The following is a 397,059-nucleotide window of genomic DNA, read 5'->3' as shown; positions in this document are numbered from 1 at the left end:
GCACCCCCCGGTGGTGCCCCCACCCCGCGTGTTTACAATTTTGTCATCATGGGGCCCCCCCTTGCCACCCCTTCACCTTCCGTATTTATTTGGGGGGGGGGGGGGGGGGGGCCGGGGGGCGCGCCACCCCTCCCTGTTTGGGCTTCGAGAGGTCACTTCTTGCCGGAACGCCTCTTCGGAGCCTCTACCACCGTGGTACGCGGGTGAGCCCTTCAAACTCCTAATGCGGTGGTCACACCTACCTACAAAGCCGGACGTACCGGCCTACGACCAGCACAACCAGAAGCAACAGCACGAACGCCCAAACGGTCGTCGCTGCGTCGTAGGACCGGTACACGATGGCCAGCATGCAGGGACGGATACCCGGCATGCGGCGTGGCCGCCTTGCACTACAAGCGCACCAGGTCAAGCCGTGTTCGGCGGCTGACCAGCGCCGCACGGGATCCGACGATCAATTACTCGGAGCCTCGGCCCGCTACGCGTGAACCGCGTCCGGCAGCACCTTCCGAAGCGCACTGCCCACGGCGGGCCCGGCCTCTGATACCTGACGCAAATCAGCACTTCTCAGGTAGCGATAGCTCTGCGGCGGATGGAAGGTCCCCGCAGCGCGCAGTGCACTGAGGGGCACCGGCTCGTCAAAGGGCAAGGGATTCTCCAAGGTCAGACCGCTCGCCTGGATAGCACCGTCCATATAGGCGTCATACTCGCGTTGAGTGATCCCTGTCTGAGCACGATGCGCCGACCAGACTTCCTTGGGGGAGCCCACGTGGACCGAGGCGATGCGCGCCATGCCCACCAGGGCCATGGTGGGCGCGGTCGCGTACAGCAGAACCGGGGTTCCGGGCGGCGCAGCGACGCGCTGGCGGCGAACCTCCACCGTCTTGCTGCCGGCCAGGATCGCGGTGGCGAAGCGCGGGTGGACGGACAGCAGCATCGCGCGTTCCGGATCGTTCACGTCGTTCGGTGCCCCTCTTGGTAGACCGCCTGGAACAGCTCGTTACTGATCTTCGACAGGGAGATCAGCGACAACGGTAGTCCCAGCTCCTTCGCCAGGGAGGTCAATCGCCGCAGCGCCACCGGCTTCGGGAAGATCTCAGTGTCCGAGAACCTCAGCGCCATGGCACGACCGGAGGCGTCGGCAGCTTCTTGAACCTCAGCCCGACCATATACGCCCAGGTGTTCGAATTTCGAGAAGAGGGTGTCGGGTGTGTCGATGAGCACCTCGTCGAGTCGCGAACTGCCCACCACCATCTGGCCTTCGCCCGGGGAGTTGCCCTCGCTGACGTACCAGAGCAGGCGAGCCGGAACGCTCTCTCCGCGGCGGCCCGAGGAGCGGTAGTAGACATGCTCTCTGCTGATGCCCAGGACGTCACTGCGCGGAATGAGCATGGCGGGCACGTTGAACAGCTCGCTCGACCAGCGCGGCTTGATGGGCACCAGGAAGGACGGCAGCTTCGAGTCGATGACCTTCGCCGGCCACCACGCACGCTCCACCACGGCAGCCACCTCGGCGGGCATGCCGGGGCGGAGCTCGGTCGTGTCGACTGTCAGTTCGCGGGCGAGCCCTCCAGCCACAGCCTCCACTTCGGCTGCCGTCCCGCACACATTCACGAGGAGAGCGACGAGCCTGCCGTCATGCTCGAAGAACCCGTCGTCGCCGGCCGCGGACCTGGCGGCCTCGGAGGGATGCGGATCGCTGACGCGGATGATCTCTGCACCGCAGTCCCGGCCGAGCCGCTTGATCAGGAAGAGGAGTTGCCGGGCCAGAGTCTGTTCCAGTGGGTGGCCGGCCGTGCGGAGGACGGGGACAACCAGGGTTCGTCCGTCCAGTGCCCATGCGTAGAGGGCGACCGGGCGGCCCTGACCATCGCGGAGCAGCTCGCGGCGCCAGGCGACCGCGCCCTCGCTCAGCGACCGCAGCCGCTCGGCGAAGGCCGATCCGTCGTCGCCACCCGATTGATGGAAGAAGGCGACCAGTTCATCCTCCGCACCTGGTGCCACCTCTCCGGACCGGAACTCCGTGCCCATCAGATCGGCCGGACGGTACACCTGGGCCTGCCGCAACTCGTCCACGTGCAGCGTCACGGTAGAAGGTGAGACGACTCGGACGCGGGCGACCTCCCAGGCCACGTCGGCCAGACGGGACAGCAGTGGATCACGGGTCGCCAGGACTTGCAGACCGGCGCACGACGTCTCGGCCACGTACCGCAGGCGGACGCGAAGCCCAGCGTCGACGGTCAGGTCGGGCATGGCCTGCGCAGCGGCTTGGAGCAGTTCACGGCTTCGCTCGTCCACGGCCGCCGAGTCCGGGGAGAGCTTGCGCAGGCCGGTCAGCGCCGCCCGCTGGTGTTGACGTTCTGCCGTGTCCGGGAGGTCCCGGATCTCATGGACCAGCTGGGGTGTGTAGGCGAGCTCGACGAGATCCGCCATCCAGCCGGCTTCCAGCGCGCGGGACTCCTCCGCGTCGGCCGTGTCAGCGAGGCCGCGCAAATCGGCGAACACTCCGTGGTCGACCGTGACCACCAAGAGCGCGTCGCTCTCCATCTCCGTGAACAGGTCCGGATGGCCGAGATCCAACCACCATCCGTCCAGGATCTCGCCGTCACGGCCCCGCCCTCGCACCTCGCCATCCGGGATGAAGCCGAGACTCCTCCACATCCCGCTCAGGTTGTAGTCCCGTCGGCACTTGGCCTTGATCCCGAGTCGCTGTGGGTACCGCTCCTTAATGCCCTCCACCAACCGACGGGCGATTCCCCGGCCGCGCTGTTCCTCCGCCACACACAGGTGTGCGAGCCGAATACGCGCGCTCCTCTTCGGCAGTCCGAACAGCGCGTAGCCGAGCACCTCATCCGCTTCGACCGCAGCCAGAAGGCCACCGTCTTCCGCTGCTTTCCGGTAAGCAGGAGGTGTGAGAAGCCCCAGCGTCTTCGTGTAGCGATCACCCAGGGCTATGGCCTTGTCGATCAGCTCGTCCTGCGCGGGCGAAACAGACACCAATTTGATCGCCATCGCTCCCCCTCCAGTTGGGCCGGTCACGCGGCCACAACTCCCCTTTCATTACATACAGGAGAAGCTGATCTCATTCACCGCCGTCCCTCAAGGGGGCACAAGGGGCGCACGGTGCTCCGGAGACCGTCAGAAACGCCCTTACGCTTACTTGGCTCCCGTCTGCTTGGCAGCTGGCTCACTCAGCTGCTGCCGCACCTCGGCATCGATCCCCTGGCCCAGCCTGCGCTGGTGCTTCGCCGTCGAGTGCTGGTAGATCAGCTGGGCCCGCTCCGAGGACTGGCCCGCGCGGACCACGAGGCTCTCCAACTTGGCACACACCATCGTGGCTGGCTGTCGTCGGCTGAGGTTCGTGCCACAACCGTGCCAGATCCAGGGGTCAGCCACGGTCAACGGCGGAGACGTGTGGTCGAGTTGTCAGCTACCGCATCAGGTATCGAAGCCGCAGGTCAGTAGCAAGCCGCCCCAGCCTCTCTCCTAAAGCGGGTGTCGCAGGTTCGAATCCTGCCGGGGCGCTGTGGCTAAACAGCCAAAAGGCTAAGGCCACACCATCATCACTGCCGCACGAGCCTCGCGAGGAAGTTGTCTACGAACTTCTCGACCTCGGCTTTCGTCCCCACGTCTCGTACATCAAGGCGTCCGACCCACCGGACGCCGGCGCTCAGCAATAGGTTGTCGCGGCTGTGATCATTAGACGCTCGGCGCGGCATCCCATGATGAAAACCGTCCACCTCAATGACCCCTGCCCGCCCCTTGTAAGTGATCAAAAAGTCAGGCTCTCGTGTAGACCCGAGCACCCGCATCCCTCCCAGCGGCATGATCCCGATGGTCTCGTTGTCTGGCAGAGACGCTTGTCGTTCCTTCAGTACCCGGTAGAGCTTGTACTCCCACTCGTTGGTGAAGTGCAGGTTGTCTTCGATCGGATGCTGATCCTCAGGCTCAAAACGGAGCTTCCGGGCCTGGTTCGTCGGCATGGGGCCGTTGGCCGTACGCAGTTGCTTCCGCCAATCCGCGCTAGGGACTGGGACCACGGGGCAGACCTCGATCGACTCGATCCGAATGGCCAACCGCCGGGGAATGACGGCATGGATGCCGTTCATGATGCGCCCCAACACTGCTTCGGTGAACTGCTCAACAAGTTGCGGTTCCACCGTGAAGTACACCCTGTACTCGTCAGGTTCGTACTCGCCAGAGTTCCAGAGCGACAGGTCGACCGCGAGCACGTCAGTGGCAATGATCGCTGCCTCAGTATCGCCTTGCTGGTAGAGGAGGGTGGCAGCAGCAGCCAACAGTTGCTCCCCCACTTGGTCAATCGGGTTGTTCTCCATGATGTCGGCCAACGACAACTCATCACCCATACGGAGCATTCTTGCACCCGCCACCTCAACCCAGGTTCATCCAGCGGGCTTTGACACAGACCACCTACTGAACGCGACCACGCTCCGCGGCCGTACAGACTCGGGATGGGGGCCGCGCCCAGCACGAACACCGAGCGTCACGCGCTTGGCCGCAGCCGGCATCACCGCCAATGACCGGTCTCTCCGCAACTACGGACCAGTGGGTGCGGGCGACCGCTGCGAGCACACCACGGTCGCACCTCGACCGTTCGTCGAGGTCAGCGTGCATGCCGCCCTCAAATGGGTGCAGCTTCCCAAGCTGATGTCACCCATCGGCCTGCCGCTTCGTCCGGGCTGCGGCGCTGGGGCGCCGGTCCCGGCCGATCGGCAGGCCGAGGAACGCACCAGAGGGCGTCAAGGCAGCGAAGAGCCACTAGCGGCAGTGCCGGGGCACGATGTCGCAAGGGGCCAGGTCGTCTGATCACGGGACTGCGCTCGAAGCGCGCCCAACCGACGTGCGAGGAACGGCTCAGGCCGCAGGCGCTTCCCGCCGGGTGGTCGTAGACGGTTCGGTCGTCGTGCCGCGTAGCTTTGCTTCCAGTCCTGTCGTGATCAGCTGCGCCAGCAGTTCGGCTGCTTCAGAGCGAACGGTGCCGAGCTGCACCAGTCCGTCACCGAAGACGTTCACGTCGGCCACCAGGCCATGGAAGTCAGAGTCCAGTCCGAGCAGCACCAGCTGATCGGCCAGAGTGCCGGCGCTTCGCCGTGCGCGGTTCCAGCCGCGGACGTAGGGCACGCCGGGCAACAAGTCTTCCGCGCGCTTGGCCACCACTCCTCGCCGGTCGGTCATGACATCAGGTCCTTCCCTTGTCTTCATTGGCGGTGGTCGGTGCGTGCCCGAGGTTGCAACGGTCCGTGCCGAAGCCGCTTGCCAGTGCCAGGCGTAGGAGTTCTGCGAGGCGTTCGGCCGTGTCGGGGGACACCCGGCCCAGCTCGACGAGGCCGTGTCCGAAGGCGTTCAAGTCCGCACGTAGATAAGGGAAGTCCTTTTCCAGACCCGCGCGTACAAGGGCGTCCCGCAGTGCGGTGGTCGCGTTTCGGGCCGCGTACCACCCGTCGCTGTCGAGAGGCGACCACGTGGCAGCGTCGCGCCCACTGGTCGGCTCATCCCGCATCGGTGGTCGTCTCCTCGGGAAGCGCAGCGACCGCCGCGTACGGAGTCGGGTACTGCTCGTCGAAGCGGTCGATCCTCGCCAGGAGTTCCGCGGAGGCCACCAGCGCGGTCGCGAGGGCGACCGGCCGCAGCGGGTTGGCCGCCGGCCGACGCATCGGCGCGCGAAGCCACTGGTAGCGGTCGCCGGACAGCGGGATGGGGCCGGGTACTACGACGGCAGAACCGTGGCCGAGGTACCGGTACGGCGGCGGGGAGGACGTTTCGCGTTCGAGGTAGTACGTGAAGGTCTCGCAGCTCTGCGAGCCGAGGAAGAACCCGACGCGCTGCGCCTTGCGGTCGACGACCGAGGGCCCGAACGGCAAGCCACTGCGCAAGAGCCGGTCGAACATCTCCAAGCCGAGGCGCTGTTCCACGCTCACCACGTCGAAGAAGCGGCCCGTCGCCAGCAAGCAAGGCATCCGTGGGTCATCCGCCCAAACCTGTCGGCACTGCGCCGGGTCGTCCGCCGCCGCGGACAGCCATTCCATGCCCCGCCTGGTCATCCTCTGCACGTCGTCTCACCTTCAGTTGGACTACGGTGCGGCCCCGATGCCGCCGTACGTCCAGACTCACGGCCCGCCCTTGACCAGGGCAGATGACGAGAGGTGACGAGGGATGACGCGTCCACGCACGACACGTCATCCCCCGTCCTCCCCATTCCTTGCAGACGATCTCCGGTTACTTCCTGCACGAAGCGATGACCAGCACGTACATTCAGTAACGGAACCCCGAGTTGTCGCACCGGCATCACGCAGGGAGTGAAAGGCCGCCTTGAAGCCGACCAGTGTCCGCTTACGTGAGGCTCGCACGGACCGGGGCTGGAGTCAGCCACGGCTGGTAAGGGAGCTACGTCAGGCCGCCGCCCAGCGTGGCCACCAGCTCCCATCGGACGCCAGCGTGAAGCGGCGTATCGCCAGTTGGGAGAACGGCCACAGCATCCCGGACGACTTCTACGGCCCGCTTCTGTGTGACGCTTTCACCACCAGCGCGGTCGAACTCGGTTTGAGTCACGGGGAACTCAAAGACACCGCTCTACTCGATGTCGCGTATCCCGCCAGCCCGGATGATGCCATTCGGACGGTTGGTCAACTGTGGCGTGCCGATCTCAACCAGTACGACCCGTTGCTCACGGCGGAGCCGTCCGAGCCCGCGTGGAATGAGGCGTCCCTTCGGTGGTTGGTCGCGCCCGAACCGGGCATCCCCCGGCCGCGTACCGAAGGCGCCCGGGTCAGTCTCGGTGACGTGGCAGCCATCAAGATCACGGCGGACATGTTCGCCCAGCTTGACGACCAGTTCGGCGGAGACCACGCGCGTCACTCGGTCATCCAGTACCTCAACAACGACGTGGCCCCGCTCCTGCGAGGCCGGTACACCGAACGGGTAGGCCGGGCCCTGTTCTCCACCGTGGCGGAAGCGACCCTCCTTGCTGGCTGGATGTCGTATGACGCCTGCCATCATGGACTCGCCCAGCGGTACTTCCTCCAAGCCCTCCGTCTCGCCCAGGACGCCAACGATCGTCGGCTCGCGGGCAGCATCCTGTCAGCGATGAGCCACCAGGCGACCTTCCTGGGTCGGTACACCCAGGCCGCCACTCTCGCCCGTGCCGCCCTCATGGGCATCTCCCCGGTGGCCACGCCGACGTTGCGCGCGCAGTTCCATGCGATGGAGGCCCGCGCCCTTGCACGGACCGGCGACGTCACTGCCTGCGAGGCCGCCCTGAGCGCAGCGACCAAGGCCCTCGAAAGCCGAAACAACGAGGACGAGCCGGAGTGGATCAGCTACTTCGACGAAGCCGAGCTTGCTGCCGAGGCCGCCCACTGCTTCCGTGACGTCAACAGCGCCCGTCGAGCCGTCGCCCACGCCGAGAACGCCATGAGCGGCAGCCACGTCCGGAGTGACTTCTTCGCAACCATGGTCCTGGCCGACGCACACTTGCGGGCCGGGGACGTCGAGGAGGCCTGCCGCGTGGCACTCGACGCGTTGGACCTCGGAGAACAGCTCAAGTCGGCGCGATGCATCAGCTACCTCGCCGAGTTCCGCCGAAACCTCGATGCGGTCGGCCACAGTGCCGCAGCACGTGACCTTGCTGAAGAGGCACGTGAGCACAGGCTGTGGATCTCCTCTGGGGTCTAGGTACGACGCTGATGCTGCGCCGTCGCCTCCGGGGCTGTCTCCCGTCGTGACCAAGGTGTGGGATTCTCCTCTGGCGGTTGCTACCGATTGGTAGGACGCCAGTGTGGCGCGTGCTGAACTAACTGTTGGCCAGGCGCGTCGATCCGCGATCCAACTGTTTCTGCACCCGGCCCAGGACGCACGGATAGTGTGCCCGCTGGACGTCGCGCCGTCGTGAAAAGGTGGCGCCTGCGTGACATGGGGTGCGGATGAGGGTGCGGTCAGGCTGGGCAGTGCTTGCCGTCGCAGTGTTGACGGCCGTGATGGGGTGCGGAAGCAGGGGGACAACCGTTCTCTCATCCGCGGAGCTGCAGAGTCGGTGGTGGTCATGGGTATCCGCCGGACCTGACGAATCCGATCCCATCGCGGACCAGGACGGAAGCTCATGCGCTCGGTACCAACCGGACGACGTGTGGTTCCTTGCCGGCACGTACGGGGGGTCAGCCGAGCGGGTCTGCACTCTTCCCTTCGGGCGGCCGGTCGCCTTCCCCATCGTGAACAGGTGGGGTACTTCTCAGGAATGCTCGGACTTCATGACGAGCGCCACCGGGTGGGCCGTCCTCGACGGCAAGCGGCTGGATCCGGAGACCTATCGTGGGGAGACGATTCAGATCAGCCGTTTCGCGGGCCGTCGTGTCATCGGCGTGGACAGTGGTTTCAAGACCACTGGGTGCGGATTGTGGATCCAGTTGCCGCCTCTGGAGCCGGGCGCACACGTCCTGAAAATTCGCGGTGGGTCTGGCAGCCTCCGGGTCAGCGTCGACTATGCGCTGACCGTCGATGCGGGGCGGCACTAGAACGGACTCCACACGTCGCGTCCCTCACCCGTTCGCAGAGACCGCATGCGTCGCGCGAACTCGACGGCAGACCGCTCGCTCGTGCCCACCTGATGGCCGAGCCATGCCACCATCATTAGCTCCCGCATATCGGCCAAGGTCTCGTATCCGGGCCAGTTCATGAGGTCGAACCCGTACCGGTGGACGAATCCGGCGTACTCCGCCTCGGTGTGCCAGCCGTACCGGTCGTAGAAGAGCGCGGTCTGGATCAGGTCCAACTCGCGCGGAGCGAGGGCGAATCCGTCGAGGTCGATGAGGACGGCATGACCGTCCCGGTGGCGGAGGATGTTTCCGATGCTGGCATCCCCGTGGATCATCCCGAAGGGGAGCACGAAGTCCAGTCGGTCGTACTCCTTGGCGAGCTTGGCCGCCCGTTCCTCCAGGAAGGACCGCTCTTCCTCGGAGACAGCATCCAAGCCGTCCAGCGAGGCAGACAGCTTGGCCATGGGGTCGAAGTACGGGAGGCCCAGCGACTCGGGTTCCTCCAGCCAGTGCAACCGGCGGAGCAGGTCAGCCAGCTCGCCGACCGTCGCGTACTCCTCACGCTCCTGGACGCTCTCCCAGAAGGTCACCACCAGGCCGCGGACGACGACGGGCTGAGCGACCCCGGCCGGCACCCGGGTGGCCGGGAAGTCGACCGTCTGCAGCCAGCGGGCCACGCCCACGGCGCGTTCCATCTCCGCCAGCACACCGGGGTCACGGGCGATGCGGACAATGATCGGTAAGGACGCCAACCGGTACACCGCGTTGGAGCCCAGCCGCAGCAGCTCCGCCCCGTTCGCGTCCAGTCCGGCAGCCTCGCACGCCTCACGCAGGACGACTGCCACGCCCTCTGCCGTGAACTCCGTACCGCCGCCCACCGGTCCCCCGCTACTGCCCGAGATCATGCCTCCGACGATACGGCGCAGCCGCACCCCCGCACAGGGCGCCCACGTAATAGGGGCGTAATGATCTTGGATGGAGTAGCATCACTGCACCTCTTCCCCGCAGGTCAGCGCGCCCGACACCCCGCGCACTCACCTGGGCTCCGGAGCCGTGTGCGCAGGTTTGAATCCTGCCGGGGCACTCGCCTAGGAACAGCCGGAATCATGCGCTGACCAGGGCGAATACCCAAAGAAGAGGGCGGGAGTCAGGCTCACTGACTCCCGCCCTCTCACGTTGTCTCTCAGCGTTCGCGACACACCTTTGGCACACTCCAGTGCCTTGGTGATCTTCACGTTGGCCGCTTCGTCGGAGCGGTCGCTGCAGCCGTGATAGCGGCGGTGGATCAGCTCCCGGAAATGTCGGCCCGGCGGGCCACCTCAGCGATCGGCCCGTCCAAGAACTACAGAGCGGGCAGACGCCAGCCCCTCGGGGAGGGGAATGCTTTCAGCGCTCCTTGGCGAGGGCCGGGACGAAGCGGGACGCGTCGATCGTGCCGACGCCGGTCGCCATGTCGTAGCCCTTCGCCGCGGTATAGCCGGTGACTCCCGCGTAGCTGTTGTTCGTGCCGTCCTTCGCATCCACGATCCCGGTGGACGGGTTCCGCGAGGACTTCTCGAACAGCGAGTACAGCGCCTGGTGGATGTCACCCAGCCGGTGTCCGGCGACCTGGTCGGCCAGGGCCACGATGCCCGCGAAGAGCGGGCTGGCCGCGCTGGTGCCGACATAGACGTCCCAGCCGACCCGCTTCGGGTCGTAGCTGGAGTACACCCATGCGCCGCCGTTCATCGCGGCGGACATGGAAACGTCGGGGGTGCCGCGGTGGTCGCCGACCGCCTTCTCGACCCCCTTCTGGTACGAGGGACGGGAGAAGACGTGGGACGGGCCGCCGCCGCTCGCGCCCTCGTCGTTGTAGACACTGTCCGGCGCGATGCGGTCGCCCTTGGCGTCCAAGTGCAGCTGAGTGCCGCCGACCGAGACGGCCAGCGGATCTGAGGACGGCCAGGAGTTGGCCCGGTACGGGTAGTCGACCTTGCTGTTCGCGGTGGGGCTGGTGGCACCGTCGTCGCCGGAGGCGGCGAGAACGGTCACACCGTGCTTGGCCGCGGCCTTGAAGGCGTACCGCAGGTTCTGAATGCTGGAGTAGTCACCGTTGCGGAAGCCGGGGAAGGTGTTCTCCGTCGCGCCGAAACTCTGGCTGATCACATCGCCCACACCGCGGTCGATGAGCGACTTCTCGGCGTCCATCATCTCTCGCAGGCCGGTGGTGCCGACCCCGCTCTGGTTGACCCCGGTCTCCACCAGGACGATGCGCGCGTCCGGGGCGACGGCATGTGCCATCTCCACGTCAAGGGTGCTCTCCCCGGCCCAGAAGTTGTGGTCCCCGTTCGCGGGGTCGAAGGGCGGGACGTTACCCCACTTGACAACGTCGACGTGGGTGCTCTTCATGCCGAACCGGGCGCTGTAGACATCCAGGTCATGCTGGATTGTCGGTGAGCCGAAGGAATCAACGAGCACGATCGTGCGCCCCTTGCCGGTGACTCCCGCCTGGTGCAGTGGGTTCAGGTTGTACGCCCGCTGGTACTGGGTCGGGGTGTAGCAGGAGATCCGCCACTTCGCCTGGCACTGCTCGGTGGTCAGCACGCTGTTGACGGTGCTCCTCGGTTGCTGCCCGGCTGCTGCCGGCCCGGCTTTGACTCCTTGCACCGAATGCCCGGAGGCAGCGACCGCCAAATCGGACAAAACGGGTGATATTAGTGCGGCATTGGTGAGGGTAGTGACCCCGGCCACTGCGACCCCGATGCGGCGCCGCGCACGAACTCCGCGCATGATTAATCCCCTTGCAAGGTGAGACCCCCACTCGACAATTGCGGCAATCCCACCCGGAGACCCTTCGCAGAGCAAGCACTTGCCCCTGTGCGACTTCTCACCGATGTGTCACTTGTCACTGTTGTCCGACTCGGGATCGTGTGGCCATGCCGAGCGCGCAAAGTACGACCTGGTCCGGCCAACGCCAACAGTGAGTCGACGCGTTCCGGCGGGAGGGCGTACGCGTATTCCGCGCAGCGTGAGCGTGCCACGGTCCTTCTCGGGTGAGTGGCAGTCAGACCGCCTCGGGACGAACCCGCTTCAGCCGGCCGCAGGACCACGCGGTGCAGAACGGCGCCGTGATCAACTGCCGTCCCTGGAAGGCGGTCACGAGAACGCGCCGGTCCACCACGTCATTGGAGCCAACGTGCTTCCGGCGGATCCGCTGAAGAGGCCGCAAGTGCTTCCGCCATGCCCTCGCGTGTCTTGGCTGCGCTTGTACGCCGGCGCCCGGCCACATACTGCCGGCAGAACTCGAACCATCGCGACGACGGCTCCGCGTCCGATGCTTCCGCTGCTTCGGCCGCCGCCCGTACCCGGACTCAGGATCCTGCCGGGGTCACCCTTTCTGAGGTGCCCAAAGACCCCGTCACCAGCGGAAGCGCTGTGGCACGCAACTCCAGTGGCCCGGCAGTGAGCATCGAGGCCTACAACTCGCAGTGACACCGCGGGCTTCCGGGAACCGTCGTTCGGTCGGGCGGCGAGCGGTGAGGCGACCACTCACTCCCCCACGCTTGTTGGTGAACAGCCGCCGTTCCTCCCCAGCACCGGACGTATCCGAGGTGCTGCCGGAGGATGGCAACCAACTGGGGCGCCACCGGTGCGAGCGGACCTCTTCGGCCGGCCGCGGAAGTGTTGACCGTGGTGCGCTCAGCCTCCGGGGCTGCGGGCAGCGCGCGGTTTCCGGCAGTGCGGGTGGCGGCCTTCGGGGTGGCGGCACGTGCCGTCGTCGAGCTTCGCGTCCCTACTCGGTGTCACGAGTCGCAGCGGAGTGTCGATGTCCCGGCGATGGCGGTGTCAAGGCGGCATCAAGCGCGCGTAAAGATTGCCGGGGGCAGGCAATGTGGGGTCACCCGGTCGCATGGCACTATGCAGGCGGGGAGATCGCCGAGTGGAAGCGGGGCCCTGATGAACTGGTTTGTGGGTCTCGGTGTCGCGGGACTGGTCCTGCTGGTGCTCTCGCTGATCTTCGACGGGATCCTGGAAGGCCTGTTCGGCGGGGTGCTGGACGGGTTGTTCGACGGGCTGCTGTCGCTGCCGGTCATCGCGGGATTCGTGTCCATGCTCGGCTTCGGCGGGGCGATCGCGCTCGGCACCACCGGTCTGGGGGTCACGGGGGCGACGGCGGTCGGCGTGGTGGCGGGTGTCGTCACGGGCTGGTTGACGTGGAAACTCAGCCGCGTCCTGATGCGGGAGCAGGGCGCTGCCGCTCCACGGGGCGGCGATCTGGTCGGCAGTTCCGGTTCCGTGGTGACCGCCATTCCGGTCGAGGGGTACGGCGAGGTGATGGTGTATCTCGCCGGGCAGCCGCTGAAGCTGGCCGCGAAGTGTTCGGTGCCGGTGGCGCGGGGTGCCGAGGTCTGGGTGGAGTCGGTACTGTCCGCGACCTCGGTCGCGGTCCGGCCGGTCGAAGGCTGACCGGCGGCGCTGCCCGCGCCGCACCGGAGCGGCGCGCCGCGCCACGAGGCCGCACGCCCGCCCCTTCGTCTTCCCTTCGCTTCGTTCCACTTCCTTCCGCTTCCTTCTGCTTCCTTCCGCGTCCGTTCCTGATCCGTTCCAATTCGCCGTCCCCCGGGGAGGGCTGAGGGGATTCCACACATGAGCCCTGTACTGATTGCCGTGATAGGAGTCGTCGTACTCCTGGTTCTGCTGGCCCTCGTGGTCGTCACCCGCTACAAGGTCGCGGGTCCCAGCGAGGCGTTCATCGTGACCGGACGGCGCGGCAAGAAGTCCACCGACCCCGAGACCGGCCGTGTCTCCATCGACAACAGCGGCCAGAAGGTCGTGGTCGGCGGCGGTGTCTTCGTCGTGCCCTTCGTCCAGCAGAAGTTCAGCCTCGACCTGTCCAGCCGGCACATCCCGGTGGCCGTCCGGGGCGCGGTCACGCTGCGCGGGGTGAAGGCCAATCTGGAGGGCGTCGCCATCGTCAAGGTCGGCGGCACCGAGGACTCGATCCGCGCCGCGGCCCAGCGTTTCCTCCAGCAGCAGGACGGCATCGTCGGATTCACCCAGGAGGTGCTGTCCGGCGCGCTGCGCTCCATCGTCGGGCGGATGTCCGTCGAGGACATCATCCGGGACCGGGCCGCTTTCGCCGGACAGGTCGCGGAGGAGGCCGAGGCCAGCCTGTCCGGGCAGGGGCTGGTGCTGGACGCCTTCCAGATCCAGGACATCACCACCGAGGGCTCCTACCTGGAGGACCTCGGCCGGCCCGAGGCGGCGCGCGCCAAGCAGGAGGCCGACATCGCCGAGGCCGTCGCCCGCCGCGCTTCCGAGCAGGCCCGCCTCAAGGCGGAGGAAGAGATCGCGATCGCCCAGCGCACCTACGCCCTGAAGCAGGCCGAGATCAAGGCCGAGACGGACGAGGCCGCCGCCCGCGCCAACGCCGCCGGCCCGCTCGCCGAGGCCGCCCGGCGGCAGGAGGTCCTGCAGGAGCAGGAGAAGGTCGCCGTCCGGCAGGCCGCGCTGACCGACCGCGAACTGGACACCCAGGTCCGCAAGCCCGCCGACGCCGACCGTTACCGGGCCGAGCAGGAGGCGGAGGCCCACCGCATCGCGCTGGTCAAGGAGGCCGAGGCGACCGCCGAGCGGGCACGGCTCACCGGTGAGGGCGAGAAGGCCCACCGTGCGGCGCTCGCCGAGGCCGTCCGGATCGAGGGTGACGCCGAAGCGGCCGCCATCGCCGCGAAGGGCGCGGCGGAGGCCGACGCCATGCACAAGAAGGCCGACGCCTTCGAACGGTACGGCGACGCGGCGGTGCTCCAGATGCTGGTCGAGGTGCTGCCGCAGGTCGTCGGCAAGGCGGCCGAGCCGCTGTCGGCCGTGGACAAGCTGACCGTCATCTCCACGGACGGCGCGGGCCAGCTTCCGCGCACGGTCGCCAACAACGTCGCCCAGGGCATGGAACTCCTCAGCTCCACCACGGGCGTCGACCTCGCCCAGCTCCTCCAGGGCCTGGCCGGACGCGGCACGACGAAGACCCCGGCGCAGGTCGAAGCGTCGGCTCCGGCATCGGCCGAACCGGCCCCCGGCAAGATCGACATCACCGAATAGAGCACAGCACGGGGACCCCGCCGACCACGGAGCCCGGACGCCCGAGTGGCGTCCGGGCTCCGCTCTTGCGCTTGACCTGCGGGGCAAAGGTGAGCAGCATGCGCTTGTGATCAGGCGTCGTACCGCGAAGGCACAGGGCCGTCATGGCAGTTGAACCACGGCACGAGGCGCGTCCGCTGCGTGTGCGTCTGCGCGGCTACCTCCTCGCCGTGCCGATCCTCGCCGGGGCGGCGGTCGTGGCTCACTGGTGGGTGCCTGAATCGTGGTCGGCGAGCACAGAGACCGCGCTCTTCCTACTCGCGGCATCCGTGCTCTTCGGCGAGGTCCGCGCCCGGCGGTTCCGTCGTGTCCGCCGTATGCCCGATTGAGCGGAAGTCGGCGGGCGGCAAGAGTGTGTGTCCAGCACGTCCAGGGGTGGTCGGTCGCTGTACGGGGCAGTCGCGGCCGTGCGTCGGATGTCTCATACGCGGGACATTGTGCTGCGCGCTGGGGGGCCTGTACGTTCCCCGCATGATCAGAATTGCAGTGATCGTATTCATTGGAGCTCTCGCCATTTTCTCCGGCGTCTCGGCGTTGGCTGTGTCGCCCTGGTGGTGGGTGGCCGCCGTGTTGTGCGCGGGGATAGCCGGGGTCGGCACTTATGATTTGCTTCAGAAACGCCATTCCGTTCTGCGCAACTATCCGGTGCTGGGGCACATCCGTTTCATGCTGGAGTCGATTCGGCCGGAGTTGCAGCAGTATTTCATTGAGCGCAATACCGATGGACGTCCCTACGACCGTGATGTGCGCAGTCTTGTCTACCAACGTGCCAAGGGGACTGAAGCGGAGATCGCGTTCGGCACCGAGCGGAACGTCTACGCCGAAGGCTACGAATACTTCGAATCGTCGATGAGGCCGCGCCCGGTGCCGGCGGAGCAGCCCCGGGTCCGGATCGGTGGCCCGGACTGCACCAAGCCGTACGACATGGCCTTGCTCAACGTCTCGGCCATGAGCTTCGGTTCGCTGTCCGCCAATGCCATCCTCGCCCTGAACCGGGGGGCCGCGCTCGGAGGCTTCGCTCACGACACCGGCGAGGGCGGTATGTCCGAATACCACCTGCGCCACGGTGGTGACCTGGTGTGGGAGATCGGCACCGCGTATTTCGGCTGCCGCACCCCCGACGGCGGTTTCGATCGCGCGCGGTTCGCCGAAAAGGCCGCTCGCGACAATGTGAAATGCGTTTCGCTGAAGCTGTCCCAGGGCGCCAAGCCCGGTATCGGAGGGGTGCTGCCCGGAGAGAAGGTCACCGCCGAGATAGCCCGGGTACGCGAGGTTCCCGAGGGGCAGACCGTCATATCGCCGCCCTACCACCAGGTCTTCGACACGCCCCGGGAACTGATCCGGTTCATCGCCGAAATGCGCGAGCTGTCCGGTGGCAAGCCGGTCGGCTTCAAACTGTGTGTGGGTTCCCGGCGGGAGTTCCTCGCGGTCTGCAAGGCCATGCTCGAAGAGGGCACCGCGCCGGACTTCATCATCGTCGACGGGGCGGAGGGCGGCACCGGAGCCGCACCGCTGGAGTTCGCCGACCATCTGGGCAGTCCGCTCACCGAGGGACTGATCACCGTCCACAACGCCCTGGTCGGCGCCGGCCTGCGGGACCGGATCAAGATCGGCGCCAGCGGCAAGGTGGCCACCGGAGCCGACATCGTCAAGCGCATGCTGCAAGGCGCCGACTTCACCAACGCGGCACGCGCCATGATGTTCGCCATCGGATGCATCCAGGCGCAGAGCTGCCACACCAACACCTGCCCCGCAGGCGTCGCCACACAGGACCCGCGCCGTGCGCGCGCGTTGGACGTCGACGACAAGTCGGCCCGCGTCCACCGCTTCCAGTCCGCCACGGTGAACAGCGCGCTGCAGATCATCGCCTCCCTGGGCGTGAGTGAACCCGCGGAACTGCGCCCGAACATGCTGCGCCGGCGCGTGGACCCGGTCACCGTCCGCTCCTACGGGGAGCTCTACGACTGGCTCACCCCTGGCCAGTTGCTGATCGAGCCGCCCGAGTCCTGGGCCGCGGACTGGAAGGCCGCGGATCCCGACCGCTTCGCAGTCTGACAGGCGGACGGGTGGACGGGTGGACGGGCTGTGTGATGATGCACGGATGATCACCCGTCCCGGGGTCAGGGCGGGTGCCGGAGAAGGGGGAGGCCGGCGTGGGCAAGGTCGAGGATTCCATACCGGACGAGGAGTGGGAGCGCTTCCTTCGGGAGGCGGAGGCCGGGACCAAGGGGGCGCCCGAGGAGCCGTCGGCGCGGGCGCGGATGGTGGCGCGGCGGCTGCGGGAGGAGGCCGGCCCGCCGCAGCCGTGGCGTAGTCACCAGCCGGCCCGGCGGCGAGGGGGCAAGGCCTGGTACGCGGTCGGTCTGCTGGTCGCGGCCGCCCTGCTGGTCGTGGCGCTGGACCCGGGGCGCGTGGCCGGATGGTTCGGGGGTGGGGGCGGAGACGGCGGGAGTGCGCCGCTCACCGCCGAGTCGCGGCGTCCGGAGCAGCCGCCGCCGACCGAACCCATGGCCCAACTGCCGACCATTTCACACCCGTTCCGGGGTTCGCCGGCGGTGCGGTGGGCCGACGGTACGGCGGGGATCGGCATGCCCGAGGCACGCGCCACCGGCTGGATGAGCAAGGCGCAGCTCGCGCGGGCGCTGGAGAAGAGCCGGGACTTCCTCGCCGCGTCCAGTCTGGATCCCGGTGTGCTGCGCGGGGAGCGGCCGGGGAAGGCGATCGCCTTGATCAATCCTCATCAGCGGGATGTCAAGGAATACCTGGCGAACGCGTTCCGCGCGCCCAGCCGGAAGAACGATCCTCTGCTGCTGTTCAGCCGGTTCGACACCGGCAAGGTCCGGCTCGTCGGGGACGTGGTCAAGGTGCGGGGACGGATCACGTACCGCGAAGGCGACCGGGGTGCGGTCGAGGTGACCACCGATGTCACGTACGTGTATCCGGTCGCACCCGCTGCGGCGGGGATCGACGAGGTCGCGCGCACCATCGTGCGCCGCGAGGTCGTGATGAGCTGGGACGACCCGGCGAAGGTCGTCGTCGATCCGGGTACGTTCTCCCTCATCTCCTACAAGGTGGACACCGGCAACAGCGACTGCGACACCTTCACCGGGTACTTCACGCCCAGGTTCAGCGCGGATCTTGCCACCTCGCCCCCGCGGAACGGCCCCGAGGTCGATCCGTACGACCGGAGCACGTCGATCGAGAAGCGCATGCGGGAGGGGTGCGGGACCGCTACCCGGTCGTGAGCGGGCCCCGGTCGTGAGCGGGCCCCGTCGCCCGCCCGCGGGCGGGTTCAGCCGGACTCCGTCGTGTCCTTGCCGCTGCCGTACGGGCGGGTGAGGATCTCCATCGCGTGGCCCACCGGGTCCTGGAAGTACAGGCCGCGGCCGCCGTCGCGGTGGTTGATGTGGCCGGGCTGCTCCATGTACGGGTCGGCGTAGTACGTCACGTGGGCCTGCTGGATCCGGTCGAACGCCTCGTCGAAGTCCTCGTCCGAGACGAGGAAGGCGTAGTGCTGGGCGGCGATCGGTCCTTCGGGGTCGGCCATGTAGTCGAGGGTGACGCCGTTGCCGGTGGCCACGGGAATGAACGGGCCGAAGGGTGCGCCGACCTCCAGGCCCAGGATGTCCGCGAGGAACTCGGCGGACTCCTGCTTGTTCCGGGCGTGGACGATGGTGTGGTTCAGCTCCACGTTCATGGTGTGCCTCCCTGCGGCACCTCGTCGGCGCCTCCGTGCCCCACCAAGCCGATGTCCGGCACGCGGTGCCGTAGTTCCGACCCTAGTCGGGGTGGTCCGTGGACGGTAGCCGGAACCGTACGGGCGCCCACGGGGGCGGGTGACAACGCGACGCCACCGGTCGTCACCCGCTGGGAAGTGTCACTGCCGCGGGGTCGGTGGCCGCGGAGTCAGTCGCCCCGCAGCTGCCGTAGTCCGCTCTCCAGCAGCGTGAATGCCTGTTCCGCGTCCGCCACCGCTCCCGCGTGGCGTGCGTCGGCGGGTTCTCCGTGGGCCAGGCGTGCCGCGTTGTCCTGGGCCAGCAGCCCCTGGACGGCGACGATCTGGGTGGCGGCCAGCCGCGCGGTGAGTTCGGGCGTGTCCGCCGTCTCCTGGAGTGCCTGGGCCAGTGCGCGTTCGGCGCCGGTGTGGAACTGATCCATCCGGGACACCAGCGAGGGCGCGTCCAGGATCATCCGGGTGAGGCGCAGGACCTGGGGATGGTCGTTGAGCCCGGTGATCGGGTCGCGTTCGTGCAGCCCCTTGAGGAAGTGCTCGCGCAGTGCGGTCAGGGGGGCGGTGCCGGGTGGGCGGGCCCGTACGACGCGGGCGGCTTCGGTCTCGTGGTCGGCGAGGCGATGCACCACGAGGTCTTCCTTGGTGGGGAAGTAGGCGAAGAGCGTGCGCTTCGACACCTCGGCCGCCTCGGCCACCTGAGCCACCGAGACCTGGTTGAAGCCGTGTTCGAGGAACAGCGCGATCGCCGCGTCGGAGATCGCCGCGCGGGTCCGCTGCTTCTTTCGTTCGCGTAGTCCTGGCCTGCCGTCCACGCCGCCATCGTAGCCGCCACTGCCCCAGGAGCATTTCTGCACCTGGTATACATTTAACCTGAGGGAAGAAATATTGACGGTGCGATGGAGGAGTACGAGTGATGGACGAGATCGAGATCGAGACCGAGACCGAGACCGAGATCGAGACCGAGATCGAGATCGAGACCGAGGTCGCCGTCGTGGGCGCCGGTCCGACCGGGCTGATGCTGGCGTGCGAACTGGCGGCGGCCGGGGTCGGGACCCTGGTCCTGGAGAAGCTGCCCAAGCGTGTCGAGCAGCTCAAGGGCGGCGGGATCCAGCCCCGTACCGCCGAGTTGCTGGAGTCGCGCGGGCTGCTGGAGCCGTTGCTGCGGCGGGCCGCGTCCCGTGAGCCGGTCGGCGGGCACTTCGCGACCCTGCCCGTTCCCCTGGACTGCACCCCCTGGCGGACCAGGCACCCCTTCCCGATCGCGGTACCTCAGTGGGAGATCGAGGAGGTACTGGAGGAGCGCGCGCTCGCCGCCGGCGCGCGGGTTCGGCGCGGGGCGGCCGTCTCGGGGGTCGAGCCGTGCGACGACGGTGTGGTGGTGACGGCGAACGGCCCGCGGGTGCGGGCACGCTACCTGGTGGCGTGCGACGGCGGGCACAGCACGGTGCGGAAACTGCTGGGGCTGCCGTTCCCCGGAAGGCCCGGCACCCACCAGGCGGTGCTGGCCGACATCCGCCTGTCGGCCGTGTCGTCGCTGGTGCCGCGGCAGATCGGGCACATGAGCGCCCTCACCCGCCACGCGGGGGGTTACTGGGCCATGCTGGTCCCTCTCGGCGGCGACCGGTACGGGCTCACCTTCGGCCGCGCGGGCCAGGCGGACGACGGCGCGGACGCCGACCGCGACACCCCCGTCACCCACGAGGCGATCGCCGCCGCGCTCCAGGCCGTGTACGGGCAGGAGACCGTCCTCGCCGCCGTGGAGAACTCCTCGCGGTTCAGCGACGCCACCCGCCAACTGGAGCAGTATCGGTCGGGGCGCGTCCTGTTCGCGGGCGACGCCGCGCACATCCACCCACCGCTGGGCGGGCAGGGCCTCAACCTCGGCATCCAGGACGCGTTCAACCTCGGCTGGAAACTGGCCGCGACCGTCCAGGGCCGGGCGCCGAGCGGCCTCCTGGACAGTTACCACACCGAACGGCATCCCGTCGGAGCCCAGGTCCTGCACCACACGTCGGCGCAGCGCGTCCTGGCGGATCCGAACCCGAGCGAGGACGTGGCCGCGCTGCGTGACATCCTCGTCGACCTGCTGCGCCTGCCCGACACCAATCGCCACCTCGCGGGGCTGATGTCCGGCCTCTCGCTGCGCTATCCGCTGCCCGGCGATCATCCGCTCACGGGGCGGCGCGTGCCGGACGCCGATCTGGTCACCGGGGCCGGCCCCGCCCGGCTGTCGGCGCTGTTCGCGTCCGGGCACGCCGTCGTGCTGGACCTGGCCGGGGCCCTCCCGGCCGGTCTCCCCCTCCCGCCGCGGGTCGATCTCGTCCGCGCCACCTGCCCCGACGACCTCGGCGCCGCCGTCCTGCTCATCCGTCCCGACGGCTACGTCTGCTGGGCCGCGGACACCTCCGCCGGCCACGGCGACGCACTGGGCGATGCGCTGCTCGCCGCCATCAGCGGGAGCCTGGCGAAGCTGCCCTGAGCGACCTCACGTCGGGCTCGGGCCGCCCCCGCCTCGCCGTGGACGTGACCGGTCAGAGGAGGCCCAGGTCGCCGAGTTCCTTGTGCAGGTCGGCGCGTGGGTTGTCGGCCCGTACCGGCAGGTCGCCGCGGGTCGTCGTCCCGGTTCCGCCGTCGGGGCGGCGGCCCGTGCCGGTGGGCCGTGGGCGCCGGTCCCGGAACAGCCAGGCGCCGACCAGGCCGCCGATCAGGCCTCCGAGGTGTCCCAGCCAGCTCACACCCGGTGTCCCGGGCACGGCGACGGTGAGCATGTAGGCGAAGGAGCCCGCCATGACGATGCCGATCAGCGTGTCGATCAGGTGCCGGTCGAAGAGGCCGCGGACCACGACGTAGCCGAAGTAGCCGAAGATCAGGCCACTGGCGCCCACGGTCTCCACTCCGCCTCGTTCGAAGAACCAGACGGTGAGTCCGCTGGTCACCGCGACGAGCAGGCTCAGTCCGAGGAAGCGGACCACGCCTCGGTAGGCGGCGAGGAAGCCGAAGATGAACAGCGGGCCGGAGTTGCTTTCGATGTGCGCCCAACTCCAGTGCAGGAACGGCGCGGTGAGGATGTCAGGCAGCGTGCCGAGGTCTCCGGACGTCACCCCGAACTGCCGGGAGAGGGCGTAGCCGCCGGTGTAGTTGGCCAGTTGCACCAGCCAGAGGGCCACGAGGAACGCGAACATCGTGAAGAACGCCTTCCGCGCCTCCGCGATCATCTGCTCGGCACCGAGCGGTCCGCCGCCGGTCCCGCCCTGATCCGACCTGCCCATGGCACGCCTCCTCCCCCTGCGGATCCGTCTCCGCGCCACCACTGGCTTCCAGTATTCCCGGCGTCGGGCGTGCGGAGGGAGGGGGGGACAGGTACGTGCCATGAGGCTCACGGCGGGCGGTCGGCGCAGGAGGCGATGGCGGGTCGGCGCAGGAGGAGGCGGGCGGGTCAGCGGAGGAGGCGGCGGGCGGGTCAGCGGAGGAGGCGGCGGGCGGGTCAGCGGAGGAGGCGGCGGGCGGGTCAGCGCAGCGGGTCGAACGGGGCCAGTTGCGCCGGGAGTTCGCCGGTGGTGATCGTTTCGGCGAGGAGGCGTCCGGTGGCCGGGCCGAGGGTGATGCCCCACATGCCGTGGCCGCCCGCGGCGAAGACGCGGGGGGAGCGGGTGGCGCCGATCAGGGGCAGGCCGTCGGTGGTGCACGGGCGGGAGCCGACCCACTCGTCCCGGCGGGCGTCCAGGTCGGCGCCGCGCAACAGCGGGCGGGCGGCCTCGGCGATGGCGTGGACGCGGCGGGCGTCCAGGGGCGCCTCCGGCTTGCGGAACTCCATCATCCCGGCGACACGCAGGCGGTCGCCGAGCGGTGTGCAGGCGACGCGCTGGGCGGGGAAGTAGACGGGCCCGGACGGGACGTGCTCGACCGGGACGCTGAAGCTGTATCCGCGGCCGGCCTGCACGAGGGAGCGCACGCCGAACTCCCGGGCGAGGCGCCCGAGCCAGGCGCCCGTGGCCAGGACCACCGCGTCGAAGCGCGCGGCGTCCCCTCCGCCGACGACGACCGTGACTCCGGCCGCCGTGTCCCGTACCCCGGTGACCTCCGTGCCTTCGTGGATCACCCCGCCGCGGGCACGGACCGCGTCGGCGAGGGCGTGCACGTAGTGGCCCGGGTCGATGTAGCGCTGGCCGTGCAGCCGGATCGCCGCGCCGATCTCGTCCGACAGGGACGGCTCCACCCCTCGGGCCTCGTTCCCGTCGAGGACGTCGAACTCCATTGTCTGGCCGGCGGAGTGGATCTGTTCGAGCTCCTCCAGCAGGACCTCGCGCTCGGTGGCCGTGCGGTAGGCGGCGATGAAGGACTTGGCCTCGAGCGTCCGTGCCTCGACACCGCCCTCGGCCAGCAGGTCGAAGCTCGGCAGCGCCAGGCTGTTGATGGGGACGAGCGCACGCATCGACCGCAGCCACTGGGCCACGGTGCTGTTGCGGGCGAACCCGGCCAGGAACCTGAGCAGCTTCGGGTCGGCGCTGGGCGGGACGTAGACCGGGGAGGACGGGCTGAGTACCGCGCGCACCCCGTAGGTGAGGACCGCCGGCTCGGGCAGCGGCGTCGCGAGGCCGGGGGTGAGCCATCCGGCGTTGCCCCAGGACGACCCGGCGGCCACCCCCTGGCGGTCGTACACGGTGACGTCGACACCCCGCTCCTGGAGGAACCAGGCGGTGGACAGTCCGACCATGCCCGCGCCGACGACGGCGACACGGCTGGGGGCGGAGGGTGCGGGCGAGGGAGGGCGGACGGCCATGCGGGACCTCTTCGTGCGGGGGCGGGTCGTACGGGAGCGGTTCGTAAGGGGTCGTGTCCGGGCTGGTGACGCCTTCGGATGCCTCCGATGGTGAGGCCGGCCGGCTCGGTTGTCTTTGTGCCAGGCGCACAATGAGCGCGACAGGGATGATGCGATGGGCACTATCGGCGTGGGACACAATGGGACTCATGAGCAGTCCCCGACGCCGCGCTGCGGGGTGCCGGCCGTGATCACCGTGACCGACCTCGTGGAGTCCCTGGGGCCCGGGCTTCTGCGTACGGTCGTGCCGGCCGGGAACGCCGAGGTGCACGACGTGGCCCTGGCCGAACCCGGTGACACCGCGGGCCGGCCGGGCGAACTCGTTCTCGGGGTGGGCGTGACGGAGCGGGCCGGAGCCCTCGACCTGCTGGAGCGGGCCGCCGGGGCAGGGGCCGCGGGCCTCGTGCTCAAACGGCCCGCCGCGCGCGACCCGCAGGTGGCCCGCGCGGCCCGGAGGTCGGCGGGCCCCGCCGTGGTCGAACTGCAACCGCACACCTCGTGGGCGCACGTCGTCTGGCTGCTGCGCGGTGTCATCGACCGGGCCTCCGCGCCCGCCACAGGCGCCCTGGGCACCCCCGGCCCGCACAGCGACCTGTTCGCACTGGCCGACGCGGCGGCCGAGATCATCGACGCGCCCGTGACGGTGGAGGACGCGCAGTCCCGTGTCCTCGCCTACTCCGCTCGCCAGGACACCACCGACCCCGCACGGGTCTCCACCATCGTGGGGCGGCGTGTTCCCGCGGAGACCCTGACGCATTTCCGGGCCAGTGGCGTCTTCCGCCGGCTGGCACGCTCCAGCGACCCCATCTGGACCCCCGCCGGTCCCGACGGCATCCTGCCCAGGCTGGTCGTCCCCGTGCGGGCCGGCGGCGAGTGGCTCGGGTCGATCTGGGCCGTGGTCAAGTCGCCGGTTCCGCCGGAACGCGTCCGTGAGCTCGGCGACGTGGCCTCGGTCCTGGCCCTGCACCTGCTGCGGCTGCGCGCCGAGGCCGGCATCGCACGGCGGGTGTCGGCCGGGCAACTACGGGTCGCGCTGCGTGAAGGCGCCCTCCCGGACCGGGCTCCGGGAGCGGCCGCCGCACTGCCGGCCGGTCCCTGGCGGGTCGTGGCCTTCGGGTCGTCGCCCGGCGGCGCTGAGGGCGTACGCAGACAGCTCGACCTGTGGGAATCGGTCGCCCATCGGTTCGGCTGGCACCAGCCGCTGCTCGCGGACCTCGACGGGCTGCTGTTCGGCGTGGTCAGCGAGCCGGGGCGGGACGGCCGGCGGGGCGCCCCCGGTGTCCGGGCCGACGCCGGCACCGTCGACTGGCTCCGGCACGTGCTCACCGAGACACGCGCGCACGATCCCGGCCTGTACGCCGTGGCGGGGTGCCCCGCCCGCTCCCCCGACGAGCTGCCGCGTTCCATGGCGGAAGCGGCCGAACTCCACCGGCTGACCGACGCCGGCCGGCTCCTCCTCACCCGCGGGACGGGGCTCGTCCTGATGGAGGACGCCTGGGACGCCGTCGTCGTGGAGCGCGCCAAGGCCGCCGTCGGGCCCGACACCTGGCAGCTCGGCGGGCCGCTCGCCGCCCTGCGCGCGCACGACGAGGAACACGGCACGCCGTACCTCACCACCCTCGCAGCCTGGCTCGACCACTTCGGCGACCCGCAGAGCGCCGCACGGCACCTCCGGGTCCACCCGAACACACTGCGCTACCGGCTGCGCAAGCTCGAGGAGGCGGTCCCGCTCGACCTCTCCTCACCCCGCCTGCGGCTGGCCCTGCGGCTCCAGCTCATGGCGATGGACGAGACCCCTTCGGAGAGCGAGCCGCCGCGTCCCTGACCAGTCCGGATCTTCACCGGCGGCCCGGTTCGTGGTCCGGGGGTGGGGAACACGGGGGAGGTCTTCGGCCGGAGCGGTCGTCGGGTGCGTGTCGTCGCCGGTTGTGCGGTCGGGGCGGTGACACGTCGTCGCCGGTCCGGGCCGTCCGGCGACCCGCGGAGGGACCCGATGTGCCGTCTGTTCGGACTCAGCAGTGCGCCGCGGCGCACCCGTGCCACCTTCTGGCTGCTGGACGCCCCCGACAGCCTCAGCCGGCAGAGTCATCGCGATCCGGACGGCACGGGGCTCGGTTGCTTCGCCGCGGACGGGACCCCGCGGGTCGACAAGGCGCCGATCGCCGCCTACCGGGACCGGGCGTTCGCCGAGGAGGCACGGCAGGTGGAGTCCGCCACCTTCCTCGCTCATGTGCGGTTCGCCTCGACCGGCAGTCTGGACGCCCGCAACACCCACCCATTCGAGCAGGAAGGGCGGCTGTTCGCGCACAACGGGGTCATCGAGGGCCTCGACGCGCTCGACGACCACCTGGGCGAGGACCGGTCACTGGTCAGGGGCGATACCGACTCGGAGCGGTTCTTCGCCCTCGTCACCTGGGAGACCCGCGAGCACGGCGGCGACGTCACCGCCGGTATCGCGCAGGCCGCGCGCTGGATCGCCGAGCACCTGCCGGTCTACGCCCTCAACCTGGTCCTCGTCACCCCCGGCGAACTGTGGGCGCTGCGGTACCCGGACACCCACGAGCTGTACGTCCTCCAGCGCCCGGCGGGCGGCCTGCACGGCACCCGGCACCTCGACAACAGCGGGAGTAACGGGCGGATGCGTGTCCACTCCAAGGCCCTGACCGGGCATCCGGCCGTCGTGGTGGCCAGTGAACGCATGGACGACAACCCGGGCTGGCGGCCGCTGGAGGCGGGCGAACTGCTCCATGTGGACTCCGGCCTGCACACGGCCGGCCGGCTCGTCCTGCCCGAGCCGCCGGCCCACCCCCTCACCCTCGACGACCTGCGGCCCGACGCCGCCGCCTCGCAGAAGGCCGCGTAGGTCCGTCTCGGGGGTGTGCTCTAGGACGCGCCCCGCGCCTCCACGAGCCGGCGCTGCACGTCCAGGACCAGAGTCCGGAGGCGTCCGGGCCGTACGCCCTCGTGGTCCATCCACGCGTCGAGGCGCGGGCGCAGGTGCCGCACCATCCACAGCCCCTCGCGGCGGAGCACCGAGCGACTGACGGAGATCGCCTCCTGCACCTCCCGCCTCAGGTCGTCGGTCCAGCCCTGCGCGCGGTCCGACTCCTCCAGCGGAGCCCTGAGAGCGGCGACCGCTTCATCGAGGACCACGAGCAAGGTGGGTTCGGGTCCCGTCCTGGTCACATCGGCTTCCTTCGGTGTCCGGTGGTGTCCGGGCGTGGCGGGGCCCGGGAGTCGTATCCAGCTCCCGGGCCCCTGGGGATGCCACCCAGTTGCGCACGCCGGTGGTGCTCATGAGTGCGGATCAGTCGTCAGGCCGTCGTGTTCTTCCTTTGAACTACCGCACCGCGTGAGAGGTGCAGGCGAGAGTCGAACTCGCATCCGGCGGCGGTCGTCCGCACTCGGTCGTCCGGCGATCGGTGGCGAATGCTGAAGCTGGAGCGAGAGTCTGAGATTGATCACGGTTTCCCGGAGGAGACCGGCTGATTCAGGCTGAGCCTCAGTTTCAGCTTGCGCCCATGGCGCGGAACCGGTCCTCAGTCCGGCCCGCGCCTGTCGCGCACCCCCGCGCTCGCACGCGGGGGCGATCAGGGGGCTGCCTCGGTCCGGCCTCAGCCGAACAGGTAGCCGAACACCGCGTCGCCGACCCGCTGGTCGGTGATCTCGGTGCCGTTGGCCTCCTCGCGTGCGAACTTCACCGCCTGCTGGAGCTTTTCCACCCGGTCCAGCAGTTCGTTCACCCGCCGCGCGGGGAGGGCTCCGGAGAACTTCACCGTCGTCCAGTAGCCGATCGGCACGTCCTCGTAGTACACCTCGACCTGGGCCGGGTGCTTCTCGGTCGCCTCCGCCTTGACGTGGTTGCGCGGGACCTTCTTCGTACGGATCGTGCGGACCGGGTCCGTCTTCCACCAGTCCGTCGACGGGTCCAGCGACCAGGACTCGGCGGCGTCCAGGACGGGGAGCTTCTTGACGAAGGAGTGCAGTTCCGTGAGCTGCTTCTCCAGGAACAACAGGTAGGAGACCGGGACTTCGGCAAGGACCGTCCGGCCGTCGACCGTGACGTCCGCGTGGGCCGTACGGTTGGCCCAGTCCTTGGTCGCGGTCACGTCGAACAGGCGCGTGAGCGACCCGGACATCTCGCGCAGGATCTCCTCCGCCTTGACCTGCACCCGCGTCGACTCGGGCGGCAGCTGCTCGCCCTCCTCGTCCTTCGGCTGGTACGTGCGCGAGATGCCGGCGAGCAGCGCGGGCTTCTGCACCTTCTGGTGAGCCGCGTTGACGTCCTGGAGCGACTTGCTCTTGACGCCCTTCTCCACGGCGATGATCTGGTTGAGCCTGGTCACGTCTCTCCCCCTTCGAGCACCAGCAACATAGCCCGACAGGGGTTCAAAGTTCGCGCGCTTTTTCGTCCGCCGCGCGGGGCCGGGCCACCGGCCGGAGTGCCGCGCGTCACACGCCGTCATCTCACCCGCGGGCGTGACCTGCCACACACCGCCGACGGACGGACCGCCCAACTCCACACATATTTCTCGCACTTGCGGCTATTCGTACAGGCGTCCTGTTTGGGACGCTTATCTAGCCCTATGGCTTTCCATGCCTTCACCCCTTTCACTCGGGATCGTCCGGCATACGCCACTTCGCACCACAGGAGGCCACAACGGATATGTCCCATTCGCCCGAGATGCCAGAACTCCCCATCGTTCCCACCACGGTGACCGCCGCCGAGGTCGTCCCCGGCGATCTGCTCGCCCTCTCGTCGGAGGATGCCGAGCAGCAGCGGTGGTGTGTCGTGACGCACACCCTGCCCGAGTCGCCGGAGACGATCCGGGTGACGTTGCGGCCGCCGCTCGGCGGCGTGGACCGCGACGAGGTCCTGACGCGCCGGCAGCGGGTCGTCGTCGCCGGCCCGCGGATGGATGTCGCGGCCGTCCCGGCCGTCTCGTCGCCCCGGCTGGACGATGCCGTCTTCCGGGACGGGGACGCGGTGACCCGGCTGCGGTCCGTCGACCCGCGGGGCGTCGAGGAGACGTACCGGCGCCGGTGGGGGATCTGGCACCGGGACCTCGACACCCGGACCTCGCGGACCGCCACCGACGACGAGGTGCGCGAGTGGGCCGCCGGCGCCGATCAGGAGGGCTACGTCGTACGGCACCACCCGCGGCCGGAGCGCGAGCCCTCGGCGGCCGGGCCGCGACGCGTCGTCGTGACCGGGCTCGGGGCCGTCACCCCGCTCGGCGTGGGCGCGGGCGAGTTGTGGCAGGGGCTGCTCGAAGGGCGGCACGGCATAAGGGAGTTGGAGGGGGAGGAGTTCGCGGAGCTGCCCGTGCGGGTGGCCGGCGTCGTGCCCGTGGACCCCGCCACGCTGCTGCCCAGGGCCGCCGCGCGGCGGATGAACCGGGCCGCGCAGTTCGCGGTGCTCGCGGCCCGGGAGGCGTGGGCCGACGCCGGGTTCACGGACGGCGGGACCAGGGAGAGCGGGCTCGATCCGGAGCGGGTCGGCGTCAGCCTCGGGGCCATCCTCGGCGACGCCTCCGTCCTCGTCGGCGGGGACCGCAGGCTGCGGGAGAAGGGCCCCCGGGGCGTGTCCCCTCTCACCACCCCCATGACCGTGCCCTCGCAGGCCGCCTCGCAGGTCTCGCTCGACCTGCACATCACCGGTGAGGCGCGGACCGTGACCAGCGCGTGCGCCTCCGGTACGGAGGCGATAGGCGAGGCGGTGGACCGCATACGGTACGGGCGGGTCGACGTCGCCCTGGCCGGCGGGGCAGAGGCCGTCGTCACGCCCGCCATCATGGCGTCGTTCGCCGCCATGCGCGCGCTGTCCGGCCTCGGTCTCGAGGACGGTCTCTCGCCCTCGCGGCCGTTCGCGACGGACCGTGCCGGGTTCGTCAACGGGGAGGGTGCCGGGCTGCTCGTCCTGGAGGCCGAGGAGCACGCGCGGGCCCGTGGCGCCCGGATCTACTGCGAGGCCGCCGGGTGGGGACTGTCCGCCGACGCGCACCACATGGCCGCGCCCGACCCGAGCGGGAACGGGGTCGCCCTCGCGCTGCGGCGGGCGGTGCGGGACGCGGGCGGGTACGTCGTCGACGTCGTCCACGTCAACGCGCACGCCACGGCCACCGGGGAGGGCGACCTCGCCGAGGCCGGTGCCCTGCGGGCCGTGCTCGGTCTGCCCGGCGTGCCCGTGACCGCCCTCAAGGGACACCTCGGGCATCTCCAAGGGGCCGCCGGCGGTGTCGAGGCCGTCGCGGCGGCGCTGACGCTGCACCACGGGGTCGTACCGCCGACCGTGGGGTGCGCGGAGGTCGACGAGGAGATCGGGCTCGACGTGGTGAGGGGCGCCGCCCGCGCGCTGCCGCAGGACGGCGACCTGGTGCTCAGCAACTCCTTCGGCTTCGGAGGACACAACGCCGTGCTGGCGCTGCGCCGCGTCCACTGACCGAACCCGGGTGACGGCGGGACGGGGCCCGTGCGGCGGGAGTCCTGCAGGGCCCCTCTGACGGAAGCCGCGCGAGGACCGGCCGCCGCGGCGGCCGGTGCCGCACCGAGCGACCCGATGGCTACGGCTCCGGCCCGTCCTGCGCCCGCGATCGGCACGCGACGGCTGGTCGACTCAGCAACTGCGTAGCCTTCTTGGTGCGTCGATGGATGACCGCCAGTCGTACGGAGTACGCCAGGCAGGCGACGGCCAGGGCGGGCAGGACGACCACGGCCGGGTTCACCCAGCCCGGCACCAGGTCGTAACCCGCGTTGCACGGGTCGTGCAGCGGGAACAACTGCGTGTCGTTGAGATGCGCGCTGCGGTAGTCCTCGTCGTAGGTCTGACCGACGGCGTGGCACGCCTTTGCCGGGTCCAGCGACGTTCCGGCCAGAGCACCGACGAACCAGGCGGCCACGGTCCCCAGCAGGAGCAGCACAGCCGTCCCGGCGAACCAGCCGGCACTGCGCCGCCACCGCCCGCCGGCCGGCAACCGGCCCCAGAACCAGAGTGCCGGCCCGGCCAACACCGCTAACAGCAGAAGGAGATGAGACAAACCCATGGGCCAACTCTGCCGGAAGCGGCGCCGGGACCGCGCGGGATCCACCGGACGCCGGGGAGGCGTACGAGCGGCGGTGGGACGTCTGCGGGTCTCGTGCGGCGGGGGCGGGTGCGGGCCCGGTCCTCAGGCCGTGCGCTTGCGGGAGGCCGTCTTCTTCGCCGGGGTCTTCTTCGTCGTGCTCTTGGTCGTCGACGCGGTCTTCTTCGTGGACCGTGACGTCCCCGACGACTGTGCCGACTTGGACGTGGACTTCTTCGCGGCGGCTGTCTTCTTCGCCGGGGTCTTCTTCGCCGCGGGAGCCGACTTCCCCGCGGTCGTCTTCTTGGCCGCGGCCCCCGACCGCTTGCCGCGCGGCAGGTGCCTGACCTCGGCCTCCTCGGTCTCCTCCGCCGGCTCCCCGGCCTCCTCCCCCACTTCCTCGCCCCGGGACTGCTTGGCCGCCCGCACGCTGTTCTCCAGTGCGGCCATCAGGTCGAGGACCTTGCCGCCGGGAGCGGGTCCCGGAGCCTCGGGTGGCGCCTCGCCGGCGGCCTTCGCAGCGATGACCTCCTCCAGCGCCTCGCGGTACTCGTCGTGGAGGTCCTGGAGGTCGACCTCGCCCAGGGTGTCCATGAGGGCGTCGGCGAGGTCCAGTTCCTTGTCGCGGACGGTGACGTCGACGTCCGGGGCCACGCCCTGGGGGGCGCGGATCTCGTCGGGCCAGAGCAGACCGTGCATGGCGATGACGTCGTCCACCACGCGGAGCATGCCCAGGCGCTCGCGGCCGCGCAGGGCGAACTTCGCGATCGCCACCTTCTGGCTGCGTTTGAGGGCCTCGCGCAGCAGGGTGTACGGCTTGGCGGCGGGAGCGCCGCTCGCCGCCAGGTAGTACGCGTGCTCCATCTGGAGCGGGTCGATCCGGTCGGCCGGGACGAAGGCCACGATGTCGATCGTCTTCGCGGTGGGCAGCGGCAGGTGGGCCAGGTCCTCGTCGGTGATCGGCACGATGGAGCCGTCCGCGTCCTCGTACGCCTTGCCGATCTCCGCCTGGGTGACCTCGCGCTCCTCCAGCTCGCACACCTTGCGGTAGCGGATGCGCCCGCCGTCCTCGGTGTGGATCTGGCGGAAGGAGATGGCGTGGCTCTCGGTCGCGTTCACGAGCTTGATCGGGATGCTGACCAGGCCGAACGAGATGGCGCCGTTCCAAATGGATCGCACGTGGAGCACCTTCCGGATCGGATCAGGACGATCTGCTGGGTCTGATTCCTCAGATTGATCTGATTGTTCTACTTGTCATGGTTTAAGTAGTTTCCATGGTTTTCTTATCGTATGGCGCCGATCACGGAGGTGGAGGGGCGACGGCTCGCGCTCAGCAACCTGGACAAGGTGCTGTATCCCGCGAGCGGGTTCACCAAGGGCGAGGTGCTGCACTACTACGCGACGACCGCCGAGGCGCTGCTGCCTCATCTGCGGGACCGGCCGGTGTCCTTCCTGCGCTACCCGGACGGGCCGGACGGGCAGGTCTTCTTCGCCAAGAACGTGCCGCCGGGTACGCCCGAGTGGGTGACGACGGCCGAGGTGCCGAGGTCGACGGGGGCGGCGCGGATGGTGCTGGTGCAGGATCTGCCGAGTCTGATGTGGGCGGCCAACCTGGTGACCGAGTTCCACACCCCGCAGTGGTCGGCCGAAGCGCCCGAGGACGCCGACCGGCTGGTGTTCGACCTGGATCCGGGGGCGCCGGCGAACGTGGTGGACTGCTGCCGGGTGGCGTTGTGGCTGCGGGAACGGCTGGCCGGGGACGGGATCGAGGCGTACGCCAAGACGTCCGGCTCGAAGGGGCTGCATCTGCTGGCCGCGGTGCGGGGGGCGTCGAGCGCGCGGACGTCCGAGTACGCGAAGGGACTGGCCGTGGAGGCGGAGCGGGCCATGCCCGATCTGGTGCTGCACCGGATGACGCGGAGTCTGCGCCCGGGGAAGGTGTTCGTCGACTGGAGTCAGAACGCGGCGCGGAAGACCACGGCCGCCCCCTACACGCTGCGGGCGCGCCCGGAGCCGACGGTCTCCACGCCGGTCACCTGGGACGAGGTGGCGGAGTGCCGGGCGCCGGGGCGGCTGGAGTTCCGGGCGCAGGACATCGTGCCCCGGCTGCGGGACCTCGGCGACCTGCTGGCGCCACTGCTGGACCCCGGTGGCGCGGCCGCCCTGCCCTGAGCGCGGAGACGTCGCCGCCCGGCCGGACCCGACCGACACCTCGGCCCGGTCGGCCCCGCGGCCCGGCCGGACCCGTCACACCCGCTCCCACGTCCTGCGGTCCCTCGCCATCGCGTGGAGTGCTTCCACGTCCGCCGGTTTGAGCTGACCCCCCGGACGGGTCAGGTCCCCGAGGCCGGCGAGTTCGAGCACGCGCACGCCCCTGGGCGGCGCGGCGACGAGGAGGCCGGCCGGGTCCGTCAGGACCAGGACGGGGCGCACCTCGGCCGTCAGGGCGTAGGAGGCCCGGTCGGCCCGGCCGCGGAGGTCGCGCAGGAGGGGCACGGGATCGTGGCGGCCGAGGGCGACCATCGGGTCGTCGATGCGGACCCGCTGCTTGCGGGCGTACAGGGCGTGGACGGCGAAGAGGCCCCCGGGGCCGATGACCAGGTGGTGGATGCGGTCGCCACCGGGCAGCGGTACGGAGTGGAGGGCGTGCCAGCCGGCGCCGTCGAGGTGGTCCAGGGCATCGCCCACCGTCTGCTCGGCGGTCAGGGCGCGGCGGCGCGGGTCCGGGCGGAGGCGGTGCGCGGGGGCAGGCTCCCGGTCGAGGGCGATCAGCAGGGCCTCGCCGGGGCGGTTGGGGGCGAGGTCGTCGTCCGGGTGCAGGCTCAGGCGGGCGAGTTCGGCGGGGGTGGGCAGCGGGGGCGGGCCCACCGCGACCGGGCCGGTGAGGAAGGGGCCCAGGACCTGGAGCACGTCCTCCTGCTCGCCCTCGCTGAGGAGGTTGACCCGGGCGGCCTCGCGGTCGTACCAGGCGATGTTCCTGCCGTCGGGCCGGCAGACGTAGAACCGTTCCTGTCCGTGGCGCCGGCTCGGTATGACGCGCAGTCCGCGGTGTCCGCTCATGCACCATCACCCCCACGACCATGGGAACAGGCGGGGTGCTCCCGGGGCAAGAACCCGGCTACCTTTGAGGAGCGGTTGGCAGGGGAGTGGGGAGGCGCCGTTGCGGACCCGCAGGAAGCAGCCCGACGTACCGGCTCCGGACAGCCCGTGGAGCGAGATCGTGCCCGGCCTGTGGATGGGCGGGCACGAGTTCAGGACGCACTCCGGGCGGCTGGAACTCGCCGTCGTGCGCGATGAGTTCGATCTTGTGCAGACCCTGCTCAGGCTGCCGGGGCACGGACCCGACCCGGGTGTCGAGCACCATGTGTGGCCGATACCCGACGGACCGCTGGACGGAACGCAGCTCGCGGGGGTGATACGGCTGGCCCGGGCCGCCTGTGACGCCCTGGACCAGGACCGCCGGGTCCTCGTGCGCTGCTACTCCGGTTACAACCGCTCGGGGTTGGTGGTCGCGCACGCGCTGGTCCGGCAGGGACGCTCCGCCGACGAGGCGATCCGGCTGATCCGCACCCGCCGCTCCCCCTGGGCCCTGCACAACGAGCTGTTCGTCGACTATCTGCGGACCGGCCTGCCGACGGCACGGCTGCTGGAGGAGCTGGCCGAGTAACCGTCTCGCCCCGGCCCCCGGGCAATCCGTTTCCCCGGGGGCGCGTACGCCGGAAACGAAAGCCGGTGAGCAAAAGGGACTTCCATACGAAACGAATAAGGTGTACGCGGCTGTCACCCGCGCCGCTCCCTCTCCTCCCGCTCTCCTCCAGCCACCGGAGAAACGTGTACCGCAGACGCCCCGCCCTGGCCACCGCCCTGGCCACCCTCCTGACGGCGACGACGGCTGCCTGCGGCGACGCGGGCGGGCTGCGCGGCGCGGGACCCACGCCGACCGCGGTCAGCCCGGCCCGGCTGTGGCCCTCGCTGCGCCCGGCGGCCAGCCCCGCCTGGCCCTACGACGAGATACAGATCGAGACGGTCAAGGGCGTCAGCGCTCCCGGCGACGACATCCACGCGGTCGACCCGGTGGCCGTCGTACGGGCCGAGGTGGCCGCGCACCCGGACGCCTACACGAGCACGAAGGCGCCGTACCGCGACACTTCCGTCCGGCTGGCGGAGTGCGGCGCGCAGCAGGATCCGTCGCGGTGTCCCGTCATGCGGCCGTACTACCGGGACCTCACCGGCGACGGGCACGACGACATGGCGCTGGGCTTCCGGCTGTACCCGACCAACCTGACCGCGGTGCGCGTCTACACGTTCGAGGGGCACCGGCTGGTGCAGGTGTTCGCCAACGACGACGCGGTGATCGGCGTGGAGCTGGCCGGGCGGGCCGTGATCATACGCTCGCCGGCCGGGATCGCCGGGTACGAGTACCGCACCACGTGGTCCTGGGACCCGGAACAGCGGGCGATGGTGTTCTCGCGCGACGAGTTCCTGAGCACCGGCCGGCACCGGCCCACGCACGCGCGTACACACGCGCCCCTCGCCGCGTCCCCGGCGCCGCCCACCCGCGATCCCTCCCCCTCCCCCTCCTCCCTCACCGCCGCCTCGTCAGCTCCCTCCTCCTCCGCGAGCGTGCGATGAGAGTCGCGCTTCCTCGGTGGGCCGGGACGCTCGCGGTGAAGGCCGCGGCCTTCATCACGGTGATGTGCTGCGCGCTCGCCGCGCTGCTCGGCGTTCTCGTGCACGTCTCGGTGACCGACCAGACCGTGGGCCAGGCACGCGCCCTGGCCCTGTCCCGGCTGAAGGACGCCACGACCGCGTTCGAGTCCGGCGACACGCTGCTGCCGGGCGCAGGCGTCGACCCGGAGGGGCTGCCGGAGGGGCTGCGGCGCCTGGCGGCGGGCGGACAGCGCGGCACGATGGTCGACGTGCACGACGGGCGGCCCACCATGTGGGCGGCCGGGCCCGCCGACCGGGGGCGGACGCTGGCCGTGGCGGTGGACTACTCGCAGCAGGCCCGCACCATCGACGCGCTCGACAAGTCCATCCTGTGGTCGTCGTTGCCGGCGATCGGGGCGACGCTGCTGGTCGGCGCGTTCGCGGTGACCCGGGTGTCCCGGCGCCTGCACGCCACCGCGCGCGTGGCCCGCCGGATCAGCGCGGGCGACCTGGACGCGCGCGTGCACGATCCGCTGGCGCGGGACGCGTCGCGCCCGCACGACGAGGTGGCCGCGGTCGCCGCGGCGCTGGACTCGATGGCGGCGTCGCTCCAGGGCAAGCTGCTGGCCGAGCAGCGGTTCACCGCGGACGTGGCGCACGAGCTGCGCACCCCGCTGACCGGGCTGCACGCGGCGGCCGAGCTGCTGCCGCCGGGCCGCCCCACCGAACTGGTGCGCGACCGGGTGGCCGCGCTGCGCACGCTCACCGAGGACCTGCTGGAGATCTCCCGGCTGGACACCGGGCGGGAACGCCCGGCCCTGGACGCCGGGCACCTGAGCTCGGTGGCCGAGCGGGCGGTGCGCGCGTCGGGGGCGGCGGGGGCCGGGTCCGGGACGGACACGGAGGTCAGGGTCGTACGGGATGTGTACGTGGAGACCGACCGGCGGCGGCTGGAGCGGGTGCTGGGCAACCTCGTGGCCAACGCGCACAGCCACGGCCGGCCGCCGGTGGTGCTGACGGTGGACGGTCCGGTGGTCAGCGTGCGGGACCACGGCGACGGCTATCCGGAGTACCTCGTGACGCACGGGCCGCAGCGCTTCCGCACGGAGGGCGGTGCGACCGGGCACGGGCTCGGGTTGACGATCGCCCTGGGCCAGGCGGAGGTGCTGGGCGCCCGGCTGGAGTTCGCCAACGCGCCGGACGGCGGGGCGGTGGCGACCCTGACCCTCCCTCAGGAACCGCCACCTCCGAGTGACACCCCGTCCGGCTGACACCCCCTCCTGGACGACCCGTCCCGGGCGGCCCCCGGCCGCACCAGGGTGACGCCCCCTCAGGCGGCGGCCCCCCGATGGTCCACTGTGACGGGCCTCCGGGATGCGACGCTCCTAATGTGGCGGTTAGTCAGTTCTGCCCGGCCTCGATGGGCTTCGCCACCTCAGGTGGAGGTACTCCATGTCCCTGCGCTCCCCCTTCATCCGACTGGCCGTGGCGGCCGCCACCGGCGCACTCCTCTCCGCGGCCGCCACGGCACCCGCCGTCGCCGACGACGGCCGGAGCGGTCACCAGGCAGCGCCCCTCCGGCACAGCACCACAACATCAGCCCACGGCACGACGTCCGAGCACAGCACCACACCCGCGCACGGCCCGACCCGGCAGAACAGCGTCAGCCCTGGCCACACCCACCCGCGCTTCACCCGCGGCGTCGTCACGGCCCGCGGCGGGCTCGTCCTGCGCACCCGCCCCGACCGCGACAGCCGGGTGCTGCGGGTGGCCCGGCCCGGGCAGCGCGTGTGGATCTACTGCAGGACGCTGGGCCGGCCGGTCGACGGCACCCGCGTGTGGTACCTCCTGTCGGACGGCGTCTGGGCATGGGGCTCGGCTCGCTACATCGCCACCACCGGGCCCACGCCACGCTGGTGCTGATCCGCAGGACGGACAGGCCATGCCTTTTGGGTAGGTTCCGGACATGACCCAGGCCGGAATCCCCGTGGCCGCGGCCGCCCCGTCCGCGCCCGCCGTCCGCCTCCCCCGGCGCCGCGGTGTCGAACTCTCCCTCATCGTCCTCGCCGTCCTGCTGCCGGTGTGCGGCTACTGCGCCGTCGGCCTGGCGAGGAACGGCACCGTCCCGCCCGGCGCCGCCGGCTACGGCGCCGGGCTCGGCGCGCTCGCACTGGTCGCGCACATCGCGGTGCGCCTGGGCGCGCCGTACGCCGACCCGCTGCTGCTGCCCATCGCCGTCCTGCTCAACGGCCTTGGGCTGGTGCTGATCTACCGGCTCGACCTGGAGACACCGGGTGGCGAGGCCGCGCCCGCCCAACTGGTGTGGTCCACGCTGGGCGTGGGGCTGTTCATCCTGGTGGTGCTGGTGCTGCGCGACCACCGGTGGCTCCAGCGCTACGCCTACCTCTGTGTCGCCACCACCCTGGTCCTGCTCACGCTGCCCATCCTCTTCCCCGCCGTCAACGGCGCCCGGATCTGGATCCGGCTGGGCGGGTTCTCCATCCAGCCGGGCGAGTTCGCGAAGGTCCTGCTCGCGGTGTTCTTCGCCGCGTACCTGGCCGCCAACCGCGGCGCGCTGGCGTACAGCGGCCGCCAGGTGTGGCGGCTGCAACTGCCCACCGGACGGGTGCTGGGGCCGGTGGTGACGATCTGGCTGCTGAGCGTCGTCGTCCTGGTCCTGGAACGCGACCTCGGCACCTCGCTCCTGTTCTTCGGGCTGTTCGTCGTCATGCTCTACGTGGCCACCGGCCGCACCGGCTGGATCGCGGTCGGGCTGCTCCTCGCGGCGGCCGGTGCGGTCGCCGTCGGCCGGCTGGAGCCGCACGTGCGCGGCCGGTTCGGGGAGTGGCTGCACCCGTTCGCGTCCATCGAGGCAGGTGAGGGACCCGGCCAGGTGGCCCAGTCGCTGTTCTCCTTCGCGGCGGGCGGCGTGACCGGCACCGGGCTCGGCCTCGGCCACTCGACCCTCGTCGGCTTCGCGGTCAAGTCGGACTTCATCCTGGCCACCGCCGGGGAGGAACTGGGTCTGGCCGGGCTGTCCGCGGTGTTCCTGCTGTACGCGCTGCTCGTGGAGCGCGGCTACCGGGCCGGCCTCGCCCTGCGAGACCCGTTCGGCCGGCTGCTGGCGATCGGGCTCGCCTCGCTCGTGGCGCTCCAGGTCTTCGTGATCGCGGGCGGGGTGACCGGGCTGATCCCGCTGACCGGTCTCGCGATGCCGTTCCTGGCGCAGGGCGGCTCGTCGGTCGTGACCAACTGGACGATCGTGGCGCTGCTGATCCGGGTGAGCCATGTGGCGCGCCAGGAGTACGACGGGACGGTGGCCCCATGACCCGTGAGGAGGCGGCCCGTTGACCCGGTGCATCCGGCACGCCGCGGCCTTCTGCGTGCTGCTGCTGGTGGCCCTCCTGGTGAACATCGCCTGGCTGCAGGTGCTCCAGGGCCCGACGTACGGCGGCAATCCGGCCAACCGCCGCCCCGCCATCGCCCGTTACCAGCAGCCGCGCGGCGAGATCCTGGTCGGCGGCCGGCCGGTCACCGGTTCCAAGGACACCCGGGAGCAACTGCGCTTCGAACGGACCTACACGGACGGACCGTTGTACGCGCCGGTGACCGGCTTCGCCTCGCAGTTGTACGGGACGACGTTCCTGGAGCACTCCGAGGACGGGGTGCTGTCGGGCTCCGATCCGATGCTCGCGGGGTTCGGGCAGTGGCGGGGGTTCGCGGGCGGGCAGAGCCCGGGCGGCAACGTGGTGACGACGATCGATCCGGCCGCCCAGCGGGCCGCGTTCGAGGGGCTGGGCGGTCGCAAGGGGGCGGTCGCGGCGATCGAGCCGGCGTCGGGACGGATCCTGGCGCTGGTGTCCACGCCCTCGTACGACCCCTCGCTGCTGTCCGGCAACGGGTCCGGGGTGTCGGCGGTGTGGGCGCGGCTGAACGAGGACCCGGAGCAGCCGATGCTGAACCGGGCGGTGCGGCAGACGTATCCGCCGGGTTCGACGTTCAAGGTGGTCACCGCGGCGGCGGCGCTGGACGCGGGCGTGGTGCGGGATCTGGACGAGCCGACCGAGTCCCCCGACCCGTACCGGCTGCCGGGCACGACGACCTGGCTGTACAACGAGGCCGACGACTGCCGGAACGCCTCCCTGCGGCACGCCTTCGAGTGGTCGTGCAACACGGTGTTCGCGAAGCTGGGCGTGGACGTGGGGGTGCGGCGGATGCGGGCCGCGGCGGAGGGCTTCGGCTTCAACGACAAAGGGGTGAAAATTCCCTTCTCGGTCTCGCCGAGCACCTTCGACACCCGTGTGGACCAGGCACAGCTCGCGCTGTCGTCGATCGGGCAGTACAACACGCGGGCCACTCCGCTGCAGATGGCGGTGGTGGCGGCGGCGGTCGCGAACGGCGGGCAGGTGCGCACGCCGTACCTCGTGGAGCGGACCACCCGCAGGAACGGCGGCACGGTCTCCGCGGCCGGCTCCCGGCCCGCGCGGCAGGTGATGCGTCCGACGACCGCGGCGCGGCTGCGCGAGCTGATGGCCGACGTGGTCGCCGAGGGCACCGGCGGGAACGCGGCGATCCCGGGGGCCACGGTCGGCGGCAAGACCGGCACCGCCCAGCACGGCCTGGGCAACGCCGGCACGCCGTACGCCTGGTTCGTCTCCTGGGCGCAGAACGACGACGACATGGCGCCGAGGGTCGCGGTCGCCGTGGTGGTGGAGGACGCGCCCGCGCGGCGGGGCGACATCAGCGGCGGCGGTACGGCGGCGCCGATCGCCAAGTCGGTGATGGAGATGGTGCTGCACGCGCCGCCCGCTCGGTGAGACGGGGGTGCCGGGAGCGGCCGGGGCGGTCCTACCGTTCGGGCATGACGATTCCGGCATCGGTGCACGAACTCGCCCAGGTCAACATCGCAGGCCTCAACGCCCCTCTCGACTCACCGCGGTTGAAGGACTTCGTGGACGCGCTCGACCCGGTGAACGCCGACGCGGACACCGCGGACGGTTTCGTCTGGCGGCTGAAGAGCGACTCCGGCAACGCGACGGACGTGGCGGTTTTCGGAGACGCCTGGCTGATCGTCAACATGTCCGTGTGGCGGGACGCGAAGGCCCTGACGGCCTACATGTACCGGGGCATGCACCGGGAGATGCTCGCCCGCCGCCGGGAGTTCTTCGAGCGGCCCACGGAGGCGGTCACCGCGCTGTGGTGGGTTCCGGCGGGTCACCGTCCCACGGTGGCGGAGGCGGAGGAACGGCTCCTCCACCTCCGTGAACACGGTCCGACCGAGTACGCGTTCACCCTGCGGGCGACGTTCCCGCCCCGGCGGGCGGTGCCGGTGACCGGCGGGGCCGAGGAACCGGCCGGGTGATCAGCCGGTGTGGCGCCGGCCCTCCTCGATCGCCTCCTCCACCTCCGCGACCCGCTCCCGCTCCTCGACCGCGAAGCGTTCCGCGTCCAGCTTCTCGGCGATCTCCTCGTCCTGGGCCATGAGCTGGTCCAGGTTGGAGTCGCCCATCTCGAAGACGCCCATGTCGACGTAGGCCTGCTGGAGGCGTTTGCCCCACAGGCCGATGTCCTTGACGCAGGGGACGATGCGGCTGAAGAGCAACTGGCGGAAGAGCTGGAGGAATTCGGAGCGCTCGCTGAGTTCGTCGGCCTCCGCCCTGGGAATCCCGAAGTTCTCCAGGACCTCCACCCCGCGCAGGCGGTCGCGCATCAAGTAGCAGCCCTCGATGACGAATTCCTCGCGTTCGCGCAGTTCGGCGTCGGTGAGCTGCCGGTAGTAGTCACGCAGGGCCATGCGGCCGAAGGCCACGTGCCGGGCCTCGTCCTGCATGACGTAGGCGAGGATCTGCTTGGGCAGGGGCTTGTTCGTGGTGTCGCGGATCATGCCGAAGGCCGCCAGGGCGAGGCCCTCGATCAGCACCTGCATGCCCAGGTACGGCATGTCCCAGCGGCTGTCGCGGAGGGTGTCGCCGAGGAGGGACTGGAGGTTGTCGTTGATCGGGTAGAGCATCCCGATCTTCTCGTGCAGGAACCGGCCGTAGATCTCGGCGTGCCGGGCCTCGTCCATGGTCTGGGTGGCGGAGTAGAACTTGGCGTCCAGGTCGGGGACGGACTCCACGATCCGGGCGGCGCAGACCATCGCGCCCTGCTCGCCGTGCAGGAACTGGCTGAACTGCCAGGACGCGAAGTGCCGGCGCAGTTCGCCCTTGTCCCGGTCGGTCATCTTCGCCCAGTGGGGTGTGCCGTAGAGCGTCATCGCCTCCTCGGGGGTGCCGAGCGGGTCGTACGGGTCCACCTCCAGGTCCCAGTCGATCCGCTTCTGCCCGTCCCACTGCTTGTCCTTGCCCTTCTGGTACAGGGCGAGGAGGCGGTCGCGGCCGGAGCCGCCCTCCTGGCCCACGAACATGGCCTCCCAGGAGAAGCGGGCCGCGCCGGTCGCGGGGACCTGCCAGTGCGAGTCCCCGGGGTCCCTGGCGTACAGGTCGTAGGTCGGCATACTCCGCAGGTTCACATGTAGACGCCGAGTCAACAAGTCGTGCGCGAGGGATTGACGGGCTTGCTGACAGGCAGTCTCATAAGGGAAAGGGAACCTGACCGCCGGGTAACCGGCCGACCCAGCCACATCCCGTACGACGAGGTGGGACAGCCATGACGACCGTGACGGAAGACGGCGCGCTCGCAGGCCTGCGCGACGCGCTCGGCCTGCTCAAGGACCGGGAGCAGGTGGCCGAGCGGCTGCTCGCCTCTTCCGCCAAGCACTCCTTCGACCCGGACAAGGAGCTGGACTGGGACGCGCCCTTCGAGGAGGGCAAGTGGTTCTGGCCGCCGGAGCTGGTGTCGCTGTACGGCACGCCGCTGTGGAAGCGGATGGGCGAGGAGCAGCGGATCCTGCTCTCCCGGCACGAGGCCGCGGCGCTCGCCTCGCTCGGCATCTGGTTCGAGCTGATCCTGATGCAGTTGCTCGTGCGGCACGTCTACGACAAGGCCGCCACGAGCGCGCATGTGCGGTACGCGCTGACCGAGATCGAGGACGAGTGCCGGCACTCGAAGATGTTCGCCCGCCTGATAGCGCGCGGCGACACGCCCTGGTACCCGGTGAGCCGGGCGCACCAGAACCTCGGCCGGCTCTTCAAGACGATCTCCACGACCCCCGGGTCCTTCACCGCGACCCTGCTGGGTGAGGAGGTCCTTGACTGGATGCAGCGGCTGACGTTCCCGGACGAGCGGGTGCAGCCGCTGATCCGGGGCGTCACGCGCATCCACGTCGTGGAGGAGGCGCGCCATGTCCGCTACGCGCGCGAGGAGTTGCGCCGGCAGATGGTGACGGCGCCGAGGTGGTCGCAGGAGTTCACCCGGATCACCTCGGGCGAGTTCGCCCGGGTCTTCTCGATCGCCTTCGTCAACCCCGAGGTGTACACGAACGTGGGCCTCGACAAGCGGGAGGCGATGGCCCAGGTCAAGGCGAGCGGCCACCGGCGGGAGGTCATGCAGACGGGCGCGAGGCGCCTGACGGACTTCCTGGACGACATCGGCGTCCTGCGCGGAGCAGGCCGCCGCCTCTGGCGGGCCTCGGGCCTCCTGCCCTGAAGGACGCGGGCCCGGGTGGGGGCCGGGGCGGGCGATTACGCTGCTGGTCATGAGCCCTGCCGCGTCCAGCCCCGCGTACCGTCGCCTCAGCGTCGAGGAGCGGCGGGCCCAGTTGCTCGACGCGGCCCTGTCGCTCTTCGCCCACCGGGCGCCCGAGGAGGTCTCGCTGGACGATGTGGCGGAGGCGGCGGGGGTGTCGCGCCCGCTGGTGTACCGGTACTTCCCGGGTGGCAAGCAGCAGCTCTACGAGGCCGCTCTGCGGTCCGCCGCCGACGAGCTGCGGTACTGCTTCGACGAGCCGCAGGAGGGCCCGCTGCTGCCCCGCCTCGCCCGCGCCCTGGACCGCTACCTGGCCTTCGTCGACCAGCACGACGCCGGGTTCACCGCGCTGCTCCAGGGCGGCAGCGTGGTGGAGACCTCCCGGACGACGGCCATCGTGGACGGTGTGCGGCGGGCCGCCGCCGAGCGGATCCTGAGCCATCTGGAGGTCACGGACCCCGGCCCCCGGCTGCGCATGACCGTGCGGATGTGGATCACGGCCGTGGAGGCCGCCTCCCTGATCTGGCTGGACGAGGACAAGCAGCCGCCCGCCGACGAGCTGCGGGACTGGCTGGTCGAGCAGTTCACGGCCGTGCTGACCGTGACCGCCGCCAGGGACGCGCAGACCGCCGAGCTGGTGGGGCGCGCCCTGGCGCAGGCGGATGGCTGACACTGGTGGCGTGAAGAGCGAAGACACCCCCTTCGAGGGCGGCCCGATGGACGGGCGGGTGCTGCCCGTGCTGGTGGGGCCCACCGGAAACCCGCCGAAGACCTACCGCATCCCGGTGCCGGACGCCGCCGGCGGCCCGCCGACCGTGCTCGTCTACCGGCGGGTGCCGCGCGGGCACAGCAAGCGCCTGGGACTGCCCAAGGGCTGGAAGTACGAGTTCGCCTCCGAAGGTGAGAGAGGGGCGGGCGGCCGGCTCAGATGGCCGTGGTCGAAGCCGGAGTCCCGGGGCGCGGGCAAGCCGGACACCACCGGCGGGTGACGTCCTTGCGCCGTACGGCGCACCAACGGCACAGAATGTCGGTTCATACGTCGAATCCTCACCGTGTGGAGCGGAAACACCGCTTCGCTGCACGGGAGGTGATGACGTGTCAGGAAGAGTGCCGCGTCTGGTGTGTACGGCGGCGATGGCCGCGCAGGCCGCCCTCGTACCGGTGGCCGCCGTGGCCGCGCCCGGGCCGCAGGAGCCCGCCCAGCGGTCCGTGTCCGAGCTGCTGACTGATCTTCAGAAGCTGTACCGGCAGGCCGAGCAGGCCACCGAGTCCTACAACGCCACGGCCGAGCGGCTGAAACGGCAGCGCGCCGAGGCCGACCGCCTCGACGCCGATCTCGGCGCCGCCCGGCGCGCCCTGCGCGACAGCCGCGCGCAGGCGGCACGGCTGGCCCTCCAGCAGTACCAGGGCAGCAGCACCGCACTCTCCCCGTACCTGCGGCTGCTGCTGGCGCCCGACCCGCAGCAGGCGCTGGCGGAGGGGCATCTGCTCGGGCAGCTCGCGCGGGAGCGGGCGGAGACGGTGAGGCGGCTCACCACCAACGAGAAGAGGGCCGCCGACCTCGCCGGCAAGGCCCGTAGAACACTCGACACCCGGGCCGCGCTCGCCCGGCGGCAGCAGCAGGCCCGGGACGACGTCCGGGCACGGCTGCACGACGTGGAGAAACTGCTGGCCTCGCTCAGCGCCGAACAGGTGACGGCGCTCGCCCGGACCGAGACGGACGGGATCACCGCGGCGCAGCGCTCACTCCTGGCCTCCGGGGTGCTCAGCGGCTTCCGCAGACCGTCACGGGAGGGCGACGAGGCCGTGCGCTACGCCGTGCGCCAGCTCGGCAAGCCGTACCAGTGGGGCGCCACGGGGCCGCGGGCGTACGACTGCTCGGGGCTGACCTCGCGGGCCTGGGAGCACGCCGGAACGCCCATCCCGCGCACCAGCCAGGAGCAGTGGGCGCGGCTGAAACACATCCGGCTGCGCGAGCTCAGGCCCGGTGACCTGGTCGTCTACTTCCCCGAGGCCACGCATGTCGCCCTCTACCTCGGCGACGGGATGGTGGTGCAGGCCCCGCGGCCCGGCACGAGGGTGAAGGTCTCACCGGTCGCGTCCAACCCGGTGCTGGGCGCCGTACGGCCCGATCCGGACGGGGAGCCCCTGCGGCGGTACACACCGCCGGAGATCCCCCGGCGCGCCCTGGCCGGGCCGCATGCGAATCTCTAGGCGGCGGACGCCTCGGAGACCTCGGTGAGGTAGGTCCGGGCCTTGTCCGGGTCGAAGAAGAAGTTCTCCAGGTCGGCCGGGTCGTCGAAGCAGTTCACGAAGCGGTCGGCGACCGGCTGGAGCTGTCCGGCCGCACCGAGGAGGTTCAGGACGTGCTCCGGCGGCGGGGCCAGCATGGCGTTGGTCCACTTGGTGACGTGCTGGGCGGTGGCCCAGTAGCGGTCGAACGTCTGCTCCATCCACGTCTCGTCGAACGGCTTGTCGCCGTGTTCGAGGATGGATGCCAGGTACGCGGCCGCGCACTTGGAGGCCGAGTTGGACCCCTGGCCGGTGATCGGGTCGTTGGCGACGACGACGTCGGCGACGCCGAGCACCAGCCCGCCGCCGGGCAGCCGGCCGACCGGCTTGCGCACGGTCGGGGCGTAACGGCCGGCGAGCGTGCCGCCCGCGTCCGTGAGCTCGACGCCGGCGGTCCGGGCGTACTCCCAGGGCAGGAACGTCTTCATCAGGTCCAGCGTCAGGGCCAGGTGCTCGGACGGGTCCTTGATCCCGCGGAAGGCGTCGAGCGGGCCGCCGGGTATGCCCTCCCAGAACAGGATGTCGGCGCGGCCGGACAGGGTGAGCGTGGGCATGATGAACATCTCGCCGACGCCGGGTACCAGGTTGCAGCGGACCGCGTCGAACTCCGGGTGCTCCGGGCGCGGGCCGAGGCCGTGCACGTACGCCACCGCCAGCGCGCGCTGCGGCTCGCTGTACGGGGAGCGGGAGGCGTCCCGCTCGAACATCTTCACCAGCTCGCCCTTGCCCGCCGAGACGAGGACGAGGTCGTACGTGCGGGAGAAGTAGTCCAGGTCGCCGACCGCGACGCCGTGGATGACGAGCCGGCCGCCGCGCTGGGCGAACGTCTCCATCCAGCCGGCCATCTTCACCCGCTGGTCGACCGACTGGGCGTACCCGTCGAGCCTGCCCACCCAGTCGATCGCCCGCTGGGAGGGGCCGGGGTCGAAGGAGCCGGGGGCGGCGACCGAGACGCCGAGGCCCTCGATGTCCGGGGCCTCGGACTCCCAGAAGTTCAGCTTCAGGTCCCGCTCGTGCTGGAGGGCCGTATGGAACATGCACTGCGTCGACATGACCCTGCCGGTGCGGATCTCGTCCGCGGTCCGGTTGGACATCAGGGTGACCTCGTACCCGTGCGACTGGAGTCCGAGGGCCAGTTGGAGACCGGACTGCCCGGCCCCCACGACGAGTATCTTCCGCATACGGGTGCTGCCTCCTACGACTTCGGGACTGCTCGCTGGACTGCTCGGGGAGCGGGTACTACTCGGGCGTCTCCTCGAGTGCGTGGGCCACGAGGGCCAGCAGGGTCTCGATGGCCGAGATCCGCCGCCGCGCGTCCATGATCATGACAGGTATGTGCGCGGGTATGGCCAGCGCCTCCCGCACGTCCTCCGGGTCGAACTGCTCGCTGTCCTCGAAGTGGTTGACAGCGACGATGTACGGCAGCCCGCAGCTCTCGAAGTAGTCGAGCGCCGGGAAGCAGTCCTTCAGGCGGCGGGTGTCGGCCAGGACCACGGCGCCGATCGCGCCGCGCACCAGGTCGTCCCACATGAACCAGAACCGCTGCTGGCCCGGCGTGCCGAACACGTAGAGCACGAGGTCGTCGTCGAGCGTGATCCGGCCGTAGTCCATGGCGACCGTGGTGGTCACCTTGTCCGGCGTCTCGGTGAGGTCGTCGGTCCCCTCGCTCGCCTCGGTCATCAGCGCCTCGGTCTGCAGGGGCGTGATCTCCGAGACGGCGGTGACCAGCGTGGTCTTGCCGACGCCGAAGCCGCCGGCCACCACGATCTTCGTGGCGACGGGGGCGCGGGTGCGGTCCGTCTGCCAGGGCTGCAACGCCTCGTCGGGCTCGACGAGCGGGGGGACGCCCACGGCGGCGTCAGAGACGGCGGAGTCCACTCAGCACCCTTTCCAGCAGCACGCGGTCCGGCCGGCCCGTGCCATGGCCGGTTCCGGTTCCGTACACACGGATCTTTCCCTGGTCCGCGAGGTCGCTCAGCAGCACGCGGACCACTCCGAGCGGCATCTTCAGCAGCGCGGCGATCTCCGCCACCGTCCGCATCCGGCGGCACAGTTCGACGATGGCCCGCACCTCGGGCATGCCCGGGTGGGCGAGCGAGCCGTTGGTCAGCTCCTTGCGCTCCTCCGGGGCCTCCAGCGCGGCCACGAACGTCTCCACCTGGAGCACGTGGCCGAAGCTGGTACGGCCACCGGTGAGCGAGTAGGGGCGGACGCGGGAGGCCTTGCGGTCACCGCCGCGGACCGGGAGATGCCGTTTGGACCTGCTGCCGCTCATCGGCCCGCCCCTTCGGTACTCCCGTCGGTTTCCAGGGACTTGCGCAGCTCGCTGCGGAGTTCCGGCGTCAGGACGTGTCCGGCGCGGCCCACGAACAGCGCCATGTGGTACGCCACGACGCTCATGTCGCAGTCCGCGGCGCCGTGCACGCCGAGCAGCGATCCGTCGCTGATCGACATGACGAACAGGCTGCCCTCGTCCATCGCGACCATCGTGTGCTTGACCGTGCCGGAGTCCATCAGCTTGGCGGCGCCGAGCGTGAGGCTGCCGATGCCGGAGACGATGGTGGCGAGGTCGGCTGCGGAGCCGCGCGGGCCGGTGCGCGTCCCGGGGGTCTGGCGGACCTCGCTGTTGCGGTCGGGGTCCGAGGAGAGGAGCAGGAGGCCGTCGGATGAGACGACGGCCACCGACTCGATGCCGGGGACCTCCTCGACGAGGTTCGTCAGCAGCCAGTGCAGGTTGCGGGCCTCACTGCTCAGTCCGAAGGTACTGGGCGCGGTCAACTGCTTGCCTCCTCGACTGTGCCCCCCGTGTTCTGATCGGCGATCTCCGCCTCCGCCTCGCGGTAGCCCTCCTGCGCTCCCCGGTGGAAGCCGCCCAGGCGACGGCGGAGTGCCTCGGCGTCCACGGAAGCGTTGCGCTGGCGCGGGGCCGGGGCGGGGGCGGAGATCCTCGGGGTGCGTTTGGGCAGACCCTTGGCGGTGACCTCGTCCTCCGACGCGTCGGGGGTCCGTTGGTGTTCCGCCTCGGCTTCGCCGCCGGCGGGGTTGTTCTGCTGCGGGGGCAGTGTGGTGCGGGCGGCCTCGGCACGGGTCTCCCGTGCGAGCGGGGCCGTGTGCCCGGTCCCGTCCTCGGCCGGTTCGCTCCCGGCCGCGGGGGTTTCCCGGCCGGGTGCGGACGGCGCCTGCGGGGCCCGCTCAATGTCGGCGGGCGTGGGGTGCGGGCGGGCCGGGTCCGGCTCACCCGCGGGCGACGGAAGCAGGAGCTCCATCGTCGTCTCGGACAGCGGCACGGGGTGCTCGCCCGTGGGGCCTTGGTCCGCCGGTCCGCCGGCGGCCCGTCCCTCGTCGGCGACCGGACCTCCAGCGTCCGATCCCTCGGGGGCCGATCTCTCGGAGGTTCGTCCTCCGGTGGCCGGTTCTCCGGCGGCCGGGCCCTCGGTGGTCAGTCCTCCGAAGGCCGGTCCTCCGGTTGCCGCTGCCTCGTCGGCCGGTTCTCCGGCGGCCTGGCTCTCGGTCGCCGGTCCTCCGGTGGCCCGTCCTCCAGCGGCCGGGCCCTCGGTCGCCGGTTCCTCGGCCGCCGGTTCCTCGGTGGCGGGACGTCCGGTGGCCGGGCCCTCGGCAGTCAGTCCCGCGGCGGTCGGCTTCTCGTTGGGTGAGGTCTCGGTGGGCCGGTCCCCGTTCGCCGACTCCGCCTCGCGTACCGCCTTCTCGGCCAGTGCGACCAGGGGGTCGGCGCCCTCGGTGCGGGTGGGCAGGACGTTGGAGTTGGCCTCGGCGTCGGCGCCGGGCAGGGAGACCGCGGGGGCCTCTCCCGGAACCGGGGCGGAGTCCGCGACGGCGGAGGCGGGGGCCTCCGTCAGCACTGACTTGGGGACGACCACGACGGCCGCGATGCCGCCCTGCTTCTGCTCGCGCAACTGCACGCGCACACCGTGCCGGTGGGCGAGGCGGGCCACGACGTACAGGCCGAGGCCCAGTCCCTGGTCGCCCTCCTCGTCGTAGGCGGACTTGGGGTTGAACTCGGTGAGGCGGGCGTTGAGATGGCCCAGTCGCTCCTCGGGCACGCCGATGCCCTCGTCCTGGACGGAGAGCATGACCTCGCCGTTCTCCAGGAGCCAGCCGGAGACCTCGACGGGCTGGTCGGGCGGGGAGAACGAGGCGGCGTTCTCCAGGAGTTCGGCGAGCAGGTGGGACAGGTCGTCCGCCGCGAAGCCCGCCACATGCGCGTGCGGCGGCAGCGCGGCGATGCGGACGCGCTCGTAGCGCTCGATCTCGCTGACCGCGGCGCGTACGACGTCGACCAGCGGGACCGGCCCGGCGTGCTGCTGGACGTGCTCGGAGCCGGCCAGCACGAGGAGGTTCTCGCTGTGCCGGCGCATGACCGTGGCGAAGTGGTCGAGCTTGAAGAGGGTGGACAGGCGGTCGGGGTCCTGCTCCCGGTCCTCCAGGCCCTCGATGACCGTGAGTTGCCGTTCGACCAGGCCCAGCGTGCGCAGCGCGAGATTGACGAAGCTGCCGCCTATGCCGCTGCGCATCCGCTCCAACTGAGCGGCCGAGTCGGCGAGTTCGGCGCGCAGCTCCTCACGGGCGTCGGCCATCTTCTGGCGCTGGCCGACCAGGTGCTTGCGGTCGGCCTCCAGCGTGGTGATCCGCTCGGCGAGCGTCACGGCCTGTGCGTGCAGGGTGTTGACGGAGCGGACGACCTGCGCGAACTCGTCGTTGCGGCCGTTGAACTTGACCGGTTCCTCGGCGGCCGGGTCCTGCGCGCCGGCCAGCCGCGCCGAGCCCAGACGCAGTACCGCGAGCGGCCGGGTCATGGTGCGGGCGAGCCCGGTGGCGATGCCGATGGTGACCAGCAGCAGGGCGCCGAGCAGGGCGACCCGGATCTCCAGCGCGGTGACGTCGTCGTCGCGGAGCTGCGCCAGGTCCTTGGTGCGGTGGTCGTACAGGGAGGACTCGGCGCCGCGCATCAGGTCGACGCGGGCGCTGAGCGCGGCGTCGGCCTTGTTGACGCTGGCGGTCAGGTCGCCGCCGGAGAGCGTCGGCTGCCGGGTCAGCGAGGCGAGGTACTTGTCCGCGGTGTCGACCTCGGCCCCGCTCACCGTGGAGTCGTACGCCGCGAGGGCGTCCCCGGGCGCGGTGTCGCGGAAGCCGGCGAGGGCGGCGTCCGAGCGCAGCCGGGCCTGCTGGGCGGCGGCGCTCAGGGCGTCGCGCTGCTTGGTGTCGGCCTCCGAGGAGGTGGCGGTCTGCGTGGGCAGGCCGGTGAGGGGGTCGTAGACGGTCTGCGTGGTGTGCGGCACGTTCAGCGCCGCGAGCAGCAGTCCGCGGGTGGCGGCGGCCTGCTGGACGGCGATGTCGAGCTCGGCGAGCGCGTGGGCGCCGGAGCCGGCCCGCGCGGGCATCCGCTCGGCCAGCCGCTCGGTGAGCTTGTGCAGCTCGGTGATGGCGGCCGAGTAGGCCTGGTGGACCTCGAGGGCGGTGCTCTTGCCCGTGAGCGCGGAGCGCCGCACGGCGGCGATGCCGTCGAGGTCCTTGTGCAGCCACGCGGGCATGTCGGGGTCGGCGCGCAGCTCGTCGACCTGGCGGTCCACGCGGGTGCTGCGCTGCTCGGAGGGCGCCTTGGACCCGGGGCGGCCGGCGGCGACGTAGGAGGTGACCTCGTCGCGCTCGTCGGCCAGCGAGTGGGCGAGGGCGAGCGCGTCCTGGGTCTGTCCGGCGAGCGTCACCAGGTTCTGGGAGTCGTTCACCTGCCCGGAGGCGGCTATGAGGGAGGGCGCGCCCGCACCGGCCACCGCGGCCGCCACGACGGCGACGGCGGCGATCAGACGGTTGCGTACATGCGTGGGACGGCCCTTGCCGACGGGGGTGACGGGGGGCGTGCCGGGCGTCCGCGCCGGGTCTCCTGCCATGGCCGTCTGCTTGCCTGCGCGCCGAGGCCGCTTCTTCTGCACCGGTGCTCGCATTCCTGTACTCGTGTACTCATGGGCCCGGGTGGTGCCCCGTCAGCTGGCGCGGACAGGTGCGTACACCCTCCCCACGCTCTCGACTCGGCTCGAGCAGGGGGGACCTGCGTCGGTTCCCGACCCTCCCAGTGCCGGTGGGCAGTGGTCCTGCATCGTCCGACCGGCCACCCGAAGGAGTGAACCTCGGAGGGTAGTTGGCGGGCAAGTTCCTCCGGCGTGTGCGCGGGCACGGATCGGTGGGCCGGTTGGACGTCTGCGGCGGGCTTTGGCAATATTCGCCGCCACGCGTTCCCAGAGTGATCCAATTGCACCCAAAACAGGCGGCTGACCTGCGTCGCCTCGTCGATTCCCGGATGGTTGCCACCCTTTCGCAAGGCTTGTGAAGGGCTCGTGCAGACTGGCCGGATGCGCACTGAGGTTGTTTCGGAGCCCGGCCGTCCCGACTGCCCCAACGAGGACTTCGCGAGTGTCGGACTACCCGCTTCTGGACAGGGCGGTTGCCTCGTCGTCCTGGACGGGGTGACACCGCCGCGGACCGGGACGGGGTGTTCGCATTCGGTCTCGTGGTTCACCGCCCGGTTGGGCGGCGCGCTGACCGAACTGACGGTTTCCTGCCGAGATCTGACGCTGCCGGAGATTCTTTCGCGAGCGATCCTCCGTACCTCCGAGTCACACGCTCCGACCTGTGACCTTTCTCACCCGCGTACGCCTCAGGCAACCGTCGTTCTGGCCCGCTGGTCGGCGGAGGCGGTCGACTACCTGGTGCTCTCCGACTCGGTCCTGCTGCTGGAGTCCCCCGACGGCTCGGTCACCCCGGTCCTGGACGACCGGCTGGCCCGCCTGCCCCGGGCGTCGCTCGCCACGGACGCGCTCATCGACGCCGTCGTGCGCAACAAGGAGGGCGGCTTCTTCACCGCGGCGGCGGACCCCGCGGTCGCCGCCCGCGCCGTGACGGGCAGCGTGCCGCGCGTCGAGGTCCGCGCGCTCGCCGCGCTGACGGACGGAGCGGCGCGATGGGTGGAGAAGTTCCACGCGGGCGACTGGGAACGGTGCCTCGGTCTCGTACGCGAGGAAGGCGCGGGCGCTCTGGTGGGCCGGGTGCGGGCCCTGGAGACGGCCGACAAGGAGGAGCGGACGTATCTGCGGCGCAGCAAGACGCACGACGACGCGACGGTGGTGTTCGTGGAGCCGTGAGCCCCCGGGCGCCCGGGCCGGCTACTTCTCCGTGACCTGGTTCAACTCGTGCAGCAGACGGGCCAGTTCGGCGACCTCGCGACGGTCCCAGTGGGCGAGCTGGCTGACGTAGCGGGCACGGCGGGCCTCGCGCACCTGGCCGACCCGGCGGCGGCCGTCGTCGGTGAGGGCCACCAGCCAGGCCCGTCCGTCGGCGGGGTCCGGCTCCCGGGCGACGAGGCCGAGTTCCTCCAGGGCGTGCAACTGGCGTGACATGGTCGCCTTGCCGACGCCGATGTACCCGGCGAGCTCCGTGGCGCGCTGACGGCCGCACTCCTCCAGCCGGACCAGCAGCCCGTAGGCGGCGGGTTCGAGGTGCGGGTGGACCTCGCGGGCCATCTCGCCCTGGTTGGCCCGGGCCCGCCGCAGCAGCACCGTCAGTTCGCGTTCGAGGGACAGGAACTCCCGGTCCGCACCGCTCGGGGACGCGTCGGACGCGGTCCCACGTCCGCCGCTGTTTGCGTCTTCGTGCACGTCAGCCCCTGCCTGAAGGTTTCCCGTTCCTGAAAGTTTCCGCCAGTCGGCGCCATCACCGCAGCTCCGTCAGTATTTCGCAGGCTTAGACCATCGGCAGACTCCGGGACCCCTTCCCAGGCTCCGGTCTACGTGCGTAGCTTCTTTGCCGGGCCATTGCCGGCACGGGACATGTCCGTGACCGGTACATGTCCCGCATCCCCCCACCGAGCACCACCGAGCTTCGGAGGCACGTCATGTCCGTGCACAGATCCGGAACGGCCCGCGTGCGGCGGCTCACCGCCGCGGGAGTCCTGCTCGCCGCTTTCTCCCTCCTCCTCACCCTCCCCTCGGCCGCCGCCACCGCGCCCGCGCGCGGCTCCGCCTACATGGGCATGGGCGTCGTGCCGCACGACGGCCGGGGCGGCACGCCGGCCGGCGGGAACGCCGCGGCCGCCCAGACCGAGGGCGTCGACGTGGCGAGCTACCAGGGCAACGTCGCCTGGTCCACGCTCTGGAGCAGCGGCGTCAAGTGGGCCTACTCGAAGGCCACCGAGGGGACGTACTACACGAACCCCTCCTTCGCCCAGCAGTACAACGGCTCGTACAACGTGGGCATGATCCGCGGCGCGTACCACTTCGCCACCCCGGACACCACCAGCGGCGCCGCCCAGGCCAACTACTTCGTCGACCACGGCGGCGGCTGGTCCCGCGACGGCAGGACCCTGCCGGGCACCCTCGACATCGAGTGGAACCCGTACGGGGCCGCCTGCTACGGCAAGACGGCGAGCGCGATGGTGAGCTGGATCGCCGACTTCCTGAACACCTACAAGGCCCGCACGGGCCGGGACGCCGTCATCTACACGGCCACCAGCTGGTGGACCGACTGCACCGGCAACTACGGCGGTTTCGCCGCCAACAACCCGCTGTGGATAGCTCGTTACGCCGCCGACCCGGGCACTCTGCCGGCCGGCTGGGGCTACTACACCATGTGGCAGTACACCTCGTCCGGCCCGACGGTCGGCGACCACGACAAGTTCAACGGCGCCCTTGACCGGGTCCAGGCACTGGCCAACGGGTAGCACGCGAACTCCCGGCAGAGGGCAGGGGGTCGCCCCCGGCCGGGACCCGGGGCCCGCCCGGCACAAGCGCGGCGGCCCACACCGAGCGCACCCCGGGAACAACCGGCCGAACCACCGCGGCTCCTGGCGCGGGGGTTCGGCCGGGCTCGGCTCGGCCGGATCACGCGGCGGCCGGGATCTCCGGTGAGGCGTCGCTCGTCGCCGGGGCGAGGGCCAGGTCCAGGACCTGGCGGACGTCCGTGACGGTGTGGACGTCGAGCTTGTCCAGGACCTCCGCCGGGACGTCGTCCAGGTCGGGCTCGTTGCGCTTGGGGATGACCACCGTCGTGACACCCGCGCGATGGGCGGCGAGCAGCTTCTGCTTGACGCCGCCGATGGGCAGGACACGGCCCGTCAGCGAGACCTCGCCGGTCATCGCCACGTCCGTGCGGACCAGGCGGCCCGACAGGAGCGAGGCGAGCGCGGTCGTCATCGTGATGCCCGCGCTCGGGCCGTCCTTCGGCACCGCGCCCGCCGGGAAGTGGATGTGCACACCCCGGTCCTTCAGATCGCCCACGGGCAGCTCCAGCTCGGCGCCGTGGCTGCGCAGGAAGCTCAGCGCGATCTGCGCGGACTCCTTCATCACGTCGCCCAGCTGACCGGTCAGGGTCAGCCCGGCCGCGCCCGTCTCCGGGTCCGCGAGGGACGCCTCGACGAAGAGGACGTCGCCCCCGGCCCCGGTGACCGCGAGGCCCGTCGCCACACCCGGCACGGACGTGCGCCGCTCGGCCGGGTCCTGCGCGGACTCCGGAACGTGGTGCGGACGGCCGATCAGCCCACGCAGCTCACCGTCGGTGACGGTGAACGGCAGTTCCCGCTCGCCCAGTTCGTGCTGTGCCGCGACCTTGCGCAGCAGCCGGGCGATGGACCGCTCCAGGGTCCGTACGCCCGCCTCGCGCGTGTACTCGCCGGCGAGCCTGCGCAGCGCGCCCTCCTCGATCGTCACCTCGTCCTGGCGCAGGCCGGCCCGTTCGAGCTGGCGCGGAAGCAGGTGGTCGCGGGCGATGACGACCTTCTCGTCCTCGGTGTAGCCGTCCAGGCGCACGATCTCCATCCGGTCGGCCAGCGCCTCCGGGATCGCCTCCAGGACGTTGGCCGTGGCCAGGAAGACGACGTCGGACAGGTCCAGCTCCACCTCCAGGTAGTGGTCCCGGAAGGTGTGGTTCTGGGCCGGGTCCAGCACTTCGAGCAACGCCGCGGCCGGGTCGCCGCGGAAGTCGGAGCCCACCTTGTCGATCTCGTCCAGCAGGACCACCGGGTTCATCGACCCGGCCTCCTTGACGGCCCGCACGATCCGCCCGGGCAGCGCGCCCACGTACGTACGCCGGTGGCCGCGGATCTCGGCCTCGTCCCGGACGCCGCCCAGGGCGACGCGCACGAACTTGCGGCCCATGGCGTGCGCGACGGACTCGCCGAGGCTGGTCTTGCCCACCCCGGGCGGCCCGACGAGCGCGAGCACGGCACCGCCGCGCCGCCCGCCGATCACGCCGAGTCCCCGGTCGCCGCGCCGCTTGCGCACCGCCAGGTACTCGGTGATCCGCTCCTTCACGTCCTCCAGGCCCGCGTGCTCGGCGTCCAGGACGGCCTTGGCGCCCTGGATGTCGTAGGCATCCTCGGTGCGCTCGTTCCACGGCATGTCGAGGACCGTGTCGAGCCAGGTGCGGATCCAGGAGCCCTCCGGCGAGGCGTCGGAGGCGCGCTCCAGCTTGTCGACCTCCTTGAGCGCGGCCTCCCGCACCTTCTCGGGCAGGTCGGCGGCCTCCACGCGGGCGCGGTAGTCGTCGGACTCCTCGCCGTCGCTCTCGCCGTTCAGTTCGCGCAGTTCCTTGCGGACGGCCTCCAGCTGGCGGCGCAGCAGGAACTCGCGCTGCTGCTTGTCGACGCCCTCCTGGACGTCCTTGGCGATGGACTCGGCCACGTCCTGCTCGGCGAGGTGGTCGCGCAGATGCTGCGTGGCGAGCTTGAGGCGGGCCACCGGGTCGGCGGTCTCCAGCAGCTCGACCTTCTGCTCGGTGGTCAGGAAGGGCGAGTAGCCGGAGTTGTCGGCGAGCGCGGAGACGCCGTCGATGGCCTGCACGCGGTCGACGACCTGCCAGGCGCCGCGCCTGCGCAGCCAGGCGGTGGCGAGTGCCTTGTACTCCTTCACCAGCTCGGCGACGTGACCGGGCACCGGCTCGGGCACGTTCTCCTCGATGCGGGTCCCCTCGACCCAGAGCGCGGCGCCCGGCCCGGTGGTCCCGGCGCCGATCCGCACCCGGCCGCGCCCGCGGATGAGCGCGCCCGGGTCGCCGTCGGCCAGCCGGCCCACCTGCTCGACCGTGCCCAGCACACCGGTCCTGGCGTACGTTCCCTCGATCCGCGGCACCAGCAGCACCCTGGGCTTGCCCGGCTCGTCCCGCGCGGCGGCCTGCGCGGCCTCCACCGCCGCCCGTACCTCGGCGTCGCTCAGATCCAGCGGAACCACCATCCCGGGCAGCACGACCTCGTCGTCGAGCGGCAGCACGGGCAGGGTGAGCGGTGTGAACGCGGTGGACTCAGCAGCCATGATCTCCCCTTCGGCAGTCAAGTTGAGTTATGCCGACTCAATGCACGGGGCGGGTCGATTGTTCCCCGACATCTGTTCGCTCTGAGCGATCAGTCGTCACGCGCTCGCCGCCGGCGGCGTATCACCGGCCAGGTCGCCACGCCGAGCCCCACCGCGATCAGATGGCCCCAACTCGTCATCGGGTCGGCGAATTCCGCCAGGTCCTGGGCCGGCATGCCCACGAACACGACGAGCAGGGGCCAGCGCAGCCAGGGCGTGAGCAGGCCGGCCAGGGCGCCGACGCAGGCCGCGACGCCGAAGCTGATGCCGTAGTCGAGGCGGTGCGCCGAGCTGTCCGGCAGGCGGCCCGCGAGCACCGCGAGCCCGACAGGCACCTCGGTGGCGAGGGTGGCCAGCACGTGCCCGAACAGGAACACACCGGCGGTACGCAGTCCCCCTATCCGGCGTTCCAGCGCGGTGAGCACCAGCAGGAAGCACAGGGAGTACGCCGACACGACGCCGCCCGCGACCCACAGCGCGCTGGCCGGCAGCACCAGCAGGGGCGCCCGCACCAGATGGGCGACGTCCGTGCTGGAGCTCTGGTGCAGGGCGTCCACCACCGCGGGATCGGCGTACCGGGCGACGAGCGAGGTGACCGCGAGCAGGGCCGCGTACCCGAAGGTGAAGGGGGTGTCCGCGGGGCTGGGCAGCAGCCGCCACGGACGCGCACACGCACCCCGCAGACCCGCGGCGGCCCGCGCCGAGCGGGACGGCTCCGCACCCACGGCCGCCGTGCCCGCCGCGAGGGCGTCGCCCGCCCGCTGCTGCGGCATCCCGTCCGGCGCCTGCCGCGCCTCCTCCACCGGAGGCGGAGGCTGAGGCGGGTCCGAAGGTGTCGGCGGACCCGAGGGGCCGGCCGTCGCGGTCCGTTCCACGGTGCGGCGCTCCTTCCGTCGCGCCCCACCCTTCGTGTCCCGGGCGCCCCTGTCCATGACCGACGCCACCCGCGCGACGATTCTCAGCAACCTCTTGAGTTCCCGACGACCCCCGCGAGCCCGACCGCCCCAAAGACGCGCGCTCGCACACGGGTGTCACCCCTAATTCATGTGGGCTTACGGGCCCGTTGGGGCAGGATGGCCCCATGACCGGCTCCTACGACGCCCCTGAGGTGCTGGACCGCCGCGAGGGCCCCCACGGCGAGGTCGTGCTGCGCCGTCACGGGGCACTGCTGCAGATCATCGCCAACGGCTGCTTCCTGATGGACACCTCCGACGGGCGCTCCGAGCGGCTCCTGGTCGACGCGGCGCTCGCCGCGCTGCCCGAGCGGCGGGCACCGAGCGTGCTGATCGGCGGCCTCGGTGTCGGCTTCTCACTCGCGCACGCCGCGGCGGACCCGCGCTGGGGGCGGATCACCGTTGTCGAACGCGAACGCGCGATCATCGACTGGCACCGCGACGGCGCCCTCGCCGAGCTGACCGCGGACGCGCTGGCCGACCCGCGCACCGAGGTCGTCGAAAGCGACATGATCGCCTACGTCAATGAGACATCCGACACGTTCGACGCGCTGTGCCTGGACATCGACAACGGCCCCGACTGGACGGTCACGGAGGACAACGATGAGCTCTACGGACCGGCCGGACTGGCAAGCTGCGCAAGGACGTTGAGGCCCGGCGGGGTACTCGCGGTGTGGTCCGCGAAGCCATCTGCGGAATTTGAAGGAACCTTGCGGAATGTCGGATTCCGACAGGTGCGCACCGAAGAGGTCCCCGTTGCCCGGGGCGTTCCGGACGTCGTGCACCTCGCGGTCCGACCTGGATAGCAAAGGTGCGGCCGGTCCCCGTACGCTGCTCCCTTGGCGCCGATCATTCAAGCGTCAATCGCAACTACGCGCAGGCAAGGGATCACCCCACGGATTCCGGAAAGCACACTCAGGGGCGGGCGATGGATCAGACACACACCGCGCACAACGGCACGACGGCCACCCCGGGCGCTCAGCGCCGGGTCCTGGTGGTCGAGGACGACCAGACCATCATGGATGCCATCGCCACCCGCCTGCGCGCAGAGGGATTCCTCGTGCAGACCGCGGGCGACGGCCCGGCAGCCGTCGACACCGCCGAGGCATGGCAGCCGGACCTGCTGATCCTCGACATCATGCTGCCCGGCTTCGACGGTCTGGAAGTCTGCCGCCGCGTGCAGGCCCAGCGCCCGGTGCCGGTGCTGATGCTCACCGCGCGGGACGACGAGACCGACATGCTGGTCGGCCTCGGGGTCGGCGCCGACGACTACATGACCAAGCCGTTCTCGATGCGGGAGCTGGCCGCACGCGTGCACGTGCTGCTGCGCCGCATGGAGCGGGCCGCGCTGGCCGCGGCGACCCCGCGCAGCGGCATCCTGCGCCTGGGCGAGCTGGAGATCGACCACGCCCAGCGCCGGGTGCGCGTGCGCGGCGAGGACGTCCACCTCACCCCCACCGAGTTCGACCTGCTGGTGTGCCTGGCGAACACCCCGCGCGCGGTGCTCTCGCGCGAGCAGCTGCTGGCGGAGGTGTGGGACTGGGCGGACGCCTCCGGCACCCGGACCGTGGACAGCCACATCAAGGCGCTGCGCCGGAAGATCGGGGCCGAGCGGATCCGCACGGTGCACGGCGTGGGTTACGCGCTGGAGACACCGACGCCATGAGCGACGGGCCGGCCGCACGGAGGGACCAGGGCGAGCCCTGGGGTGGCGTACGCCCGTTCTCGATCAAGACCAAGCTGGGCGCACTGGTCGTCATATCGGTGCTGATCACCACGGGTCTGCTGCTGATCGCCGTGCGCACGGCGACGGAGCTGCGGTTCATCACGGTCTTCTCGATGATCGCCACGCTGCTCATCACGCAGTTCGTGGCGCACTCGCTCACCGCGCCGCTGGACGAGATGAACACGGTGGCCCGCTCCATCTCGCACGGCGACTACACGCGCCGGGTGCGCGAGAACCGCCGGGACGAGCTGGGCGACCTGGCCCAGACGATCAACCGCATGGCCGACGACCTGGAGGCCGAGGACCGCCAGCGCAAGGAGCTGGTGGCGAACGTCTCGCACGAGCTGCGTACGCCCATCGCGGGCCTGCGCGCGGTGCTGGAGAACATCGTCGACGGGGTCACCGAGGCCGACCCCGAGACCATGCGCACGGCGCTGAAGCAGACCGAGCGGCTGGGCCGGCTGGTGGAGACGCTGCTGGACCTGTCCCGTCTGGACAACGGCGTGGTGCCGCTCAAGCAGCGCCGGTTCGAGGTGTGGCCCTACCTGGCGGGCGTGCTGAAGGAGGCCAACATGGTCGCCTCGGCCCGCGCGGGCATCGCCTCCGGCTCCGGCAGCCACACCCGTACGGACGTCCATCTGCACCTGGACGTCTTCCCGTCCGACCTGACCGCGCACGCCGACCCCGAGCGCATCCACCAGGTGGTCGCCAACCTGATCGACAACGCGGTCAAGCACAGCCCGCCGCACGGGCGCGTGACGGTGAAGGCACGGCGCGGCCCGCGGCCGCAGTCCCTGGAGCTGGAGGTCCTGGACGAGGGGCCCGGCATCCCGCGTTCGGAGTGGCACCGCGTCTTCGAGCGTTTCAACCGGGGCGCGGTGCACCGGCCGCACGGGCCGGGCAGCGACGGCGGGACCGGACTCGGCCTGGCGATCGCCCGCTGGGCGGTGGATCTGCACGGCGGCCGGATCGGTGTGGCCGAATCCGAGCGAGGCTGCCGGATCCTTGTCACTCTTCCGGGTCCGCCGTCTTTGCCAAGTTGACGTAAAGTTCGATCACGAACCCCAAGATCCACGAGCGTCCCCGCAGGCGGACACGTGTGATCGGGCAGGGGCCTGCATCCCACGGGGGTCAGGCCCGGGTCCCCCCTTCCCCGGCACAGCGGAACTACGCTTGTTTCCCGCCATTTCAAGCCCCGAAACCCGGTTTTTGATGTGACTTACATGACGAAGGAGTGGCCCGACCTGACCTTCCCCCTCTCGGGGGCGTAGCCTTTATTCCCGCTGTCCATCATTCTTGTGAAGCGGAAGAGGGCGGTTGCCGCCGTGTCGCCACAGTCCCCCAGTAACTCGAGCATCTCGACCGACACCGACCAAGCCGGGAAGACCTCCACGGCCGCGTTCGGTGCCAACGAGTGGCTCGTCGACGAGATCTATCAGCAGTACCTCCAGGACCCGAACTCCGTAGACCGCGCCTGGTGGGACTTCTTCGCCGACTACAAGCCGGGGGCCGCCGCCCCGCAGGCTCCGGCGGGTACCGCGGCCGCGGGGGCCGCGGAGACCACCACCACGGCCCCGGCGGCGCCCGCCGCCGCGCCGGCCGCGCCTGCCAGGCCCGCTCCCCAGGCCGCCGCCGCGCCGGCCGCTCCCGCGCAGCCCCCGGCCGCGCCCCGGCCCGCCGCCCCGGCGCCCGCGAAGCCCGCGGCCCAGGCCCCTGCGGCCGCGCCCGCGAAGGCCGCCGCCGAGGCACCCGCGGGCCCGGAGCTCGTCACGCTGCGTGGCCCCTCCGCCGCGGTCGCGAAGAACATGAACGCCTCGCTGGAGCTGCCCACGGCCACGTCCGTGCGCGCCGTCCCGGTGAAGCTGCTGTTCGACAACCGCATCGTCATCAACAACCACCTCAAGCGGGCCCGCGGCGGGAAGATCTCCTTCACGCACATCATCGGCTACGCGATGGTCCAGGCCATCAAGCAGATGCCGTCGATGAACTGGTCCTTCGCCGAGAAGAACGGCAAGCCCACCCTGGTCAAGCCGGACCACGTCAACCTCGGCCTGGCCATCGACCTGGTGAAGCCCAACGGCGACCGCCAGCTCGTCGTGGCCGCCATCAAGAAGGCCGAGACGCTGAACTTCTTCGAGTTCTGGCAGGCCTACGAGGACATCGTCCGTCGCGCCCGCGACAACAAGCTGACGATGGACGACTTCACCGGCGTCACCGTCTCCCTCACCAACCCCGGCGGTCTCGGCACGGTCCACTCCGTGCCGCGGCTGATGCCCGGCCAGTCGGTGATCATGGGCGTCGGCTCCATGGACTACCCGGCGGAGTTCCAGGGCACCTCCCAGGACACCCTGAACAAGCTCGGCATCTCCAAGGTCATGACGCTCACGTCGACCTACGACCACCGGGTCATCCAGGGCGCCGCCTCCGGCGAGTTCCTGCGCGCCGTCGCCAACCTGCTGCTCGGCGAGCGCGACTTCTACGACGACATCTTCAAGTCGCTGCGCATCCCCTACGAGCCGGTCCGCTGGCTCAAGGACATCGACGCCTCGCACGACGACGACGTCACGAAGGCCGCCCGCGTCTTCGAGCTGATCCACTCCTACCGGGTCCGCGGCCACGTCATGGCCGACACCGACCCGCTGGAGTACCAGCAGCGCAAGCACCCCGACCTGGACATCACCGAGCACGGGCTCACCCTGTGGGACCTGGAGCGCGACTTCGCGGTCGGCGGCTTCGCCGGCAAGACGCTGATGAAGCTGCGCGACATCCTCGGCGTACTGCGCGACTCGTACTGCCGCACGGTCGGCATCGAGTTCATGCACATCCAGGACCCCCGGCAGCGCAGGTGGATCCAGGACCGCGTGGAGCGTCCGCACTCCAAGCCGGAGCGCGAGGAGCAGCTGCGCATCCTGCGCCGGCTGAACGCGGCCGAGGCCTTCGAGACCTTCCTGCAGACGAAGTACGTCGGCCAGAAGCGGTTCTCCCTGGAGGGCGGCGAGTCCGTCATCCCGCTGCTCGACGCGGTCATCGACTCGGCGGCCGAGTCCCGCCTGGACGAGGTCGTCATCGGCATGGCCCACCGCGGCCGCCTCAACGTCCTGGCCAACATCGTCGGCAAGTCGTACGCGCAGATCTTCCGCGAGTTCGAGGGCAACCTCGACCCGAAGTCGATGCACGGCTCCGGCGACGTGAAGTACCACCTCGGCGCCGAGGGCACCTTCACCGGCCTGGACGGCGAGCAGATCAACGTCTCGCTGGTGGCCAACCCCTCCCACCTGGAGGCGGTGGACCCGGTCCTGGAGGGCGTCTCCCGCGCCAAGCAGGACATCATCAACAAGGGCGGCACGGACTTCACCGTCCTGCCGGTGGCCATCCACGGCGACGCGGCCTTCGCGGGCCAGGGCGTGGTGGCCGAGACCCTGAACATGTCGCAGCTGCGCGGCTACCGCACCGGCGGCACGGTCCACATCGTCATCAACAACCAGGTCGGCTTCACGGCCGCCCCGGAGTCCTCGCGTTCCTCCATGTACGCGACGGACGTGGCGAGGATGATCGAGGCCCCGATCTTCCACGTGAACGGCGACGACCCGGAGGCCGTGGTCCGCGTGGCGCGGCTGGCCTTCGAGTTCCGCCAGGCGTTCAACAAGGACGTGGTGATCGACCTCATCTGCTACCGCCGCCGCGGTCACAACGAGTCGGACAACCCGGCCTTCACCCAGCCGCTGATGTACGACCTGATCGACAAGAAGCGCTCGGTGCGCAAGCTCTACACCGAGTCGCTGATCGGCCGGGGCGACATCACCCTGGAGGAGGCCGAGCAGGCGCTCCAGGACTACCAGGGCCAGCTCGAGAAGGTCTTCACGGAGGTCCGCGAGGCCACCTCGCAGCCGGCCTCCGGGGAGGTCCAGGCGCCGCAGGACGGCTTCCCGGTCGCGGTCTCCACGGCCGTCTCCGCCGAGGTCGTCAAGCGCATCGCCGAGTCCCAGGTCAACATCCCCGACCACATCACCGTCCACCCGCGGCTGCTGCCGCAGCTCCAGCGCCGGGCGGCGATGGTCGAGGACGGCACGATCGACTGGGGCATGGGCGAGACCCTCGCCATCGGCTCGCTGCTGCTCGAGGGCGTCCCGGTCCGGCTGTCCGGGCAGGACTCCCGCCGCGGCACCTTCGGCCAGCGGCACGCGGTGATCATCGACCGCGAGACCGGCGAGGACTTCACCCCGCTGCTGTACCTGTCCGAGGACCAGGCCCGGTACAACGTCTACGACTCGCTGCTGTCCGAGTACGCGGCGATGGGCTTCGAGTACGGCTACTCGCTGGCCCGCCCGGACGCGCTCGTGATGTGGGAAGCCCAGTTCGGCGACTTCACCAACGGCGCCCAGACGGTGGTGGACGAGTTCATCTCCTCCGCCGAGCAGAAGTGGGGCCAGACCTCCGGCGTCACCCTGCTCCTGCCGCACGGCTACGAGGGCCAGGGCCCGGACCACTCCTCCGCCCGCCCGGAGCGGTTCCTCCAGCTCTGCGCGCAGAACAACATGACGGTCGCGATGCCGACCCTGCCGTCGAACTACTTCCACCTCCTGCGGTGGCAGGTGCACAACCCGCACCACAAGCCGCTGGTCGTCTTCACCCCGAAGTCGATGCTGCGCCTGAAGGCGGCGGCCTCGAAGGCGGAGGAGTTCACCGCGGGCCAGTTCCGTCCGGTCATCGGCGACGCGTCGGTGGACCCGGCGGCCGTCAAGAAGGTCGTCTTCACCGCGGGCAAGGTCTACTACGACCTGGACGCCGAGCGCCGCAAGCGGGGCGTGACGGACGCTGCAGCTGCCGAGACGGCGATCATCCGCCTCGAGCGCCTGTACCCGCTGCCGGGCGCCGAGCTCCAGGCGGAGATCGCCAAGTACCCGAACGCCGAGAAGTACCTGTGGGCCCAGGAGGAGCCGGCGAACCAGGGCGCGTGGCCGTTCATCGCCCTGAACCTCATCGACCACCTGGACCTGGCGGTCGGCGCGGACATCCCGGCCGGCGAGCGCCTGCGCCGCATCTCCCGTCCGCACGGCTCCTCCCCGGCCGTCGGTTCCGCGAAGCGGCACCAGGCGGAGCAGGAGCAGCTGGTGCGCGAGGTGTTCGAGGCGTAACCGCTCCGTCGGTTCGCAGCTGACCGGGCCGCACCCCCTCGACGGGGGTGCGGCCCGGTTCGTTTCGGCGCGCCTATCCTTGACCCCATGTACTTCACAGACCGTGGCATCGAAGAGCTGGAGAAGCGGCGGGGCGAGGAGGAGGTCAGCTTCGAGTGGCTGGCCGAGCAGCTGCGGACCTTCGTCGACCTCAATCCGGACTTCGAGGTGCCGGTGGAGCGGCTGGCGACCTGGCTGGCCCGGCTGGACGACGAGGACGACGAGTAGAGGACGACGAGCAGGGACGGACCGACGTCCGCTCGGTGCAGGGCGCCCCTTGGGGCGCCCTGTCGCGTTTCAGGGGCCTGTCCCCGCCCGCCTTTTCAGGGTGTCCGCCCGCGCCTCACCCGTAAGAGTGTCTTGACTTCCCCGGAACGCGATATATCGTGGATGGCAGACGACGCGATATGGCGTGTCGCGTCCGGCCCGGGGAGGTCTGCCCATGTCCGAGTGGTCCATCGGTGAGCCCAGGAAGCTCACCTTCGACGAGCATGTCACCGCACTCAACGTCCGCATCGTGCACGGAGCGGTGAACGTCGTGGGGGTGGACGAGGGCCCGGCCCGCCTGGAGGTCTCGGAGATCGAGGGACCGCCCCTGGTGGTCACCCAGCAGGGCGGAACGCTGACGGTGGCGTACGAGGACCTGCCCTGGAAGGGCTTCCTCAAGTGGCTGGACCGCAAGGGCTGGCGGCGCAGCGCCGTGGTGTCCGTGGCCGTTCCGGCGAGCACGCGGGTGGAGCTCGGCGTGGTCGGAGCAGGCGCGGTGGTCTCGGGGATCGAGGGACGCGCCGAGGTCAAGGGGGTCTCCGGGGACACCACCCTGGTGCGCCTGACGGGCCCGGTGCGCGCGGACACCGTGTCGGGGAGCGTGGAGGCTCAGGCCCTCTCGGGTGAGCTGCGGTTCAACTCGGTCTCGGGCGACCTGACGGTGGTCGACGGCGCGGGTCCCTCGGTGCGGGCGGACTCGGTGAGCGGGTCGATGATCGTCGACCTCGACCCGGCGGGCGGCCCCACCGACGTCAGCCTCACCAACGTCTCCGGGGAGATCGCCATCCGGCTCCCCCACCCGGCGGACGCACAGGTGGACGCCAACACCGCGAGCGGGACGGTGTCCAACGCCTTCGAGGACCTCAAGGTCGGCGGCCAGTGGGGCGCCAAGCGGATCACCGGTCGCCTCGGCGCGGGCAACGGCCGGCTGAAGGCGACCACCGTCTCCGGCTCCATCGCGCTGCTGCGGCGCCCGCCCGTGGAGGACGGACCGTGGGAGGCGGAGTCGCGGGACGCCGGCACGGCCGAGGACTCCAGCGGCGGCACCGCCGGTGGCACGACCGACAAGAAGGTGCTCTGACATGGCTCCCGTCTTCGCCCACGGCCGACTGCGCCTGTACCTGCTCAAGCTGCTCGACGAGGCCCCGCGCCACGGGTACGAGGTGATCCGGCTGCTGGAGGAGCGCTTCCAGGGCCTGTACGCCCCCTCGGCGGGCACGGTGTATCCGCGGCTGGCCAAGCTGGAGGCGGAGGGCCTGGTCACGCACACCACCGAGGGCGGCCGCAAGGTCTACGCGATCACGGACGCGGGCCGCGCCGAACTGGCCGACCGCAGTGGTGAACTGGCCGACCTGGAGCTGGAGATCCGCGAGTCCGTCGCCGAACTCGCCGCGGAGATCCGCGCCGATGTGCGCGGCGCCGCGGGAGATCTGCGGCGCGAGATGCGCGCGGCGGCCTCCCAGGCCCGCGAGGGCTCCGGAAAGCACGAGGAGCACGGCGAGCACGGCAAGGCCGACGACAAGGAGGCCTGGCAGGCCGCCAAGGAGGAGATGCGGCGCGTCAAGCAGGAGTGGAAGGAGCAGGCACGGCGCGCGAAGGAGGAGAGCCGCAGGGCGCGCGAGGAGGCCCAGCGGGCCAAGCGGCAGGCCAAGGACGCGCAGGAGCGGGCGCGGGCCCAGGCGCAGGAGGAGTTGCAGCGCATCGCCAAGCGGGTCCAGGAGCAGGTGCAGGACCACTTCGACCGGGGCGACTGGCCCACGGGCGTGCGCGAGGGCCTGACCGAACTGGCCAAGGAATTCGGCGACTTCGGCAAGGACTACGCCTTCGGCCGGACCACGGGCCGCCCCGAGTACTCCATGGCCCCGGAGGACTTCCCGGCCGGCTACGAACCGACCTGGGCGCACGAGGACCTCACCGGCGACCCGGTCCGCGACCTGGACCGTCTCCTGGACCGCTTCCGCGACGACATCCGCGACACGGCCCGGGACAACGGCATCACCGCCGACCAGCTCCTTCAGGCCCGCGGCCATCTGTCCGCGGCGGCGGCCCACATCGCCTCGCTCCTGCAGCGCCCGAAGGCCTGACGGCCGCCCGGCGGGCCCACTCGGGCGGCCGTCCCCTCAGCTCAACCGGCCGCCCGTGCCTCTCCCCCGCCGTACAGGACGCGGGTCACCGACTCGTAGGTCACACCGTGGTCGGCGAGGGCCTCGGCGGGCACGCCCGGGCGGACGGTCAGGGCGAGGAGGATGTGCTCGTCGCCGATGTGCCGGTCGTGGTGGGCCACCGCCGTGCGCAGGGCCTTCTCGAGCGTGTCCTTGGCGCCCCGGCTGAAGGCGCGGCGGCCCGTCCAGGCGCCCTTGCCCTGCCGGTCGCCGGACATGGCCCCGGCGCCGTGCGTCTCCTCCACCCGGGAGACGATCTCCGAGACGTCGATGCCCAGGCCCGCGAGGGCGTCGGCCTCGGCCCGGGACAGGCCGGCGCGCCGCCGCGCTTCGTGCAGCGCCTGCCGTACGGGCTGCCCGTGCTCGTCGAGCCCCAGCGCCCCCAGCGCGAAGGAGCCACGGCTGGCCTCGCGGTCGAGCAGGGCGAGCAGAAGGTGCTCGGGGTCCACGGTCTGCGCTCCCGTGTCGTCGGCGTACTCCACCGCCCCCCGCACCACGGCCCGGGCGTCCTTCGTGAACCGTTCGAACATCACTGCCTCCCGTACTTCTTGTGCACGGCCTGCCTGCTGACACCGAGTTCGGCGGCGATCTCCTGCCACGACCAGCCCTGGTTGCGCGCCCCGCGCACCTGTACCGCCTCCAGCTGCTCCAGCAGCCGGCGAAGCGCGGCGACGGCCCGCAGCCCGACCCGGGGATCGCGGTCGCCCGCGCGCTCGGCAAGATCCGTTGCTTCGGTCATGCCTGTCAACCTACGATGACACCCCGGGTCTGTCAACAATGGTTGACAGGTCCGGGTCCGAGGCCCGGAGAGCAGGCGAGGAGGAGTCAGGAGGTGGTGAGCACGACCTTGCCGAAGTGGCTGCCGGACTCCAGCCGTTCGAAGCCCTCGCGGGCCCGGTCGAGCGGCAGCACCTCGTCAATGACGGGGCGGACCCCGGTGGCGGCGCAGAAGGACAGCAGGTCCTCCAGTTCGTCCTTGGTGCCCATGGTCGAGCCGACGACCTTCAGCTCCAGGAAGAAGATGCGCGTCAGCTCGGCATGGGACGGCCGGTCACCGCTCGTGGCCCCGGAGATGACGACCGTGCCGCCGGGCCGCAGCGACTTGACGGAGTGCGACCAGGTGGCCGCGCCGACGGTCTCGATCACCGCGTCCACCCGCTGCGGCAGCCGCGCCCCCGGCTCCAGCGCCTCCACCGCGCCGAGCTCCACCGCCCGCCGGCGCTTGACCTCGTCCCGGCTGGTGGCGAACACCCGCAGTCCGGCCGCCCTGCCGAGCACGATCGCGGCTGTGGCGACACCGCCGCCGGCGCCCTGGACGAGCACGGAGTCGCCGGGGCGCACACCCGCGTTGGTGAAGAGCATCCGGTACGCCGTGAGCCATGCCGTGGGCAGACAGGCGGCCTCCTCGAAGGAGAGCTCCTTGGGCTTGGGCAGGACGTTCCAGGTCGGCACGGCCACCTGTTCGGCGAAGGTGCCCTGGTAGCGCTCGGTGAGAATGGACCGGGGCTCCCGGGGCCCGACCCCGTGCCCGCTCTGTCCGATCACGGAGTGCAGGACGACCTCGTTGCCGTCCTCGTCGACACCGGCGGCGTCACAGCCGAGGATCATGGGCAGCCTGTCCTCGGACAGTCCCACCCCCCTCAGCGACCAGAGGTCGTGGTGGTTCAGTGAGGCGGCCCTGACATGGACCGTGCTCCAGCCGGGACGGGCCTCGGGGGCGGGGCGCTCCCCCGACTCCAGACCGCTCAGCGGCTGGTCGCGGTCGATTCGGGCGGCGTAGACAGCGAACATGACCTTGACCATAGGGGTGCGCCCCGGCCGGCGGAACCACGCACCTCTGTGACCCTCACCCTCTTGCCGGACGGGACGACAAGGGACACGGGAAAAAGAAACGGCCCCGTCCGCGGGGGACGGGGCCGTTCGGGTCGTCGGCTCAGCGACGGGCCACGCCCTCGGCGCGGGCCGCGGCTGCCACCGCCGCGGTCACGGCGGGGGCCACCCGCTCGTCGAACGGCGAGGGGATCACGTAGTCAGCGGCGAGGTCGTCGCCGACGACCCCGGCCAGCGCCTCGGCCGCCGCGATCTTCATTCCCTCGGTGATCCGGGACGCCCGCACCTGGAGCGCCCCCGCGAAGATGCCGGGGAAGGCCAGGACGTTGTTGATCTGGTTGGGGAAGTCCGAGCGCCCGGTCGCCACGACCGCCGCGTACTTGTGCGCGACCTCGGGGTGCACCTCGGGGTTCGGGTTGGCCATGGCGAACACGAAGGCGCCCTCGGCCATCGACGCCACGGCAGCCTCGGGCACCGTACCGCCGGAGACGCCGATGAAGACGTCGGCGCCGGCCAGCGCGTCCTCCAGGGAGCCGCTGAGTCCCGCCTTGTTGGTGAACTCGGCGAGCTCGCGCTTGACCTGCGTCAGGTCCGTGCGGTCGGCCGACACCACGCCCTTGCGGTCCGCGACCGCGACATCGCCGATACCGGCCTCGACCAGCATCTTGGCGATGGCCACACCGGCCGCGCCCGCGCCCGAGATGACGGCCCGCAGGTCCCCGATCGCCCGCCCGCTCAGCCGGGCCGCGTTGCGCAACGCCGCGAGGGTCACGACCGCCGTGCCGTGCTGGTCGTCGTGGAAGACCGGGATGTCCAGACGCTCCTGGAGCCTGCGCTCGACCTCGAAGCACCGGGGGGCCGAGATGTCCTCCAGGTTCACACCGCCGAAGGACGGCGCGAGGCGCACCACGGTCTCGACGATCTCGTCGACGTCGGTGCAGTTCAGCGCGATCGGCACCGCGTCCACGCCACCGAACTGCTTGAACAGGATCGCCTTGCCCTCCATCACCGGGAGGGAGGCTTCGGGGCCGATGTCGCCGAGCCCCAGTACGGCCGTGCCGTCGGTCACGACGGCGACCACGGACGACTTCCACGTGTAGTCGTGGACCAGTTCCGGCTGCTCCGCGATGGCGGAGCACACGCGTGCGACGCCGGGCGTGTAGGCCAGGGACAGGTCGTCCTTGTCGCGGATGGGCACCGTGGCCTGCACGGCCATCTTGCCGCCGCGGTGCAGCGCGAAGGCCGGATCGAAGGAGTCGAGCGGCTCGGCTCCACCGTCCTGGTCCGTACTGCTGTCGCTGCGAGGATTGACGATCTCCGCTGCCACTTCGTTTTACCCCTTAAGTGTTCATGGTTTGAGGGTTGCCGCTCCTGGTGGGAGCGGGCGGGACCGCGCCAGGACCGTGAGTGATGCCTTCGGTCACCTACGCGACGGGCGCGCCGCACACGCGCTCGAGCCCCGGATGAGGGGTGTAAAGAACCTTCTTACCGGACGATCGACGTCAACGACGAGTCCATAACGTCAAGGTCACATGACGGGGACGCGGCACTTGGCCCAATATGGGGACAACTCGTCGCCGAACCACCGGCAAAGCACCAACTGCACTCAAATATCATGCAGCGGCGGACCGCATCCTGAGACGAGCCGGAGATCCTCCGGCCGGAAGAAGGCATTCCCGCAGATGGTCCGGCTTCGCCGGAGCCGCTCCGCGCTGTTCGGGGGTCACCCGTTATCCGATTTTGACATGGCGACTCCCCTGAATGGCGCAGCCCGAATGGCAAGATGCGGTCAATCACACGAGGTCGCAACACCCGAAGGTGTGTGTTCTCGTCGCCCCGTCGGCAGCGCCATCCATCAGCCGGAGGAACACCATGACCACACGCTCCACCCGTCGTACGACCGCCGCGCGCTCCCAGCTAGCCGCGGTCGGTGCGATCGTGGTCACCGGCGCGCTGATCCTCACCGGCTGCGGTGACCAGACCGACAAGGGCGGCGACAGCAGCTCCAACGCCTCCTCGGCGCCGCTGGCCGACAAGCTCCCCCAGGACATCCGCAAGGCCGGTGTGATCAAGGTCGGTTCGGACATCGCGTACCCGCCGGTCGAGTTCATGAAGGACGGCAAGGCCGTCGGCATCGACCCGGACATCGCCGAGGCCCTCACCAAGCAGCTGGGCGTGCGGTTCGATTTCCAGAACGGCAAGTTCGACCAGCTCATCGTCGGTATGCAGTCCGGCCGGTTCAACATGATCATGTCGGCGATGAACGACACGAAGAGCCGCCAGAACGGCATCGACTCCGAAACCGGCAAGAAGGCCGGAGACGGCGTCGACTTCGTCGACTACTTCACCGCCGGCACCTCCATCCTGGTCCAGAAGGGCAACCCCAAGGGCATCAAGAGCCTGGACGACCTGTGCGGCAAGGTGGTCGCCCTGCAGCGGGCCACCACCTCCGAAGGCATCGCCAAGAAGCAGAACGCCAAGTGCAAGCAGGACGGCAAGAAGGCCATCACGCTGCAGTCCTTCGACACCGACCCCGAGGCCCTGCTCCGGCTCAAGCAGGGCGCGTCCGTCGCCGACCTCAACGACTTCCCGGTCGCCGCCTACAACGCCAAGACGTCCGGTGGCGGCAGCGACTTCGAGGTCGTCGGTGAGCAGATCGAGGCCGGGCCCTACGGCATCGCCGTGAGCAAGGGCAACACCCAGCTCCGCGACGCGATCCAGGCCGCCATGAATGCGATCATCAAGAACGGCGACTACCAGAAGATCCTCGAGAAGTGGAACGTCACGGACGGCGCCGTCACGGAGGCCAAGATCAACGGTGGCTCCTGAGCCTCGCACAGCACTGACGACAGCGAAGGGCAGTCACCGTGACTGACATCGTGGAGAAGGTTCCCGCTGCGGGGCCGCCACCGGAGCAGATCAGGGCCATACCCGTGCGCCACTACGGCCGCTGGGTGGCCGGCGCGGCCGTGATCGCGATCCTGGCGCTGATCGGCGTCGCGTTCTCCAACGCGAAGATCCACTACAACACCATCCCGGACTACCTGACCGACGGCACCATCCTGTCGGGCGTCTGGCACACGCTGTACATCTCCGTGCTCGCCATGGTGCTCGGTCTGGCGCTCGGCGTGGTCCTCGCCGTGATGCGGATGTCGTCGAACCCGGTCACCAGCACGGTCGCCTGGTTCTACGTCTGGTTCTTCCGCGGCACGCCGGTCCTGGTCCAGTTGCTGCTCTGGTACAACATCTCGCTCATCTTCCCCATCCTCAACCTGGGGTTCTACAAGGACGAGATGAACCAGGTGATGACCCCGTTCCTGGCGGCGCTGCTGGGCCTGGGGCTGAACGAGGCCGCCTACATGTCTGAGATCGTCCGGGCCGGCATCCAGTCGGTCGACGAAGGGCAGACGGAGGCGGCGCAGGCGCTGGGCATGACGCGGGGCAGGACGTTGCGGCGCGTGGTCCTGCCGCAGGCGATGCGGGTGATCGTGCCGCCGACCGGCAACGAGTTCATCAACATGCTGAAGACCTCGTCGCTGGCGTACGCGGTGCAGTTCAATGAACTCATGAAGCGGTCCACGGACATCTCCAGCACGTCACTGGCCGTGGTCGAGCTGTACTTCGTCGCGTCGATCTGGTACTTGATCCTCACCAGTGTCTTCAGCATCGGCCAGTACTACCTGGAGCGCCGCTACGCCCGCGGTTCCACCCGCAACCTGCCCCCGACACCGCTCCAGCGGCTGAAGAAGAACCTCCGTCTGTTCGGTTCGTTCCGTCGCCCGGAGGTGGCCCGATGAGCCTGCTCAGCAAGGACGTCTTCAACAGCGGCAGCGGTGGACCGATGGTGCGGGCCGAAGGCGTGCACAAGTCCTTCGGGCTCGCCCACATCCTCAAGGGCATCGACCTGGAGGTGAACCCACGTGAGGTGTTCTGCCTGATCGGGCCGTCGGGCTCCGGCAAGTCCACCTTCCTGCGGTGCATCAACCACCTGGAGAAGATCAGCGCCGGCCGGCTGTACGTCGACGGTGAACTGGTCGGCTACCGCCAGAAGGGCGACAAGCTCCACGAGCTGAAGGAGGCGGAGGTCGCGGCGCAGCGACGGGACATCGGCATGGTGTTCCAGCGCTTCAACCTCTTCCCCCACATGACGGCGCTGGAGAACGTCATGGAGGCGCCGGTCCAGGTCAAGCGCGAGTCGAAGGCGGTGGCCCGCGAGCGGGCGCGGCAACTGCTGGACCGGGTGGGCCTCGGAGACCGGACGGGCCACTACCCCGCCCAGCTCTCCGGCGGCCAGCAGCAGCGCGTCGCCATCGCCCGCGCGCTGGCGATGGAGCCGAAGCTGATGCTCTTCGACGAGCCCACCTCGGCCCTGGACCCCGAACTCGTCGGTGAGGTGCTCGACGTGATGCGGGACCTCGCCGAAGACGGCATGACCATGATCGTCGTCACCCATGAGATGGGCTTCGCCCGGGAGGTCGGCGACTCCCTGGTCTTCATGGACGACGGAGTAGTGGTCGAATCCGGCCACCCGCGCGAGGTCCTGACCAATCCGCAGCACGAGCGCACGCAGTCCTTCCTGTCGAAGGTGCTGTAGCCGGGCCGGCCGGGCACGGACATGTGAGAGGGGCGGTACGGGGGTCCCCGTACCGCCCCTCTCACATGTCCCCGGAGCCCTACTTGAGGGCGAGCAGCAGGGTGTCCGACGGCGAGCACCACACCGGGCGGGCCTCCGTGAAGCCCTGCTCGCGCAGGACGCGCGCGTGCCACGCGGCGGACGGCATGTCGCCGTCGGCGTGCTCCCCGTAGATCTCGTAGCGGCGGGCCGTGGGTTCGGCCAGGACCGGGTCCTTGGCGGCGAGCTGCCACCACTCGGCCCAGTCCAGGGCGCCGGCCCGCTTGGCCTGTTCCATGCGCTCGTGCCTCTGGGCGCGCTCGGCCGCGTTGATCCGGGGTGTGCTCTCGTCGATCATGTGGTCCGCGTTCATGAAGACACCGCCGTCGCGGACGAGTTCCGCGACGCGGCCGTAGAGGGCGGCGAGAGGTCCGCTGTGCAGCCAGTGCAGGGCCGTGGCGGTCAGTACGGCGTCGTAGGAGTCGTGGGGCAGCTTCGCCGTCCAGTCGGGGCCCTTGAGGTCGGCGGTCACGAAGGAGACCCGTTCGTCGCCGTCGAAGGTGCCGCGCGCGATGGCGAGCAGCGCCGGGTCGAGGTCGACTCCGGTGCTGGTGGCCTCGGGGAAGCGGGCGAGCAGCCTGGCGGTGATGCTGCCGGTGCCGCAGGCGAGGTCCAGGACGCGCGGGGCGGTGCCGACGAGCGCCTCGACCATGTCGAGCATGATGCGGAAGCGTTCCTCGCGGTCGGGCATGTACCACTCCTGCTGGCGGTCCCAGCTCTCCTGCCACGCCGCCCAGTCGGCCCCCTCCGCGGTGATGCCCGTCCTCGTGTCCGTCATCGCAGCCCTCCCTGCCCACGTCACGTAATACCCTTGAAGGCCAGCCGGCTGTTACCGACCGCTCTCCCGACCATAGAGCGCCTCTGTAAGGACTACAAGTGGAACTGGCCTATTACTCGGATTACGCCGTACGGCTCGTCAACAGCGAGGAACCGGCCCGGGGCAAGGACACACTGACCTCGGTCGACGCGGTCCGGGACCTGTTCGGCGCCAACGCCTCCGCGGCCCGCCGGGCCACCGACGCCGATGTCACGCGCTTCCGTTCGGTGCGAGGCCGGCTGCGCTCGGTCTTCGAGGCGGCCGACCAGGGAGACGAGACGCTCGCGGTGGCCCTGCTGAACTCCCTGCTGCTGGAGTTCCCGGTGAGCCCGCAGATCTCGGGACACGACCACCGCGACGAGGACGGCCGCCCGCTGTGGCACATGCACCTGGCGGACCACCCGTCCAACGCGACCGCGGGCTACGCGGCGATCGCGGCGATGGGGCTGGCCTTCCACCTCACGGAGTACGGCGTCGACCGCCTCGGCCTGTGCGAGGCCGCGCCGTGCCGCAACGCCTACCTGGACACCTCGACCAACCGCTCGCGCCGCTACTGCTCCGACCGCTGCGCCACCCGCGCGAACGTCGCCGCCTACCGGGCCCGCAAGCGCCTGGAGGCCGACCGGTCGGTGAACACGGGCCGGGCCGCCGACAGTACCCAGCGCGCCAGCGCAAGCGGCGAGCGCTGAGCGCGCCTGCGCGGCCGGTAGCGGAACCACACCTTGCCCAGGACCAGGTCCTCGGGCACGGTCCCGTAGTCGGTGCTGTCCCCGCCCGCGTACGCGTTGTCGCCCAGCACCCACCAGCCGCTGTCGCGCCGCTCCGAGGCGCGCTTGACGACCAGCAGGTCCTGCTGGAACGGATGCCGCAGGACCACCACGTCACCGGGCCGGATCCGGGCGCCGTACTGCACCACGAGCCGGTCCCCGTGGTACAGCGTGGGCACCATGGACGGTCCGGTCACCTCGGCCAGCCCGAAGGGCAGTACGGCGCCCCTGCGCTCGGTCTCCTGCGACAGCTCCGGCATCCCCGGCACCTCCCCGGTCACGTTCCTCCACCAGTCTCAGTCTGACCCCGGACTTTTGTCCTAAGCCCTAGGGGGCACTCGCGAAAACACGCCTGGCAGGGAGTAATGTCCCACCTGAGAAGACGATCACGAGGAAGGATGGCTCCATGCTTTCCCGCCTGTTTGCCCCCAAGGTCAAGGTCAGCGCGCACTGCGACCTTCCCTGCGGTGTGTACGACCCGGCCCAGGCCCGCATCGAGGCGGAGTCGGTGAAGGCCGTCCAGGAGAAGATGGCCGCGAACGACGACCCGCACTTCCAGACGCGTGCCACCGTCATCAAGGAGCAGCGCGCCGAACTGGCGAAGCACCACGTCTCCGTGCTGTGGAGCGACTACTTCAAGCCCCCGCACTTCGAGAAGTACCCGGAGCTGCACCAGCTCGTCAACGACACGCTGAAGGCCCTCTCCGCCGCCAAGGCCTCGACCGACCCGGCCACGGGCCAGAAGGCGCTGGACTACATCGCCCAGATCGACAAGATCTTCTGGGAGACCAAGAAGGCCTGATCCTCGATCACGCCACCGACCCGCGATCACCTCGATCGCCGGGTCCCCAGGCCCGCACCCGGCGTCGGTGACGACCCGGGTGCGGCCCTTTTCCAGCGCCGGCGGACAGGGATCCCGATGACCGAGCCCACAGCCCGCGTCCCTGAACTCAACCTCTACCGCCGGTACTTCGAACTCGTCGCCGCACCTCGGCGATCGAGATGGAGCGGACCTACCCGGCCGGCGGACGCGCGGCACTAGGGTGAAGGGGTGACTTCTCCGCGGGAAGACCGGTTGCCTGTGCTCAGCGAGGACGACCGTGAGACGGCCGTGCGGCGCTTGCAGGAGGCATACGCCGAGGAACGCATCTCGCACGAGGAGATGGACGGACGCCTCGGCCAGGTGCTCACCGCGAAGACGCACGGCGAACTCGCGGCGGCCGTGGCCTCGCTCCCGGCGGAGCAACCGGACACCACGTCAACGATCAGCGCGGCCGGCGGACGGATCCAGCGGCGCGGCGTATGGCGGGTGCCTCGGATCCTCAAGGTGGAGTCCGCATTCGGAAGGGTGCGCCTGGATCTGTCCCGGGCGGTCATCGAGCATCCGGTCGTCGACATCGAGCTGATACTCGGCACCGGCGGGGCCAGGATCACGGTCCCTCGCGACGCGATCGTCGAGGTCGAGGGGCTGCGCACCGGATGGAAGGACGTGCGCTACAGGGCTCGGCGGCGCTCCCGCCCCGACGGGCCGACGATCCGTATCTCCGGGGCCATGGAATTCGGACGGCTGAAGATCCGCCACGCACGGCGTTGAGGCGGCCCGTGGCATGCTGGCGGGGTGATTCCCGAGGATCTGGTGCGGCTGCGGCGGGCCCGTGACCGTATGGACCGTGAGTACGCCGAGCCGCTGGACGTGGCCGCGCTCGCGCGGACCGCGTTGATGTCGCCGGGGCACTTCCAGCGGAGCTTCCGGGCCGAGTACGGGGAGACGCCGTACGGGTACCTGATGACGCGGCGGATCGAGCGGGCGAAGGCGCTGCTCAGGCGGGGGGACATGACCGTGACGGAGGTGTGCCTGGCGGTGGGCTGTACGTCGCTGGGGTCCTTCAGCTCGCGGTTCACCCAGCTCGTCGGCGAGACCCCGAGCGCCTACCGGGCACGGTCGCACGACGACACTGCCGTGATCCCGGCCTGCGTGGCCCGGACCTTCACCCGTCCCAGGCGCGCGGGACCGCGGCCCGCGCCCTAGCGTGAGGGCATGGACCTCAAACTGCGGCAGTGTTTCATCGCCGTCGACGACCACGACAAGGCGCTCACCTTCTACCGGGACGTGCTCGGGCTGGAAGTCCGCAACGACGTCGGGTTCGAGGGGATGCGGTGGGTGACCGTGGGGTCGCCGCTGCAACCGGACGTGGAGATCGTCCTGGAGCCGCCCGCGGCGCATCCGGACGCCTCCCCCGCCGACCGGGAGGCCATGGCCCGGCTGCTGGCCAAGGGCCTGCTGCGCGGGGTCATCTTCACCACCGCCGACTGCGACGCCCTCTTCGCCCGGGTGCAGGAGCACGGTGCCGACGTGGTCCAGGAGCCGATGGACCAGCCGTACGGGGTGCGCGACTGCGCCTTCCGCGACCCGGCCGGGAACATGCTGCGCTTCCTGGAGCGGTCGGAGGGCGAGCCGTCCTGAGCCGCACCAAGCCGTCCGCAGCTCACGGGTCCGCCGGTCAGGGCTTGTCCGCGCCGGTGACCGGTTCGCGCCACATCGGCCACATCCGGGGGCCGTCCGGGATGTCGAGGGTGTGGTCGGCGAAGGCGAAGCCCAGGCGTTCGTAGAGCTTCGTGCTCCGCTCGCTGCTGGCCTCCAAGTAGGCGGGCACGCCCTCGCGGTCGCAGCGGTCGAGGACGTGCCGGACGAGGGCGCTGCCCAGGCCCTCCCCCTGGCGGGCCGGTGCGACGCCGATCATCCACAGGTACTCGTGGGCGCGGTCCGACGGGTGGGAGTCGGCCATCAGCCGGGCGATCTCCTCGACCCGCGCGTTCGCCGGGTCGACGCTCTCGCGCAGCCGCACGGCGTCGTCCGCGCCGGCGGCGTCGCCCGAGCCGTCCGCGTCGGCCGGACCGTCGCCGTCGGCCGCCGGGGGCATCGACAGCCACAGGGCGCACGCCGTGCCGTCCTCGGTCACGTCGATCCGGCCCTCGGCGAGCACGATGTCGGTGAAGGCGGCCATCAGCCGGTGGTGGGTCCTGCGGCGGTACTCCCGCTCCGGGAAGACCCAGCCGCTCACCGGGTCGTCCTGGAAGGCCTCGTCCAGCAGCCGCACGACCAGTTCCCGGTCGTCTTCCCCCGCCGCCCGGATCCCCACGCCCATGGTCTGCCCTCTCAACTCAAGTACCGCCTGATTTACGGGAGTTGAGCGTAAGCGAAAGGGGCGGGCCCCGCACACCGTGGGGCAGTGCGGGGTCCGCCGCACCGGAGCCGCCGGTGGCCGTACGGGGTCAGGAGCCGTACGGGCCCGGTGGCTCCGGGGTCTTCCCGGGCGAGGTCAGCTGGAGCGCCTGGTCACGAATTCGGCCAGGGCCAGCAGTCCGCCCGCGTTCGCCGGATCCGGTACGGCGCGGGCCAGGTCGTCCACCGCCCGGGCCATCCGGTCGGCCGCCTGGGCCTGCGCCCAGTCCCGGCCACCGGCCCGCTCCACCACCAGCGCCATCCGCTCCTCCTCCCCCTCCTGGTGGGGCCGGGCGTACAGCTCGGCCAGTTCGGCGGCGGCCGGGGTGCCGGAGGTCAGCGCGGCGACCACCGGCAGGGACTTCTTGCGGGCGGCGAGGTCGGCACCGGACGGTTTCCCGGTACGGGCCGGGTCGCCCCATATCCCGATCACGTCGTCGATCAGCTGGAAGGCGAGTCCCGCCTGCCGGCCGAACGCGTCCAGCGCCTCGACCTCCTCCTCCCCCGCTCCCGCGTACAGGGCCCCCACGGCGCAGGCGCAGCCGAGCAGCGCGCCCGTCTTGGCCTCGGCCATGGCGATCACCTCGGCGAGCGTGACCTCGCCGGGGGCACGCCGTTCCAGGGCGGTGTCCGCCCGCTGACCCTCGCACAGTTCCACGACGCAGCCCGCGAGCCGGGCGGCGGCGGCCGGTGACGCCGGATGCGGGTTCTCGGCGAGCAGTCCCAGGGCCAGTGCCTGGAGCGCGTCCCCGGCGAGGATCGCGTCGTTCTCGCCGAACACCGTCCACGCCGTGGGCCGGTGGCGCCGGGTGGCGTCCCGGTCCATCACGTCGTCGTGCAGCAACGTGAAGTTGTGGACCAGTTCCACCGCCGCCGCGGCCCGCGCCGCCACCGCCCGGGCGGGCGGGCCGCCGAGGGCGGCGGCCGCCGTGAGGACGAGTGCCGGACGGATCGCCTTGCCCCCGTTGCCCGCGGTCGGAGTGCCGTCCGCGTGCTCCCAGCCGAAGTGGTAGCGCGCGATCCGGCGCATCGAGGCCGGCAGGGAGCCGACGGCCGCCCGCAGTTCGGGGTCGACCGACGCCCGGGAGCGTTCCAGGATCACCGCCGCGTCGTGCCCGTCGGGCGCGGCCGGGCCGCCGGTGCCCCCGTCGGCGGCGCGCGGAAGGAGGCTCTCGGCGGAGCGGGGTCCCGCCGGCCGCTCGGCCCCGGCGGGGCGGGGCACGCCGGTCGGGCGCCGCGTCGTCTCCATCATGAACTCAACCATCCGATCCACATCCGATCCCCCGCGAAGAGACCGCGGACGGTGGCGCTTCCGCAGCCGGAACTGGGCGCGTACCCCCGGGGTGTATCCGGCCCTGCGGGCCGGGACACCGGGAGCCGTCGCGCGTGGTCAGCGCCAACGGCCGACCTCGATGTTCTCCAGGACGCCCAGCGCGTCCGGCACCAGCACCGCCGCGGAGAAGTAGGCCGTCACCAGGTACTTGATGACCGCCTGCTCGTTGATGCCCATGAACCGCACGGACAGACTCGGCTCGATCTCGTCGGGGATGCCCTTCGCGCGCAGCCCGATGACGCCCTGGTCCTCCTCGCCGGTGCGCAGCGCGATGATCGAGCTGGTCCGCGCCTCGGTGACCGGGATCTTGTTGCACGGGAAGATCGGCACCCCGCGCCAGGTGGGGATGCGGTTGCCGCCCATGTCGATGGTCTCCGGGACCAGGCCCCGCTTGTTCAGCTCGCGGCCGAACGCGGCGATCGCGCGGGGATGGGCGAGGAACAGCTTGGTGCCGCGCCGCCGGCTGAGCAGCTCGTCCATGTCGTCGGGGCTCGGCACGCCGTCGTGCGGGTGGATCCGCTGGTCGTACTCGCAGTTGTGGAGCAGGCCGAAGTCGTGGTTGTTGATCAGCTCGTGCTCCTGGCGCTCCTTCAGCGCCTCGACGGTCAGCCGGATCTGCTGCTCCGTCTGGTTCATCGGCTGGTTGTAGAGGTCGGCCACGCGTGTGTGCATGCGCAGGACGGTCTGCGCGATGCTCAGTTCGTACTCGCGGGGGCTGGCCTCGTAGTCGACGAAGGTGTGCGGGATGTCCGGCTCCCCGCTGTGTCCCGCGGCGAGTTCGACCGCCTTCTCCCCGTACTTGTTGGCGTTCTGCTCGGATGCCGAGGCCTGCTGCCGGAGATGGGCGCGCAGCGTTTCGGCGCGCTCGGCGATCTGCTCGACGTCGCGGCGGGACAGCACGAGGACGGTGCACGCGGTGTCCGCGCGGGCCGTGTACTCCCAGATGGCGTCCGGGTCGAGGAGAGCCTGGTCGCCGAAGTACGCGCCGTTGGCGAGGACACCGAGGACCTGGTCGTCGCCGTAGGGGCCGGTGCCGACCTTCTGGACCCTGCCGTGCGCCAGCAGGTACACCTCCTCGGCCTGGTTGCCGAAGGAGGCGATGACCTGGCCCGCCTCGATCTCGCGCTGGCGGCAGCGCCGGGCGAGCTCCGAGAGCACGTCGTCGTCCTCGTAGCCCCGCAGCGCCGGCAGTTCGCCGAGCTCGGCCGGGATGACCTCGACGCGGTCGCCGGTCTTCACGAAGGTGATGCGGCCGTCGCCGACGGCGTAGGTGAGCCGCCGGTTCACCCGGTACGTGCCGCCCTGCACGTCGACCCAGGGCAGCATGCGCAGCAGCCAGCGCGAGCTGATCTCCTGCATCTGGGGAACGGACTTGGTGGTGGTGGCCAGGTTCCGCGCGGCCGCGGTGCCGAGGCTCTGCTGCGGCCGGTCCTGCTCTGTGCGGACCTCTTCGCCTACCGACATAGAGAATTGCCCTCCCGCTCATGCCCGGCACGCTCGGCGCCGTGCATCGATTTGCGTGCGCCAGCCTTCCAGTACGGAGCGTGGTCGTGCCATTACCCGAAAGAGCGGGAATGGATCACTGCCGGCACGGGCAGAAATTGCGTTTCCCGTTTCCGTGACCAGCGGCTTCGCGGTGCGTCGCCGGCCGTGCCGCTTGCCGGGCCGGGCGGGGACAATGGCCGGGTGACCCGCTCCGCCGACCTCGCCGCGCTGTTCCCTCGGCTGCCCTCGCCCCTCCAGGAGGTCGCCGACGACCGTTTCGCCCGTCGTGGCCTGCGGCTGCTCCTGAAGCGCGACGATCTGATCCACCCGGAGCTGGTCGGCAACAAGTGGCGCAAACTCGCCCCGAACCTGCGGGCCGCGGCCGGCCGGACGGTCGTGACCTTCGGCGGCGCGTACTCCAACCACCTGCGTGCGACGGCCGCTGCGGGCCGGCTGCTGGGTCTGCCGACGGTCGGCGTGGTCCGCGGCCAGGAGCTGGCCGGGCGGCCGCTGAACCCCTCCCTGTCGCGTTGCGCGGCCGACGGGATGCGGCTGCACTTCACCGACCGGTCGACGTACCGCCGCAAGGCCGAGCCGGAGACGCTGGCGGCCCTGCTGCGCGCGGCGGGCGCCGAGGGAGCCCATGTGGTCCCCGAGGGCGGCAGCAACGCCCTGGCGGTACGCGGCTGCCGGGCCCTTGGCGAGGAACTGGGCGAGCACGCGGACGTCGTCGCGCTGGCCTGCGGCACCGGCGGCACGCTGGCCGGCCTGGCCGCCGGGCTGGCACCCGGGCGGCGCGCCCTCGGCATACCGGTCCTCAGGGGCGGCTTCCTGGCGGCGGACATCGAGGCCCTTCAGGAGCGCGCCTTCGGCGCCCGGCGGGGCACGTGGTCGCTCGACGAGCGCTTCCACTTCGGCGGCTACGCCCGGGTCCCGGCCGAACTCGACGCCTTCGCCGAGGACTTCACCGCCCGGCACGGCGTACCCGTCGAGCGCCTCTACGTCGCCAAACTGCTGTACGGCCTGGTCGCCCTCGCCGACGAGGGCGCCTTCCCCCACGGCACGACAATCGCCGCGATCATCACGGGCAGCCCGTTCCCGCCGCCGGCCTGATCCACCCGGCCATCACGCCGAGCGACGCCCGCCGGAGCCACCCGGCACCGGAACGCCGCTGCCCGGCAAACACGCCGCACGGCGCACCCGCCCGAGCCACCCGGTACTCACGTCCCGACCCGGAACCCGCCACCGACCCACCGGGAGGCCCCCAGCACGCACAACACCACCCGCGCCCCGGCACCCGGACGCCGCACCCGGCCAGCAGGTCCGCACCGCGCACCCGCCCGAGCCACCCGGCGCCGGGACGCCACCACCCGGCCCTCACAGTGCCCCCGGGTGACCCGGACGCCTGCGTCCGGGCTCCGCGTCCGTCCCTCACGCCACCTCCCGGTAGGCCGCCGCCTCTTCCAGGTCCAGCCTGCGCAGCAAGGTGCGCAGCATCTCGTCGTCGATGTAGCGGCCGTCGCGGAGGCGGACGAAGACCTCTCGTTCGGCGCTGATCACGTCGCGGGACAGGCGGCGGTAGGTGTCGTCGACCGACTCGCCGGTGACCGGGTTGGCCTGGCCGAGGCGCTCCCAGACGGAGTTGCGGCGGCGCTCCAGGACCGTGCGGAGGCGGTCGGCGAGCGGCGGGGGCAGGGCGTTGCGCTCGTCGGTCAGGAGTTCCTCCAGGCGCCGCTCGGCGGCCAGGGACGCCTGCGCCTGCGCGTTCGCCTCGGCCAGGGTCTCCGCCCTCAGGTCGCGGCCGGGGAATTTCAGCAGCCGGATCAGCGGCGGCAGCGTCAGGCCCTGCACCACCAGGGTCCCGATGACCGTCGTGAAGGTCAGGAACAGCAGCAGGTTGCGCTTCGGGAAGGGCCCGCCGTCGTGCAGCGTGACCGGGATCGAGAAGGCGATGGCCAGGGACACCACGCCCCTCATCCCGGCCCACGCGGTGACCATCGCGCCCCTCCAGGTGGGGTTCTCCTCGCGCTCCCGGATGTGCCGGGACAGCAGCCGGGGCACGAACGCCGCCGGGTACACCCACACGAACCGGGTGGCGACGACCACCAGGAAGACGGCGATCGCGTACCAGGCGGCCTCGGGCCCGGAGTACGTCCCGAGGCCCCGGAGGACGACCGGCAGCTGAAGTCCGATGAGGGCGAACACCGACGACTCCAGGACGAACGCCACCATCTTCCACACCGCCTCCTCCTGGAGCCGGGTGGCGAAGTCGACCTCCCAGGCGCGGTGCCCGAGGTAGAGGGCGACGGTGACGACGGCCAGGACCCCGGAGGCGTGCACCTGCTCGGCGACGCCGTAGGCGACGAACGGGATCAGCAGGGAGAGCGTGTTCTGCAGCAGCGCCTCCTTCAGATGGGTGCGCAGCCAGTGCAGCGGCGCCATCAGGACCAGACCGATCCCGACGCCGCCGATCGCCGCGACCAGGAACTCCCGCACGCCGCCGGCCCAGGTCGCGCCCTCGCCGACCGCGGCGGCCAGCGCCACCCGGTAGGCGGTGATCGCGGTGGCGTCGTTGAGCAGGGACTCGCCCTGCAGGATCGTGGTGATCCGCGAGGGCAGCCCGACCCGCCGGGCCACCGCCGTCGCCGCGACCGCGTCCGGCGGCGCCACCACCGCGCCCAGCACCAGCGCCGCGGTCAGCGGCAGTCCCGGCACGAGCAGGTACACGGCGCAGCCGACCACGAAGGTCGCGAACAGCACGTATCCGACGGAGAGCAGCGCCACGGGTCGCAGTTGCGCGCGCAGGTCGAGGTAGGAGCTGTCGCTGGCGGAGGTGTACAGCAGCGGCGGCAGCAGCAGGGGCAGGACCACGCCGGGGTCGAGGGCGTAGGCGGGGACCCCGGGCACGTAGGAGACCGCCAGTCCGGCCGCGACCAGCAGCAGGGGCGCCGGCAGGGGGGTGCGCCGTGCGGCCCCGGCCACCGCGGCGCTGCCCGCCACCAGGAACAGCAGCGGCACTACGTCCATGGTCCTCGCCCGCCCTCGTTCGTCGCCCGGCCGCTTTCCGCGCGGTCACCCGCACGCGCGTCGTAATCTGGCAATCATGAAACAGTGCACGCACGCCGACACGCTGCCGCACCCGGAGCCCGCGCCCGAGAGCGAGACGTGTCCGGAGTGCCTGGCGGACGGCACGCATCCGGTGCAGCTGCGGCTGTGCCTGTCCTGTGGCCACGTCGGATGCTGCGACTCCTCGCCCGGGCAGCATGCGACCAAGCACCACAAGGACACCGGGCACCCGGTGATGCGGACCTTCGAGCCCGGTGAGGACTGGCGCTGGTGCTTCGTGGACCACGTGCTCGTGTGACCAGGACGACCGGAACAGGGGACGGTTCGACCGTCTGACGTCTGGGTACGTCAACCCGGCGCCCGCCGTTCCCATTTGGGTCCGCAGACCCCTAGCCACGGAGCGTATCCGTAGCTTTACTATGAGTGACAGCAAGGGGTCGGGGCCCCGGGACAGGAAGGCCGGGCGCGCGGTAGCGTCACCGCTGAACCATGTATCGCGTTGTCCCGGGGGAATGCCCCCGGCCCTGAGAGAGCTTGTACCACCTTGGAGGTGAGGGTGTCCCAGATCGCAGGCGAGCCCGCGGCGAACCAGGACTTCGTGGAGGTCCGGCTGCCGGCTGCGGGTGCCTACCTGTCGGTGCTGCGGACGGCCACGGCCGGTCTCGCGGCCCGTTTGGACTTCACCCTCGACGAGATCGAGGACCTGCGCATCGCGGTCGACGAGGCCTGCGCGATCCTGCTTCAGCAGGCCGTGCCCGGCTCGGTGCTGAGCTGCGTCTTCCGGCTGGTCGACGACTCGCTCGAGGTCACTGTCTCGGCCCCGACGACGGACGGTCACGCGCCTTCGCGGGACACGTTCGCCTGGACCGTCCTGTCCGCGCTCGCGGGCAAGGTCTCCTCCGCCGTGGACGAGGACAGGACCGTGTCGATCAGCCTCTACAAACAGCGCGGCGCGGGACCCGGGCCGGCGTGAGGAACGGGGACGGTCCGGTGCGGGACGAAGAGCGCGGCACACGGGAGCTGCCACCCGAGGGCGGAACTCCGGCGCGCGCGGACGGGGCCGGAGCCCCGGGCGGGGCCGCCCGGGGCGGTCCGGCCGCGGCCCGGCGCGCGGCGGACGGTATCGACGGCATCCCGGAGCAGGCCAGGCCGCACCCGGAGGACGAGCCGCTGGTCGCAGGCCACGGCGGTCCTCCCCCTCACGGGGACTCCCCCTGTTCGAGCGAAGGCGAGAACTCGGGGAAGGAGGCGAGGGCTCGGGGAAGGGCGACGGGCGGGACGATGAGCGAGCACGAGCGAAACTCCGAGGACGGGTCGCGAGCCGCCCCGGTCGTGAACCACACGCGGCACGACCCTCAGGACCGCAGCGGCGCACGTGCGATGTTCGTCGAGCTGCGCGCCCTGCAGGACGGCAGCCCGCAGTACGCCGAGCTGCGCAATCAACTGGTGCGCATGCACCTGCCGCTCGTCGAGCACCTCGCGCGCCGCTTCCGCAACCGCGGCGAGCCGCTGGACGACCTCACCCAGGTCGCCACCATCGGCCTGATCAAGTCGGTCGACCGCTTCGACCCGGACCGCGGCGTGGAGTTCTCCACGTACGCGACGCCGACGGTCGTGGGCGAGATCAAGCGGCACTTCCGGGACAAGGGCTGGGCGGTGCGCGTGCCGCGCCGGCTCCAGGAGCTGCGTCTGGCGCTGACCACCGCCACGGCCGAGCTGTCCCAGTTGCACGGCCGCTCGCCCACGGTGCACGAGCTGGCGGAGAAGCTCGCCATCTCCGAGGAGGAGGTCCTGGAGGGCCTGGAGTCGGCCAACGCCTACTCCACGCTGTCCCTGGACGTCCCCGACACGGACGACGAGTCCCCGGCGGTCGCGGACACCCTCGGCGCCGAGGACGAGGCGCTGGAGGGCGTGGAGTACCGGGAGTCGCTGAAGCCGCTGCTGGAGGATCTCCCGCCGCGCGAGAAGCGGATCCTGCTGCTGCGCTTCTTCGGCAACATGACCCAGTCGCAGATCGCGCAGGAGGTCGGCATCTCGCAGATGCACGTCTCCCGGCTGCTGGCCCGCACACTGGCCCAGCTTCGGGAGAAGCTGCTCGTGGAGGAGTAGCGGACGCGGGACCGCGGGGACCGGGACGGCCGGGGCGGAGGCCGGCCGTTGCCGACTACCGCTGTCCGGTCTCCCCGGCCCGGCCCGGGCCCTTGATGCCGAGGGCGCTGGTCGTCTCCGGGTTCACGAGCAGCACCAGCGCCGTGACGGCCACCGCGGCGAGCACGATGCCGCCCGGGATGGCCGCGCCGTCGGAGCGCAGCAGGGTGTAGGCGACGGGCAGCGCCATGATCTGCGTGATGACCGCCGGCCCCCGGCTCCAGCCGCGGCGCAGCAGCAGTCCGCGGGCGGCGAGCAGCGGCAGCAGCGCGAGCACGAGCACCGTGACGCCGCCGGTGATACCGGTCTTCCGGTCGCCCTCGTGGCCGGTGACGCCCGCGACGAGCATCCAGATCCCGCCGGCCACCAGCACGAGTCCTTCCAGCCCGGCGAGGGCCGCCGCGTACGTCAGCCGTCGCGGGCGCGGCCCGGCGGCGTCGGCCGTGCCGGTGGCGTCCGTGCGCTCCGTGGGCTCCGTGGTCTTCGGTGCGGGTTTGCGGTCACTGCTCACTCCAGCAGGGTAGCCCTCGCGGTCCGGACCCATCGTGTGCAGGCTCACGCCCCGGTCTCTTACCCGATCCCTACCTCGGGGTGGGGTCGGTACTGTCCGGTAGGTACGCTGCACCTCATGCGTGCACTTCTCGTGGTCAATCCGGCGGCAACCACCACAAGCGCACGTACGCGCGACGTTCTGATCCACGCGCTCGCCAGCGAGATGAAGCTGGACGCGGTCACCACCGAGTACCGCGGCCACGCCCGCGACCTGGGCCGCCAGGCCGCGGACAGCGACGACATCGACCTGGTGGTGGCCCTCGGCGGCGACGGCACCGTCAACGAGGTCGTCAACGGCCTGCTGCACCGCGGCCCCGACCCCGGGCGCCTGCCGCGCCTGGCGGTGGTGCCCGGCGGTTCCACCAACGTCTTCGCCCGCGCCCTGGGTCTGCCCAACGACGCCGTGGAGGCCACCGGCGCGATCCTGGACGCCCTGCGCCGGGGCAGCGAGCGCACGGTCGGCCTGGGGCTGGCGTCGGGCACGCCCGGCACCGACGACGCGGCGGTGCCCGAGCGCTGGTTCACCTTCAACGCCGGGCTCGGCTTCGACGCCGGCGTGGTCGGCCGGGTGGAGCAGCAGCGCGAGCGGGGCAAGAAGTCCACGCACGCCCTGTACGTACGGCAGGTGGTCCGCCAGTTCCTCGGGGAGTCGAGCCGGCGGCGCGGGGCGATCACCCTGGAGCGGGCCGGGGAGGATCCGCTGACCGAGCTGGTGGTGGCGATAGTCTCGAACACCTCGCCGTGGACGTATCTCGGCAATCGTCCGATGTACACGTCGCCTAAGGCCTCGTTCGACACCGGACTCGATGTGCTCGGTCTCAGCCGTCTGTCCACCGCCGCGGTTGCCCGGTATGGCACCCAGTTGCTCACTTCGTCCCCCGAGCGCGGACCCCAGGGCAGGCATGCGGCCTCTCTGCACGATCTGAGCCGCTTCACCTTGCATTCGAAGGTGCCGCTCCCCCTCCAGATGGACGGTGACCACCTGGGGCTGCGTCGAAGCGTGACGTTCACAGGCGTACGTCGTGCACTGCGTGTGATTGTGTGAGTGGAAGACGCGAAAGTCCTTTCACTCGAACGTTTAGGCCAGGATCCACCCCATGGAAGTACGGCTGTGACCTAGTCGACACCGAGGAATCCAAAAAAACTTTCCGGAAGGGGTTGTATCCGCCGCTGAGGTTTGCGAGTCTCTACGTGGCGATCGGGGCGGCCCACCACACGGGCCCCAGAGATCACCGGAACCCCTCTACGAATCACAGGACCACACCAGGGAACCTGGCAGTCGGCCCTTCCCTTGTTGAGGGATTCGTGAAAGCGTTCACATTCACAAGCAACCCGCATGTAATACCAAGAGAGGTAGCAGCCATGGACTGGCGTCACAACGCCGTTTGCCGCGAGGAAGACCCCGAGCTGTTCTTCCCCATCGGCAACACCGGTCCTGCGCTGCTGCAGATCGAGGAAGCCAAGGCCGTCTGCCGTCGCTGCCCGGTTATGGAGCAGTGCCTGCAGTGGGCGCTCGAGTCCGGTCAGGACTCCGGCGTCTGGGGTGGTCTCAGCGAGGACGAGCGCCGCGCGATGAAGCGCCGCGCCGCCCGCAACCGGGCTCGTCAGGCCTCCGCCTGACCACAGCCACCCCGCTGACAGCCTGAGCTTGGCGGCGCGTGCAGCGAGCACGCATCTCCCGCCCCCGAGCCGCAGCGCGCAGTACCCCCGATGCGCACACAGGACGCAACGAGCGACTGGCCTCGGACCGACTTCGGTCCGAGGCTCTTTGCTGTGCGGGGTCCTACGCTGTGCGGGGTCCTGCGCCGTTGCCGTGCGGGCTACTTGTGCGCCTGGAACGGAATGTCGAGGACCACCCGGGTGCCGCGCTCCGGGGCCGGCACCATGTCGAAGGTGCCGCCCAACTCCCCCTCGACCAGGGTCCGTACGATCTGCAGGCCGAGGTTGCCCGAGCTGTGCGGGTCGAAGCCGTCGGGCAGACCCACACCGTCGTCCTGGACGGTGACGAGCAGTCGGGCCTCGCGCGAGGTGCCGCCGCGGACCGCGGAGACCTCCACCGTCCCCGTCTCGCCCTCGCGGAAGCCGTGTTCCAGGGCGTTCTGCAGGACCTCGGTCAGCACCATGGACAGCGGGGTGGCGACCTCCGCGTCCAGGATCCCGAAGCGGCCGCTGCGCCGGCCGGTCACCTTGCCCGGGGAGATCTCGGCGACCATCGCGAGCACCCGGTCGGCGATCTCGTCGAACTCCACGCGCTCGTCCAGGTTCTGAGACAGCGTCTCATGCACGATGGCGATCGAGCCGACCCGGCGGACCGCCTCCTCCAGGGCCTCGCGGCCGCGTTCGGACTCGATGCGCCGGGCCTGAAGCCGGAGCAGGGCCGCCACCGTCTGGAGGTTGTTCTTGACCCGGTGGTGGATCTCCCGGATCGTCGCGTCCTTGGTGATCAACTCCCGCTCGCGGCGGCGCAGTTCGGTCACGTCGCGGAGCAGCACCAGCGAACCTATGCGCGTGCCCTTGGGCTTGAGCGGGATGGCCCGGAACTGGATCACCCCGTCGTGGGCCTCGATCTCGAACTCCCGGGGCGCCCAGCCGCTGGCCAGCTTCACCAGCGCCTCGTCCACCGGGGCCCGGGAGGGGGCGAGTTCGGCGGTGGATTCGCCGAGGTGATGCCCGACGAGGTCGGCGGCGAGGCCGAGCCGGTGGTAGGCGGAGAGCGCGTTGGGCGAGGCGTACTGGACGATGCCGTCCGCGTCCAGCCGGATCAGTCCGTCACCCACGCGCGGCGAGGCGTCCATGTCGACCTGCTGATCGGGGAACGGGAACGAACCGGCCGCGATCATCTGCGCCAGGTCCGAGGCGCTCTGCAGATACGTCAGCTCCAGCCGGCTCGGGGTACGCACGGTGAGCAGGTTGGTGTTGCGCGCGATGACACCGAGGACGCGTCCCTGGCGCCGCACCGGGATGGACTCGACGCGGACCGGGACCTCCTCGCGCCACTCGGGGTCGCCCTCCCGTACGATCCGGCCCTCGTCGAGCGCGGCGTCCAGCATCGGGCGGCGGCCGCGCGGGACGAGGTGGCCGACCATGTCGTTCTGGTACGAGGTGGGGCCGGTGTTGGGCCGCATCTGGGCGACCGAGACGTACCGGGTGCCGTCCCGGGTGGGGACCCACAGGACCAGGTCGGCGAAGGACAGGTCGGAGAGCAGCTGCCACTCCGAGACCAGCATGTGCAGCCACTCGAGATCGGAGTCGTCGAGCGCGGTGTGCTGGCGTACGAGTTCGTTCATGGAGGGCACGTCTGCGAGCGTACCCGGGCATGTGTACGGGCCCGAACCGGACGGAGGCGGCACAGGCGCGGGGCCCCCGGAGACACCCGCGGGCCGCGGCGCCTGAGAGGGACCCTCAACCCTCCCGGCACCGCAGCCCGGAGCAGCATCGGCCGTGGGCGTGCGGTCCCGTTCGGCCGAAGGATGAGGAACCGGGGCAGTCAGGGCAGAGAGCTCCGGATCCTCGGTCCGCCTTCCTGTGCGGGGAAGGCGGAGGCTCGTGCGTTCACCTGTCGTGCGCGGGCGGGGCCGCGCGTGTGCGCTCTTCGAGACGTCTCCGCAGCATTCTGGACTAGACCACTTGCCCTGTCCATGCGCGGGACGGCGGTTGTTGTGTTTTCTTCACCGAACGACCGGTCGGGGCGGAGCCCGGGCCGGCCGACCGACCGGAACGTCCGGATCTTCCGGCGTGTCCCCCGCAGCCTAGCCCGCCCGGCTCGGCGGTGGGGCCGGATGGCGGGGCCGATGTGCGTGAGCGCCTCGACTTCCCCCGGACACACGCGGTCGTGCGCCGGTCGCGCTCCGGACCCGGACGACCGCCCCGCCGCTTCGGGCGCGCCGGCGGACGAGCACGGCGCGGACAGGTCCGACTCTGTTAGATTGGGCTTGGATTGGTCTAAACCACACGACCCCCGTTACCGGGTCCGTCCCCTTCAGATCCTCCTCAGATCGGCAGGCCCAGCGTGGAAGTTGTCATCGTTCCGGATGCCAGAGCGGGCGGCGAACTCATCGCCGAGGCGATGGCGCGACTGCTCCGGCGCAAGCCCGACGCCCTGCTCGGCGTGGCCACCGGCTCCACTCCGCTGCCGGTGTACGAGGCTCTGGCGGCCAAAGTGCGCTCGGGCGCCGCGGACCTCTCGCGGGCGCGGATCGCCCAGCTCGACGAGTACGTGGGGCTGCCCGCCGACCATCCCGAGTCCTACCGTTCGGTGCTGCGCCGGGAGGTGCTGGAGCCGCTCGGCATCGGGATGGACGCCTTCCTCGGGCCCGACGGCACGGCCGAGGACGTGCGGGCTGCCTGCGCGGCCTACGACCGGGCGCTTGCCGAGGCCGGCGGCGTCGACCTGCAACTGCTCGGGATCGGGACGGACGGGCACATCGGGTTCAACGAGCCGTGCTCGTCGCTCGCCTCGCGCACCCGGATCAAGACCCTGACCGAGCAGACCCGCGCCGACAACGCGCGCTTCTTCGACGGCGACGTCGAGCAGGTGCCGCACCACGTGATCACGCAGGGCATCGGGACGATCCTGGAGGCCCGGCACCTGGTGCTGCTGGCCACCGGCGAGGGCAAGGCGGACGCGGTCGCGGCGACCGTCGAAGGCCCGCTGGCCGCCGTCTGCCCCGCCTCGGCCCTCCAGCTCCACCCGCACGCCACGGTCGTCGCCGACGAGGCCGCCGCGTCCAAGCTGAAGCTGGCGGACTACTTCCGCCACACCTACACCAACAAGCCGGACTGGCAGGGCATCTAGCTCCCGGCCCGGAACACACAGACGCCGGCCACCCCCAGGGGGCGGCCGGCGTCGCCGCGTCGGCGGTCGTGAGGCGGACGGTTCACCCGCCCGTGAGGACCTCCGCCGCCGCTCTGCCGCAGACGCGGGCCGCGCCGTGGGTGGCGATGTGGAGGGCGCCGCGCGCCGGGGCCTGGGGGACGCCCATTTCGATGATCACCGTGTCCGGGCGGTCCGCGAGGAGGGTGTCCAGGGCGGCCGCCATCCAGGGGTGGCGGTGCTCGTCGCGGACGACGGCCACCACGCGCCGGGCGCCGGCCTCCTGGAGGGCCGCGCGGCCCGCGTCCTCGCCGGCGAAGCTGCCCGTCCGGGTGCCCGGCAGGAGCCGGCCGAGCTCGGCGGCCACGCCCCACGGGGTCTCGTCGCCGACGGCGATGTTGGCGACGGGGGTGAAGGCGGCGACGTAGGGCGGCTCCGTGAGCGGGGTGAAGCCCTCCGCGGCGGTGACGCGCAGCGCGCGCCGGGCCGCCCGCAGTCCGACCTCCGGGTCGGCGGCGCCCCGCGCCCCGGCCCGGCTCCCGGCCGCGGTGGTCCAGCGGGCGAGGGCGCGTACCCGCTCGGCCGCGTCCGCCAGCCGTTCCTCGGGCAGTTCCCCGGAGCGGACCGCGGCGACCAGGGCGTCGCGCAGTCCGGTCACGGTCTCGTCGTCGGCCAGCCCGCCGCCCACGCAGATCGCGTCGGCCCCGGCGGCGACGGCCAGGACGCTGCCGCGCCGGATGCCGTAGTTGTCGGCGATGGCCCGCATCTCCATGCCGTCGGTGACGATCAGGCCGTCGTAGCCGAGTTCGCCGCGCAGGAGGTCGGTCAGCACCCGGCGGGACAGTGTCGCCGGAAGCTCCGGGTCGAGGGCCGGCACCAGGATGTGGGCACTCATCACGGCCTTGCTGCCGGCGGCGATCGCCGCGCGGAACGGGGCCAGTTCGCGCGCCTGAAGCACCTCGGCGCCCACGTCGATGCGGGGCATCGCGTGGTGGGAGTCCACGGCGGTGTCGCCGTGCCCGGGGAAGTGCTTGGTGCAGGCGGCGACCCCCGCGGACTGCAGGCCGGTGACGTAGGCGGCGGCGTGCCGGGCGGCCAGGTCGGTGGAGGCGCCGAAGGACCGTACGCCGATGACCGGGTTGCCGGGGTTGGAGTTGACGTCGGCGGAGGGCGCCCAGTTGAAGTTCACCCCGCACTCGGCCAGCCGCCTGCCGAGTTCGCGCGCGACGGCCTCGGTCAGCTCCACGTCGTCCACCGCGCCCAGCGCGTGGTTGCCGGGGAAGCTGGAGCCCGCGCGCACCTCCAGACGGGTGACGTCGCCGCCCTCCTCGTCGACGGCGACCAGGACGTCCTCGCGTTCGGCGCGCAACTGGGCGGTGAGGGCGGCCAGTTGTTCGGGCGAGGCGATGTTCCGGCCGAACAGTCCGACCGAGGACAGGCCCTCACCGAGGCGCCGGAGCAGCCAGCCGGGGGCCGTGGTCCCGGTGAAACCGGGCTGGAGGACGGTCAGCGCGTCACGGGTGAGTGTGTCGGTGCCGCTGGCGATTGTCGTCATCGGGTGGCGTTATCCCTTCACGGCGCCGGAGGTGAGGCCAGCGGCCATCTTCTTCTGGACGATCATGAAGAACGCGACGACCGGGATCGCGATGAGTGTCGAGGCGGCCATCAGGGCTCCGTAGTCGGTACCGCGCGAGGTGGTGAAGTTCATCAGCCACACGTTGAGCGTGTACTTGTCGTTGTCCTGGAGCACGATGTAGGCGAGCAGGTACTCGTTCCACGCGTTGATCAGGGAGAAGATCGACGCGGCGGCGAGGCCGGGGGCGAGCAGGGGGAAAACCACCCGCCAGAAGGCGCCCATCCGGGAACAGCCGTCCACCATGGCGGCCTCCTCCAGCTCCAGCGGGATGTTCACGACGAACCCCCGGATCATCCAGGTGGCGAAGGGCAGCGTGGAGACGAGGTAGATGACGATGACGCCCCAGTACTCGTTGATCGCGCCGAGGTCGTTCAGCTGGATGTAGAGGGGTATGAGCATGGCCGTTGGCGGCAGCAACTGCACCACGAGCAGCACGATCATGAAGAGCTTGCGGCCGGCGAACCGGAAGCGGCCGATCGCGAAGGCGGCGATCGTGGACAGCACCATCGCGCCGACGACGGCCGTCACGCAGACGATCAGGCTGGACTGGACGGCAGTGCCGAAGTTCGGCGCCTCAATCGCCCGGCGAAAGTTGTCGAGGGTGATGGATGTCGGCCAGAGCTTCTGGTCGTAGGAGCGGATCTCCGCGTTGGGGCGCAGGGCGCTCACCACGAGCCAGTAGACCGGGAAGGCCATGACCAGGAAGGCCACGAGTCCCACGACGTTGTAGAAGTGCCGACTGGGCTTCTTGCGGTCGGGGCGGTGGCCGGGCGCCATGGCGCGCGTGGCGGTCGTGTCGCTCACTCGACCTCTCCGATCTTGAGCAGTTGGCGCAGGTAGTAGACGGCCACGCCGGACAGGAGCAGCACCGTGATCAGCGCGATGGCGGCGCCCTGGCTGAAGGAGTTCGACTCGAAGGCCTTCTCGTAGGAATAGAGGCCGAGCAGGTTGTAGTCCTTCTCCGGCTTGTTGCCGCGCATCAGGAAGACCTGGCCGAAGACGTTGAAGTCCCAGATCACCGAGAGCGTGGCGACCATCTGGAAGACGGGCCTGATCACCGGCCAGGTCACGTAGTGGAAGACGCCGAGCCGTCCGGCGCCGTCGAGTTCCGCGGCCTCCTCCAGTTCCGACGGCACTTGGGTGAGCGCGGCGTAGAGGGTGACGGCGACGAACGGGACCGCGCCCCACACCACGACGGCACCGATCATGAAGAAGCCCTGCTTGGGGTCGAGCCACCAGTTGTGGCCCTGGAAGTCGAGGCCGAGGTACTTCGTCAGCACCATGTTGGCGACGCCGTAGTCGGAGTCGGCGAACCAGCGGAAGATCGAGGTGGCGACGAGCAGCGGCAGTGACCACGCGGCGATGAGCGCGCCGGTCAGCAGCAGGCGCACCGCCTTGGTCATGCGCTGCATGGAGTGGGCGAGGAAGAGACCGATGGCCATCGTGGCGACGACGCAGACGGCCATGAACAGTACGGTGCGCCACAGGACGTCGTAGAACTCGCCGTCGCCGAGGATGTTGGTGAACTGCTCGAAGCCGACCCACTCGGGGGCCTGACCGGTCCACAGCTCCCGCCGGCCGACGTCCTGGAAGGACATGATCACGGTCTTGGCCAACGGCCAGACGAACACCGCGGCGATTGCCACGACAGCCGGCGCGATCAGCAGATAGGGCAGCAGCGGCCCGTCCGTCCACCGGCTTCGCCGGGGTGCGGACGGCGCCGGGCCGTCACCGTGAGGCGTCCGTGTGACGGACTCCTCCGGGCCGGCTGTCTTGATGTCGGCGGCACTCACTGTGCTGGCCTTCCGTTCGAAGGGTTCTGCATCAGTCGGGCGGCCGGCGCCTTCCGGGCCGCCGGCCGCCTGATCGGCCTTGTCCGGCCGGGCGGCCGGACAAGGCACCGGGAGTCAACGAAAGTCGAGCACCTCGGTTAGGAGGCCTTGTTGATCAGCGAGTTGATCTCCGCGTCCGCCGCCTTGGTGGCATCTGCGACCGACTTGCCCTTGAGGATGTCGAGCAGCATCAACTGGAGCGTCTGCTTCTTCTCGATCGCGGCCCAGCCGGGAGCGATCGGGGTGAACCAGGCGTCGGGGACCGCGTTGGCGATCGGAGCCGTCTCGGGCTTGCTCTTCAGCGGCTCCAGCTGCTTGGTGTTGTTGGGCAGGATGTCCTTCGCGACCAGCACGGCCTGGGACTTCTCACTGGTGAACAGCGAGATCCAGTCCTGCGCCAGGTCCTGGTTCTTGGACTTGGAGATCGTGGCGAGGTCGGAACCACCGATGAAGGAGGGCAGGGCCTTGCCGTTCGGGCCGGGCATGCCCGCCGTGGCGATCTTGCCGTCCAGCTTCGGGTTGCCGTTCGTCTTGGAGTCGACGACGCTCCCGGCCTCCCAGCCGTTGCCGTAGATCAGGGCCGCCTTCTCGTTGGCCATGACGTTGGCGTGGTCCTGCTCGTCCTTGGTCTGGTCACCGTGGTTGTACTTCTTGACCAGGTCGATGAAGTGCTGGATGCCCTTCTGCGCCTCCGGCGTGGACAGGGCGGCTTTCCACTCCTTGCCGCCCTCGTCGTAGGTGGCGATCTGACCGCCGTACGCGGCGACGTAGGACATGGCGGCGTACCAGTAGCGGCCCGGCAGGTACAGCGAGGAGAAGGCCCGGTCCTTCTTGTACTTGTCCTGGACCTTGTCGAGCGCCTTGAACAGCTCGTCCTCGGTCTTCGGCAGCTGGTCCGACCCAGTGCCGGCCTTGAACATGTCCTTGTTGTAGATGGCGACGCGGGCACCGGCGTAGTACGGGACGCAGTAGAGCTTGCCCTCGTAGGCGCAGGTGTCCTTGAGCCCCTCGATCCACGTGTCCGAGTTGTCGTACTTCTTGGCGTCGATCTCGCCGAGGGCACCGTTGAGGATGTAGGTCATCGTCTCGGTGTTGCCGAGCTCGACCACGTCGGGGAACTTGTCACCGGACAGGGCGGCGTCGAGCTTCTTGGTCTTGTCCCCCCACTGCTGGTACTGGACGTTGACCTTGACCCCGGGGTACTTCTTGTTGAAGTCGTCGTTCGTCTGCTTGACCAGCTCCGGCCAGCTGCTCTGGGCGTCCACCATGAGCCAGACGGTGAGTTCGCCCTTGCGGTCCTTGGGGTCCTGCTTGGACGCGTCGTCACCCTTGCCACCCCCACACGCCGCGATGGAGACCATCATGCCCGCGATACCGATCGCGGCTACCAGCTTGCGCTTCACGCCACCCTCCTCAGGGATGCCACAAACCCCCCTGCCTCCCCGCGGTTGAGCGACATCCGAGCGTCGGCGTAACCGCCCGTGGGGCCGGGACCTGGACCAATGGTGTAGACCAGTAGGGGGAGCTTGGCCCAGACCAATAGGGCTGTCAAGAGTGCGCCGACCCGCTCAGACGGTCCGTTACGGGACCGCGATATGCAGGGACCTTTCATTGTTCGTCCGGCAAAAATGGACGCCCGCGCTCCACTGGACCAGTGACGACCGTACGCGGCCCCGGAGCCGCCCTGGCCAGGTGGACCACCCGCCCTGACGGGGGCGATGGACTAGACCAGCCGGAGTCCCGACGGTATACAGAGGAGATCACGGAGCGTACGGGTGACCACTCGGCGCGCGAAGCCGTGCCACGATGTGAGCCGGGGCCGACGTGACGTCGGCCGCATCGGCACAGGAGCCGGGAAGGCAGAGCATGAGCACCGACGTCAGCAGTGCGGAGAACGAGGGTGGGGCGACCGTCCGTACCGCGCGCGTGCCCAAGTACTACCGCCTGAAGAAGCACCTGCTCGACATCACCCAGACGCTGCCGCCCGGCACTCCGGTCCCGCCGGAGCGGACCCTGGCCGCCGAGTTCGACACCTCGCGCACCACGGTGCGACAGGCCCTCCAGGAGCTCGTCGTCGAGGGCCGGCTGGAACGCATCCAGGGCAAGGGCACCTTCGTCGCCAAGCCGAAGGTCTCCCAGGCACTGCAACTGACCTCCTACACCGAGGACATGCGCGCCCAGGGCCTGGAGCCGACCTCGCAGCTCCTGGACGTCGGCTACGTCACCGCCGACGACCGCCTGGCCGAACTGCTCGACATCACCGCCGGGGGGCGGGTGCTGCGCATCGAGCGGCTGCGCATGGCCAACGGCGAGCCCATGGCCATCGAGACCACCCACCTGTCGGCCAAGCGCTTCCCGGCACTGCGGCGCAGCCTGGTGAAGTACACCTCCCTCTACACCGCCCTCGCCGAGGTCTACGACGTCCATCTCGCCGAGGCCGAGGAGACCATCGAGACCTCGCTGGCCACTCCGCGCGAGGCGGGCCTGCTCGGCACCGACGTGGGCCTGCCGATGCTGCTGCTCTCCCGGCACTCCCTGGACCGCGAGGGCCGTCCGGTGGAGTGGGTGCGGTCGGTGTACCGCGGGGACCGCTACAAGTTCGTGGCCCGCCTCAAGCGCCCTCAGGAGTAAGGGTCTTGTGACGGAGTAAGAATCTCGTGGCGGTCCGCGGCGTCATGCGCACGAGGGATTCCGCACCCGTGACACCGTGATCTAGATTGCCTGCGCACCGCACGGACGCTCGGTGATCAGCTAGGGGACGGAGTCGCCACATGTCGAATGCCCCGGAAGCCACCAGAGCGGTGGTGACCCCCCTACGGGTCGCCATCGCCCTCTGCCTCGCCGCCCCCTTCGTGGCGCTGCTGTGGGTGGGCTCGTACGCGAGGAAGGACCCGGCCCTCATCGGGATCCCGTTCTTCTACTGGTACCAGATGCTGTGGGTAATCGTCTCCGCGGCCTTGACGATGACCGCGTACCGGCTGTGGCAGCGTGACCGGCGCGCCCCCGGGACCTCCCGGACCGCCGGGACGTCCTCCGCCGGCACGTCCTCCGCCGCGACGGTCGAGGACGGGGGTGCGGTCAAGTGAAGGACGGTGTCAACGGCGTCGCGCTCGGCGTCTGCATCTTCTTCTTCCTGCTCGTCACCGTCATGGGCTTCCTGGCCGCGCGCTGGCGCCGTGCCGAGAACGAGCACAGCCTGGACGAATGGGGCCTGGGCGGGCGGTCGTTCGGCACCTGGGTGACCTGGTTCCTGCTCGGCGGCGACCTGTACACCGCCTACACCTTCGTGGCCGTGCCGGCCGCCGTCTACGCGACGGGCGCGGCGGGCTTCTTCGCGGTGCCGTACACGATCCTGGTGTATCCGCTGATCTTCACGTTCCTGCCGCGGCTGTGGTCGGTGTCGCACCGGCACGGATACGTGACCACCTCGGACTTCGTCCGCGGCCGGTTCGGCTCCAAGAGCCTGTCGCTGGCGGTGGCGCTCACCGGCATCCTCGCGACCATGCCGTACATCGCGCTCCAACTGGTCGGCATCCAGGCCGTCCTGGACGTGATGGGCGTGGGCGGCGGCGAGAGCACCCACTGGTTCGTGAAGGACCTGCCGCTGCTGATCGCCTTCGGTGTGCTGGCCGCGTACACCTACTCCTCGGGGCTGCGCGCGCCCGCCCTGATCGCCTTCGTTAAGGACACCCTGATCTACATCGTGATCGCGGTGGCCATCATCTACATCCCGATCAAACTGGGCGGCTTCGGCGAGGTGTTCGCCAAGGCGGGCCAGAAGTTCACCGAGACGGGTTCGGGCGGCCTGGTGCCGGCGGCGGCCGGCCAGTGGACGTACGCCACGCTCGCCCTCGGCTCCGCGCTCGCGCTGTTCATGTATCCGCACTCGATCACCGCGACGCTGTCCTCGCGCAGCCGCGAGGTGATCCGCCGCAACACCACGATCCTGCCGCTGTACTCGCTGATGCTGGGCCTGCTCGCCCTGCTGGGCTTCATGGCGATCGCGGCGGGTGTGAAGGTGAAGAACGGCCAGCTCGCCATTCCGCAGCTCTTCGAGAACATGTTCCCGGACTGGTTCGCGGGCGTGGCCTTCGCGGCGATCGCCATCGGCGCGCTGGTGCCGGCGGCCATCATGTCGATCGCCGCCGCGAACCTGTTCACCCGCAACATCTACAAGGACTTCATCCGCCCGCAGGCGACGCCGAAGGAGGAGACCCGGGTCTCCAAGATCGTGTCGCTGCTCGTGAAGGTGGGCGCGCTGGTCTTCGTCCTGACCATGGACAAGACGGTCGCCATCAACTTCCAGCTGCTCGGCGGCATCTGGATCCTGCAGACCTTCCCGGCCCTGGTCGGCGGCCTGTTCACCCGCTGGTTCCACCGCTGGGCGCTGCTGGCGGGCTGGGCGGTCGGCATGGTCTACGGCACGGTCGCGGCCTACGGGGTCGCCTCGCCGACGTCGGGGCAGAAGCACTTCGGCGGCTCGGCGAAGGAGATCCCGGGCATCGGCGAGATCGGCTACATCGGCATGACGGCGTTCGTGCTCAACGCCGTCGTCGCGGTGCTCCTGACGTTCGTGCTGCGGGCGGTCAACGCGCCCCAGGGCGTGGACGAGACCCGTCCTGAGGACTACACGGCGGACGCCGGCGACCCGGGCGTCGAGGCGGAGCTCCCGCCGGCCACGGCGGCGGCCCCGCAGTAGCACCGGGCATCCTGCGGGCCGCCGGAGAAATCCGGCGGCCCGCTGCCGTGCCCGTGCGGCACACTCGGCTCCATGGACTTCCTGATCCGGCCGGTCGAACCCGGCGAGTACGGCATCCTCGGTGAGATCACCGCCCAGGCCTACCTCCAGGACGGGCTCCTGGACTTCGGTGAGAGCGACGGGTATCTCGACGAGCTGCGGGACGTGGCCAAGCGGGCGGCCGCGGCCGAGGTTCTGGTGGCGGTGGCGGACGGGGAGGTGCTCGGCGGGGTGACCTTCGTCGCCGGCGCCGGCCCCATGGCCGACCTCGCCGGCCTTGGGGAGACCGAGATACGGATGCTGGCGGTCGCGCACGCGGCGCGCGGCAGAGGCGTCGGCGAGGCCCTCGTACGGGCCTGTGCGGACCGGGCACGGGCCGTGGAGGGCTGTGTCCGCATGGTGCTGTCCACCCAGAGCTCCATGCACACCGCCCACCGCATCTACGAGCGTCTGGGCTTCGTCCGCACACCGGGCCGGGACTGGAACCCCCTCCCCCACCTGGACGACATCACGCTGCTCACCTACGAGTTGACATTCTGACACGCTCCGGAGTCGACGCGGCACAACATATGGGGGTGCCCGACTCGCTCAGCACAAGATGTATGCTCGTGCTCACTGTCGCCGCAGGGGAATCCGGTGCGAATCCGGAACTGTCCCGCAACGGTGTACTCGTGCGCGTATGCCCCCATGGCCCGCCACGAGCGTCAGTCCGAGGACCTGCCGACAGTGCGCCCGGCCGTCCGGTCCGGGTGCCCTGACGTCCGGGCCTCGTGGAATGGGCCGGTGGACGCGGCGCCGCGTGCGCTCGTGTGCCGCCCCCTGCCCTCGGCGAGGCCCCGCGCCGAGCGAGGGAGTGCTCCACGTGACCATCGCGCCAGCCGACCCGGTTTCAGTCACCGCCACGGAAACCGACGGGCCAGGTGCCGTACTGCTGCGGACCCTGACCGAGCTGACCGCCGACCTCCCCGACGCCGACCCCGGCCGGGTCGCCGCCGCCGCGCTGCGCGGCCGGTCGGCGCGGGCCGACGAGGCCGAGTTGCGCGAGCTGGCCACGGAGGCGGCCGCCGGGCTCATCTCGGAGGACCCCGCCTACTCCCGGCTGGCGGCCAGGCTGCTGACCCTCGCCGTCCGCGCCGAGGCCGCCTCCCAGGGCGTCGCCTCCTTCACCGACTCGGTCGCCGTGGGCCACCGCGAGGGCCTCATCGCCGACCGGACCGCTGAGTTCGTGCGCGCCCACGCCGACCGCCTGGACGCGCTGATCGACCGGGCCGCCGACGACCGCTTCGGCTACTTCGGCCTGCGCACCCTGCACAGCCGGTACCTGCTGCGGCACCCGATCACCCGCAAGGTGATCGAGACGCCCCAGCACTTCATGCTGCGGGTCGCGGCCGGTCTCGCGCAGGACGACACCGCGCGGTCCGTCGACGAGGTCGAGGCGCTCTACGGGCTGATGAGCCGGCTCGACTACCTGCCCTCCTCCCCCACGCTGTTCAACTCCGGCACGCGCCACCCGCAGATGTCGTCCTGCTACCTGCTCGACTCCCCCAAGGACGAGCTGGACTCCATCTACGAGCGCTACCTCCAGGTGGCCCGTCTGTCCAAGCACGCCGGCGGCATCGGCATCGCGTACTCCCGCATCCGCTCCCGCGGTTCGCTGATCCGCGGCACCAACGGGCACTCCAACGGCATCGTGCCGTTCCTGAAGACCCTGGACGCCTCGGTGGCCGCCGTGAACCAGGGCGGCCGGCGCAAGGGCGCCGCCGCGGTCTACCTGGAGACCTGGCACTCGGACATCGAGGAGTTCCTGGAGCTGCGCGACAACACCGGCGAGGACGCCCGCCGGACGCACAACCTCAACCTCGCGCACTGGGTACCGGACGAGTTCATGCGCCGGGTGAACGCGGACGGGCAGTGGTCGCTGTTCTCCCCCGCGGACGTGCCGGAGCTGACCGACCTGTGGGGCGAGGAGTTCGACGCCGCGTACCGGGCCGCGGAGGCGCGGGGCCTGGCGCGCAAGACCATGCCGGCCCGTGACCTGTACGGCCGCATGATGCGCACGCTCGCGCAGACCGGCAACGGCTGGATGACCTTCAAGGACGCCGCCAACCGCACCGCCAACCAGACCGCGGAAGCGGGCCATGTGGTCCACTCCTCCAACCTCTGCACGGAGATCCTGGAGGTCACCGACGACGGCGAGACGGCGGTGTGCAACCTGGGGTCGGTCAACCTCGGCGCGTTCGTGGCCGGCGGGGACATCGACTGGGAGCGGCTGGACGAGGCCGTCCGCACCGCCGTCACCTTCCTCGACCGCGTGGTCGACATCAACTTCTACCCGACCGAGCAGGCGGGCCGCTCCAACGCCCGCTGGCGGCCGGTGGGCCTGGGCGCCATGGGCCTGCAGGACGTGTTCTTCAAGCTGCGACTGCCCTTCGACTCCCCTCAGGCGAAGGCCCTGTCCACCCGGATCGCCGAGCGGATCATGCTCGCCGCGTACGAGGCGTCCACCGACCTCGCCGAGCGCAGCGGCCCGCTGCCCGCGTGGGAGAAGACCCGCACGGCCCGGGGCGTGCTGCACCCCGACCACTACGACGTCGAGCTGACCTGGCCGGAGCGCTGGGCGGCCCTGCGCGAGCGGATCGCCGCCGTCGGCATGCGCAACTCGCTGCTGCTCGCGATCGCCCCGACCGCCACCATCGCCTCCATCGCGGGCGTGTACGAGTGCATCGAGCCGCAGGTCTCCAACCTCTTCAAGCGTGAGACGCTCTCCGGGGAGTTCCTCCAGGTCAACTCGTACCTGGTGGACGATCTGAAGGCGCTCGGCGTCTGGGACGCCCGCACCCGCGAGGCGCTGCGCGAGGCCAACGGCTCGGTGCAGGACTTCGCCTGGATCCCCGAGGACGTGCGCACGCTCTACCGCACGGCGTGGGAGATCCCGCAGCGCGGCCTGATCGACATGGCCGCGGCCCGCACCGCGTTCCTGGACCAGTCCCAGTCCCTGAACCTGTTCCTGGAGACGCCGACCATCGGCAAGCTCTCCTCGATGTACGCCTACGCCTGGAAGCAGGGCCTGAAGACGACGTACTACCTGCGCTCCCGCCCGGCGACCCGGATCGCGCGCGCGGCCCGGGCCCAGGCTCCCGCCGCCGTCCCCCTCCAGCAGGCGGCGCCGGACGCCGACGCGATCGCCTGCTCCCTTGAGAACCCCGAGTCCTGCGAGGCCTGCCAGTAATGACCAGCGAGACCAAGAACCTGCTCGACCCCGGCTTCGAGCTGACGCTCCGTCCGATGCGCTACCCGGACTTCTACGAGCGCTACCGGGACGCCATCAAGAACACCTGGACCGTGGAGGAGGTCGACCTCCACTCGGACGTCGCCGACCTGGCCAGGCTGAGCCCGGCCGAGCAGCACCTGATCGGACGGCTGGTGGCCTTCTTCGCCACCGGTGACTCGATCGTGGCGAACAACCTGGTGCTCACGCTGTACAAGCACATCAACTCCCCCGAGGCGCGGCTGTACCTGTCCCGCCAGCTCTTCGAGGAGGCCGTGCACGTCCAGTTCTATCTGACGCTGCTCGACACCTACCTCCCCGACCCGGAGGACCGCACCGCCGCCTTCGCCGCGGTGGAGAACATCCCCTCCATCCGGGAGAAGGCCGAGTTCTGCTTCAAGTGGATGGACTCGGTGGAGAAGCTGGACCGGCTGGAGACGAAGGCGGACCGCCGGCGCTTCCTGCTCAACCTCATCTGCTTCGCCGCGTGCATCGAGGGCCTGTTCTTCTACGGCGCCTTCGCCTACGTCTACTGGTTCCGCAGCCGTGGCCTGCTGCACGGTCTGGCCACCGGCACCAACTGGGTGTTCCGGGACGAGACGATGCACATGTCCTTCGCCTTCGACGTGGTGGACACCGTGCGCAAGGAGGAGCCGGAGCTCTTCGACGCGGACCTCCGGCAGCAGGTCACCGACATGCTGCGGGAGGCCGTCGAGGCCGAGCTCCAGTTCGCGCGCGACCTGTGCGGCGACGGCCTCCCGGGGATGAACACCGAGTCGATGCGGCAGTACCTGGAGTGCGTCGCCGACCAGCGCCTGACGCGCCTCGGCTTCGCTCCGGTGTACGGCTCCGAGAACCCCTTCTCGTTCATGGAGCTCCAGGGCGTTCAGGAGCTGACCAACTTCTTCGAGCGCCGCCCGTCGGCGTACCAGGTGGCGGTGGAGGGCACCGTCGACCTGGACGAGGACTTCTGAGTCTCGTCGCGGTTCTCCCTGGCCGCCTGGGCCTCCCGGTCCTCCTGGGCCTGACGGATCCGGCGGTCGGCACGTCGGTCGTGGACGATGCCGATCACCGACGGCAGGACCATGAGGACCAGGAGCCCCAGGACGGCGACCATCGAGATCAGGCCTTGCAGCTGTGTCGTATTCATGGACACCACTGTGGTGCCGGAAGCTCCTTACCGTGAGTGGCAGGACTGCCGTACACCTTCAAAATCCTGCCACCGCGGGGGCACACTGGAACCATGCTGAAGAACGTGGCCACCGTGCTGCTGGACGGAGTGCACCCCTTCGAGCTCGGCGTGGTCTGCGAGGTGTTCGGACTCGACCGGAGCGACGAGGGCCTGCCGGTGTACGACTTCGCGGTCGTCTCCGCGGAGGGGCCGGAGCTGCGCACCCATGTCCCCGGGCTCACGGTGCGGACCCCGCACGGCCTTGACCGCCTGGAGGAGGCCGACCTGATCACGGTGCCGGCCGCCGACGCCGTCACCTCGCGCGGCTACCCGCCCGAGCTGCTCGACGCCCTGCGCCGGGCCGTGGACCGGGGCGCGCGGGTGCTCAGCGTCTGCTCGGGCGTCTTCGTGCTGGGGGCCGCCGGTCTGCTGGACGGGCGGCGCTGCGCGGCGCACTGGCGGCACGCGGACGAGCTGGCCCGGCGCTTCCCGCGGGCGATGGTCGAGCCGGACGTGCTGTACGTGGACGCGGACCCGGTGATCACCTCGGCCGGCACCGCCTCCGGCATCGACGCCTGTCTGCACATCGTGCGCAAGGAGCAGGGCCCGGAGGTCGCCAACCGGATCGCCCGGCGGATGGTGGTGCCCCCGCACCGCGACGGCGGGCAGGCCCAGTACGTGGAGCGGCCGCTGCCGAAGTCCTCCTGCGACACGGTCGGCGAGGTGCTGGTCTGGATGGAGGAGCACCTGGACCAGGAGGTCACCGTCGAGCAGCTCGCCGCCCGCGCCCATATGTCGCCGCGGACCTTCGCCCGCCGCTTCCAGCAGGAGACGGGCACCACGCCGTACCGCTGGCTCCTGCGCCAACGCGTGCTGCTGGCACAGCGGTTGCTGGAGGCGACGGACGAGACCGTGGACACGATCGCGGACCGTACGGGGTTCGGGACCGCGGCGGCGCTGCGGCACCAGTTCGTCCGGGCGCTGGACACCACCCCGAACGCCTACCGGCGCGCGTTCCGGGGCCCGCAGGCCGCCTGAACGCGCGCCGCTCAGGTCACCTGAGCACCGGCCGCACCAGCATCCGCTGCGGGCGCAGGGTGATACCGACCCGTGGCGTGCCGTCGGACTCGGGGACCTCCTCGAAGCGGAACCTCGTCGCCACCGCGGCGGTGAAGAGACTCAGAAGTGCCATCGAGAAGTGGTCACTTGGGCACTTGCGGTTACCCACGCCGAACGGGCTCATGGCATATTTCGGTACGTCCTTTGCGCGTTCGGGAAGCCAACGGTCGGGGTCGAACTCCAGATTGTCCGGATACGAGCGCCGATCGCGCTGGACCGCGTACGGACTGTAGATGATGTCCGCCCCGGCCGGAATGCGATACCCACCGAGTTCGGTTTCGGTCACCGCCCGCCGCGTCAATACCCATACGGCCGGACGCAAACGCATCGTCTCCACGATGACATTGTTGGTGTGCGTGAGCCTGCGGACGTCGTCGAATCCCACGGAGCGGCCGCCGGTCACGGATTCAACCTCCGCGCGGATCCGGTCGCCGTGTTCCGGATGTATCGCGAGCACCCGGAGCAGCCACATGATCGTGGCGCCCACCGTTTCGCTGCCCGGGGTGAGTATCGCGACCACCTGGTCGTGGATCTCCTGTTCCCCGATGGGGTCGCCGTTGTCGTCCTTCGCCGTCAGCAATGCCGTCAGCAAATCGTCCGGATTCCGGCGGGATGCCCGGCGCTCGGCGATGATCTCGTCGACGAGGAGATGCAGATCGGCGAGCGCGCGGTTGAATTCGCGGTTGGCCGGCAGCGGCAGCCGGTACAGCGGCCCGAGCGGCACCACCATCCGCTGGTACATGCCGCGGAAGACGGTGGCCAGGGCCTCGCACAGCCGGTCGGCGCACTCGTCCATGTACTGGCCGCGCAGCAGGCAGCGGGCAGCGATGCGCACGGCGATCCGGAAGGCCTCCGAGGCGCAGTCGATGGTCCGACCGGGCTGCCAGCGCTCGGTCAGCGCGTGCGCCTCCTCCTCCATGACCGGCCCGTAGGCGGGGATGGCGTCGAGCCGGAAGGCGGGCTGGATGGTGCGGCGCTGGCGCCGATGCAGCGGGCCGTTGGAGGTGGCCACCCCCTCCTTGCCGACCAGGCCCTCCAGGGACTCCCACAGCGGGCCGGAGATGATGTAGTCGGGACTGAGGGCCAACGCCCCGGTGAGGGCGGGCGTGGTGACGGCGTACACCGTCTTCGGGCCGAGCTTGATCCGTACGACGTCTCCGTGGTCGCGCAGTTGCGACATGAAGGCCAGCGGATCGCGGACCAGTTTCAGACCGTGGCCGAGAAGCGGCACCCCGCCCCCGGCCACCGGTGGCTCGTGCGGTCCGGGAGCGTCGTGCCGGGTTTCCGACTGCACTGATTCGGCGGTCATTTCCCACCTGCCCCTTCGTCTTCGACGTACGGGGGTGTGGCCGGGTCCTCCCAGTTGTCGACCATGTACCGGTCGGACTCGTGGTGGAACCAGTAGACGGAACTGAACCAGTTCCGCATATTGCCGATACAGGCCCGTACGGCGGCGCTCAGTGCCTTTCCGCGCACCGTGCCGTCCGCGAGGCCGTCGGCGAAATGTAATCCCGCCTGCTCCGCGAGCAGGAATCCGGATACGCATTCCTCGATGCGCCCGCGCATGTCCGCGATCGCCTCCTCCAGGCTCAGCCCGTCGTGTTTGACGAGACTGATCCCGAGATTGTGCACCTCGTCGCCCGCCAATTCCTTGGGCAGGGAGCACAGATCGTTGTACCAGGCGGCGAATTCCTGACTGAGCAGTGCCGGACGCCGGTAGGCGGGATTCTTCCTCACGGCGTCCGGGAGTTCACAGCCGGCGCTCGACTCCAGAAGGTCGGTCCAGATCCAGTGGGCGAAAGTGAAGCGGCGCAGCGCGAGATATTCCTCGACCGTGGGCACGACGCCCTCGGTGCGGTTGCGGAACTCCCGGTCGTACGCGTCGATCACCGCGTGGAAGTGCCGCGCGAAGCGGGCGTTCCACCGGGCCGACAGGAACGAGTAGAACCGCAGCACGCTGTCCGCGAACCCCGCGACCAGGGTGTCCTGGTGGTGCAGGTGGTCCTGGGGGGAGTCCAGGGCCGTGTGCAGCGCGCGGCACAGCCGTTCCCAGGCGGCGGGCCGGCCGTGGACGACATCGCGGTCCTGGCGATCGTCCCAGAGGAAGAACCACGCGCTGAAGTCCGCTATGGCCTGGAGCACCTCGTCGGGGGCGCCGATGTAGTACCCCGCCATGAGGTCGGTGTAGCACAGGCTGTCGGCGTGTTCCTCGACCTTGTCCGCCGACATGAGCCGCTTTTCCAGCAGCCAGCCGCGTGTCTTCTCCTGGAGTTGGGGCCAATACCCGTGCGACTGCCTGGGAAACCCGGACTCGATCACCTGAAGTGCGAGCGATGGTGGGACTGGGACCGCTGTCGTCGTCGATGTGGTGCTGTATGGGAAAGCTGGCACGAACAAACCCCTCTCAGCCGCCGGTGGCGTGCACCCCTTCCGTCGTGCCGGGCGCACGCCGTCGCGTATCCCCGCACCCCCATTCAGCACCACAACTGACCGTTCTGGGAATGGATTTGCCCCCTTCACCATCCCGGGATGCCGAGAATCTCCCCTTGTGTGACTGATTACGAATCAGTAGAAGCGCACAAAGGATCGAATGGCGGCGGACACAAGTACGGCGCCCGACCGGACGTTCCGGTCGGGCGCCGTGCGCACGGGCCCCTCGCGCCCCAACGGGCGGGCTGAGCCCGGCTGTCGGGTCAGTCGTTGGCGACCACGGGATAGCGCGGCTCGTTCTCGGCCATCTGCCGCAGCGCGTCCTTGCGCTCGCGCTTGGAGAGCCGGTCGATGTAGAGGTAGCCGTAGAGGTGGTCCGTCTCGTGCTGGAGGCACCGCGCGAAGTAGCCGGTGCCCCGCACCTTGACCGGGTTGCCCTGCTCGTCCTGCCCGGTGACCTCGGCGTAGTCGGGGCGGGCGAGCGGCGCGTAGGCGGTGGGCACGGACAGGCAGCCCTCGTTGCTGTCGTCAAGGCGGCGCCGCTCGGCGGGCAGCTCGACCAGCCGGGGGTTGCAGACGACGCCCACGTGCCGGACACCCTCGTCGTCCGGGCAGTCGTAGACGAAGACCTTCAGGTCCACGCCGATCTGGTTGGCGGCCAGGCCCACGCCCTCGGCGGTGTGCTGGCTGGCGAACATGTCGGCGACGAGCTGCTGGAGCTCCTCGCCGAAGTCCGTGACGTCCCTGCACTCCTTGTGCAGCACAGGGTTCCCGACCACCGTGATGGGCCGGGAGGTGCCGCGCTCACGCCATGCCGTCTCGCGCTCCTCGCAGTCCTCCGAGTCGACGACGTACCCCTCGTCGTCGACGGGGAGCACGCCCTCGTGCTGCTGATCGGTGTCCTGCTGCGCCATGACCGACGTACGCCTTCCTGACAAGAACGGGGAGTGGATCCTGCTACAGGGTACGGGGCCCGCGCCCCCGGCCGGGCCCGGGAGTGTCCGATATGCCACGGTGCCGGGAGGGCCGGCCGGCCGCGGCGGGCCCGGTGCCGGGCCCGGGGCGGACCGGCGTCCTCAACAGACCTCTTCCAGGTCCCGCCAGTCACGCGAGTCCGGGCTGTCGGCCACCCACCCGTCCAGCAGCCCGCGGACCAGGGAGGCCGGAGCGGCCACTCCGCACTCACGCTCCGGCACCCACAACTGCCCGTCGGTGCGGTGCCCGAGCGGTCCGGGGTGCCCCGGCTCACTGTGGTCGTGCGGGTCGAGGTGCACGCCGTCGCCCTCGTCGGACGGCATCCGCGACTCCGAGCACAACCGGCACAGCAGCCGCACGGACGACGACCAGTCCTCGGCGGCGAAGCCGGCGTCGGCGGCGAGCTGCTCCAGCGCGTCCCGGTCGGCCTCGGTGGCGGCCTCGAGGAGGACCACCCAGGTGGGCACCGGTGAGGGCGCCCACAGCTCGATCTCGTCGAACACGGGGTAGGTGTGGCCGGCCGCGGTGGTCCGTTCCCCGTGGGGCACGCCGTCGTGCAGCACGACCTCGCCCCAGCGCCGCCCCGAGGAGGGCAGCGGAATGGACAGCACCTCGATCCGGGCCGGATCGAGACGCCGGCCCCAGACCACCTCGGCCTCGCCCTCCGGCGACAGCCGCACGGCCGCGCTGCCCAGCTCCATGCCCGTCGGCTCCCCGGCGGCGGCCGCGCCCCCGGGCACCTTCAGGCCGTACGCCTGCCACGCCCGCCGGGCCAGCGGCCAGTCCTGGAGGGCGGTGGCGGCGATGCCGACGTTCCACCAGTCGGGCGCCCCGCTCTCCTTCTCCAGCAGGGCCACGGCCCGCAGGCCGGCCGCCCTCGCCTGCTCCCAGTCGTGCCGGAACTTGTGCAGCAGGGCGAGGTTGAACCAGGACTCGGCAAGCCAGGGCTCCAGGTCGGCGGCGCGTGTCAGCAGCGCGCCCGCGTCCTCGTACCGGCCGTCGCCGATCAGCGTGAACGCCCGGTCGGTGGCCTGCCGCCAGGAGGCGGAGGGCCGGTGCCGTCCCTTGCCGAAGATCCTCACGATTCCCGCCTGCCAGTTCCGTCGAGTGGGTCGGCTTCTGCCCCCGGACACCCTCTCATTCGCATCCAACCACGTACGACTGGAGGGACGCTCATTACCCATGGGTTACCCCGCAGCGGGAAGAACCGGGCCGTCCCGCGACAGCACCCGGCCCAGCGACTCCACCACCTCGGGGGCGTACGCGCCGGCTCCCGCCAGCCGCAGTTCCTCCAGGGCCTTGAGCGAGCCGCCGGGCCCGGCGTCGCGCGCCTTCTCCTCGTAGGCGTTGACGGCCCGCACGATCCGCGCGGGCAGCGGCTGCTCCCGGCAGGGGTCGGCCTGCCGCTCCACCACCACCGCGACCCGGGGGTCGACCCCGGTCTGCCGCACCACGGCCCCGCCGAGCAGCGCGATCCGCCGCTGCTCCTCGGCGGGCAGTCCCGCGGTGGCCCCGGCGGGCACCGGATCGACCAGGCTGAGCTGCCCGATGTCGTGCATCAGGGCGGCGTGCTCCAGGACGGTCAGCTCCGGTTCGGCCAGGCCCAGCTCACGGCCCACGGCCCGGCTGAGCGCGGCCACCCGCCTGGCGTGCCCCGCCGGGGTGTACCCGGCGACCTCGGTGGCCCGGGCCAGGGAGGCGATGGTCTGCCGGTAGGTCTTCCGCACGGCCGCGTACCGTCCGAGGGAGAGCTGGGTGAGCAGCAGCGGCAGCGAGAACACGGGCAGCGCCCACAGCCCGGCCACGGCGACGGCGAGGGCCATGACCGCCCCGGTCGCGCACACCGCCGAGCCGATCCCGAGCAGTCCCCGCAGTTCCTCCCGCAGCAGCGGTCCGAAGGGCCACCGGGTGCGGCAGTGCGCCTGCGCGGCGGCGAGCACGGCGCCGCACAGCGCCGTGAGCACCAGGAGCGCGAGCAGCAGCAGGGCGTACGCCGGGCCGACCCAGCCCTGGAACGCCCCTTCGCCGTAGAGGGGTTGGAAGCAGACGGCGGCGAAGGCGACGGTGAGGATCCGCCGCACCAGGTGGTCGAGCGTCGGCCCGCGGCCGCGCGCTATGTGCGGCACGCCGCCCAGGAGGCAGGCGGCGAGCACGACGGCGACGACCTGGCAGGCGCCGTGGTGGCTGGGCCGTCCGGCGTCCGCGCCCAGCAGCGCGTACGACAGTGCCCCGGCGGCGCCGAGCGGCGCGGCCTCCCGGGACTCGGACCCGGACCACCGGGTCAGCTCGCCGACGAGGACCAGCGCCCCGAAGGCGAGGGCGGCCCGGCGGTCCTCCAGGCCGGTCCACAGGGTGACGGTGAGGGACAGCAGGGCGACCAGGACCGCCGAACCGCGGATGAGGAGCAGCAGGAGGGGCCTGCTCATCGACGGCCCGCCCCGCCGGGTGCCCCGGCCGGAGGGACGGCGGGCGGGTCGTCCGCGCCGCCGGGAGCCGCCGAGGGCGGGCCGGAGGCGCCGGGGACGGCACGGAAGGGGGCCGGCGGGGCGACGGGCGTACCGTCCTGCGCGGTGACCGCCGGGTGCCAGCCGTACCGGTCAAGGGCCCGGACCAGCGCCGTGACCATCCGCGGGTCGAACTGGGCCCCCGCGCAGCGCTCCAGCTCCGCCAGCGCGGCGGCCACCGGCCGGGCCCGCCGGTAGGACCGGGTGGACGTCATCGCGTCGAAGGCGTCCGCGACGGCCACCACCCGTGCGCACTCCGGGATCTGACTGCCCGTCAGCCCGTACGGGTAGCCGCCGCCGTCGAGCCGCTCGTGGTGGTGCAGGATCGCCGCGCGGGCCTCGCCGAGGAAGGAGATCCCGCGCACCATCTCGTGCCCGTACTCGGGGTGCAGCTCGATCACGCGCCGCTCCTCGGGGGTCAGCGGCCCGTCCTTGCGCAGCAGCCGGGTGGGCACGCCCAGCTTGCCCACGTCGTGCAGGATGCCGGCGAACCGCAGGACCTCGACCCGCTCGTCGTCCATGCCGAGCTCGCGCGCGATCAGCATGGAGGCCTGCCCCACCCGCTCGCTGTGCCCGCGCGTGTACCCGTCCTTGATGTCGACGGCCTGCACCAGCGCGCGGATGGTGGCCCGGTGCGCGGACCGCTCCCGGTGGTACTGGGCGTACACCCAGCCGGACACGCACATCGGCAGCAGCACGAGCAGCGCGGCGACCGGACCGTAGGGGCTCAGCCAGAGCACGGCCATCATCAGTCCGGCGAGCCCGTGCACCGCGACGGGCGCCAGCGACCGGGTGAACAGCCCCTGCCACGCCCGCCGTGCCGGCACGTGCTCGGCGAGCGCGAGGACTCCGCCGTCCAGCGCCGTCAGCACCAGGCAGAAGGCGAGCACGGCGGCGCCCGCGGGGAGGAGGACGTAGGGGAAGTCGCAGCCCGCGACGGCGTTCCGGCCGCCCAGCGCCCCGTGCACCCGGGCGGCCGCCCAGACCGCGAGAGCGAGCTGCGCGGCGCGCCAGATCCGGCGCAGTCCCTCGGGCCGCCGTCCGGCGCGGGCGAGCAGTACGCCCGGCAGCGGGACGACCGCGGCGGCGGGCGGCGGCAGCAGGAAGGCCGCCGCGAGCAGTACGGGGTAGAAGGGCCCGGAGAAGCTGCGCCGGGTGAACTGTCTGAACCCGGCGTACACCGCGGTGAGCAGGGCGACCGCCCACCAGGGAGTGTGCGTCAGGGGCAGCGGCAGCAGACAGGCCACGGCGGCGAGGACGGCACCGGCGACATACGCACGGGCCCGCGGTGGAACCGCCTCCATGCCGCCCCTCCCCGGTCATGCCTGTCCACGGTGGGAGCGTAGGGCGCGCGGTGGGGAGTCCACGGGGCGAAGTCCCGGGGATTAGCACGTTCGGGTGAAGAGGGCGGGGCGCCGGGCGGGCGTCCGCGTGCGGTGGGTCAGGACTCCTGCGGGGTCACCGGGGCCGCGGTCACGTCGTGCTCGGGGACGGCCTGGCCGGAACGGATGAGATCGATCCGTCCCATGACCTTGGCGCGCAGGTCGGCGGGCACGTCGTCATGCCCGCAGCACCGCTTGACCAGCTTCTTCACGGCCTGCTCCAGGCCGTACTTCTCGAGGCACGGCGAGCATTCCTCGAAGTGGTGCTCGAACTTGGTGCGATCGACGTCCGGCATCTCACTGTCGAGGAACTCGTAGAGGTGGTCGAGTACCTCACTGCAGTCCGTCTCGTGCGGGTCTCCGCAGCTCATGAGCCCGAGCCTTTCGCTTCGTTCGACTCTCCGGCGCCGGCCGGGACCAGTCCGCGCTCGCGGGCGTAGTCCTCGAGCATGCCGCGCAGTTGACGGCGCCCCCGGTGCAGCCGGGACATCACCGTCCCGATGGGTGTCCCCATGATGTCCGCGATCTCCTTGTACGCAAAGCCTTCTACGTCCGCGAGGTAGACGGCGATGCGGAATTCCTCGGGGATCGCCTGCAGCGCTTCCTTCACGTCCGAGTCGGGCAGGTGATCGAGCGCCTGCGACTCGGCGGAGCGCAGACCGGTCGACATGTGCGACTCGGCGCGGGCGAGCTGCCAGTCCTCGATCTCCTCGGCGGCGCTGCGCTGCGGCTCGCGCTGCTTCTTGCGGTACGAGTTGATGAAGGTGTTGGTGAGGATCCGGTACAGCCACGCCTTGAGGTTGGTGCCCTCGCGGAACTGGTGGAAGGACGCGTACGCCTTGGCGTAGGTCTCCTGCACCAGGTCCTCGGCGTCGGCCGGGTTGCGCGTCATGCGCAGCGCGGCCGAGTACATCTGGTCGAGGAACTCCAGCGCGTCCCGCTCGAAGCGCGCGCTGCGCTGGGCCGTCGACTCCACGGATCCGCCCACGCTCGTGCCCCGGCCCTCGGGCTGCTCCGCCTGGCCGTTGTCGGTCCCTGCGTCGGTACCGGGAACCTGACCCACCTCCTCAAGCGACGTCGTGGCACCGAATGCGGTTCCACTCGAATCGGAGGATAGACGACGAGCCGTGCCTGCCGCCGCTCGAACAGGAGCGGTCCGCGCCGCGTGCAGCACCGTCCAGTCCAGGTCAGTGCGGCTGCTGCGGCTCGGGCAAATGGTCGAACCCATGCGGCGGACTCCCTCTCGTGTGACGTCGGCGCCGTGAGCGGCACTTCTGACCGGCTCAACAGCGGCGGTCCGCCGGGCATTCCCGCGGGTCACCCGAGTGACGCGGTCCACTGGGCGACGGCGTCGGCGATGATCTCCAGGGCCACGTCCTGGGTGATCGGCGCCCGTTTCGGGACGGCGAAGCCGTGATCGCCGTACGGCACCTCGACGAGCCGGTAGGAGCCCTCCGGGAACTCCGCGGGGTTGCCGAACGGGTCGTTGCCGCCCTGGACCACGAGTGTGGGCACCCCCGCGTCGAGCAGCTCGTCGGCGCGGGACTTCTCCGGCCGGCCCGGCGGGTGCAGCGGGAAGCTGAGGGCGAGGACGGCGTGCGCGCCCAGTCCGGCCGCCGTACGGCAGGCGACGCGCGCCCCGGCGCTGCGGCCGCCCGCGACCACCGGCAGCCCCGGCCGGGTGAGGGTGGGCCAGAGCCCGCGCCAGCCGGTGTCCAGCGTCCTCGGGGCGGGCGCGACCTTCTTGCCCGCCACCCGCCAGGGCTGCTCGACGAGTGCGACGGTGACCCCGTGACCGGGGAGGGTGCGCGCCAGGGCCTGAAGGTCGCGGGCCTCGACGCCGCCGCCGGCTCCGTGGCCCACGGCGAGCACCAGGCGTGCCCCGGGGGCCCGGTGCCAGGTGACGCGGGCCTCGCCCGCCTCCGTCCCGACGGTCTCGCTCAGGTCGCTCATGTCCCTCATGTCGCTCAGGTCGCCCACGTCAGAAGAGTGTGCCCTCTTCGGGTGCCGGGAGCTCCTTGAGCAGCTCCGGTCCGTTGTTGCGGACATTGCTGACGGCCGTGGACACCGGGTAGGCGCGCATCAGGCCGGGGGGCGGCGGGGTGAGCAGCGCGCGCAGCTCGTCCGGGTCGGTGCGGGCCGGGTCCAGCCAGGCGTCCCAGCGGTCCGGGGTCAGCATCAGCGGCATCCGGGGGTGGATCTCGGCCAGCGCGCTGGGGCCCTCGGCCGGGGCCACCGCCAGCGGGGTGCTCTCCGCCTCCGTGGTGATCACCGAGCAGGTCACCCACCAGGCCCGCGGGTGGTCGTCGGGCAGGGTGCGGTCCCGCCAGAACTCGTAGAGCCCGGCCATGGCGAAGACCGAGCCGTCCGCCGGGGTCACGAAGTAGGGCTGCTTGCGCGGCCGCTTGCGCCGGCCCTCGACCTCCAGCTCCCGCTCCTGGGTGCCGGTGACCCACTCGTAGTAGCCGTCGGCGGGCACGACACAGCGCCGGGCGGCGAAGGCGCGGCGGTACGACGGCTTCTCGTGCACGGTCTCCGCGCGCGCGTTGATCATCCGGGCGGCGCCCTCGGGGGACTTCGACCAGGACGGCACGAGCCCCCACCTCACCTTCCGGAGCTGGCGAACCGGAGCGGGGTCGCCGGCGTCCTTCAAGGGGCGGTCCAGGATCACGTGGACCTCCTTGGTCGGGGCCACGTTGTAATCGGGCTCCAGGGTCTCCTCCGGGTCCCACTTCTGGATCTCGAAGACTCCCGCGAGATCCTCGGGGCCGCGACTGGCCGCATACCGTCCGCACATACATGCAACACTGCCAGACCCCGCACACGGACAGGGAGCCACTCGGACACATGGACAGCCTCGCCGCCACCGCGCTGCCCGATCTCTGGGACCGGCTCGTCGGCACCCAGCCCGACCCCGACCTGTGGGTGGTGATCGCCACCGCGGCCGCCGCGCTCGCCGTGGTCGTCCCGCACACTCTGTGGCGCCTCTCACGCAACGCGATCACCATCGCGCACGAGGGCGGGCACGGGCTGGTGGCGCTGCTCACCGGACGCACCCTGACCGGCATACGCCTGCACTCCGACACCAGCGGCCTGACCGTCAGCCGGGGCAAGCCGCACGGCATCGGCATGATCCTCACGGCGGCCGCCGGCTACACCGCTCCGCCGCTGCTGGGCCTGGGCGGCGCGGCCCTGCTCGCCGCGGGCCGCATCACGCTGCTCCTGTGGGTGGCGACGGCGCTGCTGGTGGCGATGCTGGTGATGATCCGCAACGCCTACGGGGCGCTCACCGTGCTCCTCACCGGCGGCCTGTTCCTGCTGGTGTCCTGGCTGACCGGGCCGCAGGTGCAGGCGGCGTTCGCGTACGCGGTGGTGTGGTTCCTGCTGCTCGGCGGGGTGCGCCCGGCCTTCGAGCTCCAGGCCAAGCGGGCGCGCGGGGGCGCCGGGGACTCGGACGCGGACCAGTTGTCGCGGCTGACGCACGTCCCGGCGGCGCTGTGGCTGTTCCTGTTCCACGCGGTGTCGCTGTGCTCGCTGATCGGCGGCGGGCGGTGGCTGCTGGCGGGGTGAGGCGGCCCCTCCGGTCTCCGTCGCGTCGTCCGCGCGGAGTGCGGGCGCGGCGGCGTTCGGCGCGCGGACTCGCAGGTCATGCCGCGGAGCCGCCTGTTCTGCGGCGCCGTGCGGCGAGGGTGCGTGCCGGGCGTCGGGGCGCAGGCGGGGAACTCGGGACAGGCCCTAAGGTGGGGACCATGGCCCCGAACCCCGCGCACACCGCCCTCTGGCCCGCCCCGCACGCGAGCGGAGCCGTCGACGCGACGGTCCACGTGCCCGGGTCGAAGTCCGTCACCAACCGCGCGCTGGTGCTCGCCGCCCTCGCCTCCGAGCCGGGCTGGCTGCGCCGCCCGCTGCGTTCGCGCGACACGCTGCTGATGGCCGGCGCGCTGCGGGCCATGGGCGTCGGCATCGACGAGGGCGTCGGGCCTGACGGCACCGGGGAGGCCTGGCGCGTGATCCCCGCGGGGCTGCGCGGCCCGGCCACGGTCGACGTCGGCAACGCGGGCACGGTGATGCGCTTCCTGCCGCCGGTCGCCGCGCTGGCCGACGGCCCCATCCGCTTCGACGGCGACCCGCGCTCGTACGAGCGCCCGCTGGACGGCGTCATCGACGCGCTGCGCGTCCTGGGCGCCCGGATCGACGACGACGGCCGCGGCGCGCTGCCGATGACCGTCCACGGCAGCGGCGCGCTGGACGGCGGTCCGGTGGAGATCGACGCCTCCTCCTCGTCCCAGTTCGTCAGCGCTCTGCTGCTGTCGGCACCGCGCTTCAACCAGGGCGTGGAGGTACGGCACACCGGCTCGTCGCTTCCGTCGCTGCCGCACATCCGGATGACGGTCGACATGCTGCGCGCGGTCGGCGCCCAGGTGGACACCCCCGAGTCGGGCGGCGAGCCGAACGTCTGGCGGGTCACCCCGGGCGCCCTGCTCGGCCGGGACCTGACCGTGGAGCCCGACCTGTCCAACGCCCAGCCCTTCCTCGCGGCGGCGCTGGTGACCGGCGGCAAGGTCGTCGTCCCCGACTGGCCGGCCCGGACGACCCAGCCGGGTGACCGGCTGCGGCAGATCTTCAGTGAGATGGGCGGTTCCTGCGAACTCACCGACTACGGCCTGGTGTTCACCGGTTCGGGTGCCGTGCACGGCATCGACGTGGACCTCGGCGAGGTCGGCGAGCTGACCCCGGGCATCGCGGCCGTCGCCGCGCTCGCGGACTCGCCCTCGACCCTGCGGGGCGTGGCCCATCTGCGGCTGCACGAGACCGACCGCCTGGCCGCGCTGACCAAGGAGATCAACGAGCTCGGCGGCGACGTGACCGAGACGGCCGACGGCCTGCGCATCCGCCCGCGCCGCCTGCACGGCGGGGTCTTCCACACCTACGAGGACCACCGCATGGCGACGGCCGGCGCGATCCTCGGCCTGGCGGTCGAGGGCATGCAGATCGAGAACGTGGCGACCACGGCGAAGACACTGCCCGACTTCCCCGATCTGTGGACCGGGATGCTCGGGGCGTAGGGACGCGGGGAACACGTCATGCGCCGCTACGGCAAGCACACCGACGAGGACGACATCCGCAGCCGCCCCAACCGCAGGGGCAACCGGCCGCGCACCAACATCCGTCCCAAGCACGAGGACGCCGCCGAGGGCCTGGTCCTCACCGTCGACCGGGGACGGCTGACCTGCCTCGTCGACGGCCGCCCGGTCATCGCGATGAAGGCCCGCGAACTGGGCCGCAAGGCCGCCGTTGTGGGCGACCGGGTGGCCCTGGTCGGCGACCTGTCCGGGGAGAAGGACACGCTCGCGCGCATCGTCCGCATCGAGGAGCGCACCTCGGTGCTGCGCCGCACCGCGGACGACGACGACCCCTACGAGCGCGTGGTCGTCGCGAACGCCGACCAACTGGCCATCGTCACCGCGCTCGCCGACCCCGAGCCGCGCCCGCGGCTGATCGACCGCTGCCTGGTGGCGGCGTACGACGGCGGTCTCGTGCCGCTGCTGGTCATGACCAAGTCGGACCTGGCCCCGCCGGACAAGCTCCTGGAGCTGTACGGACACCTGGACATCCCCTACGTGGTCACCAGCCGTGCGGAGCTGGACGAGGGCGCCGCGGCGGACCGGGTGCGCGAGCATCTCGACGGGAAGGTCACGGCGTTCGTCGGCCACTCGGGCGTGGGCAAGACGACCCTGGTCAACGCGCTGGTGCCGGAGGACCGGCGGCGGGTGACGGGACATGTGAACGCGGTGACCGGCCGGGGCCGGCACACCACCACCTCCGCGCTCGCGCTGCCGCTGGCGGGCGGGGACGGCTGGGTCGTCGACACCCCGGGCGTACGGTCGTTCGGGCTCGCGCACATCGATCCGTCCCGGGTCATCCACGCCTTCCCCGACCTGGAGCCGGGCACCGAGGGCTGCCCGCGCGCGTGCAGCCACGACGAGCCGGACTGCGCCCTGGACGCGTGGGTCGCCGAGGGGCACGCGGACCCGGCCCGGCTGTACTCGCTGCGCCGGCTGCTGGCCACGCGAGAGCGCAGGGAAGGCGACTGACCTCCGCGTTGTTTGGGTGCGGCGCGGTCCGGCAAGTGCATAATCGCACGGAGCCGGATCATGACCTGCCCCCAGCACGACGAAGCGGTCACGGCACGCGGACGCACGGGAGGACTGCATGGCGTGGCTGCTGGTCATCGTCGCCGGGTTGCTCGAGACCGGCTTCGCCGTGTGCCTGAAGCTGTCGCACGGCTTCACCCGGCTCTGGCCGACCGTCGCCTTCTGCTGCTTCGCGCTGGGCAGCTTCGGCCTGCTCACCCTGTCCCTGAAGAAGCTCGACGTGGGCCCCGCGTACGCGGTGTGGACCGGCATCGGCGCGGCGGGCACCGCCATCTACGGCATGGTCTTCCTCGGTGACCTGGTGTCCACGCTGAAGATCGTCTCGATCAGCCTGGTCATCATCGGGGTGATCGGGCTCCAGCTTTCCGGTTCCGCGCACTGACGCGACGGAGCCGAGCGCGGCCGGGGTCGTTCGCTCCGTTCAGGCCAGGTGGCGCGGGAGCGCGCCGCGCACCAGTTCGGCGACCCCGCCCCGGTCCGGCGGCGCGGCCACGCACGACAGGGCGAGACGGATCACCAGCTCGCAGGCGCGGGCCAGTTCGGCGGTGTCCGCCCTGGGGGCGCCGGGGGCGGAGAGCAGGGCCGCGGCGCGGTCGCGGACGATCGCCACGAAGTCGCCGGGTGACGGCAGCGGGCCGTCGGCCCGGCGCTGGGCCGGAACCGCGCTGGAGGACGGCACCGCCGAGAGCGTCGGCGAGGGCAGCCGTTCGCTCCAGCAGCCGGTGAGCATCGCCTTCACCAGCACGTTGTCCCGGGCGGCTGACACGGTCCACTGGGCGGCGGCGATGAGCCGCTCACGCGGGTCGGCGGGGGTGGTCAGGGCCCGTTCGACCCCGGCGAGACAGCCGTCCGCCTCCCGCCTGACCAGGGCCCGCGCGAGCCCGTCCTTGCTGCCGAACTCGTTGTACAGCGTCTGCCGGGAGACCCCGGCCGCCGCGGCCACGTCGACCATGCGGACCGCGGACCACGGCCGCCGTGTCAGCGCCGTGTAGGCGGCGTCCAGCAGGGATTCCCGCGCTGCAGGCATCATCGCCTCCCTGGGGCGAGCGGCTCTGCGCCCAGATTTGACGCCCCCGAACGCACTGTCAAGGGTCCGTGACGGCACGTGCGCACCAGCGCGGGTGCAGCGTCCGCACGACCGCGTGCCGGTCCCGGGGAGCGTCCCGGCTCGCGCGGCACCCCCGCGCACCGGCCCGCCCCGCCCCCGTGGCCCCGGGCCGCCCCCGGCGGATACGGTTCTCGCATGCCGGACTACCTCGACGACCTGCGCCTGGCCCACGTCCTCGCGGACGCCGCCGACGCCGCGACCATGGACCGTTTCAAGGCCCTCGACCTCAAGGTCGAGACCAAGCCGGACATGACCCCGGTGAGTGAGGCGGACAAGGCGGCGGAGGAACTCATCCGCGGCCAGTTGCAGCGTGCCCGCCCCCGCGACGCGGTCCTCGGCGAGGAGTACGGCATCGAGGGCACCGGCCCCCGCCGCTGGGTCGTCGACCCGATCGACGGCACCAAGAACTATGTGCGCGGCGTCCCGGTCTGGGCCACGCTCATCTCCCTGATGGAGGCCGGCGAGGGCGGCTACCACCCGGTCGTGGGCCTCGTCTCCGCCCCCGCCCTGGGCCGCCGCTGGTGGGCCGCGAAGGGCCACGGCGCCTTCACGGGCCGCAGCCTGGCGCAGGCGAGCCGGCTGCGGGTGTCCCGCGTGGCGGACCTCCCGGACGCCTCCTTCGCGTACTCCTCGCTCAGCGGCTGGGAGGAGCAGGGGCGCCTGGACGGCTTCCTCGATCTGACCCGCGCGGTCTGGCGCACCCGGGCCTACGGCGACTTCTGGCCGTACATGATGGTCGCCGAGGGCTCGGTCGACTTCTGCGCCGAGCCGGAACTGTCCCTGTGGGACATGGCCGCGAACGCGATCATCGTGACGGAGGCCGGCGGCACCTTCACCGGCCTCGACGGCCGCCCCGGACCGCACAGCGGCAACGCCGCCGCGTCCAACGGGCTGCTGCACGACGAGATGCTGGGGTATCTCAACCGGCGCTGACGGGTGACGGGCGACTGCCTGCACGCGCCCCCGCCGGGCCACGCACGCCCCCTTGTTGACCCGCGCTTTGCCTGAGACTCTGGGAGTTCCCCCCTTGTGAACTTGTGCAGTGCCCAACGGCGGCTCACGCGCCGGGTACGCACCAGCCGGATTCCCCGAGGAGGTGGCTCCATCCCATGCTCGTCCGCGACGCCATGAGCACGGTGGTCCTCACCATCGGTCCCGCACACACCCTCCGCCAGGCGGCGGCCCTGATGTCCGCGCGCCATGTCGGCGCCGCCGTCGTCCACGACCCCGACGCAGGCGGCATCGGCATCCTCACCGAACGCGACGTGCTCAACTCCGTGGGTCTGGGCCAGAACCCGGACACGGAGCGCGTGCACGCGCACACCACCAACGACGTCGTGTTCGCCGCGCCGTCCTGGACCCTGGAGGAGGCGGCCGGCGCCATGAGCCGGGGCGGCTTCCGGCACCTCATCGTCCTGGACCACGACGAGCCGGCGGGCATCGTCTCGGTCCGCGACATCATCCGCTGCTGGGCGCCGGCCCGGCAGCCCGCGGCGGCCGCCGGAGCGGGCACGGCCTGAACGCAGACCGGCGGGCCGGGCCCCCGAAGGGACCCGGCCCGCCGTCCACGACAAGCGGTCCAGTGCTGGAGATCAGCCGCGCAGGGCCTGGACCGCGGCCTCCAGCCGCTTGCCGAAGTCGTCGTCCGCCTGACGGAAGTTGCTGATCGCCCGCTCGGTGATGTCCTCGCGCGAGACCTGCGCGATGGAGCCCGCCAGGTTGCCGATCAGACGCTCCTTCTCCTCGTCCGACATCAGGCGGTAGAGGTTGCCGGCCTGGACGAAGTCGTTGTCCTCGGCGTGGACCGGCGCCTCGTGGTCACCGGTGACGCCGGTGACCGGCACGGGCTGCCACAGCGGCCGGCCCGTCTGGAACGGCCCGCCGAAGCTGTTCGGCTCGTAGTTCTTCGCGCCCTTGTGGCGGCCGTCGTACAGGTGACCGTCGCGGGAGTTGGTGCGCGCCTCGGTGGCGTGCGGGCGGTTCACCGGCAGGTGGTCGGCGTTGATGCCGACGCGGTAGCGGTGGGCGTCGCCGTACGCGAAGAGGCGGCCCTGGAGCATCTTGTCCGGGGAGGGACCGATGCCCGGCACGAAGTGGGCGGGGCTGAAGATCGACTGCTCGACCTCGGCGAAGATGTTCTCCGGGTTGCGGTTGAGCTCCAGCTTGCCGATCTCGATCGGCGGGTAGTCCGCGTGCGGCCACACCTTGGTGAGGTCGAACGGGTTGAAGCGGTAGGTCGCCGCGTCGGCCGCCGGCATGATCTGCACCTGCACGGTCCAGGACGGGTACTCGCCGCGCTCGATGGCCTCGCGCAGGTCGCGCTGGTGGGAGTCCGGGTCCTCACCGGCGAGCGCGGCGGCCTCCTCGGCGGTGAGGCACTTGATCCCCTGGTCGGTCTTGAAGTGGTACTTGACCCAGAAGACCTCGCCGGCCTCGTTGTTCCACTGGTAGGTGTGGGAGCCGAAGCCGTCCATGTGGCGGTACGACGCCGGAATGCCGCGGTCGCCGAACAGCCAGGTCACCTGGTGCGTCGACTCCGGGGACAGGCCCCAGAAGTCCCAGACGTTGTCCGGCTCCTGGCTGCCCGTGTAGGGGTCGCGCTTCTGGGTGTGGATGAAGTCGGGGAACTTGATGGCGTCCTTGACGAAGAACACCGGGGTGTTGTTGCCGACGAGGTCGTAGTTGCCCTCTTCGGTGTAGAACTTCAGCGCGAAGCCGCGCGGGTCGCGGACCGCGTCCGGGGCGCCGAGGTTGCCGGCCACGGTCGAGAAGCGCAGGAAGGTCTCCGTCTGCTTGCCGACCTCGGAGAGGAACGTGGCACGCGTGTACCGCGTGACGTCGGCCGTGACGGTGAAGGTGCCGTAGGCACCGGCGCCACGGGCGTGCACCACGCGCTCCGGGATGCGCTCGCGGTTGAAGTGGGCGAGCTTCTCCAGCAGGAGCTGGTCCTGGACGAGTACCGGGCCGCCGACGCCCGCCGTCTCGCTGTTCTGGTTGTCGGCAACCGGAGCACCGGCCCCCGTCGTGAGCGGCCCCTGGGTCACGTCGCCTCCTGGGTCAATTCCATCGTGCCTGCCTCTTGGCCAAATCCAGTCTCGATCCTACAATGGACTTAGTCCAAGTCAAGCAGAGCTCCAAAGTCACACTGGTTCGGGATCTGTTTCCCCTTGCTGTTAGGCTGGTCGGTATGAGTGACCTTCTGGAACGGCTACGCGGCCGCGGATGGCGGATGACCGCGCAGCGGCGTGTGGTGGCCGAGGTCCTCGACGGCGAACACGTCCATCTGACGGCCGACGAGGTCCATGCCCGGGCTGTCGACAAGCTGCCCGAGATCTCCCGGGCGACCGTCTACAACACGCTGGGCGAGCTGGTCTCGCTCGGCGAGGTCCTGGAAGTCAGCACCGACAAGCGCGCCAAGCGGTACGACCCGAACGCGCACCGGCCGCACCACCACCTGGTCTGCGCCGGCTGCGGCGCGATCCGGGACGTCCATCCGGGCGGCAACCCGCTGGCCGACCTGCCCGACTCGGAGCGCTTCGGCTTCACGGTCTCGGACGTGGAAGTCACCTACCGCGGCCTCTGCCCCGACTGCGCGGCGGCCTGAAGGCCCCACTCGCAGGACGAGAGAAGACCCCCGGCACCTCGACGGTGCGCGGGGGTCCTTCTTTTGCGATGTTCACGATCCGGCCTCGGAAGCGGCTCCGAAAACACCTGGGGCCGGAATCCTTGATCGGATTCCGGCCCCGGGCCTTCAGTAGCGGGGACAGGATTTGAACCTGCGACCTCTGGGTTATGAGCCCAGCGAGCTACCGAGCTGCTCCACCCCGCGTCGATGAATGGAACACTACGTGACCAGCGGACCAAGAAGCAAATCGCTTACGGGGACGCCCGGGGGACGCGTCACAGGTCGGGTGCCACCTGTGTCTGACACCTGTGTCACGCCGATGTGTCACGCCGACAGCTCCTCGCGCAGTGCGTCCCGCAGTCGCGCGGCCCGCTGGGCGACCTCCGCCGGTCCCAGCGCCACGGCCCGGTCGGCCCACCCCTGGCCCTCGGCCAGCTCGCCGCGGCGCGCGTGCACCAGGGCGAGCCGCAGCGCCGCCCGCCCGTGCCCGGCGTCGGCCGCCCGCGCCCACCACGTGGCCGCCTCCGGCTCACTGCCCTCCCGGGCCAGCAGCAGCCCCAGGTTGAAGGCGCCGTTGCGGGACCCGGACTCCGCCGCCCTGCGGTACCACTGCGCCGCCTCGACCACGTCCCCGCGGGCCGCGGCCAGCATCCCGACCCGCACCTGCGCGCGCCGGTGCCCCTGACCGGCCGCCCGCTCGTACCACTCCTCGCACTCGGTCTTCTCCTGGATCGCCGGCTCCCCGAGCCCGTGCGCGGGCGTCGGCGGCCGCCGGGCGTCGAGCACGGCGGCCAGCCGGTACGCCGCCTCCGGGCTGCCGCCGCCGGCCGCGCACCGCAGGTGCCGCTCGGCCGCCTGCTCGTCGCCCGCGCGCAGCCGGGCGATCCCCACCTGCAACGCGGCCTCCGTGTGCCCGGCCGCCGCCGCCCGCTCGTACCACCGCAGGGCCTGGGCGTCCTCGTTCCGCCCGGCGTGGAGGATCCCCAGGTTGAACGCGGCGTCGACGCTCCCGGCCTCCGCCGCCTTGGAGAACCACGGCTCGGCCCCGCTGGTGTCTCCGCCCTGGAGCAGCAGGACGGCCAGCGCGTTCGACGCCTCCCGGTGCCCGGCGTAGGCCGCGCGCCGGTACCACTGCTCGGCCTGCGTGGTACGGCCCTGCTCGGCGCAGAGCAGTCCGAGGTTGTAGGCGCCGTTGATGTCGCCCGCGTCCATCGCCGCCCGGTACCACCGCTCGGCGGTCTGCGTCTCGCCGCGCTCGGCGTGCAGCGCGCCCAGCGCGTTCGCCGCGTTGCCGTCGCCGTCCTGTGCGGCCCTCAGCCACCACAGGGCGGCGTTCTCGGGGTCGCCGGCGTCCCGCAGCAGGAACCCGAGCGCGCAGGCCGCCCTCGCCTCGCCGTCCTTGGCGGAGGTCAGGTACCAGCGGCCGGCCTCCTTGAGGTCGCCGCGCTTCTCCAGGATTGCGCCGAGGTGCAGGGCGGCCCTCCGGTGCCCGCGCGCGGCGGCCTGGCGGTACCACTGCTCGGCCTCCGCCAGCAGGCCGGGACCCTCGGTGCCGGACTGCCGGCCGGCCCGCCGGTCCAGGGCCCGCGCCAGCCGGTACTCGGCCTCCCGGTGCCCCCGCTCGGCGGCGACCCGCATCCAGCGCTCGGCCCCGGCGTCGCCGCGGTGTTCCAGCAGGTCGGCGAGGGCGTAGGCGCCGAGGACGTGCCCCTGCTCGGCGGACTGGCGCAGCCAGTACTCGGCGGCGGGCTCGTCGCCGCGCTCGCGGTGGTGCCGCCCGAGCGCGTGCGCGGCCGCCGCGGATCCGGCGACGGCGGCGATACGCCACCATCCGGCGGCCTCGTCGGGGTATCCGCGCTGGTGGAGCAGGACTCCCAGGTTGTTGGCCGCGGCGCGGTCGCCGCCCGCGGTGGCGGAGCGCAGATGGGGTTCGGCGGCGTCGAGGTCGCCGCGGCGCAGCAGCATGGCTCCGAGGACGCTCATGGCCTCGATGTCGCCCGCCTCGGCGGCGAGGCGACGGCGCGCCAGCTCGGCGGTCTCGTCCGCGGCCGCCACGGACTCGTCGCGTGCCTCGCCTCCGGTCTCACCAGAACCGGAATCCTGCACAAATCGCCCCGTCTCGAACAGAGTTGCCTTGTCCCCCATAACGTCCATCGTCGCACCACCTGCAACCCGGGTACATCTCTAATACCCCAGCCAGTGAGGTCACTTCAGCGTTTTGTCGACATGCCCACAGAGAGACAAGTCAAACACAGATCGCCCAACTCCCCACGGCGGCACGGCCGCAGGGCACGTCGGCACATGCGTTCGCACACGGCGAAGGGCCCGGATCCGCAACGCGGATCCGGGCCCTTGGACTCGGTGGGGAGCGATCAGCCCCCGCTCGGGCTACCGCTCGGACTGCTGTCCGGTGCCGGACTGGCGCTCGCACCCGGGCTCGCACCGTTCTTGGCGTCGCCGTTCTTGGCGCCGGCGCCGGACTTCTCCGCCTGCGCCTGCGCGTCCTCGGCCCGCTTCAGCGCGTCCTCAAGGTCCTTCTGCGCCTGGCCGTACGCCTGCCAGTCGCCGTTCTTCAGGGCGGTCTGACCGTCCTCGAAGGCCTTCTGGGCGTCCTTCAAGGCCTCCTGGGCCGTCGGGTTGTTCGACGGCGGCGGGTTGTTCGACGGCGGCGGGTTGGTATCGCCGGTGCCGCCACCGCCGGTGTCGGAGCCGGAGCTCGGTGGCTCGGTGGCCGAACCCTCCGTGCCGAACACCTTGTTGAGCGCCTTGTCGAGCGTGTCCTCGAACGCGGTGTTGCCGCCGTACGTCACCAGGACCTTGCGCAGCAGCGGGTACTTGAGACCACCGCCGCGCAGGTAGACCGGCTCCACGTAGAGCAGCCCGCCGTCGAGCGGCACCGTTAGCAGGTTGCCGTACTCGACCTCCGAGTCGCCGCCCTTCAGGAGCCGGATGGACTCGGCGATGGACGGTTCGGAGTTGAACTGGCTCTGCACCCGTTTCGGGCCGTCGATCGTCTTGCCCGTGGGTAGCTTCAGGATGCTGATCTTGCCGTAGTCGCTCGTGTTCGCGTCGGCGTCGACCGTCATGAACGCGCTCAGGTTGTCACGGCCGTTCGGCGTCATCGTCGTCGTCAGCGAGAACGTCTGCGACGTCTCACCGGGCATCTTGAGGCTCAGGTAGTACGGCGGCACCGCGTCGCCCGACCGGTTGGTCGGGTCGTTGGGGATCTGCCACACCTCACTGCCGCTGAGGAAGGTCTGCGCGTCCGTGACGTGGTAGCGCGTGAGCAGTTCGCGCTGGACCTTGAACAGGTCCTGCGGATACCGGATGTGGGACAGCAGCTCCGGGGAGATGTCCTTCTTCGGCTCGACCGTGCCCGGGAACGCCTTCATCCAGGTCTTGAGGACCGGGTCCTTGGTGTCCCACTGGTACAGCTTGACCTCGCCCGTGTAGGCGTCGACCGTCGCCTTGACCGAGTTGCGGATGTAGTTGACCTGGTTCTGCTGGGCGACCACCCGCTGGTTGTTGGCGGCGGTCAGCGAGTCCAGCGTCGTGTCACCGAGGGTGGTGCGCGAGGAGTACGGATAGCCGTTGGTGGTCGTGTAGGCGTCGACGATCCACTGGACGCGCCCGTCGACCACCGCCGGGTACGAGACCCCGTCGATCGTCAGCCACGGTGCGACCGCCTCGACGCGCTGCTTGGGCGTGCGGTTGTACAGGATCCGCGAACCGTCGCCGATCGCGCCCGAGTAGAGGATCTGCGGCTCGTTGAACGCCATCGCGTACGCGGCCCGGTTCAGCGGGTTGGAGAGGCTGACCCCGCTGTTCCCCTTGTAGCTGGTGGTCTTCTCACCGCTGTCGTCGGAGTAGTCGATCTCCTTCTGGGGACCGCCGACGATGGAGTAGGTGCTGGTCTTCTCGCCGTAGTAGATCCGCTGTTCGTACCGCGGGAGGTCGCCCGTGGACGGCAGGTTGTACTCGGTGAACACCGGGCGGCCCTCGGAGTCGGCCTCGGTGCCCTTGGCCGCGACCACGCCGTACCCGTGGGTGTAGCGGAAGTGGTCGTTGATCCAGTTGTTCTTCGGGATCCCGGCGAGGTTCAGCTCGCGCAGACCGATGACGGTGTCCTGGACCTTGCCGTCCTTCGTCTTGTACCGGTCGACGGCCAGGTTGGACGGGAACCCGTAGTAGTTGCGCACCTGCTGGAGCTGCTCGAACGTCGGCGAGACGATGTTGGGGTCCATCAGCCGGTAACTGGCCGCGTCGGCGGCGGCGTCCCGCAGCTTCGCCTTGTCCTGGGTGTCGCTGGTGCCCGCGTAGTCGGTGACCTTGGTGTCGTCGATGTCGTACGCCTCGCGGGTCGCCTGCAGGTTCTTCTGGACGTACGGGGCTTCCTTGGCCTGCTCGTTGGGCTCGACCTGGAACTTCTGGACGATCGCCGGGTACAGGCCGCCGATGAGGATGGCCGACAGCACCATCAGGCCGAAGCCGATGACCGGAAGCTGCCAGGTGCGCCGCCACAGGGTGGCGAAGAACAGCACCGCGCAGATGACGGCGATGCAGAACAGGATCGTCTTGGCCGGCAGATAGGCGTTGGCGTCGACGTACCTCAGGCCCGTCCAGTTGCCGGTCGCCTTGAAGTCACTGGACTTCACCGCCAGTCCGTACCGGTCCAGCCAGTAGGCCACCGCCTTCAGCGTCACGAAGACGCCGAGGAGCACCGACAGGTGCCCGGTCGCCGCGGCCGTGGCACGCGCGCCGGGGCTGGTGACGCGCAGCCCGCCGTACAGGTAGTGGGTGAGTACCGCGGCGATCAGGGACAGGATCGTGGCGGCGAAGCCGAAGCCCAGCAGGAAGCGGTACCAGGGCAGGTCGAACGCGTAGAAGGACACGTCCAGGTGGAACTGCGGGTCCTGCTTCCCGAACGCCACGCCGTTGACCCACATCAGCCAGGTCCGCCACTCGCTCGCGGCGGAGGCGCCGGCGATCAGCCCGACCAGCGCCGTGATGCCGGACAGCAGCCACTTCTTGTACGGCGCGATGCTCATCCGGTAGCGGTCCAGGCTCTGCTGCTCCACCGACATGGCGCTCAGCGGCGGCCGCACCCGGTGCGCCAGCCAGATGTTCAGCCCGACCGCGGCCGCCATCAGCAGGCCGAAGACGAAGAACAGTCCGATCTTGGTCCACAGGGTGGTGGTGAACACGGACGAGTAGTGCACCGACCGGTACCACAGCCAGTCCGTCCAGAAGCCCGCGAACATGGCGAAGACCATGCCGAGGACGGCGAGGACGCCCAGTGTCATGAGCAGGGTCCTGGCACGCCGGGACGGGCGGCCCACTCTCATCCGCGGCCCTGTCGGGCCTCCGCCGCGGTCCGGCATCTGGAAAGCCAAGGTGTGCACCTCGAAAGTCGCTGTTGGTTCGGTTTCGTTGCGTCAGGCCCCCGAGTCCGCGGACCGTACGGTGGGCCCCCGGAAACGTGGGCCCACACCTATGCAACTTACTCACCGTTTACTCGGTTCCCGATTCCGCCCAGGAACGAGGCAGGATTGTGACCATGTCCAACACTCCCATGGCAGCGAACCCGCTCACCCGGGCGGTACTCGAAATCGACGAGTACGCCTCCGGCCTCGGCTGGGACCAGCCCGCTCGCCTCTTCGCCCTCGTAGACACCGCGCGGCTGCGGGCCCAGGAACCCGCTCTCGCGGCCCAGCTCGGCCTGGCGGACGAGCAGGAGACCTCCGGTCTCACCCCGGTCGAGCAGGACGAGGTCCCGGCCGACCGGCCCCTCGACGAGTTCCTCGCCACCATCGCCTGGCCCGATGCGGTGGCCGGCTGCGCGCTGACCGTGGAGCGCCTGATGCTGCCCCCGTCCGCCGAGGCACAGGTCCCGCAGGGACTGGACGGGGCGAAGCTCGCGAAGTGGGTGGCCGGCCACCCCGAGCGCCAGGAGGTCCGCATGACGGTCGCCGTCCTGCGCGACGGCACCCGGGAGTCGGCCCTGCGCCTGCGCGAGAAGGACTCCGCCACGGAGGTCCTCACCGGCTCCGACCTGGTGCCGGGGCTGGCCGAGGCCCTGGCCGCGACCTTCGAGGACTGAGCCGAAGGAGAGGCCCGGGGCCACCGCCCTCCGGCACCCGTCCGGCACACGGCCGGGGCGCTGCCCGTCAGCCCTTGGCCGTGCACTTCGGCAGCTCGGCGGCCTTGCCGCCGCGGATGTCCTTCAGGGCGGTGAGCGCGTCGCCGAGCGTGTGCACCTTCACGAGGGTGAGCCCCGAGGGGGTGTCCTTCGCTGCGGCCGCGCAGTTCTCGGCGGGGGTGAGGAAGAACTGGGCGCCCTTGTCGCGCGCGCCGACGGTCTTCATCTCGATCCCGCCGATCGGGCCGACCTTGCCGTCGTCGTCTATCGTCCCGGTGCCGGCCACGAACTTCCCGCCGGTCAGGCTGCCCGGCGTGAGCTTGTCGTAGAGGCCGAGCGCGAACATCAGTCCCGCGCTCGGTCCGCCGACGTCGGCGAGCTTGATGTTGATGTCGAACGGGAACGTGTGGTCGGTCCCGGCGGAGATCCCGACGATGGCCCGCTTGGCCCCGGTGTCGGCGGACTGCGTGGTGGTGATGGTCACGTCCTTGGTGACGGTCGCCGTCCTGTGCCGCTTCGCGGCGGCGGCCTGGTCCTTGGCCGGCACGATCGTGAAGACCACGGCCTGCCCGGGCTCGTGCCTGGTGACCAGCTTGGCGACGTCGGAGGGCTGCTTGACCGGCGTGCCGTCGACGGCCCTGATGACGTCGCCCGCGTGCAGCCTGCCCTGTGCCGGAGTGTCCTTGAGGACCGTGGAGACGATCACCCAGGACTGCACCGGGATGTGCAGCTCCTTCAGGGCCGCGACCTTGGCGCTCTCCTGGGAGAGGGTGAACTCCTCGGCGTTCTCCTGGGTCGACTGCTCCTCCGTCTTGCCGTCGGGGTAGAGCGTGTCGTGCGGGACGATCTTGCTGTCGTGCGCCAGCCAGCCGTAGACGGCCTCGACGAGGTTCATGCGGTAGCCGGCGCTGGTGACCCGGACGGTGGTCATGTTGAGGTGGCCGTCCGTCGGGTAGGTCTTGCGGCCGGAGATCTGCAGCACCGGCTCGCCGCCGTGATCGCCCAGGGTGTTGACCGTCGGCCCCGGTGACATCTCCGAGTAGGGCACGGGGAAGAGGATTCCCGCGCACAGGAGCGCGATCAGCATCAGGGTGGAGGCGAGCATCGTCGCGGTGCGGCGTGGCATGACTCGACAGTACGGGACGGCTCTGTCAGCGCACCGTCAGGGCGGGACCCTCACGTACTGGAGTGGGACCTCTCCATGGCCTCACGGAAACGGGCGTAGCCGTCCAGCTCGGGACCGTCGCTGCGCGCCCTGCGGGTCCGGTTCGCCCAGCTCCCCCACAGTCCGGCGCCTATCGCAGCCATGAACGGAATCAGCAACCAGGCGAGCGCCCCCATGCCGACCTCCCAACCCCGAAACCCCGACCGCAACTGACTGATCAGCAGATTAACCATCCGCTCTGACAACGCTCACGCCAGGGGTTCGGTTACGCAACCGGAGCTGCGGCGACGGGGTCGGAGTCGTCAGGCGCCGACCCATTCCTCGGTGCCGTCCGAGAACCTCTGGTGCTTCCAGATCGGCACCTCGTGCTTGAGGTCGTCGATCAGCTTCCGGCAGGCCTCGAAGGCCTCGCCCCGGTGCGGACACGACACCCCGACGACGACCGCGAGGTCCCCCACCTTCAGATCCCCCACACGGTGGACGGCCGCCAGCGCCCGGACCGGGTACCCGGCGGCGACCTTCTCGGCGACCCGGCGCATCTCCGCCTCCGCGCTGGGGTGGCAGGAGTACCCGAGCGCGTCGACTCCGGCGCCCCCGTCGTGGTTCCGCACGGTCCCCACGAACAGCGCCGTCCCGCCCGCGGCGTCGTCCCCGAGCGCCCTGAACACCTCGTCCAGGGAGAGGGGGGTCTCCCGGACGCCGATCAGCTTGACGGGGTCCTCGGCGGCGTACTCGCCGGGATGATCGTTGGTGGCTGCCATGCGTCCATCGTGCCGCACACCGTGGAGGACGGGGAACAGCGCGATCATCCGGCACGCGCGCGTGCGGGTTCGGAGCCTCCTACAGGGACCGGCTCCCGCAGGGACCGCTCATACCCGGACGGCCGTGTCCCGAGCGGCACGCGGCCCGCCCCTCAGCGCCTGCGTGCCTTCCGCGCCCGCCGGACCACCGCTGCCGCGCCGAGCAGGGCCACCGTCGCCCCGGCCGCGCCCGCCGCCGTCGCGTCCTTGCGGCCAAGCCGCCGCCCGGCGACCGTGTGCCGCCCGGACACCTCCTCCAGCAGCGCCGCGAGGACCTCCTCGTTGGTCCACCGCGGCCGCCACCCGGCGTCGTGCAGCCGGCTGCCGCTCACCACCCAGGGGTACATCGTGTACGCCAGGTCCCCCGCCGGGGACGGGGTCAGCCCGATCCGGTGCAGCCGGGCCGCCGCCCCCAGCGCGACCGCCGACGGCAGCTCCATCCGGCGGATCCCGCTGAGCTCCTCGACCTCCTCCTGCTCCAGCCATCCGTCGCACCCGACGGCGAGCTCCCCCTCGACCTTCTCCAGGACGGCGTACTCCAGGGCGCTGCACAGGTCCTCCACGTGGCAGAACTGCCACGCGGGCCGCGACCCGGCCACGACCAGCAGGCGCGGCGACTCGAAGTACCTGGTCAGCGCGGTGTCCGTGCCCCCGACCAGCACCGCGGGCCGGACCACGGAGACATTCAGGCCGGGGTGCGCCCGCGGGGCGCGCCGCGCCAGCCGCTCGATCTCCAGCAGGTCCCCGACCCCGGTGGCCTCGGCGGTCGCCTTCAGCTCCGCGTCCTCCGACAGCGGCAGCTCGTTGTCCGGCAGCGCCCCGTAGACCATCGCGGAGGTGCACAGCACCACGCGGTGCACCCCGGCCGCGGCCGCCGCGGTCAGCACGGTCTGCGTCCCCCGGACGTTGTACGCCGTCCGGGCGGCGGAGTCGGTCTCCAGGTCGAGGTCGAGCGCCAGGTGCACGACGACGTCCGCGCCGCGCAGCTTCTCCGCGATCGCCGGATCCCGCACGTCGAGGATGTGCCACTGCGCCGCCGCGCACTCCCCGCGCCGCTCGTCGATGGCGACGACCTGCCTGACCTCGGCGGACTCGGCCAGCCGCTCGGTGAGCAGCGCGCCGACCCCGCGGGCGGCTCCGGTGACCGCGACGACGGGCCCGCGCGCGGCGGGAGTGTTCTCTTGGTTTCGCGCTGCGCGAACCTGTGGATCTGGGGAACTCACCGGGCGTCTCCAGCGGTTGTCTTCACATACGGGCGCGAATGACGCGTACGTACCAGGTGGCATCCATCCTGCCGCAGGCGTTGTGTCGGCGAAGCACCGAGGCCCGAACCGCCCATGGTGTCTACGCTGGGTGGTGTTGTCGGGCAGCCGCGCCGCCGGAGAGAACCGGTGGCCTTACCAGCCGAGGAATCCCGTGAGTGACACCCCATTCGGATTCGGCCTTCCGCCGGAGGAGCCGGACGACGGCGACGAGGGCAAGAAGAAGGACCAGCAGAGCGGCGGTGAGCAGGGACCGGCCAACCCGTTCGGTTTCGGACTGCCCGGAGCCGGAGGCTTTGGCGGGCCCGGCGCCGACAATCCGCTCGCAGCCATGTTCGGTTCGCTGAACCCCACCGACCTGGGCGCGGCGTTCCAGCAGCTCGGCCAGATGCTCTCCTACGAGGGCGGCCCGGTGAACTGGGACATGGCCAAGCAGATCGCCCGCCAGACGGTCTCCCAGGGCACCTCCGACGGCACCAAGGACTCCAGCGTCGGCCCCGCCGAGCGCACCGCGGTCCAGGACGCCGTCCGGCTGGCCGACCTGTGGCTGGACGACGTGACGTCCCTGCCGTCCGGCGCCGGCTCCGCGGTGGCGTGGTCCCGCGCGGAGTGGGTCGAGGCCACCCTGCCGGCCTGGAAGGAACTCGTCGACCCGGTCGCCGAGCGGGTCGGCACCGCCATGGGCGACGTGCTGCCGGAGGAGATGCAGGCCATGGCCGGCCCGCTGATCGGCATGATGCGCTCCATGGGCGGCGCCATGTTCGGCACGCAGATCGGCCAGGCCGTCGGCGTGCTGGCCGGCGAGGTCGTCGGCTCGACCGACATCGGCCTGCCGCTCGGCCCGGCCGGCAAGGCGGCGCTGCTGCCGGTGAACATCGAGACGTTCGGCAAGGACCTGGGCGTGCCCAAGGAGGAGGTGCGGCTGTACCTCGCCCTGCGCGAGGCCGCCCACCAGCGCCTGTTCACGCACGTGCCGTGGCTGCGCTCGCACCTGTTCGGCGCGGTCGACGGGTACGCGCGCGGGATCAAGGTCGACACCGCCAAGCTGGAGGACGTGGTCGGCCAGTTCGACCCGCAGAACCCCGAGCAGTTGCAGGACGCCCTCCAGCAGGGCATGTTCCAGCCGGAGGACACCCCGGAGCAGAAGGCCGCGCTGGCCCGGCTGGAGACCGCTCTGGCCCTCGTCGAGGGCTGGGTGGACGCCGTGGTGCACGCGGCGGCCAAGCCCCGTCTGTCGTCCGCCGACGCGCTGCGCGAGACGCTGCGCCGCCGCCGCGCCTCGGGCGGCCCGGCCGAGCAGACGTTCGCCACGCTGATCGGTCTCGAGCTGCGCCCGCGCCGCCTGCGGGACGCCTCCCGTCTGTGGGCCTCGCTCACCGACGCCCGCGGGGTGGAGGGCCGCGACGGCCTGTGGGCGCACCCGGACATGCTGCCGACCGCAGCCGACCTGGACGACCCGGACGGTTTCGTGCACCGCGAGCACATGGACTTCTCCGAGCTGGACAGGATGCTCGGCGAGGCGGCGGGCGGTGCGACGCCCAAGCCGGACCTGCACAAGAAGACCGAGCACGGCAACGACGCCGACGCCGACGACGGCACCGCCGAAAAGGGCGACAAGGGCGACGACGCCGAGTGAGCCTCCACGACGACGCGGTCCTCGTCCTGCGGGAGTACGGGGACCAGGAGGATCTGCGCCCGCTCTACCTGGAGCACCTGCGGACGCATCCGGACGGCCTGTGGAAGGCCTGCGCGGACGGGCACATCACGGCGAGCGCCCTGGTGGTCGACTCCGGGCGCGGCCGGGTGCTGCTGACCCTCCACCGGAAGATCCGCATGTGGCTGCAGACGGGCGGCCACTGCGAGCCGGGGGACGCCACGCTGGGGGGCGCCGCCCTGCGCGAGGCGACCGAGGAGTCGGGCATCGAGGGGCTGACCCTGCTGGCCGGCGGTCCCGTCCGCCTCGACCGCCACCACACGCCGTGCGCCTGGCACCTCGACGTCCAGTACGCCGCGCTCGCACCGAGCGGGGCGGTCGCGGCCATCAGCGAGGAGTCCCTGGACCTGCGCTGGTTCGCCTACGACGAGGTGCCGGACGTGGCGGACAAGTCGGTCGTCCGTCTGCTGGAGGCGACGCGCGCCAGGCTCTGACCGTACGAGGGACGGCCACCGGTGGTGGCCGCCCCTGCCCGCGGTCCCGGCTCAGCCCCAGACGTTGCCCTGGTTCTGCCCCCGCGCCCCCTGCTGTCCCATGCCGAACTGGGCGGCGAGGCCCTGCCCGATCACCGCGTTCTGCGGCGGCAGCAGCTCGCTGGGCTGGACGAGCGCGTAGCCGCTGCCCATGAAGCTGAGCTCCCAGCCCTCGCCGGTGCTGCCGCGGCGCCGCCACACCCCGCTGGAGTGCGTCTGGGCCTGCATCTGCACCCGCAGTCCGGTGGACCAGGCGACGATCGCGTCGGCGTCGCAGTTGACGTACTTGTCCGGCGTCACCTGCATCAGCAGCGGCGCGCCCGAGGTCATCAGGGCGACTCTGCCGTGGCCGGTGATGTTCAGCTGGTACTTCCCGGAGCCGGAGATGCCGTACATGCTGTCGACGGCGACGGCCTCGTGGTACAGCGAGGAGTCCATCGCCAGCACATAGCTGCTGTCGACGGTCAGACCCTCCTGTTCGACGTCCATGATGTGCACGTACTGGGCGAGGTTGGCGAGGTAGACCGCGCCCTGTCCGTGACAGCGCATCAGGTCCAGGCCCTCGCCGGTGTACGCGCGCGTGCGTGCCTGACCGCCGCTCTGGTACTCGGCGTCGAACTCGATCAGTCCCTGGTAGGCGACCATCGTGCCCTTGCGGGCGAGGATGTCGTCGTGGCCCTCCAGGGTGACGCGCAGCATCTGCTTGTTCTGCAGGCTCCAGCGCTCCTGCGTCTGGTCCTCGGTGAAGGCGAAAAGCGGGCTCTGCATGGTCTCCTGTCTTCCCCTCAGCCGCGCATCCGCAGGCGGTCGGTGCTGTCCTCGCTGGGCTGTACGACGACGATGCCCTGCCCGGAGAAGGCCATCTGGTAGGCCTCGCCGCTGCCCCGGCCGATCAGGGACTGCGCCCTGAAGCTGCGCTTGCCCTTCACCTTCAGGTTCGGCGACCAGGCCACCAGCGCGTCCGGGTCGACGTAGGTCTCGTTCTCGCCCTCGCCGCAGTCGACGACGATCGGCTCGCCCCGGGAGGTCAGCGCCACCCAGCCCTGCCCGGAGATCCTGGTGTTCCACAGGCCCTGCCCGGCGAACTTCGCCAGCCCCTTGACCCGTTCGACGCCCCAGCTCAGTCCGGCGTCGAAGGCCAGCAGGTTGGTGGCGTTGACGGAGATGGCGTCACCGCCCAGGTTGATGACGACGACGTTGGCCCCGTAGTCGGCGAGGTACAGCAGGCCGTCGCCGGAGCACTTCATCAGGGGGGCGCCCTCGCCGGTGACCCAGTCGCGCGCGATCTGGCGCACGGCCGACGGGCTGGGCTCGTACTGGATGAAGCCCTCGTAGGCGACCATCGACCCCACGCGCGCGAAGAGGTCGTTCCCGGTCTGCATGGCGACCTTCAGCATGTGGCTGCCGTGGTTCTCCATGCGGGCGGTGACGGGTGCGGGGGCGTAACCCGCGAGCGGCTGGTTCATGACGGGCTCCCTCAGACCTCGTAGGGCTGGACGACGACGAAACTGCCGGGGGCGGCGCGGAACTGGAGGTTGACGCCCTCTCCCGTGTCGCCCGGGTAGGCGTTGCGGCGCATCCGCACCTGGCTGGAGACGATCACCTGGGCGGCGGCCGACCAGGCGACCACGGCGTTGGAGTCGACGAATGTCGTCGGCGTCACGGGCAGAACGACCGGGGCGCCGTGCGTCTTGACGACGATCGTGCCGGTGCCCTGGAACTGCATGGTGAACAGGGCGCCGCCGGGAATGCCGTGCCCCTCGACGCGGCGGACCTCGTACTCCAGGGTCTCGTCGAAGGCGAGGACGTTCTCGGCGGAGACGCAGATCGCGTCGCCCTGGAGCTCGACCGGGTGCAGATGGGTGGAGTTCTCGGCGAAGAACACCTGGCCCTGGCCGGTGCAGCGCATCAGCTGCATCTCCTGGCCCGTGACATTGGCCGTGATCCGGCCCGCGAAGCCGGCGCCCTTGTAGGTGAAGTCGACCTTGCCCTGGTAGAGCACCATGCTGCCCTGCCGGGCCAGCACGGGCCGGCCGCCCTCCGTGCCGAGGTCGGCGCGGATCAGCTTGCTGTTCTGCAGGGTCCAGCGCCGTCCGGTGGGCGCCTCCTTGTACAGGTTCAGCGCGGCGGACACCCCGGCGGCCTGGGGAGCGGTCTGCGGCACTCCGTAGGGCGCGGGCTGTCCGGGGGCCTGGCCGAACGGCGGCTGGTGACCGTAGCCGGGGGGCGGGGGCGGGGTCTGGTGTGCGTGGTACTGGGCGGGGGGCGGGGTCTGGCCGTGCGCCTGACCGTACGGCGGCTGCCCGTAGGGGGCGGGTGCCGGTGCGGGCGGCGGGACGGGGCCGCCGGGCGGGATCAGGGGGGCGATGATCGTCGGCGCGGCGTGCACCGAGGGCGCGGGGCCCGGCGCCGGGGGCGGAGGCGGAGGTGGCGGGGTCGCTCCCAGGGGCGGCGGGAAGCCGGCGGCAGGGGGTGAGGGCACGGGCGCCGCGGGCGGGGACGGGTGGGCGGCCGGGGCGGGTATGGGTGCGGCCGGGGGTGGCGCGGGCGCGGGCGGGGTCGGAGCCGGGGTGGCCGGCCCTGAGGGGACGGCGAACCCCGGGGGCGCGGTGGCCCGGGCGGGCGGGGCGAAGCCGGGGGCGGCACCGGGCTGCGGGTCCTGGCCCGCGGCGGGGTCCTCCCCTGCCTGTTCCTCTTCTTCCAGGACCTCGCCGCCGAAGTTCTTCAGCAGCGCCTCCAGGCCCCCGTCGAAGCCCTGCCCGACGGCCGCGAACCGCCATACGTCCTTGACGTAGAAGTCACCCAGCATCACGGCACGTTCGGTGGAGAACTCCGAACCGTCGAACGCGTACCGGGCCACCTCCTCGCCGCCCGCCACGATGCGCAGGTACCCGGAGTCGATCTGCGACATCTGCCCGGCGCCGTCGACGGCGGCCGTGAACGACAGCTTCCGGATGTGCGACGGGATCTTGTCCAGGGTGACCCGGAAGGACTCCGTGTCGCCCGCCTGGGCGCCCAGCAGCTGGATGGACTCCTCGGGGGACTTCGGCTGGTTGAAGAAGACGAAGTAGCGGTCGTCCGAGAGACGTTCGTCGGCGTCGAGCCCGAAGCAGCTGATGTCGACGGTCAGTCCGGGCGCCGAGATCTGCACGCCTACGTACAGATCCGTGCCCGCGGTCAGGTCACTGATCCTGGCCTTGTGGCCGCGCTGGAATTCCCTGGGCATGCGTAACGACCGTCCCCCGTCCCGAAGCGAGTGCGTCGCGCCAGGCTAACGGCAAACTCCGACACCGGACGAAGTCGGTGCAGACCCGGTACACAAACACAGTCCGGCGGTACCGGACAGCCTCGGGCGGCCCCGTCACTCGCCGCGTGCCCCCGGCGGATGCGGCAGCCGCGCGGCCGCGGCCACGCCTTCCAGATAGCCCCGGGCCCGCTCGGTGCGCGGGTACGCCTCCAGCAGCCGCCAGAAGTCGGGCCCGTGCCCAGGAACGAGCAGATGGGCCAGCTCGTGCAGCAGCACGTAGTCGACGACGTACTCCGGCATCCCCTGGAGGCGGTGGGAGAGACGGATGCTGCCCTCCGCCGGGGTGCACGAGCCCCAGCGCGTGTTCTGGTTGGTGACCCAGCGGACCGAGGCGGGCCGGGCGCGGCCGTCGAAGTACTGGGCTGACAACCGCTCGGCACGTTCGGCCAGCTCCGTGTCGCCGAGCGTCCGCCGGCTCTCCTGGGCGGCCAGCTTGTCGAGCATGACGGTCACCCAGCGCCGCTCCTCCGCCTCGGACATCCGGGCGGGGATGAGCACGACGGTGCGACCGCCCTCGCGGTACGCGGAGACCGTCCGGCGGCGCCGGGCGCTCCTGCGGACCTCGATCTCGCTCGCCGCCGCGGCGTCCGGAGGCCGGCTCGTCTTGCCGCGCTGTGGCTTTCCGGCACGGTGCAGTGGGTCGGCGGACACGCTCCGACGTTACCGGGTGCACGGACCGGAAGTCCCGGCCCGGGAACGGTTCCGTGCCGATCTCCGCCGAGGGTGCTCGACTGAGGGCCCGATTCGTACGACGAATATCCACTGCCTGTGGACAACTTTCGGCACGTCCGCTCCGGGACGGGCATTCTTGCATTCCTCGCTCTTCCCTCCCCCTCTTCCCTCTTCCTTCCTTCTTCCCTTCTTCTGGCTACGGGGGCTCGCACATGCATCCGATGGTGAAGCCCGCGCTCAGGCGCGGCTGGCGTGATCTCGGCACCGTGCAGTTCGGGATGACTCCCGCGCACGCGATGACACTGGGCCCGCTGGACACGGCGACGGGCAGTTTCCTGGACCTGCTGAACGGCACGCGCGGGCTGCCGCTGCTGCGCGAGGAGGCCCGCCGCATGGACCTGCCCGACGGCCATGTCGACCGCCTGGTGGAGCGACTGGCCCAGGCCGGACTCCTGGACGACGCCCGGGGCGGCGGCGCGGCGGCCGACGCGCTGCGCGCGCGGAAGGAGGCCATGAAACGGCTGGGGCCCGATCTGGCCTCCCTCTCCCTGACCACACGAGAACCGGGCGAGGCGATGGCGCGCCTCGCCGCCAGAGGTGAGGCGCGTGTGCAGGTCAAGGGCGCGGGCCGGGTGGGCGCCGTCCTGGCCGCGCTGCTGTCCGGGGCGGGGATCGGCGAGGTCGACGTGCGGGACGGCGGCTGTGTGGAGCCGTGGGACGTCGCCCCGGGCGGGCTGTCCGCCGAGGCCGTCGGCGAGCGCCGGGACGCCGCTGCGCGGCGGGCGGTACGCGCGGCGGCCCCGGACCGTCCGGCCCGCCGCACCCCCCGGACGCCGTCCGAGCCGGAGGAGCGGGGATTCTCCCTGGTGGTCCTGGCCCCGCGGGACGACATCGCCGTGCACGCGCCCGACCCGTCCGCGGCCACCGGCCTGGTCGAGTCCGGCACCCCTCATCTGTACGCCGGGGTGGTGGAGGGCACGGGCGTCGTGGGCCCGCTCGTCCTGCCCGGGGAGACCGGCTGCGCCGGCTGCCTGCACCAGGGGCGCACGGACCGGGACGGGACCTGGCCGCGTCTGGTGGCGCAGTGGCGCTCGGGCCGGCCACGGCACGTGCGTCCGTGTGATCTCGCTCTCTCCGCGACCGTGGCCGCCCTGTCGGCCGCGCACGCGCTCGCCTTCCTGGACGGGGACTCGCCCTCCAGCACAGGCGCCCGTTGGGAGGTCTCCCTGCCCGGCCTGCACTGGCGCGCGCGTCCGGTGTGGCCGCATCCGTCCTGTCCGTGCGGCGCGGCCGGGAAACCCGAGAGGGAGCAGGCCTCAGAGAACGGGGAAGCACGCGCGACAATGGCTGAGCAACGGCCGTCATCGACGCCCTGCCGTCGGGCAGACGCGGCGCGGCGGGCTGGGACTTGGAGGGCGCATGTCTGATCTTCCCCGGAAGGCGGTCACCCGGACCGCCAAGCTCGCCGCGCTCCCGTTGGGTTTCGCCGGGAGGGCGACCTGGGGACTCGGCAAACGGATCGTCGGTGAGTCCGCCGACCTGGTCGGCCGCGAGCTGCAGCAACGCACCGCCGATCAGTTGTTCAAGGTGCTGGGTGAGCTCAAGGGCGGGGCGATGAAGTTCGGGCAGGCGCTGTCCGTCTTCGAGTCGGCGCTGCCCGAGGAGGTCGCAGGCCCCTACCGGGTCGCGCTGACCAAGCTCCAGGAAGCGGCGCCTCCGATGCCGACGCGCACGGTGCACTCCGTACTGGAGGAGCGCCTCGGCGAGCACTGGCGTGAGCTGTTCGAGGAGTTCGAGGACAAGCCGGCCGCGGCGGCCTCCATCGGGCAGGTGCACCGGGCGGTGTGGCACGACGGCCGCGAGGTCGCGGTCAAGGTGCAGTACCCCGGCGCCGGTGAGGCCCTGGTGTCCGATCTGACCCAGTTGAGCCGGTTCGCCCGTCTGCTGGGGCCGCTGGTTCCCGGCGTGGACATCAAGCCGCTGATCGCCGAGCTCAAGGACCGCGTCTCCGAGGAACTGGACTACGGACTGGAGGCGCAGGCCCAGCAGGCTCACGCCGAGGAGTTCACCGACGACCCGGATGTCGTCGTCCCGGCGGTCGTCCACCAGCGCGACCAGGTCCTGGTCACCGAGTGGATGGACGGTGTCCCGCTGTCCGAGGTGATCGCGGACGGCACCCCGGCCCAGCGCGACCGCGCCGGCCAGTTGCTGGCCCGCTTCCTGTTCTCCGGTCCGGCCCGCACCGGCCTGCTGCACGCCGACCCGCACCCCGGAAACTTCCGTCTCCTGCCCGGCGGACCGGACGGCGAGGACGACTGGCGTCTGGGCGTCCTGGACTTCGGCACCGTCGACCGCCTCCCCGGCGGCCTGCCGCCGACCATCGGCGCGGCGCTGCGCATGGCGCTGGACGGAGAGGCGGACGCCGTCTACGAGATGCTCCGCACGGAGGGCTTCGTGAAGGAGTCCATCGAGCTGGACCCGGAGGCCGTGCTCGACTACCTCCTGCCGATCATCGAACCGGCCCAGGTGGAGGAGTTCACCTTCACCCGTGGCTGGATGCGCAGTCAGGCGGCCCGGATCGCCGACCCCCGCTCCCCCGCCTACCAACTGGGCAAGCAGCTCAATCTGCCCCCGTCGTACCTGCTCATCCACCGGGTCACGCTGAGCACGATCGGTGTGCTGTGCCAGTTGGGAGCCGCGGTACGGCTGCGGGAGGAGCTGGAGGAGTGGCTGCCCGGTTTCGCCTCCCGTCCTGAGGCCGAGGTGCCGGACGACGAGGGACCGGACGACGAGCAGGCGGCCGCCGAGGCGTGAGCGCTGATGTGAGCGTCGAGGGGGGCCGCCGGGGGGCCTACCACCAGGCGGAGTCCAGGCGCCCCTCGATCGAGCGGAGGTTCTCGCGGGAGCAGGCGTCGCAGAAGTAGCGCCGGGCTCCGTTCTCCACGGAGCAGGTCCAGGTGGGCGGGACCCCCTCGGCCGGGGTGCCGCACCGCGCGCACACCAGGGCGGGACGCTCGGCACTAGCGCCGCCACGGTCCGTGCCGCCGTGCGCCGTGCCCGCGTGGCCCGCGCTTGCGTGGTTCGTGCCTCCGGGAAGACTCGTCACCCCGTGACCATACCGCCGGGCCGCGGATCGACGGGGACAACGCACCGCGGGGGCCGGTCCGTGCGGACGGACCGGCCCCCGCGGGGAGAGTTCCGGCCTCCCGGGCCGGGAGGCCACCGCCTGGCGGTGTGGAACAGACTTGATGGTCAGTGCATCACTGCCATGGCGAGCGCGCGGCGGGCACGCAGCGAGGCGCGCTCGGCGCGACGCTGCATCCGGCGGGCGGCCACCAGGCGCAGGGCCCCGCGTTCCCGCTCCGCCTCGTGCAGCCGCTCGTGCATATGCGCACGGGCCAGCGCTTCTTGGATGAGTTGCATCTCTCGGTTCCTGTTCTGACGCGATTCGTTCGCGCCGGTGGTGGTGACGTCTTCGGTCGCGGAGCCTGCGGGCTCACTGGCGGACGGCTTCATCGGGGCCTGCTTCTGGGGGTCGTGCGTGCGGGGGCGGTCGATCGTTCCTGCGGTGTTCATGCCGTGACCGGGTTCTTCCGCGGGCGGCCACGCGGCCGCTTCCGGGCGACGACGACACCTTGGACGAACAGCTCGCCACCCCAGACGCCCCACGGCTCCCGCCGCTCCTTGGCGCCGGCGAGGCAAGCCTCCATCAGCGGGCAGGTGCGGCAGAGGGACTTGGCGTACTCCACGTCCGCCGGCGACTCGGCGAAGAAGACCTCCGGGTCGTAGGAGCGGCACGGGACGGGCACGCCGAGGTTCTCGATGGCGTCGTCGAGCGCGGTGAGCGCGGTGAGCGGGGTGAGCGGGGTGAGCGCGGTCAAGGCGGGGTCCTCCGTGAGACCTGGCTTGGGGATCGTGTCGGAAGGCGGTACGGACGGGGCGTGCGCTTCGAGTTGCACGGTTCGTCTTCCTCGTCTGGTCGGGTCGGCCGGTCGGCCGGGTGTCGGCCGGCTACCGGGTTCTTGTCTTGTCCCGAGGCCCCTTCGCTCCGCTGTCCCCGTTCGGGGAAAACAGAAGGGCCGCGGATCCCGGGTGGGGTTCCGCGGCCCTGAAGGCGCCGGCCTGATCGGCGATCAGGCTGGATCACTCCAGGGGTCTGGCCCACGGAAGGCCCACGTCAGGTGGTGCTGCATCTGCTCCCGGTTACCGGCACCGGCCGCCTCAACGGCATAGGCCTGTGCCTGTGCCGCTACTGCTTCCAGTGCCTCGGTCGGTCGCTCGTCGCGCTCACGGATGGGAAGACCCGCGAGGGACGCAAAGGACGCCGGACGCACGGCAGCGATGCCGGACAGACCGGTGCCCTGGTTGAAGGCGCCGAGCATGCACAGGGAGGCGACCGAGCGATCGGTCATTTTGACGTTGCTGATGGAGCTGCTGTTGATGCTGATCACTGGACTCGCCTCCTCTCGGCGTCTGGGGGACTGGGGTGAACCAGTCCGTACGGATATGCAAGTACAACACGGAATCGGGGCCTCAGGAAGGCCACCGTTCCCGTGACCAAGAACCTATGGGGACGGACGGCGGGTGCGCAAACTATTTTTTCGACGAGTTCCCCTCAGTACTCGGTCAGTCCCCGGTCGTCTCCCCCGCGGGCTCCCGGCCTGCGCAGAGCTCGAGAACGTCCGATCCGTACCGGCGGAGCTTGCGCATCCCCACTCCGGGGATGCGCGCCAGTTCGCGCTCGTCGTCCGGGACGGCCTCGGCGATGGCCATCAACGTCTTGTCGGTGAAGACGCAGAAGGCGGGCTGCCCGCTGCGCCCCGCCTGGACCGCCCGCCATTCACGCAGCCGCTCGTACAGGCCCTCGTCCATGTCGGAGGGGCAGCCCTCGCAGCGCATCAGCTTCATCTCGCCGGCGTCGGTGAGCGTGCGACCGCAGACCCGGCAGCGGGCGGGGGTGCGCTGTGTGCGCCGCGGGGCGGGTGTCCCCGGCGTCCCGGCGGCTGTGGTGAAGCCGCGCTCGATGCCCCCGGGGCCGCCGGGCGCGGCGCGGCCCGCGGCGCCGGCCGAGCCGGGGCGCAGGCCGTCGAGGAAGCGGCTGGGACGGCGGCTCGGACGGCCGCCGGGCGAGCGGGACAGCGACCAGGAGACGTGCAGCCGTTCGCGGGCGCGGGTGACACCCACATAGAGGAGGCGGCGTTCCTCCTCGACCTGTTCGTCCGTCCGGGCGTAGGTGATGGGGATCATGCCCTCGGCGACGCCGACCAGGAAGACGACGTCCCACTCGAGGCCCTTGGCCGAGTGCAGGGAGGCGAGGGTGACGCCCTGGACCGTGGGGGCGTGCTGGGCGTTCGCCCGCTCGTCGAGTTCCGCCACGAGGCCGCCGAGCGTCGCGCCCTGCCGGGAGGCGGCGAAGTCCCGCGCGAGGTTCACCAGGGCGGCCAGCGACTCCCAGCGTTCCCTGACCGCGCCGGAGCCGGCCGGCGGCTGCGGGGTCCAGCCCTCCCCCGAGAGCACGGCACGCACCTGCGAGGGCAGGTCGACGGCGTCGTCGAGGAGGGAGTCGTTGCCGCCGAAGCGGGCCGCGGCGCGCAGCGCGACGCTTGCCTTGCGGACCTCGGGCCGGTCGAAGAAGCGCTCGGCGCCGCGCAGCTGGTAGGGCACTCCGACGTCGGCGAGGGCCTGCTCGTAGGTCTCGGACTGGGCGTTCGTCCGGAACAGTACGGCGATCTCGCTCGCCGGGACGCCGGAGGCGATGAGCTCGTGGATGCGGTGGGCGGCCCCCTCGGCCTCGGCGGGCTCGTCGGCGTACTCGGTGTAGGCGGGCTCGGGGCCGGGGGCGCGCTGGGAGACCAGTTCCAGCCGGTGGTCGGCGGCCCTGCCCCGGGCCTGGGCGAGCAGTCCGTTGGCGAGGTGGACGACCTGCGGGGTGGACCGGTAGTCGCGGACCAGCTTGACGACGGTGGCGCCGGGGTGACGGGTGCGGAAGTCGAGCAGGTGGTCGGGGGTCGCCCCGGTGAAGGAATAGATCGTCTGGCTGGCGTCGCCGACGACGCACAGGCTGTCGCGGTCGCCCAGCCACAACTCCAGCAGGCGCTGCTGGAGCGGGGAGACGTCCTGGTACTCGTCCACCACGAAGTGCTGGTACTGGGCGCGGACCTGTTCGGCGACGTCGGCCCGGTCCTGAAGGATGGCCACGGTCAGCAGCAGGACGTCCTCGAAGTCGATGACCGAGCGGTCCCGCTTGAGGTCCTCGTACACCGAGTACAGCTGGGCGATCTCGGCCGGGTCGCGGGGGGCGGTGCGGCCCTCCTTCGCGGCCGCGGCAGCGTAGTCGGCCGGGACGGTCTGGGTGACCTTGGACCACTCGATCTCCGCGGTGACGTCCCGCAGCTCGTTGCGGTCGAGGCGGATGCGGCAGGCGGCGGCCGCGTCCACGACGAGCTGGATCTTGCGGTCGACGAGCCGGGGCATGGCTCCACCGATCGCTTTCGGCCAGAAGTACTGCAACTGCCGAAGGGCGGCGGAGTGGAAGGTGCGGGCCTGCACGCCCTGCGCGCCGAGCTGGCGCAGCCGGCCGCGCATCTCCCCCGCGGCACGGTTGGTGAAGGTGACGGCGAGCACGCTGGAGGGCTGGAGGACGCCCGCGCGCACCCCGTAGGCGATGCGGTGGGTGATCGCCCGGGTCTTGCCCGTGCCTGCGCCCGCCAGGACGCACACCGGCCCGTGCAGGGAGGTGGCCACCTCGCGCTGCTCGGGGTCGAGCCCGTCGAGCACCGCGTCGGCGGAGTCGGGGACCCCGGGGAAGAGCGGGGAGTGCGTTGCTGCTGTCACACAGCCATGCTGCCAGGTCCCTCCGGGACGCATGAGCCGGTTGTCCACAGGCAGCCGCCGGCGGTCGTACTGGTCCGGTGGTCGTACTGATCCCGTGCGACCTCGCGCCGCCCGTCCCCAGTGCCGCGCGTCACGATGCGGCACGTCACGTCGCACGGATACCCCCGGTGGGAATGCCGGAGCGATGGCGTACGTTCCTCCCCAGCGACGAATACGTCCCCGAGCCGCCGAAGGAGCGCGAGAGACATGCCGGGCACTGTGACGATGTACAGCACCACGTGGTGCGGCTACTGCCGTCGGCTGAAGGGCCAGATGGACCGCGAGGGCATCGCGTACACCGAGATCAACATCGAGCAGGACCCGGAGTCCGCGGCCTTCGTCGAGAAGGCCAATGGCGGAAACCAGACGGTTCCCACCGTGCTCTTCGAGGACGGCTCGACCCTCACGAACCCTTCGCTGGCCCAGGTCAAGGAGAAGGTCGGCGCCTGACCGCGGCGCGGAGCACGACGGACAACGCGAAGGCGGCCTCCCCGGGATTCCGGGGAGGCCGCCTTCGCGTTGTCTCAGGCAGCGCTCCTCGTGGGCAGCGGCTTGCCGTACCAGAGTTCGATCAGCCGGGCCGCGATGGAGATGCCGTAGGGCGGCAGGACATCGCCGGACTCGAAGGCCGCGCGTAGTTCCTCGCGGGAGAACCAGCGGGCCTCGTGGATCTCGTCACCGTCCACGTCGATACGGGTCGAAGTGGCGTGCGCCATGAAGCCCAGCATGAGGCTGGAGGGGAACGGCCAGGGCTGACTGGCGACGTACTCGACCTGGCCGACGGCGACGCCCACCTCCTCGTGGACCTCGCGGCGCACCGCCTGCTCGATGGACTCCCCTGGCTCGACGAAGCCGGCGAGCGTGGAGAAGCGGCCCTCGGGCCAGTGCACCTGGCGGCCGAGCAGGATGCGGTCCTCGTCGTCGGTGACCGCCATGATCACGGCGGGGTCGGTGCGCGGGTAGTGCTCGGCGCCGCAGGCCGGGCAGCGGCGGATGTGTCCGGCCGCGGCGATCACGGTGCGCTCGCCGCAGCGGGAGCAGAAGCGGTGCAGCCGCTGCCAGTTCTCCAGGGCCACCGCGTGCGCCAGCAGGCCGGCGTCCCGGGGAGAGAGGAGCAGGCCGGCCTCGCGCAGGCCGGCCGGGCGGGCGGACTGGTCCATGCGGCCGGGCAGGGAGTCCTTCTGCAGGGCGAAGTAGCTGACGCCCTCCGCGTCCCTGCCGAGGAAGTAGCGGTGCGCCTCGGTCAGGGGGGCCTCGAAGGAGGGCGTCGTGACCAGTTCGGTCCGGCCGTCGGGGGTCTCGTCGATCAGGGCCTGACCGCCGGAGACCACGAAGCAGCGCGTCGAGGGGTGGCTCCATGCCGCGGCGAGCCAGGCCTCGTCGAGCCGGTGGTGGGCGGCCCGGTCGATGCCGCTGGGCGCGGTGAGCGAGATGGGTCGGTCTGCGGTGTGGTCGGTCCAGGTGGTCACGGGTGCTTCCAACTCCCCCGGTGCAACGGTTGTTTCGGCGGCGGTTCAGCGGGACGTGCGACAGGAGGCGTACGCGTCCGGCGGAGCCTGGGAGCGCGCGACGGCCTTACCAGTGTGCGCCCGGCACGAGACCGCCCGGGCCGGTGGCCCTCAGGGCGCATCGTGCCAGTGCTCCGCGAGGTCGCCCCACAGGTACGCGCTGGTCTCGACGCCCTTGAGCAGGAGGTCGAGCTCGACCTTCTCGTTCGGTGCGTGCCAGCCGTCGGAGGGGACGGAGATGCCCAGGAAGAGTACGGGTGCGCCGAGCACCTCCTGGAGATCGGCGGCCGGGCCCGAGCCGCCCTCGCGCGTGAAGCGGACGGGGGTCTCGAAGGCGCGGCCCATGGCGCGGACCACGGACTGCAGGGCCGGGTGGTTTAGCGGCGTCAGGCACGGGCGCGTGGCCCCGCCGAACACGATCTCGTGCCGTATCCCCGCGGGCACCTGCTCGGCGGCCCAGGCACGGACGGCCTTCTCGATCTGGTCGGGGTCCTGGCCGGCGACCAGGCGGAACGACAGCTTGACCGTCGCCGTGGAGGGGATGATCGTCTTGCTGCCGGGGCCCTGGTAACCGCCGCCGATGCCGTTGACCTCGGCGGTGGGGCGGGCCCAGATGCGCTCGAGGGTGGAGTATCCGGCCTCGCCGTGGGTGGCGTACGACTTGGCGGTGCGCAGCCACTGTTCCTCGGCGAAGGGCAGCTCGGCGAAGAGCCGGCGCTCCCGGTCGGTGAGTTCCACGATGCCGTCGTAGAAGCCGGGGACGGCCACGCGCGCGTGCTCGTCGTGCAGGGCGGCGACGAGGCGGGCGGCGGCGGTCGCCGGGTTGGGCACCGCGCCGCCGAAGGATCCGGAGTGGATGTCCTGGTCCGGTCCGTACAGCCGGATCTCGCACTCGGCGAGGCCGCGCATCCCGGTGCACACCGTGGGGGTGTCGGCGGACCACATGCCGGTGTCGGAGACGATCACCGCGTCGGCGGCCAGGCGCTCCGCGTGCTGTTCGACGAGCGTCCGGAAGTGCGGGGAGCCGGACTCCTCCTCACCCTCGATCAGCAGTTTCAGGTTGACGGCCGGGGCGGTGCGGCCGGTGGCGGCGAGGTGGGCGCGGACGCCGAGTGTGTGGAAGAACACCTGGCCCTTGTCGTCGGCCGCCCCGCGCGCGTAGAGGCGGCCCTCGCGGACGACGGGCTCGAAGGGCTCGCTGTCCCAGCCGTCCTCACGGGCGGCGGGCTGGACGTCGTGGTGGCCGTAGACGAGGACCGTGGGGGCCTCGGGGTCGCCGGAGCGCCACTCGGCGAAGACGGCGGGTGCGCCCGCGGTCGGCCAGACCTCGGTGGTGGTGAAACCCGTCTCCTGGAGCTTGCGGGCGAGCCAGTCGGCGCTGCGCCGTACATCGGGCGCGTGGTCGGGCTGGGCCGACACGGACGGGATACGCAGCCATTCGGCGAGATCGTCGAGGAAGGCGGTGCGGTGCTGCTCGATGTACGCGCGGACGGCGCTGTCCGGGGTCTGGCTCATGGCTCCGAGCCTATCGGCCCGCGGTGGCTTCCTGTTCGGGCGGTTCGTCACACTGTGGCCCGGCCTTCGGCTCCTCCGTCAGCAGCCGTTCCAGCTCGGCGCGGCCCGGGAGGTCGTCGTGCCGTACCACCTCGCCGGTGCGCACGTAGACGAACGCGGCCGTGACACGGTCCAGGGGGACGCCGCGCTGTTCGGCCCAGGCCAGCCGGTACACGGCGAGCTGGAGCGGGTCCGCGGTGCGGGAGCGGTGCGTCTTCCAGTCCACGATCTCGTACGTCGTCCGCTCGCCGTCGCCCTCCTTGTAGACGGCGTCGATGCGGCCCCGGACGACACGGCCTGCGAGGGCGAGCTGGAACGGCGCTTCGACGCGGTGGGGCGTGCGGTGGGCGTACGGGGTGCGTTCGAAGGCCTCCTTCAGTGCTTCGAGGTCGCGTTCGTCGGCGATCTCGGCGTCGTCGCCGGGCAGCTCCTCGGGCTCCAGCATGGGCAGCGTCAACTCTTCGAAGCGGGTTTCCACCCAGGCGTGAAAACGGGTGCCCCGGCGTGCGGCCGGTTGCGGGGGGCGCGGCATGGGGCGCGCGAGTTCCCGCGCGAACCCGTCGGGGTCGGCCGCCAGGTGCAGCAACTGCGACGCGGTCAGGGTCGTCGGCAGGGGTACGTCGGTGACGGTCTGCCGGGCACGCCGGAGCTCTCCGGTCAGCGCTTCGAGATCGCGGTCCCAGGAGGCGACCGCGCGGGCCTCCTCCGGAGTGAGGGGACCGGAACCGGGTTCACGGTCCGGTCCGGTCTGTGCCGGGTGCTCGCGCGGGGGCGGGGGCGCGGCGTGGTGATCGGACGAGGGCAGGGGCGCGGCGTGGTCGTCGGGCGGGGCCGCCTGGTGCGGGACGGTCGGGCGGTCGCCGCTCCAGGAGTCCCAGTCGCCGGTGTGCCCCTCGAAGGGGTCGTCCTCTTCGAAGGGATCCTCGCCCTCGAAGGGGTCGTCCTGCTCGAAGGGGTTGTCCTCGCCGAAGGGCGGTACGTCGTCGTACGGCAGTGCGTCGTCCTGCGGTGGCGCGGGCCAGTCGGGGGCGTCGTGGGACGCGGGGTCGTGGGTGGCCTGCGGGTGGCCGTTCGCGCCGGTGGCGAGGTCGTCCAGGTGGGCGAGGACGATCGCCGCGGCCTCGCGGCGGCGGGCCAGGGCGGCCTCGTCCAGGGGCAGCGGCCACACCTGGTCGGCGGTGGCCCGGTACAGGGCCGGGTTCTCGTCGTCCTCGCCGGGCTCGTCCGCCCATGCCTCGATCTCGCCGTGGCCGGCGGCGCAGTGGTCGTGGAGGGCCTGAAGGAACGCGGACGGGCCACGGGGCCGCTTCTGGCTCGGGCCCCACCAGTGGCCCGAGCCGAGGAGCAGGGAGCGGGGGCGGGTGAAGGTGACGTAGCCGAGGCGGAGCTCCTCGGTGTGCTGGTGGTCCTTCATGGCCTCGTGGAAGGCCTTCATGCCGCGCGCGTCCCAGTCGCCGATGTCGGGGAGGGTGTCGGCGTCGCCGCGCAGGGCGTGCGGCAGCACCTTGCCCTGGCTGGTCCACTTCTCCCGGCCCTGCCCGCTGGGGAAGGTGCCGGTGACCAGGCCGGGGACGGCCACGACGTCCCACTCCAGGCCCTTGGACCTGTGCGCGGTGAGCACCTTCACGGTGTTCTCGCCGCCGGGCAGCGCGTTGTCGAGGCCCTTCTCGTACTGGGCGGCGGTCCGCAGGAAGCCGAGGAAGGCCAGCAGACTGGCCTCGCTCTCGTTCGCGGCGAAGGACGCGGCGATGTCCAGGAAGTTCGCCAGGGTCTCGCGGCGGCGGGCGGCCAGGGCGTGCGGGGAGGCCGACAGCTCCACTTCCAGACCGGTGACCGCCAGGACGCGGTGCAGCACGTCCATCAGCGGGTCGGACAGCGAACGCCGCAGGTCGCGCAGTTCGGCGGCGAGCCGGGCGAACCGCACGCGCGCGTCCGGGGAGAACGGCAGCCGGTCGTCGTCCTCCGCACTGTCCAGGGGTGTTTCGAGGAAGGTGTCGAGGGCGTCCGCGAGCGAGATCACCTCGGCCGGGTCGACGCCCTCGACGGCCTCGGCGAGCCGGCTGTCGGGGTCGTCGGCGGTCTCCATGCGCGCGTGGGCGACGAGCAGTCTCGCCCGTCGGCCCAGGAGCGCGAGGTCGCGGGGGCCGATGCGCCAGCGCGGGCCGGTCAGCAGCCGTACCAGCGCGGCGTTGGCGCCGGGGTCCTGGAGGACCTCGCAGACGGCGACGAGGTCGGCGACCTCGGGCAGGTGCAGCAGCCCGGACAGGCCGACCACCTCGACCGGGACGTCACGGGCGACCAGGGCGCCCTGGATCTCGGCGAAGTCGGTCGCCGTACGGCACAGGACGGCGATCTCGCCGGGTGCCGTCCCGGTCGCCACGAGGTGGGCGACGGAGCCGGCGATCCAGTCGATCTCCTCGGCGTGGGTGGGCAGGAGGGCGCAGCGCACCAGGCCGTCCCGTTCGGCGCCGGGGGCCGGGCGCAGGGCCTCCACGCCCGCGTGCATGGCGCGCAGGGGCTCGGCGAGGCCGTTGGCGAGGTCGAGGAGGCGCCCGCCGCTGCGGCGGTTCTCGCTCAGGGCCTGGCGGGCGGCCGGGCGGCCGTCGGCGTGCGCGAAGTGCTCGGGGAAGTCGTCGAGGTTGGCGACGGAGGCGCCGCGCCAGCCGTAGATCGCCTGGCAGGGGTCGCCGACGGCGGTGACGGGATGGCCGGTGCCGTCGCCGAAGAGGCCGGCCAGCAGGATGCGCTGGGCGACGGAGGTGTCCTGGTACTCGTCGAGCAGGACCACCCGGAACTCCTCGCGCAGGACGCGGCCGACCTCCGGCAGACGGGCGAGCCGTGCGGCCAGGGCGATCTGGTCGCCGAAGTCGAGCAGGTCGCGCTCGCGTTTGGCGGCCCGGTAGCGGAGCACCAGTCCGGCCAGTTCGCGGCGGGCGGCGGCGGTCTCCGGGACCTTGCGCAGGTCGGCGTTGGTGAGCTTGGCGCCTTCCAGGGTGCGCAGCAGCCCGGTGTCCCAGGCGCGCAGGTCCTCCGGGCGTACGAGGTGCTCGGACAGCTCGGCGTCGAGGGCCAGGAGGTCGCTCACCAGGTCCGGGAAGGAGCGGGCCAGCGCCGGATAGGGGCCGGGTGCCTCGCGCAGCACCCGCGCGGCGAGCTGGTAGCGGGTGGCGTCGGCGAGCAGGCGGGCGCTGGGTTCGAGCCCGATGCGCAGTCCGTGGTCCTTCAGGAGACGGCCGGCGAAGGCGTGGTAGGTGGAGATCAGCGGCTCGCCCGGCGGGTTGTCGGGGTCGATGGCCTCGGGGTCGGTGACGCCGGCCCTGATCAGTGCCTTGCGGACGCGTTCGGCCAGCTCCCCGGCCGCCTTGTTGGTGAAGGTCAGCCCGAGGACCTGCTCGGGGGCGACCTGCCCGGTGCCGACCAGCCACACCACGCGGGCCGCCATCACGGTCGTCTTGCCGGAGCCGGCGCCGGCCACGATCACCTGCGGGGCGGGCGGCGCGACGATGCAGGCCGTCTGCTCCGGGGTGAACGGAATCCCGAGGAGCTCCTTGAGCTGCTCGGGATCGGTGATACGGGCGGGCACCTCACAGAGGCTAGCGGCGGGCACTGACAATCCGTGCCAGACGATCCCCGGGGGCGAAGAACACGCAGGTCAGCGCGGGTGGTGCCGTTCGTCACGCGGCTCACTCGACGATGTGGCGGCCCTCCGGCCGCGCGCTGCACGACGCCCGGAAGGCGCAGTGCGCGCAGTGCTGCCCGGCCGTCGGCGTGAACCGCTCGTCGAGAACCTTCCCGGCGGCGGTGGCCAGCAGCTCGCCGGCCCACTCCCCCTCCAGCGGCTCCTGCGTCTGCACCTTGGGCAGGCTGTCGCCGCCGTCCCGTTTGGCGGCGCCCTGGCGCAGTTGCACGAGCTCGGCGCCGCCCGGCTCGGGGCGTATCCCGTCGAAGACCTCGTCGACCGCGCCCTCGCGGACGGCGAGCTGGTAGACGGCGAGCTGCGGATGGCGGGCCACCTCGGCGCCGGTGGGCGCCTGCTTGCCGGTCTTGAAGTCGACGACGTAGGCGCGTCCCTCGCCGTCGGCCTCCACCCGGTCCATGGAGCCGCGGATACGCACCTGGTAGCCGCCCGCTTCCAGGGTCACGTCGAAGTCGTGCTCGCCGGCCACCGGGGTGCGGCCCGCGCGCTCCAGGACGTGCCAGTTCAGGAAGCGCTCCAGCGCCACGCGCGCGTGCTCCTTCTCCTGGGCCGACTTCCAGGGCGCGTCGAACGCGAGCGCGTTCCACACCGTCTCCAGGCGTTCCATGAGGACGGCGAGGTCGGCGGGGCTGCGTCCGGAGGCGACCTCGTCGGCGAGGACGTGCACCACGTTGCCGAAGCCCTGGGCGGCGGTCGCGGGGGCGTCGGCCTTCACCTCGCGGCTGAGGAACCACTGCAGCGCGCACGTGTTGGCGAGCTGGTCGAGGGCGCTGCCGGACAGCGCCACGGGCTGGTCGCGGTCGCGCAGCGGCACCTTGCTCTCGGTCGGGTCGGCCATCCCCCACCAGCGGTAGGGGTGGGCCGCGGGCACCAGCGGACGGCCCTCGTCGTCGGCGAGCGCGGCCAGCCGGGCCAGCCGGTGCGCGGCGGTCCGCCGGAGAGCGGCGGAGGCGCGCGGGTCGACGGTCGTGGCCCGCAGCTCGGCGACGAGCGCCGCCACCGACAGCGGGCGGCGCGGGCGTGAGGTGACGTCCCTGGGTTCGACACCCAGCTCGGTGAGGAAGCGGGAGGGCTGGTCGCCGTCGTCCGCGGGAGCCTTCACCGCGGTCACCACGAGGCGCTCACGCGCGCGTGTGGCGGCCACGTAGAACAGCCGCCGCTCCTCCGCGAGCAGCGCGCCCGGGGTGAGCGGGGCGGCGAGTCCGTCGCGGCCGATGCGGTCGGCCTCCAGCAGGGAGCCGCGGCGCCGCAGGTCCGGCCACAGGCCTTCCTGGACGCCCGCGACGACGACCAGGCGCCACTGCAGGCCCTTGGAGCGGTGTGCCGTCATCAGGCGCACGGCGTCGGGGCGCACGGCGCGCCGGGTGAGCGTGTCGGCGGCGATGTCCTCGGCCTCGATCTCGGCCAGGAAGTTCAGGGCGCCCAGGCCGCCGGTGCGCTCCTCCGCGCGGGCGGCGGTCGCGAACAGCGCGCACACGGCGTCGAGGTCCCGGTCCGCGTTGCGGCCCGCCGCGCCGCCGCGCCGGGCCGCCCGCTCCAGGCGGGAGGGCCACGGTGTGCCGTCCCACAGGTCCCACAGCGCCTCCTCCGCGGTCCCGCCGCCCGCCAGGCGCTCCCGCGCCTTCCCGAGCAGCGCGCCGAGACGCTGGGCGCCACGCGCGTACGTGGGGTCGTGCGCGACCAGACGCTCGGGGTGCGCGAGCGCCCTGGCGAGCAGCCGGTCCGAGGGCGGCGGCAGCGGGTTGCCGGCGGCGCGTTCCTCCTCGCGCAGCGCGCGCCCCAGGCGACGCAGATCGGCGGCGTCCATGCCGGCCAGCGGCGAGGCGAGGAGAGTGAGCGCGGTCTCGGTGTCCAGCCAGCAGGCGTCGGCCGCCGCGTCCGCTTCGGGATCCTCCCGGGGCTGCACGTGGGCGGCCTGCTCTTCGGCGGCGGCGGCTTGGTTCCCGGTGCCAGCCGTTCGCTCCTGGGTGCCGGCCGCTGACTTCCCGGTGCCGGCCGCCCACTCTTCTGCGTCGGCCGCCTGCTCCCCGGCGGGTCCCACCGGCTCTCCGGCAACCGTGTCCTCCGAGCGCCGCCCCATCTCCGCGGTGGCCACCGCCCGCAGCGCCGTCAGCAGTGGTGCCACCGCCGGCTCGTGCCGCAGGGGCAGGTCGTGGCCGTCGATGTCCAGGGGCACTCCGGCGGCCGTCAGGGCGCGGCGGAGGCCCGGAATGGAGCGGCCGCCGGCGCGCACCAGGACGGCCATCTCGCTCCAGGGGACACCGTCCTCCAGGTGCGCCCGGCGCAGGATGTCGGCGATGTTGTCCACCTCGGTGCCCGCCGTCGGGTACGTGTGCACCTCGACGCGACCGCCGTCGCGCACCGGGGTGAGCTCCCGGTGGGCGCGGACCTTGTCGGCGGGCAGTCGGGTGAGCGGCATCCGCCGGGTCAGCAGCCGGGTCGCGGCCAGCAGGGCGGCGCCCGAGCGCCGGGAGGTGCGCAGGACCTGCACCGGCGCGGGAGCGCCGTCCGCGCGCGGGAACGTCTGCGGGAACTGAAGGATCCCGTTCACGTCCGCGCCCCGGAACGCGTAGATCGACTGGTCGGGGTCGCCGAAGGCGAGCAGGGTGCGGCCGCCCCCGGCCAGCGCGCGCAGCAGCCGTACCTGGGCGGGATCGGTGTCCTGGTACTCGTCGACGTAGACCGCGTCGTACCGCGCGGCGAGCCGTTCGGCGACCTCGGGGCGGCGGGCGAGGAGCACCGCGCGGTGGACCAGTTCGGCGTAGTCGAGGACGCCCCGCAGGTCGAGGACGTCGAGGTACTCGGCGAGGAAGGCGGCCGCGGCCTGCCAGTCGGGGCGGCCGATGCTGCGGGCGAAGGCGGCCAGGGCGTCGGGTCCGAGTCCCAGTTCGCGGCTGCGGGCGAGCACCGCGCGGACCTCGTCGGCGAAGCCGCGGGTGGTCAGGCAGGCGCGCAACTCGTCCGGCCAGCGCACATGCGCCAGGCCGAGCCGCTCCAGGTCGGCCTGGCCGGCCAGGAGCGAGCGGACGGTCACGTCCTGCTCGGGTCCGGACAGCAGCCGCAGCGGCTCGACGAACAGTTCACTGTCCTGATGGGCGCGGACCAGGGCGTAGCAGAACGAGTGGAAGGTGGTCGCCTGCGGGACCTGGGCCGCGCCGGTGCGCAGCGCCATGCGGTCGCGCAGGTCGACGGCCGCCCTGCGGCTGAACGTCAGCACCAGGATCCGGTCGGGGTCCTGGCCGCGGGCGATCCGGGCGGCCACGGACTCGACCAGCGTGGTGGTCTTGCCCGTGCCCGGACCCGCGAGGACGAGCAGCGGACCGGTCCGGTGGTCAACCACGGAGCGCTGTGCTGCGTCCAGGCGAGGGGGATCCGGTCTGGTCGGCGGGGTACGCACCAGTCGGTAGGCGCCACGGTCCCCCTGCCTCACCCGGGGGTGGGGCAGGTGCCTGGTGGAGGAAGAGGAGCTCACGTGGTTCGCCGGTCCTGGTGGGTGTACTGGGGTCTGTCACGGCCGGCGCGCAGCGCCGTCGTCGCGGGGACGGACGGCCCTGGGGAGCGGGCGGTGGCCGCTGGGGTGGGGGAGGCACGCGGAGCCGACGCTACGCCGCCGCCCGGCGCGGAAGGAGGGCTTCGCCCTCTTCCCTCGCTTCTCCCACTCCTCCCCCGGCACCGCCGTCACGTGTGTCCCTCCACCCACGAACGTACGGCATGCCACGGGCGTGCCCCGATTCCCCCGTACGGGCCATGGACTCCCCACCGCCCCCTCGAATGGCGGAAGCTGTCAGGTGTGACCTCCCTGCGTCCGTTCACCGCCGTCCCACCGGGCCCGTCTCATGTCGAGGCGGGGCAGGTGGCCCTCGGCCGCCCTGCCCGCCTCCTTCAGGGGCGTGCCCTCCGTGCGGTAGTGGGCGAGAGCGCGCAGCTCGTGGCCCGGGAGCAGGACCCCGTCGGCGCGTACGACCCGCCACCACGGGACGGCGCCGCCGTACAGGGCCATCACGCGGCCCACCTGGCGGGGGCCTCCCCGCTCCAGCCACTCGGCGACGTCGCCGTACGTCATGACGCACCCGGGCGGGATCATCTCGGCGACCTCCAGTACCCGCTCGGCGTACTCGGGCAGCGCGTCGGGATGCTCGGGGCGGCCGTCGTCCGGAGGGCTCACTTCGCTCATCCGCCCCATCCTGCCCCACCCCACCGACAGCGGACCGTGCCGCGGTCGGGGCGCGGCCCTCGCTCCCGGGCGACGCCTCGGGCAGACTGTGCGGCTGCGCGCATGCACCCTGATGACCCTGTGTGCCGGTGGGACATGCCACCATCGTGCGGGCGGTGACCGGTGATACGAGACCAAGAAGAGATCATGAAGCAGCAGGGTGTGCACCCCGATGACGCGGAGGGCACCTCTGGGGCTTCGTCGCGCCCCGGCACCGGCGGCACCCAGGCTCCGAAGGCGCAGGACACGGACGCTCCGAAGGCGGACAGGAAGCCCGCGGAGGAGGACGCCGTGACGCACGCCGACGAGATCGAGGGCGACGAGCCGCTGCTTCCCGCGCGCGTGCACCGCCCCTCCGACCTGATGCGGCTGCTGGTGGGCGTGCTCGCCATCGTCGTCCTGCTGGCGATCGCCGGGTTCGCGCACGGCACCACCTCGGGCCTCGAACAGGACATCAACAAGGGCACCGGTCAGGCCCCCGACCTGCTCATCAAGATCGCCGGGCTGGCGTCGAGCATCGCGATCCTGCTGGTCCCGGTCGCCTTCGCGATCGAGCGGCTGATCAAACGGGACGGGCTGCGGATCGCCGACGGCGTGCTCGCGGCGGTCCTGGCCCACGGGGTGACGCTCGCCACCGACCTGTGGGTCGCCAAGGGCGCCCCGCACTCGATCCAGGACGCGCTCACCCAGCCCTCCCCCAGCAACGTCCACGCGCTCACCGACCCGGTGCACGGCTACCTCGCCCCTGTCATCGCGTACATGACGGCGGTCGGCATGTCCCGCCGGCCGCGCTGGCGCTCGGTGCTGTGGATCGTGCTGCTGCTCGACGCCTTCTCGATGCTGGTCACGGGCTACACCACACCGTTCTCGATCATCCTGACGGTGCTGATCGGCTGGACCATCGCCTACGGCACCCTCTACGCGGTCGGCTCACCGAACGTCCGCCCCACGGGACGCACCCTGGTGGCGAGGCTGCGGACCGTCGGCTTCCACCCGGTCAGCGCGGCCCGCGAGGAAGTCACGGAGACCGCGGACAACGGCGATCGCGGCCGGCGCTACTTCGTCACCCTGGAGGACGGACCACCGCTGGACGTCACGGTCGTCGACCGCGAGCAGCAGGCGCAGGGCTTCTTCTACCGCGTGTGGCGCAACCTCACGCTGCGCGGCTTCGCCACCCGCCGCAGCCTCCAGTCGCTGCGCCAGGCCCTGGAGCAGGAGGCGCTGCTCGCCTACGCGGCCATCGCGGCGGGCGCCAACGCCCCCAAGCTGATCGCAACCTCCGAGCTCGGCCCCGACGCCGTGATGCTCGTCTACGAGCACACCGGCGGGCGCACGCTCGACTCGCTGGCGGACGAGGAGATCACCGACGAGCTGCTGCACCGCACCTGGGAGCAGGTGCGGGCGTTGCAGTCGCGACGCATCGCGCACCGCAGGCTGGCCGGAGATGCGATCCTGGTGGATCGTTCCCGCAGAGTGATCCTCACCGACCTGCGCGGCGGTGAGATCGCGGCCGGTGATCTGCTGCTGCGCATGGACATCGCCCAGTTGCTGACGACGCTCGGCCTGCGGGTGGGCGCGGAGCGCTCCGTGGCCTCCGCGGTCGGTGTCCTTGGGCCCGACGCGGTCGCCGACTGTCTGCCCATGCTCCAGCCCATCGCTCTGACGCGCTCCACGCGCGCGACGCTGCGCAGGCTGGCCCGGGAGCGGGCGCAGCGGGAACGCGAGGCGGTGCTCGAGACGTCCCAGCAGGCCAAGCAGGCCCGCCTGGAACAGGCCGCCCAGGACACCGGTGGGGCCGGCCCGGTCAGCCTGGAAAAGCCGGAGGAGCCAGAAAAAGCAGAGAAAACAGGGAAGCCCGACAAGAAGGACAAGAAGGCCGAGCGTGCCGAGGCGCGGGCGGAGAAACGGGCCATCGGCGAGGCCCTGGAGGAGGCCCGCGAAGAGGACCTGCTCACCCAGATCCGCCACCAGGTGCTGCGGATCAGGCCGCAGGCGCCGGTCGAACCGGCCCGGCTGGAGCGGATCCGGCCCCGGACGCTGATCAGTTTCATCGCGGGTGCCATCGGCGCCTACTACCTGCTGACCCAGCTCACGCACATCGAGTTCGGCACGCTCGTCGCCCACGCCCAGTGGGGCTGGGTGATCGCGGCGGTGCTCTTCTCGGCGCTCAGCTATGTCGCGGCGGCCATGGCGCTCCTCGGCTTCGTACCGGAGCGTGTCCCGTTCGTGCGGACGGTGGCGGCGCAGGTCGCCGGCTCGTTCGTGAAGATCGTGGCTCCGGCCGCGGTCGGCGGCGTGGCCCTGAACACGCGCTTCCTGCAACGCGCGGGCGTGCGCCCCGGGCTTGCGGTGGCCAGTGTCGGCGCCTCGCAGCTCTTCGGGCTCGGCTGCCACATTCTGATGCTGCTGTCCTTCGGCTATCTGACCGGCACGGAGAAGACGCCGTCCCTGTCTCCGTCCCGGACGGTCATCGCGGGCCTGCTGACGGTCGCGGTGCTCGTGCTGGTGGTCACCTCGGTGCCGTTCCTGCGGAAGTTCGTCGTCACGCGCGTGCGTTCCCTCTTCGCGGGTGTCGTGCCGCGCATGCTGGACGTGCTCCAGCGGCCGCAGAAGCTCGTCACCGGCATCGGCGGCATGCTGCTGCTGACGTTCTGCTTCGTGATGTGCCTGGACGCCTCGATCCGTGCCTTCGGCGACCAGTCGACGTCGATCAGCATCGCCAGCGTCGCCGTCGTCTTCCTCGCCGGCAACGCGCTCGGCTCGGCCGCCCCGACCCCGGGCGGCGTCGGCGCGGTCGAGGCCACCCTCACGGTCGGCCTGATCGCGGTGGGCCTGCCGAAGGAAGTGGCCGCGCCCGCGGTGCTGATGTTCCGGCTGCTGACGCTGTGGCTGCCGGTCCTGCCCGGCTGGCTGGCCTTCAACCACCTGAGCCGCAAGGGCGCTCTGTAGGGACACGTCGCGGCCGTACTCCGAACGGCACGCGTCCCGCGCGGTGGGCGGGCCGCGGCGTGAGGATGGGCTCATGCACAAGCGCCACGGGCTGCGTGCCGCCGCCCTGACCACGACCACCGTCCTGCTGAGCGCCCTGACCGCGGGCTGCGGCGGGCTCTCCGTCGGCGGGGGGCCGACGGACCCGGGGCTGGACTGGAAGGACTGCCCGGCGCCGTCCGCGGCGGAGGGTGGCGGGGCGGCGCCCTCGCCACCGCCCGGCGGCGGCAAGTGGCAGTGCGCCACCATGAAGGCGCCGCTGGACTGGAGCAAACCGCAGGGCGACACGATCGGCATCGCGTTGATCCGGGCGAAGGCGACCGGGCCCGGCAAGCGCATCGGCTCGCTGCTCTTCAACTTCGGCGGCCCGGGCGGCTCCGGCGTCACCACGCTGCCCGCCATCGCCCAGGACTACACCAAACTGCGCACCCGCTACGACCTGGTGAGCTTCGACCCGCGCGGGGTGGGGCGCAGCGCCGGCGTGAAATGCAAGACGGACGCGCAGCTCGACCAGTACTTCCAGCAGGACGCCGTACCGGAGACCGCCGCCGAACGTGCCACGTTCCTGAACAACACCAAGCAGTTCAACGCCGCCTGCGAGAAGAACTCCGGGAGGGTCCTGCCGCATGTGCGCACCACCGACGCCGCCCGCGACATGGACCTGATCCGCCAGGTGCTCGGCGACTCCAAGCTCCACTACTTCGGGATCTCCTACGGCACCGAGCTCGGCGGCGTGTACGCCCACCTGTTCCCCAAGCACGTGGGCCGCGCGGTCTTCGACGCGGTGGTCGACCCCACCCAGACCCCCGAGCAGACCTCCCTCGGCCAGGCCAGGGGCTTCCAGCTCGCCCTCGACAACTTCGCGAAGGACTGCGCCGCGAAAGGCACCAAGTGTGCGATCGGCAGCAGCGCCCAGGACGTCGAGGACCGCGTCGCCGCGCTGCTGAAGAAGCTCGACACCAATCCGATCCCGGGCATCTTCCCGCGCCGGCTGACCCGGACCGCCGCGACCAACGGCGTCGCCCAGGCTCTGTACTCCAAGCAGTTGTGGGCCCCGCTCATCGAAGGGCTCCAGCGGGCCTACGCGGGCGACGGCGAGATCCTGATGCTGCTGTCCGACGCGATGAACGGCCGCAACGTCAACGGCCGGTACAGCAACCTCGCCGCCGCGAACGCCGCCATCAACTGCGCCGACGAGAAGCAGCGGTACACGCCCGCCTTCGTGGAGCAGAAGCTGCCCGAGTTCCGGGCCGCCTCCCCGGTGTTCGGCGACTTCCTCGCCTGGGGCATGCTCAGCTGCACCCAGTGGGCGGTGCCGGGTGCGGCCGCGCACGCCGACGTGAGCGCGCCCGGTTCGGCACCGATCCTCGTGGTGGGCAACACCGGCGACCCGGCGACTCCGTACGGGGGCGCCCGGAGGATGGTGGAAGCGCTGGGCAAGGGTGTCGGCGTCGAACTCACCTGGCACGGCCAGGGGCACGGCGCCTACAACAGCAAGGACCCGTGCGTGCAGAACGCGGTGAACGGCTATCTGCTCGACGGAAAGGTGCCACCGACCGGGAAGGTCTGCGCATAGCCGCGGACAGCCAGAGCCTCTCACTGACAAAAGAGCAGGTCAGAGGGTTATCCACAGGCTCCCACGAGGGTTGGGGGGATCTGTCTACCATGGCCTGAACGCTCTCCGCGGCCGATCCGCGGAGAGCCGGTGAGGGGGGAAGCGCATGGCGCGTCTGACGCGATGGACGGCCGCGGTCGCCGCCGCGGTACTGCTGGCCGGGTGCGGCGGCGGACCGGCCGGCCGGGGTCCGGGCGAAGGAAAGGACCGGTCCGCTCCGGCACCGGCCCCACCGTCCGGCACGCCGACCGCGCCGCTGCCGTCCTCGCTCACCTCGCAGCGGCTCGACTGGGGCCGCTGCAAGGCAACGGCCGGTTCCCCCGCGCCGGGTGACGCGTGGCGGTGCGCCACGCTCAAGGCGCCGCTGGACTGGTCCCGTCCGGACGGCGAGACCATCGGCCTCGCGCTCGTCCGCGCCAAGGCCACCAGGGAGCGCACCGGGTCCCTGCTGTTCAACTTCGGGGGCCCCGGCGGCTCGGGCGTGGCCGCGCTGCCGTCGTACGCCTCCGAGGTCACCGTCCTGCGGCAGCGTTACGACCTGGTGAGCTGGGATCCACGCGGGGTCGGCGGCAGTTCCGGCGTGCGCTGCCGCAGCGACCGGCGGATCGAGGCCGCAGAGGCGATCGACGTGACACCGGACACCGCGGCCGAGGAGCAGGCGTACCTGAAGGACGCGGCAGACTTCGGCCAGGGCTGCCTGAAGGCGGCCGGGAAACTGCTCGCTCATGTCTCGACGACCGACACCGCCCGGGACATGGACCTGATACGCCAGGTCCTCGGCGACACGAGGATGCACTACTTCGGCATGTCCTACGGCACCGAACTCGGCGGTGTGTACGCGCACCTGTTCCCGCAGCGCGTCGGCCGGCTGGTCCTCGACGCGGTGGTGGACCCGACCGCGGACTCCGTGGGTCACGCGCTGAACCAGACCAGGGGCTTCCAACGGGCGCTGGACGCCTACCTGAAATCCACCGGGCAGGAGCCCCAGCGCGGCTCGCGGAAGATCGCGGACCTGGTGCGGCGACTGGACGCCGAGCCGCTGCCCACGTCCTCCGGACGGAAGCTGACGCAGACACTGGCGGTCACCGGCATCGCGCTGCCGCTCTACAGCAAGAGCGGCTGGCCGGCCCTGACCAACGCCCTCGCCGCGGCGGAACGGGGCGACGGCTCGGGGCTGCTGTCCTTCGCCGACGCGTACAACGAACGTGACGGCTCGGGCCGCTACGGCACGGCGACCCACGCCCAACGGGTCATATCGTGCCTGGACGCCAAGCAGCGGCCCACCGTGGAGCAGGTGAGGAAGCTGCTGCCCGAGTTCGAGAGGATCTCACCGGTGTTCGGCGCCTTCATGGCCTGGGACACGGCCGGCTGGTGCCACGACTGGCCGGTGCCCGGTCAGTACGACACCCCTCGGGTCAGCGCACCGGGCGCGGCACCGATCCTGCTGATCGGCAACACCGGTGACCCGGCGACACCCTACGAGGGCGCCCGGAGAATGGCGGACGCACTCGGCAAGGGCGTCGGCGTGGAACTCACCTGGAAGGGCGAGGGCCACGGGGCGTACGGCAACGGAAGCGACTGCGTGGACTCGACGGTGAACGCGTATCTGCTGTACGGCACCGTGCCGAAGGACGGCAAGGTCTGTTCGTGACAACGGTGGTGGAGGTGGCCGGGCGGTGCCGGCCGCTCACTACGCGCGAGGGGCGTAGGGGCTCCCTTGGGACGCCGGCGGGCCACCCCACTGCATCCACGGTGGCGGGACAGGAGCCCAGTCGGGGCCGCGGTGAGCCAGCCACCATCTGCCGATGGTGTGGAACTTCGCCTCGAAGCCGCGGTCCCAGTTGAGGAACCCGGTGATCGGCGCCCGCAGGCGGGTACGGCGGCCGCCCGCTTCGTAGATCACGACGGTCCGGCTTCCGAAGAGGGACTCGATCTGGATGGCTTGGACGTTCGACCACGGGATGGTCCGGCGGCGGAAGTTGTGCACGATGGCCGCCGATGGCGTGAGAGTGACCCCGAAGAGCCGCGAGATGATCAGCGCCGAGCACAGCAGGAGACCCCATACGAGCAGTCCGGTGGCCAGCGCGGGAGCAAACGGTGCCCCGTCCAACCAGAACGGGACCTGGAAGGTCATGCCGATGAGGCTGGGCAGCACGGGCAGCAGGCGTTGGGGGCGTGTCAACCGGTACCGGATGCACTCCGGCGGCATGGCCACGCCCTGCGATTGCTCCATCAGTCCCCGCCCCTTACACCATGCAGCCGACGCCGGCCCCTCACTCGCCGTCAGGCAGCATGGCGGACCAGGGGCGCGCTGTCCATCTGCGCCCTGAGGCGCTGCGCCCCTTCCGCCTCCGCAACTGTCGGCGCGTTCGGAGAGTCTTACCCGCGTGACTGAAGCACGCGCAACGCACACCGTGAGGTGGTCGCCCGCTGTCTCCACGGCGGTAGGCATCGGGGGTCCGGCTCTCGCCGCCGTGGCGAGTTGGAGCAGCCTCCTGCTGGTCGTGCGGGGGCGGGTGATACCCGGCTGGGAGGTGAGTGCGGCTCTCCTTGTCATGGCGCTCGTTCTCCGATGGGCCCTCACCCGGGCGGGCCGCGCGGCGGGTGCTTCCGGGCTCCCGCGGGAGCGAGCCGTGTGGACGCGGCGGGGGAACACTCTGCTGATCGTCATGGCGGTGCTCGGCACTATGTGGGAAGCGGCGGACGACCTGCACGAGTCGGACTGGGGGCGGGACGGCGGTCTTCTGCTGATCCACGGTACGAGCACCGATCCGGTCCTTCGCGGGGGATCGGCCGACATCGACTGCTGGTGATGAGTCCCGTGGGCTTCCTCAGTCTCGCTGGGCGGCGAGAACGTTGATCAGTAGACAGATCGCCGGCTGCGGGCCCGTCCTGGTGTCTGCGGGGGAGCTGGGAGCCGGGCAAGCGGTGGGTTGAGGCGGTGGCGAAAACCGCTGTCCACCTCGCCAGTTGCGACGTTGAAGCAGGAAGACGAGGGTGGATGGAGAACACATAATCGAGCACCGAACGGAGCTTCTCATGCAAGCGAAAAAGGCTGAACTGTACGCACTCGATCTGAGCCAAACACGCTGGGTCAAGAGCAGCAAGAGCCCCTACACGTCCACCTGCGTCGAGGTAGCGGACCTTGGTGGCGGAGCTGTTGCCGTCCGTGACTCGAACCATCGAGACCTGCCGCCTCTGCGGTTCACCGCAGAGGAATGGGCAGCCTTCCGAGACGGTGTGCGCGAGGGCGAGTTCGGTTAGAACATCTCGCGAGGCTGATGAGCGTTCAGGCCGTCGGAAATAGACTGGCTGACATGCTGTTGGACCTCGAGATGGACGGCCGCCGCCTCCGGGTTCGTGGCCTGGAGCCGGACGACGAACCCGACGTGCTCGGCATGTTCGAGGCATGCGAGGACTGGTTCAGCCACGCCTTCGGCCAGCCCGCCATGCCCGGTGACGTGCAGAGCCTCTACTACAGCCTTCCCGACGGTGCGGAGTTCGAGAACAAGGCCATCTTGGTGATCGAGGCCGAAGGCCGGATCATCGGGCTCATCGATGCTGTGCGGGAGTATCCCGACCGTGGCGCTTGTTCGGTCGGCTTGTTCTTGATCCAGCCCGATTGCCGTCGGTTCGGTCTGGGGCGCGCGGTCGCTTCGGCTCTCATCAGCTCACTGGCGGCGGACGGTTGCACCGAGGTCATCGCATCCGTCGCGGAGGGCTGGCAGCCGGGCCTGAAGTTCCTCGACGCTCTCGGCTTCGTCTCGGAGGTCCCGCGAGAGGCCGCGCACGCCAACCGGAACCTCGGGCCCGGCGAGCGTCCCACGGTTCGCGCGCGGCTGCGGACCTCGGCCGCTTCACATTCTGCTTCCTTCGACCGAAAATGACAGAAGCCCACGGCATCTGAGCTGGTCACGGCCGTGGGCTTCTTCTGTCCTGCCGGTCAGCGGGACCGGTGATCAGTAGACCGGCTTGTGCGGTTCGATCTGGTTGACCCAGCCGATCACGCCGCCGCCGACGTGCACGGCGTCCGCGAAGCCCGCGGACTTCAGTACGGCGAGGACTTCCGCACTGCGGACACCCGTCTTGCAGTTCAGGACGATCTTCTTGTCGTGCGGGAGGCTCTCCAGGGCGGAGCCCATGAGGAACTCGTTCTTCGGGATCAGCCGGGCGCCCGGGATGGCGACGATCTCGAACTCGTTCGGCTCGCGGACGTCGATGAGCTCGATGTTCTCACCGTCGTCGATCCACTCCTTGAGCTGCTTGGGAGTGATCGTCGAGTCGGCGGCCGCCGCCTGGGCCTCCTCGGAGACAACGCCGCAGAAGGCCTCGTAGTCGATGAGCTCGGTGACGGTCGGGTTCGTGCCGCAGACCGCGCAGTCGGGGTCCTTGCGGACCTTGACCTGGCGGTACTGCATCTCCAGGGCGTCGTAGATCATCAGGCGGCCGACCAGCGGCTCGCCGATGCCCGTCAGCAGCTTGATGGCCTCGTTGGCCTGGATGGAGCCGATGGACGCGCACAGCACGCCCAGGACGCCGCCCTCGGCGCAGGAGGGGACCATGCCGGGGGGCGGCGGCTCCGGGTAGAGGCAGCGGTAGCAGGGCCCGTGCTCGGACCAGAAGACGGAGGCCTGGCCGTCGAAGCGGTAGATCGAACCCCACACGTACGGCTTGTTGAGCAGCACGCACGCGTCGTTGACCAGGTACCGGGTCGCGAAGTTGTCCGTGCCGTCGACGATCAGGTCGTACTGGCTGAAGATCTCCTTCACGTTGTCGGCCTCGAGCCGCTCCTGGTGAAGGACGACGTTCACGTACGGGTTGATGCCCTTGATGGTGTCGCGCGCGGACTCGGCCTTGGGACGGCCGATGTCGGACTGGCTGTGGATGACCTGGCGCTGCAGGTTCGACTCGTCCACCTCGTCGAACTCCACGATGCCGAGCGTGCCGACGCCCGCCGCGGCCATGTACATCAGACCCGGCGAACCCAGCCCGCCGGCACCCACAAACAGCACCTTGGCGTTCTTCAGCCGCTTCTGCCCGTCCATGCCCACATCGGGGATGATCAGGTGGCGGGAGTACCTGCGAACCTCGTCTACGGTGAGCTCGGGAGCCGGCTCGACCAGGGGTGGCAGCGACACGGGGACTCCGTTGGTCGGTCAAACACTACGGTTGTTCTTCTCGTAACACTGCCACGGCCTTCTTCATTCCGAGACACCTCGTCCGATCCGCGAGACGATTTCGTCCCAGTAACCGGGCATGTTCTCCCAGGGCCCGGCCAGGCCGTCGCGATCGGAGCGGTCGGTGAACCAGATGGTCGCCGCCCCCTGCCAGCGGGCGACGCGCAGCGCCTCGTCGAGGTGGCCGCGCGGAACGCCGTGCACGAAGTGGCAGAAGCGCTCGGGCGGATGTTCGGCGGTCCACTCCGCGACCTGCGACCAGCGGTAGTCGCTCCACGGACCGCGGAAGGTCACCAGTTGGTCGGCGTGCTCGGCGTAGCCGGGATGCGGGTGGGTGCCGTGGCCGAGGACGATGTGGGCATCGTCACGCACGGCCCGCAGCGCGTCGATCGTGCGACGGACCTCGAACAGCCCGGCGCGGTCGGCGGGGCAGCGGTCCACCAGGAAGCCGTCGGCCCGGTACCACTCCAGGTAGCGCCGCGCTTCGGAGACCAGCTCGATGAAGGACCGGGCGCCGTGCGCGGCGTCGAGGTGGCCGAGGACGCGGACGCCCGCGTTGCGCAGCCGTCCCGCCGCCTCCAGGCAGTGCGGGTCGGGCTGGACGCCGGGGCCGTCGGCGACATTGAGGACGACCCAGTGCAAGGGCGTGCCGGGCCGGGTGAGTTCGTTCCACTCGGCCGGGGCGAGCAGGGGGTGGGTCCAGCCGGGGACACCGAGTCCGGTGCGCAGTGTGGTGCTGGGGACACTCACGGGGGTGCTGGTCAGATACGGCATGCCGCCTCCATCCAGATGTCGGCGAGGGACTCTTCGAGGTTGATCCGGGGCCGCCAGCCGAGCCGGTCGCGGGCGGTGCGCACATCGGCCTGCTGCCAGCTTCCGCAGCCGTCGGGGTACGGGTACGCGACCGGGGCGGGGTGGTCCGACTCCGTCCGGGGGTGCCCGATGGCAGCCCTGAGGTGGACGCCGGACGGGCCGTCGAGTTCGTGCAGGGCGCCGCCGTATCCGGCGACGCGGGCGAGGATCGCCGCGGCGTCACGCAGCCGGACGGCGCGGCCCGAGCCGATGTTGATGACGCCCTGGGCCGCCGAGAGGGAGGCGGCGTGGACGGCGCGGGCCACGTCGCGGACGTCGACGAAGTCGCGCTGGACGCCGAGGCCGCCGAGCTTGAGGTCGCTGTCGCCCGACTGCATGGCACGGCGCATGGCCTCGGCGAGCCGGCCGAGCGGCGAGCCGGCCGGGGTGCCGGGTCCGGCGGGCGAGAAGACCCGGAGCACGACGGCGTCGAGGCCGGAGCCGAGAACCAGTTCGGTGGCGGCGAGTTTGCTGACGCCGTAGGGGCCGCCGGGGCGGGGCACGGCGTCCTCGGCCGTGGAGGAGCCGGGCTGGCTGGGGCCGTACTCGGAGCTGCAGCCGAGCTGCACCAGCCGGGCGCCGCAGCCGCTGCGGCGCAGGGCCTCGCAGACGGTGGCGACGGCGACGGTGTTGTGCCGGGTGAGGTCGCGGGCGCCGCCTCGGGTGGCTCCCGCGCAGTTGACGACGACGCCGGGGTGGACCGCGTCCAGGAAGCGGGTGAGCGCTCCGGGGCTGCCGGCCGCGAGGTCGAAGCGCACGTCGGCGTCGTCGCCGCGGCCCAGGGCGGTGAGCTGGACGGCCGGGTCGGCGAGCAGGCGGTCGGCGACGAAACGGCCGAGGTATCCGTTGGCTCCGATCAGCAGAACCCTCATCGGGCGGCTCCCGGGGTGTGCGCTCCGGTGGCTCCGGATGCTCCGGGCGCTCCGGATCGGGCGGTGATCATCTGGTTTTCTCCTTCTAGGGGGTGGTGCGACGGGCTCCGGCGGTGGATCGCGGGCCTGCACTGGGTCGGGCGCCCGCAGCCGACGGGGAAACGCGGGCGGCGCCCGTGGCCACGGCCGTACGGGGGCTCTCGGGGGTGACCGGCCCGGCACCCGTCATGGCTGCCGCGCCGCTCATCGCTGCCGCTCCGCCCGTGCATGGGCCGAGGCCCGGGTCAGCGTGCGGGTCGCGTGCAGGAGGAGGGCCAGGGCGGCGGCTCCGCAGGCGAGGGCCGGTACGCCACCGGGGCCGCAGGCGGCCACGAGGGTGTCGACCGGGGTGGCGAGGGCACCGCAGCCGGGGAGGCGGGCGGCGAAGACGGTGGCCTGGGCCGTCGCTTCGGCCGCGGCCGCGGTACCGAGGGCGACGGCCGGGGCGTGGGTGAAGCCGTGCGTGGTGAGGAGGCGCGCGAGCAGCAGCAGCGCGCCCAGCGTGAGGGCCTGGGCGTAGCCGGCGGGCTCGTCCAGGACCGCGCCGCACACGGCGAGCAGGGCGGCCAGGGCACACAGGAACAGGCCGAACGTGCCGAGCAGCAGGGGCCGTACGGACGCCGCGAACTCCTCGAGGCCCCGGCTCACGGTCACCTTGCGCCGGGCGCCGGCGGTGAAACGGTGTGTGGTCCAGGCCGCCGGCCCGCAGGCCAGGGCGAGGGCCAGCACGGGAGCGGTGGTCAGGGGCCAGGCCCCGGCCGCGGTGAAGTCGGGCAGTCCTTCGGGCCCGCCGTCGACGGCCGTGCCGAGCAGGCCGTCGCCGAGGAGGGCGTAGCCGAGGAGCCACCACGTCCAGGTGCGGACGCCCGGCGTGTGCGCGCCGGGGGGCGTGCGCCCCTCGGCGCTCAGCGGGCCCCGGCGCAGTACGGCGCGCAGACCCAGGCCCACGGCCACGACGCCGAGCGCGGCGACACCCAGCCGGGTCCGGCCCTCGGTCAGGCGCAGCCCGGCCACGGCGGCCGCGCACAGGGCGCCGGGCAGCAGGCCGAACGCCACCGTGCCGGGGCCCAGCCGGGGTACGGCAGCGGCCTCGTCCCGCGGGGGCGTCTCGGTGTCCCGGCTGATCCGGGCGTACATCTCCTCGGCGAGTGAGAACACGTCACGGTGGCGGAAGCGTGCGGCGGTGCGGTCGGTGACTCCGTGGGCCTCCAGACCGGCGGCGATCTCCAGGGGGTCGACGGCCCGTTCGCACAGCTCGCGGTGACGGTGCATCAGCACCTTGACGGGATCGGCCGCACCGCGCCGGGAGGATACGGAGAGGCCCGGGTCCGGAGCGGCCCCGGCGTCGAAGCCGTCGCCCGGACCACCCCGGCCGGCCGGGGTGCCGAGGTGGTCCTCTGTTCTCGGGCCGGTCATCGGGAAGCCTCCGTGGTGGTCGTGGGGGCCGCGCACCCCGTCGGTGAGCCGGTGGCCCAGCTGGGGCGCGAGCGGGCCGCGAAGCGGTCGGCGGCCCGGGTCCAGCGGCCGGGCACATGGGCCTCGGCGGGCGCGGCGAACGGCAGGGGCTCGCCGGTCTCGTCGAGCACGACCCGCTGGACCGGACAGTGCGAGACGACCTCCAGGTAGATGCCGTGGAAGGCCGCGATGTTCTGCTCGACGGTGAACAGTTCGAGCGCGCGGGCGCGGGCGGCGGCGCCCAGGCGCGCACGGCGCTCGGGGTTGCGCAGCAGATTCACGCACACCTCGGCGAGCGCCCGCGGATTGCGCGGGGGCACGACCACTCCGGTGCCGCCGACGACCTCGACGACCGCGCCGACGTCCGTCGAGACCGTCGCACGGCCGCAGAGCATGGCCTCGACCAGGCCGAGCGGGAAGCCCTCGACCACGCTGGACAGGACGACCACGGCGCCCGAGGCGTAGGCGTCGGCGAGGGTCGGCGCCTCCGGGCCGCCGATCTCCTCGAAGGACACCGGGTTGTCCCCGACGGTGTGCGGACCCGCGGCCTCGTCGGGGAAGAGCTGGGCGGCGAGCACCCTGCAGTGGCCCAGGTAGGCGGCCCCGTCGGAGCCGGTTCCCGCGCTCACGATGCGCAGCCGGGCCCTCGGTTCCTGCCGATGCACCTCGGCGAAGGCGTGCAGCAGGGACACCAGATCCTTGGCGGGCCCGACGCGGCCGACCCACACGAGCGTGTCCGGGTCGGCGGCCTCCGGCGACTCCCCGGCCTCGGCGAAGGGGGCGGCGTCCATGCCGGGGTGGACGGTGCGCAGCTTGGCCCGGTCGGCGCCGCAGCGCTCCTGCCAGCGGCGGGCGTGCGCGTTGCCGTGGGTGACGACGGCGGCCCGCCGGTACACCTCGGCGGCGAGACCGCCGTGGAAGGCGGCGAGCAGGGCCCGCACGGCCGGGGCGGTCCCGTCGGCGCCGGTGGCGAGGTAGTGCGCGCGCAGGCGCACGCCGTACTCGCTGACCAGCAGGGGCACGCCGGTGAAGTGGTGGGCGAGCAGTCCGGACAGCGCCGCCGTGCCGCCGGCCGCCGCGTGGCAGAGGTCGGCCGCGCCGAGGCCGTCGTCCTCGTACCAGTCGAGCGACAGGGGGCTGAGCGCCTGCCGCAGGTACGCGGTGACCTCGAGGAGATCGGGGACGCGGGCCTCGCGTGCGGCACGCGGTGCGCCGGGCGCGCGGCAGGCGCGTTCCAGCGCGCGGACGGCTGACTCCGAGCGCAGCGCGCCCGCCAGGCCGCCCTCGTCACGGGCGAGTTCGGCGAGGCCGTACAGCGCGCTGCTGAAACGGTCCGCCTCAAGTTCGGCGCCGCCCGTGCCCGCCCCCCTGCCCGCCTCGCCGAACTCGCGCAGATCGCCGCCGCTCGCCGCGACCAGCGCCGACGCCAGCTCCCCGTAGCACTCGGCGAAGCGCCGGCGCGCACGCCGTCCGTACCCGTCCCCGTCGTCCTCGGCGGCCCACGGGGACGCGGTACGGACCCGGCTGACCTGTGGCGGGAGGGGGACCCAGCCCTCGTCCTCCTGCTGCCGGCTGCGGCTGAGCGCGTAGAGGTCGAACTCGTGCCGTTCGAGCCCGCGCACGAGCCGTTCGCACCAGAGTCCGGCGTCACCGCTCACATACGGATAGCCACCCTCCGTCACCAGTCCGATGCGCACGCGTGCACCCCCGATCTCCCGTCTGTCCCGTGGGGAGCCGCCGTCGCACCGACGGCTCGCAGCGGGACGAACGTATGCGGACATGACGGTGGGGGGGGGGGGGGGGGGGGGGGGGGGCGGCCCGGCCCGGCGCGGGGGGGGGGGGGGGGGGGGGGGGGCTGGGGTGGGGGGGGGGGGGGCGCGGGGGGCCCGGCCCCCCCCCCCCCCCACCAAAAGGGGTGAACGGTCGTAACTTTCCCGTGCGAACGGCGTTCCGTCGCGTTAGGAGATCAACCGGACACGAAACGTCACACCACGGGCCCGGCCGGCCCGGGTCCGGTCAACTCCCCGGATAGGGCCAGGCATTGGGCAGGCAGTGGATTCCGTCGTGGTCCAGGAACTTCGTCTGCTGCTGCATGACGGGTGCGAGCGCGCCGTCCTTGTCGCAGGTGACGTGGCCGTAGCCGAGCCGGTGGCCGACCTCGTGGTTGATCAGCATCTGCCGGTAGGCGTACATCTCGTCGCCGTAGGTCTTGGAGCCCTGGGCCCACCGGTAGGCGTTGATCATCACGCGCTCCGTGGCGGCCGAGTCGCAGGAGACGTTGTCAACGGTCGTGTCCAGACCGGACTCGGCGCACCACGTGGCGGTGGTGCCCGGGCTGGCGAGCGTGATGACGAAGTCGGGCTTGCCGGAGGAGACGCGCTCGAAGGTGCGGCCGCCGTTGTGGGCCCAGCTGCGGTCGTCGTTGAGCGTCTTCTGCACGGCCGCGGCGAAGAGCTCGCCGTCCAGGCCGAGGCCCTGCTCGACGTCGACGCGGTAGGTGTACTTGCGCCCCGTGCCGTGCGCCTTGGCGAAGCCCGGGACCGCGTCGAACCGGCCGGAGCCCTCGAGAGTGGGGCTGAGCGGGTACTTCGTGGTCATCTTCTGGCCGTACGTCAGGGCCGAGACGTTCGGCGGGGCCACCTTGCCGTCCGTGCCCGAGTCCGCGCCCGCGATGTCGGCGGCGTTCGGTGCCGCCCGGTCGGTGGCGGACTGGGAGAGCACACCGGCGTCGGTCCGGTCGTCGGCGACCTGTCCGGCGACGACGACGGCGAGCACGGTGGTGACGGCGGCGGCCGCGATGCCGGTGAACGTCTTCCCCTTGGTCGCGGTGCCTCGCGCGGACTCGCCGTCGGGGCGGGCGGCGCCGTCGCCCCCGCCGGCCGCCGTGTCCGGCCCGGCCGGGCCGGACGGCGGAGCCGCGGCCTGGTTCGCGGTGCGCGCGTCAGCGCGGGGGGCGAAGACGTCGTCGTCCTCGTCGAAGGCGTCGAGGTAGTCCTGCCGCGGCCCGGCGGGCGACGCCCGCCGCTGCCGGGGAATGGGAGCGCGGGCACGCGCGGAGGCGGCGGGAGCGGTGGAGCCGTCGAGGCCGGCGGCCGTCGGCCCCTGCGCTCCGCTCCCGTCCATGGCATCCACCCCCAACTGCCCCCAGCCGCCGCCGGCTTCCCGCTGCTCCGGGTGCCCACCGCGAACCCGGGGAATCCCCCGGGCCGGGGTGCCGTCGGCAACTCGCGGAACGCCGCGCGCCGGAGTGCCGTCGGCCGGACGCGGAGTGCCGTGGGCGGGCGTGCCGTCGGCCGAGCGCCGCGCGCCGCCGGACGGACGGGGCCCGCCCTGAGCCGGCGCCCCGTCGGACAGCGGCGGGCCGCCGGGACCAGGGACCCCGCCCGCGGCCCGCGGAATCCCCCGCGCCGGCGTCCCGTCCGCGTAGTGCGGCACCCCGTGAGGAGGGGTGCCGTCGTTGAAGCGCGGAGTGCCGTGGGCTGGTGTGCCGTCGCTCAAGCGCGGAGTGCCGTGGGCCGGTGTGCCGTCGTGGGGGCGGGGCCCTCTATAGGCAGGGCCCGTGGCTCCGGGGGCTCCGGCCCGCTGTCCGGGCACCTGGCCGGAAGCCGGCCCCGGGCCCGGCCGGCCGCTCGGGCCGCGCCAGGGCTCGGCGCCGCTCCCGTACTCGCGGCCGTCCCAGCCCTCCGGACCGCCCAGAGGACGGCTGTCGTCCCGGAGTTCCGGGCCGCCGTGCGGCTCACGGCCGTCCCCTGGCCCGTACCCCTGCCGGGGCGCGCTGTCGTCCCGGCCGGTGTTCGTGTTCGCGGCCTTGCCCTTGGGCGCGGCCCCGCGGCGGCTGTGGCGTCCCACGTCGGCCCTCAGCCCCCCGTGCTCGCGCCGAAGGATGCTCCGCCGCCGGTCTCCGGCCGGGAGGCGCCACCGACCGCCCCGGCACCGGGAGCGCCGGTGCCCGTGCCCCGAGCCCGGTCCACGCGCTCGACGCCGGTCCGTGCCCCGCCGTCGCCCCCGGCCCCGGCGTCCGCTCCCGGTTCCTTCATCGATCCGGCCTCCAACTCTCCTGTGTCCACCAGCAGTTCGCGGAACGCGGTGGCCACGGTCTCCGGGTACTCCATCATCGCCACATGGCCGGCGTCCGGCAGGGTGAGGAGGCGAGAGTCGCGGAAGGCACGGGCCGCCCGCCGGGCCATGCGGAAGCCGACGAGCTGGTCACGGCCGCCGTAGATCAGCAGCGTGGGCGCGAGGACCCGCTCGGCCTGTCTCCACAGGCTGTGCTGACCGCCCAGCGTGTACGCGTCCACGATCCCGCGCGCGGAGCGCGACATCGCGTCCCAGAAGTATGGCAGTTGGAGCCGCCGCTCCATCTCCTCCACCGCGTTGCGGAAACCCTCGTCCGTCACCCGGCCCGGGTCGCCGTAGCACAGGGCCATGACCCCGCGGACCCGCTGCTCCGCCGTCCATTCCCGGGTGAGCCGGGTGAACAGGGCGGTGACGCCGGGCACCGCGAGCAGGCCGGTCGGCAGGGCGGTGCGCTGCACCCGGAGTTCGGGCAGCGCGGGCGAGACGAGCGTGAGCGTCCGCACGAGGTCGGGCCGCAGTGCCGCGACACGGGTGGTCACGGCGCCGCCCAGCGAGTTGCCCATGAGGTGCACCGCTCCTCGCCCGGAGGCGTCGAGGAGGCGGATGACCGCGCGCGCGTGCCCGGTGACGGAGTAGTCGCCGTCGTCCGGGGGCGGGGAGTCGCCGAAGCCCGGCAGGTCGACGGCCTCGCCGTCGACGAGGCCGTCGAGCAGCGGCATCAGGGCGGACCAGTTCCGGGAGGAGCCACCGAGGCCGTGCACGTACAGCGCGGGCGGCAGTCCCTCGCGCGCGGGCGGCCGCGAGCGTACCGACAGCGTGATGCCCGGCAGTTCGACCGAGCGCAGCCGTTCGCCCTCCTCGACCCCGACGGGTGTCACCCTCGGCAGAACGTTGGCGGGCGGCACGAAGGGCAGCTCGGTCGAAGACATGCGCCAATGTTACGAGACGATCACGTAGTGACTCCTGTGTTCGTCTGTGTCAGCCGTCACAGATCGTGCGCATGTGGGACCGCCGTTCGGACCACGGATCGCATAGCGTCGCCAACGGGTGTCTCCTACGCTCGTACAGAGGGCACCCGCACATGGCCCCTGCTTCTTCCAGGGACATTCGCAGGGACATTCCGCAGCATGCAGCAGGAAGGGAGCCCAGCATGGCATTCGACCCCACCGATCCCGAGACGTACGAGGACGACAACGCCACGGAGATCGCCGTCGAGGCCCCGGAGGGCGACGCCGCCGAGCAGCACGCCGACGTCGCGCCGGACCACGACGAACCCCCCACCGGGGATCCTGACCGCGCCAACGAGGCCGATCTCATCGAACAGGCGCGGGGCGTCTCCATCGACGAGGACGACTACCGGTGAGGAACGGGGCGCACAAGGTGGCGCGTGGGGCGGCACTCGGGACGCGCGGCGGGAAAGACCGCCGCTGAGCAGGAGTGGAGCCTCATGCCCACCTTGAGCCCGTTTGAAGCCTTCTATGCCGCTTCTGTCGCTGTCCGGTCCGTGAAATCCTGCGCTCGCACCGCGCACACCACGGTTACCGAAAAGTACGATGGCGGCGCGGCGCACACCGCATGTGGACGACTTTGGGAGGCGGCGTGACAGCCATCGAGCAGACAGAGGCGGCACGCCCGCGGGGCACGCGCCTGCCGCGCCGTGCCCGACGGAACCAGCTGCTGGGCGCCGCCCAGGAAGTCTTCGTGGCGCAGGGCTACCACGCGGCCGCCATGGACGACATCGCCGAGCGCGCCGGGGTCAGCAAGCCGGTGCTCTACCAGCACTTCCCGGGCAAGCTCGACCTCTACCTCGCCCTGCTGGACCAGCACTGCGAGTCGCTCATCCAGTCGGTGCGCGGCGCGCTCGCCTCGACCACCGACAACAAGCAGCGCGTGCGCGCCACGATGGACGCGTACTTCGCGTACGTCGAGGACGACGGCGGCGCCTTCCGGCTCGTCTTCGAGTCGGACCTGACCAACGAGCCGGCGGTGCGCGAGCGCGTCGACAAGGTCACCAACGAGTGCGCCGAGGCGATCTGCGACGTCATCGCGGAGGACACCGGCCTCTCGCGCGCGGAGTCGATGCTGCTGGCCTCGGGCCTCGGCGGACTCGCCCAGGTGGTGGCCCGTTCCTGGCTGCACAGCGACCGCAGCGTCCCGCGCGACCAGGCGGTCCAGCTGCTGGCGTCCCTGGCGTGGCGCGGCATCGCCGGTTTCCCGCTGCACGGCGCCGAGCAGCACCACTGACCACAGGCGGCACCACCGCACCCGGCCGGAGCACCGCCGTACGGGGGTTCTGTTCCCGTGCGCTGTTCGCTCCTGGCGTTCCCGGGCGGAGCGTGTTCGTCCCCTCACCGGGCTAATGTGTGCTGGTACGGCGCGGAAGGTCGCGCACTTCACTGACCGTCGGAGGGACATAGCCGTGGAGGTCAAGATCGGCGTGCAGCACGCGCCCCGCGAGATCGTTCTGGAGAGCGGTCAGAGTGCCGAGGAGGTCGAGCGAGCGGTGTCCGAGGCGCTGGCCGGGAAGTCGCAGCTGCTGACCCTCGTCGACGAGCACGGCCGCAAGGTGCTGGTCCCGGCCGACCGGCTCGCGTACGTCGAGCTCGGTGAGCCGGCCCCGCGCAAGGTGGGCTTCGGCGCGCTGTAGTCGCGGCGCCGTCGGACGACGGGAGGGGGCCCGGCGGCGGAGAGCCGCGGGGCCCCCTCCGGCGTTCCGCCGGCACGGACTGCTTCACCTGCGGCTTCACGGGTGGCGCACAATCCCCTCATAGGGAGGGTTGCGTTCCGCAGGTCAGGGGTATGACGGGCTACGACCGCCCGGCACCGGCCGATCGTGTGGGAGGGAACCATCATGTTCTTGGAAGCGCTCGGCTCCGCGCTGATCGGTCTGCTGCTCGGCTGGACCGCGTTCCACCGCCTGTCCCACCGGCTGCCGTCGCGTCTCCTGGTGCAGTCGACGGGTGTCGCGGGGGGCCTGTTCGGTGCCTTCGTCACCCACAGCGCGCTGGGCTCCGGCAGCCTGCTGCCGACGCTGCTCGGCGCTGTGGTCGTCTCCGCCGCCTCGCTGTCCCTGCTGGTGCGCCCCGCGGGAAGACTGCGCCGGCGGTCGGCGCCGGCCTGATCCGACGCCGACGGGGGCGCACCCCCTGAAACCGCCTCCCGGCGGTCCTGTGCGAGGCCTACGCGGCCAGCCCCAGCGCGGCCATCCGCTTGGTGTGCGCCTCGGTGATCCGGGAGAACATCCTGCCGACCTCGGCGAGGTCGAATCCGTCCGCGACACCGCCGACGAGCATCGTGGACAGCGCGTCCCGGTCGGCCACGACCCGCTGGGACTGCGACAGGGCCTCGCCCATCAGCCGCCGCGCCCACAGTGCGAGACGGCCGCCCACGCGCGGGTCCGCGTCGATCGCCGCGCGCACCTTCTCCACCGCGAACTCGGCGTGCCCGGTGTCGTCCAGGACGGCCAGGACCAGCTCGCGCGTGTCGGAGTCCAGGCGGGCGGCGACCTCCCGGTAGAAGTCGCTGGCGATCGAGTCGCCGACGTAGGCCTTGACGAGGCCCTCCAGCCAGTCCGAGGGCGCGGTCTGCCGGTGGAAGCCGTCGAGCGCGGCGACGAACGGCTCCATCGCGAGCGTCGGCTCCTCGCCGATCTCCGTGAGCCGGTCGCGCAGCCGCTCGAAGTGGTGGAACTCGGCCGACGCCATCTTCGCCAGTTCGGCCTTGTCCGCGAGCGTGGGCGCCAGCTTGGCGTCCTCCGCGAGCCGCTCGAACGCCGCGAGCTCTCCGTACGCGAGGGCGCCGAGCAGGTCCACGACCGCGGCGCGGTACTGCGGGTCGGCGGCGGCCGTCGCCCAGTCCTGGGCGGCGATGCCGGTGGGCTCGGCGGGCGTCTCGGAGGCGTTGTCAGACTTGTCAGAGCTCGTCATGAAGCGCACAATAGCCCGCTCTCCGCGTCTGCGAAGGACCTGCTCAACCAGTGTGACGACGACTACGTGACCGAATCGGCCATCACGTGTGCGCGTTTCCGGGGTATGGTGGTAATGCGCCTGCTGGGTATGCCGTCGTGTTTCGGTGTATGTCGACAGGCCGCACGCATGAGGATGCCCGGTCGGTGGCCCGATCGGCTCCGACCCGACAGCCCTCCCTGACCGTACGGCACTGTGCGTACGACGATCGGAGGGACCTCCAAGCGGTTCGAGCGCTAGAGCGTCGGCTGTGGTCCCGTGCCACACGGCCCGCCCGCGTGGGCGGCCGACGTCCCCGGCACGGTCAGACACGACCCCCGCGCTCGCCTCGCACCGCGCACACAGAAGAGGCAGCACCCTGACTACGACGTTCCGAGAACTCGGGATCCTCCCCGAGACCGCCGAGGCCCTGGAAGCCGTCGGCATCATCACTCCCTTCCCCATCCAGGAGATGACGCTCCCCGTGGCCCTGACGGGCACGGACGTCATCGGCCAGGCCAAGACCGGCACCGGCAAGACGCTCGGCTTCGGCCTTCCGCTCCTCGAGCGGGTCACCGTCCCCGCCGATGTCGAGGCGGGCCGCGCGCGGCCCGAGGACCTCACCGACACCCCGCAGGCGCTCGTCGTCGTCCCCACGCGCGAGCTGTGCGTGCAGGTCACCAACGACCTGCTGACCGCGGGCAAGGTGCGCAACGTACGCGTCACCGCGATCTACGGCGGCCGGGCGTACGAGCCGCAGGTCGAGGCCCTGAAGAAGGGCGTCGACGTGGTCGTCGGCACCCCGGGCCGTCTGCTGGACCTGGCCGGCCAGAAGAAGCTGAACCTGAAGCACGTCAAGAGCCTGGTGCTCGACGAGGCCGACGAGATGCTCGACCTGGGCTTCCTGCCCGACGTCGAGAAGATCATCGACATGCTGCCGGTCAGGCGGCAGACCATGCTGTTCTCGGCCACCATGCCGGGCGCGGTCATCGGTCTGGCCCGCCGCTACATGTCGCAGCCGACGCACATCCGCGCCACCGCGCCGGACGACCAGGGCGCGACGGTCGCGAACATCAAGCAGTTCGTGTTCCGCGCGCACTCGCTCGACAAGCCGGAGATGGTCGCCCGCATCCTCCAGGCCGACGGCCGCGGACTGGCGATGATCTTCTGCCGTACGAAGCGCACGGCCGCCGACATCGCCGAGCAGCTCCAGCGCCGCGGCTTCGCCTCCGGCTCGGTCCACGGCGACCTCGGCCAGGGCGCCCGCGAGCAGGCGCTGCGCGCCTTCCGCAACGGCAAGGTCGACGTGCTCGTCTGCACCGACGTCGCCGCGCGCGGCATCGACGTCGAGGGCGTCACACACGTCGTCAACTACCAGTCGCCCGAGGACGAGAAAACGTACCTGCACCGCATCGGCCGTACGGGCCGCGCGGGCGCGAAGGGTACGGCGATCACGCTCGTCGACTGGGACGACATCCCGCGCTGGCAGCTCATCAACAAGGCGCTGGAGCTGGACTTCAACGACCCGGTCGAGACGTACTCGACCTCGCCCCACCTCTTCGCCGAGCTGGGCATCCCCGAGGGCACCAAGGGCGTCCTGCCGCGTGCGGAGCGCACCCGCGCCGGGCTCGAGGCGGAGGAGCTGGAGGACCTCGGCGAGACCGGCGGCCGCGGTGCACGCGGTCGCGGTGGCCGGGGCGGCCGGAGCGAGGCCCGTCCGGCGGACCGTGAGCGCTCCGCGGACCATGAGCGCCCGGCGCGTACGCAGCGTCGCCGGCGCCGCACCCGTGGCGGGGCGCCGGTGGACCCGGCGGCGGTCACGACGGCCGACGGCACGTCCGTCGAGGCCACGGTCGCGGAGGAGGCGTCCGGCACGCGCACGCCGCGCCGTCGGCGCCGGATGCGCGGCGGTGCGCCGACCCAGCCGGTGACGGCCGGGGAGCCGACGGCACCGTCCGAGCCGGTTGAGACCGTCGAGCCCGCGGAGTCCGCGGTGACGACGGCCGAGGGCCCCGCCCTCGACGCTACTGAAGCACCCGCGAAGCCGCGTCGCCGCCGTACCCGCAAGTCGGCCGAGCAGGCGGTCACGACGGCCGGTTCCGGGACCGAGGTCGCGCCGGAACCGGCGGCTGCGGCCGAGACCGTCGCCGAGACGGCCCTGGACACGGCCGAGTCCACCGCGGACCAGCCCGAGGCCAAGCCGCGCCGCCGCACCCGCAAGACGACGGCCACCGCGCCGGACGCCGCCGAGAGCGCCGTCGACGAGGCGGAGACCAAGCCCCGTCGCACCCGGAAGGCAGCGGCCGCAGCGCCGGAAGCGGCCGTGGACACGGTCGAGGCCAAGCCTCGCCGTACCCGCAAGGCCGCCGCGACGGTCGCCGGGGAGATCCCGGCGCAGGTGGCCGACGCGCCGGACAGCGCCGCCGAGGCGGCGGTCGACAGCGCCGAGGGCGCGGAGGCCAAGCCGCGCCGCCGCACCCGCAAGGCGGCGACCGCGCCCGAGGCCGTGGTGGACGCCGCCGACGAGGCGGAGGCCAAGCCGCGCCGGCGGACCCGCAAGACCGCCGAGACGGCCGACGCGCCCGTCGCCGACGAGGCCACGGCAGCCAAGCCCCGCCGCACCCGCAAGGCCACGGCCGCCGCGGACGCGCCGGAGGCCGCCGAGGCCAAGCCCCGCCGCGCCCGGAAGACGGTCGCGGCGACGGCGGAGGCCGACGAGGTGGAGGTCAAGCCCCGTCGCCGAACCCGCAAGGTCGCCGAGGCTCCCGCGGAGGCCGCCGACGCGGTCGCCGAGCCGAAGCCGCGCCGCACCCGCAAGACCGCGGCCGCCGTCGAGGCGGCGGTGGACACCGCCGAGATCCCGGCGCAAACCACCGGCAAGACCGCCACCACGGCGGAGCCCACGGAAGCCTGACCCGGCACGCACGCCCCAGCGGCCCGGCCCACCCCGAGTGGGACCGGGCCGCAGGCGTAGGCGACGCGTCCCGCCGGTGCACCCCGACCACCCAACTCTGCGGCGGACACCGCCAAGATCCCGGCGGAGTCCACGGACGCCCGACCCGGCGCCCGGGCGCCCGTGCACAACCCTTGCGGAGGGGACGCGACCCGCCGTTCACCCCAACCACCCGACCCGCCGCGCCGCACCCGCAACGCGGCGCTGGACACCGCCGGAAAAACCGCCACCACGACGGAGTCCACCGGACGCCCGACCCGGCGCCCCGGCGCCCGTGCACAACCCTTGCGGCCCGGCCCACCCCATGGGACCGGGCCGCAGGCGTACCCGGCGCGGCGCGGAGCGGCCCCGTCCGTTCACCCCAACCGCCCAACCCGCCGCGGAGTCCACAAGAGCGGGTCCTGCGCCCCGGGCGGCCACCCCTTACCCGGGGCGAACCGGCCGTCGGTTCACCCTGGTCGCCCAACCATCGGTCGCTTCACCCGAACTGCCGTCCCGGTGCCCCGAAGACGGCGTGGCCGGTAGCCTCGGCGCATGAGCAGGCCTCCTTCGTTCCTCCCGCCGCCGGGGGCGCGTGCCTACCGGCTGCGTACTGCGCGCGGTCAGTTCGCCGTGGTCGACATGGCCGCGGCGGCCGGTGCCGAGCCGCGGGGCACCGCGCTGCTGCTGCCGGGGTTCACCGGGAGCAAGGAGGACTTCAACCCGCTGCACATGCCGCTCGCGGCGCGCGGGTACCGCACGGTGGCCGTGGACGGACGCGGGCAGTTCGAGTCGGACGGGCCGGTGGACGACGAGTCCGCGTACGCACAGGGGGAACTCGCCCGGGACGTCCTCGCCCAGGCGGAGGCGCTGGGCACGCCGGTGCATCTGCTGGGGCACTCGCTCGGCGGACAGATCGCCCGCGCGGCCGTGCTCCTCGACCACTCCCCCTTCGTCTCGCTCACCCTGATGGCCTCCGGCCCGGCGCAGATCTCCGTCTCCCAGCAGCAGCGCGTGAAACTGCTGCGGGACGCTCTCGGCGTGATGTCGATGGCCGAGGTGTGGGAGGTCATGCAGGCGACGGAACCGCCCGAGGAGTCCGGCACCGGCGCCGGACTCGACGCGGGCCTCGCCGACCGCACGGAGCTGCGCCACCGCTGGCTGGGCCACAAGCCCGCCCAACTCCTGGCGACCGGACGGCAGTTGTGCACCGAGCCGGACCGCGTCGCCGAACTCGCCGCGCGGCCGCTGCCGTTCCACGTGCTCTCGGGCGAACGGGACGACACCTGGCCCGTGCCCGTCCTGGACGACATGGCCCGGCGACTGGGCGCGCTGCGCACGGTCGTCGAGGGGGCCGAGCACTCCCCCAACTGCGACCAGCCGCTCGCCACCGCCCGCGCCCTCGCCGCCTTCTGGGACACCGCCACCGCGGCGGCCGGCTAGAACTGCCCCTGAAGGTGCTCCCAGAAGCCGTCGCGCAGCGAGCGCCGCAGGTCCGCCTGGCCGCGCAGGGAGTACTGGAGCAGGCCCTCGGCCTCCACCAGCAGGTCCTGGTCCACCGAGCCCGGCAGATACGGATGCCCGGGGAGCAGTTCCGCCACGGTTTCACGGCCGCGCGCCGCGAGCCACTTGGCCGCGATCTGCGCGCCCACGAACCGGACGCTCTCACGGGTCGGGCGGGCCGTCTGAGCGGGATCGTAGGCGGGCGCGGTGCGCCGGGAGACGTACGGCTTGAAGAACTCCAGGTCGAGCGTGCGCTGGCTGTCGACCTCCCAGAGCAGCGGCTCGGCCTGGTTGCGGGCGTCGGGGGCCTCGATGCCCCACAGGTGCACCCGGGCGCCGTAGCCCTGGGCGGCCTCCACCGCCGAGACCAGGTCCTCGTCGCCGCCGAGCAGCGCCGCGTCGCTGATGGCGCGGTGCCGGGCCAGTGACTCCAGGTCCGAGCGGATGAGGGAGTCGACGCCCTTCTGCTGGTTGTTGGCGTTGAGGTTGCCCAGGCGTACCTTGACGTCGGGCAGTTCGGCGATCGACTGCTGCTCGGCGGTGTGGATGCGGCGGCGGGCCCCGTCGTACCAGTAGACGCGCAGCAGCCGGCTGTCGGCGAAGACCGTGCGCGCCCGGTCGATGAGCGCGTCGATCAGCCCCTCGGCGTCCAGGTCGAAGGAACGGCGGTCCTCCGTCCCGGCCACCAGCCGCCCCGCCGCCGCGTAGAGGTATCCGGCGTCTACGAAGATCGCATGGGTCGAGGGCGTCTTCGCCACCTCGGCGAGCATGCGTTGCAGCAACTCGTTGGTGCGGTCGATGCGGGCGGACAGCGCCGCGAGGTCACCGTTCATCGCCCTCCATTGTCCCGGCGGTCACGCTGTGAACACAACCGGTCCCGGTCGGTCAATTGAAGCTGCCTTACCGGTCACTGATTAGACACTCGAAAAATTTCTTTAGCGTAGGGAATGTTTGCATCCTGCACTTCGTTGTACCCGAGTGAAGCCAAGTAGTTCTCCTCAGGAGGATGACCAGACGAAGGGAGAGGCAATGCGCTTCGAAATCATGCGACTCGACGAGGTCGACGGCACACCCGTGGACTGCACCGTCGTGGACGCCGCCTCCGTCAACCGGATCGTTCAGCAGGCCGCCGCTGTAGGACAGCGGCTGTGGATCCGCCCGGCCGGGACCACGGCCTCATAACAGGAACGGATCACCGCAGAAGCTTCGAAGCCCCCGTACGGCAGCCGTACGGGGGCTTCGCGCACGCGCGGGCTCAGGCGCCCCGGATCACCTGCGTGACCCCGTTGATGATCTGCTGCACGGCGATCGCGGAGAGCATCATGCCCGCGAGCCGCGTCACCAGGACCACGCCGCCGTCCTTGATGACCCGGATGATCAGCAGCGAGTAGCGCATGACCAGCCACAGCACCACGTGGATGGCGAGGATCGCCGACCACACCGATATCTGGCCCGCCACGCCGCCGGCCTTCTCCACGGCGAGGATGACGGACACGATCGCGCCGGGACCCGCGAGCAGCGGCATGCCGAGCGGGACCAGCGCGACATTGACGTCCTTGGTCTGCTTGGGCTCGTCCGTCTTGCCGGTGAGCAGGTCGAGCGCGATCAGGAGCAGGAGCAGTCCGCCGGCGATCATCAGCGCCGGGACGGACACGTGCAGGTAGCCCAGGATCTGGTTGCCGAGCACGCCGAAGACGGCGATGACCCCGCCGGCCACGCAGACGGCCTGGAAGGCCATGCGCTTCTGCGTCTTGGCGGGCCGTCCGGCGGTCAGCGCGAGGAAGATCGGGGTGATCCCAGGGGGATCCATGATGACAAAAAGGGTGAGGAACAGGGAGCCGAAAACGGCAGCGTCGAACATCGGTGAGAGGCCTTGCGGAAGAGAAGTGACGTGAGGGCGGGCGAGGCGGGCCTCAGACCCCGCCGGTCCCCGGCACCGGGAACGCCCCGGTGGCCCGCCGCGTGATCTCCCCGTACACATCGGGATGCGTCGTGAACTCACCGAGCGAGACGGTCTTGCGGCTGCCGTGGTAGTCGCTGGAGCCGGTCGTGAGCAGTCCCAGTTCGCCGGCCAGCCCGCGCAACCGCGCCCGGTCGTCGGAGTCGTGGTCCATGTGGTCGACCTCGATGCCGTCCAGCCCGGCCGCGGCCATCTCGGCGATGCGGGACTCCGGCACCGTGCGACCACGCTTGACCGCGGCCGGGTGGGCGAAGACGCACACTCCGCCCGCGCCCTTGACCAGCCGGATCGCCTCGAAGGGGTCCGTCTCGTGCTTCGCGACCCAGGCGCGGCCGCCGTCGGCCAGCCAGTCCGGGGTGAAGGCGTCGCTCACGGTCGGTACGACGCCGAGCTCGACCAGCGCCGAGGCGATGTGCGGCCGCCCGACCGAGCCGTCGCCCGCGATCCGCGCGACCTGCTCCCAGGTGACCGGCACGCCCAGCGCCTCCAGCTTGGCGATCATGGCCTTGGCCCGGGGCACCCGGTCGTCGCGGACCAGCTCGCGCTCGGCGAGCAGCGCGGGCTCCGCGGGGTCGAAGAGGTAGGCCAGCAGGTGCATGCTGACGCCGTCGACACGGCAGGAGAGCTCGGCACCGGTGACGAGGGTGAGCCCCTCGGGGAGTGCGGCGATCGCCTCGGCGTGCCCGCGGGTGGTGTCGTGGTCGGTCAGCGCGACGACGTCCAGACCCGCCGCGGCGGCGCCCAGCACCAGCTCGGCCGGGGTGTCCGTGCCGTCGGACGCGCTGGAGTGGGTGTGCAGGTCGATGCGCACGACACGGACTCCAGGCTCTGACGGGACGGAAGGGGACACCCCAGGATAACGGGCGCCGGCGGGTACCCTGTCACACCCGCGACCGCCGAGCGCCCCCTACGGATCGCTACGGATGCAGCAGCCGCGGCGACAGCGCCCCGCACGGGACGAGTTCGAGTTCGGCGCCCGCGTCGCGCAGATCGGCCAGCACCAGCTCGTCGTACATCAGCAGCCCGGACTGCTCGGGCCACACCACCGCCCACAGCCACAGCCCGAGCGCCTCGCCCGCGAAGACGGCCCGGTCGTCCGGGGCGCCGGAGACGTGCCACAGCGGGGTGGGGCGGCCGCCGGCCAGGAGCTTGGCGTCGGGCGGCTTCTCCACGTCCAGGTAGGTGCCGGGGTCCGGGCCGTCGATGCCTGCGTAGCGCGCGCCGAGACCGACGCCGAGTTCCTCGGCGACCAGGATGAGCTCACCCATGCCGCCGAGCGGCCCTGGCCCGGAACAGGCCACGGCGGTGGCACGGCCGCCGCTGCGCTCGTCCCCGGCGTAGGCCACGCCGGTGAACAGCCAGCCGACCGGCAGCGGCCACGGCATCCACACGGGTACCTGGGTCCGCTGCACCACGACACCGAGGGCTTCGACGCTGGGCGGGATCACGGGCTGCAGCGGATAAACGGTCCCGTGCACATCGCACTGCCAGGAATCGCTGAAGAGTCCGGGAGCCCTGACCCGGCCACCGCACTTCGGGCAACTGGGTTCGCCCCTCATAGGGCCCCACGGTCCTACCCCGGCAGCGCCGCGTCAAGGACGATCACCCGTCCGGCCCGGACGCCCACCACGACGAACTAGGTGCATGTTGCATCAATTAGGGTGGCTAACTTATTATGTGTAAACAGCAACGATCGGAGGAAACAACATGCACAGCAGTACAGGGGGTCCCTCGGAGGGTGACGACCCGTTCGACGCGGGCGCGGGAAGCATCCTGCGGCAGCCCAGGGCGGTGTGGGCGACGGCCGGCGCGTCCGTCGTCGCCTTCATGGGCATCGGGCTCGTCGACCCGATCCTGCCCTCCATCGCCAAGGGCCTGAACGCCACCGCGAGCCAGGTCTCCCTGCTCTTCACCTCGTACTTCCTGATCACCGCCGTCGCGATGCTGGTGACCGGCTTCGTGTCCAGCCGTATCGGCGGCCGCAAGACCCTGCTGCTCGGCCTCGCCCTCGTGGTGGTCTTCGCCGGACTCTCCGGCACCTCGGGCTCCGTCGCCCAGCTCGTCGGCTTCCGGGCCGGCTGGGGCCTCGGCAACGCGCTCTTCGTCTCGACCGCCCTCGCGGTCATAGTCGGCGCGGCGGCCGGAGGCAGCGCGGCGGCGATCCTGCTCTACGAGTCGGCGCTCGGCCTCGGCATGGCCTGCGGCCCGCTGGTCGGCGCGCTGCTCGGCAACGCGAGCTGGCGCTATCCGTTCTTCGGCACCGCGTTCCTGATGGCCGTCGGCTTCCTTTGCATCACCGCGTTCCTGAAGGAGCAGCCGAAGCCCGCCCGCAAGACCTCCCTGCTGGACCCGGTCAGGGCGCTCGGCCACGGCGGTCTCGCCTCGGCGGCGGTCTCGGCGTTCTTCTACAACTACACGTTCTTCACCGTGCTGGCCTTCACCCCGTTCGTGCTGAACATGACCCCGTACAAGTCGGGTGCGGTGTTCTTCGCCTGGGGTGTGCTGCTCGCCCTGTTCTCGGTGGTGGTGGCGCCGCGCATGCAGGCCCGGTTCGGCTCGCTGAAGGTTCTCGGCGGCTCCCTGGTGCTGCTGGCCGCCGACGTGGTCGTGCTCGGCTACGGCGACCACACGACCGCCGTCGTCTGCACCATCCTGTCCGGCGCCTTCATCGGCGTGAACAACACCGTCTACACCGAGCTGGCCCTCGGGGTGTCGGACGCCCCCCGTCCGGTGGCGAGCGCGGGCTACAACTTCGTGCGCTGGTTCGCCGCGGCCGCCGCGCCCTTCCTGGCGCCGAAGATCGCGGAGTGGACCGACATCCACGTGCCGTTCGTGGTCGCGGGGGCGACCGCGGTGGCGGGCGCGCTGGTCGTCGCGGTCCGCCGCCGGGCCCTCCATCACGAGGCGGAGGAGCTCCAGCCGCGGCACGCCACCGAGGACAGCGTCACGGTGTTCGCCAACTGACATGGGCCGACGGCCTGTTGGTGAGCTTGCTCACTCCAGCGGGACGGAACCGCGGGCGGGGTCCCGCAGGTCCGTCCCGTGACTCAGCCAGCGCTCCCGCAGGGCCTGCGCACCGTGCACCCGCTTCCAGGCGGCCTCGTTCGGGGTCATCGGCAGCAGCGGCAGGAACCGTACGGGATCCCGCGGCTCGTCGAGTTCCAGGTCCTCCACCAGGCCCCCCGGCTCGGCCACCAGGACCGAGGTGAAGGGCGCGCCGGGCCACAGCGGCTCGCCCACGTCGAGCGAGGCGCCCGGCGTCACGACCACGCCCTCGACCTGCGGCGACGCCCCCAGCACGGCGAGCGGGCGGAGCACCTTGTCGGTGTCGGCGAGGCCGGCGCGGACGGAGAGGACCAGTTCGGCGCGCGGCCCCTCGACCGGGTCGGCGATCAGCGCGGTGGGGTCGGTCATGGGCCGGGCGGACATGCCGAGGGTGGCGTACCTGACGATGTCCCCCTCGTGGAAACGCAGCACCTCGAGCCGGTCGGTGCCGAGGAAGGTGACCGCGGCGCGGGCGTCCGGTTCGCCCAGCGCGGAACGCAACCGGGCCTCCACCAGAGGAAGAACATCAGCCATGCGGCGAGCATAGAACTCGTCAGCGGCAGGCAAAGCGGCGCCTTGACACACCGGGCTGCTGATACTCTTGGCCGGTCGTCCGGGGCAGCGCGCAACGGGGTGCCCCCCAGGTGTTCAGCCCTGGGGAGGTCGCAATCCGGCCCCGACGCCCGATGGGACTCCCTTACGAGGGACCGGCCGGAGGAGGTGAGGCTGTCATGGATCGAAGTCGACCGTGCAGTAGCACCCGCTCTTCCCGCCGCTGATGTCGTCGCTCTGACTCCGGTCGGTCGCCACCTCTCGCGTTCGTGCCCCGCGCACGTCCTACGGAAGAGCACTTCGTTTCGTTTTGATCTGTCTGATCTGTCAGTGACGAAGCTCGCCACCGCGACGGTGCGGTGCTCCCCGCTTTGTGGACGTGCCAAACATCCCTGAGGCCACCACGTCCTCATTCCGGGCAGTTCCGACCGCCCTCGGCAGCTCGTCGCTCGCTGCGAAGGAGCCCCGCCATGTCGATGATCCGCGACCTGCGTTCCGTGGTCCGCACCTCACGCCCGGCCCCCCGCCGGGACGACGGCGCGTACGACACCACGCGCGACCCGGCGGCTCCCTCGGCCATCGTGGACTGCGCCGTCTACCGCGACGGCTCCCGCGTCCCGACCGACCGGCCGCTCACCCCGCAGGAGGCGATGCGCCAGGTGCGGCGCGACGGGGGCTTCGCGTGGATCGGCCTGCACGAGCCGAACGAGGCCGAGTTCGCCGGTATCGCCGAGGAGTTCGGGCTGCACCCGCTGGCCGTCGAGGACGCGGTCACGGCCCACCAGCGGCCCAAGCTGGAGCGCTACGACGACACGCTCTTCACGGTGTTCAAGACCATCCACTACGTCGACCACGACGAGCTCACCCCGAACAGTGAGATCGTGGAGACCGGCGAGGTGATGTGCTTCACCGGCCGGGACTTCTTCATCACCGTCCGGCACGGCGGCCAGGGCTCCCTGCGCGCCCTGCGCCACCGCCTTCAGGACGACCCCGAGCTGCTGGCCAAGGGCCCCTCCGCGGTGCTGCACGCCATCGCCGACCACGTCGTCGACGGGTACATGGCGGTCGCGGACGCGCTGCAGGAGGACGTCGACGAGGTCGAGACGGAGGTGTTCTCGCCGGGCCGGGGCGGCACCCCGCGCGGCACCGACGCCGGCCGGATCTACCAACTCAAGCGCGAGGTACTGGCGTTCAAGCGGGCGGTGGCGCCTCTGCTGCGGCCCATGCAGCTGCTGAGCGAGCGCCCGATGCGGCTGATCGACCCGGACATCCAGAAGTACTTCCGGGACGTGGCCGACCACGTGGCCCGCGTGCAGGAGCAGGTCGTCGGCTTCGACGAGCTGCTCAACTCCATCCTCCAGGCCAACCTGGCGCAGGCGTCCGTCGCCCAGAACGAGGACATGCGCAAGATCACGTCATGGGCGGCGATCATCGCCGTGCCGACGATGGTCTGCGGGGTGTACGGCATGAACTTCAAGTACATGCCCGAACTGCACCTGAAGTACGGCTATCCGCTGGTCCTGGCCGTCATGGCCGGGATCTGCCTGGGCATCCACCGCACGCTCAAGCGCAACGGCTGGCTGTGAGCGGGCTCGTTACCCTTCTGCCATGAACACCGAGCTGCTCGACCAGGCCCTCGTCGAGGAGGCCACCAAGAAGTCCGGCCTGATCTGGGTCAAGGGCCCCGGCGTCCCGGCCCGCGCCCTGTGGCACGTCTGGCACGACGGCGCGGCATGCGTGGTGGGCGACGGGCCCGGCGAGCAGCCGCTGCCCGGACTGGCCGACGGGGCCGGCGCCGAGGTGACGGTGCGCAGCAAGGACAAGGGCGGCCGCCTGGTCACCTGGTCCGCGCGGGTCGTGGAGGTCGCGCCGGACTCCGCGCGGTGGCAGGAGACGGTGGCCGAGCTGAAGGGGAAGCGGCTCAACGCGCCCGACGGCGAGGCCATGACGGCGCGCTGGGCCCGCGAGTGCCGGGTGCTGCGCCTGGAGCCCACCGGGACGACCGGGGCGCTGCCGGAGGGCTCGCTGGCCGAGGCGCCGCTGCCCACACCGGCGACGACCCGCCGGCCGGCCCCGGACGGGCTGCCGCGGCTGTTGGCGAAGCGGAAGCGGCGGAAGTAGCCCCTCCCCCCGGGGGGCGGGAGTCAGGACGTCGGCAGCTGCTTGCCGTAGTCGACCGTCTCGCTCTCCTTCGGCTGGGCCAGGGCGAAGTCCTTGCCCCAGTCCGAGAAGCTCAGCGTCCCCGCGTCGCCCGCGCGCACTAGGCGCAGCGGGTAGGGGGTGCCCTCCAGGGAGACGTCCAGGGTGCCCCCGGAGCCCTTGCCGCCGGTGATGCGGATGGTGCGGACCCCCGCCTGCTCGTGGTGCCCGTCGGTCGCCACCGTGCCGTGCAGCGTCAGCAGCCCGTCGAGGAGGACGTCCTTGTCCGTGAAGCCGCTGAACCGCTGGTACGCGGGATCGCCCTGCGGCACCTTCACATACTTGCCGTCCAGCTTGTCGGCGGCCCCGGTGGCCTTGCCGTCGCCGTCGACCTGGCCCCAGAACCCGGCGTCCGCCTTCAGGTAGAGCTGTTCCCCGACCCGCAGCAGCCCGAAGGTCACCCCCTGCGAGGTGACCGAGCCGGTACCGCCCTCGTCCTTCAGGCGCATGTCGAGCCGGTACGTACGCCCGTTGCTGACCACGTTCCCGGACAGGTGCACGGTGTCCGCGGCGGAGGCCGCCGCCCTCGTCCTCGTCTGGATCTTGTCGGCCGGCAGTTTGCCCACCCCGTTGGTGCCCGCGTCCGGATCGTCCCCGGAACACCCCGTCAGGCCCGCGCCCGCGACGACCAGGGCACACAGCGCGCTTGTCAGCGCGGTCCGGCGGGTACGGCCCTGGGGAATCACGGTCACAGGTGGAGCTGCCTTTCCGACGGGTGTCCTCAAGCGGCGTACGGCAGCGTACCGGGGCCGCGCACGCCCGGTGGAACTGGCTCGTGCGGACGCTCACCAGGGCGTATCCGAGGTGGACGGGCTAGCCTGAAGCGCACCTGAGCGGGCAATTGGGAAAAGAAACCCGGCACACACGACACGCACCACACGCACCACACAGCCGCGCAAAGGAGGCGCAGCCATGGCAGCGGGCGCCCCCCGGATCTTCGTCTCGCACCTTTCCGGAATCGCCGTCTTCGACCCGACGGGCGACCAGGTGGGACGCGTACGCGATCTGGTTGTCATGCTGCGCGTCGGACGCCGGCCGCCCCGTCTGCTCGGACTGGTCGTCGAACTCGCCACCCGGCGCCGCATCTTCCTGCCCATGACCCGGGTGACCGGCATCGAGTCCGGCCAGGTCATCACCACGGGTGTGCTCAACGTCCGCCGCTTCGAGCAGCGACCCACCGAACGCCTCGTCTTCGGCGAGCTGCTCGACCGGCGGGTGACGCTGGTGGAGACCGGCGAGGAGGTGACGGTCCTGGACATGTCGGTGCAGCAGTTGCCCGCGCGCCGGGACTGGGAGGTCGACCGTGTCTTCGTCCGCAAGGGCAGGAAGGGCGGCGCGTTCCGGCGCAACCGGGGAGAGGCGCTGACCGTGGAGTGGTCCGCGGTCACCGGTTTCTCCCTGGAGGAGAACGGGCAGGGCGCGGAGAGCCTGCTCGCCACCTTCGAGCAACTGCGCCCCGCCGACCTGGCCAACGTGCTGCACCACCTGTCCGCCAAGCGGCGCGCCGAGGTCGCCGCCGCGCTCGACGACGACCGGCTCGCCGACGTCCTCGAGGAGCTCCCGGAGGACGACCAGATCGAGATCCTCGGCAAGCTGCAGGGCGAACGCGCGGCCGACGTGCTGGAGGCGATGGACCCGGACGACGCCGCCGACCTGCTCGCCGAGCTGCCGACGGAGGAGCAGGAGCGGCTGCTGGGGCTGATGGAGCCCGCCGACGCGGCCGACATGCGCCGGCTGATGTCGTACGAGGAACACACCGCGGGCGGCCTGATGACGACCGAGCCGATCATCCTGCGCCCGGACGCGACCGTCGCCGACGCTCTGGCCCGCGTCCGCAACCGGGACCTGTCCCCCGCGCTGGCCGCCCAGGTCTACGTCTGCCGGCCGCCCGAGGACACCCCGACCGGGAAGTACCTGGGCACCGTGCACTTCCAGCGGCTGCTGCGCGACCCGCCCTACACCCTCGTCGGCTCCATCCTCGACGACGACCTGCAGCCCCTCGCGCCCGACGCCACGCTGCCGGTCGTCGCCGGGTTCTTCGCGACCTACGACATGGTGGCGGCGCCCGTCGTCGACGAGTCCGGCGCGCTGCTCGGCGCGGTCACCGTGGACGACGTCCTGGACCACATGCTGCCGGACGACTGGCGGGAGACGGAGTACGACCTGGACGAGGGGGCGGCGGCGCATGGCGGCTGAACGAGAGGGCACCCGCGAGCGGCTCCCGGTGGGCGCCACCGCCGCCGGGCGGCCGCGGGCCGGCCGGCTGGACCAGCCGCGCCCGCCCCGGCGCCGGCTGCTGCCCGAGTGGGACCCGGACGCCTTCGGGCGGCTGTCCGAGCGCATCGCGCGGTTCCTGGGCACCGGGCGCTTCATCGTCTGGATGACGGTGGTGATCATCGTGTGGGTGCTGTGGAACGTGGCCGCGCCCCGGCATCTGCGGTTCGACGAGTACCCGTTCATCTTCCTGACCCTGGCCCTGTCCCTCCAGGCCTCCTACGCCGCCCCGCTGATCCTGCTGGCGCAGAACCGGCAGGACGACCGGGACCGGGTCAACCTCGAACAGGACCGCAAGCAGAACGAGCGGTCGATCGCCGACACCGAGTACCTGACCCGCGAGATCGCGGCGCTGCGCATGGGCCTGGGCGAGGTGGCGACCCGCGACTGGATGCGCTCGGAGCTCCAGGACCTGGTCAAGGACCTGGAGGAGCGGACCCTCGACGGGCACCGCCGGCCCGGGGTATTCCCGGCGGATCACCCGCACGCGGGTGACATGGACGACCGGTGACGGGGTCCCGGCGGCCGCACCGGGCGCCGTACCATCGTCCTTATGGCTACGGAAGACGCGGTGCGCGCAGCTCTGGCGACGGTTGACGATCCCGAGATCCACCGGCCCATCACCGAGCTCGGCATGGTCAAATCGGTGGAGATCGGCGCGGACGGAGCGGTCGCGGTCACCGTCTACCTGACGGTCTCCGGCTGCCCGATGCGCGAGACGATCACCCAGCGGGTGACCGACGCCGTCTCCCGGGTCGAGGGTGTCACCCGGGTCGACGTCACCCTCGACGTGATGAGCGACGAGCAGCGCCGGGAGCTGGCGACCGCGCTGCGCGGCGGCCAGGCCGAGCGCGAGGTCCCCTTCGCCAAGCCCGGCAGCCTCACCCGTGTGTACGCCGTCGCCTCCGGCAAGGGCGGCGTCGGCAAGTCCTCGGTGACGGTGAACCTGGCGGCGGCGATGGCGGCCGACGGCCTGAAGGTGGGCGTGGTCGACGCCGACATCTACGGCCACAGCGTGCCGCGGATGCTGGGCGCGGACGGCCGTCCGACCCAGGTCGAGAACATGATCATGCCGCCGTCGGCGAACGGGGTGAAGGTCATCTCCATCGGCATGTTCACCCCGGGCAACGCGCCGGTCGTCTGGCGCGGCCCGATGCTGCACCGCGCGCTCCAGCAGTTCCTGGCGGACGTGTACTGGGGCGACCTGGACGTCCTGCTGCTCGACCTGCCGCCCGGCACCGGCGACATCGCGATCTCCGTGGCCCAGCTGGTGCCCAACGCCGAGATCCTGGTGGTGACGACGCCTCAGCAGGCGGCGGCCGAGGTGGCCGAGCGGGCGGGCTCCATCGCCGTCCAGACCCACCAGAAGATCGTCGGCGTGGTCGAGAACATGTCCGGCCTGCCCTGCCCGCACTGCGACGAGATGGTCGACGTCTTCGGCACGGGCGGCGGCCAGGCGGTCGCCGACGGCCTGACCCGTACCACGGGCGCCACGGTCCCGGTGCTCGGCTCCATCCCGATCGACGTCCGCCTGCGCGAGGGCGGCGACGAGGGCAAGCCGGTTGTCCTGACCGACCCGGACTCCCCCGCGGGCTCGGCCCTGCGGGGAATCGCCGACAAGCTCGCGGGCCGTCAGCGGGGCCTCGCCGGACTGTCGCTGGGGATCACCCCGAAGAACAAGTTCTAGACCGTACGGGGCCCTTCGCGGCCCGTACCGCCCGTACGACACGAAGGGGCGCCGTCCCGCGTGGACGGCGCCCCTTCGTGTCGTGTCCCCCCTGTGCCGTGGGGTGTCAGGCGTACGCGCCGATGTCCTTGATCACGGCGAAACCGAGCCCGTACGCGCTCATGCCCCTGCCGTACGCCCCCAGGTGCACCCCCTGGGAGGTCGAACCGGCGAGCACCCAGCCGAACTCCGACTCCCGGTAGTAGAACGGCGTCGGGACGCCGTCCACGGGCAGGGAGAGCGTCGACCACGCCGGCCCTGACAGATCGTCGGCCAGTTCCCACGCGGTCTCCGTCTGCTGCTCCAGCCAGTCGTCCCGCAGGGTGTGGTCCACCTGCCCGGGCCAGGTGAAGGAGAGCAGGCCCACCGCGGCCAGCCAGGCCGCCGAGGAGACCGAGGTGGCCTCCAGCTGGCCCGTGCCGTCGGCGAGGCGCCGTTCGGGGTGGGCGGCGACGGTGACGACGACCGCGAACCTCTCCTTGGGCTCGTCCGGCGACCCGGACACGAACTCGTTGCGTACGGACGGCTCGTCGCCGTGCCCGGTCGAACCGTGTTCCACGGAACCGTCGGCCGAGGTGCCGACCTGCATCAGCCAGCGCTGCCCCGTGAAGGCCTCGTCGAGGCCGTACCAGGGAAAGGGCGCCAGCAGGTAGCTGTCGGCCGTACGCCGGACGAAGGGCGACTGTTGGCCACCCTCCGCGGTCGGCGCCTGCGCGCCTGCCCGACTTGTCGTCTCCATGTGCCGGACGCCTCCTCGCTCTCGTCGGACCGGGGCGGCCCGCCCCCCTTCGGGCGTACTCGTCCGGTCCGCACAACAACTCGGCAGCATATCCATCCCGCTTCGGGCAGCCGGGAAACCGCTCGGCGCGTGGGGCGCGGGTACAGCCGTTTCACGCCGCGCACGGGCCCGCACGCGGAGTGAAACGCGTCACACGGAACGCGGCTCAGGTGGCGTCCGCGTCGAAGGGCGGGCGCTCGTCCTGGCCGGTGCCCTCGGACTTCTTCGTCATGTCGATCCGGCCGTCCGCCGGACCCGAGGAGCCCGAAGAACCCGAAGAACTCGAGGAGGAGGTCGAGGACGCGGCGGAGTCGTACTCGTTGCCGTTGACCGCGTCCGTGATCTCGGCCATCTCCTTCTTCAGGTCGAAGCCGTTACGGATCTCCTTCAGCCCCAGGTCGTCGTTGTCCAGCTGCTTGCGGATGAACGTCTTGGGGTTGAGGTCCTCGAACTCGAAGTCCTTGAATTCCGGGCCGAGTTCGCTGCGGATGTCCTGCTTCGCGCTCTCCGAGAACTCACGGATCTTCCGGATCGTGCGGGTGACGTCCTGGATGACCTTCGGGAGCTTTTCGGGACCGAACACGAGCACCGCCACGATGATGATCGTCAGCAGCTCGAGCGGTCCTATGTCATTGAACACCTGAAGCTCCTTGCGATGTCCTCGGTCCTCGGCCCTCGGGTGGTCCGGTCTGTGTGGGGCTGTCCGTGGTCCGGGCCGGATCCACGGTACCCGTCCCACGTGCCGGACCGGTACCGCCCCGAGGTGTCGGACTGCGTGTACACGACGAGTTTGCCGACCTGTTCCGCACGTTTTGTGTCAGTTGCTGTGCGAGGACCCGAGTACCAGGGAGACCTCGCGTGTCTTTCCGTCGCGTCGGACGGTCAGTTCCAGGCGGTCGCCGGGGCGGTGGGCGCGTGTCTTGACGATCAGTTCCTCGCCCGAGTGGACGCGCCGGCCGTCCACCGCGGTGATGACGTCTCCGGCCCTGATGCCGGCCTTGTCGCCGGGACCGCCTGGGGTGACCGGGGGTCCGCCGTCCCGGCCCTTGGCGCCGACCCTGGCTCCGTCGCCGGGGTAGTTCATGTCCAGGGTCACCCCGATCACCGGGTGGCTGGCCCTGCCGTGGTTGATCAGTTCCTCGGCGACGCGCCTGGCCTGGTTGACGGGGATGGCGAAGCCCAGGCCGATGGATCCGGCCTGGCCGGCCTGCAGATCGGAGCCGGTGTCCGCGGAGCGGATCGCGGAGTTGATGCCGACGACCCGGCCCCGGGCGTCGAGGAGGGGGCCGCCGGAGTTGCCGGGGTTGATCGGGGCGTCGGTCTGGAGGGCGTCGACGTAGGACACGTCGCTGCCGTCGCCCTTCTCGCCGCCTGCCGTGATGGGGCGCTCCTTGGCGCTGATGATGCCGGAGGTGACGGTGTTGGCGAGGTCGAAGGGCGCGCCGATGGCGACGACCGGGTCGCCGACCTGCACGTTGTCGGAGTTGCCGAGGGGGATGGGGGTCAGGCCGCGCACGCCGCGGACCTGGACGACGGCGAGGTCGTAGCCGGCGTCCCGGCCGATGATCCTGGCCTTGGCGGTCTGGCCGCCGCTGAAGGTCACCGATATGTCGCCGCCGGAGGCGGCATTCTCGACCACGTGGTTGTTGGTGAGGACGTGGCCGAGGCCGTCGAGCACGAACCCGGTGCCGGTGCCCTGCTCGCCCGAGCCGCTGACGTGCAGCGTCACCACGCTGGGCAGGGCGCGGGCGGCGATACCGGCGACGCTGTCCGGGGCGCGCCCGGCGGGCTCCTTCCCGGCCTGCGGCAGTTCCACGGCGCCCACACCGCCGTTGCGCTCGATGTACGCCCCGGCCAGCCCGCCGAGCGCGCCGGACACCAGCGCGAGCACCACGGCCCCGCCGACCAGCGCCCGCGTGACCCGCCGGTGGCGCTGTTCGACACTGAGCGCACCGCCCCCGGTCTGCTGCAACGGCACGGCACCCCAGGGGTCGTAACGCCCCCAGGGGCCCGCGGGGGCGACGTCGGCACCGGGGTGCACCCCGGCAGCACCGGGATGGGTCCCGGCGGCGCCAGGGGCGGCCACGCCGTGCGCCGGGTCATTCCCGAGCGGCGTCCCCTGCGGTGCGGGACCGACCCCGGATGTGTCGGCCGGCACCTGCGGCGCCGAGGGCGGGCCGGAAGGCGCGGGCGGCATGCCGGCCGGGGCGCCCGGCTGGGTCGCCAGGGGCGCCGAACCGTACGTCTGGGCGTCCGTGGCGGCGGACGGGGTGCGGGAGGAGAGCCCGGGCGTCACCGTGCCGTGGGCGGGGGTCACCGCCGGACGCTGAACCGGTGGGGCGGGCGCCCAGGGGCCGGGCTCGCCGTACGGAGGGGTGCCGTAGGGATCGGGGTCGTGCAGGGGCCTGGGACGCTCACCGGGGTCGACGGACCCGGACGACCCCTCCACGGGCCGGTCGGCGGCCGTCCCGGCGGAGGCGCCGGGGACACCGGGACCGGCCGGAGCGGCCGGGGCGGTGGGTGCGGCAGGCCGGCCGGGCACCACCGGCGCGGCCGGTGCCCGGTCCGTTCGGGCGGCAAGGCCGGACGGGGTGCCCTCCGCACCGGCGGACGCCGGGCGCGGCTGGGCGAGTTCGAAGTCGGCGGAGGCCGGGAGCGGGCGTTCCAGCTCGTAGTCGCCGTCCCCGTCGGCCTGTTGGGGCACCGCGGCCCGTACGGGGGCCGGGGCCTGCGGCTCGTCGGCCCCGGGTCCACCGTTCGCCGTGCCCTGGGCGGAAGTCTCCTCGGCCGCCGGGGCCGACGCCGACGTGCCCTCCGGCCGGTCGTCCGGAGGCACTGAGCGGCTCCACCACCTCGGGCGGGCGGACTTCGTGGGCTTGCCCTCGTTCATGTTCTCCCCACAGCGGGACGCGGCACGGCGTCGACTCCGCGCCCCGACCGGTGTCATGGGCGCGACCACCGTGGATTCAACCAGGTTCCCCGGCCGCGGCGCAGGGTCCGGTCAGTGCGTCGTGCGGGAGGTGGCGGAGGGAGAGGGCGCGCTGAGCAGGCCCGGGGCCGTGAACCCCGGATCGGCGGACCACGAGGTCAGGGCGATCGGCGGAGTCGTCGTGAGCGGACGTATCAGCGGGGACATCACGGCCGCTCCGGCGACCACCGGGGTGGTCAGCGGATGCATCACGTCCTGCGCCTGCCCGCCCGGAGGCACGGCACCCGGGAGCAGCGGTGCGGCCAGCGGCGTAGAGGCTGCCTGCGCCGAGCCCGACGACCGCTGCCCCTGCGCCGACTGCGGCGCGGCCGACTGGCGGCGCCGCGCGGTGTCGGAGCCCGACGCCGCGCCCGTACCCGCCGTGCGCGCCGGAGTCACGTTGCTGCCGTTCCCGGCCCCGCCGCGCGCGTCCGCGGCGGTGTCACCCGCCGAGCCGCCGGTCATCCCGCCCAGGGCGAGGGCGGCCAGCGACACCGCCCCCGCGGCGACGAACGCGAACCGCATCCCGCGCGAGGCGGACCGCTCGGCGTCGCCGCGGCCGACGGGGTGGATCCGGAAGCCTCGGTCCTCCGCGGGGCCGGCTGGATGCGGCCCGGCCGGCACATAACCGAACTCGAACTGCTCGCCGCGCTTCACCCCGAACACTCCGGAGCGGGAGGACAACCCGCCGGGCAGTCCTCCCCCGTCCAGCGGTGAACCGCCACCGGTACTGCCCCCGGGGAGCCCCTGCAGGCGGGCCAGGAAGCTCTCGGAGGGAGGCGGTGGGGCCGTCTGCGCGAAGACGTTCTTCAGACGGCGCTGCGCGTCGACCTCCGCCTTGCACTTCGGGCAGGTGGCCACGTGCGCCAGGACACGCTCGCGCATGTCGTGACCGAGCTCGCCGTCCACCAGGGCGGCGAGCCGGTCTCCCAGATGCTGTTCCGCGAGGCGACCCGCGGGGTCCGGCCGTGATCCACTCACGCGGGCGCGCCCCCTCCCCCCAGCGCGGGGACGGGGGCCACGAAGCCACGGCGTCCGGCCCGGGCCTGCGGCGAGCGGTGCGCGAGGGCCTTGCGCAGCTGCGAGCGGCCGCGGTGGATGCGGGAGCGCACCGTGCCGAGCTTGACGCCCAGGGTCGCGGCGATCTCCTCGTACGACAGTCCCTCGATGTCGCACAGGACGACCGCGGCGCGGAACTCGGGCGCGAGGGTGTCCAGGGCCTGCTGGACGTCCGCGTCGAAGTGCGCGTCGTTGAAGAGCTGCTGCGGGGTCGGCTCCTTGCTGGCCAGCCGCTCGGCCGCGTCGTCGCCCAGCGCGTCGAAGCGGATGCGCTGCTTGCGGCGGACCATGTCCAGGAAGAGGTTCGTGGTGATGCGGTGCAGCCAGCCCTCGAACGTGCCCGGCGTGTAGGTCGACAGCGAGCGGAAGACGCGGACGAAGACCTCCTGGGTGAGGTCCTCGGCGTCGTGCTGGTTGCCGGTGAGGCGGTAGGCCAGGCGGTAGACACGGCCGCTGTGCGTGCTGACGATCTCCTCCCAGGTGGGCGGAGTCCACGCCTGCCCGTCCGCGTCGGTCGAGAAGGTCGCGGTCTGGGTGGATTCGGCGGCATGAGCCACGTCGGCAGCGGTGTCGGTCACGGATTTCGGCCTGCCCGCCGATCCGAGAAAGCGCCGGAGCACTCCTCCCCGATCCACAGGCGCAGCCGCACCTCCCCTGTCGGCTCTGGTGGTGTCCAGTGGAGCCCCTACCATAGCCACCTCGCCCGTTAGCTCCGGATAAGCAGTTTTACGAGAATTTGACACGTGCTGGTCCGGCTGGTGCGACTGCGTCAGCACTTGCTCGGTGTCCCGTTCCATCCCATACCCCCCGTCCGTCCCGCCGTCGCGTCCCGTGTCGCTTCCTCACCCCATCAAACGACCGGTCCCATCAGCGGGTTCCCGGCCCCAGCGGATACAGTCACGCCCAGGCAACCATGGGGACAGGAGAGGGTCATTACCGGCAACCGGCAGACGAGCTGGGCGTTCGCCGACGCCTATGTCGCCGAGGACGAAGCGCTGCGCTGGGCCCGTGAGCGGGCCCGCGAGGCAGGGCTGCGCTCGGTGTCGCCCGGCGCGGGCGCCGCGCTGCGGTTGCTGGCCGCCACCGTGGACGCGAAGGCGGTCGCGGAGATCGGCACCGGCACCGGGGTCTCCGGGATCCACCTGCTGTACGGCATGCGCCCCGACGGGGTGCTGACCACCGTCGACCCCGAGCCGGAGCACCAGCAGTTCGCCCGCCAGGCGTTCCGCGCCGCGGGCTTCGCCGGCAACCGCGCCCGCTTCATCCCCGGCCGCGCCCTGGACGTGCTGCCCCGGCTCGCGGACGCCGGATACGACCTCGTGTTCTGCGACGGTGACCGGCTGGAGTTCCCCGAGTACCTCGCTGAATCGTTGCGCCTGCTGAGACCGGGAGGCCTCGTCGCCTTCGAAGGCGTCTTCGCGCACGGGCGGACGGTGGACTCGGGACCGCAGCCGACGGAGGTCGTGCGGCTGCGGGAACTGCTGCGCACGGTGCGCGAGAGCCCCGACCTGACGCCGTCGCTGCTGCCGGTGGGCGACGGGCTGCTGTGCGCCGTCAAGCGTTGAGCGCCCACGTCACCCGCGCGCCGTACACACCTGGACAGACAGCGACCCCGACACCGCGTACGATGCCGGGGCAACTGAAAGGGTATGGTCGCTTGCGCGTCAGCCGACGACCTTCTTGAGGGCGTCGCCGAGCGCGTCGGCCTCGTCAGGGGTCAACTCGACGACGAGCCGACCGCCGCCTTCGAGCGGAACGCGCATGACGATGCCCCGCCCCTCCTTGGTCACCTCGAGCGGGCCATCACCCGTCCGCGGCTTCATGGCCGCCATGCTCGTTCCCCTTCCTGAAACCCAGCTCATCGTCAAAGCCGACGGCCCACCGAGAGGGCACGCGCACGGTCCCAGCCCAGAACGGCACAGGACACGCGACACCGGCATCGAACACATTGCTTCCAAGCCATTATCCCGCATCCCAGGACCCGATGACCAACATCAGTTGGCATCGCTTGGGCAACGCGCGCGAGCAAAACCACTCAATTCGGCGATGTGGCTGCGATACTGCGCCCCCACGCGTCCGCACGCCGGCCGCGGACGCGCCGGAATTCTTTGACGCAGGTCACATGCCGGGTCCGCGCCCCACCCGGTGATCTCCGTCATGCTGTCCTCGGACCACGGCGGACCGCGCGGACCACGACGGACCGAGCGGCACGTCAACGAGGCGACAACGGAGGGGATGCCCCATGGCCGACACCGTGCTCTACGAGGTGAGCGACGGACTCGCGACGATCACGCTGAACCGCCCCGAGGCGATGAACGCGCTGAACGTCGACGCCAAGGTCGCCCTCCGGGACGCGGCCCGGGAGGCGGCGGACGACGGCGCCGTGCGGGCGGTGCTGCTGACCGCCGCCGGGGACCGGGCGTTCTGCGTGGGCCAGGACCTCAAGGAGCACATCGGGCTGCTGGCCGCCGACCGGGAGACCGGGTCCGGGCAGGTCATGAGCACCGTGCGGGAGCACTACAGCCCGATCGTGCGGGCGCTCGCGGGGGCGCGGAAGCCGGTGGTCGCCGCGGTGAACGGGGTCGCCGCCGGGGCGGGCTTCGGCTTCGCGCTCGCCGCCGACTACCGGATCGTGGCGGACACGGCGTCCTTCAACACCTCGTTCGCGGGCGTCGCGCTCACCGGGGACTCGGGGATCTCGTGGACGCTGCCGCGGGTGGTGGGACCGTCCCGCGCCACCGACCTGCTGCTCTTCCCGCGCCGTATCACCGCCCAGGAGGCCCACGACCTGGGCATCGCCAACCGGGTCGTGCCGGCCGCCGAGCTGCGGGCCGAGGCCGAGAGGACTGCGCGGGCGCTGGCCGAGGGGCCGACGGTGGCGTACGCGGCGCTGAAGGAGGCGGTGGCCCACGGGCTGACGCACTCCCTGGAGGAGACCCTCCTCAAGGAGGAGGAGCTCCAGACCAGGGCGGGGCAGTCCGAGGACCACGCGATCGCGGTGCAGGCGTTCGTGAACAAGGAGAAGCCGGTGTATCTGGGCCGCTGACCGCGGTGCGGGCCGGTGCCGTCCCTGTCCGGCGGGGTCAGGGGCGGCGCGCCACGCAGTCCTCGAGGTGGTCGTCGACCAGGCCGCACGCCTGCATCAGGGCGTACGCCGTCGTCGGGCCGACGAAGCGCAGGCCGCGCTTCTTCAGGGCCTTCGACAGGGCCGTGGACTCGGGGGTGACGGCCGGGACGTCGGAAAGGGTCCTGGGCGCCGGGCGGGTCGCGGGGTCGGGGGCGTGGGACCAGATGAAGGCGTCCAGCTCGCCCGGGGCCCAGCCGGTGAGGACGCGCGCGTTGGCGATCGTCGCGTCGATCTTGGCGCGGTTGCGGATGATGCCCGGGTCGGCGAGCAGCCGCTCTCGGTCGTCGTCCGTGAAGTCCGCCACCGCCGCGATCTTGAAGTCGGCGAAGGCGGCGCGGAAGCCGGTGCGGCGGCGCAGGATGGTGATCCAGGACAGGCCGGACTGGAACGCCTCCAGGGAGAGGCGTTCGTAGAGCGCGTCGTCGCCGTGGACCGGGCGGCCCCACTCCTCGTCGTGGTAGGCCACGTACTCCGCCGCGGACAGGGCCCACGGGCAGCGCGGGGCGCCGTCCGGGCCGGCGATCGCGGCGCCCGGCGTCAGGGTGTCGTCCGTCACCGCTGGTCCTCCTGCTCGGGCTTGGTCAGGTCGACGTGGGCGGCGGCCCGGGCACCGGCCAGCGCGGACTCCAGGTCGGCGATCCGTGCGTCGCGCTCCGCGAGTTCGGCGCCGAGCCTGCTGAGGGCGTCGTCGACGTCGGCCATGCGGTAGCCGCGGACGGTCATCGGGAAGCGGAGGCTCTCCACGTCCTCGCGGTCCACCGGGCGGTCCGGCGGCAGCGGGTCCAGGAGCCGCTCGGGCGCCGCCTCGGGCAGCGGTCCGGTTCCCTCGCCGCCGCCCACCACCGCAAGGGTCACCGCGGCGACCACGACGGCGAGCGCGACGACCAGGAAGAAGAACATAACCATCGCTCGGTCCCCACGGAGTCTGTCGTATCTGTCAGGGTCCGATCGTGCCATGCGACGCTGACAGTTAGGGTCGCAGACGGCCGAAGGCCGTCAAAGACCGGGCGGGACCGGGAGAGACCGCGAAGAAGAGAAGAGGTCACAGGGGATGCTCAGGCTGGGCAGGCGCGAGTTCGACGCGCACGAGCCGGTGATCATGGCGATCGTCAACCGGACCCCGGACTCCTTCTACGACCAGGGGTCGACGTTCCGCGACGAGCCGGCCCTCGCGCGCGTGGAGCAGGCGGTCGCCGAGGGGGCGGCGATCATCGACATCGGCGGGGTGAAGGCCGGGCCCGGTGACGAGGTGAGCGCCGAGGAGGAGGCCCGGCGGACGGTCGGCTTCGTGGCCGAGGTGCGGCGGCGGTTCCCGGACGTGGTCATCAGCGTCGACACCTGGCGGGCCGACGTCGGCGAGGCCGTGTGCGAGGCGGGCGCCGACCTGCTGAACGACGCGTGGGGCGGGGTGGACCCGCGGCTCGCCGAGGTCGCGGCGCGCTACGGGACCGGCCTGGTGTGCACGCACGCCGGCGGTGCGGAGCCCCGGACCCGGCCGCACCGGGTGACGTACGACGACGTCATGGCCGACATCCTCCGGGTGACCGTGGGGCTGGCCGAGCGGGCGGTGGCGCTCGGCGTGCCCCGGGAGTCGGTGATGATCGACCCCGGGCACGACTTCGGCAAGAACACCCGGCACAGCCTGGAGGCGACGCGGCGACTGGGCGAGATGGTCGCGACCGGGTGGCCGGTGCTGGTGTCCCTGTCCAACAAGGACTTCGTGGGCGAGACGCTGGACAAGCCGGTGAAGGAGCGGCTGGTGGGAACGCTGGCGACGACGGCCGTCTCGGCATGGCTGGGCGCCCAGGTGTACCGGGTGCACGAGGTGGCCGAGACCCGGCAGGTGCTGGACATGGTCTCGTCCATCGCGGGCCACCGCCCACCGGCGGTGGCCCGACGGGGGCTGGCGTAACCCCGACGCCCCAGCGCCCGCGCGAGCACCAGAGCTCGGCGGTGCCAACACCACCGCCGCCGCGCCGTACGGGCGCCAGGTCCCGCCGCGCCGACATCAGCGCCACGCCGCACGGCAGGCACCAGTGCCGCGCCGTACAGCCGCCAGCGCAGCGCCCCGCAGGCATCAGAGCCCCGTCTTACCGCCACCAGCCCGCCCGACACACGGACGCCAATGCCCGTCGTACGGGGCGCACAGACGCCAGAGCCCGTCGTACCGGCGGCAGCGCGCCGGTCTCACGGGCGTCGGTAGCGCGCCGCGCGGGCGGGCCTCAGCGCCGCGCCGTGCAGGCGCCGGTGGCCTCGCCGTCCCAGCACCAGCCGCCCGCAGCGCGGGCACCCCGGCCGTACGGGCCGCACGGACGCCCCGGCCCCGTCGTACCGACGCGCGCGCCCCGTCGTACCGGCGGCAGCGCGCCGGTCTCACGAGCGTCAGTACCGCCGCACGGGCAGGCATCAGCGCCGCGCCGTGCGGACGCCGGTGGCCTCGGCGTCCCGGCACCCGCCGCACGGGCACAAACGCCCCGTCGCACGGGCCGCACAGACGCCAGAGCCACGCCGTACCGGCCCCCGGGCCCCGCCGTGCCTGCACCAGCACCCGCGCACAGACGCCAGTGCTGCGCCGTCCATACGCCGTACCGGCCTCCGGCCTCGCCGTGCCGACGACAGAGCCCCGGTCCTACGGGCGTCAGCGCCACGCCGCGCGGACGCCAGTGCTGCGCTGCGCAGACGCCAGCGCCGCGCCACGCGGGCGCCGAGTCCCGTTTCACCGCCGCACGGGCACAAACGCCCCGTCGCACGGGCCGCACAGACGCCAGAGCCACGCCGTACCGGCGTCCGGGTCCCGTCGTGCCGACGACACTGCCCCGCCGTGCGGGTGTCAGCGGCCCGCCTCCTTGGACATCAGGGCCACCGCCTCCGCCACGTCGTCCGTGACGTGGAAGAGGGTGAGGTCCGCCTGGGCCGCCTTGCCCTCGGCGATCAGGGTGTTCTCCAGCCAGTCGACCAGGCCGCCCCAGTACGCGCTGCCGAAGAGGACGATCGGGAAGCGGGTGACCTTCTGGGTCTGCACCAGGGTCAGCGCCTCGAAGAGTTCGTCCAGGGTGCCGAGACCGCCGGGAAGGACGACGAAGCCCTCCGCGTACTTGACGAACATCATCTTGCGGACGAAGAAGTACCGGAAGTTGAGGCCGATGTCGACATAGGGGTTCAGGCCCTGCTCGAAGGGCAGCTCGATGCCCAGGCCCACCGAGACGCCCCCGGCCTCCAGGGCGCCCTTGTTCGCCGCCTCCATCGCGCCCGGGCCGCCGCCCGTGATCACCGCGAAGCCCGCCTCGACCAGGCCGCGGCCGAGCTTCACCCCCGCGTCGTACTCCGGCGAGTCCACCGCCGTCCGCGCGGAACCGAACACGCTGATGGCGGGTGGCAGTTCGGCGAGCGTGCCGAAGCCCTCGATGAACTCCGACTGGATGCGCAGCACGCGCCAGGGGTCCGTGTGGACCCAGTCCGTGGGGGCGCGCTCGTCCAGCAGCCGCTGGTCCGTGGTGCTCGCCTGGACCTGACCGCGCCGCCGGAGGACCGGCCCCAGGCGCTGCTCGTCCGGTGGCTGCTTCTTGCCCTCGGGGTTGCCTGTTGGCATGTACGCTCCCTCCGCTTGTGTGACCTGCCACCTCAGCGTAGATCCGCGCGGGTTACGAGAGGGGGACGTCGGTATGTCGGGACTCGCGACGGCGGTCAGTCCGTCAGCCAGGCCCGCAGACGCTCCTCGCCCGCGAGGATCTTGGCCGTTTCCACCCGCTCGTCGCGCTTGTGCGCCAAGTGGGGGTTGCCGGGACCGTAGTTGACGGCGGGGACGCCCAGCGCCGAGAAGCGTGAGACGTCCGTCCAGCCGTACTTCGGGCGCGCGGTGCCGCCGACCGCCTCGATGAACGCCGCCGCGGCCGGGTGGTTCAGCCCCGGCAGGGCGCCGCCGCTGTGGTCGTCGATCACGAACTCCTCCACCCCGCAGTCCGCGAACACCTCGCGGACGTGGGCGACGGCCTCCTCCTCGGTGCGGTCGGGGGCGTAGCGGAAGTTGACCGTGACCACGCACTCGTCGGGGATGACGTTGCCCGCCACCCCGCCCGAGACGCCGACCGCGTTGAGGCCCTCGCGGTACTCCAGGCCGTCGATGACCGGATGACGCGGCTGGTACTCGGCGAGCCGCCGCAGGATCGGCGCGGCGGCGTGGATGGCGTTGGACCCCATCCAGCCGCGCGCCGAGTGGGCCCGCTCCCCCTTGGTCCTCAGCAGCACCCGCAGCGTGCCCTGGCAGCCGCCCTCGACCTCGCCGTCGGAGGGTTCGAGCAGCACGGCGAAGTCGCCGGCCAGCCACTCGGGGCGCGCCTCGGCGACGTGCCCCAGTCCGTTCAGCTCGGCGGCGACCTCCTCGTTGTCGTAGAAGACGAAGGTCAGGTCGCGGTTGGGGGCGGGGACCGTGGCCGCGATGCGCAGCTGGACCGCCACCCCGGACTTCATGTCGCAGGTGCCGCAGCCCCACAGGACGCCGTCCTCGTCGAGCCGCGAGGGGACGTTCTGGGCGATCGGGACCGTGTCGATGTGGCCGGCCAGGATCACCCGCTGCGCGCGCCCGAGGTTCGTGCGGGCGACGACGTTGTTGCCGAGACGGTCGACCGTCAGGTGCGGCAGGGCGCGCAGCGCGGCCTCGATCGCGTCGGCGAGCGGCTTCTCGGTGCCGCTCTCCGAGGGGAAGTCGACGAGTTGCGCGGTCAGGCGCGCGGCGTCCAGCGTGAGGTCAAGCGGGTTGTCGGCCATGCGGTCGACCCTAACCCGGCGAACCGACCCGCTGTCGCAGCGCGTTGTTCACACCTGCCTCACCAGTCCCGCCGGCCTCCAGTACCTTGTAGGCGTGCCGCACCCTCCCCCCTCTTCCAAGCGTCGTGGCCGCCTCCTCCGGTTCGGGGCGGCCTTCGTGGTCCTGCTCGGGCTCGCCGGCTACCTCTCGGTGCAGTACTTCACCGGAGGCACCTCGGGCCCGGGCTGCGAGGTCGTCTCCGGCAAGGGCGACGGAGCCTCGTACCGGTTCACGCCGGAGCAGGCGGTGAACGCGGCGACGATCGCGGCCGTCGGCACCGGGCGCGGCATGCCCGAGCGGGCGGTGACCATCGCGCTGGCCACCGCGCTCCAGGAGTCCGCGCTGCGCAACATCGACTTCGGCGACCGGGACTCCCTCGGCCTGTTCCAGCAGCGGCCCTCGCAGGGCTGGGGCACGCCGGAGGAGATCATGGACCCGGCCTACTCGGCGGGGATCTTCTACGACCATCTGAACAAGGTGCCCGGCTACACGCGGCTGCCGCTGACCGTGGCGGCGCAGCGCGTGCAGCGCAGCGGCTTCCCGCAGGCGTACGCCAAGCACGAGCCGGACGCGACGCTGCTCGCCGCCGCGCTCACCGGGCGCTCCGGGGCCACGCTGGCCTGCCAGGGCCGACCCGGTCCGACCCGGTCCAGCGGGTCCGACGCGGTGCGTGCCGCGCTCGTCCGGGACTTCGGCCGGGACGTGGTGCAGGAGGCGGGCGCGGAGGTCGGCGGCACTCCTTCGCCGACGCCGACGCCAGCCCCCACGGCGACCCCGGTAGCGGGCGGGGACGGACGGACCGTGACGGTGCCCGTGCCCGACGACACGGCCGCGGCCGGGCGCAGCGCGCGGCAGCGGGGCTGGCAGCTCGCGCACTGGGCGGTGGCCAACGCCTCCGCGCTCCACATCGAGCAGGTCTCCTACGGCGGCTGGCAGTGGACGGCCGGGATGACCGACAGCCGGTGGCGGGCGTCGCAGACGCGGGGCGCCGCGGGAGCGGAACGCGCGGCGGGCTCGGTCCGCATCACCACCACCGGGCGTTAGTACGGCACGTCACCCTGAAGGGTCACCCGGCGCGAGGGAGCTTTTCCGCGTACCCGATAATGCGACGCATTGCCAACTCTTTACGTTGGCCCGCCGCAACCTTCGCGGACTTCGAGCGGTAGTCAGAGCGTCCGTTCCCTCCGTCGAAGGAGCAACATGTCCCTCCCCCTGACCCGCCGGATCGCCCGTGCCGCGCTGCTCGTCGCTGCGGGTGCGGCCGCCGGGGTCGGTGCGGCCGGTACCGCCGGCGCAGCCCCCGCGCTGCCCGCCGCCCCGAACCTCGGCGGGCTGACCGCCCTGGACGGGGCGAGCGTCGGCAACACCGTGGACGGTGCCGCGCAGCACGTCGCCGGGGTCGCGGGCGACTCCGGCGGCAAGGTCGTGAAGCAGGCGGCGCCGACGGCGCAGAAGGCGGCGGGGTCCGCGGGCGGGCTCCTCGGCGGCGCAGCGCGGACGGCGGCCAAGGGCGGGCTGCCGACGCCGTCCCTGCCGGTCTCCGGCCTGCCGCTCGGCTGAGCACCACGCGAACGACCCGATGGGGTCCGGGGTTCACTCCCGGACCCCGTCGTCGTGTCGTGAGGACCCCGTCGTCCTGTCAGTGCGGACGAGCCGTCGCCGGCCGTCCGGACAGGCGCTCCACCGCCGCGCGGACCCGCTCGTCCGTCGCCGTCAGCGCGACGCGTACGAAGTCCGCGCCCGCCGGGCCGTAGAAGTCGCCCGGGGCGACGAGGATGCCGCGTTCGGCGAGGTGGGCGACCGTGGTCCAGCAGGACTCGTCGCGGGTGGCCCACAGGTAGAGGCTCGCCTCGCTGTGCTCGACGCGGAAGCCGTGGGAGAGCAGGGCCCCGCGCAGGGCCTCGCGGCGGGCGGCGTAGCGTTCGCGCTGCTCGCGGACGTGGGTGTCGTCGCCGAGGGCGGCCACGACCGCCGCCTGGGTCGGCGCCGAGGTCATCATGCCGCCGTGCTTGCGGATCTCCAGCAGCGGGCCGAGGACGGCCGGGTCGCCGGCCAGGAAGGCGGCGCGGTAGCCGGCCAGGTTCGAGCGCTTGGACAGCGAGTGGACCGCGACGATGCCCTCGTACGAGCCGCCGTTCACGTCCGGGTGCAGGACGGAGACCGGGTCGGCCTCCCAGCCAAGCTCCAGGTAGCACTCGTCGGAGAAGACCAGCACACCGTGCTCGCGGGCCCAGGCGACGATCCGGCGCAGCTCCTCCTTGGGCAGCACCTGGCCCGTGGGGTTGGAGGGCGAGTTCAGCCACAGCAGCTTCAGGCCGGCCGGGTCCAGCTCCGTGGGGCCCGGCACGCCGGCGCCCGGTGTCGTCGAGTAGACGAGGTGGTCCGCGCCGGCCAGGCGGGCGCCGACCTCGTAGGTCGGGTAGGCCAGGCGCGGGTACGCGACCTTGTCGCCGGGGCCGAGGCCGAGCTGGGTGGGGAGCCAGGCGACCAGTTCCTTGGAGCCGACGATCGGCAGGACGTGCCGGTGGGTGACACCGCGTGCGCCGAGGCGGCGCTCGACCCAGCCCGTCAGCGCGTCACGCAGTTCGGGCGTGCCCCACACGGTCGGATAGCCCGGGGAGTCCGCGGCCGCGACCAGCGCCTTCTGGATCAGGTCGGGGACCGGGTCCACCGGCGTGCCGACCGACAGGTCGACGATGCCGTCCGGATGGGCTGCGGCCGTCTTCTTGTACGGCTCCAGCTTGTCCCAGGGAAAGGCGGGGAGCCGGTCGGAGAGTGCGGACACGGGGATCAGGCTCACTTTCTGGTCCGGAAAACGCCTCGGTCCCGTGCGGCGGGCGGAGCGCTGGAGCGCGATCAGGCCGTACGGGACCGGGGCGGCGCGAAGGCGGGCCGCTCTTACTGGTTCTGCGGCGGCAGCGCGGCGATGATGGGGTGGTCGCGCTCGATCAGCCCCAGCTTGCTGGCGCCACCGGGAGAGCCGAGCTCGTCGAAGAACTCGACGTTGGCCTTGTAGTAGTCCTTCCACTCCTCGGGAGTGTCGTCCTCGTAGAAGATCGCCTCGACCGGGCAGACCGGTTCGCAGGCTCCGCAGTCGACGCATTCGTCCGGGTGGATGTACAAGGACCGCTGGCCCTCGTAGATGCAGTCGACCGGGCACTCCTCGATGCACGCCTTGTCCTTGACGTCGACACAAGGCTGCGCGATGACGTAGGTCACGCTGTCGTTCCTCCTCGATAGGGCGCTGGCGGGCCTCCACAGGCTCCGCCGCCTGGCGCGCGGGAGCGCGGCGTCGTCGATGCCCGCCCCTAGTATCTCCGTTCCGGGGCATGATCCGAACAGGAGGGGTGAACAGACCTGTGGAAATATCGGCAACAGGACGCCTCGAGGTCCGTATCACCGCTGCTGATGTGGGCAAACGGGTCTCAATACGGCGCTTGAGCGAACCTGGCGCGCCGGGTGAGAAGTTCACCGACACGGTCGGAGTTCTCACATCATGGGACCACGGTGTGCTGCTGATCACACGGAAGAGTGGCGAGACCGTACGGATCGCCGAATCCTCCCTGGTCGCGGGCAAGGTGGTACCGGCCGCACCGGCCAGACGGCGGGGCCCGGCGGCCACGTACGACGAACTCGCACGGGTGGCGGCGCGGGCCTGGCGGCCGGTGGAGAGCGAGCGGCTGGGCGAGTGGGAACTCAGGGCGGCGGCGGGGTTCACCCGGCGTGCCAACTCGGTGCTGCCGCTCGGCGATCCCGGGCTTCCGCTCGACGCGGCCCTGGGTGCCGTACGACGCTGGTACGGCGAGCGCGGCCTGCCCGCGTACCTCCAGACGGCCACCGGCGCCGAGGGCACGCAGGAACTGCTGTGCGCGGAGCTGGAGCGGCGGGGCTGGGTGCGCGAGGTGAGTGCCGAGCTGTGGATCGGGGCGCTCGCGCCGGTCGCCGACCGGGCCGAGGGCTCCGGGGTCGTGCTGTCCCGCACGGCCGACGAGGCGTGGCTTGCGCGGTATCAGCGCAAGGGGGTGAACGAGGTGGCCCTGAAGGTGCTCGGCAGCGGGCCGTCGGTGTGGTTCGCGACGGTTCCCGGCGAGGGCGGTGTTCCGGCGGCGATCGGACGGTGTGTCGTCGACGGCCGCTGGGCGTCCTTCGCCGCCGTCGAGGTCGATCCGGCGCTGCGCCGACGCGGCCTGGCCACGACCGTGCTGGCCTCGCTCGCGGGCCGGGCCCTCGACGAGGGCGCCTCGGCGGCCTGGCTCCAGGTCGAGACGGAGAATGAGGCCGCGCGAGCGCTGTACGCCGGGATGGGCTTCGGCGCGCACCACGCGTACCACCACTACCGCGCCCCGGACTCCGCGCCGCGGTCCCCGCGTGACTCCGGCGCTCGTCCGTCGTAGAGATCGTCGTGAAAGGGCACGAGCCTGCTATGCGTCCCCCGCATCCGCCGTCTCCGGAACGGGCCGCCGCGGTCCGCCGGTGGTTCGCCGAGGAGGCACGGTCCGAACGGCCGGACCTCGCGGCGCTGTGCCTGCTGGTGGGCGCGGCGGCCGACGGGGCGCTGGACGAGGCCGGCATGGACGCGGCGCAACTGGAGCTGGACCGGCTCGCCGGTGAGCTGCCCTACCGGCCGGGCGGTCCGCGGGACTGGGCGCGGGCCCTGTGCGGACTGCTCGGCGAGCGGTACGGCTTCCACGGCTCGGCGTCGGACTACCAGCGGCTGGAGTCCTCCCTGCTGCACGAGGTGCTGGTGCGGCGGCGCGGACTGCCCATCCTGCTGTCGGTGGTGTGGATGGAGGTCGCGCGGCGGGCCGGGGCGCCGGTCTACGGGGTCGCGCTGCCCGGCCACTTCGTCGTGGGGTTCGGAGCGGCGGGGGAACAGGTGCTCGCGGACCCGTTCGACGGCGGCCGGGTACTCACCGGCGCGGACGCCGACCTGCTGGTGGCCGGGGCGACGGGAGCGCCCCTGGACCCGTCGATGCTGGTGCCCGCGGCGCCCCTGGAGGTCGTGTCCCGGATCCTGAACAACGTCCGGGCCTGGGCGGCCGTGCGGCCCGAACGGTCGGACGTGGCGCTGTGGGCGGTGGAGCTGTCGCTGCTGCTGCCGTCGCATCCGGCGCGGCTGCGGTACGAGCGGGCGCAGTTGCTGGTGCAGCGGGGCGACTTCGTGGGAGGGGCCAGGGAGCTGGAGGAGTACGCCGACGTGCTGGGCGCGGCGGACGAGCCCGCGGCCGAGCAGGTGCGGGGGCAGGCACGGGCCGCGCGGGCCCTGTTGAACTGAACCCGCCGGGAACGCCCCGCGCGGCCGTCCTAGGGCCTGTTGCGAAAGTCCCGTCGTCCGCCCGGAGGGCGGGCCTCGCGGCGTCAGGTGCGTGCTCTCGCCGTGCCGGGCCCTGGCCCTCGTACTGGATGTACTTGGGTCAGGGCCCGGTGCGGCGAGAGGGCGTGCATGGCGTCGCGAGGCAGGCGGGACTTTCGCAACAGGCCCTAGAGCCAGCCCTTCTCCCGCGCTATGCGCACCGCCTCCGTCCTGTTGCGCACCGCCAGCTTCTGGATCGCGGTCGACAGGTAGTTGCGGACCGTGCCCTGGGACAGGTGGAGGATCGCCGCCAGCTCGGCGTTGGTGGAGCCGTCGGCCGCGGCGCGCAGGACCTCGCGCTCCCGGTCGGTCAGCGGGTTGGCGCCCCCGGCCAGCGCCGCAGCGGCCAGCGTGGGGTCGATGACCCGCTCGCCCGCGAGCACCTTGCGTATCGCCGCGGCGAGCTGCGCGGCCGGGGCGTCCTTGACCAGGAAGGCGTCCGCGCCCGCCTCCATGGCGCTGCGCAGATAGCCGGGGCGGCCGAAGGTGGTGAGCACGACCAGTTTCACCGCGGGCAGCTCCTTGTGGAGCCGGGCGGCGGCCTCGATGCCGGTGCAGCCGGGCATCTCGATGTCGAGCAGGGCCACGTCGACGCCGTGGGCTTGCGCCGCCGCCACGACCTCGTCCCCGCGTGACACCTGGGAGACGACCTCGATGTCCTCCTCGAGGCCGAGCAGCGCGGCCAGTGCCTCGCGCACCATCGACTGGTCCTCGGCCAGGAGGACCTTGATCGTTCGGCTCATGCCGGGGATCCTACGTCCGCGCGGGAGGCGAGAGGCGCCCGGGCGACGAGCCGGAAGCCGCGCCTGACGCGCCCCGCCTCCAGTTGCCCGCCCACCTTCTCCAGGCGCTCGGCCAGGCCCGTCAGACCGTTGCCCGGGCCCTTGGCCACCCCGGCGGTGCCACCCGAGCCGTTGTCCTCGACGCACAGTTCGAGGAACGGCCCGTCCAGGGTCTGGCGGCGCACCAGGCCGACGGCGCACCGGGTCGCCCCGCTGTGCCGTACGACGTTGGTGATCGCCTCGCGCAGCGCCCAGGCGAGCGCGGACTCGCTCTCCTCCGGGACGCCGTGCAGGTCGGGCTCGGCGGGCACGTCGGCGATGACGTCGGCGGCCGTCAGCGCCACGTGGGCGCCCGCCAGTTCGGCGTGCAGGCGGGGGCGCCGGTAGCCGGTGACGGCCTCGCGGACGTCGACCAGGGCCTGGCGGCTGACCTGCTCGATGTCGGCGACCTGCTGGGCCGCCTCGTCGGGCCGGCCGGGCAGCATCCGTCCGGCCAGCTCGCTCTTCAGCGTGATCAGCGAGAGCGAGTGGCCGAGCAGGTCGTGCAGGTCGCGGGCGAGCCGCAGCCGTTCCTCGTTGGCGGCGAGCTGGGCCACGGTGGCGCGGGCCTTGCGCAGGTCGACCGTGGTGCGCACCAGTTGCCGTACACCGGTCATCGCGAAGCCGACGAGCGTCACCAGCAGGAACAGGGTCCACTCGCCCTGTGCGCCGGTGTGCTGGGCGACGAGCAGCATCACGGCCGTGGTCAGCGGGATCGTCCAGTAGGCGATCCGCAGCGGGTTCGTCGCGCCGCAGGCCACGGAGACGTACACGAACAGGCCGATCCACTGTGCGCCGAGGGTCAGGCACAGCACGACGGCGAGGACGCCGAGCGCGGAGACGAGCCAGCCGACGACGCGCCCGGAGAACGGCCGCCCCATGTTCCGGTAGACCAGCGCCAGATAGGTCCCGGTGAAGGCGGCGAGGCCCGCCCAGCCGGCCGCGGTGGCCGCCATCGTGTGGGCGCCGGAGACGAGGTCCTGCACCGGCGAGCTGAGGAAGATCAGCCAGGGCAGGATCCACACCAGTTTGCGCAGCGCCTCGCCCCTGTTCCGCGGCGGCTCGCCCATGCGCATCAGCCGGTCCGCCCGTGCTTCGCCGGGCCGCGGGTCTTCCGTCGTGACGCTCACGCCTTCAGCGTGTCCTTCCGGTACAGCCAGGCCGCGCCGCCCGCGAACAGGGCGAAGAAGACGACGAGGATGGCGAGGTCCTTCGCGTGCGGGGCCTGGCTCTCCTCGATGGCCCGCCCCAGTGCAGCGTACGCGTGCGTGGGAAGCCACTCGGCGATGTTCTGCAGCCACTGCGGGAAGGTGGTCGAGGGCATCCACAGCCCGCCGAGCATGGACAGGCCGAAGTAGATGATCATCGTGATCGGGCGGACCGCGTCCCCGCTGGCGAGGTAGCCGATGGCGACGCCGAGCGCGGCGAAGACCAGGCTGCCGGCCCAGATCGCGCCGGTGAGGGCGAGCCACTGCCAGGCCTCAAGACGGACCTGCTTGACGACGGCGGCGACCACGAAGACGACGACGATCGACGGCAGGCTGACCACGGCGGCGCCGGCGGTCTTCGCGAGGACGTAGCCGCGCCCGGGCAGGGAGGTCAGCCGGAGCTGCCGCACCCAGCCGCTCTCGCGCTCCTTGGCGATGCGCTCGCTGTTGCCCATGAGGACGGCGGTGAGGGCGCCGAAGGACGCCATGGAGACCATCATGTACGTCGGGACGGTCAGGCCGGTGCCGTCGACCTTGGTGACGCCGTCCGACTTGCCCGCGATGATCAGGAAGAGGATCGAGGGGTAGAGCACCGAGAAGAACAGGAACTTGCGGTTGCGCACGGCGCGGGTGAGTTCCAGCCTGATCAGACTGTTCACGACTGCTTGGCCTCCTCGGCCTCGGTGATGGCGACGAAGGCCTGCTCGAGCCCGAGCCCGGCGACTTCGAGGTTGTGGGGGTAGACGCCGAGCCCGTACAGGGCGTGCACGGTCGCGTCGGCGTCGGAGGACTGGATGCGGACGGTCTGGCCGCTCACGGTCAACGAGGTCAGGAAGGGCAGACCGCGCAGGGCGGCCTCGTCGATGGCGCCCTCCAGGTCGAAGGCGACCCGTCGGGCCCCCGCCTTCGCCTTGATCTCGGCGGCGGTGCCGTCGGCCAGCAGCCGTCCCCGGTGCAGGACCAGCACCCGGTCGGCGATGGCGTCGGCCTCCTCCAGGTAGTGCGTGGCGAACAGGACCGTACGGCCGTGGTCGGCCTGTTCGCGCATCGTGGCCCAGAAGGCCTGGCGGGCGGTGACGTCCATGCCGGTGGTCGGCTCGTCCAGGACGATCAGGTCGCTGTCGCCGGCGGTGGCCAGGGCGAAGCGGACGCGCTGGGCCTGCCCGCCGGAGAGCTTGTTCACCTTGCGGTCGGCGATCTGGGAGATACCGGCCCGGGCGAGCACGTCGGCGGTCCGGTACCGCTTGGGGTGCAGGTCGCAGGCGAGCCGCACCAGCTCGGCGACGGTGACGTCCTCCATCAGCCCGCCGCTCTGCAGCATGGCGCCCACGCGCCCGGCGACGATCGCCTCGCGCGGAGTGGTGCCGAAGACGCTGACGGTGCCGCTGTCGGCCTGCCGGAGGCCGAGCAGCAGGTCGAGGGCGGTCGACTTGCCGGCGCCGTTCGGGCCGAGCAGGGCGACGGTCTCGCCCGGATGCAGGGCGAGGGTCAGCCCGTCGACGGCCCGTACGTTCCCGTAGGTCTTGGTCACCTGGTCGAACCCCACCACCGTGGTGGTGCCGGCTCGCTCCGCTGTTGTCGTCATGTCCGACATGCTGACCGACGGGCGCGGGCGCCGGGCAGTGTCGCGGGTCCTGACTGCCGGATGACAGATGTCATGTGCGCGAGGTGACCGCACCGGAGGGTCGCGCCACGAAGAGCGGAGGGCACCCGGGGTCCGTGCCGGACCGGGTGCCCTCTGCCGCTGCCTGTCGCGGGACTAGCTTGGGTTGGTGTCGATGACTCCGACCCGCTCCGCCGTCGTCTTGCCGCGCAAGGCCTTGCGCAGCGCGGAGGCGACGTCCTGGGGAGTGACGGCCGTCTTCTGCCCGGTGGCCCGGGTGATCAGCACACCGTCGAAGGTGCCGCCGTACGCCTTCTTGAGCGCCTCGAGGTCGTACGTCTCCGAGAGCTTGCCGTCGATGGCCTTGACACCGAGGATCTTCGGCAGGGACACGGGACCGAACGGGATCTTGTGCGCCGGGTCGGTCTGAACAGTGACAATGCCCGACATCGCCGGCTGCGCGAACTCCTTCATCATCCGGTCGACCTCGGCGTTGGAGACCGTCGGCTGCTTGGTGACGGTGGGCAGCTGGACCGGCGTGGACGTGCCCGTCTCCACCTGGGCGCGGTAGGCCTGCTGGACCAGCTGGATCGAGCCGCCGACGTCGATGCCCTTGCCCGGCTTGCCGTACACGGGAACGGCCTTGCCCGACTGGAACTTGATGCCGCCCTCGGTCACCGATCCGGCGCCGCCCGACACGCTCTGCAGGGCGACCTGGAGCTTCTCCTCGTCGACCGGCATCTGCGGCTGGACCACCCGGTGGTTGCCGAACAGCGAGCCGATCACCGAGACGGGGTTGTAGTCGCTCGTCGCGGCCGCGCTCGCGGTGGCCTGGGTGTCGAACTGGAGCCCGGCCTGGTCCGGCTTGAGGGTCACGGACTTGCCCTCGACCGACAGCTTCAGCGGCTGGTTCACCTGGCTGCCGAAGGCCTCGTCGAGCTTCTTGACCGCGTCGTCGCGGGTGCCGCCGCCGATGTCGACGCCGAGCACGGTGGTGCCCTTGGGCACGTCGGAGTGGTTCATCAGCAGCCCGGCGCCGTAGGCGACACCGGCGACACCGATCACGGCGACGCAGAGCAGGACGAACTTGTTGCGGCCCTTCTTCCTGGCCTTGGGCGCGGCAGCCGCGGCAGCGCTCTGCGGGGCGGGCTGGGACAGCCCCGGCGGCGTGTGCGTCTGCGGCCCGCTCCAGTCGGCCTCCGGTCCGAACGGCGAGTCCGGACCTGGCTGTATGACGGCCATGCCGCTGGTGACGGTGTTCCCGGAGACGTTGTCCGGCCGGACGCCGTAACCGGGGGTGCCCGGCTCGGGAACCTGCTGCTGCGGGGTGAGCACCGCGGTGTCGTCGCTCAGACCGCCGCCGGGGCGCCCCGCGTGGGAGCCGGGCGCACCGCCCGCGGGCGGCCGCAGGGGTCCGTCGCCGGTGACGGGACCGCTCGTCGGGCCCTTGGGGCCCTGCGGGCCGCCCGGCACACCGGGGACGCCCGGGCCGTCGTCGGAGAAGTACGCCAGGTCCTCACGGCGCGGCTCGTCGCCGAGGCGGGGGCCGCCGCCGGAGAGCGGGCCCGCGCCCAGCGCCTCGGTGACGTCGAAGGATCCGGTGCCGCCGCCGTGGCCGGGCGCGACGGGGCCGCCGGTGACCCCGGGCAGGCCGGAGCCGGGGGCGCCGGGCCGGGAGCCGCCGGCCGCGCCGGGCACGCTCATGGCGCCTGTCACGCCGCTGGGGCGGCCCCCGCCGGACGATCCCGGACCGGAGGGGCCGGCGCCCACGGGCCGGGGCACGGAGGAACCCGGACCGGAAGCGCCGGGGCCGGACCCGTTCGCCGCGGGCCCGCCCGAACCACCCGGCAGTCCCGCGCCGTTGGTGGATCCGCCGCCCTGACCGCCTTTGTTCGCCTGGGGCTTGCGGGGGGCGAACCAGTCGCTGGTCACCTTCTCCTCCGCCGGCACGGCGGGCTCGGCGGGCGGTTCCGCGGCGGCCTCGGGCGCCGGGGCGGCCTGCTGCGGGGCCTCGCCGCCGTTGTCCTCGGCGTCGCTCTCGGAACCTTCCGAGGAGACGGGCGTACGCACGACGACCGGCGGGATCGGCCTGGATCCGGGGATGTTGATCCGGATCCGTGTCGTCAGCGTGGTCTCGGTCTTGCGTTCCTCGGGCTGCGCGGCCGAACGGCCCGCGTCCGCTCGGTCGTCGGAGACCGCCGGGATTCCGTACGGCGGGGTTCCCGAGGGGTAGGCGGCTCCGCCGCGCCCGTTGGGCCCGGACGACGGAGTGTCAGTTTCACGACTCAAGGCAGGTTCTCCCGATTGGCTCCGCCGCACGGTACGACCTCAGTGCGGGCGGCTCGGCGGCGCGCGCACCACCATACTGGCCGCTCCGGGCCCTTATCCCGGGACCGCTGGGTAAACCCCCACGGGACCCCTACCGGCACCCCGGGAAGAAGTGGTACGTCACTTCCCAAGTCGGGCGTCGTCGCCGTCCGGTTGCCGCCCCGGAGCCAAGGTGGCGCAGATCACAGCAACGGCCATGCCGCCGAGCAGGAAGAGGTAGGAGCCGCCGCCGGCCGCGAAGAAGAAGTCTCCTTCGGGGCGGCTGGCCGTGAGCACGAACACGGTGACGACCCAGCCGGCCGCTCCCGCCACGGCCCCGCCCCGGCTGCGCGCGGCCCGCGCCCCGCCCAGGAACAGCCCGGCGGCGCCCGCGAGCGCGAGCAGCAGCCCGCCGGGGAACCAGGCGGCCTGCACCAGGGCACCCGCGACCGCGACCACCGCGCCGAGCAGGAAGAGTCCCAGGTACGCGGCGGCCCGCCCGGCGGAGGGCGGCTTGAGAGGCTGCGCGAGCATGGAGCCCCCTCCCCCTGAACTCATGACGCCTCCTTCTCGGTGCCGGCGAACAGATCGGTCTCCCGCTCCCCCGGCCCCGCGACGGGTTCCCCGCGCACCAGCTCGTAGAACTCGGTGGTGAAGACGGGCTGGGCGAGCCGGTTGGACAGGGCGAAGTACGGCTCGGCCATCTCGATCTGGGTGGCGTGCGCGCGCATCGCGGCGACCTTGGCGGCGGCGTACGCGCCGCCGTCGACCGCGGTGGTGACGCGCTCCTCGCCGACGACTCCGGGAACGTCGTCGATCGCCGCCGGCTCGTCGAACGGCAGCCCGGGCAGATCGTCCTTCAGCCGTGCGAAGGCCTCCTCGGCGACCGGGCGCGGGAGGCGGTTCCAGTACACCTTGGCGATCCGCCAGGGCTCGCCGAGACCGGGGCGCACGGCGGGGTCGGCCGCCAGGTCCACGGCGCGCATGGCGATGCGGTGGGCCTGGATGTGGTCGGGGTGGCCGTAGCCGCCGTTGTCGTCGTAGGTGACGAGGACCTGCGGGCGCACCTCGCGGATCACGGCGACGAGGTGCTCGGCGGCGGTGTCGAGGTCGGCCTGCCACAGGCAGTCCGGGTCGTCGTTGTCCGCGAGCCCCATCATCCCGGAGTCCCGGTACCGCCCGGCCCCGCCGAGCAGCCGGAAGTCCTCGACTCCCAGCTCCCGCATGGCCGCGGCCAGCTCCTGCCCCCGGTACGGGCCGAGCCCGGCCGCTCCCTCCAGGTGCCGCAGCTCGTCCGGGATGACCTCGCCCAGCTCCCCGAGCGTGCAGGTCACCAGCGTCACCCGGGCACCCTCGGCCGCGTAGCGCGCCATGGTCGCACCGTTGTTGATCGACTCGTCGTCGGGATGCGCGTGCACCAGCATCAGCCGCCGAGCGGCCCGTTCCGTCATGGGCCCACCCTACGAGGCCTCCGAACCTCCCCAGGCGTCTCCCCGGGCCGGGGCAGGCGCCTCGGAGACGGCACCGGGAGCACGTTCAGGACTCGGCTTCCTCAGCGCTGTCCCCCCGATAGCGCGGCAGACCGTCCGTCGCGATCGTCCACTCGCCGATGGTGACGTCCTCGCCATAGACGAAGTCCTTGCGGGTCGCATAGCGGGGGCCGTCCGGGGTGGGGTGGATGTCGGTGAAGACCGCGCCTTCGCCGGTGCGCGGGTCGAAGACGGCGTAGACGGGGATGCCGAGCAGCGGGTAGTCCCGCACTTTGCCCATCCAGTCGTTGCCCGGATTCGAACGGGAGACGATCTCGATGGCGGCGATGAGCGTTCGGGGATCGACGGACCCTTCGGTGTCCATGTCGTCTTCGGCGATCACCATCACGTCCGGGCGGCGCATGACGCATTCGGGCTCGCTCTCCACGTCGGGCTCGCCGGTATGGGCGACGATCTCTTCCGGCATCACCTTCTCCAGGCGCTTCCGGAGCCGCAGCGCGGTCAGCTCGTGGCGGCCGCTGGGCGACATGACGTCGTGGACGATCCCTTCCTTGGTGATCTCGAATTTGCCCGGCAGCGTGTCGTCCGCGGACTGGACGAAGTCGCGCATGGCCCGGTACAGGTGGGAGCCGCCCTGCTTCGCGTTGTCCGGTACGACGGCCATGGCGCTCGCTCCTCGTCTGTGCCCGGGGGCAAGGATCGTCACGTTCATGCTAGGCGTCCTCCTGGAGATGGGTTCGGCAGTCGCGGCAGCGGCCGGGTTCGGGGGCGCGGAAGGCGCGGTCGCAGCCCTCGCAGGTCTGAAGCGGGTGCCGCACGGGCAAAGGGGCGGCCGGGGCGCGGAACGGAAGCGGCGGTGGGAGCTGGGCGGTGAGGCGGTGGGCCAGGACGGCGGCGGGGTGGCGTAGTCCCTCGGGTGGGAGGTCGGCGATGAGGGCGTGGCGAACGGCCGCCGGGCCCACCTCGCGTTCCAGCCAGGCGGCGACGCCTGGGGCCAGATGGGCCGTGTCGCAGGCGGAGAGCAAGAGGCGGGAGTCGTGGCGACGGAGGTCCGCGAGGAGGTCGGTGGCCGCCTTCAGAAGGGCAGGGGCGGGATACGCGGGGCGGGGGACGGCGGGGAGCGGCTTGCGGGCCGCGCGCTTCTCACGTGCCCCGCCGGTCTCGCGCGCCGCCTGCTTCTCGCACTTCTCCCGCTTCGGCGGTGCAGCCGGACGGTCCGGCGTGCGGGGGGGCTTCCTCGTGGTGACGCGGGCGCCCCTCGGCAGCGACTGGAGGTGCACCGCGAGTCCGATCGCGAGCAGCGACAGCGCACGGTGCTGGGCCAGGTGGTTGCCGATCACCGTGAAGCGGGTGGTGTGGCGGGTGTTGTCGTGGACGAGTCCGCCGGTGTGGTGGCCCCGCTTCGGGTCCTTGTCGGCCGCAATACGGGACTGGGCGTGCGGGGGCACGCTAGGGTGCTGGGTACCCATCGGGAAGCTCTCTCTTCCTCGGTGGTCAGGCCCTCGCACTGGGATTGCCGTCCCGGCGGGGGCCGTCGCATGTCTGTGGTTGTTGTGCTGCGTTGCGCTGAGCGTAGAGCCGCCGGGGGCTGCGAAATCCAGCCGAGGCGGGATTGTTCACCCGCCCGAGTGAGCGTGGGCCGCGGGCGGGAGGGGTGGGGCTTGGTGGGGGTTCTTTCTCCCTCGTTCCTTTGCTTTTAGCCGTCGGCGGCACCGGAACCCGTGGGGGCGCGTTCCGGTCGCGGCAGGCGCAGCTCGGCCCAGATGGTCTTGCGCGGGAAGCGCTCCTCGGCCACGCCCCAGCGGTCGGCGAGGGCGTCCACGAGCAGCAGGCCACGGCCCGACTCGGCGTCCGCGTCCGGCTCCTGGAGCTTCGGGTGGCGTTCACCGCGCGTGTCGGTGACTTCGATACGGAGGGTGCTACCGACCACGTACAGCGTCAGGCGGAAGCTGCGGCCGGGGAGCCGGCCGTGGGTGGCCGCGTTCGCCGCCAGCTCGGCCACGATGTGGCTCGCCGCCTCGATCGGGAGCTCCCAGTTGCGGAGCTGGTCGGCGGCGAGCAGCCGGGCCAGGCGGGCGCCTCGCGGGGTGCACGACAGGAGCACGCTGAAGTTGCGGACTTGGGCGTGGAGTTGGGCGGTGGGCTCGGCAATTTCCTGATTCACGTCACTCAGCGTGGCCGAGCAGGCTTACCGTGACGAGTAATCAAGCTGTTGCGTAGGGTCACCGTCCACTGCTTGTCCGGTGCTGTCCAAGCTGTCGATGGCGTTCTTACGAGTACGACACGCACTACGGAAGGGCGCGCACATGTCGGTGGACGGTGAGGCGGTACGGACCCGGGTCGACTCGGAAACGTTGGACGAGCCGGGGTGGGAGGTGGACCCGGACGACGACTGGGCGCTCGCCGTGGTCGCCACGGTGGGGCGGCAGTTGAGACTGCGGCGAGAAGCGGCGGGGATGCGGGTCACCGAGTTCGCCGCGGCGATCGGGTACGGCGACGATCTCGTGTACAAGATCGAGAGCGGCAAGCGGATCCCGCGGCCTGAATATTTGGACAGGGCGGATGAGTTGCTGAGGGCGGGCGGGTTGCTCTCGGCGATGAAGGAGGACGTGAAGCGGGTCCGGTACCCGAAGAAGGTCCGGGACCTGGCGCAGATGGAGGCGCGGGCCGTGGAGATCGGCGTGTACGTGTGCCACAGCATCAGTGGGCTGTTGCAGACGGAGGCCCACGCCAGGGTGGCGTTCGAGTCGCGCCAGCCTCCGTACTCGGAGGACGAGGTGGAGCGAATGGTGGCCGCCCGCGTTGCACGGCAAGCCATCTTCGACAGGGCTCCGGCACCCTCGCTCAGCTTCGTGCTGGAAGAGGCGCCGCTCCGGCGCCCCCTCGGGGGCACAATGGTTGTGGCGACAGCAACTCGAACGTCTGCTTGAGGTGGGGCGGTTGAGCAATGTCACGCTACAGGTGATGCCTACGGAATGTGAGGTTCACCCGGGCTTGGACGGAAAGATCGAGTTGCTGAAATTCGAGGACGGCACGACGGTGGGGCGCGCCGAGGGCGCGTTCAACGGCCGGCCCACCTCCGATCCGAGGCAGCTGCGCATCCTTGAATTGAGGTATGGCACCATCCGGGCGCAGGCTCTCCCGCCGCGGGAGTCCATGACCTTCATCGATCAACTGCTGGGAGAAAAATGAACTACAGGGCCTCCGTCGGGGACACCTCCGAACTGGCTTGGTTCAAGAGCAGCTACAGCGACGGCAACGAAGGCGACTCCTGCGTCGAGATCGCCATCGCCCCCAGCACGGTCCACGTCCGCGACTCGAAGTACATCGAGGGCCCCCGGCTCGCGATGACGCCGGAGTCCTGGACCCACTTCGCCTCGTACGCCTCCAAGGGCTGACAGGGCGGAGCGCGTAGCCGGTGACCATTCCCGGACAACACTGCAGAAATGCCACCCTTTCAGGGAATTGGCGGCACTGTGTCCGATTGGTGATCCTTTTCATGTCTGGCACGCACTCCGAAAGGGATGACATGCGCAAGTTCCTGTCCGTCGGGGCCGTGGTGGCCGCGACCGCTGCCGCCACCCTGCTGCCCGCCGGTCCGGCGGCCCCCTCCTCGGCCCCGGCGTCGGCCACGGCGGTCTGCGCGATCGACCACTTCTGCCTCTACGAGTTCTCCAACGGCACGGGCCGCCGCGGCAGTTACGTGAAGGGGACGGACGACGTGAAGCGGCAGAACCTGCCCTCGGCCCGCTCCGCATGGAACCGCACCAACGAGTACTGGTGCGTGTGGAGCAAGGACGACTACCTGGGCACCAAGGTGATCGTCCAGCCCAACGAGGGACTCAAGGACCTCCACGGCGCCTTCCGCTCCGCCCTGCCGGCGAGCGCCATCCGCTGCTGAGGCGGGCACCCGCGTGTGGTGGGGCAGGCGCCGCCCCACCACCGAGGACACAGCCCACGGGGACTAGAACTTGAAGCTGCCGATCATCCCCGCGATGTTCGTGGTGAGTTCGCTGATCGTGGGGGCTACCGTGGACGACGCCAGGTAGAAGCCCAGGAGCATGCACACGATCGCGTGGCCCGCCTTGAGGCCCGACTTCTTGATCAACAAGAAGACGATGATCGCCAGCAGCACCACCGCCGAAATCGAGAGTGCCACGGCGGCTCACCTCCAAAGTTCCCGGGACGCGGGGGGTGTCGGGGGTATCGGGGGTCGTCGGACTATGGGGGCAGATAAATCCACACAGCAGGCAGCAGGTTCATACCCACTATGCGCTAACGATCATAACTATCCGCACGCGCGCATCGGTCGGCGCACGGCCGCACAAGGGGGCGCATGGCCAATATGGTCATGGCATGACGACCGAGCCTGTCTCCTTCCCCCGACGGCACGCGCGCACCCAGCGGTTCACGCTCGGCGCGCCGCGCGCGTTCACCGTGGCTCCCGACGCCTCCCGCGTCGTGTTCCTGCGCTCCGGATCCGGCACCGACCGGGCCAACTCCCTCTGGGTGCTCGACCTTGGCGACGGTGCGGAGCGCGTGGCCGCCGACCCGCGCGCCCTCCTCGGCGGCGCCTCCGAGGACCTCTCGGCCGAGGAACGAGCGCGCCGCGAACGCAGCCGCGAGGGTGGTGCCGGCATCGTCGGCTACGCCACCGACACCGCCGCGGAGTTGGCGTCTTTCGCCTTGTCAGGGCGGCTTTTCACGGCCGAGTTGCGGGCCGGTACGGCCCGCGAACTGCCCGTCCCCGGACCGGTGATCGACCCCCGTCCGTCCCCCGACGGACGGCACGTCGCCTACGTCACCGCCGGGTCCCTGCGGGTGGTGGGCGCCGAGGGCGACGGCGACCGGGCGCTCGCCGAACCGGAGTCCGAGGGCGTCGCCTACGGCCTCGCGGAGTTCATCGCGGCCGAGGAGATGCAGCGTTCCCGCGGCTTCTGGTGGGCGCCGGAGTCGGACCGGCTGCTCGTGGCGCGCGTGGACGACACGCCGGTGCGGCGCTGGTGGATCTCCGACCCGGCGCAGCCCGAGCGGGAGCCGAACCGTGTCGCCTACCCGGCCGCCGGCACCCCCAACGCGGACGTACAGTTGTTCGTGTTCGGTCTGGACGGGGCCCGCACGGAGGTCCTCTGGGACCGGTCCCGCTACCCGTATCTGGCTCATGTGCACTGGTCAGCGGCGGGGGCGCCGCTGCTCCTCGTACAGGCGCGCGACCAGCGAAGCCAGCTGTACCTGGCAGTGGACCCGGAGTCCGGAGCGACCCGCATGGTGCATGCCGACGAAGATCAAGATTGGCTTGATCTTTTCCCCGGGGCGCCGAGCTGGTCCCCCTCGGGGCAGCTCGTGCGTGTCGCCGACGAGGGCGGCGCGCGGGTGCTGGCGGTCGGCGAACGACCGCTCACCGGAGCGCAGCTGCACGTGCGGGCGGTGCTGGACGTGTCGGGCGACGACGTGCTGGTCGCGGCCTCTGCGGGCGAGGAGGCGGCCGAGCCGGAGACCGGTGAGGTACACGTCTACCGCGTCAACGAGCTCGGCGTGGAGCGCGTGAGTCAGGAGCCGGGTGTGCACAGCGCGGTGCGCGCCGGGGGCGTGGCCGTCCTCGTCTCCGCCACGCTCGACCGGCCGGGCGCCCGGGTACGGGTGGTGCGCGAGGGCCGGACCGTGGCCACCATCCGCTCCCACGCCGAAGACCCCGGTTTGTCCCCGCGCGTGACCCTCACCCAGGGGGGCGCACGCCGAATCCCGTGCGCCGTGCTTATGCCTACGGACTACCCCCGTGACACTGCCGCCTCCGCTCCCCTGCCCGTCCTGCTCGACCCCTACGGCGGCCCGCACGGCTCCCGCGTGGTGGCCGCGCACAACGCGCACCTCACCTCCCAGTGGTTCGCCGACCAGGGCTTCGCGGTGGTCGTCGCCGACGGCCGCGGCACCCCGGGCCGCTCCCCCGCCTGGGAGAAGGCCGTCCACCACGACTTCACGGTCACCCTCGACGACCAGATCGAGGCCCTGCGGGACCTCGCCGGGACGTATCCGCTCGACCTCGGCAGGGTCGCGATCCGCGGCTGGTCCTACGGCGGCTATCTGGCCGCCCTGGCCGTGCTGCGCCGCCCCGACGTCTTCCACGCGGGCATCGCGGGTGCCCCGGTCACGGACTGGCGCCTGTACGACACCCACTACACCGAGCGGTACCTGGGCGACCCGGACCAGGTTCCGCAGGTGTATGCCCACAGCTCCCTGGTCACCGACGACGGGCTCTCCTCGCCCGCCGAGCCGCACCGGCCGCTGATGATCGTGCACGGCCTGGCCGACGACAACGTGGTGGTCGCCCACGCCCTGCGGCTGTCCTCCGCCCTGCTCGCCGCGGGCCGCCCGCACGAGGTGCTGCCGCTGTCCGGAGTCACCCACATGACTCCGCAGGAACAGGTCGCCGAGAACCTTCTGCTGCTCCAGGTGGACTTCCTCAAGCGTTCCCTGGGGCTCGGCTGAGCACGGGGCCGGGGCGGCACACGGCACGCCGCCCCGGCCCCCGATCCCACAGCGCTCCGGTCACGGCGCCTTGGTGCCGCTGCCCTCTCCGTCGGTGTCCCGTTCCTCCGGCGGCACCACCTGAAGCTCCGCCGCGTAGTGGCACGCCGAGTCGTGCACCGCCGGCCCGGTGTCGTGCTGGAACTCCTCGGGCACCGCCAGTTCCGGCACCTCCAGCGTGCAGCGCTCCCGCGCCTTCCAGCAGCGGGTGCGGAACCGGCAGCCGGAGGGGATGTCCGTCGGGGACGGCACGTCCCCCGAGAGGATGATCCGCTCCCGGCGCTCCCGCGCCCCCGGGTCCGGCACGGGCACGGCGGACAGCAGCGCCTGGGTATAGGGGTGCGTCGGATGGTCGTAGATCTGCTCGTCCGTGCCGATCTCGACGATCCGCCCGAGGTACATCACCCCCACCCGGTCGGAGATGTGCCGCACGATCGACAGGTCGTGCGCGATGAAGACGTACGACAGGTCGAACTCGTTCTGCAGCCGCTCCATCAGGTTGATCACCTGGGCCTGCACCGAGACGTCGAGCGCGGAGACCGGCTCGTCGGCGACGATGATCTCGGGCCGCAGCGCCAAACCCCGGGCGATGCCGATGCGTTGGCGCTGACCGCCGGAGAACTGGTGCGGGTAGCGGTTGATGTACTCCGGGTTGAGGCCGACCACGTCCAGCAGCTCCCGCACCCGGCGCCGCCGGTCGCCCTTCGGCGCCGCCTCGGGGTGGATCTCGTACGGCTCCCCGATGATGTCGCCCACCGTCATACGGGGGTTGAGCGACGTGTACGGGTCCTGGAACACCATCTGGATGTTGCGGCGCACCGCCTTCAGCGCCCGCCCGGACAGCCGGGTGATGTCCTCGCCCCGGTAGCGGATCTCGCCCGCCGTGGGCCGCTCCAGATTGCACAGCAGCTTCGCGACCGTCGACTTGCCGCAGCCGGACTCGCCCACGATGCCGAGCGTTTCGCCCCGGCCCAGGGTGAAGTCGACGCCGTCGACCGCCTTGACCGCCCCGACCTGCTTCCTGAACAGGACGCCCCGGGTGAGCGGGTAGTACTTGACCAGCCCGCTGACCTCGAGGATCGGCTCGGGCTCCCGCTCAGCCGTCTGCTCTGTCACCCAGGCACTCCCTCCAGAAGTGGCAGGCGCTCACGCGGCTTTCGGAGACCTCGTACAGGGGCGGCACGTCCGTCCGGCATACGTCCCGGGCCATGGGGCAGCGCGGGTGGAAGGCGCAACCGGGCGGGATCGACTGGAGGTTGGGCGGCAGGCCCTTGATGGCGTACAGCTCACGGCCCTTGTGGTCCAGGCGCGGGATCGAGTCCAGCAGGCCCCGCGTGTACGGGTGAGCGGGCGCCTTGTAGATGTCGTGCACCGGCGCGGACTCCACGATCCGGCCCGCGTACATCACCGCGATCCGGTCGGCGACGTCGGCGACCACGCCGAGGTCGTGGGTGATGAGGACGAGCCCCATGCGGTACTCGTGCCGGAGCTCGGCGAGCAGGTCCATCACCTGGGCCTGGACGGTCACGTCGAGGGCGGTGGTCGGCTCGTCGGCGATGATGAGCGCCGGTTCCAGGGCCAGCGCCATGGCGATCATGATGCGCTGGCGCATACCGCCGGAGAACTGGTGCGGGTAGTCGCCGATGCGCTGCCGGGCGGCCGGGATGCGCACCCGGTCCATCAGCTCCACGGCCCTGGCGCGGGCGTCCTTGCGGGACATGCCCCGGTGCACGACGAACATCTCGCCGAGCTGGTCGCCGACGGTCAGCACCGGGTTCAGCGCGGACAGCGCGTCCTGGAAGATCATCGCCATCTCGGCGCCCCGGATCCGCCGCCGTTCCTCCTCCTTCAGTCGCAGCAGGTCCCTGCCGCGGAAGAGGATCCGCCCGCCGCTGATCCGGCCGGGCGGCACGTCGAGGATGCCCATGACCGCCTGCGCGGTCACGGACTTGCCGGAGCCGGACTCCCCGAGCACGGCGAGCGTCTCGCCCCCGTCCACCTCGTAGCCGACTCCGTTGACGGCGTGGACGATCCCGTCCCGGGTCCTGAACTCCACGTGCAGATCGCGGACTTCGAGCAGCACGGCGCCGTCACCTCAGCTTCGGGTCGAGGGCGTCGCGCACCGCGTCGCCGAGCATGATGAAGGCCAGGACCGTGATCGCCAGCGCCCCGGCGGGCCACAGCAGCGCGTGCGGGGCGTTGCGGACGTAGGGCGAGGCGGCGGAGATGTCGATGCCCCAGGAGACGCTGGGCGGCTTCAGCCCGACGCCGAGGTAGGACAGGGTCGCCTCCAGCGCGATGTACGTGCCGAGCGCGATGGTGGCGACGACGATCACCGGGGCGACGGCGTTGGGCGTGATGTGCCGCAGCAGGATGCGCGAGTTGGAGGCCCCCAGGGCGCGGGCGGCCTGGACGTAGTCGAGTTGTTTGGCGGTGATGACGGAGCCGCGCGCGATCCGGGCGATCTGCGGCCAGCCGAGCAGCACGATGAACCCGACGACCGGCCAGACGGTGCTGCTCGGCACGACGGACAGCAGGACGAGGCCGCCGAGGACGACGGGGATGGCGAAGAAGACGTCGGTGGCCCGGGACAGCACGGCGTCCCCGGCGCCGCCGTAGTATCCGGCGAGCCCGCCGAGCACCGAGCCGAAGAGCGCCACGCCGAGCGTGGCGCACACCCCGACCGTGACGGACGCGCGGGCCCCGTAGACGGTGCGCGTGTAGACGTCGCAGCCCTGGCCGTCGAAGCCGAAGGGGTGGCCGGGCGCGGACCCGTCCTGGGCCCGGGCCAGATCGCAGGTGAGCGGATTGCCCGAGGTGATCAGGGAGGGCCGGATCGCGATGAGGACCAGGAAGCAGATCACCAGCGCGGAGAGCAGGAAGACCGGGTTGCGGCGCAGGTCGCGCCAGGCGTCGGACCACAGCGAGCGGGGCTTGCCCTCCGGCCCGCCCGGCGGCCGCTCCAGCGTCGTCGCCTCGCTCGCCGCGAGGTCCATCGCGCCGCCCATGCCGGTCCCGGCGATGGCGCGCTCGGGCTCCCTCGGCTGCTCAGGCATAGCGGATCCTCGGGTCGAGTACGGCGTAGAGCAGGTCCACGAGCAGGTTGGCGACCAGGAAGACCAGGACGAGGACCGTTACGAAGCCGACGACGGTCTGGGTGTTCTGCCGCAGGATCCCCTGGTAGAGCTGGTAGCCGACGCCGTGGATGTTGAAGATGCGCTCGGTGACGATGGCGCCGCCCATCAGCGCGCCGATGTCGGTGCCGATGAAGGTGACCACCGGGATGAGGGAGTTGCGCAGCAGGTGCCGGACGACGACCCGGCGCCGGGGCACTCCCTTGGCGACGGCCGTGCGCACATAGTCCGCGCGCCGGTTCTCGGCGATGGAGGTACGGGTCAGCCGGGTGACGTAGGCGAGGGAGACGGAGGCGAGGACCAGGCCGGGCACGATCAGCTCGCCGAAGGCCGCCGCCGGGGACACCGAGGGTCTGATCCAGCCCCACTGGACGCCGAACAGCAGTTGCAGCAGCAGGCCGGTGACGAAGGTGGGGACGGAGATGACGACGAGGGTGAGGACCAGGACCGAGGTGTCGACGGGCCGGCCGCGGCGCAGCCCGGTCAGCACGCCCAGGGTGATGCCGACGGCGATCTCGAAGAGGATCGCGACGACGGTCAGCCGGATGGTGACGGGGAACGCCGACGCCATGAGCTGGGTGACGGGCTGTCCGTTGAAGGCGGTGCCGAAGTCGCCGGTGAAGACGTTGCCCATGTAGGTCGCGTACTGCTGCCACAGCGGCTTGTCGAGGCCGAACTCCCGTCTGAGCTGGGCGGCGGTCGCGGTGTCGCAGGCGCGCTGGCCGCACAGTCCGGCGATGGGGTCGCCCATCACGTTCACCATCAGGAAGATCAGCAGGGTGGCCCCGAAGAACACCGGGATCATCTGGAGCAGCCGTCTGGCGACATAGCGTCCCATGCCGGATCAGCCGACCCTGATCTCGTCGTAGACGGGGACGCTGAACGGGTTGAGCGCCACGTCGTGCAGCCGGTCGGAGTAGCCGGCGCTGCCGTTCTGGTACCACAGCGGGATGGCGGCCATGTTGTCCCGTACGACGCCCTCGGCCTGCTGGAAGAGCCGGATCGAACGGGTCCGGTCGGTCTCGGCGTTGGCCTGGTCGACGAGGCGGTCGAATTGCTGGTTGGACCACTTGCCGTCGTTGGAGGACGCGCCCGTGTAGTACAGCGGCTGGAGGAAGTTCTGGATCAGCGGGTAGTCCATCTGCCAGCCGGCCCGGAAGGGCCCGGTCATCCGGTGCCCGCCGATCTGGTTGCGGAAGTCGGCGAAGGTGCCGACCGGGTTGCCGGCGCAGGCACGGTCGTTGCCGAGCACGTTGTTGATGGAGTTGCACACGGCGTCCACCCACTGCTTGTGCGAGCCCGTGTCCGCGTTGTACGTGATCCTCACCTGGCCGCCGGGGAGTCCGCCGCCCTCCTGGACCAGCTTCCGGGCCCCGGCCGGGTCGTAGTCGCAGGCGTGGCCGCACAGGCCGGGTTTGAAGCCGCCGGCCGTGCCGAGGACCGGGGAGGTCCAGTCGGTGGCCGGGGTGCGGGTGCCCCGGAAGATGGTCTCGGTGATCTGCTTGCGGTTGATGGCCATGGACAGGCCGGTACGGACCTTGCGCGCCCCGCCGGTGTTCCACTTCGGGTCGTAGAACGGGAAGGCGAGCGTCTGCAGGATGCCGGCCGGGCTGTTGATGTAACGGCCCGCCAGATCGGTCCGCACGTTCTTGAGCTGGCCCGCGGGGATGTCGTCGACGAGGTCGAGGTTGCCGGCCAGCACGTCGGTGTACGCCGTGTTGCTGTCGGTGTAGACCACGAGGGTCACGCCGTCGTTCCGCGCCTTGTCCGGACCCGGGTAGCCGTCCCACTTCCTGAGGGTCATCTGCGCGCCCTTGGTGTACGACTCGATGGAGTACGGGCCGTTGCCGACCGGCTTGTCCAGCCAGGCGGCGTGGTGGGTGAAGAAGGCGCGGGGCAGCGGGACGAAGGCGGCGTAGCCGAGGGTGTCGGGGAAGGTGGAGAACTTCTGGTTGAGGGTGACGGCGAAGGTGCGCGGGCCGGTGACCCGCAGCCCGGAGAGGGTGTCGGCGCTCTGTTTCCCGCTCTCCGGGTGGACCTTGTCGTAGCCCTCGATGTAGCCGAAGAAGTAGGCGTTCTTCTGGTTGTTGCGCAGGCTCGCGCCGTAGTTCCAGGCGTCGACGAAGGAACGGGCGGTGACCGGTTCGCCGTTGCTGAACCGCCAGCCGTTCTTGACGGTGATGGTGAAGTGCTGCGAATCGGCGGTGTAGATGCTCTCCGCGAGCATGTTCTCGGCCTTGGCGGTCCTCGGGTTGTACCGCTTCAGCCCGCGGAAGATCATGTCGAGCACCTTGCCGCCCTGCACCTCGTTGGTGTTGGACGGCTCCAGCGGGTTCTGCGGGTCGCCCCAGGATGCGGTCAGCGCCTTGGGGCCGACACCGGTTCCCCCGCCGCCGCAGCCGGCGAGGACGAGCAGGGCCACCGCCGCGCCCGCAGCCCACGGGGCGTGCGCGACTCCACGCATGGGTGCCTCCTCGGGATGCGATGACCTCAGGACATATCAGCACATGAACCGCATGTCACATGGTCGCCGCACCGATCGGTCCCGCCGGACGGATGTACGGATTCCGAGATGGCGGCGACGGATATCGGACCCATTACCAGATTCGTTCGAGAGGCTCCAAAATGTCCTCTCGCCCCGGTCATGGAAAGGTAATGCGGATCTCTCTTCACGGCCATGCTCTGGCAAAGATCTCAAAGAGAACGCCAACGCCGAGATGGATACATTGACCCTGCATGAATGGCGTTGAAAAGGTCCGCCTAGCCCGTGGGTGCGTCCTGCGGAGAACCACGACTTCCTCCGGGCCAGGAGCGACATGACCTCCCCAACTCCACTCGCCAAGGCTTCACTTGAAGTGGCGGAAGAGAGCACGCCGAAGGCGGGGCCCTCGGCTCCGAAGAGAGAGGGACGGTCACCGGGGCAGCTCGCGTGGCAGCGCTTCAAGCGCGACCGCTCCGGTGTCGTCTCGGCCTATGTGGTGATCTTCTTCTTCGTGGTGGCGCTCTGCGCGCCGCTCATCGCGAAGCTGTACGGAAAGGATCCGTACACGACGTACGGGCAGGACCAGCCGGGGCTGCTGAACGACTTCGGTTCACCCATCAAGCCCAACGGCGGTATCAGCGGCGACTTCTGGTTCGGCGTCGAGCCCGGTCTCGGCCGTGACGTCTTCACCTTCCTGCTCTACGGGATGCGCAACTCGCTGCTGATCGCGTCGGCCGCGACCCTGCTGGTGACCGTGCTGGGCGTCGTCATCGGCATCACCGCGGGCTACCTGGGCGGCAGGACCGACTACCTCGTCAGCCGGGTCATCGACATCCTGCTGGCCTTCCCGTCCACCCTGTTCTTCATCGCCTTCTGGCCGGTGATGATCAGCATTCTGGTCCCGCCGGACGAGAACACCCCGGTCTGGCTGACCGTCACCAGCCTGATCGCGGTCCTCACGGCCTTCGGCTGGGCCTCCCTCGCCCGCCTGCTGCGCGGTGAGGTACTGGCCCTGCGGGAACGGGAGTTCGTGGAGGCCGCCAGGGTGACCGGCGCCTCCCCGGCGCGGATCGTCTTCAAGGAGCTGCTGCCCAACCTGTGGACGCCGATCCTGATCCAGGCCACCCTCGCGCTGCCCATCTTCGTCACCGCCGAGGCGGGCCTGGCCTTCCTCGGCGTCGGACTGACCTCGCCGACACCCGACTGGGGCGTGATGATCCAGCGCGGCTCGGAGGTCTACCAGAACGACATCACCTTCATGCTCTTCCCGGGCGCGTCGATGGTGATCTTCGTGATCGCCTTCAACCTGCTCGGTGACTCGGTGCGCGACGCGCTGGACCCCAAGACCAAGCGCTGATTCAGAACGGACGCCGGGCGACGGGTCCGGCGGATCACCACCTCCCTCGACCAGAGCAGGAGCCATGTCCCTTTCCCGGAGAAACTTCATCATCGCCACGTCGGTCGCGGCCGGCGGCTCCCTCGTCCTGTCCGCGTGCAGCAGCGGCGACGCGGGCGGCGGAGACGGCGGCACGGGCGGGCACGGAGGTGCCGACACGTACACGGGCACCGTGACGGTCGGCACCAAGGAGGACTCCACGGGACCGGCGCCCGAGATCGAGGGCGCGCGCAAGGGCGGCACGATCCGCGGCATCGCCCCCGACGACTTCTCCCACCTCGACCCGCAGCGCATCTACTACTCGTGGAACTCCGCGGCCGGCAACCTGTTCATCCGCTGCCTCACCGGGTACAAGATCGCCCAGGACGGCTCGATGAAGCTGGTCGGCGACCTCGCCACCGATGCGGGCTCCACGCCCGATGGCGGCAAGACCTGGACCTTCACACTGAAGAACGGGCTCAAGTGGGAGGACGGCAGCGAACTCACCGTCGAGGATGTCCGCCACGGCATCGAGCGCGGCTTCGCCGGCTTCACCACCGAGGGCGCCCAGTACCTCCAGATCGCCCTCACCGGTGGTACTGACTTCCGGAGCAAGTACAAGGGCCCCTACGGGGGCAAGCACCTCGACTCGATCGAGACGGACGCGGACAAGAAGACGATCACCTTCCATCTGAAGGACGCCCGTCCCGACCTCAACTTCACGCTGGCGATGACCTCCTACGGCGCCGTGCCGGTCAAGCACGACACCAAGGAGAAGTACGACAAGGACCCGGTCTCCGCGGGTCCCTACCGGATCAGCAAGCACACCGTCGACAAGTCGATGACCATGGTGCGCAACGAGCACTGGGACCCGGCGACCGACTCGATCCGCAACGCCTACCCGGACAGTTTCGTCTTCGAGTTCGGTCCCGAGAACCTTCAGGCGACGGACCGGATGATTGCGGACTCGGGCCAGGACCAGTACGCCCTCATGGTGTACAGCGGCGTCCCCGCCGACCGCATCCAGAAGGTCCTCACCACCCCCGAGCTGAAGAAGCGCTCCTACAGTGGCCTGCTGAGCGGCACGAACTACTACGCGATCAACATGAGCCGCATCAAGGACCTCAAGGTTCGCCAGGCGCTCAACCACGCATGGCCGCTGGAGGGAATCCGCAGGATCTACGGTGGCCCCTCCGCCGGTGACTACGCGACCACCATCCTCAGTCCCGACATCCTGGGCCGGGAGGAGTTCGACGTCTACGGCAAGCTGAAGAAGCCGCAGGGCGACCCGGAGGCCGCGAAGAAGCTCCTGAAGGAGGCCGGCAAGCTCGGCCAGAAGATCGTCTACGCCTACCCGCAGTCCCAGACGTACGACCGGACCAAGGTCGTCATCGAGAACGCGCTGAAGAAGGCGGGCTTCACCCCGGTCCTCAAGGGCGTGGAGTCCACCAGCTACTACGACCAGATCCAGCAGGTCGACAACACCTTCGACGTGTTCTGGTTCGGCTGGGTCCCGGACTGGCCGACCGGCTACACGATGATGCAGCCGCTGTTCGACGGCGGCACGGTGGCCAACGGCACCAACAACGTCTCCCAGATGAAGGTCGGCTGGGTGGACGAGGCGATCAAGAAGAACGCCACCATCACCGATCCCGAGAAGGCCGGCAAGGCCTGGGCCGAGCTGGACCGGCGGATCATGGAGGAGCAGGCGCCCATCATCCCCGAAGTGTATTCCCGCCGCTTCTACATGTACGGCTCCAAGGTCGGCAACGCGGTCTTCGACCCGCTGTACTCCGCCGCCATCCTCTACAAGCTGTACGTCAAGGCCTGACGCTTCTCACGGGTGGGGCGCCGCAGCGGCGTCCCGCCCCCGTTCTCCCCCTCGTCGGCGTCTGCCAGGGAATTCCATCGCCATGCTCCGCTTCCTCGTCCGCCGGACAGTCGGCGCGCTCGTGATCCTGCTGATCATCAGCGCCATCACCTTCGTCCTCTTCTACGTCGCGCCCCGCGACCCCGCTCGCGTCGCCTGCGGCAAGATCTGCACGCCCGAGACGCTGAAGCTGGTCCGGCACAACCTGGGCATCGACGATCCGCTGCCGGTGCAGTACTGGCACTGGCTGAAAGCCGTCTTCGTGGGCCGGGACTACGCGTCGTTCGGGCACTGCCCCGCGCCCTGCCTCGGCTACTCGTTCCACAACCACGAGCCGGTTCTGGGCACCATCCTGGACCGCTTCCCCGTGACCCTCTCGCTCTCGCTCGGCAGCGCGGTGGTCTTCGTCCTCTTCGGCGTCGGCACCGGCATGATCGCCGCGGTCAAGCAGGGGAAGGCCCTCGACAAGATCGCCTCGTCGGCCTCGCTGATCTTCTCCTCACTCCAGATCTACATCGTCGGCGTGGTCGCGATGTACTACCTGTGCGACCAGTGGCACATCCTCAGCCGGCCCCGGGACGTACCGCTCTCCGAGGACCCCGCGGGCTGGTTCCAGGGCCTGCTGCTGCCCTGGCTCGTGCTGGCGCTGATCTTCACGGCCAACTACACCCGTATGAGCCGCTCCCAGCTCGTGGAGACCCTGAGCGAGGACTACGTCCGCACGGCACGGGCCAAGGGGCTCTCCCGCCGCACCGTGTTCTTCCGCTTCGCCTGGCGCGGCGCCATGGGACCCATCGTCACCATCTTCGGGCTCGACCTGGGCTATCTGCTGGGCGGGGCGATCATCACCGAGCAGACGTTCAGCCTGCACGGCATCGGCGCGCTGTCGGTCAAGGCGGTCCGGGACAACGACCTCCCCATGCTCCTGGGCGTGGTGCTGGTCGCGGCCGCCGCCATCGTCGTCTTCAACATCGTCGTCGACGCCGTCTACGCCGTCATCGACCCCCGCGTCCGCCTCGCCTAGGAGAGCACCATGAGCAGCACCCCCTTCCTCTCCGTGCGGGACCTGCACGTCCACTTCCCCACCCCGGACGGCACGGTCAGGGCCGTCGACGGGCTCTCCTTCGACGTGGAACGTGGCAGGACGCTCGGCATCGTCGGCGAGTCCGGCTCCGGGAAGTCGGTCACCAACCTCGCCGTCCTCGGCCTGCACCACCCCGACCACACCGAGATCAGCGGGCAGATCCTGCTCGACGGGCAGGATCTGCTGACGGCGAGCACGCGGGAACTCGAACGGCTGCGCGGCAACAAGATGTCCATGATCTTCCAGGACGCGCTGGCCTCCCTCTCGCCGTACCACACGATCGGACGGCAGATCGGCGAGACCTTCCGCAAGCACACCGGGGCCTCCCGGAAGGAGGCGCGGGTACGGGCCGTGGAGATGCTCACCCGGGTCGGGATTCCGCAGCCCGACCTGCGGGTCGACGACTACCCGCACCAGTTCTCCGGCGGTATGCGGCAGCGCGCGATGATCGCGATGGCCCTGGTCTGCGACCCGGAGCTGCTGATCGCGGACGAGCCGACCACGGCGCTGGACGTCACCGTGCAGGCCCAGATCATGGACCTGCTCAAGGATCTCCAGCAGGAGACCGGGACCTCCATCGTCTTCATCACGCACGACCTCGGTGTCATCGCGGACATCGCGGACGAGGTGCTGGTGATGTACGGCGGGCGATGCGTGGAGCGGGGCACCAAGAAGGAGGTGCTGAGCACTCCGCAGCACCCCTACACGCTGGGCCTGCTGGGTTCGATGCCGACGCTCGACGGGCCCGTGGACGTGCCGCTGTCGCCGATCCCCGGCGCCCCGCCCAGCCTGCTCGACCCGCCGGGCGGCTGCCGGTTCCACCCGCGCTGCTCCTTCACCGAGGAGGTCGGCGGCGGCCGGTGTGCCACCGAGCAGCCGGCGCTTGAACTGGTGGACGGCCGGGGCAGCGCCTGCCACCTCAGCACCGAGCAGCGCGCCCGGCGCTTCGCCGACCCAGCCGGAACCACACGGCCCAACTGACGTACAAGAGACGGGACTTCATCACCATGAGCAGCACCACTCCCCTCCTGGACGTCTCCGGACTCACCAAACACTTCCCGATCATGGGCGGCTTTCCGTTCCGGCGCAGGGTCGGCGCGGTACAGGCCGTGGACGGGCTGGACTTCAGCGTCGCCGAGGGCGAGAGCCTGGGTCTGGTCGGCGAGTCCGGCTGCGGCAAGTCGACCACCGGACGGCTGATCACGCGCCTGCTGGAACCCACGAGCGGCCGGATCGCCTACCGCGGCCAGGACATCACGCACGCCTCCCGGCGGGAACTGGCCCCGGTGCGCTCCGAGATCCAGATGATCTTCCAGGACCCGTACGCCTCGCTGAATCCGCGCCAGACCGTCGGCACAATCATCTCGGGGCCGATGGAGATCAACGGCATCGAGCCGGCTGGTGGGCGCGAGAAGCGCGTCAGGGAGCTCCTGGAGACCGTGGGGCTCAACCCCGAGCACTTCAACCGTTTCCCGCACGAGTTCTCCGGCGGGCAGCGGCAGCGCATCGGCGTGGCCCGGGCGCTGGCGCTCGAACCCAAGCTGATCGTGGCCGACGAACCCGTCTCGGCGCTGGACGTGTCCATCCAGGCGCAGGTCGTCAATCTGCTCCAGGGCCTGCGGAAGGACCTGGGCATCGCGTTCGTCTTCATCGCCCACGACCTGGCCGTGGTACGCCACTTCTCGCAGCGCGTCGCGGTGATGTACCTGGGCAGGATCGTGGAGGTCGCCGACCGCGACGAGCTCTACGGCAATCCCCGCCACCCCTACACCCGGGCCCTGCTCTCCGCCGTCCCGGAGCTGAGTACCGAGGACGCTCCGAGCCGTGAACGCATCCGCCTCACCGGCGATGTGCCCTCCCCCGTCAACCCGCCCTCGGGCTGCCGCTTCCGCACCCGCTGCTGGAAGGCGACGGAACGGTGCGCCGGCGAGGCGCCGCCGCTGGTGCGGGTGGAGGGCAGCGCAGAAGGGCATCTGACGGCCTGCCACTTCCCCGAGGGGGCCGGGAGCGAGGCCTGAGACCGACGGGGACGGCCGGGTGCGGGCCCGGCCGGTCCCGGCGCGGGCCGCCCGGCACGCTCAGCCGACGGCCGGGTACGGGTCCGTCGCGAGTCGCGCGTGAAGGTGGGTGTCGTCGAACGTGCCCGGCGCGCTCGACGCGGGCAGGAAGCCGCGCAGCACGCCCTCGTAGACGAAGCCGCAGCGGTCGGCGACCCGGCAGGAGGCCGTGTTGCCGACGGCGTGCCCCAGATCGATGCGGTGCAGACCGAGCTGTTCGAAGCCCCAGCGGACGCACAGCTCGACGGCCCGGGTCACCGCGCCGCGGCCGCGCGCCTCGGGCAGCAGCCAGTACCCGACCCCGGCGTGGCTCATGCGGGGCTCTATCTTGTGCAGCTCCACGCTGCCGAGCACCTCTCCGGTGGCCGCGTCGGTGACGCAGTACGGCGCGAGCGTGCCCTGTTCGAGAAGCCCGGCGCGCCTGGCGATGAAGGCCAGCGCCCCGGCCTCGTCCGTGGGCAGGGGCTGGAAGCCGGACCAGCGCCGCGACTCGGCGTCGTTCAGGCCTCTCAGCAGGGCCGGCGCGTCATCCTCCCGCCAGGCCCGCAGGCGCAGGCCGAAGCCGTCGAGTTCCTTGTACGGCAGGGCGTTCGCCGCCGCGGTCTCCGTCATGGGGTGCTCCTTGAGACAGTAGGAAATCGGTCCACCCGGCGCCTGGCCGCCCGGCGGAGGCCCGCCCGGCACGGAGTCCGTCCGACGCGGGATCCGACCAGCGCGGGTCGCTCAGCGCAGGCGCCGCCCGACGCAGGTCGCCCGGCACGGGATCCGACCAGCGCGGGTCGCTCAGCGCAGGGCCCGCCCGACGCAGGTCGCCCCGCACGGGATCCGACCGACGCAGGTCGCCCCGCACGGGGCCCGCCCGACGCAGGTCGCCCCGCACGGGACCCGCCCGACGCAGGTCGCCCCGCACAGGGCCCGCCCGACGCAGGTCGCCCCGCACGGGACCCGCCCGACGCAAGGCCCGATCGGCGCGAAGCCTGCCCAGCGTGGCGTCGGCTGGTGCGCGGACGCCGTCCCGCGCCGGGTCGCTCGGCGCGGCGTCACTCGACACGCCGCCGTCGCCCCGCGCCGGGCCGCCCGGCGCCGCGTCACTCGACACGCCGCCGTCGCCCCGCGCCGGGCCGCCCGGCGCGGCGTCGGTCGGCTCGCGGACGTCGGTCGGTGTCACGGGTGTTCGCCAGGTGTGCCGGGATCCGCGGCGTCCGGGGCGGTGTCGGCGGGCTTCCCGGGCGGTTCGGGGCGGGCCACCAGCTCGACTTCGAAGCCGTCGGTGTTCTCCAGGTAGGCGGCGTAGTGTCCGGGGCCGCCGGCGTACGGGTGGCGGTCGGCGAACATCAGCGTCCAGCCGTGCCGGGGCGCCTCGGCGACCAGGGCGTCGAGCCCGTGCCGGGTGGGCACATGGAACGCCAGGTGGTTGAGGCCGAGGCGGAGGCGGTCGTGCCGGTCCCCGCGGAGGGCCGGGGACCGCTCGACCACGAGGTAGGTGTCACCGGACCGCCAGCTCACCCCCGCCGGCCAGTCCTGGTACGGCGACCAGCCGAGCCGTTCGAGGAGCCAGCCCCAGCAGGCGCGGGCGCGCTCCAGGTCGGCCACCCAGAGCTCGATGTGATGCAGTGTCACCCGGTCGCTCCCCTCCCGCCTCGCTCCGTGACGTCGCCCGCCGATCAGGAAACGGCCGGCCGATACGGCTGGTTCCCGGCACCGTCCTGCGGTACCGGGAACCAGTCGGGGATCAGGCTGTGCCGATCAGCGGGTCACGCCGCGCCGACGACGTCCTTCTCCTCGGCGAAGTGGCAGGCCGACTCGTGGGCCGCCGGGGAGTCCGAGCCCTTGAAGCGCTCGGGCACGGCGAGCAGCGGCACCTCCTCGGCGCACTTGTCCTGGGCCTTCCAGCAGCGGGTGCGGAAGCGGCAACCCGAGGGCGGGTTGGCCGGGGACGGCACGTCGCCGGCCAGGATGATCCGCTCCCGGCGCTCGCGGGCATCCGGGTCCGGCACCGGAACCGCCGACAGCAGCGCCTGGGTGTAGGGGTGCGTCGGGTGGTCGTAGATCTGCTCGTCGCTGCCGATCTCGGCCATCTTGCCCAGGTACATCACGCCCACGCGGTCCGAGATGTGCCGGACGATCGACAGGTCGTGCGCGATGAAGACATAGGAGAGGTTGAGCTCGTCCTGGAGGCGCTCCATCAGGTTGATGACCTGCGCCTGGACGGACACGTCCAGGGCCGAGACCGGCTCGTCGCAGATGATGACCTCGGGGTTGAGCGCGAGGCCGCGGGCGATGCCGATGCGCTGGCGCTGACCGCCGGAGAACTGGTGCGGGTAGCGGTTGATGTACTCCGGGTTGAGGCCGACGACGTCCAGCAGCTCCTGCACCTTGCGGCGCCGGTCGCCCTTGGGGGCCACCTCGGGGTGGATGTCGAAGGGCTCGCCGATGATGTCGCCCACCGTCATACGGGGGTTGAGCGACGTGTACGGGTCCTGGAACACCATCTGGATGTTGCGGCGCACCGCCTTCAGCGCGCGCCCCGACAGCCGGGTGATGTCCTGGCCCTTGTAGAAGATCTCGCCGGCGGTCGCCTGCTCCAGGTTCATCAGCAGCTTGGCGACGGTGGACTTGCCGCAGCCGGACTCGCCCACGATGCCCAGGGTCTCGCCCTGGTACAGGTCGAAGGAGATGCCGTCGACGGCCTTGACCGCGCCGATCTGCTTCTTGAACAGGATGCCCTGGGTCAGCGGGAAGTGCTTGACCAGGTTGCGGACCTGGAGGATCGGCTCGCCGCGCTGTACGGGCGCGTCGATCGCCGCGACCGCCTCCTCCTCGGAGGCCGCGTCGACGGTTTCCACCTCGGAGACGTTCGGCGTGGCGTCGTCCTGCGGCTCGTGGTCCTTCGCGAGCTTCGTGGGCTCAGCCATGGATCGTCTCCTTCCAGAAGTGGCATGCGGAGCGGCGGCCCGGCAGCTCCGTGCCGTCGCGCTCGGTCACCGGCACCAGCGGCGGTGCGTCGGTGCGGCAGACGTCCTGGGCCATGCTGCAGCGCGGGTTGAACGCGCAGCCCGGCGGGATCGCCTGGAGGTTGGGCGGCAGGCCCTTGATGGCGTACAGCTCCTGGCCCTTGTGGTCCAGACGCGGGATCGAGTCCAGCAGGCCCTTGGTGTACGGGTGCGCGGGGCGCTTGTACAGCTCGTGCACCGGCGCGGTCTCGACGATCCGGCCCGCGTACATCACCGCGATCTTGTCGGCGACGTCCGCGACCACACCCAGGTCGTGGGTGATCAGGATCAGACCCATGTTGTACTCGCGCTGCAGCTCCGCGAGGAGGTCCATCACCTGGGCCTGGACGGTCACGTCGAGAGCCGTGGTCGGCTCGTCGGCGATGATCAGGTCCGGCTCCAGGGCGAGCGCCATGGCGATCATGATGCGCTGGCGCATACCGCCGGAGAACTGGTGCGGGTAGTCGCCGACGCGCTGGGCGGCGGCCGGGATGCGCACGCGGTCCATCAGCTCGATGGCCTTGGCCTTGGCGTCCTTCTTGGACACGCCCTGGTGGGCCCGGAACATCTCGCCGAGCTGGTAGCCCACCGACAGCACCGGGTTGAGCGAGGACAGCGCGTCCTGGAAGATCATCGCCATCTTGGCGCCGCGCAGCTTGCGCCGCTCGTTCTCCGGCAGGCGCAGGATGTCCTGGCCCTGGAAGAAGATCTCGCCCTTGGCGATCCGTCCGGGCGGGCTGTCCAGAATGCCCATGATCGCCTGCGCGGTGACGGACTTGCCGGAGCCCGACTCACCGAGCACGGCGAGCGTCTCGCCCGCCCTGACGCTGTAGTTGACGCCGTTGACCGCCTTGGTCACGGTGTCACGGACCTTGAACTCCACGTGCAGGTCGCGGACTTCGAGAAGCGGCGCGGTCCCGTCCGCCCCAGTGTTGCCGGGTGCCATCTCCAGGCTGGTCATGCCGTCACCTTCATCGTGCTTGGTCACAGGGGTTCGACTCATGGCGGTGCCTCACCGCAGCTTCGGGTCGAGCGCGTCGCGCAGGCCGTTGCCCAGCAGGACGAAGCCCAGCACGGTGATGACGATGGCGAGGCTCGGGTACATCCACATGAAGTCCTTGACGCCCATGAAGTCGCGGCCCGCGGCGATCATGTTGCCCCACTCGGCGACCTCGGGGTCGACGCCGACGCCCAGGTAGGACAGCGACGCCTCGGCCACGATCACGATGCCGACGTTGCTGGTGGCGTACACCAGCACCGACGTCAGCGAGTTGGGCAGGATGTGCTTGCGGATGATCCGGCCCTGGCTCGCGCCCAGCGCCTTGGCCGCGTGCACGTAGTCCATCTCGCGCACCGAGAGGATCTGGCTGCGCAGCAGTCGGGCGAAGGTCGCCCAGGAGAAGATGCCGAGCGAGAGCACGACGGGCAGCACGCCGCGGCCCATCAGCAGGATGATGACGATGGCGCCGATCAGCAGCGGGAAGGCGAAGAAGATGTCGGCGACGCGCATGATCACCGTGTCGACCCAGCGGCCGTAGTAACCGGCCAGGGAGCCCAGCAGGATGCCGATGGTGACGGCCACGAGGATCGAGGCGAGACCCACGATGATGGCGATGCGGCTGCCGTAGATGAGCCGGGAGAACTGGTCGCGGCCGAGCGAGTCGGTGCCCAGCAGGTGATCGCCGCCCGGGGCCTGCAGCGTGTTCATCAGGTTCTGCTTGAGCGGGTCGTACGGCGCGATGAGCGGCGCGAAGATCGCGACGAGGACGAGAACGACGATGATCGCCAGGCCCACCACCGCCAGCTTGTTGGCGAAGAAGCGGTGCCGGATGTCGGACCACTGGCTGACCCTGGCGACGCTGGGTTCGGCGTCCGGGCGCGCCGGGGCAGGGCCGGCCGCCGTCGGCTCTCCCGTGCCCGAGACGAGTTCGGTCATTGTGTGACTCCTAGAGGAAAACGACCCTGCGGGTCAGGCAAGGCGGATGCGCGGGTCGAGAGCGGCGTACAGCAGGTCGACGATCAGGTTCAGCACGACGAAGACCGCCACGCTGATCGTCACCACCCCCACGATGATGGGGTTGTTGTTCTGCTGGATCGCCTGGATCAGCGCAAGGCCGATGCCGTTCCAGTTGAAGATCGTCTCCGTGATGATGGCGCCGCCGAGCAGCGAGCCGAAGGAGATGCCCAGGTAGGTGATCACCGGGATGACCGAGTTGCGCATGATGTGCCGGACGAGCACCGTCCGGCGGGGCAGGCCCTTGGCGATGGCCGTCTTGACGTAGTCGGCGCGCAGTACCTCCAGCATCGTGCTGCGCGCGAGCTGCGCCACGAGGGCCGCGTCGATGATGGCGAGGGTCACGGCGGGAAGGACGATGGCGTCGAGACTGTCACCGGCGATCAGCGGGAACCAGCCCAGCTCGATCACGAAGATGCGCTGCATGATCATGCCGAGCACGATGGACGGCACGCCGATGGCCAGGGTCGTGAGGAAGGTCGCCGACACGTCCCAGACGGAGTATCTGCGCATGGCGGCGAGCACGCCGACCGAGATGCCGATGACGATGTCGATCACGATGGCCGCGACCGCCAGCTTCGCCGTGTTCCCCAGCTTGGGGGCCAGGATCTCGGTGACCGGCCGGCTCTGCGTGTAGTCCGTGCCGAGGTCGCCGGTGGCGAGCTTGCCGACGTAGGTGCCGTACTGGACGATCAGCGGCTTGTCGAGTCCGTACTGCTTGTGCATCTCCGCGATGACGGCCGGGTCGCGCGCCTTGTCGCTGCCGGCGATCTGACCCACCGGGTCGCCGGGGATCACAAACAGGCAGGCGAACAGAAACATCGTCGCGCCGAGCACGACCACGACGAGCTGGCCCAGCCTGCGGACCACGTACCTTCCCATAACTGCCTCTCTACCTCGCTGCTACTTCCTCAGCAGCTCCCTCGCGCCCCGGAATGTGGGGGGTGGGGTGGGGGCGGGAGAGGCGGATCACACCTCTCCCGACGGTCGGCGGGGGTCGTGGTGTCCGAGCCCCAGCTCGAACCCCACGACCCCCGGTTGCCGGATTCCGCGCCGTGCGCGGCGACCCGTTACTTCAGCGTGATCTCAGCGAGGTTCGGGTCCTCGTGGAAGTCCATCGCCATGTTGTCGAACTTCTTGGTGTTGGCGAGACGCAGCTGGTGACGGTTCCACAGCGGGATCAGGGCCATGTCGTCCATGGCGACCTTCTCCGCCTCCTTGTAGATCTCGTTGCGGCCGGCCTGGTCCTCGGTGGCGCGGGCCTTGGCGAGCAGGTCGTCGAACTTCTTGTTGCTGTAGCGGCCGCGGTTGTCACCGGTGACCTTGCCGGAGGCGTCCTTGTTGATGGACGCGGTGTCCAGCAGCGGGTACAGGAAGTTGTCCGGCGTCGGGTAGTCCGCGCCCCAGGCGAAGCGGTACGCGCCGGTGGCGTTCGGCTTCTGCTGGTCTCCGAGGAGCTCGGCGAACGGCTTGCCGGTCGCCTTCACCTTGACGCCGAGGACGTCCTCGAGCTGCTGCTTGACGGCCTGGATCCACTCCTCGTGGCCCGCACCGGTGTTGTAGCCGAGCTCGATGGTGGTGCCGGGCTTCAGGCCGCCTTCCTTGGCGAGCTGCTTGGCCTTGGCCTTGTCCTGCGCGACGCAGGAGGTGCACAGGTCCTTCTGGTACACGTCCTTGAACGCCGGCGGCAGGATCGTCGTCGACTTGCTCTGCATGTTCTGGAAGACGCCCTTGATGATGGCGTCCCGGTCGATCGCGTAGGAGACGGCCTCGCGCGCCTTCGCGTTCTTCAGCGGACCGTTGTCGTTGATCGGCAGGAGGTAGTTCATGCCATTGGTGTCCTCCTCCAGCCACTCACCCTGCGGGTCGTACTTGGCCTTGGCGGCCGGCAGCTGCGGGGTGGGCATACGGGCCCAGTCGTACTGACCCGACTGGAAGCCCTGGTACTCCAGGGTCACGCCGTTGTTGGAGTTGAGGATGTCGATCTGCACCTTGTCCAGGTGAGCCTTCGTCAGGCCGTAGTCGTCGTTGCGGACGAGCGTGATCGACTTGTTGTGCTCCCACTTGCCCGACATCTTGAAGGGGCCGTTGCCGATGGGGGCGTCGTTGTACGCCTTGTTCTTGGCGTCGCCCGCGACCTTCGGGACGGGGCTGAAGACCGTGTGCGTGAGCTTGATGTAGAACTCGAAGTCCGGGGCGGACAGCTTCACCTGGAGGGTGTACGGGTCCGGGGCGCTCAGACCGGACATGGTCTTGGCCTTGCCCGACTGCACGTCGCCGAAGCCCTCGACGCCGGCCATGTGGTAGGCCACGTCGGAGGCGGCCGACTTCTGCGCCACACGGTTCCAGCCGCGGATGAACGCCTCGGCGTCCACCGCCTCACCGTTGCTGAACTTGGTGTCCTTCTTGATGCCGAAGGTCCAGGTCTTGCCGTCCTTGCTGACCTTCTTCGAGGTGGCCAGGGCCGGAACGACCTGACCGTCGGCGGTCGGCAGGTACAGACCGGTGAACAGGTTGGTCGCGACGAGGATGCCCTCGGACTCCTGCGCGTTGTAGGGGTCAATGGCCACCGGTTCGGTGATGCCCATCCGGAAGGAGCCACCGTCCTTGCCGGAGCCGTTGCTGCCGCTGCTGCTGTCGTCGCCGCCTCCGCAGGCGGTCGCAGCCAGGCCTATGACGATTGCACCAGCGACCCACTTGGCGCTCCTGGCACCACGCATGGGTTCCTCCTCTGAGTCCTGTGTTCACCGCAAGGCGGAGCACACGACATCCCACGGTCATGAAGAACGGGGAAGGTCTAGTGCACCCGCAACGCTCGTGAGTCGGCGCCTCCTGCAGCGCATGACCCGTCGACCCGAGCTCTACGCGCCTAACTATCTGCCATCGCTCACCCGTCGGACCACTGCCATTCGGTCTCGGTTCGATCACACCTGATGGCTACATCTTCCAAAATCCGGACAAACCGTTTGGCGAAAGATCCCTGCGAAACGGACTTGTTACACAACTATCGGAATCACGCGTCCGAATAGCGGACGACCTGACGGGAAATCAGTTGCGCTCGTCGGCGGAGTCATGCTCTCGACGCCGCAAGCGGGAGGAACCGGGACACACCCACCGGGGGATGCGCACATTTGCGCCACCTTAGCGCCGCGGGGTCGCCGATGCGATCCCTGAAGGACCCCAGGCCCTTCCGTAGGGAAAACCCTCGATTCCCGGCCCCACCTGCGAAGCCGCCGCGAGGTTCACGGTGCGATCTCGGACGGGCGGTCGGCCTCACTGATCGACGAGGGCAGGTCCAAGAGGAGGGCAGTCGAGGACGAGGGAAGATCAAAGCGGACAGGCAAGATCCAAAGGGACACCGGCGACTTGAGGGAAACCTCGGGTTGCGGCCGGTTGCGGCCTTCGCGCCGGTCTGGGACGACGGCAGGGTGACGACACCCCGTACCATGGGGTGAGGCCGTGGCGGGTCCCGCCCGGCAGGGCCCGCGTAACACCGACGTACGCGCAGGTCGTCCGCACACTTCGGGAGTACGCCTCACTATGGCCACGCGCCACGACATCCGCAACGTCGCCATCGTCGCCCACGTCGACCACGGCAAGACCACCATCGTCGACGCCATGCTCAAGCAGGCCGGCGCCTTCGCCGCGCACCAGCTCGACCAGGTCGACGACCGCATGATGGACTCGAACGACCTGGAGCGTGAGAAGGGCATCACGATCCTCGCCAAGAACACGGCGGTGAAGTACCACCCCAAGGACGGCGGGGAGCCCATCACGATCAACATCATCGACACCCCCGGCCACGCCGACTTCGGCGGCGAGGTCGAGCGCGGCCTGTCGATGGTCGACGGCGTCGTCCTGCTCGTCGACGCCTCCGAGGGCCCGCTGCCGCAGACCCGATTCGTGCTGCGCAAGGCCCTCCAGGCCCGGCTGCCCGTGATCCTCTGCATCAACAAGACGGACCGGCCGGACGCCCGCATCGACGAGGTCGTCAACGAGGCCTACGACCTGTTCCTGGACCTGGACGCCGACGAGGACCAGATCGAGTTCCCGATCGTCTACGCCTGCGGCCGCGACGGCATCGCCTCGCTGACCAAGCCCGAGGACGGCACGGTCCCCTCCGACTCCACCAACCTGGAGCCGTTCTTCTCCACGATCCTCCAGCACATCCCGGCCCCCGTCTACGACGAGGCCGCCCGGCTCCAGGCGCACGTCACCAACCTGGACGCGGACAACTTCCTCGGCCGTATCGCGCTGCTGCGCGTGGAGCAGGGCGAGCTGCGCAAGGGCCAGACGGTCGCCTGGATCAAGCGCGACGGCTCCGTGCAGAACGTGCGGATCTCCGAGCTGATGATGACCGAGGCGCTCACCCGCAAGCCCGCCGAGAAGGCCGGCCCCGGTGACATCTGCGCCGTCGCGGGCATCCCGGAGATCATGATCGGCGAGACCCTGGCGGACACCGAGAACCCGATCCCGCTGCCGCTGATCACGGTCGACGAGCCGGCGATCTCCATGACCATCGGCACCAACACCTCCCCGCTGGTCGGCCGCGGCGGCACCGGCAAGGGCGCCGACGCGAAGGCGGCCGTCAAGGACCGCAAGGTGACCGCCCGCCAGGTCAAGGACCGTCTGGACCGCGAGCTGATCGGCAACGTGTCGCTGCGCGTCCTGGACACCGAGCGCCCGGACGCCTGGGAGGTGCAGGGCCGCGGCGAGCTGGCGCTGGCCATCCTGGTCGAGCAGATGCGCCGCGAGGGCTTCGAGCTGACCATCGGCAAGCCGCAGGTGGTCACCAAGGAGATCGACGGCAAGGTCCACGAGCCGGTCGAGCGCATGACGATCGACGTGCCCGAGGAGCACATGGGCGCCGTCACGCAGCTCATGGGCGTGCGCAAGGGCCGGATGGACAACATGTCCAACCACGGTTCCGGCTGGGTCCGCATGGAGTTCGTGGTGCCCTCCCGCGGTCTGATCGGCTTCCGTACCGAGTTCCTGACCCAGACCCGCGGCACGGGCATCGGCCACTCCATCCACGAGGGCTTCGAGCCCTGGTTCGGCACGCTGCAGACCCGCAACAACGGCTCCCTGGTCGCCGACCGCTCCGGCGCCGTCACCGCCTTCGCGATGACCAACCTCCAGGAGCGCGGCGTGCTGTTCACGGACCCGGGCACCGAGGTGTACGAGGGCATGATCGTCGGTGAGAACTCCCGCTCCGACGACATGGACGTCAACATCACCAAGGAGAAGAAGCTCACCAACATGCGGTCGTCGTCGGCCGACTCGTTCGAGGCGATCGTCCCGCCGCGCAAGCTCTCACTGGAGCAGTCGCTGGAGTTCTGCCGCGACGACGAGTGCGTCGAGGTGACCCCGGAGGCGGTCCGCATCCGCAAGGTCGTCCTCGACCAGCGCGACCGCGCCCGCGCCGCCAGCCGCGCCAAGCACTCCTGACCCTCGGGCACACCAACCGGCAGGCGCCGCTCTCCGGAGCGGCGCCTGCCGGCGTTTTCGGCCGTGTCAGCCCTTCGGCGAGGCGCCGCCCGACGGCTGCGCCCCCTTCTTCAGGAAGCCCATGTCCTCGTAGACGGGGGTCTGGAAGCCGAAGGCCCCGACGTTCACGAGATTCTTGCGGACGGCCGTGAGCTGGGGGCGCTGATAGAGGGGAATGGACCCCGCCGCCGCCCAGATACGGGCGTCGGCCTTGCGCAGCAGGCCCGCCTGCTCGCCCTCGTCCAGGGTGGTGAGGGCCTGGTCGAAGAGCTGGTCGACCTGGTCGGTGCCGACCCGGGTGTAGTTCTGCTGGACGTTCAGGGAGCCGTCGGCGGCCGGTACCGGCTTGGCGTAGATGGGCCGGGCGTCGGTGGCCGGCCACGCCGAGGCGGGCCAGGAGTACAGCGCGAGGTCGAACTGCCCTGAGGCGATGTGGTCCCGGAAGTAGCTCTCGTCGGGGACCTTGGTGATCTCCGTGCCGATGCCGACCTTCTTGAGCATCGCCGTCACCCGGTCGGCCACCTTGCGCAGCGTGTCCGAGCCGGGGCCCGAGGGAACCACGAAGCGGAGCGTGAGCGGCTTGCCGTCCTTGGCCAGCGGCCCCGCGGCGGCGCCGGGCCCAGGAGCGGCGGTGCCCTTGGGGGCGTAGGCACCGGGCGCGCCGCCCTGCCTGAGGTGGTCGTTGGTGTACTGCCTGCCGTCCTGGGCGAGCTGCCTGGCGCCGCTGTCGCCCGGCCCGCTCTGCTCCCGGTCCTTGTGGTCCCGTTCCTGCTCGCTCCGGCCGGGTCCCTTGCCGTCCTCCACGTTGTCGTTCTGGCCGACGATGTACGTCCCGTCGCCGTCGCCTGCGGAGTTCTGCGGGCCGTGGCCCTCGCCGCCGGCCGCCTTGTCGCCCTTCTTGGCGTCCTTCTGTCCCTTGACCGCTCCTGGCACCCAGCCGGCGTCCGCGAGCAGGTCCCGTGCCTGGGCGGCGTCCTGGCCGCCCAGGGCGTCGCTGCTGTCGGCGTAGGCGTTCTGGCCGGACAGGGCGAGGTGGCTGCCGACCGGGACCGCGGGGAGGCCGAGCGGCTTCAGGACGATCTCGGCGAGTTCCTTGCGGTCCAGCGCGTGCGCCACCGCACGGCGGACCCGCTCGTCGGCCAGGGGGCCCTCGGAGCCGTTGAGGGCGAGCTGGGTGTACGCGGGCTCCAGCGACTTGCGCACCTGGAAGCCGCCCAGTGACGCCTGCTGCCGCAGGTAGGCGCTGAGCGACGTGCGCTCCGTCCCCAGGGCGCGGCGCTCGCGGTCGGCGGCCTTGTCGTCGGAGCCGTGCAGCACCGCCCAGGAGAGCAGCGCCTTGGCGGCGGTGCGGCCGCCGGCCGGACCGCGGAAGAGGCTGCCGCCCTGGGCGCCGGCGGCCGTGATCGGCTGGACGTCGCCGGGTTCGATGTCGGCCACGTCCACGGAGCCCTCGGCGAGGGCGGCGGCCCGCTTGTCGCGCGGCACCTCGTGCAGCACGATCTCGGACAGCTTGGCCGGGTGGCCCCACCAGCGCGGATTGCGGCCGAGGACGATGTCCTTGGACTTGGTGTCGATCTTCTGCACGGCGAACGGTCCGGCGCTGACCGCGAGCTTCCTGCGGGCGCCGTCGTTGAAGGCGTTCGCGGTGCCCATGACGTCCTTGGGGTACAGCGGCGAGAACAGCGACTGCCAGTCCCCGTAGGGGCGGGCGAAGGTGACCCGGACCTCCAGGTCGTTGGCGCCGCGCTCGATCTTCTCGATGCGGTCGTACCCGGCGTTGCGGGCGGTCCAGTACGCCGAGTCCTTGCCGGACAGGGCGCGCCACTGGGCGGCGAAGTCGGCGGCGCCGATCTCGCGGCCGTCGCTCCAGACGGCCTTCTGGCTGAGCCGGTAGACGACGACCTGCTTGGGCTCGGTCTCGACCACCCGGGCGGACTCCAGGTAGTCGGCGTCGCGCTGCGGATGGCCGTTCGCGTCGAGCCTGAACATGGCGGGCAGCACCGCCTGGGCGATGCGGGTGGTGCCGGCGTCGGCGTCCGCCTGGAAGGTGTTCAGCGTCTGCGGCATCGCGTCCACGGCCCAGCGCAGTCTGCCTCCGTCGGCGATCTGATTGCGGGCGGCGGGTGCGATGTCCTGGGCGGCCAGCGGCTTGCTGCCCTCGTCGTCCGAGCCGCAGCCGGCGAGCAGGGGCACCGCGAGCGCGCCCGCGGTCAGGAAGGCGACCGAGCGCATGACCGCGCGCGGGCCGACACCGTCGTAGGACATCTGTGCTACCTCCGTGGAGCCGCTCCCGCCGGTGGCACGGGTAGGGTTTGATCGCATTTGGCGGTATTTTGGTGTTCATCAGATCTACGGCCCACTGAAGAGGAAAGGGTTCGTCAGCCGGAGGCGACACGGCGGAGCGGGCACCCAAGGTCACCCGTTCGGCGCAGGCAGCCTCCGGCGCACCCGGAGCGCGTGCGGGCGTGCGCGTGGGATGTGCGATCCGCCAATCGCTGCACATCCCTTCCCACCGACTGGTGTGACGCGCGACACTCGCAGGCGCATGAACGTTGCCGCCTAGGGCTACGGCCCGTGGAAGCGAGGTCACGTCATGTCCGTGCACGACGACCTGACGTCGGTCCAGCGCGCTCTCGACGATCTGCTGCGGTCGGTGGGCCGACTGGAGCACCAGCTCGACGGCGGGCTGGAGATACGCCGCGTGCGCACCGACGCCGACCACCTGCGGGAGAGTGTCGCCCTGCTGCGCGACGCCTCCAGGGGCCGGGCCGCGCCGCAGCAGCCCCCGCTCGTCACCATCTCCGACGCGCCCTACGACATATCCCTGTGGACGGACTCGGACGACGAGGGACTCGGCGCCCGCGACCGCCACGCCCCCTGAACCGACCGCGAGTGACCGCGAGTGACCCGAAGGGGCTCGTCACCGACTCCAGTGCCCCGGAGACGAGCCCGACAGGAAGGTGCGTCCCGCATTGGCCACAGGTACAGAACCCCCCGGCACACAACCCCATCCGCTCGGCGGCGGTGTCCGCTCCCCCGGACGGGCCCGGATCGCCGCCCGGCATCTGCGGACCGACCGCTGGTGGCTGGCGCCCGCCGCCACCGCGGCCGGACTGTTCGCGTTCGTCGTGTACTCGACATGGCGGGCCTTCGCGAACACGCACTACTACGCGGCGCCGTACGTCTCGCCGTTCTACTCGCCGTGTCTGGCGGAGAACTGCCGGACCATGCACGCGGGCCCCAACGCCGACCTGTTCGGCAGTTGGTGGGCCATCTCCCCGGCGATCATCGTCCTGATCTTCCCGCTGGGCTTCCGGCTGACCTGCTACTACTACCGCAAGGCCTACTACCGGGGCTTCTGGGCGTCCCCGCCGGCCTGCGCGGTCGCCGAACCGCACCGCAAGTACACCGGCGAGACCCGCTTCCCGCTGATCCTGCAGAACGTCCACCGGTACTTCTTCTACGCGGCGATCCTGGTCGCCGGCGTGCTGACCTACGACACCGTGCTGGCCTTCCGCGACCAGCACTACCGCTGGGGCCACATGGGTCTCGGCACCCTCGTCTTCCTGGTCAACATCGTGCTGATCTGGGCGTACACGGTCTCCTGCCACTCCTGCCGGCACATCGTGGGCGGCAAGCTCAAGCACTTCTCGAAGCATCCGGTGCGCTACCGCCTCTGGCAGTTCGTGAGCCGGCTGAACGCCCGCCACATGCAACTGGCCTGGGCCTCGCTGTTCAGCGTGGCGCTCGCCGACTTCTACGTGTTCCTGGTCGCCTCCGGCGCCTTCGACGATCCGCGGTTCTTCTGATGAGTCCGATGAGTACGCAGACTGGGGCCTTGTGATGTCCGTGGTTGACCGGCAGCAGTGGGACGTCGTCGTGGTCGGCGCGGGCGGCGCCGGGCTGCGGGCCGCGATCGAGGCGCGCGAGCGCGGGGCCCGTACCGCGGTGATCTGCAAGTCGCTGTTCGGCAAGGCGCACACGGTGATGGCCGAGGGCGGCATCGCGGCGGCCATGGCCAACGCCAACGAGCACGACACCTGGCAGGTCCACTTCCGCGACACCCTGCGCGGCGGGAAGTTCCTCAACCAGTGGCGGATGGCCGAGCTGCACGCGCAGGAGGCGCCGCAGCGGGTGTGGGAGCTGGAGACCTGGGGCGCGCTGTTCGACCGTACGAAGGACGGCCGGATCTCGCAGCGCAACTTCGGCGGGCACGAGTACCCGCGTCTGGCGCACGTCGGCGACCGTACGGGTCTTGAGCTGATCCGCACGCTCCAGCAGAAGATCGTCTCGTTGCAGCAGGAGGACAAGCGGGAGACCGGGGACTACGAGTCCCGTCTGAAGGTCTTCCAGGAGTGCACGGTGACACGGGTCCTCAAGACTGCGCCCGACAGCGGCTCCGCCGCGGGCGACCGCGTCTCCGGGGTCTTCGCCTACGAGCGGGAGTCCGGGCGGTTCTTCGTGCTGGAGGCGCCCGCGGTCGTCGTCGCGACCGGCGGCATCGGCAAGTCGTTCAAGGTGACGTCGAACTCGTGGGAGTACACCGGCGACGGGCACGCGCTCGCGCTGCTCGCCGGGGCGCCGCTGCTGAACATGGAGTTCGTGCAGTTCCATCCGACGGGCATGGTCTGGCCGCCTTCGGTGAAGGGCATCCTCGTCACCGAGTCGGTGCGCGGCGACGGCGGGGTGCTGCGCAACTCCGAGGACAAGCGGTTCATGTTCGACTACGTCCCCGACGTCTTCAAGGAGAAGTACGCAGAGTCGGAGGAGGAGGCGGACCGCTGGTACGAGGACCCGGACAACAACCGGCGCCCACCGGAGCTGCTGCCCCGTGACGAGGTCGCCCGTGCGATCAACTCCGAGGTCAAGGCGGGCCGCGGCTCACCGCACGGCGGGGTGTTCCTGGACGTGTCGACACGGATGCCGGCCGAGGTCGTGCGGCGCCGGCTGCCCTCGATGTACCACCAGTTCAAGGAGCTGGCCGACGTCGACATCACGGCGGAGCCGATGGAGGTCGGGCCGACCTGCCACTACGTGATGGGCGGCATCGCGGTCGACTCCGACACGGCGGCGGCCCGCGGGGTGCCGGGACTGTTCGCGGCCGGGGAGGTCGCGGGCGGCATGCACGGCTCCAACCGGCTCGGCGGCAACTCGCTGTCCGACCTGCTGGTGTTCGGGCGCCGGGCGGGGTGGCACGCGGCCGAGTACGCGCAGGGTGCGGTGTCCGGGCGCCCGGGCGTGGACGACGCCCAGGTGGACGCGGCGGCCGCGGAGGCGCTTCGGCCGTTCTCGGCCGAGGGCGAGCAGGGCGGGGAACCGGCGGGCGGGCCGCCGGAGAACCCGTACACCCTGCACCAGGAACTCCAGCAGACCATGAACGACCTGGTCGGCATCATCCGCCGCGAGGGCGAGATGGAGCAGGCGCTGAAGAAGCTCGCCGAGCTGCGGGTACGGGCGCGGCGGGCCGGGGTCGAGGGGCACCGGCAGTTCAACCCGGGCTGGCACCTCGCGCTCGACCTGCGGAACATGCTGCTGGTCAGCGAGTGCGTGGCGCGGGCCGCGCTGGAGCGCACGGAGTCGCGCGGCGGGCACACCCGGGAGGACTGCCCGTCGATGGATCGCGACTGGCGCCGGATCAACCTGCTGTGCCGGCTGACCGACCCGACGGGCGGGCTGGCGGCGACGGACCCCGTGCGCGGCCAGATCACCCTCTCCCGGGAGACCACCGAGCCCATCCGCCCCGACCTGCTCGCCCTCTTCGAGAAGGAGGAGCTGGTCAAGTACCTCGCCGAAGAGGAGCTGTACGAATGAGCAGCTACGAGGCCCGCTTCAAGGTGTGGCGGGGCGACGCCGGGGGCGGGGGCCTGGAGGACTTCGCGGTCGAGGTCAACGACGGCGAGGTGGTCCTCGACATCATCCACCGGATCCAGGCCACGCAGGCTCCGGATCTCGCCGTGCGCTGGAACTGCAAGGCGGGCAAGTGCGGTTCGTGCTCCGCGGAGATCAACGGGCGGCCCCGGCTGATGTGCATGACCCGCATGTCGGTCTTCGAACCCGGCGAGACGATCACGGTCTCCCCGCTGCGGGCCTTCCCCGTCGTGCGTGACCTGGTGACGGACGTCGGCTACAACTACGCCAAGGCGCGCGAGGTTCCGGCGTTCGTCCCGCCGGCGGGTCTCGGTCCGGGCGAGTACCGCATGTTCCAGGAGGACGTGGACCGGCCGCAGGAGTTCCGCAAGTGCATCGAGTGCTTCCTGTGCCAGGACGTGTGCCATGTCGTGCGCGACCACGAGGACAACAAGCGGGCGTACGCGGGTCCGCGCTTCCTGATGCGCGTCGCCGAACTCGACATGCACCCGCTGGACGCCGCCGCGGACGTGGGCCTGGACCGCAAGCGCGCGGCCCAGGACGACCACGGCCTGGGCTACTGCAACATCACCAAGTGCTGCACGGAGGTCTGCCCCGAGGGCATCAGGATCACCGACAACGCGCTGATCCCCCTGAAGGAACGGGCTGTCGACCGCAAGTACGACCCGCTGGTGTGGCTGGGCTCGAAGATCGGACGGCGGTCGTCCTAGGGGGTGTCAGACACCCCCAGGCCCGGTTCATGGCCGGCGGGTCCAGCCTTCCCGGTACGCGGTCCAGTCGGCCTCCGTGGCGGCGAAGTCGACGTACAGCGCGACGCCGAAGTGCTCGCGGCCGGCGTCCGTGCGGGAGAGGCCGAGGCGGACGCCGCGGACGGCGGCGGGGACCGTCTCGGCGGAGGCGCGGTGGCCGAAGCGGTTGTCGTGGAAGAACGGCAGGCCCATCAGCAGGTCGGTCGTGGGCGGAGTGGCCTCCAGGGCGAGGGAGGTCTGCTGGGCGACGTAGCCGCCGTACAGGCTCGGCAGCGGCTGCATGGTGTCGTACGACATCAGGGCGATCTGGTCGACGCGGCGGGCGACCTGGGTGAAGTACGCCTGCGACCACCACTTGGGGTGGTTGGTGAACGACCCCCACAGGGAGTGGAAGGCGGGCAGCGGGTCGATCTGGTGGGCGGCGACGGACAGGGGCACGCCGTGGGCGCGGGTGACGGCGCGCAGGTCGTCGAGCAGGTCGAGGTAGTCGCGGTCGCCGGAGTGCAGCGGCTCCAGGTCGAAGTGCGCGCCGTCGAAGCCGGCCGCCAGGATCTCGCGGGTGGAGGTGACCACGGCCGCGCGCGTCGCGGCCCGCTCCAGCCGCATCCCGTCCGGGCTCTCGGTGGCCAACTCGTCCCCCAGCCAGGCCTGCACACGAACGCCGGGCAGCGCGCGGTGCACCGCCGGTATCAGCCAGCTCGCTCTGGGATAAGAGGACTTGGGAAGCGTGCCGTCGTGTTCGAGCGGGCCCGCGTGCACGTACAGGTCGCGGATGCCGGTGCCACGCAGCCGGCGGGCGAGGGCGGCGACATCGGCGTCCTTCTTCCGCCCGTCCACCCAGGCATGCCCGAGCCAGATCGCGTCCTGCCCCCGGGTGTACGTCCCGTCGGCGAGGTCACCCATGTAGTTCACGCGAAGGGCGGTCTCCGCCCCGGCCAACGACAGCACCAGCAGCAGCACGAACCCGAGGACGACACGACGGCCCCAGCGCAGACCGCGCCGCAAACGCCGGCCCGGACTCGCCCGGCCCTGGCCGGGGTCGGTGGGCACGGTGTCGGCGCCGCGCTGCGCGTCGGTGGTTTCGTGTGCGACTGCCACGTCCTCGGTACCGGACGCGCCCTGCCCACCGACGGTGCCGTGCACGCCGGCCGCGTCCACCGCAGCACCGATGCCCTCCCGGCCGACGCCGCTCTCCGCACCGGCGGCCTCTCGGCCGCGGACGGGGACGTCCGCGCCCGAGGCATTCTCCGCGTCGGCGGCCCCGGACCCGCCGGGCTCACCCCCCGCACCCACGGCCTCACGGCCGCCGACCGGGACCTCCGCAGCCGAGGCACTCTCCGTACCAGCGGCGCCGCCCCTGCGGGGCGCGTTCCGCGTGCCGGATGCGTCCATCGCGTCAGCGGTCTCTCGGCCGTCGGCGGAGGTGGCCGCGCCCGGGGCGTTCCCCGTGCCGGTGGCACCGGCGCTACCGGAGGCAGTCCCCGCGCGTGACACGGTCGCGTCCGTGGCGTCGGCAGCCGCCGTGCCGGGCGTGGGCTTCGTGTCGGCGTTGTCCTGTCCGCCGGTGGTGTTCTTCATGCCGGGGTCCCCTCCCGTGTTGCCGTGTCCCGTTCGACCCACCAGTGGCGCGGCCCGGTCGCGTGTCCGCTCGGGGGGTCGTACGCTCCCGAATGTGACGTCATCGGGGCTCCGGGCGGCCCGGCCGCGGTGCGCGGCCCGCCGACTGTCGGGGCGGGTGGCGCGTGTCCTGCTGGGTGGCGCGGGCGTCGTGTGGCTGGTGCTTCCGGGGATGACGATCAACAGCGGCACCGCGGTTGCGGTCACCGACACCCGCCCGGTGACCGCCACCACCGCACCGCGGCACGACGAGACGTCGCCGGGCTACCTCGCCCTGCCGCTCGTGGCGGTGGGCACGGCGGGTGTGCTTGCCGGGTACACGTACGTCCGGCGGACCCGGCGGGCCAGGACCCGTACGACCCCGGGTGGCGGTCCCGCCCGGCCGTCCGCACCCTGGCGGTCACCGCCGCCGTCCGCCGAACTCGACAGGCACTCGACGGAGTTGATCACCCTCGCGGACGACTGGGTGCGCACCAGCCGGGAGGAACTCGGCTTCGCCGAGGCGCGGTTCGGCGCGGCGCCCGTCGAGCCGTTCGACCGGGCGGTGCGGGAGGCGGAGGCGGAGCTCGCCGCCGCCTGCCGGATGCGGGACCGGTACGACCACGGTGTCCCCGAGGACGCGGCGGCCCGGCGGCAGGCGCTGGCCGGCGTCGTCGGACGCTGCGAGGAGGCGGGACGGCTGCTGGACGCGGAGGCCGCCTCGTTCGACGAACTCCGCGGCCTGGAACGGGGGTCGGCTGACGCGCTGCGGGTCGCGGAGGCGCGGTTCCGGGAACTGGCAGGGCGCACGGGCACCGCCGCCTCGACCGTCACCGGGCTTCGCGAACGGTACGGGCCGGCGGCCGTCGCCTCCGTGACGGGGCACGTGGAGCTGGCCAAGGACCGGCTGCTGCTGGCCACTTCACGCCTGAACCGGGCCCACCAGTCGGCCGACGCGGGAGACCCCGCGTCGGCCGCAAGGCACCTGCGCGTGGCCGAGGGCGCGATCGCCCAGATCGAGGTGTTCGTGCGCGGCGTCGAGCGGTTGGCGGAGGAGTTGCCGGCCGCCGAGCACCTCGTACCGGCGGCGCTCAGCGGCGCGGAGGCGGACATCGAGGCGGTCCGGCACGCGGCCGAGTCCGCCGCGGCGGAGCTGACCGCCGGCTCCCGACCGGGCCCGGGCAGGGCGGGCGCGGAGACGGCCGGCGCCTCCGGCGCGGCGCCCGCCCCCGTGCCGGGGGCGTCCTCGGTGGTCGTTCCCGTCGACGTCGCCGCCGGTGAGCTGCGGGCCCGCGTCACGCACGCCGACCTGGAGCTGGCCCACGTACGCGTACGCGCCGAGCCGGCCGCGGGACCGTACGACCCGCTGGACGCGCTGCGGCGGATCGTACGGGCGACCGCGCCGGTCGGCACCCGGCGCTCCGGTGTCCTGTCGGCGGCCGAGGAACTCGTCGCGCGCAGCGCCCTCGCCGCCGCCGACGACTTCGTCGGCACGCACCGGGGCGCGGTCGGCGCGACGGCCCGCATCCGTCTGGCGGAGGCGCGGCGCCTTCTGCCGACCGACCCGCAGACCGCCGACGTCCTGGCCCGCCAGGCCCGCGACCTCGCCGAACAGGACGTTCGCCTGCACGGCAACCCGAGCGCCGCCACGAGCGACCCGTCCGCCGGCGCCACCGCGGCGGTGCTCGGCGGCATCCTCCTGGCCGAGGATCCCGACGGCGGCCCGCCCGCCTGCTACGGCGGCCCCCGCACGCGGGGACGCCGCCGCCACCCGGGACCGTCGTAGGCGTGGCGGCGCGCGCGGTCAGAACAGGCTCAGCAGTGCCTCCGCCGGGTCGGTCAGGACGTTCTCCCCGTCGGGCAGCGGGAGTTCGAACCAGACCGTCTTGCCGCGGGGCGTACGGCGGGAGCCCCAGGCGGCGCTGAGCAGGCCCACGAGCTGGAGGCCGCGGCCGCCCTCGTCGGTGTCGCGGGCGCGGCGGCGGCGCGGCTGGACGAGGCCGGAGTCCCACACCTCGCAGACCAGGGTGCGGTCCAGCAGGAGGCGGAGCCTGATCTCGCCCTCGCCGTAGCGCAGCGCGTTGGTGACCAGTTCGCTGACGAGGAGTTCGGTGGTGTCGATCAGCGGTTCGAGGTCCCAGGCCGTGAGCTGGGCGCGGGCGTACTCGCGGGCGCGCCCGACGCTGCGGGGTTCGCGCGGCAGGGCCCAGTCGCCGACGGACTCGACGGGCAGCCCCTGGACGCGGGCCATCAGCAGCGCGATGTCGTCCTCGCCGTGGTGGGAGCCCAGCGTGTTGAGGATGTGGTCGCAAACGTCCTCCAGCGGGCGGGCGGGGTCCGTGAGGGCGCCGACGAAGGCCTGGAGGCCCTCGTCCAGGGGGTGGTCACGGGATTCGACCAGACCGTCGGTGTAGAGCGCCAGCAGGGCGCCCTCGGGGAGTTCGACCTCGACCTCCTCGAAGGGTTCGCCGCCGACGCCGAGCGGCATGCCGGGCGGCACGTCCAGCATCAGCGCGGACTCGCCGGGTTCGACGAGCACCGGGGGCAGATGGCCGGCGTTGGCGAAGGTGCACCTTCGGGTGACCGCGTCGTAGACGGCGTAGATGCAGGTCGCCAGGTACACCTCGGAGAGGTCGGCCTCGCGGGGGCGGCGGGCGGCCCGGGTGGCCTGCTGGACACCGCCGGGCGCGCCGAGCCCGCGGGCGATCTCGTCCAACTGGGACAGCACCTCGGCCGGTTCCAGGTCGAGGAGGGCCAGCGTGCGGACGGCCGTGCGCAGTTCGCCCATGGCGACGGCGGCGCGCAGACCGCGGCCCATGACGTCGCCGACGACCAGCGCCGTGCGGTGGCCGGGCAGTTCGATGACGTCGAACCAGTCGCCGCCGACCTCGCTCGGCCGGCCGGTGGCGGCGCTGCCGGGCAGGTAGCGGCAGGCGATGTCGAGGCCGGAGGCCTCCGGGTCGCCGGGCGGCAGCAGGGACCGCTGCAGTATGAGGGCGCGTTCGTGCTCGCGCCGGTACAGGCGGGCGTTGTCGATGCAGACGGCGGCGCGCGCGGCGAGTTCGACGGCGAGGTCGCGGTCGCGCTGGCCGAACGGCTCGCTACCCTTGGTCCGGGCGAACTGCGCGAGTCCGACCACCGTGTCGTGGGCGACCATCGGCACGGCCAGCGTGGTCTGCACGAGGCCGCCGTCCTCGCCGGGCACGGTCGTCGGCCGGGCGGTGCGCAGGGCGTCCGCACGGGGCGAGTTGAACGGATAGTGGTGGACGGCGCCGAGTTCGACGTGTGCGCCGGTGCCGCCGAACGGCGCCCCGGAGACCGCGCTGGCGAAGGCGACGCGGCGCAGTTCGGCGCTGCCGTCGGCGAGCCCGGGCGGGGTCTCGTCGCCGGCCAGCAGGCCCTGGTACAGGTCGACGGTCGCCAGGTCGCAAAAGCCAGGGACCACGACGTCGAGGAGTTCGCGCGCGGTGGTCTCCAGGTCCAGGGAGTTGCCGATGCGTGCGCCGGCCTCGTTGAGGAGGGCGAGGTTGCGGCGCGCGGCGGCGGCCTCGCGGGCGGCGTCACGGCGGGCGGTGACGTCGGTCCCGAGCCAGGCGATGCCGATGGGGCGGCCGCTGCCGCTCTGCACGCGGTAGAGGTTGATGGACCAGTGGCGGCGCTCTTCGGTTCCGGGCACGAAGCCGGAGACGTGCATGTCCGTGATGGACTGGCCGTTCTCCAGCACCCGGCGCAGGGTGGCGGTGACCCGTTCGGCCTCGCCGCGCGGCAGGTAGTCGTGCACGCCCTTGCCGCGGTGGTCGTCCGGCGTGCCGCCGAAGATGGAGGCGAACCGCTCGTTGGCGCGGCGGACCCTGAGGTCGGTGTCGATCAGCAGGAAACCGAACGGGGATTGGCCGAAAATCGCCTGCGAGGCGGCGAGGTCGGTCTCGATCCGCCGCAGGGTGCGGACGTCGACGACGGTGCACACGGCGGCCCTGTCGCCCTCCACCGTGGTCGTCGGCATCACATAGACCTCGGCGAGTCCCTCCTCACCGCGCCGGCCGTCCTCGTCGTCCGGGATCCGGAAGGGGACCACGCCGGTCCACTCCCGCCCGTCGAGGATCTCGGCCATCTTGCGCTGGCCTTGCTCGCGCAGTTCGGGATCGACGAACGCCTCGATGGGGTCCATCCCTACGGCGCGTTCGGCGGAGATGCCGAAGAGCCGCTCGGCACGCAGGCTCCACTGGTCGACGTGCCCGTCGGGGCCGATGGAGAAGGAGGCCACCTTGATGTAGTCGTACATCGAGCCGGGCGGGCTGCTCTGCCACATCGCGTCGGCGGACGGCGCGCCGTCGGCGGCACCGCCGCCCGCGGATCCCGCCCTCGCGCCGTCCGACGGGTCCTCGGACTCCGTGGCCTTCGCTGGTATCTCGCTCACGCGAACCGTCCCCTCCAGCTCACCGCGTCCGGCACCGGTCACCGGGGGCGGCTGCCCGCAGTATCCAGCACTACGGCGCCGCACGACACGGTGTTCACGATCACAGGACCGTCCCGATGCATTCCGGTCCGGCCTGTGACAACACCAACAGTCTTCTAACCAGGCAGGACCCGGTCGAATCCCGCTCGCGGACAACCGTCGCGGACCGCTGCCCGCCGCTGTGCGGCGCTGCCTCCGCGGCGGCCCGCGCGGCGGGCTCCGCACACGGTCCGTACATCGCGCCGCTCAGTCCGGCACGGCCAGTTCGAACCAGACCGTCTTGCCCGCGTGGTCCGGCCGGGTGCCCCAGCGGCGGGAGGTGGACGCGACCAGTTGCAGACCGCGGCCGGACTCGTCGTCCGCGCGGGCCGGGCGCTCGTGGGGCGGCTCGGGCAGCGGGTCGGAGACCTCGACCAGGAGCACCTCGGGCAGGTCCGGGGAGCGCCGCAGCCGAACGCCGATGGGACCGGTCGCGTACCGCAGGGAGTTGGTGACCAGTTCGCTCACCAGCAGGGCCGCCGTGTCGCCGAGTGCGTCGAGGTCCCAGCTGCGCAGCTTGCCGCGGACGGCGGCGCGGGCCGTGCGCACCGCGCCGGGATCCGCGGGAAAGGACCACTCGGCGATGTCGCCATCGGTGTCGATCACGCCGTTCACTTCCCGGGCACGCCGCTCACTTCGCAGGCCAGCCACCCATGTCCGGTTTCATGGGACCAAAGGGGTCATACCCGGTATCCGGCGGGCAGTACCGCGATCCGAGGGGCAGTACCGCGTGCGAGGGTGCGCTGTGGCACGAACGGCGTACCCGGAGCGCGCCCTACGTCCCGCGCACCCAAAGACTTTGACGGAGCCCACGGTGGGGCTCACGCCCCCGGGGCGCCGTCCGCCGGGCCGGCGCCGAGGTGGGCGAGGGTCTGCCGCACGGCGGGCACGTCCTGGTCCAGCCAGGGGACACTCCAGATCTCGGCCGGGGTCAGCCACCGCAGGTCGTCGTGGTCCTGGAGGGGCTTGGGGTCGGCGGAGCCGGGGCGCAGCCGCGCGGTCCACACCTGGAGTTCGTACGGCGGTCGCAGGGGCCAGCGGCCCGGCACGCGCTCGACGGTCTCGGTCTCGACGCCGAGTTCCTCGCGCAACTCGCGCACGAGCGCGGCCTCGGGGCGCTCACCGGGCTCGACCTTGCCGCCGGGCAGCTCCCAGCGGCCGGCCAGCTCGGGCGGCGCGCTGCGGCGCGCGGCGAGCAGGCGGCCGCCGTCTAGCAGGGCGGCACCGACCACCACGATCCGTTCGCTCATGCGCCGGAGCCTACGGGAGCGGGCCGGCCCACGGCGAAGTCGTCAGCCGTCGCCGCCCGCGTTCTGCCCGATGCGCTCGACCCAGTAGAGCTGGGTGTCCGGACCGTCGAGGCTTTCCGCGATCTTCTGGGCCTCGGCGCGGGTGGCGTACCTTCCCACGCTGTAACGGTTGCCGTTGTCGTCCTGCCGGACGACGAGCCAGGGAAGGGTGATCGTGCCGTCGTTCATCGCGCCCCACTGCTCCTTCCCGCCCCTGTGCGTCCGGCTCCCGGCCCCCGCCGCGTCCCGCCCGTTGAGGAAACCGCACTCCGCATATGCCTGAGCCTACGCCCAACCTTTACGCAGCGAATACGGCTTTTCACAAGGAGGTAGGCAACCGGCCAGTACGGGATGCGGCCGCCCGGGGGCGCACGGAGCCGAACGCGCCGTGCGAGGGCCCCTGGACATCCGCTCGGGGCCATGCGGCAGGCGCGATGGCGACCTGCGAGAACGGCCGGAATGCGGCGCCCGGGCGAGGTGGCACGGCAGGCAGGGCGGGCGGCGCGGGCAGCCGGGGCGCGCTCGGGGGCGCGCACCACCCCCGGGGAATCACCGCTTCCGGAGCGGCGTCCGCCCCGCGGTCCCTCCGGCCGCCGTCGCCTGCCCGGGGTCCCCTACCTCACCGGCAGGTGGTACGCCACCCGGTACCGGTCGGCGGGGATCACGACGTCCGCCGTCTCCACGGGGCGGCCGGAGGCGTAGAAGGTGCGCTGGACGACGACCACGACATGGCCGGGGACGCCGCCGAGGGCGTGCAGTTCCTCGGCGAGGCCGGGGCGGGCGCCGACCTCCTCCGTGACGTTGTCGACGATGACCTCGATGGCCCGCATGCGCTCGACCACGCCCATGCCGCCGAGCGGGCCCTCCTCGGGCAGCATGACGGGGGTGCGGCCGGTGAGCACGAGCGGCTCCCAGGAGGTGGAGAGCATCATCGCCTCGCCGGCGTCACGGAACACGTACTTGGTGCGCATCACGCGGTCGCCGGGCCTGATGCCGAGCCGTTCGGCGATGGCGCCGCTCGCTTCGGCCTGCGTGCTGCTGGACTCCCAGGTGCCGCGGGCCTCTGCGTCGGCCTGCTCCTGCCGGAACGGCGTGGCGCCGCCGGCCAGACGGAAGCCGGAACGGGCGACCCGGCGCGGTACGGGCCGCTCGCGCACATACGTCCCCGAACCGGAGCGGCCCTCGACCAGTCCCTCGGCCATCAGCACCTTGCGGGCCTCGAGCGCGACCGTGTCCGAGACGCCGTACTCCTCGCGGATTCTGGCCTGTGAGGGGAGCCGGGTGTGCGGGGGCAGCAGACCGTCGACGATCTTCTTGCGGAGATCATCCGCGACGCGCAGGTACGCCGGCTGCTCACCGAAAGTCACTGGCCGCTCCCATCGAGTTGTACAGACAGCAACAGCGTGGCAACCGCGGGTTGTACTTGCAAGCAAGGGCCAGAGAATCACTCGAAGTGATGACTTGCTGAGCGCGAAGGCATGCCCAGGCGCTTTCTGCCCCCGACGGCCGACCTCACACCTCCGTGGGACCTGAAGCGGAGGCGACGGGGGCGGGGAGGCGGGGCCGAGGGGACTGATGTGCCGTGCCGGTGAAATGACGGGGCTTCGGCGAACACCTCCCCTTAACCTGCGTACATGAGCCCTCTGCCGGACCGCTACTGCCCCACCGACGGCGTCCGCGTCCCCGGCGACTCCCTCGCCTGGTGCTGCCCGACCTGCCACGGTCCGCTCGACCTCGACTTCTCCCCCACCCCGGCGTCCCTGAAGTCCCTCACCGGACGGGTGAACTCCCTGTGGCGGTACGCGGAGACGCTGCCGATGCCGGCGCCCACGCTGTCCCTCGGCGAGGGCCGCACCCCGCTCGTGCCGCTGACGGACAAGGTCTCGGCGAAGCTGGACTTCCTGATGCCGACGCTGTCGTTCAAGGACCGGGGCGCGGTGCTGCTGGCGGAACTGGCGCTGCTCTCCGGCCCGCGCCGGGTGGTCGCCGACAGCAGCGGCAACGCGGGCACGTCGGTCGCCGCGTACTGCGCCCGCGCGCGGCTGCCGTGCACGGTGTACGTGCCGCTCGGCACGTCCGCGAAGAAGCTGGAGCAGATCGAGGCCCACGGCGCCCGCGTGGAGCTGGTCGACGGCAACCGCGAGGCGGCAGGCCGGGCCGCGCAGCGCGCCGCGGACGAGCCGGACACCTTCTACGCCTCGCACGTCTACAACCCGTACTTCCTGCACGGCACCAAGACCTATGTGCACGAGCTGTGGGAGGACCTCGGGGGGCGCCTGCCGGAGGTCCTGGTCCTGCCGGTGGGCAACGGCACACTGCTGCTGGGCGCCGCGCTGGCGATCGCCGAGCTGTTCGGGGCCGGTCTGCTGGACCGGCGCCCGGCGCTGTGGGCGGTGCAGGCGGCGGCGGTCGCCCCGCTCGCCCACGCCTGGGCGGAGGGCGCGGAGGAACTCACCGGCACGACCCCGGTGGCCCCCACCCACGCCGAGGGCATCGCGATTCCCCGCCCGCCCCGGGCCCGCCAGATCCTGCGCGCGGTACGGGACTCGGGCGGCACCTTCCTGACCGTGACCGAGGACGGAATCCGCCACGCCCAACTCGACCTCGCCTCCCGCGGCCTGTACGTCGAGTCGACGGGCGCGGCCTGCTGGGCGGCGGTCCGCGAAGGCGCCCTCGGCGGAAAGTCGGCGGTGGTCCCCCTCTGCGGCGCAGGCCTGAAGTCGGGCCTGGCCCAGCCATAACACCGCCCCACGGCCCGCCCCGGCTCGGGGCCGCTCGGCCCGGATCTGACGGTCCGGTGGGTCAGGGCGTGCCGGCCTTTGTGTGTTCGGAGAGGCGTTGCTGTTCCTCCTCGACGATGCGGCGGGCGAGGCCGGTGTCGGAGATGTCGACGGCGTCGGGGGTGGCGTCGGCCATGTCGCTGCGTCGGGCGAAGGCGTCGAACAGCCGTTCCTTGCGGGCCAGGATGCGCAGCAGCCGGTCGTCGACGCTGTCCGTGGCCAGCAGCCGGTGGACCCGGACGGCGCGGATCTGGCCCATGCGGTGGGCCCGGGCCACGGCCTGGTGCTCCAGGGTCGGTTTGACCTGCGGTTCGCAAAGGATCACCACGGAGGCGGCCTGGAGATTGAGGCCGACGCCGCCCGCCTCGATCTGGGAGAGCAGCACGGCGTGGCCGGGCGCCCCGGTGAAGTCGTCGACCAGCCGCTGCCTGCGGGCCGCGGGGACGCTCCCGGAGATCGGCCCGTACGCGCTGTCGCCCAGGGCATCGCGGACGGCGTCGAGCACGTCCCGGAAGTAGGAGAACACCACGGTCTTCAGCCCGTTCGCGGCGGCCTCCGCGACGAGTTCCCGCAGCCGCCGCAGCTTCGCGGACGTCTCCGGATCCGTGTAGGCGGCCCGGCGCATCGCCATGAAGTTCCCCTCGGCGACCGCCTCGCGGTAGGCGGCCCGGTCGGCGGGGCCGAGTTCCACCCACTCGTCGGTGTGCACCAGCGCGGGCAGTTCGGTGAGCACGTCCTCCTGGTTGCGGCGCAGGTAGGCGGGGGCCACCGCGCGGCGGAAGGCGTGCGGTCCGGCGGCCGCTTCGGTGCCGCCGACCGTGGTCACGAGGTCGGGCCTGAGGTGGCGCAGCAGGGCGCGGAACTCCTCGACCCGGTTCTCCATCGGCGTACCGGTCAGGAACAGCACGCGCTCGCAGCGTCCGGTCCACACGGCGACCGAGCGGGACCTGCGGGTGTCCGGGTTCTTGACGTAGTGGGCCTCGTCGACGACGAGCATGCCCGGCGGTGTGCCGTCGGGCTCGGGCAGGGTGTGCAGGACGTCGAAGGTGGTGACGGCGACTCCGCCGCGCTCGCGCCACTCCGCGTGCGCCTCCTGCCGGTCCGGGCCGTGCACAGCGACGGCGCGCAGGGTGCTGCGGGCGCGGATCTCACGGGTCCAGTTGATGAGGACGCCGGCCGGGCAGACCACCAGGAAGTGGCTGTGCCCCTCGGCCGCGAGGTGGGCCAGGGCGGCGACGGCCTGCACGGTCTTGCCCAGGCCCATCTCGTCGCCGAGGACCACCCGGCGCTGGGCGAGGGCGAAGCGCGCGCCGAACTCCTGGTAGCCGCGCAGGGAGACCCGGCAGTGGGTGTCGTCGAGCCGCTGGGCGTGGACCCGTTCGGCCACCTCCGACGGGACGAAGCCCTCGCTCGCGGCGGTGTCCGGGCGCTGTTCGGAGACCTCGGCGAGCAGGCCGTAGTACTCCGCGGGGCGCAGCTCGAAGTCGACCCAGGCCTCGACGTCGGAGGCGGCCGGGCGCAGCAGGTCGGTGGAGGCCTGGGCGAGCAGCAGGCGTACGTCGGTGGCGGCCGCGTCGGCGAGCAGCGCGCCGAGTCCGGCGGCCGCGGCCAGGGAGCGTTCGCGGCGCTCGCGGCGGGCCAGCGCCAGCCGCAGCCGCCCGCCTGCGGGGCGGGCCGCGGGCAGCAGCTCGGCCAGCCGGGTGTCCAGCCGCTCTGCCGTGTCCAGGGCGCGGCGCAGTTCGGGGCCGGCCTCGACGAGCCGGTGCAGGGCGGTCACCAGGGCGGTGGTGCGGGGTTCGGGGTGGTCCACGTCGATGCGGACGGTGACGGTGTCGGCCACGGCCCGCGCGATCTGCCGGGCGGCGGCCAGCGCCCGGTCGGCGGTCTGCTCGCCCACGCCGGGCGCCTGCCGCAGTTCGTACCGGCCGGCCTCGTGCACCGCGCGTACCGTGCGCAGGCCCGCCGCCTCCACGGCGCCGAGGCGCAGCCGTCCGTCGGTGGCGTCCCTGAGCCGGGCCACGGGGATGGACTCCAGCTCCAGGGCGACGAGTTCGGCCTGCAGGGGCTCGAAGGCCGCGCGGACGGCGGCCACGGCGGCGGCGTGGTCGGTGCGCAGGTTCCGCGCCGCCTCGTGCAGCCGCGCGCCCTGCTCGCACACCTCGCGGACCCCGCGCCCGGCCCGCGGTGGAACCTCCCCCTCCACGCCACCCCCGTCCGTCGTGCCGCACGCGCCTCCCCGCCGTGCGGTGCGCGTCCATGGTGGCACGCGACCCCGAGACCGGGTCCGGGCGGCCCGGCCCGGCGGGCCGGCCCGCGCACGACGACGGCGCGGCTGCCCCGCGGTCGCCGCCCGCCGGCCGGCCTGCTCGCCGGACATCACCTCGCGCATGCTGCTCACCCTGGCCGATCAGGCGAGGCGCCGAAGCTCCTCGCCAGGGTCAACTCCCGCGGCGTGCCGGGCGATCCTCGCCAGGACGTCGATGGGCTGCCTCGCCGTGGTCGCCAACTGCTTCTTCCCCGACCAGGTCTTCGTCTTGGGTGGCCGGAGTGGTGGCCCGACCCGGCCGGGGACCGCACAGGTTGTCCCCCCATACAGACCGCCCTCCTTATGGGCTCCGCACACATGCCCTCCCTCCCTGCCCCGTGCCTAGTGTGGGCCGCCGCAGGGGACGGAGTCGTGGATGCGCGCAGGAGAGGGCGGGAACATGCCGAACAGACGAAGCCGTGCGGGCCGGTGGCGGATGCTGCTCGCCCTGCTGATGGCCGTGGCGGCCGGACCGGTGGCCGGCGCCGGCACCGCGTCGGCCGCCGAAGCACCGCCCTCCTACCTCACCCTCGAAGCCAGCTACGGCGCCGGCACCGTCACCAACGGCTGGGAGCGCGTGGAGCGCTACCTCGACACCACCCCCGGATTCCGCACCGAGGGCTATCCGGCCGACGGCCGCGGCGACCAGGACGGCAAGCGCGTCACGTACTTCGGCGGGGTCTCCCGCCCGTCCTCCAGCCGCTTCCTGCTCTACTCGGCCCCCGGCTGGAACACCGGCAGCCGCACCACACCGGTCCTGCTCGTGCACGGCGCCAACGACACCGCGGACCGCGCCTGGGCCAACCCGGGCGAGGCGGGCGGCTACGGCTGCGGCGCCCTGTCCTGCCCGTCCACCGGGCTGATGCAGTACCTGTCCGCACGCGGCCACCGCGTCTTCGCCGTCGGCTTCGCGCACAAGCAGGGCGACAACCTGATGCAGGCGCAGATCGTCGGCGACGCCATCGCCGCCATCAAGGCGAAGCTGGGCGTCACCAAGGTCGACCTCGTCGGCTGGAGCAAGGGCGAGATGTCGACCCGCGCCTACGTGTCGTCGCTGAAGCCGAGTTGGGGGCGGGCGTACGCCGGTGACGTGCGCAAGCTGATCACCGTGGGCGGTCCGAACGGCGGCTACGACTATCCGTACGCGCACGGCTGGGCGCACGACTTCTCCATCTGGCCCGAGTGCGGCGGCACGGTCAACGCGCCCTCCCCGCACTCGCGGATGACCTGCTACGGCCTGTACACCGCGCACCCCGAGTTCTCGATGACGCCCTCCGGTGGCTACGACAACTACCCCGGCCAGCGGCAGATGCTGGCCCGCTGGGACGGGAAGTACGGAGTCGACGGCGCCGCGCAGGACTGGTACACGACGTACTACGGCGGCCAGGGCTTCTACACCGCGGGCAGCGGCATCCAGGCCGCCATCGACGCCGGCTCGCTGATCAAGCCGCTGCACGACGCCGGCGTACCGGCCTCCGTCACCACCTACCTGCTGGCCGGCGGATCCCCCACCGTGGTCGGCATCTTCAACGAGAACCGCGGGCCGAGCGACGGCGTCGTCTTCATCTCCAGCGCGCTCGACACCACCGGCGTCGCCACGGTCGGCGGCACCGCCACCATCGTCGGCGCCAACCACCTGGAGCTGGGCTGGAACGCTTCGGCCGCCGCCCAGATCGCCACCTGGCTCTCGTAAAGGACCAAAGGATCAGATGACGATGACCAGCAGCATCCGCACCCGCCGGGTACCCACCGACCGTCTCACCGTCCGGATCACCGACGTCCGGGACGAGGGCGAACCGGTCGTCTTCGTCCACGGCAACGTCTCCTCCTCCGCCTTCTGGCACCCCGTCATGGCCCAGCTGCCGGACCGTTACCGCCCGATCGCGCCGGACCTGCGCGGCTTCGGCGGCACCGATCCGCTGCCCATCGACGCCACGCGCGGCCTGCGCGACCACGCCGACGACCTCGCCGCGCTGCTGGCGGCCCTCGGAATCGACCGGGCGCACCTGGTGGGCTGGTCCATGGGCGGCGGCGTGATCATGCAGTACCTGAGCGACCACCCGGCCGCGGTGCGCTCCCTGACCCTGGTCAACCCGGTCTCCCCGTACGGCTTCGGCGGCACGCACGGGGTGGACGGGACCCTCAACTCCGAGGACGGGGCGGGCTCGGGCGGCGGCACGGCCAACCCGGAGTTCGTCGCGCTGCTGGCCAAGGGCGAGCGCGGCGAGGACTCCCCGGTCGCGCCCCGTTCCGTCCTGGCGACCTGCTACGTCAAGCCGCCGTGGCGCCCCGAGGGCGAGCAGGAGGACGCCTACGTCGACTCCATGCTCACCACCCGGACCGGCGACGACCACTACCCGGGCGACAGCGTGCCGTCGGCGTCCTGGCCGGGCGTGGCTCCCGGCACCCGGGGTGTCCTCAACTGCCTTTCCCCGCTCCGCTTCCGCCTCGACGAGCTGCATCTGATCGACCCCAAGCCGCCGGTGCTGTGGATCCGCGGCGAGGACGACGTGATCGTCTCGGACACCTCGATGTTCGACCTGGCGCATCTGGGCGCGATCGGCGCGGTGCCCGGCTGGGACGGGACGCCCGCCCAGCCGATGGTGGCGCAGACCCGCCACGTTCTGGACCGGTACGCGGCGCACGGCGGCACGGTCCGCGAGGTCGCCGTCCCCGACGCCGGGCACGCGGTGCATCTGGAACGCCCGGAGGAGTTCGGCGCGGCCCTGCTGGGGATCCTCACGGCATGACCGTCCGCACCACCGAGCAGGGCGCCGTCCGCGGGAGCACTTCCGCGGACGGCGTGGCGTCCTTCCTGGGCATCCCGTACGCGGCCCCGCCCTTCGGCCCGCGCCGCTTCCTCGCGCCCTGCCCGCCGGAGCCCTGGCAGGGTGTGCGCGACGCCACGGCCCACGGTCCGACCGCGCCGCACGCGCCCTACGCACCGCCCTTCGACGCCCTCATTCCGGAGAACGAGATCCCCGGCGAGGACTGTCTGAACCTCAACATCTGGACGCCCGCCCCGGAGCGTGGGGCCGGTCTGCCGGTGATGGTGTGGCTGCACGGCGGGGCGTTCTCCAACGGCTCAGGTTCGGCGTCGGGGTACGACGGCAGCGCCTTCGCCCGCGGCGGGGTCGTCTGCGTCACCCTCAACTACCGCCTGGGCTCGGACGGTTTCCTCCACCTGCCCGGTGTCCCGGACAACCGCGGGCTCCTTGACCAGGTGGCCGCCCTGCGCTGGGTCCGGGACAACATCGCCTCCTTCGGCGGCGACCCCGACCGGGTGACGGTCTTCGGCGAGTCGGCGGGCGCGATGGGCATCGGCGTCCTGCTGGCCACCGGCATGGCCCGCGGACTGTTCCGCCGGGCGATCCTCCAGAGCGGCGCCTGCCACCACTTCCTCCGTCCGGCCTCGGCGGCCCTGATCACGTCCCGGCTGGCCGCGAAGCTCGGCATCGAGGCCACCCCGGAGGCCTTCGCCGCGGTCCCCCTGGCCGGCCTCCTCCCCGCCCAGGCCGAACTCCGCGCGGAGGTGGGCACCCGCCCGGACCCGGCCCTGTGGGGCGAGGCGGTGCTCAACATGATGCCGTTCGAACCGGTCATGGCCGGCCCGTCCCTGCCCGGCCCCGACTGCGGCGTCGACCTCCTGATCGGCAGCAACCGCGAGGAGAACCGGCTGTTCCTGGTCCCCACGGGCCTCCTGGACATGATCTCCGAGGCCGGGCTCCGCACCGCGACGACGGCATACGGCCTGGACCCGGCCAAGGCCCTCCCGGTCTACGGGGCGACCCGCCCCGCCGCCGGCCCGGGAGAACTCCTCTCCGCGGTGGCGACGGACTGGTTCTACCGCGTCCCCGCCATCCGCCTGGCCGAATCCGTCCCGGGCTCCCACGTGTACGAATTCGCCTGGCGGTCCCCGCAGTTCGCCGGCCGTCTGGGCGCCTGCCACGCCCTGGAACTCCCCTTCGTCTTCAACCGCCTCCAGGACCCCTCGTACACCCCGTTGGTGGGCGCCCACCCACCCCAGCCCCTCGCGGACGCGATGCACACGGCCTGGCTGGCCTTCGCGAAGACCGGCGACCCCGGCTGGCCCGCCTACGACAGGACCACCCGCACCACCATGGTCTTCACCGAGGACCCCACCCCGGAGAACGACCCACGCGGGCAGGAACGCCTGCTGTGGGAGGGCGTCCGCTAGGGCTTCTCGTTGGCGCCCGGCCGCCGCACAGCGGAGGCTTGATGTGTGTGAGGGCGCTCGGCCGGCTGCGAGGGGGCACACCGTGAGGGTCTTCCCGAGGAGGTCCGATGAGCCTGGTCATCCCGGTCCACGAGTACGTCACCGATGAGTGGTATCCGGGGTTCACGCCCGCCTTCGGGCACACGCCGTTCGTCGTCGAACCGTTCCGGACGTTCTCCGAGCGGGACGAGAAGCGCTTCTGGTTCCTCGACTTCCACTGCCCTCGCGGACTCACCCCCTTGGCGACGACCTGGCTGGAGGACGGCTACTCGTGGGGTACGCAGCTCACCGCCGAGCACATGCCGCTGCCCCGCAGCCGCGGTCTCACAGCGCGGATCGCCGGCACTCACGTCTACGCCGCGACGATTCCGGTCCAGAGCCGGTACGAGATCGAGGCGCGGACCGAGCGGATGCGGAGCCACCTGCCTGGATTCCTGCGGAACTTCGACGATCTCTGGAATCGGCGCGTGGCCGAGATCGACAGGGGCTGGCGGCACTTCCGGCGCATCGACGTCGAGCGGTCCTCGCTGAGCGAGCTGGGCGTGATGCTCGCCGAGGCACGGCGCTACGCCCAGCGAGCATTCGAGATCCACTTCGAGATGATGTACCCGCTGCTGGCCAACCACCTCGGTTTCGCCGGGATGTGCGCGGAGCTCGGGATGGACCCCCAGCAGGTCGGCATGTTCCTGCAGGGCTACGACACCAAGATCATGGAGACCGACCGCGAGCTCGGCAGGCTCGCCGCGGCGGCCCGTGACGCGGGCCTCGAGCCGCTCTTCGCCGCCACCGAGCCGAAGCGGCTGGCGGGCGCGCTGGCCGCTGCCGGCGGTTCGGCGACGGCCTGGACGAGCCGGCTCCGCGACTTCCTCGACGTGTACGGCCACCGCATCGAGGGCACCTGCGACGTCGCGCTGCCGAGCTGGATCGAGGATCCCGCACCCGTACTGGCGATGGTCAGGACCCTCCTGCAGAAGGGCGACGGCCATGACTTCGAGTCCACGCTGCGCCAGGCACGGGCCGAACGGGAGACCGCGATCGACGCGGCGCGCTCGCGGCTGACCAGGCAGGAGCAGGAGGTCTTCGACGCCGGCCTCGCCTCGGTCCGGGCCGCGAACTTCCCCTGGTGGCAGGACGACCACAACCACTGCATCGACCTGCGGGTCTCGCTGCCGATGCGCCGGGCGGCACTGGGTATCGCGGAGAAGGTCGGCGCCGACCGTCCCGACGACACGCTCTTCCTGTTCCATCCGGAGCTGAGCGCCGTGGCCTCGGGCGAGCGTTCGTACGACGAGTTCCGCTCGATCGTCGAGGTACGCCGCCAGTACTTCGCCCACTGGCGCGAGCGTCGTACGAGCATGCCCAAGGTGCTCGGCACCATCCCCGAAGCCCTCGAGGACCCGATCCTGGCCGAGATCTTCGGCCTCGACCAGCGCTTCCTGCACGTCGTCACGAGCGCCGACCAGGGAGGGGAGAGGACCGTGCTCACCGGCATCCCCGCGGCCAGGGGGCAGGCGTCGGGCGTCGCCCGTGTGCTCACCGACACCGACACCCTGCACCGCCTGCAGCCGGGCGAGGTGCTGGTGTGCGAGTCGACCTCGCCCAACTGGACGCCGGTGTTCGCCGCGATCGCGGCCTGCGTCTGCGACAGCGGCGGCATGCTGTCACACGCGGCGATCGTCGGCCGCGAGTACCGCGTACCGACCGTCACCGCCTGCGGCAGGGCGACCGTGCTGATCAGGGACGGCGACCAGGTCGAGGTGGACGGCGAACGGGGCATCGTCACCGTCGTCCGAGTGGGGGCGGTGGTCGATGACTGACCTGGTCATCTGGCTGGACACGGCCGAGCCCGGCGCCGTCACGTCCGCCGCCGGGCCGAAAATGGGCTCCCTGGCCGAACTCGGCCGCGCCGGGTTCGGCGTGCCGCGTGCCTTCGCCGTCACCACCGCCGCCTACACGTCGCACGTCGGTGCGTCCGGCCTGGACGCGCTGGCCGACCAGGTGCTGGCCGGCGTCCGCGATCCGCACCGGCAGCAGGCGCTGGAGACCGCCTCGGCCCGGATCCGGAAGGCCTTCGAAGACGTCGACGTCATCGGACCGGTCGCCGCGGCGGTCGCCGAGTGCTACGGCGAACTGTGCCACCGGTCGTCGCACCCGCGGGTGCCGGTCGCGGTCCGCTCGTCGGCGACGGGTGAGGACTCCGCAGGGGCGAGCTTCGCCGGCGTCTTCGACAGCTACCTCGGCGTGTCGGGCGCCGGGCGGGTTGTCGAGGCGGTGCGTTCCTGCTGGGCGAGCCTGTTCAACGAGCGGGCGATCTCCTACCGGCTGGCGCACGGCCTCAGCCATCGCGAGACCCCGATGGGCGTCGGCGTCGTCGAGCTGGTGGACGCGCGCTCGTCCGGCGTCGCCTTCTCGGCACACCCGGTCACCGGCAAGCACGACCGGATGGTGATCGAAGCCAACTGGGGGTGGGGCGAGGCCGTCGTCCAGGGTCTGGTCACGCCCGACTGTGTCGAGGTGGGCAAGGACGACCGCCGTGTCCTGCGCCACGAGGTCGCGACCAAGGAGTTCGTCTCGGCCTTCGACGACCGGGCCGGCCGTGTCGTCGAGATGCCGATGCCGGAGGGGCTGCGCAATCGGGCCGTGCTCGACGAGGAGCAGATCGGCTGCGTCGTGGACGTCGTGCTCGGGGTCGAACGGCACTACGGCCACCCCGTCGATGTCGAATGGGTGATCGACAGGGACCGGGCTCCCGGCGGACAGGTCACCATCGTCCAGGCCCGGCCGATCACCTTCCAGCCGCGGAGCGGGACCGTCGCCGCCTGGGATCCGGTCGCCTATGCGGCCAAGTACGCCTTCGGCGGAGGGACCGGCCGATGACCCCCGGGGATGTCGTGGTCCGGGCCGTTCGACCCGGTGGCAGATCCCTGTCGGCACGCGGTCCCGGCCCGCGAGACGGCGGAGCGCCGGTACCGGCTTCTGCGCGCGGAGCAGGCCGCGCCGTACACCGTCGGCGCGGATACCCTGTCGTTGATGAGCACGTTGTACGGCGTGCCAGGAGTGCGTCGACGCCTCGGTGACAGACGTCCGCACGCCCCGCCCGCACGCCCAGCAGGACGTCCTCGACGCGGTCGGCGCCATCGCCGGGCGGGCCACGGCCCGCGCCCGACCGGATGCGCCCGGTGGTACTCCCGCCACGAGCGGGAAGAATCCCGTCGAGAGCGAGATGAGCCGAGATGACGCGACACCGCTCCGACGAGGACACCGAGCTGGCGGAACTGGGGTTCAGCCAGTCTCCCTGCACCGTGGCCGTCTTCGACACCGATCTGCGGGTGGTGCGCGCCAACGCCGAGATGCAGCGCGCGGTCGCCCTCCCGGAGGACCGGATGCGCGGACGGCGGCCGGCCGAGTTCATGGGGCACGCCGCCGGCGAGCAGACCGAGCAGGCCATGCGCGAGGTCCTGGAAACCGGTGAACGGCGGCACGTGGAAAACCGCGTGCGGGTCCCGGGCGAACCCCGTGAACGCGCCTGGTCGGTCACGCTCGCCCCGCTGAGAGACCGGACCGGCCGGGTCCGCGGGGTCTGCCTCGCCGCACACGACACCACCGAGCACCACCAGGCCCGGGAACGGCTCCTCCTGATCAACGAGGCGGGCAGCCGTATCGGCAGCACGCTGGACATCACACGCACCGCACAGGAACTGGTCGACACGGCCGTCCCCCGGTTCGCCGACTACGCGGCCGTCGATCTGCTCACCTTCATCGACCACGGCGACGAACCGCCCCCCGGCCTGCTGACCGGCCCGGTCACCATGCGGCGAACCGCGTCGGGGTCGTCCCCCGGCACCCTCTGGGAGGGCATGCTCCAGCCGGGTGACCTGGCCGACTATCCGGCGTTCTCACCGGCCGCCCAGCCCCTGGCGACCGGTCTGACCGGCGTGTACGAGACGACCGAATCGGCCCTCGACCGGTGGGCGGTCCACGATCCCGCCCGGGCGGCCCGGATCCGCAAGTCGGGAGCCCACTCGGTGATGGTGGTACCGCTGCGCGCCCGAGGCGTCACCCTCGGCGTCGCCCGCTTCGCCCGCAGCCACCGCCCAGAGCGGTTCGAACAGGACGATGTCCTCCTGGCCGAGGAGATCACCGCACGGGCGGCCGTCTGCGTCGACAACGCACGCCGCTACACCCGCGAGAGGGTCACCGCGGTGACCCTGCAACGCACCCTGATGCCGGTGAGACTGCCCGACCAGACCGCGCTCGACGTCGCCTCGCGGTACCTGCCCGCCGCAGGCCGCGTCGGCGTGGGCGGCGACTGGTTCGACGTGATCCCGCTCTCCGGCGCGCGGGTGGCCATGGTCGTCGGCGACGTCGTGGGGCACGGCGTACAGGCCGCGGCGACCATGGGCCGGCTGCGCACGGCCGTACGCGCCCTGGCGGACATCGACCTGCCGCCCGACGAACTGCTCACCCACCTCGACGACCTCGTCATCCGCACCTCCGCCGAAGGCGACAGCGCGGCGAGCACCGACGCCACCACGGGCGCCGCCGCCGAGGCCGCCGGAGGGCTCGGCACCACCTGTCTGTACGCGGTCTACGACCCCATCACCCTCCGCTGCTGCCTCGCCCGGGCCGGCCACCCGCCGCCCGCGTTGGTGGGGCCGGACGGCACCGCCGACTTCCTCGACCTCCCGGCCGGCCTCCCCCTGGGCCTCGGCGGCCTGCCCTTCGAAGCCGCCGAGATCGAACTTCCCGAGGGCAGCCTTCTCGCCCTCTACACCAAGGGCCTCGTCGAGGCCCGCGGCCGCGACCTCGACGAGGGGCTCACGAGCCTGCGCCGGGCACTCAGCCGGCCCGCCCCGGCCCTGGACGCCGTCTGCGACGCCGTGCTCACGGCGACCCGCCCCGACCGGACCGACGCCGACATCGCCCTGCTCGTGGCCCGTACCCGCGCCATCGGTGCGTCCGATGTCGCCACCTGGAGCTTCCCCTCCGACCCCGAGGTCGTCGCCCAGGCCCGCGCCCACACCACCGACCGGCTGACGGCCTGGGGTCTTGACCAGGCCTTGTTCACCTCCGAGCTGGTGGTCAGCGAACTGGTCACCAACGCCATACGCTATGGCCGGCCCCCCGTCCAACTGCGCCTCATCCACGACCGCAACCTCATCTGCGAAGTCTCCGACGCCGGGAGCTCCTCCCCCCACCTGCGCCGCGCCCGGGACTACGACGAGGGCGGACGCGGACTGATGCTCGTCGCCCAACTCACCCAGGACTGGGGCACCCGCCAGACCCCCCAGGGCAAGACCATCTGGGCCGACATATCCCTCGCCCCGGCCTGACCACGGCCCTACTGCCCGAGCCCCTCCGAGTCGGATCGCGCCGCGGAGACACGGTTGCGTTGTGTACACACTCGAGGTCTTCGAGGAGGTGGGCCATCCCCGCTGCGGCCCCGCCCTCATCGGCCTTCTGGACAGCGCCAGCCCGACCGTCCGGGAATGGGCGGCCATGACCCTGGCGAGCCTGAAGATCGACGGCGCGGTCGAGCCCCTGCGCCGCGCCTACCGCGCCTGCCTGAAACGGCAGACCCCACCCGACTGGACCGCGCCCTGGCCGGCGGAGCACCCAAAGAGGCAGACCGGGATACCCGTCCGGGCGAGTCTTGGCCGACGCCCGGCCGTGCTCATCCGAGGGGTGCGCCGACCAGGGACAGCGTCAGGGGTCACCCGGCCCCTGACGCGTGCCGGTGCCGACCAGTCACGCCCGCACCAACGCCACCCGTTCCGTCCCGACTGGGGGACTGGCTCAGTGACGACAACCGAGACTTCAGTAGTGATAGCGGGCCGCGAGGATCACGATCTCCTTGTCCGTGACCAGGTAGACCAGGCGGTGCTCGTCGTCGATCCGCCGCGACCAAGCACCTGGCAAGTGGTACTTGAGCGGCTCGGGCTTACCGATTCCAGTGAAGGGGTCGCGTTTGGCGTCCTCGATGAGCTTGTTGATCCGAGCGAGCATCTTGCGGTCGTTCTTGAGCCAGGACGTGTAGTCCTCCCAGCCCTGATCCTCGAAGACGAGCCTCACTCAGCACCCTCACTGGCCGCATCCGGCGAGTCGGGGTCGATCAGCTCTCGCTCTGACACGTTGACGTTGGCCAAGGCATTCTCGTACGCCTTGAGCAGTCGGCGAGCGTTCGCCGGAGAGCGCAGCAGGTACGACCCTTCGCGCAGGGCTGCATAATCCTCGGCCGAGACGAGTACGGCATTGCCGTGCTTGGAGACGATCTCGATGGCCTCGTGGTTGTCGTTGACCTTCTTGATCAACGGAAAGAGAGCCTTGCGGGCTTCGCTCGCAGTTATGGACATGACCTGCCCCTCTCCGTCAGTGGTACTGAATAACGTACCACTCTCACTACTCATGGGCAGAGCAGACGCCCGACGAAGGGGCCGACATCCCAGCATGAGCAACAACAAGGGGCCGACTCTCGAAGAGATCGGCCCCCAGCCGCCTGCGAACTTGACGAACCCCTCAGCTCACGGCGATGAACCGCTTACACGTTGAAGCGGAACTCCACCACGTCCCCGTCGCGCATCACGTAGTCCTTGCCCTCCATGCGGGCCTTGCCCTTGGCTCGGGCCTCGGTCACCGAGCCGGACTCCAGGAGGTCCTCGAAGGAGATGACCTCCGCCTTGATGAAGCCCTTCTGGAAGTCGGTGTGGATGACACCGGCGGCCTCGGGGGCGGTGGCGCCCTTCTTGATGGTCCAGGCGCGGGACTCCTTGGGGCCGGCCGTCAGGTAGGTCTGGAGGCCGAGGGTGCGGAAGCCGACGTGGGCGAGGGTGGCGAGGCCGGGCTCGTCCTGGCCGACGGACTGGAGGAGCTCGAGGGCCTCGTCCTCGTCCAGTTCGGCGAGGTCCGCCTCCAGCTTGGCGTTGAGGAAGATCGCCTCGGCGGGGGCGACCAGGGCGCGCTGCTCGTTCTTGAAGTCCTCGTCGACCAGTTCGTCCTCGTCGACGTTGAAGACGTACAGGAAGGGCTTGGTGGTGAGCAGGTGCAGGTCGTGCAGGAGCTCGGCGCGCTCGCCGCCCTGGACGATGCCGTGCGCGAAGAGCGTGTCGCCCTTCTCCAGGATCTCCTTGGCCTCCTCGACCGCCTTGACCTTGGGAGCGACGTCCTTCTTGATCCGCGACTCCTTCTGGAGCCGGGGCAGGACCTTCTCGATGGTCTGGAGGTCGGCGAGGATCAGCTCGGTGTTGATCGTCTCGATGTCGTCCTTCGGCGAGACCTTGCCGTCGACGTGGACGACGTTCTCGTCCTTGAAGGCGCGGATGACCTGGCAGATCGCGTCCGACTCGCGGATGTTCGCGAGGAACTTGTTGCCCAGGCCCTCGCCCTCGCTCGCGCCGCGCACGATGCCCGCGATGTCGACGAAGTCGACGGTGGCCGGGAGGATCCGCTCCGACTTGAAGATCGAGGCGAGCTGGGCGAGACGACCGTCCGGCACGCCGACGACGCCGACGTTCGGCTCGATCGTGGCGAACGGGTAGTTGGCCGCGAGCACGTCGTTCTTGGTCAGGGCGTTGAACAGGGTCGACTTGCCGACGTTCGGCAGACCGACGATTCCGATCGTGAGCGACACGTTGCGACTTCCCGGAGGTGAGGAGACTGGGGGCCAGGCGGCCGATCCACCAGTCTACGGCGTGTCGTACCCGGCCCCCGCGACGGTTCGAACGCTTGGCCAGGCTGCGACACACGGCGTGTCAGGCGGGCTATTCGCCACATAAGCAGACCTAGGTTGGTCCAGTGGAGCAGCACAGGACGCGACCCCAGCAGCACGGACCGCGACGAGGCAGGCCGCCGGTGCCCCCGGCGCGGCGGCCTCCCGCGGCACGGCGTCCGGCCGCTGCGGCGGCGGCCCCGGAGCCCGCGCCGCGGCGGCCGTCCGCGCCGCGGCTGACGGGTCTGGGCGCCGGGCTGTTCTGCGGGGCCGTCATGTTCCTGCTGGGCGGTCTCGACGTGCTGCTCCTCGGCGGCGGCTCCACCGTCTACGGGGTGCTGTTCCTGCCGGTGTGCGCGCTGACCGCGCTGTGGGTGCGCAAGGGCGACCTGCTGACCGCGCCCGTCGTGGTGCCGATCGGGTTCGCGGTGGGGCTGCTGCCCGTGATCAACGGGGACACGGGGTTCCTGGGCAAGCTGATGAGCCTGGTGACCGCCCTCGCCACACAGGCCCCCTGGCTGTACGCGGGCACGATGATCGCGGGCGTGACGGCGCTGGTGCGGCGGGTGATCCTGGCGGCACGGAGACGGGCGATGCGCAGGCGCATGGCGGGGTGAGGCGGCGGTGTGCCTCCGGTGGGAGGGCGCCGCGACCGGCGGCGCCGCGACCCCGCTCCGCCCCCAACCGCCTCAGCCGTGTTCCGCCGCGTGCATCGCCGCGCCCACGATTCCCGCGTTGTTCTGCAGCTGGGCGGGGACGATCTCCGCCTTGACGCCCTCGATGAGGGGCAGGAACTTCTCGGACTTGCGGCTGACGCCGCCGCCGACGATGAACAGCTCCGGGCTGAAGAGCATCTCGACATGGGCGAGGTACTTCCTGACCCGGCGCGCCCAGCGCTCCCAGCTCAGGTCCTGGTCCTCCTTGGCCTTGCTGGACGCCCGCTTCTCCGCCTCGTGACCGTTCAGTTCCAGATGCCCGAGCTCGGTGTTGGGGACGAGGACGCCGTCGACGAAGACGGCGCTGCCGATGCCGGTGCCGAAGGTCAGCAGTACCACCGTGCCGTTGCGGCCGCGGCCGGCGCCGAAGTGCATCTCGGCGACGCCCGCCGCGTCCGCGTCGTTGACCACCGTCACCGGCAGACCGCCCAGCCGGCCGCCGAACAAGGCGCGCGCGTCGGTGTCGACCCAGCTCCTGTCGACGTTGGCCGCCGTACGGACCGTGGCGCCGCCGGTGACGACGCCCGGGAACGTCAGCCCGACAGGACCGGTCCAGCCGAAGTGGTCCACCACCTCTTTGACCCCGTCGGCGACGGTGCCGGGAGTCGCCGGGTGCGGAGTCAGCACCTTGTGCCGCTCCTGGGCCAGGGCTCCCCTGTCCAGGTCCACAGGGGCGCCTTTGATGCCGGATCCGCCGATGTCCACGCCGAAGATCTGCATGGCCCCACGTTACGGCGTACGACGGACCGTCACTGCCGCGTCGTACCGGACCCTCCGCGCTCGGCGACCAGCGTGGCCGCCTCCTCGCGGAGGTCCCGGCGGAGCTCCTTGGGCAGGGAGAAGGTGATGGACTCCTCGGCCGCCTTGACGATCTCCACGTCCTCGAAGCCGCGCTGCCCCAGCCATTCGAGCACCTCCTCGACCAGGACCTCAGGCACGGAGGCGCCCGAGGTCAGGCCGACCGTGGAGACGCCGTCCAGCCAGCTCTCGTCGATCTCGTCGGCGAAGTCCACGAGGTACGCCTCGCGCGCGCCCGCGAGCTTCGCGACCTCCACCAGCCGCTTGGAGTTGGAGGAGTTGCGGGAGCCGACGACGATCACCAGGTCGGCCTCGGCGCCCATCTGCTTCACGGCGAGCTGACGGTTCTGCGTGGCGTAGCAGATGTCGTCGCTGGGCGGGGAGAGAAGCTGCGGGAACTTGTCCTGGAGCGCGTCGACGGTCTCCATGGTCTCGTCGACCGAGAGCGTGGTCTGCGACAGCCACACGACCCGGGAGGGGTCGCGGACCTCGACGTTCGCGACGTCCTCGGGGCCGTCGACGAGCTGGATGTGCTCGGGGGCCTCGCCCGTGGTGCCGATGACCTCCTCGTGGCCCTCGTGCCCGATCAGGAGGATGTCGTAGTCCTCCTTGGCGAACCGGACGGCCTCCTTGTGGACCTTGGTCACCAGGGGGCAGGTGGCGTCGATGGTGGCAAGCCGGCCTCGCTCGGCCTCCTCGTGGACGGTGGGGGCCACGCCGTGCGCCGAGAACATCACGATGTTCCCCGGCGGCACCTCCTCCGTGCGCTCGACGAAGACGGCGCCCTTCTTCTCCAGGGTCTGCACGACGTACTTGTTGTGGACGATCTCGTGCCGGACATAGATCGGAGCCCCGTACTGCTCCAGGGCTTTCTCGACAGCGATCACGGCGCGGTCCACACCCGCGCAGTAGCCCCGGGGGGCGGCGAGCAGAACACGGCGGCCAGACGAAGCAGTCATGCCCCCCATCGTAAGGCCGCCGCCGCGGCTCGAAGATCGGCCCGTGAGCGGCGGGCGAGGGGGTGGGGGTTGTCGGTGGGGGCGGTTACTCTCGCGGTCATGGCTGTCTCCACGTCTCCCGAAGCTCCCCTGCCCGTCGGTGAGGTGTCACGGCTGATCGGGGGGTGGATCGAGCGGCTCGGCGCGGTGTGGGTCGAGGGGCAGATCACGCAGTTGTCGCGGCGCCCGGGTGCGGGCGTGGTCTTCCTGACGCTGCGCGATCCGTCGTACGACATCTCCGTCAGCGTGACCTGCTACCGCCAGGTGTTCGACGCGATCGCCGACGTGGTCGGCGAGGGCGCGCGGGTGGTGGTGCTCGCCAAACCGGAGTGGTACGCGCCGCGCGGGCAGCTCTCGCTGCGGGCCGCCGAGATAAGGCCGGTGGGCGTCGGTGAGCTGCTGGCCCGGCTGGAGCAGCTCAAGAAGAACCTGGCGGCGGAGGGCCTGTTCGCGGCCGAGCGGAAGAAGCCCCTGCCCTTCCTGCCGCAGCTCGTCGGGCTGGTCTGCGGCCGGGCGTCCGCGGCGGAGCGGGACGTGCTGGAGAACGCCCGGCACCGCTGGCCCGCGGTCCGCTTCGAGGTGCGCAACGTCGCCGTGCAGGGCGTGCACGCCGTCCCGCAGGTCGTACAGGCCGTCAAGGAGCTGGACTCGATCGCCGGTGTGGACGTGATCATCGTGGCGCGCGGCGGCGGCAGCGTGGAGGACCTGCTGCCGTTCTCCGACGAGCAGCTCGTGCGGGCGGTCGCCTCCTGCCGTACGCCCGTGGTGTCCGCGATCGGGCACGAGCCGGACACGCCGCTGCTCGACTACGTCGCCGACCTGCGCGCCTCCACCCCGACCGACGCCGCCAAGAAGGTCGTGCCGGACGTCGGTGAGGAGTACGAGCGGGTACGGCAGCTTCGGGACCGGGCCCGCAGGTGCGTGCGGGCGCTCGTGGAGCGGGAGGAGCGGGGGCTCGCCCACGCGCTCGCCCGGCCCTGCATGGAGGACCCGCACCGCATGATCGACGAGCGCGAGGACCAGATCGCGTCGGTCCTCGACCGCGGCCGGCGCACCCTGCGGCATCTGCTGGACCGCGCGGACTCGGAGCTGACGCACACGCACGCGCGCGTGGTGGCCCTCTCCCCCGCCGCGACCCTCCGGCGCGGTTACGCGGTGCTCCAGAAGGCGGACGGGCACGTGGTCCGCGACCCGGGAGAGGTGACGGCGGACGAGGCCCTGCGGGCCCGGGTCGCCGAGGGCGAGTTCACGGTTCGTGTCGACGCATAGGGTGGGCGGATGACAAGCAAGGCGGATGAGGCGCTCGGATACGAGCAGGCACGGGACGAGCTGATCGACGTCGTCCGGCGCCTGGAGGCGGGCGGTACGAGCCTGGAGGAGTCCCTCGCCCTGTGGGAGCGCGGCGAGGAACTGGCCAAGGTGTGCCGCCACTGGCTGGAGGGCGCCCGGGCCCGGCTCGACGCGGCACTCGCCGAGGAGACGGAAGGCGAGGGGCCGGAGGACGGCTCGGCGTAGGGCGGCGGGCCGTCAGGACGTCTTCAGGGCCCGCGCCATCGTCGTGAGCTGGTCGAAGGAGGCCGTGCCGGCCACCACCGTCGTGGATCCCTCGGTGCCCTCCAGGACGAGCGCGTCGTAGCGGCCGCCGGTGTAGCGCGTCCACGTACGGCCGTCGATCTCCTCGGTGACCTTCGTGGCGTGACCGCCCACGCTGGCCGCGTCGATGAAGTCCTTGCGCTTCTGCGCGGACTGCTCGACCGCCACGTACTGACCCTCGGGATCCTGGAAGCCGAGGTGCCAGTGCTCCTTCTCGTTCGCCCGGAACCGGACCGAGGTGGCCTTCCAGGTGTCGGGCAGGCCCTCGGGCGCCGCCACCGGGTACGACGCCGCCCGGCGTGCGGTGGTCAACTCGATGCGGTAGTCGACCCGCTGGATGTCGGGAGCCTTGGTGTCGTGCGGGACGAAGAGGTAGATCACCGCCGCCGCGATCCCGATCAGGCCCAGGGAGAGGATCATGTCCCGGACCGTCTTCTGCTTGCCGTTCGAACCTGCCACGCCCCCTATCGTCGCAGGTGCTCGTCCCGCTCATCCGTGGGGTCCCCTGCTCATTCTGTCCGTCCGGAGATAGAGTCGGGGCCAACACCCTCATCCGGCCGTCGTCGTATCAGAAAGGTGCGCTCCGATGACCGAGCATCATCATCTGCCCTCAGAGCTCGAGGTGCCCTCAGAGGCGCCCGACCGCAACATCGCCCTGGAACTCGTCCGGGTGACCGAGGCCGCGGCCATGGCCGCGGGCCGCTGGGTCGGGCGCGGTGACAAGAACGGCGCCGACGGCGCCGCCGTGCGCGCCATGCGCTCCCTCGTCTCCACCGTGTCGATGAACGGCGTCGTCGTCATCGGCGAGGGCGAGAAGGACGAGGCCCCGATGCTCTTCAACGGCGAACACGTCGGTGACGGCACCGGGCCGGAGGTCGACATCGCCGTCGACCCCATCGACGGCACCACCCTGACCGCCAAGGGCATGCCGAACGCGATCGCGGTCCTCGCCGCCGCCGAGCGCGGCGCGATGTTCGACCCCTCCGCCGTGTTCTACATGGACAAGCTGGTCACCGGCCCGGACGCGGCCGACTTCGTCGACATCGACGCCCCGGTGTCCGTGAACATCCGGCGCGTGGCCAAGGCCAAGCGGTCCACGCCGGAGGACGTCACGGTGGTCATCCTGGACCGGCCTCGGCACGAGGACATGATCCGGGAGATCCGGGAGACGGGCGCCCGCATCAAGCTGATCTCCGACGGCGACGTGGCCGGCTCGATCCTGGCGCTGCGCGACGGCACCGGCATCGACCTGCTGCTCGGCATCGGCGGCACGCCCGAGGGCATCATCTCGGCCTGCGCCGTGAAGTGCCTGGGCGGCACGATCCAGGGCAAGCTGTGGCCGAAGGACGACGAGGAGCGGCAGCGCGCGATCGACGCGGGCCACGACCTGGACCGCGTGCTGACCACGGACGACCTGGTCTCCGGCGAGAACGTCTTCTTCGTCGCCACCGGCATCACCGACGGCGAACTGATGCGCGGTGTGCGCTACCGCGCCGAGACGGCGACGACCGACTCGATCGTGATGCGGTCCAAGTCCGGCACGGTCCGCCGGATCGACTCCGAGCACCGGCTGAGCAAGCTGCGGGCGTACAGCGCGATCGACTTCGACCGCGCGAAGTAGCCGGCCCACGGGTCCGTGACGGCGATGGGGCGCTCCCGGTGCGGAGGGGGCGCCCCAGGCGCGTACGGGCCCGGAGACGTCCGGAGGGCCCGCGGGCGTACGGAGTGCCTGCGGGCACAGGGGCTACCCCGCGGCCGCTATGCGTCCCGTGGTACGGGCCGCCTTCTTCAGTTCCAGGTCGCGGCGGCGGCGCCGGGCCAGGACGACGCGGCGCTCGGCGGCGGTGAGACCGCCCCAGACGCCGTACGGCTCGGGTTGCAGCAGCGCGTGCTCACGGCACTCGACCATGACCGGGCAGCGCGCGCAGACCCGCTTGGCCGCCTCCTCGCGGGACAGCCGCGCGGCGGTGGGCTCCTTGGAGGGTGCGAAGAACAGGCCCGCCTCGTCGCGCCGGCACACCGCCTCGGTGTGCCAGGGCGCGTCCTGATCCCTGTCACGCGCCGGCGCCCGCTGGGCCGGAACGGCAGCTACCTGCAGCGACGAATGCGGCGGTTGCAGCACGGTCTTCTCCTGACGACGGCTTCGCGAGCGGGAGGGTCCAAGAGACGATGCAGCAAGGCCTACCCGCTGTACGCGCGCCTATGCACTGAGTTCCCAACCGCCCGACCGTGACCGCCGGCGTCCGCGAACGACCGCTGTTGTCACATGTGCTTGCGCAGATGCTTGTCCACCTTGCGCTGGACCCGGTCGAGAATGTCCGCGACGAGCTTGCCCCGCCTCGGCCGCGCCTCGACGTTGCCCAGCACGGCCCAGCCGTCGACGTAGACGACGGGCGCCTCGGACTCGCCCGAGTCCAGGGTGACCACCTCGAAGTTGCCGAGGACGCCGCCGCCGGTGCCGCGCAGCGACACGTTCTCCGGGACGCGGACCTGCACGTCGCCGAAGACCGAGACGGCCTTGATCACGACCTGCTGGTACTCGAAGACCGCCTCGCTGAGGTCGATCTCCACGCTGCCGAAGACCGCGTACGCGTGCACCCGGCGCCCGGGGCGCCAGCGGCCGCGGCGGGTGGCCTGGCTGAACACCGCGACCACGCTCTCGTCGGCGACGGGGGGTATCGCGCCGGCCTCCGGCCGGTTCGGCGCCGGGGTGTACGCGGCGGCCGCGCGGCCCTGGTGGGCGGCCGGCAGGTCCTGGATGAAGACCTCCAGCTCGCCGACCGTCTTGGCGTTCAGCACCCCCTCGACGCGCTCGGCGTGCTCGTCCGCGTTGAGACGGCCCTCGGCGAGGGCCTCGCGCAGGATGTCGGCGATACGGTCACGGTCGGCGTCCGAGGCACGCAGTGCGGCGACAGGTGCGGCGGCCGTACGCGGTTCGGTCTGCTTCTGAAGGTCCACGGCAGCAGGGTACCGAAACGCGATAGATCGCGACTAGGGGTGTGGACGACGGGCGCGCCGCGCACCGCGCACCGCGCCGGTTCACGCTGAGCCGGACCTCACAGGTTCACCGTCGGTGCCAGGTTCTACGCTGGGTGTCGCCCACCGATGTCGGCGGGCAGCCGTCTGCCGAGTGAGGAATGGGCCAGATGCCGCACTACTCCCCCCCTGCCCGCCCTGCGTTCGCGTACACCGATCTACTCCCCCAGGGTGAGGACACCACCCCGTACCGGCTGGTGACGTCCGAGGGCGTCTCCACCGTCGAGGGACCCGACGGGCGTACGTTCCTCAAGGTCGAGCCGGAGGCGCTGCGCAAGCTGGCCGAGGAGGCCGTCCACGACATCCAGCACTATCTGCGTCCGGCCCACCTGGCCCAGCTCCGCCGCATCATCGACGACCCGGAGGCCAGCGCGAACGACAAGTTCGTCGCCCTGGACCTGCTGAAGAACGCGAACATCGCGGCGGCCGGCGTGCTGCCCATGTGCCAGGACACCGGCACGGCGATCGTCATGGGCAAGCGCGGCCAGAACGTGCTGACGGCGGGCGAGGACGAGAAGGCCCTGTCCCGAGGTGTTTACGACGCCTACACCAAGCTGAACCTGCGCTACTCGCAGATGGCCCCGCTCACCATGTGGGAGGAGAGGAACACCGGTTCCAACCTGCCCGCTCAGATCGAGCTGTACGCGACGGACGGCGGCGCCTACAAGTTCCTGTTCATGGCCAAGGGCGGGGGCTCGGCCAACAAGTCCTTCCTGTACCAGGAGACGAAGGCCGTCCTGAACGAGGCCTCCATGATGAAGTTCCTGGAGGAGAAGATCCGTTCGCTGGGCACCGCCGCCTGCCCGCCGTACCACCTGGCGATCGTGGTCGGCGGCACGAGCGCGGAGTACGCCCTGAAGACGGCGAAGTACGCCTCCGCGCACTACCTGGACAACCTGCCGACCGAGGGCTCGCCGCTCGGGCACGGCTTCCGGGACGAGGACCTGGAGCAGAAGGTCTTCGAGCTGACGCAGCGGATCGGGATCGGCGCGCAGTTCGGCGGCAAGTACTTCTGCCACGACGTGCGCGTGGTCCGGCTGCCGCGGCACGGCGCGTCCTGCCCGGTCGCGATCGCGGTGTCCTGCTCGGCGGACCGGCAGGCCCTGGCGAAGATCACGCCCGAGGGCGTGTTCCTGGAGGAGCTGGAGAAGGACCCGGCGCGGTTCCTGCCGGAGACCACGGACGAGCACCTGGACGAGTCGTCGGACGTGGTCCGCATCGACCTCAACCAGCCCATGGAGTCGATCCTCGCCGAGCTGACCAAGTACCCGGTCAAGACCCGGCTGTCGCTGACCGGCCCGCTGGTCGTGGCCCGGGACATCGCCCACGCCAAGATCAAGGAGCGGCTCGACGCGGGCGAGGAGATGCCGCAGTACCTCAAGGACCACCCGGTGTACTACGCGGGCCCGGCCAAGACCCCCGAGGGCTACGCGTCCGGTTCCTTCGGCCCGACCACGGCCGGCCGCATGGACTCCTACGTCGAGCAGTTCCAGGCGGCCGGCGGCTCCAAGGTGATGCTGGCCAAGGGCAACCGCAGCAAGCAGGTCACGGACGCGTGCGGCACCCACGGCGGCTTCTACCTCGGCTCGATCGGCGGTCCTGCGGCCCGGCTGGCCCAGGACTGCATCAAGAAGGTCGAGGTCGTGGAGTACGAGGAGCTCGGCATGGAGGCCGTCTGGAGGATCGAGGTCGAGGACTTCCCGGCGTTCGTCGTCGTCGACGACAAGGGCAACGACTTCTTCCAGAACCCCGCCCCGCAGCCGACGTTCACGTCGATCCCGGTCCGGGGCCCCGGTCTGGCCTGAGCGCCGGTCCCCCGCAGACCTCCTGGAGCCCCCGGCAGCCGCCGGGGGCTCCCCCGTTCGGCCCACCGCCGGAACATCCTCACCGCCGTCCGCGCTGTACGCGGCATGAGCGAATACCGCACCGAGCACGACTCCATGGGCGAAGTCCAGGTCCCCGTCCACGCCAAGTGGCGTGCCCAGACGCAGCGGGCGGTGGAGAACTTCCCCGTCTCCGGGCAGCGGCTCGAACGCGCGCACATCGAGGCGCTGGCCCGGATCAAGGGCGCCGCCGCCACGGTCAACGCGCGGCTCGGGGTGCTGGACGAGGACGTCGCCGAGGCGATCCGGGAGGCGGCGGCCGAGGTCGCCGAGGGCAAGTGGGACGAGCACTTCCCGGTCGACGTGTTCCAGACCGGTTCCGGGACCTCGTCCAACATGAACACCAACGAGGTCATCGCCACCCTCGCCGGCGAGCGGCTGGGCCGGGACGTGCACCCGAACGACCACGTCAACGCCTCGCAGTCCTCCAACGACGTCTTCCCGTCGTCGATCCACATCGCCGCCACCGCCGCCGTCACCCGCGATCTCGTCCCCGCCCTCGACCACCTCGCGAGCGCGCTCACCCGCAAGGCCGAGGAGTTCGCCGACGTGGTGAAGTCCGGGCGGACGCACCTGATGGACGCCACCCCCGTGACCCTCGGCCAGGAGTTCGCCGGGTACGCCGCCCAGGTGCGGTACGGCGTCGAGCGGCTGAACGCCTCCCTGCCCCGGCTGGCCGAGCTGCCGCTCGGCGGGACCGCCGTCGGCACCGGCATCAACACCCCGCCCGGCTTCTCCGCCGCCGTGATCGAGGAGGTCGCCCGCGCCACCGGGCTGCCGCTCACCGAGGCCCGGGACCACTTCGAGGCGCAGGGCGCCAGGGACGGCATCGTCGAGACCAGCGGCCAGCTGCGGACCATCGCCGTGGGGTTGACGAAGATCGCCAATGATCTGCGGTGGATGGCCTCGGGACCCAGGACCGGGCTCGCCGAGATCTCCCTGCCCGACCTCCAGCCCGGCTCCTCGATCATGCCCGGCAAGGTCAATCCGGTCGTCCCCGAGGCCGTCCTCATGGTGTGCGCCCAGGTCGTCGGCAACGACGCCACCGTCGCCACCGCCGGCGCCGCCGGCAACTTCGAGCTCAACGTCATGCTCCCGGTCATCGCCAAGAACGTGCTGGAGTCGGTCCGGCTGCTGGCCAACGTCTCCCGGCTGCTCGCCGACCGGACGGTGGACGGGATCGTCGCCCACCGCGAACGGGCCCGCGAGTACGCCGAGTCCTCGCCGTCCGTGGTCACCCCGCTCAACAAGTACCTGGGGTACGAGGAGGCGGCGAAGGTCGCCAAGAAGGCGCTGGCCGAGCAGAAGACGATCCGTCAGGTCGTCGTCGAGGGCGGCTATGTCGAGCGCGGTCTGCTCACGGAGGAACAACTCGACCGGGCGCTGGACGTCCTGCGGATGACGCACCCGTAACCACGTGCCGCCGAAGCGTGAACGATGACGTCCTGCGGGGCGGAGGATGCCCCGGGCACCTAATATTTGCCCATGGCACACGACGGAGCGACCGCACCCGCGACGACGGGCGGTGCGACGGCGCCCTGGACCCCCGGCAGCCGGATCCTGTGGCGGTACCGGGAGAACGGCGGCGCGCGCTTCCACATCGTGCGGCCCGTGACCGTCGTGCGGGACGACCCGGGGCTGCTCGCCGTGTGGATGGCGCCCGGCACCGAGTGCGTCAGACCCGTGCTCGCCGACGGCACACCGGTGCACCTGGAACCGCTCGCGTCGCGCTACACCAAGCCGCGCACCGTGCGGCGCGACCGCTGGTTCGGCACGGGCGTGCTGAAACTGGCCAGGCCCGGCAAGCCCTGGTCGGTGTGGCTGTTCTGGGAGCCCGGCTGGCGGTTCAAGAACTGGTACGTCAACCTGGAGGAGCCGCTGGCCCGTTGGGCGGGCGGGGTCGACTCCGAGGACCACTTCCTGGACATCTCCGTCCATCCGGACCGCAGTTGGCACTGGAGGGACGAGGACGAGTTCGCGCAGGCGCAGCGCGACGGACTGGTGGACGCCGAACTCGCCGAGCGGGTACGGGCCGCGGGCCGTGAGGTGGTGGAGACGATCCGCGCCTGGCGGCCGCCGTTCAGTGAGTCCTGGCAGCAGTGGCGCCCGGACCCGGCCTGGGAGGTACCGTCACTGCCGGACGACTGGGACCGCACCCCCACGCGCGTGGCCTCATGAGACCCTTGATGCGCCCCCGGGCGGGAACCGTAGGATCGTCCTCCGCAACAGGCGCAGGGCCGGTACCAACTCCCGGAGCGACAACCGGGACTGATCGAACGTCACCGAGGGGCGGCAGGTCGTGAGCGAGGGGTACGAGGGCAACACCCGTGCGGACCACGGTCGGTCCGCCGGTGGCACAGCAACAGCCTCTGACCACGCCGGAAATCCGTTCCTGGGGCATGTATTCCGGGTATCGGGTCTTCGGCGGGACGAACTGCGCGCCCGGCGCGCAGCCCCGGACGGATGGATTCGACACGCGTGACGGAGCAGCCGACCTCCTTCGAACGCCCCCAGCCGGGCGGCGACCCCGCGGACGCCCGTGGGGCGCTTCTGCGTACCCCCGCCGCCCCGGGGGCCGCGGCCTTACCGCTTCAGTCCGGCCCGGCAGACGACGCACCGCGTCCGGCCGCCGCGGCCGGATCCGAGCACTCCCAGCCGGCGTCCGCCGAGCCCGACGCGCACCGACCGCGCCCCGCGCCGGAGGGCATCCCCGCCCAGCCGGACGCGGCGGCCAGGGTCGCCGGGGGCAGGACCGGCGACGGCGGGGCCCCCGACGGCGCCGGGGCCGATCGGGCGGACGCCGAGGCGTCCCGAGCGGCGGGCGGGCCCGGCGACCAGGAGCGCCGGGCCGGGCGCGGCGTGCCTCCGGGCGGCCAGGAGCGCCGTACCGGGAAGGGGCTGCCGCCCGGGCGGACGCTGCCGATGCGGCGGGACGGGGACCGGTTGCGGTTCGTGGGGGCGGCCACCCGGCGCATCGCCCGCGGCCTGGACCTCGACGAGATCGTCCTGGGGCTGTGCCGGGCCACCGTACCCACCTTCTCCGACGCCATCCTCGTGTATCTGCGCGAGCCGCTGCCGGTGGGCGACGAGCGGCCCGCGGGCCCTCTCGTCCTGCGGCTGCGGCGTACCGACCGGATACCGGCGGAGCGCGAACCCGAACTGGGGTTCATGCCGGCGCCGGTCCCGGAGCAGCCGGCCGAGCTGTCGGCGGTGACCAACGAGCTGTGCGAGGTCCGGCCCGGCTCCGCGCTGGGCGAGGTGCTGCGCGGCGTGCGTCCGGTGTTCACGGACACCCCGGCCGCCCATCTGGCGCTGGCGGAACTCCTCGGCGAGGACTCCGAACTGGTCGTGCCCGACGGGCAGCGCACCATTCTCGCCCCGCTGCGCGGCCGGCGCCGGGTGATCGGCGCCGCGCTGTTCCTGCGCCGTCCGGAGCGCCACCCCTTCCAGCCCGACGACCTGCTCGTCGCGGCGCAGCTCGCCACGCACAGCGCCCTCGGCATCGACAAGGCGGTGCTGTACGGCCGCGAGGCGTACATCGCCGACGAGCTGCAGCGCACCATGCTCCCGGAGACCCTGCCCCGCCCCACCGGCGTACGGCTGGCCTCCCGCTATCTGCCCGCCGCGGAGACCGCGCGGGTCGGCGGCGACTGGTACGACGCGATCCCGCTGCCCGGCAGCCGGGTCGCCCTCGTCGTCGGCGACGTCATGGGTCACTCCATGACCTCGGCCGCGATCATGGGCCAGCTGCGCACCACCGCGCAGACCCTGGCCGGGCTCGACCTGCCGCCGCAGGAGGTGCTGCACCACCTCGACGAGCAGGCGCAGCGCCTGGGCTCCGACCGCATGGCGACCTGCCTCTACGCCGTCTACGATCCCGTCACGCACCGCATCACCATCGCCAACGCCGGCCATCCGCCGCCGGTCCTGCTGCACCTGGGCGGCCGCGCCGAGGTGCTGCGGGTGCCGCCGGGCGCGCCGATCGGCGTCGGCGGCGTCGACTTCGAGGCGGTGGAGCTGGACGCCCCGGCGGGCGCGACCCTGCTGCTCTACACCGACGGCCTGGTCGAGTCGCGGCTGCGGGACGTGTGGACGGGCATAGAGCAGCTGCGCGAGAAGCTCTCGGCGACCGCGCAGCTCACCGGCCCCGATCACCCGCCGCCGCTGGAGGCGCTGTGCGACGAGGTACTCGACATGCTCGGACCGGGCGACCGGGACGACGACATCGCGCTCCTCGCCGCCCGCTTCGACGGGATCGCGCCGAGCGACGTGGCGTACTGGACCCTGGACCCGGAGGACGCCGCCCCCGGTCAGGCCCGCCGCCTGGCCCGCCGGGCGCTGTCCCGCTGGGGCCTGGAGGAGCTGACCGACTCCGTGGAGCTGCTGATCAGCGAGGTCGTCACCAACGCGGTGCGCTACGCCTCCCGGCCGGTCACCCTGCGCCTGCTGCGCACGGATGTGCTGCGCTGCGAGGTCGGCGACGACGTCCCGCAGCTGCCGCGCCTGCGCCAGGCCCGCGCCACGGACGAGGGCGGACGCGGCCTCTACCTGGTCAACCGGCTGGCCAGGCGCTGGGGCGCGACCCGGCTCAGCACGGGCAAGGTGGTCTGGTTCGAGGTCGCCACCCGGCCGTGAACGACCGGGCCCGGAACCGGCAGCGAATACCACAATGATCCGGGGCCGCTTTCCGAGAAGGAAACGCGGCCCCGTCAATCAAGTCGTGCAGAGCGAAGATGCTAGAACTTCGTGCTGCACAGGAGCGGATAAAGGTCGCTGTCGAAGCGGACGCAGACACGGTAGTAGTAGCTACTTCCGCCGAGCATGTTCGACCAGTCGCTCTTGCCGTAGCCGGGCGTCCGAACGGCCAAGGACTTCAGAAGCTTTCCATTGCCGTCGTACTTCTCGATCGTCGCGGTCGAGTCGTAAATCGACGGGTCGGCGTTGTTGGTGACCCGCACCCAGCCCGCCAGACAGTTGGTGGACCAGCGAAGCTCCGCCACCCTTCCGTTGTTGTTGATCGATCTCATCGTCGTGGCGCCCGCGTCACAGCTGTACGTGACGGGCCCCTTGTTGTCGCAGCCGGACCCCGAACAACCCGCCGCGTACGAGGTGCCGGCGAGCGGAATCATCGTCATGGCCGACGCCGCGATACCGACGAGTGCCAGCCTGGCCGAGTTTTTGCGCATGACAAAGCCTCCCTGCGTCTTCTCATCCGTGCACCAACCCCCAGGAGCGCAGCGCACAGTGCCGGTGGATCCCCTTCCACCGACGCCGAGGAGCTTGATCCATGCATGTCATCCCAAGCAAGGATTTCCTCGACGGTTTCTCAATCCAGCCATGTCTTGGCCGAAAAACCTCCCGGCTCGCCGGAAGGCGACGAACGGCAAGGGGCGCCCGGCCGGACCGGGCGCCCCTTCGTCCTGCTCACCTCGCGGTGATCACCGCATGCCGCTCACTGGTCGTTGGCGTTGGGAAGGAGCGGACTGCCGCTGAGGCCGTCCGTCGGCTCCCTGCTCGTCGACGGGTCGCTCGGCGTCTGCGACGGTGTCTGGCTCGGCGTCTGCGACGGCGTCTCGCTGGGCGTGTCGCTGGGCGACTCGGACACCGTCGGCGGGGTGCTCGAGGGCGTCTCGGACGGAGTCTCGCTCGGCGACTCCGAGACCGTCGGGGACGTGGACGGCTCCACGGCGGCACCCTGCTTGGTGTCGAGGTCGAACTTGCTGACCTCGCCCATCGCGTTGAAGGTGTAGTCGGCCCAGATCTGCGCGGGGAAGCCACCGCCGTTGACGCGCGGCACGCCACCCGCCCCGTACAGCGGGACGTGCTTGCCGTTCTGCTTCAGGTCCTCGCCGAACAGGCCGACCGAGGTGACCAGGTCCGGCGTGTAGCCGGTGAACCAGGCCGACCGGTTCTTGTCGGAGGTGCCCGTCTTGCCCGCCACCTGCTGGCCGTTGCGCCGCGGGTTGTCCCGCACCGACGTCTTGGCCGTACCGTCGTCGACCACGCCGGTCAGCACGGAGGTGACCGTGTCGGCGGCCTCGCGGCTGATGACCTGCTCGCCGATCGGGTCGGCCATCTTGACCGTACGGTCCTTCTGCTCGGCCGACTTGACGATGGTCGGGGTGACCTTCTTGCCGTGGTTGTCGAGGGTGGCGTAGATCCCGGCCATCTCCAGCGGGCTGGCGCCCATGGAACCCAGGGTCTGGGCCGGTACCGCCTGCATGCCCTTGGTGTCCATGCCGAGCTTGCCGGCGACGTCCATCACCCTGTCCATGCCCACGTCGACGCCCATCTGCGCGAAGACGGAGTTGACGGACTGGTTCATGGCCGTCTGGACCGTGATGTTCCCGTAGTTCCGGTCGTCCTCGTTGGGCGGGCCGAAGCCGACCTTGGTGCCGTGGTCCACGGCCTGGCGGCCGCTGGTGCCGTCGTAGACGGTGTTCGCCGTGATCGGCCGGCCGTCCTGGGTCCTGGAGTCCTCCTCCAGCGCCGCGGCCAGGATCACCGGCTTGAAGGTGGAGGCCGGCTGGAAGTCCCGCCGGGTCGCGTTGCTGAAGTAGTGCTTCAAGTAGTCCTCGCCGCCGTACAGGGCGAGAATCTCCCCGGACTTCGGGTCGACGGAGACGGCACCGGCCTGGACGTGCTTGTCCACCGGCCGCTTCTTCGGGTCGAGCTTGCTGGTCAGCTGGGACTTGACCGCCTCCTCCAGCGCGGCCTGCTTCTTCTTGTCGATGTTCAGGGTGATGGTCCAGCCCTGGGCCTCGACAGTCTGCTCCGCCTGCCCCTGGGTCAGGCCCTGGTCCTTCATCAACTGCCGCTCGAGCTGCTGGTTGGCCAGCGCGATCAGGTAGCCCTTCTGGCCCTCCTGCCCGGGAGCGGGCCGGGGTTCCTTGGGCACGGGGAACTTCATGGCCTGCCGCTTGCCGGCGTTCAGCCAGCCCTGCTTGACCATGTTGTCCAGCACGTAGTTCCAGCGCTGCTGCGCGAGCCGCTTGCCGGTGTCGCTCGCGACGGCCCAGTCGTACTGGCTGGGAGCCTGCATCAGCGCGGCGAGGTACGCGCCCTGCTCGACCTTGAGGTCCTTGGCGTCGACGCGGTAGTAGGCCTGCGCGGCGGCCTGGATGCCGTAGGCGCCCCGGCCGTAGTAGCTGGTGTTGATGTACCCGGCGAGGATCTCGTCCTTCGTCATCCGCTGGTCCACCTTCAACGAGATGACCAGTTCCTTCAGCTTGCGCGTGACGGTCTGGTCCTGGTTGAGGTAGAAGTTCTTGACGTACTGCTGGGTGATCGTCGATCCGCCCTGCGCGCCCTTGCCGCTCAGCGTGTTGAGCAGACCGCGGGCGGTGCCCTTCAGATCGACGCCGTTGTCGGTGTAGAAGGTCTTGTTCTCGGCCGCGACGAAACAGCGCTGGACGGCCTTGGGCACCTTGGACAGGTCCACCACCTCGCGGTTGACCTCGCCGGTACGGGCCAGGACCGAGCCGTCGCTGTACTTGTAGACGTTGCTCTGGCGCTTCGCGTCGGCGTTGCCCTCGGGTACGTCCACCACCAGGTACAGCACGATGAAGGCGCCCATGCCCAGCAGGCAGACGCCGAGGAAGGCACCGAGGACCTTCTTCCAGGTGAACAGGCGGCGCAGGCCGCCCTTTCCCTTGGCCGGCCGGGCGGCCCTGCGGGCCGCGACCCTGCCGCCGCCCTCGGGACCTATGCCGGCCGCCGGCGTCCCGGACGAGCGCTGGGGCGCCGCGCGGCGGCCACCGCGCTGTCGCGCTCGTCTCTCTTCCGCTCGTCCCATGGGTCCGTACGCTCCGCTTCGGTCTCGGCTGTCACTCAGGTGCGTGGTCCAGGTCAGCTCAGAAAGCTAACACCGCTGCCTATGACAAAGACGTTCTGATCCGCCCCATTACGGACGTGAGAATCAGCACCTGTCCCACTGGAACCGACGTTCCAGGGGCACCAAGGGTTGCCGCGACGCCGTAAAGTGTTATCACTTAGCTAGCAAGAAATCAGGGTCCGCGACAACGGCGGACCCACGACGGCCAGGGGGATTCGCCATGCCCGCACAGCCGGCGCACGACACCGCGACCGCCGCTCCGCACCACCTCGCACAGGACTCCGCGCCCGAGATGCCCCAACCGCGGGTGCGGGAGTTCCCGGCGCACAGCATCGGGGGCGGGCTCGCCCTGCTCCTCGGCCTCCTCGGACTGCTGGTCGCGGCGGCCCTGCTGGTGGGCGGTGTGAACACCTCGGGCACCGGCGCCAAGGCCGCGCTGATCGTCGTCGCGCTCCTGGTCGGCATCGGCGCGCTGCTCGCGATGTGCGGGCTGAACACGGTGGCGCCGGGCGAGGCCCGGGTCGTCCAGCTCTTCGGCCGCTACCGGGGCACGATCCGCGAGGACGGGCTGCGCTGGGTGAACCCCTTCACCTCCCGGACGAAGATCTCCACCCGGGTCCGCAACCACGAGACCGCCGTACTCAAGGTCAACGACGCCTACGGCAACCCCATCGAACTCGCCGCGGTCGTGGTCTGGAAGGTACGGGACACCGCGCAGGCCACCTTCGAGGTGGACGACTTCCTGGAGTTCGTCTCCACCCAGACCGAAGCGGCCGTACGGCACATCGCCATCGAGTACCCCTACGACGCCCACGACGAGGACGGCCTGTCCCTGCGGGGCAACGCCGAGGAGATCACCGAGAAGCTCGCCGCCGAACTGCACGCGCGCGTGGAGGCGGCCGGAGTGCAGATCGTCGAGTCCCGCTTCACGCATCTCGCCTACGCCCCCGAGATCGCCTCGGCGATGCTCCAGCGGCAGCAGGCCGGCGCGGTCGTCGCGGCCCGCCGGGAGATCGTGGACGGCGCGGTCGGCATGGTCGAGGCGGCGCTCGCCCGGATCTCCGAGCAGGGGATCGTGGAACTGGACGAGGAGCGCAAGGCGGCGATGGTCTCCAACCTGATGGTGGTGCTGTGCGGGGACCGGGCGCCGCAGCCCGTGCTCAACACCGGGACGCTCTACCAGTGACCGCCACCGAGGAAGGGTCCACGCCCGGCCGCCGGCCGCGGCAGCGCAAGCAGGTGCTGCTGCGGCTGGACCCCGCCGTCCACGACGCGCTCGCCCGCTGGGCCTCGGACGAGCTCCGCTCGGCCAACGCCCAGATCGAGTTCCTGCTGCGCCGCGCCCTCGCGGAGGCGGGCCGGCTGCCCGGCGGGACCGGCCCCCTCCCACGCCGTGGCCGCCCTCCGCGCACCCCGCGACCACCCGAGGGACCCTCGTAGCAGAACCGTGACAATCGCCTCCCACCTGCGCGATCACCCCTTCCGTCGCCACGTGGACACAGGGTGTATACATGCTGCGTATACACCCTGTGTAGAGTCACCGGCATGTCCATCGGTCACACCCTCCTGGGGCTCCTTGAGTCCGGCCCGCGTCACGGTTACGACCTGAAGCGGGCCTTCGACGAAAAGTTCGGTCACGACCGGCCGCTGCACTACGGCCAGGTCTACTCGACGATGTCCCGGCTGCTGAAGAACGGACTCGTCGAGGTCGACGGGATCGAGGCGGGCGACGGCCCCGAGCGCAAGCGGTACGCGATCACCGAGGCCGGCGTCACCGACGTGGAGCGGTGGCTCGCCACTCCGGAGAAGCCGGAGCTGTACCTGCAGTCGACGCTCTACACCAAGGTCGTCCTCGCGCTGCTCACCCACCGCGACGCCGCCGACGTCCTCGACACCCAGCGCGCCGAGCACCTGCGCAGCATGCGGATCCTGACCGAACGCAAGCGCAAGGGGGATCTCGCCGACCAGCTCATCTGCGACCACGCCCTGTTCCACCTCGAGGCCGATCTGCGCTGGCTCGAGCTGACCGCGGCCCGCCTCGACAAGCTCCGTGAGGAGGTGGCCCGATGACCCCTCCCCCCGGCTCCCTGCTGGCCGCCGAGAACCTGCGCAAGGCATACGGCCCGACCACCGCTCTGGACGGCGCCGGCTTCTCCATCCACGCCGGCGAGGTCGTCGCCGTGATGGGCCCCTCCGGCTCCGGCAAGTCCACACTGCTGCACTGCCTCGCCGGGATCGTCACCCCCGACTCGGGTTCGATCACCTACGACGGCCGTGAGCTGTCGACCATGACCGACGCCCAGCGCAGCGCGCTCAGGCGCTCGGAGTTCGGCTTCGTCTTCCAGTTCGGCCAGTTGGTGCCCGAGCTGACCTGCGTGGAGAACGTGGCCCTGCCGCTCAGGCTGAACGGCACCTCCCGCAAGGAGGCCGAGCGGGCGGCGCTGGAGTGGATGCGCCGGCTGGAGGTCGACGACCTGCGCAGGAAGCGGCCGGGCGAGGTCTCCGGCGGCCAGGGCCAGCGCGTCGCGGTCGCCCGGGCCCTGGTCACCGAGCCGCGCGTGCTGTTCGCCGACGAACCGACCGGCGCGCTGGACTCGCTCAACGGCGAGCGCGTGATGGAACTGCTCACGGAGGCCGCCCGGTCCTCCAACGCGGCGGTCGTCCTGGTCACCCACGAGGCACGGGTCGCCGCCTACTCCGACCGCGAGATCGTCGTACGCGACGGCAAGTCCCGGGACATGGAGCGAGTCGTATGAGCGTGCGATGGGGGCACCTCCCTGCTCGAGCGCAGTCGAGAGCTTGGGGGAGGGCACGCGACCTGAGCATGGGGGCCAGGTTCGCGTTCACGGGGGGACGCGAGGGATGGCTCCGGGTCGTGCTCACGGCGGTCGGCGTCGGGCTCGGCGTGGCACTGCTGCTGCTCACGACCGCGATACCGAGCGCGCTGTCGGTACGGCACGACCGGAGCGAGGCCCGCGAGGACTACACCTACAGCCAGAACCCCCCGCAGAAGGCCGACGACACCCTGGTCATCGCGGACATCGACACCACGTACGGCGAGAAGGAGGTGCGCGGACGGCTGGTGGAGCCCGAGGGTCCGCGGGCGCCGCTTCCCCCGGGGGTGGCCGCGTACCCGAAGCCGGGCGAGATGGTGGTCTCCCCCGCGCTCAGGGAACTGCTCGACTCCGGCTCCGGAAGGCTGCTGCGGGAGCGGCTGCCGTACCGCGTGACCGGCACCATCGCCGAGAGCGGGCTCATCGGCTCCCGCGAACTGGCCTACTACGCGGGCGTGGAGAACCTGGCGCCGCGCATCAACGGCTGGCAGGTGGCCCGGATCAAGGAGTTCGGCAGTCCGCAGCGGACGGAGCGCTCGGACCCGGTGCTGCTGCTGCTCGTGATGGTCGTCTTCGTGGCGCTGCTGATGCCGGTGGCCGTGTTCATCGCCGCGGCGGTGCGGTTCGGCGGCGAGCAGCGCGACCGCAGGCTCGCCGCGCTCCGGCTGGTCGGCTCCGACAGCCTGATGACCCGCCGGATCGCGGCCGGCGAGGCGCTGGGGGGCTCGCTGCTCGGACTGGTCCTCGGCACCGTCTTCTTCCTGATAGGACGTCAGGCTGCCGGGTCCGTGGAGGTCGTCGGCATCAGCGTCTTCCCCAGCTACCTCAACCCCTCTCCCTGGCTGGCCGCACTGGTCGCGGTCGCGGTGCCGGCCGCGGCGGTGCTGGTCACCCTGCTGGCGCTGCGCGGAGTGGTCATCGAGCCGCTGGGCGTGGTGCGCACCGCGAAGCCCGCGCGGCGCCGGCTGTGGTGGCGGCTGCTGCTGCCCGTCGTGGGGCTGGCGATGCTCGCCCCGATGTTCGGCCAGGGCCGGGGCAACGGGGACTTCAACCAGTATCTGGTGATCGGCGGCGTGACCCTGCTGCTGGTCGGGGTGACCGCGCTGCTGCCATGGGTCGTGGAGACCGTCGTCGCCCGGCTCGGCGGGGGCCAAGTGGCCTGGCAACTGGCGGTACGACGGCTTCAGTTGAGCAGCGGTACGGCGGCACGCCTGGTCAGCGGCATCGCGGTCGCGGTGGCCGGGGCCATCGCGCTCCAGATGCTCTTCGCGGGGGTGCAGAGCGACTACACCAAGGACTCCGGGAAGAATCTCTTCCGGGCCCAGATGGAGGTCATGGCGCCGCGGGGCTCCACCCTCACCGGGGCCGTCGAGAAGTTCTCGGCCACGAAGGGCGTGCGGAAGGCCACGGTGCTCTCCGAGGGATCGGTAAGCGACACGTCCTGGAAGAGCGAGGAGGAGGATCCTGTCTCGGCCACGGTGACGATCGGCGACTGCGTCTCCCTGCGCGAGGTGGCGCGCATGTCCTCCTGCCGCGACGGGGACGTCTTCGCCCTCAGCGGCGGCCAGTTCGACGCCGACACCGAGAAGCTGGCCAGGCCCGGCCGCAAGCTGTACTTCGACGCCTCCTCGGGTCTGGATCAGATCACGGAGTCCCCGTGGACCGTCCCGGGCACCCTCAAGCCGGCCCGCTCGGTCGAGGACCCGAGGGGAGACAGGCGCAGCGGCCTTCTCATGACGCCGGCCGCGGTGCCCGCGGGGGCGGCCGCGGCGGTCGGGGGATCGGTCTACCTGTCGATCGACCAGTCGGTGCCGAACGTGCACGAGTACGTCCGCAACACGGCGGCGGCGGTCGACCCGATGACGAACACCTACGTGTGGGTCGCCACCGAGGAGTCGAAGAAGTTCGCCTCCATCCGCACCGGACTGTTCGTCGGCGCGACCTGTGTGCTGCTGCTGATCGGGGCGAGCCTGCTGGTGTCGCAGCTGGAGCAGTTGCGGGAGCGGAAGAAGCTGCTGTCGGCGTTGGTCGCCTTCGGCACCCGGCGGCGCACGCTGAGCCTGTCGGTGCTGTGGCAGACGGCGATCCCGGTCATGCTCGGCCTGCTGCTGGCCGCGGCGGTGGGGATGACGCTGGGGGCGGTGCTGCTGAGAATGACCAACACGACGGTGTCCGTGCACTGGCCGAGCGTGCTGGCGATGACCGGCATGGGCGCGGGAGTCGTCGTCACGGTCACCCTGCTCAGCCTTCCGCCGCTGCTGCGCCTGATGCGCCCCGAGGGCCTGCGCACGGAGTGAGCACCCTGGAGCGACCCGGGACCGGGCCCCGCACCCGGGGCTCAGTCCTGGCCGTCGCCCAGCACCCGCACCGGCAGGGGCCGCAGGTCCGCGCGCAGGGCGGCGGCCAGTTCCCGGTACTCGGCGGCGCGGGCCGCGCCCCCGCGCATGGCCAGGGCGATGCGGCGGGAGGGGGCGGGGTCGGCGAAATAGCCGGTGAGGAGCTCCCTGTTGCGGGAGGTCTCGACCCTGAGGGCGGTACGGGGCAGCAAGGTGCAGCCGAGGCCGCCGGCGACGAGCTGGACAAGGGTGGACAGCCCCGCGGCGGTCGTCGTCACCGGCGCGTTCTCGCGCCCGGCCTCGCGGCAGATGTCCAGCGCCTGGTCGCGCAGGCAGTGCCCCTCGTCGAGCAGCAGCAGATTGAGCTCCTTCAGGGCCTCGCGCGCTATGCCCTCCCGGCCGCCGAGCCGGTGGTCGAGCGGGGTGACCAGGACGAAGTCCTCATCGAACAAGGGGAGTTCGACGACGCCGGGCATGCCCAGCGGGACGGCGAGGAGCAGCAGGTCGAGCCGCCCGGCGGCGAGTCCGTCCAGCAGGCTGGCGGTCTGCTCCTCGTGGACCTGGAGGTCGAGGTCGGGGTAGCGGTCGTGGACGAGCCGCAGCACGGTGGGCAGCAGATAGGGCGCGACGGTGGGGATGACACCGAGCCGCAGTACGCCGGTGAAGGGCGCCCGGACGGCCTCGGCCTCCTCCAGCAGGGCGCCGACCTCGTCGAGCACGGCCCTCGTCCGGACGGCGAGCCGTTCACCGGCGGGTGAGAGCAGCACCTTGCGCGTCGTACGCTCCAGCAGGGTGACACCGAGTGCCTCCTCCAGCGAGGAGACGGCCCCGGAGAGGGCCGGCTGGCTCATGCCGATCGCCGCGGCGGCGTCCCGGAAGTGCAGATGCTCCGCGACGGCGGCGAAGGCCCGCAACTGGGACAGGCTGGGCTGCCTGCGCTTTCCGGTATTACCGACGGTCACTGATAACTACCTCCGATCAACCCGACCGAGTGTAGCTATTTCTGTAATCAATGCACCGTGTGCCAACATCAGCATCGTCCAACCCATGGGAAACACCAGCACGACCGGTGTTTCCTCGCTGCAAGGAGAGCGCGTGCTCACTGTCGGTGACAAGTTCCCCGAGTTCGAACTGACCGCCTGCGTCTCGCTGGAGAAGGGCAAGGAGTTCGAGACGATCGACCACAAGACCTACGAGGGCAAGTGGAAGGTCGTCTTCGCCTGGCCCAAGGACTTCACCTTCGTGTGCCCGACCGAGATCGCCGCCTTCGGCAAGCTGAACGACGAGTTCGCCGACCGTGACGCCCAGGTCCTCGGCTTCTCCGGCGACTCCGAGTTCGTGCACCACGCCTGGCGCAAGGACCACGACGACCTGCGCGACCTGCCGTTCCCGATGATGGCGGACTCCAAGCACGAGCTCATGCGCGACCTCGGCATCGAGGGCGAGGAGGGCTTCGCCAAGCGCGCGGTCTTCATCGTCGACCAGAACAACGAGATCCAGTTCTCCATGGTGACGGCGGGCTCGGTCGGCCGTAACCCCAAGGAGGTCCTGCGGGTCCTGGACGCCCTCCAGACGGACGAGCTGTGCCCCTGCAACTGGACCAAGGGCGACGAGACCCTCGACCCGGTCGCCCTGCTGGCGGGTGAGTGACCCCATGTCCCTGGACTCCCTGAAGTCCGCCGTCCCGGACTACGCCAAGGACCTGAAGCTCAACCTGGGCTCGGTCATCGGCAACAGCGACCTGCCCGCGCAGCAGCTGTGGGGCACGGTGCTGGCGACGGCGATCGCCTCGCGCTCGCCGATCGTCCTGCGTGAGCTGGAGCCGGAGGCGAAGGCGAACCTGTCGCCGGAGGCGTACACCGCGGCGAAGGCCGCGGCGGCCGTCATGGCGATGAACAACGTCTTCTACCGCACCCGCCACCTCCTGTCCGACCAGGAGTACGGCACCCTGCGGGCCGGTCTGCGGATGAACGTCATCGGCAACCCCGGTGTCGACAAGGTCGACTTCGAGCTGTGGTCCTTCGCTGTCTCCGCCATCAACGGCTGCGGCATGTGCCTCGACTCCCACGAACAGGTCCTGCGCAAGGCCGGCGTGGAGCGCGAGGTCGTCCAGGAGGCGTTCAAGATCGCCGCGGTGGTCCAGGCCGTCGCGACGACCCTCGACGCGGAAGCGGCCCTCGCGCAGTAACGCGCACCGCACGGCCGAACCCCGTCCACCCCTGAGGGTGGACGGGGTTCGCCGGTTTCAGCTCGGTTCCGAACCGCCCGAGTCGTGGCTCCCCGAGCCGGACGCCGCGGTGACCGGCTCCGCGGGAGCCGCCGCGGGCACCCGGGTCTGACGCCGCTCCTGCTCCCGCGCGTAGGCCCGCAGATATCCGACCACCGTGTTCGTCACCGCCACCAGCGGCACCGCCACCACCGCGCCGCCGATCCCCGCGATCAGCCCGCCCGCGGCTACCGAGAGGACCACCGCCAGCGGATGCACCCGCACGGCGCGGCCCAGGATGAACGGTTGCAGCACATGGCCCTCGAGCTGCTGCACCAGCAGCACCACCACCAGGACCATCACCGCGGTGAAGACGCCCTGGGTGACCAGGGCCACGACCACCGCCAGCGCGCCCGACATCACGGCGCCCACCAGCGGGATGAAGGCGAACAGGAAGATGAAGACGGCCAGCGGCACCGCCATCGGCACATTGAGGAAGTAGACCCCGAGGCCGATGAAGATCGCGTCGATCAGCGCCACGATCACCGTGCCGCGCACGTACGCGGTCAGCGTGCGCCAGGCCCGCGGACCGGCGCCGGCCACACCCGGACGCGCCGCCGCCGGCACCAGCTTCAGCGTCCACTCCCAGATGCGCCGGCCGTCGTAGAGCAGGAACAGCGTGGAGAAGACCGTCAGCAGGATCCCGGTCAGCGCCTCCACGATCACCGTGACGCCCTGAAGGCCGGCCGAGGTGATCTGGTCGGTGTTGGCGCCGATCGCGTCCCGCAGGTTCTTCGCTATCTGGTTGATCTGCTTGTCGGTCACATGGAACGGGCTGTCCAGCAGCCACTTGCGCAGTTGGTCGATGCCGTCCTGGATCTGGCTGGAGAGCGTGTCGATGTTCTCCATGACCTGCCAGGTCACGAACCACCCGATCAGCCCCATGATGACGAAGCCGAGAACCGCGGTGAGCGCGGTGGCAGGCCCGCGCGGCAGCCCGTGCCGCCTCAGCCACGCCACCGTCGGCTGGAGCAGCGCCGTGATGAGCAGCGCGGTCACGAACGCCAGCACCACCAACTGGATGGCGCTGATGGCGCGCATCAGCACCCACACGGTGCCCGCGAGCACCAGCAGCCGCCAGCCGGCCTCCGCCGCCACCCGTACGCCCCACGGCACGGCCTGGGCGGGATCGGACCGGGCGGGGCCCGCGACCGTCGTGTCCGGCAGCGGCTGCGGATCCACGTCCGGCTCCGGCCCGGCGTGGCCGGAAGGGTCGGTGTGGTCGGAAGGGTCGGTGTGGTCCTTCTCCACCTCGGCGCGGCGCTCGTCCAACCGCTCACCCATTTCGGTGAGTCCGGCGCCGAGCCGGCCGAGCCACCCTGGCACTCGCGACATGATCCGTCCTCTTCCCCCGTCTGTCCCCACCACTCCCCCCTGGAGTCGTCCGGTCCGACCGTACAGGGCAACAGCCCCTCCCCCTAGGACGGGGAGGGGCTGTGCGGAGGTTGAGTGCGGCGGCGGTCCGGCTCAGTACCAGTGGTTGGCCTGCCAGAAGTTCCACGCGTCGCAGGGACTGCCGTAGCGGCTGTCCATGTAGTTGAGGCCCCACTTGATCTGGGTGGCCGGGTTGGTCTGCCAGTCGGCGCCCACGGAGGACATCTTGGAGCCGGGCAGCGCCTGGAACAGGCCGTACGCGCCGGAGGAGGGGTTGACCGCCCGGTAGTTCCAGCTCGACTCGTGGTTCACGATGTTGCTGAAGCACTGGAACTGGCCGGCGGGCACCATCGAGCTCGCCATCGCCTGGATCTGCGCGACCGTGTACGAACTCTGCACCGGGAAGCTGGAGGCGTCGCGGCTCGCGGCACGGCTGGCCGCCGCCTTGAGCTCCTCACGCTCCTTGGCTTCCTTCTCGGCCCTCTCCGCCTCCGCCTTCTTGGCGATCGCCGTCTGGGCGGCGGCCTTGCGGGCGGCCTGCTCGGCCTCCTTCTTGGCGCTCGCGTCCGCGGCGATGGCCTGGGCGTCGGCCTGCTGCGTCAGGGAGGCGGTCTGCACCTGGGCCTGCTGACCAACGGGTATGTCCGCGAGAAGCGTCGCGTCGGCTGCCATCGCCTCGGCGTCGTTGTTCTGCGCGGTGCTGCCCGTGGCAACGCCGACGACGCTTCCGACAGCGGTGACCGCGGTGGCCGAGGCCACTGCGAATCCCCGGACCGAGATCCGGCTCACACGGTTTCCTTCCAGCATCGCCCGCTTCGGTGACCCTGGCGGACGCAATCGTGCCCCTGGCGCTGGCCTCCCAACTGCGGGGTCACGGGAGGCACGGGCCCGGTGGGCAACTCCCGCGAGGGAAGCGCCGCGTGGTGCTCGGGCGGCATACGACGACGCTATGGAGTTGAAAGCGCGTTGTTTCAGGTGTGCCGTACGTCCCCCAGGGCTTGACGCCTGCGCGGTTCCCCCAGGGGGTACAGATGTGTCGTATGCGGGGCCTGACAGGAGTGAGACTCTGCCGTAACTCAACGCCGCAAGGCAATTCTGAGTTGCGTGTGAAAGCTCACACCTTGTTCGGCCCAGAGGATTTTCCCGAACGCCCGCGAACGCGGACGCCGCCCGGCTAGGCTCAGGCCTTTGCCGGACGGCGCCAACTCCCGCACCACCCTCCCGGGTGGACGAATGGGATCAGATGTGCCCGTCCTCCAGCATTTCGGTCACGAGGGCCGCGATCTGGGACCTCTCGGACCGGGTCAGCGTCACGTGCGCGAAGAGCGGATGGCCCTTCAGCTTCTCCACCACCGCGACGACACCGTCGTAGCGGCCGACCCGCAGATTGTCCCGCTGCGCCACGTCATGGGTCAGAACCACCCGCGAATTGGCCCCGATCCGGGACAGCACGGTGAGCAGGACGTTCCGCTCCAGCGACTGGGCCTCGTCCACGATCACGAACGCGTCGTGCAGCGAGCGGCCGCGGATGTGGGTGAGCGGCAGCACCTCCAGCATCCCGCGCGCGGTGACCTCCTCGATGACCTCCCGGGACGTGACCGCCGACAGCGTGTCGAAGACCGCCTGCGCCCAGGGGTTCATCTTCTCCGCCTCGGTGCCCGGCAGATAGCCGAGCTCCTGACCGCCGACGGCGTACAGCGGACGGAAGACCATCACCTTCTGGTGCTGACGGCGCTCCAGCACCGCCTCCAGACCCGCGCACAGCGCCAGCGCCGACTTTCCGGTGCCGGCCCGGCCGCCCATCGACACGATCCCGACGTCCGGGTCGAGCAGCAGGTCGAGGGCGATCCGCTGCTCCGCGCTGCGCCCCTTGATGCCGAACGCCTCCCGGTCGCCGCGCACCAGGCGGACCCCGCCCTCGGGCGTGACGCGGCCCAGTGCCCTGCCCCGCTCGGACTGGATCGTCAGACCGGTGTGCACGGGCAGTTCGGCCGCCTCCGGTACGTGGAGGTGCCCCTCCTCGAAGAGAATGTCCACCTGTTCACCCGGCAGGGTGAGTTCGGACATTCCGGTCCAGCCGGAGGAGTCGGTGATGGCGAGCTCCGCGCGGTACTCCTCGGCCAGCAGGCCGACGGAGGACGCCTTGATGCGCAGCGGCAGGTCCTTCGAGACGACGGTGACGTCGTACCCCTCCGCCTGGAGATTGCGGGCGACCGCGAGGATGCGGGAGTCGTTGTCCCCCAGGCGGTAGCCCGTGGGCAGCACGCTGGGGTCCGAGTGGTTGAGCTCGACCCGGATCGTTCCGCCGAGGTCCCCGATCGGGATGGGGGCGTCGAGGCGACCGTGCCGGACCCGGTAGTCGTCCAGCAGGCGCAGGGCCTGTCGGGCGAAGTAGCCGAGTTCCGGATGGTGCCGCTTGGCCTCCAGTTCCGTGACCACGACGACGGGGAGCACGACCTCGTGCTCGTCGAAGCGGGCCAGGGCGTTCGGGTCCGCCAGCAGGACGCTGGTGTCGAGGACGTAGGTGCGCCGGTCTGGCTTGTGGCGCTTTGTGCTGGTCACCACGGAAGGACGTACCCCCTCGGATGAGGTCGGGGAGCGACGAGGTGGAGGCCCGGCTGGGTGGGCGGGTGCAAGCCGACCGGTCGGCGGCCCCCGCACACGACGGGCCGCGAACCGGCCCTCCAGGTCTTCGTCCGTGCTGTGACCACACGGTCGGGCTCGTACAAAGGGCCTCCCGGGCGGACGGCCCCGAGCCGCCCGCTGAGATCCGACACCCGTGGTTCGGGTGTCGACCTGTTTGCCTTATGCCCTCGAAGATGCGCCGTCATGCAAATACGCGGAACGGCGCAGGGATGAACTCCTGGTGAAGAGGTGGCACCCGGGTGACGGAAGGGGTATGCCCTCAGCCGCCGTAGCGGCGGTGGCGGGCCGCGTAGTCGCGCAGCGCGCGCAGGAAGTCGACCTTGCGGAAGGCCGGCCAGAAGACCTCGCAGAAGTAGTACTCGGAGTGGGCCGTCTGCCAGAGCATGAATCCGGACAGCCGCTGCTCCCCGCTGGTGCGGATGACCAGGTCGGGGTCGGGCTGGGCCTTGGTGTACAGGTGGCGGCCGATCATCTCGACGTCGACGGACTCGGCGAGATCCTCCATGGAGGTGCCCTGGTCGCGGGCGTCGACGAGCATGGAGCGCACGGCGTCGGCGATCTCCTGCCGGCCTCCGTAGCCGATGGCGACGTTGACGACTATCCCGTCGACGTGGGCGGTGGCCTCCTGGGCCTCCTTGAGGGTGGTCTGCATGACCGGCGGCAGCAGGTCCATGGTGCCGACGTGGTGGACGCGCCAGCGGCCGTCGGCGGCCAGGGTGCGCACGACGTCCTCGATGATGCCGAGGAGCGGGACGAGCTCCTCCTGCGGCCGCTCGAAGTTGTCCGTGGAGAGCAGCCAGAGCGTGACGACCTCGACGTCCGTCTCGGTGCACCAGCCGAGGAACTCCTCGATCTTGTCCGCGCCGGCCCGGTGGCCCTGGGCGGCGGTCGAGCCGGCGGCCTTCGCCCAGCGCCGGTTGCCGTCCATGATGACGCCGATGTGCTTGGGCACCTGAGCGGGGTCCAGGTGGCCCTCCACCCGGCGTGCGTACAGCCTGACCAGCAGGCCGCGCAGCTTGTCGCGCAGGTTCACGTGTTCGTCAGCCCCTCCGTATGGACGGACAGGCGCGGCCGGGGGCGTTCCCTGTCCGTGCGGCGGCCTGGTCCGTATGGCGGTCCCCGGGGGCGAAGCCTACCCCCGGCATTCCCAGCGTCCCTCAACAGGGCGCTGTGCGCGCCCTGGTGCATCGGACGCGTGCGCCGGGCGCGTACGGCGGGCGTGTACAGCGGATTCCTGCGCCGGACGGGTGCGCCGGACACGGCCTTCGCGGTGGACGCGGCGAACCGAGGGGGCAAAGAAAACGGGCCGGTCCGTGGGGGGGAGACGGACCGGCCCGAGGGGGGGTTTCCACCATAACCCTTCGTAAGGGCCGGCGGGTGCTTAGACGCGACAAAACTACTCTCCGAAGTCACGCGGCAACGCATGGAGAGCGCGCGGGGACGCCGGAACCCGTCATTCCACCCCTGATCATGGCCGGATCCCGACGGAATCCGCGGTGAAACCGTCAGCGTCCGGCGAGAAGCGAAGAGGCTCGGCCTTTTGGGGGTCGCACGGCGTGTTGCCCCCGGATCCCTCCCAAGGGCGACCCCGTCGCGCACGCCCGCTTGACGTCGGCGGCACCGCCCCGCACCGACCCACGGGCCGGGCGGATGCCGCCCCTCAGGGGCCGCGGCGCCGCGCAGCCCCCTCCACCGCGCGGCACCGACCGCGCGGCTTTGCTCACGCGAATTCCCTTGGTCTGAACTTTATGGGCGGCTGAAAGGGTGACGCGAGAGGCAGGCGGTAACGATGTGGGAACAGGCGCCCCGGGGCCCCGTTCAACCCGCCCTGCGGGCCTCGAAAAGGTGACGTGTGCTGTGCGCCACGAACGGTCCGCGCGCCTCGATCCGTTCGTGCAGCGCCCGCAGCCGGGGCTCGTAGGCCTCGACTGTGAACCCGGGGACCATCCAGACCACCTTGCGCAGGAAGTGCACGACGGCGCCGATGTCGTGGAACTCCATGCGCAGGCGTTCGGCGCGCAGGTGGACGACCTGGAGACCGGCCGCCCGCGCGTCCGCGCGCTCGCGCCCGGGATGGCGGGCCTGACGCGACTCCTCCGGTTGGGGCCCGAGGAAGTACTCGACGAGTTCGAAGACGCTGCCCGGCCCGACGTGCTGCGCGAAGTACGTCCCGCCGGGCTCCAGGACACGGGCGATCTCGGTCCAGTGCGGGCGTACGGGATGCCGGCTGACGACGAGGTCGAAGGCCGCGTCTGCGAACGGCAGCGGCGCGTCCTCCGGGGAGTCGACGACCACGACGCCCCGAGGGCGGAGCAGCGCGGTGGCCCCCGCCACGTTCGGCGGCCAGCCCTCGGTGGCGGCGAGCAGCGCGGGCGCGGCCGCGGCCCGCCCGAGCGCGAAGTCGAGGACCTCCCCGCCGCCGGTCTGCACGTCGAGCACGGCGCGGGCCCCGGCCAGCCGGGCGGCCATCGAGACGGCGTACCCCCAGGAGGGCCGCTGCTCCGTGGCCCTCCCCGCGAACCACGAGAAGTCCCAGCCCTCGGTGGGAGCGGCGGCCCCCTCGGCGACGAGGTCCTCGAAGGAGCGGCCGGGACGGGGCTGGGGCTGACGGTCTGCCATGCGAGTGATCCTGCCCGAAGACGGTCATCCGCCGCCTCCCCATTACGGGCGGTCGGGGGCGCCGTGTGGCGGCGGGCGCGGCTCCGGCGACGTAGGGGGTTCGGCTCGCGGGACGGCCCCGGCGCCGAGTCCGCCGTGCGGCCGGGCAACAGGGTCCGGGCCTGTCGCCGTTCCCCGCTGCCCGGCCGCCCCTGCCCTCACCTCGCCGCGAACGCCCCCAGGAGCAGCCCCGTCAGCGCCCCGCCGAGCATGAACGGCCCCAGCGCGATGGCCGACTTGCGGCTCGCCCGGCGCAGTACCACAAGACCCAGGCCGTAGCCGGCGCCGTAGAGCAGTCCGGCGAAGGCGCCGACGACGAGGACCGGCCAGCCGTACCAGCCGAGTGCCGCGCCGAGCGCCAGGGCGAGTTTGACGTCGCCGAAGCCCATGCCGGCCGGGTTGACCAGGAACAGCACGAAGTACGTGGCGCCGAGGGCGAGTCCGCCGAGCACGGCGGTGAGCCATGAGCCCGCGGCGGCGGGCAGTGCGGCGGCGACTTTGAGCAGGGCGACGGTCGCGGCGGCCAGCGGCAGCGTCAGCACGTCCGGGAGCCGGTGCACACGGAGGTCGACGAGCGCCAGCAGGACGCCGGCCGGCGCGGCCAGCAGCCAGACCGCCGCCTCGGGGCGCGGCCCGGTGGCGGCGGCGAGCGCGGCGCAGACGAGCGCGGTCAGGGCGGCGGTGCCTCGGGCGTCCGGTCCGTACGGTCCGCATCCGGCCACCGCGCCCGTGCAGCGGGCCCGGCCCACCCAGCCCCCGAACGCGCCGGTGATCGGATGCCCGCCCGGGCACCGGGCGAGCCACGCCTCCCCGGCGCCGACCGACAGCCGGTGGGCGGCCCGGGGCAGCAGCAGCCCGGTCCCCGCGCCCCACAGCGCGGCCACGACGGTCACAAGTACGCGCACGCCGGGACCCTAACCGCGGTGTGCGCGGGGGTCATGGGCCCGTGGACCCATGCGAGGCCCACCGCCCCGCCGATACGGTCGGCCGGCAGGGCACAACGCGCACAGGACCTACAGGACTCGACGGAGGGCGGCTCGGCATGGGACGACGCCGGCGCGACGGGCGGGGAAAGCTGATCGTGCACGGTGCGGCACCGGTGACGGTCCCGCTGGAGCTGGCGACCTCCTACCGGGCCCGCACCAAGGGCCTGTTGGGCCGTGACTCGGTCGAGGGCGCGATCCTGCTCTCCCCCGCCAACAGCGTGCACACCTTCCGCATGCGCATCCCGATCGACGTGGCCTACCTCGACCGCGACCTGCGCGTCCTCACCGTCGTCACCATGAGACCGAACCGCCTGGGCCTGCTCCGCCCGCGCTCACGCCACGTACTGGAGGCGGCGGCCGGGGCGATGGCGGGGTGGGGGCTGAGGGCGGGGGTGCTGGTGACGGTGGAGGCCGAACAGGCTTCGGCGGAGGCCGAGCAGAGACCGGCTGAGGCCGAGTAGCGGCGGCACCCGGGTCGTGGCGCGAGCGGTCACCGTGCGGCCTGCCGCCGCAGCCCCCGCGGCAGCGTCTCGTCGGCCGCCATGCGATCGAGGGCCTCGCGGCCGTACGGCACGGCGCCGTGCCGGTGCAGCAACGCCACGGCCTGGTCCACGGCGACACCGCACCGGGCGTAACGCTCGGCGAGCTCGAACGCCCACGGGGTGAGGAGAGCGTCGTCGTCCACGTACGTGCCCAGCCAGGTGAGGACCGCGCCGGCGATCCAGCCGCCGATCCAGGTCACCCACCGCGTCAGGAACCGCGCCGCCTCCTCGCCGTCCGGGTCCCGCGGTGCGCCGGGGATGCCCAGCAGCGCGCACTCCCGCATCGCCTCGGTCATCCGTTCCCTGGTGACCAGCCGCGGGCAGGGCATCAGGTCCACCATGACCTGCCGTACGTCCAGCCAGGCGGGCGGCTCCTCGTCCGCTTCGCCGGTCCAGGCGGGGCCGGGGACGGGTTCGGTCACCGGTCCGGCCGGCGCGCAGGCCAGGAGGACCGCCCGCGCACGGGCGATGTTCTCCGCGTCCCACGGCAGGCCGGCCGGCCACTGGAAGCCCGTGCGCCAGCCGTACGGCAGCTCCCGCACGGCAGGTGGCAGCAGGGGTTCCTCGCCGCGCGCCGGCTCCCTCCCCCGGGCCTCGTAGCCGGGGCGGCGCAGCACCAGGAGCCGGGAACGGACGTAGCGACGGAAGTCGCGGACCTCGTCGTCGGTCACGAGTTCCAGCAGTGCCTCCTCCCCGCGCGGCCGGCCGAGGGCCAGGAGCAGGCGGACCGCCGGTTCCACGGCCAGGCCGACGCGGACGTAGGCCCGGGCGAGCCGGGCCGCCTCGTCCTCGTGCCCGGCGAGGGCACCGCGTTCGAGGACGGCGAAGGCGTCGGAGGCCAGGTCCTGCCGTACCGTGGTGGCCCATTCCCCGGCCGTGGTGCGGATCTGCTCCGGCGTCGGCGGGGCGGACACCGTGGGGATGCCGAGGCGAGACCACTCCGCCAGGACCCGGGCCACCTGTTCCGTGGTGACGTCGGCGGCGGTCGGCATGAGCCGGGTCAGCCAGGCGTCCGCCTCGTCCAGGGTGTGGTCGTCGCGGTCGTCGTAGGCGTCCCGCAGCGCCTCGTCCCAGTCGTGCACGCTGTGCCGGTGCGGAGGCAGGGCTGCCCGCAGGACCTCCAGTGCCTGCTCCGCGCCGGAGGCCGGAAGTCCGGCCAGGGCGAGGGCCCGGCGGTGGGTCAGGTCGTTCCAGGGCGGCGGCAGCTCCCGCATCGCGGCCGGCAGCAGGTGATCGTCACGAGACACCCAGGTACTCCATCGCTTCCTTCGGGGTCTTCATCCTCGACCAGTCCATCGTGCCCGCCGCCCTGCGCGCGTCGATCTCCGCCTGCATCTTCGCGAGCCGGTCCGGGGAGATGTCCTGTCCGGCGATCCGGACCGGCACGTTGTTCTTGGCCAGTGTGGTCGCCGGACTGCCCGACGGCTTGTATTTCACACCGTCGCGCTTGCCGCTCTTGTAACCGCTGAAGATGTTGCTCCACTTGTCGTTGGTCGCGATGTCGACCCGGACCGCGCGGCCCGCGCCGTCCTTGCCCTGCCACCTGGCCATGTCCTCGACCTGCCGCTCGAAGTCGGCCTTGATGGTGGCGTTGCCGGTGTTCTTGACCTCCACGACGTGGACCTTGCCGTCCTTGCCCTTGTAGAGCGTGTCGGCGTCGTTGATGTCGGAGATGTCGACGCTCTCGCCGTTGCCGAGGTCGACCTCGGTCTTGCCGAAGTCCTTGCCGACCGCGGTGTGGACGGTGGAACCGGCCGCGGCCTCGGCGTCGGCCGCGTGCTGGACGGCGTTGAGTTCGGCTCGCGCCTGGGCGAGTTCGTCCGCGTTCTTCGCGTTGAGGATCTTGCTGGTGAGCGTCGACCTGGCCTCCTTGGAGACGTTCGACGTCCTCGCCAGTCTCTCGATCTCGTCCAGCGCCCGGGTCGCGTCCTTGGTGCCGATCTCCTTCTTGTCCGGATCGGGGTGGTCCTTGGCGCGGCCGGCGAAGTCGTCGACGTTCTTGCCGGAGTGCGGGACGCCCTCGTCGTCGAGTGCCTTCCTCGCGGCGTCCTTGCTGTGCGCCAGGTCGGCGGCGCCAGCCGCCCGCTCCGCCTCGTCCGCCTGCTTGCGGGCCTCGGCGGCCTCCTTCTTCGCCTCCTCGTCACAGCTCTCCTGGGCGAGGACCACGTAGCGGGGGCCGCCCGCGGCGAGGACGGTGGTTCCGGTGCCGGTGCCCCCGCCGCTCCCGTAGGGGATCCGGCGGGCGGGTGCGGCGATGGCGCAGCCGGACTCACGTGCCTTCCGCTCGGCCTCGTCGGCCGCCTCGTCCGCCTTCTTCGCGGCCCGCTCGGCGCCCTCGACGTCACCCGCCTTGGCCGCCTTCCTGGCGTCCTCGGCCGCCTCGGTGGCCTTCTCCGCGAGCTTGCCCAGCTTGCCGAGCTTCCCGAGTTTGCCGAGGTCGCCCACCTTCTCGACGACCTTGCCGACGTCGTAGCCGGGGATGAACAGGGAGCCGATGTTCCAGATGACGTGGGAGACGGCTCGGGTCTTCTCGCCGTTGTTCCAGTCCTCGGCCACGTCGTCGCCGATGAACATGTCCCACAGGACCGTCCCGCCGGTGTTCACAGAGGCCCCGCCCCAGTCCCACAGGGCCCCGAAGTAGTCGCCGTCCGACCACTTCCTCCCGGCGTCCTTGGAGTCCTCCAGCCAGTCGTGCCCGAGCTGCCTGCCGTAGTCGGCGATCCCGCTGAGGGTGTCTCCCGGGTTCGTGACCATGTCCCAGATCCCGGTGAGGTCCCCCCAGACACCGTCGACGAAGATGCCCTCACCGACCTGCTTGAGCTGATCACCGGCACACCCGAAGAAGGCGCCGAACCCGGAGAAGCAGCCGTCGTCCTTCTTCTCGTCGGGCTTCTCGTCGGGGGCGCCGGTGTCGTTGTCGGATTCGGGGGTGGGGGTGTCTTCGGCGGTCTGGTCGCCGCCGTCGGTGGTGGTGCCGGTGGTGGACTGATCGCCGCCATCGGTGGTCGTACCGCCCGTCGCGGTACCGCCGGTGTCGCCGGAGGCATGGGTGTCACCTGAGGCGTGGGTGCCGGTGCCGTTGCCCGCCGGCGCCGCGCAGCCCATCCCCGCGACCTTGCAGACCTGGGCCTCGATGCTCGTGAAGATCTGCGTGCCGAGCCCGCTGACCACCAGCGCGAGCACGATGGCGACGACGATCGCGACCAGGCCGGCGTACTCGACCGCGGTCTGCCCTTCGTCCCTCCCCCGCCACCGGATCATCCGGGCGAGCGAGAAGGGACGGCGCTCGACCCGTGCCGGTAACGGGAGTTCGTACCACTGCCGGGTCTCGGACTGAAGCAGGAAGTAGAGGATGAGGACCGGCAGGAAGAGCTGGATGCCCCCGCGGGCCGAACCCGCGGCGAGGTTGGCGAGCCCGCCGAGGATCAGCCACACCTGCACGCCGACCAGCGCCCACCGGACCCGGCCCCCGCCCTCCCAGCTCCGCCGGGCGAGCCACCAGCCGAGGACCCCGGGCGCGGCGGCGTAGGCGACGAGGGCGACGACACCGCCGTCGAGGGCGCCGTACGAACCGGCCGTCAGCAGCAGACCGATCCCACCGAGCACGGTGGCGACGAACAGTGTGTGCACGAGCACCAATGCCGCCGACAGCGACCGTGGCATGTGCCCTCCCCCCGGTTGGCGCACGACTCCAACCGAGGTTAGGAAACGGCCGCTTGCCCGGCATGGGCCCGGAGACCCAAACGGACACCCAATAACCGCGGGGGCATCGCGGCCCGCTCACGCTGGATACGCACGAGCACCCTCCCGCGGCAGGACCGCCCACATCCGCGTGCCACCGCCGGGCTCGCGAGCGTCACCGAAACCCCTGCTGTCGGTCCAGGCATTGGGAGACGCGAACCTCTATGTGGTCCGGCGTGTGGCGGGCAGGTGCTCGACCACGCGACACCACCCGAACTTGGTCGACTCACGGGCCGGAATTCATCGACTCGGAGACTCAGCTCACCAAGTACCGGGTCATGCTCGCCGCGGCGGAGGCAGTGGCACTCACCCCCGACGCGTCACACGACTTCATCCGCTTGCCACCGATCTTTAAGGAGCTACCTCCATGCCGGCCATCACCTGGGAAAACCCCTTCTGCGGAGAAGGCGCCAACTGCTTCCGCATAGGAACCGACACCGAAGGCAACGCCTACATCGCCGTCGCCGGCCAGGAGGACCACCCCATGACCCACAGCCGCGAAGCCCTCCGCACCCTCATCCGGGAGATCAAGGCGGGGAGGTCCGATCACCTGCTGTGGGGATCAGTGCCCTGGAGTCGCGACCGTCAACGATTCAGGTCCATGACCCCGACTCCGAGCCCGCCGTAAGCCTCTGGCGCGACGTTGGCCACCAGTGCACCGTCGGGGAGCATCGGGTTCTGACACCGAGTACGTCCATCAGCACACCCGCGTGGGCGACAACGCCCTGGCGCTCACGTTCAGCCTCCAGGAGGCCCAGAACAGGCACCCACAGGCGCACGTCATCACTCGACGCCGCGGCGTGGATGAGGCCGGAAACCTGCTTGTTGCCGCCCACCGCCAATTCCGTAGGTGTGGCGAGTACGTAGTGTTCGATCACCTGGCTCAACCGGATGACTCCGTCCCGGCAAGAGCAGCCCGGTGAGCTGCGGCGGCTACCCGCATCTTGCACCGCATTTCGGTGGATTCCTCATCCGTCACGTAATGCCCGAACCGTTTGGCGAGCAGGGCGCGGGTGCGCTCGGCCCGGTCCTTGATCTGCTCCGGAGTCAGGGTTTGAGCAGCTATTTCCTGCATGAGGCGACGCAGACTGATCCCCCGCGCCTCAGCCACGGCAGCGAGCTGGTCACGGACTTCGGCGGACACACGGATCATGACGTCGGACATACCGCAAGTATGCGTGGCATGTACGTCCGACGGAGCGTCCCAGTCCTGAGGCCCGTGTGGCCGCCTACCAAGTACGCGTGGGCGGCCGCTCTCGGCAGCACCGCCCACATCCGTGTGCCTCGGCGGGACCGTCCCCGCCGACAGAACAGCGGCACGGGACGGTTCCGGGGGCCGGCCCTCGCACGCCGTCAGCTCTGGGTGCGGGGGAACGTGACCTCCACTCGGCGGTTCTTCTTGCGGCCGTCCTCCGTGGAGTTGTCCGCGATGGGGTACTGCTCGGCGTAACCGCGTACGTCGAAGGTGATGTTCGCGTCGTTCAGCTCCTGGGAGAGGACGTCCTGGACGGCGTTGGCGCGCTGCTTGGACAGGACCACGCCGTGCGCGTGGGTGCCGAGGTTGTCCGTGAAGCCGAAGACACGGACCTGGCTCGCTTTCTGTTTCTTGATCTCCTGCGCGATGGTGTCGATCCGTGCCTTCGCCCTGTCGCTCAGTTTCGCGCTGTCCTTGGCGAACAGCACCTCGGCCTGGAGGGCGAACGTCACGTCCGTGTTGGTGTCCTCACGGCGTTCCTCACCGCCCTGCTCTTCGACCACCGACTTGATGTCCAGCACCTTGGGCTCGGCGAGGGTGGCCCCCTCGGGCAGCTTGAGGTCGGGATCGCTCGGGTCGACCTTCACGGGGGCGGAGGCGGAGGGCTCGGTGCCCGGGGGCACGCTGGGACCACTGTCGGCACGAGCCGCCACGGCACCGTAGAGGTTCGCGGCGACCATGACGCCGGCGGCTGTCAGGGCGAGGGTGAGACGGGTGGTAGTCATCGGAGCCTCACCCGGAGATCTGGATGGTGGCTTCGGCGAACGTCGGAAGCTGGAAGCTGACCTCGTCCGTGCTGGCCGGCGGAGCCGGGAACTGCAAGAAGATGGGCATAGTGTCGCCGGACTTGATCGTCTGTACACCGGTCGTGGTAAGCGGTCGCCCATCGGTGTCCCGCAGCACGTAGTAGCGCTTCTTCTCCTTGGAGTCCACGAGAGTGGCACCGCCGAAGGACCTACCGTTCCTCATAATCTCGGTCTCATTGCCCGTGAGCTGGGATGAGAGCACCGCCGTCTTACTCCCGTCGTTCTTGAGATCGGCGTTGATCGTGACGAACCCCCCAGAGTCACGCTTGGCAGCTGTGATCTTCAAGGTCAGACCGCTCGGTCCCCTCAGTTCGGCCAGGGGTGCGTCGTCTTGTCGTTCCTGAGCGTTCGGCTTGGATCCGCTGCCTTTGGAGGCGGATGCCGACGCATCCGGCTTCTTGTCGTCGCCACCGCAACCGGCCGCACCAAGGGCCACCCCGGCCGCGACGGTCAACGCGACCAACCCCCTACAAGCCTTCGCAGTGAACCGAATGCTCATCACTCTGCTTCCTTCGTCACTCGTCGTTCGCTTGTCAGTCGGCCAGGTGGACATCGAAGAGGTCCTCGGGCCGCGGCAGACCCGTGAGGTGCTCAGGATCAAGGTCCCAGTACTGGTTGTTCTTGCAGGTGATCCGCGGGAGTACATCCTCGTCGTCAGAACCCTCGACGGGAGGGTCGAACGTGCACAGTGGCTCAATGACGGCACTGGCATGCGCCTTGGAGTGTTTGTCCTCAGTGCCCGGAACGATGGACTTCCCGACCGACTTGTCGGTCTGGACGTACACCGTGTACCTCAACAACGACGGCCGACAGCTGTCCACGTGGGCTTCGTTCTGCTGCGCGAGCTGGTAGGCACGCCAGCAGCCGTCCAGTTGCGCGGCGCTGCCATCAAGGAGGTCCTGCCACTTGGTCGGATCGAGCACGGTGTCGACCCACTTGCCCGCAAGCTGGTCCCGGGTGTCCTGCGCCGCCGCCAGTGCCGCCGCGTCTGCCGCCGTCTGCGCGCCGTTTCGGTTGGCTGCCGCCTGACCGACCGCCAGGTATGCGAACGCGAGAAAGAGCAGGCCCCCCACCACCGTGATGTAGATGGGAAAGGCCTGCCCTGCGTCGCCGTACCTGCGCGGCCGAGTCACCCGCCGGTGACCTCGGAGATCTTGGTCGTAATCGCGTCGAAAATGGACTTTCCGATGTCCGTCCCCGTAATCGCCAGCACGATCGCCACCACCACCGCGATGATGCCCAGGTACTCGACCGCGGTCTGCCCCCGGTCGTCGGCGCGGCGGCGCAGCGACTCGACCGTGGTGTTCTTCCAGCCGTTCACGCGGACCTTGGTCGCAACCGCGGTCTTCAGCATCAGGTCGCTCATGGTGTTCCCCTCCGGGTTCGGTCTCGGTGCCGCTTGCGACACCGGAAACGTATGCCGGAACACCCCGTCCGTCAGAGGGTCCCCGGACCCAATCCCGGGCCCAAAGAGAGACCCGGCCCCACTTCCCCCGCACTGTCGTCATCGCGCTTCACCCCAGTCCTCGTGACGAACCCGGGGCCGTGCCGAGCCACTTGGCGGCGGCCTCGGCGCGGCTGGTGCTGTGGAGCTTGGCGAAGATGCGGTTGATGTGGTTCTTGACGGTCTTCTCGCTGATGAAGCAGGTGGCGGCGATCTGCTGGTTGGTCATGCCGGACGCGATGAGGTCCATGATCTCCGCCTCCCTCGCGCTGAGTTGGAATTTCGACCTGTCGACGGCGGCCGGACGGCCACCTGTCCATCCAGACGAAGACTGTCCCACAACTGGTTGCAGTTGCGAAAGACTTTTCGCGGAAGGTGCCGGTTCTTGCGACGTTGGGAAGGTGTGATCGTGTGCGATCGCATCCGCCACCGGCTGGTCCCGGCGCAGTCGGGCCACCAGCGCGCCCGCCGCCGTAGGAGTGAAGTGGGCCCTGCCCTCCTTGATGTCCCGCACAGCGGTGACAAGTTGGTCGGCCGTGAACTCGCCGTGGACCAGGTAGCCGCCCGCGCCCAGGCGCAGGGCCTCCTGGACGATTTCCGACTCGCTGCTGTACGTCAGCATCATGACCGGGGCGATCCGGACCAGGTACGGCAGGGCGGAGAGGCCGTCCACGCCGGGCATGCGGACGTCGAGCAGGACGACGTCGGGACGGTGCTGCTGGGCGGCCTCCCAGGCGGCGCGGCCGTCGGCGGCCTCGGCCACCACCGTGATGTCGGCGCGGCCGGAGAGCAGCGCCGTCAGGCCGGCGCGGACCACGGGATTGTCGTCGGCCACGACGACGCGCAGGGGCGCGGCCTGTGCGGGCTGTGGAAAACCCTCGAAGGGGTTGGGAGTCGTCCGGTCGGGCACGGCGGCGGCCTCCTCTCTGGGTCGTGGAGCAGGGCGGGAAGGGTGGACGGTCATACGGTCGGTGTCGTCAGGGCTCCCAGGGGCAGTTCGAGGCGGACCTCCGTTCCCTTGGGGTGGGTGCCACGGCCGATACGGATGCGGGCTCCCACCGAGGCCGCCCGCTCGACCATGCCGACCAGGCCGAAGTGGCCCGCACGGCGCAGCTGTTCGAGGCTGGTGCCGGGCGGCAGACCGCGACCGTCGTCGTACACGCTGATCCGCAGCAGGTCGCCGTGGACGCCCGCGCACACCTCCACATACGTGGGCGCCGCGTGCCGGTGGGCGTTCTCCATCGCCTCCGACGCGACGGTGAGGAGCTGGCGGGCCACGGCCGGCGGCACGGGTGGTACGCCGGGCTCGCCGATCGGGCGGTAGGCGGCGGACAGTCCGGTCCGGTTGGCGAAGTCGCGGGTGCGGGCGGCGAGTTCGCCGAGTACGTCGGTGCCGTGGTCCGGGTCGTTCTCGCGACGCAGGTCGGTCAGCAACTCGCGGGCCTCCGCGGCCGCCCGGCGGGCCGAGCGGGCCACCAGTTCCGCCTGCTGCTTCACCAGGGCCGCGTCCATGCGGTCGGCGCCCGCCGAGCCCGCCAGGCCGTCGGCGGCCATGGCAAGGCCGTGCAGGGTCTTCGCCACCGAGTCGTGCATCTCGCGGGCCAGACGGGCGCGTTCCGCGCCGACCGCCTCGGTGACGGCGAGGCGTGCCTGGACCGTGGTCAGGGCCCGGGTGGCCTCGCCGAAGCGGAGGAGCAGGTTGCGCACGGTGGCTCCGGCCGCCCCCGCGATGACGCATAGTCCGGGGAGGAGGGCGGCCTGGGCCAGGTCCGGGGACAGGTTCCTGGAGCTGGTGGAGACGACGAGCAGGATCAGCGACTGCAGCGAGGCGAACAGGGCCGCGCCACGCCAGCCGTAGACGAGACCGGCGAGGAGCGGCGTGCAGACGCTGACGTAGGCCAGCGTGCTGTCCGGGCCCGCCGCGATCAGGAGGAGGGCGGCGAAGAGGGTGTCCACGGCGAGGAGCGTGGGGTGCCGCAGGAGCAGGGGACCGAAGCGTTCCCAGTCCCTGAACAGGACGTAGGAGCCCATGAAGGTGACGACCACGGCGGCGCTGACCAGGCGGGTGGCCAGGCCGGGGGCGGCGTTGAGGAGGGCGGCGGGGGCGGCGAGGGCGATCATCGCGAGGCGGAAGGCGAAGACGTGGCGGCACATCGCTTGCAGCGCGCTGATCTGCAGCTTTTCCGGCTCAGGTGCCGATGCGCCGACGGGTGCGGGGTGCGCTGTGGCCACCGGGCCTTCGGCCGGGTCCGGATTCCCGCCCGTACTGCCCGTACTCCCGCTACTGCCCGTGCGGCCGTCGCCGCCAGGTGCAAGTGGCCCCTGGGGAGCCCGTTCGCCGTCGGCGGCAGGCCGCCCCTGCGACGGATCCACCGGCTCCCACCCCGGCGGCAGCTCCGGCGTCACCGACGTCACCGGGATGTCCGGCGCGCCCGTGCGCACGTGGGCCGGCAGGACCGTGCCCGCCGGAGGCGTGGTGATCTCGGGGATCCGCGGGCGGCGGCGCAGCAGCCCGGTGCGTTCCTCCGTCGTCGCCATGTCCTCGCCCGCCCCCTACTTGCCCGTACCCGTGAGGGAGCCGAAGTCCACGCCCGAGCCGAGGATCAGGCCCGCGCCGAGGAGGATCATCGTGGCCGGGACCATGAACGTGGTGATCATCATGGTGGCCTTGGGCACCGCGCGCGCGGCCTTGCGGCGGGCGTTCTGCGCGTCGGTGCGGCGCATGTCCTTGGCCAGCGCCACCAGCGTGTCGACGATGGGCGCGCCCAGTTCCTCGCCCTGCTGGAGGGCGGTGACGAACATGGCGACCTGTTCGGAGTCGTTCCTGCGCCGCAGCTCCGCGAAGGCCTGGCGGCGGCTCATGCCGAGGTCCATCTGGCGCAGGGTGATGCGCAGTTCGTCCGCCCAGGGTCCCTCGTACTTGTCGGCGACGCGGTCCAGGGCCTGACGGAAGCCGAGGCCCGCGCTCACCACGACCGCGAGCACGTCGAGGAAGTCCGGCAGCGTCCGCTCGATCACGTCCTTGCGGATGCGGATCGCCGACCAGATGCCGACCTCGGTCCAGAACGCGCCGAAGGCGAACAGGAGCAGGGCCACGAACAGCTGGCCCCGCAGGAGGAACACCAGGCCGCCGAGGCCGCCCAGGAAGCCGTAGACCGCGCGCCGGGCCGCGTAGCGGTCGATGGTGAGGCCGCCGGGGTTGCCGGCCAGGTCGATCTTGCGGCGGTACTTCGCCACCCTCTTGGGGCCCATCAGACGCAGCACCGCGGGGGCGTAGCGCATGCCGAGGCGGTCGACGAGGGAGTCCACCGCGCCGGTGCGGGTGGAGCCCACCTCCAGGGCCAGCGCCAGGTCGCCGGGCAGCCGGGCCTCGGCGCGGTACATGCGGATGCCGGCGAAGACCCCCCAGACGGCGAGGCCCATCACGAGTGCGAGCAGCAGTGCCATCCCTCTTCCCTCCTTCCGGGAACCCGGCTAGACGTCGATGCGGGACATGCGGCGGATGAGGACGAAGCCGACGGCGTAGAGCGCGAAGGCGACGATCACCGCGCCCTGGCCGATCGGTGAGGCGGTCATGCGGTCCAGGGCGCCGGCCTTGACGCCGTTCATGAGGAACAGCGCGCCGATGCCCAGCACCGGGACCGCGTAGGAGGTCATGTTCACCTGGGAGAGCTGGGTGCGGACCTCCCGGCGGGTCTCCTTGCGGTCCTCCAGGGTCTCGGTGAGGTTGCGCAGGGCGCTCACCACCTGGCCGCCGGCCCGGTTGGACAGGACCAGCGTGGTGACGAGGACGACCAGTTCCCGCGAGGGCAGTCGGTCCGCGAGTTCCGCCAGCGCGTCGTCCATCGACGCGCCGAGCGCCAACTGGTGGGCCACCTTGGCCAGTTCCTCGCCCGCCGGGGCCTCCAGCTGCTCCGCCGCCATGCCGATCGCGGTGCGCAGGGCGAGGCCCGCCTGGGCGGCGTTGGCCAGGATGCGGGCCAGTTCGGGGAGCTGGTTGATGAACTTCTCGATCCGTTTCTGGCGCTGCCAGTTGAGGAACTGCATCGCCGCCCAGATGCCGAGCAGGCCGGCCAGCGGGCCGAAGAAGGGGGCCAGGGTGGCCTGGCCGATCAGCCAGAGGGCGGCCACGGTGGCGAGCATGTAGACGAGGAACTCGCCCGGGGTGACGTCCAGGCCGGTCGCGGCGAGCTTCAGCTCCAGCCTGCGGCCGGGTTTCGTACGGCGCAGGCGGCGGTCGAGGGCGGGAAAGCGGCGCCGTCGGCCTACCGGGATCCGGCCGGTCTGGGAGAGCCGGTCGACGAGGGCCGCCCGCTGCGCCTTGCCGGAGCTGTAGGCGTGCAGGCCCGCGACGGCCAGCACGCAGGTCAGCAGGGTGACTCCGGTGGTGAGGGTGACGAGGGTGCTCAGATCCATGGGGACGGTTCCTACCTGCCTACCTGGCTTCTCTGGTGGCCAGTTGGTCTGTGGACTGGGCGACGCCGAACGCCTGGGGGATGGGCTGGCTCGCCATGTAGAGGCGGTCGGCGGTGCGGCGGGGCAGCGGGTGGTACTCGAAGGCGCCGTAGATCCGGCCGTCGGACGCCATGGGCTGTGCGGCGAAGCGGGCGACGGTGGCCAGCCGGTACGGCTCGCCGCCGTGGCTGTCGAGCAGGGCGATCTCGGTGACGCGGCGGGCACCGTCGGCGAAGCGGGTGAGCTGGACGATCACGTCGACGGCGCTGTTGATCTGGTCGTGCAGGGCCACGAAGGGGATCTCCACGTCGGACATGGAGGCGAGGGTCTGCAGGCGCGTCAGCGCGTCCTCGGCGCTGTTGGCGTGCACGGTGGCGAGCGAGCCGTCGTGACCCGTCGACATCGCCTGGAGCATGTCGAGCGACTCACCGCCGCGGACCTCGCCGACGACGATGCGGTCGGGGCGCATACGAAGGGAGTTGCGCACCAGGTCGCGGATGGAGATCTGGCCGCGGCCCTCCACGTTCGGCGGCCTGGACTCCAGCCGGATCACGTGCGCCTGCTGGAGCTGGAGCTCGGCGGAGTCCTCGATGGTGATGATGCGCTCGCCCTCGGGGATCAGCCCGGACAGGGCGTTGAGGAGGGTCGTCTTCCCGGTGCCGGTGGCCCCGGAGACGATGACGTTGAACTTCGCCCGCACCAGTCCGGCCAGCAGGTACAGCATGTGCTCGTCGAGCGAGCCGAAGCCGATCAGCTCCTGGAGGGTGAAGGAGCGGGGGAAGCGGCGGATGGTGAGGGTGGGGCCGGTCAGCGAGAGCGGCGGGATGATGACGTTGACGCGCTCACCGGAGGGCAGGCGGGCGTCGACCATCGGGTTGGACTCGTCCACGCGGCGGTTGACCGTGGAGACGATCCGCTCGATCGTCTGCATCAGCTGGTCGTCGGAGGCGAAGCGGAGGGGCAGTTGCTCGACCCGGCCACCGCGCTCGACGAAGATCGCGTCGGGCCCGTTCACCATGATCTCGGTGATGGAGGCATCCTCCAGGAGGGGTTCGAGGATGCCGAGCCCCAGGGCCTCGTCGACGACCCGGCGGATCAGCTGCGAGCGCTCCACGGTCGACAGGACCGGGCCCTCCCGGCTGATGATGTGCCCGAGCACCCGCTCAAGGCGCACCCGGCGTTCGGCGGCGGCCAGTGAGCTCATCTCCGCGAGGTCGATCTCCTCGAGGAGCTTGGCCCGGTACGAGGCGACGAGGTGGCCGTCCTCGCCCCGGCTGCCTTTCTCCTCCGGGGTGTTGATGCGTGCGCGGAGGCTCATGGGTCCGGTGCTCCTCGCTCCTGGTCGGTGATCGAGCGGTTCAGTGGTCGAGCGGCATCGTGGCGGTCTTGTGGGCCCGGCCGAAGTTCCAGCCGGGGACGATCGAGGGGATCTGGATGCCCGCGGTGACGGTGACCTCCTTGCCGCCGTACGAGGCCGGGCACCTGGTGCGGCCCGCCAGCCAGTCGCTGACCGCGTTCGCGCAGGCCTGGTCTGCTCCCTGCCGGAGCGAGGCCGCGCGCGCCCCCGCACGGGCGGCGGTGCCGGCCTGCTGGGCCGTGTAGGCGATCAGGCCGATCTGGATGACGGCCATGGCGAGCAGCATGAGGATCGGGATGAATCCCAGGTACTCGATGGCGGCCTGGCCCCGGTCGTGGCGGCGGCGTACGCGCTCGTACGGCATGTCAGTTCGTCGCCTCCTCTACGGCGCCGGCCTGACCCGTGACCGTGAAGGGGAAGCCGATCAGGCCGGGAAAGAGGACGGGCACCTTGAGGCCGACGTGCGCCCGCACATAGCCGTTGCTCGTCTCGCAGCCCACCTCAGCCCCCCTTCGCCATGCCGACGACAGCTTGTCGAGCCCGGCCCGGCTGCAGGCGGCGTCCCTGGTGCCGCGATCGGCCGCCGTGCCCGCCCGTACCGCTTCGTCGGCAGCATTCCCCGCAAGCGTGTACGTGTACCCCAGCAGCACGCACTGCCACAGCAGCACCAGCGTGATGAGGATCGTGGGCGTCATGCCCAGCAACTCGACGGCGACCTGCCCGCTGTCCGAGCGCAGCCGCCCGGCCCGCGACTCCGGGCGCGGCCCCCGGCCCGGCGACCCCGAGCGCGGCCGCCGGCCCGGCGACCTCTTCCCTCTGCCTGTCAGCACGTTCATCCACCTGCCTCCCTGCGCCGCCGGAAACTCACCGAGCCCCGGTCGCCGCGCAGCCGTCCGCCCTTGCGGTCGGGCTCGGGCGCCTTGACGATCCCCAGCTCGCCCGCGAGCCCCCACAGCGCCTGCTTGACCGTGCTCTTGCTGTCCAGTTCGTGGATGCGCCCGGCGTCCACCGCGCCCTGGAGCTCCTTGAAGCCCGCGGGGACCGACGTGCCCGCCACCGGAGTGCCGGTGATCTTCTGGATGAGCGGCGGCTGGATCTCGGTCGCCCGGGTGTGGCGGTTGACGACGACGGTCGTCTCCTCGGCCTTGCGGATCTGCAGCCGGTCCCACATCCGTACGGTCCGCTTGGCCGCGCGCACCGCGACCACGTCCGGAGTGGTCACGAGCAGCGCGGTGTCGGCCATCTCGACGGCCGCCGCGCCGGCCCCGCTCATCTGGGCGCCGCAGTCCAGGACGACGATCTCGTAGCGGGAGCGCAGCGCGCTGACGATCTGGCGGGCGGCCCGGTCGGTGACCTCCTCGCCGCGTTCGCCCTCGCCGGGGGCGAGCAGCAGCGCGAGGCCGCTGTCGTGGCGGAAGATCGCGTCGGCCAGGACGCGCGGGGAGATGTCGGTGATGGCGGCGAGGTCGACGACCGAGCGGCGGAACTGGACGTCCAGGAAGGAGGCGATGTCACCGGACTGGAGGTCCATGTCGACCAGGGCCGTGCCGCGACCGGACGCCTGGGCGGCGAGGGCCAGTTGTATCGCCGTGAGGGTGGCGCCCACCCCGCCCTTGGCCCCGCTCACCGTCACCACCCGGCCGCCGGCCCCGGTGAACACGTCGCCGCCGTGGCCCAGGTGCCGCCGTACGCCCACCGACCACTGGGCCACCGCCTGTACGCGGCTGACCAGTTCCTCGTAGCTCAGCGGGAGGGCCACGAGGCCCCGGGCGCCCGAGTCCATCGCGGCCGAGAACAGGGCGGGGCCGGCGTCGGAGGTGATGAGGATGACGCCGACCGCCGGGAAGCGCAGGGCCACTTCGCGGATCACTTCCAGGGCAGGTACCGGGCCGATCCGCTCGTGCACCACCACGATCTCGGGCAGTTCGTCGACGGACTCGGCGGCCAGGCGCGCCAGGGTGTCGATGAGCTGGGTGGAGTCGGCGACCGGGGCCACCGGCTCGGCGTCGGGGAGCTGGCTGAGCAGGGTGGTGATGGACCGGGCCGCGTCGGCGTCGCCGACGGCCGGGAGGATCCTGGTGGTCATGCCTGCCGGCCTCTCACTTGTCGTTCGCGAGTTCGTAGGTGCGGTCCTTGGCCGGGACGCTGGTGTCGCTGCCGGGAGCGACCAGCGCGAGCCTGACCCGCTGGGCGAACGACTCGGCGTAGGTGATGCGCTGGGCGTCGATGGTGGAGAGCGCGAAGGTGATCGGAACGGCGTCGGTGGGCTGCTGGGCCCTGTTGTCGGCGTTCGGCTGGAGCGCGGTGATCCTGCCGACGTCGAGGACCTTGGCGTTGGTCACGATGATCTTGGACTGGGCGGGGTCGCCCTGCCGCTGCCCGCCGAAGGTGGCGTAGACGTTGACCGTGGAGCCCGGTGTGATCTTGCCGGCCACGCCGGTCGCCGCGTCGATCATGATGGCGACCTCCTGCTGGCCCGGTTGCAGGGCGGGCTGGTTCACGATCATGTCGCTCTGGAGCAGGGAGCCCTTGCGCAGCGTGGTGACCGCGATCTTGCCCTGGATCTGCGCGAGGTCGGTGACGGCGTTCGGCGACAGCCACCGTTTGGGCATCTTGACCTTCTCGAACTGGCCCGTGCTCAGCGTCGTGTACGGCGCGACGTCGGTGCGCAGCTGGTAGGCGGCGACCTCGGGGCCGACCTTGGACTTGACGTCGCTGATGACGGAGAGCACGCCCGCGAAGGCGGCGAGGGCGCAGATGACGGACAGGATCAGGAGTATCACGCCGCGGCGCTGACGGGAGTTCATGAACCGTGCAACCTCATTGGGATATCGGTCGGCGAAGTCGAGCGGAATCGAATGACGGTGGTGCCGGTGGTTCAGGGTTCAGGTACTCAACCGGCGGGTGTCCGGCTCTCGGGGACGGGTGGGGTGGCCGAGCAGAAGACGCAGCGGTCTCCGATGACGTCGATGCCGCACCAATGGCACACACCCTGGCGGACCGAGGTGACCAGTTGATAGAGCACCGACAGGTCGGGCAGGTAGGTGCAGAACTCGACCAGCTTGCCGGTGCCCCACCAGGTGGCGGACTCGGCCGGCAGGGCGGCCTCGCGCAGCCCCAGCGCGTTCCACGCGGGGGCGAGGGTGGAGCCGACCCAGTCGGACTGGAGCTGGCCCTTGGCGAGCAGCATCCAGCTGCCGAAGTCCGGTCCGTCCAGGGTGGCTTCGGGGCTGATCCGGACGAGCTGGGGCTCGGGGTGGGCGATCACGCCGAACTGGCTGCCCGGGACCCACGACTTGGCGTGCGCCTTGAGACCGACGGGGACGCGGTCGAGGCGGGCGACCGAGGACAGGACGGCGCCCGCGTGGATGTAGTGGGTGAGCAGCCGGCCGGCCGAGGCGAGCACGCCGGGACTGAGGTCGCAGGAGGCGAGCTGGCGCAACTGGCGTGCCAGGACGGCGAGTCCGAGCGGCGGCAGATCGGGCCGGAACAGGGCGATGCGGTCGCTCTCCAGCAGCGAGCGTACGGTGTGCAGCCGCCGTTGCACGCCGCTGGGCACGGCGTGCGAGCACACCACGACGACGTACCCGTGGTGGTCGATCAGGGCCTTCATCGCGTCGAGCGTCTGCTCCAGCGGCTGCCGGTCCAGGTCCTCCAGGACGACGGCGGGCACGGTCCGCTCGTCCTGTGCGGGCAGCGCCATGTCGGCGCTTGTCACAGCAATGGCAGTTGACACGCGCAGCTCCCCGTTAGACGCCTGTCGGCCCGCCGGTGGTCGTCCGGCACGCCGAGTTGACCTCACTGCGTGACTACCTCAGCACTGTATCCACGCCTCTGTGGCCGGAGAACCGCGATTCCGTACCTGGTCTGCAACTCTCGTCGCACAACTCATTTCAAACCGGGGCAGGGCGAGCATCCTGAAGCGACCCGAAAGCGTGCGCCGGACGCAACTCGTCGACTGTGGGCCCTGGTTTGGGCCCGCGGGCCCACGCCGCCCCGCACCGCCCGCACCTACGCTCGCCGACCGGAACGGCGTTTGCCGGTGTGCGAGGAGGGGTGCCGCATGGCTCGCGGGGGCGGCGGACGGACGTGCCGGAGAACGTACGGGTACGACGACTCGGGCGCGACCGCCACCGAGTACCTCGGCATGATCGTGGTCGTCGTCGCCGTCGTGCTCGGCATCGGCGCCACCGGCATCGGCCGGACCATCCACGACCGGATCGCCGCCGAGATCTGCGAGATCACCGGCGGCTCGGACTGCGGCACAGGCTCGCAGGGGGGCGACCGGGCCCTGACCGACGCCGACTTCGAGCCGGCGCTGTGCCAGGTCTCGACGGTCAGCGACAAGGCGGGCGCCAAGGCGAAGATCCTGTTCTGGGAGATCGGCAAGGAATACGGCTTCCAGGAGCAGCACCTCAAGGCGCACACGGACGTCAACCACGACGGCAAGGTCGACGACCAGGACGAGCTGGTCTACCTGACCTTCACGGACGCGGCCTCCGTGGGCGCCAAGAAGGACTTCGCGCCAGGGCTGAAGGTGGGGAAGGTTGGCACCGACAAGGTGGAACTGGGCGCCGGGATCAAGGTGACCAACGGCGACACCTGGGTGTTCGAGAGCCCGGAGGAGGCGCGCAGGTTCCGCGACGACGTCGAGAAGCTCCAGATGTACCAGATGCGGCGCCAGTCGCCGGGCGGCGCGGACGCGAGCCTCGGCGACAGCATCCTCTACCTCTTCGGCACCGGCCCCCTCAAGGACGAGGAGGACACGGAGAACCGGGTGAAGAAGGCGCTGGGCGACAACCGGAAGATCACTTACGGGAAGGTGGGCCTGGAGGCCTCCGCGGCGGCGGGCCTGAAGATCTCCGCGGGCGACGAGAAGAAGCTGAGCGCGGCACTCGGCGGCAACTTCAGGTACGCCCCCGAGGTCACCTGGACCGACAACGCATACAAGAACACCAAGTCGTACACGTACTCCTCGTCGATCGAGTACGGCGCCAAGGCGGGCTACGAGGCGGGTCCGCTCAAGGGCGACGCCTCGGCCTCCACCACCCGGACGGGCACGATCACCGTCACCTACGACAAGACCACCGGCAAGCTGGTCGGCATCAACATGACCCGCACCGTGGAGAAGGGCGGCCAGAAGGCGGGCGCCCGGCTCGGCGCGGGCAACGGGAAGCCGGGCAAGGACGAGCGCGGCGGCGGGGTGAGCGGGAAGGGCGCCGACAGCTCGACCGGCATCGAGGTCGTCACCACCGCCCTGAGTTTCGACCCCGGTCCCGCCGGGGACCAGGACCGGGCCGTCGCCGAGCAGTGGCTCAGCAGTTCCAACGAGCAGGTGGTGACGCCGTTCCAGTACATGTTCGACGACCACGCGCCGACCCGGCGGCCGGGCGCCGACGACCCCTTCGGCCAACTGGTCTTCGACCGGGGCACGTCCAGCAGGATGACGTACACCGGCCAGGTGAACGCCGCCGAGTACGGCTTCGAACTGAACCTCGGACTCAGCCTCGGCCTGTCGGTCAGCACCGAGCAGAAGTCGGAGACGCTCACGGACGCCCGGTTCCTCGGTGCTCCGAACGGAGACCGCCGGTCCTACGTCCCCTACAGCTACTGTGCCAAGTGATCTCGCCGACAGGAGGGCTGGTACGCCGATGAGGACACGACTGCTGATCGCGGGCCTGCTCGCCACCGCGGCCGCCCTCACGGGCTGCGGCAGGGGCGACGCGGACTCCGCCTCCGTGCCGGACGGCTGGCGCACGCTGGACACGAAGGGCGTCTCCGTGTCGTATCCCGCGGGCCCCAAGGGATATGTCGAGCAGAGCGCGGCGGAGCGCAGCAAGTACAACGCGGCGGCGGCCGTGCGCGAGGAGTCCGGGCGGACGGTCTCGATCATCACCGTGCAACTGGACTTCACCCAGGCCGACTCCGCCGAGCAGGCCGCCATCGCCGCCGAGGCCGGGATCCGGATGGGCGCGAAGGTGGAGGGCGAGAAGGACGTGAAGCTGGCCGGCACGGACCGGGCCAGGCGGATCGACTTCACCTTCGACTCGACCGGCGAGGACGGCAACCCGCCCAAGGGCACGCCGATCCGGGGCGTGATCCTGACGGGCCTGGACTCGGCCGACCGGACCTTCGCGGTCCGGATCGACGCGGCGCGGGGCGTGCTGTCGTCCGCGGACCTGCGCGGGATCGTCGACTCGGTGCGGGTGCACTAGCGGTGGGAGGTACGGCTCCCGTGCTGCCGCTGGTGCGGGCCTGGGCGGTGGGCGTGGTGGTGCTCGTCGCCACCGAGTACGTGCAGATGACGCTGCTGTACGGGAATCTGGTCGGCCCGCGGGGCGTGGGCTCGTTCGGGGCGGCGCTGGCACTGGTCCATCTGCCGAACCTGGTGTGCGTCGTGCTGGCGACCTGGGCTGCGGCGCGGGTCCATCCGGCGCCGTGGCGGGAGATCCCGGCGCGGCACGCGGTGGCGGCGTGCGCGGTGCCGGTGGCGGCGCAGCTCCTGACGGTGTCGCTGCACTGGGAGCGGACCGGGCTGTCGTCACTGGCGCTGTGGATGTCGACGGGGGTGCTGCTGGCGGGTTGTGTGCTGGGCCTGCTCCTTGAGCGGTGGCGGGAGGAGACGCAGGCGTAACGGCGTTGCGGCACCGGGACGTTGAGCCGGGGACGACTTTGGTCTGGACCTCTTGACAAGCCAAATGGTCTGGACCAACTTGTACGACCAAGGCGGTGGCCACCGCTTCTCCTGCCCTCCCGTCTCCCCCTCACCCCCACCGGAGGCCCCAGTGGACCGCGTACCAGGCATGCCCAGACCCACAGGACGACGGCTGCGCCTGTGGTCGGGAGCCGTCACCGCCGCCCTCGCCCTCTCCTTCGCCGGGGCCGGCCAGGCGTCGGCTGCGGACGTCAACAACGCCAAGAACGCCGGCTTCGAGTCGGGCCTGAGCAACTGGACCTGCTCGGCCGGCAGCGGTACGACCGTCTCCTCCCCCGTGCACGGGGGCTCCGCCGCGCTGAAGGCCACCCCGGCCGGGCTGGACAACGCCCAGTGCACCCAGGCGGTCGCGGTGAAGCCCAACTCGACCTACACGCTGAGCGCCTGGGTGCAGGGCGGGTACACCTACCTGGGCGCGACCGGCACCGGCACCACGGACGTCTCCACCTGGACACCGGACTCGGCGGGCTGGAAGCAGCTCTCGACCACCTTCACCACCGGCTCCTCGACAACCTCGGTGTCGGTGTACCTGCACGGCTGGTACGGGCAGGCGGCGTACTACGCCGACGACGTCTCGGTCTTCGGCCCCGACGGGGGCGGCGGCGGTGACCCGGCCCCGACCGTGCCGTCCGCGCCGGGCGGCCTGGCGGTGACGGGCACGACGTCGTCGTCGGTGTCGCTGTCCTGGAACACGGTCTCGGGCGCGACGGGCTACAACGTCTACCGCGACGGCTCGAAGGTGACCGCGGTGAGCGGCACCTCGGCGACGGTGACCGGTCTGGCGGCAGCCACCTCCTACTCCTTCCAGGTGACGGCGACGAACGCGGCGGGCGAGTCGGCGAAGTCGGCCACCGTGAAGGGCACGACGGCGTCCACCGGCTCAGGCGGCGGGGGCGGCACCCTCGCCAAGCACGCGGTGACCGGCTACTGGCAGAACTTCAACAACGGCGCCACGGTCCAGAGGATCTCGGACGTGCCGTCGCAGTACGACATCATCGCGGTCGCCTTCGCCGACGCGACGGCCACCCGGGGCGCGGTGAGCTTCACCCTCGACTCGGCCGGACTGAACGGCTACACGGTCGACCAGTTCAAGGCGGACATCAGGGCCAAGCAGGCCGCCGGCAAGAAGGTCGTCATCTCGGTCGGCGGTGAGACGGGCACGGTCTCGGTGAGCGACGCCTCCTCCGCGACGAACTTCGCCAACTCCGTCTACTCGCTGATGCAGACGTACGGCTTCGACGGCGTCGACATCGACCTGGAGAACGGCCTGAACGCCACGTACATGACGCAGGCCCTGCGCGCCCTGTCCGGCAAGGCGGGCCCGTCGCTGATCCTCACGATGGCCCCGCAGACCATCGACATGCAGTCCACGTCGGCCGGCTACTTCCAGACCGCGCTGAACGTCAAGGACATCCTCACGGTCGTCAACACCCAGTACTACAACAGCGGTTCCATGCTGGGCTGCGACGGCAAGGTCTACAGCCAGGGCTCGGTGGACTTCCTCACCGCCCTCGCCTGCATCCAGCTGGAGGGCGGCCTCGCTCCGTCCCAGGTCGGCCTGGGCGTCCCCGCCTCCACGAGGGGGGCCGGCAGCGGCTACGTCTCGCCGACCGTGGTGAACAACGCCCTGGACTGCCTGGCCAAGGGCACCAACTGCCAATCCTTCAAGCCCTCGAAGACCTACCCCGCCCTGCGCGGCGCCATGACCTGGTCCACCAACTGGGACGCGACGGCGGGCAACGCCTGGTCGAACGCCGTCGGCCCGCACGTCCACGCCCTGCCCTGACACCCGGCAGGCCCCGTCCACGGCTGCCGCCACGCCCTCGCCCGGGGGCGTGGCGGCAGCCGTTCGGCGTTCCCGCCCTACCGCGCCGAATTCCCGTGAAACATTCCGGCGGGTCCACCGCATCTATGAGGTGGGGGCGCGACCGGGGGACCACGGAGCGCGCGGGGACACAAGGAGGGCACATGAGCCAAGGCCGGGGCGACCGGGCTGAGGAGTACCAGGAGTTCGCGGTGGCACGCGCCGGGCATCTGTACCGGTCGGCCTGTCTCCTCACCGGAGGTGACACCCATCTCGCCGAGGACCTCGTCCAGGAGACCCTCGGCCGGGTCTACCTCCGCTGGGGCCGGATCTCCCGCGCCGACAACCCGGCCGCGTACGCCCAGACCGTCCTCACCCGCGCGTTCCTCGCCCACCGGCGCCGCCACAGCAGCCGCAGGGAACGCGCCACCGACGTCCTCCCCGAGATGCCCGAGCCGCGGGCGGGCGGTGACGCGCCGCTGCGGCTCACCCTCCTGGAGGCGCTCGGACAACTGTCGCCCAAGGACCGGGTGGTGGTCGTCCTGCGCTACTGGGAGGACCGCAGCGTCGAGGAGACGGCCGCCGCGTTGAACGCCAGCTCGGCCGCTGTCAGGACCCGCTGCGTCCGCGCGCTGGCCCGGCTGCGCGTGCTGCTCGGCGACTCGCTCGCCGAGTACGCGACGACGCCCTGACCCGACCCACCCCGACCGTACCAACAACCACCCTTGCGGAAACGGCGGTTCGCCATGCCTGATGCAGACCACGACCCCTTCGAGGAACGGCTCGCCGACGTCCTGCGGGACACCGGCGCCGAGTTCGGAACCGACCAGCAGATGCTGGCCGCCCGCGGCGAAACACACGGGCGGCGGCTGCGCTCGCGACGACGGGCCACCGCCGTCGTGGGCGGTGCCGCCGCGGTGGCGCTCGTCGGACTGGGCGGGACCCTGCTCGTTCCCTCCGGCCAGGGGGACGGCGTACGGCAGCGGTCCGCGGCCGCCGCCCCGGTGGCGCCGGCCACCCCCACCGCCGCCGAGACCGCCGCCGCGGCCGTCATGTCCGGCGACGAACTCCTGCGCACCCTCGAAGAGCTGCTCCCCCAGGGACGGATCAGCGACAAGAGTGCGGGCAGCACGAGCCAAGGTCCCTACGGCCAGTTCGTCTACGACGACGGCCGGGGCAAGGCAGCCGTCGCCGTGTCCGTCAGCCGGGTGCCGCCCGGGGGTCTGGAGGCCCGTCAGACCACCCAGTGCCCGGACAGGCTGTTCATCGTCTACGACTCCTGCACCTCCACGAAGCTCCCCGACGGCTCCGTCCTCATGCTCCTGAAGGGGTACGAGTATCCGAACAGCCGCAGTGGCACGAAGCGGTGGACCGCCGACCTCGTCACGTCGGAGGGCGGGCACATCGGCATCCAGGAGTGGAACAGCGCCGCTGAGAAGGGCTCGCCCGTCACCCGGGCGCAACCACCTCTGGATTCGGCCGGGTTGAAGGCACTCGTCACCGCATACGAGCTGCGCGCGGCCGCCGACGCGCTGCCGCTCGACGACCGCGCTCCGGCCGATCCGGACCCGGGACCGCTCACCCCCGGCGGATCGATCTCGGCGGTGCTCAGCCGTCTGGTGCCGCACGGCATCAAGATCGTCTCCAGGAGCGGACCGGACGACAACGGCTTCGGGTACGTCGTCCTGGACGACGGCAGGGGCAGGAGCCTCGTGCAGGTCAACGTCCAACTGGACACGGACGGTGGCCTCAAGAAGCTGTTCGGTGCGGACGCCAAGGTCCTGCCCGACGGCACCAAGGTCGCCACACGCAAGCAGTCCGGCGAGAAGGGAATTGCCGGGATCGTCTGGTGGAGCGTGGACACCATCCGGCCCGACGGCCGGCGCGTGGTGATCAGCGCCTTCAACTCCGGGGCGCAGAACACCCCGGCGACCCGCAAGGCGCCCGCGCTGACCATGGAGCAGCTCGAGGCGATCGCCACCGACCCGAAGTGGCATCCGCAGGACTGATCACCGGCGCGGTTCCGGGCCCGGGCAGTCGCCCGGGCCCGGAACCGCCGGGGGTCAGGCGTCGTCGGCGGGCGACTCGTCCGCCGTGTCCTTCCCGGCGGCGGTGTCCTTCTCAGGGGCGGTGTCCTTGTCGTCGGCCTTGTCGGCGGCGTCGGCGGCGTCGTTCTCGGCTGCCGCGCCGTCGTCGAAGTACGCGTCCAGGACCGCGTCCAGTCGCGTCTCCCACTCGGTGAAGCTCGCCCTGGCCGGGGCCTCGATCTCGATGGGGTACCAGCGCCGGTCGGGGGTGTGGACGGTGACGGTGAACAGCTTGCCGAAACGGGCGGTCTCCGTCTCGACGGCACCGATCTCGTCCCAGCGGAACTCGCACTCCTGGTCGTCCAGGCTGAGGCGTACGCCGTTGTGATCGGCGACGATACGGGCCCGGCGGTCGGCGGCCTCGAAGACGGGACCGTCGACGACCTCCGCCCGCAGTTCCTCCCGCGGCTCCTCCTCCTGCCGTTCCGCCTCTCCGGCGGTCCCGGCGTCGTCCGCGACCGCCTCCGCGGCCGACGGCTGCTCGGGTGCCGGCGGCTGCTCGGCCTGCGGCGGCCGGGCGTCCTCCGGTTCCGCCGTCGCGGGTGCGGTGAGCCCGGGGATGTGGGCCGGGTCGAACCCGGCACCCTTCACGGGCTCGGCCTTCAGGGGCTGGCTGCTCGAACCTATGCGCTGCTCCACAGCGGGCAGTATGGTCGACAAACCTGTGCCGGACACAGCCAGCCCCGACTTCGTTATACGAAGATGGCCAAGACGCGTCAGCCGAGCACGGCGAGCGCGTCGATCTCGATGAGCAGACCCGCGGGCAGACCGACGTAGACGGTGGTGCGAGCGGCGGGCGGCTGGGTGAGGCCCTGCTCCTCGAAGTACGTGTTGTAGAGGTCGTTCATCTCGGCGAAGTGGTCCACGTCCGTGAGGTAGACGCGGATCATCATCACGTCGTCCCAGGTCGCGCCGCCCTCCTCCAGGATCGCCTTGACGTTGGCGAGGGTCTGGAGGGTCTGCTCGCGCAGGGTCGGGCCGGCGGGCGTGGGGGCCTTGCCCTCCTCCGCGGGCAGGAAGCCGACCTGGCCGGCGACCTGGAGGATGTTGCCCTTGCGCACCCCGTGGGAGAACTTCGCGGGCGGGGTGGTGTGGGTCGCGGGGGTGAGGGCGGTCTTGGCCGTCGTGTCGCTCATACGAGGTCCTTCATGTCCTTCATGTTCTTCATGTCCTTCATACGGGTTCCTTCACCGGGTTTCTGCCGGAGAACTCGTCGCTGATGGCGTCCGCGGCACGGCGCACCAGCGGGAGCAGGGCGAGGAGTTCGTCGGCGGTGACGACGACGTTCGGCGCGGAGACCGACATCGCGGCGGCCACCCGGCCGTCCGCGCCGCGGATGGGTGCGGCGACGCAGTTGATGGACTCCTCGTGGCCGCCGAGGTCGGCGGCCCAGCCCTGTTCGCGCACCGTCGCCAGCTCCGTCAGGAAGGCGGCGGCGTCCGGTGTCGAATGGGGCGTGTACAGGGGGTATTCGAGGCCCTGGGCGACCGCGCGCCGCTCGGCCTCGGGCAGGTCGGCGAGCAGCAGCTTGGCCACGGCGGCGACGGTGATGGCGACGGGCCGGCCGATCCGGGAGTACATGCGCACCGGATAGCGGCTGTCCACCTTGTCGATGTAGAGCACCTCGCCGTCCTCGTGGACGGCCAGGTGCACGGTGTGCCCGCACTGCTCGTTCAGGCGCAGGAGGTGGGGATGGGCGATCTCGCGCACGTCGAGGCTCTCCATCGCCTCCTGGGCGAGGGCGAAGAGCCGGGCGCCGAGGCGATAGCGCTGGTCGGACTGACGGTGGACGAGCCCGTGCTGGTGGAGGGTGCGCAGCAGCCGCAGCGCGGTGGACTTGTGGACGCCGAGACGGTCGGCGACCCGCCCGAGGTCGGCGGGGCCCTCGGCGAGCAGCGGCAGGATGCTCAGCGCCCGGTCGACGGTCTGGCTCACGGCGTGCGTACCCCTTTCTCGACGTCCTGTTCCCCGACGTCCTCGGCTTCCTCGACGTTGACCCGGCTCCGGCGAGATGCTAGACACCGGTGAGCACTGTACGCAACGATCGTTGCACATTTCGCAACGGTCTCGAAGGAGGCTCGATGAGCACGGAAGCGCTCGCCCGGCTGGCCGAGGAACGCGTCGACCACCGCTTCAAGGGCCTCCCTCCGGACGCGGACGGGCTGACCGTCGGCGAGCTGACCGCCCAGCGCCGCAACCTCTTCACCGACGGCTTCGCCACGCCCGTGCTCGCCCTCTCCGCCGAGCGCCTCGAGCACAACCTGAAGCTGATGGAGACCTATGCGGCCCGCCACGGCCTCGCCTTCGCCCCGCACGGCAAGACCTCCATGGCGCCTCAGCTCTTCCACCGCCAGCTGGAGCACGGCGCCTGGGGCATCACGCTGGCGGTGCCGCACCAGGTGCGTGTGGCCCGGGCGTTCGGCATCCGCCGGGTCTTCCTGGCCAACGAGCTGGTGGACCCGGCGGCCCTGCGCTGGGTCGCCGCGGAACTGGCCGCCGATCCGTCCTTCCGCTTCATCTGCTACGTCGACTCCGTGCGCGGCGTCGAGCTGATGGACGCGGCCCTGGAGGGTGTCACCCGCCCCGTGGACGTGGTCGTCGAACTGGGAGCCGGGGAGGGCGCGCGGACCGGTCTGCGCACGGAGGCCGAGGGCCTGGCGGTCGCCGACGCGGTGGCGGCCACGGACACCCTGCGTCTCGTCGGCGTCGCCGGCTACGAGGGCGAGGTGCCGCAGCCCGACCCCGAGCGGGTCCGGGCGTGGCTGACCCGGCTCGTCGCCCTGGCCGTGGACCTCGACAAGGCCGGGCGGTTCGGACAGGCCGAGGAGATCGTGGTGAGCGCGGGCGGCAGCGCGTGGTTCGACGCGGTGGCCGAGGTGTTCGCGCAGATCCCCGAACTCTCCTCGCCCGTACTGAAGTTGCTGCGCTCGGGCGCGTACGTCTCGCACGACGACGGGCACTACCGCAAGGTCACGCCCTTCAACCGCGTCCCCGAGGAGGGCGCCCTGGAGCCCGCCTTCCGCCTCTGGGCGCAGGTGGTCTCCCGTCCCGGCCCCGGACAGGCCTTCGCCAACGCGGGCAAGCGGGACGCGGCCCACGACCTCGACCTGCCCTTCGCCCAGGTGGTGCGCCGGGACGGCGTGGAGCGCCCGGCGACGGGCATCGAGGTCACCCGCCTGTCCGACCAGCACGCCTGGCTGAGCACCGCCCCCGGGGCCGAGCTGGAGGTCGGCGACTGGGTCGGCCTGGGGCTCTCCCACCCGTGCACGTCCTTCGACAAGTGGCCGCTCATCCCGGTGGCCGAGGCGGACGGTACCGTCGTGGACTACGTCCGCACGTTCTTCTAGGAGCTTCGGGAGGCGCCGCCATGGACCCGGTGGAGCTCGCCGACTACGCCGATCTGGTCGTCCGGGACGCGGACGTCGCCGACGGCACCGGAGCCCCTTCGTACCGCGCCGACGTGGCCGTCAAGGACGGCAGGATCGTCTCGGTCGTCAAGGAGGCCGCGGCGGCCGGCTGCCAGCGCCCGCGGGCGCGCCGGGAGCTGAACGCGGAGGGCCTGGTGCTGGCCCCGGGCTTCATCGACATGCACGCCCACAGCGACCTCGCCCTGCTGCGCGACCCCGACCACAGCGCGAAGGCCGCGCAGGGCGTCACGCTGGAGGTCCTCGGGCAGGACGGGCTGTCGTACGCGCCGGTCGACGACCGCACCCTCGCCGAGGTGCGCCGGGCGATCAGCGGCTGGAACGGGGACGGCGACGACATCGACTTCACCTGGCGCTCGGTGGGCGAGTACCTGGACCGGCTCGACCACGGCTTCGGCGGCGAGGGCATCGCCGTCAACGCCGCCTACCTGGTCCCGCAGGGCACGGTCCGCGCGCTCGCCGTCGGCTGGGAGGACCGCGCGGCCACGCCCGAGGAGCTGGGCCGGATGCGGCAGTTGGTCGCCGAGGGCCTGCGGCAGGGCGCGGTCGGCATGTCCTCCGGGCTGACCTACACCCCCGGGATGTACGCCGGGGACGCCGAACTGACCGAGCTGTGCCGGGTGGTGGCGGCGCACGGCGGCTACTACTGCCCGCACCACCGCAGTTACGGCGCCGGAGCCCTGGAGGCGTACGCGGAGATGGTGCGGGTCGCGCGCGAGGCGGACTGCCCGCTCCACCTGGCCCACGCCACCATGAACTTCGGCCCCAACAAGGGCCGCGCCGGCGAACTGCTGGCCCTCCTCGACGAGGCACTCGCCGCCGGCGCCGACATCACCCTGGACACCTACCCCTACACCCCCGGCTGCACCACCCTGGTGGCCCTGCTGCCGAGCTGGGCGGGCGAGGGCGGCCCGGAGGCGGTCCTCGGGCGGCTGGCCGACGAGGACACCGCGGAGCGGATCCGTCACGACCTGGAGGTGACCGGCTCCGACGGCTGCCACGGGGTCCCGGTGGAGTGGGAGACGGTAGAGATCTCCGGGGTCACGGTCCCGGCGCTCGCCGAGTACACCGGCCTGACGGTCGGGGAGGCGGCGGCCCGGCGCGGCGAGCGGCCCTGGACCACCGCCCGGCGGCTGCTGCGGGAGGACCGGCTGGGCACGACGGTCCTCCAGCACGTCGGCCACGAGGAGAACGTCCGGGCAATCATGCGCCACCGGGTGCACACCGGCGGCTCCGACGGCATCCTGCGGGGCACCAAGCCGCATCCGCGGGCCTACGGCACCTTCCCGCGGTATCTCGGCCGGTATGTACGGGAGCTGGGGGTGCTGTCGCTGGAGGAGTGCGTCGCGCACCTCACCGGGCGACCGGCGGCCCGGCTGCGGCTGCCGGACCGGGGCGTGGTCCGCGAGGGGTACCGGGCCGACCTGGTCCTGTTCGACCCTGCCACGGTCGCGCCGGGCGCCACCTTCGAGCGGCCGCGCGCGCTGCCGACGGGGATTCCGTACGTCCTGATCGACGGCCGGTTCGTGATCGAGGACGGACGGCGCACGGACGTGCTGGCGGGGCGGGCGGTCCGCCGGACCTGAGCCACGACCGCCCGCCCCGCGCTGTGCCTTACCGGCGCTTTCCCGGTGCCTTACCGGTCAGGGCTTGGGCAGGACGCAGCCGCTCCTGTTCAGGTCGAGCTGGTTGCCGGAGCCGAAGCAGGCGGGGATCTGGTAGGTCTGCTCGGCGTAGTTGATGCCCTTGCGGACGGTGACGGTGCCGTTCGCGTCGACCTCGCAGGGGTTGTTCACGGTGCAGCGGCCGCCGCTCTCGTTGCCGGTGTTGTTGACGGCGACGACCTTGCCGGTGGCGGTGTCGACGACGGGCGAACCGGACGTGCCCCCGATCGTGTCACAGGCGGAGGTGTAGCGGACGGAGTCCTTCCAGGTCCAGTTCCCCTCTTTCAGGCGGTAGACGAAGCCGTCGATGTTGCAGCTGTAGATCCGCTTCCAGTAGCCGGAGACCACCTTGATGGCGGTGCCGGCGACCGGGTGGGTGTCGCTCAGGGTCAGCGCGTTGATGCCGTAGGAGCTCTTGATCTGCGCGTAGGTGCTGGTGAGCTGGTAGATCGTGACGTCCGTGTCGGTCATGGTCGAGTAGACGACCTTGTTCGCCCGGAGCGTCGCGACCTGGGTGCCGGCCGAGTTCAGCAGGCCGAAGGTGCGGCTGGACGACTGGCCCACGATCACCTGGCCGGGCGACGGGAAGCCGGTCTCCAGGCAGTGGCCGTTGCTGAGCACGAGCGCCGGGTCGCTGTCCGCGGAGGCGGGGAGACGGACGACCGAACCGGAGCAGTTGCTCAGCGCGACGGTGCCGGCGAAGTCGACGGCCGCGAGTGCGGGGGCGGCGGTCGCACGGTCCGCGCCGGCCGTCCGCGCGGCGGTCTGCCCGGGTGCGGGCGCGGCGGCCGCGGGTACCGCGCCCGCCCCGGCGATCACCAGGGCGAACAGCGCGGCGACGAGAGGCTTTCTCATGTGGGGTCCCCTCTTGCGACGAGGCGACCGGAGAGTTCCGGTCGCCGTTGTTTGTCATGCGCATTGTGAGTGCGGAGGGGTGCGCCAACAAGGGAGCGGTCAGGGGCGTAGGGCTTTCCCTGCCCTGCCGCGACGGCGCGGGCCGACACGCGCACGTCTCACGTGGTGGAAAACACGCGCCATCGGGCGATACCCGGCCGTAAGCTCCTCGGCATGCAGGTGATCCAGTCGACCAAGCTCGCCAACGTCTGTTACGAGATCCGGGGCCCGGTACTCGAGGAAGCGATGCGGCTGGAGGCGGCCGGTCACCGCATCCTGAAGCTGAACACGGGCAACCCGGCGGCCTTCGGCTTCGAGTGCCCGCCGGAGATCCTGGAGGACATCCTCCGCAACGTCTCGACGGCCCACGGCTACGGCGACGCCAAGGGCCTGCTGGCCGCCCGGCGCGCGGTCGTCATGCACAACCAGACCCTCGGGATCGAGACGGACGTCGAGCACGTCTTCATCGGCAACGGCGTCTCCGAGCTGATCGTGATGGCGATGCAGGGACTGCTGGACGACGGCGACGAGGTCCTGGTGCCGGCACCGGACTACCCCCTGTGGACGGCCGCCGTCTCCCTGTCCGGCGGCACCGCCGTCCACTACCGCTGCGACGAGCAGGCCGACTGGATGCCCGACCTCGCCGACGTGGAACGCAAGGTCACCGACCGCACCAAGGCGATCGTCGTCATCAACCCCAACAACCCCACCGGCGCGGTCTACGACCGGGCCGTGCTCAAGGGGCTGACCGACATCGCCCGCCGGCACAACCTGCTGGTCTGCTCCGACGAGATCTACGACAAGATCCTCTACGACGGCGCCACGCACACCCCGACCGCGGCGGTCGCACCCGACCTGCTGACGCTGACCTTCAACGGCATGTCCAAGGCGTACCGGGTGGCCGGCTACCGGGTGGGCTGGATGTCCGTCTCCGGCCCCCGCGCGCACGCCGACTCCTACCTCGAGGGCCTGACGATCCTGGCCAACATGCGCCTGTGCGCGAACATGCCGGGCCAGCACGGCGTGGTGGCCGCGCTCAGCGGGCGGCAGAGCATCGCCGACCTGGTCCTGCCGGGCGGGCGGCTGAAGGAGCAGATGGACGTCGCCTACGAACTGCTCACGCAGATCCCGGGCGTGAGCTGCGTACGGCCGAAGGGGGCGCTGTACCTCTTCCCGCGCCTGGACCCCGCGGTCTTCAAGATCAGGGACGACCGGCAGATGGTCCTGGACCTGCTGCGGCGCGAGAAGATCATGGTCGTCCAGGGCACGGGCTTCAACTGGCCCGAGCCGGACCACTTCCGGGTCGTGACGCTGCCCTCGGTCGGCGACCTGCGGGACGCCGTGGACCGGATCGGCACCTTCCTGGACGGCTACAGCCAGGCCTGACGCTCACGTTCGGTTCCCCTACGGACCGGTTCCGCGAACGGACTCAACTTTAGACGGGTTCTAAGCTAGGATGTCTTCTGTCAGAGCACAGGAGGCCATCCCATGTACGAACCGATCCGCACCGGGCCCTCCGGCAGGTCCGTCCAGAGCCCGATGGCCGGCGCCACCTCCGACTTCCCCCACCGCTCCCGCGAGGAGGAGCTGGACATCCAGCTCGCGGGCCATCTCGCGGCGCTGCTCGCCGTCACGGACGAGCTGCGCGCGCTGACCCCCTCCGCCGACCTGGACACCGCGGCCGAGCGGCTGACCGAGCAGGTGGCCCGGCTGGGCGGCGGCCAGGCCCCGGCCCGCGCGTCGGTGGCCGCCGCCCGCGAACCGTCGGCGCTGCACCGGCGGGCGCACGCGCTCGCCGGCCGCGCGCTCGTCGTCGCCGCCTCCCGGGCGGACACCGCGGCGGCGATCCTGGCGGCCGAGCGGATGGACGCGCACGCGGCCGCGCAGGGCGAGCCGCGGAAGCCGATCGCCGCCGGCTGATGCCCGGCCCCCGCCGGGGGCTCCATGACCGGCCCCGGTCCGCGCGCACCCGCAGCGACGCGCGGACCGGGCGCCATGAACACACAACACCGGACACACCCCACCGGACCCGCACACCGCGGCGCCGCTCTCCCTGCGTACAAGCGGGGCGTTTCATGCGTACATTCGAGTGGTCTGTGCGCCCCACACGCCTGCCGAACGGCGACGCCGACAAGTCGGCCTCGTAACGTCGGCGCACATGACGGTGGTTCGGACTCCAGCCCGTCGGCACCGGTAGGACCCGTCCCCTTGGGCCCCGGCCGCACGAGAAGAGCCACCTCAGTCCGTCCCTCACTATTCCACGAAATGTGACAAAGTGAAACGTAGGCGATTGTGGGTGACGCTCGTCGGTGTGGGCGCCGTTGCCGCCGGGGTGACCTCCTGGGCGATCACATCCCACCCGATGACCGCGAACGCCCCGGCATCCAAGGCCACGCAGGCCCGCAAGGCGCAGGAGGCGGCCACGCTGCTGCAGGCGGGCAGCCTCCAGGTGCAGTACCGCGATTACGGCGGGGCGACCCAGACCTTCCGGCGCGTGCTGGAACTCGATCCGCACAACAAGGTCGCCTGGTACGACCTCGGTGTCGTCGCCCAGCAGGAAGGCAGGGCCGGTGACGCCCGTAAGGCCTACGACGAGGCGCTGAAGATCGACCCGAAGTACGCCTCGGCCCTCTACAACAAGGCGGTCCTGCTGAAGCCGAGCGACCCCGGCCAGGCCGTCGGACTCCTGCGACGCGCCATCGCCGCCACGCCCAGGGCCGCCACGGCCCATCTCCAACTCGGCCTGATCCTGGCCCAGAAGGACCGCGACGACGAAGCCGAGGAGGAGTTCGGCCGTGCCGTCGCGGTCGACCCCTCGCTGCACTCCGCGGTCCCGGAGGAGTTCCGGGACAAGGTAAGCCCCACACCGACATCGAGTCAGGCAGGTGCCACCAGATGACGTCGACTGCGACACCGAGGTTCTCCGTCTTCACCCCCAGCCACCAGCCCCGCTTCCTCGATGAGTGCCTCAAGACCCTCCAGGCGCAGACCTGCGCGGACTGGGAGTGGATCGTCCTGCTCAACAACGGCGCCCGGTGGCGGCCCGAGCAGGAGGACGACCGGGTCCGCGTGGAGATCGCGGACGGCATCAGCGGCGTCGGGGCGGCCAAGCGCAGGGCCTGCGAGCTGGCCCGCGGCGAGATCCTCGTCGAACTCGACCACGACGACCTCCTGGCGAAGGCCTGCCTGGCCGAGCTGGGCAAGGCGTTCGACGCGCAGCCCGAGGCCGTCCTGGTCTACAGCAACACCGCGCAGATCACCGAGGACGGCAAGCGGGACAACTCCCGATTCAACGAGGCGCACGGCTGGAAGTTCGAGGAGGTGCGGGTCGACGGCCGCAAGCTGCTCCAGGCCGTCTCCATGGAGCCCACGCCGCACAACGTCGCCTACATCTGGTACGCGCCGAACCACGTGCGGGCGTTCCGCAAGGAGAGCTACGAGAAGGCCGGCGGGTACGACGCCTCCCGCACCGTGCTGGACGACCAGGACCTGATGTGCCGGCTGTTCCACATCGGCGACTTCCACCACATCGACCGCTGCCTGTACCTCCAGCGGATGCACCCGGCGAACACCCAGCGCGACCCGGAGATCAACGCGCACATCCAGCGCGAGACCGTCGCCCTGTACGACAAGTACATCGAGGCCAACGCCCTGGCCTGGACCCATCGCCGCGACCTGCTCGCCCTGGACCTCGGCGCGGCCCACCGCAAGCCGCCGGGCTACCTGGGCGTGGACCAGTACCCGGGGGACGGCGTCGACATCGTCGCGACCCTGCCCGGCAAGCTGGACCTGCCCGACAACTCCGTAGGCCTGATGCGGGCGGTGGACTTCCTGGAGCACGTGCCCGCGAAGGTGCCGCTGATCAACGAGCTGTACCGGCTGCTGGCGCCCGGCGGGATGCTCCTCACCATGACGCCCAGCTCCGACGGCCGGGGCGCGTACCAGGACCCGACCCACGTCGCCTACTACAACGAGAACTCCTTCTGGTACTACACGGACAACCAGTACCGCGCCTTCGTGCCCGAGATCCAGGCCAGGTTCCAGTCCTCGCGCCTGGTCACGTACTTCCCCAGCGAGTGGCACTCCCGGAACAACATCTCCTACGTCGTCGCGAACCTCATCGCGATGAAGGAGGGCGCCGAGCGGTGCGGAGGACCGCTGCTGGTCTAGGGCCGCACGGCGTGCGGGCGCCCCGGCGGACCGTGAGGTCCCGCCGGGGCGCCTTTCGTCGTCCGGGCCCGGCCGGCCGGTCAGGCCGGCAGACGGGCGAGGTTCGCGCGGGCGGCGGCGGCCAGGGCCGCGAAGGACGGCTCGGCCAGGGCCGCGGTCAGCTGATCGTCCCACCGTTCGAGGGGCGGCAGTCCGCAGCGGCCCCAGTTGTCGTGCCCGAGGACGCCGAACGCCGGACGGGCCGCCGGGCGCGGGAACGTGTCCGAGCCGACCGGGCGGATCCGCTGCGGATCGAGGCCGGCGAGGCGGAAGGTCTCCCGCGCCAGGTCGTACCACGTGGTGTGGCCCTCCGCCGTGCCGTGGTACGTGCCGGCCGGTGCCCGCCCGGCCAGGGCCGCACGGCCGAGAACCGCCAGACGCCGGGCGAGGGCGCGGGACCAGGTGGGCTGTCCGTACTGGTCGGACACCACATCCAGGCTCTGCCGCCGGGCCGCGAGTTCGAGCATGGTGGTCACGAAGTTGCGGCCGTGCGCGCCGTAGAGCCAGGCGGTGCGCACGATGTAGCCGGTGTGCGGCAGCAGTTCGGCGACGGCGCGCTCGCCCGCCAGCTTGCCGCGCCCGTACGCGTTGACCGGTCCCGTGGGTGCGTCCTCGGGGTAGGGGCTGCGGCCCTCGCCCGGGAACACGTGGTCGGTGGAGACGTGCAGCAGGAGCGCGCCGGTCTCCGCGCAGGCCCGCGCCAGGTGGCGTACGCCCGTGCCGTTGACGGCCGTTGCCGCCGTCTCGTACCGCTCGGCGCCGTCGACGTCCGTCCAGGCGGCGCAGTTGACGACCACGCGGTGTCCCCGGACGGCCTCGCGCACGGCGGCCTGATCAGTGATGTCCAGCCGCTCGCGGCCCGGTGCGCTCACCACGGCGTCCGGGTCGGCGGCGAGTTCGGCCGGCACGTCCTGCCCGAGGAGCCCGCGGGCGCCGGTCACCAGCCATCCGGTGCTCATCGCAGCCCTGCCCGCGCCAGGTTCGCCTCGGCGCCGGAGGTGAGTCCGTCGAGGACGGTGATCCGCGCCGTCGGGTCGGGGGCCGACCGCCGGCGGACGTAGTCCGAAGCGATGAATCCGGCGCCGCCGGTCACAAGGATGCGCATGGTTCTCCGATGGTGTCGCGGCCCAGCGTTCGGACACCGGCGGCTGGGCCCGTTGAGGCCGATGCCGTCGCATGCAGACGTGACACGGCGGACGGTGCCCGCGAGGCCGAGACCTCGCGGGCACCGTCGCACGTTCCGAGGTGGGGGACGGCCGGCACCGCGCCGACCCGCCACTCACCCGTCGGTCACGGGCTGCAGATCACGTAGGCCGTGACATCAGTGCCGTCGTTGCTGGTCGCCTGCCACCCCGTGGCGGGGGACCCGCCGACCGGAGCGCTCTGGCTCGCGGAGGAGGTGGCGGTGGCGTCCTGGTAACCACCGCCGAGCGCCGACTGGCCGGCGGGGCAGGTGGCCGTCGACTGCGGACCGGCGACCCCGGTCACGACGGTGGTGGCCACCGCGCCCTGGGTTCCCTGGGTTCCCTGGGTTCCCTGCGGGCCCTGGGCGCCGATGTCGCCCTGCGGACCCTGAGCACCGAGTCCACCCTGCGCGCCGATTTCGCCCTGCGGACCCTGAGCGCCAATGTCACCCTGCGCACCCTGAGCACCGATAGCGCCCTGCGCACCAATGACACCCTGCGGACCCTGAGCACCGATATCGCCCTGAGCACCCTGCGCACCAAGGCCACCCTGCGCGCCGATTTCGCCCTGCGGACCCTGAGCACCAATGTCACCCTGCGCACCCTGAGCACCGATAGCGCCCTGCGCACCAATGACACCCTGCGGACCCTGAGCACCGATGTCACCCTGAGCACCCTGCGCACCAAGGCCACCCTGGGCACCAATGTCACCCTGCGGACCCTGAGCACCAATGGCACCCTGCACGCCCTGGACACCGGGAAGACCTGTCAGACCGATCTCGCCCTGCGTACCCTGCGGACCCTGAACACCGATGCCGCCCTGGGGGCCCGTGGCACCGGTGTCGCCCTGCGGTCCCTGGACGCCGGGGATGCCCTGCTCGCCGGGCACGCCCTGCGGGCCGATGGGACCGGTGTCGCCCTGCGGACCCGTGGCGCCGGTCAGGCCGGTCGCGCCGGTGGCACCCTGCGGACCCATCGGACCGGTCAGGCCCGTGGCACCCGTGGCACCGGTGTCGCCCTGCGTACCCTGCGGACCCGTGGCGCCGGTGGCGCCGGTGGCTCCCTGGTCGCCCTGCGGACCGGTGGCACCGGTCAGGCCGGTCGAGCCGGTCGCACCCTGCGGACCCATCGGACCGGTCAGACCCGTGGCACCCGTGGCACCGGTGTCGCCCTGCGCACCCTGGACGCCGGGGATGCCCTGCTCGCCGGGCACACCCTGCGGGCCGATGGGACCGGTGTCGCCCTGCGAACCTTGTACGCCGGGGACACCCTGCGAACCCTGAACGCCGGGGACACCCTGCTCGCCGGGCACACCCTGCGGACCCTCGACACCGGGGACACCCTGGTTGCCCTGGGTTCCCTGCGGACCCATGGAACCGGTGGCACCGGTGACGCCCTGGGTCCCCTGCGGGCCCTGAGCACCGGGCACACCCTGGGTTCCCTGCGGGCCCTGGGGACCCCGGCCGGGGCCCCCGGGACCCTGCGGACCGCGGTCGCCCCTGGAACCGCGGTCGCCCTTGTCGCCCTTCGGGCCCCGCTTGCCTTCCTTGCCCTGCGGACCCTGCGGGCCCCGCTTGCCCGCCGGCCCCTGGGGACCGCGGTCGTGGTGGCCCCTGTCGGCCCATGGGTCGTTGGAGTCGGAGGTGACCACCGCACTGCGATCGCTGGACCTCTCGATCGCGTTGGCGATGGCAACCGTGCTCGGGGCAACGTTGAGCGCCATGGCCAGCGCGCCCGCCGATACGAGCGTGGCCGACCTCAGACGTGAACTTCGGATCGTTCTACGGTTCAAGAGAACCTTCCTCAGGAACTGGGAGGGATCAAACCGCAAGCACGCGCACTCGGTGCGCTTCGTTCGCATGCGGGTCACGTGCCCTTGGCCACGGACGAGGTCATTCTTTACTCACGGTGACGAAAATTTGCGGAGCAAACACAGGGCATGATCAGGAATCACCCGAGCAGCCTCAATACCTTCGGAATCCCCGCGCGATTCCCCGGCGCACATTCCCCGGCCTCGTTTCCCCTTCGTCGATTGTCCGGCCGCGATTCCTCACGCCGCTTTCACCCGCCTCTTTCATGCGGGCGAATTCCGCCGAACGCACTCGCCTCGGACGGATTGCTCCCGTGTTCACGTCGCGGCGCACATCCCGCGAACACATATATGCGACCGTGAACGCGCTCACGCACGACTCCTTTCCGACAGGGTCGTCACGCGGGCACGCCCGGCCCGGCGCCCAGCAGTTCCTCCCGGCGCGATCCGCCGCCCGGCTGGGGCATGACGACGGACCGGTGGTCCTCGAGGAGACCCAGCAGATAATGGCCGTATCCGCTCTTGAGCAGCGGCTCGGCCAGTTCGCGGAGCCCGGCGTCGTCGATCAGACCGGCCCGCCAGACCGCCTCCTCGACACAGCCGATCTTGAAGCCCTGGCGTTCCTCGACCACGCGGACGTACTCCGAGGCCTGGACCATCGACGCGAAGGTCCCCGTGTCCAGCCACGCCGTGCCGCGGTCGAGCCGGACGACGTGCAGGTTCCCGGACTCCAGGTAGGCGCGGTTGAGGTCGGTGATCTCCAACTCGCCCCGGGAGCTGGGCCGCAGGCTCCGGGCGATGTCAACGACCTGATGGTCGTAGAAGTACAGTCCGGGCACGGCGTACCGGGACCTGGGCCGGGCCGGCTTCTCCTCGATGGACAGGGCCCGGCCCAGTTCGTCGAACTCCACGACGCCGTAGGCCGAGGGATTGGCCACCGGGTAGGCGAAGACCCTGCCGCCCCTCAGGTCCGCGTTGCGGGCCAGCCGGGTGCCGAGGCCGCTGCCGTGGAAGATGTTGTCGCCCAGGATCAGGGAGACCGGCTCGCCGCCGATGAAGTCGGCCCCCAGCAGAAAGGCCTGGGCGATCCCCTCCGGGCGTTCCTGCGTCATGTAGTGGAGCCGCAGGCCGAGTTGGCTGCCGTCGCCGAGCAACCGGCGAAACTGCCGCTGGTCTTCCGGGGTGGTGATGATCAGGATCTCCCGGATTCCGGCCATCACCAGTGTGGAAAGCGGGTAATACACCATGGGCTTGTCGAAGACCGGCAGGAGCTGCTTCGACACCGTGCGGGTCAAGGGCCACAGTCGCGAGCCGGTACCTCCGGCCAACAGGATTCCGCGCATGGCATCACCATAGGCGAATTGCCCCTGAATACCGCTTTTGGGCGCGGCTCGCCGCGTCCGCGCCGGGCACCGCCAGCACACCATCGCGCGCACGCCGAGGAGGCCGGGTGCGCACGCCGTTGTGCGCACCCGGCCTCTCGGGTTCGTCGCCGCGGCCGGCCGGGACGACGTTGCAGGTCAGGGCAGGTCGGTCAGCCGGCCGCGGGGCTCGAGGGGATCCTCGTCAGCCCAGGCGCTCGACGAGCGCGCGGTACTGGTCCCACAACTCCTCGGGCGTGTGGTCGCCGAAGGTGTTCAGGTGCTCGGGGACCAGTCCGGCCTCCTCGCGCCATACGTCCTTGTCGACCGTGAGCAGGAACTCCAGGTCGGACTCGGACAGTTCGAGGCCGTCGGTGTCCAGGGCCGCCTTGGTCGGCAGGACGCCGATCGGGGTCTCGACGCCCTCGGCGGCGCCGTCCAGGCGCTCCACGATCCACTTCAGGACGCGGCTGTTCTCGCCGAAGCCGGGCCAGACGAACTTGCCCTCGTCGTTCTTGCGGAACCAGTTGACGTAGTAGATCTTCGGCAGCTTGGACTGGTCGCCGTCACGCTGCTCGGCGGCCTTGCCGACCTCGATCCAGTGGCCCATGTAGTCGCCCATGTTGTAGCCGCAGAACGGCAGCATGGCGAACGGGTCGCGGCGCAGCTCGCCGACCTTGCCCTCGGCGGCCGCCGTCTTCTCGGAGGCGACGTTGGCGCCGAGGAAGACGCCGTGGTTCCAGTCGAAGGACTCCGTCACCAGCGGCACCGCGGAGGCGCGGCGGCCGCCGAAGAGGATCGCCGAGATCGGCACGCCCTTGGGGTCCTCCCACTCCGGCGCGATGATCGGGCACTGCGCGGCGGGCGTGGTGAAGCGGGCGTTGGGGTGGGCGGCGGGCGTCCCGGACGCGGGGGTCCAGGAGTTGCCCTTCCAGTCGGTGAGGTGCGCCGGGGTCTCCTCCGTCATGCCCTCCCACCACACGTCGCCGTCGTCGGTGAGGGCGACGTTGGTGAAGACCGAGTTGCCCCACAGCGTCTTCATGGCGTTGGCGTTGGTGTGCTCGCCGGTGCCGGGCGCGACGCCGAAGAAACCGGCCTCGGGGTTGATCGCGTACAGCCGGCCGTCCTCGCCGAACCGCATCCACGCGATGTCGTCACCGATGGTCTCGACGGTCCAGCCCGAGATCGTGGGCTCCAGCATGGCGAGGTTGGTCTTGCCGCAGGCGCTCGGGAACGCGGCGGCGACGTACTTGGCCTCACCGGTGGGCGGGGTGAGCTTGAGGATCAGCATGTGCTCGGCCAGCCAGCCCTCGTCGCGCGCCATGACGGAGGCGATGCGCAGGGCGTAGCACTTCTTGCCGAGCAGCGCGTTGCCGCCGTATCCGGAGCCGTAGGACCAGATCTCGCGGGCCTCGGGGAAGTGCGAGATGTACTTGGTGGAGTTGCACGGCCAGGGGACGTCCTCCTGGCCCGGCTCCAGCGGGGCGCCCAGGGTGTGCACGGCCTTGACGAAGAAGCCGTCGTCGCCGAGCTCGTCCAGCACCGGCTGCCCCATGCGGGTCATGGTGCGCATGGACACCGCGACGTAGGCGGAGTCGGTGATCTCGACGCCGATCGCGGACAGCGGCGAGCCCAGCGGGCCCATGCAGAACGGCACGACGTACATCGTCCGGCCCTTCATCGAGCCGCGGAATATGCCTCCCTCGCCCTCCGCCTCTGCCCCCTGGAAGATCTCCCGCATCTCGGCGGGCGCCTTCCAGTGGTTGGTCGGGCCGGCGTCCTCCTCCTTCTCGGAACAGATGAACGTCCGGTCCTCCACGCGGGCCACGTCGGACGGGTCCGACGCCGCATAGTAGGAGTTGGGGCGCTTGATCGGGTCGAGTTTCCGGAAGGTGCCCTTCCGGACGAGCTCCTCGCACAGTCGCTCGTACTCGGCCTCGGATCCGTCACACCAGACCACTCTGTCCGGCTGCGTCAGTTCGGCGATCTCATTGACCCACGAGATCAGTTCCTTGTGGTGGGTGGGGATGACGGGGGGAGCCGCGATGTCGCGCGCCACGATCGCTCCTAAATGAGGGGTTTTTTGTCTTGTCGCCCCGTGGGGGCTGCGACCCGGACGCTTCGTAGCCGCTCATCCGGGGCCGACCGCACTCATTTGATCATCCGACGAGAGCGCCCATCTGTCCAGGGGGCGTCACAGGTGAGCGACGTGAGTAATGCCACGATTTCCGGGATTCTTTGCGTCCACGTTGGGTTCGGCTGAAGGTCTTTTTGCGTTCGGCCCGGTCACCGGCGTTCACGGTCCGGGTCTGACACACGACTTACGGTGGCGTCGGTACGATGCGCGCATGACTGCGTCCGCCTCCGACGCGCCTCTGGACACGCCGGTCACCGGCCGCGGTCCGGTCGCGCCCACCCTGCCGCACCCGGTCAAGCCGAAGCTGCGCGGCTGGCTGCATCTCGGCATGTTCCCGGCCGTACTCGTCGCGGGGCTCGCACTCACCGCACTGGCCGGATCCACCCGCGGGCGGATCGCCTGCGGGATCTACGTCCTCACCGCCTGCCTGCTCTTCGGCGTCAGCGCCCTGTACCACCGGGGCAACTGGGGCCCGCGCATGGGGGGCGTGCTGCGCCGGCTCGACCACGCCAACATCTTCCTGATCATCGCGGGCACGTACACGCCGCTCACCCTGCTGCTCCTGCCCGGCACCAAGGGCCAGTGGCTGCTGTGGGGCATATGGGGCGCGGCGGCCGTCGGCATCGTCTTCCGCGTCTTCTGGGTCGGCGCCCCGCGCTGGCTCTACACCCCCTGCTACATCGCGATGGGCTGGGCGGCCGTCTTCTTCCTGCCGGACTTCCTGCGCACCGGCGGCATCGCCGTCCTGGTCCTGGTCGTCGTCGGCGGTCTCCTCTACAGCGCGGGCGGCATCGTCTACGGCATCAAGCGGCCGAACCCGTCGCCGGGCTGGTTCGGCTTCCACGAGGTCTTCCACTCGTTCACGCTCGCCGCCTTCGTGGTGCACTACGTGGGCATCTCGCTGGTGGCGTACCAGCACGCGTAACGCGTCACCCACTCCCCTTCCAGCCACGGCTCGCACGAGCCGTGGCCGTTTTCGTGCGCGCGCAAGCCGATGCCGATTGACATAGCCTTGCTTTTGAGGGCAACTCTCATTTCATGGTTACTCACGCGGAAGACATGCGGCGCGATCCCCGCCGCTGGTGGGCGCTCGGGGCCCTGGTCGCGAGCATGCTCGTGCTCGGCTTCGACATGACGATCCTCAACGTCGCACTGCCGACCATGGCGAAGGACCTCGGCGCCACCAACGGACAGCAGCTGGGTGTCCCCCCAGGCGTTTAGCACTGGGGGAGGATGGTGGACGCGTACGTCGTCGTCTTCGCGGCGCTGATGCTCAGCACGGACAGGGCGAGCGGCATGACCAGGGCCCGCCGATCCCCATGACCGCGCGGGCGGCGATCACCGCGTGCACGTCCCCGGCCATGCCCTCGCTGTTCGGGCCCGAGGAGTGCACCAAGGCCGTCGGCGTCATCTCGGCCGCCTCCGCGCTCGGCCTGCCGCTCGGCCCGATCATCGGCGGCTGGCTGCTGAACCACTTCTGGTGGGGCTCGGTGTTTTTGATCAATGTGCCCATGGCCGCTATCGGTGTGGCGGCGTGCGTCTTCCTGCTCCCCTGCTCGGCAGCCTCCTGGCGAGCGCCTTCCGGCAACGGCTCCACGTCACCGGGCTGCCGGCCCCCGCCGCGCACACCGCCGAACGGTCCGTGGTCGCGGCACACCTCGTCGCCGAGAGGACGGGTTCGGCGCACCTGGCGGCATCCGCGAACGGCGCGTACGTGCACGGCATGGGCCTGGTGCTGCTGGTGGGCGGCATCGCCTCGGTGGCGGCGGCGCTGCTGGCGGCCGCGTTCCTGCCGGGCGGCGCCCGCGGCACCGTGGGGGCCGAGCCGGAGGAGGACCCGGCCATGGCCCGACCCAGACCCGATGCCGGACAATGACCATCATGACGGCCGCACGTACCACCACCCCAGCCGATCGCCCCCCGATGGGGCTGAGGGAACGCAAGAAGCTCAAGACCCGGCAGGCGATCCGTACGGCGACGTACGCGCTGATCGAGGAGCAGGGGTACGACGCCACGACGATCGAGCAGATCGCCGACCGCGCCGAAGTGTCGCCGTCGACCGTCTTCCGTTACTTCCCGACCAAGGAGGACATCGTCCTCACGGACGAGTACGACGCGATCATGCCGGAGGAGCTGCGGGCCCGGCCCGCCGACGAGCCCTGGATGGACTCCCTCCGGCACGTGATGCACAAGGCCCTCGCGCTGGGAATGACCGACGAGCCCGAGGTGTCCCGGCTGCGCGCCCGGCTGGGCGTCCAGGTGCCCGCGGTCCGCGCCCGGATGATGGAGAGCATGTCGGAAGCCGGCCTGCCCATCCGCCAGGCCATCGCGACCCGCACCGGCCTGGACCCGGACAGCCTGGAGGTGCGGGTCTTCGCCATGTCCCTCATGGGCGGCCTGATGGAGGTCTCCCTGTACTGGGCCGAGAACGGGTGCCAGGGCGAGCTGAGCGACCTCATGGACCAGGCCATGGACGTCCTGGAACACGGCCTCCCCACCGGAAATCCGTGAGCCCGCGGCCCCTCGCCCGTGCCATCCTGACCGGGTGAACGGTCCCGAGATCCACGTCGGGTTCGACCCCGGCCTGCACCTGTTCGTCCCGCACACCCGGCGCCGCGGCACCACCGCGGTCGTCACGGACGGCGTCTCGACGCTCGGCCACGTCGTGGAGTCCCTCGGCGTGCCGCTCACCGAGGTCGGCGCCCTGGTGGTGGACGGCCGTGAGGTTCCGGTGTCGTACGTGTCGCGGGCGGACGAGACGGTCCAGGTGTACGCCGTCGCACGCCCCCAGCGGGTCCCCGGCGCTCCCCTGCGCTTCCTCCTCGACGTGCACCTCGGCACCCTCGCCCGCCGGCTGCGCCTGCTGGGCGTCGACACGGCGTACGAGTCCACCGACATCGGCGACCCGGCGCTCGCCGCCCGCTCGGCCGCCGAGAAGCGGGTCATGCTCAGCCGCGACCGCGGCCTGCTGCGCCGCCGTGAACTGTGGGCCGGCGCCTACGTCTACAGCACCCGCCCCGAGGAGCAGCTCCAGGACGTCCTCGACCGCTTCCGCCCCGAGCTGCGCCCGTGGACCCGCTGCACCGCCTGCAACGGCCTGGTGCGGGAGGCCACGAAGGACGAGGTCGCCGACCAGCTCGAGCACGGCACGCACCGTACGTACGACGTCTTCGCCCGCTGCCTCGACTGCGGCCGCGCCTACTGGAAGGGCGCCCACCACGACCAGTTGGAGGCCATTGTGGAACGCGCCCTGGCGGGGTACGCCGACCCGGGCTGACGTCCCTCCCGAGCGGGCGCCCGGTGCCCGGCTCAGCCGCCGAGCGCGGCGCGCAGGCGGTCCGGGTCGGTCGTGGGGGCGTCGCAGCTGAAGTTGCGGCAGACGTAGGCGGTCGGCTCGCCGTGGACGAGCGGGCGGTCGGCGAGCAGCGGGAACTCCTCGCTCTCCGGGGTTCCGTACGCGACGACGGCGCCGGGGGCGTTGCCCAGGAGTGCCGTACGGTGCAGGACCCTTGCCGCCTTGTCGTCGAGGGACGGGCCGACGACCGCGACCTCGCGCGGGCCGTCGAGCAGCGCCTCGGCCACGGCGAGACCCCAGCCGATGAAGCGCGGAACGCGTGGACCGAGCGCGCCCACCACGCCCAACGCCCGCTCGGCGGCGGTGCGATGGGCCTCGGACCCCGTGTGGGCGGCGTAGCCGAGCAGGGCGCCGGCCGCCGCCGACCAGCCGGAGGGGGTCGCGTTGTCGGTGGGGTCCTGGGGCCGGCGGATCAACTGCTCGGCGTCGGCGGCCGTGTCGTACAGCGCGCCCGACTCCGGGTCGGCGAACCGGGTGAGCACATGCCCGAGGAGCAGCCCGGCGAACTCCAGCCAGACGCCCTCGCCGGTGACGGAGGCCAGGGCGAGGAAGCCCTCGGCGACGTCGGCGTAGTCCTCCAGCACCCCGGCGTTCGCTCCGGCCCGGCCGTCCTTGCTGGTACGGCGCAGCCCGGCGTGCTCGTCCATGTGCAGCCGGACCAGCAGATCGGCGGCGCCGACCGCGGCCTCGACCAGGTCCGGGCGGTCGAAGTAGGCGCCGGTCTCGGCGAGGGCGGCGATCGCCAGCCCGTTCCAGGCGGCGACGACCTTGTCGTCCCGGCCCGGCGCCGGGCGCTCGGCCCGCTTCGCCAGCAGCCGGCGCCGGACGGACTCGACCCGGTCGGCGTCGAAGACTCCTTCCTGGACGGGTAGTTGCAGAACGGAGGCGCCGTGTTCGAAGGTGCCCTCCTCGGTCACGCCGAAGCAGCGGGCGGCGAGTTCGGCGTCCTCGGCGCCGAGTGCCTCCCGCAGTTGGGCGGGGGTCCACACGTAGTAGGCGCCCTCGACGTGCCGGCCCGTGCCGCCCTCCCGTCTCCCACCACCGCCCTTCTGAAGACGCGCTTCGCGCGACACCTCTTCCTCGCTGTCCGCGTCCAGGGCCGACGCGAACCCGCCTTCCGCCGTGCGCAGTTCGCCCACCATGAAGTCGGCGGTCGCGAGGGCGACCCGGCGGGCGAAGTCGGAGCCGGTGGCCCGCCACAGGTGGGCGTAGACGCGGCACAGCAGGGCGTTGTCGTAGAGCATCTTCTCGAAGTGCGGCACCACCCAGTCGCGGTCGACGGAGTACCGGGCGAAGCCGCCGCCGAGCTGGTCGTGGATGCCGCCGCGGGCCATCCGCTCGCAGGTGTCCGCCGCCATCTGGAGGGCGCCCTCGGAGCCGGTGCGGGCGTGGTGCCGCAGCAGGAACTCGATCACCATCGACGGCGGGAACTTCGGCGCCCCGCCGAACCCGCCGCGCTGGGCGTCGTACTCCCGGGTGAGCGCGAGCAGCGCCTGCGCCTGCTCCTCCTCGCCGGGGGCCCGCGCGGCGCCGTAGTCGAGCTCCCGCTGCGACAGGTCCCGCACGATCTTCCCGGCGACGTCGGCGACTTCCGCCCGCCGGGTCTGCCAGGCCTGCCGCACCCCTTCGAGGACCTGCCCGAAGGAGGGCATGCCGTGGCGAGGCCGCGGCGGGAAGTACGTGCCGAAGTAGAACGGCTCGGCGTCGGGCGTGAGGAACACGGTCATCGGCCATCCGCCCTGCCCGGTGGCCGCCTGCACGGCCTCCATGTACACGGCGTCGACGTCGGGGCGCTCCTCGCGGTCCACCTTGACGCTGACGAAGTGCTCGTCGAGGAAGGCGGCGGTGGCCGCGTCCTCGAAGGATTCGTGCGCCATGACGTGGCACCAGTGGCAACTGCTGTACCCGACGCTCAGCAGCACCGGGACATCGCGCCGCCGCGCCTCCTCGAAGGCCTCCGCCGACCACGGCCACCAGTCGACCGGGTTGTCGGCGTGCTGGAGCAGGTAGGGGGACGTCTCGTGGGCCAGTCGGTTCGGCATACCCCCATCCTGCCTCACCCGGCCCCGCCGGACGCGGAAGGTGATCGTCCCGCGACTCCTCGTGTGCTCTCCGCTCTCTTTCCCGGACGGTCGGCGACCGTCGGGGACACCCGTGATCGCCGCCCCCTCGCGCTCCCGCGCGAGCCGAAGGACACTCGTAGGAAACGGAGTTGGTCGCCGGAGGGGGACGGGACATGCGAGAGGGCCATCGGGCGGACGCCGAGCGGCTGCTGACTCGGGCCGTGGAGGAGGAGGTTCGCCGCTCGGGCGGCCGGGTGGACGGAGGTGTGCTGCTGTCCCGGGCGCGCGGCGCGCTGGACACCATGGCGGAGACCGCGGCGGAGGAGTACGAGGCCTACACACGGGCGCTGGACGAGGGGGCCGCCGGGCAGCTCACGTTCTCCCAGCGCTACGCCCGCGAGGGCGGCGGAACTCCCCTGCTCGTCGCGGGAGTCGCGGGACTCGCCGCGGTCGTGGCCGACCTGGCGCTCGGCACTGGCGGCGGCACCGCCGTGGGCGCGGGCGTGACCGCCGGGGTGGTGGGCGCCGCCGCCACCGTGGTGAAGGTGACCGCCGCCCATGTGCCGGCCGCGCACCGCCGGGCCGGGGCGGCCGGCCAGCCCGGCGGTCCGCAGCAACTGCGGTTGCAGTGGCTGACCGCGCTGGAGGTGCGCGGCATCCGCCCCTTCCTCGACCAGCAGCGCGTGCTGAGCGCGTCCACCACGCCGAAGAAGGCGGCCCCCCGGCTGCGCGGCACGGACAAGAGCGCGGCGGCCCGCAGACGCAGTGTCCTCGAGCAGTCGTTCACGCAACTTCCCGAGTCAGTGGGCGTGTTCGCGGGGCGGCGGCAGGAGATGGCCCGGATCCGGCAGTGGGTGCAGGCGGCCCGCGCGTCCACGCGGACCATGCCGACCGTCGTGGTCCTGCACGGAGCGCCGGGCTCAGGCCGCAGCACGCTGGCGGTGCGCGCGGCGCACGATCTGAAGGACCAGTTCCGGGGCGCGGTCGTGGTCGACCTGCGCGGCGGCAGCCGGGAGGAGCCGCCGCTGCCCACGCGCGACGCCCTGCTGCACCTGCTGAACCGGCTCGGCGCGCCCCGTGAACAGCTGCTGTTCCGTGACCGCTCCTCCCCCGATCAGCAGCTCAAACGGCTGGCCGAGCTGTACCACCAGCATCTGACGGGGCTGCCGGTCACGATCGTGCTGGACGACGCCTCGGACGCCGAACAGGTCCGTGCCCTGATCCCCGAGCGGTCGGACAGCCTGGTCCTGGTCACCACCCGCGAACCGCTCAGGCTGCCCGCCGACCTGCCGGCCTGGGTGCACCAACTGCCCGTCCAGGCCCTGGACGCGGTGGGCGCGGAGGAACTGCTGACCGCCGCCGCACAGGACAGCTCGGGACCCTACGACGCGGAATCCACCGACCGGATCGCGCAGTTGTGCGGCGGGCTGCCGCTGGCCCTGCGCGTCGCGGGCTCCTGTCTCGGCCCGCGCTCACCGCGCCGGCTGGCCACGGACCTGGGCGCGTACGGCCCGGTGGAACCGGTGGAACGGGCGCTGTGGCTGCGCTACACCGACCAGTCGGAGCAGGGCCGCCGGCTGCTGAGACGGCTCGCCCTGGCCGGCCGCGCCTCGATGGGCGGCGCGGCGGCGGCCGCCCTGCTGGCCACGGACGAGACGGAGGCGAATCAGCAGCTCGCGGCCCTCGCCCGGGCGGGGCTGATCGACCATGTGCGGGGCAACCGCTACCGGCTGCACGACGTGGTGCGCGCGTTCGCCCACGCGCGTCTGCTGGACGAGGAGGACCCCGCCGAGCGGACGGCAGCGCAGGAGCGGCTGATCGAGAACTACGCCGAGCTGGCCGACTCGGTGCTGCGCCTGGTCGACGGGAACATGTCGACCCGGTCGGACCGCTTCAGCCCGCACGGCTTCACCTCCCTGGACGAGGCGCTGCGCTGGCTGGACGACGAGTCCAGCTTCATCACGGCCGCCCTCAGACACGCGGAGGGCGTGAACCAGGGTGCCGTGCTGAACCTGCTCGGCGCCCTGTGCGACTACTGCCTGCTGCGCGGCGACCTGTACCGCCTGGGGGAGATCAGCGAGCTGACCCAGGCCGTCGACCAGGGGCTCCTGGTCCGGTCGGTGCAGTGGCGCACCGGTATCGCGGCCCGCCAGCTCGGTGAGCTGGACAAGGCGCGGTCCACGCTGGCCTCGGTCGTCGACCTCTACCGGGAGGCCCACCACGACGCGGGCGCGGCCCGCGCGCTGAACTCCCTCGGCATCACGCTGCACCACCAGGGCAACCTGACGGAGGCGGCGGCCAGGCTGCGGGAGGCCCTCGATCTCCAGGCGGCGCCCGAGCTGGCGACCGACCGCGCCTGGACGATGCACGCCCTGGCGGCGGTGGAACGGGACCGGGCCCACCTGGCCGAGGCGCTGGAGCTGCTGACCCAGTCGCTGGTGCTGCACCGGGAGGGCGGTTCGGTGCACGGCGAGGCGTGGGCCCACTTCCAGCTCGGCCAGCTCGCGCTGCGCAGGGGTGACGCGGAGCGGGCCGAGGCGGATCTGCGGCAGGCGCTGGAACGCTATCGCCGCACCCAGGACGCCCGCGGCGAGGCCTGGGCCCTCACCCAGCTCGCCCGGGCCCGGCTGCTGGCCGGTGAGACCGCCGAGGCGGTGGAGGAGCTGCGGCGGGCGGCGGCGCGGCACCGGGACAACGAGGACGCGCGCGGCGAGGCGTGGACGCTGTACTACCTCGGTCAGGCGCTGGAGGAGACCGGCGCACTCGACCAGTCGGTGCGCGAGCTGGAGCGCGCCCGCACCATGTTCTCGCGGATGCGGGACGTGTACGGACTGGCCTGCGCCCGGCACCACTCGGCCCGGGTCACCCGGGACCAGCGGGCGGCGCAGACCGGCTCGCTGCGCAACTCCGGTTTCGCCCGCCAGCTCCTCGTCGACGCCCGCGCCGACTTCCAGCGCATCGGCGTCGCGCACGGCGAGGCGTGGACGTGTCTGGAGCTGGCGGTGGTGGACGCCGGCAACGCGCGCACCCAGCAGGCGCTGGCCCTGTGCGACGAGGCGCTGGCGCTGTTCGCCACCTACGGGGACCGCCGCGGTGAGGACTGGGCGCGGTTCCTGCGCTGCACCCTGCTGCCGTACGCGGCCCCCGGCGGCACGGAGGTCGGCACGGCGGTGGCCCAGGAGGAACTGGCCCAGCTCGCCCGCGGCGCCCATCCGCTGCGCGACGGCAAGCTGAACGACTACGTCGAGGCCTACCGGCTCCTCCTGGAGCGCGGCGTGAGCCTGGAGGCGGGCTGGCAGGCCTGGCGCCTGGGCATGGTGCCCGAGCGGCACGCACGGGAGGTGATGGGGGTCGCGGTGCCGGACGGGAACCCGGACGGGCGCTAGTGCGGCCGTGGGGCGGGCGGCAGGGCCCGCCCGGGTGTCAGCCCCGCTCGGTCTTGGCCTCGCCGGAGGCGGCGCCGGGCCCTGCCGCGGGGTCCGGGGCCTCCTTGAAGTCGATCCTGCCCATGTGGCGGCTCATGGACTTCATCAGGCCCCACACCGCGAGGGCCATCACCGCGAAGACGACGAAGCCGAGGACGCCGGGGGTGACCTTGTTCTTGTCGAACTCGGCCAGAGGGACCAGGTGCGTCATTGCCAGGCTCACGCTTGCACTCATGTCAGGCATTGTCCCTCACGGCTGCCGGACGCCCGCAAAGAGGTCGTCCTCCGGGAGCGAGGTGTCGACGAGCGACTTCGCGAGCTCGTACTCCTCCGTCGGCCAGACCTCCTTCTGGATCTCCATCGGCACCCGGAACCAGCCGCCGTCGGGGTCGATCTGCGTGGCGTGGGCGATCAGCGCCTTGTCGCGGATCTCGAAGAAGTCGGCGCAGGGGATGTGCGTGGTGAGCGTGCGCTCGTTGTGCCCCGACTTCTCCCAGCGCTTGAGCCACTCGCCGTAGGGGGACTCCAGGCCGCGGTCGAGCAGAGCCTGGTGCAGCGTCTCGGTGCGCAGCCGGTTGAAGCCCTGGTTGTAGTACAGCTTCAGCGGCTGGTAGGCCGGGCCGTACTCGTCCTCCGGGTACTTCTCGGCGTCCGCGGCGCCCTCGAAGGCCACCATCGAGATCTTGTGGGTCATGATGTGGTCGGGGTGCGGGTAGCCGCCGTTCTCGTCGTAGGTGGTGATCACCTGGGGACGGAAGGAGCGGATCTGGCGGACCAGCTCACCGGCCGCCTTGTCGAGGTCCTCCAGGGCGAAGCAGCCCTCGGGCAGCGGGGGCAGCGGGTCGCCCTCGGGCAGTCCGGAGTCGACGAAGCCGAGCCACTCCTGGCGCACGCCGAGGATCTCGCGGGCCTCGTCCATCTCCTTCCTGCGCACCTCGTGGATGTTCTCCTCGATGTACTTGTCGCCCTGGAGCTTGGGGTTGAGGATGGAGCCACGCTCCCCGCCCGTGCAGGTCACCACCAGCACGTCCACCCCCTCGGAAACGTACTTGGCCATGGTGGCCGCGCCCTTGCTCGACTCGTCGTCGGGGTGCGCGTGCACGGCCATCAGTCGCAACTGGTCAGTCAAGGCTCAGTCCTCAGGTCAAGTCGGTGCCCGTTCGGAGGGCAGTCAACGGTGCCGTCCCGCGGCAGGACCGGTCCGGGGTCGCGGTCGGTCGGGCGGGCGACGGCTTCTATAGTGACCGAATCGGGGGGCGAATAATTCCGGGGTCCGGCTCCGGAAGCCCTCCGCGGGGCGCCCGTCCCGCACCGGCCGAGAGGACGATCATGAGTACGGCGAGCACCCGGCTGCCCGAGGGCCGCTACGGCCGCTCCGCGGACGAGCGCGCCGACCACAAACTCAAGATCGCCGGTGCCGTACTGGGCGCGGCCCTGCTCGCCCTGATCGGCTACTTCGCCTACCACTACGTCGGCCAGAACAAGATCAGCGCGCAGGTCGTCGCCTTCCAGACGTCCGACGACGCGGTGCGGGTCCATCTGGAGGTCCACAAGGACGCCGGCGCCCGCGGCTACTGCACGCTGCGCTCGCAGGCGGCCGACGGCTCCGAGGTCGGACGGGCGGAGTTCCGCTTCGACGAGCACGCCTCGCGGATCGACAAGGTGCTCACCCTGCGGACGACGGCCCGGGGCACAACGGCCGAGCTGCTGGGCTGCAACGCCGGGTGACGCGTCGGCGCCGACCGGAATACATGGTCGCTGACCTGCGTTGACGTAGGTCTCACGGCTTATGTCCTCCCCCTTTGAGCCCTGAATTGTTAGGCTCGTGGTTTCGCCCATCCATGAGGGAACATTCTTCTGGGTAGGGCGATGCTTTGTATTCCCAGCACCGACGAGGAGCACCTGTGACCCAGACCAGCGAGAACGTCACCTGGCTGACCCAGGAGGCGTACAACAAGCTCAAGGACGAGCTTGCGTACCTTACTGGTCCTGCGCGCACGGAGATCGCCGCCAAGATCGCGGCCGCGCGCGAGGAGGGCGACCTGCGCGAGAACGGCGGGTACCACGCGGCCAAGGAGGAGCAGGGCAAGCAGGAGCTCCGTGTGCGCCAGCTGACCCAGCTCCTCGAGACCGCCCAGGTCGGCGAGCCGCCGGCCGCGGACGGTGCGGTGGCGCCGGGCATGGTCGTCACGATCGCCTTCGACGGCGACGAGGACGACACCCTGACCTTCCTGCTGGCCTCGCGGGAGTACGCGAGCGCCGACATCGAGACCTACTCGCCGCAGTCCCCGCTGGGCTCCGGCGTGATGGGCCACAAGGTCGGCGAGGACGCGGAGTACGAGCTGCCGAACGGCAAGGTCGCCTCGGTGAAGATCCTCAAGGCCGAGCCGTACAGCGGCTGAGCCCCCGCACCGCCTTCCGGCGAAGCCCCCGGCGCTCCGCGTGAGCTCCGGGGGCTTCGTCATGTGCGGCCGCCCACCGCCGGGGCGGGCCGGCTCCGCCGTCGCTCGCGCTCAGGCCGTGGCCGAGCGGTACTTGCGCACCGCCAGGGTGCGGAAGACGAGGATGATCAGTGCCGAGTAGATCAGTGAGGCCCAGACCGGGTGCTGCATCGGCCAGGCGGTGGACGTGGACTGGCCGGGGTTCGCGAAGAGCACACGGCAGGCCTGGACGGTGGCGCTGAACGGGTTCCACTCCGCGACATGCCGCAGCCACGGCGTCATCTTGCCGGAGTCCACGAACGCGTTGGAGACGAACGTCACCGGGAAGAGCCAGATCAGACCGCCGGAGGTGGCCGCCTCGGGCGTGCGGACCGACAGTCCGATCAGGGCGCCGATCCAGGTGAACGCGTAACCGAGCAGGAGCAGCAGGCCGAAGGCGGCCAGCACCCGGCCGACGTTCGTGTCGCCGTTCGATCCGACGCGCCAGCCGACGAGCAGGGCGACGGCGGCGAGCACGAACAGGGTCAGCGCCGTCTGCACCAGGTCGGCGAAGGTGCGCCCGGTGAGCACCGCGCCGCGCGCCATGGGCAGCGAGCGGAACCGGTCGATGAGGCCCTTGTGCATGTCGTCGGCGATGCCTGCGCCGGAGCTGGCGGTGGCGAAGGTGACGGTCTGCGCGAAGATGCCCGCCATCAGGAAGTTCTTGTAGACGCTGGGATCGGTCGTGCCCTGGATCTGCATGGAGCCGCCGAACACGTAGGTGAACAGCACCACGAACATGATCGGCTGGATGAGCCCGAAGATGACCATCTCGGGGATGCGGGTCATGCGGATCAGGTTGCGCTTGGCGACGACCATCGAGTCACGGACGGACTGGGTCAGGACGTTGCCGGGCGGCGCGATCCGCGCGGTGTCGGTGGCGGCACTCACTTGGCGGTCTCCTTCTTGTGCCGGCGGTCCCTGGCGTCGGCGCCCCGGGCGCCGCTCGTGCCGTTCTCGTCCTTGTCCTCGGCCACATGACCGGTCAGGGACAGGAACACGTCGTCGAGGGTCGGGCGGCGCAGACCGATGTCGTCGATCTCGATGCCGCGGGTGTCCAGCTCCCGGATGATCTCGGCGAGGAGCTTCGCGCCGCCGGTGACGGGCGTGGTGATCTTGCGGGTGTGCTCCTCGACGGTGGTGTCCCCCTTGCCGAAGCCGCGCAGCACCTCGGCGGCGGTGGGGATGTGCTCGCGCTCGTGCACCACGACCTCGACGCGCTCGCCGCCGGTGCGGGCCTTGAGCTGGTCGGAGGTGCCGCGGGCGATGACCCGGCCGTGGTCGACGACCGCTATCTCGTGCGCCAGGTGGTCGGCCTCTTCCAGGTACTGCGTGGTGAGCAGCAGGGTCGTACCGCCGGAGACGAGCTGCTTGATGACCTCCCACAGCTGCTGGCGGTTGCGCGGGTCGAGGCCGGTCGTCGGCTCGTCCATGAACATCACCGGCGGGGAGACGACGAGCGCAGCCGCCAGGTCGAGCCGGCGGCGCATGCCTCCGGAGTAGGTCTTGGCGGGCCTGTCCGCGGCGTCGGCGAGGTTGAACTGCTCCAGCAGCTCCCCCGCCCTGGTCTTCGCCGCCGCGGCCCGCATCTGGTACAGCCGGCCGACCATCTCGAGGTTCTCGCGGCCGGTCAGATACTCGTCGACCGCGGCGAACTGGCCGGACAGGCCGATCGAGCGCCGTACCTCGTTGGGATGCTTGAGCACGTCCAGGCCCGCGACGACGGCCTTGCCGCTGTCGGGTCGCAGCAGCGTGGTCAGACAGCGGACGGTGGTGGTCTTGCCCGCGCCGTTGGGCCCGAGCAGTCCCAGCACCGTGCCCTCGGGGACATCGAGGTCGACGCCGTCCAGAGCCCTTACGTCGCCGAAGGTCTTCACCAGACCTTCGGCATAGATGGCGCCTGGCATGTGAGTCTCCACGTCGTCGGGGATGGTCGGAAAAGCCTGGAGAGGCAGGTGTTGTTCCGCTGGGAATTTCGTGCGCGCCGCGGCAGCGTCGGCGCAGGCAGCGCCGGTCGCTCGCGAACACGACACACCATAACGCGATGTATCGCGTCTGCTCAATGAGTTTTCCCGAACGAGTGATGAAGAGCTGGTGGCCTCCGTGTTCCGCCCGACCGCCGCCCGACCGTCCGGCCGGAGGGCGGGCTCAGTCGATGACCGTGTAGCCGGCCTCCCGCAGGCACTGGCCGACCTCCGCGCAGTGCGCCGGACCCTTGGTCTCCAGGTGCAGCTCCACCTCCGCCTCCGCGAGTCCGAGCCGCGGGTCGGTCCGGACGTGGCTGACGTCGAGAACGTTGGCGTCGACCGCCGAGAGCACCCCCAGCAGCGTGGCGAGCGCGCCCGGCCGGTCGGTCAGCCGCAGCCGGACCGCCAGGTAGCGGCCCTGCGCGGCCATGCCGTACCGCAGTACCCGCTGGAGCAGCACCGGATCGACGTTCCCACCGGACAGCACCGCCACCACCGGACCGGCCGGCGGCCCCGAACGGCCCAGCAGCGCCGCGACCGGGCTGGCCCCGGCCGGCTCGACCACCAGCTTGGCCCGCTCCAGGCACAGCAGCAGCGCGGCGGACAGCTCGTCCTCGGTGACCGTGCGCACCTCGTCCAGCAGTTCGCGGAGGATCCCGAACGGCACGTCGCCGGGCCGCCCGACCCTGATGCCGTCGGCCATCGTCACCGGGGTGCCGACCGTCACCGGGCGGCCCGCCGCCAGCGAGGGCGGGTACGCGGCCGAGCCCGCCGCCTGCACCCCGACGATCCGCACGTCCGGCCGCAGCGACTTCACCGCCACCGCGACGCCGGCCGCGAGCCCGCCGCCGCCGATGCCGACGACGACCGTGCCCACCTCCGGACACTGCTCAAGGATCTCCAGGCCCACCGTGCCCTGGCCCGCGATGATGTCCGGGTGGTCGAACGGGTGAATGAACACCGCGCCCGTCCGGTCCGCGTACTCCTGGGCGGCGGCCAGCGTCTCGTCGACCACCTGGCCGTGCAGGCGCACCTCGGCGCCGTAGTCCTGCGTGGCGCTGATCTTCGGCAGCGGGGCGCCCTTCGGCATGAACACCGTCGAGTGCACCCCGAGCAGCGACGACGCCAGCGCGACGCCCTGCGCGTGGTTCCCGGCGCTCGCCGCCACCACCCCGGCGGCCCGCTCCTCTGGCAGTAGTCCCGCGATCCTGACGTAGGCGCCGCGCAGCTTGAACGAACCCGTCCGCTGGAGGTTCTCGCACTTCAGGTGCACCGGCGCGCCCACCAGGTCGGACAGGTACCTGCTGCCCTCCATCGCGGTCACCCGTGCCACCCCGGAGAGCATCTTCTGCGCGCCGCGCACGTCGTCCAGGGTGACGGGCCAGGGGGAGCCGGCCGTGCTGTAGCTCATGTCTCAAGTCTCGCAGTTCGCAGGCCGCGGACGCTGTTGTGACCATCCTCCGAGACCGGATCGCGCAGCGCCGGTACGACTTGCCACCAGTCCGCGTAACCTGTCCCCCAACCCAGCAGCTCTCCAGAAGCGAGCCCCCGGCCATGCCCACAACCCCCGACATGTCGACGGACGGGACGACCGTCGGTGACACCGGTCTCCTCGACACCCTCCAGCACGAGGTGGCGGTCTTCGCCCGCCGGGCCGAGCAGACCCGCCTCGGCGGCGTCGGACAGGTGCGCAACTCCATGGACCGCGCCGCGTACCTGCTGCTCAACCGCCTCGACAAAGAGGGCCCGATGGGTGTCAAGGCGCTCGCCGCGAGCATGGGCATCGACTCCTCCACCGTCACCCGTCAGGTGGCGCCGCTCGTCGACACCGGCCTCGTCAAACGCACCTCGCACCCCGAGGACGGGCGTGCCGTGGTGCTCCAGCTCTCCCCGCGCGGACTCTCGCGGCTGGAGGAGGTCCGCTCGTCCAGGCGGCAGCTGATGGCCGAGCTGACCCGCGACTGGGAACCGGCGGAACGCGAGATCTTCTGCTCCCTGCTGACCCGCTTCAACGTGGCACTCTCCACCCGCCAGGGCATACCGCAGACGGACTCCCCCTCGGCGTCCTGAGGCCCCGGCCGGGCGCGCTCCACGGGGTGTGAACGCGGCTCTTGACCGACGGGCCGTCCCTGCCCTCATATGAGACCGGACCCTCGTCCTGCTCGGTGCGGGAGGGCGCACGAGAACGGGTCCCGCGGTCACGGTCGCCCTTGGGGGGAGGCGCGGTGCGAGAGCGGCAGGCGGCCCGAGGCGCTCGCCGGGCCCGCGAGTTCGAGGCGTTCGTCGCGGGCGCGGCCGGGCGCCTGCTGCACACCGCCACGCTCCTGACCGCCGAGGCCCCCGGCGACAACCCGCGCGCGCGGCGCCTGGTGACCCTCGCCCTGGCGCACACGTACGCGTGCTGGGACCGGTTGCGCGGCGAGGACCCGTACCACGACACCCGCCGGCATCTGGCCGCCCGCTTCGCCCGCGAGGCGTGGCACCGGCGCGGCGGTACGGGCCGCACCCGTCGCAGGCCGCCCGGCGACCTGGCCGCACTCACCGCCCAGGAGCGCCTGATCATCGTCCTCAGGCTGTTCGAGGGGCTGGCCGAGGAACAGACGGCGGCCGTGCTGGGGCTGCCCACGGACCGGGTCCGCTTCATCTGCGACCGCGCGGTCACGAGGCTCACCCGCGCCTCTGCGGGCCGGGCGGCGGCAGCCGGGGGCGACGGGGCGGCAGCGTCATGAGCGGTCCGTCCGGCGCGAACGGCAGGTGTCGCCCTACGGGCTCATGCGGCTCGCGCGGCCGGAGCCGGCCGTGAACAGGGCCGACCGGGAGGCGGCCGTACGGCGGATCCTGGAGCAGCGTCCGCCGCAGGTGCCCCCGGAGCTGTACGAGGACGCCGTGCGCCGCGGTGGACGGATGCTGCGCCGCCGCACGGCCGCCCGCCGGCTGATGTGGCTGGTGCTGGCCGCGGCGGCCGTCGCCTTCACCGTGTGGGCGCTGACGGCCCGCCCGTGGGTGGAACCGCCGTCGCAGACGACTCCACCCGTGTCCGGTTACTGACTAGCCGAGGGCCTGCCTCAGGTCCTCGAGCAGGTCGTCGACGTTCTCGATGCCCACGGACAGGCGCACCAGGTCGCCGGGGACCTCGAGGGCGGAGCCCACCACCGACGCGTGGGTCATGCGACCGGGGTGCTCGATCAGCGACTCGACACCGCCCAGGGACTCGCCGAGCGTGAACACCTTGGCGCGGTTGCAGACCTCGACGGCCGCCTCCTCGCCGCCCTCGACCCGGAAGGAGATCATGCCGCCGAACGCCTTCATCTGCTTGGCGGCCACCTCGTGCCCGGGGTGCTCCGGCAGCCCCGGGTAGAGGACCTGGCTCACGCGCGCGTGCCGGGACAGCATGTCGGCGACCTTCGTCGCGTTCTCGCTGTGCCGGTCCATGCGCACCGCCAGCGTCTTGGTGCCGCGCAGCACCAGCCAGGAGTCGAAGGGGCCTGCGACGGCGCCCATCGCGTTCTGGTGGAACGCCAGTTCCTCGCCGAGCGCGGCGTCGCCGACGATCAGCGCGCCGCCGACGACGTCCGAGTGACCGCCCATGTACTTGGTCAGCGAGTGCACGACCACGTCCGCGCCGAGCGCGAGCGGCTGCTGGAGGTACGGCGTCGCGAAGGTGTTGTCGACGACGAGCCGCGCGCCCGCATCCCGGGCGACCTGAGCGACGGCGGCGATGTCGGTGATGCCGAGCAGCGGGTTGGACGGGGTCTCCACCCACACGGCCTTGGTCTTCGGTGTGATGGCGGCACGTACCGAGGCCGGGTCGGCGGTGTCCGCGACCGACCACTCCACACCCCACCGGGAGACGACCTTGGCGAACAGACGGAAGGTGCCGCCGTAGGCGTCGTTGGGGATGACGACGTGGTCGCCGGGGCTGAGCAGCGTACGCAACAGGCAGTCCTCGGCCGCCAGTCCGGACGCGAACGCGAGTCCGCGGCGGCCGCCCTCCAGGGCGGCGAGGTTCTCCTCCAGGGCGGTCCTGGTCGGGTTGGCGCTGCGGCTGTACTCGTAGCCGTCGCGCAGACCGCCCACGCCGTCCTGCTTGTAGGTCGAGACCTGGTAGATCGGCGGGACGACCGCCCCGGTCCTGGGGTCGGCCGTGTTGCCCGCGTGAATCGCGAGCGTCTCGAAGTGCTCACTGATGTGCCTGTCGCTCATGGGCCCGAGGGTAGTGCGCCCGCGGGGGTGGTGCGGGACCGCGGGCCCCCGGCGGCACGGCGGGCGCAGTTTTCCACAGGCTCGCGGCACAGGTTGGCCAAGTGTCGGCGCCGTCTGGTTCGCTTGTCGCATGGAGATTCTCTGGGTCCTGATGGCGATGGCCATGCTGAGCTTCGTGCTGGTCCCCTTCCTCATGCGCAGGCGTGCCGGCATCGGGCAGGTACCGCCGGGACACCCGGACGCCGCGGACCCGGCGAACTACGGATTCGTCCGGCAGGAGGAGCTGGACGTCCGCATGCCCGGACCCGACCAGGACCTGCTGGACGTCCTGGAGCTGGTGCAGCGCACCCAGGACTACCGCGCCGCCTCCCAGCTCCTCGCGGGCACGGAGAAGGAGGGCGAGCTGCGCTGGCAGCGGGTGCAGGCCTTCGCCGGGGCGGCCTCGGTGGAGTTGCAGCAGCGGCCGGGCGGGGTCGCCGAGACGCCCGGCGGGCAGTGGCTGCGGGTGTGGCGGGCCGAGGCGCCCAAGGACCCGGGCTGCGCGGCGGTGTACGCGGAGTTCCTCGTGCAGCAGGCATGGCGTACGGCCACGCCCGGCACGGACGAGTTCCGGATCATCATGGAGGAGGCCCGGGAGGCGTGCGGGCAGGCGGCGCTGCTGGCCCCGGGCGACCCGGTCCCCTGCATCGTCGAACTGTCCGTGGCGCGTGGCCTGGCGTACTCGCACCCGGAGTTCGAGAAGCTGTGGCTGAGGATCCTCGACCGCGCGCCGGCCCACATGGGGGCGCATCTGGCTGCCCTGCACTACTGGTGCGAGAAGTGGCACGGCTCGCGTGACCTGGCGTACTCCTTCGCGGAGGCCGCCGCGGCCCGTGCGCCCCGGGGCTCGCTGCTGGCGGCCATGCCGCTGTTCGCGGTCTTCGAGCACCTGCCCGAGGTCAACCTGGTCAGGGGCTTCTACGAGAGCGAGGTCGTGACCAAGGCGGTCCACGGAGCGCTCTTCGCGGTGCACGCGGCCCGCCCCGACGACCCGATGCTCGCCCACGTCCGCCATCTGCTGCTCTTCTTCCTGGTCCGCTCCGAGCGCTGGGCGGAGGCGATGAGCCAGCTCATGCACATCGACGGCCATGTGGGCGCGGTGCCGTGGACCCTGTCCGAGGACCCGGCGGCGGAGTTCGCCGTCTACCGTGCGCTGGCCGTGGCGGGCTACGAGGCCAACGGCGGCAGCCCGGCGACGCTGCACCACTGAGCGGTCCCGGCCGCGGGGGCGGAAGCCGGTGCGGGCCGGAATGACTGCGGCAGCGGGATCGTTGTCCTTGATGCCGCCGCCCGCGCAAGCGGGGCCGGCGGAACCGACGGGCCCGTTGTGACGGACGGGCCCGCCGCGGAACGCCAGGAGGAGCCTCCTGCCCCGCGCGACCCGCTGATCATCATCGGATCCACCGGACACCGCTGAATTGGGCAACTCGTTTCTGCCCCGACTGCACCCCGCAGCCGGGCAGCGACGACGGCCCCGCAGGCGCTTCCCCGGCTGCGGAGCCTCGGCCTGTCGGTCTCCGCCTTCCGCCAAGCCGCCTTGCGGTCAGCCCTCCGTGCGGGCGGGCAGCCGCCATCCCGGGCGCGGGAAGTGGCAGGTGTAGCCGTCCGGGTAACGCTGCAGGTAGTCCTGGTGCTCGGGCTCGGCCTCCCAGAAGGGGCCGACCGGCTCCACCTCGGTGACGACCTTGCCGGGCCACAGTCCGGAGGCGTCCACATCAGCGATCGTGTCCTCGGCGATCCGCTTCTGTTCGTCGTCCACGTAGTAGATCGCCGAGCGGTAGCTGAGGCCGATGTCGTTGCCCTGGCGGTCCTTGGTGCTCGGGTCGTGGATCTGGAAGAAGAACTCCAGGATCGCGCGGAAGTCGGTCTTCGCGGGGTCGAAAAGGATCTCAATGGCCTCCGCGTGCGTGCCGTGATTGCGATACGTCGCGTTCGGCACGTCACCACCCGTGTATCCGACCCGGGTCGCCGTCACGCCCGGAAGCCGGCGGATCAGCTCCTCCATCCCCCAGAAGCATCCGCCGGCCAGCACTGCCCTCTGCGTCTGCGCAGCCATTACGGCCCTCCAATGTCTGTCCGCTCGATCGCTCGGGCTACTCGGCTCGCACACCACCGGCATGCCCACCGTCCTCAACGCGCAAGGCTTCGAAGCGATTCCTCGCCCGTCCTCGTGCCCGCCCGAAGGAACCCCTGTCCTCAGCCCGCGCAGGAACCCGGGGCCGCCTCGGGTGCCTGCGGCAACGACCAGCGCGCCGTCGCATCCGCGCAGGGCCGGTCCCGCCCGGCCCTGCGCGGCACGCTCAGCCGTCGGTCGGGGCTGCGGCGTGCGGTCCGCCGGCGAGCATGCGGTCCACGACCCGCGCTGTCGCGAGACCGTCCCCGGGCTCGCAGAAGTCCCTTATGAACTGAGCGTACTTCTCCCGGTACTCCTCCTCGACGGCATCGACGTCGCGCAGGGCCTTGACCAGCTCTTCGGAGGTCTCCAGCAGCGGGCCGGGCGCCCGGGTGGTGAGGTCGAAGTACAAGCCGCGCAGCGTGTCCCGGTAGTGCTCCAGGTCGTAGGTGAAGAACAGTATCGGCTTACCCGAGTGAGCGAAGTCGAAGAACGCCGAGGAGTAGTCGGTGACCAGCACATCGGCGACGAGGTACAGATCGGCGATGTCCGGGTAGCGGGTGACATCCCACACGAAGCCCCGGCCGGCACCCGGTACGTTGTCATGGACCCTCGGGTGCTTGCGGAAGAGCAGCACATGGTCGTGACCGAGTTCGGCCTGGGCCGCGGCCAGGTCGATCCGCAGATCGAGTTTGTACAGCTTGCTCGCGTGCTTCTGGTCTTCCCGCCAGGTAGGAGCGTAGAGCACCACCTTCTTGCCCTCGGGCAGGCCGAGCCGCTCCCTGACCCGCGCGGCCCGCGCGTCGCGGTCGGGGGCGTGGAAGACGTCGTTGCGCGGATAACCGCTCTCGAGCATTTCGCCTTCGATGGTGTACGCCCTGCGCATGATCTCTGTGGTGTACGCGTTCGGCGACACCACGAAGTCGAACTGCCGGTAGCTGTGCGGCAGGCTGGCGATATAGGCGGGATTCGACTTGGTAGTGCCCTGGAGGTCCTTGCCGATCTTCTTCAGCGGCGTGCCGTGCCAGGTCTGCACGACCCGCTGCCCGGGGCGGGTGACGAACCAATCGCCCACCGTCGTGTTGACGACGATGTAGCGGCTGCGCGCCAGTGCCTCGTACCACTCGCGGCTGCCACGGCCCACCACACGGGCTCCCGCCGGCATCTCGGGCAGTCCCCCGTCCTGGGTCCAGATGTGCTCGACGTCGACCCCCCGGCGCACCAGCTCCTCGTAGACCGCCCGCGGCGAGTCCGAGAACTGCTTGCCGCTGAGGCTCATGTAGAGCACCGCGTCGCGCAAGGGGAGCTTGCGCTGCTCGTGGAAGTACTCCTCGCACAGCTTGCGCTGCCGGTAGGCGCCGTGCTCACCGGGGCCGAGCAGCCGTTCCGGCTCGATGAAGATGCGGTCGAAGTGGCGGCGGTCCACGGTGTAAGCACGCTGCGGGCCGCTGAAGCGCATGGGCAGCTCCTGCACCTGCTCCGGACGCAGGGTCACCGGGACGTCCCCGGACTTGTCCCAGGCGTCCACGTCGCGGAAGTACAGGTACCAGCGACCGGGGCACAGGGGCAGCGCGGGACCGTGCGCCTGCGGGGCCGCCTCGGGCTCGATCCGGACCGTGAACCGCCCGTCGGCAAGCTCGACCGGCAGCTCCTTCTCCTCGAAGCGGACCCCGTGCCGCAGGATGACCTTCTTCCCGGCCGCTTCCTCACCGGGATACGTCCCCTCGAGCACCAGCTCCCCCGACCCCGTCACGGTCATCGCGTCGACCACGGGTCGGACGGCTCGCGTTGCCAGCACCAGCCTGCCGGGCCCGTCGCGGTGGACGGCCAGCTCGCGGCCGGGGGCAAGCAGGTGCCTGCCGGTCGTGAAGCCCTCGGCGAGGAGGGCCGCCTGGCCCCGGCCGTCGGCTCCCCTCAAAGTCACCTTGAATTGCCGGGTCTTGGTTCCCGGCAGGTCGTTCGCGGCCAGCTGGGCAAGACTGAAGACCGACTGGTAGCGCCGGAACGCGTCAGGGGAACCGGACAGGGGAGTGAGCGGGCTGTCGAGTCCGGTGTCGCCTTCGACGATGCTCACGGCGGTGGGGGCCTTGGCGCCGCTCCGCGCCCTGGTGACCAGTCGCAGCTCGCCGTCCGCGACGGTGCAGGACTCGACCTCGACAGGGGGCTGCTGCACCGTGATGCTCACGGCATTCTTGGTGAAGCCGACCACGAGACGTGAGCCGTCCGCCAGATGACGAACCTGGTTGTGCCCGGCCGTGCCCGCGTCGTGCTGGCGCACCCGCGCGCCGTAGGTCCCGCCCGGTCCCAGGATCCCGACCTGCAGAAACCACTGGCCGGCACCCTGCCCGGCGAGTTCGCGCAGCCGACGAGCAGAGACGACGACTTCGAAGCCCGTGTCGTCGTAGCAGTGCAGGGCCTGTCCGGAGGCGACGGTGGCCTGCTCGCTGCGGGTGCGGCGTATGCGCAGTCTGATGCGGCGGCCGGTCTCGTCGTTCTTCAGCACCGCGAATCGGCCGATGGCGCGGCCCGATGGACGCGGCAGGTTCGCGACGAATGCGTACCCTTCCCATACCAGATCGTCGCCGCGCCAGCCGACCGAGGTGAGCTGCGCCGTCACCGGCAAGTCGCGACGCGTGAGCGCGGTGATCCGTTCAGGCAGCGCCAGGCCCCGCAGCCCCGGCAGCACCAGCCGGGGGCGCCGGGCGCCTGCCACGAGGAAGCCGCCCGGGTCCCTGCGCTGGTGCCGGACCACCTCGACAAGATCCTCGGCGCGCCCCTCGGCAGCCAGATACCATATGACGCGCTCGAGCGGAGGGAGACCGGTGAGCACCCCCTCGCCGTGGGTGTCGAGCAGTTCCCGCGCCGTGGCACGCAACTCCTCGCGCTCGGCTTGCGAACTCTCGGGAAAGTACCGCAAGATCCCCCGTACTCTTGCCGACGCGAGATCGGCGAGAGACTGCGCCATGAGCAACGCCCTTCTAACGTGCCAGTAAAATCTAAGCCATCGCACGTTAACGGAGTCACCCAATGTGCCGCACGTTTCTCGTGATAACAGTGCGGGCACATGCAGCTTGGATCCGCTGCCCCGGGCCAGCACCGGATCTCGCCTTCGTGCCGTTCGTCGGTGAGCGTGAGCCCGGCGGCAGTGACGACGGTGGCGGAAGCCCGATGGTCGGGTTGGGTCCGATCACGGAGCGCGACGGTCGTTCTCACCATGCGGGGCCGTCGGGTCTGGCGGATAGTGAAGGAGGACGACGTCCGCCGCAGCTCCCCGTACCTCAGGAGGCTCGATGCCTTCTTCACGGTCGCCGGCCGCGCTCATCGGTATCGCGTTGCTCGGCATTGCGCTCACCGCGTGTCAGGACCAGGCGTCCGGTCAGGTCGTGGCACGCAGCGGTGCCAGGCTCGTGGAGACCCTCTCCAACCCGCCGATCCACGGATGCCACCGTTTCCCCGAGGGCGTGACACACGTCGAGAACCAGACACAGAGCAACCTGGTTCTGTACAACACAGCGGACTGCACCGTCCCGCCGGGCGGGCAGAGCAACTACCTGGACATCGGGCAGTCCGACCAGGTCGCCAGGGTCACCGGTCCCTGGCACAGCTTCTCCTTCGCCCCCGAGTGACGTCGCCCGGTACCGCGTTCCGCCACCGTTGCGTGACCTCGGTCCGGTCATACGGCGCGTGCGCCGGGGTCACTCCACCTCGATGCCGAAGTCCCGCACCAGCTCCTCCAGGCCGCCCGGGTAGCCCTTGCCGCCCAGGACGAAGTCCCAGTCGCCGTTCGGCCTGCGGCGGAAGGAGCCGAGTACCAGGGCGGTCTCGCGGGGCCGGCCGTCGGAGACCTCCAGCCGGCCCAACTCGGCCCGTTGCGGGTCGAGCAGGCGGATGCGGGCGTCGGTGAAGCCGGAGAGGTCGGCGTCCGGGTTGACCTCGGGGTCGACGGCGGCCACGAGGACGAATCGGTCGGCCTCGTCCGGCAACGCGTCGAAGGAGACGCAGATCGCGGCCTTGTCGGGTGCCTCGGCGGGCAGGGCCCGCACCGAACCGTCCGGTGTCCGCGGGTTGTTGAAGAAGACGAAGTGATCGTCGCTGAGGACGCGGTTGCCACGGCAGACGAGGGCGCACACGTCCAGGGCGACGCTTCCGGTCCACGACATGCCCAGGACGTTGTGGTCGTCGGGGAGCCGGGTGTCCACGGCCGTCGGCGTCGGCTGCGCCGCGGAGGGACGGACGCCGTCGCCCAGGCGGCCACGGAGCCCGTGACGGTGCAGCAGGTCGACGAGTTCGGTTCCCGGGATCAGTTCCAGCGGCTTGCCGTTGGCGAAGGTGTGCGAGCCGGGGCCGAACTTCGACGTCGTCACGAGGACGCCCTTGTTGGCGCCCACGTCCTGCACGGTCCCGTACAGGTCGCGCACGGCGGTCGGCGGCACCGTGTTGCGGTAGCGCTTGACCTGCACGACGATCTTGCCGCCGCGAATCGGTGCCGGATCCAGCGCGTCGACGTCCACTCCGCCGTCGTTCGAACGCTGGGTGGTGACCGCTTGCATCCCCATGGCCCGGAAGAGTTCGGCGACGAGATCCTCGAAGGCGATCGGATCCATCGCGTACAGGTCGGGATCCTCGTCGCCGCCATGCGTGACGACGCGGTTCCCGACCTCCTGCGGTCGGCGGCTCGGCCGCACGGGAGTGAGTTGGTCGGGGCGGGCCGAGAGTTGCCCGTGCAGCGCGTCGGCCAGGCAGCTGCAGGGGTCCACCTGCGCCAGGTGCAGGTCGCGGAAGGTGGAGCGCGGGGCCATGACGGTCACCAGGTGGATGTGGCCCGGCCGGCCCGTCGTGGGGTCGTGCCCGTCCACGAACCCGTTCAGGGTCACTGACTCGAGCGCGCCCAGCTCGTCCGCGGCGAAGAGTTCGTGCAGGACGAGCAGCGCGCACTGCGCCAGGACCTCCCGGTACAGGGCCCTGCGCTGCGTGACCGGCCGGGGCGTCTCCTTGTCCTGGTCCGTCGTGGACACGTACCGGACGGACTTGGCCTCCGGGACGACGTCGTACGCGGGCATCTCCCAGTCCAGCACGAGCTGTCCGGCTGCGGAGTCGTAGGCCGCCGCCACCTGGCGGGGGAACCCCTCCGGCCACGCGGTCGACGCGTAGAGGGCGGCGGAGAAGTACTCGACCACGGCGTCGGGGTCGCGGCGCCCGACTCCCCGGGTCAGCTCGGCGATGCCGGCGTTGTGCCGCCGCACATCGGCCAGTCGGGTGTCGGCCCACCGCTGGTACTCCCGCTGGTACGACGCCAGTTGCTGCTGCCGCTGCGCCTCCGCCGCCTGCGCCGCGTGCCAGTCCCGCTCGAAGCGCGCCCGGGCCTCGGCCTGCGCCTGTGCTCGGCGACCGGCGGTCCACCCGCCCTGCGCCTGGTAGTGCTCGAAATCCGGCATGGGCACGGGCTGAGCCAGTGGGCCGGGGGCGAAGGGCTCGACCTCCTCGGGGCGGGTGAGCGAGGAAGCCCTGAAGGCCGGGGCCCGGCACCCCGCGGCGAGCAGACCCTGCAGGGACGCGACCTGTGCGTCCAGTTCCTCGGTACGGCGCCGGGCCTCCGCCTGCCGGTAGTCGCGGTGGCTCTGTGCCGCTCGCCGCTGCTGGGCACGTGCCTGCTGGGCTTCCTGTCGCCGCCGCCGGGCCTCGGCCTCCGTCTGGCGCTGCTGCTGCCTCTGCATCTCAGCCCAGGCACCGACCAAGCCATTGGAACGACGACTCATGTGCTGCAGGCCCTCCCCGAGGCGCTCTGGCTGTCCCCACAACCAGGTGTAAAGGGACGACTGTATCCAGCGAGGCCCGTCCCGCACATCCGCCCGGCGGGAGCAAGCTGCTCACGAGCACGGGAACGGCCCGCCGGAAGCCGTGCTTCCAGCGGGCCGCTCAGCCGTCGGGAGCCCTCGACGGTTCCCGACCAGAGGCTCACTTGCCGCGGTACGCCCCGTAGATCGACAGCGTGGACACGTTGCCCTTCTTGTCGGTGATCTTGGCCTTGTACGAGACGGCCTTGCCCTTCGCCGGGTTCTTGACCGTGATCTTGCCCTTCTTGACGGTGACCTTCTTCCAGGTCTTGCCGTCGTTGTAGGACACCCAGACGGTCAGCGACTTGAGGTTCTTGCCCGCGGCCGCGCCCTCCACGGTGACCGGGAAGGTGGCCTTCTTGCCCGCCGGGACACGGTTGTCCAGGCCGGTGGTGGCCTTGAAGCGGAGCGTGGAGGCCGGCAGCCGGACCTCGGACAAGCCGGAGGGCTTCTTGGAGCGGAACGTCCAGCTCGCGTCGACGCGGGTGGAGGCGCCCGCGACCTTCGCGCTGCGCTTGACCGAGGTGGTCAGCCGGTACTGGGCGTCACCGGCCGGGACGTTGAAGGCCTCGTCCCCGAGCAGCGGGTCGTGGTTGGACGCGACCTTCTTGCCGTTGCGGTACAGGGTCGTCTGCACCGAGCTGAACTTCGAGAAGCCCCAGTGCGCCTGGGAGTCGGCGAACAGCGGCAGGGAGCCGTAGAGCTCGTTCTTGTAGCGGAAGACGCCGTAGTCCTGGTTCAGGTGGGGACCGAACACCGCCCTGTTGAAGGTGTTGGTGTAGGTCTTGCCGCCCTTGTAGGCCTTCATGTCGTCGGGCACGTACAGCGCCTCGCCGATCGGCTCACCCTTGTCGTCGTGGCCGGCGTACTGCTCCGCGAGGAGGAACCAGTAGGTGCCGCTGCCCGTCGACAGGTGCAGCGTCCGGGTGCCAGGCAGCTTCTGCTCGATGCTGTCCGCGATGACGGCGCTGTCGCCGACGAAGCCCCAGGGTGTGACGGCGCCGGTCTTGCCGGAGGCGCCCGAGCCGATGGAGTTCTTCACCGTGGCGAGGTCACGCGCCGCGTAGTGGCGCACCTTACCGCCCTGGAACCGCTTGACCTTCGCGGTGGTCGCCACGTCGTACTCGGCCGACGAGCCCTTGGTCCACTGGCCGCTCCAGAGCTGGCTGAACCCGCTGACGTCGCCGCCGATGGAGGCGGTGCGCAGCTGCGACCAGGAGCCGAGGGTCATGGAGATGCCGAACATCGCCGGGTCGTAGTCGTAGCCGATCGTGGCGCTGTGCTGGCGTGCGGCCTTGTCCGGCACGGTGATGTCGGCCGGCTTGGTGTTCCGTGCGTCGACCGTGACTGTGACGTTCCCGGTGACGGTCAGCTTCGGCTGGACCAGCCAGTCCAGGCCGCCCTTGAAGGTGGTGAAGTCCTTCGCGATCCAGGCGTCCAGCACGTAGGTGCCCTTGGGCACGCGCACGGTCGTCGTGCCGGAGCCGTCCGGCACCTGGTAGGCGCGGTTCGCGCCGAGTCCGGTGTAGCCGTACAGGACCGTGCCGTGGCCGCCGGTGGGCTTGCCGTCACGGCCGATGTGCTTGACGGTGACGTCGTACGACTCGACCTCGCGCTGCACGGCCGCGGCCGTGCGGACGCTCTGCCCGCCGCCGGTCGCCGTCACGTACGCCGAGTACGCGCCGTCCAGCGTGCCGCCCAGCCGGGTGTTCACGGTCAGGTCGACGGAGGCCTTGTCGCCGGCCGGGACCGTCACCTCCGTCGCGCCGAGGGTGAAGAAGCCGTCCGGGACCGGCCGGCCCTTGGGGTCGGCGGCCGTCATGGCCAGGCTGAGCGTGACGTCCTCGGTGCCGAGGTTGCGGTAGGTCAGCTGCTTGGTGACCGGCTCGTCGTCGGTGTGCGGCCAGGACTGGATGCCGAAGCTCACCGAGACGGGGTCGGCGATCACGGTCTGCTTGACCGCCTTGTCGACGGCGATACGGCCGGCGCCCTGCTCGAAGGGGGTGTACGGGCCGCCCTTGGCGGAGCCGGCCAGCGCGCCCTTCAGTTCGGCGTAACCCCAGTCGGGGTGCTCCTGCTTGAGGAGCGCGGCGGCACCGGCGACGTGCGGGGTCGCCATCGAAGTGCCGTCGATGGTCAGGTAGCCGGCCGGGCTCTCGCCGACCATCTGGCCGATCAGGCTGTCCTTGGCTGCGGCGGCGGTGATGGCCACGCCGGGCGCGGTGACGTCGGGCTTGATGGCGCCGTCGCCCAGCCGCGGGCCGGTGGAGGAGAAGTCCGCGAGACGGTTTTTCTTGTCGACCGCGCCGACGGTGATGGCGGAGTCGGCGCTGCCGGGCGAACCGATCGACTCGGGGCCCTCGTTGCCCGCCGCGATGGCGAAGAGGATGCCCTTCTCGGCGGAGAGCTTGTCGACCTCCGCCTCCAGCGGGTCGACTCCGGGGGTGTCCTCGCCGCTGAGGCTGAGGTTGACGATGTCGGCGCCCTGCTGGGCCGCCCACTCCATGCCGGCCAGGATGCCGGAGTCGTCGCCGAAGCCGTCGTCGCCGAGGACCTTGCCGTTGAGGATCTTGGCGCCGGGCGCCACGCCCTTGTACTTGCCGCCCGACTTGGCGCCGGTGCCCGCCGCGATGGAGGCGACATGGGTGCCGTGACCGACGCGGTCCGTGGTGCTTTTGCTGGTGGTGAAGTTCTTGGCCGCCACCACCTGGGTCTTCAGGTCCGCGTGGGTGGCGTCGACACCGGTGTCCAGGACCGCGATCTTCACGCCCTTGCCGGTGTAGCCGGACTGCCACGCCGTCGGCGCGCCGATCTGCGGCACGGACTTGTCGAGGGTGACCTTGCGGACGCCGTCGAGCCAGATGTGCGCGATGCCGGCGCTGGTCCGGTCGCCGTCGGTGAGCGCCTTCCACAGCTCGGGCGTGTCCTTGACGGGGGTCTGCACCGCGTCGGCGTTCAGCGCCTTCAGGGCGCGGCGCAGGGTGCCGGCCTCGCGGACGTCGGCCCGGGCGGCGGTGGCCGCGCCCCGGTACCCGACGATGACCTTCAGTCCGTCCTTGAACGACCTGCGGGTGGCGGACTTGTTCAACTCGGTGATGTCGAACAGGCGTTGGTCCAGCTTGCCGGAGGCGATCAGCCGGGACGCGTCGGCCGGCACGACGAAGGTGCGTCCGCCCGTCCGGCGGACCTGCACGGGTATCTGCTCGCGGCCCTCGGCCCGGTGCAGGCCGACCACGCGGCCCTTGGCGTTCACGGTGACCCGGTCGCCGGTGATGAGGGTGATGGTGCGGTGGGCCGCCGGCCCGGCGGCGTTGGCCGGGCGGTGCTCGGGCCGCGCCGAGGCGGGGCTGGTCAAACCTGCGGCGAGGGCGACGGCCGCCGCCGTGGCGACCACGGCCGCGCCCGCTCTTTTCACTTGTGTGCGCAAAACTCCCCCTGGAAACGGAGTGCCGAGCGGATTCCCTGTCCACTCGGCCGGGGGAAGGCTCGTACAAGTGCGCGACACCCCCACCCCCCGGAAGAGGAAGTATGCCGGGGGGTGATCACGTACTCAATGGCGGGGTGCGGTCGGTTCCTCTCGTCTCCCGCCCGTTCAGGCGCCCGCGTTCTCCTTGACGGTGATGCGCCCCTTGCGGATGGTCGCCACGCGCGGGGCCTTCCGCGCGATGGTGGAGTCGTGGGTGACCATGACGAACGTCAACCCGTGCTCCTTCCACATGCGTTCGAGTACGTCCATGATCTCGTCGCGCATCGACTCGTCGAGGTTTCCGGTGGGTTCGTCGGCGAGCAGCACCTTCGGCTGCTTGACCAGGGCGCGGGCGATGGCGACGCGCTGTTGCTGGCCGCCGGACATCTCGGACGGCAGATGTCCGAGCCGCTCGCCGAGACCGACCGACTCCAGTGCCTCGGCGGCCCGTTCACGCCGTATGGCGGCCTTGATGCCGAGCGGGACGAGGGCGGTCTCGACGTTCTCCTGCGCGGTCAGCGTCGGGATCAGGTTGAAGGACTGGAAGACGAAGCCGATGCTCTCGCTGCGCACCCGGGTCAGCCGGGCCTCGGGCAGCTTCGCCAGATCGGTGCCGTCGAGGACGACCTGGCCGGAGGTGGGCCGGTCCAGGCCGCCCAGCATCTGCAGCAGCGTCGACTTGCCGCCGCCGGTGGGGCCCTGGATGACCAGCCGGTCGCCGTCGCCGATGGTCAGGTCGACCTCGTCGAGGGCACGGACGACCTCCTTGCCCCGGGTGTAGTGCTTGGTGACGCCGGTGAGTTCGTACATGGAGGAAACAGCTCCTGGGATGCGGGGAGAAGGGGGGCCGGTGGCCCGCCGGTTCGCGGAGGGCGGCGCGCTACTCGACGCGCCGCAGGGCGTCCGCCGGACGCAGCCGGGAGGCCCGCCAGCCGCCGAACGCGCCGGCGATCAGGCCGCCGGCCACGGCGAGGCCGACCGCGAGGGCGATGGTGGTGAGGCTGACCGGCGCGGTGAGCGCTACCTCCAGGGACTTCGCGGCCTGCCGGCCGGGACCGCCGAGGCCCCCGCCGCGGAAGACGGCCTCGCCGCCCGCGCCGCCCGGAGCGCCGCCCGAGCCGCCGAGCTGCGCCTGGAGCGTCGGGCTGATCGCGGTCACCGCGTAGGCGCCCGCCAGGCCGAGCGCGATGCCGAGGACACCGCCGACCAGTCCGTTGACGACGGCCTCGCCGACCACCTGCCGGGTCACCCGGCCCGACTTCCAGCCCAGCGCCTTGAGCGTGCCGAACTCGCGCACCCGCCGGGAGACCGCAGAGGAGGTCAGCAGTCCGGCGACGAGGAAGGCGGCCACGAGCACCGCGATGGACAGCCACTTGCCGACGCTGGTGGCCAGGTCGGAGGCGGTGGACAGGGAGCCGGAGACGGTCTTGGCCAGGTCGGCGGAGGTGGTGACCGTGGTGTCCGGGACGTTCTTCTGGATGGCGCTCTTGACGGCGTCGATCTGCTGGGAGTCGCTCGCCTTGACGTAGATCGTGGTGACCTTGTCCTTGTCGCCGCTGAGTGTCTGAGCCTGCTTCAGCGGTATGTACAGGTTGGCCGCCGCGTCTCCGCTGTTCGCGGTGGCGATGCCGATCACCTCGTACTTGACGTCCTTGATGGTGACGCTGCCGCCGACCTTGAGCTTCTTCTCCTTGGCGTACGCCGAGTCGGCGACGACGACCTTGGCGTCGGTCTCGCCGGCCTTGAAGGTACGGCCGTCGGTGATCTTCGAGGAGGTCAGCGGGCCGAGCTCCGGGTGGGTGACGTCGGTGCCGTAGACCGTGTACTGGTTGACGTCGAAGTCGGCGCCGCCGCCCATGACCCGGCCCTGCGGTCCGGAGCCGGGCGCGCCGCGCGTCCGGCCGCCCTCGTCGCCCTGCTGGAACTGGCCGCGGGTGAACTGGCCGTCGATCCTCACCACGTTGAGGCTGAGCCCGCCGACCGCGGAGGAGACGCCCTGCTGGTCGGCCACCTTGGCGACCGTGGAGGCGGGCAGGGTGGTGAAGCCCTGCGCCATGACCCGGTCGCTGCTCTGCTTGTTCTTGTCGCCGTCCTCCTGGGCGTCGAACTTGAAGCGCGGGCGCGAGTCGCCGGACGTCGGCGTGGCGGCCTTGCTGACGGTCATGTCCGTGCCCAGCCCGTACAGCGACTGCAGGACCTTGTCCTGCGCCCTGCCCATGCCGCTGGACACGGAGTTGACCACGATGACCAGCGCGATGCCCAGCGCGAGGCCGGAGGCGACGACGAGAGCCGCCTTTCGACGGCGGCGCAGCTCGCGCCTCAGGTAGGTGAAGAACATGCGCCGACCGTAGGGGCGCACCGTGATGAGGACTTGAGGCCGCGATAAGAGAAGCATGAGAAGACCGGTGCGGCCCCGAGGGGCGGCACCGGTCTTCGAGAGGCCGAGCGGTCGTCAGGCGGACGAACCGGCCTTCCACTGAGCCCAGCTCATGTTCCAGCCGTTGAGGCCGTTGTCCGGGGCGACGGTCTTGTCGCCGGTGTTCTGGACGACGACGACGTCACCGACGATCGAGCTGTTGAAGAACCACGCGCCCGGGGTGTTCGGGTCGTTGGCGCCCTTCTTGTCCTGGAGGCCCACACAGCCGTGGCTGGTGTTGACGTTGCCGAAGACGCCCGGTCCGCCCCAGTAGTTGCCGTGGATGAAGGTGCCGGAGTTGGTCAGACGCATGGCGTGCGGCACGTCCTTGATGTCGTACTCGCCCTTGCCGTCGTCGTCGGTGAAGCCGACCGTGGCGCCGTTCATCCGGGTCTGCTGGAACTTCTCGGAGATCACCATCGCGCCCTCGTAGGTGGTGTTCTCGGGGGCGCCGGCGGAGATCGGGATGGTCTTGACGGTCTTGCCGTCCCGCGTGACCCTCATCTGCTTGGTCTTGGCGTCGACGTAGGAGACCTGGTTGCGGCCGATGTGGAAGGTGACCGTCTTCTGCTGGACGCCGAAGACGCCCTGGGCGCCCTCGACGCCGTCGAGATCGAGCTTCAGCGTGACGGTGGAGTTCTCCTGCCAGTAGTGCTCGGGGCGGCAGTCCATCCGCTGGACGCCGAACCAGTGGCAGGCGACCTCCTGTCCGCTGGAGGACGTGACGGTGATGCCCTTCTCGACGTCCGCCTTGTTGGTGATCGCCTTGTCGAAGTTGATCGACACGGGCATGCCGACACCCACGGTGGTGCCGTTGTCCGGCGTGAAGGAGCCGATGAAGCTGTGCGCGGGGGCGACCGTGGTGAAGGAGCCGTTCTCGTGGGCGTCGCGGCCCTTGGCGTCCGTGGCGGTCGCGGCCACCTTGTAGGTGGTGGCCCGCTCGAGCTGGGCGCTGGGCTTCCAGCTCTTCTTGTCGGCCGATATCTGCCCCTCGACGGCCTTGCCGTCGGCGGTCGTCATGGTCACCTTCGTCAGCGTGCCCTTGGCCACGGTGACGGCAGCGGAGTTGTTGATCGAGGCGTTGTCGGAGCCGTCCGCCGGCGTGATCTTGATCTGGGCCTCCGACGACTCCTCGGCCGCGGCCTTGTCAGCCTTGGCCCGCGAGGAGTCCCCACCGCCGTCGGCCGCGTCGCTGCTGCCGGAACAGGCCGTGAGCACCAGTACACCGCCGAGCAGTGCGGACGCGGCCGTCAGGCGCCTGCGCCGCTTACTGTTCGTCATCACACGCTTCTCCATCGTTGGCGAGTCCCAAAACCCCTCGAGTCCCCCGTCGCGAGCACTCAACGCTACGACCGTTTCGTCCCATTTCCCACGTCGTGAGGTGTGGAACTCGCCACGTCCGCCGCAGCGGACGGTGCGCGGCCCGGCCTGCGCGTTGCGTGAGACGACGAAACCCCGGACGCCGGTTGCGCCCGGGGGTCGCCGATGTGACCCGGGCGACGTCAGCCGGAGTGGCCCGCGCCGCCCACTGCCTCGTCGTCCTCGTCGTCCCCGTCGCCATCATCCTCGCCGAACTCCCAGTCCGGCGAATCGGGGTCGTAGTCGATGCGTTCGCTCGACCAGGAGGCCTGCTGGAGTTCGACCCCCGGCACCTCACCCACCAGGTCGAACGGATCGACCAGGTACGCCAGGGCCTCGGCGGTGTCTTCCGTCACAGCGCCCTCGGCGTGCGCCCGCTCCGCGGGGTCCAACTCGCCGCCCTCGGCGTGTTCGGCGATCCGGCTGCGGGCCGCGGCGATGACGGTTTCCTCGTCCTCGATCTCGACGACGAGCTCGACGCTGACGCGGACAAATCGTGAAGTCTCTGGAGTGCTCATGGACGGAGCGTACGGCTCAAACGTCCCGTGACTTTCCCGTGACCCGCGACGTTCACTAACATCGCCCCACACGGCCAATTCACCAGCGCCACAAGGGGATCGATATTCCGTGTCATCCGCTCGCCGAACGATGCTGACCGCCACCGCCGCGGGCACCCTGCTGGGCGCCCTGTGGTTCGTCCCCTCCGCGGACGCGTCGGTGGGCACTCCGGCGAGAGGGGCGGAGCCCGCGGCCCCGACGGCCCAGGTCACGGAGCAGGGGCGGGCCGCCGCGGTGACGGAGGCGTCCACCGCCCAGGAGGACGCGTCCACCGGGACCGAACTCGCCGACACCGGAAGCATCGACACGACCCCCTACGTCGTCGGCGGAACCTCGCTCCTCATACTGGGCGCCGGTTTCGTGGTCTACTCCGTGCGCCGGGAGCGCCTGGGCTTCTGAACCCGCCCGGCGCTCCCGCGACTTGGGTCGTCCTACAGCAGCGGACCGGTCACGGTCTCGGCCGCGGCGAGGAGTCCGCCGTCCCGCACGAAGGCGTCCGCGGCGGCGAGGTCGGGGGCGAGGAAGCGGTCCGGGCCCGGTCCTCCGACCCCCGCCTCGCGAGCGGCGTCGATGACCGCCCGGCTCGCCGGCGCCGGGGTCAGGCCCTCGCGCAGTTCGACGGCGCGCGCGGCGGCGTACAGCTCGATCGCGATGATCCGGTTCAGGTTGCCGACGGCCGTCCGCAGCTTGCGCGCCGCCGACCAGCCCATGGAGACGTGGTCCTCCTGCATGGCCGAGGACGGGATGGAGTCGGCGGAGGCCGGTACGGCGAGCCGCTTCATCTCGCTGACCAGCGCGGCCTGCGTGTACTGGGCGATCATCAGGCCCGAGTCCACACCGGCGTCGTCGGCGAGGAACGGCGGCAGGCCGTGGCTGCGGTTCTTGTCGAGCAGCCGGTCGGTACGGCGCTCGGCGATGGAGCCGAGGTCGGCGGCGGCGATGGCGAGGAAGTCCAGCACGTAGGCGACCGGGGCGCCGTGGAAGTTGCCGTTGGACTCCACCCGGCCGTCGGGCAGGACGACGGGGTTGTCGACGGCGGAGGCCAGTTCGCGCTCGGCGACCAGGCGGGCGTGCGCGAGGGTGTCGCGGCCGGCGCCGGCGACCTGCGGGGCGCAGCGCACGGAGTAGGCGTCCTGCACGCGGGGCGCGTCGTCCTGGTGGTGCCCGGTGAGGCCGGAGCCCTTGAGTACGGCCAGCATGTTGGCGGCGGAGGCGCCCTGTCCCGGGTGCGGGCGGATGGCGTGCAGCTCGGGGGCGAGGACCTTGTCCGTGCCGAGCAGCGCCTCCAGGCTGAGGGCGGCGGTGATGTCGGCGGACTTGTACAGGGCGTCGAGGTCGGCGAGGGCCATGATCAGCATGCCGAGCATGCCGTCGGTGCCGTTGAGGAGGGCCAGGCCCTCCTTCTCGCGCAGTTCGACGGGCTGGATGCCGTGCTCGGCGAGCAGCTCGCCGGCGGGGCGTACGACCCCGTCGGGGCCCTCCGCGTCGCCTTCGCCCATGAGGGCGAGGGCGCAGTGGGACAGCGGGGCGAGGTCGCCGGAGCAGCCGAGGGAGCCGTACTCGTGGACGACCGGGGTGATGCCCGCGTTGAGCACGTCGGCCATGGTCTGGGCGACCTCGGGGCGCACGCCGGTGTGCCCGGAGCACACGGTCTTCAGCCGCAGGAACATCAGCGCCCGCACGACCTCGCGCTCGACCCTCGGGCCCAGGCCCGCGGCGTGCGAGCGGACGATGTTGCGCTGGAGCTGGGTGCGCAGCTCCTGGCTGATGTGCCGGGTCGCCAGGGCGCCGAAGCCGGTGCTGACGCCGTAGACGGGTTCGGGCTTGGCCGCCAGCGCGTCCACGATCTCCCGCGCCGCCGCCAGGGCCGCCACCGCCTCGTCGGAGAGCTCGATACGGGCGCCGCCGCGTGCCACGGCGAGAACGTCGGACGCGGTGACTCCCGACGTCCCCACCACCACAGTATGCATATCCATATTCAGGAGCGTACGCAGTGAATGCGAAGATGTCACTAGTGGATGCCGGGAGTGACTCTTACAACCCGCGGCGGGTCGTCCGGCGCGACTCAGGGCCTGCGCCCCCGGAAGCGGCGCCGCTCGGCCGGGGCCTCCGGCACGGGCGGGGGCGCGTCGGCGAGGCGGACGACCGGGTCCCGCGGGCCCTCGCGGCCCGCGACCACGGGCCGGTCGGCGCGCAGCGCCTTCGCCCGGTACTGGGCGGCGTCGGCGAGCCGGAACAGCCGCCGGGCCGACGGTACCGGCCCGATCGCGTGCTCGGTCGAGGCGACCCCGCAGGCCACGCCCTCGCCCAGCTCCAGCTCGGCCGCGCGCCGGCACAGCTCGTCGGCCGCCTTGACCACCTCGTCGGCCGGAGGCCCCACCGCGACCAGGCAGAACTCGTCGCCGCCGAGCCGTGCCACGAGAGCGCCCGGCACCATCGCGCCGCACCGCGACAGCACGGAGCCGAACCGTTCGAGGAGCCGGTCGCCGACGGCGTGCCCGAGGGTGTCGTTGACCTGCTTGAGCCCGTTGAGGTCGCAGACGACGAGGCTGACGGCGACCCCGTCCAGCCGGTGCCGCTCGATCGCCTCGTCGAGCATCACGTCGACGGCACGGCGGTTGGCGAGCCCGGTCAGCGCGTCCGTGAACGCCAGCCTGCGGGCCTCCTCAAGCCGCTCGCTCTGGGCGAGCCCGGCGGCGACCACGGCGGCCAGCACGGTCGCGAAGTCGGCGTCGGAACGGCCGAAGAGGGGGAGGCCGACCGGGCGGGCGACGTAGAGCTCGCCCCAGGCGCGTCCGTGCTGCACGATCGGCGCGACCACGCAGCAGCCGCGCCCACGCCGGCGCAGCGCGGCCACGCGCCGGTGGCTGTAGCCGGGGTGGCCCGCGGCCGCGCCGTCGGCGGTCTCCACCCAGGCGTCGGGTTCACCGCCCGAGGCCCACCGCTCGTGCAGGAACTCGGTGATCTCCGGGAACTGATGCACCGGATAGGCCTCGTCCTCCGGGAACTCCCGCTCCTCCGGCGCCCGGTCCCCCACGTTCACCAGGACCCGCAGCCGGCCGTGCTCGCGCTCCCACACCGAGAGCGCGGCGAAGCTCCCCTCCAGCGCGCGGCACGCGCCGAGCGCGGCCGCCCGCCACGACTCACGCGAGGTCTGCGCCGCGGCCATCCCCTGCGCCAACGCCACAACGGCCGTCAGCCGCCTGTTCTCGCCCATCACCCCAGGCTAGGGATGTTTCGGTCGAATCGAGACATTGGCCCACAGGAAAGTGCGACGCGAGCGCCCCCGGGTCTCCGGGCGTCCCCGGAGGCGCTGCCGCCACTACGGGCCGGCTACTCTCCGGGCCACCGCGGGGATCGCTTCTCGTTGAAGGCCGCGACTCCCTCCGCGCGGTCCGCGGAGAAGGCGACCGAGCGCCAGGCCGCGTCCTCGACCTCGAGGCCGGCCCGGAGGTCGAGGCCGTGGCCGAGCCGCAGCGCGCGCTTGGCTGCGCGCAGCCCGATCGGGGAGTTCGCCGCCATCCGGGAGGCCAGCTCCAGGGCCTCCTCGCGGTCGCGGCCCTCGTCCACGAGGCGGTCCACGAGACCCAACCCGGCCGCCTCGGGCGCCTCCAGCCGACGCGCCGTGAAGATCAGCTCGGCGGCCCGGGCGGCCCCCACCCGCCGGGGCAGGAGCTGCGTACCGCCACCGCCGGGGATCACCCCCACCGAGACCTCCGGCAGCCCCACCACGGCCGTACGGTCGGCCACGATCACATCGCAGGACAGGGCCAGCTCGAAGCCGCCGCCGAGCGCGAACCCGTGCACCGCGGCGATCGTCGGCATCGGCAGCTCCAGTACGCCGGTGTACGCCCCGCGCGCGACCGGGCGCTGGCGCACCAGGTCGGCGTCGCTGAAGGAGTTGCGCTCCTTCAGGTCGGCCCCGACGCAGAACGCCCGCTCGTGCGAGGACGTCAGGACGACCACGCGCGCGTCCGGATCGGCGGCCAGCGCCGCACACGCCCCGGCGATGGACCGGGCCATGTCCGTGGACACGGCATTCATCGCCTTGGGCCGGTCCAGGACGAGCTCCGCGACGTACTCGTGCCGCCGCACCAGCACGAACTCGCCGAACCGTTCCTCGCTCATGACACCCTCCTGGTTAACGTGGGTTAACAAGAAACCGGGCCCGATCATCGCAGCAGGGCGCGCGCTGGGGGAAGGGCGGACGGCTTACAGGCGCGGCCCCGTTGTCGAGACCCGGCACCCCGTTCGAGTGACATCCCCGCACAACTCCCGCCGAACCCCCAGGAGAGCGCATAACGTGCGTGCGCCATGGCGCTTCGGGGGGCGCGAGCGCATCGGGGAGGACGGCGATGACGACGCACACGGCCAGAGTCCGGCAGGACGACGACACAACAGGCATAGACGAGACGGGCACGGGCGCCGACGCCGCGACGGAGGAGACCGCCGGGACGGAGGAGACCGCCGGGACGGAAACGCGGCCCTGGTCGTCCCGCGCCCGCGGGCGGCACCGCAGGCGCCGGCCCCGCAAGGCGCTGCTGGCCGCCGGAGGGCTCGCGGTGGCCGCCGGTGTGCTGAGCCTCGTGCGGCTGGCGCCCGAGTCCGGGCTCGGCGGCCTGGGCGGCGCGGAGGCCGAGCCGCACGCGGCCCCGGGCAACGGCTCCGGCCGTTCCGCCGGAACCCCAACCCCCGCCTCGGCCGCCGGGGCCCGTCCGACGTCGTCGCCCTGGACGACCGTCCCCCTGGGCGGGGAGAGCGCCGCACCGGTCCCCGAGTCGGGTTCCGCACCGGCGGCGTCCCCGTCCGCGGCGGCCGCCACCGCCGAGCCCTCGGGGCTCCCGGAGACCACGACCGGTCCCACGGCGCTCCCCGAGGACACGGACCCGCCGGAGCTCCCGGAACCCGCCGCCGACGCACCACGGCCGTCCGCCACCACGGCCCCGGCGCCGCGCCCCGCACCGGCCCCGACCCCGAGCGCGCAGCCCTCCGCCCCGCCCCCGGGACGGGGCGGCGGCCTGTGCCTGCCGATCATCGGGCTGTGCGTCGGTGTGGGGGCCGGACAGGCCCATTGATCCGGCCCGCGACCGCCGGTTACGCGGGCCCGTCGTTCCGCCGGGTGAGCAGCCAGGGCTCGACGACGCCCAGACCGCGCACCGGGCGCTGCCACATCGGCTGAAGCGCGAACCGGTACACCGGCGGCTCCTCGCCCTCCTTCTCCGCCGTCGCCGCGGCCTCGGCCGCCTCCGCCTCGGACGCCGGGGCGTCCCCGGTGCGGATCAGCTCCTCGGCGAAGGCGCTGTCCACCAGGACGGCGTCGCGCGGAGCTATCGAGGTGAGCCGGGAGGCGAGGTTGACGGTGGTGCCGAACACATCGCCCATACGAGTGGTGACCGTGCCGAACGCCATGCCCACGCGCAGCTCCGGCATCGTCTCGTCGTGGGCCATCGTCTCGACCAGCCGCAGCGCGATGTCCGCCGCAGTGCCGGCGTCGTCGGCGGCGTACAGCACCTCGTCGCCGAGCGTCTTGATCAGCCGTCCGCCGCGCGCGGCCACGAGGTCGGCGGAGGTCGTCTCGAACGCCTCGACGAGCTCGCCGAGCTCCTCCTCCTCCATGCGGCGGGTCAGCCGGGTGAAGCCGACGAGGTCCGCGAAGCCCACGGCCAGCCGCCGGTCGACCATCTCCTCGTCGTCGGCGGCCTGCACGACCCGGCCGGCCGAGGCGGCGAGCTGGCGGCGCCAGACGTAGACCAGGAACTCCTCCAGCTCGGGCAGCAGCAGCTCGACGATCGGGTACGTCACCTCGGTGCGGGTCATGCCGGGCTCGGGCGGCTCGGTCAGACCCTCCAGGAAGGAGTCCATCTGCCATTCGGCCAGACGGGCGGTGGTCTGCCCGGTGGACCGGGCCACCTGCACCGCCATGGCCTCGCTGAGCAGTCCCGCCTCGACCAGACCGGCGAGCCGCCGCAGGGCCAGTACGTCGGCCTCCGTGAGCGCCTTGGCCTGGCCTATGTCGGCGAAGCCCATGGCCCGCCAGAAGCGGCTGGCGAGCTCCATGGAGACGCCGGCGCTGCGGGCCGCCTGGAACGGGGTGTAGCGCCGCTCCGCGCCCAGGATGAGCTGTTCGAGACGGAGCGCGAGAGGGTGTCCGCCGGAGTCGGCGGCGTCGGGGTCCTCCTGCTCGTGCGAGGACGAGAATGGCGGAGGCTCGTCCCGGCCGTCCGCGTCCGCGCCGGAGCCCGTGTCGTCGACGGTCACGCCTGCTGCCCTTCCGATCTGCCACGGTCAGGTATCGACCGGCCTCAACTCTACGGCAGGTGTGCGCCAGCTCACTCCGTCAGGTTCCGCCGAGAGCGGAGCCGAGCGCGGAGCCCACCGGGGAACTGACCGGCGCTGTTCCGGCACCCCGCGGCGGCGTCACCGGGCGCGGGAGCCGCGAACGACGCCCGAGCCCACCGTGACAGTGCGCGGCCGCCGCGCGCACCCGGAGCGCCCCCGCCCGTGCGGTTCACGCCGGGCGCAGATGCACGATGTCGCCCGCGCCGACCGGCTCCTGCACGCCTTCCCCGGTGGCGATGACCAGACGGCCGTCCCCGTCCACCGCGACCGCCTCCCCGACCACCGACCGGTCGCCCGGCAGCTCCGCACGGACCACCCGGCCGAGCGTCGCGCAGCCCGCCGCGTACGTCTCCTGCAGACCGCTCACGGCCGCGTCGCCGCCCGCCGCCCGCCACCGGCCGTACCAGTCCTCCAGGGAGCGCAGGACCGACCGCAGCAGCGGGTCGCGGTCGGTGCTCACGGCTCCGGCGAGCGAGAGGGAGCCGGCCTGCGGGACCGGGAGCTCGTCCTGCCGCAGTGAGACGTTGATGCCGATGCCGATGACCACCGCGTCCTCACCGGCCCGCTCGGCCAGGATGCCGCCGGCCTTGCGTTCCTCGCCGCCGACCGTCACCAGCAGGTCGTTCGGCCACTTCAGCGCCGTGTCGACCCCGGCGGCCCGGGACAGTCCCGTGGCCACCGCGACGCCGGTGAGCAGCGGCAGCCAGCCCCAGCGGGCCACCTCCACCTCGCTGGGCCGCAGCAGCACCGAGAAGAACAGGCCGGAGCGGGGCGGCGCCGTCCACCGGCGGTCCAGGCGGCCCCGGGCGGAGGTCTGCTCCTCAGCGACCAGGACGGCCCCCTCGGCCGCCTTCCCGGCGGCGGCGCGGGCCACCAGGTCCGTGTTGGTGGAGCCGGTGCTCTGCACCACGTCGACCTCGGACCACAGCCCGCCCGCCCGGACCAGGCCGCGCCGCAGCGCCCCGGCGTTCAGGGGCGGGCGGTCGAGGTCGGACCAGCGGCTGCCGTGCGGCGCGTCGTCCGGGTTGCCGTCTGCGTCGGGGTTGTCGTCTGCTGCATCTCGCGGCGTCATGCAAGCCACCCTAGGTGTGGGAAACGCCGCACTGCCGATCGGTGGACCCCCTACTACGCTACGAATGAGTAACCGTCCCCCCTTGTGAGCAGGCAGGGAGCCGCGATCCCGATGTCCGAGCCGAAAGAGCGCCAAGAGATCGACATTCACACGACCGCGGGCAAGATCGCGGATCTCCAGCGCCGCGTCCTGGCAGCGACGCACGCCGGCTCCGAGCGCGCCGTGGAGAAGCAGCACGCCAAGGGGAAGCTGACGGCCCGCGAGCGGATCGAACTGCTGCTCGACGAGGGGTCGTTCGTGGAGCTGGACGAGTTCGCCCGGCATCGCTCCACCAACTTCGGCCTGGAGCAGAACCGGCCGTACGGGGACGGCGTCGTCACCGGCTACGGCATGGTCGACGGCCGCCCGGTCGCGGTGTTCTCGCAGGACTTCACCGTCTTCGGCGGAGCGCTCGGCGAGGTCTACGGGCAGAAGATCGTCAAGGTGATGGACTTCGCCCTGAAGACGGGCTGCCCGGTCATCGGGATCAACGACTCGGGCGGCGCCCGGATCCAGGAGGGGGTCGCCTCCCTCGGCGCCTACGGGGAGATCTTCCGCCGCAACACCCACGCCTCCGGTGTGATCCCGCAGATCAGCCTGGTCGTGGGCCCGTGCGCGGGCGGCGCGGTCTACTCGCCGGCGATCACCGACTTCACGATCATGGTCGACCAGACCTCGCACATGTTCATCACCGGCCCGGACGTCATCAAGACGGTCACCGGCGAGGACGTCGGCTTCGAGGAGCTGGGCGGCGCCCGCACCCACAACACCGCCTCCGGCGTGGCCCACCACATGGCCGGGGACGAGAAGGACGCAATCGAGTACGTCAAGCAGCTGCTGTCGTACCTGCCGTCGAACAACCTCTCCGAGCCGCCGGTCTTCCCCGAGGAGGCCGACGTGGCGGTCTCCGCCGAGGACCTGGAGCTGGACACGGTCGTCCCGGACAGCGCGAACCACCCGTACGACATGCACACGGTGATCGAGCACGTCCTGGACGACGCCGAGTTCTTCGAGACCCAGCCGCTGTTCGCGCCGAACATCCTCACCGGGTTCGGGCGGGTGGAGGGCCACCCGGTCGGCATCGTCGCCAACCAGCCGATGCAGTTCGCCGGCTGTCTGGACATCGACGCCTCCGAGAAGGCCGCCCGCTTCGTACGGACGTGCGACGCCTTCAACGTGCCGGTGCTCACCTTCGTCGACGTGCCCGGCTTCCTCCCGGGCGTCGACCAGGAGCACACCGGCATCATCCGCCGCGGCGCCAAGCTGATCTTCGCCTACGCCGAGGCGACGGTCCCGCTGATCACGGTGATCACCCGCAAGGCCTTCGGCGGCGCCTACGACGTCATGGGGTCCAAGCACCTCGGCGCCGACCTCAACCTGGCCTGGCCGACCGCCCAGATCGCCGTCATGGGCGCCCAGGGGGCGGTCAACATCCTGCACCGCCGCACGATCGCCGAGGCCGAGGCGGCGGGCGACGCCGAGGCGACGCGCGCCCGGCTGATCCAGGAGTACGAGGACGCGCTGCTCAACCCCTACGTGGCGGCCGAACGCGGGTACGTCGACGCGGTGATCAAGCCGTCGGACACCCGTTCCCATCTTGTGCGCGGGCTGCGTCAGCTCCGCACCAAGCGGGAATCCCTGCCTCCGAAGAAGCACGGCAACATCCCCCTGTAAGGAGCCGCTGTGATCAAGGTCCTACGAGGCAACCCGACCCCGGAGGAGCTTGCCGCCGCCCTGGCGGTGGTCCGGGCCCGCGCCGCGGCGGCTGCGGAGCCGTCCGGCGCGGTGGGCCCCCGGGACGCGTGGTCCGACCCGTCGCGGCTCGCCGCGCGGCGGGTCCCGTCGCCGGGCCCCGCGGCCTGGTCCCGCACGTACTGGCCGGGCTGAGCGGGGAGCCCGGGGCTCCGCCCCGGAATAGTTGAGTACGCGTACTCAGGCGCGCGGCGCCGCGTGGGCCGCAGGATCGGGGGATGTTGTGGTCCGATCCCGAGAACGAGCCGCCGAAGGAACTGCGTGACACGCAGGACATGTTGCGGCGGCTCGGCGTTCTCATGGCGCTGGCCATGGTGCTGGCCATGTTCGTGATCGGCGTGAGGTGAGCCGGAGGAGCCGCCGCCGATACGCTGACCGTATGACAGACCAGCCCCGCCGCCGACTCGTGCTCGCCTCCCAGTCCCCCGCCCGGCTCGGGCTGCTCCGGCAGGCCGGGCTCGATCCGGAGGTCGTCGTGAGCGGCGTCGACGAGGACGCCGTCACCGCGCCCACCCCCGCCGAACTCGCGCTCGCCCTCGCCGAGGCGAAGGCCTCCGTGGTGGCGGCCCGGCCGGAGCTCCGGGGCGCGCTGGTGATCGGCTGCGACTCGGTGCTCGACCTCGACGGCCAGGCCCTCGGCAAGCCCGCCGACGCCGAGGAGGCCACCGCCCGCTGGAAAGCGATGCGCGGCCGGGCCGGCACCCTGCAGACCGGGCACTGCGTCTGGGACACGGAGAGCGGGCGGCACGCCTCTGCCACCGCCTCCACCGTGGTCCGCTTCGGCGAGCCGACCGACGACGAGATCGCCGCGTACGTCGCCTCGGGCGAGCCCCTCTACGTGGCGGGCGCTTTCACCCTGGACGGCCGTTCGGCGCCCTTCATCGACGGCATCGACGGCGACCACGGCAACGTCATCGGCATCAGCCTGCCCCTGGTCCGCCGCCTGCTGGCGGAACTCGGCGTGGGCATCACCGAGTTGTGGGCGCCGACCGCGGGCTGATCAGGAGGTCCGGGCCTCGGCCGGAGGAGGGGTGAGGGGTGTGGGCGGCGCCTCATGCGCGTGATCCGTCGGCTTCGCGAGCCCAAGCGAACCGGCGGGGCCCTCCAAGCCAGGGTCCACTTCGGAGCCAGCGTTCGCTTCGGAGCCAGGGTCCGCTTCGGTGCCGGGACCGTCCGCCTCCCCGGGTCCGCCGTCCCCCGCCTCACCCGCCGGTCCCTCCTCGTGGTCGTGCGTCATCAGCAGCAGCACGATGAGGGCGAGCACCACCACCATGAACACGAACGCCCGCGGGCCCACCAGCCCCCAGGCGAACGCGCCCAGGAGGCCGTGCACCACGGCCGCGCTGATCAGCAGGACACGCCCGACGCCGGCCGGGCGGCGGCCCCGCAGCGCCACGAGCAGGGCGACCAGGCCGCACAGGGCGAAGTAGAGGCCGAAGACCAGACCGCCGGCCTTCGACGAGGTCGACATGACGTTCGGATCCAGGCCCGCCAGCGACATCCTCTGCCGGTGCACGACCACGCCGAGGAACCAGTTCAGTGCCGCCACGCCGAACGCCTCGGCGAAGAGCACGAGCGCCACCACCCACGCCACCGGTCTGCGCACCACCGGTCCCACCCACTTCCGCCTGCCGCTCCGCCCGGACCCTGTTACCGCGAGTACTGCCCATACATCGTGAACGCTACTAACGGGTAAACCCGGGGACAAGAGTCCTGCCACCGGCAAAGAATCATTGGGCCATTCGTAGGGACTCCACAAAGAAACGAAGTGCGTCGCAGCACGCCCTCACAGAGACCTTGGCCACATGGGAGGGCTAGGGTTTTCCGGAGGAGTCCTGCGTACAGCGATGCGACAAGGGATTTCGCAGGTCGAGCGCGCCTCGAATCACGCTCCGTGTGGGCAAGCTCACCATCGGGGACGGGTCGAAGTGCCGTGTCGGCAGTCCCTAAACTCGGCTTGTTTCAAGGAGGGAGCCTCAATCGTGCGCAAGGTGCTCATCGCCAACCGTGGCGAAATCGCTGTCCGCGTTGCCCGGGCCTGCCGGGACGCCGGGATCGCGAGCGTGGCCGTATACGCCGACCCGGACCGGGACGCTCTGCATGTCCGCGCCGCGGATGAGGCGTTCGCCCTGGGCGGTGACACCCCGGCCACCAGCTACCTGGACATCGACAAGGTCCTGAAGGCCGCGAAGGAGTCCGGCGCGGACGCGATCCACCCCGGGTACGGCTTCCTCTCGGAGAACGCCGAATTCGCCCAGGCCGTGCTGGACGCGGACCTCATCTGGATCGGCCCGCCGCCGCAGGCCATCCGCGACCTCGGCGACAAGGTCGCGGCGAGGCACATCGCCCAGCGCGCCGGCGCGCCCCTGGTGGCCGGCACCCCCGACCCGGTCTCCGGCGCCGACGAGGTCGTCGCCTTCGCCGAGGAGCACGGCCTGCCGATCGCCATCAAGGC

The 397,059-nt window shown here is 71.5% G+C and carries 359 protein-coding genes, 2 tRNA genes, 3 pseudogenes and 1 riboswitch (1 of these 365 cut by a window edge); of the genes and pseudogenes, 165 read left to right on the top strand and 199 right to left on the bottom strand.

Going from position 1 to position 397,059, the window contains the following annotated elements; all coding sequences use genetic code 11:
• Positions 1 to 475: 475 nt before the first annotated feature.
• The 3 genes from ACF09J_RS11160 to ACF09J_RS11150 form a co-directional block, all read right to left on the bottom strand.
• Positions 476 to 955, bottom strand: coding sequence for an ASCH domain-containing protein (locus ACF09J_RS11160; RefSeq protein WP_392305101.1), 480 nt, complete (start codon positions 953 to 955; stop codon positions 476 to 478).
• Positions 952 to 3,009, bottom strand: coding sequence for a GNAT family N-acetyltransferase (locus tag ACF09J_RS11155; RefSeq protein ID WP_392305100.1), 2,058 nt, complete (start codon positions 3,007 to 3,009; stop codon positions 952 to 954). Before ACF09J_RS11155 ends, ACF09J_RS11160 begins: the two co-directional genes overlap by 4 nt.
• 144 nt (positions 3,010 to 3,153) lie before the next feature.
• On the bottom strand, positions 3,154 to 3,330 hold the full coding sequence (locus ACF09J_RS11150) for a hypothetical protein (RefSeq protein WP_392305099.1): 177 nt from the start codon (positions 3,328 to 3,330) through the stop codon (positions 3,154 to 3,156).
• Positions 3,331 to 3,449: 119 nt separating this feature from the next.
• Here ACF09J_RS11150 and ACF09J_RS11145 point away from each other — a divergent pair.
• A tRNA-Arg gene (locus ACF09J_RS11145) sits at positions 3,450 to 3,522 on the top strand.
• Positions 3,523 to 3,560: 38 nt separating this feature from the next.
• Here the strand turns inward: ACF09J_RS11145 and ACF09J_RS11140 are convergent.
• From ACF09J_RS11140 to ACF09J_RS11125, 4 genes are all read right to left on the bottom strand, one after another.
• Positions 3,561 to 4,364: a hypothetical protein gene (locus ACF09J_RS11140; protein ID WP_392305098.1), complete on the bottom strand. Its 804-nt coding sequence runs from the start codon at positions 4,362 to 4,364 to the stop codon at positions 3,561 to 3,563.
• 508 nt (positions 4,365 to 4,872) lie between these two features.
• Positions 4,873 to 5,193, bottom strand: a complete 321-nt coding sequence (locus ACF09J_RS11135; protein ID WP_392305097.1) for a hypothetical protein — start codon at positions 5,191 to 5,193, stop codon at positions 4,873 to 4,875.
• 4 nt (positions 5,194 to 5,197) lie between these two features.
• Positions 5,198 to 5,518, bottom strand: coding sequence for a hypothetical protein (locus tag ACF09J_RS11130; RefSeq protein WP_392305096.1), 321 nt, complete (start codon positions 5,516 to 5,518; stop codon positions 5,198 to 5,200).
• The gene (locus ACF09J_RS11125) at positions 5,508 to 6,068 is read right to left on the bottom strand and encodes a bifunctional DNA primase/polymerase (protein WP_392305095.1); all 561 of its coding nucleotides are present in this window, start codon (positions 6,066 to 6,068) and stop codon (positions 5,508 to 5,510) included. Before ACF09J_RS11125 ends, ACF09J_RS11130 begins: the two co-directional genes overlap by 11 nt.
• A 385-nt stretch (positions 6,069 to 6,453) precedes the next feature.
• Between ACF09J_RS11125 and ACF09J_RS11120 the strand changes: the two genes are divergently transcribed.
• Both ACF09J_RS11120 and ACF09J_RS11115 read left to right on the top strand, forming a co-directional pair.
• Positions 6,454 to 7,689, top strand: coding sequence for a hypothetical protein (locus tag ACF09J_RS11120; RefSeq protein ID WP_392305094.1), 1,236 nt, complete (start codon positions 6,454 to 6,456; stop codon positions 7,687 to 7,689).
• Positions 7,690 to 8,261: 572 nt separating this feature from the next.
• Positions 8,262 to 8,525, top strand: coding sequence for a hypothetical protein (locus ACF09J_RS11115; RefSeq protein ID WP_392305093.1), 264 nt, complete (start codon positions 8,262 to 8,264; stop codon positions 8,523 to 8,525).
• Here the strand turns inward: ACF09J_RS11115 and ACF09J_RS11110 are convergent.
• Both ACF09J_RS11110 and ACF09J_RS11105 read right to left on the bottom strand, forming a co-directional pair.
• Positions 8,522 to 9,451, bottom strand: coding sequence for a phosphotransferase family protein (locus ACF09J_RS11110; protein ID WP_392305092.1), 930 nt, complete (start codon positions 9,449 to 9,451; stop codon positions 8,522 to 8,524). The two genes, ACF09J_RS11115 and ACF09J_RS11110, sit on opposite strands and share 4 nt — an antisense overlap.
• 481 nt (positions 9,452 to 9,932) lie before the next feature.
• Positions 9,933 to 11,315, bottom strand: coding sequence for a S8 family serine peptidase (locus ACF09J_RS11105; protein WP_392305091.1), 1,383 nt, complete (start codon positions 11,313 to 11,315; stop codon positions 9,933 to 9,935).
• Positions 11,316 to 12,482: 1,167 nt separating this feature from the next.
• On the opposite strand from ACF09J_RS11105, the gene ACF09J_RS11100 reads away from it, so the two are divergent.
• The 5 genes from ACF09J_RS11100 to ACF09J_RS11080 all read left to right on the top strand — a co-directional run bounded on the left by ACF09J_RS11100 (position 12,483) and on the right by ACF09J_RS11080 (position 17,908).
• The gene (locus ACF09J_RS11100) at positions 12,483 to 12,992 is read left to right on the top strand and encodes a hypothetical protein (RefSeq protein WP_392305090.1); all 510 of its coding nucleotides are present in this window, start codon (positions 12,483 to 12,485) and stop codon (positions 12,990 to 12,992) included.
• A gap of 180 nt (positions 12,993 to 13,172) precedes the next feature.
• Entirely contained in the window at positions 13,173 to 14,624 is a 1,452-nt protein-coding gene (locus ACF09J_RS11095; protein WP_392305089.1) for a flotillin family protein, read from the top strand.
• Positions 14,625 to 14,767: 143 nt separating this feature from the next.
• Positions 14,768 to 14,992, top strand: coding sequence for a hypothetical protein (locus ACF09J_RS11090; RefSeq protein ID WP_392305088.1), 225 nt, complete (start codon positions 14,768 to 14,770; stop codon positions 14,990 to 14,992).
• Between the two features lie 142 nt (positions 14,993 to 15,134).
• Positions 15,135 to 16,718, top strand: coding sequence for an FMN-binding glutamate synthase family protein (locus tag ACF09J_RS11085; RefSeq protein WP_392305087.1), 1,584 nt, complete (start codon positions 15,135 to 15,137; stop codon positions 16,716 to 16,718).
• Positions 16,719 to 16,816: 98 nt separating this feature from the next.
• Positions 16,817 to 17,908, top strand: coding sequence for a hypothetical protein (locus tag ACF09J_RS11080; protein ID WP_392305086.1), 1,092 nt, complete (start codon positions 16,817 to 16,819; stop codon positions 17,906 to 17,908).
• Positions 17,909 to 17,955: 47 nt separating this feature from the next.
• On the opposite strand, the gene ACF09J_RS11075 is transcribed toward ACF09J_RS11080, so the two are convergent.
• Positions 17,956 to 18,360, bottom strand: coding sequence for a VOC family protein (locus ACF09J_RS11075; protein ID WP_392305085.1), 405 nt, complete (start codon positions 18,358 to 18,360; stop codon positions 17,956 to 17,958).
• A gap of 209 nt (positions 18,361 to 18,569) precedes the next feature.
• The gene (locus ACF09J_RS11070) at positions 18,570 to 19,208 is read right to left on the bottom strand and encodes a TetR/AcrR family transcriptional regulator (protein ID WP_392305084.1); all 639 of its coding nucleotides are present in this window, start codon (positions 19,206 to 19,208) and stop codon (positions 18,570 to 18,572) included.
• A 101-nt stretch (positions 19,209 to 19,309) separates the two neighbouring features.
• Here ACF09J_RS11070 and ACF09J_RS11065 point away from each other — a divergent pair, with 101 nt between their 5' ends.
• Entirely contained in the window at positions 19,310 to 20,875 is a 1,566-nt protein-coding gene (locus ACF09J_RS11065) for an FAD-dependent monooxygenase (protein WP_392305083.1), read from the top strand.
• Between the two features lie 52 nt (positions 20,876 to 20,927).
• Here ACF09J_RS11065 and ACF09J_RS11060 read toward each other — a convergent pair whose 3' ends face one another.
• Together ACF09J_RS11060 and ACF09J_RS11055 are read right to left on the bottom strand one after the other, a co-directional pair.
• Positions 20,928 to 21,665: a rhomboid family intramembrane serine protease gene (locus tag ACF09J_RS11060; protein ID WP_392305082.1), complete on the bottom strand. Its 738-nt coding sequence runs from the start codon at positions 21,663 to 21,665 to the stop codon at positions 20,928 to 20,930.
• A gap of 239 nt (positions 21,666 to 21,904) precedes the next feature.
• On the bottom strand, positions 21,905 to 23,176 hold the full coding sequence (locus ACF09J_RS11055) for an NAD(P)/FAD-dependent oxidoreductase (RefSeq protein WP_392305081.1): 1,272 nt from the start codon (positions 23,174 to 23,176) through the stop codon (positions 21,905 to 21,907).
• Between the two features lie 226 nt (positions 23,177 to 23,402).
• Here ACF09J_RS11055 and ACF09J_RS11050 point away from each other — a divergent pair, with 226 nt between their 5' ends.
• Together ACF09J_RS11050 and ACF09J_RS11045 are read left to right on the top strand one after the other, a co-directional pair.
• The gene (locus ACF09J_RS11050) at positions 23,403 to 25,040 is read left to right on the top strand and encodes a PucR family transcriptional regulator (protein ID WP_392305080.1); all 1,638 of its coding nucleotides are present in this window, start codon (positions 23,403 to 23,405) and stop codon (positions 25,038 to 25,040) included.
• Positions 25,041 to 25,208: 168 nt separating this feature from the next.
• Positions 25,209 to 26,078 carry a class II glutamine amidotransferase gene (locus ACF09J_RS11045; protein ID WP_392305079.1) on the top strand — a complete coding sequence of 290 codons (870 nt, stop codon included), beginning with the start codon at positions 25,209 to 25,211 and terminating at the stop codon, positions 26,076 to 26,078.
• 20 nt (positions 26,079 to 26,098) lie between these two features.
• Here ACF09J_RS11045 and ACF09J_RS11040 read toward each other — a convergent pair whose 3' ends face one another.
• Both ACF09J_RS11040 and ACF09J_RS11035 read right to left on the bottom strand, forming a co-directional pair.
• A complete protein-coding gene (locus ACF09J_RS11040) occupies positions 26,099 to 26,401 on the bottom strand; it encodes a hypothetical protein (protein ID WP_392305078.1) in 303 nt (100 codons plus the stop codon).
• Between the two features lie 428 nt (positions 26,402 to 26,829).
• The gene (locus ACF09J_RS11035; protein ID WP_392305077.1) at positions 26,830 to 27,561 is read right to left on the bottom strand and encodes a hypothetical protein; all 732 of its coding nucleotides are present in this window, start codon (positions 27,559 to 27,561) and stop codon (positions 26,830 to 26,832) included.
• 338 nt (positions 27,562 to 27,899) lie between these two features.
• Here ACF09J_RS11035 and ACF09J_RS11030 point away from each other — a divergent pair, with 338 nt between their 5' ends.
• A complete protein-coding gene (locus ACF09J_RS11030) occupies positions 27,900 to 29,657 on the top strand; it encodes a beta-ketoacyl-[acyl-carrier-protein] synthase family protein (protein WP_392305076.1) in 1,758 nt (585 codons plus the stop codon).
• 121 nt (positions 29,658 to 29,778) lie between these two features.
• On the opposite strand, the gene ACF09J_RS11025 is transcribed toward ACF09J_RS11030, so the two are convergent.
• Together ACF09J_RS11025 and ACF09J_RS11020 are read right to left on the bottom strand one after the other, a co-directional pair.
• The gene (locus ACF09J_RS11025) at positions 29,779 to 30,225 is read right to left on the bottom strand and encodes a hypothetical protein (protein ID WP_392305075.1); all 447 of its coding nucleotides are present in this window, start codon (positions 30,223 to 30,225) and stop codon (positions 29,779 to 29,781) included.
• 156 nt (positions 30,226 to 30,381) lie between these two features.
• Complete coding sequence (locus tag ACF09J_RS11020) at positions 30,382 to 31,455, bottom strand: Ku protein (RefSeq protein ID WP_392305074.1); 1,074 nt, start codon at positions 31,453 to 31,455, stop codon at positions 30,382 to 30,384.
• A 111-nt stretch (positions 31,456 to 31,566) separates the two neighbouring features.
• Here ACF09J_RS11020 and ligD point away from each other — a divergent pair, with 111 nt between their 5' ends.
• Complete coding sequence (gene ligD, locus ACF09J_RS11015; protein WP_392305073.1) at positions 31,567 to 32,448, top strand: non-homologous end-joining DNA ligase; 882 nt, start codon at positions 31,567 to 31,569, stop codon at positions 32,446 to 32,448.
• Between the two features lie 75 nt (positions 32,449 to 32,523).
• Here the strand turns inward: ligD and ACF09J_RS11010 are convergent, their stop codons facing one another.
• Positions 32,524 to 33,336, bottom strand: a complete 813-nt coding sequence (locus tag ACF09J_RS11010; RefSeq protein WP_392305072.1) for a nuclease-related domain-containing protein — start codon at positions 33,334 to 33,336, stop codon at positions 32,524 to 32,526.
• A 100-nt stretch (positions 33,337 to 33,436) separates the two neighbouring features.
• Between ACF09J_RS11010 and ACF09J_RS11005 the strand changes: the two genes are divergently transcribed.
• The 7 genes from ACF09J_RS11005 (at position 33,437) to ACF09J_RS10975 (ending at position 40,288) form a co-directional block, all read left to right on the top strand.
• Positions 33,437 to 33,943, top strand: a complete 507-nt coding sequence (locus tag ACF09J_RS11005; protein ID WP_392305071.1) for a protein phosphatase — start codon at positions 33,437 to 33,439, stop codon at positions 33,941 to 33,943.
• A gap of 164 nt (positions 33,944 to 34,107) precedes the next feature.
• Positions 34,108 to 34,908 carry a hypothetical protein gene (locus tag ACF09J_RS11000; RefSeq protein WP_392305070.1) on the top strand — a complete coding sequence of 267 codons (801 nt, stop codon included), beginning with the start codon at positions 34,108 to 34,110 and terminating at the stop codon, positions 34,906 to 34,908.
• Complete coding sequence (locus ACF09J_RS10995; RefSeq protein WP_392305069.1) at positions 34,905 to 36,197, top strand: ATP-binding protein; 1,293 nt, start codon at positions 34,905 to 34,907, stop codon at positions 36,195 to 36,197. The genes ACF09J_RS11000 and ACF09J_RS10995 overlap by 4 nt, the downstream gene beginning before the upstream one ends.
• Positions 36,198 to 36,378: 181 nt before the next feature.
• Positions 36,379 to 36,849, top strand: coding sequence for an SH3 domain-containing protein (locus tag ACF09J_RS10990; protein WP_392305068.1), 471 nt, complete (start codon positions 36,379 to 36,381; stop codon positions 36,847 to 36,849).
• A gap of 43 nt (positions 36,850 to 36,892) precedes the next feature.
• Positions 36,893 to 38,254, top strand: coding sequence for an FtsW/RodA/SpoVE family cell cycle protein (locus tag ACF09J_RS10985; protein WP_392305067.1), 1,362 nt, complete (start codon positions 36,893 to 36,895; stop codon positions 38,252 to 38,254).
• Positions 38,255 to 38,273: 19 nt separating this feature from the next.
• Positions 38,274 to 39,743 carry a penicillin-binding transpeptidase domain-containing protein gene (locus ACF09J_RS10980; RefSeq protein WP_392305066.1) on the top strand — a complete coding sequence of 490 codons (1,470 nt, stop codon included), beginning with the start codon at positions 38,274 to 38,276 and terminating at the stop codon, positions 39,741 to 39,743.
• Positions 39,744 to 39,787: 44 nt separating this feature from the next.
• Entirely contained in the window at positions 39,788 to 40,288 is a 501-nt protein-coding gene (locus ACF09J_RS10975; protein WP_392305065.1) for a DUF3291 domain-containing protein, read from the top strand.
• On the opposite strand, the gene ACF09J_RS10970 is transcribed toward ACF09J_RS10975, so the two are convergent.
• The gene (locus tag ACF09J_RS10970; protein ID WP_392305064.1) at positions 40,289 to 41,422 is read right to left on the bottom strand and encodes a ferritin-like domain-containing protein; all 1,134 of its coding nucleotides are present in this window, start codon (positions 41,420 to 41,422) and stop codon (positions 40,289 to 40,291) included.
• 152 nt (positions 41,423 to 41,574) lie between these two features.
• Here ACF09J_RS10970 and ACF09J_RS10965 point away from each other — a divergent pair, with 152 nt between their 5' ends.
• From ACF09J_RS10965 to ACF09J_RS10950, 4 genes are all read left to right on the top strand, one after another.
• Positions 41,575 to 42,513: a diiron oxygenase gene (locus ACF09J_RS10965; protein WP_392305063.1), complete on the top strand. Its 939-nt coding sequence runs from the start codon at positions 41,575 to 41,577 to the stop codon at positions 42,511 to 42,513.
• 49 nt (positions 42,514 to 42,562) lie between these two features.
• Complete coding sequence (locus ACF09J_RS10960) at positions 42,563 to 43,222, top strand: TetR/AcrR family transcriptional regulator (protein ID WP_392305062.1); 660 nt, start codon at positions 42,563 to 42,565, stop codon at positions 43,220 to 43,222.
• 10 nt (positions 43,223 to 43,232) lie between these two features.
• Positions 43,233 to 43,541 carry a hypothetical protein gene (locus ACF09J_RS10955; RefSeq protein ID WP_392305061.1) on the top strand — a complete coding sequence of 103 codons (309 nt, stop codon included), beginning with the start codon at positions 43,233 to 43,235 and terminating at the stop codon, positions 43,539 to 43,541.
• Between the two features lie 106 nt (positions 43,542 to 43,647).
• Positions 43,648 to 44,766, top strand: a complete 1,119-nt coding sequence (locus tag ACF09J_RS10950; protein WP_392305060.1) for an NlpC/P60 family protein — start codon at positions 43,648 to 43,650, stop codon at positions 44,764 to 44,766.
• Here ACF09J_RS10950 and ACF09J_RS10945 read toward each other — a convergent pair.
• Genes ACF09J_RS10945 through ACF09J_RS10925 form a run of 5 tightly spaced genes read right to left on the bottom strand, consistent with a single transcriptional unit; the run spans position 44,763 to position 50,750 of the window.
• On the bottom strand, positions 44,763 to 46,025 hold the full coding sequence (locus ACF09J_RS10945; protein ID WP_392305059.1) for a styrene monooxygenase/indole monooxygenase family protein: 1,263 nt from the start codon (positions 46,023 to 46,025) through the stop codon (positions 44,763 to 44,765). The two genes, ACF09J_RS10950 and ACF09J_RS10945, sit on opposite strands and share 4 nt — an antisense overlap.
• 58 nt (positions 46,026 to 46,083) lie before the next feature.
• Positions 46,084 to 46,722, bottom strand: coding sequence for an ATP/GTP-binding protein (locus tag ACF09J_RS10940; RefSeq protein ID WP_392305058.1), 639 nt, complete (start codon positions 46,720 to 46,722; stop codon positions 46,084 to 46,086).
• Positions 46,703 to 47,119 (bottom strand): DUF742 domain-containing protein, encoded by a 417-nt coding sequence (locus tag ACF09J_RS10935; protein WP_392305057.1) that lies wholly within the window; start codon positions 47,117 to 47,119, stop codon positions 46,703 to 46,705. Before ACF09J_RS10935 ends, ACF09J_RS10940 begins: the two co-directional genes overlap by 20 nt.
• The gene (locus ACF09J_RS10930; RefSeq protein ID WP_392305056.1) at positions 47,116 to 47,622 is read right to left on the bottom strand and encodes a roadblock/LC7 domain-containing protein; all 507 of its coding nucleotides are present in this window, start codon (positions 47,620 to 47,622) and stop codon (positions 47,116 to 47,118) included. Before ACF09J_RS10930 ends, ACF09J_RS10935 begins: the two co-directional genes overlap by 4 nt.
• Positions 47,619 to 50,750: a nitrate- and nitrite sensing domain-containing protein gene (locus ACF09J_RS10925; protein WP_392305055.1), complete on the bottom strand. Its 3,132-nt coding sequence runs from the start codon at positions 50,748 to 50,750 to the stop codon at positions 47,619 to 47,621. The genes ACF09J_RS10930 and ACF09J_RS10925 overlap by 4 nt, the downstream gene beginning before the upstream one ends.
• A 459-nt stretch (positions 50,751 to 51,209) precedes the next feature.
• On the opposite strand from ACF09J_RS10925, the gene ACF09J_RS10920 reads away from it, so the two are divergent.
• Positions 51,210 to 51,998, top strand: coding sequence for a protein phosphatase 2C domain-containing protein (locus ACF09J_RS10920; protein ID WP_392305054.1), 789 nt, complete (start codon positions 51,210 to 51,212; stop codon positions 51,996 to 51,998).
• A 21-nt stretch (positions 51,999 to 52,019) separates the two neighbouring features.
• Here ACF09J_RS10920 and ACF09J_RS10915 read toward each other — a convergent pair whose 3' ends face one another.
• On the bottom strand, positions 52,020 to 52,511 hold the full coding sequence (locus ACF09J_RS10915) for a MarR family winged helix-turn-helix transcriptional regulator (protein WP_392305053.1): 492 nt from the start codon (positions 52,509 to 52,511) through the stop codon (positions 52,020 to 52,022).
• A 236-nt stretch (positions 52,512 to 52,747) separates the two neighbouring features.
• Here ACF09J_RS10915 and ACF09J_RS10910 point away from each other — a divergent pair, with 236 nt between their 5' ends.
• Complete coding sequence (locus tag ACF09J_RS10910; RefSeq protein WP_392305052.1) at positions 52,748 to 53,572, top strand: lysozyme; 825 nt, start codon at positions 52,748 to 52,750, stop codon at positions 53,570 to 53,572.
• A 160-nt stretch (positions 53,573 to 53,732) separates the two neighbouring features.
• Here ACF09J_RS10910 and lon read toward each other — a convergent pair whose 3' ends face one another.
• Positions 53,733 to 56,156, bottom strand: a complete 2,424-nt coding sequence (gene lon, locus ACF09J_RS10905; protein ID WP_392305051.1) for an endopeptidase La — start codon at positions 56,154 to 56,156, stop codon at positions 53,733 to 53,735.
• Between the two features lie 89 nt (positions 56,157 to 56,245).
• Positions 56,246 to 57,070, bottom strand: coding sequence for a rhomboid-like protein (locus ACF09J_RS10900; protein WP_392305050.1), 825 nt, complete (start codon positions 57,068 to 57,070; stop codon positions 56,246 to 56,248).
• A 206-nt stretch (positions 57,071 to 57,276) separates the two neighbouring features.
• Here ACF09J_RS10900 and ACF09J_RS10895 point away from each other — a divergent pair, with 206 nt between their 5' ends.
• The 7 genes from ACF09J_RS10895 to ACF09J_RS10865 all read left to right on the top strand — a co-directional run bounded on the left by ACF09J_RS10895 (position 57,277) and on the right by ACF09J_RS10865 (position 66,399).
• Entirely contained in the window at positions 57,277 to 57,954 is a 678-nt protein-coding gene (locus tag ACF09J_RS10895; protein WP_392305049.1) for a spermidine synthase, read from the top strand.
• A gap of 122 nt (positions 57,955 to 58,076) precedes the next feature.
• Entirely contained in the window at positions 58,077 to 58,814 is a 738-nt protein-coding gene (locus ACF09J_RS10890) for a response regulator transcription factor (RefSeq protein ID WP_362353193.1), read from the top strand.
• Positions 58,811 to 59,917, top strand: a complete 1,107-nt coding sequence (locus tag ACF09J_RS10885) for a sensor histidine kinase (RefSeq protein ID WP_392305048.1) — start codon at positions 58,811 to 58,813, stop codon at positions 59,915 to 59,917. The genes ACF09J_RS10890 and ACF09J_RS10885 overlap by 4 nt, the downstream gene beginning before the upstream one ends.
• Before the next feature lie 282 nt (positions 59,918 to 60,199).
• Positions 60,200 to 64,009, top strand: coding sequence for a multifunctional oxoglutarate decarboxylase/oxoglutarate dehydrogenase thiamine pyrophosphate-binding subunit/dihydrolipoyllysine-residue succinyltransferase subunit (locus ACF09J_RS10880; RefSeq protein WP_392305047.1), 3,810 nt, complete (start codon positions 60,200 to 60,202; stop codon positions 64,007 to 64,009).
• A gap of 87 nt (positions 64,010 to 64,096) precedes the next feature.
• Positions 64,097 to 64,276 carry a DUF6104 family protein gene (locus tag ACF09J_RS10875; RefSeq protein ID WP_018544467.1) on the top strand — a complete coding sequence of 60 codons (180 nt, stop codon included), beginning with the start codon at positions 64,097 to 64,099 and terminating at the stop codon, positions 64,274 to 64,276.
• A gap of 214 nt (positions 64,277 to 64,490) precedes the next feature.
• Positions 64,491 to 65,396 (top strand): DUF4097 domain-containing protein, encoded by a 906-nt coding sequence (locus ACF09J_RS10870; RefSeq protein WP_392305046.1) that lies wholly within the window; start codon positions 64,491 to 64,493, stop codon positions 65,394 to 65,396.
• 1 nt (position 65,397) lies between these two features.
• Positions 65,398 to 66,399: a helix-turn-helix transcriptional regulator gene (locus tag ACF09J_RS10865; protein WP_392305045.1), complete on the top strand. Its 1,002-nt coding sequence runs from the start codon at positions 65,398 to 65,400 to the stop codon at positions 66,397 to 66,399.
• Positions 66,400 to 66,440: 41 nt separating this feature from the next.
• Here the strand turns inward: ACF09J_RS10865 and ACF09J_RS10860 are convergent, their stop codons facing one another.
• The 4 genes from ACF09J_RS10860 to ACF09J_RS10845 all read right to left on the bottom strand — a co-directional run bounded on the left by ACF09J_RS10860 (position 66,441) and on the right by ACF09J_RS10845 (position 69,634).
• Positions 66,441 to 67,007 (bottom strand): Clp protease N-terminal domain-containing protein, encoded by a 567-nt coding sequence (locus ACF09J_RS10860; RefSeq protein ID WP_392305044.1) that lies wholly within the window; start codon positions 67,005 to 67,007, stop codon positions 66,441 to 66,443.
• The gene (locus ACF09J_RS10855) at positions 67,007 to 67,216 is read right to left on the bottom strand and encodes a helix-turn-helix domain-containing protein (RefSeq protein ID WP_037745578.1); all 210 of its coding nucleotides are present in this window, start codon (positions 67,214 to 67,216) and stop codon (positions 67,007 to 67,009) included. Before ACF09J_RS10855 ends, ACF09J_RS10860 begins: the two co-directional genes overlap by 1 nt.
• A gap of 86 nt (positions 67,217 to 67,302) precedes the next feature.
• Positions 67,303 to 68,268 carry a zinc-binding dehydrogenase gene (locus ACF09J_RS10850; protein WP_392305043.1) on the bottom strand — a complete coding sequence of 322 codons (966 nt, stop codon included), beginning with the start codon at positions 68,266 to 68,268 and terminating at the stop codon, positions 67,303 to 67,305.
• A 142-nt stretch (positions 68,269 to 68,410) separates the two neighbouring features.
• Positions 68,411 to 69,634, bottom strand: coding sequence for an NADP-dependent malic enzyme (locus tag ACF09J_RS10845; protein ID WP_392305042.1), 1,224 nt, complete (start codon positions 69,632 to 69,634; stop codon positions 68,411 to 68,413).
• A gap of 545 nt (positions 69,635 to 70,179) precedes the next feature.
• On the opposite strand from ACF09J_RS10845, the gene ACF09J_RS10840 reads away from it, so the two are divergent.
• The 3 genes from ACF09J_RS10840 to ACF09J_RS10830 are packed head-to-tail and all read left to right on the top strand — an operon-like array spanning position 70,180 to position 72,901.
• Positions 70,180 to 71,136, top strand: a complete 957-nt coding sequence (locus ACF09J_RS10840; protein WP_392305041.1) for an ABC transporter substrate-binding protein — start codon at positions 70,180 to 70,182, stop codon at positions 71,134 to 71,136.
• Between the two features lie 38 nt (positions 71,137 to 71,174).
• On the top strand, positions 71,175 to 72,104 hold the full coding sequence (locus tag ACF09J_RS10835; protein ID WP_392305040.1) for an amino acid ABC transporter permease: 930 nt from the start codon (positions 71,175 to 71,177) through the stop codon (positions 72,102 to 72,104).
• Positions 72,101 to 72,901, top strand: a complete 801-nt coding sequence (locus ACF09J_RS10830; RefSeq protein ID WP_392305039.1) for an amino acid ABC transporter ATP-binding protein — start codon at positions 72,101 to 72,103, stop codon at positions 72,899 to 72,901. Before ACF09J_RS10835 ends, ACF09J_RS10830 begins: the two co-directional genes overlap by 4 nt.
• A 79-nt stretch (positions 72,902 to 72,980) precedes the next feature.
• On the opposite strand, the gene ACF09J_RS10825 is transcribed toward ACF09J_RS10830, so the two are convergent.
• Positions 72,981 to 73,757, bottom strand: coding sequence for a class I SAM-dependent methyltransferase (locus ACF09J_RS10825; RefSeq protein WP_392305038.1), 777 nt, complete (start codon positions 73,755 to 73,757; stop codon positions 72,981 to 72,983).
• A 98-nt stretch (positions 73,758 to 73,855) separates the two neighbouring features.
• Between ACF09J_RS10825 and ACF09J_RS10820 the strand changes: the two genes are divergently transcribed.
• Positions 73,856 to 74,485 (top strand): CGNR zinc finger domain-containing protein, encoded by a 630-nt coding sequence (locus tag ACF09J_RS10820; RefSeq protein ID WP_392305037.1) that lies wholly within the window; start codon positions 73,856 to 73,858, stop codon positions 74,483 to 74,485.
• Here ACF09J_RS10820 and sodX read toward each other — a convergent pair.
• Positions 74,389 to 74,823 carry a nickel-type superoxide dismutase maturation protease gene (sodX, locus tag ACF09J_RS10815; RefSeq protein WP_392305036.1) on the bottom strand — a complete coding sequence of 145 codons (435 nt, stop codon included), beginning with the start codon at positions 74,821 to 74,823 and terminating at the stop codon, positions 74,389 to 74,391. The two genes, ACF09J_RS10820 and sodX, sit on opposite strands and share 97 nt — an antisense overlap.
• Positions 74,824 to 74,969: 146 nt before the next feature.
• Between sodX and sodN the strand changes: the two genes are divergently transcribed.
• The 4 genes from sodN to ACF09J_RS10795 all read left to right on the top strand — a co-directional run bounded on the left by sodN (position 74,970) and on the right by ACF09J_RS10795 (position 77,027).
• A complete protein-coding gene (gene sodN, locus ACF09J_RS10810; RefSeq protein ID WP_069765939.1) occupies positions 74,970 to 75,365 on the top strand; it encodes a superoxide dismutase, Ni in 396 nt (131 codons plus the stop codon).
• Between the two features lie 249 nt (positions 75,366 to 75,614).
• Positions 75,615 to 76,157, top strand: a complete 543-nt coding sequence (locus ACF09J_RS10805; protein WP_392305035.1) for a DUF1707 domain-containing protein — start codon at positions 75,615 to 75,617, stop codon at positions 76,155 to 76,157.
• Between the two features lie 69 nt (positions 76,158 to 76,226).
• Entirely contained in the window at positions 76,227 to 76,592 is a 366-nt protein-coding gene (locus ACF09J_RS10800) for a helix-turn-helix transcriptional regulator (RefSeq protein WP_392305120.1), read from the top strand.
• Between the two features lie 9 nt (positions 76,593 to 76,601).
• A complete protein-coding gene (locus tag ACF09J_RS10795; RefSeq protein WP_392305034.1) occupies positions 76,602 to 77,027 on the top strand; it encodes a VOC family protein in 426 nt (141 codons plus the stop codon).
• A 37-nt stretch (positions 77,028 to 77,064) separates the two neighbouring features.
• Here the strand turns inward: ACF09J_RS10795 and ACF09J_RS10790 are convergent, their stop codons facing one another.
• From ACF09J_RS10790 to ACF09J_RS10780, 3 genes are all read right to left on the bottom strand, one after another.
• A complete protein-coding gene (locus ACF09J_RS10790) occupies positions 77,065 to 77,709 on the bottom strand; it encodes a GNAT family N-acetyltransferase (RefSeq protein ID WP_392305033.1) in 645 nt (214 codons plus the stop codon).
• Between the two features lie 174 nt (positions 77,710 to 77,883).
• Positions 77,884 to 79,050, bottom strand: coding sequence for a family 2 encapsulin nanocompartment cargo protein polyprenyl transferase (locus tag ACF09J_RS10785; RefSeq protein WP_392305032.1), 1,167 nt, complete (start codon positions 79,048 to 79,050; stop codon positions 77,884 to 77,886).
• Between the two features lie 126 nt (positions 79,051 to 79,176).
• On the bottom strand, positions 79,177 to 80,583 hold the full coding sequence (locus tag ACF09J_RS10780; RefSeq protein ID WP_392305031.1) for a family 2B encapsulin nanocompartment shell protein: 1,407 nt from the start codon (positions 80,581 to 80,583) through the stop codon (positions 79,177 to 79,179).
• Between the two features lie 222 nt (positions 80,584 to 80,805).
• Here ACF09J_RS10780 and ACF09J_RS10775 point away from each other — a divergent pair, with 222 nt between their 5' ends.
• Positions 80,806 to 81,717 (top strand): 1-aminocyclopropane-1-carboxylate deaminase/D-cysteine desulfhydrase, encoded by a 912-nt coding sequence (locus ACF09J_RS10775; protein WP_392305030.1) that lies wholly within the window; start codon positions 80,806 to 80,808, stop codon positions 81,715 to 81,717.
• A gap of 318 nt (positions 81,718 to 82,035) precedes the next feature.
• Here ACF09J_RS10775 and ACF09J_RS10770 read toward each other — a convergent pair whose 3' ends face one another.
• Positions 82,036 to 83,631: a Na+/H+ antiporter gene (locus tag ACF09J_RS10770; protein WP_392305029.1), complete on the bottom strand. Its 1,596-nt coding sequence runs from the start codon at positions 83,629 to 83,631 to the stop codon at positions 82,036 to 82,038.
• A 76-nt stretch (positions 83,632 to 83,707) separates the two neighbouring features.
• Here ACF09J_RS10770 and ACF09J_RS10765 point away from each other — a divergent pair, with 76 nt between their 5' ends.
• From ACF09J_RS10765 to ACF09J_RS10755, 3 genes are all read left to right on the top strand, one after another.
• Positions 83,708 to 83,968, top strand: a complete 261-nt coding sequence (locus tag ACF09J_RS10765; RefSeq protein ID WP_392305028.1) for a UBP-type zinc finger domain-containing protein — start codon at positions 83,708 to 83,710, stop codon at positions 83,966 to 83,968.
• A 258-nt stretch (positions 83,969 to 84,226) separates the two neighbouring features.
• The gene (locus ACF09J_RS10760; RefSeq protein ID WP_137301875.1) at positions 84,227 to 84,643 is read left to right on the top strand and encodes an anti-sigma regulatory factor; all 417 of its coding nucleotides are present in this window, start codon (positions 84,227 to 84,229) and stop codon (positions 84,641 to 84,643) included.
• Positions 84,644 to 84,660: 17 nt separating this feature from the next.
• On the top strand, positions 84,661 to 85,779 hold the full coding sequence (locus ACF09J_RS10755) for an RNA polymerase sigma factor SigF (protein WP_392305027.1): 1,119 nt from the start codon (positions 84,661 to 84,663) through the stop codon (positions 85,777 to 85,779).
• A gap of 55 nt (positions 85,780 to 85,834) precedes the next feature.
• Here the strand turns inward: ACF09J_RS10755 and ACF09J_RS10750 are convergent, their stop codons facing one another.
• Complete coding sequence (locus tag ACF09J_RS10750) at positions 85,835 to 86,377, bottom strand: hypothetical protein (RefSeq protein ID WP_392305026.1); 543 nt, start codon at positions 86,375 to 86,377, stop codon at positions 85,835 to 85,837.
• Positions 86,378 to 86,446: 69 nt separating this feature from the next.
• Here ACF09J_RS10750 and ACF09J_RS10745 point away from each other — a divergent pair, with 69 nt between their 5' ends.
• Both ACF09J_RS10745 and ACF09J_RS10740 read left to right on the top strand, forming a co-directional pair.
• Positions 86,447 to 87,415, top strand: coding sequence for a diacylglycerol/lipid kinase family protein (locus tag ACF09J_RS10745; protein ID WP_392305025.1), 969 nt, complete (start codon positions 86,447 to 86,449; stop codon positions 87,413 to 87,415).
• A 317-nt stretch (positions 87,416 to 87,732) separates the two neighbouring features.
• Complete coding sequence (locus ACF09J_RS10740; RefSeq protein ID WP_016639615.1) at positions 87,733 to 87,990, top strand: WhiB family transcriptional regulator; 258 nt, start codon at positions 87,733 to 87,735, stop codon at positions 87,988 to 87,990.
• Positions 87,991 to 88,190: 200 nt separating this feature from the next.
• Here ACF09J_RS10740 and ACF09J_RS10735 read toward each other — a convergent pair whose 3' ends face one another.
• Positions 88,191 to 89,657: a sensor histidine kinase gene (locus ACF09J_RS10735; RefSeq protein ID WP_392305119.1), complete on the bottom strand. Its 1,467-nt coding sequence runs from the start codon at positions 89,655 to 89,657 to the stop codon at positions 88,191 to 88,193.
• A 722-nt stretch (positions 89,658 to 90,379) separates the two neighbouring features.
• Here ACF09J_RS10735 and nagB point away from each other — a divergent pair.
• Positions 90,380 to 91,165, top strand: coding sequence for a glucosamine-6-phosphate deaminase (nagB, locus tag ACF09J_RS10730; RefSeq protein ID WP_392305024.1), 786 nt, complete (start codon positions 90,380 to 90,382; stop codon positions 91,163 to 91,165).
• A gap of 82 nt (positions 91,166 to 91,247) precedes the next feature.
• Here the strand turns inward: nagB and ACF09J_RS10725 are convergent, their stop codons facing one another.
• The 4 genes from ACF09J_RS10725 to ACF09J_RS10710 form a co-directional block, all read right to left on the bottom strand.
• Positions 91,248 to 92,738, bottom strand: coding sequence for a glycoside hydrolase family 3 protein (locus ACF09J_RS10725; protein ID WP_392305023.1), 1,491 nt, complete (start codon positions 92,736 to 92,738; stop codon positions 91,248 to 91,250).
• 9 nt (positions 92,739 to 92,747) lie between these two features.
• Positions 92,748 to 93,623: a carbohydrate ABC transporter permease gene (locus tag ACF09J_RS10720; protein ID WP_392305022.1), complete on the bottom strand. Its 876-nt coding sequence runs from the start codon at positions 93,621 to 93,623 to the stop codon at positions 92,748 to 92,750.
• The gene (locus ACF09J_RS10715) at positions 93,620 to 94,612 is read right to left on the bottom strand and encodes a carbohydrate ABC transporter permease (protein WP_392305021.1); all 993 of its coding nucleotides are present in this window, start codon (positions 94,610 to 94,612) and stop codon (positions 93,620 to 93,622) included. The genes ACF09J_RS10720 and ACF09J_RS10715 overlap by 4 nt, the downstream gene beginning before the upstream one ends.
• A gap of 137 nt (positions 94,613 to 94,749) precedes the next feature.
• The gene (locus tag ACF09J_RS10710; RefSeq protein WP_392305020.1) at positions 94,750 to 96,054 is read right to left on the bottom strand and encodes a sugar ABC transporter substrate-binding protein; all 1,305 of its coding nucleotides are present in this window, start codon (positions 96,052 to 96,054) and stop codon (positions 94,750 to 94,752) included.
• Positions 96,055 to 96,517: 463 nt separating this feature from the next.
• Between ACF09J_RS10710 and ACF09J_RS10705 the strand changes: the two genes are divergently transcribed.
• The 6 genes from ACF09J_RS10705 (at position 96,518) to ACF09J_RS10680 (ending at position 103,631) form a co-directional block, all read left to right on the top strand.
• A complete protein-coding gene (locus ACF09J_RS10705; RefSeq protein WP_225075507.1) occupies positions 96,518 to 97,282 on the top strand; it encodes a GntR family transcriptional regulator in 765 nt (254 codons plus the stop codon).
• Positions 97,283 to 97,422: 140 nt separating this feature from the next.
• On the top strand, positions 97,423 to 97,737 hold the full coding sequence (locus ACF09J_RS10700) for a DUF3311 domain-containing protein (protein ID WP_392305019.1): 315 nt from the start codon (positions 97,423 to 97,425) through the stop codon (positions 97,735 to 97,737).
• Positions 97,734 to 99,350: a monocarboxylate uptake permease MctP gene (mctP, locus tag ACF09J_RS10695; RefSeq protein WP_392305018.1), complete on the top strand. Its 1,617-nt coding sequence runs from the start codon at positions 97,734 to 97,736 to the stop codon at positions 99,348 to 99,350. Before ACF09J_RS10700 ends, mctP begins: the two co-directional genes overlap by 4 nt.
• Positions 99,351 to 99,422: 72 nt before the next feature.
• Complete coding sequence (locus tag ACF09J_RS10690; RefSeq protein ID WP_392305017.1) at positions 99,423 to 99,929, top strand: GNAT family N-acetyltransferase; 507 nt, start codon at positions 99,423 to 99,425, stop codon at positions 99,927 to 99,929.
• A 45-nt stretch (positions 99,930 to 99,974) separates the two neighbouring features.
• Positions 99,975 to 100,129: riboswitch (cobalamin riboswitch) on the top strand.
• A gap of 122 nt (positions 100,130 to 100,251) precedes the next feature.
• Entirely contained in the window at positions 100,252 to 102,618 is a 2,367-nt protein-coding gene (locus ACF09J_RS10685; RefSeq protein WP_392305016.1) for a ribonucleoside-diphosphate reductase subunit alpha, read from the top strand.
• Positions 102,618 to 103,631, top strand: coding sequence for a ribonucleotide-diphosphate reductase subunit beta (locus ACF09J_RS10680; protein WP_392305015.1), 1,014 nt, complete (start codon positions 102,618 to 102,620; stop codon positions 103,629 to 103,631). The genes ACF09J_RS10685 and ACF09J_RS10680 overlap by 1 nt, the downstream gene beginning before the upstream one ends.
• Here the strand turns inward: ACF09J_RS10680 and ACF09J_RS10675 are convergent.
• Positions 103,544 to 103,807 (bottom strand): hypothetical protein, encoded by a 264-nt coding sequence (locus tag ACF09J_RS10675; RefSeq protein ID WP_392305014.1) that lies wholly within the window; start codon positions 103,805 to 103,807, stop codon positions 103,544 to 103,546. The genes ACF09J_RS10680 and ACF09J_RS10675 overlap by 88 nt on opposite strands.
• A gap of 93 nt (positions 103,808 to 103,900) precedes the next feature.
• Here ACF09J_RS10675 and ACF09J_RS10670 point away from each other — a divergent pair, with 93 nt between their 5' ends.
• Positions 103,901 to 104,866, top strand: a complete 966-nt coding sequence (locus ACF09J_RS10670) for a helix-turn-helix domain-containing protein (protein WP_392305013.1) — start codon at positions 103,901 to 103,903, stop codon at positions 104,864 to 104,866.
• 16 nt (positions 104,867 to 104,882) lie between these two features.
• On the opposite strand, the gene ACF09J_RS10665 is transcribed toward ACF09J_RS10670, so the two are convergent.
• The 10 genes from ACF09J_RS10665 to ACF09J_RS10620 all read right to left on the bottom strand — a co-directional run bounded on the left by ACF09J_RS10665 (position 104,883) and on the right by ACF09J_RS10620 (position 115,035).
• Positions 104,883 to 106,256, bottom strand: coding sequence for a cytochrome P450 (locus ACF09J_RS10665; RefSeq protein WP_392305012.1), 1,374 nt, complete (start codon positions 106,254 to 106,256; stop codon positions 104,883 to 104,885).
• The gene (gene cyc1, locus ACF09J_RS10660; protein ID WP_392305011.1) at positions 106,253 to 107,338 is read right to left on the bottom strand and encodes an epi-isozizaene synthase; all 1,086 of its coding nucleotides are present in this window, start codon (positions 107,336 to 107,338) and stop codon (positions 106,253 to 106,255) included. Before cyc1 ends, ACF09J_RS10665 begins: the two co-directional genes overlap by 4 nt.
• Before the next feature lie 302 nt (positions 107,339 to 107,640).
• Positions 107,641 to 108,291 (bottom strand): peptide deformylase, encoded by a 651-nt coding sequence (gene def / locus ACF09J_RS10655; RefSeq protein ID WP_392305010.1) that lies wholly within the window; start codon positions 108,289 to 108,291, stop codon positions 107,641 to 107,643.
• Between the two features lie 162 nt (positions 108,292 to 108,453).
• The gene (locus ACF09J_RS10650; RefSeq protein WP_392305009.1) at positions 108,454 to 109,434 is read right to left on the bottom strand and encodes a tetratricopeptide repeat protein; all 981 of its coding nucleotides are present in this window, start codon (positions 109,432 to 109,434) and stop codon (positions 108,454 to 108,456) included.
• Between the two features lie 105 nt (positions 109,435 to 109,539).
• Positions 109,540 to 110,778, bottom strand: coding sequence for an HD-GYP domain-containing protein (locus ACF09J_RS10645; RefSeq protein WP_392305008.1), 1,239 nt, complete (start codon positions 110,776 to 110,778; stop codon positions 109,540 to 109,542).
• Positions 110,775 to 112,160 (bottom strand): HD-GYP domain-containing protein, encoded by a 1,386-nt coding sequence (locus ACF09J_RS10640; RefSeq protein ID WP_392305007.1) that lies wholly within the window; start codon positions 112,158 to 112,160, stop codon positions 110,775 to 110,777. Before ACF09J_RS10640 ends, ACF09J_RS10645 begins: the two co-directional genes overlap by 4 nt.
• 137 nt (positions 112,161 to 112,297) lie before the next feature.
• Positions 112,298 to 112,609 (bottom strand): mycothiol system anti-sigma-R factor, encoded by a 312-nt coding sequence (rsrA, locus tag ACF09J_RS10635; RefSeq protein WP_390828690.1) that lies wholly within the window; start codon positions 112,607 to 112,609, stop codon positions 112,298 to 112,300.
• A complete protein-coding gene (sigR, locus tag ACF09J_RS10630; protein ID WP_392305006.1) occupies positions 112,606 to 113,301 on the bottom strand; it encodes an RNA polymerase sigma factor SigR in 696 nt (231 codons plus the stop codon). Before sigR ends, rsrA begins: the two co-directional genes overlap by 4 nt.
• A gap of 254 nt (positions 113,302 to 113,555) precedes the next feature.
• Positions 113,556 to 114,200 carry an alpha/beta family hydrolase gene (locus tag ACF09J_RS10625; RefSeq protein WP_392305118.1) on the bottom strand — a complete coding sequence of 215 codons (645 nt, stop codon included), beginning with the start codon at positions 114,198 to 114,200 and terminating at the stop codon, positions 113,556 to 113,558.
• Between the two features lie 19 nt (positions 114,201 to 114,219).
• Positions 114,220 to 115,035: an SOS response-associated peptidase gene (locus tag ACF09J_RS10620; RefSeq protein ID WP_392305005.1), complete on the bottom strand. Its 816-nt coding sequence runs from the start codon at positions 115,033 to 115,035 to the stop codon at positions 114,220 to 114,222.
• Between the two features lie 50 nt (positions 115,036 to 115,085).
• Between ACF09J_RS10620 and ACF09J_RS10615 the strand changes: the two genes are divergently transcribed.
• The 4 genes from ACF09J_RS10615 to ACF09J_RS10600 all read left to right on the top strand — a co-directional run bounded on the left by ACF09J_RS10615 (position 115,086) and on the right by ACF09J_RS10600 (position 118,775).
• A complete protein-coding gene (locus tag ACF09J_RS10615; RefSeq protein WP_392305004.1) occupies positions 115,086 to 115,808 on the top strand; it encodes a M50 family metallopeptidase in 723 nt (240 codons plus the stop codon).
• A 179-nt stretch (positions 115,809 to 115,987) separates the two neighbouring features.
• A complete protein-coding gene (gene aroA / locus ACF09J_RS10610) occupies positions 115,988 to 117,304 on the top strand; it encodes a 3-phosphoshikimate 1-carboxyvinyltransferase (RefSeq protein WP_392305003.1) in 1,317 nt (438 codons plus the stop codon).
• An 18-nt stretch (positions 117,305 to 117,322) separates the two neighbouring features.
• The gene (gene rsgA, locus ACF09J_RS10605) at positions 117,323 to 118,333 is read left to right on the top strand and encodes a ribosome small subunit-dependent GTPase A (RefSeq protein ID WP_392305002.1); all 1,011 of its coding nucleotides are present in this window, start codon (positions 117,323 to 117,325) and stop codon (positions 118,331 to 118,333) included.
• Positions 118,334 to 118,451: 118 nt separating this feature from the next.
• A complete protein-coding gene (locus tag ACF09J_RS10600) occupies positions 118,452 to 118,775 on the top strand; it encodes a DMT family transporter (protein WP_392305001.1) in 324 nt (107 codons plus the stop codon).
• A 39-nt stretch (positions 118,776 to 118,814) separates the two neighbouring features.
• Here ACF09J_RS10600 and ACF09J_RS10595 read toward each other — a convergent pair whose 3' ends face one another.
• Entirely contained in the window at positions 118,815 to 119,423 is a 609-nt protein-coding gene (locus ACF09J_RS10595) for a TetR/AcrR family transcriptional regulator (protein WP_392305000.1), read from the bottom strand.
• A 213-nt stretch (positions 119,424 to 119,636) separates the two neighbouring features.
• Here ACF09J_RS10595 and hisN point away from each other — a divergent pair, with 213 nt between their 5' ends.
• Entirely contained in the window at positions 119,637 to 120,434 is a 798-nt protein-coding gene (gene hisN / locus ACF09J_RS10590; RefSeq protein ID WP_392304999.1) for a histidinol-phosphatase, read from the top strand.
• A gap of 176 nt (positions 120,435 to 120,610) precedes the next feature.
• Complete coding sequence (locus tag ACF09J_RS10585) at positions 120,611 to 121,021, top strand: cyclic nucleotide-binding/CBS domain-containing protein (RefSeq protein WP_392304998.1); 411 nt, start codon at positions 120,611 to 120,613, stop codon at positions 121,019 to 121,021.
• A 72-nt stretch (positions 121,022 to 121,093) separates the two neighbouring features.
• Here the strand turns inward: ACF09J_RS10585 and ACF09J_RS10580 are convergent, their stop codons facing one another.
• Positions 121,094 to 122,545: a catalase gene (locus ACF09J_RS10580; RefSeq protein WP_392304997.1), complete on the bottom strand. Its 1,452-nt coding sequence runs from the start codon at positions 122,543 to 122,545 to the stop codon at positions 121,094 to 121,096.
• A gap of 143 nt (positions 122,546 to 122,688) precedes the next feature.
• Here ACF09J_RS10580 and ACF09J_RS10575 point away from each other — a divergent pair, with 143 nt between their 5' ends.
• A complete protein-coding gene (locus ACF09J_RS10575; RefSeq protein ID WP_392304996.1) occupies positions 122,689 to 123,105 on the top strand; it encodes a Fur family transcriptional regulator in 417 nt (138 codons plus the stop codon).
• A gap of 151 nt (positions 123,106 to 123,256) precedes the next feature.
• On the opposite strand, the gene ACF09J_RS10570 is transcribed toward ACF09J_RS10575, so the two are convergent.
• From ACF09J_RS10570 to ACF09J_RS10560, 3 genes are all read right to left on the bottom strand, one after another.
• Positions 123,257 to 123,330 (bottom strand) — tRNA-Met (locus ACF09J_RS10570).
• A 120-nt stretch (positions 123,331 to 123,450) separates the two neighbouring features.
• A complete protein-coding gene (locus tag ACF09J_RS10565; protein ID WP_392304995.1) occupies positions 123,451 to 125,280 on the bottom strand; it encodes a tetratricopeptide repeat protein in 1,830 nt (609 codons plus the stop codon).
• Positions 125,281 to 125,498: 218 nt separating this feature from the next.
• The gene (locus tag ACF09J_RS10560; RefSeq protein WP_392305117.1) at positions 125,499 to 128,507 is read right to left on the bottom strand and encodes a UPF0182 family protein; all 3,009 of its coding nucleotides are present in this window, start codon (positions 128,505 to 128,507) and stop codon (positions 125,499 to 125,501) included.
• Positions 128,508 to 128,683: 176 nt separating this feature from the next.
• On the opposite strand from ACF09J_RS10560, the gene ACF09J_RS10555 reads away from it, so the two are divergent.
• The gene (locus tag ACF09J_RS10555) at positions 128,684 to 129,226 is read left to right on the top strand and encodes a PPA1309 family protein (protein WP_392304994.1); all 543 of its coding nucleotides are present in this window, start codon (positions 128,684 to 128,686) and stop codon (positions 129,224 to 129,226) included.
• 67 nt (positions 129,227 to 129,293) lie between these two features.
• On the opposite strand, the gene ACF09J_RS10550 is transcribed toward ACF09J_RS10555, so the two are convergent.
• The 4 genes from ACF09J_RS10550 to ACF09J_RS10535 form a co-directional block, all read right to left on the bottom strand.
• Positions 129,294 to 130,391: a PDZ domain-containing protein gene (locus ACF09J_RS10550; protein WP_392304993.1), complete on the bottom strand. Its 1,098-nt coding sequence runs from the start codon at positions 130,389 to 130,391 to the stop codon at positions 129,294 to 129,296.
• Between the two features lie 50 nt (positions 130,392 to 130,441).
• Positions 130,442 to 130,606, bottom strand: coding sequence for a hypothetical protein (locus ACF09J_RS10545; RefSeq protein ID WP_392304992.1), 165 nt, complete (start codon positions 130,604 to 130,606; stop codon positions 130,442 to 130,444).
• Between the two features lie 126 nt (positions 130,607 to 130,732).
• Positions 130,733 to 131,191 (bottom strand): molybdenum cofactor biosynthesis protein MoaE, encoded by a 459-nt coding sequence (locus tag ACF09J_RS10540; RefSeq protein ID WP_392304991.1) that lies wholly within the window; start codon positions 131,189 to 131,191, stop codon positions 130,733 to 130,735.
• Positions 131,192 to 131,343: 152 nt separating this feature from the next.
• Positions 131,344 to 132,453 (bottom strand): SDR family oxidoreductase, encoded by a 1,110-nt coding sequence (locus tag ACF09J_RS10535; protein ID WP_392304990.1) that lies wholly within the window; start codon positions 132,451 to 132,453, stop codon positions 131,344 to 131,346.
• Between the two features lie 193 nt (positions 132,454 to 132,646).
• Here ACF09J_RS10535 and ACF09J_RS10530 point away from each other — a divergent pair, with 193 nt between their 5' ends.
• A complete protein-coding gene (locus ACF09J_RS10530; RefSeq protein WP_392304989.1) occupies positions 132,647 to 134,128 on the top strand; it encodes a zinc-dependent metalloprotease in 1,482 nt (493 codons plus the stop codon).
• Positions 134,125 to 134,640 carry an NUDIX hydrolase gene (locus tag ACF09J_RS10525; RefSeq protein WP_392304988.1) on the top strand — a complete coding sequence of 172 codons (516 nt, stop codon included), beginning with the start codon at positions 134,125 to 134,127 and terminating at the stop codon, positions 134,638 to 134,640. Before ACF09J_RS10530 ends, ACF09J_RS10525 begins: the two co-directional genes overlap by 4 nt.
• 51 nt (positions 134,641 to 134,691) lie before the next feature.
• Here the strand turns inward: ACF09J_RS10525 and ACF09J_RS10520 are convergent, their stop codons facing one another.
• The 4 genes from ACF09J_RS10520 to ACF09J_RS10505 all read right to left on the bottom strand — a co-directional run bounded on the left by ACF09J_RS10520 (position 134,692) and on the right by ACF09J_RS10505 (position 138,637).
• Positions 134,692 to 135,447 carry an AIM24 family protein gene (locus ACF09J_RS10520; RefSeq protein ID WP_392304987.1) on the bottom strand — a complete coding sequence of 252 codons (756 nt, stop codon included), beginning with the start codon at positions 135,445 to 135,447 and terminating at the stop codon, positions 134,692 to 134,694.
• Between the two features lie 17 nt (positions 135,448 to 135,464).
• A complete protein-coding gene (locus ACF09J_RS10515) occupies positions 135,465 to 136,145 on the bottom strand; it encodes an AIM24 family protein (protein ID WP_392304986.1) in 681 nt (226 codons plus the stop codon).
• An 11-nt stretch (positions 136,146 to 136,156) separates the two neighbouring features.
• Positions 136,157 to 137,905: a TerD family protein gene (locus ACF09J_RS10510; RefSeq protein ID WP_392304985.1), complete on the bottom strand. Its 1,749-nt coding sequence runs from the start codon at positions 137,903 to 137,905 to the stop codon at positions 136,157 to 136,159.
• Positions 137,906 to 138,040: 135 nt separating this feature from the next.
• On the bottom strand, positions 138,041 to 138,637 hold the full coding sequence (locus tag ACF09J_RS10505) for a M48 family metallopeptidase (protein ID WP_392304984.1): 597 nt from the start codon (positions 138,635 to 138,637) through the stop codon (positions 138,041 to 138,043).
• A 233-nt stretch (positions 138,638 to 138,870) separates the two neighbouring features.
• Between ACF09J_RS10505 and ACF09J_RS10500 the strand changes: the two genes are divergently transcribed.
• Together ACF09J_RS10500 and ACF09J_RS10495 are read left to right on the top strand one after the other, a co-directional pair.
• Positions 138,871 to 140,085, top strand: a complete 1,215-nt coding sequence (locus tag ACF09J_RS10500) for a TOMM precursor leader peptide-binding protein (protein WP_392304983.1) — start codon at positions 138,871 to 138,873, stop codon at positions 140,083 to 140,085.
• On the top strand, positions 140,078 to 141,472 hold the full coding sequence (locus tag ACF09J_RS10495) for an ABC1 kinase family protein (protein ID WP_392304982.1): 1,395 nt from the start codon (positions 140,078 to 140,080) through the stop codon (positions 141,470 to 141,472). The genes ACF09J_RS10500 and ACF09J_RS10495 overlap by 8 nt, the downstream gene beginning before the upstream one ends.
• A gap of 37 nt (positions 141,473 to 141,509) precedes the next feature.
• Here the strand turns inward: ACF09J_RS10495 and ACF09J_RS10490 are convergent, their stop codons facing one another.
• The 5 genes from ACF09J_RS10490 to ACF09J_RS10470 all read right to left on the bottom strand — a co-directional run bounded on the left by ACF09J_RS10490 (position 141,510) and on the right by ACF09J_RS10470 (position 145,492).
• The gene (locus tag ACF09J_RS10490; protein ID WP_392305121.1) at positions 141,510 to 141,764 is read right to left on the bottom strand and encodes a hypothetical protein; all 255 of its coding nucleotides are present in this window, start codon (positions 141,762 to 141,764) and stop codon (positions 141,510 to 141,512) included.
• A 146-nt stretch (positions 141,765 to 141,910) separates the two neighbouring features.
• Entirely contained in the window at positions 141,911 to 142,234 is a 324-nt protein-coding gene (locus ACF09J_RS10485) for a hypothetical protein (RefSeq protein WP_392304981.1), read from the bottom strand.
• Positions 142,231 to 142,617: a WhiB family transcriptional regulator gene (locus ACF09J_RS10480; RefSeq protein WP_392304980.1), complete on the bottom strand. Its 387-nt coding sequence runs from the start codon at positions 142,615 to 142,617 to the stop codon at positions 142,231 to 142,233. Before ACF09J_RS10480 ends, ACF09J_RS10485 begins: the two co-directional genes overlap by 4 nt.
• A 174-nt stretch (positions 142,618 to 142,791) precedes the next feature.
• On the bottom strand, positions 142,792 to 143,109 hold the full coding sequence (locus tag ACF09J_RS10475; RefSeq protein WP_392304979.1) for a hypothetical protein: 318 nt from the start codon (positions 143,107 to 143,109) through the stop codon (positions 142,792 to 142,794).
• A 175-nt stretch (positions 143,110 to 143,284) separates the two neighbouring features.
• On the bottom strand, positions 143,285 to 145,492 hold the full coding sequence (locus tag ACF09J_RS10470) for an ATP-dependent DNA helicase UvrD2 (protein ID WP_392304978.1): 2,208 nt from the start codon (positions 145,490 to 145,492) through the stop codon (positions 143,285 to 143,287).
• Positions 145,493 to 145,738: 246 nt separating this feature from the next.
• Here ACF09J_RS10470 and ACF09J_RS10465 point away from each other — a divergent pair, with 246 nt between their 5' ends.
• Positions 145,739 to 145,981 (top strand): mycoredoxin, encoded by a 243-nt coding sequence (locus tag ACF09J_RS10465; protein WP_392304977.1) that lies wholly within the window; start codon positions 145,739 to 145,741, stop codon positions 145,979 to 145,981.
• Between the two features lie 74 nt (positions 145,982 to 146,055).
• Here the strand turns inward: ACF09J_RS10465 and nudC are convergent, their stop codons facing one another.
• The 5 genes from nudC to ACF09J_RS10440 form a co-directional block, all read right to left on the bottom strand.
• The gene (nudC, locus tag ACF09J_RS10460) at positions 146,056 to 147,000 is read right to left on the bottom strand and encodes an NAD(+) diphosphatase (protein WP_392304976.1); all 945 of its coding nucleotides are present in this window, start codon (positions 146,998 to 147,000) and stop codon (positions 146,056 to 146,058) included.
• A gap of 150 nt (positions 147,001 to 147,150) precedes the next feature.
• The gene (locus ACF09J_RS10455) at positions 147,151 to 148,554 is read right to left on the bottom strand and encodes a dipeptidase (RefSeq protein WP_392304975.1); all 1,404 of its coding nucleotides are present in this window, start codon (positions 148,552 to 148,554) and stop codon (positions 147,151 to 147,153) included.
• A 10-nt stretch (positions 148,555 to 148,564) separates the two neighbouring features.
• Complete coding sequence (locus tag ACF09J_RS10450; RefSeq protein WP_392304974.1) at positions 148,565 to 152,176, bottom strand: UvrD-helicase domain-containing protein; 3,612 nt, start codon at positions 152,174 to 152,176, stop codon at positions 148,565 to 148,567.
• Positions 152,177 to 152,276: 100 nt separating this feature from the next.
• Positions 152,277 to 155,762 carry an ATP-dependent helicase gene (locus tag ACF09J_RS10445; RefSeq protein ID WP_392304973.1) on the bottom strand — a complete coding sequence of 1,162 codons (3,486 nt, stop codon included), beginning with the start codon at positions 155,760 to 155,762 and terminating at the stop codon, positions 152,277 to 152,279.
• A 312-nt stretch (positions 155,763 to 156,074) separates the two neighbouring features.
• A complete protein-coding gene (locus tag ACF09J_RS10440; RefSeq protein WP_392304972.1) occupies positions 156,075 to 156,464 on the bottom strand; it encodes an MGMT family protein in 390 nt (129 codons plus the stop codon).
• Between the two features lie 186 nt (positions 156,465 to 156,650).
• Between ACF09J_RS10440 and ACF09J_RS10435 the strand changes: the two genes are divergently transcribed.
• From ACF09J_RS10435 to ACF09J_RS10425, 3 genes are all read left to right on the top strand, one after another.
• The gene (locus ACF09J_RS10435) at positions 156,651 to 159,452 is read left to right on the top strand and encodes a YbhN family protein (RefSeq protein ID WP_392304971.1); all 2,802 of its coding nucleotides are present in this window, start codon (positions 156,651 to 156,653) and stop codon (positions 159,450 to 159,452) included.
• 73 nt (positions 159,453 to 159,525) lie between these two features.
• Positions 159,526 to 161,067: an alpha/beta hydrolase gene (locus ACF09J_RS10430; RefSeq protein WP_392304970.1), complete on the top strand. Its 1,542-nt coding sequence runs from the start codon at positions 159,526 to 159,528 to the stop codon at positions 161,065 to 161,067.
• Positions 161,068 to 161,212: 145 nt separating this feature from the next.
• Positions 161,213 to 162,757, top strand: coding sequence for an alpha/beta hydrolase (locus tag ACF09J_RS10425; protein WP_392304969.1), 1,545 nt, complete (start codon positions 161,213 to 161,215; stop codon positions 162,755 to 162,757).
• 39 nt (positions 162,758 to 162,796) lie between these two features.
• Here ACF09J_RS10425 and ACF09J_RS10420 read toward each other — a convergent pair whose 3' ends face one another.
• On the bottom strand, positions 162,797 to 163,339 hold the full coding sequence (locus ACF09J_RS10420) for a hypothetical protein (protein WP_392304968.1): 543 nt from the start codon (positions 163,337 to 163,339) through the stop codon (positions 162,797 to 162,799).
• A 400-nt stretch (positions 163,340 to 163,739) separates the two neighbouring features.
• Between ACF09J_RS10420 and ACF09J_RS10415 the strand changes: the two genes are divergently transcribed.
• From ACF09J_RS10415 to ACF09J_RS10405, 3 genes are all read left to right on the top strand, one after another.
• Positions 163,740 to 163,919, top strand: a complete 180-nt coding sequence (locus ACF09J_RS10415; protein WP_392304967.1) for a hypothetical protein — start codon at positions 163,740 to 163,742, stop codon at positions 163,917 to 163,919.
• A gap of 226 nt (positions 163,920 to 164,145) precedes the next feature.
• The gene (locus ACF09J_RS10410; RefSeq protein ID WP_392304966.1) at positions 164,146 to 164,370 is read left to right on the top strand and encodes a DUF397 domain-containing protein; all 225 of its coding nucleotides are present in this window, start codon (positions 164,146 to 164,148) and stop codon (positions 164,368 to 164,370) included.
• A gap of 53 nt (positions 164,371 to 164,423) precedes the next feature.
• Positions 164,424 to 164,993 (top strand): GNAT family N-acetyltransferase, encoded by a 570-nt coding sequence (locus tag ACF09J_RS10405; RefSeq protein ID WP_392304965.1) that lies wholly within the window; start codon positions 164,424 to 164,426, stop codon positions 164,991 to 164,993.
• 72 nt (positions 164,994 to 165,065) lie between these two features.
• Here ACF09J_RS10405 and moeZ read toward each other — a convergent pair whose 3' ends face one another.
• The 7 genes from moeZ to ACF09J_RS10370 all read right to left on the bottom strand — a co-directional run bounded on the left by moeZ (position 165,066) and on the right by ACF09J_RS10370 (position 174,507).
• Positions 165,066 to 166,244, bottom strand: coding sequence for an adenylyltransferase/sulfurtransferase MoeZ (gene moeZ, locus ACF09J_RS10400; RefSeq protein WP_392304964.1), 1,179 nt, complete (start codon positions 166,242 to 166,244; stop codon positions 165,066 to 165,068).
• A 63-nt stretch (positions 166,245 to 166,307) separates the two neighbouring features.
• Positions 166,308 to 167,057, bottom strand: a complete 750-nt coding sequence (locus ACF09J_RS10395) for a spherulation-specific family 4 protein (protein ID WP_392304963.1) — start codon at positions 167,055 to 167,057, stop codon at positions 166,308 to 166,310.
• Complete coding sequence (locus tag ACF09J_RS10390; protein WP_392304962.1) at positions 167,045 to 168,007, bottom strand: NAD-dependent epimerase/dehydratase family protein; 963 nt, start codon at positions 168,005 to 168,007, stop codon at positions 167,045 to 167,047. Before ACF09J_RS10390 ends, ACF09J_RS10395 begins: the two co-directional genes overlap by 13 nt.
• Before the next feature lie 243 nt (positions 168,008 to 168,250).
• Positions 168,251 to 169,462 carry a hypothetical protein gene (locus ACF09J_RS10385; protein WP_392304961.1) on the bottom strand — a complete coding sequence of 404 codons (1,212 nt, stop codon included), beginning with the start codon at positions 169,460 to 169,462 and terminating at the stop codon, positions 168,251 to 168,253.
• Positions 169,459 to 171,198 (bottom strand): DUF3492 domain-containing protein, encoded by a 1,740-nt coding sequence (locus tag ACF09J_RS10380; RefSeq protein WP_392304960.1) that lies wholly within the window; start codon positions 171,196 to 171,198, stop codon positions 169,459 to 169,461. Before ACF09J_RS10380 ends, ACF09J_RS10385 begins: the two co-directional genes overlap by 4 nt.
• A gap of 319 nt (positions 171,199 to 171,517) precedes the next feature.
• Positions 171,518 to 173,197 (bottom strand): DUF3152 domain-containing protein, encoded by a 1,680-nt coding sequence (locus ACF09J_RS10375; protein ID WP_392305116.1) that lies wholly within the window; start codon positions 173,195 to 173,197, stop codon positions 171,518 to 171,520.
• A gap of 161 nt (positions 173,198 to 173,358) precedes the next feature.
• Positions 173,359 to 174,507 (bottom strand): alpha/beta fold hydrolase, encoded by a 1,149-nt coding sequence (locus tag ACF09J_RS10370; RefSeq protein WP_392304959.1) that lies wholly within the window; start codon positions 174,505 to 174,507, stop codon positions 173,359 to 173,361.
• 221 nt (positions 174,508 to 174,728) lie between these two features.
• Between ACF09J_RS10370 and ACF09J_RS10365 the strand changes: the two genes are divergently transcribed.
• The 4 genes from ACF09J_RS10365 (at position 174,729) to ACF09J_RS10350 (ending at position 176,699) form a co-directional block, all read left to right on the top strand.
• Entirely contained in the window at positions 174,729 to 174,941 is a 213-nt protein-coding gene (locus tag ACF09J_RS10365; protein ID WP_392304958.1) for a hypothetical protein, read from the top strand.
• A gap of 236 nt (positions 174,942 to 175,177) precedes the next feature.
• Complete coding sequence (locus ACF09J_RS10360; RefSeq protein WP_390828628.1) at positions 175,178 to 175,822, top strand: TetR/AcrR family transcriptional regulator; 645 nt, start codon at positions 175,178 to 175,180, stop codon at positions 175,820 to 175,822.
• A 175-nt stretch (positions 175,823 to 175,997) separates the two neighbouring features.
• Complete coding sequence (locus ACF09J_RS10355) at positions 175,998 to 176,225, top strand: DUF3107 domain-containing protein (RefSeq protein WP_062711803.1); 228 nt, start codon at positions 175,998 to 176,000, stop codon at positions 176,223 to 176,225.
• A 204-nt stretch (positions 176,226 to 176,429) separates the two neighbouring features.
• Complete coding sequence (locus ACF09J_RS10350; RefSeq protein ID WP_392304957.1) at positions 176,430 to 176,699, top strand: hypothetical protein; 270 nt, start codon at positions 176,430 to 176,432, stop codon at positions 176,697 to 176,699.
• 58 nt (positions 176,700 to 176,757) lie between these two features.
• Here ACF09J_RS10350 and ACF09J_RS10345 read toward each other — a convergent pair whose 3' ends face one another.
• Positions 176,758 to 177,504: a ferritin-like fold-containing protein gene (locus ACF09J_RS10345; RefSeq protein ID WP_392304956.1), complete on the bottom strand. Its 747-nt coding sequence runs from the start codon at positions 177,502 to 177,504 to the stop codon at positions 176,758 to 176,760.
• A gap of 490 nt (positions 177,505 to 177,994) precedes the next feature.
• Between ACF09J_RS10345 and ACF09J_RS10340 the strand changes: the two genes are divergently transcribed.
• Positions 177,995 to 180,436 (top strand): DEAD/DEAH box helicase, encoded by a 2,442-nt coding sequence (locus ACF09J_RS10340; RefSeq protein ID WP_392304955.1) that lies wholly within the window; start codon positions 177,995 to 177,997, stop codon positions 180,434 to 180,436.
• Between the two features lie 573 nt (positions 180,437 to 181,009).
• The gene (locus tag ACF09J_RS10335; RefSeq protein ID WP_392304954.1) at positions 181,010 to 181,897 is read left to right on the top strand and encodes an alpha/beta fold hydrolase; all 888 of its coding nucleotides are present in this window, start codon (positions 181,010 to 181,012) and stop codon (positions 181,895 to 181,897) included.
• Here the strand turns inward: ACF09J_RS10335 and ACF09J_RS10330 are convergent.
• Positions 181,894 to 182,790 carry an NYN domain-containing protein gene (locus tag ACF09J_RS10330; RefSeq protein WP_392304953.1) on the bottom strand — a complete coding sequence of 299 codons (897 nt, stop codon included), beginning with the start codon at positions 182,788 to 182,790 and terminating at the stop codon, positions 181,894 to 181,896. The genes ACF09J_RS10335 and ACF09J_RS10330 overlap by 4 nt on opposite strands.
• 196 nt (positions 182,791 to 182,986) lie before the next feature.
• Here ACF09J_RS10330 and ACF09J_RS10325 point away from each other — a divergent pair, with 196 nt between their 5' ends.
• Positions 182,987 to 183,139: a hypothetical protein gene (locus ACF09J_RS10325; protein ID WP_141358650.1), complete on the top strand. Its 153-nt coding sequence runs from the start codon at positions 182,987 to 182,989 to the stop codon at positions 183,137 to 183,139.
• Between the two features lie 73 nt (positions 183,140 to 183,212).
• Here ACF09J_RS10325 and ACF09J_RS10320 read toward each other — a convergent pair whose 3' ends face one another.
• From ACF09J_RS10320 to ACF09J_RS10310, 3 genes are all read right to left on the bottom strand, one after another.
• Positions 183,213 to 183,818 (bottom strand): MarC family protein, encoded by a 606-nt coding sequence (locus ACF09J_RS10320; protein ID WP_392304952.1) that lies wholly within the window; start codon positions 183,816 to 183,818, stop codon positions 183,213 to 183,215.
• Positions 183,819 to 183,870: 52 nt separating this feature from the next.
• Positions 183,871 to 184,728, bottom strand: a complete 858-nt coding sequence (locus ACF09J_RS10315) for a PHP domain-containing protein (protein WP_392304951.1) — start codon at positions 184,726 to 184,728, stop codon at positions 183,871 to 183,873.
• 106 nt (positions 184,729 to 184,834) lie between these two features.
• A complete protein-coding gene (locus ACF09J_RS10310; protein ID WP_392304950.1) occupies positions 184,835 to 185,476 on the bottom strand; it encodes a DUF6758 family protein in 642 nt (213 codons plus the stop codon).
• Positions 185,477 to 185,624: 148 nt separating this feature from the next.
• On the opposite strand from ACF09J_RS10310, the gene ACF09J_RS10305 reads away from it, so the two are divergent.
• Positions 185,625 to 186,881 carry an MFS transporter gene (locus ACF09J_RS10305; protein WP_392304949.1) on the top strand — a complete coding sequence of 419 codons (1,257 nt, stop codon included), beginning with the start codon at positions 185,625 to 185,627 and terminating at the stop codon, positions 186,879 to 186,881.
• A gap of 30 nt (positions 186,882 to 186,911) precedes the next feature.
• Here ACF09J_RS10305 and ACF09J_RS10300 read toward each other — a convergent pair whose 3' ends face one another.
• Positions 186,912 to 187,496 carry a suppressor of fused domain protein gene (locus tag ACF09J_RS10300; RefSeq protein WP_392304948.1) on the bottom strand — a complete coding sequence of 195 codons (585 nt, stop codon included), beginning with the start codon at positions 187,494 to 187,496 and terminating at the stop codon, positions 186,912 to 186,914.
• 488 nt (positions 187,497 to 187,984) lie between these two features.
• Here ACF09J_RS10300 and ACF09J_RS10295 point away from each other — a divergent pair, with 488 nt between their 5' ends.
• Together ACF09J_RS10295 and ACF09J_RS10290 are read left to right on the top strand one after the other, a co-directional pair.
• Positions 187,985 to 189,100, top strand: coding sequence for a magnesium and cobalt transport protein CorA (locus ACF09J_RS10295; RefSeq protein ID WP_392304947.1), 1,116 nt, complete (start codon positions 187,985 to 187,987; stop codon positions 189,098 to 189,100).
• 22 nt (positions 189,101 to 189,122) lie between these two features.
• A complete protein-coding gene (locus ACF09J_RS10290) occupies positions 189,123 to 189,635 on the top strand; it encodes a hypothetical protein (protein WP_392304946.1) in 513 nt (170 codons plus the stop codon).
• 23 nt (positions 189,636 to 189,658) lie between these two features.
• Here ACF09J_RS10290 and ACF09J_RS10285 read toward each other — a convergent pair whose 3' ends face one another.
• Positions 189,659 to 190,405, bottom strand: a complete 747-nt coding sequence (locus tag ACF09J_RS10285) for a hypothetical protein (RefSeq protein ID WP_392304945.1) — start codon at positions 190,403 to 190,405, stop codon at positions 189,659 to 189,661.
• A 220-nt stretch (positions 190,406 to 190,625) separates the two neighbouring features.
• On the opposite strand from ACF09J_RS10285, the gene ACF09J_RS10280 reads away from it, so the two are divergent.
• Genes ACF09J_RS10280 through ACF09J_RS10270 form a run of 3 tightly spaced genes read left to right on the top strand, consistent with a single transcriptional unit; the run spans position 190,626 to position 193,674 of the window.
• Positions 190,626 to 191,909 carry a magnesium transporter MgtE N-terminal domain-containing protein gene (locus ACF09J_RS10280; protein WP_392304944.1) on the top strand — a complete coding sequence of 428 codons (1,284 nt, stop codon included), beginning with the start codon at positions 190,626 to 190,628 and terminating at the stop codon, positions 191,907 to 191,909.
• Complete coding sequence (locus ACF09J_RS10275) at positions 191,899 to 192,498, top strand: DUF1003 domain-containing protein (protein WP_392304943.1); 600 nt, start codon at positions 191,899 to 191,901, stop codon at positions 192,496 to 192,498. Before ACF09J_RS10280 ends, ACF09J_RS10275 begins: the two co-directional genes overlap by 11 nt.
• A 42-nt stretch (positions 192,499 to 192,540) precedes the next feature.
• Positions 192,541 to 193,674 (top strand): Mrp/NBP35 family ATP-binding protein, encoded by a 1,134-nt coding sequence (locus ACF09J_RS10270; protein WP_392304942.1) that lies wholly within the window; start codon positions 192,541 to 192,543, stop codon positions 193,672 to 193,674.
• Positions 193,675 to 193,780: 106 nt separating this feature from the next.
• Here the strand turns inward: ACF09J_RS10270 and ACF09J_RS10265 are convergent, their stop codons facing one another.
• The 5 genes from ACF09J_RS10265 to sigE form a co-directional block, all read right to left on the bottom strand.
• A complete protein-coding gene (locus ACF09J_RS10265) occupies positions 193,781 to 194,452 on the bottom strand; it encodes a hypothetical protein (RefSeq protein WP_392304941.1) in 672 nt (223 codons plus the stop codon).
• A gap of 205 nt (positions 194,453 to 194,657) precedes the next feature.
• Positions 194,658 to 195,131, bottom strand: coding sequence for a sec-independent translocase (locus ACF09J_RS10260; protein ID WP_392304940.1), 474 nt, complete (start codon positions 195,129 to 195,131; stop codon positions 194,658 to 194,660).
• Between the two features lie 177 nt (positions 195,132 to 195,308).
• Entirely contained in the window at positions 195,309 to 197,381 is a 2,073-nt protein-coding gene (locus ACF09J_RS10255; RefSeq protein WP_392304939.1) for a trypsin-like peptidase domain-containing protein, read from the bottom strand.
• 111 nt (positions 197,382 to 197,492) lie between these two features.
• Positions 197,493 to 198,440, bottom strand: coding sequence for a zf-HC2 domain-containing protein (locus ACF09J_RS10250; protein WP_392304938.1), 948 nt, complete (start codon positions 198,438 to 198,440; stop codon positions 197,493 to 197,495).
• Positions 198,437 to 199,138, bottom strand: coding sequence for an RNA polymerase sigma factor SigE (sigE, locus tag ACF09J_RS10245; protein ID WP_392304937.1), 702 nt, complete (start codon positions 199,136 to 199,138; stop codon positions 198,437 to 198,439). The genes ACF09J_RS10250 and sigE overlap by 4 nt, the downstream gene beginning before the upstream one ends.
• A 246-nt stretch (positions 199,139 to 199,384) precedes the next feature.
• Here sigE and ACF09J_RS10240 point away from each other — a divergent pair, with 246 nt between their 5' ends.
• Complete coding sequence (locus ACF09J_RS10240) at positions 199,385 to 200,083, top strand: O-methyltransferase (protein WP_392305115.1); 699 nt, start codon at positions 199,385 to 199,387, stop codon at positions 200,081 to 200,083.
• 99 nt (positions 200,084 to 200,182) lie between these two features.
• On the opposite strand, the gene ACF09J_RS10235 is transcribed toward ACF09J_RS10240, so the two are convergent.
• On the bottom strand, positions 200,183 to 200,350 hold the full coding sequence (locus ACF09J_RS10235; RefSeq protein ID WP_003966491.1) for a DUF3117 domain-containing protein: 168 nt from the start codon (positions 200,348 to 200,350) through the stop codon (positions 200,183 to 200,185).
• Positions 200,351 to 200,760: 410 nt separating this feature from the next.
• Here ACF09J_RS10235 and ACF09J_RS10230 point away from each other — a divergent pair, with 410 nt between their 5' ends.
• Positions 200,761 to 201,564 carry an enoyl-CoA hydratase/isomerase family protein gene (locus ACF09J_RS10230; RefSeq protein ID WP_392304936.1) on the top strand — a complete coding sequence of 268 codons (804 nt, stop codon included), beginning with the start codon at positions 200,761 to 200,763 and terminating at the stop codon, positions 201,562 to 201,564.
• 37 nt (positions 201,565 to 201,601) lie between these two features.
• Here ACF09J_RS10230 and ACF09J_RS10225 read toward each other — a convergent pair whose 3' ends face one another.
• Both ACF09J_RS10225 and ACF09J_RS10220 read right to left on the bottom strand, forming a co-directional pair.
• Positions 201,602 to 202,186 (bottom strand): DNA-3-methyladenine glycosylase I, encoded by a 585-nt coding sequence (locus ACF09J_RS10225; RefSeq protein WP_392305114.1) that lies wholly within the window; start codon positions 202,184 to 202,186, stop codon positions 201,602 to 201,604.
• An 11-nt stretch (positions 202,187 to 202,197) separates the two neighbouring features.
• Complete coding sequence (locus tag ACF09J_RS10220) at positions 202,198 to 202,551, bottom strand: DivIVA domain-containing protein (protein WP_392304935.1); 354 nt, start codon at positions 202,549 to 202,551, stop codon at positions 202,198 to 202,200.
• Between the two features lie 145 nt (positions 202,552 to 202,696).
• Here ACF09J_RS10220 and folP point away from each other — a divergent pair, with 145 nt between their 5' ends.
• Complete coding sequence (gene folP / locus ACF09J_RS10215; protein ID WP_392304934.1) at positions 202,697 to 203,557, top strand: dihydropteroate synthase; 861 nt, start codon at positions 202,697 to 202,699, stop codon at positions 203,555 to 203,557.
• A gap of 918 nt (positions 203,558 to 204,475) precedes the next feature.
• On the opposite strand, the gene ACF09J_RS10210 is transcribed toward folP, so the two are convergent.
• Positions 204,476 to 205,234 carry a TIGR00730 family Rossman fold protein gene (locus ACF09J_RS10210; RefSeq protein WP_392304933.1) on the bottom strand — a complete coding sequence of 253 codons (759 nt, stop codon included), beginning with the start codon at positions 205,232 to 205,234 and terminating at the stop codon, positions 204,476 to 204,478.
• Between the two features lie 95 nt (positions 205,235 to 205,329).
• Positions 205,330 to 206,409 carry a succinyl-diaminopimelate desuccinylase gene (gene dapE, locus ACF09J_RS10205; RefSeq protein ID WP_392304932.1) on the bottom strand — a complete coding sequence of 360 codons (1,080 nt, stop codon included), beginning with the start codon at positions 206,407 to 206,409 and terminating at the stop codon, positions 205,330 to 205,332.
• 94 nt (positions 206,410 to 206,503) lie between these two features.
• Between dapE and ACF09J_RS10200 the strand changes: the two genes are divergently transcribed.
• Positions 206,504 to 207,493, top strand: a complete 990-nt coding sequence (locus ACF09J_RS10200) for a heavy metal transporter (RefSeq protein ID WP_392304931.1) — start codon at positions 206,504 to 206,506, stop codon at positions 207,491 to 207,493.
• Between the two features lie 156 nt (positions 207,494 to 207,649).
• The gene (locus ACF09J_RS10195; RefSeq protein ID WP_392304930.1) at positions 207,650 to 208,009 is read left to right on the top strand and encodes an ATP-binding protein; all 360 of its coding nucleotides are present in this window, start codon (positions 207,650 to 207,652) and stop codon (positions 208,007 to 208,009) included.
• A gap of 79 nt (positions 208,010 to 208,088) precedes the next feature.
• Here ACF09J_RS10195 and ACF09J_RS10190 read toward each other — a convergent pair whose 3' ends face one another.
• Both ACF09J_RS10190 and fdxA read right to left on the bottom strand, forming a co-directional pair.
• On the bottom strand, positions 208,089 to 209,234 hold the full coding sequence (locus ACF09J_RS10190) for a bifunctional succinyldiaminopimelate transaminase/glutamate-prephenate aminotransferase (RefSeq protein WP_392304929.1): 1,146 nt from the start codon (positions 209,232 to 209,234) through the stop codon (positions 208,089 to 208,091).
• A 113-nt stretch (positions 209,235 to 209,347) separates the two neighbouring features.
• On the bottom strand, positions 209,348 to 209,668 hold the full coding sequence (gene fdxA, locus ACF09J_RS10185; RefSeq protein ID WP_100568222.1) for a ferredoxin: 321 nt from the start codon (positions 209,666 to 209,668) through the stop codon (positions 209,348 to 209,350).
• Between the two features lie 110 nt (positions 209,669 to 209,778).
• Between fdxA and ACF09J_RS10180 the strand changes: the two genes are divergently transcribed.
• Positions 209,779 to 210,843 carry a GNAT family N-acetyltransferase gene (locus tag ACF09J_RS10180; protein ID WP_392304928.1) on the top strand — a complete coding sequence of 355 codons (1,065 nt, stop codon included), beginning with the start codon at positions 209,779 to 209,781 and terminating at the stop codon, positions 210,841 to 210,843.
• Positions 210,844 to 210,872: 29 nt separating this feature from the next.
• Positions 210,873 to 211,724 (top strand): tetratricopeptide repeat protein, encoded by an 852-nt coding sequence (locus tag ACF09J_RS10175; RefSeq protein ID WP_392304927.1) that lies wholly within the window; start codon positions 210,873 to 210,875, stop codon positions 211,722 to 211,724.
• A 206-nt stretch (positions 211,725 to 211,930) separates the two neighbouring features.
• Here the strand turns inward: ACF09J_RS10175 and ACF09J_RS10170 are convergent, their stop codons facing one another.
• From ACF09J_RS10170 to ACF09J_RS10125, 10 genes are all read right to left on the bottom strand, one after another.
• Entirely contained in the window at positions 211,931 to 212,545 is a 615-nt protein-coding gene (locus ACF09J_RS10170) for a DNA-binding response regulator (protein ID WP_392304926.1), read from the bottom strand.
• The gene (locus ACF09J_RS10165; RefSeq protein WP_392304925.1) at positions 212,542 to 213,753 is read right to left on the bottom strand and encodes a sensor histidine kinase; all 1,212 of its coding nucleotides are present in this window, start codon (positions 213,751 to 213,753) and stop codon (positions 212,542 to 212,544) included. The genes ACF09J_RS10170 and ACF09J_RS10165 overlap by 4 nt, the downstream gene beginning before the upstream one ends.
• Positions 213,750 to 214,490 carry an ABC transporter permease gene (locus ACF09J_RS10160; RefSeq protein ID WP_392304924.1) on the bottom strand — a complete coding sequence of 247 codons (741 nt, stop codon included), beginning with the start codon at positions 214,488 to 214,490 and terminating at the stop codon, positions 213,750 to 213,752. The genes ACF09J_RS10165 and ACF09J_RS10160 overlap by 4 nt, the downstream gene beginning before the upstream one ends.
• Positions 214,487 to 215,416 (bottom strand): ABC transporter ATP-binding protein, encoded by a 930-nt coding sequence (locus ACF09J_RS10155; RefSeq protein ID WP_392304923.1) that lies wholly within the window; start codon positions 215,414 to 215,416, stop codon positions 214,487 to 214,489. The genes ACF09J_RS10160 and ACF09J_RS10155 overlap by 4 nt, the downstream gene beginning before the upstream one ends.
• A 174-nt stretch (positions 215,417 to 215,590) precedes the next feature.
• Positions 215,591 to 217,723 (bottom strand): hypothetical protein, encoded by a 2,133-nt coding sequence (locus tag ACF09J_RS10150; RefSeq protein WP_392304922.1) that lies wholly within the window; start codon positions 217,721 to 217,723, stop codon positions 215,591 to 215,593.
• 159 nt (positions 217,724 to 217,882) lie between these two features.
• A complete protein-coding gene (locus tag ACF09J_RS10145) occupies positions 217,883 to 218,299 on the bottom strand; it encodes a DUF6113 family protein (protein WP_392304921.1) in 417 nt (138 codons plus the stop codon).
• The gene (gene mshB, locus ACF09J_RS10140; RefSeq protein WP_392304920.1) at positions 218,296 to 219,192 is read right to left on the bottom strand and encodes an N-acetyl-1-D-myo-inositol-2-amino-2-deoxy-alpha-D-glucopyranoside deacetylase; all 897 of its coding nucleotides are present in this window, start codon (positions 219,190 to 219,192) and stop codon (positions 218,296 to 218,298) included. Before mshB ends, ACF09J_RS10145 begins: the two co-directional genes overlap by 4 nt.
• A gap of 85 nt (positions 219,193 to 219,277) precedes the next feature.
• Positions 219,278 to 219,895, bottom strand: a complete 618-nt coding sequence (locus ACF09J_RS10135) for a Uma2 family endonuclease (RefSeq protein WP_392304919.1) — start codon at positions 219,893 to 219,895, stop codon at positions 219,278 to 219,280.
• 49 nt (positions 219,896 to 219,944) lie between these two features.
• On the bottom strand, positions 219,945 to 220,700 hold the full coding sequence (locus tag ACF09J_RS10130; RefSeq protein WP_392304918.1) for a helix-turn-helix domain-containing protein: 756 nt from the start codon (positions 220,698 to 220,700) through the stop codon (positions 219,945 to 219,947).
• A gap of 227 nt (positions 220,701 to 220,927) precedes the next feature.
• Positions 220,928 to 221,395: an ATP-binding protein gene (locus ACF09J_RS10125; RefSeq protein WP_392304917.1), complete on the bottom strand. Its 468-nt coding sequence runs from the start codon at positions 221,393 to 221,395 to the stop codon at positions 220,928 to 220,930.
• Positions 221,396 to 221,537: 142 nt separating this feature from the next.
• Between ACF09J_RS10125 and ACF09J_RS10120 the strand changes: the two are divergent.
• The 3 genes and pseudogenes from ACF09J_RS10120 (at position 221,538) to ACF09J_RS10110 (ending at position 223,132) form a co-directional block, all read left to right on the top strand.
• Positions 221,538 to 222,423: pseudogene (locus ACF09J_RS10120) on the top strand (helix-turn-helix domain-containing protein).
• Positions 222,420 to 222,629, top strand: a complete 210-nt coding sequence (locus ACF09J_RS10115) for a DUF397 domain-containing protein (protein WP_392304916.1) — start codon at positions 222,420 to 222,422, stop codon at positions 222,627 to 222,629. The pseudogene ACF09J_RS10120 and the gene ACF09J_RS10115 overlap by 4 nt, the downstream one beginning before the upstream one ends.
• A gap of 131 nt (positions 222,630 to 222,760) precedes the next feature.
• A complete protein-coding gene (locus ACF09J_RS10110) occupies positions 222,761 to 223,132 on the top strand; it encodes a peptidase inhibitor family I36 protein (RefSeq protein WP_392304915.1) in 372 nt (123 codons plus the stop codon).
• Positions 223,133 to 223,195: 63 nt separating this feature from the next.
• Here the strand turns inward: ACF09J_RS10110 and ACF09J_RS10105 are convergent, their stop codons facing one another.
• Entirely contained in the window at positions 223,196 to 223,390 is a 195-nt protein-coding gene (locus ACF09J_RS10105) for a hypothetical protein (RefSeq protein ID WP_392304914.1), read from the bottom strand.
• A gap of 197 nt (positions 223,391 to 223,587) precedes the next feature.
• On the opposite strand from ACF09J_RS10105, the gene ACF09J_RS10100 reads away from it, so the two are divergent.
• Positions 223,588 to 225,717, top strand: coding sequence for an alpha/beta fold hydrolase (locus ACF09J_RS10100; protein WP_392304913.1), 2,130 nt, complete (start codon positions 223,588 to 223,590; stop codon positions 225,715 to 225,717).
• A gap of 60 nt (positions 225,718 to 225,777) precedes the next feature.
• On the opposite strand, the gene ACF09J_RS10095 is transcribed toward ACF09J_RS10100, so the two are convergent.
• The 5 genes from ACF09J_RS10095 to ACF09J_RS10075 are packed head-to-tail and all read right to left on the bottom strand — an operon-like array spanning position 225,778 to position 231,354.
• The gene (locus tag ACF09J_RS10095) at positions 225,778 to 226,872 is read right to left on the bottom strand and encodes an ABC transporter ATP-binding protein (protein WP_392304912.1); all 1,095 of its coding nucleotides are present in this window, start codon (positions 226,870 to 226,872) and stop codon (positions 225,778 to 225,780) included.
• Positions 226,853 to 227,839, bottom strand: coding sequence for an ABC transporter ATP-binding protein (locus ACF09J_RS10090; RefSeq protein WP_392304911.1), 987 nt, complete (start codon positions 227,837 to 227,839; stop codon positions 226,853 to 226,855). The genes ACF09J_RS10095 and ACF09J_RS10090 overlap by 20 nt, the downstream gene beginning before the upstream one ends.
• Before the next feature lie 7 nt (positions 227,840 to 227,846).
• Positions 227,847 to 228,812: an ABC transporter permease gene (locus ACF09J_RS10085; protein WP_392304910.1), complete on the bottom strand. Its 966-nt coding sequence runs from the start codon at positions 228,810 to 228,812 to the stop codon at positions 227,847 to 227,849.
• A complete protein-coding gene (locus tag ACF09J_RS10080) occupies positions 228,805 to 229,728 on the bottom strand; it encodes an ABC transporter permease (protein WP_392304909.1) in 924 nt (307 codons plus the stop codon). The genes ACF09J_RS10085 and ACF09J_RS10080 overlap by 8 nt, the downstream gene beginning before the upstream one ends.
• A gap of 6 nt (positions 229,729 to 229,734) precedes the next feature.
• Positions 229,735 to 231,354, bottom strand: a complete 1,620-nt coding sequence (locus ACF09J_RS10075) for an ABC transporter substrate-binding protein (protein ID WP_392304908.1) — start codon at positions 231,352 to 231,354, stop codon at positions 229,735 to 229,737.
• Between the two features lie 352 nt (positions 231,355 to 231,706).
• Here ACF09J_RS10075 and ACF09J_RS10070 point away from each other — a divergent pair, with 352 nt between their 5' ends.
• The 5 genes from ACF09J_RS10070 (at position 231,707) to ACF09J_RS10050 (ending at position 237,719) form a co-directional block, all read left to right on the top strand.
• Positions 231,707 to 232,729: an ABC transporter permease gene (locus tag ACF09J_RS10070; protein ID WP_392304907.1), complete on the top strand. Its 1,023-nt coding sequence runs from the start codon at positions 231,707 to 231,709 to the stop codon at positions 232,727 to 232,729.
• 64 nt (positions 232,730 to 232,793) lie between these two features.
• Complete coding sequence (locus ACF09J_RS10065) at positions 232,794 to 234,578, top strand: ABC transporter substrate-binding protein (protein ID WP_392304906.1); 1,785 nt, start codon at positions 232,794 to 232,796, stop codon at positions 234,576 to 234,578.
• A gap of 82 nt (positions 234,579 to 234,660) precedes the next feature.
• The gene (locus tag ACF09J_RS10060; RefSeq protein ID WP_392304905.1) at positions 234,661 to 235,641 is read left to right on the top strand and encodes an ABC transporter permease; all 981 of its coding nucleotides are present in this window, start codon (positions 234,661 to 234,663) and stop codon (positions 235,639 to 235,641) included.
• Between the two features lie 9 nt (positions 235,642 to 235,650).
• On the top strand, positions 235,651 to 236,682 hold the full coding sequence (locus ACF09J_RS10055) for an ABC transporter ATP-binding protein (RefSeq protein WP_392304904.1): 1,032 nt from the start codon (positions 235,651 to 235,653) through the stop codon (positions 236,680 to 236,682).
• 26 nt (positions 236,683 to 236,708) lie between these two features.
• Positions 236,709 to 237,719 carry an ABC transporter ATP-binding protein gene (locus ACF09J_RS10050; RefSeq protein WP_392304903.1) on the top strand — a complete coding sequence of 337 codons (1,011 nt, stop codon included), beginning with the start codon at positions 236,709 to 236,711 and terminating at the stop codon, positions 237,717 to 237,719.
• 60 nt (positions 237,720 to 237,779) lie between these two features.
• On the opposite strand, the gene ACF09J_RS10045 is transcribed toward ACF09J_RS10050, so the two are convergent.
• The 7 genes from ACF09J_RS10045 to ACF09J_RS10015 form a co-directional block, all read right to left on the bottom strand.
• On the bottom strand, positions 237,780 to 238,370 hold the full coding sequence (locus tag ACF09J_RS10045) for a GNAT family N-acetyltransferase (RefSeq protein WP_392304902.1): 591 nt from the start codon (positions 238,368 to 238,370) through the stop codon (positions 237,780 to 237,782).
• Positions 238,371 to 238,922: 552 nt separating this feature from the next.
• Positions 238,923 to 239,378 carry a VOC family protein gene (locus tag ACF09J_RS10040; protein ID WP_392304901.1) on the bottom strand — a complete coding sequence of 152 codons (456 nt, stop codon included), beginning with the start codon at positions 239,376 to 239,378 and terminating at the stop codon, positions 238,923 to 238,925.
• 134 nt (positions 239,379 to 239,512) lie between these two features.
• Positions 239,513 to 240,673 carry an ABC transporter ATP-binding protein gene (locus tag ACF09J_RS10035; protein ID WP_392304900.1) on the bottom strand — a complete coding sequence of 387 codons (1,161 nt, stop codon included), beginning with the start codon at positions 240,671 to 240,673 and terminating at the stop codon, positions 239,513 to 239,515.
• Positions 240,666 to 241,712, bottom strand: coding sequence for an ABC transporter ATP-binding protein (locus ACF09J_RS10030; protein ID WP_392304899.1), 1,047 nt, complete (start codon positions 241,710 to 241,712; stop codon positions 240,666 to 240,668). Before ACF09J_RS10030 ends, ACF09J_RS10035 begins: the two co-directional genes overlap by 8 nt.
• A 51-nt stretch (positions 241,713 to 241,763) precedes the next feature.
• Entirely contained in the window at positions 241,764 to 242,687 is a 924-nt protein-coding gene (locus ACF09J_RS10025) for an ABC transporter permease (RefSeq protein ID WP_392304898.1), read from the bottom strand.
• Between the two features lie 33 nt (positions 242,688 to 242,720).
• Complete coding sequence (locus ACF09J_RS10020; RefSeq protein ID WP_392304897.1) at positions 242,721 to 243,647, bottom strand: ABC transporter permease; 927 nt, start codon at positions 243,645 to 243,647, stop codon at positions 242,721 to 242,723.
• A gap of 188 nt (positions 243,648 to 243,835) precedes the next feature.
• The gene (locus ACF09J_RS10015) at positions 243,836 to 245,485 is read right to left on the bottom strand and encodes an ABC transporter substrate-binding protein (RefSeq protein ID WP_392304896.1); all 1,650 of its coding nucleotides are present in this window, start codon (positions 245,483 to 245,485) and stop codon (positions 243,836 to 243,838) included.
• A gap of 820 nt (positions 245,486 to 246,305) precedes the next feature.
• On the opposite strand from ACF09J_RS10015, the gene typA reads away from it, so the two are divergent.
• Entirely contained in the window at positions 246,306 to 248,213 is a 1,908-nt protein-coding gene (typA, locus tag ACF09J_RS10010; protein WP_392304895.1) for a translational GTPase TypA, read from the top strand.
• A gap of 66 nt (positions 248,214 to 248,279) precedes the next feature.
• Here typA and ACF09J_RS10005 read toward each other — a convergent pair whose 3' ends face one another.
• Positions 248,280 to 250,517: an ABC transporter family substrate-binding protein gene (locus tag ACF09J_RS10005; protein WP_392304894.1), complete on the bottom strand. Its 2,238-nt coding sequence runs from the start codon at positions 250,515 to 250,517 to the stop codon at positions 248,280 to 248,282.
• A 328-nt stretch (positions 250,518 to 250,845) separates the two neighbouring features.
• Between ACF09J_RS10005 and ACF09J_RS10000 the strand changes: the two genes are divergently transcribed.
• From ACF09J_RS10000 to ACF09J_RS09985, 4 genes are all read left to right on the top strand, one after another.
• On the top strand, positions 250,846 to 251,133 hold the full coding sequence (locus ACF09J_RS10000; RefSeq protein WP_392304893.1) for a hypothetical protein: 288 nt from the start codon (positions 250,846 to 250,848) through the stop codon (positions 251,131 to 251,133).
• A gap of 91 nt (positions 251,134 to 251,224) precedes the next feature.
• Complete coding sequence (locus ACF09J_RS09995) at positions 251,225 to 252,061, top strand: hypothetical protein (RefSeq protein WP_392304892.1); 837 nt, start codon at positions 251,225 to 251,227, stop codon at positions 252,059 to 252,061.
• Positions 252,062 to 252,095: 34 nt separating this feature from the next.
• Positions 252,096 to 254,063: a fumarate reductase/succinate dehydrogenase flavoprotein subunit gene (locus ACF09J_RS09990; protein WP_392304891.1), complete on the top strand. Its 1,968-nt coding sequence runs from the start codon at positions 252,096 to 252,098 to the stop codon at positions 254,061 to 254,063.
• The gene (locus tag ACF09J_RS09985; RefSeq protein WP_392304890.1) at positions 254,060 to 254,830 is read left to right on the top strand and encodes a succinate dehydrogenase/fumarate reductase iron-sulfur subunit; all 771 of its coding nucleotides are present in this window, start codon (positions 254,060 to 254,062) and stop codon (positions 254,828 to 254,830) included. Before ACF09J_RS09990 ends, ACF09J_RS09985 begins: the two co-directional genes overlap by 4 nt.
• Positions 254,831 to 254,857: 27 nt before the next feature.
• Here ACF09J_RS09985 and ACF09J_RS09980 read toward each other — a convergent pair whose 3' ends face one another.
• Positions 254,858 to 256,261, bottom strand: coding sequence for a hypothetical protein (locus ACF09J_RS09980; protein WP_392305113.1), 1,404 nt, complete (start codon positions 256,259 to 256,261; stop codon positions 254,858 to 254,860).
• A 280-nt stretch (positions 256,262 to 256,541) separates the two neighbouring features.
• On the opposite strand from ACF09J_RS09980, the gene ACF09J_RS09975 reads away from it, so the two are divergent.
• On the top strand, positions 256,542 to 258,251 hold the full coding sequence (locus tag ACF09J_RS09975) for a hypothetical protein (protein ID WP_392304889.1): 1,710 nt from the start codon (positions 256,542 to 256,544) through the stop codon (positions 258,249 to 258,251).
• An 18-nt stretch (positions 258,252 to 258,269) separates the two neighbouring features.
• Here ACF09J_RS09975 and ACF09J_RS09970 read toward each other — a convergent pair whose 3' ends face one another.
• The 5 genes from ACF09J_RS09970 to ACF09J_RS09950 all read right to left on the bottom strand — a co-directional run bounded on the left by ACF09J_RS09970 (position 258,270) and on the right by ACF09J_RS09950 (position 263,616).
• A complete protein-coding gene (locus ACF09J_RS09970) occupies positions 258,270 to 260,882 on the bottom strand; it encodes a SpoIIE family protein phosphatase (protein WP_392304888.1) in 2,613 nt (870 codons plus the stop codon).
• A 285-nt stretch (positions 260,883 to 261,167) separates the two neighbouring features.
• Complete coding sequence (locus tag ACF09J_RS09965; RefSeq protein ID WP_392304887.1) at positions 261,168 to 261,575, bottom strand: ATP-binding protein; 408 nt, start codon at positions 261,573 to 261,575, stop codon at positions 261,168 to 261,170.
• Positions 261,576 to 261,781: 206 nt separating this feature from the next.
• Complete coding sequence (locus ACF09J_RS09960; protein WP_392304886.1) at positions 261,782 to 262,210, bottom strand: (deoxy)nucleoside triphosphate pyrophosphohydrolase; 429 nt, start codon at positions 262,208 to 262,210, stop codon at positions 261,782 to 261,784.
• Positions 262,211 to 262,252: 42 nt separating this feature from the next.
• Complete coding sequence (locus tag ACF09J_RS09955; protein WP_392304885.1) at positions 262,253 to 262,438, bottom strand: SPOR domain-containing protein; 186 nt, start codon at positions 262,436 to 262,438, stop codon at positions 262,253 to 262,255.
• A gap of 425 nt (positions 262,439 to 262,863) precedes the next feature.
• Positions 262,864 to 263,616 carry a GntR family transcriptional regulator gene (locus ACF09J_RS09950; RefSeq protein ID WP_392304884.1) on the bottom strand — a complete coding sequence of 251 codons (753 nt, stop codon included), beginning with the start codon at positions 263,614 to 263,616 and terminating at the stop codon, positions 262,864 to 262,866.
• A 267-nt stretch (positions 263,617 to 263,883) separates the two neighbouring features.
• On the opposite strand from ACF09J_RS09950, the gene ACF09J_RS09945 reads away from it, so the two are divergent.
• Positions 263,884 to 264,990, top strand: coding sequence for a pyridoxal-phosphate dependent enzyme (locus ACF09J_RS09945; RefSeq protein WP_392304883.1), 1,107 nt, complete (start codon positions 263,884 to 263,886; stop codon positions 264,988 to 264,990).
• A 61-nt stretch (positions 264,991 to 265,051) separates the two neighbouring features.
• Here ACF09J_RS09945 and ACF09J_RS09940 read toward each other — a convergent pair whose 3' ends face one another.
• Positions 265,052 to 267,232, bottom strand: a complete 2,181-nt coding sequence (locus ACF09J_RS09940; RefSeq protein WP_392304882.1) for a DEAD/DEAH box helicase — start codon at positions 267,230 to 267,232, stop codon at positions 265,052 to 265,054.
• Between the two features lie 502 nt (positions 267,233 to 267,734).
• Here ACF09J_RS09940 and ACF09J_RS09935 point away from each other — a divergent pair.
• The 6 genes from ACF09J_RS09935 (at position 267,735) to ACF09J_RS09910 (ending at position 276,904) form a co-directional block, all read left to right on the top strand.
• On the top strand, positions 267,735 to 269,027 hold the full coding sequence (locus tag ACF09J_RS09935; protein ID WP_392304881.1) for an esterase/lipase family protein: 1,293 nt from the start codon (positions 267,735 to 267,737) through the stop codon (positions 269,025 to 269,027).
• Positions 269,028 to 269,049: 22 nt separating this feature from the next.
• Positions 269,050 to 270,084, top strand: coding sequence for an alpha/beta fold hydrolase (locus tag ACF09J_RS09930; protein ID WP_392304880.1), 1,035 nt, complete (start codon positions 269,050 to 269,052; stop codon positions 270,082 to 270,084).
• Positions 270,081 to 271,532 (top strand): carboxylesterase/lipase family protein, encoded by a 1,452-nt coding sequence (locus tag ACF09J_RS09925; RefSeq protein ID WP_392304879.1) that lies wholly within the window; start codon positions 270,081 to 270,083, stop codon positions 271,530 to 271,532. Before ACF09J_RS09930 ends, ACF09J_RS09925 begins: the two co-directional genes overlap by 4 nt.
• 107 nt (positions 271,533 to 271,639) lie before the next feature.
• Positions 271,640 to 273,388 carry a PEP-utilizing enzyme gene (locus tag ACF09J_RS09920; protein WP_392304878.1) on the top strand — a complete coding sequence of 583 codons (1,749 nt, stop codon included), beginning with the start codon at positions 271,640 to 271,642 and terminating at the stop codon, positions 273,386 to 273,388.
• On the top strand, positions 273,381 to 274,448 hold the full coding sequence (locus ACF09J_RS09915) for a PEP/pyruvate-binding domain-containing protein (RefSeq protein WP_392304877.1): 1,068 nt from the start codon (positions 273,381 to 273,383) through the stop codon (positions 274,446 to 274,448). Before ACF09J_RS09920 ends, ACF09J_RS09915 begins: the two co-directional genes overlap by 8 nt.
• Positions 274,449 to 274,804: 356 nt before the next feature.
• Positions 274,805 to 276,904: a SpoIIE family protein phosphatase gene (locus ACF09J_RS09910; protein WP_392304876.1), complete on the top strand. Its 2,100-nt coding sequence runs from the start codon at positions 274,805 to 274,807 to the stop codon at positions 276,902 to 276,904.
• Between the two features lie 484 nt (positions 276,905 to 277,388).
• On the opposite strand, the gene ACF09J_RS09905 is transcribed toward ACF09J_RS09910, so the two are convergent.
• The 3 genes from ACF09J_RS09905 to ychF form a co-directional block, all read right to left on the bottom strand.
• Positions 277,389 to 277,643, bottom strand: coding sequence for a Txe/YoeB family addiction module toxin (locus ACF09J_RS09905; RefSeq protein ID WP_073946285.1), 255 nt, complete (start codon positions 277,641 to 277,643; stop codon positions 277,389 to 277,391).
• Positions 277,640 to 277,924: a type II toxin-antitoxin system Phd/YefM family antitoxin gene (locus ACF09J_RS09900; RefSeq protein WP_381371499.1), complete on the bottom strand. Its 285-nt coding sequence runs from the start codon at positions 277,922 to 277,924 to the stop codon at positions 277,640 to 277,642. Before ACF09J_RS09900 ends, ACF09J_RS09905 begins: the two co-directional genes overlap by 4 nt.
• A gap of 185 nt (positions 277,925 to 278,109) precedes the next feature.
• The gene (ychF, locus tag ACF09J_RS09895; RefSeq protein WP_392304875.1) at positions 278,110 to 279,198 is read right to left on the bottom strand and encodes a redox-regulated ATPase YchF; all 1,089 of its coding nucleotides are present in this window, start codon (positions 279,196 to 279,198) and stop codon (positions 278,110 to 278,112) included.
• Positions 279,199 to 279,362: 164 nt separating this feature from the next.
• Here ychF and ACF09J_RS09890 point away from each other — a divergent pair, with 164 nt between their 5' ends.
• Complete coding sequence (locus ACF09J_RS09890; protein ID WP_392304874.1) at positions 279,363 to 279,893, top strand: DUF6542 domain-containing protein; 531 nt, start codon at positions 279,363 to 279,365, stop codon at positions 279,891 to 279,893.
• A 72-nt stretch (positions 279,894 to 279,965) separates the two neighbouring features.
• Here ACF09J_RS09890 and ppgK read toward each other — a convergent pair whose 3' ends face one another.
• Positions 279,966 to 280,712 carry a polyphosphate--glucose phosphotransferase gene (ppgK, locus tag ACF09J_RS09885; protein ID WP_392304873.1) on the bottom strand — a complete coding sequence of 249 codons (747 nt, stop codon included), beginning with the start codon at positions 280,710 to 280,712 and terminating at the stop codon, positions 279,966 to 279,968.
• A 29-nt stretch (positions 280,713 to 280,741) separates the two neighbouring features.
• Positions 280,742 to 281,758: a 4-hydroxy-3-methylbut-2-enyl diphosphate reductase gene (locus ACF09J_RS09880; protein ID WP_392304872.1), complete on the bottom strand. Its 1,017-nt coding sequence runs from the start codon at positions 281,756 to 281,758 to the stop codon at positions 280,742 to 280,744.
• Between the two features lie 90 nt (positions 281,759 to 281,848).
• On the opposite strand from ACF09J_RS09880, the gene xseA reads away from it, so the two are divergent.
• Both xseA and ACF09J_RS09870 read left to right on the top strand, forming a co-directional pair.
• The gene (gene xseA / locus ACF09J_RS09875) at positions 281,849 to 283,057 is read left to right on the top strand and encodes an exodeoxyribonuclease VII large subunit (RefSeq protein WP_392304871.1); all 1,209 of its coding nucleotides are present in this window, start codon (positions 281,849 to 281,851) and stop codon (positions 283,055 to 283,057) included.
• 9 nt (positions 283,058 to 283,066) lie between these two features.
• Positions 283,067 to 283,303 carry an exodeoxyribonuclease VII small subunit gene (locus tag ACF09J_RS09870; RefSeq protein WP_392304870.1) on the top strand — a complete coding sequence of 79 codons (237 nt, stop codon included), beginning with the start codon at positions 283,067 to 283,069 and terminating at the stop codon, positions 283,301 to 283,303.
• 12 nt (positions 283,304 to 283,315) lie between these two features.
• Here ACF09J_RS09870 and ACF09J_RS09865 read toward each other — a convergent pair whose 3' ends face one another.
• Positions 283,316 to 283,840 (bottom strand): DUF4245 domain-containing protein, encoded by a 525-nt coding sequence (locus ACF09J_RS09865; RefSeq protein ID WP_392304869.1) that lies wholly within the window; start codon positions 283,838 to 283,840, stop codon positions 283,316 to 283,318.
• A gap of 127 nt (positions 283,841 to 283,967) precedes the next feature.
• Here ACF09J_RS09865 and glpX point away from each other — a divergent pair, with 127 nt between their 5' ends.
• Complete coding sequence (gene glpX / locus ACF09J_RS09860) at positions 283,968 to 285,002, top strand: class II fructose-bisphosphatase (protein WP_392304868.1); 1,035 nt, start codon at positions 283,968 to 283,970, stop codon at positions 285,000 to 285,002.
• Between the two features lie 123 nt (positions 285,003 to 285,125).
• Here glpX and ACF09J_RS09855 read toward each other — a convergent pair whose 3' ends face one another.
• Together ACF09J_RS09855 and ACF09J_RS09850 are read right to left on the bottom strand one after the other, a co-directional pair.
• Entirely contained in the window at positions 285,126 to 285,503 is a 378-nt protein-coding gene (locus tag ACF09J_RS09855; protein ID WP_392304867.1) for a WhiB family transcriptional regulator, read from the bottom strand.
• 140 nt (positions 285,504 to 285,643) lie between these two features.
• Positions 285,644 to 286,339, bottom strand: a complete 696-nt coding sequence (locus tag ACF09J_RS09850) for a DUF1707 domain-containing protein (RefSeq protein ID WP_392304866.1) — start codon at positions 286,337 to 286,339, stop codon at positions 285,644 to 285,646.
• Positions 286,340 to 286,527: 188 nt separating this feature from the next.
• On the opposite strand from ACF09J_RS09850, the gene ACF09J_RS09845 reads away from it, so the two are divergent.
• The 4 genes from ACF09J_RS09845 (at position 286,528) to ACF09J_RS09830 (ending at position 292,935) form a co-directional block, all read left to right on the top strand.
• Positions 286,528 to 288,222, top strand: coding sequence for a fumarate hydratase (locus tag ACF09J_RS09845; RefSeq protein WP_392304865.1), 1,695 nt, complete (start codon positions 286,528 to 286,530; stop codon positions 288,220 to 288,222).
• Positions 288,223 to 288,327: 105 nt separating this feature from the next.
• A complete protein-coding gene (locus tag ACF09J_RS09840) occupies positions 288,328 to 289,713 on the top strand; it encodes a class II fumarate hydratase (protein WP_392304864.1) in 1,386 nt (461 codons plus the stop codon).
• Between the two features lie 72 nt (positions 289,714 to 289,785).
• Positions 289,786 to 290,478 carry a DUF402 domain-containing protein gene (locus ACF09J_RS09835; protein WP_392304863.1) on the top strand — a complete coding sequence of 231 codons (693 nt, stop codon included), beginning with the start codon at positions 289,786 to 289,788 and terminating at the stop codon, positions 290,476 to 290,478.
• 300 nt (positions 290,479 to 290,778) lie between these two features.
• Positions 290,779 to 292,935, top strand: coding sequence for a SpoIIE family protein phosphatase (locus ACF09J_RS09830; protein ID WP_392304862.1), 2,157 nt, complete (start codon positions 290,779 to 290,781; stop codon positions 292,933 to 292,935).
• A 101-nt stretch (positions 292,936 to 293,036) separates the two neighbouring features.
• Here the strand turns inward: ACF09J_RS09830 and ACF09J_RS09825 are convergent, their stop codons facing one another.
• Complete coding sequence (locus tag ACF09J_RS09825; protein WP_392304861.1) at positions 293,037 to 293,486, bottom strand: DUF2690 domain-containing protein; 450 nt, start codon at positions 293,484 to 293,486, stop codon at positions 293,037 to 293,039.
• A 266-nt stretch (positions 293,487 to 293,752) separates the two neighbouring features.
• Entirely contained in the window at positions 293,753 to 296,095 is a 2,343-nt protein-coding gene (locus ACF09J_RS09820; protein ID WP_392304860.1) for a transglycosylase domain-containing protein, read from the bottom strand.
• 259 nt (positions 296,096 to 296,354) lie between these two features.
• Here ACF09J_RS09820 and ACF09J_RS09815 point away from each other — a divergent pair, with 259 nt between their 5' ends.
• From ACF09J_RS09815 to ACF09J_RS09795, 5 genes are all read left to right on the top strand, one after another.
• Positions 296,355 to 297,320, top strand: a complete 966-nt coding sequence (locus ACF09J_RS09815) for an SPFH domain-containing protein (RefSeq protein WP_392304859.1) — start codon at positions 296,355 to 296,357, stop codon at positions 297,318 to 297,320.
• Positions 297,317 to 297,574, top strand: coding sequence for a hypothetical protein (locus ACF09J_RS09810; RefSeq protein WP_392304858.1), 258 nt, complete (start codon positions 297,317 to 297,319; stop codon positions 297,572 to 297,574). The genes ACF09J_RS09815 and ACF09J_RS09810 overlap by 4 nt, the downstream gene beginning before the upstream one ends.
• A gap of 105 nt (positions 297,575 to 297,679) precedes the next feature.
• Positions 297,680 to 298,204 carry a PadR family transcriptional regulator gene (locus ACF09J_RS09805; protein ID WP_392304857.1) on the top strand — a complete coding sequence of 175 codons (525 nt, stop codon included), beginning with the start codon at positions 297,680 to 297,682 and terminating at the stop codon, positions 298,202 to 298,204.
• Positions 298,201 to 298,890, top strand: coding sequence for an ABC transporter ATP-binding protein (locus tag ACF09J_RS09800; protein WP_392304856.1), 690 nt, complete (start codon positions 298,201 to 298,203; stop codon positions 298,888 to 298,890). Before ACF09J_RS09805 ends, ACF09J_RS09800 begins: the two co-directional genes overlap by 4 nt.
• 68 nt (positions 298,891 to 298,958) lie before the next feature.
• Positions 298,959 to 301,265, top strand: a complete 2,307-nt coding sequence (locus tag ACF09J_RS09795; protein ID WP_392304855.1) for an ABC transporter permease — start codon at positions 298,959 to 298,961, stop codon at positions 301,263 to 301,265.
• A 41-nt stretch (positions 301,266 to 301,306) separates the two neighbouring features.
• On the opposite strand, the gene ACF09J_RS09790 is transcribed toward ACF09J_RS09795, so the two are convergent.
• Positions 301,307 to 302,266: a hydrogen peroxide-inducible genes activator gene (locus ACF09J_RS09790; RefSeq protein ID WP_392304854.1), complete on the bottom strand. Its 960-nt coding sequence runs from the start codon at positions 302,264 to 302,266 to the stop codon at positions 301,307 to 301,309.
• Between the two features lie 133 nt (positions 302,267 to 302,399).
• Between ACF09J_RS09790 and ACF09J_RS09785 the strand changes: the two genes are divergently transcribed.
• The gene (locus ACF09J_RS09785) at positions 302,400 to 302,954 is read left to right on the top strand and encodes a peroxiredoxin (RefSeq protein ID WP_392304853.1); all 555 of its coding nucleotides are present in this window, start codon (positions 302,400 to 302,402) and stop codon (positions 302,952 to 302,954) included.
• A gap of 4 nt (positions 302,955 to 302,958) precedes the next feature.
• Positions 302,959 to 303,492, top strand: coding sequence for an alkyl hydroperoxide reductase (locus ACF09J_RS09780; RefSeq protein WP_100571946.1), 534 nt, complete (start codon positions 302,959 to 302,961; stop codon positions 303,490 to 303,492).
• A gap of 57 nt (positions 303,493 to 303,549) precedes the next feature.
• Here the strand turns inward: ACF09J_RS09780 and ACF09J_RS09775 are convergent, their stop codons facing one another.
• The 6 genes from ACF09J_RS09775 to ACF09J_RS09750 form a co-directional block, all read right to left on the bottom strand.
• Entirely contained in the window at positions 303,550 to 304,905 is a 1,356-nt protein-coding gene (locus tag ACF09J_RS09775; protein ID WP_392304852.1) for an AI-2E family transporter, read from the bottom strand.
• 132 nt (positions 304,906 to 305,037) lie between these two features.
• A complete protein-coding gene (locus ACF09J_RS09770; RefSeq protein WP_392304851.1) occupies positions 305,038 to 305,733 on the bottom strand; it encodes a transglycosylase SLT domain-containing protein in 696 nt (231 codons plus the stop codon).
• A gap of 450 nt (positions 305,734 to 306,183) precedes the next feature.
• Positions 306,184 to 307,509 carry a PhoH family protein gene (locus ACF09J_RS09765; protein WP_392304850.1) on the bottom strand — a complete coding sequence of 442 codons (1,326 nt, stop codon included), beginning with the start codon at positions 307,507 to 307,509 and terminating at the stop codon, positions 306,184 to 306,186.
• Positions 307,510 to 307,849: 340 nt separating this feature from the next.
• Positions 307,850 to 308,623: an isoprenyl transferase gene (locus ACF09J_RS09760; RefSeq protein WP_392304849.1), complete on the bottom strand. Its 774-nt coding sequence runs from the start codon at positions 308,621 to 308,623 to the stop codon at positions 307,850 to 307,852.
• Positions 308,624 to 309,408: 785 nt separating this feature from the next.
• Complete coding sequence (locus tag ACF09J_RS09755; protein ID WP_392304848.1) at positions 309,409 to 310,209, bottom strand: methyltransferase domain-containing protein; 801 nt, start codon at positions 310,207 to 310,209, stop codon at positions 309,409 to 309,411.
• A gap of 197 nt (positions 310,210 to 310,406) precedes the next feature.
• Complete coding sequence (locus ACF09J_RS09750) at positions 310,407 to 311,153, bottom strand: prepilin peptidase (RefSeq protein WP_392304847.1); 747 nt, start codon at positions 311,151 to 311,153, stop codon at positions 310,407 to 310,409.
• 137 nt (positions 311,154 to 311,290) lie between these two features.
• Between ACF09J_RS09750 and ACF09J_RS09745 the strand changes: the two genes are divergently transcribed.
• Positions 311,291 to 311,695 (top strand): DUF192 domain-containing protein, encoded by a 405-nt coding sequence (locus ACF09J_RS09745; protein WP_392304846.1) that lies wholly within the window; start codon positions 311,291 to 311,293, stop codon positions 311,693 to 311,695.
• Positions 311,696 to 311,724: 29 nt separating this feature from the next.
• On the opposite strand, the gene ACF09J_RS09740 is transcribed toward ACF09J_RS09745, so the two are convergent.
• Positions 311,725 to 313,023, bottom strand: a complete 1,299-nt coding sequence (locus tag ACF09J_RS09740; RefSeq protein WP_392304845.1) for a hypothetical protein — start codon at positions 313,021 to 313,023, stop codon at positions 311,725 to 311,727.
• Complete coding sequence (locus tag ACF09J_RS09735) at positions 313,013 to 315,439, bottom strand: hypothetical protein (protein ID WP_392304844.1); 2,427 nt, start codon at positions 315,437 to 315,439, stop codon at positions 313,013 to 313,015. Before ACF09J_RS09735 ends, ACF09J_RS09740 begins: the two co-directional genes overlap by 11 nt.
• A gap of 445 nt (positions 315,440 to 315,884) precedes the next feature.
• On the opposite strand from ACF09J_RS09735, the pseudogene ACF09J_RS09730 reads away from it, so the two are divergent.
• Positions 315,885 to 316,073 (top strand): annotated as a pseudogene (locus ACF09J_RS09730) (hypothetical protein); the annotation flags it as partial.
• 327 nt (positions 316,074 to 316,400) lie between these two features.
• On the opposite strand, the gene ACF09J_RS09725 reads toward ACF09J_RS09730, so the two are convergent.
• The 15 genes from ACF09J_RS09725 to ACF09J_RS09655 all read right to left on the bottom strand — a co-directional run bounded on the left by ACF09J_RS09725 (position 316,401) and on the right by ACF09J_RS09655 (position 328,537).
• A complete protein-coding gene (locus ACF09J_RS09725; RefSeq protein WP_392304843.1) occupies positions 316,401 to 316,682 on the bottom strand; it encodes a hypothetical protein in 282 nt (93 codons plus the stop codon).
• A 188-nt stretch (positions 316,683 to 316,870) separates the two neighbouring features.
• Positions 316,871 to 317,497, bottom strand: a complete 627-nt coding sequence (locus tag ACF09J_RS09720) for an OmpA family protein (protein WP_392304842.1) — start codon at positions 317,495 to 317,497, stop codon at positions 316,871 to 316,873.
• A gap of 7 nt (positions 317,498 to 317,504) precedes the next feature.
• Complete coding sequence (locus tag ACF09J_RS09715) at positions 317,505 to 318,077, bottom strand: hypothetical protein (protein WP_392304841.1); 573 nt, start codon at positions 318,075 to 318,077, stop codon at positions 317,505 to 317,507.
• A 34-nt stretch (positions 318,078 to 318,111) separates the two neighbouring features.
• Positions 318,112 to 318,711: a pilus assembly protein TadG-related protein gene (locus ACF09J_RS09710; RefSeq protein ID WP_392304840.1), complete on the bottom strand. Its 600-nt coding sequence runs from the start codon at positions 318,709 to 318,711 to the stop codon at positions 318,112 to 318,114.
• Complete coding sequence (locus ACF09J_RS09705; protein WP_392304839.1) at positions 318,708 to 318,944, bottom strand: Flp family type IVb pilin; 237 nt, start codon at positions 318,942 to 318,944, stop codon at positions 318,708 to 318,710. Before ACF09J_RS09705 ends, ACF09J_RS09710 begins: the two co-directional genes overlap by 4 nt.
• 148 nt (positions 318,945 to 319,092) lie before the next feature.
• Positions 319,093 to 319,932: a response regulator gene (locus tag ACF09J_RS09700; protein ID WP_392304838.1), complete on the bottom strand. Its 840-nt coding sequence runs from the start codon at positions 319,930 to 319,932 to the stop codon at positions 319,093 to 319,095.
• A 50-nt stretch (positions 319,933 to 319,982) separates the two neighbouring features.
• Positions 319,983 to 321,560 carry a sensor histidine kinase gene (locus ACF09J_RS09695; RefSeq protein WP_392304837.1) on the bottom strand — a complete coding sequence of 526 codons (1,578 nt, stop codon included), beginning with the start codon at positions 321,558 to 321,560 and terminating at the stop codon, positions 319,983 to 319,985.
• A gap of 15 nt (positions 321,561 to 321,575) precedes the next feature.
• Positions 321,576 to 322,469, bottom strand: coding sequence for a DUF5936 domain-containing protein (locus tag ACF09J_RS09690; protein WP_392304836.1), 894 nt, complete (start codon positions 322,467 to 322,469; stop codon positions 321,576 to 321,578).
• Between the two features lie 27 nt (positions 322,470 to 322,496).
• A complete protein-coding gene (locus ACF09J_RS09685; protein ID WP_392304835.1) occupies positions 322,497 to 323,438 on the bottom strand; it encodes a type II secretion system F family protein in 942 nt (313 codons plus the stop codon).
• A gap of 19 nt (positions 323,439 to 323,457) precedes the next feature.
• Positions 323,458 to 324,795, bottom strand: a complete 1,338-nt coding sequence (locus tag ACF09J_RS09680) for a CpaF family protein (protein WP_392304834.1) — start codon at positions 324,793 to 324,795, stop codon at positions 323,458 to 323,460.
• 40 nt (positions 324,796 to 324,835) lie between these two features.
• The gene (locus tag ACF09J_RS09675; RefSeq protein WP_392304833.1) at positions 324,836 to 325,198 is read right to left on the bottom strand and encodes a TadE/TadG family type IV pilus assembly protein; all 363 of its coding nucleotides are present in this window, start codon (positions 325,196 to 325,198) and stop codon (positions 324,836 to 324,838) included.
• 1 nt (position 325,199) lies between these two features.
• Complete coding sequence (locus ACF09J_RS09670; RefSeq protein ID WP_392305112.1) at positions 325,200 to 325,529, bottom strand: pilus assembly protein; 330 nt, start codon at positions 325,527 to 325,529, stop codon at positions 325,200 to 325,202.
• Positions 325,530 to 325,666: 137 nt separating this feature from the next.
• On the bottom strand, positions 325,667 to 326,920 hold the full coding sequence (locus tag ACF09J_RS09665; protein WP_392304832.1) for a CpaE family protein: 1,254 nt from the start codon (positions 326,918 to 326,920) through the stop codon (positions 325,667 to 325,669).
• A gap of 13 nt (positions 326,921 to 326,933) precedes the next feature.
• The gene (gene cpaB, locus ACF09J_RS09660; RefSeq protein ID WP_326803871.1) at positions 326,934 to 327,641 is read right to left on the bottom strand and encodes a Flp pilus assembly protein CpaB; all 708 of its coding nucleotides are present in this window, start codon (positions 327,639 to 327,641) and stop codon (positions 326,934 to 326,936) included.
• A gap of 86 nt (positions 327,642 to 327,727) precedes the next feature.
• Positions 327,728 to 328,537: a hypothetical protein gene (locus ACF09J_RS09655; protein WP_392305111.1), complete on the bottom strand. Its 810-nt coding sequence runs from the start codon at positions 328,535 to 328,537 to the stop codon at positions 327,728 to 327,730.
• Positions 328,538 to 328,897: 360 nt separating this feature from the next.
• Here ACF09J_RS09655 and ACF09J_RS09650 point away from each other — a divergent pair, with 360 nt between their 5' ends.
• From ACF09J_RS09650 to ACF09J_RS09625, 6 genes are all read left to right on the top strand, one after another.
• On the top strand, positions 328,898 to 330,457 hold the full coding sequence (locus tag ACF09J_RS09650) for a hypothetical protein (RefSeq protein ID WP_392304831.1): 1,560 nt from the start codon (positions 328,898 to 328,900) through the stop codon (positions 330,455 to 330,457).
• Between the two features lie 28 nt (positions 330,458 to 330,485).
• Complete coding sequence (locus ACF09J_RS09645) at positions 330,486 to 331,049, top strand: hypothetical protein (protein WP_392304830.1); 564 nt, start codon at positions 330,486 to 330,488, stop codon at positions 331,047 to 331,049.
• A 20-nt stretch (positions 331,050 to 331,069) separates the two neighbouring features.
• Complete coding sequence (locus ACF09J_RS09640) at positions 331,070 to 331,468, top strand: hypothetical protein (protein ID WP_392304829.1); 399 nt, start codon at positions 331,070 to 331,072, stop codon at positions 331,466 to 331,468.
• 169 nt (positions 331,469 to 331,637) lie between these two features.
• Complete coding sequence (locus tag ACF09J_RS09635; protein WP_392304828.1) at positions 331,638 to 333,335, top strand: chitinase; 1,698 nt, start codon at positions 331,638 to 331,640, stop codon at positions 333,333 to 333,335.
• A gap of 182 nt (positions 333,336 to 333,517) precedes the next feature.
• Positions 333,518 to 334,045 (top strand): SigE family RNA polymerase sigma factor, encoded by a 528-nt coding sequence (locus tag ACF09J_RS09630; protein WP_392304827.1) that lies wholly within the window; start codon positions 333,518 to 333,520, stop codon positions 334,043 to 334,045.
• A gap of 54 nt (positions 334,046 to 334,099) precedes the next feature.
• The gene (locus tag ACF09J_RS09625; protein WP_392304826.1) at positions 334,100 to 335,362 is read left to right on the top strand and encodes a hypothetical protein; all 1,263 of its coding nucleotides are present in this window, start codon (positions 334,100 to 334,102) and stop codon (positions 335,360 to 335,362) included.
• 54 nt (positions 335,363 to 335,416) lie between these two features.
• Here ACF09J_RS09625 and ACF09J_RS09620 read toward each other — a convergent pair whose 3' ends face one another.
• From ACF09J_RS09620 to ACF09J_RS09610, 3 genes are all read right to left on the bottom strand, one after another.
• Positions 335,417 to 336,079, bottom strand: coding sequence for a hypothetical protein (locus ACF09J_RS09620; protein WP_392304825.1), 663 nt, complete (start codon positions 336,077 to 336,079; stop codon positions 335,417 to 335,419).
• Positions 336,080 to 336,156: 77 nt separating this feature from the next.
• Complete coding sequence (locus ACF09J_RS09615) at positions 336,157 to 336,576, bottom strand: RidA family protein (RefSeq protein WP_392304824.1); 420 nt, start codon at positions 336,574 to 336,576, stop codon at positions 336,157 to 336,159.
• Positions 336,577 to 336,613: 37 nt separating this feature from the next.
• The gene (locus ACF09J_RS09610; RefSeq protein WP_392304823.1) at positions 336,614 to 337,375 is read right to left on the bottom strand and encodes an IclR family transcriptional regulator; all 762 of its coding nucleotides are present in this window, start codon (positions 337,373 to 337,375) and stop codon (positions 336,614 to 336,616) included.
• 146 nt (positions 337,376 to 337,521) lie between these two features.
• On the opposite strand from ACF09J_RS09610, the gene ACF09J_RS09605 reads away from it, so the two are divergent.
• Positions 337,522 to 338,787, top strand: coding sequence for an amino acid deaminase (locus ACF09J_RS09605; protein WP_392304822.1), 1,266 nt, complete (start codon positions 337,522 to 337,524; stop codon positions 338,785 to 338,787).
• A gap of 20 nt (positions 338,788 to 338,807) precedes the next feature.
• Complete coding sequence (locus tag ACF09J_RS09600; protein ID WP_392304821.1) at positions 338,808 to 340,451, top strand: amidohydrolase family protein; 1,644 nt, start codon at positions 338,808 to 338,810, stop codon at positions 340,449 to 340,451.
• A 57-nt stretch (positions 340,452 to 340,508) separates the two neighbouring features.
• Here ACF09J_RS09600 and ACF09J_RS09595 read toward each other — a convergent pair whose 3' ends face one another.
• Positions 340,509 to 341,384: a serine protease gene (locus tag ACF09J_RS09595; protein WP_392304820.1), complete on the bottom strand. Its 876-nt coding sequence runs from the start codon at positions 341,382 to 341,384 to the stop codon at positions 340,509 to 340,511.
• A gap of 213 nt (positions 341,385 to 341,597) precedes the next feature.
• Here ACF09J_RS09595 and ACF09J_RS09590 point away from each other — a divergent pair, with 213 nt between their 5' ends.
• The 4 genes from ACF09J_RS09590 to ACF09J_RS09575 all read left to right on the top strand — a co-directional run bounded on the left by ACF09J_RS09590 (position 341,598) and on the right by ACF09J_RS09575 (position 345,593).
• A complete protein-coding gene (locus ACF09J_RS09590) occupies positions 341,598 to 342,809 on the top strand; it encodes a pyridoxal phosphate-dependent aminotransferase (protein WP_392304819.1) in 1,212 nt (403 codons plus the stop codon).
• 102 nt (positions 342,810 to 342,911) lie between these two features.
• On the top strand, positions 342,912 to 343,343 hold the full coding sequence (locus ACF09J_RS09585) for a hypothetical protein (protein ID WP_392304818.1): 432 nt from the start codon (positions 342,912 to 342,914) through the stop codon (positions 343,341 to 343,343).
• A gap of 355 nt (positions 343,344 to 343,698) precedes the next feature.
• Positions 343,699 to 344,322 carry a tetratricopeptide repeat protein gene (locus ACF09J_RS09580; protein WP_392304817.1) on the top strand — a complete coding sequence of 208 codons (624 nt, stop codon included), beginning with the start codon at positions 343,699 to 343,701 and terminating at the stop codon, positions 344,320 to 344,322.
• On the top strand, positions 344,319 to 345,593 hold the full coding sequence (locus tag ACF09J_RS09575; protein WP_392304816.1) for a glycosyltransferase: 1,275 nt from the start codon (positions 344,319 to 344,321) through the stop codon (positions 345,591 to 345,593). The genes ACF09J_RS09580 and ACF09J_RS09575 overlap by 4 nt, the downstream gene beginning before the upstream one ends.
• Before the next feature lie 80 nt (positions 345,594 to 345,673).
• Here ACF09J_RS09575 and rfbD read toward each other — a convergent pair whose 3' ends face one another.
• The 5 genes from rfbD to ACF09J_RS09550 all read right to left on the bottom strand — a co-directional run bounded on the left by rfbD (position 345,674) and on the right by ACF09J_RS09550 (position 352,046).
• Entirely contained in the window at positions 345,674 to 346,591 is a 918-nt protein-coding gene (gene rfbD / locus ACF09J_RS09570; RefSeq protein ID WP_392304815.1) for a dTDP-4-dehydrorhamnose reductase, read from the bottom strand.
• On the bottom strand, positions 346,588 to 346,737 hold the full coding sequence (locus ACF09J_RS09565) for a hypothetical protein (protein WP_392304814.1): 150 nt from the start codon (positions 346,735 to 346,737) through the stop codon (positions 346,588 to 346,590). Before ACF09J_RS09565 ends, rfbD begins: the two co-directional genes overlap by 4 nt.
• A 185-nt stretch (positions 346,738 to 346,922) precedes the next feature.
• Positions 346,923 to 348,608 carry a hypothetical protein gene (locus ACF09J_RS09560; protein ID WP_392304813.1) on the bottom strand — a complete coding sequence of 562 codons (1,686 nt, stop codon included), beginning with the start codon at positions 348,606 to 348,608 and terminating at the stop codon, positions 346,923 to 346,925.
• Between the two features lie 416 nt (positions 348,609 to 349,024).
• Positions 349,025 to 349,969, bottom strand: coding sequence for a glucose-1-phosphate thymidylyltransferase RfbA (gene rfbA, locus ACF09J_RS09555; RefSeq protein WP_392304812.1), 945 nt, complete (start codon positions 349,967 to 349,969; stop codon positions 349,025 to 349,027).
• A gap of 223 nt (positions 349,970 to 350,192) precedes the next feature.
• On the bottom strand, positions 350,193 to 352,046 hold the full coding sequence (locus ACF09J_RS09550) for a phosphoenolpyruvate carboxykinase (GTP) (RefSeq protein WP_392304811.1): 1,854 nt from the start codon (positions 352,044 to 352,046) through the stop codon (positions 350,193 to 350,195).
• 289 nt (positions 352,047 to 352,335) lie between these two features.
• Between ACF09J_RS09550 and ACF09J_RS09545 the strand changes: the two genes are divergently transcribed.
• The 5 genes and pseudogenes from ACF09J_RS09545 to ACF09J_RS09525 all read left to right on the top strand — a co-directional run bounded on the left by ACF09J_RS09545 (position 352,336) and on the right by ACF09J_RS09525 (position 355,401).
• Positions 352,336 to 353,049 carry a hemolysin III family protein gene (locus ACF09J_RS09545; protein WP_392304810.1) on the top strand — a complete coding sequence of 238 codons (714 nt, stop codon included), beginning with the start codon at positions 352,336 to 352,338 and terminating at the stop codon, positions 353,047 to 353,049.
• Positions 353,050 to 353,162: 113 nt separating this feature from the next.
• A complete protein-coding gene (locus ACF09J_RS09540; RefSeq protein WP_392304809.1) occupies positions 353,163 to 353,345 on the top strand; it encodes a hypothetical protein in 183 nt (60 codons plus the stop codon).
• A gap of 98 nt (positions 353,346 to 353,443) precedes the next feature.
• Positions 353,444 to 353,809, top strand: a pseudogene (locus ACF09J_RS09535) (MFS transporter); the annotation flags it as partial.
• A gap of 187 nt (positions 353,810 to 353,996) precedes the next feature.
• Complete coding sequence (locus ACF09J_RS09530) at positions 353,997 to 354,635, top strand: TetR/AcrR family transcriptional regulator (protein ID WP_392304808.1); 639 nt, start codon at positions 353,997 to 353,999, stop codon at positions 354,633 to 354,635.
• 34 nt (positions 354,636 to 354,669) lie between these two features.
• Positions 354,670 to 355,401, top strand: coding sequence for a Mut7-C RNAse domain-containing protein (locus ACF09J_RS09525; protein ID WP_392304807.1), 732 nt, complete (start codon positions 354,670 to 354,672; stop codon positions 355,399 to 355,401).
• Between the two features lie 32 nt (positions 355,402 to 355,433).
• Here ACF09J_RS09525 and ACF09J_RS09520 read toward each other — a convergent pair whose 3' ends face one another.
• On the bottom strand, positions 355,434 to 357,521 hold the full coding sequence (locus tag ACF09J_RS09520; protein WP_392304806.1) for a thioredoxin domain-containing protein: 2,088 nt from the start codon (positions 357,519 to 357,521) through the stop codon (positions 355,434 to 355,436).
• Between the two features lie 194 nt (positions 357,522 to 357,715).
• Between ACF09J_RS09520 and ACF09J_RS09515 the strand changes: the two genes are divergently transcribed.
• Positions 357,716 to 360,928, top strand: coding sequence for a tetratricopeptide repeat protein (locus ACF09J_RS09515; protein ID WP_392304805.1), 3,213 nt, complete (start codon positions 357,716 to 357,718; stop codon positions 360,926 to 360,928).
• A 37-nt stretch (positions 360,929 to 360,965) separates the two neighbouring features.
• Here ACF09J_RS09515 and ACF09J_RS09510 read toward each other — a convergent pair whose 3' ends face one another.
• Both ACF09J_RS09510 and mca read right to left on the bottom strand, forming a co-directional pair.
• A complete protein-coding gene (locus ACF09J_RS09510) occupies positions 360,966 to 361,211 on the bottom strand; it encodes a hypothetical protein (RefSeq protein WP_392304804.1) in 246 nt (81 codons plus the stop codon).
• 6 nt (positions 361,212 to 361,217) lie between these two features.
• Complete coding sequence (mca, locus tag ACF09J_RS09505; protein ID WP_392305110.1) at positions 361,218 to 362,075, bottom strand: mycothiol conjugate amidase Mca; 858 nt, start codon at positions 362,073 to 362,075, stop codon at positions 361,218 to 361,220.
• Between the two features lie 221 nt (positions 362,076 to 362,296).
• On the opposite strand from mca, the gene ACF09J_RS09500 reads away from it, so the two are divergent.
• Positions 362,297 to 362,695, top strand: a complete 399-nt coding sequence (locus ACF09J_RS09500) for a DUF4307 domain-containing protein (protein WP_392304803.1) — start codon at positions 362,297 to 362,299, stop codon at positions 362,693 to 362,695.
• A gap of 176 nt (positions 362,696 to 362,871) precedes the next feature.
• Positions 362,872 to 363,369, top strand: a complete 498-nt coding sequence (gene greA, locus ACF09J_RS09495) for a transcription elongation factor GreA (protein WP_392304802.1) — start codon at positions 362,872 to 362,874, stop codon at positions 363,367 to 363,369.
• A gap of 111 nt (positions 363,370 to 363,480) precedes the next feature.
• On the opposite strand, the gene ACF09J_RS09490 is transcribed toward greA, so the two are convergent.
• The 3 genes from ACF09J_RS09490 to ilvA form a co-directional block, all read right to left on the bottom strand.
• A complete protein-coding gene (locus ACF09J_RS09490; RefSeq protein ID WP_392304801.1) occupies positions 363,481 to 364,338 on the bottom strand; it encodes an ABC transporter permease in 858 nt (285 codons plus the stop codon).
• The gene (locus ACF09J_RS09485) at positions 364,335 to 365,354 is read right to left on the bottom strand and encodes an ATP-binding cassette domain-containing protein (protein WP_392304800.1); all 1,020 of its coding nucleotides are present in this window, start codon (positions 365,352 to 365,354) and stop codon (positions 364,335 to 364,337) included. Before ACF09J_RS09485 ends, ACF09J_RS09490 begins: the two co-directional genes overlap by 4 nt.
• Before the next feature lie 241 nt (positions 365,355 to 365,595).
• On the bottom strand, positions 365,596 to 366,825 hold the full coding sequence (gene ilvA / locus ACF09J_RS09480; protein ID WP_392304799.1) for a threonine ammonia-lyase: 1,230 nt from the start codon (positions 366,823 to 366,825) through the stop codon (positions 365,596 to 365,598).
• Between the two features lie 161 nt (positions 366,826 to 366,986).
• Between ilvA and ACF09J_RS09475 the strand changes: the two genes are divergently transcribed.
• The 3 genes from ACF09J_RS09475 (at position 366,987) to ACF09J_RS09465 (ending at position 368,462) form a co-directional block, all read left to right on the top strand.
• Complete coding sequence (locus tag ACF09J_RS09475; protein ID WP_392305109.1) at positions 366,987 to 367,484, top strand: MarR family winged helix-turn-helix transcriptional regulator; 498 nt, start codon at positions 366,987 to 366,989, stop codon at positions 367,482 to 367,484.
• 155 nt (positions 367,485 to 367,639) lie between these two features.
• A complete protein-coding gene (locus tag ACF09J_RS09470; RefSeq protein ID WP_392304798.1) occupies positions 367,640 to 368,143 on the top strand; it encodes a sigma factor-like helix-turn-helix DNA-binding protein in 504 nt (167 codons plus the stop codon).
• Between the two features lie 70 nt (positions 368,144 to 368,213).
• Positions 368,214 to 368,462, top strand: a complete 249-nt coding sequence (locus ACF09J_RS09465; RefSeq protein WP_392304797.1) for a hypothetical protein — start codon at positions 368,214 to 368,216, stop codon at positions 368,460 to 368,462.
• Here the strand turns inward: ACF09J_RS09465 and ACF09J_RS09460 are convergent, their stop codons facing one another.
• On the bottom strand, positions 368,463 to 369,617 hold the full coding sequence (locus ACF09J_RS09460; RefSeq protein ID WP_392304796.1) for a cystathionine gamma-synthase: 1,155 nt from the start codon (positions 369,615 to 369,617) through the stop codon (positions 368,463 to 368,465).
• A gap of 130 nt (positions 369,618 to 369,747) precedes the next feature.
• Here ACF09J_RS09460 and ACF09J_RS09455 point away from each other — a divergent pair, with 130 nt between their 5' ends.
• On the top strand, positions 369,748 to 370,866 hold the full coding sequence (locus ACF09J_RS09455) for a hypothetical protein (RefSeq protein ID WP_392304795.1): 1,119 nt from the start codon (positions 369,748 to 369,750) through the stop codon (positions 370,864 to 370,866).
• A gap of 333 nt (positions 370,867 to 371,199) precedes the next feature.
• Here ACF09J_RS09455 and msrA read toward each other — a convergent pair whose 3' ends face one another.
• Positions 371,200 to 371,712: a peptide-methionine (S)-S-oxide reductase MsrA gene (msrA, locus tag ACF09J_RS09450; protein WP_392304794.1), complete on the bottom strand. Its 513-nt coding sequence runs from the start codon at positions 371,710 to 371,712 to the stop codon at positions 371,200 to 371,202.
• A 244-nt stretch (positions 371,713 to 371,956) separates the two neighbouring features.
• Positions 371,957 to 374,734: a CDP-glycerol glycerophosphotransferase family protein gene (locus ACF09J_RS09445; RefSeq protein WP_392304793.1), complete on the bottom strand. Its 2,778-nt coding sequence runs from the start codon at positions 374,732 to 374,734 to the stop codon at positions 371,957 to 371,959.
• Between the two features lie 325 nt (positions 374,735 to 375,059).
• On the opposite strand from ACF09J_RS09445, the gene ACF09J_RS09440 reads away from it, so the two are divergent.
• Positions 375,060 to 375,395 carry a hypothetical protein gene (locus ACF09J_RS09440; protein WP_392304792.1) on the top strand — a complete coding sequence of 112 codons (336 nt, stop codon included), beginning with the start codon at positions 375,060 to 375,062 and terminating at the stop codon, positions 375,393 to 375,395.
• 69 nt (positions 375,396 to 375,464) lie between these two features.
• Here ACF09J_RS09440 and ACF09J_RS09435 read toward each other — a convergent pair whose 3' ends face one another.
• The 6 genes from ACF09J_RS09435 to ACF09J_RS09410 form a co-directional block, all read right to left on the bottom strand.
• Positions 375,465 to 377,525 carry a restriction endonuclease gene (locus tag ACF09J_RS09435; protein WP_392304791.1) on the bottom strand — a complete coding sequence of 687 codons (2,061 nt, stop codon included), beginning with the start codon at positions 377,523 to 377,525 and terminating at the stop codon, positions 375,465 to 375,467.
• A gap of 199 nt (positions 377,526 to 377,724) precedes the next feature.
• Positions 377,725 to 381,018 carry a S8 family serine peptidase gene (locus ACF09J_RS09430; RefSeq protein ID WP_392304790.1) on the bottom strand — a complete coding sequence of 1,098 codons (3,294 nt, stop codon included), beginning with the start codon at positions 381,016 to 381,018 and terminating at the stop codon, positions 377,725 to 377,727.
• Positions 381,019 to 381,195: 177 nt separating this feature from the next.
• Positions 381,196 to 381,879: an ABC transporter ATP-binding protein gene (locus ACF09J_RS09425; RefSeq protein WP_392304789.1), complete on the bottom strand. Its 684-nt coding sequence runs from the start codon at positions 381,877 to 381,879 to the stop codon at positions 381,196 to 381,198.
• Positions 381,880 to 381,949: 70 nt separating this feature from the next.
• Positions 381,950 to 383,407, bottom strand: coding sequence for an ABC transporter permease (locus ACF09J_RS09420; RefSeq protein WP_392304788.1), 1,458 nt, complete (start codon positions 383,405 to 383,407; stop codon positions 381,950 to 381,952).
• Positions 383,408 to 383,521: 114 nt separating this feature from the next.
• Entirely contained in the window at positions 383,522 to 384,766 is a 1,245-nt protein-coding gene (locus ACF09J_RS09415) for an Ig-like domain-containing protein (RefSeq protein ID WP_392304787.1), read from the bottom strand.
• A gap of 221 nt (positions 384,767 to 384,987) precedes the next feature.
• Positions 384,988 to 385,362, bottom strand: a complete 375-nt coding sequence (locus ACF09J_RS09410) for a hypothetical protein (protein WP_392304786.1) — start codon at positions 385,360 to 385,362, stop codon at positions 384,988 to 384,990.
• A gap of 109 nt (positions 385,363 to 385,471) precedes the next feature.
• Between ACF09J_RS09410 and ACF09J_RS09405 the strand changes: the two genes are divergently transcribed.
• Positions 385,472 to 385,801: an LPXTG cell wall anchor domain-containing protein gene (locus ACF09J_RS09405; protein WP_392304785.1), complete on the top strand. Its 330-nt coding sequence runs from the start codon at positions 385,472 to 385,474 to the stop codon at positions 385,799 to 385,801.
• A 32-nt stretch (positions 385,802 to 385,833) separates the two neighbouring features.
• Here the strand turns inward: ACF09J_RS09405 and hutH are convergent, their stop codons facing one another.
• From hutH to ACF09J_RS09390, 3 genes are all read right to left on the bottom strand, one after another.
• Entirely contained in the window at positions 385,834 to 387,372 is a 1,539-nt protein-coding gene (gene hutH / locus ACF09J_RS09400; RefSeq protein ID WP_392305108.1) for a histidine ammonia-lyase, read from the bottom strand.
• Between the two features lie 95 nt (positions 387,373 to 387,467).
• Entirely contained in the window at positions 387,468 to 388,619 is a 1,152-nt protein-coding gene (locus tag ACF09J_RS09395; protein ID WP_392304784.1) for a diguanylate cyclase domain-containing protein, read from the bottom strand.
• 116 nt (positions 388,620 to 388,735) lie between these two features.
• Positions 388,736 to 389,530: an enoyl-CoA hydratase/isomerase family protein gene (locus tag ACF09J_RS09390; RefSeq protein WP_392304783.1), complete on the bottom strand. Its 795-nt coding sequence runs from the start codon at positions 389,528 to 389,530 to the stop codon at positions 388,736 to 388,738.
• A 227-nt stretch (positions 389,531 to 389,757) separates the two neighbouring features.
• On the opposite strand from ACF09J_RS09390, the gene ACF09J_RS09385 reads away from it, so the two are divergent.
• On the top strand, positions 389,758 to 390,477 hold the full coding sequence (locus ACF09J_RS09385) for a hypothetical protein (RefSeq protein WP_392304782.1): 720 nt from the start codon (positions 389,758 to 389,760) through the stop codon (positions 390,475 to 390,477).
• Between the two features lie 19 nt (positions 390,478 to 390,496).
• Here ACF09J_RS09385 and ACF09J_RS09380 read toward each other — a convergent pair whose 3' ends face one another.
• Together ACF09J_RS09380 and ACF09J_RS09375 are read right to left on the bottom strand one after the other, a co-directional pair.
• Positions 390,497 to 391,660 carry an adenylate/guanylate cyclase domain-containing protein gene (locus tag ACF09J_RS09380; RefSeq protein ID WP_392304781.1) on the bottom strand — a complete coding sequence of 388 codons (1,164 nt, stop codon included), beginning with the start codon at positions 391,658 to 391,660 and terminating at the stop codon, positions 390,497 to 390,499.
• Between the two features lie 250 nt (positions 391,661 to 391,910).
• The gene (locus ACF09J_RS09375) at positions 391,911 to 392,813 is read right to left on the bottom strand and encodes a biotin--[acetyl-CoA-carboxylase] ligase (protein WP_392304780.1); all 903 of its coding nucleotides are present in this window, start codon (positions 392,811 to 392,813) and stop codon (positions 391,911 to 391,913) included.
• Positions 392,814 to 392,924: 111 nt separating this feature from the next.
• Here ACF09J_RS09375 and ACF09J_RS09370 point away from each other — a divergent pair, with 111 nt between their 5' ends.
• From ACF09J_RS09370 to ACF09J_RS09355, 4 genes are all read left to right on the top strand, one after another.
• Positions 392,925 to 394,526: an acyl-CoA carboxylase subunit beta gene (locus ACF09J_RS09370; protein ID WP_392304779.1), complete on the top strand. Its 1,602-nt coding sequence runs from the start codon at positions 392,925 to 392,927 to the stop codon at positions 394,524 to 394,526.
• Between the two features lie 9 nt (positions 394,527 to 394,535).
• Entirely contained in the window at positions 394,536 to 394,739 is a 204-nt protein-coding gene (locus ACF09J_RS09365) for an acyl-CoA carboxylase subunit epsilon (RefSeq protein ID WP_392304778.1), read from the top strand.
• A gap of 83 nt (positions 394,740 to 394,822) precedes the next feature.
• Positions 394,823 to 394,951 carry a morphogenic membrane protein MmpB gene (gene mmpB / locus ACF09J_RS09360; protein WP_141359021.1) on the top strand — a complete coding sequence of 43 codons (129 nt, stop codon included), beginning with the start codon at positions 394,823 to 394,825 and terminating at the stop codon, positions 394,949 to 394,951.
• Positions 394,952 to 394,983: 32 nt separating this feature from the next.
• Positions 394,984 to 395,604 carry a Maf family protein gene (locus ACF09J_RS09355; RefSeq protein ID WP_392304777.1) on the top strand — a complete coding sequence of 207 codons (621 nt, stop codon included), beginning with the start codon at positions 394,984 to 394,986 and terminating at the stop codon, positions 395,602 to 395,604.
• Here the strand turns inward: ACF09J_RS09355 and ACF09J_RS09350 are convergent, their stop codons facing one another.
• Entirely contained in the window at positions 395,605 to 396,213 is a 609-nt protein-coding gene (locus tag ACF09J_RS09350) for a hypothetical protein (protein WP_392304776.1), read from the bottom strand.
• A 373-nt stretch (positions 396,214 to 396,586) separates the two neighbouring features.
• On the opposite strand from ACF09J_RS09350, the gene ACF09J_RS09345 reads away from it, so the two are divergent.
• Positions 396,587 to 397,059, top strand: partial view of an acetyl/propionyl/methylcrotonyl-CoA carboxylase subunit alpha gene (locus ACF09J_RS09345; protein ID WP_392304775.1) — the start only. The gene runs 1,300 nt beyond the window's last position; 473 of the gene's 1,773 nt are visible here — the first part of the coding sequence; its start codon is at positions 396,587 to 396,589; the stop codon falls past the right edge of the window.

This window comes from Streptomyces sp. NPDC014889, from assembly GCF_043081205.1.
Classification (GTDB): domain Bacteria; phylum Actinomycetota; class Actinomycetes; order Streptomycetales; family Streptomycetaceae; genus Streptomyces.
Note: the sequence above shows the minus strand (reverse complement) of the source record. Positions and strands in the feature narration are given on the sequence as shown.

Coding starts and splice junctions, on each gene's coding strand:
- ACF09J_RS10300 (WP_392304948.1), bottom strand. CDS start 187,496: ATGGCTGATGTTCTTCCTCTGGTGGAGGCCCGGTTGCGTTCCGCGCTG.
- ACF09J_RS10100 (WP_392304913.1), top strand. CDS start 223,588: ATGACGACCGAGCCTGTCTCCTTCCCCCGACGGCACGCGCGCACCCAG.
- ACF09J_RS10070 (WP_392304907.1), top strand. CDS start 231,707: ATGACCTCCCCAACTCCACTCGCCAAGGCTTCACTTGAAGTGGCGGAA.
- ACF09J_RS10045 (WP_392304902.1), bottom strand. CDS start 238,370: ATGACGGAGACCGCGGCGGCGAACGCCCTGCCGTACAAGGAACTCGAC.
- ACF09J_RS10520 (WP_392304987.1), bottom strand. CDS start 135,447: ATGCAGAGCCCGCTTTTCGCCTTCACCGAGGACCAGACGCAGGAGCGC.
- ACF09J_RS10320 (WP_392304952.1), bottom strand. CDS start 183,818: ATGTTCGACGCTGCCGTTTTCGGCTCCCTGTTCCTCACCCTTTTTGTC.
- ACF09J_RS10345 (WP_392304956.1), bottom strand. CDS start 177,504: ATGACGAGCTCTGACAAGTCTGACAACGCCTCCGAGACGCCCGCCGAG.
- ACF09J_RS10825 (WP_392305038.1), bottom strand. CDS start 73,757: ATGACGGACACGAGGACGGGCATCACCGCGGAGGGGGCCGACTGGGCG.
- ACF09J_RS10765 (WP_392305028.1), top strand. CDS start 83,708: ATGAAACAGTGCACGCACGCCGACACGCTGCCGCACCCGGAGCCCGCG.
- ACF09J_RS09955 (WP_392304885.1), bottom strand. CDS start 262,438: ATGAACGACGGCACGATCACCCTTCCCTGGCTCGTCGTCCGGCAGGAC.
- ACF09J_RS10795 (WP_392305034.1), top strand. CDS start 76,602: ATGGACCTCAAACTGCGGCAGTGTTTCATCGCCGTCGACGACCACGAC.
- ACF09J_RS10055 (WP_392304904.1), top strand. CDS start 235,651: ATGAGCAGCACCCCCTTCCTCTCCGTGCGGGACCTGCACGTCCACTTC.
- ACF09J_RS10830 (WP_392305039.1), top strand. CDS start 72,101: ATGAGCCTGCTCAGCAAGGACGTCTTCAACAGCGGCAGCGGTGGACCG.
- ACF09J_RS10015 (WP_392304896.1), bottom strand. CDS start 245,485: ATGCGTGGTGCCAGGAGCGCCAAGTGGGTCGCTGGTGCAATCGTCATA.
- ACF09J_RS09460 (WP_392304796.1), bottom strand. CDS start 369,617: ATGAGCGACAGGCACATCAGTGAGCACTTCGAGACGCTCGCGATTCAC.
- ACF09J_RS10645 (WP_392305008.1), bottom strand. CDS start 110,778: ATGAGCAGGCCCCTCCTGCTGCTCCTCATCCGCGGTTCGGCGGTCCTG.
- ACF09J_RS09435 (WP_392304791.1), bottom strand. CDS start 377,525: ATGAGTCGTCGTTCCAATGGCTTGGTCGGTGCCTGGGCTGAGATGCAG.
- ACF09J_RS10405 (WP_392304965.1), top strand. CDS start 164,424: ATGCTGTTGGACCTCGAGATGGACGGCCGCCGCCTCCGGGTTCGTGGC.
- ACF09J_RS11100 (WP_392305090.1), top strand. CDS start 12,483: ATGAACTGGTTTGTGGGTCTCGGTGTCGCGGGACTGGTCCTGCTGGTG.
- ligD (WP_392305073.1), top strand. CDS start 31,567: ATGGCGCCGATCACGGAGGTGGAGGGGCGACGGCTCGCGCTCAGCAAC.
- ACF09J_RS11045 (WP_392305079.1), top strand. CDS start 25,209: ATGTGCCGTCTGTTCGGACTCAGCAGTGCGCCGCGGCGCACCCGTGCC.
- ACF09J_RS11075 (WP_392305085.1), bottom strand. CDS start 18,360: ATGAACGTGGAGCTGAACCACACCATCGTCCACGCCCGGAACAAGCAG.
- ACF09J_RS10050 (WP_392304903.1), top strand. CDS start 236,709: ATGAGCAGCACCACTCCCCTCCTGGACGTCTCCGGACTCACCAAACAC.
- ACF09J_RS10885 (WP_392305048.1), top strand. CDS start 58,811: ATGAGCGACGGGCCGGCCGCACGGAGGGACCAGGGCGAGCCCTGGGGT.
- ACF09J_RS10005 (WP_392304894.1), bottom strand. CDS start 250,517: ATGTCCTACGACGGTGTCGGCCCGCGCGCGGTCATGCGCTCGGTCGCC.
- ACF09J_RS10410 (WP_392304966.1), top strand. CDS start 164,146: ATGCAAGCGAAAAAGGCTGAACTGTACGCACTCGATCTGAGCCAAACA.
- ACF09J_RS11055 (WP_392305081.1), bottom strand. CDS start 23,176: ATGGCCGTCCGCCCTCCCTCGCCCGCACCCTCCGCCCCCAGCCGTGTC.
- glpX (WP_392304868.1), top strand. CDS start 283,968: ATGACCGAGCATCATCATCTGCCCTCAGAGCTCGAGGTGCCCTCAGAG.
- ACF09J_RS10725 (WP_392305023.1), bottom strand. CDS start 92,738: ATGACGACAATCGCCAGCGGCACCGACACACTCACCCGTGACGCGCTG.
- rsrA (WP_390828690.1), bottom strand. CDS start 112,609: ATGAGCTGCGGAGACCCGCACGAGACGGACTGCAGTGAGGTACTCGAC.
- ACF09J_RS09485 (WP_392304800.1), bottom strand. CDS start 365,354: ATGCCAGGCGCCATCTATGCCGAAGGTCTGGTGAAGACCTTCGGCGAC.
- ACF09J_RS10935 (WP_392305057.1), bottom strand. CDS start 47,119: ATGAGCGGCAGCAGGTCCAAACGGCATCTCCCGGTCCGCGGCGGTGAC.
- ACF09J_RS10455 (WP_392304975.1), bottom strand. CDS start 148,554: ATGAGCCAGACCCCGGACAGCGCCGTCCGCGCGTACATCGAGCAGCAC.
- ACF09J_RS10230 (WP_392304936.1), top strand. CDS start 200,761: ATGGCCGACACCGTGCTCTACGAGGTGAGCGACGGACTCGCGACGATC.
- hutH (WP_392305108.1), bottom strand. CDS start 387,372: ATGCATACTGTGGTGGTGGGGACGTCGGGAGTCACCGCGTCCGACGTT.
- ACF09J_RS10020 (WP_392304897.1), bottom strand. CDS start 243,647: ATGGGAAGGTACGTGGTCCGCAGGCTGGGCCAGCTCGTCGTGGTCGTG.
- ACF09J_RS10870 (WP_392305046.1), top strand. CDS start 64,491: ATGTCCGAGTGGTCCATCGGTGAGCCCAGGAAGCTCACCTTCGACGAG.
- ACF09J_RS09590 (WP_392304819.1), top strand. CDS start 341,598: ATGCAGGTGATCCAGTCGACCAAGCTCGCCAACGTCTGTTACGAGATC.
- ACF09J_RS10000 (WP_392304893.1), top strand. CDS start 250,846: ATGTCCGTGCACGACGACCTGACGTCGGTCCAGCGCGCTCTCGACGAT.
- ACF09J_RS10420 (WP_392304968.1), bottom strand. CDS start 163,339: ATGGAGCAATCGCAGGGCGTGGCCATGCCGCCGGAGTGCATCCGGTAC.
- ACF09J_RS10130 (WP_392304918.1), bottom strand. CDS start 220,700: ATGGGTACCCAGCACCCTAGCGTGCCCCCGCACGCCCAGTCCCGTATT.
- ACF09J_RS09565 (WP_392304814.1), bottom strand. CDS start 346,737: ATGCGCATCCTTGTGACCGGCGGCGCCGGATTCATCGCTTCGGACTAC.
- ACF09J_RS10925 (WP_392305055.1), bottom strand. CDS start 50,750: ATGGCAGGAGACCCGGCGCGGACGCCCGGCACGCCCCCCGTCACCCCC.
- ACF09J_RS10235 (WP_003966491.1), bottom strand. CDS start 200,350: ATGGCGGCCATGAAGCCGCGGACGGGTGATGGCCCGCTCGAGGTGACC.
- mshB (WP_392304920.1), bottom strand. CDS start 219,192: ATGACGGAACGGGCCGCTCGGCGGCTGATGCTGGTGCACGCGCATCCC.
- ACF09J_RS09780 (WP_100571946.1), top strand. CDS start 302,959: ATGTCCCTGGACTCCCTGAAGTCCGCCGTCCCGGACTACGCCAAGGAC.
- ACF09J_RS09690 (WP_392304836.1), bottom strand. CDS start 322,469: ATGGCACTGCTGCTCGCACTCGTGATGGGCCTCGCCGTCTGGGGGGTC.
- ACF09J_RS10785 (WP_392305032.1), bottom strand. CDS start 79,050: ATGGTTGAGTTCATGATGGAGACGACGCGGCGCCCGACCGGCGTGCCC.
- ACF09J_RS09925 (WP_392304879.1), top strand. CDS start 270,081: ATGACCGTCCGCACCACCGAGCAGGGCGCCGTCCGCGGGAGCACTTCC.
- ACF09J_RS10030 (WP_392304899.1), bottom strand. CDS start 241,712: ATGACCAGCCTGGAGATGGCACCCGGCAACACTGGGGCGGACGGGACC.
- ilvA (WP_392304799.1), bottom strand. CDS start 366,825: ATGAGCTACAGCACGGCCGGCTCCCCCTGGCCCGTCACCCTGGACGAC.
- ACF09J_RS09685 (WP_392304835.1), bottom strand. CDS start 323,438: ATGGATCTGAGCACCCTCGTCACCCTCACCACCGGAGTCACCCTGCTG.
- ACF09J_RS10545 (WP_392304992.1), bottom strand. CDS start 130,606: ATGGGGGCGCTCGCCTGGTTGCTGATTCCGTTCATGGCTGCGATAGGC.
- ACF09J_RS10210 (WP_392304933.1), bottom strand. CDS start 205,234: ATGCCAACAGGCAACCCCGAGGGCAAGAAGCAGCCACCGGACGAGCAG.
- ACF09J_RS09880 (WP_392304872.1), bottom strand. CDS start 281,758: ATGGGGGGCATGACTGCTTCGTCTGGCCGCCGTGTTCTGCTCGCCGCC.
- ACF09J_RS10065 (WP_392304906.1), top strand. CDS start 232,794: ATGTCCCTTTCCCGGAGAAACTTCATCATCGCCACGTCGGTCGCGGCC.
- ACF09J_RS09655 (WP_392305111.1), bottom strand. CDS start 328,537: ATGGCGCTGCCCGCACAGGACGAGCGGACCGTGCCCGCCGTCGTCCTG.
- ACF09J_RS10290 (WP_392304946.1), top strand. CDS start 189,123: ATGAACACCGAGCTGCTCGACCAGGCCCTCGTCGAGGAGGCCACCAAG.
- ACF09J_RS10195 (WP_392304930.1), top strand. CDS start 207,650: ATGTCCCTCCCCCTGACCCGCCGGATCGCCCGTGCCGCGCTGCTCGTC.
- ACF09J_RS10585 (WP_392304998.1), top strand. CDS start 120,611: ATGCTCGTCCGCGACGCCATGAGCACGGTGGTCCTCACCATCGGTCCC.
- ACF09J_RS10145 (WP_392304921.1), bottom strand. CDS start 218,299: ATGAGTTCAGGGGGAGGGGGCTCCATGCTCGCGCAGCCTCTCAAGCCG.
- mca (WP_392305110.1), bottom strand. CDS start 362,075: ATGGCCGTGCACGCGCACCCCGACGACGAGTCGAGCAAGGGCGCGGCC.
- rsgA (WP_392305002.1), top strand. CDS start 117,323: ATGCGCCGCTACGGCAAGCACACCGACGAGGACGACATCCGCAGCCGC.
- ACF09J_RS09825 (WP_392304861.1), bottom strand. CDS start 293,486: ATGCGCAAAAACTCGGCCAGGCTGGCACTCGTCGGTATCGCGGCGTCG.
- ACF09J_RS10850 (WP_392305043.1), bottom strand. CDS start 68,268: ATGTTCGCTGTCTACGCCGCCCGAATCGACCGCGACCAGCCGCTGAGC.
- hisN (WP_392304999.1), top strand. CDS start 119,637: ATGCCGGACTACCTCGACGACCTGCGCCTGGCCCACGTCCTCGCGGAC.
- ACF09J_RS09775 (WP_392304852.1), bottom strand. CDS start 304,905: ATGTCGCGAGTGCCAGGGTGGCTCGGCCGGCTCGGCGCCGGACTCACC.
- ACF09J_RS10620 (WP_392305005.1), bottom strand. CDS start 115,035: ATGTGCGGACGGTATGCGGCCAGTCGCGGCCCCGAGGATCTCGCGGGA.
- ACF09J_RS10890 (WP_362353193.1), top strand. CDS start 58,077: ATGGATCAGACACACACCGCGCACAACGGCACGACGGCCACCCCGGGC.
- ACF09J_RS09445 (WP_392304793.1), bottom strand. CDS start 374,734: ATGGCGCAGTCTCTCGCCGATCTCGCGTCGGCAAGAGTACGGGGGATC.
- ACF09J_RS10500 (WP_392304983.1), top strand. CDS start 138,871: ATGCATCCGATGGTGAAGCCCGCGCTCAGGCGCGGCTGGCGTGATCTC.
- ACF09J_RS10515 (WP_392304986.1), bottom strand. CDS start 136,145: ATGAACCAGCCGCTCGCGGGTTACGCCCCCGCACCCGTCACCGCCCGC.
- ACF09J_RS09735 (WP_392304844.1), bottom strand. CDS start 315,439: ATGCCACGGTCGCTGTCGGCGGCATTGGTGCTCGTGCACACACTGTTC.
- ACF09J_RS09375 (WP_392304780.1), bottom strand. CDS start 392,813: ATGACGCCGCGAGATGCAGCAGACGACAACCCCGACGCAGACGGCAAC.
- ACF09J_RS10440 (WP_392304972.1), bottom strand. CDS start 156,464: ATGAGCGAAGTGAGCCCTCCGGACGACGGCCGCCCCGAGCATCCCGAC.
- ACF09J_RS11010 (WP_392305072.1), bottom strand. CDS start 33,336: ATGAGCGGACACCGCGGACTGCGCGTCATACCGAGCCGGCGCCACGGA.
- ACF09J_RS10510 (WP_392304985.1), bottom strand. CDS start 137,905: ATGCCCAGGGAATTCCAGCGCGGCCACAAGGCCAGGATCAGTGACCTG.
- ACF09J_RS09680 (WP_392304834.1), bottom strand. CDS start 324,795: ATGAGCCTCCGCGCACGCATCAACACCCCGGAGGAGAAAGGCAGCCGG.
- ACF09J_RS10220 (WP_392304935.1), bottom strand. CDS start 202,551: ATGGTTATGTTCTTCTTCCTGGTCGTCGCGCTCGCCGTCGTGGTCGCC.
- ACF09J_RS11030 (WP_392305076.1), top strand. CDS start 27,900: ATGCCAGAACTCCCCATCGTTCCCACCACGGTGACCGCCGCCGAGGTC.
- ACF09J_RS10325 (WP_141358650.1), top strand. CDS start 182,987: ATGCGCTTCGAAATCATGCGACTCGACGAGGTCGACGGCACACCCGTG.
- ACF09J_RS10985 (WP_392305067.1), top strand. CDS start 36,893: ATGACCCAGGCCGGAATCCCCGTGGCCGCGGCCGCCCCGTCCGCGCCC.
- ACF09J_RS10770 (WP_392305029.1), bottom strand. CDS start 83,631: ATGGACGTAGTGCCGCTGCTGTTCCTGGTGGCGGGCAGCGCCGCGGTG.
- rfbA (WP_392304812.1), bottom strand. CDS start 349,969: ATGCGCGGAATCCTGTTGGCCGGAGGTACCGGCTCGCGACTGTGGCCC.
- ACF09J_RS10945 (WP_392305059.1), bottom strand. CDS start 46,025: ATGCGGAAGATACTCGTCGTGGGGGCCGGGCAGTCCGGTCTCCAACTG.
- ACF09J_RS10025 (WP_392304898.1), bottom strand. CDS start 242,687: ATGACCGAACTCGTCTCGGGCACGGGAGAGCCGACGGCGGCCGGCCCT.
- ACF09J_RS09515 (WP_392304805.1), top strand. CDS start 357,716: ATGCGAGAGGGCCATCGGGCGGACGCCGAGCGGCTGCTGACTCGGGCC.
- ACF09J_RS09415 (WP_392304787.1), bottom strand. CDS start 384,766: ATGACGAACAGTAAGCGGCGCAGGCGCCTGACGGCCGCGTCCGCACTG.
- ACF09J_RS10640 (WP_392305007.1), bottom strand. CDS start 112,160: ATGGAGGCGGTTCCACCGCGGGCCCGTGCGTATGTCGCCGGTGCCGTC.
- ACF09J_RS10115 (WP_392304916.1), top strand. CDS start 222,420: ATGAACTACAGGGCCTCCGTCGGGGACACCTCCGAACTGGCTTGGTTC.
- ACF09J_RS10295 (WP_392304947.1), top strand. CDS start 187,985: ATGTCGATGATCCGCGACCTGCGTTCCGTGGTCCGCACCTCACGCCCG.
- ACF09J_RS09720 (WP_392304842.1), bottom strand. CDS start 317,497: ATGACTACCACCCGTCTCACCCTCGCCCTGACAGCCGCCGGCGTCATG.
- ACF09J_RS10600 (WP_392305001.1), top strand. CDS start 118,452: ATGGCGTGGCTGCTGGTCATCGTCGCCGGGTTGCTCGAGACCGGCTTC.
- ACF09J_RS10270 (WP_392304942.1), top strand. CDS start 192,541: ATGGCTACGGAAGACGCGGTGCGCGCAGCTCTGGCGACGGTTGACGAT.
- ACF09J_RS09615 (WP_392304824.1), bottom strand. CDS start 336,576: ATGAGCGACACGACGGCCAAGACCGCCCTCACCCCCGCGACCCACACC.
- ACF09J_RS10560 (WP_392305117.1), bottom strand. CDS start 128,507: ATGCCGGACCGCGGCGGAGGCCCGACAGGGCCGCGGATGAGAGTGGGC.
- ACF09J_RS09840 (WP_392304864.1), top strand. CDS start 288,328: ATGAGCGAATACCGCACCGAGCACGACTCCATGGGCGAAGTCCAGGTC.
- ACF09J_RS09625 (WP_392304826.1), top strand. CDS start 334,100: ATGCCTGATGCAGACCACGACCCCTTCGAGGAACGGCTCGCCGACGTC.
- ACF09J_RS09630 (WP_392304827.1), top strand. CDS start 333,518: ATGAGCCAAGGCCGGGGCGACCGGGCTGAGGAGTACCAGGAGTTCGCG.
- lon (WP_392305051.1), bottom strand. CDS start 56,156: ATGGCTGCTGAGTCCACCGCGTTCACACCGCTCACCCTGCCCGTGCTG.
- ACF09J_RS10080 (WP_392304909.1), bottom strand. CDS start 229,728: ATGGGACGCTATGTCGCCAGACGGCTGCTCCAGATGATCCCGGTGTTC.
- ACF09J_RS09985 (WP_392304890.1), top strand. CDS start 254,060: ATGAGCAGCTACGAGGCCCGCTTCAAGGTGTGGCGGGGCGACGCCGGG.
- ACF09J_RS09805 (WP_392304857.1), top strand. CDS start 297,680: ATGTCCATCGGTCACACCCTCCTGGGGCTCCTTGAGTCCGGCCCGCGT.
- ACF09J_RS09510 (WP_392304804.1), bottom strand. CDS start 361,211: ATGCCTGACATGAGTGCAAGCGTGAGCCTGGCAATGACGCACCTGGTC.
- ACF09J_RS10895 (WP_392305049.1), top strand. CDS start 57,277: ATGACCGGCTCCTACGACGCCCCTGAGGTGCTGGACCGCCGCGAGGGC.
- ACF09J_RS09835 (WP_392304863.1), top strand. CDS start 289,786: ATGGCACACGACGGAGCGACCGCACCCGCGACGACGGGCGGTGCGACG.
- ACF09J_RS11115 (WP_392305093.1), top strand. CDS start 8,262: ATGACGAGCGCCACCGGGTGGGCCGTCCTCGACGGCAAGCGGCTGGAT.
- ACF09J_RS11135 (WP_392305097.1), bottom strand. CDS start 5,193: ATGACCGACCGGCGAGGAGTGGTGGCCAAGCGCGCGGAAGACTTGTTG.
- ACF09J_RS09370 (WP_392304779.1), top strand. CDS start 392,925: ATGTCCGAGCCGAAAGAGCGCCAAGAGATCGACATTCACACGACCGCG.
- ACF09J_RS09820 (WP_392304860.1), bottom strand. CDS start 296,095: ATGGGACGAGCGGAAGAGAGACGAGCGCGACAGCGCGGTGGCCGCCGC.
- ACF09J_RS09800 (WP_392304856.1), top strand. CDS start 298,201: ATGACCCCTCCCCCCGGCTCCCTGCTGGCCGCCGAGAACCTGCGCAAG.
- ACF09J_RS11155 (WP_392305100.1), bottom strand. CDS start 3,009: ATGGCGATCAAATTGGTGTCTGTTTCGCCCGCGCAGGACGAGCTGATC.
- ACF09J_RS09585 (WP_392304818.1), top strand. CDS start 342,912: ATGTACGAACCGATCCGCACCGGGCCCTCCGGCAGGTCCGTCCAGAGC.
- ACF09J_RS10350 (WP_392304957.1), top strand. CDS start 176,430: ATGTTCTTGGAAGCGCTCGGCTCCGCGCTGATCGGTCTGCTGCTCGGC.
- ACF09J_RS10540 (WP_392304991.1), bottom strand. CDS start 131,191: ATGGCAGCCACCAACGATCATCCCGGCGAGTACGCCGCCGAGGACCCC.
- ACF09J_RS09695 (WP_392304837.1), bottom strand. CDS start 321,560: ATGGCGACGACGGAGGAACGCACCGGGCTGCTGCGCCGCCGCCCGCGG.
- ACF09J_RS10740 (WP_016639615.1), top strand. CDS start 87,733: ATGGACTGGCGTCACAACGCCGTTTGCCGCGAGGAAGACCCCGAGCTG.
- ACF09J_RS10975 (WP_392305065.1), top strand. CDS start 39,788: ATGACGATTCCGGCATCGGTGCACGAACTCGCCCAGGTCAACATCGCA.
- ACF09J_RS10365 (WP_392304958.1), top strand. CDS start 174,729: ATGGCATTCGACCCCACCGATCCCGAGACGTACGAGGACGACAACGCC.
- ACF09J_RS09395 (WP_392304784.1), bottom strand. CDS start 388,619: ATGGGCGAGAACAGGCGGCTGACGGCCGTTGTGGCGTTGGCGCAGGGG.
- ACF09J_RS11090 (WP_392305088.1), top strand. CDS start 14,768: ATGGCAGTTGAACCACGGCACGAGGCGCGTCCGCTGCGTGTGCGTCTG.
- ACF09J_RS10175 (WP_392304927.1), top strand. CDS start 210,873: ATGCGTCCCCCGCATCCGCCGTCTCCGGAACGGGCCGCCGCGGTCCGC.
- ACF09J_RS09745 (WP_392304846.1), top strand. CDS start 311,291: ATGGGACGACGCCGGCGCGACGGGCGGGGAAAGCTGATCGTGCACGGT.
- ACF09J_RS09930 (WP_392304880.1), top strand. CDS start 269,050: ATGACCAGCAGCATCCGCACCCGCCGGGTACCCACCGACCGTCTCACC.
- sodX (WP_392305036.1), bottom strand. CDS start 74,823: ATGCCGGAGCTGTCGCAGGAGACCGAGCGCAGGGGCGCCGTACTGCCC.
- ACF09J_RS10675 (WP_392305014.1), bottom strand. CDS start 103,807: ATGAATACGACACAGCTGCAAGGCCTGATCTCGATGGTCGCCGTCCTG.
- ACF09J_RS10920 (WP_392305054.1), top strand. CDS start 51,210: ATGCGCACTGAGGTTGTTTCGGAGCCCGGCCGTCCCGACTGCCCCAAC.
- ACF09J_RS10135 (WP_392304919.1), bottom strand. CDS start 219,895: ATGGCCGTCGTACCGGACAACGCGAAGCAGGGCGGCTCCCACCTGTAC.
- ACF09J_RS09600 (WP_392304821.1), top strand. CDS start 338,808: ATGGACCCGGTGGAGCTCGCCGACTACGCCGATCTGGTCGTCCGGGAC.
- ACF09J_RS09650 (WP_392304831.1), top strand. CDS start 328,898: ATGGCTCGCGGGGGCGGCGGACGGACGTGCCGGAGAACGTACGGGTAC.
- ACF09J_RS10625 (WP_392305118.1), bottom strand. CDS start 114,200: ATGAGGGACATGAGCGACCTGAGCGAGACCGTCGGGACGGAGGCGGGC.
- ACF09J_RS10970 (WP_392305064.1), bottom strand. CDS start 41,422: ATGCCGACCTACGACCTGTACGCCAGGGACCCCGGGGACTCGCACTGG.
- ACF09J_RS10430 (WP_392304970.1), top strand. CDS start 159,526: ATGCACAAGCGCCACGGGCTGCGTGCCGCCGCCCTGACCACGACCACC.
- ACF09J_RS10790 (WP_392305033.1), bottom strand. CDS start 77,709: ATGGGCGTGGGGATCCGGGCGGCGGGGGAAGACGACCGGGAACTGGTC.
- ACF09J_RS10265 (WP_392304941.1), bottom strand. CDS start 194,452: ATGGAGACGACAAGTCGGGCAGGCGCGCAGGCGCCGACCGCGGAGGGT.
- ACF09J_RS10665 (WP_392305012.1), bottom strand. CDS start 106,256: ATGACCGCCGAATCAGTGCAGTCGGAAACCCGGCACGACGCTCCCGGA.
- ACF09J_RS10155 (WP_392304923.1), bottom strand. CDS start 215,416: ATGACGACAACAGCGGAGCGAGCCGGCACCACCACGGTGGTGGGGTTC.
- ACF09J_RS09980 (WP_392305113.1), bottom strand. CDS start 256,261: ATGGACGCATCCGGCACGCGGAACGCGCCCCGCAGGGGCGGCGCCGCT.
- ACF09J_RS10745 (WP_392305025.1), top strand. CDS start 86,447: ATGCGTGCACTTCTCGTGGTCAATCCGGCGGCAACCACCACAAGCGCA.
- ACF09J_RS10960 (WP_392305062.1), top strand. CDS start 42,563: ATGAGCCCTGCCGCGTCCAGCCCCGCGTACCGTCGCCTCAGCGTCGAG.
- ACF09J_RS09440 (WP_392304792.1), top strand. CDS start 375,060: ATGCCTTCTTCACGGTCGCCGGCCGCGCTCATCGGTATCGCGTTGCTC.
- sodN (WP_069765939.1), top strand. CDS start 74,970: ATGCTTTCCCGCCTGTTTGCCCCCAAGGTCAAGGTCAGCGCGCACTGC.
- ACF09J_RS09910 (WP_392304876.1), top strand. CDS start 274,805: ATGACGCGACACCGCTCCGACGAGGACACCGAGCTGGCGGAACTGGGG.
- ACF09J_RS10035 (WP_392304900.1), bottom strand. CDS start 240,673: ATGGCTGAGCCCACGAAGCTCGCGAAGGACCACGAGCCGCAGGACGAC.
- ACF09J_RS10085 (WP_392304910.1), bottom strand. CDS start 228,812: ATGCCTGAGCAGCCGAGGGAGCCCGAGCGCGCCATCGCCGGGACCGGC.
- ACF09J_RS11060 (WP_392305082.1), bottom strand. CDS start 21,665: ATGGGCAGGTCGGATCAGGGCGGGACCGGCGGCGGACCGCTCGGTGCC.
- ACF09J_RS10170 (WP_392304926.1), bottom strand. CDS start 212,545: ATGAGCCGAACGATCAAGGTCCTCCTGGCCGAGGACCAGTCGATGGTG.
- ppgK (WP_392304873.1), bottom strand. CDS start 280,712: ATGCAGATCTTCGGCGTGGACATCGGCGGATCCGGCATCAAAGGCGCC.
- ACF09J_RS10735 (WP_392305119.1), bottom strand. CDS start 89,657: ATGAACGAACTCGTACGCCAGCACACCGCGCTCGACGACTCCGATCTC.
- ACF09J_RS09915 (WP_392304877.1), top strand. CDS start 273,381: ATGACTGACCTGGTCATCTGGCTGGACACGGCCGAGCCCGGCGCCGTC.
- ACF09J_RS09960 (WP_392304886.1), bottom strand. CDS start 262,210: ATGAGCGAACGGATCGTGGTGGTCGGTGCCGCCCTGCTAGACGGCGGC.
- dapE (WP_392304932.1), bottom strand. CDS start 206,409: ATGGCCGACAACCCGCTTGACCTCACGCTGGACGCCGCGCGCCTGACC.
- ACF09J_RS10575 (WP_392304996.1), top strand. CDS start 122,689: ATGAGTGACCTTCTGGAACGGCTACGCGGCCGCGGATGGCGGATGACC.
- ACF09J_RS11095 (WP_392305089.1), top strand. CDS start 13,173: ATGAGCCCTGTACTGATTGCCGTGATAGGAGTCGTCGTACTCCTGGTT.
- ACF09J_RS09665 (WP_392304832.1), bottom strand. CDS start 326,920: ATGACCACCAGGATCCTCCCGGCCGTCGGCGACGCCGACGCGGCCCGG.
- ACF09J_RS10425 (WP_392304969.1), top strand. CDS start 161,213: ATGGCGCGTCTGACGCGATGGACGGCCGCGGTCGCCGCCGCGGTACTG.
- ACF09J_RS11130 (WP_392305096.1), bottom strand. CDS start 5,518: ATGCGGGATGAGCCGACCAGTGGGCGCGACGCTGCCACGTGGTCGCCT.
- ACF09J_RS10435 (WP_392304971.1), top strand. CDS start 156,651: ATGAAGCAGCAGGGTGTGCACCCCGATGACGCGGAGGGCACCTCTGGG.
- ACF09J_RS09755 (WP_392304848.1), bottom strand. CDS start 310,209: ATGGCAGACCGTCAGCCCCAGCCCCGTCCCGGCCGCTCCTTCGAGGAC.
- ACF09J_RS09920 (WP_392304878.1), top strand. CDS start 271,640: ATGAGCCTGGTCATCCCGGTCCACGAGTACGTCACCGATGAGTGGTAT.
- ACF09J_RS10670 (WP_392305013.1), top strand. CDS start 103,901: ATGCTGAAGAACGTGGCCACCGTGCTGCTGGACGGAGTGCACCCCTTC.
- ACF09J_RS09990 (WP_392304891.1), top strand. CDS start 252,096: ATGTCCGTGGTTGACCGGCAGCAGTGGGACGTCGTCGTGGTCGGCGCG.
- ACF09J_RS09575 (WP_392304816.1), top strand. CDS start 344,319: ATGACGTCGACTGCGACACCGAGGTTCTCCGTCTTCACCCCCAGCCAC.
- ACF09J_RS10060 (WP_392304905.1), top strand. CDS start 234,661: ATGCTCCGCTTCCTCGTCCGCCGGACAGTCGGCGCGCTCGTGATCCTG.
- mmpB (WP_141359021.1), top strand. CDS start 394,823: ATGTTGTGGTCCGATCCCGAGAACGAGCCGCCGAAGGAACTGCGTGAC.
- ACF09J_RS09605 (WP_392304822.1), top strand. CDS start 337,522: ATGAGCACGGAAGCGCTCGCCCGGCTGGCCGAGGAACGCGTCGACCAC.
- ACF09J_RS09670 (WP_392305112.1), bottom strand. CDS start 325,529: ATGACGCCCACGATCCTCATCACGCTGGTGCTGCTGTGGCAGTGCGTG.
- ACF09J_RS10465 (WP_392304977.1), top strand. CDS start 145,739: ATGCCGGGCACTGTGACGATGTACAGCACCACGTGGTGCGGCTACTGC.
- ACF09J_RS10700 (WP_392305019.1), top strand. CDS start 97,423: ATGTCGAATGCCCCGGAAGCCACCAGAGCGGTGGTGACCCCCCTACGG.
- ACF09J_RS10280 (WP_392304944.1), top strand. CDS start 190,626: ATGGCAGCGGGCGCCCCCCGGATCTTCGTCTCGCACCTTTCCGGAATC.
- ACF09J_RS10550 (WP_392304993.1), bottom strand. CDS start 130,391: ATGCCACGCCGCACCGCGACGATGCTCGCCTCCACCCTGATGCTGATC.
- ACF09J_RS10965 (WP_392305063.1), top strand. CDS start 41,575: ATGACGACCGTGACGGAAGACGGCGCGCTCGCAGGCCTGCGCGACGCG.
- ACF09J_RS10555 (WP_392304994.1), top strand. CDS start 128,684: ATGTCCAACACTCCCATGGCAGCGAACCCGCTCACCCGGGCGGTACTC.
- ACF09J_RS09900 (WP_381371499.1), bottom strand. CDS start 277,924: ATGTCCATAACTGCGAGCGAAGCCCGCAAGGCTCTCTTTCCGTTGATC.
- ACF09J_RS10330 (WP_392304953.1), bottom strand. CDS start 182,790: ATGAACGGTGACCTCGCGGCGCTGTCCGCCCGCATCGACCGCACCAAC.
- ACF09J_RS11140 (WP_392305098.1), bottom strand. CDS start 4,364: ATGGGTGATGAGTTGTCGTTGGCCGACATCATGGAGAACAACCCGATT.
- ACF09J_RS09475 (WP_392305109.1), top strand. CDS start 366,987: ATGTCGACGGACGGGACGACCGTCGGTGACACCGGTCTCCTCGACACC.
- ACF09J_RS09455 (WP_392304795.1), top strand. CDS start 369,748: ATGGAGATTCTCTGGGTCCTGATGGCGATGGCCATGCTGAGCTTCGTG.
- ACF09J_RS10840 (WP_392305041.1), top strand. CDS start 70,180: ATGACCACACGCTCCACCCGTCGTACGACCGCCGCGCGCTCCCAGCTA.
- ACF09J_RS09530 (WP_392304808.1), top strand. CDS start 353,997: ATGACCATCATGACGGCCGCACGTACCACCACCCCAGCCGATCGCCCC.
- ACF09J_RS10875 (WP_018544467.1), top strand. CDS start 64,097: ATGTACTTCACAGACCGTGGCATCGAAGAGCTGGAGAAGCGGCGGGGC.
- ACF09J_RS10340 (WP_392304955.1), top strand. CDS start 177,995: ATGACGCTCCCCGTGGCCCTGACGGGCACGGACGTCATCGGCCAGGCC.
- ACF09J_RS09715 (WP_392304841.1), bottom strand. CDS start 318,077: ATGAGCATTCGGTTCACTGCGAAGGCTTGTAGGGGGTTGGTCGCGTTG.
- ACF09J_RS11065 (WP_392305083.1), top strand. CDS start 19,310: ATGGACGAGATCGAGATCGAGACCGAGACCGAGACCGAGATCGAGACC.
- ACF09J_RS11105 (WP_392305091.1), bottom strand. CDS start 11,315: ATGCGCGGAGTTCGTGCGCGGCGCCGCATCGGGGTCGCAGTGGCCGGG.
- ACF09J_RS09945 (WP_392304883.1), top strand. CDS start 263,884: ATGAGCCCTCTGCCGGACCGCTACTGCCCCACCGACGGCGTCCGCGTC.
- ACF09J_RS11110 (WP_392305092.1), bottom strand. CDS start 9,451: ATGATCTCGGGCAGTAGCGGGGGACCGGTGGGCGGCGGTACGGAGTTC.
- ACF09J_RS11085 (WP_392305087.1), top strand. CDS start 15,135: ATGATCAGAATTGCAGTGATCGTATTCATTGGAGCTCTCGCCATTTTC.
- ACF09J_RS09500 (WP_392304803.1), top strand. CDS start 362,297: ATGAGTACGGCGAGCACCCGGCTGCCCGAGGGCCGCTACGGCCGCTCC.
- ACF09J_RS10615 (WP_392305004.1), top strand. CDS start 115,086: ATGGACAGCCTCGCCGCCACCGCGCTGCCCGATCTCTGGGACCGGCTC.
- cpaB (WP_326803871.1), bottom strand. CDS start 327,641: ATGAACTCCCGTCAGCGCCGCGGCGTGATACTCCTGATCCTGTCCGTC.
- typA (WP_392304895.1), top strand. CDS start 246,306: ATGGCCACGCGCCACGACATCCGCAACGTCGCCATCGTCGCCCACGTC.
- ACF09J_RS09705 (WP_392304839.1), bottom strand. CDS start 318,944: ATGAGCGACCTGATGCTGAAGACCGCGGTTGCGACCAAGGTCCGCGTG.
- ACF09J_RS09420 (WP_392304788.1), bottom strand. CDS start 383,407: ATGTTCTTCACCTACCTGAGGCGCGAGCTGCGCCGCCGTCGAAAGGCG.
- ACF09J_RS09540 (WP_392304809.1), top strand. CDS start 353,163: ATGGTTACTCACGCGGAAGACATGCGGCGCGATCCCCGCCGCTGGTGG.
- ACF09J_RS10780 (WP_392305031.1), bottom strand. CDS start 80,583: ATGTCGGTAGGCGAAGAGGTCCGCACAGAGCAGGACCGGCCGCAGCAG.
- msrA (WP_392304794.1), bottom strand. CDS start 371,712: ATGGCTGCGCAGACGCAGAGGGCAGTGCTGGCCGGCGGATGCTTCTGG.
- ACF09J_RS09725 (WP_392304843.1), bottom strand. CDS start 316,682: ATGTCCGACGTCATGATCCGTGTGTCCGCCGAAGTCCGTGACCAGCTC.
- ACF09J_RS09675 (WP_392304833.1), bottom strand. CDS start 325,198: ATGCCGTACGAGCGCGTACGCCGCCGCCACGACCGGGGCCAGGCCGCC.
- ACF09J_RS10485 (WP_392304981.1), bottom strand. CDS start 142,234: ATGAACACCGCAGGAACGATCGACCGCCCCCGCACGCACGACCCCCAG.
- ACF09J_RS10495 (WP_392304982.1), top strand. CDS start 140,078: ATGTCTGATCTTCCCCGGAAGGCGGTCACCCGGACCGCCAAGCTCGCC.
- ACF09J_RS10705 (WP_225075507.1), top strand. CDS start 96,518: ATGAGCACCGACGTCAGCAGTGCGGAGAACGAGGGTGGGGCGACCGTC.
- ACF09J_RS10565 (WP_392304995.1), bottom strand. CDS start 125,280: ATGGACGTTATGGGGGACAAGGCAACTCTGTTCGAGACGGGGCGATTT.
- ACF09J_RS09520 (WP_392304806.1), bottom strand. CDS start 357,521: ATGCCGAACCGACTGGCCCACGAGACGTCCCCCTACCTGCTCCAGCAC.
- ACF09J_RS09410 (WP_392304786.1), bottom strand. CDS start 385,362: ATGAGCACTCCAGAGACTTCACGATTTGTCCGCGTCAGCGTCGAGCTC.
- ACF09J_RS09595 (WP_392304820.1), bottom strand. CDS start 341,384: ATGAGAAAGCCTCTCGTCGCCGCGCTGTTCGCCCTGGTGATCGCCGGG.
- ACF09J_RS09385 (WP_392304782.1), top strand. CDS start 389,758: ATGACGACGCACACGGCCAGAGTCCGGCAGGACGACGACACAACAGGC.
- ACF09J_RS10800 (WP_392305120.1), top strand. CDS start 76,227: ATGGACCGTGAGTACGCCGAGCCGCTGGACGTGGCCGCGCTCGCGCGG.
- ACF09J_RS10865 (WP_392305045.1), top strand. CDS start 65,398: ATGGCTCCCGTCTTCGCCCACGGCCGACTGCGCCTGTACCTGCTCAAG.
- ACF09J_RS10855 (WP_037745578.1), bottom strand. CDS start 67,216: ATGACCGAAGCAACGGATCTTGCCGAGCGCGCGGGCGACCGCGATCCC.
- ACF09J_RS10370 (WP_392304959.1), bottom strand. CDS start 174,507: ATGTCTTCGACCGAGCTGCCCTTCGTGCCGCCCGCCAACGTTCTGCCG.
- ACF09J_RS09635 (WP_392304828.1), top strand. CDS start 331,638: ATGCCCAGACCCACAGGACGACGGCTGCGCCTGTGGTCGGGAGCCGTC.
- ACF09J_RS09355 (WP_392304777.1), top strand. CDS start 394,984: ATGACAGACCAGCCCCGCCGCCGACTCGTGCTCGCCTCCCAGTCCCCC.
- ACF09J_RS09390 (WP_392304783.1), bottom strand. CDS start 389,530: ATGAGCGAGGAACGGTTCGGCGAGTTCGTGCTGGTGCGGCGGCACGAG.
- ACF09J_RS11150 (WP_392305099.1), bottom strand. CDS start 3,330: ATGGTGTGTGCCAAGTTGGAGAGCCTCGTGGTCCGCGCGGGCCAGTCC.
- ACF09J_RS09545 (WP_392304810.1), top strand. CDS start 352,336: ATGACTGCGTCCGCCTCCGACGCGCCTCTGGACACGCCGGTCACCGGC.
- ACF09J_RS10595 (WP_392305000.1), bottom strand. CDS start 119,423: ATGATGCCTGCAGCGCGGGAATCCCTGCTGGACGCCGCCTACACGGCG.
- ACF09J_RS09815 (WP_392304859.1), top strand. CDS start 296,355: ATGCCCGCACAGCCGGCGCACGACACCGCGACCGCCGCTCCGCACCAC.
- ACF09J_RS10110 (WP_392304915.1), top strand. CDS start 222,761: ATGCGCAAGTTCCTGTCCGTCGGGGCCGTGGTGGCCGCGACCGCTGCC.
- ACF09J_RS10390 (WP_392304962.1), bottom strand. CDS start 168,007: ATGAGGGTTCTGCTGATCGGAGCCAACGGATACCTCGGCCGTTTCGTC.
- ACF09J_RS10990 (WP_392305068.1), top strand. CDS start 36,379: ATGTCCCTGCGCTCCCCCTTCATCCGACTGGCCGTGGCGGCCGCCACC.
- ACF09J_RS10335 (WP_392304954.1), top strand. CDS start 181,010: ATGAGCAGGCCTCCTTCGTTCCTCCCGCCGCCGGGGGCGCGTGCCTAC.
- ACF09J_RS10305 (WP_392304949.1), top strand. CDS start 185,625: ATGCACAGCAGTACAGGGGGTCCCTCGGAGGGTGACGACCCGTTCGAC.
- ACF09J_RS10275 (WP_392304943.1), top strand. CDS start 191,899: ATGGCGGCTGAACGAGAGGGCACCCGCGAGCGGCTCCCGGTGGGCGCC.
- rfbD (WP_392304815.1), bottom strand. CDS start 346,591: ATGAGCACCGGATGGCTGGTGACCGGCGCCCGCGGGCTCCTCGGGCAG.
- def (WP_392305010.1), bottom strand. CDS start 108,291: ATGGCGCAGCAGGACACCGATCAGCAGCACGAGGGCGTGCTCCCCGTC.
- ACF09J_RS09935 (WP_392304881.1), top strand. CDS start 267,735: ATGCCGAACAGACGAAGCCGTGCGGGCCGGTGGCGGATGCTGCTCGCC.
- ACF09J_RS10255 (WP_392304939.1), bottom strand. CDS start 197,381: ATGAACGAGGGCAAGCCCACGAAGTCCGCCCGCCCGAGGTGGTGGAGC.
- ACF09J_RS09425 (WP_392304789.1), bottom strand. CDS start 381,879: ATGTACGAACTCACCGGCGTCACCAAGCACTACACCCGGGGCAAGGAG.
- ACF09J_RS10075 (WP_392304908.1), bottom strand. CDS start 231,354: ATGCGTGGAGTCGCGCACGCCCCGTGGGCTGCGGGCGCGGCGGTGGCC.
- ACF09J_RS10310 (WP_392304950.1), bottom strand. CDS start 185,476: ATGAGGGGCGAACCCAGTTGCCCGAAGTGCGGTGGCCGGGTCAGGGCT.
- ACF09J_RS10690 (WP_392305017.1), top strand. CDS start 99,423: ATGGACTTCCTGATCCGGCCGGTCGAACCCGGCGAGTACGGCATCCTC.
- ACF09J_RS10995 (WP_392305069.1), top strand. CDS start 34,905: ATGAGAGTCGCGCTTCCTCGGTGGGCCGGGACGCTCGCGGTGAAGGCC.
- xseA (WP_392304871.1), top strand. CDS start 281,849: ATGGCTGTCTCCACGTCTCCCGAAGCTCCCCTGCCCGTCGGTGAGGTG.
- ACF09J_RS09845 (WP_392304865.1), top strand. CDS start 286,528: ATGCCGCACTACTCCCCCCCTGCCCGCCCTGCGTTCGCGTACACCGAT.
- ACF09J_RS10860 (WP_392305044.1), bottom strand. CDS start 67,007: ATGTTCGAACGGTTCACGAAGGACGCCCGGGCCGTGGTGCGGGGGGCG.
- ACF09J_RS10395 (WP_392304963.1), bottom strand. CDS start 167,057: ATGCCGTATCTGACCAGCACCCCCGTGAGTGTCCCCAGCACCACACTG.
- ACF09J_RS09870 (WP_392304870.1), top strand. CDS start 283,067: ATGACAAGCAAGGCGGATGAGGCGCTCGGATACGAGCAGGCACGGGAC.
- ACF09J_RS10385 (WP_392304961.1), bottom strand. CDS start 169,462: ATGACCGGCCCGAGAACAGAGGACCACCTCGGCACCCCGGCCGGCCGG.
- ACF09J_RS10910 (WP_392305052.1), top strand. CDS start 52,748: ATGTCCGTGCACAGATCCGGAACGGCCCGCGTGCGGCGGCTCACCGCC.
- ACF09J_RS10180 (WP_392304928.1), top strand. CDS start 209,779: ATGATCCGAACAGGAGGGGTGAACAGACCTGTGGAAATATCGGCAACA.
- ACF09J_RS10680 (WP_392305015.1), top strand. CDS start 102,618: ATGACCAGCGAGACCAAGAACCTGCTCGACCCCGGCTTCGAGCTGACG.
- folP (WP_392304934.1), top strand. CDS start 202,697: ATGCTCAGGCTGGGCAGGCGCGAGTTCGACGCGCACGAGCCGGTGATC.
- ACF09J_RS09795 (WP_392304855.1), top strand. CDS start 298,959: ATGGGGGCCAGGTTCGCGTTCACGGGGGGACGCGAGGGATGGCTCCGG.
- aroA (WP_392305003.1), top strand. CDS start 115,988: ATGGCCCCGAACCCCGCGCACACCGCCCTCTGGCCCGCCCCGCACGCG.
- ACF09J_RS09645 (WP_392304830.1), top strand. CDS start 330,486: ATGAGGACACGACTGCTGATCGCGGGCCTGCTCGCCACCGCGGCCGCC.